Source organism: Blastococcus sp. TML/C7B, assembly GCF_016612845.1.
Classification (GTDB): domain Bacteria; phylum Actinomycetota; class Actinomycetes; order Mycobacteriales; family Geodermatophilaceae; genus Blastococcus.
Genome location: NZ_JAEOAA010000001.1, coordinates 2,263,661 through 2,703,711 on the forward strand (window position 1 = coordinate 2,263,661; position 440,051 = coordinate 2,703,711).

406 protein-coding genes, 27 pseudogenes and 5 riboswitches (1 of these 438 cut by a window edge) are annotated in these 440,051 nt (G+C 73.9%); of the genes and pseudogenes, 236 read left to right on the forward strand and 197 right to left on the reverse strand.

The window, feature by feature from the left end:
• A protein-coding gene (gene fabG / locus JKP76_RS11000) for a 3-oxoacyl-ACP reductase FabG (protein WP_200490857.1) crosses the window boundary here: on the forward strand, nucleotides 1-13 show its end. 737 nt of this gene lie to the left of the window's left edge; the window shows 13 of its 750 coding nt (coding positions 738-750); its start codon lies beyond the left edge, outside the window; it ends in the stop codon at nucleotides 11-13.
• Between the two features lie 49 nt (nucleotides 14-62).
• Here fabG (JKP76_RS11000) and JKP76_RS11005 read toward each other — a convergent pair whose 3' ends face one another.
• On the reverse strand, nucleotides 63-902 hold the full coding sequence (locus tag JKP76_RS11005) for a DUF1206 domain-containing protein (RefSeq protein WP_200490858.1): 840 nt from the start codon (nucleotides 900-902) through the stop codon (nucleotides 63-65).
• A gap of 99 nt (nucleotides 903-1,001) precedes the next feature.
• Here JKP76_RS11005 and JKP76_RS11010 point away from each other — a divergent pair, with 99 nt between their 5' ends.
• A complete protein-coding gene (locus JKP76_RS11010; protein ID WP_200490859.1) occupies nucleotides 1,002-1,646 on the forward strand; it encodes a hypothetical protein in 645 nt (214 codons plus the stop codon).
• Between the two features lie 12 nt (nucleotides 1,647-1,658).
• Here the strand turns inward: JKP76_RS11010 and JKP76_RS11015 are convergent, their stop codons facing one another.
• Nucleotides 1,659-3,968 carry an AAA family ATPase gene (locus JKP76_RS11015; RefSeq protein WP_207168217.1) on the reverse strand — a complete coding sequence of 770 codons (2,310 nt, stop codon included), beginning with the start codon at nucleotides 3,966-3,968 and terminating at the stop codon, nucleotides 1,659-1,661.
• Nucleotides 3,969-4,047: 79 nt separating this feature from the next.
• Nucleotides 4,048-4,717, reverse strand: a pseudogene (locus JKP76_RS24020) (alpha/beta fold hydrolase).
• Nucleotides 4,718-4,827: 110 nt separating this feature from the next.
• Here JKP76_RS24020 and JKP76_RS11030 point away from each other — a divergent pair.
• Complete coding sequence (locus JKP76_RS11030) at nucleotides 4,828-4,974, forward strand: hypothetical protein (RefSeq protein ID WP_200490862.1); 147 nt, start codon at nucleotides 4,828-4,830, stop codon at nucleotides 4,972-4,974.
• Between the two features lie 7 nt (nucleotides 4,975-4,981).
• Here JKP76_RS11030 and JKP76_RS11035 read toward each other — a convergent pair whose 3' ends face one another.
• Nucleotides 4,982-5,755 (reverse strand): hemerythrin domain-containing protein, encoded by a 774-nt coding sequence (locus tag JKP76_RS11035; protein WP_200490863.1) that lies wholly within the window; start codon nucleotides 5,753-5,755, stop codon nucleotides 4,982-4,984.
• Nucleotides 5,756-5,985: 230 nt separating this feature from the next.
• Between JKP76_RS11035 and JKP76_RS11040 the strand changes: the two genes are divergently transcribed.
• The 4 genes from JKP76_RS11040 (at nucleotide 5,986) to JKP76_RS11055 (ending at nucleotide 11,431) form a co-directional block, all read left to right on the forward strand.
• A complete protein-coding gene (locus JKP76_RS11040) occupies nucleotides 5,986-6,786 on the forward strand; it encodes an alpha/beta hydrolase (RefSeq protein ID WP_309229806.1) in 801 nt (266 codons plus the stop codon).
• A gap of 2 nt (nucleotides 6,787-6,788) precedes the next feature.
• Complete coding sequence (locus JKP76_RS11045) at nucleotides 6,789-9,047, forward strand: SpoIIE family protein phosphatase (protein ID WP_309229805.1); 2,259 nt, start codon at nucleotides 6,789-6,791, stop codon at nucleotides 9,045-9,047.
• A gap of 177 nt (nucleotides 9,048-9,224) precedes the next feature.
• The gene (locus JKP76_RS11050) at nucleotides 9,225-10,385 is read left to right on the forward strand and encodes an acyl-CoA dehydrogenase family protein (protein WP_200490864.1); all 1,161 of its coding nucleotides are present in this window, start codon (nucleotides 9,225-9,227) and stop codon (nucleotides 10,383-10,385) included.
• On the forward strand, nucleotides 10,382-11,431 hold the full coding sequence (locus JKP76_RS11055; protein ID WP_200490865.1) for an acyl-CoA dehydrogenase family protein: 1,050 nt from the start codon (nucleotides 10,382-10,384) through the stop codon (nucleotides 11,429-11,431). Before JKP76_RS11050 ends, JKP76_RS11055 begins: the two co-directional genes overlap by 4 nt.
• Before the next feature lie 90 nt (nucleotides 11,432-11,521).
• On the opposite strand, the gene JKP76_RS11060 is transcribed toward JKP76_RS11055, so the two are convergent.
• The 4 genes from JKP76_RS11060 to JKP76_RS11075 all read right to left on the reverse strand — a co-directional run bounded on the left by JKP76_RS11060 (nucleotide 11,522) and on the right by JKP76_RS11075 (nucleotide 14,853).
• Nucleotides 11,522-12,142 (reverse strand): hypothetical protein, encoded by a 621-nt coding sequence (locus tag JKP76_RS11060; protein WP_200490866.1) that lies wholly within the window; start codon nucleotides 12,140-12,142, stop codon nucleotides 11,522-11,524.
• 102 nt (nucleotides 12,143-12,244) lie between these two features.
• Entirely contained in the window at nucleotides 12,245-12,979 is a 735-nt protein-coding gene (locus tag JKP76_RS11065) for an acyl-CoA thioesterase domain-containing protein (protein ID WP_200490867.1), read from the reverse strand.
• A 2-nt stretch (nucleotides 12,980-12,981) separates the two neighbouring features.
• The gene (locus tag JKP76_RS11070; protein WP_200490868.1) at nucleotides 12,982-13,719 is read right to left on the reverse strand and encodes an acyl-CoA thioesterase domain-containing protein; all 738 of its coding nucleotides are present in this window, start codon (nucleotides 13,717-13,719) and stop codon (nucleotides 12,982-12,984) included.
• Nucleotides 13,720-13,815: 96 nt separating this feature from the next.
• Nucleotides 13,816-14,853 (reverse strand): glutathione S-transferase C-terminal domain-containing protein, encoded by a 1,038-nt coding sequence (locus JKP76_RS11075; RefSeq protein WP_309229804.1) that lies wholly within the window; start codon nucleotides 14,851-14,853, stop codon nucleotides 13,816-13,818.
• Nucleotides 14,854-15,097: 244 nt separating this feature from the next.
• Here JKP76_RS11075 and JKP76_RS11080 point away from each other — a divergent pair.
• Nucleotides 15,098-16,023, forward strand: a pseudogene (locus JKP76_RS11080) (class I adenylate-forming enzyme family protein); the annotation flags it as partial.
• A gap of 168 nt (nucleotides 16,024-16,191) precedes the next feature.
• Nucleotides 16,192-16,518 (forward strand): hypothetical protein, encoded by a 327-nt coding sequence (locus JKP76_RS24025; protein WP_242471825.1) that lies wholly within the window; start codon nucleotides 16,192-16,194, stop codon nucleotides 16,516-16,518.
• Nucleotides 16,519-16,608: 90 nt separating this feature from the next.
• Here JKP76_RS24025 and JKP76_RS11085 read toward each other — a convergent pair whose 3' ends face one another.
• Nucleotides 16,609-17,028, reverse strand: coding sequence for a DUF1810 domain-containing protein (locus JKP76_RS11085; RefSeq protein ID WP_200490870.1), 420 nt, complete (start codon nucleotides 17,026-17,028; stop codon nucleotides 16,609-16,611).
• A 51-nt stretch (nucleotides 17,029-17,079) separates the two neighbouring features.
• On the opposite strand from JKP76_RS11085, the gene JKP76_RS11090 reads away from it, so the two are divergent.
• Both JKP76_RS11090 and JKP76_RS11095 read left to right on the forward strand, forming a co-directional pair.
• On the forward strand, nucleotides 17,080-17,274 hold the full coding sequence (locus JKP76_RS11090) for a hypothetical protein (RefSeq protein ID WP_200490871.1): 195 nt from the start codon (nucleotides 17,080-17,082) through the stop codon (nucleotides 17,272-17,274).
• Nucleotides 17,275-17,310: 36 nt separating this feature from the next.
• Nucleotides 17,311-17,892, forward strand: a complete 582-nt coding sequence (locus JKP76_RS11095) for a TIGR03086 family metal-binding protein (RefSeq protein ID WP_200490872.1) — start codon at nucleotides 17,311-17,313, stop codon at nucleotides 17,890-17,892.
• On the opposite strand, the gene JKP76_RS11100 is transcribed toward JKP76_RS11095, so the two are convergent.
• Nucleotides 17,889-18,566 carry a DNA alkylation repair protein gene (locus tag JKP76_RS11100; RefSeq protein WP_200490873.1) on the reverse strand — a complete coding sequence of 226 codons (678 nt, stop codon included), beginning with the start codon at nucleotides 18,564-18,566 and terminating at the stop codon, nucleotides 17,889-17,891. The genes JKP76_RS11095 and JKP76_RS11100 overlap by 4 nt on opposite strands.
• Nucleotides 18,563-19,324, reverse strand: coding sequence for a hypothetical protein (locus tag JKP76_RS11105; RefSeq protein ID WP_309229802.1), 762 nt, complete (start codon nucleotides 19,322-19,324; stop codon nucleotides 18,563-18,565). The genes JKP76_RS11100 and JKP76_RS11105 overlap by 4 nt, the downstream gene beginning before the upstream one ends.
• A gap of 283 nt (nucleotides 19,325-19,607) precedes the next feature.
• On the opposite strand from JKP76_RS11105, the gene JKP76_RS11110 reads away from it, so the two are divergent.
• The 4 genes from JKP76_RS11110 (at nucleotide 19,608) to JKP76_RS11125 (ending at nucleotide 22,506) form a co-directional block, all read left to right on the forward strand.
• Nucleotides 19,608-21,053 (forward strand): DUF4407 domain-containing protein, encoded by a 1,446-nt coding sequence (locus JKP76_RS11110; protein ID WP_309229801.1) that lies wholly within the window; start codon nucleotides 19,608-19,610, stop codon nucleotides 21,051-21,053.
• A 56-nt stretch (nucleotides 21,054-21,109) separates the two neighbouring features.
• Nucleotides 21,110-21,340 carry a hypothetical protein gene (locus tag JKP76_RS11115; RefSeq protein WP_200490876.1) on the forward strand — a complete coding sequence of 77 codons (231 nt, stop codon included), beginning with the start codon at nucleotides 21,110-21,112 and terminating at the stop codon, nucleotides 21,338-21,340.
• A 100-nt stretch (nucleotides 21,341-21,440) separates the two neighbouring features.
• Nucleotides 21,441-21,911, forward strand: coding sequence for a hypothetical protein (locus JKP76_RS11120; protein ID WP_200490877.1), 471 nt, complete (start codon nucleotides 21,441-21,443; stop codon nucleotides 21,909-21,911).
• 64 nt (nucleotides 21,912-21,975) lie between these two features.
• Nucleotides 21,976-22,506 (forward strand): NUDIX hydrolase family protein, encoded by a 531-nt coding sequence (locus JKP76_RS11125; protein WP_200490878.1) that lies wholly within the window; start codon nucleotides 21,976-21,978, stop codon nucleotides 22,504-22,506.
• Nucleotides 22,507-22,566: 60 nt separating this feature from the next.
• Here JKP76_RS11125 and fmdA read toward each other — a convergent pair whose 3' ends face one another.
• The 6 genes from fmdA to JKP76_RS11155 all read right to left on the reverse strand — a co-directional run bounded on the left by fmdA (nucleotide 22,567) and on the right by JKP76_RS11155 (nucleotide 28,834).
• Complete coding sequence (fmdA, locus tag JKP76_RS11130) at nucleotides 22,567-23,820, reverse strand: formamidase (protein WP_200490879.1); 1,254 nt, start codon at nucleotides 23,818-23,820, stop codon at nucleotides 22,567-22,569.
• 80 nt (nucleotides 23,821-23,900) lie between these two features.
• On the reverse strand, nucleotides 23,901-24,605 hold the full coding sequence (locus tag JKP76_RS11135) for an AmiS/UreI family transporter (RefSeq protein ID WP_200490880.1): 705 nt from the start codon (nucleotides 24,603-24,605) through the stop codon (nucleotides 23,901-23,903).
• Nucleotides 24,606-24,689: 84 nt separating this feature from the next.
• Nucleotides 24,690-24,974: an FmdB family zinc ribbon protein gene (locus JKP76_RS11140; protein WP_200490881.1), complete on the reverse strand. Its 285-nt coding sequence runs from the start codon at nucleotides 24,972-24,974 to the stop codon at nucleotides 24,690-24,692.
• Between the two features lie 215 nt (nucleotides 24,975-25,189).
• Nucleotides 25,190-25,813 (reverse strand): antibiotic biosynthesis monooxygenase, encoded by a 624-nt coding sequence (locus JKP76_RS11145; protein WP_200490882.1) that lies wholly within the window; start codon nucleotides 25,811-25,813, stop codon nucleotides 25,190-25,192.
• Between the two features lie 106 nt (nucleotides 25,814-25,919).
• Nucleotides 25,920-27,032, reverse strand: coding sequence for a hypothetical protein (locus tag JKP76_RS11150; RefSeq protein ID WP_200490883.1), 1,113 nt, complete (start codon nucleotides 27,030-27,032; stop codon nucleotides 25,920-25,922).
• 41 nt (nucleotides 27,033-27,073) lie between these two features.
• The gene (locus JKP76_RS11155; protein ID WP_200490884.1) at nucleotides 27,074-28,834 is read right to left on the reverse strand and encodes a bifunctional diguanylate cyclase/phosphodiesterase; all 1,761 of its coding nucleotides are present in this window, start codon (nucleotides 28,832-28,834) and stop codon (nucleotides 27,074-27,076) included.
• Between the two features lie 201 nt (nucleotides 28,835-29,035).
• On the opposite strand from JKP76_RS11155, the gene JKP76_RS11160 reads away from it, so the two are divergent.
• Nucleotides 29,036-29,902, forward strand: a complete 867-nt coding sequence (locus JKP76_RS11160) for a hypothetical protein (RefSeq protein WP_200490885.1) — start codon at nucleotides 29,036-29,038, stop codon at nucleotides 29,900-29,902.
• Nucleotides 29,903-29,988: 86 nt separating this feature from the next.
• Nucleotides 29,989-31,035 (forward strand): hypothetical protein, encoded by a 1,047-nt coding sequence (locus JKP76_RS11165; RefSeq protein ID WP_200490886.1) that lies wholly within the window; start codon nucleotides 29,989-29,991, stop codon nucleotides 31,033-31,035.
• A gap of 50 nt (nucleotides 31,036-31,085) precedes the next feature.
• On the opposite strand, the gene JKP76_RS11170 is transcribed toward JKP76_RS11165, so the two are convergent.
• Nucleotides 31,086-32,318, reverse strand: coding sequence for an MFS transporter (locus JKP76_RS11170; RefSeq protein ID WP_200490887.1), 1,233 nt, complete (start codon nucleotides 32,316-32,318; stop codon nucleotides 31,086-31,088).
• A 296-nt stretch (nucleotides 32,319-32,614) separates the two neighbouring features.
• Between JKP76_RS11170 and JKP76_RS11175 the strand changes: the two genes are divergently transcribed.
• Both JKP76_RS11175 and JKP76_RS11180 read left to right on the forward strand, forming a co-directional pair.
• Nucleotides 32,615-33,865 (forward strand): hypothetical protein, encoded by a 1,251-nt coding sequence (locus tag JKP76_RS11175; protein ID WP_200490888.1) that lies wholly within the window; start codon nucleotides 32,615-32,617, stop codon nucleotides 33,863-33,865.
• Between the two features lie 97 nt (nucleotides 33,866-33,962).
• Entirely contained in the window at nucleotides 33,963-34,709 is a 747-nt protein-coding gene (locus tag JKP76_RS11180; protein WP_200490889.1) for an enoyl-CoA hydratase/isomerase family protein, read from the forward strand.
• Nucleotides 34,710-35,148: 439 nt separating this feature from the next.
• On the opposite strand, the gene JKP76_RS11185 is transcribed toward JKP76_RS11180, so the two are convergent.
• A complete protein-coding gene (locus JKP76_RS11185; protein WP_242471267.1) occupies nucleotides 35,149-35,823 on the reverse strand; it encodes a response regulator transcription factor in 675 nt (224 codons plus the stop codon).
• On the reverse strand, nucleotides 35,820-37,790 hold the full coding sequence (locus tag JKP76_RS23430) for a sensor histidine kinase (RefSeq protein WP_200490890.1): 1,971 nt from the start codon (nucleotides 37,788-37,790) through the stop codon (nucleotides 35,820-35,822). The genes JKP76_RS11185 and JKP76_RS23430 overlap by 4 nt, the downstream gene beginning before the upstream one ends.
• 150 nt (nucleotides 37,791-37,940) lie before the next feature.
• On the opposite strand from JKP76_RS23430, the gene JKP76_RS11195 reads away from it, so the two are divergent.
• The 7 genes and pseudogenes from JKP76_RS11195 to JKP76_RS11220 all read left to right on the forward strand — a co-directional run bounded on the left by JKP76_RS11195 (nucleotide 37,941) and on the right by JKP76_RS11220 (nucleotide 48,296).
• Nucleotides 37,941-38,654 (forward strand): hypothetical protein, encoded by a 714-nt coding sequence (locus JKP76_RS11195; RefSeq protein ID WP_200490891.1) that lies wholly within the window; start codon nucleotides 37,941-37,943, stop codon nucleotides 38,652-38,654.
• A 1,120-nt stretch (nucleotides 38,655-39,774) separates the two neighbouring features.
• A pseudogene (locus tag JKP76_RS23435) lies at nucleotides 39,775-40,461 on the forward strand (SNF2-related protein); the annotation flags it as partial.
• Between the two features lie 934 nt (nucleotides 40,462-41,395).
• Entirely contained in the window at nucleotides 41,396-42,529 is a 1,134-nt protein-coding gene (locus tag JKP76_RS20920) for a C-terminal helicase domain-containing protein (RefSeq protein WP_309232920.1), read from the forward strand.
• Nucleotides 42,526-43,227, forward strand: a complete 702-nt coding sequence (locus JKP76_RS11205; protein WP_200490893.1) for a DUF4391 domain-containing protein — start codon at nucleotides 42,526-42,528, stop codon at nucleotides 43,225-43,227. The genes JKP76_RS20920 and JKP76_RS11205 overlap by 4 nt, the downstream gene beginning before the upstream one ends.
• A gap of 8 nt (nucleotides 43,228-43,235) precedes the next feature.
• Complete coding sequence (locus JKP76_RS11210; protein ID WP_200490894.1) at nucleotides 43,236-44,516, forward strand: site-specific DNA-methyltransferase; 1,281 nt, start codon at nucleotides 43,236-43,238, stop codon at nucleotides 44,514-44,516.
• A 4-nt stretch (nucleotides 44,517-44,520) separates the two neighbouring features.
• Nucleotides 44,521-45,210, forward strand: coding sequence for a hypothetical protein (locus JKP76_RS11215; RefSeq protein ID WP_200490895.1), 690 nt, complete (start codon nucleotides 44,521-44,523; stop codon nucleotides 45,208-45,210).
• 5 nt (nucleotides 45,211-45,215) lie between these two features.
• Complete coding sequence (locus tag JKP76_RS11220) at nucleotides 45,216-48,296, forward strand: type III restriction-modification system endonuclease (protein WP_200490896.1); 3,081 nt, start codon at nucleotides 45,216-45,218, stop codon at nucleotides 48,294-48,296.
• Nucleotides 48,297-48,847: 551 nt separating this feature from the next.
• Here the strand turns inward: JKP76_RS11220 and JKP76_RS11225 are convergent.
• A complete protein-coding gene (locus tag JKP76_RS11225) occupies nucleotides 48,848-49,045 on the reverse strand; it encodes a hypothetical protein (protein ID WP_200490897.1) in 198 nt (65 codons plus the stop codon).
• An 813-nt stretch (nucleotides 49,046-49,858) separates the two neighbouring features.
• Nucleotides 49,859-50,056 carry a hypothetical protein gene (locus tag JKP76_RS11230; protein ID WP_200490898.1) on the reverse strand — a complete coding sequence of 66 codons (198 nt, stop codon included), beginning with the start codon at nucleotides 50,054-50,056 and terminating at the stop codon, nucleotides 49,859-49,861.
• Between the two features lie 4,163 nt (nucleotides 50,057-54,219).
• Between JKP76_RS11230 and JKP76_RS11235 the strand changes: the two genes are divergently transcribed.
• Entirely contained in the window at nucleotides 54,220-59,487 is a 5,268-nt protein-coding gene (locus JKP76_RS11235; protein WP_200490899.1) for an AAA domain-containing protein, read from the forward strand.
• 40 nt (nucleotides 59,488-59,527) lie between these two features.
• On the opposite strand, the gene JKP76_RS11240 is transcribed toward JKP76_RS11235, so the two are convergent.
• The 3 genes from JKP76_RS11240 to JKP76_RS11250 form a co-directional block, all read right to left on the reverse strand.
• On the reverse strand, nucleotides 59,528-60,034 hold the full coding sequence (locus tag JKP76_RS11240; protein WP_200490900.1) for a hypothetical protein: 507 nt from the start codon (nucleotides 60,032-60,034) through the stop codon (nucleotides 59,528-59,530).
• Nucleotides 60,035-60,140: 106 nt separating this feature from the next.
• Nucleotides 60,141-63,380, reverse strand: a complete 3,240-nt coding sequence (locus JKP76_RS11245; RefSeq protein WP_200490901.1) for a UvrD-helicase domain-containing protein — start codon at nucleotides 63,378-63,380, stop codon at nucleotides 60,141-60,143.
• The gene (locus tag JKP76_RS11250; protein WP_200490902.1) at nucleotides 63,377-66,463 is read right to left on the reverse strand and encodes a PD-(D/E)XK nuclease family protein; all 3,087 of its coding nucleotides are present in this window, start codon (nucleotides 66,461-66,463) and stop codon (nucleotides 63,377-63,379) included. Before JKP76_RS11250 ends, JKP76_RS11245 begins: the two co-directional genes overlap by 4 nt.
• A gap of 954 nt (nucleotides 66,464-67,417) precedes the next feature.
• Here JKP76_RS11250 and JKP76_RS11255 point away from each other — a divergent pair.
• A complete protein-coding gene (locus JKP76_RS11255; protein ID WP_200490903.1) occupies nucleotides 67,418-68,581 on the forward strand; it encodes a hypothetical protein in 1,164 nt (387 codons plus the stop codon).
• Nucleotides 68,582-69,586: 1,005 nt separating this feature from the next.
• On the opposite strand, the gene JKP76_RS11260 is transcribed toward JKP76_RS11255, so the two are convergent.
• Genes JKP76_RS11260 through JKP76_RS11270 form a run of 3 tightly spaced genes read right to left on the reverse strand, consistent with a single transcriptional unit; the run spans nucleotide 69,587 to nucleotide 72,351 of the window.
• A complete protein-coding gene (locus JKP76_RS11260; RefSeq protein ID WP_200490904.1) occupies nucleotides 69,587-70,246 on the reverse strand; it encodes an HD domain-containing protein in 660 nt (219 codons plus the stop codon).
• On the reverse strand, nucleotides 70,243-71,499 hold the full coding sequence (locus JKP76_RS11265; protein WP_200490905.1) for a hypothetical protein: 1,257 nt from the start codon (nucleotides 71,497-71,499) through the stop codon (nucleotides 70,243-70,245). The genes JKP76_RS11260 and JKP76_RS11265 overlap by 4 nt, the downstream gene beginning before the upstream one ends.
• On the reverse strand, nucleotides 71,500-72,351 hold the full coding sequence (locus tag JKP76_RS11270) for an ARPP-1 family domain-containing protein (RefSeq protein ID WP_200490906.1): 852 nt from the start codon (nucleotides 72,349-72,351) through the stop codon (nucleotides 71,500-71,502). It lies immediately after the preceding gene.
• A gap of 73 nt (nucleotides 72,352-72,424) precedes the next feature.
• Here JKP76_RS11270 and JKP76_RS11275 point away from each other — a divergent pair, with 73 nt between their 5' ends.
• From JKP76_RS11275 to JKP76_RS11315, 9 genes are all read left to right on the forward strand, one after another.
• Nucleotides 72,425-73,594 carry an NUDIX domain-containing protein gene (locus JKP76_RS11275; RefSeq protein ID WP_309229798.1) on the forward strand — a complete coding sequence of 390 codons (1,170 nt, stop codon included), beginning with the start codon at nucleotides 72,425-72,427 and terminating at the stop codon, nucleotides 73,592-73,594.
• A gap of 158 nt (nucleotides 73,595-73,752) precedes the next feature.
• Entirely contained in the window at nucleotides 73,753-75,051 is a 1,299-nt protein-coding gene (locus JKP76_RS11280) for a 3'-5' exonuclease (RefSeq protein ID WP_200490907.1), read from the forward strand.
• Nucleotides 75,048-76,694, forward strand: a complete 1,647-nt coding sequence (locus JKP76_RS11285) for an NERD domain-containing protein (protein WP_200490908.1) — start codon at nucleotides 75,048-75,050, stop codon at nucleotides 76,692-76,694. The genes JKP76_RS11280 and JKP76_RS11285 overlap by 4 nt, the downstream gene beginning before the upstream one ends.
• A 94-nt stretch (nucleotides 76,695-76,788) precedes the next feature.
• Nucleotides 76,789-77,283, forward strand: coding sequence for a hypothetical protein (locus JKP76_RS11290; protein ID WP_200490909.1), 495 nt, complete (start codon nucleotides 76,789-76,791; stop codon nucleotides 77,281-77,283).
• Nucleotides 77,284-77,452: 169 nt separating this feature from the next.
• A complete protein-coding gene (locus JKP76_RS11295; protein ID WP_200490910.1) occupies nucleotides 77,453-77,623 on the forward strand; it encodes a hypothetical protein in 171 nt (56 codons plus the stop codon).
• 73 nt (nucleotides 77,624-77,696) lie between these two features.
• Nucleotides 77,697-78,404 carry a helix-hairpin-helix domain-containing protein gene (locus tag JKP76_RS11300; protein ID WP_200490911.1) on the forward strand — a complete coding sequence of 236 codons (708 nt, stop codon included), beginning with the start codon at nucleotides 77,697-77,699 and terminating at the stop codon, nucleotides 78,402-78,404.
• Nucleotides 78,404-78,919 carry a PASTA domain-containing protein gene (locus JKP76_RS11305; RefSeq protein ID WP_200490912.1) on the forward strand — a complete coding sequence of 172 codons (516 nt, stop codon included), beginning with the start codon at nucleotides 78,404-78,406 and terminating at the stop codon, nucleotides 78,917-78,919. Before JKP76_RS11300 ends, JKP76_RS11305 begins: the two co-directional genes overlap by 1 nt.
• Nucleotides 78,920-79,087: 168 nt before the next feature.
• Complete coding sequence (locus tag JKP76_RS11310; protein WP_200490913.1) at nucleotides 79,088-80,209, forward strand: ScyD/ScyE family protein; 1,122 nt, start codon at nucleotides 79,088-79,090, stop codon at nucleotides 80,207-80,209.
• 92 nt (nucleotides 80,210-80,301) lie between these two features.
• Nucleotides 80,302-80,742, forward strand: a complete 441-nt coding sequence (locus tag JKP76_RS11315) for a hypothetical protein (protein ID WP_200490914.1) — start codon at nucleotides 80,302-80,304, stop codon at nucleotides 80,740-80,742.
• Here JKP76_RS11315 and JKP76_RS11320 read toward each other — a convergent pair.
• Entirely contained in the window at nucleotides 80,711-82,105 is a 1,395-nt protein-coding gene (locus JKP76_RS11320; protein WP_200490915.1) for an ADP-ribosylglycohydrolase family protein, read from the reverse strand. The two genes, JKP76_RS11315 and JKP76_RS11320, sit on opposite strands and share 32 nt — an antisense overlap.
• A 155-nt stretch (nucleotides 82,106-82,260) precedes the next feature.
• Between JKP76_RS11320 and JKP76_RS11325 the strand changes: the two genes are divergently transcribed.
• Nucleotides 82,261-83,259 (forward strand): diguanylate cyclase, encoded by a 999-nt coding sequence (locus JKP76_RS11325; RefSeq protein WP_200490916.1) that lies wholly within the window; start codon nucleotides 82,261-82,263, stop codon nucleotides 83,257-83,259.
• Nucleotides 83,260-83,262: 3 nt separating this feature from the next.
• Here the strand turns inward: JKP76_RS11325 and JKP76_RS11330 are convergent, their stop codons facing one another.
• Nucleotides 83,263-84,291 carry an NAD(P)-dependent alcohol dehydrogenase gene (locus tag JKP76_RS11330; RefSeq protein ID WP_200490917.1) on the reverse strand — a complete coding sequence of 343 codons (1,029 nt, stop codon included), beginning with the start codon at nucleotides 84,289-84,291 and terminating at the stop codon, nucleotides 83,263-83,265.
• A gap of 250 nt (nucleotides 84,292-84,541) precedes the next feature.
• Here JKP76_RS11330 and JKP76_RS24030 point away from each other — a divergent pair.
• Both JKP76_RS24030 and JKP76_RS24035 read left to right on the forward strand, forming a co-directional pair.
• Nucleotides 84,542-85,828 (forward strand): annotated as a pseudogene (locus tag JKP76_RS24030) (CocE/NonD family hydrolase); the annotation flags it as partial.
• A gap of 112 nt (nucleotides 85,829-85,940) precedes the next feature.
• Nucleotides 85,941-86,090, forward strand: a complete 150-nt coding sequence (locus JKP76_RS24035) for a hypothetical protein (RefSeq protein WP_375335652.1) — start codon at nucleotides 85,941-85,943, stop codon at nucleotides 86,088-86,090.
• A gap of 526 nt (nucleotides 86,091-86,616) precedes the next feature.
• Here JKP76_RS24035 and JKP76_RS11340 read toward each other — a convergent pair.
• The 3 genes from JKP76_RS11340 to JKP76_RS11350 all read right to left on the reverse strand — a co-directional run bounded on the left by JKP76_RS11340 (nucleotide 86,617) and on the right by JKP76_RS11350 (nucleotide 88,245).
• A complete protein-coding gene (locus JKP76_RS11340; protein WP_200490919.1) occupies nucleotides 86,617-87,138 on the reverse strand; it encodes an HAD domain-containing protein in 522 nt (173 codons plus the stop codon).
• 34 nt (nucleotides 87,139-87,172) lie between these two features.
• Complete coding sequence (locus JKP76_RS23440) at nucleotides 87,173-87,514, reverse strand: WhiB family transcriptional regulator (RefSeq protein ID WP_309229797.1); 342 nt, start codon at nucleotides 87,512-87,514, stop codon at nucleotides 87,173-87,175.
• Between the two features lie 218 nt (nucleotides 87,515-87,732).
• Nucleotides 87,733-88,245 carry a C40 family peptidase gene (locus JKP76_RS11350; protein WP_200490920.1) on the reverse strand — a complete coding sequence of 171 codons (513 nt, stop codon included), beginning with the start codon at nucleotides 88,243-88,245 and terminating at the stop codon, nucleotides 87,733-87,735.
• A 15-nt stretch (nucleotides 88,246-88,260) separates the two neighbouring features.
• A riboswitch (cyclic di-AMP (ydaO/yuaA leader) is annotated at nucleotides 88,261-88,407 on the reverse strand.
• A gap of 387 nt (nucleotides 88,408-88,794) precedes the next feature.
• On the opposite strand from JKP76_RS11350, the gene JKP76_RS11355 reads away from it, so the two are divergent.
• Nucleotides 88,795-88,941: a hypothetical protein gene (locus JKP76_RS11355; RefSeq protein ID WP_200490921.1), complete on the forward strand. Its 147-nt coding sequence runs from the start codon at nucleotides 88,795-88,797 to the stop codon at nucleotides 88,939-88,941.
• A 103-nt stretch (nucleotides 88,942-89,044) separates the two neighbouring features.
• Nucleotides 89,045-89,998, forward strand: a complete 954-nt coding sequence (locus tag JKP76_RS11360; RefSeq protein WP_200490922.1) for a D-2-hydroxyacid dehydrogenase family protein — start codon at nucleotides 89,045-89,047, stop codon at nucleotides 89,996-89,998.
• Nucleotides 89,999-90,122: 124 nt separating this feature from the next.
• Here the strand turns inward: JKP76_RS11360 and ilvA are convergent, their stop codons facing one another.
• Together ilvA and JKP76_RS11370 are read right to left on the reverse strand one after the other, a co-directional pair.
• Nucleotides 90,123-91,391, reverse strand: a complete 1,269-nt coding sequence (gene ilvA / locus JKP76_RS11365; RefSeq protein ID WP_200490923.1) for a threonine ammonia-lyase IlvA — start codon at nucleotides 91,389-91,391, stop codon at nucleotides 90,123-90,125.
• Nucleotides 91,392-91,428: 37 nt separating this feature from the next.
• Complete coding sequence (locus JKP76_RS11370; protein ID WP_200490924.1) at nucleotides 91,429-91,854, reverse strand: ATP-binding protein; 426 nt, start codon at nucleotides 91,852-91,854, stop codon at nucleotides 91,429-91,431.
• Between the two features lie 69 nt (nucleotides 91,855-91,923).
• Here JKP76_RS11370 and JKP76_RS11375 point away from each other — a divergent pair, with 69 nt between their 5' ends.
• From JKP76_RS11375 to JKP76_RS11390, 4 genes are all read left to right on the forward strand, one after another.
• Complete coding sequence (locus JKP76_RS11375; protein WP_200490925.1) at nucleotides 91,924-92,286, forward strand: STAS domain-containing protein; 363 nt, start codon at nucleotides 91,924-91,926, stop codon at nucleotides 92,284-92,286.
• The gene (locus JKP76_RS11380) at nucleotides 92,283-92,888 is read left to right on the forward strand and encodes a hypothetical protein (protein WP_200490926.1); all 606 of its coding nucleotides are present in this window, start codon (nucleotides 92,283-92,285) and stop codon (nucleotides 92,886-92,888) included. Before JKP76_RS11375 ends, JKP76_RS11380 begins: the two co-directional genes overlap by 4 nt.
• Nucleotides 92,889-92,901: 13 nt before the next feature.
• The gene (locus tag JKP76_RS11385) at nucleotides 92,902-94,473 is read left to right on the forward strand and encodes a SpoIIE family protein phosphatase (protein WP_200490927.1); all 1,572 of its coding nucleotides are present in this window, start codon (nucleotides 92,902-92,904) and stop codon (nucleotides 94,471-94,473) included.
• Between the two features lie 113 nt (nucleotides 94,474-94,586).
• Nucleotides 94,587-95,651 carry a DUF3048 domain-containing protein gene (locus tag JKP76_RS11390; protein ID WP_242471269.1) on the forward strand — a complete coding sequence of 355 codons (1,065 nt, stop codon included), beginning with the start codon at nucleotides 94,587-94,589 and terminating at the stop codon, nucleotides 95,649-95,651.
• A 106-nt stretch (nucleotides 95,652-95,757) separates the two neighbouring features.
• On the opposite strand, the gene JKP76_RS11395 is transcribed toward JKP76_RS11390, so the two are convergent.
• The 3 genes from JKP76_RS11395 to JKP76_RS11400 all read right to left on the reverse strand — a co-directional run bounded on the left by JKP76_RS11395 (nucleotide 95,758) and on the right by JKP76_RS11400 (nucleotide 103,047).
• Complete coding sequence (locus JKP76_RS11395) at nucleotides 95,758-96,921, reverse strand: RtcB family protein (protein WP_200490928.1); 1,164 nt, start codon at nucleotides 96,919-96,921, stop codon at nucleotides 95,758-95,760.
• Nucleotides 96,922-97,079: 158 nt separating this feature from the next.
• Entirely contained in the window at nucleotides 97,080-98,966 is a 1,887-nt protein-coding gene (locus JKP76_RS20925; protein ID WP_242471840.1) for an AAA domain-containing protein, read from the reverse strand.
• 10 nt (nucleotides 98,967-98,976) lie between these two features.
• Nucleotides 98,977-103,047, reverse strand: coding sequence for a DUF4011 domain-containing protein (locus tag JKP76_RS11400; protein ID WP_242471270.1), 4,071 nt, complete (start codon nucleotides 103,045-103,047; stop codon nucleotides 98,977-98,979).
• A gap of 183 nt (nucleotides 103,048-103,230) precedes the next feature.
• Between JKP76_RS11400 and JKP76_RS11405 the strand changes: the two genes are divergently transcribed.
• Nucleotides 103,231-103,689, forward strand: a complete 459-nt coding sequence (locus JKP76_RS11405; RefSeq protein ID WP_200490929.1) for a DUF1707 domain-containing protein — start codon at nucleotides 103,231-103,233, stop codon at nucleotides 103,687-103,689.
• 9 nt (nucleotides 103,690-103,698) lie between these two features.
• Here the strand turns inward: JKP76_RS11405 and JKP76_RS11410 are convergent, their stop codons facing one another.
• Together JKP76_RS11410 and JKP76_RS11415 are read right to left on the reverse strand one after the other, a co-directional pair.
• Nucleotides 103,699-104,322 carry a maleylpyruvate isomerase family mycothiol-dependent enzyme gene (locus JKP76_RS11410; RefSeq protein ID WP_200490930.1) on the reverse strand — a complete coding sequence of 208 codons (624 nt, stop codon included), beginning with the start codon at nucleotides 104,320-104,322 and terminating at the stop codon, nucleotides 103,699-103,701.
• A 70-nt stretch (nucleotides 104,323-104,392) separates the two neighbouring features.
• Nucleotides 104,393-104,725, reverse strand: coding sequence for a DUF2695 domain-containing protein (locus JKP76_RS11415; RefSeq protein ID WP_200490931.1), 333 nt, complete (start codon nucleotides 104,723-104,725; stop codon nucleotides 104,393-104,395).
• A 136-nt stretch (nucleotides 104,726-104,861) separates the two neighbouring features.
• Here JKP76_RS11415 and JKP76_RS11420 point away from each other — a divergent pair, with 136 nt between their 5' ends.
• The 16 genes from JKP76_RS11420 to JKP76_RS11495 all read left to right on the forward strand — a co-directional run bounded on the left by JKP76_RS11420 (nucleotide 104,862) and on the right by JKP76_RS11495 (nucleotide 119,606).
• A complete protein-coding gene (locus JKP76_RS11420; RefSeq protein ID WP_309232921.1) occupies nucleotides 104,862-106,112 on the forward strand; it encodes a DUF222 domain-containing protein in 1,251 nt (416 codons plus the stop codon).
• A 188-nt stretch (nucleotides 106,113-106,300) separates the two neighbouring features.
• Nucleotides 106,301-107,164 carry an enoyl-CoA hydratase/isomerase family protein gene (locus JKP76_RS11425; RefSeq protein ID WP_309232922.1) on the forward strand — a complete coding sequence of 288 codons (864 nt, stop codon included), beginning with the start codon at nucleotides 106,301-106,303 and terminating at the stop codon, nucleotides 107,162-107,164.
• An 11-nt stretch (nucleotides 107,165-107,175) separates the two neighbouring features.
• Nucleotides 107,176-107,796 carry a DUF4234 domain-containing protein gene (locus JKP76_RS11430; RefSeq protein WP_242471272.1) on the forward strand — a complete coding sequence of 207 codons (621 nt, stop codon included), beginning with the start codon at nucleotides 107,176-107,178 and terminating at the stop codon, nucleotides 107,794-107,796.
• 22 nt (nucleotides 107,797-107,818) lie between these two features.
• Complete coding sequence (locus tag JKP76_RS11435) at nucleotides 107,819-108,295, forward strand: NUDIX domain-containing protein (RefSeq protein WP_200490932.1); 477 nt, start codon at nucleotides 107,819-107,821, stop codon at nucleotides 108,293-108,295.
• A 142-nt stretch (nucleotides 108,296-108,437) separates the two neighbouring features.
• A complete protein-coding gene (locus JKP76_RS11440) occupies nucleotides 108,438-108,641 on the forward strand; it encodes a hypothetical protein (RefSeq protein ID WP_200490933.1) in 204 nt (67 codons plus the stop codon).
• 177 nt (nucleotides 108,642-108,818) lie between these two features.
• Nucleotides 108,819-109,790, forward strand: coding sequence for a ferritin-like domain-containing protein (locus JKP76_RS11445; protein ID WP_200490934.1), 972 nt, complete (start codon nucleotides 108,819-108,821; stop codon nucleotides 109,788-109,790).
• Nucleotides 109,791-109,932: 142 nt separating this feature from the next.
• Entirely contained in the window at nucleotides 109,933-110,337 is a 405-nt protein-coding gene (locus tag JKP76_RS11450) for a hypothetical protein (protein WP_200490935.1), read from the forward strand.
• A 570-nt stretch (nucleotides 110,338-110,907) separates the two neighbouring features.
• Complete coding sequence (locus JKP76_RS11455; protein ID WP_200490936.1) at nucleotides 110,908-111,675, forward strand: hypothetical protein; 768 nt, start codon at nucleotides 110,908-110,910, stop codon at nucleotides 111,673-111,675.
• Complete coding sequence (locus JKP76_RS11460; protein WP_200490937.1) at nucleotides 111,660-112,082, forward strand: YciI family protein; 423 nt, start codon at nucleotides 111,660-111,662, stop codon at nucleotides 112,080-112,082. The genes JKP76_RS11455 and JKP76_RS11460 overlap by 16 nt, the downstream gene beginning before the upstream one ends.
• Nucleotides 112,079-113,383, forward strand: coding sequence for an RNA polymerase sigma factor (locus JKP76_RS11465; protein WP_309232923.1), 1,305 nt, complete (start codon nucleotides 112,079-112,081; stop codon nucleotides 113,381-113,383). Before JKP76_RS11460 ends, JKP76_RS11465 begins: the two co-directional genes overlap by 4 nt.
• Nucleotides 113,384-113,506: 123 nt before the next feature.
• Nucleotides 113,507-114,529 carry an iron ABC transporter substrate-binding protein gene (locus JKP76_RS11470; RefSeq protein WP_200490938.1) on the forward strand — a complete coding sequence of 341 codons (1,023 nt, stop codon included), beginning with the start codon at nucleotides 113,507-113,509 and terminating at the stop codon, nucleotides 114,527-114,529.
• 104 nt (nucleotides 114,530-114,633) lie between these two features.
• Entirely contained in the window at nucleotides 114,634-116,136 is a 1,503-nt protein-coding gene (locus JKP76_RS11475; RefSeq protein WP_200490939.1) for an iron ABC transporter permease, read from the forward strand.
• Nucleotides 116,133-117,209 (forward strand): ABC transporter ATP-binding protein, encoded by a 1,077-nt coding sequence (locus tag JKP76_RS11480; protein WP_200490940.1) that lies wholly within the window; start codon nucleotides 116,133-116,135, stop codon nucleotides 117,207-117,209. The genes JKP76_RS11475 and JKP76_RS11480 overlap by 4 nt, the downstream gene beginning before the upstream one ends.
• 230 nt (nucleotides 117,210-117,439) lie before the next feature.
• Nucleotides 117,440-118,078 (forward strand): aldolase, encoded by a 639-nt coding sequence (locus JKP76_RS11485; protein WP_242471273.1) that lies wholly within the window; start codon nucleotides 117,440-117,442, stop codon nucleotides 118,076-118,078.
• Nucleotides 118,075-118,926 (forward strand): NAD(P)-dependent oxidoreductase, encoded by an 852-nt coding sequence (locus JKP76_RS11490; protein ID WP_200490941.1) that lies wholly within the window; start codon nucleotides 118,075-118,077, stop codon nucleotides 118,924-118,926. Before JKP76_RS11485 ends, JKP76_RS11490 begins: the two co-directional genes overlap by 4 nt.
• Nucleotides 118,923-119,606: a glycosyltransferase gene (locus JKP76_RS11495; RefSeq protein ID WP_200490942.1), complete on the forward strand. Its 684-nt coding sequence runs from the start codon at nucleotides 118,923-118,925 to the stop codon at nucleotides 119,604-119,606. The genes JKP76_RS11490 and JKP76_RS11495 overlap by 4 nt, the downstream gene beginning before the upstream one ends.
• Before the next feature lie 9 nt (nucleotides 119,607-119,615).
• Here the strand turns inward: JKP76_RS11495 and JKP76_RS11500 are convergent, their stop codons facing one another.
• The 9 genes and pseudogenes from JKP76_RS11500 to JKP76_RS11540 form a co-directional block, all read right to left on the reverse strand.
• Nucleotides 119,616-121,070 carry a glycosyltransferase family 39 protein gene (locus JKP76_RS11500; RefSeq protein ID WP_200490943.1) on the reverse strand — a complete coding sequence of 485 codons (1,455 nt, stop codon included), beginning with the start codon at nucleotides 121,068-121,070 and terminating at the stop codon, nucleotides 119,616-119,618.
• Entirely contained in the window at nucleotides 121,067-121,411 is a 345-nt protein-coding gene (locus JKP76_RS11505) for a hypothetical protein (protein WP_200490944.1), read from the reverse strand. The genes JKP76_RS11500 and JKP76_RS11505 overlap by 4 nt, the downstream gene beginning before the upstream one ends.
• A 132-nt stretch (nucleotides 121,412-121,543) precedes the next feature.
• On the reverse strand, nucleotides 121,544-121,999 hold the full coding sequence (locus tag JKP76_RS11510; protein ID WP_200490945.1) for a GNAT family N-acetyltransferase: 456 nt from the start codon (nucleotides 121,997-121,999) through the stop codon (nucleotides 121,544-121,546).
• Nucleotides 122,000-122,073: 74 nt separating this feature from the next.
• Nucleotides 122,074-122,388 (reverse strand): DUF6328 family protein, encoded by a 315-nt coding sequence (locus JKP76_RS11515; RefSeq protein WP_200490946.1) that lies wholly within the window; start codon nucleotides 122,386-122,388, stop codon nucleotides 122,074-122,076.
• Between the two features lie 64 nt (nucleotides 122,389-122,452).
• Nucleotides 122,453-122,506 (reverse strand): annotated as a pseudogene (locus JKP76_RS24040) (hypothetical protein); the annotation flags it as partial.
• A gap of 68 nt (nucleotides 122,507-122,574) precedes the next feature.
• Nucleotides 122,575-123,030: a PGPGW domain-containing protein gene (locus tag JKP76_RS20930; protein WP_200490948.1), complete on the reverse strand. Its 456-nt coding sequence runs from the start codon at nucleotides 123,028-123,030 to the stop codon at nucleotides 122,575-122,577.
• 63 nt (nucleotides 123,031-123,093) lie between these two features.
• Nucleotides 123,094-123,951, reverse strand: coding sequence for an SDR family oxidoreductase (locus tag JKP76_RS11530; protein ID WP_200490949.1), 858 nt, complete (start codon nucleotides 123,949-123,951; stop codon nucleotides 123,094-123,096).
• A 50-nt stretch (nucleotides 123,952-124,001) separates the two neighbouring features.
• Entirely contained in the window at nucleotides 124,002-124,271 is a 270-nt protein-coding gene (locus tag JKP76_RS11535; RefSeq protein ID WP_200490950.1) for a DUF2277 domain-containing protein, read from the reverse strand.
• Nucleotides 124,272-124,295: 24 nt separating this feature from the next.
• Nucleotides 124,296-124,952 carry a hypothetical protein gene (locus JKP76_RS11540; protein WP_242471274.1) on the reverse strand — a complete coding sequence of 219 codons (657 nt, stop codon included), beginning with the start codon at nucleotides 124,950-124,952 and terminating at the stop codon, nucleotides 124,296-124,298.
• 123 nt (nucleotides 124,953-125,075) lie between these two features.
• Between JKP76_RS11540 and JKP76_RS11545 the strand changes: the two genes are divergently transcribed.
• The 5 genes from JKP76_RS11545 (at nucleotide 125,076) to eutC (ending at nucleotide 130,153) form a co-directional block, all read left to right on the forward strand.
• Nucleotides 125,076-125,477: a hypothetical protein gene (locus JKP76_RS11545; RefSeq protein WP_200490951.1), complete on the forward strand. Its 402-nt coding sequence runs from the start codon at nucleotides 125,076-125,078 to the stop codon at nucleotides 125,475-125,477.
• 65 nt (nucleotides 125,478-125,542) lie between these two features.
• Nucleotides 125,543-126,439, forward strand: coding sequence for an SDR family oxidoreductase (locus JKP76_RS11550; protein ID WP_200490952.1), 897 nt, complete (start codon nucleotides 125,543-125,545; stop codon nucleotides 126,437-126,439).
• 122 nt (nucleotides 126,440-126,561) lie between these two features.
• Nucleotides 126,562-128,022, forward strand: a complete 1,461-nt coding sequence (gene eat / locus JKP76_RS11555) for an ethanolamine permease (protein ID WP_200490953.1) — start codon at nucleotides 126,562-126,564, stop codon at nucleotides 128,020-128,022.
• On the forward strand, nucleotides 128,019-129,434 hold the full coding sequence (locus JKP76_RS11560; protein ID WP_309230001.1) for an ethanolamine ammonia-lyase subunit EutB: 1,416 nt from the start codon (nucleotides 128,019-128,021) through the stop codon (nucleotides 129,432-129,434). The genes eat and JKP76_RS11560 overlap by 4 nt, the downstream gene beginning before the upstream one ends.
• Nucleotides 129,431-130,153, forward strand: coding sequence for an ethanolamine ammonia-lyase subunit EutC (eutC, locus tag JKP76_RS11565; protein WP_200490954.1), 723 nt, complete (start codon nucleotides 129,431-129,433; stop codon nucleotides 130,151-130,153). Before JKP76_RS11560 ends, eutC begins: the two co-directional genes overlap by 4 nt.
• A 7-nt stretch (nucleotides 130,154-130,160) precedes the next feature.
• Here eutC and JKP76_RS11570 read toward each other — a convergent pair whose 3' ends face one another.
• The 3 genes from JKP76_RS11570 to JKP76_RS11580 form a co-directional block, all read right to left on the reverse strand.
• Complete coding sequence (locus JKP76_RS11570; RefSeq protein WP_200490955.1) at nucleotides 130,161-130,709, reverse strand: hypothetical protein; 549 nt, start codon at nucleotides 130,707-130,709, stop codon at nucleotides 130,161-130,163.
• 102 nt (nucleotides 130,710-130,811) lie between these two features.
• Nucleotides 130,812-132,113 (reverse strand): PP2C family protein-serine/threonine phosphatase, encoded by a 1,302-nt coding sequence (locus JKP76_RS11575; RefSeq protein WP_309229792.1) that lies wholly within the window; start codon nucleotides 132,111-132,113, stop codon nucleotides 130,812-130,814.
• 57 nt (nucleotides 132,114-132,170) lie between these two features.
• On the reverse strand, nucleotides 132,171-132,407 hold the full coding sequence (locus JKP76_RS11580; protein WP_200490956.1) for a hypothetical protein: 237 nt from the start codon (nucleotides 132,405-132,407) through the stop codon (nucleotides 132,171-132,173).
• Between the two features lie 19 nt (nucleotides 132,408-132,426).
• On the opposite strand from JKP76_RS11580, the gene JKP76_RS11585 reads away from it, so the two are divergent.
• A complete protein-coding gene (locus JKP76_RS11585) occupies nucleotides 132,427-133,056 on the forward strand; it encodes a hypothetical protein (RefSeq protein WP_200490957.1) in 630 nt (209 codons plus the stop codon).
• A gap of 1 nt (nucleotide 133,057) precedes the next feature.
• On the opposite strand, the gene JKP76_RS11590 is transcribed toward JKP76_RS11585, so the two are convergent.
• The 7 genes and pseudogenes from JKP76_RS11590 to JKP76_RS11610 form a co-directional block, all read right to left on the reverse strand.
• Entirely contained in the window at nucleotides 133,058-133,639 is a 582-nt protein-coding gene (locus JKP76_RS11590) for a dihydrofolate reductase family protein (protein WP_200490958.1), read from the reverse strand.
• A gap of 39 nt (nucleotides 133,640-133,678) precedes the next feature.
• A complete protein-coding gene (cydC, locus tag JKP76_RS11595; RefSeq protein ID WP_200490959.1) occupies nucleotides 133,679-135,298 on the reverse strand; it encodes a thiol reductant ABC exporter subunit CydC in 1,620 nt (539 codons plus the stop codon).
• A 22-nt stretch (nucleotides 135,299-135,320) separates the two neighbouring features.
• A complete protein-coding gene (locus JKP76_RS11600; RefSeq protein ID WP_309232969.1) occupies nucleotides 135,321-137,072 on the reverse strand; it encodes an ATP-binding cassette domain-containing protein in 1,752 nt (583 codons plus the stop codon).
• A complete protein-coding gene (locus JKP76_RS22410) occupies nucleotides 137,069-137,326 on the reverse strand; it encodes a cytochrome d ubiquinol oxidase subunit II (protein WP_309232970.1) in 258 nt (85 codons plus the stop codon). Before JKP76_RS22410 ends, JKP76_RS11600 begins: the two co-directional genes overlap by 4 nt.
• Nucleotides 137,327-137,456: 130 nt before the next feature.
• Nucleotides 137,457-137,900 (reverse strand): annotated as a pseudogene (locus JKP76_RS22415) (cytochrome d ubiquinol oxidase subunit II); the annotation flags it as partial.
• A 22-nt stretch (nucleotides 137,901-137,922) separates the two neighbouring features.
• Nucleotides 137,923-138,093, reverse strand: a pseudogene (locus tag JKP76_RS20935) (cytochrome d ubiquinol oxidase subunit II); the annotation flags it as partial.
• Nucleotides 138,094-138,117: 24 nt separating this feature from the next.
• Nucleotides 138,118-139,692 carry a cytochrome ubiquinol oxidase subunit I gene (locus JKP76_RS11610; protein WP_309229791.1) on the reverse strand — a complete coding sequence of 525 codons (1,575 nt, stop codon included), beginning with the start codon at nucleotides 139,690-139,692 and terminating at the stop codon, nucleotides 138,118-138,120.
• A 126-nt stretch (nucleotides 139,693-139,818) separates the two neighbouring features.
• Here JKP76_RS11610 and JKP76_RS11615 point away from each other — a divergent pair, with 126 nt between their 5' ends.
• On the forward strand, nucleotides 139,819-140,166 hold the full coding sequence (locus tag JKP76_RS11615; RefSeq protein ID WP_200490961.1) for a BlaI/MecI/CopY family transcriptional regulator: 348 nt from the start codon (nucleotides 139,819-139,821) through the stop codon (nucleotides 140,164-140,166).
• A 33-nt stretch (nucleotides 140,167-140,199) separates the two neighbouring features.
• Nucleotides 140,200-141,144, forward strand: a complete 945-nt coding sequence (locus tag JKP76_RS11620) for a M56 family metallopeptidase (protein WP_200490962.1) — start codon at nucleotides 140,200-140,202, stop codon at nucleotides 141,142-141,144.
• On the opposite strand, the gene JKP76_RS11625 is transcribed toward JKP76_RS11620, so the two are convergent.
• From JKP76_RS11625 to JKP76_RS11655, 7 genes are all read right to left on the reverse strand, one after another.
• Nucleotides 141,130-141,561 carry a hypothetical protein gene (locus JKP76_RS11625; RefSeq protein WP_200490963.1) on the reverse strand — a complete coding sequence of 144 codons (432 nt, stop codon included), beginning with the start codon at nucleotides 141,559-141,561 and terminating at the stop codon, nucleotides 141,130-141,132. The two genes, JKP76_RS11620 and JKP76_RS11625, sit on opposite strands and share 15 nt — an antisense overlap.
• A gap of 42 nt (nucleotides 141,562-141,603) precedes the next feature.
• Nucleotides 141,604-143,901, reverse strand: a complete 2,298-nt coding sequence (locus JKP76_RS11630; RefSeq protein WP_200490964.1) for a cation-translocating P-type ATPase — start codon at nucleotides 143,899-143,901, stop codon at nucleotides 141,604-141,606.
• Nucleotides 143,898-144,092: a hypothetical protein gene (locus JKP76_RS11635; protein ID WP_200490965.1), complete on the reverse strand. Its 195-nt coding sequence runs from the start codon at nucleotides 144,090-144,092 to the stop codon at nucleotides 143,898-143,900. The genes JKP76_RS11630 and JKP76_RS11635 overlap by 4 nt, the downstream gene beginning before the upstream one ends.
• Before the next feature lie 27 nt (nucleotides 144,093-144,119).
• On the reverse strand, nucleotides 144,120-144,326 hold the full coding sequence (locus JKP76_RS11640; protein ID WP_200490966.1) for a heavy-metal-associated domain-containing protein: 207 nt from the start codon (nucleotides 144,324-144,326) through the stop codon (nucleotides 144,120-144,122).
• Nucleotides 144,327-144,400: 74 nt separating this feature from the next.
• Nucleotides 144,401-144,670: a metal-sensitive transcriptional regulator gene (locus tag JKP76_RS11645; RefSeq protein ID WP_200491403.1), complete on the reverse strand. Its 270-nt coding sequence runs from the start codon at nucleotides 144,668-144,670 to the stop codon at nucleotides 144,401-144,403.
• A 117-nt stretch (nucleotides 144,671-144,787) separates the two neighbouring features.
• Entirely contained in the window at nucleotides 144,788-145,123 is a 336-nt protein-coding gene (locus JKP76_RS11650) for a MerR family transcriptional regulator (protein WP_200490967.1), read from the reverse strand.
• Nucleotides 145,124-145,211: 88 nt separating this feature from the next.
• Nucleotides 145,212-145,712 (reverse strand): Hsp20/alpha crystallin family protein, encoded by a 501-nt coding sequence (locus tag JKP76_RS11655; RefSeq protein ID WP_200490968.1) that lies wholly within the window; start codon nucleotides 145,710-145,712, stop codon nucleotides 145,212-145,214.
• A 178-nt stretch (nucleotides 145,713-145,890) separates the two neighbouring features.
• On the opposite strand from JKP76_RS11655, the gene JKP76_RS11660 reads away from it, so the two are divergent.
• The 7 genes from JKP76_RS11660 to JKP76_RS11685 all read left to right on the forward strand — a co-directional run bounded on the left by JKP76_RS11660 (nucleotide 145,891) and on the right by JKP76_RS11685 (nucleotide 150,237).
• Nucleotides 145,891-146,283 (forward strand): STAS domain-containing protein, encoded by a 393-nt coding sequence (locus tag JKP76_RS11660; RefSeq protein WP_200490969.1) that lies wholly within the window; start codon nucleotides 145,891-145,893, stop codon nucleotides 146,281-146,283.
• 9 nt (nucleotides 146,284-146,292) lie between these two features.
• The gene (locus tag JKP76_RS23445) at nucleotides 146,293-147,063 is read left to right on the forward strand and encodes a hypothetical protein (RefSeq protein WP_309232924.1); all 771 of its coding nucleotides are present in this window, start codon (nucleotides 146,293-146,295) and stop codon (nucleotides 147,061-147,063) included.
• The gene (locus tag JKP76_RS20940) at nucleotides 146,955-147,560 is read left to right on the forward strand and encodes a YibE/F family protein (protein WP_309232971.1); all 606 of its coding nucleotides are present in this window, start codon (nucleotides 146,955-146,957) and stop codon (nucleotides 147,558-147,560) included. Before JKP76_RS23445 ends, JKP76_RS20940 begins: the two co-directional genes overlap by 109 nt.
• 348 nt (nucleotides 147,561-147,908) lie before the next feature.
• Nucleotides 147,909-148,196, forward strand: a complete 288-nt coding sequence (locus JKP76_RS22425) for a class I SAM-dependent methyltransferase (protein ID WP_309232972.1) — start codon at nucleotides 147,909-147,911, stop codon at nucleotides 148,194-148,196.
• Nucleotides 148,193-148,519, forward strand: coding sequence for a TraR/DksA C4-type zinc finger protein (locus tag JKP76_RS11675; RefSeq protein WP_200490970.1), 327 nt, complete (start codon nucleotides 148,193-148,195; stop codon nucleotides 148,517-148,519). Before JKP76_RS22425 ends, JKP76_RS11675 begins: the two co-directional genes overlap by 4 nt.
• A 159-nt stretch (nucleotides 148,520-148,678) precedes the next feature.
• Nucleotides 148,679-149,086 carry a YciI family protein gene (locus JKP76_RS11680; RefSeq protein ID WP_200490971.1) on the forward strand — a complete coding sequence of 136 codons (408 nt, stop codon included), beginning with the start codon at nucleotides 148,679-148,681 and terminating at the stop codon, nucleotides 149,084-149,086.
• Entirely contained in the window at nucleotides 149,083-150,237 is a 1,155-nt protein-coding gene (locus JKP76_RS11685) for an RNA polymerase sigma factor (RefSeq protein WP_200490972.1), read from the forward strand. Before JKP76_RS11680 ends, JKP76_RS11685 begins: the two co-directional genes overlap by 4 nt.
• Here the strand turns inward: JKP76_RS11685 and JKP76_RS11690 are convergent.
• From JKP76_RS11690 to JKP76_RS11710, 5 genes are read right to left on the reverse strand one after another with little or no spacing between them, the layout of a single operon-like run.
• Nucleotides 150,225-151,124: a glycosyltransferase gene (locus JKP76_RS11690; protein WP_200490973.1), complete on the reverse strand. Its 900-nt coding sequence runs from the start codon at nucleotides 151,122-151,124 to the stop codon at nucleotides 150,225-150,227. The two genes, JKP76_RS11685 and JKP76_RS11690, sit on opposite strands and share 13 nt — an antisense overlap.
• Nucleotides 151,121-151,996 carry a glycosyltransferase gene (locus JKP76_RS23450; protein WP_200490974.1) on the reverse strand — a complete coding sequence of 292 codons (876 nt, stop codon included), beginning with the start codon at nucleotides 151,994-151,996 and terminating at the stop codon, nucleotides 151,121-151,123. The genes JKP76_RS11690 and JKP76_RS23450 overlap by 4 nt, the downstream gene beginning before the upstream one ends.
• Nucleotides 151,993-153,093, reverse strand: a complete 1,101-nt coding sequence (locus JKP76_RS11700; protein ID WP_242471276.1) for a prenyltransferase — start codon at nucleotides 153,091-153,093, stop codon at nucleotides 151,993-151,995. Before JKP76_RS11700 ends, JKP76_RS23450 begins: the two co-directional genes overlap by 4 nt.
• Nucleotides 153,080-153,856, reverse strand: a complete 777-nt coding sequence (locus tag JKP76_RS11705) for a class I SAM-dependent methyltransferase (protein WP_200490975.1) — start codon at nucleotides 153,854-153,856, stop codon at nucleotides 153,080-153,082. The genes JKP76_RS11700 and JKP76_RS11705 overlap by 14 nt, the downstream gene beginning before the upstream one ends.
• A complete protein-coding gene (locus JKP76_RS11710) occupies nucleotides 153,850-155,103 on the reverse strand; it encodes a glycosyltransferase family 4 protein (protein WP_200490976.1) in 1,254 nt (417 codons plus the stop codon). The genes JKP76_RS11705 and JKP76_RS11710 overlap by 7 nt, the downstream gene beginning before the upstream one ends.
• Before the next feature lie 95 nt (nucleotides 155,104-155,198).
• Here JKP76_RS11710 and JKP76_RS11715 point away from each other — a divergent pair, with 95 nt between their 5' ends.
• The 3 genes from JKP76_RS11715 to JKP76_RS11725 all read left to right on the forward strand — a co-directional run bounded on the left by JKP76_RS11715 (nucleotide 155,199) and on the right by JKP76_RS11725 (nucleotide 157,546).
• Nucleotides 155,199-155,492, forward strand: a complete 294-nt coding sequence (locus JKP76_RS11715; protein ID WP_200490977.1) for a Dabb family protein — start codon at nucleotides 155,199-155,201, stop codon at nucleotides 155,490-155,492.
• Between the two features lie 62 nt (nucleotides 155,493-155,554).
• The gene (locus JKP76_RS11720; RefSeq protein ID WP_200490978.1) at nucleotides 155,555-156,328 is read left to right on the forward strand and encodes a hypothetical protein; all 774 of its coding nucleotides are present in this window, start codon (nucleotides 155,555-155,557) and stop codon (nucleotides 156,326-156,328) included.
• Nucleotides 156,329-156,421: 93 nt separating this feature from the next.
• Entirely contained in the window at nucleotides 156,422-157,546 is a 1,125-nt protein-coding gene (locus tag JKP76_RS11725) for a DUF4192 domain-containing protein (RefSeq protein ID WP_200490979.1), read from the forward strand.
• A 31-nt stretch (nucleotides 157,547-157,577) separates the two neighbouring features.
• On the opposite strand, the gene JKP76_RS23455 is transcribed toward JKP76_RS11725, so the two are convergent.
• On the reverse strand, nucleotides 157,578-159,719 hold the full coding sequence (locus tag JKP76_RS23455; protein WP_200490980.1) for a S9 family peptidase: 2,142 nt from the start codon (nucleotides 159,717-159,719) through the stop codon (nucleotides 157,578-157,580).
• An 87-nt stretch (nucleotides 159,720-159,806) separates the two neighbouring features.
• On the reverse strand, nucleotides 159,807-160,532 hold the full coding sequence (locus tag JKP76_RS11735; protein ID WP_200490981.1) for a metal-dependent transcriptional regulator: 726 nt from the start codon (nucleotides 160,530-160,532) through the stop codon (nucleotides 159,807-159,809).
• 169 nt (nucleotides 160,533-160,701) lie between these two features.
• Between JKP76_RS11735 and JKP76_RS11740 the strand changes: the two genes are divergently transcribed.
• Complete coding sequence (locus JKP76_RS11740; protein WP_200490982.1) at nucleotides 160,702-161,883, forward strand: acetoin utilization protein AcuC; 1,182 nt, start codon at nucleotides 160,702-160,704, stop codon at nucleotides 161,881-161,883.
• Nucleotides 161,884-161,923: 40 nt separating this feature from the next.
• Nucleotides 161,924-164,608, forward strand: coding sequence for a bifunctional GNAT family N-acetyltransferase/acetate--CoA ligase family protein (locus JKP76_RS11745; protein WP_200490983.1), 2,685 nt, complete (start codon nucleotides 161,924-161,926; stop codon nucleotides 164,606-164,608).
• 82 nt (nucleotides 164,609-164,690) lie between these two features.
• Here JKP76_RS11745 and sigB read toward each other — a convergent pair whose 3' ends face one another.
• The gene (gene sigB, locus JKP76_RS11750) at nucleotides 164,691-165,683 is read right to left on the reverse strand and encodes an RNA polymerase sigma factor SigB (protein ID WP_200490984.1); all 993 of its coding nucleotides are present in this window, start codon (nucleotides 165,681-165,683) and stop codon (nucleotides 164,691-164,693) included.
• A 245-nt stretch (nucleotides 165,684-165,928) separates the two neighbouring features.
• Nucleotides 165,929-166,378 (reverse strand): D-aminoacyl-tRNA deacylase, encoded by a 450-nt coding sequence (gene dtd / locus JKP76_RS11755; RefSeq protein WP_309229787.1) that lies wholly within the window; start codon nucleotides 166,376-166,378, stop codon nucleotides 165,929-165,931.
• A gap of 94 nt (nucleotides 166,379-166,472) precedes the next feature.
• Between dtd and JKP76_RS11760 the strand changes: the two genes are divergently transcribed.
• Nucleotides 166,473-166,814: an STAS domain-containing protein gene (locus tag JKP76_RS11760; protein ID WP_200490986.1), complete on the forward strand. Its 342-nt coding sequence runs from the start codon at nucleotides 166,473-166,475 to the stop codon at nucleotides 166,812-166,814.
• Nucleotides 166,815-166,888: 74 nt separating this feature from the next.
• On the opposite strand, the gene JKP76_RS11765 is transcribed toward JKP76_RS11760, so the two are convergent.
• Both JKP76_RS11765 and JKP76_RS24045 read right to left on the reverse strand, forming a co-directional pair.
• The gene (locus tag JKP76_RS11765; RefSeq protein WP_200490987.1) at nucleotides 166,889-167,563 is read right to left on the reverse strand and encodes a LysR substrate-binding domain-containing protein; all 675 of its coding nucleotides are present in this window, start codon (nucleotides 167,561-167,563) and stop codon (nucleotides 166,889-166,891) included.
• Nucleotides 167,463-167,858, reverse strand: a pseudogene (locus tag JKP76_RS24045) (LysR family transcriptional regulator); the annotation flags it as partial. The pseudogene JKP76_RS24045 and the gene JKP76_RS11765, both read right to left, overlap by 101 nt.
• Nucleotides 167,859-167,864: 6 nt before the next feature.
• Here JKP76_RS24045 and JKP76_RS11775 point away from each other — a divergent pair.
• The 4 genes from JKP76_RS11775 (at nucleotide 167,865) to JKP76_RS11790 (ending at nucleotide 173,144) form a co-directional block, all read left to right on the forward strand.
• Entirely contained in the window at nucleotides 167,865-168,914 is a 1,050-nt protein-coding gene (locus tag JKP76_RS11775; RefSeq protein WP_255522659.1) for a DMT family transporter, read from the forward strand.
• 96 nt (nucleotides 168,915-169,010) lie between these two features.
• Nucleotides 169,011-171,371, forward strand: coding sequence for a heavy metal translocating P-type ATPase (locus JKP76_RS11780; protein ID WP_200490989.1), 2,361 nt, complete (start codon nucleotides 169,011-169,013; stop codon nucleotides 171,369-171,371).
• Nucleotides 171,368-172,288, forward strand: coding sequence for an ABC transporter ATP-binding protein (locus JKP76_RS11785; RefSeq protein ID WP_200490990.1), 921 nt, complete (start codon nucleotides 171,368-171,370; stop codon nucleotides 172,286-172,288). Before JKP76_RS11780 ends, JKP76_RS11785 begins: the two co-directional genes overlap by 4 nt.
• The gene (locus JKP76_RS11790) at nucleotides 172,278-173,144 is read left to right on the forward strand and encodes an ABC transporter permease (RefSeq protein WP_200490991.1); all 867 of its coding nucleotides are present in this window, start codon (nucleotides 172,278-172,280) and stop codon (nucleotides 173,142-173,144) included. The genes JKP76_RS11785 and JKP76_RS11790 overlap by 11 nt, the downstream gene beginning before the upstream one ends.
• A 9-nt stretch (nucleotides 173,145-173,153) precedes the next feature.
• Here JKP76_RS11790 and JKP76_RS11795 read toward each other — a convergent pair whose 3' ends face one another.
• From JKP76_RS11795 to JKP76_RS11805, 3 genes are all read right to left on the reverse strand, one after another.
• Nucleotides 173,154-173,369 carry a PLDc N-terminal domain-containing protein gene (locus tag JKP76_RS11795; RefSeq protein WP_200490992.1) on the reverse strand — a complete coding sequence of 72 codons (216 nt, stop codon included), beginning with the start codon at nucleotides 173,367-173,369 and terminating at the stop codon, nucleotides 173,154-173,156.
• Nucleotides 173,370-173,473: 104 nt separating this feature from the next.
• Nucleotides 173,474-174,541, reverse strand: a complete 1,068-nt coding sequence (locus JKP76_RS11800) for a DUF3533 domain-containing protein (RefSeq protein ID WP_200490993.1) — start codon at nucleotides 174,539-174,541, stop codon at nucleotides 173,474-173,476.
• Nucleotides 174,538-174,972, reverse strand: a complete 435-nt coding sequence (locus tag JKP76_RS11805; RefSeq protein WP_200490994.1) for a monooxygenase family protein — start codon at nucleotides 174,970-174,972, stop codon at nucleotides 174,538-174,540. The genes JKP76_RS11800 and JKP76_RS11805 overlap by 4 nt, the downstream gene beginning before the upstream one ends.
• 87 nt (nucleotides 174,973-175,059) lie before the next feature.
• On the opposite strand from JKP76_RS11805, the gene JKP76_RS11810 reads away from it, so the two are divergent.
• Nucleotides 175,060-175,665: a TetR/AcrR family transcriptional regulator gene (locus JKP76_RS11810; RefSeq protein WP_200490995.1), complete on the forward strand. Its 606-nt coding sequence runs from the start codon at nucleotides 175,060-175,062 to the stop codon at nucleotides 175,663-175,665.
• 136 nt (nucleotides 175,666-175,801) lie between these two features.
• On the opposite strand, the gene cobA is transcribed toward JKP76_RS11810, so the two are convergent.
• The 9 genes and pseudogenes from cobA to JKP76_RS11850 all read right to left on the reverse strand — a co-directional run bounded on the left by cobA (nucleotide 175,802) and on the right by JKP76_RS11850 (nucleotide 185,052).
• Nucleotides 175,802-176,914, reverse strand: coding sequence for a uroporphyrinogen-III C-methyltransferase (gene cobA / locus JKP76_RS11815; RefSeq protein ID WP_309232973.1), 1,113 nt, complete (start codon nucleotides 176,912-176,914; stop codon nucleotides 175,802-175,804).
• A complete protein-coding gene (locus JKP76_RS22435; RefSeq protein WP_309232974.1) occupies nucleotides 176,911-177,372 on the reverse strand; it encodes an aminotransferase class I/II-fold pyridoxal phosphate-dependent enzyme in 462 nt (153 codons plus the stop codon). Before JKP76_RS22435 ends, cobA begins: the two co-directional genes overlap by 4 nt.
• Nucleotides 177,373-177,484: 112 nt before the next feature.
• A pseudogene (locus JKP76_RS22440) lies at nucleotides 177,485-177,955 on the reverse strand (aminotransferase class I/II-fold pyridoxal phosphate-dependent enzyme); the annotation flags it as partial.
• A complete protein-coding gene (locus JKP76_RS11825) occupies nucleotides 177,952-178,317 on the reverse strand; it encodes a cobalamin biosynthesis protein (protein ID WP_200490996.1) in 366 nt (121 codons plus the stop codon). The gene JKP76_RS11825 and the pseudogene JKP76_RS22440, both read right to left, overlap by 4 nt.
• Complete coding sequence (locus JKP76_RS11830; RefSeq protein WP_309232926.1) at nucleotides 178,314-179,738, reverse strand: cobyrinate a,c-diamide synthase; 1,425 nt, start codon at nucleotides 179,736-179,738, stop codon at nucleotides 178,314-178,316. Before JKP76_RS11830 ends, JKP76_RS11825 begins: the two co-directional genes overlap by 4 nt.
• Nucleotides 179,735-180,349 (reverse strand): cob(I)yrinic acid a,c-diamide adenosyltransferase, encoded by a 615-nt coding sequence (cobO, locus tag JKP76_RS11835; RefSeq protein WP_200490998.1) that lies wholly within the window; start codon nucleotides 180,347-180,349, stop codon nucleotides 179,735-179,737. The genes JKP76_RS11830 and cobO overlap by 4 nt, the downstream gene beginning before the upstream one ends.
• Nucleotide 180,350: 1 nt before the next feature.
• Complete coding sequence (locus tag JKP76_RS11840; RefSeq protein ID WP_200490999.1) at nucleotides 180,351-182,402, reverse strand: putative cobaltochelatase; 2,052 nt, start codon at nucleotides 182,400-182,402, stop codon at nucleotides 180,351-180,353.
• 77 nt (nucleotides 182,403-182,479) lie between these two features.
• Nucleotides 182,480-182,552, reverse strand: a riboswitch (cobalamin riboswitch).
• A gap of 65 nt (nucleotides 182,553-182,617) precedes the next feature.
• On the reverse strand, nucleotides 182,618-184,117 hold the full coding sequence (locus JKP76_RS11845) for a cobyric acid synthase (protein ID WP_200491000.1): 1,500 nt from the start codon (nucleotides 184,115-184,117) through the stop codon (nucleotides 182,618-182,620).
• Nucleotides 184,114-185,052, reverse strand: a complete 939-nt coding sequence (locus JKP76_RS11850; protein WP_200491001.1) for a cobalamin biosynthesis protein — start codon at nucleotides 185,050-185,052, stop codon at nucleotides 184,114-184,116. The genes JKP76_RS11845 and JKP76_RS11850 overlap by 4 nt, the downstream gene beginning before the upstream one ends.
• Nucleotides 185,053-185,106: 54 nt before the next feature.
• Here JKP76_RS11850 and cbiE point away from each other — a divergent pair, with 54 nt between their 5' ends.
• Genes cbiE through JKP76_RS11865 form a run of 3 tightly spaced genes read left to right on the forward strand, consistent with a single transcriptional unit; the run spans nucleotide 185,107 to nucleotide 187,828 of the window.
• Complete coding sequence (cbiE, locus tag JKP76_RS23460) at nucleotides 185,107-186,336, forward strand: precorrin-6y C5,15-methyltransferase (decarboxylating) subunit CbiE (RefSeq protein WP_200491002.1); 1,230 nt, start codon at nucleotides 185,107-185,109, stop codon at nucleotides 186,334-186,336.
• Between the two features lie 5 nt (nucleotides 186,337-186,341).
• A complete protein-coding gene (gene cobM, locus JKP76_RS11860; RefSeq protein WP_200491003.1) occupies nucleotides 186,342-187,082 on the forward strand; it encodes a precorrin-4 C(11)-methyltransferase in 741 nt (246 codons plus the stop codon).
• Entirely contained in the window at nucleotides 187,079-187,828 is a 750-nt protein-coding gene (locus JKP76_RS11865; RefSeq protein WP_200491004.1) for a cobalt-precorrin-6A reductase, read from the forward strand. Before cobM ends, JKP76_RS11865 begins: the two co-directional genes overlap by 4 nt.
• Here JKP76_RS11865 and cobJ read toward each other — a convergent pair.
• From cobJ to JKP76_RS11895, 7 genes and pseudogenes are all read right to left on the reverse strand, one after another.
• Entirely contained in the window at nucleotides 187,816-188,844 is a 1,029-nt protein-coding gene (gene cobJ, locus JKP76_RS11870) for a precorrin-3B C(17)-methyltransferase (protein ID WP_309232927.1), read from the reverse strand. The two genes, JKP76_RS11865 and cobJ, sit on opposite strands and share 13 nt — an antisense overlap.
• A gap of 103 nt (nucleotides 188,845-188,947) precedes the next feature.
• Nucleotides 188,948-189,397: pseudogene (locus tag JKP76_RS20950) on the reverse strand (SAM-dependent methyltransferase); the annotation flags it as partial.
• Nucleotides 189,394-190,014 (reverse strand): precorrin-8X methylmutase, encoded by a 621-nt coding sequence (locus JKP76_RS11875; RefSeq protein ID WP_200491405.1) that lies wholly within the window; start codon nucleotides 190,012-190,014, stop codon nucleotides 189,394-189,396. The gene JKP76_RS11875 and the pseudogene JKP76_RS20950, both read right to left, overlap by 4 nt.
• A 20-nt stretch (nucleotides 190,015-190,034) precedes the next feature.
• Nucleotides 190,035-191,192, reverse strand: coding sequence for a nitrite/sulfite reductase (locus tag JKP76_RS23465; protein ID WP_200491005.1), 1,158 nt, complete (start codon nucleotides 191,190-191,192; stop codon nucleotides 190,035-190,037).
• Nucleotides 191,193-191,300: 108 nt separating this feature from the next.
• Nucleotides 191,301-192,068, reverse strand: a complete 768-nt coding sequence (locus JKP76_RS11885; RefSeq protein WP_200491006.1) for a CbtA family protein — start codon at nucleotides 192,066-192,068, stop codon at nucleotides 191,301-191,303.
• A gap of 13 nt (nucleotides 192,069-192,081) precedes the next feature.
• Entirely contained in the window at nucleotides 192,082-192,285 is a 204-nt protein-coding gene (locus tag JKP76_RS11890) for a CbtB-domain containing protein (RefSeq protein WP_200491007.1), read from the reverse strand.
• A 33-nt stretch (nucleotides 192,286-192,318) separates the two neighbouring features.
• Nucleotides 192,319-192,491, reverse strand: a riboswitch (cobalamin riboswitch).
• The gene (locus JKP76_RS11895) at nucleotides 192,488-193,231 is read right to left on the reverse strand and encodes a (2Fe-2S)-binding protein (RefSeq protein ID WP_200491008.1); all 744 of its coding nucleotides are present in this window, start codon (nucleotides 193,229-193,231) and stop codon (nucleotides 192,488-192,490) included. (Overlaps the previous riboswitch by 4 nt.)
• Before the next feature lie 146 nt (nucleotides 193,232-193,377).
• Between JKP76_RS11895 and cobF the strand changes: the two genes are divergently transcribed.
• From cobF to JKP76_RS11910, 4 genes and pseudogenes are all read left to right on the forward strand, one after another.
• Complete coding sequence (cobF, locus tag JKP76_RS11900) at nucleotides 193,378-194,142, forward strand: precorrin-6A synthase (deacetylating) (RefSeq protein ID WP_200491009.1); 765 nt, start codon at nucleotides 193,378-193,380, stop codon at nucleotides 194,140-194,142.
• 70 nt (nucleotides 194,143-194,212) lie between these two features.
• Nucleotides 194,213-194,282, forward strand: a riboswitch (cobalamin riboswitch).
• 647 nt (nucleotides 194,283-194,929) lie between these two features.
• Nucleotides 194,930-197,329: pseudogene (locus JKP76_RS11905) on the forward strand (cobaltochelatase subunit CobN); the annotation flags it as partial.
• A 76-nt stretch (nucleotides 197,330-197,405) separates the two neighbouring features.
• Entirely contained in the window at nucleotides 197,406-197,987 is a 582-nt protein-coding gene (locus tag JKP76_RS22465; protein WP_255522530.1) for a cobaltochelatase subunit CobN, read from the forward strand.
• A 24-nt stretch (nucleotides 197,988-198,011) separates the two neighbouring features.
• A complete protein-coding gene (locus JKP76_RS11910) occupies nucleotides 198,012-198,668 on the forward strand; it encodes an HhH-GPD-type base excision DNA repair protein (protein ID WP_309232928.1) in 657 nt (218 codons plus the stop codon).
• Nucleotides 198,669-198,700: 32 nt separating this feature from the next.
• Here the strand turns inward: JKP76_RS11910 and JKP76_RS11915 are convergent, their stop codons facing one another.
• Together JKP76_RS11915 and JKP76_RS11920 are read right to left on the reverse strand one after the other, a co-directional pair.
• Nucleotides 198,701-199,306: a DUF305 domain-containing protein gene (locus tag JKP76_RS11915; protein WP_242471278.1), complete on the reverse strand. Its 606-nt coding sequence runs from the start codon at nucleotides 199,304-199,306 to the stop codon at nucleotides 198,701-198,703.
• A gap of 103 nt (nucleotides 199,307-199,409) precedes the next feature.
• Nucleotides 199,410-199,817 (reverse strand): four-helix bundle copper-binding protein, encoded by a 408-nt coding sequence (locus JKP76_RS11920; RefSeq protein ID WP_200491010.1) that lies wholly within the window; start codon nucleotides 199,815-199,817, stop codon nucleotides 199,410-199,412.
• Nucleotides 199,818-200,014: 197 nt separating this feature from the next.
• On the opposite strand from JKP76_RS11920, the gene JKP76_RS11925 reads away from it, so the two are divergent.
• From JKP76_RS11925 to JKP76_RS11955, 8 genes and pseudogenes are all read left to right on the forward strand, one after another.
• Nucleotides 200,015-200,491, forward strand: a complete 477-nt coding sequence (locus JKP76_RS11925; protein ID WP_200491011.1) for a molybdopterin-dependent oxidoreductase — start codon at nucleotides 200,015-200,017, stop codon at nucleotides 200,489-200,491.
• Nucleotides 200,491-201,860 (forward strand): annotated as a pseudogene (locus JKP76_RS11930) (IS256 family transposase). The gene JKP76_RS11925 and the pseudogene JKP76_RS11930 overlap by 1 nt, the downstream one beginning before the upstream one ends.
• A gap of 37 nt (nucleotides 201,861-201,897) precedes the next feature.
• Nucleotides 201,898-202,323: pseudogene (locus JKP76_RS22470) on the forward strand (molybdopterin-dependent oxidoreductase); the annotation flags it as partial.
• Nucleotides 202,324-202,426: 103 nt separating this feature from the next.
• A complete protein-coding gene (locus JKP76_RS23470) occupies nucleotides 202,427-203,968 on the forward strand; it encodes a molybdopterin oxidoreductase family protein (protein WP_200491012.1) in 1,542 nt (513 codons plus the stop codon).
• Nucleotides 203,965-204,447: a hypothetical protein gene (locus JKP76_RS11940; protein WP_200491013.1), complete on the forward strand. Its 483-nt coding sequence runs from the start codon at nucleotides 203,965-203,967 to the stop codon at nucleotides 204,445-204,447. The genes JKP76_RS23470 and JKP76_RS11940 overlap by 4 nt, the downstream gene beginning before the upstream one ends.
• Entirely contained in the window at nucleotides 204,447-205,106 is a 660-nt protein-coding gene (locus JKP76_RS11945; protein ID WP_200491014.1) for a GPR1/FUN34/YaaH family transporter, read from the forward strand. The genes JKP76_RS11940 and JKP76_RS11945 overlap by 1 nt, the downstream gene beginning before the upstream one ends.
• A 25-nt stretch (nucleotides 205,107-205,131) precedes the next feature.
• Nucleotides 205,132-206,382, forward strand: a complete 1,251-nt coding sequence (locus JKP76_RS11950) for a cation:proton antiporter (protein WP_309229782.1) — start codon at nucleotides 205,132-205,134, stop codon at nucleotides 206,380-206,382.
• Nucleotides 206,383-206,418: 36 nt separating this feature from the next.
• Entirely contained in the window at nucleotides 206,419-206,901 is a 483-nt protein-coding gene (locus JKP76_RS11955) for a YetF domain-containing protein (protein WP_309232929.1), read from the forward strand.
• Here the strand turns inward: JKP76_RS11955 and JKP76_RS11960 are convergent.
• From JKP76_RS11960 to JKP76_RS11975, 4 genes are read right to left on the reverse strand one after another with little or no spacing between them, the layout of a single operon-like run.
• Complete coding sequence (locus JKP76_RS11960; RefSeq protein ID WP_200491015.1) at nucleotides 206,866-208,206, reverse strand: DUF2254 domain-containing protein; 1,341 nt, start codon at nucleotides 208,204-208,206, stop codon at nucleotides 206,866-206,868. The genes JKP76_RS11955 and JKP76_RS11960 overlap by 36 nt on opposite strands.
• A 47-nt stretch (nucleotides 208,207-208,253) precedes the next feature.
• Nucleotides 208,254-208,799, reverse strand: coding sequence for a GerMN domain-containing protein (locus JKP76_RS11965; protein ID WP_200491016.1), 546 nt, complete (start codon nucleotides 208,797-208,799; stop codon nucleotides 208,254-208,256).
• Nucleotides 208,787-210,184, reverse strand: coding sequence for a HAMP domain-containing sensor histidine kinase (locus tag JKP76_RS11970; protein ID WP_200491017.1), 1,398 nt, complete (start codon nucleotides 210,182-210,184; stop codon nucleotides 208,787-208,789). Before JKP76_RS11970 ends, JKP76_RS11965 begins: the two co-directional genes overlap by 13 nt.
• The gene (locus JKP76_RS11975; protein ID WP_309229780.1) at nucleotides 210,181-210,858 is read right to left on the reverse strand and encodes a response regulator transcription factor; all 678 of its coding nucleotides are present in this window, start codon (nucleotides 210,856-210,858) and stop codon (nucleotides 210,181-210,183) included. Before JKP76_RS11975 ends, JKP76_RS11970 begins: the two co-directional genes overlap by 4 nt.
• A 180-nt stretch (nucleotides 210,859-211,038) precedes the next feature.
• Here JKP76_RS11975 and JKP76_RS11980 point away from each other — a divergent pair, with 180 nt between their 5' ends.
• From JKP76_RS11980 to JKP76_RS11990, 3 genes are all read left to right on the forward strand, one after another.
• Nucleotides 211,039-211,812, forward strand: coding sequence for a hypothetical protein (locus JKP76_RS11980; protein ID WP_200491019.1), 774 nt, complete (start codon nucleotides 211,039-211,041; stop codon nucleotides 211,810-211,812).
• 577 nt (nucleotides 211,813-212,389) lie between these two features.
• Entirely contained in the window at nucleotides 212,390-213,487 is a 1,098-nt protein-coding gene (locus tag JKP76_RS11985) for a CBS domain-containing protein (protein WP_200491020.1), read from the forward strand.
• Entirely contained in the window at nucleotides 213,484-213,810 is a 327-nt protein-coding gene (locus JKP76_RS11990) for a hypothetical protein (RefSeq protein WP_200491021.1), read from the forward strand. Before JKP76_RS11985 ends, JKP76_RS11990 begins: the two co-directional genes overlap by 4 nt.
• Nucleotides 213,811-213,863: 53 nt before the next feature.
• Here the strand turns inward: JKP76_RS11990 and JKP76_RS11995 are convergent, their stop codons facing one another.
• Complete coding sequence (locus JKP76_RS11995; protein ID WP_200491022.1) at nucleotides 213,864-214,490, reverse strand: HPP family protein; 627 nt, start codon at nucleotides 214,488-214,490, stop codon at nucleotides 213,864-213,866.
• A gap of 36 nt (nucleotides 214,491-214,526) precedes the next feature.
• Nucleotides 214,527-215,444: a universal stress protein gene (locus tag JKP76_RS23475; protein WP_200491023.1), complete on the reverse strand. Its 918-nt coding sequence runs from the start codon at nucleotides 215,442-215,444 to the stop codon at nucleotides 214,527-214,529.
• A 201-nt stretch (nucleotides 215,445-215,645) separates the two neighbouring features.
• Here JKP76_RS23475 and JKP76_RS23480 point away from each other — a divergent pair, with 201 nt between their 5' ends.
• Nucleotides 215,646-215,978: a DUF3099 domain-containing protein gene (locus JKP76_RS23480; protein ID WP_200491024.1), complete on the forward strand. Its 333-nt coding sequence runs from the start codon at nucleotides 215,646-215,648 to the stop codon at nucleotides 215,976-215,978.
• Nucleotides 215,979-215,983: 5 nt separating this feature from the next.
• On the opposite strand, the gene JKP76_RS12010 is transcribed toward JKP76_RS23480, so the two are convergent.
• The 4 genes from JKP76_RS12010 to JKP76_RS12025 form a co-directional block, all read right to left on the reverse strand.
• Nucleotides 215,984-216,817 (reverse strand): ABC transporter ATP-binding protein, encoded by an 834-nt coding sequence (locus JKP76_RS12010; protein ID WP_200491025.1) that lies wholly within the window; start codon nucleotides 216,815-216,817, stop codon nucleotides 215,984-215,986.
• The gene (locus JKP76_RS12015) at nucleotides 216,814-217,866 is read right to left on the reverse strand and encodes an iron chelate uptake ABC transporter family permease subunit (protein WP_200491026.1); all 1,053 of its coding nucleotides are present in this window, start codon (nucleotides 217,864-217,866) and stop codon (nucleotides 216,814-216,816) included. Before JKP76_RS12015 ends, JKP76_RS12010 begins: the two co-directional genes overlap by 4 nt.
• The gene (locus tag JKP76_RS12020) at nucleotides 217,863-218,846 is read right to left on the reverse strand and encodes an iron ABC transporter permease (RefSeq protein ID WP_200491027.1); all 984 of its coding nucleotides are present in this window, start codon (nucleotides 218,844-218,846) and stop codon (nucleotides 217,863-217,865) included. The genes JKP76_RS12015 and JKP76_RS12020 overlap by 4 nt, the downstream gene beginning before the upstream one ends.
• Before the next feature lie 95 nt (nucleotides 218,847-218,941).
• Entirely contained in the window at nucleotides 218,942-219,961 is a 1,020-nt protein-coding gene (locus tag JKP76_RS12025; RefSeq protein WP_200491028.1) for an iron-siderophore ABC transporter substrate-binding protein, read from the reverse strand.
• A gap of 224 nt (nucleotides 219,962-220,185) precedes the next feature.
• Here JKP76_RS12025 and JKP76_RS12030 point away from each other — a divergent pair, with 224 nt between their 5' ends.
• A complete protein-coding gene (locus tag JKP76_RS12030) occupies nucleotides 220,186-220,416 on the forward strand; it encodes a DUF3039 domain-containing protein (RefSeq protein WP_200491029.1) in 231 nt (76 codons plus the stop codon).
• A gap of 1 nt (nucleotide 220,417) precedes the next feature.
• On the opposite strand, the gene JKP76_RS12035 is transcribed toward JKP76_RS12030, so the two are convergent.
• The 6 genes and pseudogenes from JKP76_RS12035 to ppgK all read right to left on the reverse strand — a co-directional run bounded on the left by JKP76_RS12035 (nucleotide 220,418) and on the right by ppgK (nucleotide 227,360).
• Nucleotides 220,418-221,518 (reverse strand): YihY/virulence factor BrkB family protein, encoded by a 1,101-nt coding sequence (locus JKP76_RS12035; RefSeq protein ID WP_200491030.1) that lies wholly within the window; start codon nucleotides 221,516-221,518, stop codon nucleotides 220,418-220,420.
• A 74-nt stretch (nucleotides 221,519-221,592) separates the two neighbouring features.
• Complete coding sequence (locus JKP76_RS20960; RefSeq protein ID WP_309232930.1) at nucleotides 221,593-222,825, reverse strand: VanW family protein; 1,233 nt, start codon at nucleotides 222,823-222,825, stop codon at nucleotides 221,593-221,595.
• A gap of 124 nt (nucleotides 222,826-222,949) precedes the next feature.
• A pseudogene (locus tag JKP76_RS20965) lies at nucleotides 222,950-224,134 on the reverse strand (hypothetical protein); the annotation flags it as partial.
• A gap of 25 nt (nucleotides 224,135-224,159) precedes the next feature.
• The gene (locus JKP76_RS12045; RefSeq protein ID WP_200491031.1) at nucleotides 224,160-224,384 is read right to left on the reverse strand and encodes a hypothetical protein; all 225 of its coding nucleotides are present in this window, start codon (nucleotides 224,382-224,384) and stop codon (nucleotides 224,160-224,162) included.
• Nucleotides 224,385-225,021: 637 nt separating this feature from the next.
• Nucleotides 225,022-226,380, reverse strand: a complete 1,359-nt coding sequence (locus tag JKP76_RS12050) for an RNA polymerase sigma factor (protein WP_200491032.1) — start codon at nucleotides 226,378-226,380, stop codon at nucleotides 225,022-225,024.
• A 236-nt stretch (nucleotides 226,381-226,616) separates the two neighbouring features.
• The gene (ppgK, locus tag JKP76_RS12055; protein WP_200491033.1) at nucleotides 226,617-227,360 is read right to left on the reverse strand and encodes a polyphosphate--glucose phosphotransferase; all 744 of its coding nucleotides are present in this window, start codon (nucleotides 227,358-227,360) and stop codon (nucleotides 226,617-226,619) included.
• A gap of 55 nt (nucleotides 227,361-227,415) precedes the next feature.
• Between ppgK and JKP76_RS12060 the strand changes: the two genes are divergently transcribed.
• Nucleotides 227,416-228,243, forward strand: coding sequence for an inositol monophosphatase family protein (locus JKP76_RS12060; RefSeq protein ID WP_200491034.1), 828 nt, complete (start codon nucleotides 227,416-227,418; stop codon nucleotides 228,241-228,243).
• A 4-nt stretch (nucleotides 228,244-228,247) separates the two neighbouring features.
• On the opposite strand, the gene JKP76_RS12065 is transcribed toward JKP76_RS12060, so the two are convergent.
• Entirely contained in the window at nucleotides 228,248-228,796 is a 549-nt protein-coding gene (locus JKP76_RS12065; RefSeq protein WP_200491035.1) for a LytR C-terminal domain-containing protein, read from the reverse strand.
• 29 nt (nucleotides 228,797-228,825) lie between these two features.
• A complete protein-coding gene (locus JKP76_RS12070; RefSeq protein ID WP_200491036.1) occupies nucleotides 228,826-229,872 on the reverse strand; it encodes a phosphotransferase family protein in 1,047 nt (348 codons plus the stop codon).
• A gap of 299 nt (nucleotides 229,873-230,171) precedes the next feature.
• Here JKP76_RS12070 and JKP76_RS12075 point away from each other — a divergent pair, with 299 nt between their 5' ends.
• The 6 genes from JKP76_RS12075 to JKP76_RS12100 all read left to right on the forward strand — a co-directional run bounded on the left by JKP76_RS12075 (nucleotide 230,172) and on the right by JKP76_RS12100 (nucleotide 233,951).
• Nucleotides 230,172-230,471, forward strand: a complete 300-nt coding sequence (locus JKP76_RS12075; protein ID WP_200491037.1) for a DUF4193 domain-containing protein — start codon at nucleotides 230,172-230,174, stop codon at nucleotides 230,469-230,471.
• Nucleotides 230,472-230,546: 75 nt separating this feature from the next.
• Nucleotides 230,547-231,428 carry a hypothetical protein gene (locus JKP76_RS12080; RefSeq protein WP_200491038.1) on the forward strand — a complete coding sequence of 294 codons (882 nt, stop codon included), beginning with the start codon at nucleotides 230,547-230,549 and terminating at the stop codon, nucleotides 231,426-231,428.
• 42 nt (nucleotides 231,429-231,470) lie between these two features.
• On the forward strand, nucleotides 231,471-231,953 hold the full coding sequence (gene dut / locus JKP76_RS12085) for a dUTP diphosphatase (protein WP_200491039.1): 483 nt from the start codon (nucleotides 231,471-231,473) through the stop codon (nucleotides 231,951-231,953).
• A 1-nt stretch (nucleotide 231,954) separates the two neighbouring features.
• Nucleotides 231,955-232,725, forward strand: coding sequence for a DUF3710 domain-containing protein (locus JKP76_RS12090; protein WP_200491040.1), 771 nt, complete (start codon nucleotides 231,955-231,957; stop codon nucleotides 232,723-232,725).
• The gene (locus tag JKP76_RS12095) at nucleotides 232,722-233,099 is read left to right on the forward strand and encodes an OB-fold nucleic acid binding domain-containing protein (protein WP_200491041.1); all 378 of its coding nucleotides are present in this window, start codon (nucleotides 232,722-232,724) and stop codon (nucleotides 233,097-233,099) included. The genes JKP76_RS12090 and JKP76_RS12095 overlap by 4 nt, the downstream gene beginning before the upstream one ends.
• A complete protein-coding gene (locus JKP76_RS12100) occupies nucleotides 233,100-233,951 on the forward strand; it encodes a DUF3159 domain-containing protein (RefSeq protein WP_309229778.1) in 852 nt (283 codons plus the stop codon).
• Between the two features lie 58 nt (nucleotides 233,952-234,009).
• Here JKP76_RS12100 and JKP76_RS12105 read toward each other — a convergent pair whose 3' ends face one another.
• Together JKP76_RS12105 and JKP76_RS12110 are read right to left on the reverse strand one after the other, a co-directional pair.
• Complete coding sequence (locus JKP76_RS12105) at nucleotides 234,010-234,678, reverse strand: TrkA family potassium uptake protein (RefSeq protein ID WP_200491042.1); 669 nt, start codon at nucleotides 234,676-234,678, stop codon at nucleotides 234,010-234,012.
• Nucleotides 234,678-235,346: a TrkA family potassium uptake protein gene (locus JKP76_RS12110; RefSeq protein ID WP_200491043.1), complete on the reverse strand. Its 669-nt coding sequence runs from the start codon at nucleotides 235,344-235,346 to the stop codon at nucleotides 234,678-234,680. Before JKP76_RS12110 ends, JKP76_RS12105 begins: the two co-directional genes overlap by 1 nt.
• Nucleotides 235,347-235,516: 170 nt before the next feature.
• On the opposite strand from JKP76_RS12110, the gene JKP76_RS12115 reads away from it, so the two are divergent.
• From JKP76_RS12115 to JKP76_RS12150, 8 genes are all read left to right on the forward strand, one after another.
• Nucleotides 235,517-237,544, forward strand: a complete 2,028-nt coding sequence (locus tag JKP76_RS12115) for an APC family permease (protein WP_200491044.1) — start codon at nucleotides 235,517-235,519, stop codon at nucleotides 237,542-237,544.
• Nucleotides 237,537-238,844: a class I SAM-dependent RNA methyltransferase gene (locus JKP76_RS12120; RefSeq protein ID WP_200491045.1), complete on the forward strand. Its 1,308-nt coding sequence runs from the start codon at nucleotides 237,537-237,539 to the stop codon at nucleotides 238,842-238,844. Before JKP76_RS12115 ends, JKP76_RS12120 begins: the two co-directional genes overlap by 8 nt.
• Nucleotides 238,845-238,872: 28 nt before the next feature.
• Nucleotides 238,873-239,559, forward strand: coding sequence for an SGNH/GDSL hydrolase family protein (locus JKP76_RS12125; protein WP_200491046.1), 687 nt, complete (start codon nucleotides 238,873-238,875; stop codon nucleotides 239,557-239,559).
• Nucleotides 239,560-239,610: 51 nt separating this feature from the next.
• Entirely contained in the window at nucleotides 239,611-239,838 is a 228-nt protein-coding gene (locus tag JKP76_RS12130; protein ID WP_200491047.1) for a DUF4177 domain-containing protein, read from the forward strand.
• A 55-nt stretch (nucleotides 239,839-239,893) separates the two neighbouring features.
• Nucleotides 239,894-240,262 (forward strand): hypothetical protein, encoded by a 369-nt coding sequence (locus tag JKP76_RS12135; protein WP_200491048.1) that lies wholly within the window; start codon nucleotides 239,894-239,896, stop codon nucleotides 240,260-240,262.
• Nucleotides 240,263-240,389: 127 nt separating this feature from the next.
• A complete protein-coding gene (gene dxs, locus JKP76_RS12140) occupies nucleotides 240,390-242,309 on the forward strand; it encodes a 1-deoxy-D-xylulose-5-phosphate synthase (RefSeq protein ID WP_200491049.1) in 1,920 nt (639 codons plus the stop codon).
• An 82-nt stretch (nucleotides 242,310-242,391) separates the two neighbouring features.
• Nucleotides 242,392-242,589: a thiamine-binding protein gene (locus JKP76_RS20970; RefSeq protein WP_309232931.1), complete on the forward strand. Its 198-nt coding sequence runs from the start codon at nucleotides 242,392-242,394 to the stop codon at nucleotides 242,587-242,589.
• 342 nt (nucleotides 242,590-242,931) lie between these two features.
• Nucleotides 242,932-244,038, forward strand: coding sequence for a sugar ABC transporter substrate-binding protein (locus JKP76_RS12150; RefSeq protein WP_200491050.1), 1,107 nt, complete (start codon nucleotides 242,932-242,934; stop codon nucleotides 244,036-244,038).
• 315 nt (nucleotides 244,039-244,353) lie between these two features.
• Here the strand turns inward: JKP76_RS12150 and JKP76_RS12155 are convergent, their stop codons facing one another.
• Nucleotides 244,354-245,601 carry a ribonuclease D gene (locus tag JKP76_RS12155; RefSeq protein WP_200491410.1) on the reverse strand — a complete coding sequence of 416 codons (1,248 nt, stop codon included), beginning with the start codon at nucleotides 245,599-245,601 and terminating at the stop codon, nucleotides 244,354-244,356.
• 94 nt (nucleotides 245,602-245,695) lie between these two features.
• Nucleotides 245,696-246,316 carry a DUF3000 domain-containing protein gene (locus JKP76_RS12160; RefSeq protein ID WP_200491051.1) on the reverse strand — a complete coding sequence of 207 codons (621 nt, stop codon included), beginning with the start codon at nucleotides 246,314-246,316 and terminating at the stop codon, nucleotides 245,696-245,698.
• 115 nt (nucleotides 246,317-246,431) lie between these two features.
• Here JKP76_RS12160 and hemE point away from each other — a divergent pair.
• The 3 genes and pseudogenes from hemE to hemG all read left to right on the forward strand — a co-directional run bounded on the left by hemE (nucleotide 246,432) and on the right by hemG (nucleotide 248,865).
• Nucleotides 246,432-247,494: pseudogene (gene hemE / locus JKP76_RS22490) on the forward strand (uroporphyrinogen decarboxylase).
• A pseudogene (locus JKP76_RS24050) lies at nucleotides 247,491-247,619 on the forward strand (FAD-dependent oxidoreductase); the annotation flags it as partial. The pseudogenes hemE and JKP76_RS24050, both read left to right, overlap by 4 nt.
• Nucleotides 247,620-247,956: 337 nt before the next feature.
• Complete coding sequence (gene hemG / locus JKP76_RS22495; RefSeq protein ID WP_309232932.1) at nucleotides 247,957-248,865, forward strand: protoporphyrinogen oxidase; 909 nt, start codon at nucleotides 247,957-247,959, stop codon at nucleotides 248,863-248,865.
• A 20-nt stretch (nucleotides 248,866-248,885) separates the two neighbouring features.
• On the opposite strand, the gene JKP76_RS12175 is transcribed toward hemG, so the two are convergent.
• Nucleotides 248,886-251,729: an AAA family ATPase gene (locus JKP76_RS12175; protein WP_200491052.1), complete on the reverse strand. Its 2,844-nt coding sequence runs from the start codon at nucleotides 251,727-251,729 to the stop codon at nucleotides 248,886-248,888.
• A 733-nt stretch (nucleotides 251,730-252,462) separates the two neighbouring features.
• Between JKP76_RS12175 and JKP76_RS12180 the strand changes: the two genes are divergently transcribed.
• The 3 genes from JKP76_RS12180 to hemQ all read left to right on the forward strand — a co-directional run bounded on the left by JKP76_RS12180 (nucleotide 252,463) and on the right by hemQ (nucleotide 253,980).
• Complete coding sequence (locus tag JKP76_RS12180; protein ID WP_200491053.1) at nucleotides 252,463-252,975, forward strand: YceI family protein; 513 nt, start codon at nucleotides 252,463-252,465, stop codon at nucleotides 252,973-252,975.
• 77 nt (nucleotides 252,976-253,052) lie between these two features.
• Nucleotides 253,053-253,208 carry a hypothetical protein gene (locus JKP76_RS12185; RefSeq protein WP_200491054.1) on the forward strand — a complete coding sequence of 52 codons (156 nt, stop codon included), beginning with the start codon at nucleotides 253,053-253,055 and terminating at the stop codon, nucleotides 253,206-253,208.
• Nucleotides 253,209-253,263: 55 nt separating this feature from the next.
• Nucleotides 253,264-253,980 (forward strand): hydrogen peroxide-dependent heme synthase, encoded by a 717-nt coding sequence (gene hemQ / locus JKP76_RS12190; protein ID WP_200491055.1) that lies wholly within the window; start codon nucleotides 253,264-253,266, stop codon nucleotides 253,978-253,980.
• A 93-nt stretch (nucleotides 253,981-254,073) separates the two neighbouring features.
• On the opposite strand, the gene msrB is transcribed toward hemQ, so the two are convergent.
• The 3 genes from msrB to JKP76_RS23485 are packed head-to-tail and all read right to left on the reverse strand — an operon-like array spanning nucleotide 254,074 to nucleotide 257,307.
• Complete coding sequence (gene msrB / locus JKP76_RS12195) at nucleotides 254,074-254,490, reverse strand: peptide-methionine (R)-S-oxide reductase MsrB (RefSeq protein WP_200491056.1); 417 nt, start codon at nucleotides 254,488-254,490, stop codon at nucleotides 254,074-254,076.
• A 44-nt stretch (nucleotides 254,491-254,534) separates the two neighbouring features.
• Nucleotides 254,535-255,194 (reverse strand): response regulator transcription factor, encoded by a 660-nt coding sequence (locus tag JKP76_RS12200; RefSeq protein ID WP_200491057.1) that lies wholly within the window; start codon nucleotides 255,192-255,194, stop codon nucleotides 254,535-254,537.
• On the reverse strand, nucleotides 255,187-257,307 hold the full coding sequence (locus tag JKP76_RS23485; RefSeq protein ID WP_200491058.1) for a sensor histidine kinase: 2,121 nt from the start codon (nucleotides 257,305-257,307) through the stop codon (nucleotides 255,187-255,189). The genes JKP76_RS12200 and JKP76_RS23485 overlap by 8 nt, the downstream gene beginning before the upstream one ends.
• A gap of 179 nt (nucleotides 257,308-257,486) precedes the next feature.
• Between JKP76_RS23485 and JKP76_RS12210 the strand changes: the two genes are divergently transcribed.
• Together JKP76_RS12210 and JKP76_RS12215 are read left to right on the forward strand one after the other, a co-directional pair.
• The gene (locus tag JKP76_RS12210; RefSeq protein ID WP_200491059.1) at nucleotides 257,487-258,125 is read left to right on the forward strand and encodes a hypothetical protein; all 639 of its coding nucleotides are present in this window, start codon (nucleotides 257,487-257,489) and stop codon (nucleotides 258,123-258,125) included.
• Nucleotides 258,126-258,199: 74 nt separating this feature from the next.
• Entirely contained in the window at nucleotides 258,200-258,676 is a 477-nt protein-coding gene (locus tag JKP76_RS12215; RefSeq protein ID WP_200491060.1) for a hypothetical protein, read from the forward strand.
• A gap of 77 nt (nucleotides 258,677-258,753) precedes the next feature.
• Here JKP76_RS12215 and JKP76_RS12220 read toward each other — a convergent pair.
• Both JKP76_RS12220 and JKP76_RS12225 read right to left on the reverse strand, forming a co-directional pair.
• Nucleotides 258,754-258,958: pseudogene (locus JKP76_RS12220) on the reverse strand (cold-shock protein).
• 125 nt (nucleotides 258,959-259,083) lie between these two features.
• The gene (locus JKP76_RS12225) at nucleotides 259,084-259,569 is read right to left on the reverse strand and encodes a hypothetical protein (protein ID WP_200491061.1); all 486 of its coding nucleotides are present in this window, start codon (nucleotides 259,567-259,569) and stop codon (nucleotides 259,084-259,086) included.
• A gap of 304 nt (nucleotides 259,570-259,873) precedes the next feature.
• On the opposite strand from JKP76_RS12225, the gene JKP76_RS12230 reads away from it, so the two are divergent.
• Nucleotides 259,874-260,347: a PilZ domain-containing protein gene (locus JKP76_RS12230; protein WP_200491062.1), complete on the forward strand. Its 474-nt coding sequence runs from the start codon at nucleotides 259,874-259,876 to the stop codon at nucleotides 260,345-260,347.
• Nucleotides 260,348-260,535: 188 nt separating this feature from the next.
• Here JKP76_RS12230 and JKP76_RS12235 read toward each other — a convergent pair whose 3' ends face one another.
• From JKP76_RS12235 to JKP76_RS12250, 4 genes are all read right to left on the reverse strand, one after another.
• Nucleotides 260,536-261,399, reverse strand: a complete 864-nt coding sequence (locus tag JKP76_RS12235) for an ATP-grasp fold amidoligase family protein (protein ID WP_200491063.1) — start codon at nucleotides 261,397-261,399, stop codon at nucleotides 260,536-260,538.
• Nucleotides 261,400-261,473: 74 nt separating this feature from the next.
• Entirely contained in the window at nucleotides 261,474-262,535 is a 1,062-nt protein-coding gene (locus tag JKP76_RS12240; RefSeq protein WP_200491064.1) for a DNA polymerase domain-containing protein, read from the reverse strand.
• Between the two features lie 37 nt (nucleotides 262,536-262,572).
• The gene (locus JKP76_RS12245; protein WP_200491065.1) at nucleotides 262,573-264,141 is read right to left on the reverse strand and encodes an alpha/beta hydrolase; all 1,569 of its coding nucleotides are present in this window, start codon (nucleotides 264,139-264,141) and stop codon (nucleotides 262,573-262,575) included.
• Nucleotides 264,142-264,210: 69 nt separating this feature from the next.
• A complete protein-coding gene (locus JKP76_RS12250; protein ID WP_200491066.1) occupies nucleotides 264,211-265,284 on the reverse strand; it encodes an ATP-dependent DNA ligase in 1,074 nt (357 codons plus the stop codon).
• A 102-nt stretch (nucleotides 265,285-265,386) separates the two neighbouring features.
• Here JKP76_RS12250 and JKP76_RS12255 point away from each other — a divergent pair, with 102 nt between their 5' ends.
• The gene (locus tag JKP76_RS12255) at nucleotides 265,387-265,728 is read left to right on the forward strand and encodes a GYD domain-containing protein (RefSeq protein ID WP_200491067.1); all 342 of its coding nucleotides are present in this window, start codon (nucleotides 265,387-265,389) and stop codon (nucleotides 265,726-265,728) included.
• Here JKP76_RS12255 and JKP76_RS20985 read toward each other — a convergent pair.
• The 4 genes and pseudogenes from JKP76_RS20985 to JKP76_RS12270 all read right to left on the reverse strand — a co-directional run bounded on the left by JKP76_RS20985 (nucleotide 265,725) and on the right by JKP76_RS12270 (nucleotide 267,095).
• Complete coding sequence (locus tag JKP76_RS20985) at nucleotides 265,725-265,895, reverse strand: hypothetical protein (protein WP_242471280.1); 171 nt, start codon at nucleotides 265,893-265,895, stop codon at nucleotides 265,725-265,727. The genes JKP76_RS12255 and JKP76_RS20985 overlap by 4 nt on opposite strands.
• Before the next feature lie 70 nt (nucleotides 265,896-265,965).
• Nucleotides 265,966-266,328 (reverse strand): annotated as a pseudogene (locus JKP76_RS20990) (NUDIX hydrolase); the annotation flags it as partial.
• Nucleotides 266,329-266,410: 82 nt separating this feature from the next.
• Entirely contained in the window at nucleotides 266,411-266,842 is a 432-nt protein-coding gene (locus JKP76_RS12265) for a hypothetical protein (protein ID WP_200491068.1), read from the reverse strand.
• 40 nt (nucleotides 266,843-266,882) lie between these two features.
• Nucleotides 266,883-267,095, reverse strand: a complete 213-nt coding sequence (locus JKP76_RS12270; protein WP_200491069.1) for a hypothetical protein — start codon at nucleotides 267,093-267,095, stop codon at nucleotides 266,883-266,885.
• Between the two features lie 86 nt (nucleotides 267,096-267,181).
• Here JKP76_RS12270 and JKP76_RS12275 point away from each other — a divergent pair, with 86 nt between their 5' ends.
• Both JKP76_RS12275 and JKP76_RS12280 read left to right on the forward strand, forming a co-directional pair.
• Nucleotides 267,182-268,162, forward strand: a complete 981-nt coding sequence (locus JKP76_RS12275; RefSeq protein ID WP_200491070.1) for a hypothetical protein — start codon at nucleotides 267,182-267,184, stop codon at nucleotides 268,160-268,162.
• Nucleotides 268,159-268,752: a hypothetical protein gene (locus JKP76_RS12280; RefSeq protein WP_200491071.1), complete on the forward strand. Its 594-nt coding sequence runs from the start codon at nucleotides 268,159-268,161 to the stop codon at nucleotides 268,750-268,752. The genes JKP76_RS12275 and JKP76_RS12280 overlap by 4 nt, the downstream gene beginning before the upstream one ends.
• Nucleotides 268,753-268,763: 11 nt before the next feature.
• Here JKP76_RS12280 and JKP76_RS12285 read toward each other — a convergent pair whose 3' ends face one another.
• Nucleotides 268,764-269,453 carry a response regulator transcription factor gene (locus JKP76_RS12285; RefSeq protein WP_200491072.1) on the reverse strand — a complete coding sequence of 230 codons (690 nt, stop codon included), beginning with the start codon at nucleotides 269,451-269,453 and terminating at the stop codon, nucleotides 268,764-268,766.
• The gene (locus JKP76_RS12290) at nucleotides 269,450-270,940 is read right to left on the reverse strand and encodes a sensor histidine kinase KdpD (RefSeq protein WP_200491073.1); all 1,491 of its coding nucleotides are present in this window, start codon (nucleotides 270,938-270,940) and stop codon (nucleotides 269,450-269,452) included. The genes JKP76_RS12285 and JKP76_RS12290 overlap by 4 nt, the downstream gene beginning before the upstream one ends.
• Before the next feature lie 254 nt (nucleotides 270,941-271,194).
• Here JKP76_RS12290 and JKP76_RS12295 point away from each other — a divergent pair, with 254 nt between their 5' ends.
• A complete protein-coding gene (locus JKP76_RS12295) occupies nucleotides 271,195-271,800 on the forward strand; it encodes a hypothetical protein (protein ID WP_200491074.1) in 606 nt (201 codons plus the stop codon).
• A 51-nt stretch (nucleotides 271,801-271,851) separates the two neighbouring features.
• Here JKP76_RS12295 and JKP76_RS12300 read toward each other — a convergent pair whose 3' ends face one another.
• The 8 genes and pseudogenes from JKP76_RS12300 to JKP76_RS24060 all read right to left on the reverse strand — a co-directional run.
• Nucleotides 271,852-272,535 carry a dihydrofolate reductase family protein gene (locus tag JKP76_RS12300; protein WP_242471281.1) on the reverse strand — a complete coding sequence of 228 codons (684 nt, stop codon included), beginning with the start codon at nucleotides 272,533-272,535 and terminating at the stop codon, nucleotides 271,852-271,854.
• Between the two features lie 49 nt (nucleotides 272,536-272,584).
• Complete coding sequence (locus JKP76_RS20995; protein WP_309232975.1) at nucleotides 272,585-272,869, reverse strand: DUF3459 domain-containing protein; 285 nt, start codon at nucleotides 272,867-272,869, stop codon at nucleotides 272,585-272,587.
• Nucleotides 272,870-272,945: 76 nt separating this feature from the next.
• Nucleotides 272,946-274,340, reverse strand: a pseudogene (gene treZ / locus JKP76_RS12305) (malto-oligosyltrehalose trehalohydrolase); the annotation flags it as partial.
• A gap of 132 nt (nucleotides 274,341-274,472) precedes the next feature.
• Nucleotides 274,473-275,111 (reverse strand): transglycosylase family protein, encoded by a 639-nt coding sequence (locus tag JKP76_RS22980; RefSeq protein WP_200491076.1) that lies wholly within the window; start codon nucleotides 275,109-275,111, stop codon nucleotides 274,473-274,475.
• A riboswitch (cyclic di-AMP (ydaO/yuaA leader) is annotated at nucleotides 275,111-275,257 on the reverse strand. (Overlaps the previous gene by 1 nt.)
• A gap of 176 nt (nucleotides 275,258-275,433) precedes the next feature.
• Entirely contained in the window at nucleotides 275,434-276,306 is an 873-nt protein-coding gene (locus JKP76_RS12315; RefSeq protein WP_200491077.1) for an MOSC domain-containing protein, read from the reverse strand.
• Between the two features lie 90 nt (nucleotides 276,307-276,396).
• The gene (treY, locus tag JKP76_RS12320) at nucleotides 276,397-278,757 is read right to left on the reverse strand and encodes a malto-oligosyltrehalose synthase (protein WP_200491078.1); all 2,361 of its coding nucleotides are present in this window, start codon (nucleotides 278,755-278,757) and stop codon (nucleotides 276,397-276,399) included.
• On the reverse strand, nucleotides 278,754-279,893 hold the full coding sequence (locus JKP76_RS24055) for an alpha-amylase family glycosyl hydrolase (protein WP_242471282.1): 1,140 nt from the start codon (nucleotides 279,891-279,893) through the stop codon (nucleotides 278,754-278,756). The genes treY and JKP76_RS24055 overlap by 4 nt, the downstream gene beginning before the upstream one ends.
• Before the next feature lie 199 nt (nucleotides 279,894-280,092).
• Nucleotides 280,093-280,863, reverse strand: a pseudogene (locus tag JKP76_RS24060) (glycogen debranching enzyme); the annotation flags it as partial.
• Between the two features lie 417 nt (nucleotides 280,864-281,280).
• Between JKP76_RS24060 and uvrB the strand changes: the two are divergent.
• The 4 genes from uvrB to JKP76_RS12350 all read left to right on the forward strand — a co-directional run bounded on the left by uvrB (nucleotide 281,281) and on the right by JKP76_RS12350 (nucleotide 287,771).
• Entirely contained in the window at nucleotides 281,281-283,398 is a 2,118-nt protein-coding gene (gene uvrB, locus JKP76_RS12330) for an excinuclease ABC subunit UvrB (RefSeq protein WP_200491079.1), read from the forward strand.
• 16 nt (nucleotides 283,399-283,414) lie between these two features.
• Nucleotides 283,415-284,893, forward strand: coding sequence for an alpha/beta hydrolase domain-containing protein (locus JKP76_RS12335; protein WP_200491080.1), 1,479 nt, complete (start codon nucleotides 283,415-283,417; stop codon nucleotides 284,891-284,893).
• 251 nt (nucleotides 284,894-285,144) lie between these two features.
• A complete protein-coding gene (locus JKP76_RS12340) occupies nucleotides 285,145-286,665 on the forward strand; it encodes a TerC family protein (protein WP_242471283.1) in 1,521 nt (506 codons plus the stop codon).
• 11 nt (nucleotides 286,666-286,676) lie between these two features.
• Entirely contained in the window at nucleotides 286,677-287,771 is a 1,095-nt protein-coding gene (locus JKP76_RS12350) for a TerC family protein (RefSeq protein WP_200491082.1), read from the forward strand.
• A 407-nt stretch (nucleotides 287,772-288,178) separates the two neighbouring features.
• Here JKP76_RS12350 and JKP76_RS21020 read toward each other — a convergent pair whose 3' ends face one another.
• Complete coding sequence (locus JKP76_RS21020; RefSeq protein WP_242471284.1) at nucleotides 288,179-288,904, reverse strand: hypothetical protein; 726 nt, start codon at nucleotides 288,902-288,904, stop codon at nucleotides 288,179-288,181.
• Between the two features lies 1 nt (nucleotide 288,905).
• Between JKP76_RS21020 and JKP76_RS21025 the strand changes: the two genes are divergently transcribed.
• The 3 genes from JKP76_RS21025 to JKP76_RS12365 all read left to right on the forward strand — a co-directional run bounded on the left by JKP76_RS21025 (nucleotide 288,906) and on the right by JKP76_RS12365 (nucleotide 290,596).
• Complete coding sequence (locus JKP76_RS21025; protein WP_309232933.1) at nucleotides 288,906-289,757, forward strand: prolyl oligopeptidase family serine peptidase; 852 nt, start codon at nucleotides 288,906-288,908, stop codon at nucleotides 289,755-289,757.
• A 48-nt stretch (nucleotides 289,758-289,805) separates the two neighbouring features.
• Nucleotides 289,806-290,093, forward strand: a complete 288-nt coding sequence (locus JKP76_RS12360) for a hypothetical protein (RefSeq protein ID WP_200491083.1) — start codon at nucleotides 289,806-289,808, stop codon at nucleotides 290,091-290,093.
• Nucleotides 290,094-290,191: 98 nt separating this feature from the next.
• Nucleotides 290,192-290,596 carry a plastocyanin/azurin family copper-binding protein gene (locus JKP76_RS12365; protein WP_200491084.1) on the forward strand — a complete coding sequence of 135 codons (405 nt, stop codon included), beginning with the start codon at nucleotides 290,192-290,194 and terminating at the stop codon, nucleotides 290,594-290,596.
• Nucleotides 290,597-290,621: 25 nt separating this feature from the next.
• Here the strand turns inward: JKP76_RS12365 and JKP76_RS12370 are convergent, their stop codons facing one another.
• Nucleotides 290,622-291,284, reverse strand: coding sequence for an MBL fold metallo-hydrolase (locus JKP76_RS12370; RefSeq protein WP_200491085.1), 663 nt, complete (start codon nucleotides 291,282-291,284; stop codon nucleotides 290,622-290,624).
• A 49-nt stretch (nucleotides 291,285-291,333) separates the two neighbouring features.
• Here JKP76_RS12370 and JKP76_RS12375 point away from each other — a divergent pair, with 49 nt between their 5' ends.
• Together JKP76_RS12375 and uvrA are read left to right on the forward strand one after the other, a co-directional pair.
• Complete coding sequence (locus JKP76_RS12375) at nucleotides 291,334-292,827, forward strand: amidase (RefSeq protein WP_200491086.1); 1,494 nt, start codon at nucleotides 291,334-291,336, stop codon at nucleotides 292,825-292,827.
• 151 nt (nucleotides 292,828-292,978) lie between these two features.
• The gene (gene uvrA, locus JKP76_RS12380; protein WP_200491087.1) at nucleotides 292,979-295,870 is read left to right on the forward strand and encodes an excinuclease ABC subunit UvrA; all 2,892 of its coding nucleotides are present in this window, start codon (nucleotides 292,979-292,981) and stop codon (nucleotides 295,868-295,870) included.
• Nucleotides 295,871-295,908: 38 nt separating this feature from the next.
• On the opposite strand, the gene JKP76_RS12385 is transcribed toward uvrA, so the two are convergent.
• Nucleotides 295,909-296,481, reverse strand: a complete 573-nt coding sequence (locus JKP76_RS12385; RefSeq protein ID WP_200491088.1) for a hypothetical protein — start codon at nucleotides 296,479-296,481, stop codon at nucleotides 295,909-295,911.
• A 142-nt stretch (nucleotides 296,482-296,623) separates the two neighbouring features.
• Here JKP76_RS12385 and JKP76_RS12390 point away from each other — a divergent pair, with 142 nt between their 5' ends.
• From JKP76_RS12390 to JKP76_RS12445, 11 genes are all read left to right on the forward strand, one after another.
• Nucleotides 296,624-297,358, forward strand: a complete 735-nt coding sequence (locus tag JKP76_RS12390; RefSeq protein ID WP_200491089.1) for an SDR family NAD(P)-dependent oxidoreductase — start codon at nucleotides 296,624-296,626, stop codon at nucleotides 297,356-297,358.
• A gap of 113 nt (nucleotides 297,359-297,471) precedes the next feature.
• Nucleotides 297,472-297,828, forward strand: coding sequence for a hypothetical protein (locus JKP76_RS12395; RefSeq protein WP_309229771.1), 357 nt, complete (start codon nucleotides 297,472-297,474; stop codon nucleotides 297,826-297,828).
• A 140-nt stretch (nucleotides 297,829-297,968) separates the two neighbouring features.
• Entirely contained in the window at nucleotides 297,969-300,914 is a 2,946-nt protein-coding gene (gene uvrC / locus JKP76_RS12400) for an excinuclease ABC subunit UvrC (RefSeq protein WP_242471285.1), read from the forward strand.
• A complete protein-coding gene (gene yvcK, locus JKP76_RS12410; RefSeq protein ID WP_200491090.1) occupies nucleotides 300,914-301,888 on the forward strand; it encodes a uridine diphosphate-N-acetylglucosamine-binding protein YvcK in 975 nt (324 codons plus the stop codon). The genes uvrC and yvcK overlap by 1 nt, the downstream gene beginning before the upstream one ends.
• 134 nt (nucleotides 301,889-302,022) lie before the next feature.
• Nucleotides 302,023-303,003, forward strand: coding sequence for a DNA-binding protein WhiA (gene whiA / locus JKP76_RS12415; RefSeq protein WP_040340095.1), 981 nt, complete (start codon nucleotides 302,023-302,025; stop codon nucleotides 303,001-303,003).
• Between the two features lie 211 nt (nucleotides 303,004-303,214).
• On the forward strand, nucleotides 303,215-304,219 hold the full coding sequence (gap, locus tag JKP76_RS12420; RefSeq protein ID WP_200491091.1) for a type I glyceraldehyde-3-phosphate dehydrogenase: 1,005 nt from the start codon (nucleotides 303,215-303,217) through the stop codon (nucleotides 304,217-304,219).
• Complete coding sequence (locus JKP76_RS12425) at nucleotides 304,219-305,412, forward strand: phosphoglycerate kinase (protein WP_200491092.1); 1,194 nt, start codon at nucleotides 304,219-304,221, stop codon at nucleotides 305,410-305,412. The genes gap and JKP76_RS12425 overlap by 1 nt, the downstream gene beginning before the upstream one ends.
• Nucleotides 305,413-305,426: 14 nt before the next feature.
• Nucleotides 305,427-306,257, forward strand: coding sequence for a triose-phosphate isomerase (tpiA, locus tag JKP76_RS12430; RefSeq protein ID WP_200491093.1), 831 nt, complete (start codon nucleotides 305,427-305,429; stop codon nucleotides 306,255-306,257).
• Nucleotides 306,258-306,307: 50 nt separating this feature from the next.
• Nucleotides 306,308-308,095 (forward strand): ABC transporter substrate-binding protein, encoded by a 1,788-nt coding sequence (locus JKP76_RS12435; RefSeq protein WP_200491094.1) that lies wholly within the window; start codon nucleotides 306,308-306,310, stop codon nucleotides 308,093-308,095.
• Nucleotides 308,096-308,185: 90 nt separating this feature from the next.
• Nucleotides 308,186-308,419 carry a preprotein translocase subunit SecG gene (gene secG, locus JKP76_RS12440; protein ID WP_097195411.1) on the forward strand — a complete coding sequence of 78 codons (234 nt, stop codon included), beginning with the start codon at nucleotides 308,186-308,188 and terminating at the stop codon, nucleotides 308,417-308,419.
• A 119-nt stretch (nucleotides 308,420-308,538) separates the two neighbouring features.
• Entirely contained in the window at nucleotides 308,539-308,880 is a 342-nt protein-coding gene (locus tag JKP76_RS12445; protein WP_200491095.1) for an RNA polymerase-binding protein RbpA, read from the forward strand.
• A 3-nt stretch (nucleotides 308,881-308,883) separates the two neighbouring features.
• On the opposite strand, the gene JKP76_RS12450 is transcribed toward JKP76_RS12445, so the two are convergent.
• From JKP76_RS12450 to JKP76_RS21035, 8 genes and pseudogenes are all read right to left on the reverse strand, one after another.
• The gene (locus tag JKP76_RS12450) at nucleotides 308,884-309,078 is read right to left on the reverse strand and encodes a hypothetical protein (protein WP_200491096.1); all 195 of its coding nucleotides are present in this window, start codon (nucleotides 309,076-309,078) and stop codon (nucleotides 308,884-308,886) included.
• Nucleotides 309,079-309,188: 110 nt separating this feature from the next.
• Complete coding sequence (gene pgl, locus JKP76_RS12455) at nucleotides 309,189-310,001, reverse strand: 6-phosphogluconolactonase (protein WP_200491097.1); 813 nt, start codon at nucleotides 309,999-310,001, stop codon at nucleotides 309,189-309,191.
• Complete coding sequence (locus tag JKP76_RS12460; RefSeq protein ID WP_200491098.1) at nucleotides 309,998-311,032, reverse strand: glucose-6-phosphate dehydrogenase assembly protein OpcA; 1,035 nt, start codon at nucleotides 311,030-311,032, stop codon at nucleotides 309,998-310,000. The genes pgl and JKP76_RS12460 overlap by 4 nt, the downstream gene beginning before the upstream one ends.
• A 64-nt stretch (nucleotides 311,033-311,096) precedes the next feature.
• The gene (zwf, locus tag JKP76_RS12465) at nucleotides 311,097-312,614 is read right to left on the reverse strand and encodes a glucose-6-phosphate dehydrogenase (protein ID WP_200491099.1); all 1,518 of its coding nucleotides are present in this window, start codon (nucleotides 312,612-312,614) and stop codon (nucleotides 311,097-311,099) included.
• A gap of 3 nt (nucleotides 312,615-312,617) precedes the next feature.
• Nucleotides 312,618-314,228 carry a glucose-6-phosphate isomerase gene (locus tag JKP76_RS12470; RefSeq protein ID WP_200491100.1) on the reverse strand — a complete coding sequence of 537 codons (1,611 nt, stop codon included), beginning with the start codon at nucleotides 314,226-314,228 and terminating at the stop codon, nucleotides 312,618-312,620.
• Entirely contained in the window at nucleotides 314,225-315,343 is a 1,119-nt protein-coding gene (tal, locus tag JKP76_RS12475) for a transaldolase (protein WP_200491101.1), read from the reverse strand. The genes JKP76_RS12470 and tal overlap by 4 nt, the downstream gene beginning before the upstream one ends.
• 49 nt (nucleotides 315,344-315,392) lie before the next feature.
• A complete protein-coding gene (locus JKP76_RS21030) occupies nucleotides 315,393-316,385 on the reverse strand; it encodes a transketolase family protein (protein ID WP_242471286.1) in 993 nt (330 codons plus the stop codon).
• A 160-nt stretch (nucleotides 316,386-316,545) separates the two neighbouring features.
• A pseudogene (locus tag JKP76_RS21035) lies at nucleotides 316,546-317,880 on the reverse strand (hypothetical protein); the annotation flags it as partial.
• An 85-nt stretch (nucleotides 317,881-317,965) separates the two neighbouring features.
• Between JKP76_RS21035 and JKP76_RS12485 the strand changes: the two are divergent.
• On the forward strand, nucleotides 317,966-318,910 hold the full coding sequence (locus JKP76_RS12485; protein WP_200491102.1) for a heme o synthase: 945 nt from the start codon (nucleotides 317,966-317,968) through the stop codon (nucleotides 318,908-318,910).
• Nucleotides 318,911-319,046: 136 nt separating this feature from the next.
• Here the strand turns inward: JKP76_RS12485 and JKP76_RS12490 are convergent, their stop codons facing one another.
• Nucleotides 319,047-319,988, reverse strand: coding sequence for a COX15/CtaA family protein (locus JKP76_RS12490; RefSeq protein WP_309229768.1), 942 nt, complete (start codon nucleotides 319,986-319,988; stop codon nucleotides 319,047-319,049).
• A 219-nt stretch (nucleotides 319,989-320,207) separates the two neighbouring features.
• Between JKP76_RS12490 and JKP76_RS12495 the strand changes: the two genes are divergently transcribed.
• From JKP76_RS12495 to JKP76_RS12530, 8 genes are read left to right on the forward strand one after another with little or no spacing between them, the layout of a single operon-like run.
• Nucleotides 320,208-320,951, forward strand: a complete 744-nt coding sequence (locus JKP76_RS12495; protein ID WP_375335631.1) for a helix-turn-helix transcriptional regulator — start codon at nucleotides 320,208-320,210, stop codon at nucleotides 320,949-320,951.
• Nucleotides 320,948-322,384, forward strand: a complete 1,437-nt coding sequence (gene sufB, locus JKP76_RS12500) for a Fe-S cluster assembly protein SufB (protein WP_200491104.1) — start codon at nucleotides 320,948-320,950, stop codon at nucleotides 322,382-322,384. The genes JKP76_RS12495 and sufB overlap by 4 nt, the downstream gene beginning before the upstream one ends.
• Nucleotides 322,384-323,691, forward strand: coding sequence for a Fe-S cluster assembly protein SufD (gene sufD / locus JKP76_RS12505; RefSeq protein WP_200491105.1), 1,308 nt, complete (start codon nucleotides 322,384-322,386; stop codon nucleotides 323,689-323,691). The genes sufB and sufD overlap by 1 nt, the downstream gene beginning before the upstream one ends.
• Nucleotides 323,692-323,693: 2 nt before the next feature.
• Nucleotides 323,694-324,059, forward strand: coding sequence for a non-heme iron oxygenase ferredoxin subunit (locus tag JKP76_RS12510; protein WP_200491106.1), 366 nt, complete (start codon nucleotides 323,694-323,696; stop codon nucleotides 324,057-324,059).
• A 14-nt stretch (nucleotides 324,060-324,073) separates the two neighbouring features.
• Nucleotides 324,074-324,847: a Fe-S cluster assembly ATPase SufC gene (sufC, locus tag JKP76_RS12515; RefSeq protein WP_200491107.1), complete on the forward strand. Its 774-nt coding sequence runs from the start codon at nucleotides 324,074-324,076 to the stop codon at nucleotides 324,845-324,847.
• Complete coding sequence (locus tag JKP76_RS12520) at nucleotides 324,844-326,154, forward strand: cysteine desulfurase (protein WP_200491108.1); 1,311 nt, start codon at nucleotides 324,844-324,846, stop codon at nucleotides 326,152-326,154. Before sufC ends, JKP76_RS12520 begins: the two co-directional genes overlap by 4 nt.
• Before the next feature lie 28 nt (nucleotides 326,155-326,182).
• Nucleotides 326,183-326,650 carry a Fe-S cluster assembly sulfur transfer protein SufU gene (gene sufU / locus JKP76_RS12525; RefSeq protein WP_200491109.1) on the forward strand — a complete coding sequence of 156 codons (468 nt, stop codon included), beginning with the start codon at nucleotides 326,183-326,185 and terminating at the stop codon, nucleotides 326,648-326,650.
• A gap of 56 nt (nucleotides 326,651-326,706) precedes the next feature.
• Complete coding sequence (locus tag JKP76_RS12530; protein WP_200491414.1) at nucleotides 326,707-327,054, forward strand: metal-sulfur cluster assembly factor; 348 nt, start codon at nucleotides 326,707-326,709, stop codon at nucleotides 327,052-327,054.
• Between the two features lie 196 nt (nucleotides 327,055-327,250).
• Here JKP76_RS12530 and JKP76_RS12535 read toward each other — a convergent pair whose 3' ends face one another.
• Both JKP76_RS12535 and JKP76_RS12540 read right to left on the reverse strand, forming a co-directional pair.
• Nucleotides 327,251-329,056, reverse strand: coding sequence for an SCO7613 C-terminal domain-containing membrane protein (locus JKP76_RS12535; protein WP_200491110.1), 1,806 nt, complete (start codon nucleotides 329,054-329,056; stop codon nucleotides 327,251-327,253).
• A gap of 66 nt (nucleotides 329,057-329,122) precedes the next feature.
• Nucleotides 329,123-331,288 carry a DUF2157 domain-containing protein gene (locus tag JKP76_RS12540; RefSeq protein ID WP_200491111.1) on the reverse strand — a complete coding sequence of 722 codons (2,166 nt, stop codon included), beginning with the start codon at nucleotides 331,286-331,288 and terminating at the stop codon, nucleotides 329,123-329,125.
• A 130-nt stretch (nucleotides 331,289-331,418) separates the two neighbouring features.
• Between JKP76_RS12540 and JKP76_RS12545 the strand changes: the two genes are divergently transcribed.
• The 7 genes and pseudogenes from JKP76_RS12545 to JKP76_RS12570 form a co-directional block, all read left to right on the forward strand.
• The gene (locus JKP76_RS12545; RefSeq protein WP_200491112.1) at nucleotides 331,419-333,020 is read left to right on the forward strand and encodes an ABC-F family ATP-binding cassette domain-containing protein; all 1,602 of its coding nucleotides are present in this window, start codon (nucleotides 331,419-331,421) and stop codon (nucleotides 333,018-333,020) included.
• 191 nt (nucleotides 333,021-333,211) lie between these two features.
• A complete protein-coding gene (locus JKP76_RS12550; protein ID WP_200491113.1) occupies nucleotides 333,212-333,439 on the forward strand; it encodes a helix-turn-helix domain-containing protein in 228 nt (75 codons plus the stop codon).
• Entirely contained in the window at nucleotides 333,436-334,215 is a 780-nt protein-coding gene (locus JKP76_RS12555; RefSeq protein ID WP_200491114.1) for an enoyl-CoA hydratase/isomerase family protein, read from the forward strand. The genes JKP76_RS12550 and JKP76_RS12555 overlap by 4 nt, the downstream gene beginning before the upstream one ends.
• 144 nt (nucleotides 334,216-334,359) lie before the next feature.
• On the forward strand, nucleotides 334,360-335,442 hold the full coding sequence (locus JKP76_RS21040) for an ABC transporter ATP-binding protein (protein WP_242471287.1): 1,083 nt from the start codon (nucleotides 334,360-334,362) through the stop codon (nucleotides 335,440-335,442).
• Nucleotides 335,429-336,274 carry an ATP-binding cassette domain-containing protein gene (locus tag JKP76_RS21045; protein ID WP_309232934.1) on the forward strand — a complete coding sequence of 282 codons (846 nt, stop codon included), beginning with the start codon at nucleotides 335,429-335,431 and terminating at the stop codon, nucleotides 336,272-336,274. The genes JKP76_RS21040 and JKP76_RS21045 overlap by 14 nt, the downstream gene beginning before the upstream one ends.
• Nucleotides 336,271-336,735, forward strand: a complete 465-nt coding sequence (locus JKP76_RS12565; protein ID WP_200491115.1) for an SgcJ/EcaC family oxidoreductase — start codon at nucleotides 336,271-336,273, stop codon at nucleotides 336,733-336,735. Before JKP76_RS21045 ends, JKP76_RS12565 begins: the two co-directional genes overlap by 4 nt.
• Nucleotides 336,736-336,797: 62 nt before the next feature.
• Nucleotides 336,798-337,565, forward strand: a pseudogene (locus tag JKP76_RS12570) (sulfurtransferase); the annotation flags it as partial.
• 63 nt (nucleotides 337,566-337,628) lie between these two features.
• Here JKP76_RS12570 and JKP76_RS12575 read toward each other — a convergent pair.
• The 4 genes from JKP76_RS12575 to JKP76_RS12590 all read right to left on the reverse strand — a co-directional run bounded on the left by JKP76_RS12575 (nucleotide 337,629) and on the right by JKP76_RS12590 (nucleotide 342,903).
• The gene (locus JKP76_RS12575) at nucleotides 337,629-338,453 is read right to left on the reverse strand and encodes a DUF881 domain-containing protein (protein ID WP_200491116.1); all 825 of its coding nucleotides are present in this window, start codon (nucleotides 338,451-338,453) and stop codon (nucleotides 337,629-337,631) included.
• Entirely contained in the window at nucleotides 338,450-339,199 is a 750-nt protein-coding gene (locus tag JKP76_RS12580; RefSeq protein WP_200491117.1) for a sirohydrochlorin chelatase, read from the reverse strand. The genes JKP76_RS12575 and JKP76_RS12580 overlap by 4 nt, the downstream gene beginning before the upstream one ends.
• A gap of 64 nt (nucleotides 339,200-339,263) precedes the next feature.
• Entirely contained in the window at nucleotides 339,264-340,025 is a 762-nt protein-coding gene (locus JKP76_RS12585) for an SDR family oxidoreductase (RefSeq protein WP_200491118.1), read from the reverse strand.
• A 25-nt stretch (nucleotides 340,026-340,050) separates the two neighbouring features.
• Nucleotides 340,051-342,903, reverse strand: coding sequence for an aconitate hydratase (locus JKP76_RS12590; protein WP_200491119.1), 2,853 nt, complete (start codon nucleotides 342,901-342,903; stop codon nucleotides 340,051-340,053).
• A gap of 133 nt (nucleotides 342,904-343,036) precedes the next feature.
• Here JKP76_RS12590 and JKP76_RS12595 point away from each other — a divergent pair, with 133 nt between their 5' ends.
• From JKP76_RS12595 to JKP76_RS12620, 6 genes are all read left to right on the forward strand, one after another.
• The gene (locus tag JKP76_RS12595; protein WP_200491120.1) at nucleotides 343,037-343,795 is read left to right on the forward strand and encodes a Sir2 family NAD-dependent protein deacetylase; all 759 of its coding nucleotides are present in this window, start codon (nucleotides 343,037-343,039) and stop codon (nucleotides 343,793-343,795) included.
• Between the two features lie 99 nt (nucleotides 343,796-343,894).
• Nucleotides 343,895-345,673, forward strand: a complete 1,779-nt coding sequence (locus JKP76_RS12600; protein ID WP_242471288.1) for an AMP-binding protein — start codon at nucleotides 343,895-343,897, stop codon at nucleotides 345,671-345,673.
• Nucleotides 345,674-345,979: 306 nt separating this feature from the next.
• Nucleotides 345,980-346,930, forward strand: coding sequence for a C40 family peptidase (locus JKP76_RS12605; protein ID WP_200491121.1), 951 nt, complete (start codon nucleotides 345,980-345,982; stop codon nucleotides 346,928-346,930).
• Between the two features lie 412 nt (nucleotides 346,931-347,342).
• A complete protein-coding gene (locus JKP76_RS12610; RefSeq protein ID WP_200491415.1) occupies nucleotides 347,343-348,449 on the forward strand; it encodes a MoxR family ATPase in 1,107 nt (368 codons plus the stop codon).
• Complete coding sequence (locus tag JKP76_RS12615) at nucleotides 348,446-349,465, forward strand: DUF58 domain-containing protein (protein WP_309229764.1); 1,020 nt, start codon at nucleotides 348,446-348,448, stop codon at nucleotides 349,463-349,465. Before JKP76_RS12610 ends, JKP76_RS12615 begins: the two co-directional genes overlap by 4 nt.
• On the forward strand, nucleotides 349,462-350,628 hold the full coding sequence (locus JKP76_RS12620; RefSeq protein WP_242471289.1) for a VWA domain-containing protein: 1,167 nt from the start codon (nucleotides 349,462-349,464) through the stop codon (nucleotides 350,626-350,628). Before JKP76_RS12615 ends, JKP76_RS12620 begins: the two co-directional genes overlap by 4 nt.
• Here the strand turns inward: JKP76_RS12620 and JKP76_RS12625 are convergent.
• The 7 genes from JKP76_RS12625 to JKP76_RS12655 all read right to left on the reverse strand — a co-directional run bounded on the left by JKP76_RS12625 (nucleotide 350,519) and on the right by JKP76_RS12655 (nucleotide 355,854).
• Entirely contained in the window at nucleotides 350,519-351,490 is a 972-nt protein-coding gene (locus JKP76_RS12625) for an NADPH:quinone oxidoreductase family protein (RefSeq protein ID WP_200491122.1), read from the reverse strand. The two genes, JKP76_RS12620 and JKP76_RS12625, sit on opposite strands and share 110 nt — an antisense overlap.
• Nucleotides 351,491-351,546: 56 nt before the next feature.
• Nucleotides 351,547-353,283 (reverse strand): DUF429 domain-containing protein, encoded by a 1,737-nt coding sequence (locus tag JKP76_RS12630; protein ID WP_309229762.1) that lies wholly within the window; start codon nucleotides 353,281-353,283, stop codon nucleotides 351,547-351,549.
• Nucleotides 353,284-353,372: 89 nt separating this feature from the next.
• On the reverse strand, nucleotides 353,373-353,888 hold the full coding sequence (gene msrA, locus JKP76_RS12635; protein WP_200491123.1) for a peptide-methionine (S)-S-oxide reductase MsrA: 516 nt from the start codon (nucleotides 353,886-353,888) through the stop codon (nucleotides 353,373-353,375).
• A gap of 65 nt (nucleotides 353,889-353,953) precedes the next feature.
• Nucleotides 353,954-354,559, reverse strand: a complete 606-nt coding sequence (locus JKP76_RS12640; RefSeq protein WP_200491124.1) for a dihydrofolate reductase family protein — start codon at nucleotides 354,557-354,559, stop codon at nucleotides 353,954-353,956.
• A gap of 52 nt (nucleotides 354,560-354,611) precedes the next feature.
• Nucleotides 354,612-354,800, reverse strand: a complete 189-nt coding sequence (locus JKP76_RS12645) for a hypothetical protein (RefSeq protein ID WP_200491125.1) — start codon at nucleotides 354,798-354,800, stop codon at nucleotides 354,612-354,614.
• Nucleotides 354,797-355,414, reverse strand: a complete 618-nt coding sequence (locus JKP76_RS12650; RefSeq protein WP_200491126.1) for a nuclease-related domain-containing protein — start codon at nucleotides 355,412-355,414, stop codon at nucleotides 354,797-354,799. The genes JKP76_RS12645 and JKP76_RS12650 overlap by 4 nt, the downstream gene beginning before the upstream one ends.
• Nucleotides 355,415-355,554: 140 nt before the next feature.
• Nucleotides 355,555-355,854, reverse strand: a complete 300-nt coding sequence (locus JKP76_RS12655) for a helix-turn-helix transcriptional regulator (protein ID WP_309232976.1) — start codon at nucleotides 355,852-355,854, stop codon at nucleotides 355,555-355,557.
• A 214-nt stretch (nucleotides 355,855-356,068) separates the two neighbouring features.
• On the opposite strand from JKP76_RS12655, the gene JKP76_RS21050 reads away from it, so the two are divergent.
• The 3 genes from JKP76_RS21050 (at nucleotide 356,069) to JKP76_RS12670 (ending at nucleotide 358,623) form a co-directional block, all read left to right on the forward strand.
• Nucleotides 356,069-356,350 carry a hypothetical protein gene (locus JKP76_RS21050; RefSeq protein ID WP_242471290.1) on the forward strand — a complete coding sequence of 94 codons (282 nt, stop codon included), beginning with the start codon at nucleotides 356,069-356,071 and terminating at the stop codon, nucleotides 356,348-356,350.
• A 548-nt stretch (nucleotides 356,351-356,898) separates the two neighbouring features.
• Complete coding sequence (locus JKP76_RS12665; protein ID WP_242471291.1) at nucleotides 356,899-357,603, forward strand: alpha/beta fold hydrolase; 705 nt, start codon at nucleotides 356,899-356,901, stop codon at nucleotides 357,601-357,603.
• Nucleotides 357,604-357,657: 54 nt separating this feature from the next.
• Nucleotides 357,658-358,623 (forward strand): EamA family transporter, encoded by a 966-nt coding sequence (locus tag JKP76_RS12670; RefSeq protein ID WP_200491128.1) that lies wholly within the window; start codon nucleotides 357,658-357,660, stop codon nucleotides 358,621-358,623.
• A gap of 15 nt (nucleotides 358,624-358,638) precedes the next feature.
• On the opposite strand, the gene JKP76_RS12675 is transcribed toward JKP76_RS12670, so the two are convergent.
• A complete protein-coding gene (locus JKP76_RS12675; protein ID WP_200491129.1) occupies nucleotides 358,639-359,370 on the reverse strand; it encodes an SDR family oxidoreductase in 732 nt (243 codons plus the stop codon).
• Between the two features lie 105 nt (nucleotides 359,371-359,475).
• Between JKP76_RS12675 and JKP76_RS12680 the strand changes: the two genes are divergently transcribed.
• The 3 genes from JKP76_RS12680 to JKP76_RS12690 are packed head-to-tail and all read left to right on the forward strand — an operon-like array spanning nucleotide 359,476 to nucleotide 364,094.
• Nucleotides 359,476-360,324, forward strand: coding sequence for a LysR family transcriptional regulator (locus tag JKP76_RS12680; protein ID WP_309229760.1), 849 nt, complete (start codon nucleotides 359,476-359,478; stop codon nucleotides 360,322-360,324).
• A gap of 33 nt (nucleotides 360,325-360,357) precedes the next feature.
• Complete coding sequence (locus tag JKP76_RS12685) at nucleotides 360,358-362,094, forward strand: ABC transporter ATP-binding protein (RefSeq protein ID WP_200491131.1); 1,737 nt, start codon at nucleotides 360,358-360,360, stop codon at nucleotides 362,092-362,094.
• Nucleotides 362,091-364,094, forward strand: a complete 2,004-nt coding sequence (locus JKP76_RS12690; RefSeq protein WP_304504653.1) for an ABC transporter ATP-binding protein — start codon at nucleotides 362,091-362,093, stop codon at nucleotides 364,092-364,094. Before JKP76_RS12685 ends, JKP76_RS12690 begins: the two co-directional genes overlap by 4 nt.
• A 16-nt stretch (nucleotides 364,095-364,110) precedes the next feature.
• On the opposite strand, the gene JKP76_RS12695 is transcribed toward JKP76_RS12690, so the two are convergent.
• On the reverse strand, nucleotides 364,111-364,389 hold the full coding sequence (locus JKP76_RS12695) for a TetR-like C-terminal domain-containing protein (protein ID WP_200491132.1): 279 nt from the start codon (nucleotides 364,387-364,389) through the stop codon (nucleotides 364,111-364,113).
• Entirely contained in the window at nucleotides 364,274-364,711 is a 438-nt protein-coding gene (locus JKP76_RS12700; protein ID WP_200491133.1) for a TetR/AcrR family transcriptional regulator, read from the reverse strand. The genes JKP76_RS12695 and JKP76_RS12700 overlap by 116 nt, the downstream gene beginning before the upstream one ends.
• Before the next feature lie 159 nt (nucleotides 364,712-364,870).
• Between JKP76_RS12700 and JKP76_RS12705 the strand changes: the two genes are divergently transcribed.
• From JKP76_RS12705 to JKP76_RS12715, 3 genes are all read left to right on the forward strand, one after another.
• Nucleotides 364,871-365,644 carry an SDR family NAD(P)-dependent oxidoreductase gene (locus JKP76_RS12705; protein WP_200491134.1) on the forward strand — a complete coding sequence of 258 codons (774 nt, stop codon included), beginning with the start codon at nucleotides 364,871-364,873 and terminating at the stop codon, nucleotides 365,642-365,644.
• A gap of 143 nt (nucleotides 365,645-365,787) precedes the next feature.
• Nucleotides 365,788-366,573, forward strand: a complete 786-nt coding sequence (locus tag JKP76_RS12710; protein ID WP_309232935.1) for a crotonase/enoyl-CoA hydratase family protein — start codon at nucleotides 365,788-365,790, stop codon at nucleotides 366,571-366,573.
• Between the two features lie 241 nt (nucleotides 366,574-366,814).
• A complete protein-coding gene (locus JKP76_RS12715; protein WP_200491135.1) occupies nucleotides 366,815-368,470 on the forward strand; it encodes a class I adenylate-forming enzyme family protein in 1,656 nt (551 codons plus the stop codon).
• 60 nt (nucleotides 368,471-368,530) lie between these two features.
• Here the strand turns inward: JKP76_RS12715 and JKP76_RS12720 are convergent, their stop codons facing one another.
• Nucleotides 368,531-369,172 (reverse strand): FMN-dependent NADH-azoreductase, encoded by a 642-nt coding sequence (locus tag JKP76_RS12720; RefSeq protein ID WP_200491136.1) that lies wholly within the window; start codon nucleotides 369,170-369,172, stop codon nucleotides 368,531-368,533.
• Between the two features lie 87 nt (nucleotides 369,173-369,259).
• Here JKP76_RS12720 and JKP76_RS12725 point away from each other — a divergent pair, with 87 nt between their 5' ends.
• Nucleotides 369,260-369,778 (forward strand): MarR family transcriptional regulator, encoded by a 519-nt coding sequence (locus JKP76_RS12725; RefSeq protein ID WP_309232936.1) that lies wholly within the window; start codon nucleotides 369,260-369,262, stop codon nucleotides 369,776-369,778.
• A 108-nt stretch (nucleotides 369,779-369,886) separates the two neighbouring features.
• A complete protein-coding gene (locus JKP76_RS12730) occupies nucleotides 369,887-371,113 on the forward strand; it encodes a 3-deoxy-7-phosphoheptulonate synthase (protein WP_309229758.1) in 1,227 nt (408 codons plus the stop codon).
• Between the two features lie 19 nt (nucleotides 371,114-371,132).
• Here JKP76_RS12730 and JKP76_RS12735 read toward each other — a convergent pair whose 3' ends face one another.
• Nucleotides 371,133-371,996 carry a dioxygenase gene (locus JKP76_RS12735; RefSeq protein ID WP_200491137.1) on the reverse strand — a complete coding sequence of 288 codons (864 nt, stop codon included), beginning with the start codon at nucleotides 371,994-371,996 and terminating at the stop codon, nucleotides 371,133-371,135.
• A 43-nt stretch (nucleotides 371,997-372,039) separates the two neighbouring features.
• Complete coding sequence (locus JKP76_RS12740) at nucleotides 372,040-372,615, reverse strand: NADPH-dependent F420 reductase (protein ID WP_200491138.1); 576 nt, start codon at nucleotides 372,613-372,615, stop codon at nucleotides 372,040-372,042.
• 85 nt (nucleotides 372,616-372,700) lie between these two features.
• Here JKP76_RS12740 and JKP76_RS12745 point away from each other — a divergent pair, with 85 nt between their 5' ends.
• Nucleotides 372,701-373,210, forward strand: coding sequence for a MarR family winged helix-turn-helix transcriptional regulator (locus tag JKP76_RS12745; RefSeq protein ID WP_200491139.1), 510 nt, complete (start codon nucleotides 372,701-372,703; stop codon nucleotides 373,208-373,210).
• Here the strand turns inward: JKP76_RS12745 and JKP76_RS12750 are convergent, their stop codons facing one another.
• The gene (locus JKP76_RS12750; RefSeq protein ID WP_200491140.1) at nucleotides 373,211-373,804 is read right to left on the reverse strand and encodes a TetR/AcrR family transcriptional regulator; all 594 of its coding nucleotides are present in this window, start codon (nucleotides 373,802-373,804) and stop codon (nucleotides 373,211-373,213) included.
• A 21-nt stretch (nucleotides 373,805-373,825) separates the two neighbouring features.
• On the opposite strand from JKP76_RS12750, the gene JKP76_RS12755 reads away from it, so the two are divergent.
• From JKP76_RS12755 to JKP76_RS12775, 5 genes are all read left to right on the forward strand, one after another.
• On the forward strand, nucleotides 373,826-375,034 hold the full coding sequence (locus tag JKP76_RS12755; protein WP_200491141.1) for an MFS transporter: 1,209 nt from the start codon (nucleotides 373,826-373,828) through the stop codon (nucleotides 375,032-375,034).
• Nucleotides 375,035-375,076: 42 nt separating this feature from the next.
• Nucleotides 375,077-375,874 (forward strand): MBL fold metallo-hydrolase, encoded by a 798-nt coding sequence (locus JKP76_RS12760; protein ID WP_200491142.1) that lies wholly within the window; start codon nucleotides 375,077-375,079, stop codon nucleotides 375,872-375,874.
• Between the two features lie 44 nt (nucleotides 375,875-375,918).
• Entirely contained in the window at nucleotides 375,919-376,338 is a 420-nt protein-coding gene (locus JKP76_RS12765; RefSeq protein WP_200491143.1) for a Zn-ribbon domain-containing OB-fold protein, read from the forward strand.
• Nucleotides 376,335-377,489 (forward strand): thiolase, encoded by a 1,155-nt coding sequence (locus JKP76_RS12770; protein WP_200491144.1) that lies wholly within the window; start codon nucleotides 376,335-376,337, stop codon nucleotides 377,487-377,489. The genes JKP76_RS12765 and JKP76_RS12770 overlap by 4 nt, the downstream gene beginning before the upstream one ends.
• Nucleotides 377,490-377,640: 151 nt before the next feature.
• Nucleotides 377,641-378,375, forward strand: coding sequence for a TetR/AcrR family transcriptional regulator (locus tag JKP76_RS12775; protein WP_200491145.1), 735 nt, complete (start codon nucleotides 377,641-377,643; stop codon nucleotides 378,373-378,375).
• A 7-nt stretch (nucleotides 378,376-378,382) separates the two neighbouring features.
• Here the strand turns inward: JKP76_RS12775 and JKP76_RS12780 are convergent, their stop codons facing one another.
• Nucleotides 378,383-379,243 (reverse strand): MaoC family dehydratase, encoded by an 861-nt coding sequence (locus tag JKP76_RS12780; RefSeq protein WP_200491146.1) that lies wholly within the window; start codon nucleotides 379,241-379,243, stop codon nucleotides 378,383-378,385.
• 121 nt (nucleotides 379,244-379,364) lie between these two features.
• On the opposite strand from JKP76_RS12780, the gene JKP76_RS12785 reads away from it, so the two are divergent.
• Nucleotides 379,365-380,936: an MFS transporter gene (locus JKP76_RS12785; RefSeq protein ID WP_200491147.1), complete on the forward strand. Its 1,572-nt coding sequence runs from the start codon at nucleotides 379,365-379,367 to the stop codon at nucleotides 380,934-380,936.
• Nucleotides 380,937-380,952: 16 nt separating this feature from the next.
• Here JKP76_RS12785 and JKP76_RS22500 read toward each other — a convergent pair whose 3' ends face one another.
• Together JKP76_RS22500 and JKP76_RS24065 are read right to left on the reverse strand one after the other, a co-directional pair.
• Nucleotides 380,953-381,396, reverse strand: coding sequence for a hypothetical protein (locus JKP76_RS22500; protein ID WP_375335653.1), 444 nt, complete (start codon nucleotides 381,394-381,396; stop codon nucleotides 380,953-380,955).
• Nucleotides 381,397-381,559: 163 nt separating this feature from the next.
• Nucleotides 381,560-381,853: pseudogene (locus tag JKP76_RS24065) on the reverse strand (acyl-CoA thioesterase domain-containing protein); the annotation flags it as partial.
• 68 nt (nucleotides 381,854-381,921) lie between these two features.
• Here JKP76_RS24065 and JKP76_RS12795 point away from each other — a divergent pair.
• From JKP76_RS12795 to JKP76_RS21065, 4 genes are all read left to right on the forward strand, one after another.
• Nucleotides 381,922-382,533, forward strand: coding sequence for a TetR/AcrR family transcriptional regulator (locus tag JKP76_RS12795; protein ID WP_309229757.1), 612 nt, complete (start codon nucleotides 381,922-381,924; stop codon nucleotides 382,531-382,533).
• Nucleotides 382,530-382,739 carry a ferredoxin gene (locus JKP76_RS12800; RefSeq protein ID WP_200491149.1) on the forward strand — a complete coding sequence of 70 codons (210 nt, stop codon included), beginning with the start codon at nucleotides 382,530-382,532 and terminating at the stop codon, nucleotides 382,737-382,739. The genes JKP76_RS12795 and JKP76_RS12800 overlap by 4 nt, the downstream gene beginning before the upstream one ends.
• On the forward strand, nucleotides 382,740-384,008 hold the full coding sequence (locus tag JKP76_RS12805; protein ID WP_200491150.1) for a cytochrome P450: 1,269 nt from the start codon (nucleotides 382,740-382,742) through the stop codon (nucleotides 384,006-384,008).
• An 88-nt stretch (nucleotides 384,009-384,096) separates the two neighbouring features.
• The gene (locus JKP76_RS21065; RefSeq protein WP_309229756.1) at nucleotides 384,097-385,344 is read left to right on the forward strand and encodes an FAD-dependent oxidoreductase; all 1,248 of its coding nucleotides are present in this window, start codon (nucleotides 384,097-384,099) and stop codon (nucleotides 385,342-385,344) included.
• A 66-nt stretch (nucleotides 385,345-385,410) separates the two neighbouring features.
• On the opposite strand, the gene JKP76_RS12815 is transcribed toward JKP76_RS21065, so the two are convergent.
• Nucleotides 385,411-386,343, reverse strand: coding sequence for an alpha/beta hydrolase (locus tag JKP76_RS12815; RefSeq protein WP_200491151.1), 933 nt, complete (start codon nucleotides 386,341-386,343; stop codon nucleotides 385,411-385,413).
• Nucleotides 386,344-386,383: 40 nt separating this feature from the next.
• Nucleotides 386,384-387,886, reverse strand: a complete 1,503-nt coding sequence (locus JKP76_RS12820) for an NAD(P)/FAD-dependent oxidoreductase (RefSeq protein WP_200491152.1) — start codon at nucleotides 387,884-387,886, stop codon at nucleotides 386,384-386,386.
• 148 nt (nucleotides 387,887-388,034) lie between these two features.
• On the opposite strand from JKP76_RS12820, the gene icmF reads away from it, so the two are divergent.
• Complete coding sequence (gene icmF / locus JKP76_RS12825; RefSeq protein ID WP_200491153.1) at nucleotides 388,035-391,256, forward strand: fused isobutyryl-CoA mutase/GTPase IcmF; 3,222 nt, start codon at nucleotides 388,035-388,037, stop codon at nucleotides 391,254-391,256.
• Nucleotides 391,253-392,044 carry a helical backbone metal receptor gene (locus JKP76_RS12830; protein WP_200491154.1) on the forward strand — a complete coding sequence of 264 codons (792 nt, stop codon included), beginning with the start codon at nucleotides 391,253-391,255 and terminating at the stop codon, nucleotides 392,042-392,044. The genes icmF and JKP76_RS12830 overlap by 4 nt, the downstream gene beginning before the upstream one ends.
• 49 nt (nucleotides 392,045-392,093) lie before the next feature.
• Here the strand turns inward: JKP76_RS12830 and JKP76_RS12835 are convergent, their stop codons facing one another.
• Nucleotides 392,094-392,897 (reverse strand): crotonase/enoyl-CoA hydratase family protein, encoded by an 804-nt coding sequence (locus JKP76_RS12835; protein WP_200491155.1) that lies wholly within the window; start codon nucleotides 392,895-392,897, stop codon nucleotides 392,094-392,096.
• 73 nt (nucleotides 392,898-392,970) lie between these two features.
• Here JKP76_RS12835 and JKP76_RS12840 point away from each other — a divergent pair, with 73 nt between their 5' ends.
• Nucleotides 392,971-393,375, forward strand: coding sequence for a hypothetical protein (locus JKP76_RS12840; protein WP_200491156.1), 405 nt, complete (start codon nucleotides 392,971-392,973; stop codon nucleotides 393,373-393,375).
• A 28-nt stretch (nucleotides 393,376-393,403) separates the two neighbouring features.
• Here JKP76_RS12840 and JKP76_RS12845 read toward each other — a convergent pair whose 3' ends face one another.
• Nucleotides 393,404-393,874 (reverse strand): ATP-binding protein, encoded by a 471-nt coding sequence (locus tag JKP76_RS12845; protein WP_200491157.1) that lies wholly within the window; start codon nucleotides 393,872-393,874, stop codon nucleotides 393,404-393,406.
• 166 nt (nucleotides 393,875-394,040) lie between these two features.
• Nucleotides 394,041-395,366 (reverse strand): PP2C family protein-serine/threonine phosphatase, encoded by a 1,326-nt coding sequence (locus JKP76_RS12850; RefSeq protein WP_200491158.1) that lies wholly within the window; start codon nucleotides 395,364-395,366, stop codon nucleotides 394,041-394,043.
• Nucleotides 395,367-395,538: 172 nt separating this feature from the next.
• Here JKP76_RS12850 and fabG (JKP76_RS12855) point away from each other — a divergent pair, with 172 nt between their 5' ends.
• From fabG (JKP76_RS12855) to JKP76_RS12865, 3 genes are read left to right on the forward strand one after another with little or no spacing between them, the layout of a single operon-like run.
• Nucleotides 395,539-396,252 carry a beta-ketoacyl-ACP reductase gene (fabG, locus tag JKP76_RS12855; RefSeq protein ID WP_200491159.1) on the forward strand — a complete coding sequence of 238 codons (714 nt, stop codon included), beginning with the start codon at nucleotides 395,539-395,541 and terminating at the stop codon, nucleotides 396,250-396,252.
• Nucleotides 396,252-397,028 carry an enoyl-ACP reductase FabI gene (gene fabI, locus JKP76_RS12860; RefSeq protein WP_200491160.1) on the forward strand — a complete coding sequence of 259 codons (777 nt, stop codon included), beginning with the start codon at nucleotides 396,252-396,254 and terminating at the stop codon, nucleotides 397,026-397,028. Before fabG (JKP76_RS12855) ends, fabI begins: the two co-directional genes overlap by 1 nt.
• 50 nt (nucleotides 397,029-397,078) lie before the next feature.
• Nucleotides 397,079-398,221 carry a ferrochelatase gene (locus JKP76_RS12865; RefSeq protein ID WP_200491161.1) on the forward strand — a complete coding sequence of 381 codons (1,143 nt, stop codon included), beginning with the start codon at nucleotides 397,079-397,081 and terminating at the stop codon, nucleotides 398,219-398,221.
• 21 nt (nucleotides 398,222-398,242) lie between these two features.
• Here JKP76_RS12865 and argG read toward each other — a convergent pair whose 3' ends face one another.
• On the reverse strand, nucleotides 398,243-399,691 hold the full coding sequence (gene argG, locus JKP76_RS12870; protein ID WP_200491162.1) for an argininosuccinate synthase: 1,449 nt from the start codon (nucleotides 399,689-399,691) through the stop codon (nucleotides 398,243-398,245).
• A gap of 43 nt (nucleotides 399,692-399,734) precedes the next feature.
• Nucleotides 399,735-400,472 (reverse strand): hypothetical protein, encoded by a 738-nt coding sequence (locus JKP76_RS12875; protein ID WP_200491163.1) that lies wholly within the window; start codon nucleotides 400,470-400,472, stop codon nucleotides 399,735-399,737.
• A 68-nt stretch (nucleotides 400,473-400,540) separates the two neighbouring features.
• Between JKP76_RS12875 and JKP76_RS12880 the strand changes: the two genes are divergently transcribed.
• Both JKP76_RS12880 and JKP76_RS12885 read left to right on the forward strand, forming a co-directional pair.
• The gene (locus JKP76_RS12880; RefSeq protein WP_200491164.1) at nucleotides 400,541-400,978 is read left to right on the forward strand and encodes an NfeD family protein; all 438 of its coding nucleotides are present in this window, start codon (nucleotides 400,541-400,543) and stop codon (nucleotides 400,976-400,978) included.
• 77 nt (nucleotides 400,979-401,055) lie between these two features.
• On the forward strand, nucleotides 401,056-402,225 hold the full coding sequence (locus JKP76_RS12885; protein WP_200491165.1) for an SPFH domain-containing protein: 1,170 nt from the start codon (nucleotides 401,056-401,058) through the stop codon (nucleotides 402,223-402,225).
• Between the two features lie 61 nt (nucleotides 402,226-402,286).
• On the opposite strand, the gene JKP76_RS12890 is transcribed toward JKP76_RS12885, so the two are convergent.
• A complete protein-coding gene (locus JKP76_RS12890) occupies nucleotides 402,287-403,303 on the reverse strand; it encodes an RNA polymerase sigma factor SigF (RefSeq protein WP_309229755.1) in 1,017 nt (338 codons plus the stop codon).
• The gene (locus JKP76_RS12895; protein WP_242471292.1) at nucleotides 403,300-403,719 is read right to left on the reverse strand and encodes an ATP-binding protein; all 420 of its coding nucleotides are present in this window, start codon (nucleotides 403,717-403,719) and stop codon (nucleotides 403,300-403,302) included. Before JKP76_RS12895 ends, JKP76_RS12890 begins: the two co-directional genes overlap by 4 nt.
• Nucleotides 403,720-404,075: 356 nt before the next feature.
• Between JKP76_RS12895 and JKP76_RS12900 the strand changes: the two genes are divergently transcribed.
• Both JKP76_RS12900 and JKP76_RS12905 read left to right on the forward strand, forming a co-directional pair.
• Nucleotides 404,076-405,845, forward strand: coding sequence for a SpoIIE family protein phosphatase (locus JKP76_RS12900; protein ID WP_242471293.1), 1,770 nt, complete (start codon nucleotides 404,076-404,078; stop codon nucleotides 405,843-405,845).
• 58 nt (nucleotides 405,846-405,903) lie between these two features.
• The gene (locus JKP76_RS12905) at nucleotides 405,904-406,911 is read left to right on the forward strand and encodes a DNA topoisomerase IB (protein ID WP_309232937.1); all 1,008 of its coding nucleotides are present in this window, start codon (nucleotides 405,904-405,906) and stop codon (nucleotides 406,909-406,911) included.
• A gap of 85 nt (nucleotides 406,912-406,996) precedes the next feature.
• Here JKP76_RS12905 and JKP76_RS12910 read toward each other — a convergent pair whose 3' ends face one another.
• Nucleotides 406,997-407,395, reverse strand: coding sequence for an STAS domain-containing protein (locus JKP76_RS12910; RefSeq protein ID WP_200491168.1), 399 nt, complete (start codon nucleotides 407,393-407,395; stop codon nucleotides 406,997-406,999).
• A gap of 253 nt (nucleotides 407,396-407,648) precedes the next feature.
• On the reverse strand, nucleotides 407,649-408,080 hold the full coding sequence (locus JKP76_RS12915; protein ID WP_200491169.1) for a hypothetical protein: 432 nt from the start codon (nucleotides 408,078-408,080) through the stop codon (nucleotides 407,649-407,651).
• Between the two features lie 186 nt (nucleotides 408,081-408,266).
• Between JKP76_RS12915 and JKP76_RS12920 the strand changes: the two genes are divergently transcribed.
• From JKP76_RS12920 to JKP76_RS12945, 7 genes are all read left to right on the forward strand, one after another.
• Nucleotides 408,267-408,851 (forward strand): DUF1360 domain-containing protein, encoded by a 585-nt coding sequence (locus JKP76_RS12920; protein ID WP_200491170.1) that lies wholly within the window; start codon nucleotides 408,267-408,269, stop codon nucleotides 408,849-408,851.
• A 127-nt stretch (nucleotides 408,852-408,978) separates the two neighbouring features.
• Nucleotides 408,979-410,265, forward strand: a complete 1,287-nt coding sequence (locus tag JKP76_RS12925; protein WP_242471294.1) for a Ku protein — start codon at nucleotides 408,979-408,981, stop codon at nucleotides 410,263-410,265.
• On the forward strand, nucleotides 410,262-410,906 hold the full coding sequence (locus tag JKP76_RS21075; protein WP_309232938.1) for a hypothetical protein: 645 nt from the start codon (nucleotides 410,262-410,264) through the stop codon (nucleotides 410,904-410,906). Before JKP76_RS12925 ends, JKP76_RS21075 begins: the two co-directional genes overlap by 4 nt.
• Nucleotides 410,907-410,921: 15 nt before the next feature.
• The gene (locus tag JKP76_RS21080) at nucleotides 410,922-411,320 is read left to right on the forward strand and encodes a hypothetical protein (RefSeq protein WP_309232939.1); all 399 of its coding nucleotides are present in this window, start codon (nucleotides 410,922-410,924) and stop codon (nucleotides 411,318-411,320) included.
• Nucleotides 411,317-412,249, forward strand: a complete 933-nt coding sequence (ligD, locus tag JKP76_RS12935) for a non-homologous end-joining DNA ligase (RefSeq protein ID WP_309229993.1) — start codon at nucleotides 411,317-411,319, stop codon at nucleotides 412,247-412,249. The genes JKP76_RS21080 and ligD overlap by 4 nt, the downstream gene beginning before the upstream one ends.
• Nucleotides 412,250-412,336: 87 nt before the next feature.
• Nucleotides 412,337-413,218 (forward strand): formyltetrahydrofolate deformylase, encoded by an 882-nt coding sequence (gene purU, locus JKP76_RS12940; RefSeq protein ID WP_200491171.1) that lies wholly within the window; start codon nucleotides 412,337-412,339, stop codon nucleotides 413,216-413,218.
• A gap of 238 nt (nucleotides 413,219-413,456) precedes the next feature.
• Entirely contained in the window at nucleotides 413,457-413,693 is a 237-nt protein-coding gene (locus JKP76_RS12945) for a DUF1059 domain-containing protein (protein ID WP_200491172.1), read from the forward strand.
• A gap of 24 nt (nucleotides 413,694-413,717) precedes the next feature.
• Here JKP76_RS12945 and JKP76_RS21085 read toward each other — a convergent pair whose 3' ends face one another.
• From JKP76_RS21085 to JKP76_RS12960, 5 genes and pseudogenes are all read right to left on the reverse strand, one after another.
• Complete coding sequence (locus JKP76_RS21085; RefSeq protein WP_200493071.1) at nucleotides 413,718-414,581, reverse strand: sigma-70 family RNA polymerase sigma factor; 864 nt, start codon at nucleotides 414,579-414,581, stop codon at nucleotides 413,718-413,720.
• Nucleotides 414,578-415,156 carry an aminotransferase class IV gene (locus JKP76_RS21090; RefSeq protein WP_242471920.1) on the reverse strand — a complete coding sequence of 193 codons (579 nt, stop codon included), beginning with the start codon at nucleotides 415,154-415,156 and terminating at the stop codon, nucleotides 414,578-414,580. Before JKP76_RS21090 ends, JKP76_RS21085 begins: the two co-directional genes overlap by 4 nt.
• Nucleotides 415,157-415,283: 127 nt before the next feature.
• Nucleotides 415,284-416,396: pseudogene (locus JKP76_RS21095) on the reverse strand (chorismate-binding protein); the annotation flags it as partial.
• The gene (locus tag JKP76_RS12955; protein WP_200491173.1) at nucleotides 416,383-417,327 is read right to left on the reverse strand and encodes a proteasome assembly chaperone family protein; all 945 of its coding nucleotides are present in this window, start codon (nucleotides 417,325-417,327) and stop codon (nucleotides 416,383-416,385) included. The gene JKP76_RS12955 and the pseudogene JKP76_RS21095, both read right to left, overlap by 14 nt.
• Nucleotides 417,328-417,409: 82 nt before the next feature.
• Nucleotides 417,410-418,756: an AI-2E family transporter gene (locus JKP76_RS12960; protein ID WP_200491174.1), complete on the reverse strand. Its 1,347-nt coding sequence runs from the start codon at nucleotides 418,754-418,756 to the stop codon at nucleotides 417,410-417,412.
• Nucleotides 418,757-418,833: 77 nt separating this feature from the next.
• Here JKP76_RS12960 and JKP76_RS12965 point away from each other — a divergent pair, with 77 nt between their 5' ends.
• From JKP76_RS12965 to JKP76_RS12980, 4 genes are all read left to right on the forward strand, one after another.
• Nucleotides 418,834-419,301, forward strand: coding sequence for a PPOX class F420-dependent oxidoreductase (locus tag JKP76_RS12965; protein WP_200491175.1), 468 nt, complete (start codon nucleotides 418,834-418,836; stop codon nucleotides 419,299-419,301).
• 38 nt (nucleotides 419,302-419,339) lie between these two features.
• On the forward strand, nucleotides 419,340-419,927 hold the full coding sequence (locus tag JKP76_RS12970; RefSeq protein ID WP_200491176.1) for a hypothetical protein: 588 nt from the start codon (nucleotides 419,340-419,342) through the stop codon (nucleotides 419,925-419,927).
• Nucleotides 419,924-420,445 carry a hypothetical protein gene (locus tag JKP76_RS12975; RefSeq protein WP_200491177.1) on the forward strand — a complete coding sequence of 174 codons (522 nt, stop codon included), beginning with the start codon at nucleotides 419,924-419,926 and terminating at the stop codon, nucleotides 420,443-420,445. The genes JKP76_RS12970 and JKP76_RS12975 overlap by 4 nt, the downstream gene beginning before the upstream one ends.
• Nucleotides 420,446-420,537: 92 nt before the next feature.
• On the forward strand, nucleotides 420,538-421,083 hold the full coding sequence (locus JKP76_RS12980) for a hypothetical protein (protein WP_200491178.1): 546 nt from the start codon (nucleotides 420,538-420,540) through the stop codon (nucleotides 421,081-421,083).
• A gap of 90 nt (nucleotides 421,084-421,173) precedes the next feature.
• Here the strand turns inward: JKP76_RS12980 and JKP76_RS12985 are convergent, their stop codons facing one another.
• Complete coding sequence (locus tag JKP76_RS12985; RefSeq protein ID WP_200491179.1) at nucleotides 421,174-422,484, reverse strand: acyl-CoA dehydrogenase family protein; 1,311 nt, start codon at nucleotides 422,482-422,484, stop codon at nucleotides 421,174-421,176.
• A 184-nt stretch (nucleotides 422,485-422,668) separates the two neighbouring features.
• On the opposite strand from JKP76_RS12985, the gene JKP76_RS23490 reads away from it, so the two are divergent.
• The 14 genes and pseudogenes from JKP76_RS23490 to JKP76_RS13045 form a co-directional block, all read left to right on the forward strand.
• Nucleotides 422,669-423,934 carry a CdaR family transcriptional regulator gene (locus tag JKP76_RS23490; RefSeq protein ID WP_200491180.1) on the forward strand — a complete coding sequence of 422 codons (1,266 nt, stop codon included), beginning with the start codon at nucleotides 422,669-422,671 and terminating at the stop codon, nucleotides 423,932-423,934.
• A gap of 286 nt (nucleotides 423,935-424,220) precedes the next feature.
• Nucleotides 424,221-425,819, forward strand: coding sequence for an ABC transporter substrate-binding protein (locus JKP76_RS12995; protein WP_200491181.1), 1,599 nt, complete (start codon nucleotides 424,221-424,223; stop codon nucleotides 425,817-425,819).
• A 271-nt stretch (nucleotides 425,820-426,090) separates the two neighbouring features.
• A complete protein-coding gene (locus JKP76_RS21105; protein ID WP_242471295.1) occupies nucleotides 426,091-426,480 on the forward strand; it encodes a hypothetical protein in 390 nt (129 codons plus the stop codon).
• Nucleotides 426,453-427,031, forward strand: a pseudogene (locus JKP76_RS24070) (ABC transporter substrate-binding protein); the annotation flags it as partial. The gene JKP76_RS21105 and the pseudogene JKP76_RS24070, both read left to right, overlap by 28 nt.
• Nucleotides 427,032-427,071: 40 nt before the next feature.
• Nucleotides 427,072-427,746: an ABC transporter substrate-binding protein gene (locus JKP76_RS24075; protein ID WP_375335632.1), complete on the forward strand. Its 675-nt coding sequence runs from the start codon at nucleotides 427,072-427,074 to the stop codon at nucleotides 427,744-427,746.
• Between the two features lie 371 nt (nucleotides 427,747-428,117).
• On the forward strand, nucleotides 428,118-429,794 hold the full coding sequence (locus tag JKP76_RS13010; RefSeq protein ID WP_200491184.1) for an ABC transporter substrate-binding protein: 1,677 nt from the start codon (nucleotides 428,118-428,120) through the stop codon (nucleotides 429,792-429,794).
• Between the two features lie 301 nt (nucleotides 429,795-430,095).
• Nucleotides 430,096-431,721: an ABC transporter substrate-binding protein gene (locus tag JKP76_RS13015; protein ID WP_200491185.1), complete on the forward strand. Its 1,626-nt coding sequence runs from the start codon at nucleotides 430,096-430,098 to the stop codon at nucleotides 431,719-431,721.
• 344 nt (nucleotides 431,722-432,065) lie between these two features.
• Entirely contained in the window at nucleotides 432,066-433,790 is a 1,725-nt protein-coding gene (locus tag JKP76_RS13020; RefSeq protein WP_200491186.1) for an ABC transporter substrate-binding protein, read from the forward strand.
• A gap of 513 nt (nucleotides 433,791-434,303) precedes the next feature.
• A pseudogene (locus JKP76_RS22510) lies at nucleotides 434,304-434,597 on the forward strand (ABC transporter substrate-binding protein); the annotation flags it as partial.
• 5 nt (nucleotides 434,598-434,602) lie between these two features.
• Complete coding sequence (locus JKP76_RS13025; protein WP_255522680.1) at nucleotides 434,603-435,694, forward strand: ABC transporter substrate-binding protein; 1,092 nt, start codon at nucleotides 434,603-434,605, stop codon at nucleotides 435,692-435,694.
• 6 nt (nucleotides 435,695-435,700) lie between these two features.
• The gene (locus tag JKP76_RS13030; RefSeq protein WP_309229751.1) at nucleotides 435,701-436,660 is read left to right on the forward strand and encodes an ABC transporter permease; all 960 of its coding nucleotides are present in this window, start codon (nucleotides 435,701-435,703) and stop codon (nucleotides 436,658-436,660) included.
• Nucleotides 436,661-436,702: 42 nt separating this feature from the next.
• Nucleotides 436,703-437,650: an ABC transporter permease gene (locus JKP76_RS13035; RefSeq protein ID WP_200491188.1), complete on the forward strand. Its 948-nt coding sequence runs from the start codon at nucleotides 436,703-436,705 to the stop codon at nucleotides 437,648-437,650.
• Complete coding sequence (locus JKP76_RS13040) at nucleotides 437,647-438,750, forward strand: ABC transporter ATP-binding protein (RefSeq protein ID WP_309229750.1); 1,104 nt, start codon at nucleotides 437,647-437,649, stop codon at nucleotides 438,748-438,750. Before JKP76_RS13035 ends, JKP76_RS13040 begins: the two co-directional genes overlap by 4 nt.
• Nucleotides 438,750-439,718, forward strand: a pseudogene (locus JKP76_RS13045) (ABC transporter ATP-binding protein); the annotation flags it as partial. The gene JKP76_RS13040 and the pseudogene JKP76_RS13045, both read left to right, overlap by 1 nt.
• A gap of 73 nt (nucleotides 439,719-439,791) precedes the next feature.
• Here JKP76_RS13045 and JKP76_RS24080 read toward each other — a convergent pair.
• Nucleotides 439,792-440,007 (reverse strand): dienelactone hydrolase family protein, encoded by a 216-nt coding sequence (locus tag JKP76_RS24080; protein ID WP_375335654.1) that lies wholly within the window; start codon nucleotides 440,005-440,007, stop codon nucleotides 439,792-439,794.
• Nucleotides 440,008-440,051 lie beyond the last annotated feature (44 nt).

Consider the following 440,051-nt stretch of genomic DNA (forward strand, 5'->3'; position numbering starts at 1 on the left):
CCCGCGCACCTGATCCGCCCGGACGACGGGGTGCGCCGACCGGCGCACCCCGTCGTCCCGCGTCAGGTGCGCTCGGGGTACCGGGCGCGGACGAAGAGGTAGGCGCCGAACGCGGCGATGCCCAGCGCCACCAGGGTCAGCAGGAACTGGCCGAAGGGCGCGTCGAGGATGGTCCGCAGCGCGCCGTCCAGACCGCTGGCGTCGGCCGGGTCGAAGGTGACCGCGGCGTGGACGAGCAGCCCGCCGACGACGCCGAACGCGACGCCCTTGGCGGGGTAGCCGACCTGGCCGAGCCGGGTGACCAGCCGGGTCGCCGACGCCGGCGCCTGCCCCAGGTCGATCTCCTTGAGGAAGCGCTTCGTGGCCCCCTTGTAGACGTGGTAGGCCGCCACCCCGAGCAGCACCAGCCCGGCGGCACCGACCAGCCAGCGCCCGCCCGGCCAGCCGAAGATCCCGGCCGTCGTCTCCTGCTGCTGCTGCTGGGAGCTCGACGAGCCGCCGCCGGTGGCGAAGCGGATCGCCAGCACCGCCAGGGCGGCGTAGACGACCGCCTTGGCGACCGCCTTCACCGACTTCTTGACCGCCCGGCTGCGCGCGTCCCCGGACGCCGACCAGCCCGAGCGCCAGCGCAGCACCTCCAGCGCCTGCCAGACCGCGAGGGCGATCAGCCCGATCGCGATGATCCAGAGCAGCGGCTTGCCGACCGGCGACTCCGCGACCGTCGACAGCGCGCCGGACTGGTCGGCCGACTCGCCGCCGGACCCCCAGGCCAGCTGGAGCGCCAGCCAGGCCACCAGCAGGTGCACGACGCCGTAGGCGAGGAGGCCCACGCGCGCCAGGTTCTCCAGGCCGTCGCCGTCCGCGGCGCCCAGGGCACCGCTCGTGGACCGCTGTCCGCTCATCCGCGACTCCGCTCATCGGTGGTGATCAACGACCCAGCGTGGCACGCGGACGGCCCCGGTGCCTGCCGTCGTCCCCCCGCGGTGGGGGACACTGGCTGCGTGGCGAACGCTGGAACCGTCCTGACCGCTCGACCGACCCCCGAGGTCGCCCGCCGCGCCTGGCCGCAGTGGCTCGCGCTCGGCGCCGCGATGATCGCCGTCGCCGTGGCGTCCACCGCGTGGTCCGACGGCGGCTCCCGCCTGCTGCTCGGGGCGCTCGGGCTCTTCCTCGCCGTGCGCGGCGGGGTGCTGCTGCGCACCGCCCCGGGGTTGGACGGCGAGCTCGCGGGCCGCGCCCGGACGCTCGGCACGGTCGCGGCCGGAGCCGGCGTCGTGGCGCTGGTGGTCGCGCTGGTCTCCGAGGTGGCCGCGGCCCGCGTGCTGCTGGTCGCGGTGCCGGTGGTGCTGCTCGGCGGCGCGCTCGCCCTGCTGACCCGCACCGGGGCCGCCCGGCGCGGCGGTCAGGTGCTGCTCGTGTGGGGTCTGCTGGTCACCGGCCTGCTGGTCGTCACCGGCCTCGCCCAGGACTGGGCGCGCGCCTCGGACGCCGCCACCGTCGTCGCGGCGCTGATGACCGCGGCCCTGGCCGTGCCGGTGCTGGTCAGCGCCGTCAACCTGCGGGCGGTCGCGGCCCAGCCGGCACCCGCCCCGGTCGGCGGCGGTTGCGGCGGCTGCGCCTGCGGCGCCGGGGGCTGCGGCTCCTGAGCTGCCCGCCGGTCAGCGCGGTGCGAGCCCGCTGAGCTCGGCCGGCAGCTCGTCCGGGTGCAGGACGCCGAGCCGCTGGGTGGCGCGGGTGAGGACGACGTAGAGGTCGTTCCAGCCGCGCACCCCCTCGGCGACGACGGCGGCCGGGTCGACCACGAGCACCGAGTCGAACTCCAGGCCCTTGGCGCCCTCGGGCGGGAGGACGACCGGCGCGTCGGCCCGGTCGGGGTCGGCCGGCAGGCGTGACTCCACCGCGGCGCGCACGGCGTCCAGCCGGCTGTGCGGCACGAGCACCCCGAGGGTGCCCTCCTCCTTGTCGAACTCCAGCGCGGCCTCGGCGACGGCGTCCGCGAGCTCGGCGTCGGGCACCTGCTGCGCCCACGGCAGCACCCCGGTGGAGCGCACCGAGGTGGCGGCCGAGGTCGCGGCACCGGTGGCGGCGAGCACCTCGGTGGCCACGTCCATGATCTCGCTGGGCGTCCGGTAGTTGACGGTCAGCTCGGCCAGCTGCCAGGTGCGTCCCAGGTGCGGGTCGAGCACCTCGGCCCAGCTGGTCGCGCCGGCCAGGGTGCTGGTCTGGGCCACGTCGCCCACCACGGTCATCGAGCGGGTGGGGCAGCGGCGCAGCAGCAGCCGCCAGGCCATCGCCGACAGCTCCTGCGCCTCGTCCACGATGATGTGCCCGTAGGTCCAGGTGCGGTCCGCCGACGCCCGCTCGGCGGTGCTGCGGTAGTCGGTCTCCTCCTGCCGGTCGGCCAGCCCCGCGGCGTCGAGCAGGTCCCCGGCCAGCAGCTCCTCGGCCTCGTCCTCGGTCTCGGCGTCCAGCGAGCGGGAGCCGTGCAGCATGTCCAGGGTCTCCTGGGCGTCGCGCAGCCGGCGCTGCCGGTCGCGCTCCTCGGCCCGGCGCTGCGCGGTCTCGTCGATGCCGAGCAGCTCGTCGACCTCCTCGAGCAGCGGCACGTCGGCCGGCGTCCACGGTGCCGACGGCGCCCGGTGCAGCAGTGCGCGCTCCTCCGCGGTCAGCGCGGGAGCGACGGCGTCGAGCTGGGCGCGCGAGGCGAACAGGTCGCGCAGCACCCGCTCGGCGGTGAGCCGCGGCCACAGCCGGTCGATCAACGAGTGCACCGCCGGCTCGGCGGCGACCTCGCGGCGCAGCGCGGCGACGTCGCCGGCGTCCAGCAGGTTCGCCCCGCCCAGCACGTTCTCGCCCAGCTTGTCGGCGTACTTGCGGGCGACCAGCTCGATCACCGTGCGGGCCGCGGCCGGGCGGGCCTCGTTGTGCACCCGCGAGGCGGCGCGGGCGCGGCTGCGCACCTTCGCAGCGTCCGCCTTGGTGAACCGCAGGGGGACGCCGTCGATGACCAGCTCGGCGGGCCGGTCGAGCACCGCCTGCCGCCGCTTCACCGCGGCGGCGACGACGTCGGCCATGACCAGCCGGCCCTTGAGCTCGGCGACCGCGGGGGCCTCCGGCGCGTGCGCCTGCAGGCCGGGGCGCAGCCCGCCCAGGTCGGCCAGCACGACACCGGTCTCGCCGAGCGAGGGCAGCACGTCGGCGATGTAGCGCAGGAACGTGGGGGAGGGGCCGACGACGAGCAGCCCGCTGCGGGCCAGCCGCTCGCGGTGCGTGTAGAGCAGGTAGGCGGCGCGGTGCAGCGCGACGGCGGTCTTGCCGGTGCCCGGCCCGCCCTGCACGACCAGCACGCCCTTCACGTCGGCGCGGATGATCCGGTCCTGCTCGGCCTGGATCGTGCGCACGATGTCGGTCATCCGGCCGGTGCGCGAGGCGTTGAGCGCCGCGAGCAGCACCGACTCACCGGCCAGCCCGCCGCGGTCGGTGGCCGCGCCCTCGGCCGCCGCCGCGGAGATGTCGAGGGTCTCGTCGGCGACGCTCACCACCGTCCGGCCGCGGGTGCGGATGTGCCGGCGACGGCGCACGCCCTCGTCGTGCAGGGGGGTCGCCGTGTAGAACGGCCGCGCCGCGGGCGCCCGCCAGTCGATCAGCAGCGGCTCCTCGGCGCCGTCGGCGAACAGCCCGATCCGCCCGATGTAGCGGGGCGTGTCGGACTCGTGCCGGTCCAGCCGGCCGAAGACCAGGCCGTGCTCGGCGGCGTCGAGGGCGACGATGCGGTGGGTGTGCAGCTCGACGGCGGCCTCGCGCTCGCCGACCGCCTGCGGGTTGTGCGGCACGAGCGCCAGCGCGTCCTCGAGGCGGCCGACGCTGCGCGCGCGCACCTCGTCGAGCCGGTCGAACAGCGCGGTCACGTAGGGCTGTTCCGCGGCGATCCCGGCGTCGGGGGCGTCCGCGGCTCGAGCTGTCGACAAGTCGTGCCGCTTTCGGTCGGGGGTGCGCAGGGTGTCCCAGGGGTCCTGCGGGGCGGCCGCCCATTATGCGCGCGCGGGGTCAGTCGCCCAGGTAGGCCACGAGCCGCTCGGCCAGCTCCACGGGTCGGCTCAGCGCGACCAGGTGCCCGCCCGGCACCTCGTCGACGGGCAGACCCAGCCGGTCCCGCGCGACCCGGCGCTGGAAGCCGATCGGGAAGAAGCGGTCGTCCCGGCCGGCCAGCACGCGGGTGGGGACGTCGGGCCAGTGCTCCAGCGGCCAGGGGTCCTCGAACGGGCGGCCGGTCTGCGCGAACGGCTCGGACTGCACCCTCGCGGCCACGGCGGCCGGGACGTCGTGGAAGAACGCCTCGGTCGGGTCGCCGGGATCGGCGTGACCGGTGGCCCCCCACCACTCACCGCCAAGTCTCGCCCGGGCACGGCACCATCGCGTTGAGCAGCACCAGCAGGCGGACCGGCAGGCGGTCGCACGCCAGCGGCGCGGTCAGCCCGCCCATCGACTGCGCGACGAGGACGACCGGGTCGGGCTCCTCGCCGAGCGCCGTCCGCACCGTGCCGACGACGGTGTCGGCGTAGGCGGCCAGCCCGGCGGCGGGGTCCGCGGCGGGCAGGCCGACGGCCAGCGCGCGTTGGCCCCGGCGCTCGAGCTCGGGGACCAGGAGCTGCCAGTACGAGGCGGCGCCGCCCGCTCCGGGCACCAGGACGAAAGCGGTCACGGGAGAGGAGACCACGGCCGGTGACCCAACTCATCGGTGTGCCGGGGAAGCGGCAACCTCGCGGTCACCTGCGCGACACAGTCGCTGCCTAGCGTCGGAGGCGTCCCCGAGGGAGGAGAACCCCGATGACCACCAGCACCCTCGAGCGGCCGGACGTCCGGACCGCTCCCGACGGCGCCGCGCACGACGCCACCTGGACCTGCGAGAACTGCCGCACCGAGACCCGCGCCGTCCGCAAGCGGTGCACCGACTGCGGGACGTCGCGCTACTGACCCGGCGCTAAGCGGCGGGCGGCGCACCCCGCAGGCGGACGACGGCGGCGCGGTAGCGGCGGGCGCCCGCCACCCGCCACGCCAGGCGCCGCCGCGCGGGGAGCCCGTCGAGCAGGCGGGCGCGCTCCGCGGCGCAGGAGTCCTCGAGCGCGAGGCCGAGCACGAGCCGCCGCTCGCGGCCGGTCAGCCGGCAGGAGGCGACCGCCGCGACCGCCGCCCAGCGGGCCGGGTCGAGGTGCGCCTCGAGCAGCGGGACGAGGACGCGCTCCTCCTCGGCGAGGTGCGCGTCCACCTCGTCGGCGATCCGGCGGCAGGACCGCGCCAGGGCGTCGCGAGCGGCGCAGCTGCCGGTGACCGCCCACTGGCGGGACGCGGTGGAGAGGTCGCGCACCGCGGAATCGATGCGGGCGGCCCGCACCGTCCAGGTGGCGACGGCGGCGCGCAGCCCGGGTTCCGAGCCGGCGGGGACGGCGGTCAGCAGCTCCGGCCACAGCGCCTCGCGCTCGAACCGGTGGTGGGCGAGCAGCAGCCGGGAGACCAGGTCGACGTGCGCGGTGAGGGCGCGGGTGCGCGCGGGCTCGTCCGGCGGCGCCCACGACAGCAGGTCGGCCAGCAGCCGCAGCTCGCGGCGCAGCAGCCGGTGGAGCACCCGCGGGGAGCCCGCCGCGCGGCCGCCGGGCGCGGGGAGGGCTGCGGCGTCCGGTGCGGGGAGCGCGTCGTCGGCGGGCGCGCGCGGCACCGGCAGGACGGGGGTGGCGGTACCGACGTGGGCGGCGGTCATGCGGAGGCCTCGCTGGCGGCTCGGGTCCGGACCCCGGGGGTTCCGGGGTGCGACGCGGCGAGAGTAGGACCGCCCGGGACCGCGCGCACAGGGCTTTCCGGAACCCGCCGGTCACGGCCTTCGCCGCGCCGGAGGAGGGCGTCCCTCCGTCCCCGCAGGCTGACCCGGGGTCACCGGCGGAGGCGCCGGGAGGCACAGACACGACCTCCCTCCTCCTCTAGGGTTCGGGCGTGGGGAACGTCCTGGAGCGCAACTGCGTGCGTCTCGGCGGGACACCGGACGGGCGTCCGATGGTGTTCGCGCACGGGTTCGGCTGCGACCAGGAGATGTGGCGCTTCGTCGTCCCGGAGTTCGAGGACGATCACCGCATCGTGCTGTTCGACCACGTGGGCGCGGGCAACTCCGACCTGTCGGCCTACGACCACGCGACCTACAACTCGCTGCGCGGGTACGCCGCCGACGTCGTGGCGATCTGCCGCGAGCTGGAGCTCCGCGACGTGGTCTTCGTGGGGCACTCCGTGAGCGCGATGATCGGCGTGCTGGCCCTGCAGGAGGCCCCGGAGCTGTTCGGCGCGCTGGTGATGATCGGCCCGAGCCCGCGGTACGTCGACGACGGCGACTACGTGGGCGGGTTCAGCCGCACCGACATCGCCGGCCTGCTCGAGGCGCTGGACGCCAACCACCTCGGCTGGTCCCGGCAGATGGCCCCGGTGATCATGGGCGTGCCCGACCACCCGGAGATGGCCGCCGAGCTCACCAACAGCTTCTGCCGGACCGACCCCGACATCACCCGGCACTTCGCCCGCGTGACCTTCCTGTCGGACAACCGCGCCGACCTCGCGAGCGTGCACGTCCCGACGCTGGTGCTGCAGTGCAGCCAGGACGTCATCGCCCCCGAGGTGGTCGGCCGCTACGTGCACGAGCACATCCCCGGCAGCACGTTCACCCAGCTCGCCGCCACCGGCCACTGCCCGCACCTGAGCGCGCCCGAGGAGACGGCGGCCGCGATCCGGGCCTTCCTGCCGGGGTGAGCGTGTCGACGCTCAGGGGCGCCGGGGGACCGGACCCCGACGACGTGGGCCGGCTGGACCGGCTGCTGGAGGACGACCCGGCCGACCTCTACGAGAACGCGCCGATGGGATACCTCTCGACGGTGCCAGACGGGCGGATCGTCAAGGTCAACCGCACCTTCTGCGAGTGGATCGGGCGCTCGGCCGACGAGGTGCTCGGCGTCCGCTTCCAGGACCTGCTGAGCATGGGCGGGCGGGTCTACTACGAGACGCACCTGGTGCCGCTGCTGCGCATGCAGGGCGCGGTCCGGGAGATCGCGCTGGACCTGGTGCGCGTCGACGGGCAGCCGCTGTCCTGCCTGGCCAACGCCGTGGAGATCCGGGACGACGACGGCGCTCCGCTGCTCATCCGCGCGACGGTCTTCGAGGCCACCGCCCGCCGGAGGTACGAGCGCGAGCTGCTCGCCGCGCAGCAGGCCGCCGAGGAGTCCGAGCGGCGCTCGCTGACCCTGCAGATGGTGGTCTCGGACCTCGCAGCCGCGGTCTCGGTGGAGGACGTCGCCGCGGTGATCGTCGAGCGCAGCCGCGAGGCGCTGCAGGCCCGCGGGGCGGCGCTGGTGCTGGTCGAGGCCGATCCGCACGACCCCGAGGCGCTGCCCGCCCTGCGGCCGGTGCGCTCCGACGGCGTGCCGGACGACGTGCTGCGGGAGCTGCGCGAGGCCGCGGGCAGCAGGCTGGCCGTGGAGCTGGCACGGGGCGTGCGGACGATCGCGCTCACCGACCAGCTGCGGGCCGACCGGCCCGCGCTCGCAGCCGCGATGGCCGCCGCGCAGCTGTCCGATCTGGTCGTCGTGCCGGTGAGCGCCGACGGCCGCCGGCTCGGCGTGCTCGTGCTGGCCCGCGGCGACGTGGCCGGCGACCTGATCAGCCTGGTGGAGCCGGGGGAGGGCGCGGAGCTGGCGACGGCCTCGGTGAACCTGCTGTGGACCATCGGCCGCCAGGCGGGGCAGGCCCTCGAGCGGGCGCGGCTGCACGAGCAGACGGCGCGGCAGGCCGCCCGCGCGTCCTTCCTGCTGGAGGCGGCCCGCCTGCTCGCCGAGGCCGCCGACGTCGCCGAGACCGTCGAGCTGGTCGCGGGGCTGGTCGTGGACCGGCTGGCCGACCTGTGCGTCATCGACCTGGAGACCGACGAGGGGCTGACCCGCCCCGCGGTGCGGCACCGCGACCCCGGGCTCGCGCACCTGGTCGAGGAGCTGCGCAGCCGGCACCTGCCGCGCCGCTCGGCGACGCACCCCAGCGTGCGGGCGCTGCGCGGCGGCGGCACCGAGTGGATCCGCGCGGTGGACGACGACTTCCTGCGCTCGATCGCGGTCGACGAGGAGCACCTCGCGGCGATGCGGGCACTCGACATCGCCGGCGTCGTGGCCGTGCCGCTGACCGTGGAGGGGCGGCAGCTCGGCGTCCTCACCGTCGCGACCGACCGCCGCCGCGGGCCGTTCACCGTCGCCGACGTCGAGGTGGCCGAGCAGCTGGCCCTGCAGCTCGGGCTCGTCGTGGCGCGGGCACAGCGCTTCGACCTCGCCGTCCGCACCTCGCACGCGCTGCAGCGCAACCTGCTGCCGCCGGCGCCCCCGGAGCTGGAGGGGCTGTCCATCGCGGTGCGCTACCTGGCCGCCACCCGCGGGGTGGACGTCGGCGGGGACTTCTACGACGTCGTCCGGCTGCCGGGGGACGAGATCGGCCTGGCCGTCGGCGACGTCGTCGGCCACGACATCACCGCCGCCGCCACGATGGGCCAGCTGCGCAGCGTCTACCGGGCGCTGCTCGCCGACGGCCCGGCGCCGGGCGCCGTCGTCGAGCGGCTGCAGGCCGGCTGGCCGCTGCTGGGGCTGCGGCGCATGGCGACGGCGCTGTTCGCCTCCCTGGACTCCGCCACCGGCCGGCTGCGGATCGCCTCGGCCGGCCACCCGCCGCCGGTGCTGATCACCGGGGGGCGCGCGTCGTTCCTGCCCGTGCCGCCGAGCCGGATGCTGGGCGCGCCGCCGTCGATCGCCGACGAGTGGATCGGCGTGCTGCCCGAGGGCGCCACCCTGGTGCTGTTCACCGACGGCCTGGTGGAGAGCCGCTCCGCCGACATCGACGAGGGCTTCGCGGCGCTGCTGCACGCCGCGTCCTCCGCCGGCACGTCGGACCCCGGCGCGCTCTGCGACCACCTGCTGCGCGAGCTCACCGGCCCGCACCGCGCCGACGACATCGCGCTGCTGGTCCTCACCCGCGTCTGACCCGCCCCCCGCGCCGGGATCAGGTGACCTGATCGTCGCGCGTCCTCCCTCAGCGCACACCACGAGGGAGGACGCGCTACGGCGAGGGAGGACGACCACGGCCGGGCGCGCACAGGCGCGGGCTGCCCTGTACAACCGATGCAGGACGCACGTCGGACAGCTCGAGCTGGGAGTCGCATGACCAACCCGTTGACACTGGCGCCGGCCCCGCGGTCGGAGGCCGCCGAGCAGGTGCGCGGCGAGGTGCGCGACTTCCTCGCCGAGGAGCTCGCCGCCGGCACGTTCACCACGCACGTGGACACCTGGCTCTCCGGCGTCGACCCGGAGTTCTCGCGCAAGCTGGGCGCCCGCGGCTGGCTGGGCATGACCTGGCCGAAGCAGTACGGCGGCCACGAGCGGACGGCGATGGAGCGCTACGCCGTCACCGAGGAGCTGCTGGCCGCCGGCGCACCGGTCGCGGCGCACTGGATCGCCGACCGGCAGTCCGGCCCCAACCTGCTGCGCTACGGCACCGAGGCGCAGCGGCGCGAGATCCTGCCGCGCATCGCCCGCGGCGAGTGCTACTTCGTGATCGGCATGTCCGAGCCCGATTCCGGCTCCGACCTGGCCTCGATCCGCACGAAGGCGGTGCGCAACGGCGACGGCGACTGGGTGGTCAACGGCGCCAAGGTCTGGACGTCGAACGCGCATGCCTCGCACTACGGCATCGTGCTCGTGCGCACCGCCCCCGTGGACACCGCGAACCGGCACGCGGGGATGTCGCAGCTGCTCGTCGACCTGTCGCTGCCGGGCATCACGGTCAACCCGATCCGCATCCTCGACGGCGGCCACCACTTCAACGAGGTGGTCTTCGAGGACGTCGTCGTCCCCGGCGACATGCTGCTCGGCACCGAGGGCGACGGCTGGCACCAGGTGACCGCGGAGCTGGCGTTCGAGCGGTCCGGCCCGGAGCGGTTCCTGTCGACCTATCCCCTCGTCGCCGAGTTCGGACGTCGCGTCGTCGACTCGGGGGACCCGGCCGCGCTGGCGGCGCTGGGCCGGCTGTCGGCCCGGGTGCTGGCGCTGCGCCAGATGTCGCTGCGGATCGCGGCGGCGCTGGACCGCGGCGAGCTGCCCAACATCCCGGCCGCGCTGGTCAAGGACGTCGGGACGACGTTCGAGGCCGACGTGATCGACGAGGTCCGGCGGGTGGTCGACGTGCTGCCGTCGCTGGACTCGCCCGACCCGCTGGCGCGGGCGCTGGCCGAGGCGCAGCTGCACCAGCCCGGCTTCACGCTGCGGGGCGGCACCAACGAGATCCTGCGAGGGATCGTGGCGCGTGGATTGGGCCTGCGATGAGCGATCAGGACCTGGTGGTCGAGACCGTCCAGGGGCTGCTGGGGCGGCACGAGCCGTTCGACCCGACGCCCGAGCGGCGCTGGGACGCCGGTCTCTGGACGGCGCTGGCCGGGACCGGGCTGACCGGCGTCGGGCTGCCGGAGAGCGCCGGCGGCTCGGGCGGTGAGCTGGCCGACGCGGTGGCGGTGGTCCGCACGCTGGCGGCCGGCGCGGGCGCGGTGCCGGTGGCCGAGCAGCTGCTGGTGGCCGGCCCCGCGGTCATCGCGGCCGGCCTGCCGCTGCCGCCGGTCGACGAGCCGCTCACCTTCGGGCACGCCGAGAACGTGGCGGCCACCCCGGCCGGCGACGCGTGGTCGCTCACCGGCACGGTCGCCGACGTCCCGTGGGGTGCGACGGCCGCGCACCTGGCGCTGCTGGCCACCGGCCCGGACGGCGCCGTCCTGGCGCTGCTGCCGACGGCGGGGCTGGCGGCGTCGGCCGCGGTCAACCTGGCCGGCGAGCCGCGCAGCACATTCACGCTGGACGGCGTCCCGGCCGTGGCGGCACCGCTGAACGCCGCGCAGGTGCGCGAGCTGCGGGCCGGCTACGCGCTGGCCCGGGCGGTGCAGCTGACCGCGGCGCTGGAGCAGGTGCTGGCGTGGACCGTGCAGTACGCGGGGGAGCGGCAGCAGTTCGGCCGCTCGCTGGCCAAGTTCCAGGCGATCCAGATGGAGCTGGCCGAGATGGCCGGCGAGGTGACGGCGGTGACCGCGCTGACCGACGCCGCCGTGCAGTCCCTGCACCACGGCGAGGGCGACTTCTGGCTGGCGGCCGCGGCGGCCAAGGTGCGCGCGGGTGCGGCGGTCGAGGTCGTCGCGCGGCTGGCCCACCAGGTGCACGGCGCGATCGGCTTCACCCAGGAGCACCGGCTGCACCACCTGACCAAGCGGCTGTGGTCGTGGCGCGACGAGGCCGGCAGCGAGCTGCTCTGGTCGAAGGTGCTGGCCCAGGGTCTGCTGGCCGAGGGCCCCGACGGCCTCTGGCCCGCCCTCACCCGGGTGGTCTGACCGCGGCAGCCTCCCTGTTGATCATCGTCGAACGGTCGGCCCTCCCGGCGTGGCGGGCAGCCGGATGACGATGATCAACGGGGGCGGGGGTCAGACGGTCTCGGGCACCCGCAGGTGGGCGAGGACGAGGTCGAAGGTGGCCTCGTCGGTGACCTCGCCGGCGTGCTGCCGGCCCAGCTCCGCCAGCAACGGCGCGAGCCGGGCCGTGGCCTGCTCCAGGGCGTCGTCGTCGGTGAAGGTGACCGCGGTGACGCTGCGACCCTCCACGGGGTCGGCCAGGACGCTGACGCTGCAGAACCCCGGCAGCTGGGTCAGCCGCGGCACGATGCTCTCGCCGTAGGCGTCCAGCAGCGGGTCGAGCCGGTCCGGGTCGGTGCGGCACCAGGTCAGGCGGGCGCGGGCGCCGTCGGGTGCGCTGCGCTCGCGGTGCATCAGCGCGATCTGCCACTCCTGGAGCGCCTGCGGGCTCTGCAGGACGTCGGCGGTGCGGGCGCGGATGCCGCGCATCTCCGAGGCGCTGCGCTGCAGGGCCGCGTGGTCCTCGAACGAGCTGGTGATGATGACCCGGCCCGAGCCGCGGTCGGCGAGCATCGAGAGGCCGACGAAGCCGTCCATGCCCATGAGTGCGGGCATCGCGCGGTCCCGCAGGTAGGCGAGCGCGTCGTCGATCCGGTGCGGATCACCGTGGAAGGTCGTGGAGCGTGCGTACATGCCGGTTCCCCCTGGTCCACCGGCGGGAGCGCGGTCGGTCTCCCGCCGTCGGGGCCCACTGTGACGCAGCCCACCCCGCGGGGGCCAGTCGGGCCGGCGCGGTCAGCCCGCCCGGACGTTGGCGACGGCGACCGCCATGCTGAACCCGATCGGGCCTTCCACGTCGTGCATCGTGCAGTGCCCGACCGCGACGCCGTCGTCGCTGGCGTGGCCGCCGGACTCCAGCCCGATCGAGGTGCCGACCGGATCGCGGCTGAGCGTGAGGGTGTAGTCGGCGTTGATGAACTCGATGTCGGCCTCGCCGCGGTGCGCCAGCGGGCTGGCCATGTCGGCGGCCAGCGCCACGCGCACGAACGGGGAGAGCACCTCGCCGTCCACCAGCGGGCTCTTCTCGGTGACCCACATGCGGCGGCGGGTGGGGTCGTCACCGAACTCGGCGACCGAGCGCGGCATCGTCGCGGGATCGGGCGCGGTCCACGGCGGCGTGCGGGTCGGCACGGGGCTGGGCGGCTGCTCGCCGCGGCGCAGCTGGACGGCGCCGGCCCGGGCGACGACGCCGATGCTCGTGTGCACCCGCGCCTCGGTGACCTGGATGCGCCGACCCTGCCGGACGACCTCGGTCGTCACCTGCACCGGCTCGAACGGGGCGTTGCGGAACAGGTCGACGGTGAGCCGGCTGAACTGGAACTCCGGGGCCCCGTGCTCGGTCTGGAGCGCGCGGGCGAGCAGCCCGCCGAGCAGCCGGCCGTGGATCATGTCCGGCACCCACCAGCTGCGCGCGCTCTCGTGCGGCACGAGCCCCTCGGCGGCGGGCGTGAAGTAGGCGGGGCGCCCCACCGTCAGACGGTCCGGACGTTGGCGACGGCGGTGGTCATGCTGAAGCCGATCGGCCCCTTCTCGTCGTGCACGGTGGCGTGCCCGACGGCGATGCCGTCCTGGCTGACGTGGCCGCCGGCCTGCAGCCCGACGTACTCACCGACCGGGTCGCGGCTGAGGGTGAGCGTGTAGTCGGCGTTGATGAACTCGAGCTCGGTCTCGCCGCGGTGCGCGACCGGGCTGCCCTCGTCGGCTGCGAGCGCGACGCGCACGAACGGGGAGAGCTCCTCGCCGGCCACCAGGGGGCGGTCGGCGCGGATCCACATGCCGCGACGGGAGAAGTCGCCGTCCGGGACGACGTCGTTGTAGGCGTCGGGCAGGCCCGCCGGGCTCGGCGTGTCCCAGACCGGCGTGCGGGTCGGGACGGGGCTGGGCGGCTGCTCGCCGCGGCGCAGCTGCACGCCGCTGGCGCGGGCGACCACGCCCTTGCTCGTGTGCACCTTCGCCTCGGTCACGCGGATGCGGCGGCCCTCGCGGATGACCTCGGTGGTGATCTCGATCGGCTCGAACGGGGCGTTGCGGAACAGGTCGACGGTGAGCCGGCTGAACTGGAACTCCGGGGCGCCGTGCGCGGTCTCGAGGGCGCGGGCGAGCAGGCCACCGAGCAGCGGGCCGCTCAGCATGCCGGGGGTCCACCAGCTGCGGGCATCCTCGTGCGGGACGAACCGGTCAGCGGACAGCGTGAAGAAAGCGGGCCGCACGAGCGGGCTCCTCTGGTTGTGCGAGGACCGGGTCGGGCCCTTCGGGAGACGGGGGAGGTGCCTCCAGGGTATCGCCGCGCCCGCGCCGCCTCCGGATCAGCGGTGGGGGATGCCCCCGGGACCGTGGTCGGCGGGCACGCGCTCGCCCTCCGGCGTCGGCCCGGGCGGCGTGCCGTCGCCGAACGGGGAGCCGCCGAGTTCCTCGCGGCCGTGCGGCGTCAGCCAGACCGAGGTGTCCGGGCCGGCCGGGATGATCTGCGTCGGGTTGATGTCGGCGTGGACGACGTAGTAGTGCTCCTTGATCTGCGGGAAGTCCGTCGTGTCGCCGAACCCGGGGGTCTGGAACAGGTCGCGGGCGTAGCCCCACAGCGCGCGGAACTCGGTCAGCTTCTGCCGGTTGCACTTGAAGTGGCCGTGGTAGACGGCGTCGAAGCGGGCCAGGGTGGTGAACAGCCGGACGTCGGCCTCGGTGATGGTGTCGCCCATCAGGAAGCGGCGGTCGGTGAGCCGCTCCTCCAGCCAGTCCAGCGCGGTGAACAGCCGCTCGTAGGACTTGTCGTAGGCGCGCTGGGAGCCGGAGAAGCCGCAGCGGTACACCCCGTTGTTGACCTCGGTGTAGATCCGCTGCATCACCTCGTCCATCTCGTCGCGCAGGTGCTCCGGGTAGAGGTCGGGGGCGCCGTCGCGGTGGAACTGCGTCCACTCGGTGGAGAAGTCGAGGGTGATCTGCGGGAAGTTGTTGGTGACGACGGCTTTGGTCGGGATGTCGACGACGGCCGGCACCGTGATGCCCTTCGGGTACTCGGGGTCGCGGGCGAAGTACGCCTCCTGCAGCCGCTCGTAACCGAGCACCGGGTCGCGGCCACCAGGGTCCAGGTCGAAGGTCCAGCTGCGCTCGTCGTGCATGGGCCCGGCCAGGCCCATCGAGATCGCCTGCTCCAGGCCGAGCAGCCGGCGCACGATGATCGTGCGGTTGGCCCAGGGGCAGGCCCGCGCGGCGATCAGCCGGTAGCGGCCGGCCTCGACCGGCCAGCCGTCCCGCCCGTCGGCGGTGATGCGGTCCTCGATGTACTTCGTGTCCCGCTGGTAGTCGGCCTCGACGTACCCCGAACCGCTCCTGCTCGCGTCGCTCACCCCGCCAGCCTGCCCGGTCGCGCCGCCGCGTACACCCCGAGGGGCCGACATCACCCAGCGGCGAGCTCGAGCGGCCCCGGCAGTACCGGGACCGGGCATCCGGCGCAGAATGCCGGGAGCGGGCACCGAGCGGGTGCCGGGACTGGGGGAGCACGTGGTCGACGGACCGTTCGACACCAGCGGCATCGAGGTCGGCGAGGACGGGATCCGCCGCTACACCGGGCTGGAGCGGACCGTCGTCGACATGCTGCGGACGACGGTCGGCCGCTATCCGGAGCGGACGGCGGTCGTCGAGCTGGGCGGCCCGTCGATCACCTTCGGCGAGCTGTGGGACCGCGCGCTGCGGGTCGCCGGTGGCCTGCGCGACGCCGGGGTGCGTCCCGGCGACCGGGTGGCGATCCGGCTGGGCAACGGGCTGGACTGGGCGCTGGCCTTCTGGGGCGGGCACCTGGCCGGGGCGGTCGTCGTCCCGATGAACACCCGGCTGGCCGAGCCGGAGGTCGAGTACATCCTCGGCGACTGCGGCGCGTCCTTCGTCGTCCTGCCGGGGGAGCCGCTGCCCGACGGCGAGCCGGGTGAGGTGCCGCGGCGCGAGCACGGCGACGTCGCCGCGCTGTTCTACACGTCGGGCACCACCGGCCGCCCCAAGGGCGCGATGCTCACCCACGAGAACTTCCTGTCGACGGTGGAGAGCGTCATCCGCTGCCGGCGGCTGGACCGCGGGCCGGAGCACGTCGGGCTGATCTCGGTGCCGCTGTTCCACGTCACCGGCTGCTGCTCGCAGTTCATGTCGCAGATGGGCCTGGGCGGGCAGTCGGTCGTCATGCCGCAGTTCCAGCCCGCGGCGTTCCTGGCCGCGATCCAGGAGCACCGGGTCACGCTGGTCACCGCGGTGCCGACGATCTTCGAGCTGGCGCTGCGGCACCCCGACTTCGCGACCACCGACGTCTCGTCGATCCGGACGCTCAGCTACGGCGGGGCGCCGATCGCCCCGGAGCTGGTCCACCGACTGCTCGACGCCTTCCCGAACGCCCGCCAGTGGGCAACGGGTTCGGGCTGTCGGAGACGTCGGCGATCGCCACCTTCCTGCCGCACGAGTACGCGGTGGACCACGCCGAGTCGGTCGGCTTCCCGACGCCGGTGAACGAGGTGCGCCTCGACGCGCCCGACCCGGTGTCCGGGGTGGGGGAGCTGCTGGTGCGCGGCCCGAACGTGGTCGCCGGCTACTGGAACGACCCGGCCCGGACGGCGGAGACCTTCGTCGACGGCTGGCTGCACACCGGCGACATCGCCGCGATCACCGACGGCATGGTGCGGATCGTCGACCGCGCCAAGGACATGATCAACCGCGGTGGCGAGAACGTGTACTCCGTCGAGGTGGAGAACGCGCTCACCGCGCACCCCGACGTCCTCGAGGTCGCCGTCGTCGGCGTCCCCGACCCCGTGATGGGGGAGAAGGTGGGCGCGGTCGTGCTGCCCCGCCCCGGCGCGCCGGAGGACTTCGTGCCCTCGCTGATCGCCTTCGCCCGCGAGCGGCTGGCCGACTACAAGGTGCCGCAGTTCGTCCGCGTGCTCGACGACGCGCTGCCGCGGAACGCCGGCGGCAAGGTGCTGAAGACGACGCTGCGCGGCACCGAGGGGTGGGTCGCCGTCCCGCGCCGCTGACCCGCCTCGCCGAGTGCGGAGTTGGTGTCGCCGACACGCGCGGACACGCCGCGGCCGACGGCGACAACTCGACAGTCGGCGCCCGCGGCGTCAGAGCCGGCTGGTGGTCGCGTCGTCCTCGGCGCCGGCGAAGTACCGGTCGAGGACGGCGCGGAACAGCGGCTCGGCCGGGTCGGCGTGCGCGAACAGCGTCATCGACGAGCGCAGCTTCTGCGCGTCGATCGAGCCGAGGACGGCGACGGGGTCGCTCGCGTCGAGTTCGGCCAGCGCCCGTGTGCACTCGAGCAGCCGCGGGCCGAGCACCGGGTGCGCCAAGTAGGCGCGCGCCTCGTCGAGGCCGGAGATCGCGAAGTGCTGCGCGGTGGCGCTGCGGCCCAGGCCCGCGATCTGCGGGAAGACGAACCACATCCAGTGGCTGCGCTTGGCCCCGGCGCGCAGCTCGGCGAGCGCGGTGTCGTAGCTGCCGCGCTGCGCGTCGACGAACCGCTGCAGGTCGAAGGCGTCGCTCATGCGCGGAACGCTGCCACGCACCGGCGGATCCGGCCGGGCAGACTCGGGGCCATGACCTGCGACGCCGAGCACTGCACCCGCCCCGCCACCCAGGTCGGGACCGTCGAGCTCGCGATCGAGCCGATCGAGCTGCGGCTGTGCGACGAGCACGTGGCCGCGCTGCAGGCCGGCAAGGTGCGCGGGCTGAGCCAGGCGACCGGCTGGCGCAACGACGGCGCGCGCCCCCAGGTGCAGTTCGACGACTGACCGATGAGTGCGCGGCGGCCGGTCGGTCCTCACCGCATGGAGACCTTCGACCTCGCGCCCGCCGCCGCGGAGCTCCGCCGGATCGCCGCGGGTGTGGACGACGATCAGCTGGCCGACCCCACCCCGTGCGGCCCGACGCCGGTGGCCGGGCTGCTGGACCACCTCGTCGGGCTGACGCTGGCCTTCCGGATGGCCGCCGAGAAGACGGTGCCGGACGGCGGGCCGCACGCCGATGCCACGAAGTTGGCCGCGGACTGGCGGACCCGGTTGCCCGCCCAGCTCGACGACCTGGTCGACGCCTGGCGCAAGCCCGACGCGTGGGAGGGCATGGCGATCGCCGGCGGCGTGCAGATGCCCGGCGCCGTCATGGCCGTCGTCGCGCTCGACGAGCTCGTGGTGCACGGCTGGGACCTCGCCGTCGCCACCGGGCAGGGGTACCGCCCCGACGAGGAGTCGGCGCGGCGCTGCCTGGAGTTCGCCGCCTCGTTCGGTGACGACCCGGAGGCCCGCGCCGGGCTGTACGGCCCCGTCGTCCCGGTGCCGGCGCAGGCGCCGCTCCTGGACCGGCTGCTCGGGCAGACCGGCCGCGACCCGGGCTGGCGGCCGAGGAGCAGCTAGCCCTCCTGCCGGCGCACCATCTCGGCGATCCAGGTGGGCGCGTACGGGGAGGTGCAGCCCGGGGAGGTCGGGTAGTCCTCGAGCACGCGCAGCCGCTCGCCGATACCGATCGCGCGCTCGCGCAGCGCGGGGTGGGAGATTCCGATCTGCGCCAGGCATTCGTTCATCGCCCACTGCAGCCGGTCGGGAGCCTGCGCCATCTGCTCCTCGATCTCGTCGAGGAGGCCGGGCAGGTCGAGGCCCTCGGGCCGCTTGACCACGCGCTCGGTGGTCAGCGCCCAGCCCGCGCTCGCCACCACCGGATCGGCGTCGGCGAACCAGGCGACGCGCAGCTCCTCGGCGTGCGGGCTCTTCTTCACCACGTTGCTGACCAGCCAGTCGTGCACCTTCGGCACGCGCGCCGCGCGCAGCATGTCGTCGAGCTCGTCGCGGCCGAACTCCTTCGGCCGGCAGACCAGCAGCGCCAGCAGGCGGGCGGCGGTGTCGCCGGTCGCCCACAGCTCCCGGGCGAGGTCGTGCTGGGTCTTCAGGCGCTTCGCCACCGCGCGCAGCGTGGTGAGGTTCACCCCGTGGTCGTCGCCGTGCCGCTCGTTGACCGCGCGGATCCGCGGGTCCTCCAGCGCGGCCAGCTCGGCCATCAGCTCGGGCACGGTCGTGCCGGTGCTCGTGGTCATCGCGGACTCCCCGTCTCGTCGGCCTCGTGCGCGGGGCGCGAACCCTCGGCCGCGGCGTGCGCGAACCGGAGCGTGGTGGTCAGCCACAGCAGCACGTCGTGCTGCCGCAGCCGGGTGAGCGCCACGCCCGCGCGGCGGACGGCGTCCTCCAGCTCGGCGAAGCCGTCGGCGGCCTGCCGCAGCTCGCGGTGGACCACCGCCGCGACCCCGCTGTCGCCCTCGCGGACGTGCGGGAGCAGCGGCCACCGCGTGGCGTCGTGCAGCAGCGGGATCAGCGCGGGGTACCGGTGGTGCAGCGCGGCGGTCACGTGCGGCGCGCTCAGCCCGCGCCCGGCGCACACCACGCGCAGCCGCCGCAGCAGCGCCCCCACGGTGCCGGGCTCGGCGAGGACGGAGAACTCGTCGTCGGGCAGCTCCCAGAACGCCCGCCCCGCGGCCCGGGCGACGACGTCGTCGGCCAGCGCCTGCACGTCGGGGAGCGCGGCGGCCATCGCCGTCCACGCCTTCCGGTCCAGCCGGCCGTGCAGCCCCTCCGCGGTGAGGATGTCGGCCTCGCCGAGCGGGCCGTCGGGGACCGGCCGGCGGTCGAACCGCTCGTAGCCGAACGCCGGCACCTGCGCCCAGCGGCCGGTCCGGTCGTTCGGCGCGCGGTAGTGCAGCGGTCGCCGGGCGCGGGCGTAGCCGAGGACCGCGGCGAGCGCGGCGTCGCCGGGGATGGGCGCCGGCCCGGCGCTGGGCAGGTGCAGGGGTGGAACCACGGATCCCTCCTCCGTCCGCGCCAGCATCCTCCCCCCGACTCTCGACAACGAGATCGCCGGGGTCGGTCGTTCTCCACCCCGGGAACGCGCGAGATCGCCGATGTCGGTCGTTCTCCACCCCCGGAACGCGCGAGATCGGCGATCTCGCCGCAGGGGGTGGGGCGGCTGGGACGTGGTTCACGGTCCGGACCGGCCGGTTCGGTCCGGTCGGTCCTCCGGCCCGCCGATACCTCACCGGGTGGCGGAGCTCCTCGATCCCGCCGCCCAGGGGGGCAGGTGCGCTGTGGCGCGACGACGTGAACGGATCGGCGACGGGCTGGCGGTGCTGTCCGGCGCCCGGGCCGACGTGCTGGAAGCGGTGCCGGGCGCCCGCGCGAAGTTCGTGGCGCTCGGCGGTGTGCTGCTCTCGACCGGCGGCCTGGCGGTGCTCTCGATGGCGTTCGCCGTCTCCATGGCGCTCGGCGTCTGGTGGCCGCTCGCGGCGCTGGTCGGCCTCGGCTGGGGCTTCGTCATCGTCAACCTCGACCGGATGCTGCTGGTCGGGATGGCGCACGACCCCTCGATGCGGCGCAACCTGCTCATGGCGGTGCCCCGCGTCGGGCTGGCGCTGGTGCTCGGCATCGTGATCTCCACGCCGCTGACGCTGCAGATCTTCCACAAGGAGATCGACACCCAGGTCGTCGCGCTGCAGGCCGAGGCCTCCGACGCCTACAAGCGGAGCCTGGACGACGACGCCCGCTTCGCCGGGCTGCCCGCGCTGCGCGAGAAGTTCGTCGCCGAGCAGGCCGTCGTCGCCAGCGGCGGGACCGCGGACGCCGACCTGGCGCCGCTGCAGGCCGAGGTCGTCGCCGCACAGGCCGCCTACGACGCGGCGCTCACCGCCCAGCGCGAGCTGTCGGCGCGGGCGCAGTGCGAGCTCGATGGCACCTGCGGCACCGGCGACGCCGGCACCGGAGAGGCCTACGCCCAGGCGCGGCGGGCCGCCGACGGGCAGCGCGACGTCGTCGCCGCGGCCAAGAGCGACCTGGACGCCGCCGTCGCCGCCGTGTCGGCCGGCGCCGCGCGGAGCATGACCCAGGCGGCCGCCGACCTGGAGACCGACCGCGCGGAGCTCGCCCGGCTCACCGAGCAGCAGACCGCGCTGCAGGCGGCCTTCGACGCCACCAACGCCGACAACACCGGCATCCTCATCCGGCTGCAGGCGCTCTCCGCGCTGAGCGACTCGAACACCACGATGGCGATCGCCCACTACATGCTGGCGCTGCTGTTCATCTCGGTCGAGCTGCTGCCGGTGCTGATGAAGATGCTGCTCAACGTCGGGCCGCGCAGCACCTACGACCGGCTCTCCGACCTGCGCGACGACGGCGACCTCGAGATCGAGCAGCTGCAGCAGAGCGCGCGGGTGGAGGTCGAGCAGGCCGTGCAGGAGCTGCTCGTGCTCGCCGAGAAGGAGCGCGTCGACCGGCAGAAGGAGCAGGTGCTGGCCCGCCGCCGGGCGCGCATCGCGGCCGCGGTCGCGCAGCGGGAGGCGGCCGAGCAGGTGCCCGAGCCGCGGACCGAGGCCGCGCCGGAGGACGCCGGACGCCGCACCTGGGACACCGGCCCCATCCTCGGGCTGGCCCGCACGGCCGCCTCGCGGACGGTGCGCACGATGCGCCGCCGTCCCGACGTCCGCCCGGAGGCCGGCTCCGGCACCCTTCCCGAGCCCCGGGAGCCCGAGCGCGTCTGACGGACCGTGCGCGAACCGCTACCCGGACGGCGCGATGATCACGAGGTTCGCCGGGCATGGAGATCGAGCCGATCATGAACAGGCGCATCTCGATCCCTCCCCAGCGCATCGGCGCCACCGCCGAGCTGGCCGAGGCCCGGGCGCTGCTGCGGGAGGCCGCGCCGGCCGACCGGTGGGACGACGTGCTGGCCGAGGCGCGTCGGCTGCAGGCGCACGAGTGGCTGGCGCCGCTGGCGGCGCTGCAGGCCGTGCACGCCAAGCTCGCCGCGGGATGGCTGCCCCGCTGAGGCTGCCGATCTGCTGTGCATCCCGCGGGGTTGCTCGCGGAACGGGGTCGGCCCGTGACAGGGTGCTTCTCCCAGCACCGACGACGTGAGGCCTGCACCGATGAGCACCGACGATGACCAGCCGACCGCCGTCCCGCCGACCGCCGTCCCGCCGACCGCCGTCCCGCCGACCTCGCCCTCCCCGGCGGCTGCTCCCGTCGCCACGCAGCCGGTGCCCGGTGACCCCGGCGCGCCCTACTTCACCGGGGCCGCGGGGCCGGTCGACGAGCCCGAGCCCGGCTGGTTCGACCGCAACGCCACGCTGGTCATCAGCGTCTCGGTGGCGATCATCGCCGTCGCTGCGGCGCTGGTCTCGCTGTTCTTCTACCGCGAGTCGGTCGCCGACGGGAACGCCGACACCGAGTCCGCGGTGCGCGACTTCATCGACGACAAGGGCGGCGAGGTCGAGAGCGTGCAGTGCGACGGCGACTCGTGCTCGGCCATCGTGGACGGCGCCGCGTACACCGTCCTGGTGCACGAGGACGAGGACGGCGAGCAGACGTTCGGCGTCGCCACCTACTCCGGAGACTGATCTCGCAGGACGCGCCGTCGACCCGTGCGCGGTGCGACGGCGCGCCGTCGGCTAGACAGGGCACATGACTGAGGTGACGAACCCGGACGCGGGCTGGCTCTCCCGCGAGGACATGGACCTCGCCCGCGAGCGGCTGCCGATCCTCTACGTCGACGTGGTGCCGGTGCGCGTGGACGGCCAGGGCACCGTCATCGCCGTCGGCCTCCTGCTGCGCGCCGGTGAGGACGGGCAGATCAAGCGGGCGCTGGTCTCGGGGCGCGTGCTGTACCACGAGCGGGTCCGCGCGGCCCTGCTCCGGCACGTGGAGAAGGACCTCGGGCCGCTCGCGCTGCCGCGGGTGCCCCCGGCGCCGCAGCCGTTCACCGTGGCCGAGTACTTCCCGACCCCGGGTGTCACGCCGTTCCACGACCCGCGGCAGCACGCGGTGTCGCTCGCCTACGTGGTGCCGGTCGAGGGCGACTGCGCGCCCCAGCAGGACGCCCTCGAGCTGACCTGGTTCACCCCCGACGAGGCGCGCGACCCGGGCGTGCTCGCCGAGCTGATGAACGGGCAGAGCACCCTGCTGCTGACGGCGCTGGCGCACCTGGGCGTCTGAGGGGCCGGCGTCTGAGCAGGGTCGCAGGGCCCCGGTCGCCGCCGGGGCCCCGCGCCGGTCTCAGAAGCTGGACCGGGGAACGCCCTGGCCCGGATCGATGCGGGTCGGCCCGGACGCCGACGGCTCGACGTCGAAGTCGAAGATCCCGGTCGGGACGTACACCGTCGAGCAGGAGTTCGGGATGTCGACGACGCCGGACAGCCGGCCCTCGATCGGCGCCGCCCCCAGGATCATGTACGCCTGCTCCGGGGTGTAGCCGAACGTCGTCAGGTAGTCGATCGCGTGCAGGCAGGCCCGCTGGTAGGACAGGTGCGAGTCCAGGTAGCGCTGCTCGCCGTCGAGGGTGACCGACGTGCCGGAGAACGCCAGCCAGCGCTCGTAGCGGGGGTCGACGTTGCCGGGGATGAAGATCGCGTTCTCGCTCACCCCGTAGGTCTGCATGCCGCCCTTGATCAGGTCGACGTGCAGGTCGATGAAGCCGCCCATCTCGATGGCGCCGCAGAAGGTGATCTCGCCGTCGCCCTGGCTGAAGTGCAGGTCGCCCATGGAGAGCTTCGCGCCGTCGACGAACACGGGGTAGAAGACCCGGCTGCCCTTGGTGAAGTTCTTGATGTCCTGGTTGCCGCCGTTCTCCCGGGGCGGTGCGGTGCGTGCGGCCTCGGCTGCGGCCCGCTCGAGGTCGGCGCCCTGCAGCGAGCCGAGGACGGCGTCCTGGGGGAGCGGGGGCAGCGCCAGCGGCGGCACGCGGTCGGGATCGGTGTCGATGAGCGCCTGCTCGCGGCGGTTCCACGTGGCGAGCAGGTCGGCCGACGGCGCGGTGCCCATGAGCCCGGGGTGCACGATGCCGGTGAACGAGACGCCCGGGACGTGCCGGGAGGTGGCCTTCTGGCCGGTGAAGTCCCAGATCACCTTGTACGCGTCGGGGAACTGCTCGGTGAGGAAGCCGCCGCCGTTCTGCGTGGCGAAGATGCCCGTGTAGCCCCAGCCCTGGCCGGCCAGCGGCCCGGAGTCCTCCTGGGGGATGGGGCCGACGTCGACGATGTCGACGATCAGCAGGTCGCCGGGCTGCGCGCCCTCGACGTGGAACGGGCCGCTCAGGCAGTGCACGGTCGACAGCGGGGCGTCCCGGATGTCGTCGGCGGAGTCGTCGTTGTGGATGGCGCCGTCGAACCACTCCCGGCAGTCGACCCGGAAGACGTCACCGGGCTTCACGGTCACGTTGGCCGGAATGTCCGGGTGCCACCGGTTGTGGCCGACGTACTGCTGGTCGGTGAACTTCTTCGACGAGTCGAGCGGGAACACGTTCTTCGGCACGGTCTACCTCCGGGGCTGGGGAGCGGCACCGCTGCGGTGCAGCGCTGTGGCGACGGCGTCCTGCGGGCTGCGGACGGCGATCACCTCCTCCCGTCGGTGGTGGTCGTGCCCGGTCGTGCGGCCGGGACGTCGGCGCGGTGGGCCGGCGCGGCGGTGCCCTCGCGCAGTTCCGGGGCGGGTGCGGTCGCGGCGGCCGCTCCTCGATCGCGCATCCGGGGGGCCAGCGTCAGCGAGGCGGTGCAGAGGACGGCGAGGCCGACCGCCCACGCGGTGATGTGGTCGGACCACACGTCGGTCAGCAGCAGGAACGCGGGGACCGCCGCGGTGACCACCCCGGCGACGACGGCGACGAAGCCGGTGAAGCGGGTCCACTCCTCGCGCTTGAGGCCGAGCACGACCCAGAACAGCGCCCACAGCACCGCCCAGTACAGCCAGATGACCCCGAACGCGGCGTCGTCGAGGCGGCCGAAGTTGAGCCCGGCGTAGACGACGGCGCAGCAGGCGACGAACGCCGAGAACCAGCCCAGGCCGGTGCCGTCCAGGTCGGCGAGCAGGTTGAAGCCGACGTAGAGGTAGGTGAAGCCGAACAGGTAGAGGCCGGAGGCGGCCAGGATGGTGTTCTGGTCCCCGTCGGCGGTGACGATCAGGTAGGTCGGGGTGATCACCTGGAGGCCGCCGACGAAGAAGTTCAGGGGCGCTGCGGCCCGGGCGTCGACCAGCCCCAGCAGCATGAGCCCGTTGAGGATGAGCACGGCTCCGACGTACAGAAGTCCCACGCTGGCCATGGGGGCGTCCCTTCGTTCGGTGTGCGGCCCGGCGGTTCCCCGTGGATCGGCGGAGCCCGGTGGCGGTGGCCCCGCCGAGGGGGGTCAGGGTCGCGGCAGGCGGCTCCAGGCCGGGTTGCTGGGCACCCGGGAGCGCGCGGCCGGGCGCGGGCCGGGGGAGTCGACGACGTCGGGGACGTGCGCCGTGCGCTCCGTCCGGTCGATGAGGGCGCGGCGCACGGGGTCGCCGAGGGAGAGCCGCGGCGCGGTGAAGACCCGCGTCGCCGGGCCACCGCAGGCCGGGCAGGGGGTGGTGGGCTGCGCGGTGCCGATGGGCAGCGCGCGCTCCGTGGTGCCGTGGTCCTCGCAGCGGTACTCGTAGACAGCCATGGCGTCCCGTCCGGCCGGCCCCCGTTGCCATCCGCCCGCGGCTCCCGGGCGGACGGCCACCGTGCTCCCGCGCAGGTGGGAGGGTCAAGGGGCCGGGGGACGGTGCCCGCCGGCGGGGAGAGAAAGGGTGGCGGCACGCGCGTGTCGTCACCCGCCGTCGTCCGCCGGGTCCGGTGTGCACGGGGCGGCCGGGAGGCCGGCCGCCCCCACGCTGGTCAGACCAGCTCGGGCACCCGGAGTTCGTGCACGACGACGTCGAACTCGGCCTCGTCGGTGAGCGTGACGTCCATCTGCGCGGAGAAGGCGTCGCGCAGAGCCGAGATCTGGTCGCGGGTGGCGTCCATGGCGGCGCGGTCGGTGTAGACGGTGGTGAGGGTGCCGACGCCGGTGGCGCGGTCGATGAGCAGGCTCATGCTGCAGAAGCCGGGGATGTCGTCCATCGCTGGGATGATGCGGGCGCGGAAGGCTTCCAGGGTCTCGTCGGTGCGGGTCGGCTCGATGCGGCTCCACAGCACACGGGCGCACGACTCGTCGCCGGCGGAGTGCAGGCGGAGGACGACCGCGATCTCCCACTCCTGGACGTCGGTGTCGCGGGCGCCGAACCGGTCGGCGGCCTGGGCGCGCATCTGCAGCACGCGGTCGCGGCTGGCCGTCATCGCGGCTTCGGTCTCCCAGCCGGTGGTGACGATGCAGCGCCCCGTGGTGCGGTCGACGAGCATCGACAGGCCGGTGTAGCCCTCCATCCGGCTCACCGCGGGCATGACGTTGTCGCGGACGTCGGCTACGCCCTCGTGCATGCGCTTCGGGTCGGCCATGACGGACGTGGTGCGTGCGTACATGACGCCCCCTTCCGGGGATGAGGAGCGGCGCCCCTGCGGCGTCGCCGCACCGGCCATGCTGCTCCGCTGCCGGGGGCTGTCCACGGCCGAAGGTCACCGGTCGCTGCTAGCTCGGGGCGTGGCCGTCCAGGTCGTCTGCGTCCAGCTCGCGGACGGCGGTGAGGAAGGCGGGCTCGGCGGCGTCGACCTCGACCAGCGCGAGGTCGGTGAGCTCCGGCCGCAGGCCGCGCTCGGCGTGCCCGTGGCGGATCAGGTCGCGCAGCAGGTCCGGGGCCCGGTCGAGCCCCGGCGTCTCGCGGTCGAGGTACCAGAGGTCGGGGTCGAGCAGCCGCCGCACGTTGGCCGGGCTCCAGATCAGCGGGTCGCCGCGGCCGTTGCCGCTGGCGGAGGCGAGGACGTCGTCGAGCAGGGCACGGCTGCCGGTCCACCGCGACCCGGACGGGCAGGCCAGGAACTGCTGGGCGACCTCGTCGAGCTCGTCCTCGGTCAGCTCCTGCTCGGGCACGACGCCACCGGGCGGAAGCAGGGCGATGAGCCACTCGACCAGCGCGCGTTGCTCGGTCCAGTCCTCGTAGCCACCGGTGCCGGGACCCAGGTCCAGCTCGCTGAGCGCGTCCTCGATGCGCGCCCGGGCGTCCGCGGTCGCGATGTCGCGCACCGTGGGGTCAGGACCGACCTCCTCGACGATGAGCGGGATCACGGCATCCAGAGGTTGCTCGACCAGGAAGCCGTCGGCGGCGAAGGCGCCCAGCTCGTTGTCCACGAGGACGACGGCAGTGAGCGGGCAGTCGCCGGGCGCGGTGGCGCTGACCAGCAGGTGGTCGACGTCGCCGTAGACGCTGCTGATCTCGACCGCGCGGTCTCCCGGCTCGGTGCGGTCCAGCTCGGCGAGCCAGCGGGGAAGCACCTGGCCTTCGGCGGCGATCTCCCGGCGCAACCGGCGGCGCAGCTCCCCGTCGCCGGTGAGGATGGCGATGGCCAGCAGAGCGGCCCGGGTCTCGGGCCGGCCGAAGTCATCCAGGCTGAAGACCAGTTCGGTCACGGGCGGCGCCCCCTCGCCGCGCGTGGTGCCGAGCAGCGTCCCGGCGGCGGCGAGGAACGGCCCGGGCGTGGATCTGTCGAGCGCCGCAGCCAGACCGGCCAGGAGCGCGGCCTCCGGGGTGGGCGGCCGGTGACCGGTGCTGCGGTGCTTCGGACGCCGCTTCCTGATCTTCGCCATGATCGGGAAAGGCTAGTGCGCTGGACCGACAGGTCCGGAGGTCAGCCGCGCAGGGCGGGGGTGCGCTCGGTGCGGCGCTCGAGCAGCGCGGCGAGGTCGGCCAGCGGGGCGGGCCGGCCGTAGAGGTAGCCCTGGCCGAAGCGGCACCCGGCGGCGCGCAGTTCGGCGTCCTGGGCCGGGGTCTCGACGCCCTCGGCGACGACGTCCAGGCCGAGGACGTGCGCCATGCCGACGATGCTGCGCAGCAGCGTGGCCCGCCGGGGCGAGGTGGCGACGGTCGCGATGAACGACGAGTCGAGCTTGAGGATGGCGGCGGGCAGGGTGTCCAGCCGGCTCAGCGACGAGTAGCCGGTGCCGAAGTCGTCGATGGCGATGCGCAGGCCGAGCGCGCGCAGCTGGTGCAGCGCGGCGACCGCGGCCGAGGACTCGGCCTCGACGAGGGTCTCGGTCACCTCGAGCACGGTCTCCGAGGCCGACCACCCGGTCTCGGCGAAGACGCGGCGGAGCCGGTCGCAGTAGGCCGGGTCGGAGAGCTCGCGGCCGGAGACGTTGACGCCCAGGCGCAGCTGGCGGCCGGTCTCGGCCCGCAGCGCGGCCAGCTGGGTGCAGGCGGAGCGGACGACCTGCTCGCCGAGGCGGCCCATGAGGCCGTGCTGCTCGGCGACGGCGATGAACTCCGCCGGCGAGACGGGCCCGCGCTCGGGGTGGGTCCAGCGGGCCAGCGCCTCGACGCCGACGACCTCGTCGGTGGACAGGTCGAGCATCGGCTGGAAGTGCACGGTCACGTCGCCGGCGTCGAGCGCGGCGGTGAGGTCGGCGACCAGGTCGGAGGACCGGGGGCCGGCGCCGAGCTCGACACGGCCCCGGCCGGCGGCCTTGGCGGTGTAGAGGGCGAGGTCGGAGCGGCGCATGAGCTGCGCGGCGCTCTCGCCGGGCTGGTGCTCGGCGACGCCGCAGGACATGCCTATCTCGGGGTGCATCGCGCGGATGCTGCGGACGAGCTCGAGCGCGGCCGGGCCGGGCACGCCGGGCAGCAGGAGGGCGAACTCGTCGCCGCCGTGGCGGGCGAGCACCGCCGTCGTCGGCAGGGCGCGGCCCCACACCTTGGCGACCTGGCGCAGCACGCGGTCGCCGGCGGCGTGGCCCTGGGTGTCGTTGATGGCCTTGAAGTGGTCGAGGTCGAGCAGCGCGGCCGACAGCGGCTCGCCGGTGCGGGCGACGGTGCGCATCAGCTCGTGCAGCGCCTGGTCGAAGCCGCGGCGGTTGGTGAGCCGGGTGAGCGGGTCGCGGTTGGCGCTGGACGCGCGCAGCACGAGGCCGCGGGTGACGACGCTCAGGCCGATGACCATCGCGTCGAGGGAGAGCGCGGTGGGGAGGGCGACGTCGCCCTGGGCCAGGAGGCCGCCGGTGAGGCCGATCAGCGCGAACGCGATGTGCAGGACGGCGAGCGGGAGGCTGAAGAAGAAGCAGGCGGCGATGGCGAGGAAGCTGGTCAGCGCGCCGACGGCGACCGCGGTGGGGGCGTCGGCGGCCAGGACGACCCCGGCGACGACGACGACCGTGGCCTGGGCGACGGCGAGGTGGAACGCGGGCCGCGGCCACCGGGCGCCGAAGCGGAAGACGACTGCGCCGGCGGTGAGGGCGGAGATGGCGAGGCCGGCGACCGGGGCGCGGTCGGACCAGGCGGCGCTGCTGCCGAGGACGGCCAGCAGGCTGGCGCTGCCGCCGAAGAGGTAGAGGGTGGCCAGCGCCTGCGTCATCACGCGCGGGGTCGCCACCTCGGGCACGCCGGACCACTTCATGGGAACTGCATCGTCCCACTTCTCGGCGGGCCTGAGGCGGTCTCCCCCGTCGGGGGGAGCCAGACCAGAGGGCCGGCTCACGCCGAGTGATCGTCGTCCGCGAGCTGCACCCCATCGGGCGACGGAACTCGCGTGGCGGCGGTCCGTCACCGGGCGTTCACTGATCGTCACGAAGCGAGTACGGACGGTCGAGGAGGAACGATGGCTGTGCCCACGACGCCTGCCCTCCTCCGGCTCTCGGGATCGCCTCTCGTCCGGCGCGCACTGCTGGTGTTCGGTCTCTCCAGCGGGCTCTGGCTGGTCGGCACGGCGACCTCCTCCGCCTCGGCAGACGTCCCTCCGCCCGCCGCTCCGGTGCAGGGCATCGTGGACCTGACCGGTGACCTGCTGGCTCCGGTTCCCGCCGCGGTCACACCGGTCGTCGCACCCGTCGTCGACACCGCTCTCGTGCCGGTCGCGCAGACGCCGGCGCCGGTGGGGGAGCGGCTGGTCGCGCCCGTGCTCCGGGCGGTCGAGCCGGTCACGGCGCCGGTGGTGGGCGCGCTGGCGCCGGTGCTCGACCCGGTGGTCGCCTCGTTCGCCCCCGTGCTGCAGCCGGTGATGGCGGCCGTCCCCCCGGTGCTCGCGCCTCTCGCCCCGGTGCGGCCGGTGCCCCAGGACGAGGTGCAGACCGTGCGTGCGACGGCCGGCGCACCGGCTGCCGCCGATGCGCGTGGCGGCTCGGCCGCCGGGGGCGTGCCCGCTCCGTCCGCGACGGGCGGGGAGGTGACCGAAGGGACCAGCGACGGTCACGCGGGCGTGCCGGTTCCGTCCTCGGTCAGCCGCGCGACCGTCGCCTCCGCGCCCGCTCCCGGCGGGGACCCTGTCCCGGCGCCCGCCCCCGTGCTGCCGGCCGGCGCACCCGCACCGTCGTCGTCCGCCGGGTCGTCGTCGTCGCTCGACCAGCCCGCAGGGGATCTGCCCCCGGCCGCGTTCGTCGGCGACCTCGGAGCGCTCGGCACCGCGGCCGACGGCGGACGGGACGGGGCAGCGGACCGCGCGCTCGACCCCGCCGTCCCTCCCGACTGAGGACGCCCCGGTCGGCCCTGCGCCGACCGCGGCCACTCCAGCCGGTCCGACCGGACCGGTCCCTCAGTCAGAGAAGGACACCCCTCATGAACGTGTGGATGAAGCGCGGGCTGCAGACGGCCCTGGTCACCGGAGGTCTGCTGGCCGCCGGTACGGGCCTCGCGTCGGCCGACGAGAACGCGGTCGCGGTGACCGTCCCGATCACCGTCACCGACAACGCCGTGGCGGTGCTGGGCACCGCCGGCACCACGCCGGCCGAGATCGGCCTGCCGCCGCTCGACGGCACCCTGGGCGTCGATATCGGCGGCCTGTCGGTCACGGTTCCGATCAGCGTCGGCGGCAACGTCGCCGACGCCGGGGGCGTCGACCTGGCCCAGCCCGGCGCTGCTCGGGCGGCCGACTCCGGGTCCGGCTCGGCCGTGGACGTCGACGTGCCGGTGGCCGTGACCGGCAACGCGATCGGCGTCCTGGGCGACGCCACCGCGGACGGCTCGTCCGCCGGCACCCCGGCGGCGTCGAGCGGGGGTGCCGACGACGCGTCGCTGCTCGACGCCGACGTCCCGGTGCTGGTGTGCGGTGCCGCTGTCGGGGTCCTTGGGGATGCCGAGGCGACCTGCGCCGAAGCCGTCGCCGGGGGTGCTCCCGGGAGCAGCATCGCGGACGTCGACGCACCGGTCACCCTCTGCGGCATCGCCGCGGGCGTCCTGGGCGACGCGGCCGCGAGCTGCACAGCTCCTTCGCCTGGCTCGGGCGGTCCGACGGACGGCACGGGCCCGGTCGTCGGCGTCGATGCGCCGGTCAGCGTGTGCGGCGTCGGCCTCGGCGTCATCGGTGGGGTGAGCACCACGTGCGGCGCTCCGGTCGCGCCGGGAACGCCGGTGGTGCCGGGTACGCCGGGTACGCCGGTGACCCAGGCTTCCGGTGAGCAGACCGCCCGGGGCGCGGTTCCGGCGAGCAGCGCCGTGACGATGGGCACCGGGGACGGCGCCACCGGGGCGCCTGCCGCCACCGGCTCGACGCTCGCCCGCACGGGTACCTCGGGCGCTCCGGCGCTGCTCGGTGGGCTGCTGGTCCTCGCGCTGGGCCTGGGTCTGACCGCGCTCGGCCGTAGCCGGGCCCGCGGCATCTGCTGATCTGCTGACGATGGGCCCGGCCGCGCTCGAGTGGCCGGGCCCATCGCGTGTCAGGCGGGGACGAGCTCGGGCTCCTCGACGCGCTCCGGCGCCACCGTGTGCGCGAGGCCGGCGGCGACGACGAGCGCGGCGGCCAGGGCAGGCGCAACGAGCCCGGCGTTCTCGCCGGCGCGGTCGACGACGACGCCGGTGACGGCGGAGGCGAGCGCCTGCCCGACGACGACGGCCGAGCCGAGCATCGTCATGGTGGTGGCCGAGCGGCCGGCCGGGCTGAGCTGCGCGGCGAGGCTGTAGAGCGTGACCAGGGTGGGGCCGACGCCGAGCCCGAGGATCGCCAGGGCGACGACCAGGCCGGTCTCGCTGCGGGCGCAGGCGAAGCCGATGGCGGCGGCCAGCAGCAGCGAGCCGAAGGCGAGCCAGCGGGCGGGCAGCGTGAACCGGACCGGGAGCGCGGCCGAGCCGAGGGCCAGCACCGCCGAGCCGATGCCCATGACGCCGTAGAGCAGGCCGGCGCGGTCGCCGTCGCCGTCGGCGGCGAGGAAGCCGGTGAGGCTGGTCAGGGTGGCGCCGAAGAAGATGCCGACGCCGAGGGTGCCGACGACGACGGTGAGCAGCTTGCCGCCGACGAGCTCGCGGGCGGGGGCCTGCTGCTCGGCGGTCTCGTGGGTGCCCGGGTCGACCCGGCCGGCGGGGTGCAGGGCGAACGCGGTGACGAAGACGAGGGTGAGCGCGGCGGCGCCGGCGATGGCGACCCAGGGGGCGATGGCGCTGGCGAGCAGGCCGACGAGGAACGGGCCGACGATGAAGACGGTCTCGTCGGCGGCGGACTCGTAGGCCATGGTGCCGCTGAGCGTCTTCTCCTGGCGTTCGCTCGGGATGTGGCGCCGGATGATCGCGACGAGGCGGGTGCGCGAGAGCGGCGCGACCTGCGGGGCGGTGGCGCCGATGAGGACGGAGAGCGCGAGCAGGGCGGCGTCTTTCGCGCTGCTGGCAACCACCAGGGGGAACGAGCCGAGCAGGGCAGCGTTGAGCAGCCCGACGGGGACGAGGACGCGGCGCTGACCGAACCGGTCGACGGCGGCGCCCAGCAGCGGGCCGGCGACGGCGGTGCCGATGCCGGCGGCGGCGGAGTTGAGCCCGCCGAGGGTGACCGAGCCGCGCTCGGCGACCACGAGGGTCAGTACGCCGACGACCATCATCGCGAACGGCAGCCGCGCGATGAACGCCAGCGGGAAGTAGGTGGGCCCGGCGTGCCGGAGCAGTGGGCTGTCGGTGCGGAACATGACCTCTGGGCATCTGCGGATCAGGCGTGCCGCCTTGATCCGCCGGCGGGGCCGACAGCAGGTAGATGCACGGGACGTTCAGGAACCCGTCGAGCTTACCGACTGACGGCGTTCGCAGCCGTCATCTGCCGTGCGCACCACTCGAGGAGCACCTGAGGGCGCTGGTGCGTGCGTGGTGCGACTCGTGGACGCGCTGGCGGATGAGCACGGGTGAGCGGACTGCGCGGGTCAGGATGCCCCGGGCGCGCGCAGCCATGTCCCCGCAGCGTCCTTTGCCGCATACCGAGGAGCCGATGATGAGTGCCGAACTTCAAGTGATCAGTGACGGGGACGGCCTCGCAGTCATCGGTGACGCAGGGGCGGTCGATCGCTTTCTTGTCTCCGCGGAGCTGCCGTCGCGAGACCTGGGCCTGGAGCGGCTCGGACCGTTCCTGAAGACGGGGAGTGCGGCGGCGCAGGCCGGGGCGCACATCGCTGCCCAATCGGGGCGGTGGGTGAAGCTGACCGAGAAGTCGGCGGCCGCGATGCGGAACAGCCCCCTGATGAAGGGATCCGCGGACGGGGTCAGCCGCGCCATCGCCATGAAGGACAACAAAACCAAGCACATCCTCGAGATCGTGAAGACGTCACCGAGCGGTGTGCTGAGCAACCCGGCGGTCCTGACCGGGGCTGCCGGGCTCATGGCACAGGTCGCGATGCAGCAGACCATGGACGAGATCACCGACTACCTGAAGACGATCGACCAGAAGCTCGACGACGTGCTCCGCGCCCATGAGGACGCCGTCATCGCGGACCTGATCGGGGTCGGTTTCGACATCGACGAGGCCATGACGCTCCGCGAGCACGGCGGTCGGGTCAACGAGGTGACGTGGTCGAAGGTTCAGGCGTCGTCAGCGACGATCGCGCGCACGCAGGCGTACGCACTGCGGCAGCTCGACGCGCTCGCGGACAAGGTGGAGCGCACGTCGACCATCGCTGACCTGGCGAAGGCGGCGAAGACCGCCGAGGCGAAGGCCCAGGAGTGGCTCGCCGTGCTGGCGCGGTGCTTCCAGCTCCAGGACGCGATCGCGGTGCTCGAGCTCGACCGCGTGCTCGACGTCGCCCCGGACGATCTGGACGGACACCGGCGCGGGCTGAAGGCGGCCAGGCAGAAGCGCCTCGACACCATCGCCGAGTGCACGGTTCAGCTGCTGAACCGGATGGACGCCGCAGCGGCGAAGGCGAACGCAAACGTGCTGATGAACCCCATGCAGTCCCCGGCCGTCGTTCGATCGCGGGAACGCGTCGCCCTCGATGTCGCCGGCTTCCACGGCAGCTTGGGGATCGAGTCCGGAGGAGCGGCGCTCGAGGCGAAGGCTTGGCGTGCCGCCGCGGTCGAAGCCAGGGACGCGGCCCTCGCGACGGGGGCCGACGGGCTCGGCGTCGCCAAGCAGCTCGGCACCGAGACCTTCGGCAAGGCGCGATCGGTGACCGGCAAGCTGTCCAGCGGCATTGCCGCGCGAGCAGGTCGTTGGCGTGGCGGCGAAGACAAGGACGACGAGGGCTGAGACGCCATGGCGCAGACCGCCGCGGCCCGTGGTCTGATGCCTGTCAGAGAGGCGGAGCCGGCGTCGGGGCCGGTGCGCTCGTTCGAGAGGTGGGCTCGTGGCCGAAACCGGTGAAGTGCTGCTCGAGGTGGACGGCGGCGTCGCGATCGTGACGCTGAACGCCCCGGACCGGCGCAACGCGCTGACGCCCGGCATGGCCGACCAGCTGATCGCGACCTTCGACGAGGTGGACGCGAAGCCGGAGGTGGGCGCGCTGGTCATCCGCGGCGTCGGCAAGTCGTTCTGCGCGGGCGGCGACGTCGCGACGCTGACTTCGGCCGGCAAGGACCCGGCGACGCCGGACGCCTACGAGGGCATGGGCAAGATCTACGACTCCTTCTACCGGCTGGGCCAGGTCCGCGTGCCGACCGTGGCGGCGGTGCGTGGCTCGGCGGTGGGTGCCGGCATGAACATGCTGCTGGCGGCGGACCTGCGGATCGTGGCTCGCGACGTCCGCCTCCTCGCGGGCTTCCTGCGGCGCGGTATGCACCCGGGCGGCGGGCACTTCGTCATCCTGTCGCGGCTGATCGGCCGGGAGGCCGCGGCGGCGATGGCGCTGTTCGGCGAGGAGATCAACGGCGACAAGGCCGTCGAGCTCGGGCTGGCGTGGGAGTCGCTGGACGACGCGGCGGTCGAGGGCCGGGCGATCGAGCTGGCGCAGCGCGTGGCGGCCGACCCGGAGCTGGCGCGGGTGGCGGTGGGCAACTTCCGCAAGGAGGTCGTCAACGGCGCGATCCCGTGGGACGTCGCGATGCAGTCGGAGCGCCCGGCGCAGATGTGGTCGATGCGCCGCTCGGCCCAGTAGGTCGGAGGGCGCGCCGGGAGCCGGGATGCCGGGCCGGGGCGGGGGAGTGGCCTAGGTTCGATTCTGCGTCCTTCCCCGTCTCCCGGCGCGCTCCCGGCAGGTCCACGGTCGTTCACGACCGGTGGTTCCTCTTGCCCGGGCGGCTCCTCGCGGGCCGGTGAGGACGTGCGGTCCCGTCGTTCTCACCCAGGGAGCTGTGCAGCGTTGTCCGGCCTGCCGTCCAGCGGAGCGTTCCGCCCGATGTCCACCGGCAACTTGCTGGCCGACTGCGAGCGCTGGTGTCGCGACAACCTGCCCCGCCGGGAGGCGTCGGCCCCGAGCGCGACGACGCTTCGTCTCGTCGCGGCGCCCGTGGACGAGCCGGCACAGCTCCGTCGGGGGGCCTTCCAGCCTGGACCCGGCTGGCCCGGCATGTCGATGGCCCGTACCGGTACCTGACTTAGCCGTCCGACCGCCGACCCAGGCCCGGCGCGGCACCCCCGAGCCCCGCGTCCCGCGCCCGGGCCACCGCCTCCGCCCGGCTGGAGACCTCCAGCTTGCCGAAGATCGCCGAGACGACGTTGCGCACCGTCTTGTCCGACAGGAACAGGCGCGCCGCGATCTCCCCGTTGCTCAGCCCGGCCGCGAGCTGCCCCAGCACCTCACGCTCGCGGTCGGTCAGCGTCGGGAAGGCGCTCAGGGCATCCCCGTTAGCGGTGAGCCGGGCCAGCGCGCCGGCGGTGCCCCGGCCGAGGATCGTCTCGCCGTCGGCCACCGCCTCCAGCGCGCGGCGGATCTGTGCCCGGCTCGCGCCCTTGACGAGGTAGCCGCGGGCCCCGGCGTGCAGGGCGGCGGCCACGGCGTCGTCGTTCTCCACCATGGTCAGCACGAGCACCGCGGTGCCCGGCAGCTCCGCGGTGATGCGGGCGGTGGCATCCAGGCCGTTGCCCGCGGCCAGGTGCAGATCCATCAGCACGATGTCGGGGCGCGCGTCGCGGGCCAGCGCGACGGCCGACTCAGCGTCCTCCGCCTGGCCGACGACCTCGGCCCAGTCGAGCGACTCGACCAGGGACACCAAGCCGTCGCGGAACATCGGGTGGTCGTCGACGACGAGCACCGTCTTCAGTTGGCTCATCCCGCCCCCGTCGGGAGGACGGCGCGCACCGTCGTGCCGGCGCCGCCGGTGATCTCGCAGGTGCCGCCGAGCTCCGCCGCGCGCTGGTGCATCGAGCCCAGCCCGACGCCGGTGCGGGCCCCCGGCCGCACGCCGATCCCGTCGTCCTCGACGCACAGCTCGAGCCGTCCCGCCCGGTGACGGATCGAGACGTGCAGCCGCGAGGCTCGCGCGTGCCGCGCCACGTTGGTCATCGCCTCGCCCACGATGCGGAAGGCTGCCACCTCCGCCGCGGCGGGCAGGTCGTCCAGCTCGTCCGGCGCGTCGACAGTGACCTGCAGGCCGCCGTCGGCCAGGCGGGCGGCGTGCGCGCGCACCGCCCCGACCAGACCGAGGTCACCGAGGGCGGCAGGCCGCAGGTCGTCGACGATCCGCCGTACTTCGGCCACGGTGCTGCGCAGGTAGCCGGCCGCCTGGTCCAGCATGAACCCGGCCCGCCCGGGATCCCGTTCGAGCAGTTCGCCGACCGCTTCGAGCTGCATCGCCGTCGCCGCCAGTCCCGGTCCGAGGTCGTCGTGCAGGTCGTGCCGCAGCCGGCGGCGCTCCTCCTCGCGCGAGGTGACGATCGACTCCCGCGAGCGCTGCACCTCCTCCTGCAGCAGCACCGCGTGCGCGACCTGCGCGGTCTGGCGCACCAGCTCGTCGAGCATCGTCCGCACCCGCGGTCCGAGCCCGCCCGGCGGCAGCGCGAGATCCAGCTCGCCCACGGTCCGGCCCTGGTGGACCAGCGGCACGGTCTCGGCGGACGTCGTCGGCGTCCCGTGCGCGACCGGTTCCCGCCCCGGCAGCCGCAGGGCGACGAATGGCAGCCGCAGCGTGCGGGCCAGCACATCCACGACAGCCGGCAGCACGTGCGCGGGCGACGCCGCGGAGTCGACCCGCCGGCCGAGCTCGCCGATGGCGATCTCCGGCTCGACGACGTCCCCGTACAGCAGCCGGTTGACCCGCCGCTGCAGCCCGTCCCGAGCCGGTTGCACGAGGACGGCGGCGATCGCGAAGACCAGCAGGTCGGTCGAGCCGGTGAGGTCGCCGAGCACCGAACCCGCCAGCACCAGCAGCCCGCCGTACACCGCCAGCGCGAGCAGGCTCAGCGCCAGGTAGACGAGGGTCCGCCCCAGCGCGATGTCGAGGTCCCAGAGCCGGGCGCGCAGCAGCGCCCAGGTGACCGCGGCCGGCAGCGGCAGCAGCGCCGCGGCGATCAGCAGGAGCTGCGCCGACGGCACGATCCACGCCAGGGCGACGAGCATGACGGTCCCGAGGGCGCCGGCGAGGACCCAGAGGACCTGGTCCCGCTCCCGGCCTGCGCTCCGGCGCAGACGGACGACGAGGGAGGCGATGCCGAGGACGGCGCTGACGACGAGCAGCAGCAGCGACAGGTTGACGACCGACCAGGCGCCGTCGACCCCGACCGAGTTGCGGACGTCGCCGTACTCCGCGGGCACCGGCTGGTCCTGCTGGTCGTAGGGCGTCAGGGCCCACGCCAGCGGCCCCAGCACGTTGGCTGCCGCCGCGACCGCCGTCGTCGCTCGCCAGAAGCGCCCGGGCAGGGGGCCGTCGGGGAGGACCAGCAGGAGCAGCGTGGGGACCGGCGCGTAGGCGGGCACCCACAGCCACGTCTGCACCCAGTAGGCGAGCGCACCGGCACTCGAGCCCGGGTCGGACGGCAGGATCGCCGCCGCCAGGACCGCCGCCAGCGACACCCCGCCGCTGCACACGCCGACGACGAGCATGAGCCAGCCGGCGGCCAGCCGCGGGCGCTGGGTGATGACCAGGGCGCCCAGGCCGCCGAAGCCGAGCGCGCCGGCGAGCCCCCAGGCGACGGCGTCGGCACCGACGTCCGCTGTCGGCGCGATGACCGCGGCCGCGACCGCGACGGCGGCTCCGCCGGTGGCCGCGGTGACGGCCACGGCGCTCCGGACGTCGATCACCGCGGCATCGTGGCAGCGCGGATGTCCCGGTCGCCAGGGACACACCACCCGCGGGGGAACGGGACAGGCGTCCGATGCGGGGAGGACGGCGCCGTCGCGACGGTGGTTGCAGCCCGGCCGACGGAGCCGGCATCGCGAGGAGACATCCCGATGGACAGCACCACCACCCGGCTCGGCAGCGGCGTCGTCGCCCCGGACCACATCGACGGCCCCGCCGTCCCCACCCCGGCCGCTCCGGCTCCCGCTCCCGGCGTGCACGCCCGCCGCCGCCTGCTGGTGGGCGCCGCCTTCCTGGGCCCGATCGCGCTCGCGGCCCAGTACCTGCTCAGCACGGACGGGCTGCCGCGGGACGAGGCCGGACCCTGGCTGGCCGGCCTGGCGGAGGACCCGACGCGCCAGGTCCTCTCGGTCATCGCCTACCTGGTCGCCATGCTCGCCGGGGTGGCCGGCGCCGCGATGCTGGCGCTCGCCGGTCGCCGCAGCGCCACCTGGCTGTCGGGTATCGCGGCCGCACTGCTGGTTGTCGGCAGCGTGGGCGGCGGCGGCTTCGCCGGCATGCGGCTAGTAGCTATCGAGCTGGCCGAGCGGGGCGGGGCGTCGTCGGTGGAGGCGTGGGAGGTAGTGCAGGACGGTGCGCCGTTCGCCGTCCTGGGCTCACTGGTGCTGATGGCGATCCTGGGCACGCTGGTTTCCGCGGCCGCCGTGGTTCGAGCACGTGCGGACATCGCGGTGTGGGCCGCGCCGGCCATGCTGGTCGGCTTCGTGCTCGCCAGCGGCGAGTTCCCCGTGTGGGTAAGCGTTGTGGGGGAGCTGGTCGTGCTGGCTTCGCTCGTCCCGGTCGCCCGGGCGGCGCTGCGCGCCTGAGGCGAGCCGAGGGCGCCGACCGCGATGGCGGTCGGCGCCTTCGCCGCGTCTGATAGCGGGCAACCCGGCTTGCGCGAAGGGATACGGCCCCGACTTCGGTGAAGGGCTGCTTGACGTGGGCGGCGGCGTCGCGGTCGTGACGCTGAACGCCGCGGACAGGCGCAACGCGCTCACGTCTGGCATGGCTGACGAGCTGATCGCCACCTTCGACGGACTGGCCGCGGCCGGCCGGACGGCGTCGCGCGCCCAGGGGCTGAGCCAGCGGCCGAGAGAAGGCCGAGCAGCCGACGGCATTGAGCCAATTCAGGGCCGCAATCTTCGGATCTGCTCCCGCCCGTATGTACTGTCCGCCGCAGGAGGTACCCATCCGGATGTCGATCGTGATCCCCATCAGCTCGCAAGCGGCCGAGCGAGCCGGTCCCGCTGACCCAGCGGCGGTCGACGCGCCGCAGCCAGTCCCCGGCCGAGCCCCCCTCGCGTCCGTCGCTTCTCTGGTAATGCCAACTGGCGGAGCTGGCGGTCGCATGGGTGCACAAGCGGCCAAAGAGGGGCCGAGTCGGTGCGGGGCAGATGCGGACCTTGACCGAGCTGAAGTTTCGCGGAGTGGCGCATGAAAATCATCGACAATGTCAACGAGCTACTCGGCGACGATGTCAAGGCCGCGATCACGCCTGGGTCGAAGGTCCGCATCGCGGCGTCGACATTCTCAATCTTCGCGTTCGAGGCCCTCCGCAAGGAGCTGGAGCAGGTCAACGAGCTGAAGTTCATTTTCACCTCGCCTTCCTTCGTGACGAGCAAGGCCACGGACAAGCTCCGCAAGGAGCGCCGTGAGTTCTTCATCCCGCATGCCAAGGGTGGCGAGTCGAGCCTCCACGGCTCGGAGTTTGAGATCCGGCTGCGAAACAAGCTCACGCAGCGCGCGATCGCACGGGAGTGCGCGGACTGGGTGCGCCGCAAGGTCACGTTCCGGTCCAACTCAACCGGCAATCCGATGCAGCAATTCGCCGTGATCGACGGCAAGGCTGCCTACATGCCGCTCCAGGGGTTCACGACCGCCGACCTCGGCTACGAGCGGGGCAACGCAGTCTCGAACATGGTGCACCGCGTCGACGATGCGCCGATGACGGCGCAGTACATCCGACTGTTCGACCAGATCTGGCACAACTCAGACCAGCTTGACGACGTCACCGACGCGGTTCACGATCACATCGCCAGCGTGTACGCCGAGAACTCACCGGCGCGCATTTACTTCCTGATCCTCTACAACCTGTTCGCCGAATTCCTCGACGACATCAGCGAGGACGTGCTGCCCAACGATCGCACCGGCTACAAAGATTCGGCGGTCTGGAACTCGCTCTACAACTTCCAGCGGGACGCTGCAACGGGGATCATCAACAAGCTCGAAACCTACAACGGCTGCATCCTCGCTGACAGCGTCGGCCTCGGTAAGACCTTTACAGCCCTCGCCGTGATCAAGTACTACGAGCTGCGCAACAAGTCGGTGCTAGTGCTGGCTCCAAAGAAGCTATTGGAGAACTGGACGAACTACAACGCGAACTTGACGACGAACATCTTCGCCAAGGATCGCTTCAACTACGACGTTCTCGCCCACACCGACTTATCCCGCACCAAGGGTGAGTCTGGGGGACTCCGGCTTGACCGAGTGAACTGGGGCAACTACGACCTCGTCGTCATCGACGAGTCCCATAACTTCCGCAACGCCGACTATGCGGAGGAGAAGGAATCCCGCTACCAGCGGCTGATGCGGCAGGTGATCCGCGAGGGCGTGAAGTCCAAGGTGCTCATGCTGTCGGCAACACCGGTCAACAACCGGTTCAACGACCTGAAGAACCAGCTCCAGCTCGCCTATGAGGGCGAGTCGGAGAGCCTCGCGAAGCATCTCAGCCTGTCCACGACCGTGGAGAGGGTCTTCAGTGACGCCCAACGGGCGTTCAACGAGTGGTCGAAGCTACCGCCAGAGTCTCGCACCCCGGCCGCGATCTTGAAGATGCTGGACTTCGATTTCTTCGAGTTGCTCGACTCGGTCACCATTGCACGGTCACGCAAGCACATCCAGGCGTTCTACGACACCGCCGAGATCGGTGCGTTTCCCGAGCGCATGCCGCCGGCCTCGATCCGTGAGCCGCTTACTGACCTCCAAACGGTCCCGACGTTCAAAGAGATCTTCGAGCAACTGCAGGAGCTAACGCTCGCCGTCTACACGCCGTTGAAGTACGTACTCGATAGCCGCGTGCAGAAGTACGACGACCTGTACAACATCGAGGGTGGAATGGCACGGTCAAACCTCGGGCAGCGGGGCCGTGAGCAAGGGCTGAAGAAGCTGATGACCGTCAACTTGCTGAAGCGGTTGGAGAGCTCAGTCGAGGCCTTCCGGCTAACGCTCGCGAAGATCGAGGGAGCCGTCGACCGCACACTGGGCAGGCTCGACTCTCACGAGGGCGCGATCGCCGACATGAACATCGATTTCGCTGGCCTAGACGTCGATGACGAGGACGCCTTGGGCGCCGACGCGCTCGCGTTCGGCGAGAACATCAAGATCGATCTTGATGACGTCGACGTTAAGTCCTGGCGACGCGACCTGTGGAACGACCGTGAGACGCTCCGCGAATTGCTTGATGAGATGCGGAGGGTCACACCGGAGCACGACCGCAAGCTCCGGGCACTCACGGACCTGATCGCCGGCAAGGCCGCTCACCCGATCAACGAGGGCAACCTGCAAGGTGCTCATCTTCTCGGCCTTCGCCGACACCGCCGAGTACCTCTACCGGGAGCTCGCGCCACGCCTGAGCAAGGCTGGCCTCGAGTCCGCCCTGGTGACCGGCGGTGGTCACACCGCGAGGACCACGCTCGGTCCTGGCTATGACTTCCAACAGGTGCTCACACTCTTCTCGCCGAAGTCCAAACAGCGACACCTGACCATGCCCAAGGCGGCGGGCGAGCTCGACGTGCTGATCGCCACCGACGTGATTAGCGAGGGCCAGAACCTTCAGGATTGCGACTATCTCGTCAACTACGACATCCACTGGAATCCGGTCCGGATCATCCAGCGCTTCGGTCGCGTGGATCGCATCGGTTCCACGAACACGTACATCCAGTTGGTCAACTTCTGGCCCGACATCTCTCTGGACGAGTACATCAACCTGAAGGAACGAGTCGAAAACCGCATGGTCATCGCTGACTTAGCGGGAACCGCCGACGACAACGTCCTGACCCTGGAGGACGGCGACGCAGCCTTCCGCAAGGAACAGCTCCGCAAGCTGCAGAACGAGGTCATCGAGCTCGAAGACGTCCGCACCGGTGTCTCGATCACTGACCTCGGCCTCAACGACTTCCGCATGGATCTTCTGGGCTACATCAAAGAGTACGGCGACCTCGCCAGCGCGCCCAAGGGGCTCCATGCCGTCGTGCCGGCCCAAGCGGACAAGGGACTCAAGCCGGGAGCGCTCTTCGTCCTTCACAACGTGAACACCGACAAGAACATCAACCGCGGCAACCGACTCCACCCGCACTACCTCGTCTATCTCGACGGCGACGGCAACGTCATCGCCGACCACACGGAGGTCAAGTACCTCCTCGACCTCATCCGTGCCGGATGTCGCCCCCACGACGAGCCGGTCGGTGCGGTCACGCGCATCTTTAACTCGGCCACCAACGAGGGCGCTGAGATGGGGCACTACTCGGAGCTGCTCACCGCGGCGATCAGCTCGATGGTCGACGTGACGGCCGAGCGCGACCTGGACAGCCTCTTCTCCGACGGAGCTACGACCGCGCTCACCCAGACCATCGGCGGACTGGACGATTTCGAGCTCATCGCCTTCATCGCCATCGTGGACCCAGCGCAGGGCACCGCATGAGGGATCGGCTGTATCGCTGGCCGGCCGCAGCCCGGTTCGGCCGAACGGTTCCCAAGACCAAGTTCTACGAGCACGCGAGCATCGGATCCACGATCAAGGACCGCTTCGTCTCCGACGTACGACGGATCACATGGGCCTACAAGCTCGCGGAGTCGACGATCAACCTTCCGGGCAGCGTTGAGATCCCAGAGATCCAAGTCTTCGAGATCGGAGCAAAGGAAGAGGACGTCGCGGAGGGCGTGCTCGCTGCGATCGACAAGGCAGTCCGAACTCCGATCATCTTCGAAATCAGCCGGGGAGAGGGCGAGAACGGAACCATCCGCATGGCCGCCGCTCACAAGCAGCTCGGAGCGGGTATACCGAAATTGGGCCCCTACTTCAGCACTGAATGGCAGCCTGTGTCCGGCGAGCGAGTCCCGCTCCCCACAGCCATCGCCCTGATGGGACTGTATACGGCGCTGCTGCAGCCGCTTACGTCCGTAGCGCCACGCGCCGGCGAAAGTGTGTCGGACGTGGTCGACAGACTCACGACAGTTCGGTCGCTGGAGCGCGAGATCGCAGCCTTGGAGCGGAAAATGCGGAACGAACCGCAGCTCAATCGGAAGGTTGAGCTACGACGAGCCTTGAAGTCAAAGCAAGCCGCGCTCACTGATCTTATGGGTGCGACCGACAGCCCGGCCACGGGCAATACGAACTGAGGGCCAACGTGGAGAAGCTCCGAATGGCGTCACCGGACCTGACAGCGAGCAATGTAGCCAAAATCGCTGAATTGTTCCCCCGCGTCATCACAGAGACCGTCGACGCCGAAGGAATTTCGGTCAGTACAGTCGACTTCGATCTGCTTCGCCAGGAACTCTCTGATCACCTAGTCGAGGGGCCGCGGGAGCGCTATCAGCTCGACTGGCCAGGCAAGCGCGCGGCGGCGTTTGCCGCCAACGCTCCGATCGCGAAGACGCTGCGTCCCGTTCGCGACGAGTCGGTCGACTTCGACAGCACGAAGAATCTCTTCATTGAGGGCGACAATCTCGACGCGCTAAAGCTGCTCCAAGAGTCATATCTGGGCAAGGTTAAGGTCATCTATATCGACCCGCCGTACAACACCGGAAATGACTTCGTGTATCGCGACGAGTTCGCGGAGTCGACGGCCGAATATCTACGGCGGTCTCGTCAAATTGATGACGAGGGTGCTCGTCTTCATGCAAACCCGGAGTCCAATGGCCGGTTTCATTCTGACTGGCTCAGCATGATCTATCCGCGCCTAATCCTCGCGCGAAACCTGCTGGCCGACGACGGGGTCCTGATCATGTCGATCGACGATGCCGAATTGGCGAACTTGCGTGCGGTCGCCAATCAGGCGTTCGGCGAACGAAACTACATCGCGACCGTCGTTTGGCAGGGTGGCCGCAAAAACGACTCTCGCTATGTCTCTGTCGGACATGACTACCTGGTGATCTACGCGCGAAACGAGGCGCGCCTTCAGGAGCTCGGGGTTCGGTGGCGAGAGCGCAAGACCGGTGTCGATGAGGCGTTGGCTGCGGGGCGGGAGGCGTGGGCCGAGAGTGGTTATGATGCCGCCGCAGCAACGTCCATTTATCGTGCGTGGCTCTCCATGCAGCCGGATATCACCGCCGCCGTGACGCGCTTCAAGACTATCGACGACACCGGCCGCATCTACAACGCGGACAAGGATCTCGGTTGGCCGGGAGGAGGGGGACCGCGATTCGAGGTGCTGCATCCTGTGACGGGCAGGCCGGTCTCGATCCCCAGCACCGGGTGGAGGTTCACCGAAGCCAGGCTCAAGGAGCAGATTGAAGCCGGCCTCGTCGAGTTCGGACAGGACGAGAAAAAAATTCCGCGGGGGCAAAACCTTCCTCGAAGAGCTGGACAGTCAAGTCGCAGAGTCGGTCTTCACCCAGATCCGAACGACTGCTTCGCAACGTCTGGCGCGCCTTGTCGGACCAGGCGTCTTCGATTACCCCAAGGATGAGTATGTGCTGGCCAGATGGTTCGACGTTGTGACGGGATCGGACCGGGAAGCCTTGGTCATGGACTTCTTCGCGGGGTCGGGCTCCGCCGCGCATGCGGTGATGCACTTGAACTCCGTTGACGGCGGGTCTCGGCGTTTCATCATGGTTCAACTCGACGAGGAGACGCCGGAGAAGTCCGGTGCCCGTGAGGCCGGCTTCACTCAGATCGGGCAGATCGCTCGTGAACGAATTCGGCAGGTGGGCTTGAGACTCCGCGAGGAGGCGGGCATGACGGGAGACCGTCTCGATATCGGTTTCAGAACGTTCCGCATCGACTCCTCCAACATGGCGGACGTCCTACGTTCCCCTGATGACACCGACCAGCTCCAGCTGAGCGAGCTGGAGCACAGCGTCAAGCCTGGACGGTCCGGTGAGGACCTGCTTTTCGAAGTCCTGCTTGGCTGGGGGCTGGACATCTCCACACCGATCGCCGTCGAGAGCGTCGAAGGCTACGAGGTCTTGGTCATGGAGGACGATGTCCTGATTGCCTGCTTCGAGGACAACGTGAGCCCCGATCTCGTGCGGTCGCTCGCCAAGCGCGAGCCGCTTCGCGCCGTGTTTCGTGACTTTGGCTTCGATTCCGATGACGCGCGCATCAACGCTGAACAGATCTTTAAGGAACTCTCGCCTTCTACCGATGTGAAGGCCGTCTGACCTAGATGAAGCTTCAATTCAAGACCCAGCTGTACCAGACGGGCGCTGTCGACTCGGTCGTTGACGTCTTCTCCGGCCAACCTCGACGTAGTGACGTCTCCTACAGGATCGACCCTGGCAAGGTGAAGCCGAGCACCGCGCCGGCCCTGTTCGGGACAAGTACGACATCAGACTCCGGTCTGCGCAACGCCGAGATCGAGCTCTCCGCGGCCCAGTTGCTCGCCAACCTTCACCAGGTTCAGAAATCTCGGAACTTGCCGCTGGCGCCGAGGGTTGCGGACAGCAAGGCTGCGCTCGGCGCTCCGAACCTCGACGTCGAGATGGAGACTGGCACGGGCAAGACCTACGTTTACATCAAGACAATCATGGAGCTGAATAAGCGGTACGGCTGGTCGAAGTTCATCATCGTGGTCCCGTCCGTGGCGATTCGCGAGGGCGTCAAGAAGTCGTTCGACGTCACGGCTGAACACTTCCAGCAGACCTACGGCACCAAGCCGCGCTTCTTCATTTACAACTCCTCGCAGCTGCATGAGCTCGAGCGATTCAGTTCAGACGCCGGCGTGCAGGTCATGATCATCAACATCCAAGCCTTCAACGCCACGGGAAAGGACAACCGGCGCATCTACGATGTGCTGGACGACTTCCAGTCTCGCAAGCCGATCGACGTGATCAGCGCGAACAGACCTATCGTCATCATCGACGAGCCACAAAAAATCGGTGCTCCGAAGTCGCTTGAGGCGCTGTCCCGCTTCAACGCCCTGATGGTGCTGCGCTACTCGGCCACTCACAAGGTTGAGCACACCAAAGTCCACCGACTCGACGCCCTCGATGCATACAACCAGAAGCTCGTAAAGAAGATCGCTGTCCGTGGCATTACGGTCAAGGGCCTGGCCGGCTCCACCGCCTACCTCTACCTCGATGCGATCGAGGTCAAGAAGGGCCAGCCGCCCACGGCCCGTGTGGAACTGGAAGTGCAGACAAAGGGCGGTCCGATCAAGCGGCAACCCAGGCGGGTCACCCAGGGCACCCGACTTCATGACCTCGCGAACGGCCTCGAGGCCTATAAGGACCTTGTGGTCACCGACGTCAGCGCGATCGACGACACCATCACGCTCAGCAACGGGGACATCGTCATCGCCGGGCAGCTCGCCGACCGCGACGTCACCGAGCAGACCAAGCGGCGTATCCAGATCCGCGAAGTCATCCGCGCGCACATCGCTAAGGAGCGTGAACTCTTCGGCCAAGGCATCAAGGTTCTTTCGCTCTTCTTCATCGACGAGGTCGCCAAGTACCGCGACTACGACCGCGAGGACACCCTTGGCGACTACGCACGAGTGTTCGAGGAGGAGTACGCCGCCGTCGTCGAGGAGGTCCTCGGGGAGCTGGAGCTCGATGACGCAACAGCGGTATACAAGAAGTACCTCAGCCGTGACGAAGCTCGGGATGTGCACCAGGGCTATTTCTCGATCGACAAGAAGAGCAAGCGGCTCGTCGACGGCGACGTGCACAAGACCGGCGATGAGAAGGGCCAGTCGAAGGACGTTGCGGCCTACGACTTGATCCTCAGGGACAAGGAACGTCTGTTGTCCTTCGATGAGCCTGTGCGGTTCCTGTTCTCGCACTCGGCCCTCCGCGAAGGATGGGACAATCCAAATGTCTTCGTCATGGGCATGCTCAAGAAGAGTGACAACACCATCTCGCGGCGGCAGGAGATCGGGCGTGGACTGAGGCTCGCCGTCAACCAAGATGGCGAGCGCATGGACAATCCCGTTACGGTGCATGCCATCAACCAGCTGACCGTCGTGACTGACGAGTCCTATACCGACTTCGTCGCCGGGCTGCAGAAGGAGATCGCAGAGTCGCTGGCGACGCGCCCACGAAAGGCCAGCATCAAGTTCTTTACTGGCATGACGATCCACACCGAGTCCGGCGAGAGCGACGTCGACGAGAAGCTCGCAACCGCTCTGTACAATTACCTTGTGCGCAACGACTACGTCGACGACGACGGGCTCGTGACGCAGAAGTACAAGGAGGACAAAGACGCCGGGTCGCTCGCGGAGCCGTTGTCCGAAGTGCTCAAGCCGGTCATCGACTTCGTTTGGCCATTGATCGACGCCCTGTACATCGACATCCCCGCGCCGACGAACGACCGCAAACCCAAGAAGATCCCCCTCAACGAGGCGAACTTCAAGAAGAAGGAGTTCCAAGAGCTCTGGAGTCGGATCAACCACAAGGCCGTCTATCAGGTCGAGTTCGACTCGGCCGAGTTGGTGGGCAAGTGCGTGGCATCACTCGACACCCACTTGAACGTCGCAGCCATGCAGTACGTCGTCCAGGCCGGCAGGCAGCGGGAGTCGCTAGACGCTGATGACCTGACCAGTGGCACCGGATTTGACGTCTCCACGACATCAACCCAGACCGCGACAGTGTCTGCCGGGTCTCAGGTAAAGTACGACCTGCTGGGGGAGGTGACCGAGAAGACCCAGCTCACTCGGCGCACTGCCGCTGCGATCCTTGGGCGGATCAATCCGAACACGTTCGGCAAGTTCCGCCTGAATCCGGAGCAATTTATTACCGAAGCCGCGCGACTCATCAACGAACAGAAGGCCACGGTTATCGTCGAGCATCTGGCGTACGACGCGCTGGAGGACCGCTTCGACATGGCCATCTTCACGGAGAACCAGAGTGCCCAGGACTTCGCCAAGGCTGGTGAGAAGCTCAAGAAGCACGTGTATGACTACGTCGTCACGGACTCGAAGGTTGAACGTGATCTCGTCACGGAGCTGGACACAAGCTCCGAGGTAGAGGTGTACGCCAAGTTGCCGCGCGGGTTCTTCATTCCAACGCCGGTCGGCGATTACAATCCCGACTGGGCGATCGCCTTCACCGAGGGTTCGGTCAAGCACGTGTACTTCGTCGCCGAGACAAAGGGCTCCCTCTCTACCCTTCAACTGAAAGGTATCGAGGACGCGAAGATCGAATGCGCCCGGAAATTCTTCGCCGACGTCAACAAGAAGTTCGAGGGCCAAGTAAAGTACGACGTCGCCGACAGCTACTCCAAGCTGATGGAACTCGTGACGGGGTAGGGACGATGACTGGTCATGCATTCACACTTCTGATGACATTTCGAATATCAGCATCAAACCACACCAATAGATTTATTGCAATAGCATTATTGACGATCGCCGCCCTTCTGAGAGCGTCGGTCTGATCGTACCAGTTCCCAAAGATAGAGGCATCACAGTGGCTGATGGCAGAATATGAGATTAAGCCTTCAGCGCTGCCCGAGTTGTATATAAACGCCGGCTGCAGTGGCTCTTCAATGATATGCCGCGACGCCGGCGCCTGACTTCCTCGCACGAACGCTGCCGCGAACAATACCGACCGGACAGAACGTCCAGACTGGGATCAACACTTGACTGGCACTGAGCTCTCACCGCTACGCCGCGGCGCCAGAACAGATGATGCAGCGCCGCAGCAAAAGTGTTCGAAGGGTGCAAGAGCTGCACCTCCGGCGTTTCAGTGGTCGTAACTGACTCCCTGAACACACAAGACTCTTGCCAATGATTAGTTCCCGCCAGCCGGAGAAACGTTTCATCGTCGCCGGTCGCTGACCTGATCATCGCCGGCAGAACTGTCACTGGTGGTGAAATTCCAGCTTCGATGATGGAGTGAATGCAGCCATTAGCAGGGGAAGATTATTGGGTTCACCGATATCTTCCTTCGCAAGGCAGAAAGGTGAAACGGTAGCGAAGGCAAAATTCCAAACAGCGTGGTAGCGCACAGTTTTACTATCAGCAAGCATAATCGGTTTGGTGAGACCTTCCGCAGCCATGGGGCTTACAGTGAGATTACTGCGCGGCGGCGTATCACTGATCCCCAACGTTAATGCGGCTTACGGCCCATCACAGGGAGGCTGGTTTTGCTCACAAGATCCCGGCGAACGGAATGAATCACGATCATCACCAGAATTCAGCTACGCGCTGAATCATACTGCTTCACGAACGGCGCGTGAAGGTCGGCAGAGGTTTACGCACTGCATTGACCAACCCCAGAGTATAGCAGCATAATAGCGGTGGTGGTGGTACGTCGAAGATTGGCCACAGCTGATTTCCGTCACCCGAAACTGGATCGGTGACTGTTACGCCGCCCAAGCAGTTCAGCGCCGCGATACACGATATGAAATCCGACGCGGTGACCGCGGCGCGGCAACATCCTGATAAATTTGTCAACTGTTTTTTTGGGTAGCCCAACCTTCTGAAGGCTCATGGTTGTAGAGGGAACCCTTGGCTTTACCGTTGTTAGGGACCCTGGCCCGCCGCTCTTCCTTTCCTCCGCGCCTGTCGAGAGTCCGGGTAGCGGTGGCAAGCTGATGATCACCGGAGCGGCAAACCGAAATTTTGACAATGCTACAACTTCGCCAAACTTTAACGATCACGACCTTAGACCGCCGCATTAGCACGGCGGCAGAAAGGAACGGTGCTGTTAATAGGGTGGCGATTTGCCAACCCAGGGACGAATATTGGCAGTAATCCGTGGACCGTCAGCCCAGCTGTAACATATCCCGGACCACGGGCGGCGACGGCCTTCGAGTCAGAGCGGCCCGTCAGCTGCCTTATGAAACCACCTCTGCTCGAGGCGCTCCGGGTCAGGCCGCGCCCATGGTGAGAGAATACATCACCTGCATTTCCTGAGCGTTGTGCTGATGATCACCGTCGACCCCGACCAGATGTCCTCCACCGAGGACGACAGGTGCCAGCCGCACGCCGATGATGCGACGGTATTTCTTCGCAAAAGTGTTAATCTTTGCAACAGAGAAAACAGCTCCGCCCAAACGGTCGTCCACGTTGGTTTGCGTGACGACGATGCGTGAGCGGAAACGGTGAGAATTAAAAAGGCGGAGGCGCCATCACACCGTTTACATGGTTCTCCGCGACCGGTTTTCTGAATAACAGTCAGTGGTCGATACGCGTGCCCAACTCCACCAGGCGTATGACTACCCAGCAACGTGGTTCGGTGTGCAACGATGATGCTCATAAATCATCGAACGCCGGTCGACGGCGCGATGGAGAAGAGAGCGGCGCCTTCGGCGAGCTTGCGCCACAAACAACGGGGACGCAGGTGGCAGGAACTGCCCGCAGATGCCTTCCGCCGTCCTCTGATGAAGTAGGTGACGCCAGAAGCAATACGTCCGGCAGAGGCCTGAGGCGCAATGCCAGAGTGGTTTGATCGATATCCGGCAGGTATCATCAGGGCGCTGCCCGCAGCCAGATGGCGAAAATCTGCCAGCGGTAGACATTGCGCGGCAGAAGGTCGCCAAACCGCTGAGGAAACGTCAACGAATTTGAGAGTCATTAACGCTGAGTCGGCGGCTGCTCCGATGCATGAACGACGACCCCTGCGCTGACTCCCGCCCCCGGCGTGGAGGCAGCGGCCTTCGCCCACGGCGGCAGCTGGAACACTGTCCAGAACCCGCCATCCGGCAGTGCCGTCCGGTAGACCTGCCAAACAAACGGAGTCTGATCATGTTTGAGTAACAGATCGCGGATGAACATGCTGATAATGACGTGGTCCAGCTCCGCCGTTATATGATCCGGTGTTAAAGCCTTACGGCACCGGTAGCGCGTTATCGTTGTTGGTAGCAGAGAACAGCGGTGTTACACTCCGCCCGCTTCTGCCCTGCAGAGTGTATATAAAACAGAGACTGTAATACAGGTAATATCGCACGCCAGTTCTTCCACGAGATGCACTGCGGACAAGCTCCGCAGCAACTTACTGGAAAGGAGCAAATAAAGAGCAATGCACTACAATGTACTGCAATGGTGAACCGAAACGCCCAAAAATGCCAACAACAGAAGATGCCACCGAAGGTCACGGGATCCGTAGTTGTTCTTCCATTACCGCAAACGCTGATGCACGAGGGCGCCCGTAGCAGTCTGTTCCGGTTAGTGGCGAGTGCGGGTGAAATCACCAGACCGGTATCGGTGCATGCGCGGCGATGGCGCCGGTATCCGTCAAACGAGCTGGCTTCACGATCGGATTAATGTTTTTCGCAGGTTTCGATAACCGCCAGCGCTTCAGTGAATCGCACCCAGCGATGGAGAAGGCAGGGCGAGAGTAATGCCAGCCACAACCCGCCACGATCGAACGAGGCGGGAGCGGCGACAGACGCGAGCAGAATCCGATGAATCCGCTTCCGTCGACGCCGCCCACAGCGTGGCTGCATCGAGGTGCCGCGAGCGCTTCGCTGAAAGTTGAACCGCCCGGTGTTAAAACCGCCTGATTGAATGAACACAATAAGAGTGTCAATCATGAAACGGTGAAAACTGGCGCGGCGGAGATGTCTCCACCTGATACGCGTCCGTTCCAGAGAACGAATGGCTGGCTGCCGATCGCAAACGCCGTTGAGGAGAAGCACCAGTAGCGCGCTGGAGTGGCGCTGATGCTGCATCGACATCATGTCCCGGCGCGCTCGGACAATGAACTTAGCAAACCTGCTGGAAACACTGAACTCTTAACGGTCGTTGACGCCGGCCAGCTCAAACAGCGTCTTTCACCGCAGAACTGAACGCGCAGGCTGGCGCTGATACAGTCCAGCGTCGCCGTGGCTCGGGCAATCCTGATAGCGAGCCGCAACTGACGCGGCGAGGCACTGCAGCGTCCTCCGCTGCACGGTCGGCACCGCCGACTGCACAGCATATATTTGGTTTCCCACCGCGAACAGTGGCTGGAGAACAGGTGGTGGCGAGCATGTTCACGACTCCATCCGCAGAGGTGGCGAGGCGCCGTCGCCGGTTTGAGCGGCGCTGGCTTCATCACCGGGCGGATTGCCGCCGGGATGCCTCCGGCCGCGGGGCGCCTGAGAGCGCACACGGCGAAGGCGCTGGACCGCGGCACGCCGGCTGACGCGATCGGCAACGCACATCTCACCGCTGAAACGATGACGCGATCCGATATGGTGGCCTGGCAGGCGCAGCAGGGAGACCGGAACAGCACTGAAAGATCGCCGGAGCGCCCGCTCGATCGAATCCAGTGGTATCACCGACGTTACGCTCGAATGTAGATGAGTTTTCCGTCACCGGGCAACCAGATTGGGAAATATTGCCACGCAGGCTTATCAGTCATGGCGCACCGCTACCTTGTAACTTTATGCGGTGAAATGTCGCCAGGCATCGATAATATACCCGGCAGCGTGAAAGACAGCCGATAGCGGTGGTAATCACGCCGCAAGCGTAGGGAACTCGCCCAATAACTGCACGTTGAACGCACAACGCTGAGATCGATAAAGAGGAACGAGAGTTTAGCGTGCCAGCATCAGCACTGGCGCCACACGCTCCCGCTTTGATATTGCTGACAGACCACATAGACGCGTCACGCCAGATGCGCCGGAGACAAAGCACAGTTTTAAACAGAGCTCCCGGTGGTGAACAATGCGAGGTAGTAGTAATCCCCACGCGAACGCCGCGAAGCGGAAAGCGCCAGAAACACAGGTTGAGATCGATCTTCACGCCCGCCAATCCCACGCTAATTTAACGGCCGCCAGCGAGATGCCGTAACGATGATTCCGCAGAGGCAAAACCGATCTCCGCCAACGCAGAGAAGCAGAAGAGGTACGCCCGATCCGAGTTGCGCGTCCGAGTGTCGTGCACCCAACGTCGACGGACCGGCGGCGTGCTTCAATCAGCTTCACTTCCGTCCGCGCCAGAGGGGCGCGCGAGCGAACGCGACGCGAGATAGAATCCCGTCGACTGATAACATAACCACGGCTGGAGCGCTTGCCAGCACGGCACCCGCAAAACCAGGCGCAGGCGGTGTGGTATGGCTTAGCCGCGCTGTCATCTTTAGCGAAACTGTGCCCAGTTCGCTCGTACAGCCCGCTTTCGCAGCCCGAAATAACGAGACTTAATCGCCAAAACCGCCTCAGAGACGCTCGACTTCTCCTTACGACACGCCGGGTGGCAGAGAGGAAAGACGGTCGGCGAAGGCGGCCTGCGATCGCTCGCAGACTGAGAACTGGAGAGAAGTGTGGGACGCCAAGAGAAACCAAAGACGTTCCAGCGGAAGCCAAAGCGCTTTCAATTTTTCCCAAAGTGAGTTAACTGATCCAGATTTTTCCAACGCCAATCGATGAGAAAAAATACCATAACGAGCTCAGCACGGCTTTGCAGATGGCTCCGGCGGCGCACCGCAAATCTGAGGGCGTGACCGTGGCGTGGAGAGTGTCACCAAACTTATCGCCGTCATTACTGCGTCAATAAGGGGGCGCCGCAGGAGTCGTGTAGCACGCCATTAGCATAGGCGTCGTTCTGATGGGCCTGCCAGATGATCCGGCACACTGTGCAATGGGATATAGACACAAATGCGCTGCCCTTCAAAGGGTCGAAGGCGTCGAACACAGACGAGATCACCATATGGCATGATGATGCCCCCACCAGGCGGCCGCTGATGGGTAGGTAATGACTCCGCTGAGTGAAGATATCGAGCGCCAGTCCGGTGCTGAGTCGCCAAATGTCGAACAAAGATGAGGGTTTGAACCTTCCGCGCCGCAGTGGAACAGCCGTAAATTTTCGTGGCAGTGCAGCACCTGCATTGAGGACAGCAGGATATTTATCCCCGCAAAAGAGAAGAAAATCCGTCAGCAAGAGTTCGCTGACTGCCAATGGTATCAGGGTGTCGAGCTTCTGCCCCCTATTGCTGCCGAGTGCTTTGATAAAGAGGTCGCCGGGCCGTCACCGACTGAAACGATGCTAGCATTTGGTCCTGACCAGACAGCGCTGATATCGACGCACAAACGCCAACACGGCAATCCCGTGGAATGCGATTGCCTTCGTATGTCACCGACTGAGGCGCTATTACTGCCTTCATCGATTTTTCGCGACATCCAGGGGCGTCAGCGTCGATAGCTCAGCGCAGGCGAGCAGAGAATCATGGACATGGCGTCGGTAAAGGTCCAGGCAGGCTTCCGAGCTTGCGCTGGCTGCGAGGGACTTCCAAAAACGTCGCTGACTGATGGTGACTCTGCTCTTCCCGCAACCGGTGGGTTGCTGGCTGGTTGAGGCAGGATTGAATGAGTCCTTGAACTGCCGATTGTTATACAAACGCGCCCTTGCGTACGACGCCTGGCTCCCGGAATGGCAACGGTGGGCGGCGCGCGACCGCCCGCAGCGCTTGCTGCACCAGACGTACGACCGGCTGCGCACGATGCGGCAGCAGACGCTCGAGAACCCGGAGAGCGTCGAGGTCGTCGTAGCCGGGGGGCTGCTGAACCTGCCCGCCCACGGTGTCAGCACCCACGTCCTCGCACACCGGGCGACGGTCGACATCGAGATCGAGACCGGCGACGTCATCGTCCGGCTCGACCCGTCCACGGCCACGTCACTGGAGGACTCCCGTGTGCTGTCCGGCCTCGACGTGTTCGACGACGGCGGGACCGCCGCCCTGCGCGCGCGCATCGTGGAGCTCGACGTCCGGCCGGCCAGCGACAACGCGCTGGTCTTCCTCAAGGAGTGGGCAGCGCGAGCGGTCCTCGCCCCGGTCGACATCACGGCAGCCTGGGCTGCGCCGGGGCGGAACACCTCCTCCCTCACGCCGTCACCGGCGATCGTCCTGAGGCGGCGAGGCGCATATGCGCTGCAGGAGTACTACAACGACATCGAGCGCACGCTGGCCGAGGCCGGCGAACCCGTGCCGCTTGGTCTCGCGCAGCTCGTCGAGTCGATCGAGGCCGAGGACCGGGTGACCTGGCTCGAGGCCACGGGCGCGACGGCGGCGGTCGACCTGGCCGACGACCCGCTGTTCCCGCTGCCTGCCAACGAGGAGCAGGGCCAGATCATCCACCGCCTGCGCGGCGACACCGGTGTGGTGGTCGAGGGCCCCCCGGGGACGGGCAAGACGCACACGATCGCCAACCTGATGTCGGCTCTGCTGGCGCGTGGCCAGCGAGTGCTGGTCACGAGTGAGAAAGCCCAGGCCCTCAAGGTCCTCCGCGACAAGTTGCCCACCGAGATGCAGGAGCTGTGCGTCTCGATCACCGACGCCAGCCGCGGCGGGTCGCTGGAACTGAGCAGGAGCGTGAGCCGGCTCGCCGCTGAGCACTCGTCGTACAACCCAGCGCGCAGCGGGCGGGTCATCGCCGACCTCGCCGGCAAGCTGGATCAGGCCCGGACGCGGCGCGCCGGCCTCCTCGAGGACATCCGCTCCCTCCGCGAAGCCGAGACCTATCAGCACCCCGAGGTCGCCCCCGGCTATGCGGGCACGCTGGCCCGTGTGGCCGAGCGGGTGGCCGCGGCGCAGGGCGAGCACGGCTGGATGCCCGTGCCGGCTCTGGGCGCGTTGTCGCTCACGACCGCAGAGTTCGACGAGCTCCGCCGAGAACTGCCCGGCGACACAGATCTCCGGCGCCGTCGACGCGAGCAGTCGATCCCTGCGGCCGACGCGATCCCCGACGTGCAGGTCGTGCGGCGGCTCGCGAAGGATGTCGCGCGCGGCGAGGCAGCGCGGGCCGGCCAGTCCGGCCCGCTGGCGGAGGTCCTCGGACAACTGGATGCGGGCACGCTCACCGAGCTCATCGCGGTGTGCGGTGAGATCCGGGACGGGATCAGCAGCCTGTCCGCCGGGGTCGACGCCTCTTGGGCGATGCCGGTCCTGGACAGCGTGCTGCGCCGGGACAACGAGCTGCTGTGGCAGCAGGTCGGCCAGGCGCGCCAGCTCGTCGACGACGCGATGACGATGAGTGCCGAGATCGGCTTCCGTGACGTCCAGGTCGCCACCGACGCCCAACCAGCACCAGTCGCCCAGGTCTTCGCCAACCTCGCCCGCTACCTGCAGGACGGCGGTGCGCTGAAGAAGCTCTTCAAGAGCGAGCAGCAGAAAGCCGCCGAGCCGTACCTCCCGGATGCGGTGGTCGAAGGGCAGTCGGTAACCACGGCTGAGCAGGCGCACCTGGTGGCGCTCCACCTCTTCACCTTGGCCCGGCTGCAGGCTTTCGCCTCGGCAACCGCCATGGTCCAGATCCCAGGCGGCGTGGCCGGTCCGCGAGCGCTCCAGGTGTCTCACGCGCACCGCGTCGTCCAGACGATCGAGGCCATCGAGTTTCTCCGCAGCGCGCGGGACCGGCTGACTTCCGCGCTCGGCCGCATCCCGGCGATGCCGCGCGCTGATCTGGCGACGACCCAGGGGGTCCGCACCTTCGTCGACGTCGCGACCGTGTTCGCTGACGTGGAGGTCGCTCGGCGTGCGTCCGACGAACTGGGGCGACTGGCTGCTGCGCTGGCGTCGACGATCGACCGCGCTCAGCGTCCTCCGGAGCTCGAGGCCGCGGTGGAGGCGCTCCGCCGAGCCGACGCCGAGACCTTCGAGGCGGCGCTCCACGACCTGGAAGTCGCAAGCAGGGAGCGTCGCGCGCAGCTGCGCTGCGACGAGCTGACGCAACGGCTCGGGACGACGGCTCCTGCTCTGCTGACCCTGCTCCGTGACACGGCGGAAGAGGAGGTCTGGGTCGAGCGGATCGCGCAGCTCGAGGAGGCCTGGAGTTGGGCTCGTGCCGCAACCTTCGTCCGGGAACGGACGGCACCAGGCCGCGAAGCAGTGCTCGACCGGGACCTCGCCGGAGTGGATCGGGACATCGCCAAGCTCACCGCCGAGCTGGCAGCGCAGCAGGCCTGGAAGGCCTGCCTCGAGCGGATGAACGCCACCCAGGTGACCGCGTTGCAGGCCTACCGGGACAGCATGTCCAACGTCGGGAAGGGCACCGGCAAGTACGCCCAGCGCTACCGTCTTGCCGCTCGCGAGGCGATGACCGCGGCCCAGCAAGCGGTACCGGCCTGGGTGATGCCGCTGCAGGAGGTGCTTGCCTCCATCCCGCCGCATCAGAACGCCTTCGACGTCGTGATCGTCGACGAGGCGAGCCAGGTCGGCATCGAGAACCTGTTCCTGCTCTGGCTCGCGCCCCGCGTGATCGTCGTGGGCGATGACAAGCAGTGCACCCCGTCGGAGGTGAAGCACGGGGCGCTAGACAAGGTGTTCGAACGGCTGGACACCCTGCTTCCGGACATGCCGAACTATCTGCGATCCACCTTCACCCCGCGATCCAGCGTCTTCTCCATCCTCCGCACTCGGTTCGGTCAGGTCATCCGGCTGCGCGAGCACTTCCGGTGCATGCCGGAGATCATCACGTGGTCGTCGCAGATGTTCTACCGAGACGCCCCGCTCGTCCCGGTTCGGCAGCACGGTGCGGATCGCTTGCCCCCGCTCAAGACCTCGTTCGTGCCTGGGGCGTACATCGAGGGTGCGAACGCCCTGCTGCGCAACGAGGTCGAAGCGGAGGCGATCGTCGAAGCGCTGGTCGGCTGTCTGGCGGATCCGGACTACGACGGCAAGACGTTCGGCGTAATCGTCCTTCAAGGGCAGGCGCAGGTGGGACTCATCCGCGATGCCTTGCTCAACCGGGTCGAGCCGGAGGAGTGGGAGCGTCGCGATATCCGCGTCGGCACGCCTCCGGAGTTCCAGGGGGACGAGCGAGATGTCGTCCTGCTGAGCCTGGTCACAGCGCCGGACCACAAGCGGGCATCGCAGACCCGGTTGGACGCCCAGCGCTCGTACAACGTCGCGGCATCGCGTGCGCGTGACCAGTTGTGGCTGTTCCACTCCGTGATGGCCGACCAGCTGCGCCAGGATGATCTGCGGTCCCAACTGCTGTCGTACATGGCGTCGATGCCCGTTGCCGCCGCAGCGCCGATGCCGGGGGACGTGGGAGAGGACGAGCGGCACCCCCACTTCGACAGCCTGTTCGAGCAGCGTGTCTTCCGGCGGCTCCAGCAGCGCGGCTACCACGTGACCCCGCAGGTCGAGGTGAATGGTCGGCGGATCGACCTCGTCGTCACCGGGGCGCAGGGCAAGTTGGCCGTCGAGTGCGACGGGGACGCGTGGCACAGCTCGCCGGAGCAGGTGACCAGTGACTTTGCGCGCGAGCTGGAGTTGCGACGCTGCGGCTGGCAGTTCTGGCGGATTCGCGAGTCGAGGTACTACCTGGATCCGGAGGGCGCGCTCGCCGATCTCTGGGTCACGCTCGACAAGCGCGGCATCGGGCCTGCGTGCATCGCAACGGACGGCCAGCCCCCGGTGGACTGGACGCCGCAGGATCTGCCCGCCACGGAGGGCGAGGCCGACGCGGAGCTCGAGGAGGTCGACGAGGCGCCCCCCGGCGTGCCGCTGATGCGGGCAACCGCGGGGCCGACCACTTCGGTCTTGCCGACCACGAGAGCGCCGATCCAGGTAGAGGTGATCCCCCCTGCGGTACCGGCCCAGCCGCGGCCGGAAGCGATACCGCCGAGCAGCGAGCCGGATGCCCGGCCAGCCCCTGCTGTCGCCCACGCAGCCCGGTCGTACGGAGCAGTGGACGAGGAGACGCGCCTCCTCGTCCTCGAGTTGGCCACGGATGGTGCGCTGACCAACGAGGTCGTGCGCCAGTTCCTGAGCATCGGTTCCGAGGAAGCGCGACGGGTGTTGGGCGCCCTGACCGAGCAAGGGCTGCTGGAGAAGCGAGGCGCCACGAAGGGGACGCACTATGTCCTCACGGGAACCTCGGACCACGTGCCGAGGGTTCCTACCGCAAGCCCGACGCTGACCAGCACGCGACAGCCGGTGAGCCGTTCGAACGACGTGGCCTTCGGCGACAAGGCGCAGCTGGTGTTGGAGCTTGCGGCTCGAGGGCCCCTGACCAATGAGATGGTTCGACACCTGCTCGATGTGGACCGGGTCGATGCCAAACGTCTCCTCGCCCGGTTGGCCGATGAAGGCCTCCTGGAACTGCGCGGGGCCGGGCGCGGTGCGCACTACGTGCTGGCCGGCCAATCGGAGTCGCACGCCACGTCACGTCCTTCCGGCGAGTCCTCAGAGCTGGGCACGGCAATCCGGGATGGACACGAGTCGACATTCACTGCCGGCGTCGCCAAGGGCCCCGACGACCTCGATGAGCTCGAAGCGCTTCTTCAGAAGCAACTCGACGGCAACCTGCTCGAGATCAGTGACTACCTCAACGAGTGGTGGGGCCAGAAGCTGGTCGAATCAGGAGCGCTTCGGCTGGCCCGGTTCCTGCTCGGGCGAGAGAAGCCGCTGAGGTTGCTGCGGACCTTGGCTGCAGATGGACTCCTCAGGCACAGCGTCGAGGCGACTGTCCTCGACCCGCGCTTTGCGCCGTTGTTCACCGAAGCTGAGCTGGGCGTCGCCCGACGGCGACTGGCCGAGCTCGGGTACCGCCCCGATGACGGGCGCCAGTGATCAGGCAGTCTGCCCCACGACGGTCAGCGGTTCGAAGCGGTTAGGCGCAGTAGTCGCAGCGACCGCTGGCGGGAAGCACCATGTTGTGGGTAGAGCAGATCTTGGGAGGAGGGGGCGCAGGCTTCTGGCGGGGTGTCCGCTCGACGGTGTCGAGCGACGTCCGTTTGGCGATGAAGAGCGCCGTCATCTGTGGTGTTGCGTCGTCGGGGACATGGTCGCAGTACGCGCGGTAGCAGGTGAGGCGGTCGACGGCGGCGGCACGCTGCCGCTCGGCGAACGAGGCGAAGCCCCCGGGGTGCTCGTGGTTGACGTACCCGTCGCCCACGCCACCGGTCCCGGCCCTCACGACCAGAGCTGACAGAGGGGGCTTGCCCTCGGTGAGGGTGGCAGCCTGCACCGGTCCGAGCACCTGACCGATCCAGTGGCCCAGCATCATGCGCGTCCGGTAGCGGGTCTTCTCGAACAACTGGTGAGCGAGTTGCTCGTACGTGATCGAGCTGCCGTAGGTGGAGGCGACCCCCTCGAGAATGCCTTCGGTGGCCTGCACCCACGCAGTTACCGCCACATGCCAGTCGACCTTCCTTGTCGGGTCCGAGTCGTGCCAGGTGCCAGGTGACTCAACCATCAGCGCCTCCGAGATCCATCAATGGTCTTCATGTCGTTGTCGACGGCGCAGGGACGACGTGTGCCCTGGCTGGTGTCAGGAATGCGAGCCGCTGGTCCACGAAGGTCGCGCCGCCAGCGGCCATCAGCAAGCGCCCGTACGTCCGGATCTGCGGCGCGTAGTACTGCGCGCGGGCGGCGATGGCCTCGGCGGGGATGGCGTCGGTCTTGTAGTCGACAACCACCAGAGAGCCGTCGTCCTCCCGGTAGACGAGGTCGACGTAGCCCTCGAGCACGGTCCCATCGGCCTGCACCGTTCCGACGTACATCTCCCGCCAGTGCTCGCGGGCAGCCGCCCGCTGCACCACCTCCGACGACAACGCGGATCGAACCAGCGCGGTCACGACATCCGCATGGCTCTCCACGCCCTCGGAGACGCACTGCGCGGCCACCGCGTCGTCCAGGCCCGCGCCGGTGGCCAGGTCGATCGACTGCAGCACCCCGTGCACCGCCCGGCCGATCGCCGTGCCGTACCGGCCCTTCGACCACGCGGGCAGCTCGATGTTGAGCGGCCCCTTGGCACCACCGGGCTCGTCAGCACCGAAGACCGCCGACGGCTCCGTGCCCTCCAGCCCCGAAGCCGACATCGCCGAGACACGAGCGCTGGACTCCCGCACCTGAGTCATCTCGGCAAGCCACTCGTCGTACTCCCGCGGCGTGGTCGGCGCAGTCGGCTCCACGAGAGCCGGCAGATCAGCCGGAAGCTCCGCTGCCGACCACGCTTCCGCCCCCTCTGCTGCGAGCCCGTCGTCCGCCAGCAACCGTGCCGCCGTCTGCGTCGAGGAGGCCGCCGACCGGTGCAGAGAGACCACGAGGTGGTCCCGTGCCCGGGTGGCGGCCACGTACAGCAGCCGCCGGCGCTCGCGGTCGTCCATCTGCTCGTCGATCGGCGCGGCCACGTCGAAGTCGCCGGTCGTCACGCCCTTGCGAAGCGACACCTCGTAGCCGCCGGTCGCCGGCCACAGCACCCGCACTCCGGACTGGTTGCGCGGCCCCGCGGTCATGCCGCTCATGACGACGATGGGGAACTCCAGCCCCTTGGCCGCGTGAATCGTCATCACCCGCACCGCACTGGCGTCGGTCTCCGGCAGCGACGCCTCGACAACCCGCGACGTCTCCTCGCCCTGCTGCGCCGCCCACGCCAGGTAGGCGCGCAGCCCGCCGTGCTCGGACTCTGACCACGCCCGCGCCTGGTCGACGACGAAGCGCAGCCGTCGCCACTGGTCCCGGGCGCACGGGCCGGGCGCGGCCACCTCGAGCATGCGGCGCTCCGCGACGAGCGCCGCGAGCACCTCACTCGGCGCCATCCAGCGCGACCGGTAGTGCAGCCGGCGCAGGTGCTCCAGCGCTTGCGCGACCGGATGCCCGGCGCGGGCCCCGTCCACCGGCGCCAGCAGGTTGAGCACTCCGCCGTCGCGCTTCCAGGCCCACAGATCGTCGTCCCCGCAGCCGTACAGCGGCGACCGGAGCGCGGTGACCAGCGCCAGGCCGTCGCTCGGGTCCGCGATGGCGCGGGCGGCGGCCAGCAGGTCCCGCACCTCCTGCGCCTCGTACACCAGCGAGCTCGCCTCGGCCCGGTACGGGATGCCGGCCGCATCCAGGGCGTCTTCCAGGAAGGGCAGCGACGTGCGCGCCGGCACGAGGACGACGATGTCCGCCAGCCGCGCCGGTCGCCAGGTCTTGTCGTCCTCGTCGAAGATCTGCCAGCCCTCGGCGATCGCCCGCCGGATGACCCCGGCGACGTCCGCCGCCTCGAGCTCGCGGAGTTCCGCGGCCGAGAGCTTGTCCGGATGAGCGTCCGCGCCCAGCGCCACGACAGCCGGCGAGCCGGCGGCCGGCTCACGCCGTGGGACCAGCGGCGTGTAGGCCGGCTGAACATCCGGTTCGGCGACGATCAGCCGGCCGAAGACGTCGTTGACCCACGAGACGATGGGCTTGGTCGTCCGGAAGTTCGTCGTCAGGCGGACGTCGTCGCCGATCACCCGCTGCGAGCGCAGGTACATGCCGATGTCCGCGCGCCGGAACCGGTAGATCGACTGCTTGGGATCCCCGACGACGAACAGCGATCCGGGCGGGACGGCGACGTCCTCCCACCGCTCCTGCACCGCCTCCGCACCACCGGCGATCCGCACCGCGAGCTCGATCTGGATGGGGTCGGTGTCCTGGAACTCATCGAGCAGCAGCCGCGGATACCGCGCCTGTAGAGCGGCGCGGACGTCGGCCCGGCGCCGCAGCAGGTCCCGCGAGAGCACGAGCAGGTCGTGGAACTCCAGCCGGCCGGCCGCGCGGCGCTCCTCTGCCGCCTCGAGGACCCGCGCGGCGATCCACCGGCTGAGCAGCCGCAGCGTCGTCTCGAGGACCTCGTCCACCAGCTCGCCGGCGTCAGCGATGAGCTGCTTGCAGTCCGCCTTGAGCTCGTCGAGCGCCGGCTTGCCGCCCCAGTTCTTGGCCTGCCCGTACCGCGTCTTGAGGCCCGTGGCGTCGCGCAGCACCTCGAGCCGCTGCGCCGCATCCACGGCCGCGTCCAGGCGGAGGCCCCAGGCGCCGATGGACTGCAGGTCAGGGAGCAATTTGTCGCCGGCGTCGGTGCAGTCGTCGGCGCGCGCGGCGAGCTCGGCCGCCGTCCGGACCAACCGGTCGAGATCCCGCAGCTCCGGCACCCCGGGCTCGTCACCGACCAGGACGCGCTCGGCGACCAGGTCCCAGTCGGCGTTGAACAGCTTGCCCAGCGACCGCAGGTTGTCCAGGGTCACGCCGGCTGACATCGCCAGCAGGAGGGCCGGAGCGATCGCGTCGTCGTCCAGCAGCCGCTTGCGCTGCTCGGCCCAGCGCTCCTCGAACGTGACCGCGGAGCTGAGCTCATCGGCCACCTCGAGCAGAGGCGGGAGGCCGGCTTCGATCGGGTGCTCGCCGAGGATGCGCTGCGCGAAGGAGTGCAGGGTGCCGATCGCCGCGCCGTCGAGGTCGTCGAGCGCCTGGTCGGCGCGCTCGCCGCCGGCTCGCTCCAGCTCCGCGCGGAGCCGGTCGCGCAGCTCCGCGCCGGCCTTCTCGGTGAAGGTGACGGCGGCGATGGACCGCATCTCCACGCCGTCGATGAGCACCAGCCGGGTGATCCGGTCGACCAGGCTCTTGGTCTTGCCCGAGCCTGCGCCGGCCTCGACGAACAGCGTCTCACCGGTGTCCTCGCCGATGGTCCGGCGGGCATCGGCGTCTGAGAGTGGAGTGGTCACGCGTCGTCTCCGTCGGTGTCGGCGGCCGGCAGCGGCTCGATGAGGGCCACCAGCTCGGCCAGCCGCGGGTCCCGCTTGGTGCGCAGCCATCGCGACCTGGCCTGGCCGTGGCCGATGCCGTCGGGGTTGCAGTAGGCGCACTGCACGTAGGCGTAGTCGTCCTTCTCCGGCGGTCGCGCGGGGAAGAGGCCGCCGCGGATGCCCGCCACGATCGTCTGCAGCGTCTCCGCGTAGACCTGCTCCACCTCGGGAGTCAGGGGGACGGCGATGCGCCCCTTGTCCTTCCGGACGAACCAGTACGCGGCCTCGACCTCGTCGTCGGGCCGGTCGTAGGCCTGTCGGGCGGCGTGCGCGTAGACCGGCAGCTGCAGCTTCGAGCCGCCCAGGACGGGGTCGTCGGCGCTGAGGCCCTTGAACGACGTGGCGCTCCCGCTCTTGATGTCGGTGACGACCAGCCGGCCGTCCTCGGTCTCGTCGACCTTGTCCGCCGATCCGCGCATGAGCAGCGTGCCGCCGTCCGGCAGGAGAACGGCGACCGGATCGGCCCCGTGCATGCCGAACGCCAGCTCGCTGGCGAGCACGCGCGCGCGGTGCTCCGCCCGCCATTCGTCGTCCGCGACCAGCATGGCCTGCAGGTCGGCCTGGACGCGCACCAGCGTCTGCTGCCACAGCCGGGGGTGGCCGGTACGGCCGTCGTCGGCGAACCGGGCGGCCGTGACGTCGGCGATCTCGGCCAGGCGACGGCGGTGGTCATCCCGCCACGGCTCCCCGAATCCTGGGAGGTCGTCGGCGAACTCCGTGACCAGCGCGTCGAAGGACTCGTGCATCAGCGTGCCGATGTCGGCCGGGCTGATCGTGATCACGTCTTCGGGTTGCTCCACCGGCTGGACGCCGAGGATCCGCTCGATGAAGTACGCGTGCGGACAGCCGGCGTACTTCTCCAGGGCCGTGGGGGAGACGGCACGCTCTCCGGCCGCGTAGTCGGGCAGGCCCTCGGCCACTGCGGACAGGTCGCCGTCGAAGCGGGTGAACCTGCAGCTGTCCCGGCCGTCGGACAGTTCCTGCGCGGCGGCCACGACGGCGTCGTCCAGTCGCACGCCCGCATGCGAGGCCTGGATGCGCCACTCCTGCTCGCACGCCGGGTCCGGCGTCGTGGTGAGTGAGCCGGCAAAGGACGGCGAGGTGGTGAGCCCGTGGATCGGCGCCTTGTCCCACTGGGTAGCCGAGAGGCTCTGGTTGCCGGACAGCTCCCGCAGCGTCGGCAGCAGCCAGCGACTGGGCAGGTGCCGGCTTTTGGTGCGGAGGTCTCCGCGTGGGAAGGAGGCCACCACCTCGGGTGCTGCGGCGAACGCAGCCAGGAGGGCGCGGTGGGCGGTGTCGATCCGCTCGCGGTAGCTGAGCAGCTGGCCGGCGCTCGCGTCACGCGCCCGTTCGGGGAGCAGCGGGTCCTCGCGGAGGCGGCCGGGGTAGAGGGATTCGGCCAGGCCGAGGACGAAGACGATGTCCGCCTCGAGACCGACCGCTGCCGACACCGGCGCCACGAGGACGCCGTCGCCGAACCGGCCGACGCGGGGGAGGGCGCTCTCGAGCTGGCTGGCCAGCGTCTCGCGGAGGGCAGGCAGCGCGGCGGGCGCCCCGAGGCTGTCCAGGGTGCCGAGGGCACGCAGGGACTGCTCGAGCGCGGCCGCGGCGTCCTGCTCCTCCACGGGCAGCCTCGTGAGTTCCTCGGCCTCGCCGATCAGCGAGTGCACGAGGTCCAACGCCCAGTCGCTCAGCTCGCGCCAGCTGGTCAGCTGTGCGCCGCGGTGCAGTTCGCCTCGTAGACCCGTGGCAAAGGCGCGGAGCTGGTCTGCGTTGTGGACGTCCGATTCCAGCCGGGCCACGAGCCCGGTGCTGGCGCCGTCGAGCTTCGCCTGCTCCAGGTGTTCACGGTGGTCATCGGCATAGCGCCGCAGGCGGAGGTCCCAGTCGTCGCCCTGCACCACACCGGCCGTGCGGGACAGCCGCTCCCAGCGAGAGACGGGGATGCGGTCGCCGTCGGTAGTGCGCATGGGGGCGGCAGCCAGGACGCGGAAGAGGTCTGCCCGGGGCACCTCGTTGGTGGCGAGCTCCAGCAGCTCGAGGACGGCGCGGGCGACGGCGCGCTCGTGCACCGGGCGGGTGCCCGGGCCATTCACCGTGATGCCGGCCGCGGCCAGGTGCTCGTGCAGCAATCGCGCATACGGGTTGCGTGCGGCATAGAGGACGGCGACCCGGTGGGCTTTCCTCGTCTTGAGGGCCCTGACGACGTCGCGGACGATGCAGCGGACCTCGTCGTCGGCATCGGATGCGGTGAGCACCCGGCTGGCCATGGGGACCGCCGGCGCCTCGGGCGCTGCGACGTCGATGCGGTCCAGAGAACGGAGGACGGCGGCGTCGGCCTTCGCGTTGCCGGTGAGCCCGGCGACGACGCGCAGCTGGCCGGTGCCGCTCAGCGCCTGCACGAAGCCGGCCTCGGCCTGAGTCAGGGCCTGCGGCAGGTAGAGCACGACCGTGCCGATCTCGGCAACGCGCTGCGGCTCGGAGGTGGCGATGTCCGTCGCGGCTCGGAGGAGGTCGGTCTCGTCGTACCAGCTGGAGGTCAAGCCGTCGCGGACGTCGCGGTACAGGCGGATGAGGTCGGGGGAGAGGCTCGTGGCAGTAGCGACGGCGCTCAGGGCGACGTCGTCGAGATCGCGCAGCTCCCTGCCCGCTCGGACCAGCGCCTCGACGGTGGCCGGATGGTTCGCGACCTCGGCGAAGACGCCCGGCGACTTGCTCAGGGCCGCGCGCCAGGACGCGGCCACGACAGGGGTGGTGGCGGGCCGGCGGGGGTGCAGACGCGGTGCGGCCAGCTGCTCGGCGAGCCGAGCGATCGTCGTCGGGAAGAGCGCGGCCACGCCGGCGTGCCCGTCGCCGAGGCCCTGCACGAGGAAGCGGCGCGCGACGATGCCGGCGATGTTGTTCGGCACCAGGACGGTGACCGGCCGCAGCGGATCCCCGCCCTTGGCCTCCCGGATGGTGTCGCGGAGCTGCTCGAGCGCAGCGCGGCCGTACGCAGTCATGCATCCCCCGTGGTGTCGACCGCGGCGGACCGTAGCAGCGCTATGCCCCGTTGTGGGCGGATCCGGGACTCATCCGTCCCGTTCGTCACTCCTGGTGGGGAAGGACCCAAGCAGGTGCGAACTTCGCAGCGCGAGGCGATCAGCCTGGGGTCCAGACACGTGCACGAGATCGTTGCCCTCGCAGGTTAGGAGCAGCGCCACATGGGCTAGGAGCAGCGGCACATGGCGTGAATGCTCAGGCGCATCCCGCAGGACTGGCAGAGGGGTGTCTCGTGAACGGTCCGGCTCGCCTGCACCGCCGCGGTCACCTTCACCACCAGCGCCGGCCGTCTGGTCTTCTTGGGCGGCTGGCCGCCTGCCCGTTCCGGCTGTGCTCGCCGCAGGACCTCGGCCACCTGAGCCTTGGTGACATCCGTCCCGCGCGCTCGCAGGAGTGCGGCGAGTTTCTTGTAGCCAATCTGCCGATTGGCGTGTGCGGCGCGACGGATCTCCGATGCCGTCCCTCGTGGCATGCGGCTCCCGGCGGTCACGCGATCGATAGATCTGTCACTGGTAGCCGTCTGGCCAGCGGCTCCCCGGGATCGCGACGTCCAGGTTGACTTGCTGCTCGGCCCCGCGTCCTGTCGTCCAGTCCGCGTGGTGGCCAGGCCGGCTGGGTAACGACAGAAGCCGCTGACCAGGACCGCGAACCTGCTGGGCAGGGTCAGTTCCCGCCGTGTTCAAGATCATTATTGACAGGACTTCGCTCGATGAGGGGTGGCGGGAGCGGTGGGGCTATAGCGGTTGTGTCTGCCTCCTCGAACGGGGGTTCGGCCTTGGACATCCAGGAGGGGTGCGGCACAGGCTGTCGACGCCCATGGACGCTCGATGAGCGCTGGCACCACAGCGCGAGTCGCTCGACCTGATCGTCACCGTCGGCCACTACGTTCACCACGCAACGGAAGGAGCGCGGCTGTGGAAGCGCCGTACACCAGTACCGGACCCGGCCAGGCCGTGCGCCTCGTCTACCAGGTCATGGGTACCAACGGGCCAATCTCAAACCCGCGGAAGATCCGCTACATCCCGGTCGGATCCGCTGATGCGGCGGGCCTGGGGCTGCCCACACCGACGGGGCCCCTGCCGTCGGGACCGGACGCCTCCGTCGTGATAGGTGCGGTCCAACTCGCCAACCTCGGCGTCTCTGTCGTCAACCTTGCGATCTCCACGGCGATCCTGTTCGAGGTCAAGAAGCAGACGCGCATGCTGCGCGAGATGCAGGTTGGACTGCAGGAGGTCCGGGCCGGGATCAGTGATCTCCTGACGCGCACAGAACGCATCGACGTCAACGTCGCAGAACTCCATCTCCGCGACACCCTCAACCACGCGCTGAAGTCCGCGAGCAAGCGCGACGAGGTCGATCTGGTTCTGCTCGCGCAGTTGGTCGCCAAGGCTCTCGACCGGTTCTTCGCGTCGATGGACGGTCCCGTTCAGCCCGGCATGAATCGGAGTTACTCGCTGACATCGGACGTGCGCGAGATGGCAGAGGCCGCCCTGCACCTTCTCTGGGGTGCCCGCCTGACCGCCGTCCAGGCGCACAACCTTGCCTGCTCGGGTGACCCGCTCAAGGTGGTCGGCGATGACGGGCTCCGCCGCCACCTGGAACAAGCGGCGGACGCGACCACGCTCATGGCGGCCATGGGCACGATCATGGATGGCGCGAATGCCATGGCGGACAAGGTGGCCGACGGCCTGCGCGACACTCGGCTGTTCTGGGGTGACAGCGACATCAAGCGCAAGTTCATGCACCGTCAATTGGCGGGGCTTCAGAAGAAGAACCTCGACTGCCTGGCGCCAGTTGCGCCAGCCCGCCGCCTGCTGGCCGAATTGCAGGACCAAGAACCGTGGAAGGCCGCCTGCGACGAAGGCGGCGAGTCGATCAACGCCTTTCTGCGGGACTACTTGCTGGCCTGGAGTGCCCACACAGACGCAGGTCTGCTGTGGAGGCTCCGGTACGAAACAGACCTGCAGGCCGACGCGACATACTGGCAGACCCTTGACGGCTGGATGCAGCCGATGGCAACCGACGCGACTGAACCAACTCTGGGCGTCACTCGGCCGCACGAAGCAACCGTCGCCTGACGCGGGCGGCGTTGCACGGGCACTGAGCGTGGCCGTGAATAGCCCCGTGCGCAATCCGGAGCCGTATCCGGCGCGGCAGGCCCTGCCCCCGCCGACCGACACGTTCGCCCAGCGGGTCGGCGACCTGTCCCCCGAGGCGCAGATCCTCGCGCACGGATCCGACTTCCAGTCTGATTGGTGGGAGGCCCGGATCGGCAATCCGGCTGGACCACGTTCTTCCATGGTCTGCCGCCCGCAACGCTCGGGAAGAGATACCGGCGGATCACCCGCCGGGATCTGCTCACCGGGTGCGGTCGGTCCGGCGGCCGGGATGGTCCGGAATGGTTGGGGGCGCTGCCGGCCGGGTGCTACGCCTGGGGCGCCGGCGATCAGTCGGGGCCTGTGGCGCGCCGGCCGCTGGTCTACACACGGCCGGACCGGCCGCCGTACTTGCTCATCGAGGCCAGGCTCGCCGCCGCTTTCGATGCCAATGCGCCGTGGCACGCCGGAGGACGGCTATTGGCTGCTGCTGCGCACCCGCGACAATCTGGGCGAGCAGCGCGGGGCGGTGAGGTCCGAGGACGCCTAGGCGATCGAGGTCGAACGATCCGGAACGGCACTCAGGGCCTCCGATGACCCGCGACGGCCGCCGATCCGCCCACGAAGACGGCTGATCCGGCCCGAACAGCAGCGAAGCTGCCCCCAGTCCCCGACCTTCCGGTCGGATCCTCCGAGGACGGCTTCGCCGTCGATCTTGTCGCTACTTGACGAGACCTCCGTCAGTAGCCTCCGGTGGCCTCCAGGTCCCACGGAGCCTGCGGCTCGACGCACATGTCGTCCGGCGAGCCATCGGGCCCGACCTGTGAATGATTCGCGTACCAACTAGCGATAGACGTGGCCACCCTGACCTCCTCCTCGCGCTCTCGCGAAGACGATCACAGAGGTGTGAAAGGGACAACGTCTCGCAGGTATCGACCCGCCCGCGGTGACCCGGGTGGGAGAGTCTTCCCTGGTACCGGTGAGCCGCTACGGCATCGCCGCCGGCACCTCACCCCGCTCGACGTCGGCGGCGGCGAGAAGCTCGGTGACGGCGCGATGCAGCGCGTCGGCGATGGAGGTGGCGGGCAGCCGCTCTGCCAACGCACGCTCGACGCTCGTGTAGTACCCGAGCAGCTCGTCGCGGGTCGCGTTGAACGTCGACCAGAAGTCCCGCCCGTACCGGCGGACGTCGGCTGCGATGCAGAGCCCGTTGTGCGTCTTGTCGGCCGCCGTGACCAGTAGCGCGTCGAGCGGCTTGTCGGCGAGGCCGGCGACGTAGGGCCGCTTGCGCTCCGCCCACGTCCCGCTCCGGTTGCCGTCGGCGTCCAGGCCGTCCGAACACGCCCGGACGATGTCGGCGACCGCATCGCCGAAGCGTGACCGGATGTCGGCCAGCACGGCGCCGCCCTGGCCCGCCGGCGCGTCCTCCACCGCGTCGTGCAGCAGTGCGGCAATTGCCTGGTCCTCGGTGCCGCCGTGCTCGAGCACGAGGGAGCTGACGCTCATCAGGTGCGACATGTACGGCACCCGCGAGCCCTTCCTCGGCTGCTCCCGGTGGTGCCGGGACGCGAACACCAATGCTTCGTCGAAACGCTCGCTCAGCGGCCCAGCACCCATCTCGGCGCGTGTCTCGAGGGTCGTGGTCATGGGGTCTCCTTGCCCGTTAGGACGGCGGCGACGATCGAGTTGACGTCCGCCGTCACGGTGGTCGTCCGTGAGGCCGCGCGGATGGCAGCGGCATGGGTGTACGGATCGTCGCCCTTGGCGTTCCAGTCGGCGTCCAGCTCCCAATATCGGACCACTCTGGCGGTGTCCGACTCGGCCTTCCGGGTGATCTCCGCCCAGTTGTCGCGGCCCAGGCCCAGGCCCAGACGCAGCGTCTCGGCGTCCGCGGTTCGCCTCAGCTCGCTGTCCATGACGTCGGAGACGGCGCCGAGCACGGACAGCAGCAGCGCGTCGGAGCCGACCCTGTCGCCGCTCGCGCCGATCCAGCGCAGCCGGACGTGCGTGGTCCCGTCGCGCTCCTCCTGCGACAGCACCCGGTACTGCCCGCCGGTGATCAGCTCCTGCTCCTCGTCCTTGATGCCCGAGTGCACCCAGGCCGGGACGGCGGGGAACGCACCGACGAGCTCGAACAGGAACCGCGTCCCGAAGCCGGCCGCCACGTCGGGGGAGAGGGAGACGCCCCAGAGCGGCATCTCGATCCGCCCGGTCGCCAGACGCTTCTCGATCTGCGGGTCCTCGGCGGGCTTCGACGAGATGCCCCGACCGGCGAACCCGCCTGCAGGGAGCCCGACGCGGGCGGGCCAGCCGTCCGCGTCCTGTGGCTGTGCCGCGTTGACCGCCCGCAACAGGGCCACGCCGGCGGCCAGGACCTCAGGCGTCGTCCGGGCCTTCTCTTCATAGGCGGTGATGAAGTCCGCGTGGAAGTAGTGGCGGACCCCGCTGAGCACCCGCGCCGCCGCGCGCACCGGTGAGGACCCGACGTTCTGGCCGCCCTGCCAGAGCGTGCACGCCGCCGCCAGGTCGTCGGCCGTCACCTGCGGCTGGGTGGCAGGTCGGGCCCACTCGAGGTTCCTGGCCTGGAGCTCCCGCAGCACCCGGACGGCATCCGACACCGCCCCCGCGATGAGCGCAGCGGCCTCCTCCGTGCTGGTCGCCGTTCTTGCGCTGCTGCCCGTCGCAGTGACCGAGGTGAAGCCGTCGTCAGGCGCCGGCAGGTGGACGGTGCCGTCGGCGGCCAGGTCCACCCGCTGGGTGAAGTAGGTCGAGGGGTGCTTGCTGCTGATGGTCACGTGCACGGGGTGCCGTGCGGTCTCCTCCACGCGGAGGTGGACGTCCTCGTCGTCCCAGTCGGCGACGCTCTCGGTCACGCGGCGGCGCACCTCGTCGAACAGCATTCAGGCCTCCTGGAGGACGGCGGAGAGGTGGATGGTGCGGTCGTGCCAGCGGACGTCGTCCACGCGGAGATGGGTGCCGCCGGACAGCCGGCGGCCGAGACCGGCCGGGCTGACGGCAGTGTGCCGGGTGCCTTCGACACGTTCGGCGAACGAGCGTGCCGCCGCGCCCGGCGTGCGGAGGGGCGATCTGCCCAGGCCGTCGAGGGCTGCCGCGTGCAGGAGACCCGACCAGTGCTCGGCGAGCGTCCGCCCGCTGTCGAACACCTCCAGCCAAGCGGGGCGGCCGGCGATGCCGACGAGGAGCCCGCGCTGCCCGGCGAGGGGGCGGAGCCCGCGAGTCAGGTCACGGGCCGCGGGGGCGGTGCGGTCCAGCCGGTCGGCCAGTGACCCGGTGTGCGACGGCCCTGCGACGGCGTCGTACCGGCTGACGCGCTCCCAGACCGCCTGCTGGGCGTCGGGGCGGTCGAACCGGGCGCGCACGGCGAAGGGCACGCGCCGCGCCTTCCGCGCGTGGGCGAGGTCGCCGCCCCACCGGCCCTCCTCGACGCACACCACACGCTCGACGGACGGCGTGCCCGGCGCCAGCAGCGTCGTGGCGGTCAGCGCCCGCGTCTGCCAGCCGCCCTCGAGCAGCTCGCCGGCGAGCAGGAGAACCGGGCGCTCGCCACGGTTGGTGAGCACCAGTTGGTCCACGGCGGGCGTGCCGGCGCGCTCCGCGACGTCGACAGGTGCGGACGCCCCCGTCAGGTACCCGCGGGGCGTGGACGGCGCGTCCGTCCAGATCGGGAAGACGGTGAGCGGACCGCGGTGCGTGCCCTGCCCGACGTGCAGCCTGGTGGTGGAGGAGGTCATGGCGTCTCCCTACTTCGAAGCACTTTTGCTTGTAATCAGACTTTGACGCACACATGCCGGTAATGTCAACCGTGTGAGCAACGAGAGCGTGCGGCGTCACCACGACCGGTCGAACCGCGGACTGACCGACTACCCCCGGCCGTCCGTCGCGGTCGACACGGCCGTCCTTGTCGTCGACGTGCGCACGGGTTCCCTCGGTGTCGTGCAGCACCGAAGGCCCGACGGCGGCGCGCACGAGGGGGAGTGGGCGCTCCCCGGCACCTTCCTGCACGAGGGGGAGACGCTCGCCAACGCCGTGCTCCGCTCACTCGCGGAGAAGGCCGGCCTCCAGGGGACGCGTCCCATGCAGCTGCACGTGTTCGACCATCCCGACCGGGACGACCGCGGTTGGGTGCTCTCCGTCGCCCATGCCGTCCTCCTGCTCGCCGAGGACGTCGGTCCGGTGCTCGGTAACCGCCCCGACGTGCGGGTGGTGCCGGTCGAGGACGCCGCCGGGCAGCCCTTCGACCACGACGAGATCGTGCGCCTCGCCGTCGACCGCGTGCGGCAGGACTACGCGCTCCAGCCGGACCCGGCGCACCTGCTCGGTGAGCTGTTCACGCTCAAGGCCCTGCAGGCGCTGCACGACGCCGTCGCGCCGCGGCCGGGTGCGGGGGAGGCCCGCCCGTCGATCGACACGTTCCGGCGCTACATGGTCGGCAGGGGCCTCATCCAGCCCACGGGCCAGTCGGCCCGCAAGGAGCCTGGGGCCGGCGTGATGGGCAAGCCCGCTGAGCTCTACCGACGTTCCGCCGACAGTCGGGACGCGGTCGAGGTGCTCGGCGTCCGGCCGGTTCGCAAGGACCGCACCCGGACGGGTCGGGCCGAGAGCCCGACCGGTCCCGCACGGTCGTTCCAGGCGTTGCCGGGTGTCAAGGTGCATCCGCACATCCAGCGGCTGGTGGATGAGCTCGGCGAGCGGATCCCACTGACGCTGTCGGTCATGCCGCACTACGTGGCCGTGCGGCCGCTGGGGGAGGAGCGGGTCGCCGCCTATGCGCGTCCGCAGACGCTCTCCGTCGGCCTGGACCCCGAGGACGCCGTCGCCGTCAGCGCGGAGTTCCCGGGTTTCCGGCTCGAGCGGACCTCCTCGACCACCCACCATGTGCACGTGCCGCTGCTCGCGCTCACCGAACCGGTGGAGCGGCGGGCGGCGATAGCGGCGCTGGAGCGCGCACTGGCCCGCATCGTCGAGCCGCACTGACGCCAGCAGAGGGGTCCGCCGGCCCACTCGTGTGGGCGGTGGGGTGACTGTGGCGGATGCGGGGCCCGTCCGGATCGAAACTCGGGGAATTGTCGGTCGGCTGTGGCAGCGTCCGGACGGCGCCACGGGGGCGCGAGAGTGCGCTCAGGAGGTTCGCCGTGACGGTGGCCGTGATCGACGTGGAGACCACGGGCCTGTCCCCGCGGACCGACCGGGTGCTGGAGGTCGGGATCGTCCTCCTCGACTCCCGCGGCGAGGTGGAGGCCGAGTTCGAGACGCTGCTGAACCCGGGCCGGGACGTCGGCCCGACGGCGATCCACGGCATCCGGGCAGCCGACGTCGTCGACGCCCCGCTCTTCGGCGACGTCGCGCCGCACCTCCGCTCGCTGCTCGCCGGTCGGGTCGTCGTCGCGCACAACGCGCTCTTCGACCTGCGCTTCCTGGCGCGTGAGTTCGGTCGCGCCGGGGTGTCGTTCACCCTCTCGCCGTCGCTGTGCACGATGCGGCTGGCCCCGTTGTTCTTCGGCGCCGGTACCCGGTCGCTGCAGGCGCTCTGCGGCTTCCTCGACATCCCGCTCGCCCAGGCCCACGCCGCGCTCCACGACGCCCGCGCCACGGCCGAGCTGATGCTGTCGATGCTGGCGTCCGACCTCGGTCAGGGCTCGCTCGCCGGTGCCGGCTTCCGCGTCGACTTCTCCGAGGACGGCAGCTACCTCGGCTTCGAGCCCATGGGCGGTGGCTGGGCGGACCTCGTGACGGCGGCTGCCGTGCACGCCGGCGACCCCTGCCCGCCGTGCCCGACGCTGCCCCGGACCGCCGCGACCGCGGCGGTCCGGCAGCGCGACGGTTATCTCGGCGGCCTGGTGGCGGCGTTGCCCGCGCTCGACGACGCGCCGCCGAGCATGGCGCCGTACCTCGCCGTCCTCGACCAGGTGCTGGAGGACCGGCTGGTCAGCGTCACGGAGGCAGATCAGCTCCTGGCTCTCGCCGGCGAGCTCGGCTGCGGTGCCGACCACGTCGTCGCGGCGCACCGGATCTACCTGGAGGCGCTCGCCACGACGGCGTACGCCGACGGCGTCGTCACCACGGAGGAGCGGGCCGATCTCGAGCGGGTCGCGGTCCTGCTCGGGCTGACCGGCCGGGACGTCGACCTGGCCCTGGCCGTCGTCCGCAGCGGCGCGCAGGTCTCCCTGCCGCGACGGCCGGGGGTCTTCGCGACCGGGGACAAGGTCGTGTTCACCGGTGCCATGAGCCGCGCCCGCGCGGACCTGGAGCAGTCGGCGCGGGACGCCGGACTGGTGCCCGCGACCTCGGTCTCGAAGCAGACCGCCGTGCTCGTCTGCGCAGACCCGCACTCGCAGTCGGGAAAGGCGGCCAAGGCGCGGGCGCTCGGCGTCCGGGTCATCAGCGAGGCGGTCTACTGGGAGTCCCTCTCGGCGGTCGGAGCCCCCGCGTGACGGCGCGCATCCTCCCGGCGGACGCGGACTTCGGCTCGCCCGCCGAGCGGCTGTTCGCCGAGGCGCTGAGCGAGCAGCTGCCCGATGACGCCGTCCTCGTCTGCGGGCAGCGGTTCACCGACCGCAAGGAGGACCGCGAGGCCGACGTCATCGTCGCCTGGCCCGGGTTCGGCATCGCCGTCATCGAGGTGAAGGGCGGCAGCGTCTCTCTCCGGGACGGGGAGTGGCGCCAGCACGGCGGCGGCATCGACAAGCGGATCCGCCCGGTCGACCAGGCCAAGGTGTGCAAGTACCTGCTGCGCGACTACCTCCGCAAGGACCGGCGCTGGAGCGCCGGCGACCCGCGGATGGTCCACCTCGTCGCGCTGCCCACGACGACACTGCCGGAGGACTTCGCGGCCCCTGACGCTCCGCGCTGGCTGGTGCTCGACCGGACCGACCTGCCGGGGGCCGCCGGCCGCATCGCGTCGGCCCTCCGGCAGCTCGAGCAGGACGTGCCGGCACCGACGGCCGAGGAGGTCGATCGGCTCGTCGAGTGCCTGCAGGGCGTCGGCATCCCGCAGCAGGACCTGGTCGCCGGCCTGCACGAGCGCGAGGCCGAGTGCGATCTGCTCACCCGCGACCAGGCGCGCGTCCTCGACATGCTCGAGGGCAACTCCCGCGTCGAGATCCGCGGTGGCGCGGGTTCGGGCAAGACGTGGCTCGCGCTCGAGAAGGCGCGGCGGCTCACCGCGGAGGGTCAGCGGGTCGCCGTCATGTGCTACTCGCGCGGCCTCGCCGAGTTCCTCAAGCGCCGGGTCGCCACGTGGCCGGCCAAGCAGCAGCCCGCCTACGTCGGCACCTTCCACTACCTCGGAATCGCGTGGGGCGTGCCCGCCGGATCGGACGACGACAGCCCGTACTGGGAGGAGCTCCTGCCCCAGGAGATGGTGGCCCTGGCCGGGCAGCTGCCCGAAGCGGAGCGCTTCGACGCCATCGTGATCGACGAGGCGCAGGACTTCGCCGAGAGCTGGTGGCCTGCGGTGGTTGCCGCGCTCCGATCCCCGGACGACGGCTGCCTGTACGTCTTCGCCGACGAGGGGCAGCGGGTCTTCGCCCGGCAGGGGCGTCCGACGGTGGCCCTGACGCCGATCAACCTCACCGAGAACCTGCGCAACACCAAGCAGATCGCCGGCACCTTCGGCAGCCTGACGACGTCGCAGATGAAGAACCGCGGCGGTAACGGCGTGCCGGTGCGCTTCGTCCAGTGCGCGACCGACGACGCCCTCGATGCTGCCGACGACGCCATCGAGGGGCTGCTCGACGACGGCTACCCGTACGACGCCGTCGCGCTGCTGACGACCTACCGGCGGCACCCCGAGCAGGCGGCCCGTCAGCAGGCCGGCCAGGACTCGTACTGGTCGTCCTTCTGGGACGGCGAGGACGTGTTCTACGGGCACGTCCTCGGGTTCAAGGGGCTCGAGCGGCCGGCCGTCGTCCTGGCGGTGAACGGTTTCCGGGACGAGTCCCGCGCCCGGGAGATGCTCTACGTCGGACTGTCCCGCGCCCGCGACCTGCTGGTCGTCTGCGGCGACCTGGAGCTCATCCGCCGCGTCGGCGGCGAGGCCGTCGTCCGGCGACTCACCCACTCGTCGCCGGGCTGAGTCGGCTGATCGGAGCCACCGTCCGACGGCGGCCGGCCCGAACTGTCACACCGTTGATCGACACTGCTCGCGACCAACAGGACGGAGTCACTGCGTGAGCGCGTCGGACGTGCCCCTCTTCCGCACCGGAACTGGCGGGCGGCGACACATTCGAGGCTGTTCGCACCTCGTCGGCAAGCCGGTCATCCAGGCCGCCGACACCGACGGCGAGATCTGCACGCTGTGCGAGCGTGAACTGCGCGGTGAGGGACGGCGGTACTTCGCGTCGCTGGCCGAGGCGTTGCCGGAGTTCGGTGCCGCCCGGAGCAACTGGCCGCTGATCGAGAGCCACCTCTCCGGCGTCGAGCACGACCAGGTCTGGATCGTCCACAGCGGCTCGTACATCGCCCTCGGCCGGGGTGGGCGGGCCGTGGCATGGGCGGGGAAGACGTACGTCAACCCGTCTGCCGAGACGTTGATCGAGTTGCCCGACTACCGCCCCGGCGGGGGAGGCGGCACCGCCGGTGTCGAGGTCGTGCGAGGCGACATCTGCGAGAAGCACAACATGGAGAAGTCCCGGAACGGCACGTGCGGGATGTGCGACTTCTGACTCGCCCAGGCCACATCCGGTGGGCGACGCGTGGGGATGTCGACCCGTCGACTTCTCGGTCGCCCCAGACGCCGCGCCGGTCCCGCCCGCCCCGGAGATGCCGTGTCAGTTCCGGATGTGACGTCAGGCGTTCCGTAGCTTGGTGCGACGACCACGAAAGGGACCAGCTGTGGCCAAGCACCTCCTCGACCAGACCGCCGAGTTCGCTCTTCCGCGAGCCGGCCGGCATGCCGCCCCCGACACCGGCGAGATCGCCGTCACCCAGCGCTTCGACGCGGGCTTCCGCGAGCAGCCGCCGGTGCCGTCGCCTGCGCAGCTCCGGGACAACGTGGCTCGCTGACCCCACCGCGGGGCAGCGGTCCGCGCCGCCGAGCACCGTCGCTCGACCGAACCGCTGCACCGAAGGGAACCGCGTGACCCCGCCGCCCTACCTCCCGGCTCCTCCGCCGCGGGGGCCGTCCACGTCCGGCGAGCGGTTCCGGGCCGGCGGCTGGTACCTCGTGCTGGCCATCGCATCGGCCGGGATCTTCGCCGCCGTGCCGTTCTGGCACGCGGCGACCCGGCTCGGCCGACGCGATGTCCGCACCTTGGCGCTGACCTACACCGCCGCCGGCATCTACCTCGTCGTCCTGTTCTCGCTGATGCCCCCGCAGCAGCCGGACGGGACGTCGGGCAACCCGACGCTCAGCACCATCGGCGGGCTCAGCGCGCTGTTCGTGATCGTCATGGCCTGCATCCAGCTGCGCCCCCTCCGCCGCGCCGTCTACGGCGGGGGCGGCGTCGTGCCCGTGCACGCCGACCCGCTCGTCGCCCGTGCGCTCGCCGCGCGGGCCCGCCGCGAGGAGACGCGACGGCTCATCGAGGCCAACCCGGGCCTGCAGCGTGAGCTCGGGATCGGCCGTCCCGACCTCGGTCGCGGCTACGACGACGGCGGCCTGATCGACGTCAACACCGCCCCGGCCGAGGTGATCGCGCGCGTCACCGGCATCGACGCCGTTGCGGCGGAAGCCATCGTCCAGCGACGGGCGATCGGCCCCTGGTACGACATGGCCGAGCTGGTGGTGAGGGTGCCGCTGACGGCGTCGGCCCTCGAGAGCCTGCAGGAACGCGCGGTCTTCTGATGGCGCACCCGACGGGAGCCGGCCCGCAGTCCTCCGCGCTGCCGTGGTGGGTCGTCGTCGGCGGCCTGGCCGTGATCGGCATCGGCGGTGCGGTGGTGGGCGGCCTCAGCGGCGAGGCCGGCACGTCCGCAGCCGCGACCACGTCGTCGTCCTCGGCGTCCGCCTCGGCCGCGCCGCGCGCCGCAGCGACGACCACCCCGACGACGACCGCGCCGTCCTCGACCGTCCCACCGGCACCGACTCCGCAGGCGACGAGCAGCGCCCCGAGCGCGAGCACCGTCGACTTCGTCATGCCCGACCTCGTCGGCTCGGACCTGCAGTCGGCGCAGGACGCGGTGCAGGAGCTCGGCGTCTTCTACAGCGTCTCCCACGACCTGCTGGGCAGCCGGAACCAGGTCCTCGACTCGAACTGGATCGTCTGCGATCAGAACGTGCCGCCCGGGCAGCGGGTCACCGGCGACGTCGAGGGGCAGCTCGACTTCGGTGTGGTGAAGCGCGAGGAGACCTGTCCCTGACGAGTGAGTCGGGCCGGTTCCGGATCACGGCGTAGGAGCGCTGCTACCGCCTGCGACGCCGCGCGCACCGGGGCAGAAGTCGGGACCAAAGTCGCGTCCGCGACGCCGCATGTCCCTGGCAGGTTCCTGCGCGTCCTCGGGGAACCCCTGCTCAAGGGAGACAGATCCATGCGGCACTACAGGACGGCCGCGGGCGCGGCCACCGCCGTGGCACTCGTGCTCGCGGCACCGGCGACGGCCAGCGCCCACAGCGACCAGCACGGCATCCCACCGATCACCACCTTCGCCACCGGCCTCGACGGCCCCCGCCAGCTGAGCACGCTCAGCCACGGGGTGCTCCTCGTCGCCGAGTCCGACAGCGGCGAGGTCTCCTCGGTGGACCTCTACACCGGGAAGGTGCGCACGCTGCTCAGCGGCCTCGGCAATCCGCAGGGCGTCGACGCGGCGAACGGGCTGATCTACGTCGCCGTCGGCGAGGCCGGCCCGCCGCCGGAGGAGGGCGCCCCGCCACCCCCGCCCCGGCCGGCCGGTGAACCGCAGAACGTCGTCCTCGAGGCGACGCCGGACGGGAAGGTCCTGCGCTCGTTCGACCTTCTCGCCTACGAGAAGGCCAACAACCCCGACGGCCAGGTGCAGCTCGTCAACGGCCAGCCCGTCGACGCGCTGTCCAACCCGTTCTCGGTGCTCGCCCAGAAGGACCGGCTGCTGGTGGCCGACGCCGGTGCGAACGACGTCCTCTCCATCGACCTGGCCACCGGGGCGATCAGCACCTTCTTCGTCCCACCCGTGATCACCGGCACCCCGGAGTGCGCGACGGCGGAGAACAACCCCGGCACCGTCGGCTGCGACCCCGTCCCGACCGAGATCACCCAGGGACCGGACGGGCTCATCTACGTCGGCACCCTCGGCGCGGAGGCCCCGGGAGCGGCCCGGGTCTACGTCCTCGACCAGCACGGCAAGGTGCTGCGCCACATCGACGGCCTGACGTCGGTCACCGGGGTCGCCGTCGGCGACGACCGCACCGTCTACGTCTCGAACGTCATCGCGGGCGCTCCCGAGGGTGACGGCCCGCCACCGGCCGGCTTCGACCCCGCGACGGTCGGCAACCTGACGCGCATCTCGCCCGACGGCTCCCGGGCCGTCGCCGAGGTCACCATGCCCGCCGGGTTGGAGATGGCCAGCGGCACGCTGTACTCCACCGCGTGGGCCGTGGCCAGCTTCGCCAACCTGCCGAACGGGCTGGGTGAGGTCCAGCGGATCGGTGAGGGGGCGTTCGCCCGGACACCCTGATCCCACGATGCCCTGACCCGACGCCCCTCCCGGGGCGGGCGCTCCGCCCGCCCGGGGACGGGACGGCGGCGGGCCGTGCCACGCTCGGAGCCGTGGTGGACGGGGCCGGGTCGAGCAGGGCAACGCTGCACCCGGTCCTGGCCGGCTACCTGGCGGACCGCGCGTGGTCGGCCGGGCGGGCGCGGCGCGTGGTCGACGGGCTCCGCCTGCTGCAGGAGCTCGCGCGGACCGGCGACCGACCCGTGACCTACAGGGAGTTCGCCGAGCAGGTCCAGCCGGGCCTGGCCGCGCTCGCCGCGTCCCGGGTGCTCGCCGACATCGGCGAGTTCTGCGCCGCCACCGGGTGGCCGAACGTCACCTGCTTCGTCGTCTCCGCGAGCACCGGCGAGGTCTCCCCGGGGTGTCGCTGGATCGGCGCCGGGGGGCCGGTGGTGGCCCGCGAACGCGCCCGGCTGAGCTACGGCGTCCGGAACGACGGCCCACTGGTGGACGCCACCGGCGTCAGCGGGCGAGCCGGTCCAGGGCCTGGGTGAAGCTGGCGTTCCACAACCCGAGGTGCGGCCAGCGCGCGGCGACGTGCGCCGTCGCCTCCTCCGCCGTCATCCCCTCGGTACGCATCAGCCAGGCGCGCAGCACCAGCCCGGTCCGCGAGGCGCCGCCGTGGCAGTGCACCAGCAACCGGTGTCCCTCGGCGCGCAGCGCCGCCATGTCCTCCAGCACGTCGGCGAGCACGACGTCCAGGTCGCTGTTGTGCTCGTTGTCGGCGACGTACGCCATCCGCTGCAGCTCGTGCTCGAACGGCTCGCCCAGCCGGCACAGCGAGATGACGGCGAAGTCCTGCTCGCTGTACCGCGCGCCGTCGAGGTTCGCCGCCCAGATGCCCGGCAGCACCTCCTCGGGGCCGATCCGCGGGATCACGCCCGGGTCGTAGCTCTGCTGCACCCCGCCGTCCAGCGCGGCCGCCAGCTGCTGCAGGTCCGCCAGCCGCCACAGCTTCTCCGCGAACCCGGGCACCCGGCCGTGCACCACCGACGCCCACCGGCTCGGGATCCCACCCATCCCGTGCACGGCCCCGGCGAGCCCGCCGGCCACGCACGCGACCGTGTCGGTGTCCCCGCCCAGGTCGATCACCAGGCGCAGCACCTCGGCGAAGTCCGACCCGTGCCGCAGCGCCCACACCGCCTGACCGAGCGTCGGCCACACCGCGCCGTTCGACTCGGTCGCCTGATCGGGCGTCCAGTCGGGGGCGAGCACCGTCGCCCACCGCTCGCGGTGCTCGGGTGCCACCAGCTCCAGCGCCGCGGGGATCGCGGCCAGCGGGTCGCCGCCGTCCAGGGCCACCCGCATCAGCTCGGCGTGCACCGCGCAGCCCTCGCCGGCGGACGGGTCGCCGTGGGTCAGCGCCGAGAGCTGCCGGGCGGCGTCCGTGGTGGCCGCGGTCCCGAACCGGGCGAACCAGATCGCCGACGGCGTCGCGCGCATCAGCGAGCCGTTGCCCGCCGCGTGGCCCGACCGCGCGAAGTGCTCGGACGCGGCCGACGACCACGGCCGGCCCGAGCCCAGCACCGCCCGCGTCTGGTTGCCGATGTCCGGCGGGTCGGCCGCCGCCCACTGCGCGAACCGGTCGAAGACGTCGGCCGGGTCCAGCCGGCCGGCGTCGACCAGGGACGACGCGACGAGCAGCGCCATCTGCGTGTCGTCGGTGAACTCGCCCGGCGCCCAGCCCAGCGACCCGCCGCCGCACATCTCGGTCTTCGCGCCGCGGGCCGGCGCCGGGAAGCGGGCGGAGAAGGCCCCGGCCGGGCCGAACTCGAAGGGCGCGCCGAGCGCGTCACCCACGGCGGAGCCGACGAGTGCTCCGGCCACCCGGTGCGAGCGGTGCATGGACGAGCTCATCGAACCTCCGGGGACGGCGCGGACCTCCCGGCACGGTAGCCGCGCGGTCGGACCCGGCTCCGGCCCGACGCGGCTCACCCGCCCGGGGGAGGAGCGGGCGGCGAAACTGTAGTGACTCGTTCAAGCCCGGCCCTGGAGCTGCCGACACCCAGGAGGTGAGCCGGTCCGTAACGCCCGAGGTGGCGACGACGCGCATCATGGCGCGCACGCTCGCCACCTTCTACGGGTTCGGTGGCGCGGCGGGCCTGCTCGTGACCCTCGACATCGACCCCGGTTCCCGCCGGGCGATCCTCACCGTGCTCAGCTGCCTGGCGCTCGGCGCCGCCGTCGTCGTCGGACGGTGGGGGGCGCGCTGGCCGCGGCCCTACATGCACTCCGCCGTCGGTGCTGCCACGGCGATGATCGCGAGCGCCGTCCTGATCGCGCCGACCCCGGTCAGCTCGCTGGCGGCAGCCACGCTGATCACCTTCGTCGTCGTCGACGCGCACTTCTTCTTCTCGGGCCGGGCCGCGCTCGGCCACCTCACCGCCGCCGTCGTCGGCATCACCCTGGCCCTGCTGCTCAGCGGCGTCGGACCGGGCACCGCGTTCGGCTTCGACCTGGTGCTCGCCAGCATCGGGATCGTCATCCAGCAGCTGGTGTCACTGGCCTCCGACGCCAGCCGTGACGCGCTCACCGGGCTGCACAACCGCCGCGGCTTCGACCAGGCGCTCGAGGAGCTCATGGCCGAGGCCTCGCGCTCCGGCGAGCCGCTGTCCGCCGTCCTCATCGACGTCGACCACTTCAAGACCGTCAACGACACCCACGGCCACGAGGAGGGCGACCGGGTGCTGCGCCGGGTCGCCGACGACTGGCGCGGCGAGCTGCCTGCCGGCGCGCTGCTGGCCCGCCACGGCGGCGACGAGTTCTCCCTGCTCCTACCCGGCCGGACGGGGGAGGAGGCGCTCGCCCTCGTCCGCCGGGTCTGCGCGCTGCACGACGGGGTGTCGCTGTCCTGCGGCGTCGCCCAGTACCGCCCGGGCGACAGCGCCTCGCAGCTCATGCGCAGCGCCGACCGCGCCCTCTACGACGCCAAGATCCTCGGCCGGGGCCGGGCCGAGCTGGTCGGCTCCGACTCCGGCGGCTCCGGCAGCCGGGTTCCGCAGCCCAGCTGATCCTCAGGGGACGACGACGGCGCGGCCGCGCAGCGTCCCCTCGTGCATCCGGCGGTAGGCCTCGGGCGCCTCCTCGATCGTGAACCGCTCCACCTCGACGTGGATCGCACCGCTGCGGGCCAGGTCCAGCACCTCGATCAGCTCCGACCGGGTGCCCCAGTACGGCGCGCGCACCGTGGCGCCCATCGGCGTCGAGAAGAAGCCGGTGGGCAGCACCGCGCCGCCGATGCCGACGATCTGGATGACGCCGTCCATCGCCACGGTCTGCCGGGCGATCTCCAGCGTCGGGGCGGCGCCGACGAAGTCGAACACCGCCTGCGCGCCCACCCCGCCGGTCAGCTCGCGGATCGCCGCGACCGCCGACTCGTCGGAGTGCAGCGCGCGGTGCGCGCCGACCTCGCGGGCGAGCTTGAGCTTGTCGTCGCTGAGGTCCAGGGCGACGACGGTCGCCCCGGTGATCGCCCGCAGGATCTGGATGCCCACGTGCCCGAGCCCGCCGACGCCGATCACCACGGCGGTGCTCCCGGCCGGCAGCGCGCCGAGCGAGGAGACGATCGCGTGGTACGGCGTCAGCCCGGCATCGGTGAGCGAGACCGCGGACACCGGGTCGAGGTCGCCGAGCGGGACCAGGTGCCGGGCGTCGTCCACAATCAGGTACTCGGCCAGAGCGCCGGGCGCGCCCAGCCCGGGCGGGTAGATGCCGAGCCCGCCCGCATGCGGGCAGTAGTTCTCCGCACCCCGGGCGCAGGCGTGGCACCGCCCGCAGCCCCACGCGCCGTAGACGGCGACCGGCTGGCCCAGCTCGACGCCGCTCACGCCGTCGCCGAGCGCGTCGACGACGCCGGCGCCCTCGTGGCCCAGCGTCAGCGGCAGCTGATAGACGCCCTCGGGCAGGCTCATCACGAACGCATCCGAGTGGCACAGCCCGGCCGCGGTCACCTTCAACCGCACCTGGCCCGGCCCCGGTTCGGGCGTCGGGATCTCCACGACCTCGGGTTCGCTGCCGACGGTCCGGTACTGCACTGCGCGCATGTCAGCTCCTCGCGGGACGACGATGCCCCGACCCTAGGGCCCCGCGCCGACGAGCAGACCGTCGCAACCCGCCGCTAGGGTCGCGCCGTCCCCGCCGCTCTGACCAGGAGATCCCGTGCGCCGGCCCGATCCTCCCTCGCCCCGGCCGCTCCCGCGCCCGGCCCGCCTCGCTGCCGCCGCGCTGGGCCGCCGGTGGAAGCTGCCCGCCCCACTCGCGCCGGTCCAGGTGCTGGGCGACGTCGACGTCCCGATGCGCGACGGCGCCGCGCTGCGGGCCGACGTCTACCTGCCCGCCACCGCCGGCCCGCACCCCGTGGTGCTGCTGCGCTCCCCGTACGGGCGTGGAGCCGGGTTCGCCGTGTCCACGGCGGTGCCGTACGCCGAGCGCGGTTACGCCGTGGTCCTGCAGAGCGTGCGCGGCACCTTCGGCTCCGGTGGCGACTTCACGCCCGTGGTCAACGAGGAGCACGACGGCCAGGACACCGGCGCGTGGCTGCGCGAGCAGCCCTGGTTCGACGGCCGGCTGGCCACCCTCGGGCCCAGCTACCTCGGCTACACGCAGTGGGCGCTGGCGCTCGACCCGCCGCCCGAGCTCACGGCCATGGTCCTGCACATCGGCCCGCACGACCTCGCCCAGGCCGGGCTGATCGACGGCGCCTTCCAGCTCACCAACCTGGCGATCTGGACCGACCTGGTCGCCCACCAGGAGCAGGTCGGCTTCCTGCGCGGCCTGGTCCGGCTGGCGACGGCGGAGCGGCGGCTGGCCCCCTTCCTCGGCGAGCTGCCGCTGCAGGGCCTGGCCGAGCGGTTCGGCGGCACCCCGGCGCCCTGGTTCGACGAGTGGATGGACCACCCCGACCTCGCCGACCCCTACTGGGACCGGTACCGCGCGACGCCGGCCGTGCACTCCTCGACCGTGCCCACGATGCTCATCGGCGGCTGGCAGGACTGGTTCCTCGAGCAGACGCTGTACCAGTACGGCGTCCTGCGGCAGCGCGGCGTCGACGTCGCCCTGACCCTCGGCCCCTGGGCGCACCTGGGCATCGACCCCGCGGTCACGACGCCGGAGAGCCTGGCCTGGCTCGCCATCCACCTGCCCGTGGACGGCGCTCCGCCGGCACCCGAGCGGCCCGAGCCGGTGCGGGTGCACGTCAGCGGCGCCCGCACCTGGCGGACGCTGCCCGACTGGCCCCCGGTGGCCACCGAGCGCACCTTCCACCTCGCCGGCGGCGGCCGACTGGTCGACGACGCCCCCGTCGAGGCCGCGGTCACCCGGTTCACCTACGACCCGACCGATCCGACGCCCTCGATCGGCGGGCGGGTGCTCGCGAACAGCGCCGGGCAGCGGGACAACCGGGCGCTCGAGGCCCGCGCCGACGTCCGCACCTTCACCACCGAGCCGTTGCGCCGACCGGTGGAGGTCCAGGGCGGGGTGCGGGTGCGGCTGGTCGTCGAGTCGGACAACCCGTACGCCGACGTGTTCGTGCGGCTCTGCGACGTCCAGCCGAACGGCGCCTCGATCAACGTGACCGACCGGCTGGTCCGGCTCGATCCGGCGCCGGGGGAGGTGCCGCGCGCGGGGCTGCGGACGATCCGAGACCACCCTGACCGACACCGCGCACCGCTTCCGCGCCGGCCACCGGATCCGCCTGCAGGTCTCCGGTGGGGCGCACCCGCGCTACGCCCGCAACCTCGGCACCGGCGAGCCGCTCGGGAAGGCCACGCGCAGCCGACCGGTCACCCACCGGATCCGCTCCGGCGGGCCGACGCCGTCGTCGATCACCCTCCCGACGGTCTGATCGGTGCGTGGCCGTTCGGGGACGCGGGCGGGAGCAGCAGCCCGAGAAGCGGAGCGGCGCCCTCCGCGCTGAAGTCGGTGACCGGGACGACCGCGCCACCCTCCGGGCGCGCCCAGCAGGGCAGGTCCTCGGCCCGCCCGCCGGGGAGGACCACCGGGACCAGGGCGGGGCAGTGGCCGGGCGGGACGTCGACCTCCCGACTCGGCAGGGCCGTCGACGCGACGACCAGCACCCAGGAGACGGTGGTGTCCTCCAGCAGCCGCTGCAGGTCCGGGGGCTCGTTGGACGTCAGCGACTTCCAGCCACGCCTCGACGCCGGCGGTGGCGAGGAACGCGCAGAAGGCGCGCGTTTGGTCGGCCTCCGCGGGGCCGGCCGGCGCGGCCAGCACCAGCACACGGCCTCCCGTCGGCCGGGTTCGGTTCGCTTCGGTTCCGGTATCCACGGTTACCCCCTGCGGTCCACCGCGCAGAGTGGCACCGCGACGGGCGGGCGGACAGGTCTTGCGGCGCGGCCGGGCGGCGGGCGTCAGCCGCCGTCGGCCAGCCAGCGCTCGACCCGGTCCAGCTCGGCGTGCGTGAGCCCGGTGGAGTAGGCGGGCGCCACCACCAGCACCTGGCCGTGGCCGCTGATCCACGCGCTCGCGTCGTCGGCCTGGTCGGCGAGGTCGTCGTCGATCCAGACGATGCGGCGGCCCGGCTCCGCCGCTGCGACGGCCTGCGCGGCGGTCAGCTTCCACCAGCCGGCGACGCCGCCGAGCGTGCCGCCGAAGCCGGTGGGCAGCGCGTCGCGGCCGTGCGTGCGCAGCCCGCGGGGCAGCCCCAGCGGCCCGGCCAGCAGCTCGTCGGCGAGCTCGGTCCACGTGGTCAGCCACTGCAGCTCCACCCGGCCGGACTCGTGCAACGCCCGCAGCCGGGCCACGACCGACGGATCCCAGGACAGGACGTAGCCGTTGAAGCGGCCGCGCCGCCAACCCACGGGCAGGTCGTGCCGGACGGCGTTGAGCACGCCGTCGACGTCGAGCAGCAGCACCGGGGGAGGAGGCGTCACCTCGTCGTCCCTACCCGGCGCGGGCTCCTGCCGCTCAGGCGGTGATGGCGTCGCGACGGGCCACGCGCAGCCGCCGGCGCTCGCGCTCGGAGAGCCCGCCCCAGATGCCGAAGCGCTCGTCGTTGCGCAGCGCGAACTCCAGGCACTCGGCCCGCACGTCGCAGCCGGTGCAGACGCGCTTGGCGTCGCGGGTCGAGCCGCCCTTCTCCGGGAAGAACGCCTCCGGGTCGGTCTCACCGCACAGCGCCGACAGCCGCCACGACTCGTCGTCGGGGGCGACGGGCTCGGTCCACGGGGTGCTCCACGACGGCTGGTCGTGGGTGTCGACCGTCTCGTCGGGGACCAGGGACAGGAAGGGGCGGTAGGACGAAGGCACAGCGCTGCTCCAGGGGAAGTGGGGCGGGGGGTGACGGACCGGTACGGGCCGTCGGCTGGCACTGACGTTATCTGCGCGTGATCTGACGCGCTCCGGCGGATCAACCCGAAACCGGACCGTCCGGTTGGCGCATTGTGTGGACACGTCGACGGGTCGCCATGTCGCCGTGTCGACACCGGGCCGGTGATGGCCCGGCCCGGTGCCGACAGCTGCGGAGATCAGGCGACGCGGCGGGTGCTGTGGTAGCCGGGCACCGAGTCGACCCGCACGATCGAGACCGGCTTCCCGTAGGTCGACGAGTGCACCATCATCCCGTTGCCGATGGCCATCCCCACGTGCCCGACCGGGTCGTAGAACGTGATCAGGTCACCCGGCTGCATGGCGTACCAGGGGACCTCGACGCCGGCGGTCGCCTGTGCGCGCGACGTGCGCGGCAGCTGCACGCCGGCCGCCTTGTAGGCCGCGAAGGTCAGACCCGAGCAGTCGAAGCCGCCGGGGCCCGTGCCGCCGTACACGTACGGCTTGCCCTGCTGCGCCAGGGCGTGGTTGACGGCCGCCTGCGTGGTCGGCGTCGGTGCCGGGGCTGCGGAGAACATCACGGGCGCAGCGGCGGCGGGCGGGGCGACGGCGACCGAGGCGGCCAGGGGGGTGAGGGCGAGACCGGCGCCGGTGAGGAGGGCGAGGGTCGCCCCGCGGACGCGGCTGGACGAGGACGTGCGGGTAGTCGTCATGGACGACGCGTTCTCCTGTTCTCCATCAACCGCCTACCGAGTTAGCTGACGGGTTCGGGCGGGGAGATCGCCCGGCGGGACCGGTCGAGCCGGTCGCGCTTCACCCCAGGGACTGCGCGTGGGTCCCCGGCCCGGCGCCGAGACGTTCGGCGCCGGTTCGGCGGTGTCCGGCCGGGTGTCGCCGGAGGCGACGTCGAAGGCCTCGGCCGGACCGCGACGACGCTAGGTGGATCGACCGGCCCCTGCCGGACCGCGCCGCGGCGTCGTCCGGGTGATGGGCCGGCCGCCACGCCCGGGTGCCCGTTGGGCGACTCGCGGCCCCAGCACGCCGGTCGCCGTCCGGCCCCGCCGGCACCTCTCGCCCACATAGCGGAACGTGATCGGGCGCTTACTTCTCTGTGCGAGGCGTGGCGTCACCGACGGCAGCGGCCCACTCACGCGGCTCGGCGCCGATCGCGTCCTCCGGCCGGTGGACCGGGATCCCGACGGGGGTTGGCGGCCGCCGTCACGGGGCAGGGACGGGGTCAGTCCACAGCTGAGGAGGCGAACATGGCCGGAATGCTCCGGAAGCTCATCGCGTCCGGGGTCGCCGCACGGGTGATCCAGGAAGCGCGCAAGCCGCAGAACCAGGCGAAGCTCAAGAAGATGCTCGCCGACTTCCAGAACAAGAACGCCGGCGGCAAGCGCCCCCGCTGACCCACCGGCGCCCGACGACGGCCCCCGACCGCATCCGCCGGTCGGGGGCCGTCGCACGTCCGGCGCCGGGCCCCTGGCGACGGCGGTGTAGTAGACCGGGGGCGTGATCCGCATCGCCGTCCTCGACGACTACCAGTCCGTCGCCGCCGACTTCTGCGACTGGTCCCGCGTGCCGGGGCCGGTCCAGGTGGTCGGGTTCCACGACTCGGTCTCCGACGTCGAGGCGCTCGCCGCGCGGCTGGAGCCCTTCGACGTCGTCGTCGCCATGCGGGAGCGCACCGAGTTCCAGCGGGACCTGCTCGAGCGGCTGCCGAACCTGCGGCTGCTGGTGACCACGGGCATGCGCAACCGCGCGATCGACGTCGCCGCGGCCGCCGAGCGGGGCATCACCGTCTGCGGGACCGGTGCGGGGGCGGCAGCCACCGCCGAGCTCACCTGGGGGCTGGTCCTGGCCACGCTGCGGCACATCCCGCGCGAGGACGCCTCCGTCCGGGCCGGGGGCTGGCAGCAGACCCTCGGCGGCGACCTGGACGGCGCCCGGCTCGGCGTCGTCGGGCTGGGGCGGCTCGGCAGCCGGGTCGCCCGCGTCGGCCAGGCGTTCGGCATGGACGTCGTGGCGTGGAGCCAGAACCTCACCGACGAGCGGGCCGCGGAGGTCGGCGTCCGCCGGGTGGAGCGCGACGAGCTCTTCGCCACCGCCGACGTCGTCACGGTCCACCTGCTGCTGTCCCGGCGGACCCGCGGCCTCATCGGCGCCGACGACCTCGGCCGGATGAAGCCGACCGCCGTCCTGGTCAACACCAGCCGCGGGCCGATCGTCGACCAGCAGGCGCTCCTCGACGCGCTGCACGGCGGCCGGATCGCCGGCGCCGGGCTCGACGTCTTCGACACCGAGCCGCTGCCCCGGGACCACCCGCTGCGCTCGGCCCCGCGCACCGTGCTCACCCCGCACCTGGGCTACGTCACCCGTGGCACCTACGAGGTGTTCTACGGCGAAGCGGTGGAGGACGTCGCCGCGTGGGTGGCCGGCGAGCCCGTGCGGGTGCTCGAGCCGTAGGACCGCGGACGCCGCCCACCCGGGCCAGGGGGTCCGCCCGGGGGGCGGTCCGTCGGTCCTAGTGCTCTGAGTCGCCACAGACTCAGAGCACTAGATCCGGCAGGACGACCTGCCGGGGAGCGGGTCAGACCAGGAAGCGGTAGGCCGTCGACCCGGGCAGCAGGTGCTCGATGCGCAGCGGGCTGGCCTCGACCCGCTCGAGCAGCTCGGCCAGGCCCTCGACCCGGCCCAGCTCGATGCCGGTCAGCGCGGCGCCGGTCTCCCGGTTGTCGCGCTTGACGTACTCGAACCGCACGATGTCGTCGTCCGGGCCGAGCACCTCGTCGAGGAAGCGGCGCAGCGCGCCGGGTTCCTGCGGGAACTCGACGAGGAAGTAGTGCTTGAGCCCGCGGTGCACCAGCGAGCGCTCGACCACCTCGGCGTACCGGCTGACGTCGTTGTTGCCGCCGGAGAGCACGCAGACCACCGTGGAGCCCGGCGCCAGGTCGATCAGCCCGCCGCTGAGCGCCGCCGTCGCCAGTGCGCCCGCGGGCTCGGCGATGATCCCGTCGGTCTGGTACAGGTCGAGCATCTCGGTGCAGATCTGCCCCTCGGGGACGGCCAGGAGCTCCGCGCCCGCGTCGCGCACCATCGGGAAGGTGACCGCGCCGGCCCGGCGGACCGCGGCGCCGTCGACGAAGGTGTCCATCTCCGGCAGGTCGACCGGCTGACCGGCGGCCAGCGCCGCGGCCATGTTCGCCGCCCCCGCCGGCTCCACGCCGATGAGCCGGGTGGTGGGGGAGTGGGCGCGCAGCCAGGTGCCGGCACCCGCGAGCAGCCCGCCACCGCCGACCGGCAGGACGACGACGTCCGGCGGTTCGGGCAGCTGCTCGAGCACCTCCACGGCGACGGTCGCCTGCCCGGCCACCGTCGCCGGCGAGTCGAAGGCCGGCACCAGCGTGGCCCCCGACGTCGCCGCGAACACCGCCGCGGCGGCCGCCGCCTCGTCGTACGAGTCGCCGGTCACGACCAGCTCGACCATGTCGCCACCGAGGGCGGCGATCCGCTCGCGCTTCTGCCGCGGCGTCGTCCCGGGCACGAACACCCGGCCGCGCACCTGCAGCGCGCGGCAGGCGTAGGCCAGGCCCTGCCCGTGGTTGCCCGCGCTGGCGCAGACGACGCCGGCGGAGCGCTGCTCGGGACCGAGCGCCGAGATCATCGTGTACGCGCCGCGGATCTTGTACGAGCGCCCGACCTGCAGGTCCTCGCGCTTCAGCCAGACGTCGGCGCCGGTCAGCGCGGAGAGCCGGGCGTTGCGCTGCAGCGGCGTCCGCTCGGCCACGCCGTCGAGCCGGCGGACGGCGTCGCGCACCTGCGCCTCGAACCCCTCGGGGGACTGGTGGACAGCGTTCACGCCGTCATCGTCGTCCACCGGTGCGCAGGGGTCGGGATCAGGGCTGGAGCAGTCGCAGGGTGGGCTCGGTGCGCAGCCGCTTGATCAGCTCCACGCGGTGCCGACCGTCGTCGGACCGGACGAACTCGAGCTTGTCGACCAGCGCCTGCATGAGGACCAGACCGCGGCCGGTGTCCAGCGGCGACCCCTCGGCCGCCGTCGCCTGCTCGAAGTCGAAGCCCTGGCCGTCGTCGAGCACGCTGACCCGGCACGTGTCGTCGGTGATGGCGACGTCGACCTGGTACTCCTCGTGCTCCCCGGCGTGCTGCACGACGTTCGCGCACGCCTCGGTGAGGGCGAGCACGACCTCCTCGATCGTCGACCTCGCGACGTCCAGGTGCTCGAGCGCCTGGCGCAGCAGCCCGCGCATCAGGGGCAGGCTGCGCGCATCGCGCGGCAGCCGGACGCTGAACGAGATGTCCATGGCAGGTCTGTCCCCTCGGCACCGATGTCCTACGCTCGACGGAACGACGAGATGAGAGGGGGCGGTGCAGTGCTGTTCGACGTGGAACCGGCGACCGTGGCCGGCCGTCCCGCCCTCACCGTACGTGGTGAGCTCGACCTGTCGACCGCCCCGCGCCTGGAGGCCGCCGCGGACGAGTCGATGGTCCGCTCGCCCGAGTTCGTCATCGACCTCACCCACACCACGTTCCTGGACTCCTCCGGTGCCCGCACGCTGCTCGGCATCGCCCGCAAGGCCGGCACGGCCGGCGTCCGGCTGCACGTGGTGGCCCCCCGGTCGAACGGGCCCGTGCGGCTCACCATCGACCTGCTCGACCTCGGCGCCTACGTGCCGCTGGTCAGCTCGCCCGGCGAGATCCGCGCGACCATCGCCGACCGCGACGCCGGAGCGTGACCGCCGGTCGGGTCGACGACGAGGCGCTCGCGCGCTGTGCAGACGAGCCGATCGCCGTCCCCGGCGCGGTCCAGCCGCACGGGGTGCTGCTCGGCGTCCGTGAGCCCGACCTCGGCGTCGTCGTCGCCTCGGCGAACGCCGCGGAGCTGTTCGGTCGGACGCCGGCCGGCCTCGCCGACGTGCTGGACGACGAGGCGCTCGCGACCCTGCGGACGGGGCTGGCCGGTGACCTCGCCGAGGTGAACCCGCTGCGCATGACCGTCGCCGGTACGGAGGTCGACCTCGTCCTGCACCGGGCGGACGGGCTGCTGATCACCGAGTGGGAGCCCGTGGCCGGCGCAGAGCAGGCCGGTGCCGCCTGGCACCGGCGGCTGCCCGGTGTGCTCCAGCGGCTGGCGGCGTCGACCACGCTCGAGCAGCTCAGCGCGACGCTGGCGCGCGACGTCCGCACGGTCACCGGGTTCGACCGGGTGATGGTCTACCGCTTCGACCCGGAGTGGAACGGCGAGGTGATCGCCGAGGCCCGCCGGGACGACCTCGAGCCGTTCCTCGGGCTGCGCTTCCCGGCCAGCGACATCCCTGCCCAGGCCCGGGAGCTCTAACACGACCAACTGGATGCGGCTGATCCCCGACGCCGGCTACGCGCGGGTGCCGCTGGAGCCGGCCGTCGTCCCCGGCACCGGGCGCCCGCTGGACCTGTCGGGCGCCATGCTGCGCAGCGTCTCGCCGGTGCACCTGGAGTACCTGGCCAACATGGGCGTGGTCTCGTCGATGTCGGTCTCGCTCATCGACCGCGGCCGGCTGTGGGGGCTCATCTCCTGCCACCACTACGCCGGCCCGCACCGCCCGTCCTACGCCGACCGCACCGCCGCGGAGTTCCTCGGCCGCACCGCCTCGCTGCTGCTGCGCACCGTGGTCGCCGAGAGCGAGCTGGACGGCATCGTCGACGTCGCCGAGCGCGCCGCCGAGCTCTCCGCCGCCGTCGGCCGGACGCCGCGCGCGCTCGGGGCTGCGCTCACCGAGCAGGACGTGACCGTCCTGGACCTGCTGCCCGCCGCCGGTGCCGCGGTGCGACTGGGCGGTCAGCTCCGGCTCCTGGGGACGACGCCGCCCGCCGAGCGGGTGCCCGGGATCGTGGCGGCGCTGCTGGCCGCCGGCGCGACCGCCACCGACGCGGCCTCGTCACTGGTGCCGGACGCCGCCGACCTCGTCGACACCGCCAGCGGGGTGCTCGCCGTCCCGGTCGGGCCGGGCGACTTCCTGGCCTGGTTCCGGCCGGAGACGCTGCGCGAGGTGACCTGGGGCGGCAACCCCTACGAGTCCAAGGTCGCGCAGACCGACGACGGCCCGCGGCTGAGCCCGCGCCGCTCGTTCGACGCGTGGAGCGAGATCGTCCGCGGCACGTCGCGGCCGTGGCGCGAGCACGAGGTGGCCGCCGCCCGAGCCCTGGCCGGGCACCTCGCCGCCGCCACGCTGAACCGGTCCGAGGAGGACAACCGGCTGGCCGGGGCGCTGCAGCGCACGCTCCTGCTCGAGGAGCTGCCGAAGGTGCCCGGGGTGGCGATGGCCGCCCGGTACGTGCCCAGCGCGGAGGACGTCGTCGGCGGCGACTGGTACGACCTGGTGCCGCTGCCCGGCGGGACGCTCGCCGTCGTCCTCGGGGACGTCGCGGGGCACGGCCTGGCCGCCGCGTCGGTGACCGCGCAGCTGCGGCACGCGCTGCGGGCGCACCTGCTGCGCGCGGCCGGTCCGGCAGCGGCCCTGGCGATGATCAACGAGGTGACGAGCGCGCTGCTGCCCGGCGAGATGGCGACCGTGGTGGTCGCCCAGCTCGATCCGGGGACCGGCGAGGTCGTGGTCGCCAGCGCCGGGCACCTGCCGGTGCTGCACGCGCACGAGGGCGGCGCCGAGTACGTGATGGGCGGTCGCGGGCCGGCGCTCGGGGTGCTGGACGCGCCGACCTACGCCGAGGCCCGGCTGAGGCTGGTCGGCGACGACCGGCTGGTGCTGTTCAGCGACGGCCTGGTCGAGCGGGGCCGCGGTGGGCTGCAGAGCGGGCTCGATGCGCTGCGCCAGGCGGTGGCCGGCGGTCCGGCGGCGCCGGAGCAGCTGCTCGAGTCGGTGCTCGGCGCGCTGGCCCCGCCGGGGACCGACGACGTCACGGTGCTGGCCCTCTCCCGCACCTGAGCCTCAGCCGTCACATGCGGTGTGGCGTCACGCTCGGTCATGGTCTCTGCGCCCTATCGTGACGCGGAGCCCGTTCGGCGGGCGGTCCGCACCGCACGCAGGAGCTCGCCCTCATGTCCCACCGGACGCCTTCCCGCCGCTCCCTCGGCCGCACGGCCGGAGCCCTCGCGCTGATCGGTGCGCTCGCACTGCCGCTGGCCGGCTGCGGCTCCGACGGGCTGTCGCCGGTCGGCTCGACCAGCTCCGCGGTCCCCGACGCGCCACCCGCACCCGTTCTGGTGCCGTGGCCGCTGACCGGGGTGATGGCCGAGGCGCCGCCGCAGCGCCCGGCGCTCGCGGTGAAGATCGAGAACTCGCCCGCCGCGCGGCCGCAGACCGGTCTGGGCAGCGCCGACGTGGTGTGGGAGGAGGTCGTCGAGGGCGGCATCACCCGCTTCGTCGCCGTCTACCACTCGCACGTGCCGCCGGAGATCGGGCCGATCCGCTCGGTGCGCCCGATGGACGCCGCGATCGCCGGCCCGCTGCGCGGCCTGTTCGCCTTCTCCGGTGGTGGCCCGGACTTCGTGCGGGCGATCGGCGACACCGGGTCGCAGTTGCTCAGCCAGGACGCCGGCGCCGACGGCTTCTTCCGGGTGACCACCCGGTCCGCGCCGCACAACGTGCACGCCGACCCGGCGCGGTTCCTGGCCCAGGCCGACGCCGCCCACCTGGCGCCGCCGTCGCCCGAGTTCTCCTTCGCGCCGGACGGCCAGCCGTCCACCGCGGCCGCGCTGGGGACGCCGACCACGCGGGTGCAGCTCAAGCTCGGCAGCGGACGCCCGAGCTGGGCGTGGAGCGTGCCGGACGAGGGCTGGATGCGGGCCGAGGGCGACACACCCGCGACCGGGTCGGACGGCGCGCAGCTCGCCGCCAAGAACGTCGTGGTGCTGCGCGTCGACGTCGTCAACACCGCGTTCCGCGACCCGGCCGGCAACCCGGTCCCCGAGACCCGCATGGTCGGCGGCGGCGAGGCGCTCATCGCCAGCGGCGGCAGCACCATCGCCGCGAGCTGGTCGAAGGCGTCGGAGACCGCGCCGGTCGTCCTGACCGGCCCCGGCGGCGCGCCCGTGCTGCTCGCGCCCGGGAACACCTGGGTCGAGCTCGTGCCTGCCGGGACGGGCAGGGTCACCCTGGGTTGAGCCGCGGTCTGCGCATCACCCGCATACGTCAGAGGGTGGTCATCCCCGCGGGGATGACCACCCTCGTGCGTCCGAGCGCGGTCTGCGCATGGTGCCGGCCCGGTGCTCAGTCGCCCTTCACGTTCACGATCTGGCGCAGCGTGTGCCGCACCTCCACCAGGTCGGCGGCGTCGGCCATGACCTGGTCGATCGGCTTGTACGCGTCCGGGTGCTCGTCGAGGAACGCGTCCGAGCGCCCCCAGGCGATGCCCGCCATCCGTGCGTCCAGGTCCGCCCGCGTGAACCGCTTCCGCGCCGCCGAGCGGGAGAAGTTCCGGCCCGCGCCGTGCGGTGAGGACATCAGCGACGGGACGTTCCCCTTGCCCACGACCACGTAGGACGCCGCGCCCATCGACCCGGGGATCAGGCCGAGCTGACCCTCCCGCGCCGAGATCGCGCCCTTCCGCGACAGCCACACCTCGCGCCCGTAGTGCGTCTCGCGCTCGGTGTAGTTGTGGTGGCAGTTGACCGTCTCGTACCGCTCGACCTCGGTGCCCAGGAACCGGCCCAGCTGGTCGACGCAGCGGTCCATCATCTCCTCGCGGTTGAGGTAGGCGAACCGCTGCGCCCAGCGCAGCGCCTCGATGTACCGGTCGAACTCCGGCTCGCCCTCCACCAGGTACGCGAGGTCGCGGTCGGGCAGCTGGATGTGCCGCTTCGCGCACTGCTCCCGGGCGACCTTGATGTGCTTCTGCGCCAGCCGGTTGCCGACACCCCGCGAGCCCGAGTGCAGGAACAGCCACACCCGGTCCTGCTCGTCGAGGGACAGTTCGATGAAGTGGTTGCCGCTGCCCAGCGTGCCGAGCTGCTGCGGCCACTGCCGCGCCTCGGCGTCGGCCTGCCCGGCACCGGGGGTGTCCCGCAGCTCGGCGATCCGCGGCTCGGCGCTGGCCCGGATCTTCGCGTTCCGGCCACCCGCCGACAGCGGGACCGAGCGCGAGATCTGCTGGTGCAGCACGTCCAGCGGTCGGCCGGCGACGTCGTCCGCGGTGAACTGGGTGCGGACGGCGATCATCCCGCAGCCGATGTCCACGCCGACCGCCGCCGGGATGATCGCGCCGTCGGTCGGGATGACCGAGCCGACGGTCGCGCCCATGCCCAGGTGGGCGTCGGGCATGAGGGCCAGGTGCGGGTGGATGAACGGCATCTGCGCGGTGCGCTCCGCCTGCTCGCGGGTGGTGTCCTCCAGGATCGACGCCCAGTTGAGCAGGCGTGCGTTGATCTTCTCCATCGTCCTTTCGATTCGCTCCGTGTGCGGTCAGGGGTGCTGCGCAGCCGGTGCAGTCAACACGTGCACGCGGAGCGGCGCAGCCCTATTACCCGGGAGCGACCGGACCCTGCGCTTCCGCCGAGAAGCAGCCTGCTCGTCCGCTGAAGAGCGGAAAAGAGTCAGTGGGTGAGCAGGCCGTTGGGCTGCTCGGTGATCCGGCCGCGGTCGAGGGCGGTGGCGAGCGCCCCCTCGAGCACCGCGGTGACCGCGGCCGAGCGGCGCTTGTGCCCGAAGACGGCGGCGGTCTGGGTGAACAGCTCGTCCCGCCGCATGCCGGCGGCGGCGCGGCAGAGCGCGCGCATCGCGTTGGCGATCTCCTCCGACGCCACCTGGTCGATGGGCCGGTCGGTGCTGGAGACCTGGCGGCGGAAGCCCTCGTAGCTCTCCGGCGTGACGCCCTCGGGCCACAGGTGCTCGCCCTGCACCGCCGACGGGGGCAGCAGCGAGAGCAGCGCCGACTTGCGCGACTCGGTCGCCCGGGTGAGCCCGAACGCCCCGACGGTGAGCTTCGCCAGCCGGTCGACGTGGATCGGGCCCTCGGCCTTGATACCGGCGGTCAGCACCCGGCGCACCGCCCGCGCCGCCTTGGACGCGGGTAGCTCGTCGAGCACGGTCTTCTCGCCGGCGACCTTCGGGATCCACGGCACGAACGGGGTCTCGCCGTCCATCGGCACCGGCCCGGCGGGCTTGCGGACCGCGGCCGGCTTGGCGGCGGGCTTCGCCGGCGCGGTCGTCGCGGGCAGCGCCACCGACGCGGTCACCGACGAGCGCAGCGCGGCCACGCCCTTGAACGACTCGAGCGCCGCCGTCGGCAGGGGGATGGGGGCGGGCAGCACCGGGGCCGACGGCACGGCGTCGACGGCCTCGACCAGCCGGTCGACCACCACGGAGGGGTCGCGCAGCCAGGACGGCAGCCACACCCGCTCCACCACGGGCCAGCGCAGCAGCTCGCCGAGCACCTCGATCGGCAGCCCGTCGCGGTCACCGACCGTGCCGCGGCGCGCCCACGACGGGCCGTCCAGCAGCACCGCGGCCACCGGGGTCTCCGGGTCGACAGGTCGGGAGATCGACAGGTCGACACGGAACTCCGAGAGCCCGACGTCGGTGCGCACCACCAGCCCGCGCCCGCGCAGCGCGTCGGCGATCTCCTCCCGGTGCCGGTCGATTACGGCGACCGACCGGGGCGAGCGTGGCAGCACGTCGGTGCCCCGCTCGGCCATGTCCAGGTACGCGCGCAGGTGCTTGATGCCGACCGAGCTGGTCTCCTCGGCCCGCAGCTGCTCCGGGTCGAAGGACAAGAAGACGACGACCTGCCGGCGGGCGCGGGTGATGGCCACGTTGAGCCGCCGCTCGCCGCCGCTGCGGTTGAGCGGGCCGAAGTTCAGCGGCAGCGTGCCGTCGGCGGTGGGGGAGAAGCCGGTGGAGAAGAAGACGACGTCGCGCTCGTCGCCCTGCACGTTCTCCAGGTTCTTGACGAACAGGCCCTCGCCGTCGGTGCGGTCCAGCGCCGCGGCCAGCCGCTCGTCGTCGGCGTCGCGCAGCAGCGACTCGATGTAGGAGCGCTGCTGGGCGTTGAAGGTGACGACGCCGATCGAGGGCACCGCGTCGACGCCCTCCCACTTGGGCACCGCGTCGAACCGGCGGCGGATCTCGGCGACGATCGCCTTGGCCTCGATCGGGTTGGTGCGCAGCAGCCGGCCGGCGCCCGAGCGGTGGAAGGTGCCCGGCACCCGCACCAGCGAGACGCCGCGGCCGTCCGGCTCGGCCGACGCCCGGCCGTGGGTGGGCGCCGGGAACGACGACAGCCGGTTCTCGTAGTACTGCGCGTTGGAGAACGCGATCAGCGACTCGTCCTGGCTGCGGTAGTGCCACGACAGCCAGTGCCGCGGCACCCGCGCCTGCACGCACTCGCTGAGGATCGACTCCTCGTCCTCGACCGCGGTCTCCACCTCGACGACGTCGTCGGCGACCGAGGCGGTCGGCTCGAGGAAGAACGTCGGCGGCATCTGCTTGGAGTCACCGACGACGACGGCGGCCTTCGCCCGCCCCAGGGCCCCGACGGCGTCGGCCACCCGGATCTGCGAGGCCTCGTCGAAGACCACCAGGTCGAACTGCGCCGCGGCGGCCGGGAAGAAACGGGCCACCGAGTCCGGCGAGACCAGCACGCACGGCATGACCGCGGTGATCAGGTCGCCGTACTGGGCGAGCAGCTGCCGCACGCCCAGCCCGCGGCGCTGCTTGGCCAGCTCGCGCTGGAGCGCACCGACCTGGCCGGCGCCCGCCGCGGCGTCGAAGGGGCGGGTGGCCAGCACCGAGGCCGGCAGCGCGGAGGTGAGGTGCTCGCGCACAGCCCGCGAGGCGGCGGTGAAGCGGTCGATCGCCTTCTCGTGCACGCCCTCGTCGAACAGGTCCAGCCCGGTCGCGTCCAGCCGCTCGGTCACCGAGGCCGCGGCCAGCCCCCGGTCCAGCGCGCGGACGGCGTCGTCGGCCGTGATCGCGCCCGTGACCAGCAGCCGCCGCGCGTCGAACAGGCCGGCGTAGCGCAGCGGCTCGAGGGTGTCGAGGAAGGTGACCCATCGGCGCAGCGACATGAGCACCGAGCCGGCGCCGCCGGGCCCCGACGGAGCGGCGGAGCCGCGCTCGGGCCGGGTCATCGACCAGCGCAGCGTGAACCCGTCGTCGCCGGCCCAGGCGGCGAGTTGGTCGGCGCTCGCACCGCCGACGTGCAGCAGCGCGGTCACCGCGTCGTGCAGGCGGTGCACCGCCGACGCCGTCTCGGCGCCGACCGGGGTGCCGGCCACGATCAGCTTGCGCAGCTGCACGTGGAAGGTGGACGAGCCGTCGACGGCCTGCCCGGCGCGGCGCAGCCAGGCCACCTGGCGCTCGACCAGCTGCGGGTCGACGAACGGGTTCCAGCCCTCGGGCAGCGTCATCCCCGGCAGCGCGGCGACCCGGCCGGCGATCTGCTGCACGGCGGTCTGCACCCGCCACAGGTTCTCGACCAGCGCCGGGACGTCCTTCGGCTTGACCTTGGCGTCGGGCCGCAGGTGCGGGGCGAGCCGGTCGCGCACCGCGATCAGCCGCCGCCGGCGTCCCCACCAGGACGACGCCGCCGCCGTCTGCGCGGCCACGTAGATGTCGGCCAGCGGCAGGCCGAGCACCTCGGGCTCGACCAGCTCCATGCCCGGGTGCCGGAAGGCGAGGAACGCCGCGACCTCGCCCAGCACCGCGCCGGTCGCCGTCGTCCAGCGGTGGGAGAAGGTCTCGTCGAGGACGTCCAGGCCGACGGCCGGGCCGCCGAGCAGGTGGGCGAGCGCGGCGAAGTCCTCCGGCGTGCGGGCGTGCCGCAGCACCTGGGTCAGCGCGGGCAGCCCGGCGACGCCGCGCACCGCCTCGTCGACCTCGGCGGCCGCGGCCTGGGCGGCCAGGGAGGTCGATGGACGGCGAGTCGACGAACGCCCACGGGTGGCGCGGCGAGGGCCGGGTGAGGTCGGCGATCTCGGGCAGCAGAGCCAGCGCGCGCCGCACCTGGGTGAGCACCTCGGCCGGCGCGTTCGCGACGAACGGCAGCGGGATCGGCAGCGGCTGCACGTCGGTGCCGGCGGTGAGCTCCGCGGTGCGTGCCGTGTACAGCGACAGCCCGGCGGCGTTCTCGGTGTGCAGCCGGTCGGCGTAGCGGGCCAGCAGCCGGCGGGCCGAGCGCAGGTTCTCCGAGTCGGCGGCCAGCCCCTGCTCGTCGACGGAGACTGCGTGCTCCAGGGCCAGCCGGATCTGCGCCCGCACCATCGAGGCGCGGCTGCCCTTGTCGTGCAGGTCGAGGGCGAACATGCCCATGCCGACGGCGTCCAGCCGGCGGGCGACCACGTCGAGCGCGGCCCGCTTCTCGGCGACGAACAGCACCCGCTTGCCCTGGGCGACGGCGCGGGTCAGCAGGTTGGTGATGGTCTGCGACTTCCCGGTGCCGGGCGGGCCCTCGAGCACGAAGGTGCGGCCGGCGTCGGCCTCCGCGATGGCGCGCAGCTGCGAGGAGTCGGCGGCGACCGGCAGCCCTGCGGCGAGGTCGTCCAGGTCGGTGTACGCGCCGCTCTCCAGCGCCGGGTCGGTGAACGGCTCGGTCGGCTCGTGCACGAGGTGGGCGACCAGTGGGTTCTCCGCGAAGTCGGCCCAGTGCTCGTCGAGGTCCTTCCAGAGCCGGTACTTCGCGAACTGGAGGACGGCGAGGTCCGCCGTCGCCTCCACCCGGTAGGGCAGCCCGTGACCGACCAGCGCGACCCGCAAGGCCTCGAGCGCGGCCTCGACGTCCATGGTGCCGTCGGCGGTCTCGGTCAGCGTCGGGACGGTGAGCCCGTGCAGCTGGCGCAGCTTCTCCAGCAGGCAGTAGTTGGGGGCGGTGCTGCCGGTCTCGTCGAGCGCCAGCCGGTAGGAGCCGGTGCGGCTGAGCGGCGTGAGCGTCACCGGGATGAGGACCAGCGGGGAACGCAGCGGCCGGCCGTCGAGCTCCCAGGCCAGCGAGCCCAGCGCCAGGTACAGGTTGTTGGCGCCGGTCTCCTCCTGCACCGTCTTCGCGCGGTAGGCCAGGTTGCGCAGCCGCGGCAGGTAGCCGCCGGTGGTGACGTCGGCGTGCACCTCGCGGCGCTCGACCAGGAGGTCGGCCAGCTGCGCGGTCGGCAGGTCGCCGGCGTCGGCCAGGCCGCGCTCGGTCTGCACGGCGGCCAGCTTGTCGCCGGGGAGCAGGGTGATCGGGGTGCCGTCGTGGACGAACCGCTCGAGCACCGGCAGCGCGGACGGGGGGACGGTGAGCGCCAGCCCGGTCCGCTCGGTGTAGTTGATCAGCCGGTTGCGCAGGCTGAGGTCGAGCAGGGCGTTCTTCCACTGCTGCACGCGCGCGGGCGCGTCCGGCTTCGGTGCGGACGCCGTCGCCGTCGTCCCCTCGGGCGGCGCGGGAGCGCTGTGCACCGCGGCCCGGTACTCGACGATCTGCAGCACGCCGGCCTCGTCACGGGCGCGGGCCGGCAGCGGGACGATGCCGTCGCGGCGGGCGCGGTGCACGTCGGTCACGCCGACGATGCGGTCGAGCTCGCCGGTCAGCCAGCCGTCGTAGGCCGGGTGGTGCAGGTCGGTGCCGACCTCGCCCATGCTCGTGAGCAGCGTGGTCTCGACCAGGCCGATCAGCCCGAGGTCGACCAGGTTGACCAGGCCCGCGGGGTCGGTGGTGGCGGCGGACTCCGCACTCCGCTCCTCGCGCCAGTAGCCGAGGAAGGCGTGTGCTCCCCCCTCCCTCCCGCCGATCCCCTCGGCCAGCCAGAGCAGCGGCCGGATGCCGGCCTGCTCCAGGGCGGCGGCGAGGAGGACGACGGTGTCGAGCGGGGTGCCGACCTTCCAGGTCAGGACGTCGCCCGGGGTGCGGACCTGCTGACCGACGTCGGACCAGGTGGCCGGCGGCTCGCTGTAGCGCAGGCCGCGGGCCCGGAGCGTCTCGGCGATGGCGGTGACCACCTCGTCGACCCGCTCGGCGGTGGCGGCGTAGCCGACGAGAGCCCCGCTGCCGGTGGTGCTCTCCAGCCGGTCGACGGCCTCGGCGACGAGCGCGGTCACCGCCGGGTGGTTGGGCGTGACGTGCGCGGCGAGCATCTCCAGCGCGAGCGGCAGGGGAGAGGCCAGCCACTGGTTGGCGGCGAGCACTTGGACGGAGCGGGACGCCTCGCCGGCGAGGACCGGCCCGCCCTCGGCGACGTCGTCGACCCACACCTCGACGTCGATGACGCCCGGGCGCTGCTCCTCGACCTGCAGCATCGCGGCCGGGTCCATGACGAGGCCGACGTCGGTGAGGACGGTGGAGCGCCCCGCGTCGAGGTCGGCCAGCAACTCGACCGGGCGGGCGATCGGGCCTTCGGCGTCGCGGACCGACAGCCGGACGGTCGCGCCGCGGACGGTGCTCTCCGACGTGAGCGCGAGCCGGGGGACGACCGGGATGCCGTTGTGCGCGAGCGCGTAGCTCAGCACCGGCGTGGAGGTGATCTCGATGGAGACGGCCGTCGTCCGCGGCGCCACGGCGTCGCGGAGGTCGGACTCGGCAGTGCTCTCCATGTCACCTGTCTACCGGGTAGGACGGAATGGTCCCTTCATGCTCCCCGACGGGTGGGGCAGGTGTGACACCTGCGTCGAGAAGCCGGTGGGGATCACAGGACGGGCGGGTCCGGCGGGCCGCGTCGTTCCGCCGGGGAGGGCCCCGGTGCGACGATGCTCGGACGTTCCGCAACCGGAGGTGCCATGACCCACGCACCCGATGTGCGGGCGGGGGACGCCGACCGGCAGGCGGCGGCCGACCGCCTGCGCGCCGCCCACGACGAGGGCCGGTTGGACCTGGACGAGTACGACCGCCGGCTCGCCGCGGCCTACGCAGCGGTGACCTACGGGGACCTCGCCCGGCTGTTCACCGACCTCCCGGCGCGGACCGCGTCGCCCGCGCCGGTGACCTCGGTGGCGGCCGCGGCCGGGATGGCACGGGCCGCCGGGGCCTCGGTGGTGCGCCGCCCGGCCGGGTTCCCGCTGGCGCTGAAGATCCTCTGGACCATCTGGGCGTCGGTGGTGGCCCTGAACGTGACCGTCTGGCTGCTGGTCAGCCTCGGCACCGGGCTGACGTACTTCTGGCCGATGTGGCTGGCGGTGCCGGGTGTGGCGCTCGGCGTCGGCACGGTGCTCACGATGCGGGTGCGCGGCTCGCGCTGAGGACCGTGGTCACCGCCGGGGGAGCGCCCGGCCGTCAGGGAGCGTGCGGCCGCTGAGCAGCGCGACGAGTGCGCCGCTCTCCGCCCGGACCGGCTCGCCGTCGCCCCAGCTGCGGCCGGTGTCGGTCGCCTCGAGGCGGACACCGGCGAGGTCGATGCCGAAGACCGCGCCCTCGGCGGCGGCGAGGTGGTCCAGCACGGCGGAGACGGCCTCGGCCGGTGCCACGGGCGGCCGCCCGCGCGGGATCGTCACGTCGAGCGAGTGGATGACGGCGTGGCTCAGGGCGCCGATCGCGCCACCGCCCGGCGGCTCCCAGGTGTGCAGCGCCGGGGAGCGGAGGGCGTCCTCCAGCTCGCCCGGTGGCAGCGAGGCGTCGCGGGCGGCGACGGTGTCGGAGAGCCGGTCGAAGCTCCCGCCGGCGGCCGTCATCTCGGCGCCGAACTGCTCGGCCGTGAGCCGTGCCGGCATCGTCACGTGGGCGACGACGTGCCGGGCCTGCCAGCCCGCGCAGAGGGTGGCCGCGTCCCACGCGTCATCGGGACCGGCGGCGAGCAGGTCCGCGAGGCCGGTGCAGGTCGCTGCCGTCCAGCGCTGCAGCTGCTGCTCGTCCACGTCGTTCCGGATGTCGGTCATGCACATGCCTCTCGTCCCGGGCCGATGTCGTCGGCCTCGTCCACACCCAGACGTCCGCGGCCAGGCGAAGTCATCGCCTCGTACCGGGTGCTTGCTGTCGGCGGGCGGTGAACACGTCTTCGACGTAGACGTTCATCACCACCTCGCAGTCGCAGAATCCGCCGTACTCCTCGAGCCCCTCGCGCAGGCGTTCGACGTCGATCCGGTGTGCGTGCGCCCAGGCCTCGGTGGCCCGCAGCCCGTGGTCGCAGCCCGCCGCCAGCACGGCGGCGTCGACGTGCTCGAGCAGCTGCTGGAGCTGCTCGGCGTCGAGCGGCATGCGGGAGGCGCTGGCCGCCTGCTGAGCCCGGAGGTACTCGTCCTTCAGCTGCTTCTGGTGGGCCTTCTGGTCCTTGCTCGCCATGGGGTTCTCCTGTTCGGTTGCATCGATCCGACCCGTCCGCGGGGTGCGCGTCAACCGGTGGACGATGGGCTGTGGACAACGAGCTGACCTGGGGATTCACCTGGGCTCGTGCGCCTGGCGTCGGTACTATTCGTACATGTGTTCGACCGCGTGCGGAACGCCGATGGAGTGCCTGACCGGTGCTCTCGCGGCGCTGGCCGGTGAGGAACTGAAGTCGTCGTTCGGGCCGGCGGTGCTGGAGCGCGCCACCGTGCTGGTGGGTGCGCGGAACGTGATCGATGCGGAGCTGGCCCGGACGGTGCGGGAGGGTGAGCTGACCCGGGCCTCGGAGCACGACGGCAAGGCGACGATGGCCTCCTGGCTGCGGGGGCACCACCGGTTGCCGCAGGGCGCGGCGAGCCAGCTGGTGCGCAACGGGCGGGCGTCGGAGCGGCTGCCGGTGCTCGCCGCGGCGGCCGCGGCGGGTCTCGTGCCGGCGGAGGCGGTGTCGGTGATCGCGCCGGTGGTGGCCGACGTGAACCTGGCCCGCGCCGAGGCCCAAGGCGTGGACGTGGCCGAGATCGACCGGCTGCTCACCGATGTGGCCACCAGCGCTTCGCATGCCGACCTGCGGCAGGCCGTGGGGCACTACCTGGCGCGGCTGGACCCCGACGGCACTGAGCCGGATCCGACCGAGCAGCGGTCGCTGTCGTTCGCCAAGCACACCGACGGCACGCTGTCGTTCTCCGGCACGCTCGATGCGGTGGGTGGGGAGAAGTTCCAGGCCGCGGTCGAGGCGATCCTGCAGGCCTCCCGCCCCGCCGGGGACACCCGCACCCGCGCCCAGCAGGCCGGTGATGCGCTGGTGCAGCTGTGCGACAACGCGCTGGCCTCCGGAGCGCTGCCGGTGCTGCGCGGCCACAAGCCGCACATCGGGGTGCTGATCGACCACGAGGACCTGATGGACACCAGCTCCGCCGCGGGGACCGGTGCCGGCGCGGGCCGGACCGGGTTCGGCAGCATCATTTCCGCGGCGAAGGCCCGATGGCTGGCCTGCGACGGCACCGTCACCCGCATCGTCATCGGCCCCGAAGGCCAACCGCTGGATCTGGGCCGCAGTCAACGGCTGGTTCCGCCGCACCTGCGCAGGGCGGTGGAGGTGCGCGACCAGCACTGCGTCTTCGCCGGCTGCGATGCGCCCACTTACTGGTGCGACGTGCACCATGTCGTGCACTGGGTCGACGGAGGGGACACCTCGCTGCACAACTCAGGGCTGCTCTGCGAGAGGCACCACACCAAGGTCCACCACGGGTTCCGCATCGAGCGACAACCGGACGGGCGATGGCGCACCTACCGTCCCGACGGCACCGAGATCCTCATCGGCGAACCGTTCCTCATCTCCGCCTGACCCGTCGTCCCTGCCCGACCCGGGCGCTCGGCTGCTGCCGAACGCCCGTGGTGGAACCTGCTGCGCTGGCGGTCGGGCTTACGAGCCCAGGCGTCGATCCGCGGGGTGGGGGAGACCCGGGCTGCTCGCGCGCCCTGCCGGGGAGGGCCCGGTGCGCTGCGCAGGACGCCGACCGGTACGAATGGCGCGTGAGCGAATCGAAGCGGTACGAGTCGGGCCTGGTCGTCGAGAACCGCGGGCACGTCCGCGTGCTCACCCTCGACCGGCCGGAGCGGCGCAACGCGCTCTCCACCGACGTGCAGGCCGACCTCGTCGAGGAGCTCCTCGACGCCGCGGAGGGCGGCACGGTGCGCGCTCTCGTGCTCACGGGCAACGGCCCCGCCTTCTGCGCGGGCTTCGACCTCAAGGAGATCCGCGCCCAGGACGAGCGCGGTGAGCGGTTCCGGCCGCCGATGGGCCGGCCCGGGCGGTCGATCTTCGAGGTCGTCACCGAGACGCCCATCCCCGTCGTCGCCGCGCTGCAGGGCCACGCCGTCGCCGGCGGCTTCGAGCTCGCCCTCGCCTGCGACCTCCGCGTGGCCGCGCCCGGCATCAAGCTCGGCCTCCCCGAAGCCACCATCGGCATGGGCGCCAACTTCGGCTCCGTCGTCCTGCCCAAGCGCATCCCGATGGGCATCGCGCTGGAGATGCTGCTGGTCGGCGAGTACGTCAGCAGCGAGGACGCCGAGCGCTGGGGCCTGGTCAACCGGATCGTCGACACCGACGACGTCCTGTCCGACCGCCCTCGCCCTCGCCGAGAAGATCGCCGGGAACGCCCCGATCAGCGTCCGCCGCATGAAGGAGACCGCCGTCAAGGGCGTCGAGCTCCCGCTGTGGCAGGCCCTGCGCCTCGACGTCGGCCCCAACCCCTACCTCAGCGAGGACCGCCGCGAGGGCATCGCCGCCTACCTGGAGAAGCGCCGCCCGGAGTGGCGCGGCCGCTAGGACGGCGCGCACCGGTGCGCCCCACACCGCTCCGGGTGGGTCCACACTGCGGACCTGCCCGTCGGTGAGGAGGTGCCGGATGTCCACGCCCGAGCACGAGCCGTCGTCGTCGCCCGGCCAGCCGGGCCCCGATCAGCAGGGCTACGGCCAGCAGCCCTACGGCCAGCAGCCCTACGGCCAGCAGCCCTACGGCCAGCAGCCCTACGAGCAGCAGCCCCACGGCCAGCAGCCCTACGAGCAGCAGCCCTACGGGCAGGGAGACGGGACGTACCCGGCGCAGCCGATGCCCGGCCCGCCGCCGTGGGGGCAGTACAGCCAGCCCACGGGCGCGCTGGGCACCATGCGCCCGACCGGGATGATCATCCTGCTCTTCTTCGTCACCCTGGGGGTCTGGGGCTTCGTCTACTACTTCCAGACCCACGAGGAGATGAAGCGGCACACCGGCGAGGGGCTCGGCGGCATCATCGCCCTGATCATCGCGGTGATCTTCGGGATCGTCTCGCCGTTCCTGCTCAGCAACGAGGTCGGCCGGCTCTACGAGCGCCGCGGGCAGGCCCCTCCGGTCACCGCCCTCACCGCGCTGTGGTTCTTCCCCGGCATCTTCATCCTGGTCGGCCCGTTCATCTGGTTCGTGCGCACCAACAACGCGCTCAACGAGTACTGGCGCAGCCAGGGCGTCACCCGGACCAGCCTGGTCTGACGCGGACCGGCAGGATCGCACCGTGCCGAAGACCAGCGCCGGGATCCTGCTGCACCGGCTCGGCCCCACCGGCCGGGAGGTGCTGCTCGGTCACATGGGCGGCCCGTTCTGGGCGCGCAAGGACGACGGTGCCTGGTCCCTCCCCAAGGGCGAGCACGGCCCCGACGAGGACCCGCTGGCGGTCGCGCACCGCGAGTTCGCCGAAGAACTCGGCTCGCCGGTCCCGGCCACCGACCTCGTGCCGCTGGGGCAGCACCGCGCCTCCGGGAAGGTCCTCACGATCTGGGCGGCCGAGGGCGACCTCGACGCCGCTGCCTGCACCAGCAACACCTTCGAGCTGGAGTGGCCGCCACGGTCGGGCCGGGTCCAGGAGTTCCCAGAGATCGACCGGGCCGCCTGGTTCGGCCTCGACGAGGCGCGCGCGAAGCTGGTGAAGGGTCAGTTGCCCTTCCTCGACCGCCTCCACGCGCTCCTGGAGCAGGCCCATCCCACTGGCTGAGCGGCCGTCCCGCTCCGTGGATGACGGTTGGATGACGTGTCGTCCCACCCCGCCCCGGCCGACCCAGATCGACGCCCGGGCCTGCGAGGGTTCTGCTGTTCCGTTTCCAGGACCACCGGTCCACGCCCTCGGGGAGGCATCCATGACGTGCACTCAGTGCGACGCCGTCGCGCAGCGCGGGCGGTTCTGCGTCGGCTGCGGCAAGCGCCTGCCGCCGTCCCCGCTGCCCGTGCGCCGGCCGCGCCTGGCCCCGCAGCACCTGAACGACGACGACACCCAGCCGGTGCTGCGCTTCGGCGTCACGCCGCGGACCCCGGTCGAGCTCCAGCGGGACGCGCTCGTCTGAGCCCGCGGGGTTGCGGACGCCGGGGGTGGGATGCCACTCGCGGCGTCCGCACCCGCGGAGCGGCGGCAGTGAGCGGCCTCACTGCTAGCAATCCGCTTGCTGGAGTTAGCACTCCGCGGATCCGGGGCATGGACCAGACCGTCAGGTCATCCCCGATCTACGGAGTTGTTTCTCGTCATGACCGACGCCACCAGGATCCAGAACCAGCTGCGCGCCCTCGTCCTGCTCACGCAGACCGAGGAGCAGATCGCCCGGACCCGGATCTCGCAGGCCCGGACCGACGCCGTCCGCCGCGAACTCGTCCAGAACGCCGACAACGCCGCGGCCCGCACCGTCGAGATCACCGAGGCGCTGCGCGCGGCCGGCGGCGTCCCGGACGTCGTCACCCCCGCGATCGGCCGGCTCTCCGCCGTCCTCAAGGCCACCGTCGAGCAGGCCGCCCCGCTCGAGGAGGCGCTGCTCACCGACCTGCAGCTCGAGCACCAGCTGGTCGACCGCGCCACCTACCTCAAGGTGCTGGCCGAGAAGGCCGGCGCGACCGAGGTCCGGCGGCTGGCCGAGAAGCTGGTCGACGCGCACACGGCCACCGTCGAGTGGCTGACCGTCGTCCTCGCGGAGGAGGCGCTGGGCGGCCCCGCCGCGCTGGTCGCCACCCCGCTGCAGAAGGTCGCGGGCACCGTCGCCCGGGCCGCCGGTGCGCCGGTCCGGTTCGTGCACAACACGGTCAACACCGCGCTGGACTCGGTGCAGCAGGCAGGCGAGGAGACCACCGAGCGCCTCGGCGCCGTGGCCGACCGCGCCGCCGCGCTCACCGGCGCCGTCGGCGAGACCCTCACCGTCAGCCGCGCCGCCGGCCTGCGCCGGGCCGAGCGCATCGCCCGGCGCGAGGGCGAGCCGGAGGCGGCCGCCGCGGCCCGGGCCGCCCGCGAGGAGCTCGGCGACCTGACCGCCGACGAGCTGCCGATCCCCGGCTACGACTCGATGGCGGTCGCTGACGCCGTGAAGGCGATCAAGAAGCTCACGACGCCGCACGACGTGAACGTGGTGATCCGCTACGAGGAGACCCACAAGAAGCGGTCGAACGTGGCGAGTGCCGCGCAGACCCGCCTGGCCGACCTGGCCAAGGAGGCCGTCGGCGTCTCCAGCTGATCCGCGCCGGCCGAGGGCCCGCATCCCGTCCGGGGTGCGGGCCCTCCCGCATGCCGGTACGGAGGCGCGCGGCGGGTGCCGTGCGGGTGACATGCGTCCCCAGCCGTTTGCCACACCGCGGGGACGGGGGACACCTCCCGGTATGAGCATCACCCCCGAGGCCCTGGCAGCGGAGTTCTCGCTGACCACGGCCGCGACCCGACTCGATTTCCTCAGCCGCCGCGACAACGGCGACACCACGCTCAACACCGTCCGGGACGACGACGATTCCTGGGCGTCGCTCAAGGACACCGACACCCAGCTCGACGTGCACGAGTCCCTGGAGCTGCTCGCCCTCGGCGAGGTCGTGGCGCGCAAGGCGCACGACAGCCGGCTGGTCGGCATCCGCGCGGCCCTGCGCGGCGGCGCCTCGTGGGAGCAGATCGCCACCGCGCTGGGCGTCACCCCGGAGCAGGCGTGGGACACCTTCCTGGCATCGGTCGAGCAGCTCGAGGACGACGCCGCGGCAGCCGCCCGCGAGCTGGCCGGGGCCCGCCCCGGCCGCTGAGGCCCAGCGGGCCCCGCCTCACCAGCGCAGCGGCTGGATGGAGCGCGAGTCGGCGGTGTGGCAGGGGCGGCAGTGGCCCCAGGTCACGATCTGGAGGGGCGTGGCCGGGCCGCCGCACTCGGGGCACTCGACCTGCTCGCCCGCCTTGGATCGCGCCTCGGCGATCTCCGCGGCGCGGTCCTGGTGGATCCGCGCGTCCCCCCGGCAGGGGCAACCGAGGTGGGCGTCGGCGCATCGTCCGTGCTGAGCGGGAACGGGGTGCCTCCTGGACGGGGCCGCAGCGGTGGCAACCGTGCGGGTTCTCCCAGGTTAGCGGTCCGCGGCGTTCTCGGGATCCCTCCGCCGGGGGCTTTTGCAGGCAGGGCCCCGGTGGGTGCCCCGGGGCCGGGTCAGCGGCTCTCCAGCGCCGGGGCGCCCGGTGGGGCGCGGGGCCGCTGGGGCGCGCGGTTCATCCGGAACGCTTCGTTATCGGACCGAGTCCGGCGTGACGACGGGGAAGCCCCAGGTCAGCGCGCCGTCGTGCAGTCTCTCCGCGACCTGCACCACCGTCCGGAGCACCCAGGAGCACCCATGACCGTCCCCGGCCCCGACGCCCCCACCCCCGGCGGGCCCGCCGGCCAGGACCCGGCGCCGCAGCAGCCCGCCGGCCAGAACCCGGCTCCGCAGCACCCGGCGCCGCAGCAGCCCGTCGGCCAGTACCCGGCTCCCCAGTACCCGGCAGCGCAGCAGCCGGCCGCGCAGGGGCCGTCCTCGAAGAAGAAGTGGCTCGGCATCGCCGGTGGCGTCGCCGTCGCCGGTGTGGTCGGCGCCGGCGTGCTGGGCGTCTTCGGTGCCGGCACCTCGGACGTCGGTGACTGCATCAGGACGACCAGCGACACCGACTACGAGACGGTCGACTGCGACTCGAAGGAGGCCGAGTTCAAGATCATCGGCATCGACGAGCAGGAGATGACCTACAAGGACTTCGAGGAGGCTCCCGTCGAGGACCTCTGCGTCGACTTCGTCGACACGACCGAGTACGTGCTCTGGGAGGGCGACATGCTCACCGAGGCCCGGCACCATCTACTGCGCCGGCCCGGTCTGATCGGTCCGGGTCGCCCGCCGGCTCCGGCCGCGGGCGGCCCGGGATCACCGCCCCTGGGGCAGAAACGGCCCTTTCTGCCCCCGAGGAGGCGGGCAGAACGGGGGCGGCGGGGTCGGGTCGGAAAAAAGTTCGCGCGCCGTGTCGATCCCGCCCGCGCCCGATCGACGGAAGGGTGGAGGGGAGCTCGCGCCGGCCCACCGGGACCGGCCTCCACCTCCGCCGACAAGGGAGAACTCCGATGCGCTTCATGGTGATCGTCAAGGCGACCGAGGACAGCGAGCGGGGCGCGCTGCCCAGCCAGGAGATGCTCGAGGCGATGGGCGCCTACAACGAGGAGCTGGTCAAGGCCGGCGTCATGCTCGACGGCGACGGGCTGCGGCCCAGTTCCCACGGCGCCCGCGTGCGGTTCGACGACAAGGGCGAGGCCACCGTCGTCGACGGCCCGTTCACCGAGACCAAGGAGCTCGTCTCGGGCTACTGGATCTTCGACGTGTCCTCCAAGGAGGAGGCCGTGGAGTGGGCCCGCAAGGCGCCGTTCCGCGGCGGTGAGCTGGAGATCCGCCCGTTCTCCGTCGCGGAGGACTTCGGCGAGGCGTTCACCCCCGAGCTGCAGGAGAAGGAGAACCAGCTCCGGGAGCAGAACGCCCAGCGCCAGGCGTGAGCACCCCCGGGACGGCGTCGACGGCCGCGGACCTGCACCGCGTCGTCGACGCCGTCTGGCGCATGGAGTCGGCCCGCATCGTCGGCGCCCTGACCCGCGTCACCGGCGACGTCGGGCTGGCCGAGGAGCTGGCCCAGGACGCGCTGGTCGCGGCGCTGGAGCAGTGGCCGGGGACCGGCGTCCCGGCGCGGCCCGGGGCGTGGCTCATGGCCACCGCCAAGCACCGGGCGGTCGACACCTTCCGGCGGGCGCAGAACCTGCGCCGCAAGACCGAGGAGCTGGGGCGCGGGCTGGTGCAGGAGGAGGGCGCCGAGGAGGACTGGGCCGCCGCGCTCGACGAGGTCGTGGAGGACGACGTCCTGCGGCTGGTGTTCATCGCCTGCCACCCGGTGCTCTCGCGCGAGGCCCGGGTGGCGCTCACCCTGCGGCTGGTCGGCGGGCTGACCACGGAGGAGATCGCGCGCGCCTTCCTCGTCCCGGAGACGACGCTGGCGCAGCGGATCGTGCGGGCGAAGCGGACCCTGACCGCCGCTCGGGTGCCGTTCGAGATGCCCACCGGCCCGGACTTCGCCGACCGGCTCTCCTCGGTGCTCGAGGTGCTCTACCTGGTCTTCAACGAGGGGTACGCGGCGACGGCGGGGGAGGACCTCGTCCGGCCGGCGCTCTGCGCGGAGGCGATGCGGCTCGGGCGCATCCTGGCCGGGCTGGTGCCGGAGGAGTCCGAGGTGCACGGCCTGGTCGCCCTCCTGGAGCTGCAGGCCTCCCGGCTGGCCGCGCGCACCGGACCGGACGGCGCGTCGGTGCTGCTCGCCGACCAGGACCGCAGCCGGTGGGACCGCGTGCTGGTCACCCGAGGGCTGGCGGCGCTGGACCGGGCGCACGGGACGGCGCGGGGCGGCCTCGGCCCCTACGCGCTGCAGGCGGAGATCGCGGCCTGCCACGCCCGGGCGCACAGCGTCGAGGAGACCGACTGGGCGGCGATCGCCGGGTCGTACGAGGCGCTCGCCGCGCTCACCCCCTCACCGGTGGTGGAGCTCAACCGAGCGGTGGCGGTGTCGCGCGCGTACGGGCCGGCGGCGGGGTTGGAGCTGGTCGACGCGTTGCTCGACGTCCCGGCGATGAGCGGGTACCACCTGCTGCCCGCCGTCCGCGGGGACCTGCTGGTGTCCCTGGGCCGGGCCGAGGAGGCCCGGGGCGAGTTCCAGCGGGCCGCGGGGCTGACGCGCAACGAGCGCGAGCGCGCCCTCCTGCTCGGCCGCGCCGCCGACTGCGGGGCACGGGCGGTGCCGCCCGGCGCCTGAGCGAACTCCCGGCCGGCGCCGGACCCGCGACCGCGCCCGACCGGCGCGCCCCCGGCCGTGCCTATCCTTAGGTGTGCCTTGCCTACCGGCGGGGTGCGGAGCCGATGCAGGAGGACCACGTCCGTGACCACGCCGCGCCGGGCGCTCCCCGGGCTGTTGACTGCTGCCGCCGTCGTCGCCGCCCTCGCGGGCTGCGGCGAGTCGGAGGCGTCGGGGGCCGACACGCTGACCGTGTACAGCGCGCAGCACGAGAGCCTGGTCCGCACGATGCTCGAGGGCTTCACCGACGAGACCGGCATCGAGCTGGAGTTCCGCGACGCCAACGACTCCGAGCTGGCCAACCAGATCGTCCAGGAGGGCGACGCCTCCCCGGCCGACGTCTTCCTCACCGAGAACAGCCCGGCGATCGACGTCGTCGACGACGAGGGCCTCCTCGAGCCGGTCGACCAGGCGACGCTGGACCAGGTGGAGGCGGCCTACCGGCCGGGGTCGGGCAACTGGGTCGGCTTCGCCGCCCGCTCGACCGCGCTGATCTACAACCCGGCCGAGATCGCCGAGGACGAGCTGCCGGCCTCGATGCTCGACCTGGCCGACCCCGCCTGGGAGGGGCGGGTCGCGATCGCCTCCGGCGGTGCGGACTTCCAGGCGATCGTCAGCGCGGTGCTCGCGCTGGAGGGCGAGGACGCGACGCGCGCCTGGCTGGAGGGCCTGCAGCGCAACGCGGAGGTCTACGCCAGCAACACCGCGATCATGAAGGCCGTCGACGAGGGCGAGGTCCCCCTCGGCATCACCTACCACTACTACTGGTTCCGCGACCAGGCGCAGAACGGCCTCATCGGCGACGACGCCCGGCTGCACTGGTTCCGCCATCAGGACCCCGGCGCCTTCGTCAGCGTCTCCGGAGCCGGCGTGCTCGCCTCCTCCGACCAGAAGGACGACGCACAGCGGCTGGTCGAGTGGCTGACCAGCAGTCAGGCCCAGGAGCGGCTGGCCGACAGCAGCGCGCTCGAGTACGCGGTCGGTGTGGGGGTGGCGTCGGCCGACGCCCTGCCGCCCCTGGCCGACCTCCAGGCACCCGCCGTCGACCCCGGGGCGCTCGACGCCCCGCTGGTCACCCGGCTGATGCAGGAAGCGGGCCTGCTCTGACCGCTCCTCCGCTGCCGGGCCCGGGCCCCGGGGCGCCGGTCCTCCCGGCGGCCCGGGGCTCGCGGGCGTCGGCATCGCCCCGCCGCCGGCTGCGCCGGTCGCCGGTGACCCTGGCGCTGGCCGTCGCCGTCGCCGCGCTGGCGCTGCTGCCGCTGGGCTACATCGCCTGGTACTGCGTGGACCTCGGCTGGGCCGGCATCCGCGAGCTCGTCCTCCGGCCCCGGGTGGGGGAGCTGCTCTGGAACACCGTCCGGCTGGTGGCCGGCACGGTGCTCGTCTGCGCCGTGCTGGGCCTGGGAGCCGCCTGGCTGGTCGAGCGCACCTCGGTCCCGGGCCGGCGCGTCTGGCACGTGCTGCTGGTCGCCCCGCTGGCCGTGCCGGCCTTCGTGAACAGCTACGCGTGGGTCTCGCTGCTGCCCGGCCTGGACACCTACGCCGGCGCGCTGCTCGTCGTCAGCCTGTCCTACTTCCCCTTCGTGTACCTACCGCTGGCCGCGGCCTTCCGCGGGCTGGACCCCGCGCTCGAGGAGACCGCCCGGGGGCTGGGGCTCTCGACGTGGTCGGTCTTCCTCCGGGTCCAGTTGCCGCAGCTGCGGGTCGCCCTGCTCGGCGGCAGCCTCCTGGTGGCCCTGCACCTGCTCGCCGAGTTCGGCGCGCTGCAGATGCTCCGCTACCCGACGTTCACGACCGCGATCTACGACCAGTACCGCGCCACGTTCAACGGACCGGGCGCCACGATGCTGGCCGGCGTCCTCGTCGTCCTCTGCCTGGTCCTGCTGCTCGCCGAGATCCGGCTGCGCGGGCACCGGGGCTACGCCCGCGCCGGCCGGGGTGCCCCGCGTCCGGTCCGGCCGGTGCGCCTGGGCCGCCTCACGCCGCCGGCGCTCGGCGGGCTCGCCGTCCTCGTCGGTCTCTCGCTCGTCGTGCCGCTGGGCAGCCTCGGCTACTGGGTGGCCCGCGGGGCCGGTGCGGCCCTGGACGGCGCGGCGCTGCTGACCACCACGGGGACGACGCTCGCCCTGGCCGCGGTGGCGGCGGCGCTGACCACCGCGATGGCGCTGCCCACGGGCTGGCTCGCCGTCCGGGCCCGGGGCCGCGTCTCGACCCTGCTGGAGCGCAGCACCTACGTCGGCAGCTCGGTGCCCGGCATCGTCGTCGGCCTGGCGCTGGTGACCCTCAGCATCCGGGCTACGCCCTGGCTCTACCAGACGGTGCCGGTGCTGCTGGTCGCCTACGCGATCCTGTTCCTGCCCCGCGCGATCGTCACCGTGCGCTCCGCGGTCGAGCAGTCCCCGGCCCTCTACGACGACGTCGCGGCCTCCCTCGGCGCCTCGGCGCCGGCGCGGCTGCGGCGGGTGACCCTGCCGCTGCTCGCCCCGGGCATCGGCGCGGGTGCGGCGCTCGTCTTCCTGGCGGTCGTCACGGAGCTGACCGCCACGCTGCTGCTGGCCCCCACCGGGACGACGACGCTGGCGACGGCGTTCTGGTCGGCGAGCAGCGCCCTCGACTACGGCGCGGCAGCGCCCTACGCGGTGGTCATGGTGCTGCTCTCGGCGCCGGCGACCGTCCTCCTGTCCCGAGACGCCCGACGAGGACTGACCCCATGAGCTCCCTGACCGTCACCGGCCTGACCAAGGCCTTCGGCGCCACCCCCGTCCTCCGGGGGGTCGACCTGCACGTGCCGACCGGAACCCTCACCGCGCTGCTCGGGCCCTCCGGGTGCGGCAAGACCACGCTGCTGCGGCTGGTCGCCGGCTTCGACGACCCGGACTCCGGCACCGTCGCCGTCGGCGACCGCGTGGTCGCCGGTGGACCCGGGCGCGGTGTGCCCGCCCGCCGCCGCGGCATCGGCTTCGTGCCGCAGGAGGGCGGTCTCTTCCCGCACCTCACGGTGGCGGGCAACATCGGGTTCGGTCTGCCCCGGCACGAACGCCGCGACGGGGGCCGGATCCGGTCGCTGCTCGAGATCGTCGGGCTGGACGCAGCGCTCGCGGCCCGCTCCCCGCACCAGCTCTCCGGTGGCCAGCAGCAGCGCGTGGCGCTCGCCCGGGCGCTCGCACCGGCGCCCTCCCTGGTGCTGCTCGACGAGCCGTTCTCCTCCCTCGACGCCGCGCTGCGCGAGGAGACCCGCGCCGCCGTCGCCACCGCCCTGGACGCCACCGGCGCCACCGCGGTGCTGGTCACCCACGACCAGGCCGAGGCGCTGTCGATGGCCGACCAGGTGGCCGTGCTGCGCGAGGGCCGGCTGGTGCAGCTGACCGATCCGCAGACCCTCTACCGCAGCCCGCAGGACCTCGACGTGGCCACCTTCGTGGGCGAGGCGGTCGTGCTCACCGCCGACCTCCGCGCGGGGACGGCGCACTGCGCCCTCGGGCCCGTGCCGGTCGACGGGGCGCCCGCGGACGGCCCGGCGCGGGTGCTGCTGCGGCCGGAGCAGCTCCGACTGTCGGCCCCGGGCCCGGTGCCGGGGGAGCTCCTGGCCCTCGTGGGCGCGGTCGACTTCTACGGCCACGACGCCCGGGTCGGGCTCACCCTCCCCGACGGCACGGCCGTGACCGCCCGGCTGGACGGCGCCGACCTGCCCGCGGCCGGTGCGCAGGTGGCGGTGACCGTGCGGGGCTCGGCGCTGGCCTTCCCGACGTCGGTGGGCACCGGGCAGCCGACGTCGGTGCCGGCCTGACGTCTGCGCCGCACCGCGCCGCACCCCTGCCGGGACCGGGGATTAGGAGAGCCTAAGCTCACGTCCCGTGGATCTCCTCCTCTTCACCGTCGACCCGTCCTGGGGGCGCGACGTGGTCGCCGCCGGAGCAGCCGGCATCGTCGTCGACTGGGAACGGCGGGGGAAGGCGCGACGCCAGCCTCGGCGAGAACACGCAGATCAACGAGGACACCCCCGAGGACCTGACCCGCATGCGGTCCGCTGTCGACGGGCTGCTCGTGTGCCGGATCAACGGCTACGGCCCCTGGACGCCCGACGAGGTGGACGACGCCGTCGCACGCGGCGCGGACGAGATCCTGCTGCCGATGGTCCGCACGGTCGAGGAGGTGGACCGGACGCTCGACGTGGTCGCGGGCCGGTGCGGTCTCGGCATCCTCGTCGAGACGCAGCACGCCGTCGACCGGGCGGTCGACCTGGCCCGCCGGCCGCTGTCGCGGATCTACGTGGGGCTCAACGACCTGCGCATCGACCGCCGGTCCACCGAGCTGTTCCGCCCCCTCGTCGACGGCACCGTCGAGGCCGTGCGGGCGGCGACGGTCAGCCAGCCGTTCGGCGTGGGCGGCCTGACGCTGCCCGGCGGCGGGTTCCCGGTGAGCGCGGACCTGCTCGCCGCCGAGCTCGTCCGGACCGGCACCGAGTTCACCTTCCTCCGGCGGTCCTTCACCGCCGACATGGCCGGGCGGGACCCGTTCACCGAGGTCCCGCGGCTGCTCGGATCCCTCGCCGAGCTCCGCGGCAGCGCCCCGGCGGCCGTCGCCGAGAACCGGTCCCGGTTCGTCGAGGCCGTCGACGGGCGGCCGCTCGCGCTGGCGTCGGCCCCGCCCGCGTGAGGGCCGTCGTCACCGGTGCCGGCGGCTTCGTCGGCCGGCACCTCGTCCGGCGGCTGCAGCTCGACGGCTGGGACGTCGCGCCGTTGGGCCGCGAGCAGGTCGACCTCGCCGACCCCGTCGCCGCCGCGGCGGCAGTGCGGGCCGCGGATCCCGACGTGGTGTTCTCGCTGGCCGCCGGCCGCGCGAAGGCGACCGCTGCGGAGCGGGCCGCGACGGTGGCGGTGAACACCAGCCCCTGGCTGGTGGACGCGCTGCCCGACCGGTGCCGCACGGTGGTCCGGCTGGGCTCCTCCACGGAGTACGCCGCCTCGCCCGCGCCGCTGACCGAGCGGGCCGCCCTCGAGCCGAGGGGCTTCTTCGGCGCGACGAAGGCCGCCGGGTCCCTGCTGCTGCAGGCCGCCGCGGCCGAGCGCGGGATCCGCGCGGTGGTGCTCCGCGCCTTCCAGGTTTACGGCCCCGGCGACCACCCGACGCGGCTGGTCCCGGTCGTCCTCGAGGCGGCCCGCACCGGGGGCACCGTGGCGCTGCCCGCGCACGTCAGCCGGCGGGACTGGGTGTGGGTCGGCGACGTGGTGGACGCGTGCCTGCGTGCCGCCGGCCGGGAGGACCTGCCGCCGGGCGTCGTCCTCAACATCGGGACCGGGGTGCAGACCAGCACCGAGGAGCTCGTCGAGACCGCCGCCCGCGTGACCGGCCGGCCGATCGCCACGGCGCCCGGCGCGCACCCGGGCCGGCACTGGGACACCGCCGACTGGGTCTGCGACCCGACCGCCGCGCGGCGGCAGCTCGGGTGGGCACCGACCGTCGACCTCGCCGAGGGGCTGGCCCGCACCTGGGCGCGCTCGTGAGCACGCGGGTCGCCGTCGTCGCGCCGGTGTACGGGAACGAGGCCACCCTGCGCCCGCTGGCGGAGCGGCTGGCCGGTGCGCTGGTGGGCCGGGACTGGCGGCTGCGGCTGGTCGTCGACGCCTCGCCGGACGGCAGCGCCGCCGTCGCGGCCGCCCTGGAGGCGGAGGACCCCCGCATCGGCGTCACCGTCCTCGCGGTCAACGGCGGCCAGCACGCGGCGCTCGCCCGCGGCCTGGCCGACGAGGGGTCGGCCGAAGCCTGGGTCGTCCTGGACGCCGACCTCCAGGACCCGCCGGAGGCCGTGCCGCTGCTGCTGGACCGGCTGGCCCGGGGGGACGTCGCCGCGGTCTTCGCCGGCCGGCGGGGGCGCTACGAGTCGGCGGCCCGGCGGCTCACCGGCGGCCTGCACCGGTGGGTCGCGGCCCGGCTCACCGGCCTGCCGGCCGACGCCGGCGCCTTCTTCGCCATGGACCGGGCCGTGCGGGACGCCGTCGTCACCGCGGTGCGCGACGGCGGTGCCCCCAGCGTGGTGCTGGCGGTCGCCGCGGCCCGGCGGCCGGTCGCGAGCCTCCCCGTCGAGCGGGACACCCGCCCCGAGGGCCGGTCGGCCTGGACGACCCGCACGCGGCTGCGCCAGTCGGCCCGGTCGCTGCACTGGGCGCTGCTGGCCCGTCGCTGACCCGACCGGTCAGGTGCCGGCCTCCCAGCGCTGCAGCACCAGCCGGGTCTGCGTGCCGCGGAAGTCCTGCTCGTCGCCCAGCCGGAGCCCGGCGGCACGCAGGATCTCGTCGTCGTCGGTGGGCTCGGGTACGCCGTCGATGAGCCGCCGGACCAGCCAGACCCGGTCCGCGTCGGCCGGGGCATCGTCCGGCGGCAGGACCAGGTCGGCGCGCAGCCGTGGCGCGAGCACCCGCACGTAGTGGTCCAGCCCGATCGCCGAGCGCTGGTCGGCGGCGACCACCGGCTCGCCGGCGACCTGGGCCGCGGCGAGGGCGCGCACGAGGTCGTCGGCGCGCTCGCGGGGCTCGCGATCGAGCAGCGGGGTGCTGGCGAGCAGCGCGCACACCAGCAGCACCGCCGCCAACGGCGCCCGTCCCACGCGCGGCACGGCCAGGGCCCCGACCGCCGCCAAGACGGCGAGCCCGAGCAGCCCGGCCAGGAGGTACCGCGGGTGGTAGACGGGCCGGAGCAGCTCGGCGCCCACCAGGAGCAGCAGCGGGACGCAGGTCCACGCCAGCCCGAGCACCCGCAGCTCGCGGGTGCCCCGCACCGCACCCACCACCGCCAGTCCGACGACGAGCCACAGCAGGGGGGTGCGCCCGCCGGCCCAGGCCTCGACGGCGTAGCCCAGCAGGCGGCCGTCGGTGTCCCGGAGGTGCTCGGCGTTGCGCGACCCCGTGCCGTTGAGCAGGTTGACGCCGACCAGCAGGCCGACGGGCAGTGCGGCCGCCGCCCCCACCAGGACGACCGGCAGCGCCCGGCGCCCGCGCAGCACCACCGCGGCGACGACGAAGGCCGCCAGCACGGTCACGGCGTACCAGTGGGCCAGCCCCATGCCCGCGCCGGCGAGCCCGAGCAGCAGCAGCCCCCGCGGCGGCTCCTGCAGCCACCGGACGAGGCCGAGCGCCGTCGCCCCGGTCGCCAGCACGGCCAGCCCGTAGCTGCGGGCCTCGACCGACTGCTGGAGCAGCAGGGGGCCGGCCGCCATGAGCAGCCCGGCGAGGACGCCGGTGGCGGTGCCGCCCAGCCGGGCGACGGCGCGGGTGGCCAGGGCGAGGCCGCCGGCGGTGGCGACGAGGGACAGCACGCGGAGCGCGGTGTCGCTGCCGAGGCCGGGCACGGACATCCACGCGTGCACGACCACGTAGTACGGCGCGTTGTACGACGGGGGGACGCCGGCGAGGTAGCTGGTCACGCCCTCGCCGTCCCGGATGGCGGCCAGGATCTCGCCGAGCGGCCGGCGGCCCACCTCGGCGGTGAACAGCTCGTCGAACCAGAGCCCGTGCCCGGGGAGCAGCAGCAGGATCCCGAGCGCCAGCACCAGCGCCGGCGGCAGGAGCTCGGCGAGGGACCAGCGCGGCGACGGGCCGCGGTCGGCCTGCCGCGGCGTCGCGGGCGCGTCGGTCTCCCGGGTCGCCGTCACGGCCCGAGGCTAGGCGACGACCGGCCGTGCCCTGGACGGGGCAGGCGGTCGAGGAGGGCCCGGGCGAGGGCGACGGCGGCGGGGTCGACCGGGTCGCGTTCCGCGGCGGCGCGCAGCACCCCGGCCAGCGGCCCGGCGACAGCGGGGGAGAGCGCCGTGATCCACGCCGCCGACGCAGCCCGCGCCTCGGCCACGTGCTCGGTGCCGCCGTCCGGCAGGTGCGCGACGACCTCGGGTCGGGACGCCAGCAGCCCGGCCGGGCGCCAGTCGCCGGATGTCGTGCGGGCCGCCAGCTGCTCGAGCCGGTCGGCCGCCGCGCGGAGTGCGGTCGCGTCGTCCACCCGGGCATCGTGGCGGGTCGCGGTGGTGCCGGCTCGTGGGGGGTGGGCGGCGGCCGCGCGAGAGCCCCCACCTGGACCCGGAGCACGGGAGCGACGTGCTCGCCGGCACCCGGCGGATCCCCCGCCCCGGGCTCAGGCCGGCTCGCGGCGCATGGGCACGTGCGGGATGCCGTCCTCGTCGTAGCCCGGGCCGCTGCGCCGGAAGCCGAACTGCTCGTACCAGGACTCCAGGTGCGCCTGGGCGCCGAGCGTCATCGGGCCGTCGCCGTGGTCGGCGACCGCGAGCTCGATCAGCCGGGCGGCGAGCCCCTGGCCGCGGAAGGCCGGCGCGGTGACGACCCGGCCGACCGCCCGGCTCCCCCCGTCCTCCAGGACCCGGATCAGCGCCGCGACCTCGCCGTCGGCGGTCTCGAACCACAGGTGCTCGGTGCCCGGCTCCAGGTCGCGGCCGTCCAGCTCGGGATACGGGCAGGCCTGCTCCACGACGAAGACGTCGACCCGCAGCCGGAGCAACCGGTACACCTCGGACGGGGACAGCTCGGCGAACCGGGCCCGGCGCAGGACGGGGTCGCCGGAGGAGGACGTCATGCCCCATTGGTACCGGAGCCCCGACGGCCGGCCATCTGCGGTCGCCGCACCGCCTCATCCGCGTCCGGGGCGGGTCAGCTCCCCGGGTCGTCCTGCTCCTTGCGGGACCGCAGCCACAGCGGGACGGCGAGCCACCACCACGCGAGCAGCGCCGCCACGCCGGCCGACACCACCCAGGCCATGGTCCGGTCGAACAGGACGTCGACGACCAGCAGCAGCGCGGAGCAGACGGCGACGGCGAGCACCACCAGCCCGGCGAAGGCGGAGCGGTTGCTGCGGTGCAGCAGCGCCTCCTTGTCCTTCTGCCGGAACAGCACCCGGTGCTGCGCGGCGGGCGCGATGAGGAGGGCCGTGGCGACCGCGGCCGCGACGAGGGCGACCAGGTACACCGTCGCGGTGGAAGTCGGTCAGCTCGTCGACCCCCGCGGAGAAGGGCACGACGAGCAGGAAGGCGAAGAGGAACTGGACACCGGGCAGAGCCACCCGGAGCTCGTTGAGCAGCTCCATGAGCTCGCGGTTGACCCGCTCCTGCCGGGTCTCGCCGTCCTGGGCCACCTGGTCCTCCTCGCGCCGGCCTACCGGCCCAGGGCCGTCGTCGCCTGATCCACCAGCTCGAAGTGGCCGACCGCCCAGAACGCCGCGCCGGCCGCGGCCAGGCCGCCGACGGTGACGGCCAGGGAGGTGGCCGGGTGCTGCCGGGCGTGCGCCCACGCGTCGGTGGCCTTGCGGCGGAAGGTGTCGAAGAACCGCCGGGCCCAGGCGAACTCCGTCGACCACACCCACAGGCCCAGCAGGACCGGCGGGATGGTCAGCGGGCCGGGCAGCACGGCCAGCGCCACCCCGAGGGCCACGCACAGCAGGCCCATCACGAACACGCCGATCCGCCAGGTCAGGGCGACCTGGCGGTTGGCGTGCACCCGCGCGCGGAACGAGCCGGGCCGCACCTCGCGGGGGCGGCCCAGCCCGTCGGTGCAGTCGGGGCAGCGGGTCGCGCCGCCGGTGGGAGCGGTGGGCGCGGAGGTCGTCGTCACGAGGGCAGGAGGTACCCGGGCCCGCCGCCGGTCACTCCCGTTGTGCGCGACCTTTCCGCCGGGTCAGCCGACGAGGGTGGTCAGCGCGGTGCGCAGGTCGGTGGCCGGCCGGCCGAGCAGCCGCTCGAGGTCGGTGGCCGGGACGTCGAGCTCGCCCGCGGCCGTGGCCAGTTCGAGGGCGAGCACGAAGCCCGCCGTCCCCTGGTCGAGACCGGCGGCCAGCAACCCGGCCTCGAAGTCGGCGGGGGAGAGGTCGCGGTAGGCGAGGTCGGTGCCGGTGACGTCGCCGAGCACGGCGGCCAGCTCGGACATGGTGAACGCCGGGCCGCCCAGCTCGTAGGTCGCCGAGGCGGGGGAGTCGGCCAGCAGAGCGGCGACGGCCGCCTCGGCGTAGTCGGCGCGGGGCGCCGCGGCCACCCGGCCCTCGCCGGCGGCGCCGACGATCGCGCCGGTCGCCCGGTACTGCGGCAGCTGGGCGGTGTAGTTCTCGACGTACCAGCTGTTGCGCAGCAGCACCGAGTCGATGCCGGAGGCGCGCAGCAGCTCCTCGGTGAACCGGTGCTCGACGGCCAGCGGGGTGCTGTTGGTGTCCGCGCGGGCGATGCTCGTGTACGCGATCCGCCGCACGCCGGTGGCCTGCGCGGCCTCCACGACGGTGCGGTGCTGGGCCTCGCGCTGCCCGGCCTCGCTGCCCGAGACGAAGAGCAGCCGGTCGACGCCGGTGAGCGCGGCCTTCACGGCTGCCGGGTCGCCGTAGTCGGCGACCCGCACCTGGACGCCACGGGCGGCGAGGTCCGCGACCTTCGCGGGGTCCCGGACGACGGCCACGACGTCGCCCGCGGGAACGCCGCGGTCGAGGAGCGCGGAGACGGCGAGACGGCCCAGGTGCCCGGTGGCGCCGGTGACGGCGGAGGTGGTCATGCGCGGGTCAAGCTGCGTCGGTACCCGGGCATTCCCGCCGCGCCCGGACGTCAGGTGCCGTAGCGCAGCACCGCCCGCTCGCGGGCCTTCGCCGCCTCGACCTCGCGGTCCTTGGGCGGGGCCGTCGTCACCAGCGATCCGAGCAGCCGCGCGGAGACCTCGGCGATCTCCTCGACGGCGCGGTCGAACGCCTCGGCGTTGGCGCGGGACGGCTTCGTCGTGCCGCTGATCTTGCGGACGTACTGCAGGGCCGCGGCACGGATCTCGTCGTCGGTCGCCGGTGGCTCGAAGTTGGAGAGCGGGCGGATGTTCCGGCACATGGCCGCGAGCGTAGGAGCGCGGCGTCAGCCCGGGAAGCCCGCGCGGTCCACCGTGCGGTGGTACCGGTCGCCGAGCTTCCCGCCCAGCACCGCGGCCAGCAGCGTGGCCACCAGGACGGCGCCGAGGGTGATGAGCGCGCCGGTGGTGGCGGTGCCCTCCTCGATCGGGATGCGCGGCAGGTCGAGCTGCTGGAGCACGTTGTACTGGGCACCCGCGACCGCGCCGGCACCCGCGAGCACGAGCACGACGACCAGGCCGATGAGCCAGACCGCGAACCCCTGGCGGGCGCCGTCGAACCGGGCCATCCGGCCCGCGACGTACCCACCGGCCAGGTAGGCGAGGAACAGGACGACGAGCGCGGCGATCGCGCCGCCGAGCCCGATCGTGGCCGCCTGCTCGGCGGCGTCGTCGGCGGAGTCGACCCCCGAGGCGAGCCCGAGGGCGACCCCGGCGGCGCCGAGGGCGGCGAGCAGCAGGACGGCGAGGCCGTTGGCCGACAGCCAGCCGAAGAACGCCGATCCCCACCGGATGCCGCCGAAGGAGGCGCGCTGGGCGGCGACGGTCTCCTGGACCGACGGGGGAGCGGCGTGCCGAGGGGCCGCCTCCGGCGCGGGCTGGACGCGGGTCTGCTCGCGCTCGGGCAGGGTGGGCTCGGTACCGGACGTCGTGGAGCCGGTCATGGTGTCTCCTCGCAGGACACGTGCGTCGATCCCCCCGGACGGCACTGCGGGTTGCCCCGCGGGCGGCAGCCAAACGGCACGGGGCCGCACGTCCCCCGGACGGGCGAACAGGACGGAGGCGGCATGACGGTGCTCCTGGTCGACGCGGCCAACGTCGTCGGCGCGCGCCCCGACGGGTGGTGGCGCGACCGCGCGGGCGCGGCGACCCGCCTGCTCGAACGGCTCGGCGGGCTCGTCGGGCGCACGGTGACCGGCCCGGACGGCGGGCCGCTGACGTGCACCGCGGTGGTCGCCGTCGTCGAGGGGCGGGCACGCGAGGCGGCCGGCCCGCCGGCGGTCGAGGTGGTGCGCGCGGCCGGCAGCGGCGACGACGCCCTCGCCGCCGAGGCGGCCGCGCTCGCCGCGGCCGGCCGGCCCGTGCTGGCGGTGACCGCAGACCGGGGGCTGCGCGCGCGGCTGCCCGGCACGGTCGCCGTCACCGGGCCGGGCTGGCTGCTGGCCCGCCTGGACGAGGCCGCGGGTTGACCCGGCGGAGGCGGGGGTAGCCCTGCGCGGACGCACCACCCCAGCCGAGGAGCTGAGACGTCCCCATGCCGATCCCATCCGACGACGCACCGCTGACCGTCCTGGTCACCGGCGCCTCCAGCGGCATCGGCCGTGCCACCGGCCTGGAGCTGGCCGGGCGGGGCGCGCAGCTGGTGCTGATGTCCCGCGACCGCGGTTCCCTCGAGGAGGCCGCCGCCGAGATGCGGGCAGCCGGAGCGGCCCAGGTCGTGGTCTGCGCCGGCGACGTCACCGACGAGGACCAGGTGCGCGCGGCGGTCACCGCGGCGACCGGCCGGTTCGGCCGGCTCGACGTGGTCGTGCACTCCGCGCAGGTGATGGCCTACGGCCGGATCGAGGACGTGCCGCGCGAGGTGTACGAGACCGTCGTCGACACGGCGCTGCACGGCACCGCCAACCTGGCCCGCGTGGTCCTCCCCGTCTTCAGGGAGCAGAAGGCCGGGCACCTGGCCGTCGTCAACTCACTGCTCGGCAACGTCACCGCGCCCACGATGGGGAGCTACGTCGCCGCCAAGTGGGGCCAGCTCGGCCTGGTCCGCACGCTGCAGCTGGAGACCCGCGACGAGCCCGGCATCTCCATCTCGATCGTGCAGCCCGGCGGTGTGAACACCCCCATCTACAGCCAGGCGGCGTCGTGGACCGGCAACACGGGCCGGCCGCCACCCCCGGTCTACTCGCCGTTCCGGGTCGCCCGCCGGGTGCTCACCACGCTGGACCGGCCGCGCCGCGTGGTGCAGGCCGGGGTGCTCAACCCCGTCGTCACCGCGGGGTTCCGGCTGCTGCCCGGGCTCTACGACGTGCTCGTCGGACCGCTGCTCCAGCAGCTGGCGGTGTCGAAGGAGGAGACCCCGCCGACGGCCGGGAACGTGCTGGAGTCCAAGCCCTCGGGCAACGCCACCGAGGGGCGCTGGCGCAGCCTCTGAGCGGCGCGTGCGACGCGCCGGTGAACTCTGCGTTCCAGGACGTCGCAGCCCGTTGCCCGACCCCGCCGGGCGGGTCCAGGCTGGCGTCCCCGACCGCGGGGGGCTGACCGGAGAGGCCCGCCATGACCGCCGAACCCACCGCCCGGTCCGCTCCCCACCACCACGCGGGGGTCGAGGCCGAGGCGGTGGAGGCCGGCTACCTGCAGGAGCGGCAGCTGCGCACCGGCACCGCCGGCTGGGTGCTGCTCGCCGGGCTGGGCGTGGCCGCGGTCATCTCCGGCGACTACGCCGGGTGGAACTTCGGCCTGGCCGAGGGCGGGTTCGGCGGGTTGCTCGTCGCCGTCGTCCTCATGGCGGTGATGTACGGGTCGATGGTGCTGGGGCTGGCCGAGCTCGGCTCCGCGCTGCCGACTGCCGGTGGCGGCTACACCTTCGCCCGGCGGGCGCTGGGCCCGTGGGGCGGCTACGCCACCGGGGTCGCGGTGCTCATCGAGTACGCGATCGCCCCGGCCGCGATCGCCACCTTCATCGGCGCCTACGTCGAGTCGCTCGGCCTGTTCGGCATCACCGACGGCTGGTGGGTCTACCTGGCCGCGTACGCGCTGTTCATCGGCGTGCACCTCATGGGCGTCGGCGAGGCGCTCAAGGTGATGATGGCGATCGCCGCGGTCGCCGTCGCGGGGCTGGTGCTCTACCTGATCGGGGCGATCCCGGCGTTCGACTCCTCGAACCTGCTCGACATCGCGCAGACCGATGCCGCCGGCGCCTCGGACTTCCTGCCCTACGGGTGGATGGGCGTCTGGGCGGCCTTCCCCTTCGCCATCTGGTTCTTCCTCGCCGTGGAGTGCGTGCCGCTGGCGTCGGAGGAGGCGCGCGACCCGGCCCGCGCCCTGCCGCGGGGCATCACCGCCGCGATGGGCGTGCTGCTCGTGCTCGCCGTCCTCATGCTGGTGTTCACCTCCGGCGCCGGCGGCTCGGAGGCGATGTCGGCCAGCGGCAACCCGCCGGTCGAGGCGCTGGAGGTCGCCGGGGCGCCCGACGCCCTCTCCGACGTCGTCAACTACGCGGGGCTCTTCGGCCTGGTCGCGAGCTTCTTCTCGATCATCTACGCCTACTCACGGCAGACCTTCGCGCTGTCCCGGGCCGGCTACCTGCCGCGGCAGCTGTCGGTGACCAACAGCCGCAAGGCGCCGGTGCTGGCGCTGCTCGTGCCCGGCGCGATCGGGTTCGCGCTCTCGCTGACCGGCCAGGGCGCGATGCTGCTCAACATGGCCGTCTTCGGGGCGACGGTCTCCTACGTGCTGATGATGGTCAGCCACATCGTGCTGCGCCGGCGGGAGCCCGAGCTGGCCCGGCCGTACCGGACGCCGGGCGGGGTGGCGACGACGGGCGTGGCGCTGGTGCTCGCCGCGGCGGCGGTCGTGGCGACGTTCCTCGTCGACGTCGAGGCGGCGCTGTGGACGCTCGGCGCGTACGCGCTCTTCCTCGGCTACTTCGCCGTCTACAGCCGGCACCACCTCGTGGCGTCCGCGCCCGAGGAGGAGTTCGAGCTGCTGGCCGTCGCCGACGAGGAGGTCCGGTGACGATCCGGCGGACGACCCTGGGCGGGCACACCGTCGAGTTCCCGTCGCTGGTCGAGCTCATGGCGAAGGCCACCCCCGCGCGGTCCGGCGACGTGCTCGCCGGCTGCGCCGCGGAGTCCGCGGCCGAGCGGGTGGCGGCCCAGACGGTGCTCGCCGACCTGCCGCTGGCCACCTTCCTCGAGGAGCAGGTGGTCGGCTACGAGGAGGACGACGTCACGCGGCTGATCCTGGACACCCACGATGCGGCCGCGTTCGCGCCGGTCGCCTCGCTGACCGTGGGCGAGTTCCGCGACCGGCTGCTCGCCTGGGCGGCCGAGGGCGACGAGCCGGCGATCAGCGCGCTCGCACCCGGGCTCACGCCGGAGATGGTCGCGGCGACGTCGAAGCTGATGCGCAACGCCGACCTGATCGCCGTGGGCCGCCGCGCCCGCGTGGTCACCGGGCTGCGCTCGACCATCGGGCTGCCCGGCCGGCTGGCCTCCCGGCTGCAGCCCAACCACCCGACCGACGACCCGCTCGGCGTGACGGCGTCGGTGCTCGACGGGCTGCTGCACGGGAGCGGCGACGCCGTCATCGGCATCAACCCGGCCACCGACTCGCCGGCGCAGACGATCGCGCTGCTGGAGCTGCTCGACGCGGTGATCTCCCGGTACGGGATCCCGACGCAGTCCTGCGTCCTCGCGCACGTGACGACGACGCTGCGCGCGCTGGAGAAGGGCGCGCCGGTGGACCTGGTCTTCCAGTCGGTCGGCGGCACGCAGGGGGCCAACCGCGGGTTCGGCGTGACCCTCGACCTGCTCGCCGAGGCGCGGGCCGGTGCGCTGGAGCTGGGCCGGGGCACGGTGGGCCGCAACGTCACCTACTTCGAGACGGGGCAGGGCTCGGCGCTGTCGGCCGGGGCGCACCTGGGTGTGGGTGGGCGGCCGGTCGACCAGCAGACCCTGGAGTGCCGCGCGTACGCGGTGGCCCGGCACTTCGAGCCGCTGCTGGTGAACACCGTCGTCGGGTTCATCGGCCCGGAGTACCTCTACGACGGCAAGCAGGTGGCGCGGGCCGGGCTCGAGGACCACTTCTGCGGCAAGCTGCTCGGCCTGCCGATGGGCGTCGACGTCTGCTACACCAACCACGCCGAGGTCGACGCCGACGACACCGACGCGCTCATGCTGCTGCTCGGGGCCGCGGGCTGCTCGTTCGTCATCGCCGTCCCGGGCTCGGACGACGTGATGCTGCACTACCAGTCGCTGTCGTTCTCCGACGTCCTCACCACCCGGCAGGTGCTGGGGCTGCGGCCGGCGCCGGAGTTCGAGGCGTGGCTGGCGCGGATGGACCTGCTGGGCGACGACGGCCGGGTGCGCGAGCTGGCCCCCGACGCGCCCGCGGCCCGGGCGCTGCTCGCGGCGGCGACGTCGTGAGCACCGTCGAGCCCGACCCGTGGGCGGTGCTGCGCGGGGCGACGCGGGCCCGGGTGGCGCTCGGCCGGGCCGGGGACGGGCTGCCGACGACGCGGGAGCTGGAGTTCCGGCTGGCGCACGCCGTCGCCCGCGACGCGGTGCACACCGCCCTGGACCCGGCCGCGGTGCGGGCGGCGCTCGGCGACGGCGACGTCGTGGAGGTGCGCTCGGCCGCCGCGGACCGCGCCGAGTACCTCCAGCGACCCGACCTCGGCCGGCGGCTGGCCGAGGGCACCGAGCTGCCCGCGACCGGCGACGACCTGGGCATCGTGCTCGCCGACGGGCTCTCCCCGCGGGCCGTGCACGACCACGCGCCCGGCCTGGTCGCCGCGCTCCGGGAACGGCTGGACGGCTGGTCGGTGGCGCCGCTGGTGCTGGCCCACCAGGCGCGCGTCGGGCTGGGCGACGCGATCGGTGCGGCGCTCGGGGTGCGCGCCGTCGTCGTGCTGATCGGGGAGCGGCCGGGATTGTCGTCGGCGGACTCGCTGGGGGCCTACCTGACCTGGGAGCCGCGACCGGGGCGGGTGGACGCGGAGCGGAACTGCGTCTCCAACGTCCGCCCGCCGCACGGGCTGGGCTACGACCAGGCGGCACGGACGGTCGCGTCGCTGCTGGCCGGCGCCCGGGAGCTGGGTGCCTCCGGTGTGGCGCTCAAGGACGAGGCCGCACTGCCCGGCTGAGCGGCAGTCAGACCTGCGACAGGCCGCGGGCCACCTCTCCGGGGCGCTGCTGCTCGCCGGCGTAGGAGCTGATCGCGACGAGCACGCCGGTCAGCGCCGGGATGACCCACTGCAGGGTGTCCAGCTGCTGCTGCGCGGCGGCGACGTCGGCCTGGGCCAGCTTCGTCCGCTTGCTCGGCTTGGTGCCCGACTTCGACGGCACCGCCCCGGCGGCCGAGACGCGCTGGCCCAGCACTCGGCTGTACGCGGTGGCGCCGAGGGCCGCAGCCGTGACCAGGGTCTTGAGGGTGGACATTCCGGCGACGCCCTGCTGGGCGGCCACCCGCTGCCTGTTCGCGCGCAGCTGACCGACGCTGCCGACGAGGTGCGCACCGATGGCGGCGGCGTTGACCGGGGTCCACCGGTCCCAGCCGGCGTTGGCGACGCGTCCGGTGCCGGAGTCCGTGTCGGCCTCGCCCGCGGCGGCGTTCAGGGCGACCGCGTTGGCCAGCGTGCCGCCGAACCAGGCGGAGAGTCCGACGTCGTGCAGCGTGCGGGAGAGAGTGTTGCGGGCCATGGGGGCTCCAGAGCTGTGGACGATGGGTCCGCTGGAACTACCCGGGCGCGGGCGGGGCACACCGGTCGGGCCGATCGATCGGACCGGGCGGTACCGTTCGCGTCAGCCGTCACCGCCGGGCCGCGACTCCGGGATGTCCGGCGAGAGTTCGTCGTCCCGGGGTGGCGCCTTCCACTCCACGAGCAGCAGCGAGGCGTCGTCGCTGGTCCGGCCGCTGCGGGCCGCCGTCAGCGCGTGCGAGAGCCGGCGCACCGTCTCGGCGGCGGGCAGGCCTTCGACGCTGGTCTGCTCCAGCACCTCGCGCAGCCGCTTCTCGCCGAACTGCTCGCCACCGGCCAGCCGCTCCTCGACCACGCCGTCGGTGAAGAAGAGCAGCCGGTCGCCCTGCTCGAGGCGCTGGGACAGGACCCGCGGCTCTCCGGTGCCGAACCCGATGGGACGGCTGACCGGCCCGGTGAGCTCACCGATCACCCGGCCGTCGCGCACCCAGAGCGCCGGAGGGTGACCCGCGTTGACCCAGGTCAATTCCCCGGTCCGGGTGTCCAGCCGACCGAGGTGGGCGGTGGCGAAGCGACCGGGGAAGGTGGCCGCCACCGCGCGGTCCGCCTCGTCGTACAGCTCGGCCAGGGACAGGTCCCGGCGCCGGCCGTGCCGGTAGGTGGCCAGGACGACGGTGGCCATCGTCGCCGCCTCCAGGCCGTGCCCCATCGCGTCCAGCACCAGCAGGTGCAGCACGTGCTCGTTCAGGGCGTAGTCGAAGCTGTCGCCGCCCACCTCGTAGGCGGGCTCGAGCGCGCCGGAGAGGTCCACGTCCGGCGTCGTCATCGCCAGCGGCGGCAGGCTCTGGCGCTGCAGCTGCGCGGCGAGCCCGAGGTCCTGCCGCTCGCGCACGTGCGAGAAGGTGTCGGTGTAGGCGTTCTTCGTCACGACGAGGTCGGCGACCAGTCCCGCGACGCGCTGCGCGAGGCGCCGGTCGTGCTCGCCCAGCGTCGGCAGCGTGAAGGAGAGGACGCCGACCCGGTCGGACCCGTCGAGCATCGGCAGGTGCAGCCGGGTCCCGCCGGCCACCTCCACCTCGATCGGTTCGTCGGTCGAGAACGCCCGGCCGACGGTGCTGGAGTCGATGCGCTCGCTGGCGCCGGTCAGGCCGGGGCCCGCCACCACCTGCAGGCTCACCTGGTCGAGGTCCTGCAGGTGGATGCTCACGTCGCTCGCGCCGGCGTGCTGGAGCTCCTGGGCGACGAGCGGCCCGACCAGGCGCGGAGGGATGAGGTGCGCCCGGTCCAGGAGGGCGCCCATCAGCCGCTCGCCCACGCTCTCGCGGAGCTCGAGGTCGCCGGTCGTGTCGGTGAAGCCCATCAGCTCCGAGGTCTCCCGGCGCTGCTGGGACCCGTCGGCAGCCACAGAGGCTCCCTGCACGTGACGGGACGGGGTCAAACCAGGTCAGCCGCAGGGATCACCTCAGCGACGACGGAGCAGCCGCGCCACCCGGTGGCTGCGGCCGGCGACGAGCTCCCCGGTCGTCGGCTGCGGCTCCGGGTCCGGGAGGACGGAGAGCGCGGCGTGCCGCTCGTGCAGCCGGGTGCGCACGTCGTCCGGGGTGAGTGCCCGGCGCTGCCGCTCGTTGCGGGCGACCACGGCACCGGTCGCGGCGACACCGGCCAGGCCGGCCAGTCCGAGCAGCTTCCAGGGGCGCACGTCCGTAACGTAGCGCCTCGTGCCCACGCTCTCCCTCGACGAGGCGGTCGACCAGACCCGCACCGGTGACGTCTGGATCTTCCGCGGCTCCTCGGTGGCCGACCGGGCCATCCGGACGGTGACCAACGCCCCGGTCAACCACGTCGGGATGGCGGTGGTGATCGAGGACCTGCCGCCGCTGCTCTGGCACGCCGAGCTGGGTCGCTCGCTGCCGGATGTCTGGACCGGGGAGCACCAGCGCGGGGTGCAGCTGCACGACCTGCGCGACGCCGTGCTGACCTGGCGGCAGAAGTACGGCCAGCGCGCGTGGCTGCGCCAGCTGGTCGGCGTGGCCGACGACGGCGGCGTGACCCCGGAGATGGAGGACGCCGTGCTGCGCACCATCGCCCGGCTGGACGGCAAGCCGTTCCCGACCACCCGCGGGCTGGCCTCGGGCTGGATCCGGGGGCGGCTGCGCCGGCGCACCTCGGCCGAGGCGGTGTACTGCGCGGAGCTGGTCGCGGCGACCTACACCGCGATGGGGCTGCTGCCCGCCTCCCGCCCGCAGAACTGGTACGACCCAGGCACGTTCGCGTCGGAGGACCACCTCGAGCTGTTGCTCGGCGCGAAGCTGGGCGGGGAGATCGCCGTGGACGTCCCCGCGAGCTGAGTCAGCGACGCACCCGGTAGGTGCTCTGCACCATGCCGCCGGCGAACGACCTCGTGCCGACGTGCTCCAGCGGGATGTCGGCGGCCAGCTCGCCGAACGGGGTGAGCCCGGTGCCGATGAGCACGGGCACCCGCGAGAGCGTGAGGTCCGCGATCAGCCCGGCGCGCAGGAAGGCGTGCACCGTCCGGCCGCCGTCGACGTAGACCCGGCGGCACCCGGCCAGCGCCGCCACCGCGTCCTCCAGCGAGCGGTGCACGGTGATCCTCCCGTCGGCGTCGGCCGGGAGGGTCGTGCTGAGCACGTGCACCGGCCGGCCCTGGTACGGCCACTCCGCGAACGGGGCGATGAACTCGTAGGTGCTGCGGCCCATGACGAGGGCGTCGACCGAGGAGACGAACTCGCCGAAGCCGAAGTCGCCGCCCTCGCCGTCGTCCGGGGTGGGGGCGTCGCCGCCCCGGTCGGGTGCGCCGCCGCCGTCGGGCGCGTCGGCGCCGTCGAGGAAGGAGAGCGTGCCGTCGAGCCGGGCGATGAACCCGTCGACGCTCATGCCGAGGAAGACCGATCCGGGAAAGGGTGCGTCCATGCCGACAGCGTGCCGCGGGGGTACGACAACGCGGGCCGGTCAGCGCACCGCGCGGGCGGCGACCTCCCCGAGCCGGACGACGGTGTCGCCGTCCTGCTCGACGGCGTCGTCGTGGGTCACGCAGACGACCACCCGGCCGGCCAGCGCGGTGCGCAGGTCGGCGAGCAACGCCCGCGCGGTGGGCGGGTCGAGGTGCGCGGTCGGCTCGTCGAGCAGCACGACGTCCCGCCCGGCCAGCAGCGCACGGGCAGCGGCCAGCCGGCGGCGCTCCCCGCCGGAGAGCGCCGTCCCGCCGGCGCCGACCGGGGTGTCCAGGCCGTCGGGGAGGGACGCCAGCAGCGGGCCGAGGCCGGCCGCGGTGAGCGCCGCGGTCATCCGCGACTCGCCCGCCGCCCCGGCCAGCGCGCCGCGGGGTGCGGCGGTGGCCAGGTTGGCGCGGATGGTCGACGCGAAGACGTGCGCGTCCTGCGGGAGCCAGGCGAGGCCGGCGCGCACGTCGTCGCCGGCCAGCCGGGCGGTGTCGACGCCCGCGAGCTCGTAGCGGCCGGCCCGGGGCCGCAGCGCGGCCATGAGAACCGCGAGCAGCGTGGACTTGCCGGTGCCCGACGGGCCGCGCACGGCCAGCCAGCCCTCTCCGGCGCCGGTGCGGGCCGTCAGGTCGCGCAGCACGTCGGGCCCGCCCGGCCAACCTGCGGTCAGCTCCTCGACGGCGAGGTCGCGCACGGGGGTGGGGGCGGGCAGCGGCACCTCCGGCTGGGCCGGCAGCGGCGCGGCGACGACGGCGTCCAGGCGGGCCTGCGCGTCGGCGAGCGCGCCGCGCCGCTGCAGCGCGGGGACCAGCCCGCCCAGCGGCTCGGCCAGGGCGAGCGGCGCCAGCGCCAGCACCGCGAGCACCGGGCCGGTGACGCCGGAGGCGGACGCGGCGGCGGTGCCGACCACCGCGGCCAGCCCCGTCCCGAGGACGACGGCCCCGGTGCCCAGCGCGGCGGCCCGCTCGGCGGTGCGGGCCGAGCCGGCCTGCCGGTCGGCGACCGCGCCGAGGGCGGTGGCGGTGCGCTCGGCCAGCCCGTGCGCGCGCAGGTCGGTCGCGCCGTCGAGCAGGGTGGTCGTCTCCCGCAGCGCCTCGACCTGCAGGCCGCGGGCGGCGCGGGCCGCACCGGCGTCCACCCGGCGGTGCACCGCGAGCACGGCGAGGGCGGTGACCGCGAGGACCGCGCCGATCGCGGCGGCGGCCGCGGCGTCCACCAGGGCCAGCGCGGCGACGGTCGCTGCTGGGACGGTGGAGGCGACGACGAGCGCGGGGCGGACCCGCACGGTGAGGTCCTGCACGACGGCGACGTCGCCGACGACCCGGGCGAGCGCGGCGCCGGGGGAGCGGTCGGCGGCCAGCCCCTGGGCCGCCAGCGCGCGCCAGACGCGCACCCGGGTGGCGGCGGCCAGCCGCAGCGCGGCGTCGTGCGCGGCCAGTCGCTCCAGCCAGCGCAGCGCGGCCCGGGCGATGCCGAAGAAGCGGACGCCGGCCGTGGCCACCAGCAGGGTGAGCACCAGCGGCATCTCGGCGGCGCGGACGATCAACCAGCCGGACACCGCGGTGAGCGCGACGCCCGAGGCCGAGGAGAGCGCGCCCAGCAGCCCGGCCTTCGCCAGCGCCGCGCGCACCGGCCCGCCGTCGGCACCCCGCTCATCCGCGGCGGGATCGCCGATCTCGCCGCTTCCGGGCCCCTGGGGCGGCGAGATCGGCGATCTCGCCCGGGCGGGGACGCGTGGCGGTGAGGGCGGAGGCGGCGGCGGGGGCTGCCGCGGGGGAGGGCAGGTCGACGGTGCGGTCGGCCAGCGCGGCGAGCACGGGGTCGTGGGTCGCCAGCAGCACGGTGACGGTGCCGCGCAGTCCCCGCAGCACCCCGGCGACGAGGGCCCGGGCGTCGTCGTCCAGGTGCGCGGTCGGCTCGTCGAGCAGCAGCAGCGAGGCGCCGCGGCGGATCCGCACCAGCGCCCGGGCCAGCGCCACCCGCTGCAGCTGCCCGGGGGAGAGGGATCCCGGTGCCCGGCCGGCGAGGTCGGCCGCGCCCACCCGCGCCAGCGCCTCGACGACGAACGCCTCGCCCACGACCTCGTCGGCCCCGGGCGCCGAGCCCGCGTGCCGGCGCAGCTCGTCGGCGACGGTCGCCCCGGTGGTGCGGGGGAACTGCGGGACGACGGCCACCGCGCCCACACCGCTCACCGACCCGTCCGCGACGGCGTCCGCGCCGAGCACCCCGGCCAGCGCGGCCAGCAGCGTCGACTTGCCGGAGCCGCTCGCGCCCGTCAGCGCCACCAGCTCGCCGGGCCGGACGGCGAGGTCGGTGGGCGGCAGCGCCGGGACGACCCGACCGGGGTAGCGCACGGTCAGCCCGCGGACGGCGACGTCGGCACCGCGCGGGTCGTCGTCGGCGGCCGGCGCCGGGACGGCGGGAACGGGCTCGGCGAGCACCGCGCGCGCCTCCGCGGCGGCGAGGGCGGCGTCCTCGGCGGCGTGGTGCGCCGAGCCGAGCGCGCGCAGCGGGGCGAACGCCTCGGGGGCGAGCAGCAGCGCGGTGAGCCCGAGCGCGAGGGCGAGGTCGCCGTGCACCAGCCGCAGGCCGACGGTCACCGCGACCAGGGCGACCGACAGGGTGGCGATCAGCTCGAGCACCAGCGCGGAGAGGAAGGCGATCCGCAGGGTGGCCATCGTGCGGGTGCGGTGCTCCTCGCCGAGCCGGGCGAGCGCGGCGGCCTGGTCGGCGGCGCGGCCCAGGCCGACCAGCACGGGCAGCCCGCGCACGAGCTCGGCGACGTGCGCGGCGATCCGGTCCAGCGCCCGGGCGGAGTCCGCGGTCGCGCTCTGCGTGTACTTCCCGACCAGCACCATGAACACCGGCACCAGCGGCAGGGTGACCGCGACCAGCACCGCCGAGAGCAGGTCGGTGGCGGCGAGGACCAGCAGCAGCGCCGGTGGCACCACGACCGTCTGCGCCAGCGCCGGCAGGTAGGTGGCCAGCGCCGGGCCGAGGTCGTGCAGCCGTGTCGTCGCGAGCACCGCCGCAGGCCCGGGCCCGCCCGCGGCGGCGACCGCGGCCGGGGAGCCGGCCAGCCGGTCGAGCAACGCGCGGCGGAGCCGGTCCTCGGCGCGGCGGGCGTCCCGGGCGGCCAGCACCTGGCCGAGGGCGCCGGCGGCCGCGCGCAGCACCGCGCCCGCGGCCGCCAGCGCCAAGGGGCCGGTCAGCGGGCCGTCGGCCGCTCCCGTGCCGCGGGCCACCGCGTGCGCCAGCCCCGCCGCCAGCAGCACCAGCCCCGCCGTCTGGACCAGGGCGGCGAGCGCGGCCCGGACCAGCGCCCCGGTCAGCCCCGAGACGCCGGCCAGCGCACCCAACGGCCCCCGCCCCCGAGGGGCAGACATGGCCATGTCCGCCCTCATGCGGGGACGACCCGGTCGGCCGGCTCCTCGTGCACCGGGTCGGCGGTGAGCCGCTTGCGGAAGACCCAGTAGGTCCACGTCTGGTACCCCAGGACGACGGGGAGCCCGACGCCGGCGGCCCAGGTCATGATCGTCAGCGTGTAGTCGCTGACCGACGCGTCGGCCACGGTGACGTCGAACGCGACGTCCACCGTGGAGGGGATGACCACGGGGTAGGCCGCACCGAAGATCGTCGCGGCCGAGGCGACCAGCACGACCGCCCACGCGGCGAACGCCGGGCCCTCGCGGTCCAGCCGGATCCGGGTCCAGGCGACGCCCCACGGCCAGCGCGGCGACCAGCCACAGCACCGCGGTGACCGGCGTCCCGTAGCGCAGGTGGGTGATGCCCGCCCACGCCAGCAGCGGCAGCGCGGCCACCGGCGACCAGCGCAGCGCGAACGCCCGGGCGCGCATCCGCACGTCGCCGTCGACCTTGAGCGCGAGGAACAGCGCGCCGTGCACCAGCGAGAAGCCGAGGACGGCGACCGCGCCCAGCAGCGCCGGCCAGCTCAGCCCGGAGAACGCGCCGCCCACCCGGGTGCCGTCGGCGTCGACCGGCAGGCCCAGCGTGGTCGCGCCGAGCGCCGCGCCGATGCCCAGGGCGGCGATGAGCGAGCCGCCGGTGATGATCCGCGTCCACGTCGCGTCCCAGGCCTCGGTGTGGTGCGAGTGCCGCCACTCGAACGCGACCGCCCGGACGATCAGGCCGAACAGCACCAGCACGAACGGCAGGTACAGCGCGGGCAGCCAGGTGGCGTACCAGCCGGGGAAGGCGGCGAAACACCGCACCGGCAGCGGTGATCAGCCAGACCTCGTTGCCGTCCCAGAGCGGGCCGATGCTGCGCAGCATGAGGTGCCGGTCGGCGGGCCTGCGGCCGAGCATGGGCAGCAGCGCGGCCACGCCGAAGTCGAAGCCCTCGAGCAGCAGGAAGCCGGTCCACAGCACCGCGACGGCGGCGAACCAGAGGGTCTGCAGGTCCATGTCAGCTCCTGGTGGGGCGGGGTGTCAGTAGGCGAACTGGAGGACGTCGTCGTCGCGCTCGCGGCGCGGGGTGCCGTCGTCGTCCGTGTCGTCGTCGGGCGGCCCGGGGGCGATGCCGGGCGTGGGGTGCGCGTCGCCGGTGGTCACGCCGGCCCGGACGAACCGGCCGATCAGCCACAGCTCGACCACCGCCAGCACGCCGTAGACGAGGGTCAGCCCGATCAGCGAGGTGAGGACCTCAGCGGCGCTGATGCCCGGCGAGACGGCCTGGGCGGTGAAGAACCAGACCTGGTCCTCGACCGGGACGTCGGGGTTCGGGTAGACGACGAAGGGCTGGCGGCCCATCTCGGTGAAGATCCAGCCCGAGGCGTTGGCCACGAACGGCGCGCCGACGGCGAGCAGCGAGCCGTAGACGCCGATGCGGGAGGTCGGCACGCGGCCGCGGCGGGTCGACCAGAGCGCGTAGGCGGCGACGGCGGCCGAGAGCCCGCCCATGCCGATCATCAGCCGGAAGTTCCAGTAGGTGACCGCGAGCACCGGCGCGTAGTCGATCGGCTCGCCGGCCAGCGACCCGAACGACGGGTCGTCGGGGTAGGTCTCGCCGTAGACGGCGGCGTACTCCTCCTGCAGCTCGTTGACGCCGGGGACGGGCGAGGAGAAGTCGCCGTGGGCCAGGTAGCTGAGGATGTACGGGACGGTGATCGAGTGGACGTCGTCGCACTCGTTCGAGCCGAACTTGCCGACTGCGAAGATCGAGAAGGACGCCGGCGCCTCGGTCTCGCAGAGCGCCTCGGCCGAGCTCATCTTGAGCGGCTGCTGCTCGTACATGAGCTTGCCCTGCCAGTCGCCGGTCAGCGCGGTCAGCGCGAAGGCGGCCAGCGACACCCAGCCGCCGAGCCGGACCGAGCGGCGCCAGACGCGGTGGTCGACCTCCTCGGCGGAGCGGCCGGCCAGGCGGCGCCGGCGCAGGTGCCACAGCCCGATGCCGACCAGCAGCGCGCCGGCGACCATGAGCGCGGCGACGATGGCGTGGCTGAAGGCGGCCAGCGCGGTGTTGTTGGTGAGCACCGCCCAGAAGTCGACCTGGAGCGGGCGGCCGGTGGCGTCGTCGACCTCGACGCCGACCGGGTGCTGCATCCACGAGTTGGCCGCGATGATGAAGTACGCGCTCACGATCGAGCCGATGACCGCCGCCCACAGCGCGGCCAGGTGCACCTTCTTCGGGATGCGGCCCCACCCGAAGATCCACAACCCCAGGAACGTGGACTCGAGGAAGAAGGCCAGCAGCGCCTCCAGCGCCAGCAGCGAGCCGAAGACGTCACCGACGAAGCGGGAGTACTCGCTCCAGGCCAGGCCGAACTGGAACTCCTGCACCAGGCCGGTGGCGACGCCGAGCACGAAGTTGATCAGGTAGATGCGGCCCCAGAAGCGGGTCATCCGCAGCCACGCGGGGTCGTCGGTGCGCACCCACATCGTGTGCATGACCGCGACCAGGATCCCCAGACCGATGGTCAGCGGGACCATCAGGAAGTGGTAGACGGTCGTGATCCCGAACTGCCAGCGCGCGATGTCCAGCGTGTCCAGGCCCAGCACATCCACGGCCCCTGCTCCTCGTCTCTCGGCGGCGACCGTCGTACGATCGACGCGTTCTTTCTACGCTGGGTAGAAGACGTTTTTCTACGACACGTAGAAGAACTGGGTGTGAGTCGGGCGACAGGGGGAGCGATGGCCTCGCTGGGTGAACTGGAGCGGGCCGTCATGGACCAGCTGTGGTCGGCGGACGGGCCGGTGGCGGCGACCGCGCTGCGCGACGGGCTGGCCGACCGCGGGGTCGCGCTGACCACCGTGCACACCGTGCTGACCCGGCTGGAGCAGAAGGGCTTCGTCGTCCACGACGACGCCCGGCCCCGGCGCTTCTCCGCGCGGGCGAGCCGCGAGGACCACGCCGCCGAGCTGATGCACGAGGTGCTCGGCCAGGCCGCCGACCGGCAGGCGGTGCTGGCGCGGTTCGTCGGCAGCGTGAACGACGACGAGGCGCGCCTGCTCCGGGAGCTGCTGGCCGGCGGTCGCTGATCCGGCTGCTGCCCACCGCTGCCCCGCCGACCGATGCTGCCCGTCACCGCGGCCGCCCTCGCCGTCCTCGCCACCCTCCTGGCGTGGCCGGTGCCGGCGCTGCTCGGCCGGGCCCGCTGGCCGGGGCGCGATCCGTTGGTGGCGCTGGTCTGCTGGCAGGCGATCGGGCTGGCCGGAGGGCTGTCCATCATCGGCGCGCTGCTCGTGCACGGCCTGGCGCCGTGGGGGCACTCGCTGCCGGAGGCGTGGTGGTCGTGGGTCCGGGGTGAGCCGGCCGGCAGCCCGGTGCGCGGCGACCACTGGGTGACCATGACGCTGGCCGCGGTGCTGGCCCTGCAGCTGGTCGGGGTGCTGGTGCTGTCCTGGGTCCGGACCGCCCGCGCCCGGCACCGCCACCGTGCGCTGCTGGAGCTGGTGGTCGAGCCCGGCGCCGCGCCCGACACCCGGCTGCTGGAGCACCCCGCGCCGGTCGCCTTCTGCATCCCGGGCGCCCGCCCGCTGCTCGTGCTCTCCTCGGGAATGGTGGCCGAGCTGGACGAGGCCGAGCTCGCCGCCGTGGTCGCGCACGAGCGGGCGCACCTGCGCGAGCACCACCACCTGCTGCTGCTGCCGTTCGTCGCGTGGGAGGCGGCGCTGCCGGTGCTGCCCGCCGCCGGGCGCGCGCACGGTGCCGTCCGCGAGCTGGTGGAGATGCGGGCCGACGACGTCGCGCTGCGTGCGCTGGCGGAGGGTGACCTCGACGGCGCCGACCCGCGGCGCACCCTGGCGCAGGCGGTCGTGGCGGCGGCGGGCCGCCCCGGTGCGGCCGAGGTGCCCGGTGGCGCGCTGGCGGTGACCGGGGGCGGGGTGCGGGCCCGGGTGGTGCGGCTGCTCGAACCGCCGGCGCCCCTGCCTCCGGCGGCGCGGGCCGGCGCGCTGCTGGGCGCCGTCCTGCTGCTGCTCCTGCCGACGGCGTTGCTGCTGCTACCGGCGCTGTGACCCGCGCTGTGACCCGCGCTTTGACCGGCGCTGTGACCGGCCCGGTGACCGGCGCTGGGGCCCGGCGAGCACCCGCGAGGCCACGGCGGAGCCGAGCGCGACCGCTGCGCTGACCCGGGCCGCCCGGCCGTACCGCGCCGAGGCGAGGAACGGCAGCAGGCTCGCGGCGTGCAGCAGGTCGATCCCGGCGCCGGCCCGGAGGAGCGCCGGTGCGGGGCGGGCGAGCACGGCGGCGTGCTGGGCCAGCATCCGGACGCCGAGGGCCCGCACCAGCCAGGCCCGGTCCCGCGGGAACGCCGGCGCGACCGCGTCGAGGACCTGCTGCGGGCGGGTCAGCAGGACGAGCCCTGCGGTGGCGCCGGTGGCGGCCAGGGGCCGGGCGCCACGCGGAACCGGAGAGCCGGGCGCGGAGGTCATGTCCCCGACGCTAGTGCTCTGAGTCATGGGGGACTCAGAGCACTAGCGCGCGGACGAGGACATGGCCGCGGGCGGAGCGGTGGGCACCGCCCCCACCGCGTCCCGGTTCTCGGGCAGCGGTGCGAACCCGCGCAGCCGCAGCGAGTTGGAGACGACGAACACCGAGCTGAAGGCCATGGCTGCGCCGGCGATCATCGGGTTGAGCAGGCCGGCCATCGCCAGCGGCAGCGCGGCGACGTTGTAGCCGAACGCCCAGAACAGGTTGCCCTTGATCGTGCCCAGCGTGCGGCGGGCCAGCCGGATGGCGTCGGTGGCGGCGCGCAGGTCGCCACGGACCAGGGTCAGGTCGCTGGCCTCGATCGCCACGTCGGTGCCGGTGCCCATGGCCAGCCCCAGGTCGGCCTGGGCGAGGGCGGCCGCGTCGTTGACGCCGTCGCCGACCATCGCCACGACCCGGCCCTCGGCCTGCAGCCGCCGCACGACGTCGACCTTCTCCTGCGGCAGCACCTCGGCGACCACCTCGTCGATGCCGACCTGCGCGGCCACGGTGCGGGCGGCGCGGGCGTTGTCGCCGGTGAGCAGGATCGGCGTCAGCCCCAGGGTGCGCAGCTGCGCGACCGCGGTGGCGGAGGTGGGCTTGACCGCGTCGGCGACGACGAGGACGCCGCGCGGGGCGCCGTCCCAGGCGACGGCCACCGCGGTGCTCCCGGCGGTCTCGGCGTCGTCCACCGCGCGCTGCAGCTCCGGGGTCAGCCCCGCGGACCACTCGGTGAGCAGCCGCGGCCGGCCGACGACGACCGCCGCGCCGTCCACGACGCCGTGCACGCCCAGGCCCTCGACGTTGGTGAACCCGTCGACGGCGGGCAGGTCGCCGCGCTCGGCGGCGGCAGCCGCCACCGCCCGCGCGATCGGGTGCTCCGAGGCCGCCTCGAGGGCGCCGGCCAGGCGCAGCAGCCGGTCGGCGTCCTCGCCCGCGGCCGGGACGACGTCCACCAGGGTCATCCGGCCGGTGGTCACCGTGCCGGTCTTGTCCAGGACGACGGTGTCCACCCGGCGGGTGCTCTCCAGCACCTCGGGGCCCTTGATGAGGATCCCGAGCTGTGCGCCGCGGCCGGTGCCCACCATGAGCGCGGTCGGCGTGGCCAGCCCCAGGGCGCAGGGGCAGGCGATGATCAGCACCGCGACGGCGGCGGTGAACGCGGCCGGCAGACCCGCGCCGGTGCCGATCCAGAAGCCGAGCGTGGCGACGGTCAGCGCCAGCACAACCGGCACGAACACCCCGGAGATCCGGTCGGCCAGCCGCTGCACCTCCGCCTTGCCGTTCTGCGCGTCCTCGACCAGCCGGGCCATCTGCGCCAGCTGGGTGGCCGAGCCGACCCGCGTCGCGCGCACGACCAGCCGACCGCCGGCGTTCACGGTGCCGCCGACGACGGCGTCGCCCGTACCGACCTCCACCGGCACGGACTCGCCGGTGAGCATCGAGGCGTCGACCGCCGAGGAACCCTCGGTGACCTCGCCGTCGGCGGCGAGCTTCTCGCCGGGGCGGACGACGAAGAGGTCGCCCACCGCGAGCTGGTCGACCGGCACCCGGCGCTCGGTGCCGCCGCGCAGCACCGAGACCTCCTTGGCGCCGAGCTCGAGCAGTGCCCGCAGCGCAGCGCCCGCCTGCCGCTTGGACCGCGCCTCGAACCAGCGCCCCGCCAGCAGGAACGTGGTCACCCCGGCGGCGGCCTCGAGGTAGATGTTGCCGCTGCCGTCGGAGCGCTCGATGGTCAGCTCGAAGGGGTGCACCATGCCCGGCACGCCGGCGGTGCCCCAGAACAGCGCGTAGACCGACCAGCCGAAGGCGGCCAGCGTGCCGAGCGAGACGAGGGTGTCCATCGTCGCGGCGCCGTGCCGCAGGTTGGTCCAGGCGGCCCGGTGGAACGGCAGGCCGCCCCACACGACGACGGGCGCGGCGAGGGTGAGCGAGAGCCACTGCCAGTACTCGAACTGCCAGGCCGGCACCATCGCCAGCACGACCACCGGCACGCTGAGCAGCGCGCTCACGATCAGCCGGGTGCGCAGCGCCCGGGCCGGGTCGTCGGCGGCCGGGTCGGCCTCCCGGGTCGCGGGCGGCTCGGGCAGCGCCGCGGTGTAGCCGGTCTTCTCGACGGTGGCGATCAGGTCCTCGGTGGTGACGTCGCCGGTCACGGTGACCCGCGCCTTCTCGGTGGCGTAGTTGACCGTGGCGGTGACGCCGTCGAGCTTGTTGAGCTTCTTCTCGACGCGGGCGGCGCAGGAGGCGCAGGTCATCCCGCCGATGAGCAGCTCGACGTCCGCGGGGGAGGTCTGCGTCATGGGGTGTGCTCCTCGTGCGACGGGACGGGCGCGCCGTCCGACGGCGCCGGTGCGTGCTCGGTGGGGGAGACCTCCGCGGGTGCCGGCCCCACCGGGCCGATCGGGCCGACGGCCGAGCCGACGCCGACCGCCGCCCCGAAGACGGCGAGCAGCCCGACGCCGAACGCGGCGAGCTTCAGGCGGGTGTCCATGGCGGTGCGGCTCCCCGGGTGGCCTGGTCAGCCGGCCACGGAGTAGCCGGCCTCCTCCACGGCGGCGCGGACGGCGGCCTCGTCGACCGGCGCGTCGCTGGTCACGGTCAGGCCACCGGACTCGAGGTCGACGTCGACGGAGCCGACGCCCGGGACGGCCGAGACCTCCTCGGTGACGGCGCTGACGCAGTGGCCGCAGGTCATGCCGACGACGGTGTAGCTGGTGGTGGTCACGGGGGTGTCCTTCCGGATCGGGGGTGCCTGGCGGGGGTGCCTGGAGAGGTGCCTGGAGAGGGTGACCGGACGGGTCAGGAACGGACGAGGCGCGCGATCGCCTCGGTGGCCTCGCGGACCTTCTCGTCGGCCTCGCGGCCGCCGGTCCGCGCGGCGGCGACCACGCAGTGGCTGAGGTGCTCCTCGAGCAGGCCGAGGGAGACGGCCTGGAGTGCCTTGGTCATGGCCGAGACCTGGGTGAGGATGTCGATGCAGTACTTCTCGTCCTCGACCATGCGCTGGAGGCCGCGGGCCTGGCCCTCGATCCGCCGCAGCCGCTTGAGGTACTCGTCCTTGCGGTGGATGTAGCCGTGCTGGTGGCTCGCGTGCGTGCACTCGGCGGACGCCGTCCCGGACGGCTGCTCGACGGTGGTCACCGGGACCCCTCCTGACCGGGCGGCTCGGATGTCGCCCGAATGGAACTATACCCCCCTAGGGTTCCTGTGCAAGGAGTTCCGCAGCTCGTCCAGAGCGGTCAGCGCGGCGGCGAGCCGGTCCTGCAGGTCCAGGATCGTCCCGGCCGAGGCGAGCGAGTGCCCGTCGTCGAGCAGGCTCCGGAGTCGCGCCGCCACCGCGAGCTGGGCGCGCGAGTAGCGGCGGTGCCCGCCGGCCGAGCGGTGCGGCTGGAGGGTGCCCGCGAGGTCCAGGCTGCGCAGGAACGCGGCCTGGACGCCGAGCAGCTCCGCGGCCTGGCTCATCGTGAGCGCCGGGAAGTCGGGGTCGTCCAGGCGGCGCAGCCGGTTGCCGGCGTCGGTCATCGCCGTCCTCCTCGGGTCGGGGTCTGCGCGGGGCGGGAAACGGGAGAGGGGCCGGACCCGCCGGGTCCGGCCCCTCCGGTCGCCGTCGTCAGCTGGTGACGGCCTTCTGGTCCGCGGGTGACGCGTCGCCCTCGATGGTGCGCCCCTCGACGGCCTGGGGCGTGTCGGCACGGGTGACGGTGATCTTGCGGGCCCGGGCCTTCTCGGCGATCGGGATGCTCACCGTGAGCACGCCGTCGTGGTAGCTGGCCTCGAGCCGGTCGGTGTCCAGGCTGCGGCCGAGGACGAGCTGCCGCGTGTAGCTGCCGTACGGCCGCTCGGCGGCCACCCACTCGGCGTTCTCCAGGTGCGGGACCGAGCGCTCGGCGCTGATCGTGAGCGTGGTGCCCTCGACCGAGAGGTCGATCGAGCCGGGGTCGACGCCGGGCAGGTCGAAGTGGGCGACGAAGTTGTCGCCGACCTTGTAGGCGTCCATCGGCATGCCCGACAGGGGGCGGGCGGTCATCGAGCCGGAGCGACCGGCCAGCTGGTCCAGTGCGCGGAAGGCGGCGGACGTGGCGGCGAACGGGTCGTAGGCGGTCAGCATCATGGTGATACCTCCACAGGAAGTGCTGGTCTGCTCGCTGCCCGAGGAAGAACCTCTAGTGGCGACTGGAGATTACCTCGCTCGTGCGCTCTAGTAAACGTCCAGCGCGCAAGATTGTTCCCGGGCGCGCGGTTCCGGAACCCGTGCGTGGAGGCGTACCCGCCGGGGAACATGCGGCGCCATGGGAGAGACCACGGAGCAGGGCGGACGTGGGGGCGGGGCCGAGCCGGAGGTGCGCGCGGCGACGGCGGGGGACGTCGTGACGCTGACCCTGGACGGCGAACTGACCGACGCGGCGCGGCGCCCGCTGGTGCGCGAGCTGACCGAGGCGCTGCTGTCGGGCCGGCCGGTGCGCCGGGTGGAGCTGCAGCTGGGCGGCGTCCCCTTCATGAACTCCGCCGGCATGGCCGTCCTCGTGCAGCTGCAGCGCATGGCCGCACCCCGCGGCGTCGAGGTCGCGCTGGTGACGCCGTCGACCGCCGTCACCCGTCCGCTGCAGCTCAGCGGCCTGTGGCACCGGTTCCCGGTCCTGGACGAGAACGGCGCCGAGGACGTCGCGCAGGGCGGCTCCTAGCCTGACCGGGTGCCTCCCAGCCACCCGCACAGCCACGGACCCGACCCGGACGCCCCGCCGCCGAGCCCGGAGGCGCTGGGGCGCCGACGGCGCGCGGTGTGGCTGATGCTCCTGCTGCTGGTGCCCGTCGGCCTCGCCACGGTGATCGGCCTGCTCGTGCTGTGGCCCGACGGCGGCCCCACGCGGGCGTCCCAGGCGGCCGCGCAGGCGCTGCCGCCGGGCACCACCTACCCCGACGGCCGGGTGGTCTCGGTGCAGACCGAGGAGTGCGGGGTCGAGGCCACCGCGCTGTGCGCCACCGCGGTCGTCGAGGTCCTCGACGGCCCGGGTGAGGGCGACTACGTGCAGATCGGGCTGGACGAGGTCGTGGTCGCCAACGGGGTGGCCGAGGGCGACGTGCTCGTGCTCAGCCGGGACGCCGGCGCCGACGGCGGAGCCCTCTACAACTTCAGCGACTTCGCCCGCGACACCCCGATCGTCACCCTGGCCGTCGCCTTCGCCCTCGTCGTCGGGCTGGTCGCCCGGTGGCGCGGCCTGGCCTCGCTGGTCGGGCTGGCGTTCGCGTTCTTCGTGCTGCTGGAGTTCGTGCTGCCCGGGCTGCTCGGTGACACTCTCCGCCGGGCCTGGTCACGCTGGTCGGCTCCGCGGCGATCATGTTCGTCGTCCTCTACCTGGCGCACGGGTTCACCGCGCGGACGACGACGGCGCTGGTCGGCACGCTGTTCGGGCTGGCCCTGGTCGCGGTCATGGGTGCCCTCTCCGTCGCCGCGGCCCGGCTGACCGGGCTCACCAGCGAGGAGACGGTGACGCTGCAGGGCTACGACCCGACGCTGGACTTCTCCGGCCTGGTGATGGCCGGCATCGTCGTGGCCGGCCTCGGCGTGCTCAACGACGTCACGATCACCCAGGCCTCCGCGGTCTGGCAGCTGCACGAGGTCGACCCGTCGATGACCTGGCGGGAGCTCTACAGCCGCGGGATGGCGGTGGGGCGCGACCACATCGCGTCGACCGTCTACACGATCGTCTTCGCCTACGCGGGCGCCGCGCTCCCGCTGCTGCTGCTGTTCGAGCTGTACTCGCAGCCGTGGGAGGTCGTGCTCACCTCCTCGGCGCTGTCGGAGGAGGTCATCCGCACGCTGGTCGGCGCGATCGCGCTCGTGCTCGCCGTCCCCGTGACGACGGCGGTCGGCGCCTTCTTCGCCAAGGCCGCCGACACCTCCGCGGGCACCGCGACCGAGCGCCGGGTGACCGCCCTGCGCAGCCGCTTCGCCCGATGAGTCAGGCTGTCGGCGTGACCTCCGACCTGCTCGCCGCCGCCTCCGCCGCTCCCGGCTTCATGCCCGACGACGAGGGCCGTGCCCTCTACGAGGCCGCCCGCAGCCTCGCCGTCCCCGGTCCGCTGCTCGAGGTGGGCAGCTGGATGGGGCGCTCGGCGCTGTACCTGGCCGCGGCCGCCCGCGAGACCGGGCGCACCGTGATCACCGTCGACCACCACCGCGGCTCCGAGGAGCACCAGCCCGGCTGGGAGTACCACGACCCGTCGCTGGTCGACCCCGCCGTCGGGCTGATCGACACCCTGCCCCGGTTTCGGAACACCATCGCCACCGCCTGGCGCCGAGGACGTCGTGGTCGCGATCGTGACCCGCTCGGAGGTGCTCGCGCCGCTGTGGAGCACGCCGCTGGCGCTGCTGTTCCTCGACGGCAGCCACACCGAGGAGTCCGCGCGCCGGGACCAGGACGCCTGGGTCGCCAAGCTCGCCGTCGGCGGCACGCTGGCCATCCACGACGTCTTCCCCGACCCGGCCGACGGCGGGCAGGCGCCCTACGGCGTCTACACGCGGGTGCTGGAGTCCGGGGAGTTCACCGAGCTCCCCGGTGTCGGGTCGATGCGGCTGCTCCGCCGGGACCGATGACCGATCCGCTCTCGGCCGAGCGGGCCGCCGCGCTGGCCCAGATCGAGGCGCTGACCCGCGAGTTCGACGAGGTGGTGGCCGCCTCCAAGGCGTCCAACGCCGACGACGAGCACGATCCCGAGGGCGCCACCATCGCCTTCGAGCGGCAGCAGGTGGCCGCCCTGCTGGACCAGGCGCGGCGCCGGCTGGCCGACGTCGACGCCGCGGTCACCGCGGTGGAGGCCGGCACCTACGGCCGCTGCGAGAGCTGCGGCCGGCCGATCGCGGCGGAGCGCCTCGCCGCGCGGCCCGCGGCCCGCACCTGCATCGACTGCGCCCGCTGATCCCCGCGAGATCTGCACACTCGGGGCAATCGCTGCCCTGAACACCCCGAGTGTGCAGATCTCGTGGAAGAAAACGCAGCGGATGTCGAGGACGCGCGATCGGCTCCGTCCCCGGGGTGCACGCGGCCAGAATGGGCCGCACGTCCCGAGGAGAAGACGATGGCCAAGTACCTGCTGCTCAAGCACTACCGCGGTGGTCCGACCGCGCCCGGCTTCGAGCCGATGGACCGGTGGAGTCCGGAGGAGATCACCGCGCACATCCGGTACATGGACGAGTTCGCCGACCGACTGCGGGAGAACGGCGAGTTCGTCGGCGAGCAGGCGCTCGCGCCCGACGGCCTGTGGGTCCGGTACGACGGGGAGGGGCGGCCGCCGGTCACCGACGGCCCGTTCGCCGAGACCAAGGACCTGATCGCCGGCTTCATGGTCATCGACGTGGACGGCCCCGAGCGGGCGATCGAGCTGGCGGGTGAGCTGTCGGCGGCGCCGGGCAAGGACGGGAAGCCGATCCACGAGTGGCTCGAGGTCCGGCCGCTCTACGGCGAGCCGTCCCTCGTCTCGGAGTGACCGCGCCCGTCGACGAGGCCGTGCTGCGCGGCCTCGTCCCGGGCGTCCTGGGCGTCCTCGTCCGCCGCGGAGCCGACTTCGCGGCGGCCGAGGACGCCGTCCAGGAGGCGCTCGTCGAGGCGCTCCGGACCTGGCCGGCCGAACCGCCGCGGGACCCGAAGGGCTGGCTGGTCGCGGTGGCGTGGCGCCGGTTCCTCGACGCGACGCGGTCCGAGGCAGCGCGTCGACGACGCGAGGAGCGGGTCGAGGAGGAGCCCGCGCCCGGCCCGGTGCCCGAGGTCGACGACACCCTGCACCTGTACTTCCTGTGCGCCCACCCGGCGCTGTCGCCGTCCTCGGCGGTGGCGCTGACGCTGCGCGCCGTCGGCGGCCTGACCACGCGGCAGATCGCGGAGGCCTACCTGGTGCCCGAGGCGACGATGGCGCAGCGGATCAGCCGCGCCAAGCGCACGATCGCGGGGGCGCGGCTGGACCGGCCCGGCGACGTCGGGACCGTGCTGCGGGTGCTCTACCTGGTGTTCAACGAGGGGTACTCCGGGGACGTCGACCTGGTCGCCGAGGCGATCCGGCTGACCCGGCAGCTCCTGACGGTGACCGACCACCCGGAGGTGGCCGGGCTGCTCGCGCTGATGCTGCTGCACGCGGCCCGGCGGCCGGCCCGGACGGCGCCCGACGGGAGCCTGGTGCCGCTCGCGCAGCAGGACCGCAGCCGCTGGGACACCGCGGCGATCACCGAGGGCGTGCAGCTGCTGCAGACGGCGCTGTCGCGGGACCGGCTGGGGGAGTACCAGGCGCAGGCCGCGATCGCCGCGCTGCACGCCGACGCCCGCACCGCGGCGGAGACCGACTGGGTGCAGGTCGTCGGGTGGTACGACGAGCTGGTCGCGCTGACCGGCAACCCGGTCGCCCGGCTCAACCGGGCGGTCGCGGTGGGCGAGGCCGACGGGCCCCGGGCGGGCCTGGCGGCGCTGGCCGACCTGGACCCCGGGCTGCCGCGCTACGCGGCGGTCGCCGCCCACCTGCACGAGCGGGACGGCGATCCGGCCACCGCGGCCCGGCTCTACGCCGACGCGGCGCGCGCGGCGACGAACCGGGCCGAGCGCGACCACCTCGTCCGCCAGGCCGCCCGGCTGAACGCTCAGCTCACGTAGCGGCGGGCGGTGGAGCGGCGCTGCGCCTGCTCGAGCGCGGCGAACCGGGCCTCGGCGTGCGGGGGGAGCACCCGTCGCTCGCGCAGCACCCAGGGCAGCCCGCGGGCGGCGTCGACCAGGGCCAGCGCGGTGGTCCGGTCGCGCGGCACGGTGCGCAGCAGGTGCAGCGTGCGGCGCAGCGCCGGACGCACCGGACGGCGCAGCCACGTCGTCCAGAGCGTGTTGCGGATGCCGTCGCGGCGGCGCCGGTGCGGATCGCGGGCGCGGCTGGCCTCGTGGTGCACGGTGAGCCCGGGCAGGTAGCACAGCTCCCACCCGCGGGCGGCGAGGTCGCCGGCCATCAGCTCCTTCTCACCGCCCAGCCACAACCGCGCGGAGAACCCGCCCACCTCGTCGAACGCGGCGCGGCGCAGGACGGAAGCGCCGGCCAGGAACGAGCCCAGCGCGGGGCCGGGCAGCCAGTCGGCGCCGCGGACGGGGGAGTCGCGCAGCTCGGGCACGATCGGGTCCTCGTGGCCGCCGGGCTCGACCAGGATCCGGGCCGTGACGACGGCGAGCCGCGGGTGGGCGTCCAGGGTGTCCGCCGCGGTGCGCAGGGATCCGGGCTCCCACCACGTGTCGTCGTCGGAGAAGGCGACGTAGGGGGTGCTCAGCCGGGCGACGCCGAGGTTGCGGCCCACCGCGCCCAGGTTCTCCGGGCTGGCGATCAGCTCGACCGCGGGGAAGCCGCCTCGGACCGCCGCGGCCGTGCCGTCGGTCGAGCCGTTGTCGACGACCACGACGTGCGGCCGCTCCGGCAGGGCGAGCAGCCGCTCCAGCGCGAGGAGCAGCTCGTCCCGGCGCTGGTGGGTGATGACGACGACGCCCACCCGCGGGTCGGCCGTCACGCCGACCCCAGCAGCCGCAGGTCGGCGCGCACCCGGGGCGGCACGGGCTGCCGCCGGCGCAGGGCGGCCGGCACGTCCGGCAGGGCGCGGGCCAGGCCGGTGAGCCCCGGGCGGCCGGCGCGGACCGCGTCGCGGAGCACCGCCCCGACGTCCGCGGCGGGCAGCCGCATGGCCGCGGTGAGCAGCCGGCTGCGCCAGATGCCGGCCTGCCGGCGGTGGGGGGCGTCCCGCCGCGCCGACGGGTGGTGGTGCACGGTCACTGCGTCGACGTAGGCCATCGACCACCCGGCGGTCGCGAAGTCGAGGGCCAGCCGTTCCTCCTCCCCGGGGAAGCGGACGACGGGGTCGAAGCCGCCGACCGCCTCGAACGCCTCGGTGCGCACCAGGGCGGCGCACGCGACGAAGCCGAGCAGCGCCGGCCCCGGCAGGTTCCCGCGGGGGAGCGGGCTGCCGGCCATCGCGGCGCACACCGGGTCCAGCCGCTCCTCGGGCCCGACCAGGATCCGGGCGTTGAGGACGGCGAGCCGCGAGTGCGCGCGCATGACCGCCACCGCGCGGGCGAGGTCGCCGGGCGCCCACCAGGAGTCGTCGTCGGCGAACGCGACGAACGGGGTGCGGGCCCGGGCGGCGCCCAGCGTGCGGGCCCGGGCGCCCACGTTGCGCTCCAGCGGCAGCACGGTGACCCCGGGGTGGGCGGCGCGCACCGCAGCCACCGTGCCGTCGCTCGAGCCGTTGTCCACGAGGACCACCGGCGCCTCGTGCCGGGGCAGGGTGACCAGCAGGTCGGCGCGCCGGTTCCGGCTGGCGACGACCACGGTGACGTCGGCCGCGGTGACGTCGGCCGCGGTCGAGGGGGCGCTGGGCTCGGTCACGGGGTGACCGTGCCCGCACCTCCCCGGAGCCAATCGGCGGTGCGCGCGTCGACGGTGCCGGCGCCCGGGAGCGCGGCCGGGTCGGCGAACAGGCCCGAGGCAGGGGTGGCCCCGGACAGCGCGTCGGCGGCCAGCAGCACGGCCGCCGCGGTCCACGTGGTGCGCTCGATCGGCCAGCGGGCGTCGTCGGCGAAGACGTAGCCCGTCCAGTAGGACCCGTCGTCGTCGCGCAGGTGCTGCATGGCCGCGACCTGCTCGAGGGCGGCGTCCCGCTGCCCGGCGACCACCAGCGCCAGTGCCAGCTCGCAGGTCTCGGCGCCGGTCACCCAGGGGCGGTCGGAGACGCAGCGCGCCCCGAGCCCGGGGACGACGAAGGTGTCCCAGCCCGCCGCCAGCCGGTCGCGGGCCTGCTCGCCGGTCACCGCGCCGCCGAGGATCGGGTAGTACCAGTCCATCGAGTACCGGGACCGGTCGGCGAAGGCCTCGGGGCGGGTGCGCAGCGCGGTGCCGAGGTCGGTGACCGCCAGCTCCCAGTCCGGCTGCGGCTCGCCGACGAGGCCGGCCAGCGCGATCCCGCAGCGCAGCGCCTGGAACAGGCTGGCGTTGCCGGTGAGCAGCGCCAGCGGGTCGGGGGTGCGGTCGGGGCGCAGCGCCCAGCCGATCGCGCCGCCGTCGAGCTGCATGGCCACGACCAGGTCCAGTCCGCGCCGCACCACCGGCCAGAGCTCGTCGACGAGCTGCTCGTCGGCGGTGATCAGCCAGCGGTGCCACAGGCCGACGGCGAGGTAGCCGGCGTGGTTGCTCTCCACGTCGGCGGACACCTCCGCGCCGTCGCGGTACTCGGACGCCCAGGAGCCGTCGGGCCGCTGGGCGGCGGCCAGCCAGCGGTAGGCCGCGGCGGCGCGCTCGTGCTCGCCGCCCAGGTCGAGGGCCATGGCGGCCTCGACGGAGTCCCACGGGTCGAGCTGGCCGCCGCGGAACCACGGCAGCGCGCCGTCGGCGAGCTGCTCACCGGCGATCCAGGCGACCGTCGTCCGCACCTGGTCGCCGGTCAGCACTCCCGGCAGCTCGGGCAGCAGCCGCTCAGCCGACGGCAACGGCCGGCTCCGCGTCGGCGGGGGCGGAGCCGCGCGCCGTCGCCGGCTTGTCGGCGTAGATCGCGAGGCTCTTGCCGATCACCGGGTCCAGCACCTTCTCGGCGGTGCGGGTCAGCCAGGGCCGGTGCATGAGGTCCCAGACCAGGAGCTTGTGGTACCCGCGGACGGCGGCGTTGTCCTTCTCCACCCCGACGGCGCACTTGAGCCACCAGAACGGCGCGTGCAGGGCGTGCGCGTGGTGGCTGGCGCCGGGGACCAGCCCGACCGAGGCGAGCCGCTCGCGCAGCTGGCCGCGGCGGTAGATGCGGATGTGCCCGCCCTCGTTGGCGTGGTACTCGTCCGACAGCGCCCAGCAGATCCGCTCGGGGCCGTAGCGCGGCACGGTGATGACCATCCGGCCGCCGGGCTTGAGCACCCGGAAGATCTCGGCCATCGCCGTGACGTCGTCCGGGATGTGCTCGAACACCTCCGAGGCCATGACCCGGTCGACGCTCGCGTCGGGGAAGGGCAGGTGCAGCAGGTCGCCGCGGACCACCTCGAAGCGGGCGGGCGTGCCGTCGGGCCGCAGCCCCGCCTCGCCGGCCTCGCCGATGGCGCCCAGCCAGCGCTTGGTGGTCTCCACCTCGGAGACGCCCCAGTCGACGGCGACGACGTCGGCACCGCGCCGGTAGGCCTCGAACGCGTGCCGGCCCTCGCCGCAGCCGAGGTCGAGGACGCGCATCCCCGGCCGCAGGTCGAGCAGGTCGTAGTCGACGGTCAGCAAGGACGTCCCTTCCGTTCCAGGGTCTGCGCGTACCAGTCGGCGGTGCGCTCGGCGGTGGCCCGCCAGGTGTAGTTGTCGAGGACCCGGCGCCGGCCGGCGCGGCCCAGCTGCTCGCCGAGGGACGGCGAGTCGAGCACCAGCTTCAGCGCGGCGGTGAGCTCGCCGACGTCGCCGGCCTTCACCCGCAGCCCGGCCTTGGTGCCGACGACCTCCGGCAGCGCGCCGGCGTCGGTGGTGACCAGCGGGGCGCCGCAGGCCATCGCCTCGATCGCGGGCAGCGAGAAGCCCTCGTAGAGCGAGGGGATGGCCACCACGGTGGCCCGCTGCATGAGCCCGATGAGCTCCTCCTCGGGCACCGAGCCGGTGAACCGGACGGCGTCGCGCAGGCCCAGCCGGTCGCGGGTGGTCTCGGCCGGCCCGCCGGGCCGGGCGCTGCCGACGACGGTGAGCGTCACCGGCCGCTCGGTGCGCAGCTTGGCCAGCGCCTCGAGCAGGTGCACCAGCCCCTTGAGCGGCACGTCGGCGCTGGTGACGACCAGGATCGAGTCGCTGTCGCGGGGCCGGCCCTCGGGCGGCGGCCGGAACGTGTCCGGGTCGATGCCGTTGGGGATCAGGTCGATCCGGGACGACGGCAGCCCCATGTGCTTCTCGATGTCGACCCGGGAGGTCTCCGACACCGTGGTCACGGCGTCCAGGCGCTGCACGACCTTGGCCTGCATGCGGGTGAAGGCGTACCAGCGGCGCAGCGTCAGCTTCTTGCGCAGCGACGGGGCGGCGGCCAGCTCCAGCTCGCGGTCGATGGCGATCGGGTGGTGCACCGTCGCGACCGTGGGCATCCCGGCCTTCGTCAGCTGCAGCAGGCCGTAGCCCAGCGACTGGTTGTCGTGGACGACGTCGAACTCGTCGGCCCGCGGGAGCAGGTGCCGGGCGGCGCGCAGGGTGAAGGTGAGCGGCTCGGGGAAGCCGGCGGCGCACATGGTGGCCCACTCGGCGACGTCGACCCAGTCGCGGAACTCCGAGGGCCGCGGCATCCGGAAGGGGTCGGGCTCGCGGTAGAGGTCGAGGCTGGGCAGCTTCGTCAGCGGGACGCCGGGGTCCAGCACCGGGTAGGGCTGGCCGCTGAAGACCTCGACGCGGTGGCCCAGCTCGGCCAGCTCGCGGGAGAGCGCGCGGACGTAGACGCCCTGGCCGCCCCCGTGCGGCTTGCTCCGGTAGGACAGCAGTGCAACGCGCAACGACCGTCCCATGCACCGGACTCTAACGAGGCCACCCGGCGTGTCCCGCCACCAGCCGCGCCCGGACCCCCGTCCGGGTGGGCGGCGCACCTGCGATCGTGGTCCCCATGATCCGTCACGTCGTCACCTTCACGTGGTCACCGACGGCCTCCCCGGAACAGGTGGCCGCCACGATCGAGGCCCTGCGCGGTCTGCGGCACGAGGTCGGCGGGATGAGCTACCTGGTCGTCGCGGAGGACGCCGGGCTCTCCGACGGCAACGCCTCCGCGGTGCTGATCGCCGACTTCCCGGACGCCGAGGCGTTCTACCGCTACGCCCAGGACCCGGTGCACCTGTCGGTCATCGCCGAGTTCGTGCGGCCGATCCTGCGCTCGCGGGTCGCGGTCCAGTACGTGGCCTGAGGCGCCCGGCCCGGCCCCGCGGACGGCGTGCCCGTGCGCGGCCCGGCGGTTACGGTCGGTGCATGTCGATCACGTCCTCGCCCCGCCTGCGCGGCTTCCTGGCCGCCGGTCTCCTGTCCACCGCGGTCCTGACCGGGTGCGGCGGGGACGACGCCGAGGCCGACGCGGGCGCCGGGTCGGGCAGCAGCAGCAAGGCGGAGGAGGCCATCGCCAAGGAGGACGCCGACCCCGTGGTCGACCTGGCGTCGGGCCTGCTGCCCGCGGAGGCGTTCGGTCCCGACGCGGTCGTCGCGTCGGTGTCGCCGGAGGAGCTGCAGAAGGGGGCGGGCCTGGCCGCCTCGTTCGACGACGTCGAGATCATGCCCGATGCGTGCAACAGCGCGGTGCAGGGCACCCAGCCCGACCTCGAGGACTTCGAGGACATCGCCGCGGTCAGCGCGACCCAGGGGACGTCCGCCGTCGTGGAGATGCTGGTCCGCGGCGGCCCGACGCGCGGAACGGTGGAGGCCCTCGCCGGCGCCGCCGAGCGCTGCCCCGAGGCGCAGGTCACCTCGCCGGACATCGGCTCGGCCACCGTCCGATTCCAGGACCTGCCCGTCGCCGACCTGGGGGACGGCGCCGCGGCGCTGCGCTACACCACCGTCGTCGCGCTGCCCGACGGCACGGAGCTGGCGGTGCCGGCGCTGCTGGGCGCCGTCGAGGACGGAGACCGGCTGGTCGTGCTCACGCAGCTGGCGGTCGACCCGACCGGCGCGGCCACCCCCGAGCTGGACGACGCGGCGTTCACCGCGCTGCTCGAGCAGGCGTACCGGGCGCAGTCCGACGCGCTGGACTGACGCTCTTCGGCGGCCCGTCCACAGGCCGGGGCGCTCTCCACAGATCGTCCCGGACGGCTCCGCGGGCCGGTTCCCGCGGCCAGGGTCGGGGGCATGCCCCTCCCCGGCCCGGCAGACCCGGCCCCCTCGTTCCCGCCCGCCTTCCCCGACGGCACCGGCCCGCCCGTGACCGTGCGGATCGGCGACCCCGGCGAGCTCGCCGCGGGGCTGCCCCAGCTGCTCGGCTACCACCCGCACGAGTCCGTGGTGCTGGTCGCCCTGGCCGGGGAGTCCGGGCGCCGCGTCGGCCTGACCGTGCGCGCGGACCTGCCGCCGCCGGGCCAGGCCCGCGCCCTGGCCGCGGTGCTGGCGCGCAGCCTGGCCACCGACCGGCCCCGCGGGGCGCTGCTGATGGTGGTCTCGGAGGCGCCGGACGACGCCTCGCCCCTGCTGCCGCCCGGTCCCGGCGGGGAACCCGGCACCGACCTGCCGCACCGGCTGCTGGTGCACGAGCTGGTGCTGGCGCTGGACGCGGTGGGCATCCCGCTGGGGTCGGCGGTCCTGGTGCGCGACGGCCGCTGGTGGGACTTCGACTGCCCCGACCCGTGCTGCGACCCGTGGGGTGGCACGCCGCTGCCGACCGGCGTCGGCCAGCTGGCGGTGGCCGCCGTGGCTGCGGGCAAGGTGGTGGCGCCCACCCGCGACGCGCTGGCGGACCGGCTCGCGCCGGTGGCCGGCGCGGCCGGGGTGGCGGTGGAGCGGGCGGTCCTGCGCGTGGCCGGCGAGGGGCGGGCCGATGTGTCCACGGCCTGGGGGCGGATCCGCGCAGCGGTCACCCGCGCCCGGCCGGGGCCCGACCAGGAGGTGCCGGACGACGAGGAGCTGGCCCGGCTCGTGTGGAGCCTGTGGCAGCCCGACGTCCGGGACCGGGCCGTCCTGCTCTGCCTGGAGGACGGGGCGGGCGCCGAGGCGCTGTGGTCGGAGTGCACCCGGCGCGCGCCGTCGCCGCTCGACGGCTTCCCCGCCGCCCTGGTGGCGATCTGCGCCTACCTGCGCGGCGACGGCGCCCTGGCCAACACCGCGCTGGACCGGGCGCTGGACAGCGATCCGGGCAACCCGCTGGCCCGCCTGATCGCCGACGCCCTCTCGATCTGCGTCTCGCCCCGGCAGCTGCGCGCGATGCTGCACGAGGCGGGCGCCACCACCGCGGCGGAGCTGCCGGGTGCGGCGGGGAGCTGACGGGCCGGCCGGTGCGCACCGGCCGGTCCGCTCACAGCAGGGCGGGCCGCTGCCAGGGCTCGCCCAGCACGTGCTCGGCGAGGAACGCCAGCACCGTCTCGTACCAGACCGACGAGTTGCCGGGGGTCAGCACCCAGTGGTTCTCGTCGGGGAAGTAGAGGAACTTCGAGGGCACGGCCCGCTTCTGCAGGGCGTACCAGAGGTGCAGGGCCTCGCCGACCGGGACGCGGTAGTCCTTGTCGCCGTGGATGACCAGCATCGGCGTCCGCAGGGCGTCGGCGTAGCGGTGCGGGGAGTTCTGCTCGTAGCGGCGCGGCTCGGTGAGCGCGTCGCCCCATTCCTTCTCCCAGTAGTACGCGGCGTCCGTCGTCGAGGTGAACGAGTCGAGGTGCCAGAGGCCGGCGTGGCTGACGACGGCGCGGAAGCGGTCGGTCTGCGTGGCGATCCAGTTGGCCATGTAGCCGCCGAACGAGCCGCCCATCGCCGCGGTCCGGGTGGCGTCGATGTCCGGGCGCTGCTCGGCGGCGTCCACCGCGGCCATGAGGTCGGTGTAGGGGGCCTCGCCCCAGGTGCCCCATCCCCGGCGCACGAAGTCCTGCCCGAACCCCTGGGAGAGGGCCGGGTTGGGCAGCAGCACGGCGTAGCCGCGGGCGGCGAGCACCCAGGGGCACCACCGCCACGACCACGAGTTCCAGCTCATCAGCGGGCCCCCGTGGATCCACAGCACCAGCGGGGCCGGGGAGTCGGCGGAGGTGCCCTCGGGCAGCACCAGCCACGACTGCACGCGGGTGCCGTCGGCGGCGGTGGCCTCCACCTCGTGCAGCGTGCCGGGCAGGGCGTCGATCGCGCCGGGGCTCGGCAGGGGCGACGGTTCCTGGCCGGTGGCCTCCGGGTCCAGGCGCACCGGCAGCGGCGGGGAGTCGTAGGCCGAGCGGAGCGCGTACAGCGCGCTGCCGTCCCGGGCGACCTGCAGGTGGCTGTAGGCGCCGTCGGCGGTGAGCCGGACCGGGGCGCCGCCGTCCACGGGCACCCGGAAGACGGCGTGCCGGCCGTCGTCGTCGGCCAGGAAGTAGACCGCCCGGCCGTCGGCCGAGAACTGCGGTGCGCTGGGCCACCGGTCGAACCCGGCGGTGAGGTCGCGGACCCCGCCGTCGGCCACGTCGACCAGCAGCAGCGTGTAGTCCGGTGGCTCGGCGTAGCTGGACAGCGCCTCCCGGACGCAGACCAGCGCGGAGCCGTCGGGGGAGAAGGAGGCGCCGTAGACGTCGGCCAGCGGGTCGTCCACGAGGACCCGCGTGCCGCTGCCGTCGGTCGCGGTGAGCACCACCCGGTTGCGGTGGCCGGCCGGGCCGTCGGGCACCTCTTCGGAGCGGGCCAGCAGGCGCCCGTCGGGGGAGAGGGTGAACTCCTCGCCGGCGCCGTTCGGCGGCGTCGCGTCAGGAGTCAGGTCCCGCAGCGCGGGGGGCTCGCCGTCCTCGTCCTCGGCCAGCGGGCCGGCCCAGAACAGGTGCGGGGACGCCGGGCCCAGGTCGGAGTCCCAGTGCCGGACGGGGTAGCTCTCGTGCAGCACGGCGGTGACGCCGGCGTCGGCCCGCGCCTTGCGGCGCTCCTCGTCGGCGGCGGCCTCCGCGCCGCCGGGCAGCGTGGCGGAGGCGACCACGACGTCGCCGGTGCCGGTCGCCACCGCGACCCCCGAGATGCCGCCGGGCCGGGTGAGCAGCGGCCGGGCCTCGCCGGCGCCGGCGGGCAGGCTCCACAGCGCCGGCTTCGGGTCACCCGCCTCGGCGGCGGTGGGGTCGGGGCGGGTGGAGGTGAACAGCAGCGAGCCGTCGGGGGCCCACACCGGCGCGGACTCGCCGGGCGCGCTGCGGGTCAGCCGGCGGGCCGGCCGCTGCCCCGCGGGGTCGACCTCCCAGAGGGCCGACTGCCACTTCTTGCCGGCCGGGTCCAGCGTGGCGACCGAGATCGCCAGCCGGGTGCCGTCGACGGAGAGCGCCAGCGCGCCGATCCGGGGCAGCGCCGCGACGTCGGCCGGCCGGGAGAACGGCGTGCGCGCAGGCTCGGGAGCCGTCGGCTCCGTCGCCGCGGCGTCGGCGGGCGGAGCGTCGTCGGCCGGCGAGGCAGAGCCCGGGGCGTGGGGGCCCGTCGGATCGGTGGGGTCGGACGGGCTCACCGGGACCTGCTCTCAGGAGGGGTCGACGTCGGCCCCACCGTAGTGAGCGCTCGCCCCGCCCGGGCTCGCACCCGGGCGGGGCCGCACTCAGAGCAGCGGAGCGGCCTCCAGCGGGGTGAGCTCCTCGTCGACCGCGCTCACGAACATGTGCCGGGCCACGTCCAGGGGGAGCGGGTAGTCGTCCAGGACCACCGACCCCTCGACCAGCCGGGCCCGCATGGTGACGCCGGGGCGCACGCCGTGGTCGGCCAGCGACCGCAGCAGCGTCGCGTCCTCCTGGAGCTGCTCGCTGATCCGACGGATCACGACCGGACGCCCCTCGGGGGTCGCGGTCGTGGAGAGCACGGTGAGCGCGTCGAGCACCGCGGAGGTCTCGCCGCCCAGCGGCTCGTCCCCGCGCAGCGCCTCCAGGCCCGGGATCGGGTTGCCGAACGGCGAGACGCTGGGGTTGCCGAGCAGGGCGAGCAGCCGGCGCTCGACCGCCTCGCTCATGACGTGCTCCCAGCGGCAGGCCTCCTCGTGGACGTCGGCGTAGTCCAGCCCGATGACGTCGACCAGGAGGCACTCGGCGAGCCGGTGCTTGCGCATCACCGCCGTCGCCAGCTGGCGGCCCTCGTCGGAGAGCTGGAGGTGCCGGTCGCCCTCCACCGTCAGCAGGCCGTCGCGCTCCATGCGGGCCACCGTCTGGCTCACGGTGGGACCGCTCTGGTGGAGACGCTCCGCGATCCGGGCCCGCAGAGGGGTGATGCCCTCCTCCTCGAGCTCGAAGATGGTGCGGAGGTACATCTCCGTGGTGTCGATCAGGTCGTTCACAGGTACTCCTCCGGGTCGGCGGCCAGTCTACGGGCGCTGCGCCACCCGTCCGGGTCCCGCGACGCGGGTCGCAGGGGGCGCGTCACCCGGTCGGCGCCGGTAGCGTCGCCCCTGCCGGCGGTCGGGCGCCGGCGTGCGTCCGGGCAGGCCAGCTGCACGAGGAGGTGCGATGAGCGACTCGGTCACCGTCGTGTGGGACGAGAGCCTGCTGGGCTACACGATGGGCGGCGAGCACCCGCTGCACCCGGTGCGGCTGGACCTCACCATGCGCCTGGCCGACACCCTCGGCGTGCTGTCCAGCGACCGGGTGCGGGTGGAGCGCCCCGCCCCGGCCGGCGAGGAGCTGCTCACGCTGGTGCACGACCCGGAGTACCTCGAGGCGGTGCGCCGCGCGCCCGCGGACCCGGCGGTGGGCCACGGCCTGGGCACCTCGGACAACCCGATCTTCCCCGACATGTACGACGCCGCCGCGCTGATCACCGGCGGCTCGGTGATGGCCGCCCAGCAGATCCACAGCGGCGCCGCGCAGCACGTCGTGAACATCGCCGGCGGGCTGCACCACGCCATGCGCGACGCCGCGTCGGGGTTCTGCATCTTCAACGACGCCGCCGTGGCCATCGCCTGGCTGCTCGGGCAGGGCTACGAGCGGATCGCCTACGTCGACCTCGACGTCCACCACGGCGACGGCGTCCAGGCCGCCTTCTACGACGACCCGCGGGTGCTCACCGTGAGCATCCACCAGACCCCGCTCACCCTCTGGCCGGGCACCGGCTTCCCCGAGGAGACAGGGGACGCCGAGAAGGCATCGGGCAGCGCGGTCAACCTGGCGCTGCCCAACGGCACCGAGGACTCCGCCTGGCTGCGGGCCTTCAGCGCCGTCGTCCCCAGCGTGCTGCGGGCCTTCCAGCCGCAGATCCTGGTCACCCAGTGCGGCTGCGACGCCCACCACGAGGACCCCCTCGCGGACCTCGGGCTCACCATCGACGGGCAGCGCGCCAGCTACCGGCTGATGCACGAGCTGGCCCACGAGATCTGCGACGGCAGGTGGATCGCGCTCGGCGGCGGGGGCTACGGCCTGGTCCGCGCCGTGCCGCGCGCCTGGACGCACCTCATCGCCGAGGCGGTGGGCGCCCCGCTGGACCCGGCCACCGAGATCCCGCAGTCCTGGCGGGACGACGTCGTGTCCCGGGGGCTGCGCGCCCGGCCACCCACGCACATGACCGAGGGCGGCTACACCGGTTTCGCCCGCTGGGACGCGTTCACCGAGAACCGGGTGGACCGGGCGATCCTGCGCACCCGCCGGGCCAGCTTCCCGCTGTTCGGCCTCGACCCGGACGACCCCCGTGACTGACGATCCGCGACCGGCTCCCGGGACGCGGCCGGAGGACGGCGTGACCCCTGAGGAGAACACCCCGCAGCCGCCGCCGGGCTGGGAGGCCGACATCGTGGCCGCCGACGGCGGCACCGTGCACCTGCGGCCGATCACCCCCGAGGACGCCGACGGGCTGGTCGGGCTCATGGACCGCAGCAGCGACCAGACGCGGTACTACCGGTTCTTCGGGCCGATGAAGCGGCTCTCGGACAAGGAGCTGCACCGGTTCACCCACGTCGACCACGACGCCCGGGTCGCCTTCGTCGTGCTGCTCGGCGACCAGGTCATCGGGGTGGGCCGCTACGACCGCTACCCCGGCACCGACGACGCCGAGGTCGCCTTCCTCATCGAGGACGCCCACCAGCGCCGCGGTCTGGGCTCGGTGCTCCTGGAGCACCTCGCCGCCGCCGGCCGCGAGCGGGGCATCAAGCGGTTCGTCGCTGAGGTGCTGGCGCAGAACAGCTCGATGGTCCGGGTCTTCCAGGACGCCGGCTACAAGTCCAAGCGCTCCTACGAGGACGGCGTCGTCCACCTCACCTTCCCGATCGAGCAGACCGAGGACGCGCTGGCCGTCGCCTACGAGCGCGAGCAGCGCAGCGAGTCCCGGTCGATCGCCCGGCTGCTCACGCCGTCGTCGGTCGCGGTCGTGGGTGCCAGCAACGACCCGGGCAAGATCGGCAACGCGCTGCTGCGGCACCTGCTCGACTACGGCTTCGCCGGCCCGGTCTACCCGGTGAACCCCTCGGCCCGGCACGTGCGCGGCGTCCCCGCCTACGCCGACATCGAGTCCATCCCCGACGACGTGGACCTGGCGGTGCTCGCCGTGCCCGCCGACGAGGTGGAGGGCGTGGTCGAGGCCTGCCGCCGCAAGCGGGTGCGCGGGCTGGTCGTCGTCTCCGGCGGGTTCGGTGAGACCGGCCCGGAGGGCCGGGCGGTGGAGCGCCGCCTGGTCGCCTCGGCCCGGGCGTCGGGCATGCGGGTCGTGGGCCCGAACTGCCTGGGCATCGTCAACACCGACCCCGCGGTGCGGCTGAACTCCTCGCTGGCGCCGATGGTCCCGGGGCGCGGCCGGGTGGGCTTCTTCGCCCAGTCCGGTGCGCTCGGCGTCGCGCTGCTGGAGCGGGCGCGCAGCCGCGGCATCGGGCTGTCCACCTTCGTCTCCGCCGGCAACCGCGCCGACGTCAGCGGCAACGACCTGCTCCAGTACTGGGCGACCGACCCCGGTACCGAGGTCGTGCTGCTGCACCTGGAGAGCTTCGGCAACCCGCGCAAGTTCGCCCGCCTGGCCCGCACGGTCGGCCGCACCAAGCCGGTGGTCGCGGTGAAGAGCGGCCGGCACGTCGGCGTGACGCCGGGCCTGGCCGGCACGTCGGTGGCGGTCCCCGAGCAGTCGGTCGCGGCGCTGTTCGCCTCCGCCGGCGTCATCCGCGTGGAGACCGTGGCCCAGCTGTTCGACGTCGGCACCCTGCTGGCCCACCAGCCGCTGCCGGCCGGCGACCGGGTGGCCATCGTCGGCAACTCCACCGCCATCGGGGTGCTCGTCGCCGACGCGGTCCTCGAGGAGGGGCTGCAGCTGGCCCACCGCGAGCCGGTCGACATCGGCGTGAACGGCACGCCCGAGCAGTTCGCCGCCGCGCTGCAGGCCGCGGTCGACGACGACGGCGTCGACGCGGTCATCGCGGTGTTCCTGCCGCCGCTGATGGCGGGCTCGCACGAGTTCGGCCCGGCCCTGCGCGAGGTGGCCGCGGGTGCGACCAAGCCGGTGGTGGCCAGCTTCCTGTCGACCGAGGGGGTGCCGCCGGAGCTCGCCGTCCTCGACGAGCACGGCATGCCGGCCCGCGGTTCGGTGCCCTCGTACAGCACCCCGGAGCGCGCGGTGATCGCGCTGGCCAAGGCGAGCGAGTACGCGCGCTGGCGACGCCGCCCCGTCGGCGACGTGCCCGACCTGCCGGACGTGGACGAGGAGGCCGGTCGCGCGGTGGTGGCGCGGGCGCTGGCCTCGGCCCCGGCCGGCCGCGAGCTGGACGACGACGAGCTGATCGCGCTGCTCGGCGCGTACGGGGTGCCGCTGCTGCGCACCCGCACGGTCACCGACCCCGAGTCCGCGGTCGCCGCCGCGGCCGAGGTCGGCTACCCGGTGGTGCTCAAGTCGACCGCGCCGTGGCTGCGGCACCGGTCCGATCTCGGCGGCGTGCGGCTGGACCTGGTGGACGCCGACGACGTGCGCGCGGCGTACGCGGCCATCCCCTCCGGCGACCCGGTGATCGTGCAGGAGATGGCCGCCCCGGGCGTGGCCACGGTCGTGGAGATCGTCGACGACCCGTCGTTCGGCGCGCTGGTCAGCTTCGGCGTCGGGGGCGTGGCCACCGAGCTGCTCGGTGACCGCGCGTTCCGCACCCTGCCGCTCACCGACCTGGACGCCGCCGAGCTGGTGCGGGGCCCGCGCGCCTGGCCGCTGCTGGACGGCTGGCGGGGTTCGGAGCCGGTGGACACCGCCGCGCTGGAGGACCTGCTGCTGCGCGTCGCCCGGCTCGCCGACGACCTGCCCGAGGTGCTGCGGCTGACCCTCGAGCCGGTGATCGTCGGCCCGGCCAACCCCTGGCACGGCGGCCGGTCGCTGGTGGTCGCCGGCGGCACCGCCCGCGTCGGCCCGCCGACCGCGCGCATCGACCCCGGCCCCCGCCGGATGCGGTCCGCCATGTGATCGGTCGTCCTCCGGACGACACCGCGGCCACGAACGCAGGAGCGCCGGTCACCGTTCGGTGACCGGCGCTCCCGTCTGCAACTCAGGCGAGGTAGTCGCGCAGCGCGTCGGCGCGCTCCGGGTCGCGGAGCTTGGCCATCGTCTCGCGCTCGATCTGGCGCACCCGCTCGCGGGACAGACCGAACTGCTTGCCGATCTGCTCCAGCGTGCGCGGCTGCGAGCCGTCGAGGCCGAAGCGCAGGATGACGACATCCCGCTCCCGGTCCTCGAGGGTGTTCAGCACGGTGCGGACGTCGCCCTTCATCATCTGGAAGGCGACGGCGTCCTCGGCGACGGCGGCGTCGGCGTCCTCGATGAAGTCACCGAGCCGCGACTCCTCGTCGGCACCGACGGTCTGGTCCAGGCTGACCAGGTCGCGGCTGTGCTCGAGCAGCTCGACCACCCGCTCCTCGGTCATGTCCAGCTCGAGGCCGATCTCCTCGGCAGTGGGCTCGCGCTCCAGCTCCTGGTGCATCCGGCGGCGGGTGCGGACCACCTTGTTCACCTGCTCGGCGAGGTGGACGGGCAGCCGGATGGTGCGCCCGGAGTCGGCCATGGCCCGGGTGATGGCCTGCCGGATCCACCAGGTGGCGTAGGTCGAGAACTTGAAGCCCTTGGTGTAGTCGAACTTCTCCACCGCCCGGATGAGGCCGACGTTGCCCTCCTGGATGAGGTCCAGGAACGTCATGCCGTGGCCGGTGTAGCGCTTGGCCACCGAGACGACGAGGCGGAGGTTGGCCTCCAGCAGGTGCGCCTTCGCGGCCTTGCCGTCGACGGCGAGGATCTTGTAGTCGCGCTTCTTGGCGGCCGAGATCGTCGGCTTCTCGGCGAGCAGGCGCTCGGCGTAGAGGCCGGCCTCGATGCGCTTGGCCAGCTCGACCTCCTGCTCGGCGGTCAGCAGCGCGGTCTTGCCGATGGTGTTGAGGTACACCCGCACGAGGTCGGTCGACACCAGGCCGGTGGTGTCGGGCTCACGGCGCGGGGTGCGGGAGCGCACCTCGAGGGTGTCGGTGGGGGAAGACTGCAGCAGCGTCACGATGCTTCTTCGTCCTTGCCTTCGATGCGGATGCACCCGCCGGTCGTCGGTGGCTCGGCGGTGCTGTCATCCGGGGGGTCGACGGGGGCGCCGGGTTGGCCGGACCGCCCCTGTCTGTCGTCTGTCCGGTGTGGTACGGAATGCACAACGGCGCGAGCCGCCCCGTGTGTTCCGCCGTTCCCCGCTTCACAGGCAATCCGCAGGGAGTGTCGTCGCTCACCCCTGCTACCCGCGGACGGGCGAGGTCAGACCTCCAGGAGCAAGGTCATCGGCCCGTCGTTGACCGAGGACACCTGCATCCGCGCCCCGAAGACGCCGGTGGCCACCGTCGCGCCCCGCCGCCGCAGCTCGGCCACCACCTCGTCGACCAGCGGTTCGGCCACCTCGCCGGGCGCCGCCTCCGACCACGAGGGGCGCCGGCCCTTGCGGGTGTCGGCGTAGAGCGTGAACTGGCTGACGACGAGCACCGGCAGACCGAGGTCGGCGGCCGAGACGGTGCTGTCGTCGCCCGGGAAGATGCGCAGCTCGTGGATCTTGCGGGCCAGCAGCCGGGCGCGGCCGGCGTCGTCGTCGTGGCCGACCCCGACCAGGGCCAGCAGGCCCGGGCCGATCTCGCCGACGGTCCGGCCCTCCACGGTGACCGCCGCTGCACCGACCCTGGTCACCACCGCACGCGCCTGGTCATCGTCGCGCACCGGTCGTACCGTCGGGGCACGGACCCGCGGTGCACCCGAGGTGCCATGTGGGGCCGGCGGCACGGTCGTACCTGGCCAGCACGAGGGGGCGTCCATGGACGCGGACTCCGCCCCGGGGGTGCCCGGGGGGACGATCGCGATCGAGGTCGAGGGCGATCAGCGGGTGCTGGTCCTCCGCGGCACCGTGGACACCGCCGAGGCCACCCACTTCCGCGCCGCCCACGGGCGGGATCGGCAGGTGGTGGACGCCATCGACGCCGGGTCGGTCACGTTCATCAGCTCGTCGGGCCTGAGCCTCATGGTCATGTACCTGGAGGCGGCGGCTGCGGCGGCCGGCCGGCGTCCGGTGCTCCGCTCGGCGTCACCGACGGTGAACCACGTGCTCCGCTCGGCGGGGCTGGACGCACTCTTCCCGCGGAGCGGGCCCGCGGCATGACGCCGCGGTCACGAGCGTCGTCCGGAGCAGCCGGCCTTGCGCAGGGCCGACGGGCCCCGGACCACACGTCGGGATCATCGCGGTCCCGGCGCCCCGGACGAGCCGCTCGAGGGCGCAGCGGGCGCGGCGCCGGCCAGCGAGCGGCCCTGCCGGTCCACGGTGGCCAGGACGGTGCGCAGCGCGGGACCGGGCCGGCCCTCGCGCGTCGCGACCACCAGCCGCCGCCGGACGACGCCCTCGGCAACGCTGCTGACCGCCAGGCCGGGGTCCGCAGCCGGCAGGGTGAGCGCCGGCATCAGGGCGACCGCGCCGGCGGTGCGGACGAGCTCGAGCTGCACGTCGGCGTCGTTCGAGCGGTGCCGCAGGTCCGGCTCGTAACCACCCAGCTCCCGGCAGGTGCCCACGACCGACGCGTGGTGGCCGGTGCCAGCGGCGGACGAGGCCCACACCTCGTCCCGCAGGGCCGCCAGGGGGACGGCGCCGCCCGGCGCGGCGAACGGGTGCCCGGCGGGCAGCACGAGCAGCAGCGGTTCCTCCAGCAGCGGGGTGAACGCCAGGCCGGCCGGGCGGGGTCGCGGGGTGGCCGTCGTACTCGTCGCTGACGACGAGGTCGAGCCGGCCCAGGCGCAGCTCCGGCAGCGCCTGCTCCACCTCCAACTCGGAGATCTCGACCCGGAGCCGGGGGTGCTCGGCGAGCAGCCGGGCCACCGCCGGCACGAGGACGCGGCGGGTGGCCGACTGCAGGCCACCGACGCGGACCGTGCCGCGGACGTCGTCGGTCAGCGCGGCGAGGTCGGCCCGGGCCGACTCCGCCGCGGCGAGCAGGACGGCGGCGTGCCGGGCGAGCAGGTGCCCGGCGTCGGTCAGCCGGACCCCGCGGCCGGCCTTCTCGACCAGCTGCGCCCCGACCTCGCGTTCGAGGACGGCGAGCTGCTGGGACACCGCCGAGGGGCTGTAGCCCAGCGCGGCGGCGACGGCGCCGAGCGTGCCGCGGGTCTCCAGCTCGCGGAGCAGCCGCAACCGCCGGAGGTCCAGATCGACCATGCAGGAATGCTAACCAGTCCGCTCCAGGAACCGTCACTGGACCTGGACGGATGGGGACCGGATGCTGGCTGCGTGGGTCCCCTCCTCTGCCTGGTCTCGGCCACCTGCTTCGGCGCGATGGCCGTCTTCGGCAAGTTCGCCTACGAGGCCGGCGTGACCCCCGCGGCGCTGGTGCTGCTCCGCTTCGCCCTGGCGGCGCTGCTCCTGCTCGCGCTGCTGCGGCTGCGGCCCGGGTTGCGCACCGGGCGCCCGGACCCGGCCAGGGGAGGAGCACCGGCGCGGCTGCCCCGCCGGGTGGTGCTCACCGCCCTCGGTCTCGGCGCGTTCGGCTACGCCACCCAGGCCTCGTTGTTCTTCGCGGCGCTCGAGCGCACCGACGCGTCGCTCGTGGCGCTGGTGTTCTACACCTACCCGGCGCTGGTCACGCTGGCCGCCGCGCTCCTCGGTCGCGAGCGGCTGACGCCGCCCCGGGCGGCCGCGCTGGCCGTGGCGTCGTGCGGCACGCTGCTGGTCCTGCTCGGGGCCGGCGGTGTCCCGGTCGACGTCGCCGGCGTGACCATGGCGTTCGGCTGCGCGGTCACCTACACCGCCTACATCCTCGTCGCCGACGGCGTGGTGCACCGGGTGCCGCCGGTGGTGCTCTCCGCGCTGGTCATGAGCGGTGCCGCCGTCGCCCTGGCGCTCCGCGCCCTCGTCTCCGGGGGGATCGACCTGGGGTTCGGCCCGGCCGGGTGGTTCTGGATCGGGTGCATCGCCGTGGTCTGCACGGTCGTGGCGATGCTGACCTTCTTCGCCGGGCTGCGCCGGGTCGGGCCGTCCGGGGCGGCGATCCTCTCCACCCTGGAGCCCGTCGTCACCGCCGCGCTCGCGGCGGTCGCGCTCGGGGAGGTGCTCACGCCGCTGCAGGCCGGCGGCGGGCTGCTGGTGCTGGCGTCGGTGGCCGTTCTGCAGCTCCGTCCGCGGCGGCGGGCCGGCAGCGGTCCGGACGCCGCCCCGCACGGCCTGCCCGACCGCCGCGCGGGGGTCGAGGTGCCCGCGCTGACCGCGGGGTCCTGACCCGGCGCCCCACCCGCGGAGGAGCCGGGACCTCCGTCCTCGGTTTCGAGGACCAACGCCACGGGCCGGTGGGGTGGGCGCCACCATCATCGGGGGATGGACGGCGGTCGGGACGGCGACGCGACGACGCTCCGGTCCGGCACGTGGCCGCTGCGGACGGCGCGGCGGTGGGTCGAGCCGGCCCTCCTGGTCGCGACGACGGGGCTGCTCGCCGCCGGCGGGCTCGCCTGGGCGACCGGCGCCGGCCGCTGGGACGACGTCCTGTGGGCGGCGGCGACGCTGCTCGCCCTCGTACCCGCCGTCGGGTGGGTGGTCGTCGCGCTCCTGCGCGGGAGACTCGGCGTGGACCTCATCGCCGTGCTGGCCCTGGTGGGCACCCTGGCGGTCGGCGAGCACCTGGCCGGCGCGCTGATCGCGGTGATGCTGGCGACCGGGCGGGCGCTGGACGCCGCCGCGCAACGGCGGGCGACGCGGGACCTGCGCGCGCTGCTGGAGCGGGCGCCGCGCACGGCCCGCCGGCGGGTCGGTGGTGAGGTGACCGAGGTCGACGTCGGAGAGGTGGCCGTCGACGACGTCGTGGTCGTGGGCCCGGGTGAGGTGCTGCCGGTCGACGGCGAGGTGCTGGCCGGGCCGGCGGTGCTGGACGAGTCGGCGCTGAGCGGGGAGGCGGAACTCGTCGAGCGGGCGGCCGGGGACGCCGCGCGCAGCGGCACGCTCAACGCCGGCGGGGCCTTCGAGCTGCGGTGCACGGCACCGGCCTCCCGCAGCACCTACGCGGGGATCGTCGCCCTGGTCGAGCAGGCGGGGGCGGACACCGCGCCGGTGGTCCGCCTGGCGGACCGGTTCGCCGCCTGGTTCCTCCCGCTGTCGCTCGCCGTGGCCGGGCTGGCCTGGGCGGGGAGCGGCTCCGCCGAGCGCGCGGTGGCGGTGCTGGTGGTGGCCACCCCGTGCCCGCTGCTGCTGGCCGCCCCCGTCGCGATCGTCTCCGGCCTGTCCCGGACCTCCCGGCTGGGGGTGGTGGTCCGCACCGGGGGCGCGCTGGAGAACCTGGGGCACGCTCGCACGATGGTCGTCGACAAGACCGGCACGCTCACGGCGGGCCGGCCGGCGGTCGTCGAGGTGCTGACCTCCCCGGGCGGCTCCCCGGAGGAGGTCCTGCGGCTGGCCGCGTCGGCCGATCAGCTCTCCCCGCACGTGCTCGCCGAGGCCGTCGTCGCCGAGGCGCGGGTCCGCGGCCTGGGGCTGTCGCTCCCGACCGCCGTCGAGGAGGTGCCCGGCCGAGGGGTCGCCGCCACCGTCGACGGCGTCCGCATCCGCGTCGGCAAGCGCGAGGAGGTACCCGGGGACGGGTGGGCGCGGACGGCCGTCAGCCGGGCGGGGCTCGACGGTTGCGCGGTGGTGTGGGTGGAGGCGGACGCCGCGCCCGTCGGAGCGGTCCTCCTCAGGGACCCGGTCCGGGCCGACGCCGGCCGGACGTTGCGGCGGCTGCGGGCGGCCGGCATCGAGCGGCTGGTCATGCTCACCGGCGACCGTCCCGAACCGGCGCGCGAGGTGGGCGCAGTGCTCGGCCTCGACGAGGTGCGGGCCCAGCAGACGCCGCAGAGCAAGGTCGACGCCGTCCGCGACGAGCAGCGGCGCGCCGTCACCATCATGGTCGGGGACGGGCTCAACGACGCCCCCGCCCTGGCCGCCGCCACGGTGGGGATCGCGATGGGGGCACGCGGCGCCACCGCGTCGTCGGAGGCCGCCGACGTGGTGCTGACCACCGACCGGCTCGACCGGGTGGCCGACGCGATGGAGATCGCCCGCCACGCCCGCCGCATCGCGGTGCAGAGCGCCGTCGCGGGCATGGGCATGTCGCTCGCGGCCATGGCGGTGGCCGCCGTCGGGTTGCTGCCGCCGGCGTTCGGGGCGCTGCTCCAGGAGGCGATCGACGTCGCCGTCATCGTCAACGCGCTGCGCGCGCTCCGCGGTGGCGAGGTCGGTGGGCGGCCCGTCCAGCCCGGCACGCAGGCCCTGCTCCGGCGGTTCGAGGCCGAGCACGATGACCTCCGCCAGGTCCTCCCGCTGGTGCGGGAGGCGGCGGACGCGCTGGCGACGGGGTCCGCGCCGCAGGCGGTCGAGGCGCTGCACCGGGCGAGGGCGGCCCTGGAGGACCGGCTCGTGCCGCACGAGGAGGCGGAGGAGGCCGAGCTGTACCCCGCCCTGGCCCGGGCGCTGGGCAGCGGTGAGGCGGTGGCGCCGATGAGCCGGGCGCACGCCGAGATCGGCCGGCTCACCCGCCGGCTGGCGACCCACCTGCACGCCCTCGACCTCGGGGCGGAGCTCGACCCGGCGCGCCGGCAGGACCTCCTGGCCTGCCTGTACGGGCTGCACGCCCTGCTGGAGCTGCACTACCTCCAGGAGGAGGAGAACTACTTCGCGATGGCGACCGACCGGGCCGGGGAGTCGGGATGACCGGCGGCGCAGCCGAGGTCGCGGTGGCCACGACGGGCCTGACCAAGCGGTTCGGGCGCACGACCGCCCTGCAGGACGTCGACCTGGCGGTCCGCCGCGGGGAGGTGCTCGGGTACCTCGGGCCCAACGGCGCGGGGAAGACGACGACGCTGCGGCTGCTCATGGGCTTCCTGCGCCCCACCTCCGGATCGGCCCGCGTGCTCGGCCTGGATGCCTGGCGGGACGCCGCCCGGGTCCACGCCGACGTCGGCTACGTCGGCGGGGAACCCGCGCTGCACGACCGCCTCACCGGACGGGAGCACGTCCGGGCGACGGCGCGGCTGCGCGGGGGCGACGGACCCGGTCGTGCGCCGGAGCTGGCCGGCCGGCTCGACCTGGACCTGGACCGGCCGGCGCGGGAGCTGTCCAAGGGGAACCGCCAGAAGCTCGCCCTGGTCCTGGCGATGATGTCCGACCCGCCGCTGCTCGTCCTGGACGAGCCGACCAGCGGGTTCGACCCCCTGGCCCAGCAGGAGTTCCAGGCGCTCCTGCGCGCGCACACGGCCACCGGAGGCGCCGCCCTGCTCTCGTCGCACGTCCTCGGGGAGGTGCAGCGCAGCGCCGACCGCATCGGCGTCCTGCGCGCGGGCAGGCTCGTGGCGGTCGAGGCCATGGAGGACCTGCCTGCCCGCTCCCTCCACCGGGTCCGCGCGCGCTTCGAGGACGAGGTCCCCGCCGGCGACTTCGCGGGCCTACCGGGCCTGCGCGACGTCGTGGTGAGCGGCACGGCGCTGTCCTGCAGTGCGCCGGCGTCGGCCCTGGACGCCCTGTGCCGGCGGATGGCCACCCACCGGCTGGCGGACCTGGAGTGCACCGAGGCGGACCTGGAGGAGACCTTCCTCGCCTACTACGGGACGGAGCGGGCCGGTGCTGCCTGACGTGCTCGACCCCGCTCCGTCGCCCCCGGACGCCGTGCGGCCGCGCGCGGGACGGAGTGCGCGGCCCGGCGAGGTGCTCCGGCAGAGCCTGCGGTTGCAGCGGCGCAGCCTGCTGGCGTGGTGCGCGGGTCTGGCCGCGATGGTGGTGCTCTACGGCTCGCTGTGGCCGAGCATCCGCGACGAGCCGTCGATCACCGACGTCATGGACCAGCTGCCCGAGGTGCTGCGATCGCTCCTGGCGACCGCCGACATGTCGACGCCGGTCGGGTACGTCCAGGCGGAGCTCATGGGCCTGACCGGCCCGCTGCTGGTCATCCTGTTCGCCGTCCTGGCCGGTGCCGCCGGGATCGCCGGTGAGGAGGACCGCCGGTCGATCGACCTGCTGCTGGCCAACCCGGTCAGCAGGACGAGAGTGGTCGTCGAGCGCACCGCCGCGACGGTGGTCGCGACCGCGGTCGTGGTCACTGCCCTGGGCGTGGCTCTGGCCGCCGGGGGCGTGCTCTTCGGCCTGGACCTCCCGCTGGCGCACGTGCTCGCCGCGATGCTGCACCTGTGGCTGCTCGGCGCCGTCTTCGGCGCCCTCGCGGCAGCCGTCGGCGCGGCCACCGGCAGCGTGGCCCTCGCGCGTGCGGTGCCGGCCGCGACGGCGGTCCTCGCCTACCTGGTCAACGGGCTGGCGCCCCTGGTCGGCTGGCTGGAGCCGGTGCGCGACCTGTCCCCGTTCGCGCAGTACCAGGGGCACGTCCCGCTGGCCTCCGGGGTCTCCTGGCCGGCCGTCGCGGTGTCGGCCGGCACGGTCCTGGTGCTGGGCGTGGTCGCGGTGTCCACGTTCCGGCGTCGCGACCTCCGCGGCTGAGCGCGGGCGTCAGCCGCGGCGTCCCCAGCGGAACCAGGCCGCCGGTCCCACGAAGTTCACGGCGATGACCGCGGCCCACACCGGCTTGGGCCCGTTGACCCGCGCGGGCGGGCGGGAGGCGAGGTCCACCCACGCCGTCGCGGCCAGGGAGAGCTGGACCGAGGCGAGCACGAGCACCCCGGTCTGCTGGGCCGGGCTCAGGTCGCGCCAGCGTCGTCGCGCCATCGGTCCTCCTCGGTCGTGGGCTGGTGGTCCTGGGTGGGGTGGGTCCTGGGTGCACGGATCCTCCCGCCATCCGTGGACGACGTCCACGGCGGCCGCGCTCCGGCTCAGGCGGTGGCGCGGCGCGAGATGACGCGGGCGGCGAGCACGGTGAGCACGGTCCCGGCGGCGATCCACCCCACGATGACCCAGAGGGCCGGCGCCATCCCGGTGCCGCCGAAGTAGACGGCGCTGCGCAGCGCGTCGACGCCGGCGCCGTTCGGCAGCCACGGGCCGATCTCGCGCCAGAACCCGGGCAGGAGGGGGTAGGGGTAGGCGCCCCCGGCCGACGGGTTGCCGACGACGACGAAGACCAGGATGGTCGCGGCGATCCCGAAGATGCCGAAGAGCACCTGGAAGCTCATGGTGACCGTGGCCGCGCTCAGCACGAGCAACGTGGCCACGGCGAAGACCGCGCCGACGTGCCCGGTGATCGCGCCCAGCACGGGGCCGGTGATGATCGCGATGCCCAGCCCCACGGCGAGCGCGTAGGGGACGGTGGCGGCGAGGCGCCACAGCGTGCGGCGGAAGGTGGCCGGGCGGGCGCCCTTCGCCATGCCCAGGACGGCGGCCAGCAGGTAGCCCGCGAGCACCGCGCCGACGGCGACGTAGAACGCGCTCGAGCCCTGCGGGTCCCCGGACTGGTGCGGCACGGCGTCCGAGACGGCGAGCGTGCGCCCCTGCTCGTCCTCGACCGCGGTGAGCACCCGCTGCACCGCCGTGGAGATCGCCGCGCCCTGGCCGGAGGCGACGAGCAGGGTGTCCTCGGTTGCGGCGGGGTCGACGAGCAGGGCGCCGGAGATCTCGTCGCGCTCCAGGAGGCGGCGCGCGGCCGCCTCGTCCTCGACCGCGCGGGCCCGCAGCGGCTCGCCGTCGATCCCGTTGAGCCCGTCCACGAGTTGCCCGCTGACCTGCGCCGGGGCGACGAGGGCGACCGGGATGCGGTGCGGGGTCGGGGCGTGGAAGGCGCCGACGTAGGAGAGGACGAACCCCAGGCAGAGCAGGGCCACGCCGACCACCAGCAGCAGCGTCCGGGGCGCGAAGGCGTCTCGCAGCTCCTCGGCGAACGTCTCCGTGGCGGGCCGGCCGGGCTCGGCGGGAGCCTCGTGCCGGCCGGTGGTGCTGGAGGTGCTCATGGTCGGGAACTCCTCGGGGCGGCGGCCGGCCCGGGTCCGTGTCGAGGGCCGACCGAGTCTGGCACACCCACGCCGGCGCCCCAGGACCGCCGGCGGCGGGGGACGTCGCAGTTGTCGCGGGTGCGCCGGTTGAACTCCCGCCAGGCGGGGAGGTGTGCGGCGTCCCGCGCGCGGGCGTAGCGGTCGAGGTCCTCGGCGCTGCGCCGGTACTGGACGGTGAGCACCGCGCGGCCGCTGACATAGGTGCGGGCGGAGAGCAGGCCGAGTTCGGGGTGCCGGGCGAGCTCGCGCAGCATCCGGGGCATCGCCGCCGCGACCGGCAGCCAGTGCCGGAGGCGCGCCGGGCGGTTGACCCGCATGCCGATCAGGAAGGCGACGGTTCCGGGCGGGGCGTCGGCGGTCGTCCGGCCGGCGAGTGCGATGCGGCTCATCGGATCTCCTGGGGGTGGGGCGTTCCGGCTGCCCATGTGGACGCCGGCAACATGGACATCGCAGTACGGCCGGTGGACACTGTCAACATGGTTGAGCACCCCCGCGCTGCGCGGCGTTACCACCACGGCAACCTGCGGGTCGCGCTCATCGACACCGCCGTCGACCAGGCCCGGGCCGGTGGGGCCGAGGCCGTCGTGCTGCGCGACGCGGCCCGCCGCACCGGGGTCTCGCACAACGCGGCCTACCGGCACTTCGCCGACCGCGACGACCTGCTCGCGGAGGTCTCCGCCCGGGGCATGGCCGAGCTGGAGCGGCGTATGCGCGACCGGCTCGACGAGCTCCCCGGTGCCGGGCAGGGCGAGCCGACCGCGCGGCTGCGCGCGGTCGGCCGGGAGTACGTGCACTTCGCGCTCGCCGAGCCCGGGCTCTTCGCGACCGCGTTCGCCTGCGCGCGGCCCGAGGAGGGTGCCGCGGGGGAGGGCGCCTACGGGGTGCTCTCCGGCGTCCTCGACGAGCTGGTCGCCACCGGGGTGCTGCCCGCCGAGCGCCGCCCCGGCGCGGACGTCACCTGCTGGGCGGGGGTGCACGGCTTCGCCGTCCTCTGCCTGCAGGGCCCCCTGCGCGACCTGCCGGAGCAGCAGCGGGAGGAGCAGCTGGACGGCCTGCTCGACCGCCTGGCGCGCGGGCTCTAGCCGTCCCGGCGTGCCGGAGCCCCGCACCGGCCGGGACGACGCCGCCGGCGGGGGCCCGGAGGTGGCGGGGGCTCAGCCGAGGAGGGCACCCCGAGCCGCGTGCTGCCCGTGGGCACCGCCGGCGAACCCGGCGACGTCACCGACCACCCAGACGGCGGGCGGGCAGATCCCCTCGTCGCGGATCGTGGCTCCGAGCCGCGCCAGCGACGTGGTGACGACCCGCTGGCGCATCCGTCGTCCCCTCGGTGACGACGGCGACCGGGGTGTCCGGCCGGCGGCCATGGTCGACCAGCGCTGCCGCGATCGCGGCGGCGGTCTCGACCCCCATGAGGACGACGACCGTGCCGCGCAACCGCCCGATCGCGGCCCAGTCGACGAGCGACTGCGGATGCCCCGGCGGCAGGTGGCCGGAGACGACGACGAACTCGTGGGTGAGACCGCGGTGCGTGACGGGGATGCCGGCGACCCCGGGCACCGCGACGGCACTGGTCACGCCCGGGACCACCTCCACCGGGACGTCGGCGGCCGTGCACGCGAGCAGTTCCTCCATGCCGCGGCCGAAGACGAACGGGTCCCCGCCCTTGAGACGCACCACGCACCTGCCCGCACGGGCGTGCGACACCAGCAGCGCGTTGATCTCGTCCTGGGGCATCGCCCGCCTGCGCGGCAGCTTCGACGCGTCGACCACCTCGACATCGGGTCGCAGCCCGGCCAGCAGCGTCCGGGGACCCAGGTGGTCGACGACCACGACGTCGGCCTCGGCCAGCGCCTCCCGCCCGCGGACGGTGATCAGCCCGGGGTCGCCGGGGCCGCCGCCGACGAGCACGACCCGGCCGCCCCGGCGGTCGCGGAGGAGCGGGGCCCCGCCGTCCGGCAGCGCCGGCCGGGCGCTGGACGCGTCCGGGGCGTCGGTGCGGGTGCAGAAGACCCGGGCGCGCTCGGCGTCGGCGGCGACGGCCCCGTCCACCACCGGGTCCGCGGTCGCGGTGACCGCGTACCAGGCGCCGTCCAGGTCGCCCGGTGCGTAGCGGCGGCGGATCCAGGCCAGGGCGCCGGAGTCGGCCAGCGCCTCCAGCGCGGGGACGACGGCCGGGCTCACGACGGTCACCAGCGCGCCGGAGGCGAGCAGCCCGGCGGTCGCCCGGTAGGCGACGGTGCCCCCACCGGCGACCACCACCGGGCGACCCTCCAGCCGCAGGCCGACGGGGTGGAGGGGAGCGGACGGGCGGGGGAGCGGCGGGGTGCTCACGGCACCTCCTCGGGGGTGGGGGCGGACGACAGGACGGCGGCGAGGTCGGCGGAGAAGGCGGAGGAGATCCCGGGGGTCCGCACGGCCACCCTCAGGTGGTCCGGCGTCAGGCCGGGGAACGTGTCGCCGCGGCGCACCGCCCAGCCGCGCTGCCGGAGCTCCGCACGCACCCGGGCGCCGTCCGGGACGCGGAGGAGCACGAACGACGAGCGGGGGGTGCCCTCCACCAGCACCGACGGCGGCAGGCTGCGGAGCAGGACCTCCCGCCGGTGGCCCAGCTCGCGGGCGGCGGCGTCGGCCTCCGCGCGGGCGGCCGGGGTGCTGCACGCGGCGAGCGCGGCGAGGGCGGGCGTCGACACCGGCCAGTGCGGTTGCTGCGCCTCCAGGGCGGCGATCAGCGGTGCCGGACCGAGCGCGTAGCCGACCCGCAGGCCGGCCAGCCCCCAGGTCTTGGTCAGGCTGCGTACGACGAGGACCCCCGGGCAGGTCCCGCCGGGAGGCCAGCGACTCCCGCTCGCCGGGGACCGTGTCGGCGAACGCCTCGTCGACGACGAGCACCCGGCCCGGTCGCGCGAGGGCGGCGATGTCCGCTGCCGGGTGCAGCACCGAGGTCGGGTTCGTGGGGTTGCCGAGCACGACGAGGTCGGCGTCCCCGGGGACGGCCGCCGGGTCGAGCCGCCGGCCGTCGTCGGCGCTCAGCACCACCCGGGTGACCGGGTGCCCGGCCGCGCGGAGCGCCGCCTCCGGCTCGGTGAACGAGGGGTGCACCACGGCGGCGAGCCGGGGGCGCACCGCCCGTGCGACGAGGACGAAGACCTCGGCGGCGCCGGCGGCCAGCAGCACCTCCTCGACGGGGCGGCCGTGCGCGGCGGCGACCGCCGCACGGGCGGCGACGGGGTCCGGGTAGGCGGCCGACGCGTCGAGGGACGCGTGCAGGACGGCGCGCAGCCAGGGGGGCGGGGCGTCAGCGCGCACGTTGACCGCCAGGTCGACCAGGCCGGGGCCCAGGTCGGCGTCGCCGTGGTGGCGCAGGTCGGTCACCGGGCCACCGCCACGGTGACCCGGCCGACCACCGTCTTCGGCACCAGGAGCGAGCCGCCGCCCAGCAGGGCGGCGGCCTCGGCCACCGAGGCGGTGCCGACCGCAGCCGCCACCCGGTCGGACGGGGACGGCACGAGGACGGCGGCCAGCACGGCCGCCGGGGAACCGACGAGCTGCCAGCCCCGCCGGGTCGCCGCCTCCACCAGGCCCGGTTCGGCGAGCCGGGCGTCGAGCGTCGCGAGGCGCACACGACCGGGCGCGGCCGGCAGCACCGCGTCCACGGCGGCCAGCACCGCGTCCACGGCGGCCAGCACCTCGTCGGCGCCCACCCCGCTCGACGTCCCCACGCCCACGGTGATCACGGGCGCTCCGCCGGTTCGGGGACCCGCAGCGGTGCCGCGCGGACGTCCTCCGGTCGTCCGGCGGTGGCGCACGCCGCGACGAAGCGTTCGGCAAGCCGCGGGCTGCCGGCCCAGTTGAGGTGCAGGTAGGAGGCGTGCACGGAGCCGGGGGTGAAGCCCTCGGCTCCGGTCGGGGACCAACGCCAGGCGCCGTCGCGACCGACCGGGGGATCGGCGCGCGTGCGGTGGAACTCGTGCCCGCGCACCCGGGCCCCGGCCGGGGCCAGCACGGAGTCACCGACGGCGACCGCCTCCCGGTACCCCAGGGTCAGCCGGGGGGACATCGCCGTGACGACGTCGAGCACCCCGCACATCGGCCTGCCGTCGAGCTCGCGGGCCAGGTAGAGCAGCCCGGCGCACTCGGCGGCGATCGGCGCACCGCGCGCCGCGAGTGCCGCGATGCCGGCGCGCAGGGTTCCGTTCGCGGACAGCTCGGCGGCGTGCACCTCCGGGAAGCCGCCGCCCACGACGAGGCCCGCGGTCCCCGGTGGCAGCGCCTCGTCGCGCAGCGGGTCCACCGCCACGACCTCCGCACCGGCCGCCTCGAGCAGCTCGGTGTTCTCGGCGTAGCCGAAGGTGAAGGCGGGGCCGCCGGCCACCGCGATCCGCGGGCGGCCGGGTGCCGGCGTGACCTCGTCGGCCGGGTCCCACGGCGCGGCGTCCAGCGGGGGAGCGGAGCGTGCGAGGGCCAGCACGGCGTCCAGGTCGACAGCGTGCTGCACGACATCGCCGAGCAGGCGGACGGTCGCCACGGCGGCGTCCGATCGCTCCGCCGCCGGGATCAGCCCCAGGTGCCGCGACGGGGTGCGCAGCCGCTCCATCCGCCGGACCGCGCCGAGCACCGGCACCCCGGCGGCGGCCAGCGCATCGCGCAGGATCGCCTCGTGCCGGTCGCTCCCGACCCGGTTGAGGACCACGCCACCGAGCCGGACGCCGGGGTCGAACGTGGCGAAGCCGTGCACGAGCGCGGCCACGGAGCGGGCCTGCGAGGAGCCGTCGACGACGAGCAGCACCGGCGCCCGCAGCAGACCCGCGACGTGGGCCGTCGATGCGAAGCCGGGCTCGACCGACGGGTGGGTGGCACCGTCGAACAGGCCCATCACGCCCTCGACGACGGCGACGTCGGCGGGACGCGGGTGCAGCGCACCCCGCAGGAACAGCGGGGCGATGCGGTCCTCGCCGACCAGCCAGGGGTCCAGGTTGCGGCCCGGGCGGCCGGCGGCGAGGCCGTGGTACCCGGGGTCGATGTAGTCGGGACCGACCTTGTGCGGGGAGACGGCGAGCCCGCGGGCGGTGAGCGCGGCGATGAGCCCCGTGGCCACCGACGTCTTGCCGGCGTTCGAGGAGGGGGCGGCCACGACGAGCCGCGGCACTGCCGTCACCACTCGATGCCTCGCTGTCCCTTCTGGCCGGCGTCCATCGGGTGCTTCACCTTGGTCATCTCGACCACGAGATCTGCCGCCCCGATCAGCGCCGGGTGGGCGTCCCGGCCGGTGATGACCACGTGCTGGGCGCCCGGGCGGTGCGTCAGCGTCTCGACCACGTCGTCGACGTCCACCCAGCCCCACGTCAGGGGGTAGGTGAACTCGTCGAGCACGTAGAAGCGGTGCGCCTCGGCGGCGAGGTCGCGCTTGATCTGCGCCCAGCCCTCGGCGGCGTCCGCGGCGTGGTCGGACTCGGTGCCCGCGCGGCGTGACCAGCTCCAGCCGGAGCCCATCTTGTGCCAGACGACCGGCCCGCCTTCGCCGGTCTGCTCGTGCAGGCGGCCCAGCGCGGTCAGCGCGTTCTCCTCGCCGACCTTCCACTTGGCGCTCTTGACGAACTGGTAGACCGCGATCGGCCAGCCCTGGTTCCAGGCGCGCATCGCCATCCCGAAGGCGGCGGTGGACTTGCCCTTCATCGGGCCGGTGTGCACGACGAGCAGCGGCCGGTTGCGCCGCTGCCGCGTGGTCAGCCCGTCGGCCGGGACGGCCTCGACCTGCCCCTTCGGCATCTCAGGCCACCTGCCGGGCGTCGCGCACGGTCGCGGCGAGGCCGTCGGCGGCGAGGTCGCCCGTGCTCAGGGTCGGCCCGCCCAGGACGGCGCCGAGGGCCGAGGCCAGGCCCAGCCGGACGGGCCCGGACTCGCAGTCGACGACGACGGCGGCCACCCCCGAGGCGGCGAGCAGCCGGGCGGCGGCGTGCGCCTCGGCGAGAGGGGCACCGCCCCGTGCGCCGGTGGCCCGACCGTCGGTGACGACGACGAGCAGCGGGCGGCGGCGCGGGTCCCGGATGCGCTCCACCCGCAGCACCTCGGCGGCGCGCAGCAGCCCGGCGGCCAGCGGGGTGCGGCCGCCGGTGGGCAGCTCGGCGAGCCGCGCGGCGGCGGCCTCGATCGACCAGGTGGGCGGCAGGGCCAGCTCCGCCTCCGCACCGCGGAAGGTGACCAGCCCGACCTTGTCCCGGCGCTGGTAGGCGTCGACCAGCAGCGAGAGGACCGCACCCTTGACCGCGCCCATCCGGGCGCGCGACCCCATCGAGCCGCTGGCGTCGACGACGAAGAGCACGAGGTTGCCCTCCCGCCCCTCGAGCGTCGCCTGGCGGAGGTCCTCCCGGACGATCCGCAGGCCGGGGCCGGTGCGGCCGCGCGCCCGCTGGTGCGGCGCGGCGGCGAGCACGGTGTCGGTGAGGTGCAGCTTCGTGACGTTCGCGACCGGGCGGGTGGAGCCGACGACCCGGCCGCGCTCCGAGCGGGCGCGGGACCGGCGGCCGGCCGCGCCGGCACCGATGCCGGGCACCTCGAGCCGTCGCGCGCGGAACGTCCCGGACGGTGCGGCCGCCGCCTGGTCGGGGACCGGCGCGGCATCGGTGCGGCCGCCGCCCTCACCGCGCGGCGCCGTCGTCGGGGACCCGCCGTCGCCGTCCGGGACTTCCTGTACCGGAAGTCCCTCGTCGTCCGGGACTTCCTGTACCGGAAGTCCCTCGTCGTCCGTGGAGGAGACGTCCGGGTCGCTCGGCGGGGGAGGTGCACCGCCGCCGTCCCCGGGGCCGTCGTCCTCCGGGCGGCTGTCGGCGAGCGCCTGCTCCAGGCTGTCCTCGTCGAGGCCGGGGGCGTCGAGGGGATTGCGCCGGCGGCGGTGGGGGAGCGCGAGGCGGGCGGCCACCCGGACGTCGTCCTCGGTCACCTCGTCGCGGCCGGACCAGGCGGCGTGCGCCATGGCGGCGCGGGCGGTGACCAGGTCGGCGCGCAGGCCGTCCACGTCGAAGGCGGCGCACACGGCGGTGATCTGCCGCAGGGCGGCGTCGGAGAGCAGCACGCGGGGCAGCCGGGCCCGGGCGTCGGCGATCCGGTCGGCCAGCGCGGTCTCCTCGGCCGCCCACCCGGTGGCGAAACCCGTCGGGTCGGCGTCGGAGGCGAACCGCCGGCGCACCACCTCGGCGCGGACCGCCGGGTCCCGCGGCGCGGCGACCTCGACGGTCAGGCCGAACCGGTCGAGCAGCTGCGGCCGCAGCTCGCCCTCCTCGGGGTTCATGGTCCCGACCAGGAGGAAGCGGCTGGCGTGCCGGACGGAGATGCCCTCGCGCTCGACGTAGGCGGTGCCCATCGCGGCCGCGTCCAGCAACAGGTCGACCAGGTGGTCGTGCAGCAGGTTGACCTCGTCCACGTAGAGGACGCCCCGGTGGGCGGCGGCCAGCAGGCCGGGCTCGAAGGCCTTCACGCCCGCGGTGAGCGCACGCTCCAGGTCCAGCGAGCCGACGACGCGGTCCTCCGAGGCCCCCACCGGCAGCTCGACCAGCCGGGCCGGCCGCTCGGGGCCGGCCGCGGTCGGCTCGTGCGGGCCGTCGGGGCAGGCGGGATCGGGGGCGGCCGGGTCGCAGGCGAAGCGGCAGCCGGGCACGACGGCGACCGGCGGCAGCACGGCGGCCAGGGCGCGGACCGTCGTCGACTTCGCCGTGCCCTTCTCGCCGCGCACGAGCACGCCGCCGACGGCGGGGGAGACGGCGTTGAGCAGCAGGGCCAGTCGCATGTCGTCCATGCCGACGACGGCGCTGAAGGGGTAGGTCATGCGTGGATACGGCGCACGGGAGCACGCTTCCTCTCCCCGGGTGTCCACGCCCGGAGGTGGCAGGAGCGCGACGGCGGGAGTTCCTGACTCACCGACCCGGGGGCCGGCTCACAGTGGCGGGACCGCGCCGGAATCTCACCGGGCTTCCTCCACTGCCGTCGCGTGTGGCGGCGTCATGCAACCACAGCCTCCCGGCGGCCGGACAGCCCCGGGGGTCAGGCGCCGGCCGCACCCGGCGGCAGCAGCGGCAGCCCGGAGGGGGCGCCGGACTCGATCAGCCGCCACAGCGCGTCGGTGTCCGCGTGCTCGGCGATCAGGTCGCCGAGCCGGTCCAGCCGGGCCTCGCGGACGGCGGCGAAGTCGGTGTCCGGCGCTGGCACGAACCGGCGACCGGTGGTGCGCGCGACCTCGGCGAGGAACGCGCGGCGGAAGCCGTCGTTCTCCAGCGCGCCGTGCCACGTCGTGCCGGAGACCGCCCCGGCCTGCGCGCCGTCCAGGAAGGGCTCGGCGCCGTCGTCGACGGTCACCACGCCGTGGTGGATCTCGTAGCCGGTGACCTGCTGGCCGAGGGCCGACCCGGTCGGGCGGCCCAGGGTCTTCTCCCGCTCGAAGCGCACCTCGGTGGGCAGCAGACCGAGCCCCGCGACGGTGCCGGCGCGGGACTCGACGGCGTCGGTGATGCTGCGGGCCAGCATCTGGTGCCCGCCGCAGATGCCGAGCACCGGCCGGCCGGCCGCGGCGTGCCGGGAGACCGCCTCGGCCAGCCCGGTCTCCCGGAGCCAGCGGAGGTCGGCGACCGTCGCGCGGGTACCGGGCAGGACGACCAGGTCGGCGTCGGCGAGGTCCTCGGGCCGGGTGACGTACCGGACCAGGACCCCGGGCTCGGCGGCGAGCGCGTCGAGGTCGGTGACGTTCGACAGGCGCGGCAACCGGGCGACGGCGACGCGGAGCACCTCCTCGCCGTGCGGGGGGGCGCCCGACACGGCGCCGGTGGGGACGCCGAGGGAGTCCTCGACGTCCAGCTCCAGGCCGCCGAGCCACGGCAGCACGCCCAGCGTCGGCCGGCCGGTGAGCCGTTCCAGCTCCACCAGGCCCGGCTCCAGCAGGCGGACGTCACCGCGGAACTTGTTGACCAGGAAGCCGGCGACCAGCCGCTGGTCGGCCGGCGGCATCAGCGCGACCGTGCCGTAGAGCGCCGGGAAGAGCCCGCCGCGGTCGATGTCGCCGACCACCAGCACGGGCAGGTCGGCCGCCGTCGCCAGCCCCATGTTGGCGATGTCGTCGGCGCGCAGGTTGATCTCGGTCGGGGAACCGGCGCCCTCGCAGATCACGACGTCGAAGCGGGCGCGCAGGTCGGCCAGGGAGGCCAGGGCCTGCTCGAGCAGGGCGGCCTTCATCGGCCGGTAGGACAGCGCGGTGACGTCGGCGACCGCCCGGCCCAGCACCACCACCTGGCTGGAGTTGTCGCCCCCGGGCTTGAGCAGCACCGGGTTCATCGCCGCCTCGGGCACTACCCGCGCGGCCGCGGCCTGCATGACCTGCGCCCGGCCGATCTCGGCGCCGTCGGGGGTGACCACGGAGTTGTTGCTCATGTTCTGCGCCTTGAACGGCGCCACCGAGACGCCCTCCCGGGCCAGCCACCGGCAGATGCCCGCGGTGACCACCGACTTGCCGGCGTCCGACGTGGTGCCGGCGACCAGCAGCGCCCCGCTCACGGCCGGCTCCGCAGCAGCCGACCGCCGACCGCCAGCCCCGTGGCGCCGAGCCAGATCGCCCGCGACAGCCGCACCGCGGCCGTGATGTCGGCCGGCCCCGGCGCCCGTCCGGAGCCCAGCGCGGGCCGGACCTCGACCCGGGTGCCGTAGACGTTGCGCCCACCGAGCCGCACACCCAGCGCGCCGGCTGCGGCCGCCTCGCAGCGGCCGGAGTTGGGGCTCGGGTGGGCGGCGCCGTCCCGGAGCCAGGTGCGCAGCGCGCCGGCGGCCGAGCCGCCGGCCACGGGTGCGCAGGCGACCGTGAGCGCGGCGGTGAGCCGGGCCGGCAGCCAGTTGGCGACGTCGTCGAGCCGGGCGGCGGCCCAGCCGAAGCGCGCGTAGCGCGGCGAGCGGTGCCCGACCATCGCGTCGAGGGTGTTCACCGCGCGGTAGCCGAGCAGCCCGGGGAGCCCGGCCACCGCACCCCAGAACAGCGGCGCGACGGCGGCGTCGGAGGTGTTCTCGGCGACCGACTCGACGGTGGCCCGGGCCAGGCCGTCCGCGTCGAGCGACTGCGGGTCCCGGCCGGCGAGCGCCGGCAGGGCCGCCCGGGCGGCGGCGAGGTCGCCGGCGTCCAACGCCGTCCGCATCCGCTCGGCGGCCCGGCCCAGCGAGGTGCCGCCGAGCACGGCCCAGGCGGCCACCGCGGTGGCGACGGTCCGCGCCGCCGGCCGGCGGCGCGTGCCGCGGTCAACGAGCACGCCGATCCCGGCCGCGCCCGCGACCAGCGCGGCGGTGTGGCCGGCACCGGCGGCCCGGGAGTCGCGCCAGACCCGGCGCTCGAGCCCGGCTGCGACGGCACCGAAGCCGGCCACGGGGTGGGCGCGCCGGGGGTCGGCCAGCAGCAGGTCGGCGGCGGCGCCCAGGGCGAGGCCGGCCGCGATCGGGGTGTCCATCGCCGGTCATCGTGCCAATGGGCTCCGCGGACCCCGTGCCTAGGATCGCCCGCTGTGCGCGCCGACGAGCAGGGGACGAGCGCGCCGGTGACCGTCGTGGGCATCGGCGCCGACGGCTGGGACGGGCTGCCGCCGGTCGCCCGCCGGGTGATCGAGGGCGCCGACGTCCTGCGCGGGAGCGCCCGCCAGCTCGGGCTCGTGCCCGGCGACGTGCCGGCCGAGCGGGTGCCCTGGCCCTCGCCGATGGCACCGGCGCTCGCCGCCCTGCCGGAGGCGCACCCCGGCCGGCGCGTGGTGGTCCTGGCCAGCGGCGATCCGATGCTCTCCGGGGTCGGCACCGCGCTGGTCCGGCTGCACGGACCCGGCGCGGTGCACGTCCTCCCGCACCCCTCGTCGGCGAGCCTGGCCTGCGCGCGGCTGGGCTGGGCGGTCGAGGAGACCGCCCTCGTGACCGTCGTCGGACGGGCGCTGGAGCTGGTCACCCCGCACGTGACCCCCGGGCGCCGGCTGCTCGTGCTGGGCTCCGACGGTGGCACGCCGGCGGAGGTGGCGGCGCTCTGCGCGCGGTTGGGCTACGGCGCGAGCCGGATCACCGCGCTCGCCCAGCTCGGCGGGCCCGCCGAGCACGTGCTGACCGGATCGGCCGCGGACTGGCCGCACGGCGTCGTCGACCCGTTGGTCGTCACCGCGGTCGAGGCGGTGGCCGACGAGGCCACGGTGCCCCTGCCGGTGGTGCCCGGGCTGCCCGACGAGGCGTTCGAGGACGACGGGCAGCTCACCAAGCGGGACGTGCGGGCGGTCACGCTGGCGCGGCTCGCGCCGCTGCCGGGCCGGCTGCTGTGGGACGTCGGCGCCGGGGCGGGGTCGATCGGCATCGAGTGGATGCGCGCCCACCCGTCCTGCCGGGCCGTGGCGGTCGAGAGCCGGCCGGACCGCGCGGCGCGGATCCGCGGCAACGCCGCCCGGCTGGGTGTCCCCGGACTGCAGGTCGTGGAGGGGCGGGCGCCCGAGGCCCTCGCCGGGCTGCCCGCCCCCGACGCCGTCTTCGTCGGCGGCGGGGCGACGACCCCGGACCTGCTGGACACCTGCTGGGCCGCACTCCGGCCGGGCGGGCGGCTGGTGGTCACCGCGGTCACGCTGGAGAGCGAGGCGGTGCTGGCCGGCTGGTTCGCGCGCGTCGGGGGTGACCTGGTCCGGCTGTCGGTCGCGCACGGCTCGCCGGTCGGTTCGTTCACCGGCTGGCGACCGGCCATGCCGGTGACCCTCCTCAGCGTGGTTCGGTAGCGGCCATGACCGTGCACTTCATCGGCGCCGGACCGGGTGCGGCCGACCTCGTCACCGTCCGCGCCGCCCGGCTCATCGCGAGCGCTCCGGTGTGCCTCTACGCGGGCGCGCTGGTGCCGCGCGAGCTGCTGGACACCGCGCCCGAGGGCGCCCGCCTCGTCGACACCGCCGACCTGGACCTGGACCAGATCACCGCGGAGCTGCTGGCCGCCCACGAGGCCGGGCTCGACGTCGCCCGGCTGCACTCCGGCGACCCGTCGGTCTACAGCGCCATGGCCGAGCAGATGCGCCGGCTGGACGCGCACGGCGTGCCCTACGACGTCGTGCCGGGGGTGCCGGCGTTCGCCGCGGCCGCCGCGTCGCTGAAGCGGGAGCTCACCGTGCCCGGCGTCGGGCAGACCGTCGTGCTCACCCGGACCTCGGCCCGCTCCACGCCGATGCCCGCGGGGGAGCAGCTCGCCGCCTACGCCGCGACCGGGGCCACGCTCGTGCTGCACCTGGCGGTGCAGCGGCTCGGCGAGCTCGCGCCGCAGCTGGCCGAGCACTACGGGCCCGAGGGGCCGGTCGCCGTGGTGGCCCGTGCCAGCCGGGACGACGAGCTGGTGCTCCGCGGCACGCTGGCCGACATCGCCGCGCAGGTCGAGGCGGCGGGGGTGCGCCGGACGGCGGTCGTCGTCGTCGGGCCCGTGCTGACCGCGGGGCAGTTCCCCGACAGCCACCTGTACTCGACGACGCGACCGCGGTGAGCGGGACGCCGCCGGGGCGGGTGCTGGTGCTCGGCGGCACCGGCGAGGCGCGCCGGCTGGCCACGGCCCTGGTGGACGAGGGCGTCCCGGTGCTCAGCTCCCTGGCCGGGCGGGTCGCCGATCCGGTGCTGCCGCCCGGTGACGTGCGCGTCGGCGGCTTCGGGGGCAGCGATGGGCTGGCCGCCTGGCTCTCGGCGCACCCCGTCCAGGTGATCGTGGACGCGACGCACCCGTTCGCCGTCGCGATGACCGCCTCGGCCGCGACCGCCGCCGCGGCCACCGGCGTCCCGCTGCTGCGCCTCCAGCGCCCGGGCTGGACGGCGGAACCCGCCGACGACTGGCGCTGGGTCGACTCGCTGACCGGGGCGGCCGAGGCGGTGCGCGGCTTCGGGTGCGTCTTCCTCACCACCGGGCGCCAGGGGCTGGCCGCCTTCGCGACGCTCACGGCGCACTGCGTCGTCCGCTCGGTCGACCCCCCGGACCCGCCGTTGCCGGCGCGGACCACCGTCGTCCTCGAACGCGGCCCGTTCAGCCTCGCCGACGAGCTCGCGCTCCTCCGCGAGCACGCGGTGGAGGTCCTCGTCACCAAGGACAGCGGCGGCGCCATGACCGCGGCCAAGCTGACCGCCGCCCGCGAGCTCGGGCTGCCCGTGGTGGTCGTGCGCCGGCCGCCCCTGCCTCCGGGGGTGCCGGTGGTGGGGACGGTCGACGAGGCGCTCTCCTGGCTGCGGGGTCAGCCCGGGTAGGTCCGCGACGTCCAGACCAGGCCGGAGGGCCCCACCCGGGTCTGCGACGAGCCGATGATGAGCAGGCACCGCATGTCGACGGTCTCCGGGTCCAGGTCGCCCAGCGTGGTCACGGTGAGGCGTTCCTCGGCCCCGCCGACGTCCCGGCCGACGACGACCACCGTCTCCGGCGCTCGGACCTCCAGCAGCGCCTGCTGTGCCTCGCCGAGCTGGTGCGGGCGGTGCTTCGAGCGCGGGTTGTAGAGGGCGATGACCAGGTCGGCCGCGGCCGCGTGGCGCAGCCGGTCGAGGACGACGTCCCACGGCTTGCGGACGTCGGACAGCGACAGCACGCAGAAGTCGTGCCCGAGCGGGGCCCCCACCTTCGAGGCCACCGCCTGGGCCGCGGTGAGGCCGGGCACCACCCGCACCGGCACCCCCGCGAACTCCGGCCGCTCGGCCACCTCCAGCACCGCGGCCGCCATCGCGAAGACCCCCGGGTCGCCGCTGGAGACCACGGCCACCCGCCGGCCGGAGCGGGCCAGCCCGAGGGCGTGCGCGGCGCGCTCGGCCTCCACCCGGTTGTCGGTCGGGAAGCGCTCCTGGCGGGGGTTGGCCGGCACCCGGTCCAGATAGGGCCCGTAGCCGATCAGCACCTCGGCGCAGGCCAGCGCGTCCGCGGCCTCGGGGGTGGTCCAGTACCGCGCCCCCGGCCCCAGGCCGACGACGACCACCTGGCCGGTGGCCGTGCCGCCACCCGGGTCCGGCTCGGCTCCGGGCAGCTCGCCGGTCAGCGGGCTGGGCAGCAGCGCGAGGGAGAAGTAGGGAACCGTCTCCGGGTCGACGTCGGCCAGCGGCGCCGTGCGCTGCCCGACGGTGGTGGCGCGCTCGACGTACAGGGCGCGGTCGAGGACGCCCGCCCGCTCGAACGCCTCGCGGACGTGCGGGAACGTGCGGCCGAGCTTCATGACCGCGGCCGAGTCCGTCGTGGACAGCCACTCGGTCAGCTCGTCGGCGGGCAGCGTGCCGGGGAGCACGGTGAGCACCTCGTCCCGCTCTACCAGCGGCCGGCCGACGGCCGGCGGCGGCGCCGCTCACGCTGGTCACGCCCGGGACGACCTCGGTCGGGTAGCGGTGCGCCAGCCGCTTGTGCATGTGCATGTACGAGCCGTAGAAGAACGGGTCGCCCTCGGCCAGGACGACGACGTCGCGGCCGGCCTCGAGGTGCGCGGCCAGCCGGGCGGCCGCGGCCTCGTAGAACTCGTCGATGGCGCCCTGGTAGCCGCCGGGGTGGTCGGTGGCCTCGGTGGTGACGGGGTAGACCAGCAGCTCCTCGATCTGGCCCGCGCGCAGGTAGGGCTCGGCGATGCCGCGCGCCACCGACCGGCCGTGGCGGGCCGCGTGGAAGGCCACGACGTCGGCCGCGCCGATGAGCCGGGCGGCCTTGACGCTGACCAGCTCCGGGTCGCCCGGGCCCAGCCCGACCCCGTACAGCCGTCCCTGTCCGCTCATCGCTCCTGCTTCGCTCCCGCGGGGCCCTCCGCTCCTCGCTCGTTCCTCGCTGCGATGCTCACGCCCCTGTCCGCTCATTCGACGTCGCTCGCGATCGCGTTCACCGCAGCCGCGGTGATCGCGCTGCCGCCGCGGCGGCCGCGGACGACCAGGAAGTCGAGGTCGGAGGCGGCCAGCGCCTCCTTCGACTCCGCGGCGCCGATGAAGCCGACCGGGATTCCGAGGACGGCGGCCGGCCGGGGCCCGCCCGCGGCGACCATCTCCAGCAGGTGGAACAGCGCGGTGGGGGCGTTGCCGATCGCGACGACGGCGCCCTCCAGGCGGTCGCGCCACAGCTCGGTCGCGGCGGCGGTGCGCGTGGTGCCGAGGTCGGCGGCGAGGGCGGGCGTGCGCGGGTCGTCCAGGGTGCAGACCACGTCGTTGTCCCGGGGCAGCCGGCGCCGGGTGACGCCGGACGCGACCATCCGGACGTCGCAGAGCACCGGCGCCCCGGCGTCCAGAGCTGCCCGGGCGCGCTGGACGACGGCGGGGGACCAGGCCACGTCCTCGACCAGGTCGACCTGCCCGCAGGCGTGGATCATCCGCACGGCCACGCGGGCGACGTCCGCGGGCATGCCGCGCAGGTCCGCCTCGGCGCGGATGGTCGCGAACGACTGCCGGTAGATCTCGGCGCCGTCCCTCTCGTACTCGTGCAGGTGCTCGGGCATCGGCGTCGCTACGTTCCGTTCGTGATCAGGTAGCCGTCGCCGGTGGCGACGACGTCGAGGACAGGGCCTGCGGGGCGGCCGCAGCGGCGGGCGCAGCCCACCCAGTGCTGGCGGGTGCCGCCCGCCGGGAGGGCGCCGGCCGTCACCGCGCGGACGACGTCGGCCCGGACGTCCGCGAGGGAGTTCGCGCATCCCGGGCGTCCGGCGCAGGAGGTGACCTGCAGCCAGGCGCTGCCCGGGTCCAGGACCAGGCCGGCAGCGGTGAGGGTGGCCGTGGCCGACGCGTCCGGCAGGTCGGGGACCACGACGCTCCGCCAGGGGGTGAGCTGCAGCTCGCCCCTGGACAGGTCGGCCAGCAGCAGCGCCTGGTCGGTGGTGAGCCGGCCCAGCGGGACGACGGCGGTCAGCGCCGTCCGCCCGTCGTCCTGGTGCACGGCGCCGGCCGGTCCGGCCGGGAGGGGAGGGGCGGGCGCGATCCGCACGGGCACCGGGTCGCCGAGGGTCGCGGCGACGCGCGCCGGCCCGTCGGCCAGCTCGCCGAGCCGCCACGCGGTGCCGCCCTGCGCCGCGCGCTCGGCGACGAAGGCGCGGGACGCGGCCAGGGCCAGATCGACCGCGCCCGCGTGATCGGCGCGCAGCCCGCTGTCGTGGCCGGCCAGCAGCAGCGCCGCGCTGCCCGGCCCGAGCGCCCGGAGCGCGACGTCCGCGCCCTGGCCGGCGACGTCGCCGCGGCCGTCGTCGAACGCGACCAGGAACCGGCCGGGGAGTGCGGCGAGCGACGGGTCCCCGCACAGGCCGGTGTCGAAGGCCCGGACCCAGGGGCGGACGTCGACCAGCCCTCCGGACCGCCCGGTGAGGGCGCTGGCCAGCACGTTGCGGGCCGTCTCGTGGGTCTCGCTCGGGAGGAGCCCGGTGTCGGCCAGCCGCGCGCCCAGCTCTCCCTCGGCGCCGTCGAGGAGCCCGCGCAGCTGCAGGTTCCCCCGGCTGGTCAGCTCGAGCGCGGCGTCGCCGAGGTCACGGGCGGCCGCCGCCAGCACCCGGCACTGGTCGGCGGTGAGCAGCCCTCCCGGTACGCGCACCCGCGCGAGCCGGCCGTCCGCGGCGGCATGGGTCCGGAGCGCGCCGGGGCAGGCGTCGGCCCGGTTGCGGGCAGGGGTGGGGGTCACGGCGATACCTGGGGGTCGGGTCGTCGGTCGGAGACGTCGACGCGCACGGGGTGGCCGTCCACGGCGGGACGGCCACCCCGTGCGGTCGCACGGGGCGGGACGCGCCGGTCAGCGCACCCGGGGACCGCGGGTGGCGCGATCGGCGAACCACCCGCCGGCCAGCCCGATGCCCGCCCACAGGACGGCCAGCTGCCCCAGCGACGCGAGCCGGAAGTCCCAGACCACGGCCGCCGGGACGTCGGCGGCGATCACGTCGGGGTTGTCCGGCACGAGCACCAGGACCAGGGCGAGCGCGACGGCGGAGGCCACCACCGCGGCCACCGTCGTCCCGGGCACGCCGACGCCGCGGGCCCGCAGCGCCTGGACCAGCACGCCGACCAGCACGGCGGCGACGACCCCGCACAGCAGGGTCGCGCCGTAGATGGCGGTCCGGGTGCCCACCGTGTCCGGGTCGCCCACGGCCGGCGGGCTGGCGGGCAGCTTCAGCGCCGGCAGCAGCGCCAGCACCGCGAACCCGACGGCGGCGAGGACGGTCACCCGGGCGAAGTCGGTGCGCCCGGGGAGCCGGTGGCGGACGGCGCCGTAGACGGCGGCGAAGACCACCGCCAGGACGACACCGGCCAGCACCGTGCCCAGGAAACCGCCGACGAGCTGCTCGCCGCGGCTGAACAGCTCCTCGCCGTGGTCGTGGCCGGCCTCGCCGGCGGTGCGCGCCTCCTCGAGGTCGAGCGCGGGCGCGATGGCCCGCTCGGTGACCAGGAGCGAGAAGACGCCCGCCAGCGCCCCGGCGACGAGGCCTCCCGCCACGAGGCGGGAGAACAGCGTGCCGAAGCCGGGCGGCTGGGTGGTGGACGGTCGGTCGAGGACCTCGGTCATCTCCCGTGCCCCGTCAGTGACAGGGCATGCCCAGCGAGTGCCGGGCGTCGTGGAAGAACTCGTGCGCGGTCCCGCCCATCGAGGCGAGCACCGCCCCGTTGTCCTGGGCGATGAGGTAGAGCCCGAACAGGCCCAGCAGGGCGAGTGCCCAGGCCCAGGCGGGGACGGCGATGCGGGATGCGGCGGTCGCCGGGTGCGCGTGCGGAACGGAGGTCATGACTGGGAAACCTTTCTTCCATGCCTCGTGGAGTGGGATGGTGCGCGCCGCAGCAGGTTTCCTGACTCCCGGATCGTCGCTCGCCCCGACCTTCCCGGTCATGTTCTGACCAGTGGTGCCATGCGGGGTCTGCTCCTCGGTCACAGTGGCGAGGACCGTGCCGGATTTGAACCGGCTTCCCTGACACTGCGGCGGTGGGACCCTACGCCGGGTCGTCGGGCGTGCCCCCGGGCGCCTGCCGGAGGACGCAGTCACCGCAGGTCCCCGCGCCGGGGATCCGGTAGAAGAGGCAGCACGACCGGCGGACGAAGGAGCCGTCGCTCCGGTGCGAGCCGGTGCCGGCCAGCGGGCCGCTGCGCAGCAGCGCCCTCAGCACCTCGTCCGCCGCCGCGGCCAGCCCTGGGCGGGCCTGCGCGGCCATCCGCAACGCGCCGGCCGTCGCGGAGACCACGTTGCCGGCGAGCACCTGCGGCGGGACGCCGGTCGCCGTCCGGACCGCGTCGCCGAGGGGTGCGATCGCCGGCGCCAGCCAGTGCTCGTCGAACGCGCCGGCCAGCTGCTCGGATCCGCCGGCCGGCACCGCTCGCGGCAGCGTGACGGCCAGCGGGTGGGGGTTGGTGCCCGACAGCCGCAGGTGCACCGACGACGTGGCGGACACCGGCAGCGTGCCGGTCAGCAGCGCCGCGCCGAGCACGGGTGCGACCAGCCGGGCGACCAGGCCGAGGTGGGCGATCGACGCCCCCACGACCGGGTCCACCGCCGGGGAGCCGGGGCCGCCCGCGAGGACCGTGCGGACCTCGGCCAGCCGGCCGCCCAGGACGGCGGGGTCGGCGGTCAGCCGGTCCCAGGTGACCCAGTCCGGGCCCGCGTCCGGGGAGGTCGCGAAGAACGGCCCGAGGTCGGCCGCGGCGGCCAGCGCGGCGCGCGCGGCGGGGTCCCCGGGCATGCGCACAGCATGCCGTGCGCCGCGGGCGTGCCCGGAGCGCGCGCCCGGTCGGTGGCGGCGGGCCGGGTGGTCTCGGTGACACTGTCCCGGTTCGGACACCCACCGGTGGCTCCCGTCCCGGACCCACCCGTACGGAAGGGGCGCGCGTGCGTCGCCTGCTCGTCATCGGCATCGGCGCCGGGGATCCCGCCTTCGTCACCGTGGGTGCCGTGGAGGCGCTCAACCGGGTCGACGTCTTCCTCGTGCTCGACAAGGGGCCGGCGACGGCGGACCTCACGCGCGCCCGCCGCGACGTGTGCGAGCGCTTCATCACCCACGACCGCTGGCGGCTGGTGGAGCTGGCCGACCCGGAGCGGGACCGCCGCACGCCCGCCTACGAGCGGGCCGTCGACGACTGGCGCGACGACCGCGCGGCGCTCCTCGAGCAGGCCCTCGCGGACGAGGTGCCCGACGGCGGGACCGCGGGCTTCCTCGTGTGGGGTGACCCGTCGCTCTACGACGGCACGATCCGGGTCATCGAGAGCATCGCGGCGCACGGCTCGATGGACCTGGAGTGGGAGGTGGTCCCGGGGATCACCAGCGTGCAGGCGCTCACCGCCCGGCACCGGATCCTGCTCAACCGGGTGGCGGGCGCGGTGCACCTGACGACGGGCCGGCGGCTGGCCGAGGCGTTCCCGGACAACGCCGACGACGTCGTGGTCATGCTCGACTCGCACCTCGTCTGCCGGAAGTACGCCGACCAGGACCTCGACATCTACTGGGGGGCCTACCTGGGCACCGAGGACGAGATCCTCGTCAGCGGCAAGCTCGCCGACGTCATCGACGACATCGCCGACGAGCGGGCCGCGGCCCGCGAGCGCAAGGGCTGGGTGATGGACACCTACCTGCTCCGCCGTCCCGAGCGGGCCTGACGGGCCCGGCCGGCCCGTCGCCGGGCCGGCGCGGCGCTCGCGGTAGCGTGCGCCCATCGCGGCAGTCAGCGAGGAAACCGGTGCGATTCCGGTGCGGTCCCGCCACTGTCAGCCCCGAGAACGGGGTGAGCCAGACACTCCGGCTGCCGTGCCCGACGACCCGGGGCGCGGACCCCGAGTGAGGAACGCGCCGTGAGCGACCCTGCCTCCAGCACCCCTGCCTCCAGCACCCCTGCCTTCGCGTTGCTGTCCACCAGCGACACCGACCTGCTCTCCGCCCGCGCCTCGGGCGCCGGCTGGCGGCTGGGCAACCCCGCCCGGCTCGACGGCGCCGCGCTCGCCGCGATGGTCGAGGGCAGCGCGCTGGTCGTCGTCCGCATCCTGGGGGTGCGGCGGCAGTACGAGGAGATGCTGGCCCCGCTGCTGGCCGGCCCGGCGCCGGTCGTCGTCCTCGGCGGCGAGCAGGTGCCCGACGCCGAGCTCATGGAGCTGTCCACCGTCCCGATGGGGGTGGCCACCGAGGCGCACGGCTACCTCGCGCAGGGCGGCCCGGACAACCTCGTGCAGCTGCGCCGCTTCCTGTCCGACACCGTGCTGCTCACCGGCGAGGGTTTCGAGCCGCCGTCGGTCGCGCCCGACTGGGGTGTCCTGGACCGCACCCCGCGCCGCACCGACGGCCCGGTCGTCGCCGTCCTCTACTACCGGGCGCACCACCTCTCCGGGAACACCGGCTTCGTGGAGTCGGCTGTGCCGCGCGGTCGAGGACGCCGGCGGGCGGGCGCTCCCGGTGTTCACCTCCTCGTTGCGGTCGGTCGACCCCGGGCTGCTCGAGACGCTGCGGGGTGCGGACGCCATGGTCGTCACGGTGCTCGCGGCCGGCGGGGCCCGGCCGGCCACGGCCCAGGCCGGCGGGGACGACGGCGCGTGGGACGTCGGCGAGCTCGCCGCTCTCGACGTCCCGGTCATCCAGGGCCTGTGCCTCACCCGGTCGCGCGCCGAGTGGGCCGCGGACGACGACGGGCTCTCCCCGCTCGACGTCGGCAACCAGGTCGCCATCCCCGAGTTCGACGGCCGGCTGATCAGCGTGCCGTTCTCCTTCAAGGAGACCGACGAGGACGGGCTCACCTCCTACGTCGCCGACCCCGAGCGGGCCGCCCGCGTCGCCGGGACCGCGGTCGCGCACGCGCGGCTGCGGCACACCCCGCCCGGGGAGCGGCGGATCGTCGTGATGCTGTCGGCCTATCCGACCAAGCACGCCCGCATCGGCAACGCCGTCGGTCTGGACACCCCGGCGTCCGTCGTCCGGCTGCTCGCCGCGATGGCCGGCCAGGGCTACGACATCGGGCCGTTCGACGGGCCGGACGCGCTGCCCGGCGTGGCCGAGCTCGACGGCGACGCCCTGTTCCACGCGCTCATCGCCGCCGGTGGGCAGGACGCCGACTGGCTCACCGAGGAGCAGGTCTCCGGCAACCCGGTGCGCATCCCGGCGGCCGCCTACCGCGCGCACTTCGACTCCCTGCCCGCCGACCTGCGCGAGACGGTGGAGGAGCACTGGGGCCCCGCGCCCGGCTCGCTGTTCGTGGACGGGGACGACATCGTGTTCGCCGCCCTGCGGGCCGGCAACGTCGTGGTGATGGTCCAGCCGCCCCGCGGCTTCGGCGAGAACCCGATCGCGATCTACCACGACCCCGACCTGCCGCCCTCGCACCACTACCTCGCGGCCTACTGGTGGCTGCGCTCGGAGTTCGGCGCGCACGCACTCGTGCACGTGGGCAAGCACGGCAACCTCGAGTGGCTGCCGGGCAAGAACGTCGGCCTGTCCGCCTCCTGCGGTCCGGACGCCGCGCTGGGCGACCTGCCGCTGATCTACCCGTTCCTCGTGAACGACCCGGGCGAGGGGTCGCAGGCCAAGCGCCGCGCGCACGCCACCCTGGTCGACCACATGGTCCCGCCGATGGCGCGGGCGGACAGCTACGGCGACATCGCCCGGCTGGAGCAGCTGCTCGACGAGCACGCGAACGTCGCGGCGATGGACCCGGCGAAGCTGCCCGCCGTCCGCGCGCAGATCTGGACGCTGCTGCAGGCCGCGAAGCTCGACGCCGACCTGGGCCTGCACGAGCGCCCCGAGGACGACCACTTCGACGAGATGATCCTGCACGTCGACGGGTGGCTCTGCGAGATCAAGGACTCCCAGATCCGCGACGGCCTGCACGTGCTCGGGGCGCCGCCCACCGGGCAGAACCGCGTCGACCTCGTGCTGGCCATGCTGCGCGCCCGCCAGATCTGGGGCGGTTCGGTCGCGCTGCCCGGGCTGCGCCAGGCGCTGGGCCTGGTGGAGGACGGCACCGCGGGCCTGCAGGAGACCGACCGCGTCGAGGCGCTGGCCGAGGCGCTCGTCCAGGGGATGGAGAGCCGCGGCTGGACGGTGGCGGCGGTCGGGGACGTCGTCCGCGAGGTCCTCGACCGCGACGACGCCGGGGTCGCCGCCGTCCTCCGGTTCGCCGCCGAGGAGGTCGTGCCCCGGCTGGACCGGACGACCGACGAGCTCGACGCGACCCTGCACGCCCTGGAGGGCGGCTACGTGCCGGCCGGCCCCTCGGGCTCGCCGCTGCGTGGGCTGATCAACGTGCTGCCGACGGGCCGGAACTTCTACTCCGTCGACCCGCGCGCGGTGCCGTCGCGGCTGGCCTGGGAGACCGGGCAGGCGATGGCCGAGTCGCTCGTCGACCGGTACCGCGCCGACACGGGGGAGTACCCGCGTTCGGTCGGGCTGTCGGTGTGGGGCACCTCGGCGATGCGCACGTCGGGCGACGACATCGCCGAGGTGCTCGCACTGCTGGGCGTGCAGCCGGTCTGGGACGAGGCGTCCCGCCGGATCACCGGCCTGGAGGTCGTTCCGCTCGACGAACTCGGCCGGCCGCGCATCGACGTCACGGTGCGGATCAGCGGCTTCTTCCGCGACGCCTTCCCGCACGTCGTGACCATGCTGGACGACGCGGTGACCCTGGCCGCGGGGCTGGACGAGCCCGCGGAGCAGAACTACGTCAAGGCGCACGTGGACGCCGACGTGGCTACCCACGGCGACCGGCGCCGCGCGACCACCCGGGTCTTCGGCTCCAAGCCGGGCGCCTACGGCGCCGGCCTGCTGTCGCTGATCGACAGCCGCAACTGGCGGGGCGACGCCGACCTCGCCGAGGTGTACGCGGTGTGGGGGGGCTACGCCTACGGCCGCGACCTGGACGGCGTTGCAGGCCCGGCCGGACATGGAGGCCGCGTACCGGCGGATCGCGGTGGCGGCGAAGAACGTGGACACCCGGGAGCACGACATCGCCGACTCCGACGACTACTTCCAGTACCACGGCGGGATGGTCGCCACGGTGCGCGCGCTGACCGGCACCGCGCCGGCGGCCTACATCGGCGACTCCACCCGGCCCGAGCAGGTGCGCACCCGGTCGCTGACCGAGGAGACCGCCCGGGTGTTCCGCGCGCGCGTCGTCAACCCCAAGTGGCTGGCCGCCATGCGCCGGCACGGCTACAAGGGCGCGTTCGAGCTGGCCGCCACGGTCGACTACCTGTTCGGCTACGACGCCACCACCGGCGTGGTCGCGGACTGGATGTACGAGAAGCTCGCCCAGACCTACGTGCTCGACCCGGAGAACCGTGCCTTCATGGAGCAGTCGAACCCGTGGGCGCTGCACGGCATCGCCGAGCGGCTGCTGGAGGCGGTCGACCGGAAGATGTGGGCCGAGCCGGACCCCGCTCTGCTGGCGGAGCTGCAGCAGGCCTACCTCGACACCGAGGGCGACCTGGAGGGCGGGGAGTCCCCGGCGACGGCCCGTCGCTGACCGGCGGAGCGGCACACTGCCGGGGTGCCGAACCTCCGCATCGCCCAGGACGACGCCGCCGACGAGCTGCTGGGCCGCGACCCGCTCGCGCTGCTGATCGGGATGCTGCTGGACCAGCAGTTCCCCATGGAGCGGGCCTTCTCCGCGCCCCGGCTGCTCGCCGACCGGCTCGGCGTCGACACCCTCGACGCCGCGCAGCTGGCCGGCATGGACCCCGAGGCCCTGACCGCGGTGTTCCAGGGGCCGCCGGCGCTGCACCGCTACCCGGGATCGATGGCCGGCCGCGCCCAGGAGCTGTGCCGGCTGCTCGTCGAGCGCTACGACGGGCGCGCGGAGAACCTGTGGGCCGGCGCCACCGACGGCAAGGCGCTGCTCCGCCGGTTGAAGGAGCTCCCGGGTTTCCGGCGCGCAGAAGGCGTCGATCTTCCTGGCGCTGCTCGGCAAGCAGTACGGCGTCGCCCCGGACGGCTGGCGGGAGGCCGCCGGCGCCTACGGCGAGGAGGGCTCGCACCGCTCGGTCGCCGACATCACCGGGCCGGAGTCGCTGGCCGAGGTGCGCCGGTTCAAGCAGGAGCAGAAGGCGGCCGTCAAGAAGGCGGCAGGCGCCGGGTGATGGCAGAGGGATGCCGGACGTCCTGCGCGCAGAGCCCGCTGCAGGCGGAGCAACCGGCCCGTCGCTAGGCGAACGGACGCGCCGCCGCCGCCTCCGCCGGTCAGCCGGTGGGGCAGTCGCGCAGGGCCGACACGTCGAACTCCGGGATGGGACGCGCCGCTGCCTCTTGCGCGGTCGAGGCTTTCCCGTTGCGTTCGATGTCGTCGAGGAGCCAATCCATCTCCATGATCTCCCGGCGCTGGGCCTCGCTGATGGAGACGGCGAGCTCGCAGACGCGGACGTCGGAGATCCCGGCACGCTCTGACCTGGTGATGGCCAGCGAGTGGTGCGGGATCATCGAGCTCATCCAGTCCTCGTCCTGGACGGTCGTCTGACTGCGGTCGAGGAACACCCCGACGCCGAGCAGAACGAGGCTCGCTACCACGATCGCGATGTTGGCCTTGGTGTTGCGGTACATGTTCAGCATCCAGCCGAGCATCACCAGGCCCATCGTCCCGCCCATGGTGAGCGCCATGAACACGCGGCTCTCGCTGAACCGCACGTGACCCCACTCGTACGTGCCGGCGAACATGGCCGCGTACATCACCACCATGGCGGTGAGGATCATCGCCCCGAAGCGCAGGTACATGGTCCTGCTCATCGGGTCGCTGCCGCCGTGGTTCCCGTCATGCGTCTGCGGGGGGTCATGCTCGGCTGGCGAGGCCATGGAGGACTCCGTTCTCGAGTTGGGGCCCCTGCTCGGCCACGCGCGCAGGAACTGGTGCCTTCGTTCCTGACACGGGGAGCAGGAGCGGCGATGGGGAGGTGGGTCAGCCCAGTGCGGAGATGAGCTCCAGGCAGGCTTGTTCGCAACGACGGCAGGACTCCGCACACACCCGGCAGTGCTCGTGCATGGAGGCGTGCCCCCCGCACTCGTCCCCGCAGGCCTTGCAGGCCGCCGCGCAGGCCTCGAGCACCGCGCGGGTCAGGTTCGCGTCGTAGCCGGTGTGACGGGAGAGCACCCGGCCGGTGGCGTCGCAGACGTCGGCGCAGTCGAGGTTGGTGCGGATGCACTTCGTGAGCTCGGCGACCATGTCCTCGGACAGGCAGGCGTCGGCGCAGGCGGTGCAGGCCTGGGCGCACTCGACGCACGCCTCGATGCACTCCCTCAGCTTGTCGCGGTCAACGCCGCCGAGGTCCTTGGGGTAGGTCTCGAGCATCTGGCTGGCAACCGTCATGTCTCCTCCTCCGGGCGCCGGTGGGAGGCGTTCTTTCGACGCATGCGGCTTCCACCGACCACTCGCCACCTACCCCGGGCGTCGCACGCACCGCTCCGATGTCACAGATCTGTCATGTGGTGCCAGCGGCAGACGTGCAGGCACGGGTAGGGGTCGGGCGGCTCTACCGGGCCGTTCGTGGAGCGGAGGAGGACGTGATGGGGCGCATCGACCGGATCGCCGAACCGTGGGGGACCCGCACGCCGTACGGGCCGGGGGAGACGTGGCCGACCCGGGTGGACTCCTACCTGGCCGAGGGGCTGACCGAGGACGACGTCGAACGGTGGGTGCAGTCGGCGACGATCATGCACTCCAACGGCGACGGGCTCGACATCGCGGTCAAGGACGCCCGGATCGTCGGCGTCCGGGGCCGGGCGGTGGACCGGGTCAACCACGGCCGGCTGGGCCCCAAGGACCTGTACGGGTGGCAGGCGAACAACTCGCCCGACCGGCTGACCAGGCCGCTGATCCGCCGGAACGGCGAGCTGGTGGAGACCGACTGGGACACCGCGATGGACGCCGTCGCCGGCCGAGTGCCGCGAGTTGCTGGACGAGCAGGGCCCGAGGGCGTGTCAGATGGTCTGTGTAGGAGCTGCGTGAGCCTGGGGCTGTGGCCTCGGGAGGGAGCACCCTGATGACCGTGACCGATGAGCAGGCCGGCGACCCGGGTGGCCCGGGCCGGGTGAGCGGGGCGCAGCTGCGGCAGCTGTTGGCCGATGACACGTGGCTGGATGCGTTGATCGACCGGGCCGAGACCGGCGGAGTGGCGCTGACCGGGGAGGGCGGGTTCCTTCCGGAGCTGGTCAAGGCCGTCCTCGAGCGGGGACTGGCCGCTGAGCTGACCGAGCACGTCGGCTACGAGCGGGGCGATCCGGTCGGCCGGGGCTCGCCGAACAGCCGCAACGGCAGCACGCCCAAGACGGTGCAGTCCGAGGTCGGCCCGCTGCCGCTGGCCGTGCCCCGGGACCGGGCGGGCAGTTTCACCCCGCAGCTGGTGCCCAAGGGCGAACGCCGCCTCGGCGGCCTGGACGACATGATCATCTCGCTCTACGCGGGTGGGATGACGGTGCGCGACATCCAGCACCATCTGGCCCGCACGATCGGCACCGAGCTGTCCCACGACACGATCAGCAAGATCACCGACGCGGTGCTCGACGAGGTCGGCGCATGGCAGGCTCGGCCGCTGGAGCCGATCTACCCGATCGTCTACGTCGACGCGCTGGTGGTGAAGATCCGCGACGGCCATCAGGTGCGCAACCGGGCCGCGCACATCGTGGTCGGAGTGGACCTCGACGGCATCAAGCACGTGCTGGGGATCTGGGTGCAGGCCACCGAGGGCGCGAAGTTCTGGGCCGGCGTGGTGGCCGAACTGGCCAACCGCGGCGTGCGGGACATCCTCATCGCCTGCTGTGACGGGCTGACCGGCCTGCCCGAGGCGATCGAGGCGACCTTTCCGCACACGACCGTGCAGACCTGCGTGGTGCACCTGATCCGCGCCTCGATGCGGTTCGTGTCCTACGGCGACCGCAAGAAGAGGTGGCCGCCGCGCTCAAGGGCGTCTACACCGCCCCGACCGCCGATGCCGCCGAGACCACGCTGCTGGAGTTCGCCGACTCCGACCTGGGACGCAAATACCCGGCGGCGGTGGCGACCTGGCAGAACGCCTGGGAGCGGTTCATCCCGTTCCTCGCCTTCGGACCCGCGCTCCGCAAGATCATCTACACGACGAACATGATCGAGTCGCTGAACTACCAGCTCCGGAAGATCATCAAGAACCGGGGGCACTTCCCCAACGACGCCGCGGTGATCAAGCTGCTCTGGCTGGCGATCCGCGACATCGAGGACAAGCGGGCCCGGGAGCGGCTCAAGGACCGCGGCAAGCCGGCCAACCAGCGCACCGCACCCGGCAAGCTCGTCGAGGGCGCGGTCACCCAGGGCTGGAAGCCGGCCATGGCCGAGATGATGATCGCCTTCGGCGACCGCATCGAGCCTTACCTCAGCTGACAACATCAAGATCGACTGCAGGTCTTACACAGAGAAGTTGACAAGCTCCTTCCCGAGCGCAGTCGCCTTCTACACGACCGGGCAGCTGTTCCTCGAGGAGTACTACACCCTCGGGCTGATCGCGCACGGCGGGATCGGCACCAATCACGTCGACGGCAACACCCGGCTGTGCACGGCCACGGCGGCCGCCGCGCTCAAGGAGACCTTCGCCTCCGACGGCCAGCCGGGCAGCTACACGGACATCGACTCCGCCGACGTGATAGCCCTCTACGGGCACAACATGGCCGAGACCCAGACCGTCCTCTGGACCCGCATCCTCGACCGGCTCGCCGGGCCGAACCCGCCGCAGATCATCTGCGTCGACCCGCGTGAGACGCCCGTGGCCCGAGCGGCCACCGTGCACCTGGCCCCACGGCCGGGCACCAACGTGATGCTGATGAACGCTCTGCTGCACGAGATCGTCGGCAACGGCTGGATCGACCGCGAGTACATCGAGGCCCACACCGTCGGCTTCGACGAGCTGGAGAAGCGCCGTCCGCGACTACCCGCCGGAGGTCGCTGCCGAGGTGTGCGACGTCCCGGCCGAGGACATCCGCGCGGCGGCCCGCATCATCGGGCACGCGCAGCGGCTGCTGTCGACGGTGCTGCAGGGCTTCTACCAGTCCCACCAGGCCACGGCGGCCGCCGTCCAGGTCAACAACATCAACGTCGTGCGAGGCATGCTCGGCCGGCCCGGCTGCGGGATCCTGCAGATGAACGGCCAGCCGACGGCGCAGAACACCCGCGAGGCGGGCGCCGACGGTGACCTGCCGGCGTTCCGCAACTGGTCCAACGACAGCCACATCAAGGACCTCGCCCGCATCTGGAACGTCGACCCGATGGACATCCCGCACTACTCGCCGCCCACGCACGCCATGCAGATGTTCCGCTACGCGGAGGAGGGGTCGATCCGCTTCCTCTACGTCACTGCGACCAACCCGGCGGTCTCGCTGCCCGAGCTGGCCCGGATCCGGGAGATCCTGGCGCAGGAGCGGCTGTTCCTGGTCGTGCAGGACATCTTCCTGTCCGAGACCGCGCAGCTGGCTGACGTCGTCCTGCCCGCGGCGACGTGGGGTGAGAAGACGGGCACCTTCACCAACGTCGACCGCACGGTGCACCTGTCGGAGAAGGCGGTCGAGCCGCCGGGGGAGGCGCGTGCCGACCTGGACATCCTCATCGACTTCGCCCGGCGGCTGGACCTGCGGGACAAGGACGGCGCCCCGCTGGTGAAGTGGTCGGACCCCGAGGGCGCCTTCGAGGGCTGGAAGGAGTGCTCGAAGGGACGGCCGTGCGACTACAGCGGTCTGTCCTACGACAAGCTGCGCGGCGGTAGCGGGATCCAGTGGCCGGTCACCGAGGACGCGCCCGACGGCACCCAGCACATCTACGTCGACGGGCAGTTCTGGGCGCAGCCGGAGTACTGCGAGAGCTACGGCCGCGACCTGGTCACCGGCGCCGCGCTGGACGAGACCGAGTACCGCGCGCTCAACCCGACGGGCCGGGCGGTGCTCAAGGCTGCCGAGTACCTGCCGCCGCACGAGCTGGTCAGCGAGGAGTACCCGTTCCAACTGATCACCGGCCGCACGCTCTACCACTTCCACACCCGCACGAAGACCGGCCGAGCGCCGCAGCTGCAGGCCGCTGCGCCCGAGGTCTGGGTCGAGATGTCGGCCTCGGACGTCGCCGACCGAGGCTGGGCCGAGGGCGACCTGCTGGAGCTGCGGACGCCACGCGGGCGCGTGGAGGCGAAGCTGCGGATCAGCGGCATCAGGCCGGGGGTGCTGTTCCTGCCGTTCCACTACGGCTACTGGGACGAGCCCGGCGGGCACGAGCCGGACGGCTTCGGCCGGGCGGCCAACGAACTCACCCTCACCGACTGGGACCCCTGCTCCAAGCAGCCGATCTTCAAGACCGCCGCCGCCGCGGCCGACCGGCTCGGCTCCGGGGACGGCCCGTCGGCGGCGCCCACCACCACGAGCTCGCGGCCGGTCACCGGCGACGTACCGCCGACGCGGGGCGGGCCTGCGGCCGAGGCCGTGGAGGAGCTCGCCACGGGAGGTGCGCGATGAAGCTGGGCCTGGCCATCGAGGAACTGCACCGCTCGGAGAACCACCTCGCCCGGGTGCTGCTGGCCGTGTCCGACCGGCACAAGGCCGACCACGAGGTGTTCTACGTCGCCCGCGACATCGCCGGCTGGTCGCAGCGGCACGTGCAGGAGCTGGCCCGCATCGGGGCAGACTTCGGCGTCGACCTCGACCCCGAACCGGAGGGCGAGCCGGGGATCCTGGAGAAGATCCAGCAGGCCACGTCGGACCTGCTCGGCCGCCGGCCCGAGCCCGGGCTGCTGCTGCTCGCCGATCTGCGGCACGTGCACCGCGAGGCCGCCGGGGTGTCCCTGGACTGGGAGCTGCTGGCCCAGGCCGCGCAGGGCGCTCGCAAGCGGGAACTGCTGGAACTGGCCGAGCGCTGCCACCCCGACACGCTGCGGCAGATGCGCTGGGCCAACGCCAAGCTCAAGGAGTCCGCGACGCAGGCGCTGGTCAGCTGATGGAGCCGCAGACCCGCGTCGTCCTCCGGCCCATCGCCACCCCGCTGCCCCCGGGGTTTCTCGCGCTGGCCCTGTCGACCGTGATGTTCAGCGCGGTCCAGCTCGGCTGGATCGCTCTCGCCGAGGGCCGGATCGCGGCGCTGACGGCGCTGCTCGCCACGCTGCCGCTGCAGTTCCTGGCCGCGGTCATCGGCTTCCTCAGCCGCGATCCGGTGGCCGCCACCGGCATGGGCATCCTGTCTGGCACCTGGGCGGTCATCGGCTACACGACGCTGACCTCGCCCCCGGGCGCGGTCAGCGACGGCCTCGGCGTCTTCCTGCTGACCGCCGGCCTCGCCATGGTCGTCCCGGCGGCCGCCGCCGCGGGCAGCAAGGCCGTGCCTGCCGCGGTCATGGCGCTGGCCGGCACCCGCTTCCTCGTCACGGGGGCCTACGAGCTCACCGGCTCGACCGGGTGGAAGACCGCGGCCGGCTGGGTCGGTCTGGCGCTGGCGGTCGTCGCCTTCTACGCGGCTCTGGCGCTGGAGCTCGAGGGCGCCCGGCGGCGGACGGTGCTTCCGCTGGGGCGGCGCGGCCCGGGGCAGGCCGCAGTCGACGGACGTGGACCGCTGCAGCCCGCCGACCTCCGGGACGAGGCCGGCGTCCGGCCCCAGCTGTGAGTACTGGTCGCGAAGGGCGAGGCCGGTGCTGATCGACGTCGTGCTCGTCGCCGCGGGCGTGCTGGGCCTGGCGGTGGCTGCGCTGTCGGATCGGTTGCGTCGTCTCCCCGTCTCCGAGCCGGTTCTCGCGCTCGCCGCGGGCGTGCTCCTGGGGCCGGAGCTGCTGGGCCTGCTCGACGTGCCGCCCCTGACCGAGGACAGCACCTGGCTGCACACGACCACCCGCCTGCTGCTGGCGATCTCGGTGATGGCGGTGGCCCTGCGGTACCCGTTCGGCGGCGCCCGCAGGCGGCTGCGCCCGGTGCTCCTCCTGCTGGCGGTCGCGATGCCGGTCATGGCCGGGGTCACCGCGGGGCTCGCCGCGTGGGTGCTGGGTGTCGGGCTCGGCACGGCGGTGCTGATCGGTGCCGCGCTGTGCCCCACAGACCCCGTGCTGGCCTCCAGCGTCGTGACCGGCGGGCCGGCCGAGGAGGACCTCCCGGCCCCGGACCGGCAGATCCTGTCGCTGGAGTCCGGGGCCAACGACGGCCTGGCGTTGCCCCTGGTCCTGCTGGCCCTCGCCGTGGCCGGCGCCGACAGCATCGGTGCCGCGCTGGCCGAGTCGGTGTGGCAGGTGGCCGGGGCGGTCCTGCTGGGCGTCCCGGCCGGCTGGCTCGGCGCCCGCGCGCTGCAGGCGGGGAAGAACCACGGGTCCGTCGACACCGGCCCCCGGCTGCTCTTCACCGCGGTGCTGGCCTTCGCCGTCCTGGGGGCAGCCGGGCTGCTGCACGTGGACGGCATCCTCGCGGTGTTCGTGGCGGGGCTCGCCTTCAACTACGCGGCCACCGGCCCGGACCGCACCGACGACGTGCCGATCGACGAGGCGGTCAACCGCTTCCTGGTGCTGCCGCTCTTCGTGGGCCTCGGAGCCGTCCTGCCGTGGTCGGCGTGGGCAGACCTGGGCTGGCGTGGGCTCGCCCTCGTCGTCGGTGTCCTGCTTCTCCGTCGGCTACCGGTGGTGTGGTTGCTGCGCCGGCCCCTCGGCCTGGGTGGGCCGGACGCGGCCTTCCTCGGGTGGTTCGGCCCGATCGGGGTGTCGGCGGTGTTCTACCTGGCGATGGAGGCCGAGCGGCTGGCCGTGGATCCGGTCGTGCTCGCGGCCGGCAGCCTCGTCGTCGCCGCCAGCACGGTCGTCCACGGGACGACGTCGGCGCCTAGCCGGGTGTTCTACCGGCGGGCCGCCCAGGCCGGGGCCGGCAGCGGGCACAGGAAACGCGTGAGCGAGAGGGAGGAGTGACCGTGTGGGTTCGACTCGTGGTCCGACCTGGTCCGGGTGGCCGTCATCGGCGCCAGCGCCTACCTCACCGTGGTGGTGGTCCTCCGGCTGTCCGGCAAGCGCACGCTGGCCAAGCTCAACGCCTTCGACCTGGTCGTCACCGTCGCCCTCGGTTCCACCCTGGCGACGATCCTGCTCAACAGCGACGTGTCCTGGACAGAGGGTGCGCTTGCGCTGGCCGTGCTGGCGCTGCTCCAGTCGCTGGTGGCCTGGGGCACCGTGCGCTGGCCGGGCGGTCGGAAGGTGGTGACCGCACGGCCGACCCTGCTGCTCCGCGACGGGCGCGCCCTGCCGGAGGCGTTGCGGGCCGAACGCGTGACGATGGACGAGGTCCGCCAGGCGGTGAGAGCGACCGGGTCCGGCGACCTCACGTCGACCGCCGCCGTCGTCCTGGAGAGCGACGGCTCCTTGAGCGTCATCTCGGCCAGTCGGCTGGGGAACGGGTCAAGCCTGGAAGGGGTGCGCGCCCGCGACGCCTGACCGGTCGGTCCACGTGTCCGGGGGCCAGTCGCCCGCGAGCGCGTCCGCGAGCTGCCGCCGCCAGCGCGCCGTCTCGGTGGCGTCCACGGCCGCGGACGTCTCCGACAGCCGGACGATCCGATCCATGTGGTCGGTCAGTTGTTGATCGATCACCCCGCGTGGAGCCCGCCAAGCGAGCTCGCGCAGCAGGGCAGCCAGGCGGCGCAGGACGGCGGGCTGTCCCTCCGCGAAGTGCACCGGCTCCTCGAGCCCCAGCTGGACGAGAGCCGACAGGTCCCACTGGGGCAGCAGGAGGCGCAGGACGCCGTCGTGGTCGTGCAAGGGCGTCGCCCGAGGCGGGCGGGTGAGGACCTCGCCCAGCAGGGCGGAGACGTGCGAGAGGGCGTGCACGGCTGTCGTCGGGTCGTTGGTGCCCGGGGAGAGCGCCCGCACGGCGATGTCGACCGTCTTGCGGAGGCTGTAGGCGATGTCGTGGTCGGGGACGCGCTCGAAGCGCAGGTGCACGCTCTCGTCCAGCGACCGCTTCACCGCATCGGTGTCGGCCTCCGCTCCCGGGTGTGAGGGCCAGACGTGTGCAAGGGGGGTACCGGCGACGACGGAGTCCCCGATGCGGTGGGCGAGGAGCACCGTGGCCCCGGCGGACTCGGCCACATCCACGATGCGGGGCCCGTCCACATGGGTGATGAACCCGCTGGCCGAGGCGACGACGATTGCCGGGGTGCCGGTCGGAAGGACATAGCCCGCCGCATCGCCGTCGTCGCTCGGAAGTTCGCGGGCGAAGGTGGCCTGGGCCTCGTCGGAGACGTCCCGCAGCATGGTCTCGACGCGGAGCGAGCGCGCCAGGTGGCCGAGGAAGAGGACCAGGGCCACGACGCTGACCACCGTCAGCACGAACGCCGCGGTGACCGAGGCCCGGGGGACGAACGCGGGACCGGCCGACTGCTCCGTCCGCACCGTCCGCAGCACCGTCAGGGCGTAGACGAAGGTGCCGACCAGGACGGCGAGGGTGGCCTGGACGACGCGGTCGGTCACGAACGTCTGCAGCAGACGCGGTGAGTGCTGGCTGCTGCTCAGCTGGAGGGCGACGACGGTGAAGGAGAACGTCAGGCCGGTCACCGAGATCAGGGATCCGGCGATGGCGGCGAGGACGTCGCGCGCCGCGGAGGGTCCCCCTCCGAACACGAAGGTGAGCGGATGCTCCCCGCCGGGTTCCTCGAGAACCTGGTCCACCGCCGGCAGACCGATGCCGAGCCCGATGGCCAGTGCGATGGCGAGGACCGGGAGTGGCCACAGGGAGCTGCGCAACCGGCTCCACACCCAGCTCCCGGCGCCCGGGCGTGCTCGACCCGCCCTCACCGGGGTGCCACCGATCCGTAGTCGGCCCGGTCGACCGGTTCGTCGGTGAGCCCGTCGTCGGTGGGCACCTCCAGGGGGCTGCCGTCGACGCTGAACCGGACCTCGTCCACCCCGGGGAACTCGGTCACCGTCCAGACGATCTGGGCGACGGCGAGCTGCTGGTTGCCCCCCAGGAGACCGGTGAACTCACGGGTGACCGTGACGGTGACCGAAGGGTCGTCCGGGGTGGGTCCGCTGTGCCGCAGGGTCTGCGGTGCCAGCGCCGTCCGCAATCCTGCGTCGACCTCGGACGGTGTCAGCCCTGCGACGAGCAGGTCCAGGGCGGCGTGCACGTCGGCCGGTCCGACGGGCCGGGACACCGCCTCGAGCTGACGGCCGCGGATGAACCACAGCTCGACGGCGCCGTCGTCCACCACCGGCTCGGTGGTCGAGGTCCGAGCCGGGGCCCCGACGACGAGGCTCTCGGGCCGGTCCTGGGTCGGCACGCCGCAGGCGGCGAGCGCCATTCCCGAGGCGAGGAAGCAGATGATCAGTCGTCGCACGACGCCTCCCAACGGGGCAGGGTGACGGTCAGACGTGCTCCGCCCTCGGGGCTCTCGGACAGCGAGACGCTGCCGCCCATGCCCCCTACGTGCCGCGCCACCAGCGAGAGCCCCAGACCGGAGCCGTCGGACCGAGCTCGGTTCGCGTCGCGCCCACGGGCGAACCGCTCGAAGACGCGCGACCGTTCGGCCTCGGGGACACCGGGGCCTGCGTCGTCCACCAGGATGCTGGCCTCGGCCGGACTCGCCTCCACCCGGACAGCCGTAGCGCCGCCGCCGTGCTTCTCGGCGTTCTCCAGCACGTTGCTCACGACCCTCTCCAGGCGTCGCTTGTCCGCACGTACGACGGCCGTCCGCGCATCGGGGGCGACGACGAGGGGAACAGCCGGCCCGCCGGTGGTCTGGCGCCTGGACAGGGACTCGGTCACCAGGTCGGCCAGGCGGACGTCCTCGAGCACGGCATCTTCCGCGCCGGCGTCGGCGCGGGAGATCTCCAGGAGATCCGCCACCAGCCGCTCGAAGCGGGTGACCTCGGCGCGGAGCAGCTCCAGACCCTCGCGCCCGTCCTCAGGGAGGTGTCCGTCGTACGCCTCCAGCAGCGCGAGGGCACCTGTGATCGTGGTGAGCGGGCTGCGGAGCTCGTGGCTGACGTCGGCGGCGAACCTGGCGTCGCTGCGGACCCGCTCCTCCAGCCTGGCCACGGTGGCGTTGAACGACCGGGCGATGGGGATCAGGGACGGATCCCCCTGCGGATCGATGCGGGCGGTCAGGTCGCCGGCCGCGATCGCTGCCGCCGCGCCCGCCACCCGGTCGAGCGGGCGGAGCGTCGGCCGCGTGGCCCAGCTGCCGACCAGCAGCGACGCCGGAACCACGGCCAGGGTCGCGCCGGCGAGGACGCCGGCGAGCACCCGGTAGGTGTGGTCGAGCTCGTCCAGCGGGAACACCTCGAAGTAGCCGCCGCCGGTCGTCTCGAGGGGCACGCCGATCCCGAGGACCGTCTGGCCGTCCACGTCGAACCGCTGGCGGGCGGGGGTCCCGTCCAGGACCACCTGCCGCAGGCGGGGCGGTATGTCGTCGCGGCCGACCGTCAGCGACGTGGTGATCCAGCGGTCGCCGTCGCCCAGGAGGGACGTGGATCCGGTCTCTCGCGGGAGCTGCGACAGCAGCTGTTCGGAGGACAGCCCAGCGGCTCCGGATGCGCGCTGGACCTGCGCCGCGTTGGCCATGGTCTGCGCCAGCGTGGCCCGTTCCCGGCCGACGAGCAGGTAGCGGGACACCCCGAGCCACACCCCGACGGCGAGGACGATGCTGAGCACGACGGCCACGGTGGTGAACGCCAGGGTGGCGCGGCCGCGCAGGGTTCCCGGCCAGCGGGCGGCTCTCATGCCGGCACCCGGTACCCCAGGCCCCGCACGGTGGTGACCACCTCCGGTCGGGCCGGATCGGCCTCGACCTTCTTGCGCAGCCGGCGGATGTGCACGTCCACGAGGCGGGAGTCCCCGAAGTAGTCGTAGCCCCACACCCGTTGCAGCAGGTCCTCGCGGCTCAGGACGCGGCCGCGGTCGGCGACGAGTTCGACGAAGAGGCGCAGCTCGGTCTTGGTCAGCTCGATGGGCACACCGTCGCGGGTGACCGAGCCGGCGAGCGGGGACACCTCGATGCCGTTGACGACGATCGTCGGCGGCTCGCCGCCCCCGCGGTTGCGCCGGGCGATGGCGCGCACCCGCGCCACGATCTCCTTGGGTACGAACGGCTTGGTGACGTAGTCGTCCGCGCCCGCCTCCAGTCCGGCCACGACGTCGTCGCTGTCGGACCGGGCGGTCAGCATGATGACGGGAGTCGTACTCGTCTTCCGGATCTCGCGGCACACCTGGAAACCGTCGAGGCCGGGCAGGCGGAGGTCCAGGAGGACCACGTCGAACGGCCGGCCGCTCAGACGGGCCAATCCCTCCTCGCCGGAGGCGGCACCGCTCACCTCGAAGCCCTCGCGCTGCAGGGTCATCTCGACCACCCGGCGGATGCGGGCGTCGTCCTCGATGACCAGAACCGACTGCGGCACGTCGGGCAGTGTGCCCGCGTGCGCACGGCCTGAACGGTCCACGTCCGAACTGTGCATCTCCTCTCCACGGGAAGGCGGGCTGAGCGCGGAGATCGTCACGGATCTGTCATGGCCGGGCGGACTACCGCCACAGGGCGGGGGAAGGGCACCTCGTCGGCAACCGGCGGCGGGAGGCATCGGGTGGACGTCGATCTCACGACGACGGGGTCGGTGGTGGGGGCGCTGGTCATCAGCCTGCTGCTGGCCGCGCTGCACGTGGCGGCGCCACGCATCCGTCGGCTGCCCCTCGTTCCCGAGCGGGTGACCGGCTCCTTCGCTGGGGGCCTGGCGGTGGCGTACGTCTTCCTGCACCTGCTGCCGGAGCTCGCCGAGGGCAACGAGGCGATCGGCGAGGCCCTGAGCGACGTGCTGGAGCCGACACCGCTGCTGGACCTCGGCATCTTCCTGGTCGCACTGGCCGGATTCGCCGCCTTCTACGGGCTGGAGCGCCTGGCCCGGTCCCGGGCGGCCACGGCGGGGGGAGCGCGGGAACCGGCCGGGGTCTACTGGCTGCACCTGGGGTCGTTCATGATCTACAACGCCCTGATCACCTACACGATGGCCCTACGGCTCCGGACCGGCGTCGCCTTCGCCGTCCTGTTCGCCCTCGCGATGGGCCTGCACTTCGTGCTCACGGACCGCTCGCTCGAGGAGCACTACCCGCGCCGGTTCCCCCGCAGCGGCCGCGCCCTCCTCGCCGCCGCCCTCCTGCTCGGGTGGGGCCTGGACGCGCTCTTCGCACCCACGAGCACGGTGGTCGTCGCTCTTCTCACCGCGCTGCTCGGTGGATCCATCCTGCTCAACGTCTTCAAGGAGGAACTGCCCTCCACCGGCCGGTCGAGCTACGGCTGGTTCCTCACCGGCCTGGCCTTCTACGCCGCGCTGTTGACCGCGGTCACGGCGCTGGGGAAGTGAGGGTGCTGGGCGCCGCCGGGTCGTCCGTGGTCTCGCGTGGCGCGCTGGCCACGCAGATCCGGGCGCTCGGATGCCGGGGACCCGACGAGTCCGCGCAGGGGGCCATCGCTGCCCTCGACGACGGCCTGCTGGTGCTCGACGCCGCGGTCGAGCCGTCTGCAGCGCCGGACCCGCTCGGCGTCCGGCCGGTGCGGCGGCTGTGCGCCCGGTACGTCCCGACGGTGTGGGGGCGCACCGGCGTCGGGGATGTCCGACCCACCGGTTCCCGCGCCGAGGGTTCCCCGGGACCGCCGGGGTCCGGACATCAGGGGCCGGAACCCCCGCATGTCAGTTCCGTGACAGACGGCGCTGTGGTCGTTTTCCGGTCGCCGGCTCGGGCAGCCCGTCATTGCACGGGGATCGACCGGCAGGCGGAGACGTGTCGAGCAGGCCCGCAGCCACACCGAGGACCTGCGCCACAGCGGCCGCGCCACGTGGGCCTCGGAGGCGGAACCGCACGCGCCCGCGGTGCGCCGCGAGTCGCCGTCGGTGAACCGCGGGAACCGGCCCGCCGCCCCTGACGGAGAGGAGTACCGACATGGCACGCAGGAGTTCCACCACAGCGCGTCTGGGCGCGGCGGCCGCTGCGGCCGCTCTCGCCCTGACCGTCAGCGGTTGTGGCGACGAGACGCCCGACGTCGACGACAGCGGCGCGATCGGCCCGGACGAGGCCGTGAACGAGGACCTGAAGCTGCTCCAGGTCCAGCTGGCCTACCCGGAGGACGGGGTGTACGAGCCGGGCGAGGATGTGCCCCTCTACGCAGGCATCGCCAACACCGGTGAGCCCGAGGACGACCTGGTCGACGTCCGCGGGCCCGACTTCCTCGACAGCAGGATCACCGTCGACGGCGAACCGGGGGTCATCCGTGTCCCCGAGGACGACAACGTCTACGTCGGGGCGGAGGGAGCGCCCTCCATCGTGCTGGAGGACGTGCAGACCACTCTGCGGTCCTCGGAGTCGATACCCGTGACCTTCGTCTTCGAGGAGGCGGGGGAGGTCACCATCGACGCGATGGTGGCCGCCGAGGGGCAGACCCCGGAACCCGTCCTTCGACTTCGAGAACCCCGCCGACGACCCGACCGACGAATGACGGCCACCCCGGTAGCCCCCGCATCCCTTCCCCGGCGGACGGGCGAGGCGCGCGAGCGCTGTCCCGGCTCGTCGCCGGAGGCACCAGGTGCGGGACACGTCGTCACCGCGGCCGACGTGATGATCGCCGGCCCGAAGGTCGTGTCCGGTGACGTCTCGGTCGGAGACGTCCGGCACGTGTTCGAGGACGACCACGTGGTCATGGTCCTGCTCGCCGAGCGGGGCTTCCTCCTCGGCGCCCTGCTCCGTGGAGACCTGCCGGACACCGTCCCCGCATCCGCGCCCGCACTTCCGCTGTCGACCACCAGTGGCAGGACTGTGCTGCCGACGGAGCCGGTCGCGGCCGTGCTCCGTCGGCTGCGGGACGCCCGTGCCCGCCGGCTGGCCGTGGTCGATGGAGCGGGTCGCCTCCTGGGACTGGTGTGCCTCAAGCGCAGTCGTACCGGCTTCTGCAGGGACGCCGGTGTGGCCGCACGCAGCCGGGCGACCTCCCGGAGCCGTGGTCGGCAGGGAGGCGCTGACGTGGGAAGTCCGAGGAACGCATGACCTGGCTGGCGATCCTCCTGATGGTTGTCGCAGCGGCGTGCGCGACGGCCGGCGCGGTGGTGGCCCTCGGGCAACGGTCCGGCGCCGCGGAAGAGGCGGGGACACAGCGCGGGATCACGGTGCTGTGGTTGCTCGCTGCCGCAGTGGCCGCAGCGGCGATCGGCGCGGCCATGCTGGGCGCGCACGCCACGCGCTCGGCACAGATCGGCGTCTTCGCCGCTGCAGCAGCGACTGTCGCACTACCCCTGATGGCGGTCGGGCTCAGCCGGCGAGCCCGCAGGTCCGACCGAGACCGACGGTCGAGCCGCAGCGGCCGAGCCTGAGCAGCGTCGGGATCGCGTGCCGTCCGGGACGGCGGCCCGTACCGAGGAGCCACTCAGCGGGCGGGCTGCGCGTGCACCCGCACGCCGACGATCCCGCTCACCGTGTGCGCCAGCGCGCGCAGCGCCCGCTCCTCGGTCTCGACGGCGCCCTCGGGGCTGCCCGACGTCCGGCTGATCGTCGCGTAGCCGTCGGTCACGGCGACCTCCCAGGCGTCCGGCTCACCGGTGTACTCGGTCACGAGCCGGACCAGGTCGGCGCGCAGCCGCTCGTCCGGGACCAGCAGCGTGCGCAGCAGGTCGCGCCGGCTGATGATCCCCACCAGCCGCCCGCGGTCGGTGACCGGGACGCTGCGCAGCCGCGCGTCGACGAACAGGCGCGCGATGTCGGCGACGTCGGCGGTGGTCTCGACCGTGCGCACCTCTGTCGTCATGATCCCGCGCACCTCCGCGGGAGGCGGCTCGCCGTCGGCGACGTCGCGGAGCACGTGCGCGCGCGGGTCCCGGGGCAGCCGGCCCCGCAGCACGTCGGCCTCGGCCACGATGCCGAGCACGTGGCCCTCGTCGTCGACGACCGGCAGCGCGGCGAACCCGCGCTCGGCCAGCAGCTCCGCGGCGTCCTTGGCCGAGGAGCCCGGCCGGACGGCGACCACCTCGGTGGTCATCACCTCGTGGGCACGCACGGGTCCTCCTCGCCGTCGGGCAGCTGGGGATCGAGCCTAGGGGGACGGCGGCGTGCTCGGGTGCTCCCGGACCGGCACGACCGCGAGCGGGCAGGTGGTCCGGTGCAGGACCGCGTGCGTCGTCGACCCGAGGCGGGCCAGCCGGCCGCGGTGCCGGTGGCCCACGACGAGCAGGTCGGCCGATGCCGACGCGGCCAGCAGCGCCGCCGCGGGTCGGCCGCGCACCACGGACTCCTCGATCACCAGCTCGGGCTCCGCCGTCCGCCAGGGGGCGATCACCTCGCTCAGCAGCTGCTCCTGGTCGGCGGCCAGGACGCTCCAGTCGACCACCGGCCCGAAGCTCCCGAGGGCGGCCTCCGCCGCGAGGTCCCGCCACGCGTGCACCGCCGTGAGGACCGCGCCGCGGGCGGTGGCCTCGGCGACGGCGACGGCGAGGACGGCGGCGTCACCCGGCCCGCCCTCCACGCCGACGACCACCTCGGGCCGGCCGTCTTCGCGCCTCACGACCTCGTCGGGCAGTGCGATCACCGGGCAGTGCGCGTGCTGCACCAGCGCCCCCGCGGTGGACCCCAGCAGCAGCCCGGGGAGCCCGCCGGCCCCGCGGCGCCCGGTCACGAGCAGCGCGGCCCCGGCGGAGAGGGCCAGCAGCCCGTCGACGGGGTAGTCGTCGACGACCGCGGTGTCCACGTCGGTCAGGTCGCTCCCCGCGCGGACGGCGTCGGCGGCGGCCTGCACCAGAGCGGTGGCGCTGGCGTCGAACCGCTCCTGCACCTCGCGGTCGGCCATCGGCACCGCGTCCCCGGCGCCCTGCCGCGGGGTGACGTGGACGATCAGCAGCCCGGTCGCCCGGCGGCGGGCGCACTCCGCCGCGTACAGGGCGGCCCGGGTGGACGCCTCCGACCCGTCGACGCCGACGACGACCCGTCCCGCCGCGGACACCTGTGCTCCGGTCACCCCGCACCTCCCGTCTCGAGCCCCGTCCGGCGGGGCTCTCCAAGTCCTACCGGACGGGGGCGCGGATCGGGGGCGGGGGTGCCGGCGGAGCTCCGGCCGCCGCCTGCACGGACCCCGTCCGCGGTGGCACCATGGAGCGCGGACCGGGGAGCGCCCGGGGCGCTCGCCCCCGCGGACCGGCCCGCGGAGGGATGGAAGCCCGTGGCCACCAGCCAGCAGTTCCCGCGGCCGCGCCGTGCCGAGCCCGTGCTCATCACCGAGGCGCAGGTCAGCCAGGTGGACCAGCACGCGGCCCGCAAGAAGCGCTACGCCCTGACGATGCTGGTCCGCGGCATCTGCCTGGTCCTGGCGGCGGTGTTCTACCAGATCGTCTGGCTGATGCTGATCTTCGCGTTCCTCGGCACCGTGCTGCCCTGGATCGCCGTCGTCATGGCCAACGACCGGCCGCCGAAGAAGAAGCAGCACGTCAACCGGTACGTCGCCGGCCCCGACCGGCAGCTGGAGAGCCGCCCGCACCGGGTCATCGACGGCTGACCCGGTCAGACCTCGGCGGCGACCGCTCCCGCGGTGCTGGGCGCGGCGTGGTGCCGGCCGATCGGCAGCACCAGGGGCTTGCCGGACACCGGGTCGACGATCACCCGGCTCGCCAGCCCGAACACCGCGCGCACGCAGTCCTCGGTGAGGACGTCGCCCGGGGCTCCGGCCGCGTGGATCCGCCCGGCCTCGAGCGCCACCAGGTGGTCGGCGTAGCGGGCGGCGAGGTTGAGGTCGTGCAGCACCATGACGATCGTGGTGCCGCGCACCGCGTTGAGGTCGGTGAGCAGGTCGAGCACCTCGACCTGGTGGCTGACGTCGAGGAACGTCGTCGGCTCGTCGAGCAGCAGGACGTCGGTCTGCTGGGCCAGCGCCATGGCGATCCACACCCGCTGGCGCTGCCCGCCGGAGAGCTCGTCGACGGCCCGCTCGGCGAGCTCCGTGGTCTGCGTGGCCTCCAGCGCCGCCGCGACCGCCGCGTCGTCCTCCCGGCTCCACCGGGAGAACACGCCCTGGTGCGGGTGCCGCCCGCGGCCGACCAGGTCGGAGACGGTGATGCCCTCGGGTGCGATCGGCGACTGCGGCAGCAGGCCGAGCGTGCGGGCCAGCTCCTTCGCCGGCATCCGGTGCACCGCGGCGCCGTCGAGCAGCACCCGACCGGCCCGCGGCGCGAGCAGTCGCGACATCGACCGCAGCAGCGTCGACTTCCCCGACGCGTTGGCGCCGACGATCGCGGTGATCCGGCCGGCCGGTACGGCCAGGTCCAGCCCGTCGATCACGGTCCGCTCGCCGTACGCGAGCGTCAGCTCCTCGGCGACGAGCGAGTGCGTGGACGTCATAGCGAGCCTCCGGCCCGGTTGGTGCGGACGATCAGGTAGACCAGGTAGGGCGCGCCCAGCACGCCGGTGACGACGCCGACGGGGAAGCGGGTGTCCAGCGCGAACTGGCCGACCAGGTCGGCCACCAGCACCAGGAGGGCGCCGACCAGCGCGGCCGGCACGAGCAGCGAGCCGTTCGGGCCCACGATCCGTGCCGCGATCGGGCCGGCGAGGAACGAGACGAACGCGATCGGCCCGCACGCGGCGGTGGCGAAGGCGACCAGGCCGACGGCGGCGACGATCGCGATGACCCGCGTCCGCTCCACGCGCACACCCAGCGCGGCGGCGGTGTCGTCACCCAGCTGCAGGGCGGCGAGGTTCCGCGTCTGCCCGAGCAGCACCGGGCCGAGCACGAGCAGGGCGACCAGCGCCGGCCCGACCGTCGTCCACGAGGTGCCGTTCAGGCTGCCGGTCAGCCAGCGCAGCGCCTCCTGGTAGTCCCACTGCCCGGCGCGCGACAGGACGTACTGGATGACGCTGGTGAGCATCGCGCCGACGCCGATGCCGATGAGGATCAGCCGGGTGCCGGCCACCCCGTCCTTGAACGCCAGCGTGTAGATCAGCAGTGCGACGACCAGCGCCGCGACCACCGCCAGCGTCGACACCGAGGTGCCGTCCAGGCCGAGCAGCACGATGCCGACCACGGCCGCGGCGCTCGCACCCGAGCTGATGCCGATGACGTCGGGGCTGGCCAGCGGGTTGCGCAGCATCGTCTGGAAGGTGACGCCGGCCAGCCCGAAGGCGAGCCCGGCGACGACGGCCAGCACGCCGCGCGGCAGCCGCAGCCGGCCGACGGTGAACGAGGCGCCCGGCACCTGCTCGCCCAGGACGACGCGCAGCACGTCGCCCGGCGGGTAGAAGGTACGGCCGACCATGAGAGTGACCGCGAACGCGGCGACCACCAGCACCGCCAGGACGGTGACGACGACCCGGCGGCGCGCCGCGCGGCGGACCCGCTGCCGGGTCACGGCGTCGACGACGGTGGCCGCGGGGGCGACGACGGCGGTCACAGCTCGCGCACCCGCTGCCGGCGCACGACGGCGATGAAGAACGGGGCGCCGACCAGGGCGGTGATGATGCCGACGTCGAGCTCGCCGGGCCGGGCGACGATGCGGCCCAGCACGTCGGAGGCGGTGACCAGGCAGGCCCCGGCGAGGGCGCTGAACGGCAGCAGCCAGCGGTGGTCCACGCCGACGAGCAGCCGGCACAGGTGGGGGACGACCAGGCCGACGAACCAGATCGGGCCGGCGACGGCGGTGGCCGCGCCGCACAGCAGCACGGCGCCCAGGGCGGCCAGGCCGCGGGCGAGGGCCACGCGCTCCCCGAGGCCTGCGGCGAGCTCGTCGCCGAGCGCGAGGGAGTTCAGGCTGCGCGCCGACAGCAGGCTGATGACCAGGCCGACGGCGAGGAACGGCAGCACCGGCGTGATCGTGGAGACGGTCGCGCCGCCGACGCCGCCGACCTGCCAGGACTGCACGTCGGCGGCGATGTCGCCGCGCGGCAGCGCGATGGCGGTGACGAACGACGTCAGGGCGGCCGAGGTGGCGGCTCCGGCCAGCGCCAGCTTGAGCGGGGTGGCGCCGCCGCGGCCCAGCGAGCCGACCGCGTAGACGAACACCGCGGCCAGGGCGGCGCCCGCGATCGCCGTGAAGATCTTGCTGGTCGCGGTGAACAGGCCGAACCAGGCGAGCCCGGCGACGACGGCGAGCGAGGCGCCCATGGTGATGCCGAGGACGCCCGGGTCGGCCAGCGGGTTGCGGGTGACGCCCTGCATCACCGCGCCGGAGAGGCCCAGCGCGGCCCCGACCAGCACCGCGAGGAACGTGCGGGGGATCCGCTTGGTGACCGCCGCCTCCGCGACGGTCTCCTGCGAGCCGCCGAGGGCCGCGACGATGTCGGACCAGCCGACGCCGCGGGAGCCGATGGCGACCGAGGCGGCCATCAGCAGGACGAGGGCCGCCAGGACGACGACCAGCCAGAGGAACCGCACCGACCCCGGGCGCCGCGGGGGAGCGGCGTCCGGGGTCGGGAACGGGGAGGACCGAGGTCACGAGGAGATCGTCACAGCCGTCCGTCGCGGGGCGGTCAGGAGGCCTTGTCGGCGGCCTCGGCGAGCATGCCGACGTAGTCGGCGAGGACCCAGGAGATGGCCAGCGGCGTCGGGTTGGCGGCGGTGCCCAGCGGGGTGTCGGGCAGCAGCACGATCGCGCCGTTCTTGACCGCGGGCATCTGCGAGAGCAGCGGGTCGGCGTTGAGCGCGTCCACCAGCTCCTGGTCGCCGTAGGTGACGATCAGCTCGACGTCGTCCAGGGTGTCGATCTGCTCGGCGCTGATCGAGCCGGAGAACTTCTCCGGGTCGGTCGAGGCGTCCTGCACGCTCGCCGGCGTGGTCAGGCCGAGGTCCTCGAAGAAGGCGCTCCGGGTGTCGTAGGGGGTGTAGAAGCTGACCTCGCTGAGGTCGGTGGTGTCGACGTGGGTGAGGAACATCGTCGCGCGGCCGGCGAGCTGCGGGTACTCGCCCACGGTGTCGGCGATCTCCTGCTCGAGGTCGGCGACCAGCTCCTCGCCCTCGGCGGCCATGCCCATGCCGGCGGAGTTGATCTCGATCATGTCGCGCCACGAGGTGGCCCACGGGCCCTCGGGGTAGGCGATGACCGGCGCGATCTCGCTGAGCGTGTCGTAGTCCTCCTGGGTCAGCCCGGAGTAGCCGGCCAGGATCACGTCGGGCGCGGTGTCGGCGACGGCCTCGAAATCGATGCCGTCGGTCTCGTCGAACAGCACCGGCACGTCGGCGTCGAGCTCCTCGAGGCGCTCGCTGACCCAGGGGAGCAGGCCGTCGCCGTCGTCGTCACCGAAGTTCGCCGCGGCCATGCCGACCGGCACGACGCCGAGGGCCAGCGGCACCTCGTGGTTGGCCCAGGCCACCGTGGCCACGCGCTCGGGCTTCTCGTCGATGGTCGTGGTGCCGAGCGCGTGCTCGATGGTGATCGGCTCGAAGTCGCCGGCGCCCGAGGACGACGCGTCGGCGTCGTCGGAGCAGGCGGCGAGGCCGCCGACCAGGAGGGTGGCGGCGGCCAGAGCGACCAGTCGCGGTGCGCGGTGCATGGTGTCCTTCCAGCGGAGGGCTGCGGGCCGCGCAGCGGCACCGCAGGAGCAGGCCGACCGGGGTGAGGGTCGGCTAAGTGAGGCCCGCCTAACCTAAGTGGCGGGCTCCGGCCGTGTCGATCACGGAACGATCACGATCACCGAGGGTGCTGTCATCATGGACACCGCGCGGCCGCGTCCGGGGACGGGCGACGGCCGGCGAACGGACCACGGAAGGGATCCCGATGAGCAGCAGCGACATCCTCGAGCGGCCCGACGTCCGCGACGCCGACACCGGCAGCGCGAACGAGGTCTTCCACTACGTGCGGAAGAACAAGATCGCCGAGAGCGCGGTGATGGGCACGATGGTCGAGGCCCTGTGCGGCGAGGTCTTCCCGGTGACCAAGAGTCCCAAGCCCGGCAGCCCGGTGTGCCCGGCCTGCAAGGAGATCTACAACCAGCTGAAGAAGGACTGAGCTAGCCGCCGTTCAACCGCCGGGCCTCGGCGGCGAGCTTCGCCTCGCGCCGGGCCCGCCGGCGCGGGTCGTGCCGGCGCAGCGGCGCCGGCCAGCGGGCCTGGATCGTGGCGTTGAGCTCGGCGCCGAGCAGGACCGCCATGCCGAAGAAGAAGCAGAACAGCAGGATGCCGATCGGCGCGGCCAGGGCGCCGTACGGCAGCGCCGCGGTGAGGACGTCGGCGACGTAGGTCCGCAGCACCGTCGCGGCCACCATGAAGAAGCCCAGTGCCAGCACCGCTCCGGGGAGGTGCCGGCTCCACGGCAGCCGGTTGGGCAGTGTCACGTTGTAGAAGCTGGTCAGCGCCAGCAGCAGCCCGACCAGCACCAGCGGCCAGTAGATGCCGTTGACCAGCACGGTCGCCACCGGCTGCCAGTCGGCGGGTAGCAGGTCGACCAGCACGCCGCGGCCGAGCACCAGCAGCGGCAGCGTCAGGACGGCGACGACCATGCCCACGACGAACAGCCACAGCGCCTTGAGCCGGGTGCGGATCGGCCCGCGGACGTCGCGCTGGTCGTAGGCGATCACGGTGGTGTTCATGAAGGTCGCCGTCGCCGAGGAGCCGGCCCAGAGCGAGAGCAGGAAGCCCAGGCTGACGACGTCGAGCCGGCCCGAGCTCAGGATGTCGTTCAGCGTGGGTGCGACCAGGGAGTCGACGACGTCCGGGGTGAGCACCTCGGCGGAGGCGCTGAGCAGGTTGTCCTCGATCTGCCGGACGGCGTCGGCACCGATGACGTCACCGAGGTAGCCCAGCGACCCGAGCAGCCCGATGAGCAGCGGCGGCACCGAGAGGATCTGCCAGAACGCCGCCTCGCCGGACAGCCCGAGGATCCGGTCCTGCCACGCCTTCGCCACCGTGCGACCGAGGACCTCCAGCGGGACGCGCAGGACCGCCGGCCAGGCGGCCAGCCGGCCGCGGGGCTGCCCGACGCGGGTGGCGCCGGTGCCGCCGGGGGGCTGCGCGTCGACGACCGGATCACCGGGCCCCTGCACCTCCCCGGTCGAGCCCGCGGAGCCGCCGGCCTGCGCCGGCGGCGGACCGCTGGGCAGCACGGCGCTCATGCGCCCAGTGTGCACGTCACCGGCCGCGTTGCCGGGCGGTTCCTCGTCGGGAGCCGCCCTCCCGGGGGAGCCGGTCAGCGCACCCGCCGGCCGCCGGGAGCCCGGTCGCCGGGCCGCCGGCCGCCGGGACGCCGCCCGCCCGGGGTGGGTGCGCCCCCGGGCACGGTGCCCTCCGGGCCGGGCGGCGGAACGGTGCCCTCCGGGGGCACGCAGTTGATGACCGCCTCGGCGTTGTAGCGGGTCTGGAAGTCCTCGCGCTTGATCTCGCGGCCGGTCGCGGGGTCCTTGAACACCCGCGTGACGGTGATGTCGAAGCCCGGGACACCGGACTGCCGGGTGCAGTTGCCGTTGTCGACCTTGTCGATGACCGCCGGCTGCCGCGGGTTGCGCCGCTCGCTGCTGATCGACTCGATGTCGTAGCGCTTGGTCCCGTAGAACGTGACGGTCAGCGCCGACGGCGTCCACCGGGTGTCGATGAAGACGCCGGTGTCGCTGTCGTTGCGCCACTGGAGGTCGATCGCGCCCTCGTACACCGTCGCCTCGCGGCCGGCCGGGTAGCGGCTGATGTAGAAGCTGTGCGGCTTGTGGAAGACGTCCTCGAGGCCGGCGAAGAACACCGCGTTGAACATCGTCGTGGCGAACTGGCTGATGCCGCCGCCGACGGCCTTGGACAGCTCCCCGTTCTGGATGACGGCGGCCTCGACGTAGCCCTGCGCCGTGCCCCGCGGGCCGGTGAAGGTGTTCAGGCTGAACGTCTCGCCGGGCAGCACCAGCGCGCCGTCGACCTCCTCGGCCACGACCCGGATGTTCTCGCCGCTGGCGGCGTTGCTGATGTTCGTCGTGAAGCTGCTGATCTCCTCGCGGATGCCCAGTGCCTCGGCCTGCTGCGTGGTGAACTCCGCCGGCACGGGACCCGGCTCGGCGGTCACCGAACGCGGCGCCGGGTCGTCCAGCACGGGCAGCAGCTGCTCGGCGAGGTGCGCCGGGTCGATGCCGGTGCCGTCGACGGAGGGCACGATCTGCACCGAGCCACCGACGACCTCGAAGCGGGCGTCCCGGGCGGGCGTGCCGAACACCGCCAGCTCGTCGCCGAGGGCCTCCTGCAGCGCCACCGGGTCGATGCCGACGTCCAGGGCGCCGTCCTCGGTCGGCGTGAAGGTGAGCGAGGCGGCGATCGCGGTCACCGGCACCTCGGCGGTCTCCCCGTTGCCGGTCACCTCGACGGGGGCGGCCAGCGCCGGCTGCACCGTCCCGGTCAGCACCCGCTCGGCCTCGGGGGTGTCGACGGCGGCGGGCTCGACGCGCACGGGCAGCTCGAGTGCAGCGGCGGGGTCGGCGGTCAGCGCCGCGGTGATGGTCTCCTCGGCCGCCGGCGTCGCGGTCCAGCGTGCGGCCGTCGACCGGCTCGATGACGCGGGCGTCCGTGCCGTCGATCGCGATGGTCGCGTCGGCCGGCGCGCGGTCGACCTGCTCGGCGAACGTCGCCAGCTGCGCCTCGAAGGAGTCCAGGTCGTCGGCGACGGCGGACTCGTCGACGGCGACGACCGGCTCCACCTCGCGGTCGCCGAACAGCGAGGTGAGCCGGGTCCACGGGTTGAGCGGCTGGTCGTCGGCGGCGTCGACGGTCTCCGCGGCGTCCAGGCGGAACCCGGCCCGGCTGGGGGAGAAGACGCCCTCGACGTCGTCGGCCACGACGGGCCGGTCCGCGGTCACCCGGTCGGCGAGCTGCTCGGTGAGCGCGGCCTCGGCGCGGGCGGGGGAGAGGCCGCCGATCTCGACCCCGGCGACCACGGTCGAGCGCGGGACGCTGCCGGAGGAGAGGGCCAGGTCGGCGCCGTACACGGCGGCGAGCAGGACGAGGGCGCCGGCGGGCACGAGCACCGCCGGGCGCCGCCACCGCGGCGTGCGCGAGGTGCCCTCGCCCCCGGCAGGAGGCAGGGCGCCGCCGTGGCCGCTACCGGAGCCGCCCGCGTACGGGGCGTCGTCGGCGTGCGCGGGAACCGCGGCGGGCAGCACACCGGTGGCGTCGTCGGCAATCGGGTCGGGCGACGGCGCGGCCGGGGGGTCGGCCAGCGGGGGAGCCGCAGCCGACGGTGGGGCGGGCGCGTCGCCCAGCTCGACCGGCGCCGTCCGGTGGACCGGGTCGGGCTCGGGCTCCGTGGCGACCTCGGGCTGGGCCGCAGGGATGGGCTCCCCGGTGAGCTCGGCCTGCGCTGCGGCTTCGTCCTCCGCGGCGGCCCGGGGCTCCGCGGCGAGCTCGTCCTCCGCGGGGACCGGGTGCTCCGCTGCGGGGTCGGACTCGGGCGCGCCGCTGAGCCAGTCGCGGGGCACCGGACGGGTGTCGTCGATCGCGCCGCCGTCGGCCGCGAAACCGCTCTGCGGCCCGGGCGTGTCCACGTCGTCGGACGCGGGGCGGGACGCCTCGACGGGCGGCCGGCTGTCCGGGCCGTCCGCGCGCATCCGCACGGTCTCGTCCTGCGCAGGGTGGTGCTGGGTCACGCTGGGTTCCTCCGGTCGCCGTGTACCGGGGGTGCCCGGGAACGACGGAGCCGCCGGTCCCCCCTCCGCCCGGGGCGGGGGAGAGGAGCCGGCGGCGTCGTCGGGTGAGGCTGTCATCGCGGGCGCGACGATAGCCGTTCTCTCACGCAGTTACGCGCTGCTCGCCGTCTGTGTCGATGATGTCGACGGCGATGTCACGGAGCTTGCTCTCGTACTCGCGCGCGTGGTGCCCGCAGAAGACGAGGTCGCTGCCACTGGCGAGAACGACTCGCACCTTGGCCAGAGCCCCACAGCGGTCGCAGTGGAAGGGAACGACGAGGTCATCGGTGGGCGGGGTCGTCGTCAGCGTCTGGGTCATCTGGCTCATCACTCGCTCTCTACCGCACGGATCCGCGGATGCGGATCGGCCTCCTGCACAGCGCCAGGATGGCCCCTCGTGTTCCCGCTCAGCCGGTGGCGAACCCGGACTCGCAGATCGAGATGAGTCCGTGATGTGCCGTGGGGAGTGCGGGTTCAGCAGGGGACGTCACTGGGGTGGAACCGGTCGTGCTGGTGCTGGTCTCGCATGCCGTCCCGGTCGGGTGACCGGGGCGGCCGTGGGTCCGCTGCTGTCTTGACGCCCCCCACGCTACGCGGTCTGCCCGCGGCGTGCTGCTGTGACACTGCGGTCCTCCGGACCGCACCGCGGCCAATTGCCGTCCCCCCGCTGCCACGAGCGCGTCCGTCGCGCCTGCGCGGGACCCTCCGGGCCCCACTCGGCACGACACGACTGCACCGCGGCCAGGAGCCGTCCCCCCGCTGCCACGAGCGCGTCCGTCGCGCCTGCGCGGGACCCTCCGGGCCCCACTCGGCACGACACGACTGCACCGCGGCCAGGGAGCCGTCCCCCCGCTGCGACACGCCCCCGCCGAGTTCGACGAACTGGTGGCGATCAGCGCCTGATGACCACGAGTTCGTCGCATTCGCCGTCGGGCGCCGCTGGCCGCGCTGACGTCCGGAGGACGTCAGTCGAGGTAATCCCGCAGGACCTGGCTGCGGCTGGGGTGGCGCAGCTTGGACATCGTCTTGGACTCGATCTGGCGGATCCGCTCGCGGGTCACGCCGTAGACCTGGCCGATCTCGTCGAGGGTGCGCGGCTGGCCGTCGGTGAGGCCGAAGCGCAGCCGGACGACGCCGGCCTCCCGCTCGGACAGGGTCTGCAGGACGCTGGTCAGCTGGTCCTGCATGAGCGTGAAGCTCACCGCGTCGACGGCGACGACGGCCTCGGAGTCCTCGATGAAGTCACCGAGCTGGCTGTCGCCCTCGTCGCCGATGGTCTGGTCCAGGCTGATCGGCTCCCGGGCGTACTGCTGGATCTCCAGCACCTTCTCCGGGGTGATGTCCATCTCCTTGGCCAGCTCCTCCGGGGTGGGCTCGCGGCCCAGGTCCTGGAGCAGCTCGCGCTGGATGCGGCCGAGCTTGTTGATGACCTCGACCATGTGCACCGGGATGCGGATGGTGCGCGCCTGATCGGCCATGGCGCGCGTGATGGCCTGCCGGATCCACCAGGTGGCGTAGGTCGAGAACTTGTAGCCCTTGGTGTAGTCGAATTTCTCGACGGCGCGGATGAGGCCGAGGTTGCCCTCCTGGATGAGGTCCAGGAACGCCATGCCGCGGCCGGTGTAGCGCTTGGCGAGGGAGACCACCAGGCGCAGGTTGGCCTCGAGCAGGTGGTTCTTGGCCCGCTCGCCGTCGCGGACGATCCAGTTGAGGTCGCGGCGCATCTGCGGGGTGAGCTTGATGCCCTCGTCCTCGACCTGGCGCAGCCGCTCGGAGCCGTAGAGACCGGCCTCGATCCGCTTGGCGAGGTCGACCTCCTCCTCGGCGTTGAGCAGCGCGACCTTGCCGATCTGCTTGAGGTAGGCGCGGACCGAGTCGGCCGAGGCGGTGAGCTCGGCGTCCTTGCGGGCCTGCCGCAGCGCCTCGGACTCCTCCTCCTCGTCCCACTCGAAGTCACCGCTGCCCGGCTCGGCCGCCTCGTCCTCGGCGGGTGCGACCTCGACGCCGTCCTTGCCGGTCATGACCGTCTCGTCGAGGGTCAGCCCCTCGGAGCCGGCGTCGACCACGGCGACCGTCGTCCCGTCCCGGGCCACGGCGGTCAGCACCGTGCCCTCGCCGGCGGTGGTGGAGGAGGCGATCGCCGGCTTGGCCTTGCCCGTGCCGGCCGCCTTCGCGGGCTTCTTCGCCGCCGGCTTCTTCGCCGCTGCCCCGTTCGCCGGGACCGCGGCGGTGGCCCTCGGGGCGCGGGCGCCGGCGGCCACGGTCCTGGACCGCTTCGGGGTGCTCGCGTCGGCGGCTTCCGGTGCTGGCTGGTCGGCGGGCACTCAGGTTCCTTCCCGGGGTGGGGACGAACGCCGGGCGGGCCGCGGTGGTCCTCCCGGGTAGCGACCCCGGCACACGCGCTCCGGCAGCAGGGATCACGGTCGACCTGCGCGGCGTTTGACCGCTGGCCGGCCGGGGGATCCCTCCCGGCTGGAGTGCAGCGGGCTGGGGCGTGACCATTGTAACGACGGACCACCGCGTTTCCACCGTCCCGCGGCCGTCGTCCTGACCAGCGCGGTCAGCCCTCGGGCCGCTCGTGCGCCGCCAATGCGGCCCCGACGATGCCGGCGTCGTTCTGCAGCTGCGCCGGCACGACCGGTGTCCGGGTGCTCAGCAGCGGCACCCACTTGTGCGCCTTCCTGCTGACCCCGCCGCCGACGATGATCAGGTCCGGCCAGAGCCCGGCCTCGAGCACGTCGAGGTAGCGATCGACCCGGGCGGCCCACTCGGGGTAGCCCAGCCCCTCGCGCTCCCGCGCCGACGCAGCGGCCCGGCGCTCGCCGTCCTCGCCGTCGACCTGGATGTGACCGAACTCGGTGTTGGGCACCAGGTGCCCGTCGACGAACAGCGCGCTGCCGATCCCGGTGCCGAACGTCAGCATGAGGACGACGCCGGCGCGGTCGCGGCCCGCGCCGTAGCGCATCTCGGCGATCCCGGCGGCGTCGGCGTCGTTGAGCGTCTCGACCGTCCCGGGCACGTGCGCGCCGAGACCGGCGTCCACGTCGGTGCCGATCCAGCTCTCGTCCACGTTGGCCGCGGTGTGCGCCACGCCCTGCTTCATCACGCCGGGGAACGTGACGCCGATCCGCCCGGTCCAGCCGAAGGAGTCCACGATCCGCCCGACGACGCCGTAGACCGGTTCGGGGAGCGCGGGCTGCGGGGTCTCGATGCGCACCCGTTCGCCGATCAGCTGCCCCTTCTCGAGGTCCACCAGGCATCCCTTGATGCCGCTGCCGCCGATGTCCACCCCGAAGCCCTGCATCGGCTCAGGCTAGTGAGGGACCCCGCGGGCCGCCCGGGTGCGCGATCATCGGCGGGTGACCGCCACCGCACCCGACCCCACCGCCCTGCTGGCGCTGGCCGTGGCCACGGCCCGGGAGGCCGCGGAGCTGGTCCGCTCCGGGCGGGCCGGCGCGGCCGACGACGTGGCCGTCAAGTCCAGCCCCGTCGACGTCGTGACCGCCGTGGACACCGCCAGCGAGCACCTGATCGTGGGGCGGCTGCTCGGCGCCCGGCCGGACGACGGCGTGCTGGGGGAGGAGGGCGCCGAGCGGAGCGGGACGACCGGCGTCCGCTGGGTGGTCGACCCGATCGACGGCACCGTCAACTTCCTCTACGACCTGCCCGCGTACGCGGTCTCCATCGCCGCGGAGGTCGACGGCGTGGTCCGCGCCGGCGTCGTCCTCAACGCTGCCACCGGCGAGCTGTTCACCGCGGTCACCGGCGGCGGGGCGTTCCTGGCCACCCCGGCGGCGCCCGAACCGGTCCGGCTGACCGCCAGCGGGGCGGGAGTGCTCGACCAGAGCCTCGTGGCGACCGGCTTCGGCTACCGCGCCGAGCAGCGCCGGGCGCAGGGGGCCGTCGTCGCCGAGCTGCTCCCGCGGGTGCGCGACATCCGCCGGCACGGCAGCGCAGCACTCGACCTCTGCTCGGTCGCCGCGGGGCGGATCGACGCCTACTACGAGTCCGGGCTCAACCCCTGGGACCACGCCGCCGGCGCGCTGATCGCGGCCGAGGCGGGCGCGGTGGTCACCGGGCTGCGCGGGCGAGCGGTCGGGGATCCGATGGTCGTGGCCGCCGCCCCGGGGATCGCCGCGGCGTTCCTGGACCTGCTGGGCGAGCTGCACCCGGACCCGGGGAGCTGACCGCTCAGCAGTCGGCCGCGGCCTCCTCGGCCGGGGCGAGCGCCGCGGTGACGGCGTCGTCGGAGGCCAGGCTCTCGCCGATCACGAACTCCGGGCCGAGGACGAGGTCGACCTGCTGGGTGGCCCGGACGTCCTGGTACAGCTCGGCGCCGGGCAGGTACAGCGCCACGAAGGCCGCCGTCCCCTTGCCGCTGGGGCCGTGCCGCACCTCGCCCACGCCGGTGACCTCGCGGCCGGAGTTGTCGTTGGCGATCTCGGCGATCGTGAACCCGCGGGCGCCCAGGTCGTCGGCGACGGACTGGGCCAGGCCGCCCTGGTCGGAGGCGTTGTAGACCCGCACCGACACCGTCGCCGGGTCCAGGGCTTGCGGCGCGGCCTCCGCCTCGGCGCAGGCCGCGTCCTTCTCGGCCCGCAGCTCGGCGTCCTGGCGGAAGACGTTCCACCAGACGCCGCCGGCGACCAGCGCCAGCACCAGCAGGAAGACGATCGGCGGCAGGGGGCGGCGCCCGCTGCGCGTGCGCACCGCGGGTGCCTCGGTGCGCAGCGTCGTCACGCCCGCGAGCTTAGGGCCGGACCGGCGGGCTAGATGGCACCGTCCTCGAGCGCGGCGCGTCCCAGCTCGACGACCGGGTCGATGCGCTCGGCGTAGCCGCTGGTGTTCTTCCCGGCCATCGCACCCGCGGCCGAGCGGGCCACGATGCCGGCGATGATCGCGGCGAACTTGAAGAACGCGAAGCCGACGTACCAGTTCAGGTCGCCCAGGTCGGTGCCCGTCCGCTGGGCGTAGCGCTCCGCCGCCTCGAGGCGGGTCGGGAAGCCGGGCAGCGTGGTCAGCGAGCTCTGCGTCGAGGCGCGCTCCTCACCGGCCTGCGGCCAGTAGACGAACATCATCCCGATGTCGGTGAGCGGGTCGCCCAGCGTCGACATCTCCCAGTCCAGGACGGCCTTGATCCGGCCGGGCGCGGCCGGGTCGAGCAGGCAGTTGTCCAGCCGGTAGTCGCCGTGCACGATGCTCGACCGCTGCGTGGCGGGCACGGTCTCGGCCAGCCGGGCGGCGAGCGCGTCGAGCTGCGGGCGGTCCCGGTCGCGGGTGGCGTCCCACTGCTTGGTCCAGCGGCGCACCTGGCGGGCGGCGAAGCCCTCGGGGCGGCCGAAGTCGCCCAGGCCCACGGCCTCGTGGTCGACGGAGTGCAGGTCGGCCAGCACGTCGATGAGGCCCTCGCCGATCGCGCGGCGCTGCTCGGGCTCGTCGGCGTACCCGGGCGGGAAGGAGCTGACGGCGTGGATGCCGACGACGCGCTCCATGACGTAGAAGGGCGCGCCCAGCACCGACTCGTCGGTGCACAGGTGCAGCGTGCGGGGGACCGGCACGGCCGTCCCGTCCAGCGCGGAGATCACCTTGTGCTCGCGGACCATGTCGTGGGCGGTCGCCAGCACCGCGCCCGTCGGGGGCCGCCGGAGGATCACGGCGTCGTCCTCGGAGCCGCCCTGCGGTGTCACGACGTACGTGAGGTTGGACATACCGGCTGCGATGAGGTCGACGGTCACCTCCTGCCACCGCTGGTCGCCCAGCGCACGCGCCAGGTAGGGGCCCACGACGGTCGGATCAGCACCCACAGGAGTCGCCACGGCGGCAGGGTAACCTCTGGCGCTCCGCCGTCCGGAGGCCCGTCCGCGGGTCCGAGGTGTCGCCCGAGAGCCCGCGGGCACAAACCGAGCCCCTGCGGCGTTGGGCGGCTGCCGGTCCCATCCGTCGTCCTCGCGGACGGCAGGGACCGGCGCGAAGCAGAGCGTCCCGCCCGCGGGGCCCTGCCCACGGACACCCCGATCGCCCACCGGCGACCGGCCGAGACGACGGCGCCCATCCGGCACCGCGTCAGCACAAGCGGGCACCGACCGCCCGCGAGAACAACGAGGAGGGGCACCCCATGGCCACCGACTACGACGCCCCGCGCCGCAACGAGGCCGACGAGCTCGGCGAGGACTCGCTCGAGGAGCTCAAGGCCCGGCGCGCCGAGGCCCAGTCCTCGTCCGTCGACGTCGACGAGACCGACTTCAACGAGAACCTCGAGCTCCCCGGCGCGGACCTCTCGAACGAGGAGCTCACCGTCCGCGTGCTGCCCAAGCAGGAGGACGAGTTCACCTGCTCGCGCTGCTTCCTGGTGCAGCACCGCAGCCGGCTCGCCGCGACCAAGGGCAACGACCTGTACTGCCGCGACTGCGCCTGATCGACGCCTGATCGAGATGCCTCCCGCCCCCGCCGTCCGCGCCGGGGGCCGGGAGGACTGCGGGGAGAGGGGCCCATGACCGAGCACTCCGCGCGCACCGGCGCGCTCCGCGACGTCCCGGCACCCCGGCCCGTCGCGCCTCCGCCGGCGCCGGTCGAGGAGACCGGGCTCGGGCGGGCGGCCCGCGCGGTCGCCGACGCCGTCACCGGCCTCGTGGGCGGCACTGGGGCCGCCGAGGGCCCGGCGGCGGGGGAGGCGCCCCCTCGGACCGGGCTGCGCGACGTGCTCGGTGCGGTCGCCACGGCCGTCGGCGCCGCCGTCGGCGGGAACCGCGCCGCCGACCCGCCACCTCCGCCGGACGCCGACCCGCCGGCCGAGCCGGGCCGCTCGCCCGGCGCCGTGCTCGGGGACCTGCTGTCGGCGGCCGCGCCCCGGCTGCCGGTCCGCGATCGCGCCCGGTTGCGCGCCGCGCACCCCGGCGCGTCCGACGCGGAGATCGCCGACGCGCTCATCGCGCGGGCGGCCCGGCTCACCGCCGGGATCGGCGCGGCCACCGGCGGGCTGTCCGCGGCGCACTGGTTCGCGCCGCCGTCGCTGCTCGCCGTCCCGCTCGAGCTGGGGGCGGAGACCGTCCTCACCGCGGCGGTCGAGGTGGTGCTCATCGGCGAGCTGCACGAGCTGCACGGCCGGCCCGCACCCGGCGACGCCCGCGCCCGCGGAGCGGCCTACCTGTCCAGCTGGTCGGCGCAGCGGTCCGTGCAGACCGCGGGGCTCGGCTCCGTGCTGGGTGCCGCCGGGCTGCGTGCCCTGCGCCGCCGGATGGGCCGCCGCCTGGTCAGGACCGTGCCGACCGCGGCCCCGCTGCTCCTGGGTGCCGCGCTGGCCGGGCGCGGCAACCGCCGCGCCACCGAGACGCTGGCGGCCAGGGTGCTGCGGGACCTGCGCGGCGGGACCTGAGCCGGGCGTACCGGGCCCGGCGTCGTGGGTAGGGTCGCCGACGTGCCCGACGCCCCCTCGTCCGACCTGGACGTGCCGGTCTCGTTGCTGTCCCCCGAGGGCACCGTGCCGCGCTACGCGTTGCCCGGCGACGCCGGCGCCGACCTCACCCTCGCCGAGGACGTCGAGCTGGCGCCGCTCCAGCGCGCGCTCGTCGGCACCGGCGTGGCCGTGGCCATCCCCGAGGGCTACGCCGGGTTCGTGCACCCGCGCTCCGGGCTGGCCCACCGCCTCGGCCTGAGCCTGGTGAACGCGCCGGGGACGATCGACGCCGGCTACCGGGGCGAGATCAAGGTGAACCTGGTCAACCTGGACCCCACCGCGACGCTGACCCTCCGGCGCGGTGACCGCGTGGCCCAGCTGGTGGTGCAGCCGGTTGTCCGGGCCCGGTTCGTGCCGGTGGACGAGCTCCCCGGCAGCGAGCGGGGAGCGGGCGGGCACGGCTCGACGGGGATCGCGACCACGGTGGACGAGGAGCAGGGCTGACATGCCGTTCGGACGACGACGCAACCGGATCGACCGCAGCCTGCGCGAACGCGGCGTGCCGCCGGAGCCGCAGGTGCGCGAGCGGGACGTGCAGGCGACCAGCGGGCCGTGGGACGTCACCGACGCCCCGGACGACGGCCTGCCCCGGCTGGACCTGGGCGCGCTGCGGCTGCCCGCCCGCCCCGGCATGGAGCTGCGGGTGGACCTGAACCCGCAGGGCCAGGTGGTCGGCGCGACGCTGCGCTCGGGCGACTCGCTGCTCCAGGTCGCCGCCTTCGCCGCCCCGCGCGCCGCGGGCATCTGGGACGACGTCCGCCAGGAGATCGCCACGACCGCCTCCGGTCAGGGCGCGTCCCTGCGCGAGGTCGACGGCCCGTTCGGCCGGGAGCTCGCGGGCACCGTCGTCGCCGCGCCCCCGGCGCAGCCCGGCCAGCCTGCGCCGGAGCCCACCCGCCGCGCGGCGCGCTTCCTCGGCGTCGACGGCCCGCGCTGGTTCCTGCGCGGCACCATGAGCGGCTCGGCCGCGGAAGGGCCCGAGGCGGCCGCCGCGCTCGAGGAGGCGTTCCGCGCCATCGTCGTCGTCCGCGGGTCCGAGCCGATGCCGGTGCGCGAGGCGCTGCCGCTCACGCTGCCGGCCGAGGCCGCCGCGCGGGTCGCCGCCCAGCAGCAGGCGGCCGCCGGGGGCGCGGCGGCGACCCCGCCGCGGACACCCCCCGCCGGGGGGAGCGGCGCCGCCGCCCCCGCCCCGGGCCGAACTACCCTGGAACCGTGACCGAGACCCGTCCGGTCGGCTGGCTGTCGCGCACCCTGCAGCGGCTGACGGCCGACGACCACAGCATCGACGCCGAGGAGTTGCGCGCCGAAGCCGCCAGCGCCGGCTGCGAGCCGCTCAGCTCCTGCCGCAAGGGTGAGGTCGTGACGGTGACCGGCCGGCTGAAGGCGGTCGTCTACACGCCCCGCGAGACGGTGCCCACGCTCGAGGCGGAGCTGTTCGACGGCTCCGGCTCGGTCACGCTGGTCTGGCTGGGCCGCCGGCGGATCGCCGGCATCGAGCCGGGCCGCACGCTCACCGCGCGCGGCCGGTTCGCCGCCTTCGACGGCAAGCGGGTCATCTACAACCCCTGGTACGAGCTCGGCTCCTGCTGAGTGAGCACGACGGGCTCGGACGGCGCACCGCCGTCCCCTGACGACGACGGGCGTTCGGTCGTCTTCGACCGGCACCTGGTGCTCGAGCAGCTCGGTGGCTGGCGCGGCATGGTCGACGCGACCGTGCCGACCATCGCCTTCATCGTCGCCAACGGCATCGGCGGGCTGCGGACGGGGATCTGGGCCGCGCTGGGCACCGCCGTGCTGGTCTTCGCGCTCCGGCTGGCCCGCCGGGAGAGCGTGCAGCAGGCGGTCAGCGGTCTGTTCGCCGTCGGTATCGCGGTTGCCATCGCGGCCGTCACCGGCCAGGCGCGCGACTTCTACGTCCCGGGCATCCTGCGCAACGCCGTCCTCACCCTGGTGCTGCTGGGCTCGGTGGCCCTCCGCCGGCCGCTGGTCGGCGTCGTCGCCGAGTTCCTGTCACCCAGCCACCTGGGCGCCATGGCCGCCCCCGGCTCGGCGTTCCCCGGCATGCGCGGCCGGGTGGACAGCGCCCGGGCGGCGGCGCAGGCCGCCGAACGCGATCCCGGCACCGGCCGGCGCGCGCCCGACCCCGAGCCCGAGCGCCCCTGGCGCGAGGACCCGCGGCTGCTGCGCGCCTACGGCTGGCTCACGGTGCTGTGGGCCGCGGTGTTCCTGCTCCGGGCGGGCGTCCAGGGCTACCTGTACCTGCGGAGCGAGGACGGCGACGCCACCGACCTGGGCATCGTGTCGCTGCTGCTCGGCGTCCCGGTGACCGCCGTCGAGGTCGTGGTGACGCTGTGGGTCGTCGCCCGGCTGCACCGGCACCGCGCCCCGAGCGGACCGGACGAGGACCCGCAGGCCGACCCGGAGGAGCACCCGGCCGCCTGAGGCGTGGGTTCTCGCGCCTGGCGTTCTGCCCGCGGGGGCGGGCAGAACGCACCTGCCCTCAGGCGGTGCGGTCGGGGGCGAAGACGGCCGTGAGCTGCTCCTCGACGTCGGCGTGGGTGATGAACAGCAGCTCGTCCCCGGCCTCCAGCGGCTCGTCGGGGGACGGCGTGATGACCCGCTCGCCGCGCAGCACGGCGCTGAGCACCGTCTCGCGGGGGAGCGGCACCTCGCGCAGCGGCCGGCCCACCCACGGGGTGTCCTCGGCGAGGGTGATCTCGACCAGGTTGGCCGCGCCCTTGCGGAAGCTCATCAGCCGGACGACGTCGCCGACGGTGACCGCCTCCTCGACCAGCGCCGCGAGCACGCGCGGGGTGGAGACGGCGACGTCGACGCCCCACGCCTCGGTGTACAGCCACTCGTTGCGGGGGTCCTTGACCCGGGCGACGACGCGGTTGACCGCGAACTCCGTCTTGGCCAGCAGCGAGACGACCAGGTTGGCCTTGTCGTCACCGGTGGCGGCGACGACGACGTCGCAGGTGGCCAGCTGGGCCTCCTCGAGCGAGGAGACCTCGCACGCGTCGGCCTGCACCCACTCGGCGCCGGGCACCGAGCGGGTGCGCACCTTGCGGCCGTCCTTCTCGATGAGCATGACCGCGTGCCCGTTGCCCAGCAGCTCGCCGGCGATCGACCGGCCGACGGCGCCGGCGCCCACGATGGCGACCCGCATCAGTGCTCAGCTCCCTGGGGGCCGCGCTCGACGACGTCGTGCACGCGGCCGGTGATCTCGTCGGTGACGGCGACGACGAGCTGGTCGCCGTCCTGCAGCACGGTCGCGGCCGTCGGCAGCTGGGACTCCCCGAAGCGGACCACCCACGCCGCGCGGGCGCCGGTGGCGGCCTCCAGGTCGGTCAGCCGCCGGCCGACCCACCCGTCGCTGATGCTGACCCGCATCAGCGAGACCTTGCCGGTGGGCTCGCGCCACAGCTCGCTGACCTTGACCGAGAGCAGCTCCCGCATCAGCCGGTTCACCGTCCACGGCACGGTCGCGACGCTGGGGATGCCCATCCGCTCGTAGACCTCGGCGCGCTTGGAGTCGTAGATGCGGGCCACGACGTGCTGGACGCCGAAGGTCTCGCGGGCCACGCGCGCGCTGATGATGTTCGAGTTGTCCCCGCTGCTGACCGCGGCGAACGCACCGGCGGAGTCGATGCCGGCGTCCAGCAGCGTCTGCCGGTCGAAGCCCAGCCCGGTGACCTGCCGGCCGCCGAAGTCGGGGCCGAGCCGGCGGAACGCGGCGGGATCCTGGTCGATCACCGCGACGCTGTGCCCGACCTCCTCGAGCCGGCGGGCGACTTCCGAGCCGACCCGACCGCAGCCCATGACGACCACGTGCACGTGACGCTCCCAGCGACGGTGTCGCGCGGGCGGCCGTCCGCCCGCGCATCGGGCGCGAAGCTACACCCGCCGGACGTGCCGGCCCGCCCGAGACCGGCGGGTTCCCCCCGTGATCAGGAGTACAGCCCGGCGGCCGTCGCGCACCCGTCGCGCTCCGTACGATCGCCGCCGTGCCCACGCTGTCCGACCTCGGACACCTCCCGAAACGACTCGTGCTGGGGCGCGCCGTGCGCACCGACCGGCTGGGCGAGTCCCTGCTGCCGAAGCGCTACGCGCTGCCCATCTTCGCCAGCGACCCGCTCTCCTCCGTGGCGTACGCGACGCAGGAGATCCTCATCGTCCTGACGCTGGCCGGGACGGCGTTCCTGTACCTGGCGCCGTGGCTGGCGATCGGCGTGGTGCTGCTCCTGGGGACCGTCGTCCTCAGCTACCGGCAGGTGGTGCGCGCCTACCCGTCGGGCGGCGGCGACTACGAGGTCGCGATGAAGAACCACGGGCAGTTCGCCGCGCTGGTGGTGGCCAGCGCGCTGCTGGTGGACTACGTGATGACCGTGGCCGTCTCGGTCTCGGCCGGTACGGACAACATCATCTCGGCGTTCCCGGAGCTGAACGAGCACCGGGTGGCCATCGCCCTCGGCCTGGTGGCGTTGCTGGCGGCGGCCAACCTCCGCGGCCTCCGGGAGTCCGGCAAGGCCTTCGCCGCTCCGACCTACCTGTTCGTCGCCGGCATCGGGGTGCTGATCGTGACCGGGTTCGTGCGGTGGTTCGCCACCGACGGCGGCCTGGTGTCCGAGACCGCGCAGTACACCATCACGCCGGAGCCCGAGTACCAGAACATGGCCGGGCTGGCGCTGCTGTTCTTCGCGCTGCGGGCCTTCGCGTCGGGGTGCACCGCCCTGACCGGCGTCGAGGCGATCGCCAACGGCGTCCCCGCCTTCAAGCCCCCGAAGAGCCGGAACGCGGCCACCACCCTGGCCCTCATGGGTGGCATCGCCGCCGCGATGTTCGCCGGGGTGACCGCGCTGGCGCTGCTGGCCGACGTCAAGTACGTCGAGCACGCCTGCGACCTGGAGGGGTTCGCGAACTGCGAGACCGAGCCCCAGCGGACCGTCATCGCGCAGCTCGCCGCGGCCGTGTTCGGCGGCGACACGTCGATCGGCTTCTTCTACATCCAGGCCGCCACCGCGCTGGTGCTGATCCTCGCCGCGAACACCGCCTTCAACGGCTTCCCGCTGCTGGGCTCGGTCCTGGCCCAGGACCGCTTCATGCCGCGGCAGCTGCACACCCGCGGCGACAAGCTGGTGTTCAGCAACGGGATCCTGCTGCTCGCCGGGTTCGCCGGGCTGCTCATCGTGGCCTTCGACGCCGACGTCACCCGGCTGATCCAGCTCTACATCATCGGCGTCTTCACCAGCTTCACCATCGGGCAGTGGGGGATGGTCCGGCACTGGAACCGGGAGATGCGCGGCGCCTCCGACCCCGCCGACCGCCGCCGCATGCGGCGGTCCCAGGTCATCAACTTCCTGGGCGGGAGCCTCACCACCGTCGTCCTGGCGATCATCGTGCTCACCAAGTTCACGCACGGCGCCTGGCTGGTCCTCGTGGCCATGCCGATCCTGTTCGTGCTGATGAAGTCCATCAACAAGCACTACTCGCACGTCTCCGACCAGCTCGTCCCCGACACCGACGCGCGGATGCTGCCCAGCAAGGTGCACGCCGTCGTCCTGGTGTCCAAGGTGCACAAGCCGACGCTGCGCGCGCTGGCCTTCGCCCGGGCCACGCGGCCCGACGAGCTGACCGCCCTGACGGTCAACGTGGACGACGACGACACCCGCAGGCTGCAGGCGGACTGGGAGCGCTTCGACATCCCGGTGCCGCTGACCGTGGTCGAGTCGCCGTACCGGGAGATCACCCGGCCGGTCGTCGAGTTCGTCAAGGGCATCCGCCGGGGGAGCCCGCGCGAGCTCATCGTGGTGTTCGTGCCGCAGTACGTCGTCGGCCACTGGTGGGAGAACGCGCTGCACAACCAGAGCGCGCTGCGGCTGCGGGCCCGGCTGCAGTTCCAGCCCGGCGTCATGATCACGACCGTCCCGTGGCAGCTCGAGAGCTCCCTGGGCCGCGAGGCCGCGGACGGTCCGGCGCCGGGTGACCTCCGCCGCGGCGTGACCGACGACCCCGAGGTGACGCCGTATGGCTGAGCGCCGCGGACGCCGCCCGGCCCGCCCCACCCGTTCCGACGCGCCCCGTCCCGACCGCGGGGGCGGCTGGACCGGCACCGAGTTCGAGGTGACCGTCGGCCCCGTCGCGCACGGCGGGCACTGCGTGGCCCGGCACGAGGGCCGGGTCGTCTTCGTCCGGCACAGCCTGCCCGGCGAGCGGGTCGTCGTGCGGGTGACCGAGGACCGGCACCTCGGCTTCTGCCGCGCCGACGCGATCGAGGTGCTCGAGGCCGCCCCGGCCCGCGTCGAGCGGCCCTGCCCGTACAGCGGGCCCGGGCGCTGCGGCGGCTGCGACTGGCAGCACGTCGACCCCGCCGAGCAGCGCCGGCTCAAGGCCGCGGTGGTCCGCGAGCAGCTGGCCCGGCTGGCCCGGCTCGAGGACGTCGACGTGACCGTGGAGGAGCTCCCCGGCGGTCCGCTGCGCTGGCGCTCCCGCGCCCGCTTCGCCGTCGACCGCACCGGCGCGCCCGGGCTGCGGCGGCACCGCTCGCACGACGTCGTCGTCCTCGACGACTGCCCGATCACCGTGGAGCCGGCCGCGCAGGCCGTGCTGGGCCGCTCCTGGCCGGGCGCCGGCGCCGTCGACGTGTCGATCGACTCGACGGGGGCGGTGACCACCAGCCGGCTGGACCGGGCCGGGCGGACGACGTCGAGCCGGGTCGTCCGGCCCGGTGGCGAGCTGCCCGAGGAGCCCGCCACCCGCGCCGAGCGGCGTGCCGGTGGCCGCGACTGGGAGGTCGAGGGCACCGGTTTCTGGCAGGTGCACCCCGCCGCCGCCGATGCGCTCGTCGGGGCGGTCGCGGAGTTCGCCGCCGTCCGGCCGGGTGAGACGGTGCTCGACCTGTACGCGGGCGCGGGCCTGTTCGGCGGCGCGCTGGCGCCGGTCGTGGGGGAGACCGGGCGGGTGGTCTGCGTGGAGTCCGACCCGGGCGCCTGCGCCGCGGCCGACGCCAACCTGGCGGACCTGCCGCACGCCGAGGTCTGGCAGGGCGAGGTCGACGCCGAGGGGCTGCGCGAGCTGCTCGACGAGCTCGGCGGCCCACCGGACGTCGTCGTCCTCGATCCGCCGCGCGCCGGCGCCGGGACGGCGGTGAGCCGGCTGCTGGCCGGCACCGGCGCCCGGGCGGTCGTCTACGTGGCCTGCGACCCCGCCGCCCTGGCGCGCGACGTGGCCGCCTTCGGCGAGGCCGGCTACCGGCTGGCCGGCATCCGCGGGTTCGACGCCTTCCCCATGACCGCGCACGTTGAGTGCGTCGCACTCCTGGTGCCGGGGGCGTAGTGCCGCGGACGCCGGGTACGGCTCGCAGGTGACGCGGGGGCGCTGGGCGGTCGTGGCCGCGGTCGTCGTGCTGCTCGTCGCGGGCGGCGTCGCGCTGTGGCGAGCGCAGCAGGAGCCGCCGCTGTGCGAGGGGGCCCGGGAGGCCCGTGACGCGCTGCTGGAGCGGCCCTTCGCCGGCGGGGACGCGCGGTCGGTGTTCGTCGTCGGCGACAGCTACAGCCAGGGCACCGGCCCCGACGGCCCCGACGGGGCCTGGCCCGCGAGGCTCGCCGCGCTGGCCAGGGCGACGGTCACCGTCGACGGCATGAGCTCCACCGGCTACACGACCGGGGGCTTCTGCGAGGGGGAGCCGGTCACCTACGGCGACCGGCTGGCCGGGGACGACCTGGACGGCGCCGACGTCCTCGTCCTCCAGGGCAGCGTGAACGACGGGCTGGCCGGGGACCCGGACGCGGTCCGGTCCGCCGCGGGCGACCTGCTCGGCGAGGTGGACGACGTCGGGCGGGTGCTGCTGGTGGGCCCGCCCGACATCCCGGCGCTGGAGCCCGCGCAGCTGCAGACCATCGACCGCGGGCTCGCCGACGCAGCGGGGGAGCACGGTGCGACCTACCTGTCGCTGCTGGGCGCGGGCATCCCGATCGGCGACGACGGCGTCCACCCCACCGACGCCGGCCAGCAGCGCATCGCCGAGCTGGTCGCCACGGCCCTGGGCTGACCGGGCCCGCCCACCGGGGCTGCCGCGCGGGCCGTTGGCTACCGTTCAGGGGTGCCCACGTGGGAATACGCCTCGGTCATCACAGCCAACGATGCGGAGTCGCAGCGGGCCGGAGTGAGCGTCAAGCTCCCCGGCGGGACGTCGGAACGTCAGCAGGGCGACACCAGCACCGTGCTCAACCGCCTCGGCTCCGAAGGGTGGGAGCTGGTCAGCTACCACTCCAGCGGCGCCGGGACCTGGGGCTTCGAGCAGTTCTGGCTGAAGCGCCAGAAGCCCTGACCGGCTGACGCGCACCGGTCGAACGCGTGTTCGACCGGTGCGGCACACTGGTGCGGTGGACGCGACGGTGCCGCCGGGCTGGCCGGACGAGGTCCGCCCGCCCGGTGCCCCCGACTGGGAGCGGACGGCGGTCGCCTGGCTCTACGACCTGGTGCCGCCGGACTACCGCGCCCACGAGGTGCTGCGCCGGTACCCGGTGCTGCTGGCCCGCTTCGCGGCCGACCACGTCGCGGCCGGGCTGGAGGCCGCCCGGGCCGGCTGGCGGACGGTCCGGGTCGAGCTGGTCGACCAGCTGCCGCCGGATGCGATCGAGGGCGCGATGCGGGCGTACGAGCGCGAGGGCGCCCGGCTGGCCGCCGCGGCGCGCGGCGTCGAGGTCGTCGGCGGCGCGTTGCGCGGGGAGCGCTGGGTACCGCGGCTGTGAACCCGCGGGTGTGAGCTGCGTCCGGGCCCGCCTCCGGACCGGAAGAGATCGACATCCGCACGTACAGTTGACCGGCGGCTGCACGCACTGCCGCACCTGCCGCCCATGGAGAGGAAGACACCGCATCGTGTCGCTCCTGCGATCGCTCGCCGGCCCGGAGGACCTCCGCGCTCTCGCCCCCGAGCAGCTGCCGGTCCTCGCCGCGGAGATCCGCGACGCGCTGGTCACCAGCGTGGCGAAGACCGGCGGCCACCTGGGCCCCAACCTCGGCTGCGTCGAGCTGACCATCGCGCTGCACCGGGTGTTCGACTCACCCACCGAGCCGATCGTCTTCGACACCGGCCACCAGTCCTACGTGCACAAGATGCTCACCGGCCGGGTCGAGGACTTCGACCGGCTGCGCCAGCGCGGTGGCCTGTCCGGCTACCCGAGCCGCGCGGAGAGCGAGCACGACTGGGTCGAGAACAGCCACGCCTCGACGTCGCTGTCCTACGCCGACGGGCTGGCCAAGGCCTACGCCATCCGCGGCGACTCCCGCCCCGTCGTCGCCGTCATCGGCGACGGCGCGCTGACCGGCGGCATGGCCTGGGAGGCGCTGAACAACATCGCCGCCGCGCAGGACCGGCCGGTCGTCATCGTGGTCAACGACAACGGCCGCTCGTACTCGCCGACGATCGGTGGTGTCGCCGACGCGCTGGCCACCCTCCGGCTGCGCCCCGGCTACGAGAACGCGCTGCTGCAGGTGCGCCAGGCGCTGCACCGCGCGCCGGTCCTGGGCTCGGCGCTCTACGACGCGCTGCACGCGATCAAGAAGGGCCTCAAGGACGTCCTGTCCCCGCAGGGCATGTTCGAGGACCTCGGCATGAAGTACGTCGGCCCCGTCGACGGGCACGACATCGAGGTCATGGAGTCCGCGCTGCGGCGGGCCCGCTCGTTCGGCGGGCCGGTGATCGTGCACGCCGTCACCACCAAGGGCTACGGCTACGCGCCGGCCGAGACCGACCAGATCGACGCCTGGCACGCCACCGGCATCTTCGACCCCGACAGCGGCGCCAGCGTCCGCAAGACGGGCCTGGCCTGGACCGACGCCTTCTCCGACGAGCTGGTCCGGGTCGGCGCCGAGCGCGCGGACGTCGTCGCCATCACCGCGGCGATGCTGCACCCGACCGGCCTGGCCGCCTTCGGCGAGCGGTTCCCCGAGCGCACCTTCGACGTCGGCATCGCCGAGCAGCACGCGCTCACCTCGGCCGCGGGCCTGGCGATGGCCGGGATGCACCCCGTCGTCGCCGTCTACTCGACGTTCCTCAACCGGGCGTTCGACCAGCTGCTCATGGACGTCGCGCTGCACCGCCAGCCGGTGACCGTGGTGCTCGACCGCGCCGGGGTGACCGGTGACGACGGCGCCTCGCACAACGGCATGTGGGACATGTCGATCCTCTCGGTCGTGCCCGGCGTGCACCTGGCCGCCCCGCGCGACGAGGCGACGCTCCGCGCGGCGCTGCGCGAGGCCGTCGACATCTCCGACGGGCCGTCGGTCATCCGCTTCCCCAAGGGCGTGCTGCCGCCGGACCTGCCCGCGCTCGAGCGGCGCGGCCCGGTCGACGTCCTGCGCCGCGGCGAGGCCGCGGACGTGCTGCTCGTCGCCGTCGGCTCGATGGTGCCGATGTGCCTGGCCGCCGCCGAGCGCGCCGCCGACCACGGCATCGGCGTCACCGTCGTCGACCCGCGGTGGGTGCTGCCGGTGTCGGAGGACCTGGTGCAGCTGGCCGCCGGCCACCGGCTCGTGGTCACCGTCGAGGACGGCGGCCGGGCCGGGGGTGTGGGCACCACGCTGACCCAGGCGCTGCAGGACCGCGAGATCGACGTGCCGGTCCGCGCCCTGGGCCTTCCGCAGCAGTTCTTCGACCACGGGTCGCGCGGGCAGGTGCTGGCCGATGTCGGCCTCACCGAGCAGGACGTCGCCCGCCGGATCGCCGAGTGGAGCGCGAAGCTGGGGGAGCGGACGGAGAACCACGTCGTCGAGCCCGTCGACGGCGCCCAGCAGTGATCATCGCGGAGATCCAGGTGGCGCCCTCGCCGCCCGGCACGCCCGATGACCCGCACGCGCACGTCGAGGCCGCCGTCGCGGGGTGATCCAGGCCTCCGGGCTGCGGCACGAGGTCGGCGCGCTGGGCACCACGCTCGAGGGCGAGGCCGACGAGGTGTGGGCGACCCTGCGGGCGGCGCACGAGGCGATGCTCGCCGCCGGCGCGACCGGTGGGCTCTCGCACATCAAGGTCGCGTCGGTGAACCGGTCGATGGACAGCCTCACCCGCAAGTTCCGCTGACCGCCCGGCGCGACAGCGCCCACCGTCCCCCGCCACGATCAGGGAACCTGATCGTCGAGCGTCCTCCCTCACCGTGCACCACGAGGGAGGACGCTCTGCCGTGAGGGAGGACGCAGGGAGCGAGGCGCGGCCGGAGCACGCGCGGAGCGGATCGCGCCGTCGGCGCCGCCGGGCGGCCACGCCACCGTGGGGTCGTCCTGGACCAGGGGCAGCACTGCCCAGGCGGGCGCGGGTCACGATCGCGCATCGCGTGCACTGTGTGGTTGCGGTCACACTCCCGGCACCGCAAAATGTGAGCCGCGGGAATTTGGCTGCAACCCCAACTAAAGGCGGGTCCACCTCATGGCGCGCCGGAGCACCCTCACGACGGCGATCGCCGCCACCCTCCTCCTGGGCCTGGCGGCCTGCGGATCGGATGACGACGGCGGCGACAGCGGCGGCGGTGGTGGCGGCGGCGGGGGTGACTCCGCGGGCAAGGTCGGCGTCATCCTCCCCGACACCGAGTCCTCCGTCCGCTGGGAGAACTTCGACCGCCCCTACCTCGAGGCGGCCTTCGAGGAGGCCGGCATCGAGTACGACATCCAGAACGCCGAGGGCGACGCCCAGCGGCAGGCCACCATCGCCGAGCAGATGATCACCGAGGGCGCCACGGTCCTGGCGATCGTGAACCTGGACTCGGCCTCCGGCGCGCAGATCCAGGAGTCGGCGGAGGCCGAGGGCGTCCAGACGATCGACTACGACCGGCTCACGCTCGGCGGATCCGCGGCGTACTACGTCTCCTTCGACAACGAGGAGGTCGGCCGCCTGCAGGGGCAGGGGCTGGCGAAGTGCCTCGAGGACAAGGGCGTCACGCAGGGCAACATCGCCTTCCTCAACGGGTCGCCGGACGACAACAACGCCACGCTGTTCTCGGGCGGCGCCCACGAGGTGCTCGACCCGATGACGCAGTACACGCAGGTGGCGGAGCAGGCCGTGCCCGACTGGGACAACCAGGAGGCTGCGACGATCTTCGAGCAGATGTACACGCAGAACGGGAGCAACATCCAGGGCGTCCTGGCCGCCAACGACGGCCTGGCCAACTCGGTGATCCAGATCCTGGGTCGGAACAACGCCGCCGGCGCCAACAACGTCACCGGTCAGGACGCCACGGCCGAGGGGCTGCAGAACATCCTCGCCGGCGACCAGTGCATGACGGTCTACAAGCCGATCCGCGACGAGGCCAACGCGCTGGCCGAGCTCGCCGCCGACCTGATCAACGGCGACGAGGCCGAGACGTCGGGCACCGTCACGGACCCGGAGGGCGACCGCGAGGTGCCCTCGGTCCTGCTGACGGGGATCTCGATCTTCCGGGACAACGTCAAAGCCGTCGTGGACGACGACTTCGTGACCGCCGACGAGCTGTGCACCGGTGAGTTCGCCGCCGCCTGCGACGAGCTCGGGATCGAGTAGCCGCATGACGTCCGCCGGGGCACCCCTCGGGGTGCCCCGGCGCTGTCGCATCCGCAACCAGCGCGACGAGAGGCCCGGCGTGTCCGAACCGACCGGCCGTCCCGAGGACGGCACCGGCTGACATGCGGCGGCTCTCGTCGCTGCGGACCCTCGCGGCAGGACCTCGGGCGCGCCGTGCTGCGGCAGCGTCGCCGGGCGAGCACGGCGGCCTCCCTCACCGCAGCGCGTCCTCCCTCACCGCAGCGCGTCCTCCCTCGCGGTGCACCGTGGGGGAGGACGCGCTGGGATCAGGTCACCTGATCCCAGCGCAGGGCGTCAGGCGCGGGTGGCGGCCTCGGTCAGCAGGTCGGCGGTGAGCTCGATCTGCCACTGCCGGGCGCCGCCGGCCCGGAGCGCCTCGACGACGGCGTCGCGCTCGCGGGGCGCCGGCGGGTGCCACATGAGCCGGCGGACCAGGTCGGGGGAGACCACGTTCTCCACGGGGACCGCGTGCTTCTCCGACAGCTCGGCCAGCCCGGCGCGGGCCGCCTGCAGCCGCGTCGCGGCCGCCGGGTCGCGGTCGGCCCAGCGGTTCACCGGCGGCGGGCCGTCGCCGGTGCGGGTGTGCGGCGGCAGCTCGTCCTCGGGCAGCGCCTTGCCGCGGGCCAGGGCGGAGAACCAGTGCGCGACCAGCCGGCGGTTGGCCCGGCCGCGGAACACCGGCAGCTCCAGCAGCGCGCCCTCGTTCTTCGGGTCGGCCTGCACCGCGGCGACCATCGCGGAGTCCGGCAGCACCCGGCCGGGGGCGACGTCCCGGCGGCGGGCGAGCTCGTCGCGGGCCTCCCAGAGCGCGCGCAGCATGCCCAGCTGCCGGCGGCTGCGCAGCCCGTGCACGCCCGAGGTGCGCCGCCACGGGTCGGCCTTGGGTGCCGGCGGGCCGGTGGCCAGGATCGCCTCGAACTCCTGGCGCGCCCACTCGGTCTTGCCCTGCTCCTCGAGGATCGCGGCGAGGGCGTCGCGCAGGTCGACCAGCACCTCGACGTCGAGGGCGGCGTAGACCAGCCACTCCTCGGGCAGCGGCCGGGTGCTCCAGTCCGCCGCCGAGTGCCCCTTCTGCAGCGAGAAGCCCAGCAGCGATTCGACGACGGCGCCCAGGCCCACGCGGGGCAGGCCGGCGAGGCGGGCGGCCAGCTCGGTGTCGAACAGCCGGCGCGGGGCCAGGCCGATCTCGGCGAGGCAGGGCAGGTCCTGGTTGGCGGCGTGGAGCACCCACTCGGCGTCGCCGATCGCGTCCTGCAGCAAGGAGAGATCCGGCAGGGGGACGGGGTCGACCAGGCCGCTGCCGGAGCCGTTGCGGCGCAGCTGGACCAGGTAGGCGCGCTGGCCGTACCGGTAGCCGGAGGCCCGCTCGGCGTCGACGGCCACCGGGCCGGTGCCCTCGCGCAGTGCCTGGGCGTACTCGACCAGCTGGGTGGAGTTCTCGATGACCGGCGGCAGGCCGTCGCGCGGGGCGAGCAGCGGGACGGCGGTGGACTCCTCCGCGCCGTCGTCCGTCGCCGGCCGGGGAGTGGGCTCGGTGCTCAGTTGCCGTCCACCTTCTCGCCGGAACTCGTCGGTCGGGCCCGGGCGGACGCCCGAGTGCCGCTACCGATGTTAGAGAGTCGCGCCGGCGGACCGGTCAGCGACTCTCCCCGCCCGGTCCCAGCAGGCGGACTCCGGGTGGCGGCAGGCCGGCCGCGTTGGCCAGGACCTGGAGCCAGGCGGTGAGGTGCTTGTCGAGCGCGGTGTCCCCGGCGGTCCAGGAGGCACGCATCTCGACGTCGACGGTGTGCTCCGGTCCGGCGAGCTCGCCGAAGCGGGTCGAGGCGGTGCGGGTGACGGTGCCCCCGACGGTGGCGTGCGCGGCGCCCGACTCGGCCAGCGCGTCGGTCAGCCAGCTCCAGGCCACCTCGGAGAACATCGTGTCGTCCACGAGCTCCTCGTCGGTCTCCGCGGAGAGGTAGCCGACGCAGCGCGTGGTGCCGTTCCAGGTCTCGTGGCCCTCGGGATCGTGCAGCACGATGAACCGCGCGCTGGCGATCTCGACGTCCTCGTCGCCGTCGCGCTCGCTCACCGAGGCGCCGATGGCGTGCGCGAAGGGCGCCAGCCGCTGGGGGGCCGGGATCTGCTCGAGGACGATCTCCGGACGGGCACGCACTCCCGCCAGCGCCTCCAGCGCGGCGCGGAACGCGGCGGGCACGTCGTCTGCGCGCGCGTCCTTGCCTCGGTTCCCGGCATCGGCCAGGATGGGCGGCTCCACGAGCGCAGGGTAGGTCGCCGGCTAGCACATCGCGCCCGACGCGCCGCAGCGGCACCCGACTCGCCCGCGACGCGCCGGGAACACGTCCGCACCGGGTCTGGGAGACTCGACCCCCGTGACCTCCGTACCCGCCCCGGTCCCGTCGACGTCGCCGGCCGACTCCGACCTCGTCCGCGCCGCCCGAGGGCTGCCGGTCAGCCGCACCCCGGTGTGGTTCATGCGCCAGGCCGGGCGGTCCCTGCCCGAGTACCGGAGCCTGCGCGCCGGCACCGCCATGCTCGAGGCCTGCCAGGACCCGGACATGGTCACCGAGATCACGCTGCAGCCGGTCCGCCGGCACGGCGTCGACGCGGCGATCCTCTTCTCCGACATCGTGCTGCCGCTGCTGGTCGCCGGTGTGGACCTGGAGATCAAGGCGGGCATCGGCCCGGTCATCGCGGACCCGGTCCGCTCGGTCGCCGACGTCGACGCGCTGCCGGGCCTCGAGCCCGAGGCGCTGGGCTTCCTGCAGACGGCGGTGCGCCAGCTGGTCGCCGAGCTCGGGCCGACCCCGCTGATCGGGTTCGCCGGGGCGCCGTTCACCCTCGCCACCTACCTCATCGAGGGCGGCCCCTCCAAGGAGCACGCCCGCACCAAGGCGTTCATGTACGCCGAGCCCGAGGCGTGGAGCCGGCTGCTGGACAAGCTGGCGGTCTCCGCGGCGATCTTCCTGCGGGCGCAGGTCGACGCCGGAGCGGTCGCGGTGCAGCTGTTCGACTCGTGGGCCGGTGTCCTCTCGGCCGCCGACTACGCCGAGCGGGTGCTGCCCTTCTCGCGGTCGGTGTTCGACGCGCTCGGCGACCGGGACGTCCCGCGCATCCACTTCGGCGTGGGCACCGGCGAGCTGCTGCCGCTGATCGGCGACGCCGGTGCCGACGTGGTCGGCGTCGACTGGCGGATCCCGCTGGACGAGGCGGCCCGCCGGGTCGGCCCGCACCGCTCGCTGCAGGGCAACCTGGACCCCGCGGTGCTGCTGGCCGACCGCGCCACCGTCGACCGCGAGGTGCGCCGCGTCGTCGAGCAGGGCCGGGCCGCAGCGCGGGCACGTCTTCAACCTCGGCCACGGCGTGCTGCCCGACACCGACCCCGGCGTGCTCACGCACGTGACCGAGCTGGTCCACGAGCTCACGGCCCGATGACGCGCCGCCGCCTGGTCGTCGTCGGCGCCGGGATCACCGGTCTCACCGCCGCCTTTGAGTGGCGTCGGCGCCGGCCCGACGACGAGATCGTCGTGCTCGAGGCCGGGGACCGGATCGGCGGCAAGCTGCACCGCGTCGAGCTGGCCGGGCAGTGGTACGACACCGGCCCCGAGGCGATGCTCGCGCGGGTGCCCGACGCCGTGGAGCTGGTCGAGGCGCTGGGCCTCGGCGACCGGCTGGTCGCGCCGGCCACCACGCAGGCCTCGGTGGTGCTGCCCGACGGCCGGCACCCGCTGCCGCCGGGAACGGTGCTCGGCGTCCCCGCCTCGGCCGAGGGGCTGGAGGGCTTCCTGTCCGCCGACGGCGTCGCGCGCGTCCGCGCGGAGGCCGACCTCCCAGCCGGTCCGGCTGGACGGCGACGTCGCCGTCGGGGCGCTGCTGCGCGAGCGGCTCGGCGACGAGGTGGTCGACCGGCTGGTCGAGCCGCTGCTGGGCGGGGTCTACGCCGGCCGCGCCGACGAGTTGTCGCTGCAGGCCACGATGCCGGCCCTGGCCGCGCACCTGCCCCGCGCCGGCTCGGTGCTCGGTGCCGCGGCCGCGGCCCGCGACGCCGGCATCCGGAGCCGCGGCGACGCCGACGGCCCGGTGTTCGTCACCGTCGCCGACGGCATCGGCGCGCTGCCCGCCGCCCTGGTCGCGGCGTCCGGGGCCGAGGTGCGGCTGCGCACCCCGGCCCACGGCCTGCGCCGGACGGCGACCGGCTTCGAGCTGTCGATCGGCTCGGCCGCCGAGCCCGAGCTGCCCGGGGCCGACTCGGTGATCGTGACCGCGCCGGCGGGCAAGGCGGCCCGGCTGCTCCGGGACGTCGTGCCGGGCGCGGTCGAGCCGCTGCTCGGCATCCCGTACGCGTCGATGGCCGTCGTCGCCATGGCCTTCCCCGCCCAGGAGCTCGCCGCCGGGTCGGGGCTGCTCGTGCCGCCGGTGACCGGCCGGCTGGTCAAGGGCGTCACGGTGTCCTCGGCGAAGTGGCCGCACCTGGGCGGCGAAGCGCTGCTGGTCCGCTCCTCGGTCGGCCGGTTCCGCGCCGAGAGCGACCTCCAGCGGGACGACGACGAGCTGGTGGCCGCCGTGGTCGCCGACGTCGCCGACCTGCTCCGGCTGTCCCGTCCCGAGCCGCTGCAGACCGAGCTGGTCCGCTGGGGCGGCGGGCTGCCGCAGTACCTCGTCGGCCACCCGGGCCGGGTCGCGGCGGTGCGCGCGGCCGTCGCCGGGGTGCCCGGGCTCGAGGTGGCCGGCGCGGCGTTCGACGGGGTGGGCGTGCCCGCCTGCATCCGCGACGCCCGGCGGGCGGTCGGCGCGCTGCTGGGCTGACGGGCCCGGGCGCTGCCGGGCTAGCCCCGGGCCGAGGTCAGCACCGCGATCTCGGTGCGGTTGGCCGCACCCAGCTTGGTCAGGATGTTGCGCACGTGGCTCTCCACCGTGCGCTCGGAGAGCACCAGCTGCTCGGCGATCTGCCGGTTGGTGAGCGCCGCGGCGACCAGGCCGGCGATCTCCCGCTCGCGGACGGTCAGGGGATCGGCCGCCCGCCCGGCGGCGCCGGCCGCGTCGGCCAGCTGCGCCGCGGTCCGCGCCGGCCCGGGCATCCCGAGGCGGAGGGCCTCCTGCCGGGCCGCCCGCGCGAGCGCCCCGGCCCGGGGCAGATCGCCCGGCCGCGCCCGGCGCAGCAGCGCGCCGGCCAGGCCGGTCCGGTCGTGGACGAGCGCCGGCCGCGCACCGGTCCCGGTGTCGACGTCGAGGGCAGTTCCGAGGTGCGCCACCGCCTCGTCCAGGGCGCCGCGGACGACGGCCAGCCGCCCCAGCAGCCCGGCCGTGGCGCCGCAGCCGTACACGCCGGCGCCGCCGGCCGCCAGGGGGTGCGCGGCGATGAGGCCGGCCAGCACCTCGGCGGTCGCCGGGTCCTCGAAGGCCTCGACCAGGGGGACCAGGCTGGTCGGCACCCCGCTGGACGCGGCGAAGTCCGGCTCCGCCAGGCGCCGGCGCAGCTCCTCGTACCGGACCTGCGCGTCGTCCCGGTCGCCGCGCAGGAACGCCACCAGCGCCCGGGTCACCAGGACGATGGGGATGTCGCCGGCGAGGTCGAGCAGCTGGAGGGCGTCGTCGTCCCAGAACTCCGGGTCCCCGGTGATCAGCGCGTGCTGCAGCAGGAACGCCCCGGACATGCCGGCGGTGGACATGTCCTGCGCCAGTTCCCGGGCGCCCAGGTCGCGGGCCTGCTCGTTGAGCGCCAGTGCCTCGGGGAACCGGCCGACGAGCGCGGCCACCGACGCGCGCAGCCGGAGGTCGTGCCAGCGCACCAGCGGCAGCCCGGTCCGCCGGGCGAGCGCGGAGATGCGGGCCAGCTCCTCCTCGGTCGTGGCCAGATCCCCGGTCTCCAGCGCCGCGTCGATCCGCCACTTCGCGCCCCACAGCTCGACCAGGGGCTGACGGGTCGCGGCGGCGTGCTCGATCGCCAGCAGGCCCAGGCGCAGGCGTTCCTCCGGGGGCAGCGCGTCGACGCTCACCTTCATCCGGGCACGGACGGCGTCGAGGACGGCCTCCGGGTCGCCCGCGCCCTCGGCCAGCTCCAGCGCGGTCGCGGCCAGCTGCGAGGAGGTGCCGAGCCGGCCGGCGTCCGCGTGGGAGGAGGCCATCTGCGCGAGCAGCCGGGCGCGCACGGCGGGGGAGGCGGCCACCTCGGGCTCGGCGAGGGCGCGCTCGCAGAGGGCGATCGCCGCGGGCGGGAAGCCGGGCGCCGCGACGTCGTGGACGGCCAGCGCCGCGGCCACCAGCAGGTCCGCACGGTCCGGCCCGTCCGCGGTCTCGGAGGCGGTGACGGCGTGCGCGAGGCCCTCCGCGAAGCGCCCGGCGCGGAACTCGGTGCCGGCGACCTCGACGAGCAGGGCGGCCCGATCCGCGCCGTCCCAACCCGCCCGTTCCGCGGCGTCGAGCGCCGTGCGCAGGAAGGTGGCCGCCTCCTCGAACGCCAGCGACCGCGTCGCGGCGGCGGATGCCCGGCGCGCCCACGCCGCCGCGCGGGCGAGTGCGTCGGTATCGGCCGAGGCCCGGAGCCAGTGCCCGGCGACGACGCCGGCGCTCGTGTCGTCCACACCGACGGTCGCCTCCCACGCCTCGGCCACCCGTCGGTGCAGGGCCTCCCGGTCGCTGGGGGCGAGGTCGGCGTAGATCCCGTCGCGGACGACGGCGTGCACGAAGCGACGGCGTCCCGGGCTGCCGGGCACGGTCGTCAGGACGCCGGCGTGCACGGCGTCGTCCAGGGCCCGGTGCACCTCGTCCTCCGGCCGCTCGGCGACGGCGGCCAGCAACCCCGGGCGCACCTCCTCGCCCAGCACCGCCGCCACGGTCAACAGCCCGACCGTCTCCCCGGGCAGGGCCGCCAGCGCCGCCCGGACCGCGGAGCGCAGCGCGGCGGAGGCCGGCGCGTCGTCGGGCGTGCCGCCGGCCGACGCGAGCGCGCGCAGGTAGAGCGGGTTGCCGCCCGAGCGCCGGTGCACGACGTGGACGGTCCCCGGTGCGGGGACGGCCGGACCGACCGCCGTGAGGTACCGGCGGACGTCGTCCTCCGCGAGCGGGGTGAGCTCGAGCACGTCGGTGCCGGGCCAGCGGAGCAGCTCCGGCAGCGCCTCGCGCAGCGGCGACCCGTGCGGGCCGGCCGGTTCGCGGTAGCTGCCGAGGACGAGCAGGTGCGACCGGTGCAGCTCGGCCGCCAGGTGGACCAGCAGGCGCAACGAGGTGGGATCGGCCCAGTGCAGGTCCTCGAGGACGACGACGAGGCCGCCGGGTCCGGCCGCGGCGACCAGCGCCTCGGTCGCGGCCGACACGAACCGGAACCGGGCGGCCTCCGGGTCGGCGGCCTCGGGGTGCCGGTCGACGGCGGCGAGGGCGTCGCCGACCGCCGTCGCCACCTCCGGCCGGGCCCGCAGGACCCGCCGCCACGGCCACAGCGGCGGGGCGCCGGGGTCGTCGACGCAGCGCCCCCAGACGACCGGGACGGGCACCCCGTCCAGCGCCTCCTCGACCGTCCGGGTCTTCCCGATACCCGCCGGGCCGGTGACCAGCACGAGGCCGCCCGCGCCGGCCCAGGCGCCGTCGACGGCACCGCGGAGGCGGGCCAGCTCGACGTCCCGGCCGACGAAGGGACCCCGGTGCGCGCCCGGGGGAGGCCCGGCGTCCGCCATGCCGGGAGCATCCCACCGCCCGCCGGGTCTGCGTACCGGAATTGCGTACCGGAGGTCAGTGGCAGCACGGATGCCCGTGCCCGGCCGCGGGCGGAGGGTCGACCCGTGCCGGACCGGTCGGCGGTCCGCTCGGCAGGAGGAGGATCCGTGAACGCCACTCTCCACCGGTTCCGGCGGTGGCCGGACGAGGACGCCGGGACCTGGGCGCGCGGTCTGCTCGCCGGGATCAGCGGCGACGGGCAGGAGGACGCCTGCGTGCTCGGCAGGCTGGACGGCGCGGACGGCGCGCTGCTCGTGCTGTGGCGGACGCCGGCGGACGCCGCCGCGGTCCGCGTGCCGGACCCCGGCTTCCTGGTGGGCTCCGGCAGCTACGAGCTGCTCGAGCGCGTCGCGGGCTCGGCGGCCGGCTCGGCGCCGGAGTTCGCCCAGGTGCTGTGGTTCCCCGGCGGGAACGCGGCCCGCACCGACGCGCACGTGCGGGCCGGCCGCGAGCGCATCGATCCGGCGATGCGGACCGTCAGCGGCGTCGTCGTCACCTACGTGCTGCGCGGCGCCGACGACGCCCTCGTCGTCGTCACGCTGGTCACCGGCCTGCCGGTCCTGGAGGACATGCGGCGGGCCGTGTTCGCCACCGACCTGCTGCCGTGGGAGGACCCGGCGCTGCGCTCACCGACCCCGAGCGGGTCGACGTCGACCGGGTGCTGCACGCGCGGCTGGCCACGGGGGTCCGGTCGTGACCGCGGCCCCGCGGACGGCGATCCGGGCGTACCGGGTCTCGGACAGCCGCACGCAGGTGCGCTTCACCGTGCGCAACGTCGGGATCCCGGTGCGGGGCTCGATCCCGGTGAGCCGGGGGGAGGTGCACGTGGACGCCGGCGGCGCCCCGGTGCGGGCGCGGGCGGAGTTCGAGCTCGCCGGCCTGGACACCGGCATCACCCGCCGGGACGCCGACCTGCGCCGCGCGCGGTTCCTCTCGGTGGACCGGCAACCGGTGATGGTCTGGAGCTGCGAGCGCTTCACCCGCAGCGCCGACGGCTCCTGGCTCGCGGAAGGCCGGCTGACGGTGCGCGGGACGGCGACGCCGCTCGCGGTGGCCGGCGTCGCCGAGCCGGGGGAGGGCGGCACGCTGGTCCGGGCCGCGGCGACGCTGGACCGCACGGCCGTGGGGATCCGGGCGCCCCGGCTGCTGGTGGGCCGGGTCGTGCGGATCGAGATCGACGCCTGGCTGGTGCCGCTGGCCCGCTGATCGCCCGCGGGGGCCGTGGTGCGCGCCACGGCCCCCGGGGGGGATGCCGCGCGGACGGTGGTGCGTTCCCAGTTGACGTGAGCACCACCCACGACCCGGAGCACCCGGACCGCCCGACCGCACCCCGCCCGCGTGCACCCCGCTGCCTGCGCCACTCGTTCTGGCTGGCCGCCTGCGACGACTGCCGCCGGGCGCATGCCCACCTGCTCGCGGGCCGGCCCGCCCTCCGGTGAGCCGCCCCACCCACCTCGTCGCCGGCGGCTGCCCGGCGCGGGGGATGATGGGCGCATGACCGAGCAGACCGAGGAACGCAGCATCGGCAAGCGGGCGAACGAGCTCAACGCCAGCATCCGCTACACGATGTGGTCGGTGTTCCGGCTGGCCCGGCCGCTGGCCGACGAGGCGCGCTCCTCGGCCGCGGACGAGGCGGCCGCGCTGATCGACGAGCTGGCCGGCAAGGACGTCGTCGTCCGCGGGACCTACGACGTCGCGGGCCTGCGGGCCGACGCCGACGTCATGGTGTGGTGGCACGCCGGCACCCCCGAGGCGCTGCAGGAGGCCTACACCCGGTTGCGCCGCACGGAGCTGGGCCGCCACCTCGACCCGGTCTGGTCGCAGATGGCGCTGCACCGCCCGGCGGAGTTCAACCGCAGCCACATCCCGGCGTTCCTCGCCGACGAGGAGCCGCGCCGCTACGTGTGCGTCTACCCGTTCGTGCGCTCCTACGAGTGGTACCTGCTCCCGGACGAGGAGCGGCGCGACATGCTCAAGGAGCACGGCATGCAGGCCCGGCCCTACCCGGACGTGCGGGCGAACACCGTCGCCTCGTTCGGCCTGGGCGACTACGAGTGGATGCTCGCCTTCGAGGCCGACGAGCTGCACCGCATCGTCGACCTCATGCGCGACCTGCGGGCCAGCCGCGCCCGCCGGCACGTGCGCGAGGAGATCCCGTTCTACACCGGCGTCCGCAAGCCGATCGCCGAGCTCGTCCGCGACCTCGCCTGACCCCGCTCCACCGCGGAGGAGCAGCTCCCCGGATACGCATGAGGGTGGTCTCCCGACGTCGGGAGACCACCCTCAGGCGCATGCGGGTGCGGGTTACTCCGCGGGCTGCAGGCGGATGCTCACGCTGTTGATGCAGTAGCGGTCGCCGGTGGGCGTCTGCGGGGCGTCGTCGAAGAGGTGACCCAGGTGGCTGTGGCAGCTCTTGCACAGCACCTCGGTGCGGATCATCCCGTAGCTGCGGTCCTCGCGGAGGACCACGTTGTCCTCGCTGGAGGCCTCGTAGAACGAGGGCCAGCCGCAGTGCGAGTCGAACTTGGTCTCGGACCGGAACAGCTCGGCGCCGCAGGCGCGGCACTCGTAGACGCCGACGGTCTTGGTGTCGACGTACTCACCGGTCCAGGCGCGCTCGGTGCCGGCCTGGCGGAGCACCGCGTACTCCTCCGGCGTCAGCTGCGCGCGCCACTCCTCGTCGGTCTTCTGCACCTGGGGCTGCTGGGAGGAGGTCGTCATACCCGGACGAACGGGCGGCGCCGGACCGCCATTCCCGGCGCCGCTCAGCGCCCGAGCCCGGCGTCGCGGGCGCGGACGATCGCCTGCGCCCGGTCGGTGACCTGCAGCTTGGCCAGCACGTTCGACACGTTGTTGCGGACCGTCTTCGGCGACAGGTACAGGGCGGCGGCGATCTGGGCGTTGGAGCGGCCGGCGGCGACCAGGTCGAGCACCTCCCTCTCCCGCGCGGTGAGCTGCGGGAAGGCGGTCTGCGGACCGGACGGCCCGGCGGTGAAGAACTCCGCGATCCGGCGGGCCAGCGCCGCACCGAACACCGCGCCGCCGCTCGCGACCGTGGTGATCGCCCGCACCACCTCCTCCTGGTCGGCCCCCTTGAGCAGGTAACCGCGGGCCCCGGCGCGGACGGCGGAGAAGACGGTCCCGTCGTCCTCGCTCATGGTCAGCACCACCACGCCGGTCGACGGCGACTCCGAGGTGATCGCCCGCGTCGCCGCGATCCCGTCCGTGCCCGGCATCTGCACGTCCATGACGACGACGTCCGGCTGCTCCTCGCGGGCCAGCCGCACCGCCTCGGCGCCGTCGGCAGCGGTGCCGACGACGGCCAGGCCGGGCACCGAGCCGAGCAGCATCGCCAGGCCGTCCCGGTAGACGGGGTGGTCGTCCACGACCAGCACCCGCAGCGGGCCCTCGTCCGGTTCAGCCATGCCGATCGCCGTCCCCTCCCACGGGCAGCACCGCCCGCACCACCGTGCCCCCGTCGGGCGGGCACTCGACCGTGCAGCTGCCCCCGAGCTCGGCGGCCCGCTCGCGCAGGGACACCAGACCCACCCCCGCGGGCGCGTCCGGCGGGATGCCGATCCCGTCGTCCACCACCGAGACGACGAGCGCGCCGTCCGCCCGCTCCAGCGTCACGGCGACCCGCGAGGCCCCCGCGTGCCGCCCCGCGTTGGCCAGCGCCTCCGAGGCGATCCGGTAGGCGGCGACCTCCACGGCCGCGGGCAGCTGCGCGGTGCCGCTCGCGGTCACGGTCACCGCCACGGCGGGCGGCAGCACCCCCTCGGCCTGCTGGCGCACCGCTCCGGTCAGCCCGAGGTCGTCCAGCGCGGGCGGGCGCAGGTCGTGCACGAGCCGGCGGACGTCGGCCAGCGCCGCGGCGACGTCGTCCCTGACCCGCCGCAGGACGGCGTCGGCCTCCTCGGGCCGGTCGGCGGCCAGGTTGCGGGCGGTGTCGATGCGCAGCACCACCGCGCCGAGGGTGGGCCCGAGCCCGTCGTGCAGATCGCGGCGCAGCCGGCGCCGCTCCTCCTCGCGGGCGGCGACCAGCTGCTCGCGGCCGGCCTGGAGCTGCGCGGCCAGGGAGCCGGCGCGGGCGGCGGCGGCCGCCTGCCGCACGACGTCGGCGAGCAGCCGCTCGTCCCGGGTGAGCAGGGAGGCGCGGACGCCGTGCCGGGGGAGCAGCAGCCGGCCGACCGGCTCCCCGCGATAGGCGATCGGCAGCGCGCGGACCGCGGCCGGCCGCTCGCCGTGCTCGGCCAGCACCCGCTCGCCGTCGGCGGAGGAGACCTCGACCCCGACGTAGGGCGACCGGAACGCCTCGGCGACCGCCGCCGCGACGGCCATGAGCTGCTGGTCGGCGTCGTCGCTGCGCTCGAGCCGCTCGGCCAGGCCGGAGACCACGCGGTAGGGGTCCTCGCGCTCGCCCAGGACCCACCGCCGCACGAGGCGCCACAGCGCGGCGCGCAGCGGCACGTAGCCGACGGCGAGCAGCAGCAGCGTCAGGAGCACCGCGTCGCGCCGGCCGCGGTCGCCGACGAGCACGCCGGCCGAGCCGAGCACGAGGAGGTCGAGGACGACGACGCCGGCCGCGAGCCCGCCGTAGACGAGCGTGCCGCCCAGCAGCCGGTCGATGTCGACCGCCCGCGGCCGGAGGAGGCCGACGGTGACGGCCAGCCCGGTGAGGCCGACGGCGACCGCCAGGTCGACGCTGATCCGCGTCGACGGGAAGAGCAGCGCGCCCAGCATCACCATCGCGTCGACGACGCCGGCCCAGAGCAGCCAGCGCATCCGCCGCCGGTCCTCGCCGGTGGCGGCCCGCAGCCGGTGCACGACGACCGCGAGCGGCAGCAGGATGCCGACCGCGCCGAGCGGGAAGGCAAGGTGCAGCAGCGGCAGGACCACCGCCTCCGGCAGCGGCACGCTGGTCGGGTCGAGATGCAGGCCGAGGAAGGCCTCGGGCATCTCCGTGCCGGCCCGCCGGTCCAGGACGTCGGCCGGCGTGGTCACCACCAGGACGGGGAGCAGCGCGGTGCAGCCGAGCGCGAGCAGCGCGACCGCGCGCCACCGCCCGGCGGGCAGCCGACCGTCGGGGTAGAGCAGGAGCAGCAGGGGCAGGCCCAGCAGCAGCCAGGCGCCGAACCGCTGAACGAACCAGAACGCCAGGGAGGCGCCGGGCAGTGCCGGGTCGGACTGCACCGCGTAGGTGAGCCAGGACGAGGCCAGCCCGTCGAGCGCCCAGAACAGCGCGGCGGCGGCGACCACCCAGGAGACGGCGTTGCGTGGCGCGCGGCTCACCAGCAGCGCGCCGGGAACGGCGAGGAGCAGCCCGGACAACCCGATCTCCCAGCCGGCTCCGGAGTCGACCGCCTCCCGGGCGGCGTGCGGGGTGGCGAGGTCCAGAGCCGCGCTCCCGGCGACGGCCGCGAGCGTGACGGCCGCCGTCGTCCAACCCAGCACGGCGAACCTGGGCTCCGGCCCGGCGTCCGACGGCGGCGGAGGTGCCACGGGCGGGGCGTCGTCGGCGGGTGTCCGGACCTCCACGCGCGGATCATGCCGGGTTCGGCGTCCCGGCGGACAGGGGCGCGGTGTCCCGGATCGGGCGGGACACGGACGGGCCGGATCCGGGCCGCCGGGTCACTGGCTGCCCGGGACGCCGGCCCGCGACGGTTCTCCCAGCGGTGCCGCAGGGGCACCGCCCCTGCTGCTCGGAGGACCGATCGATGTCCGTCAACACCAGCCCGGCGCCCGCCCGGACCGACACCGCCGCCGTGTCCGCGGGGCCGGTGACCGACCCGCTGCGGCCGATCCGGCTCGGCGGCCTGGCGATGGCCGCCGGCGCGGCCGCCTGGGCGGTCGGGTCGATGCTCACCTACGACGTCGACCCGGCCGGCGAGTACCCGCTCTACTACAAGGCGAGCTCGCTGCTGTTCCAGCTCGGCCTGGTGGCGCTGGTCAGCGTCCAGCTGCGCACGCGGGCCACCGGCACCGGGCGGCTGGCCCGGCGGCTGCTGCACGCCGAGCACGTGCTGCTGGGCCTGGCGATCGTGTCCTCGATCCAGTGGATGGTGGCGCCCGACGTGTCGGAGGACGCCTTCTGGCTGGCGCTGGACGCCTTCTGGCCGTTGTCGATGCTCGGCATGGCGGCGATCGGCATCCGCATCGCGATCGCCGGCCGGTGGCGGGGGCCGGCGCGGGTCTGGCCGGCTGTCGCCGAGACGTGGCTGCTGTTCATGATCCCGGCGATGGCCCTCGTGGGCGACGAGGCGAGCGCCTTCGTCAGCGCCGGCCACCTGCTGGTCGGCTACACCGCGCTCGGCGTGATCCTGGCGGTCCGGCCCGAGCTGACCCTCCCGCGGTGACGCGGACGGTGCCCCGCCCTCGTGACCCCGGGGCGGGGCACCGCCGTGTGCACGGCAGCGGGGAGACTGGCGGGGTGACCCCGCCGTCCTCGCCGCCCGACCGGCCCCTGCCCGACACCTGGTTCACCCGCGACCTGCCCGTGCTGCGGGCGATCGCCCGCCTGGTGGACGCCCCGGAGCACGGCGGGTCGCCCTACCTGCTCGGCGCCGTCGTCCCCGCGAGCGGCTTGCCCAAGGCCGACGTCGTCGTGGCCGCCAAGGCGCTGGCGGCGGGGGGCTACATCGAGCCGCTCACGAACCACGCCGGGGAGATCGTGCGGATCACCGCGATCTCGGCCGAGGCGCGGCGGCTTGCCGGGCTCTGGCCGACCCCGCAGGGGGAGTGGGACCGGCTGCTCGAGCAGCTCGCGGCGCGGGCGGCGAACGCGCCGACCGACGTCGAGCGGCAGCGATGGGGGGCGTTCGCCGACGCCGCCGCTGCGGTCGGCGAGGAGGCGGGAGCGCTGCTCATGCAGTCGCTGATCGGCGGGTACGTGCCCCGCGCCCGCTAGGTCCGCGCAGGACCCCTGCGAACGGCAGCGCCCCCGCCCGGAGAACCGGACGGGGGCGCTGCGTGCTGATCAGGTGATCAGAGCGGGGTGACGTTCGCAGCCTGCGGGCCCTTCTGGCCCTGCTCGATGTCGAACGCGATCCGCTGGCCTTCATCGAGCGAGCGGTACCCGCTGGACTGGATGGCGGAGTAGTGGACGAACACATCAGGTCCGCCGCCCGTCGGGGGTGGCGAAGCCGAACCCCTTCTCGGCGTTGAACCACTTGACAGTTCCTTCGGGCATTGCTCGCTCCTTGCTGAGGTGGTGCATCGGGGTCCTGCCATAGCGCAGGGCCTTCCCGACGGAGAAAGCCTAGCGGCTGCTGCACCGGTGCGACCAGGGCTGTGGGACCTGGGAAAACGCGCCGGTCAGATCCGGCGGCCACGGCGGTCGGGCAGCGGCGGTGCCGGCGTGGCCCCGCGGGCGTAGGACGGCCCGACGTAGGTGAAGCCCGCCGGCGCGGTCTGCGCGGACAGCGCACCCGGGGCAGGGAGCGCTGTCCGGTCGGGCGCCACGGGCGGGGCCGGGGCGGTCTGCGCCTCACCCGGAGCCGGGGAGCGACGGGTGCCGGGGCGCCAGGAGGTGACCCCGACGACCTCGGCGACGGGGAGGGCGGTGGCCTCGGCGAGGGCCTGCTCACGGCGCCACCGCACCATCGAGCGCCCCCACGCCTCGAGCGCGAGACGACCGGCCAGCAGGACGGCGGCGGCCACCGCGAGGACGAGCACCGCGTCGACCAGGCCGGCGGCGACGTCCAGCCCGCTCACTCCGGTCCAGCCCGCCGATTCGAACCGCCGGGCCACGGCCAGGAGGAGGGTGAGGACGACGCCGTACGCCACGAGCGCGTGCTTCATCCCGCCTCCTCCGCCGGTGCGCCGCCGGGGTGCCCGGCGTCCTGCCTGCGACCAGCGTTGCCCGTGATCGCGCGGAACAGGCACCTGCGGAGGGCGCCGTCACCCCGAGGAGGGACGGACGTGTGCCCGCGAGGTGCTTGCGTGCCGGGCGCGGATGAGTGAGCGTGTGCGGGCGTTCTGCGACGCGGGGGCGGTCCGGCCGGCGCTCCGGCTCGTCCCCGACCACGGAAGAGCTCCCGATGCCCTCGCTCGTCGCGTCCCCTCCGCGCTCCGCCGTCCCGGCGCGGCGGCTCCCCCCCCCCCCGTGACCGACCGCCCGGACGCGCCCGACCCCTCCACCTTCCGCCCGCAGGAGGGCATCCGCGCCGACGTCACCCTGGTGGCACGCGGCGCCACCTGCGGCTCGCTGGTCGAGGCCTCCACCGAGTTCGCGATCGCGGTCCGGCCGGACTGGAGGACCGAGGTCGCCCCCGGCGACGCCGTGGAGCTGTACTGGACCGGCACGGGCGGGGAGCGGATGCTGCCCGCGCGCATCGCCCGTGCCGAGGCGGGCGGTGACGGACCGGGCGGCGCACCGCGCTGGCACCTGGCGGCCACCGGCCCCGCCGAGCGCGGCCAGCGGCGCGCGGCGGTGCGCGGGCGGGTGGCCCTGCCGGTGTACCTGCCGTGGTCCGACGGTCAGCTGGTCGGCGAGACGGTCGACCTCAGCGAGGCGGGCATGCGCGTCCTCGTCGACGGTTGGGGCTGCCCCCAGAGCCCGGCACGCCGATCCAGGTGAGCGTGACCGTCGAGGAGGACGTCGTCGTGCACCTGCGCGGCGAGGTCGTCCGGCACGGCCGCTCCGGCCTGCGCTGGCTGCTGTCCCTGCGCTACGGCGACCTCCCCGAGCGGGACGCGGACCGGCTCCGCAAGCGGGTCTTCCAGGCGCTGCGCGCAGAGCGCGCCCGCGAGGAGTGCCCGCCCCGGTCAGCGGCCGCGCTGCCCGCCGGCACGGACCGACCGGCGGGGAGGCAGCTGCCACAGCGCGCCGAGCCGCCGGTCCAGGTCCGGGTCGAAGCGGGCCAGCCCGGCGCCGGGGTAGGGGGTGAGCTCGCTGAACCAGACCTCGCCGTCGAGGTCGTAGAGGTCGACCCGGATGAAGTCGAACGCCGCGCCCAGCGTCTCGGCGATCTCGAGCATCCGCGGCAGCGATGCCGGGGGAGGGGACACCGGGCCGGGCGCGACGTCCTCGGTCACGTCCACCGGCGTCCAGTCCCGGGTGTACAGCCGGCGGCGGTGCTCGCCCCACCGGCCGGTGTCCACGTGCACCAGCTCGACCCGGCCGCCGAAGACCAGGAACTTGTGGTCGGCCGGCGGGGCGTCGGACCCGAGGAACTCCTCGACGAGCAGCAGCCGCCGGGCCTGCGTGTACACCCACTCGCCCTGCTTCCGGAACAGCGGCTCGTCCAGCCAGCCCGCGGTGATCCGGCGCAGCGCGTCGACGTCGGGCCGGCCGGTGGCGACGTGCACCCGCCCCGACCCGTGGTTCGGCTTCAGCACCCACTGCTCCGGCAGCTCCGCGCCGGCGAGGTCGGCGAGGTCCGTGCCGGACCAGAGCACGGCCGGCACCCGCACCGCCGGGCACGTTGCGGACGCGTACGCCTTCATCGCCAGCTTGTCGCCCAGCCGGCCGATCAGCGGGCGGCGGTCGTGGACCACCCGCCAGTTCACCTTGTCGGTGAACGTCGTCCGCCCCGGTCGACGGCCGTGCGCCTCGTGGAACAGCACCGCGCGCTTGAGCCGGAGGGGGAGGCGGACCAGCACCGACCGGGGCAGCCGCCAGCCCGACACCACGCCTCCTCCGGCCGCACGTGTCGGCAGCACCCCTCGTCGTCCCGCACAGTCTGGTCCACCGGGGTCAGGTGTCAGTCGTCGGCCGGCTTCTTCGCCCGGCTGGGCTGCACGCGCATCGGCTCGCCCGGCATCTTCGGGTAGTCGGGGGGATAGGGCAGGTCGCCCAGGCCGTCGTCCGCGGCCTGGCGCTCGGCGAGCTCCAGCAGCGGCTCGATGCCGAAGGCGTGGTCGGCCAGGCCGGCGTGCTTGTCACCGACGGCCGCGAAGCGCGCGGGCATGGTGAGGACGTCGAAGTCGAACGGCGTCACGTCGGGCAGCTCGTCCCAGTCGACGGGCGCCGACACCGGCGCGTGCGGCTTGGGCCGGATCGAGTACGCCGAGGCGATCGTGCGGTCCCGGGCCATCTGGTTGTAGTCGATGAAGATCTTCTCGCCGCGCTCCTCCTTCCACCACGACATCGTCACGCGGTCGGGGAGGCGCCGTTCCAGCTCCCGGCCGAAGGCGATGACCGCCCGCCGGACGTCGGTGAAGGTCCAGCGCGGCTGGATCGGCACGTAGATGTGCACGCCGCGCCCGCCGGAGGTCTTGGGCCAGCCCTCCATGCCGAACTCGTGCAGCAGCTCGCGCACGTGCGGGGCGACCCACACCGCGTCGGAGAAGTCGGTGCCCGGCTGGGGGTCGAGGTCGATGCGGATCTGGTCGGGCTGCTCGACGTCGGCCTTGTCCACCGGCCACGGGTGGAAGGTGAGCGTGCCGAGGTTGGCGCACCACGCGACGACGGCGAGCGAGTCCGGCGCGATCTCGTCGGCGGTGCGCCCGCTGGGGAAGGTGATGTGCGCCGTCGGCACCCACTCGGGCGCGTTCTTGGGCACCCGCTTCTGGTAGAACGCGTCGCCGGTGTTGTCCACCCGCGTGGAGAGCCGGGCGCCCTCGAACACCCCGCCCGGCCAGCGCTCCAGCGTCGTCGGCCGGTCCTTGAGCGCGAACAGGATGCCCTCGCCGACGGCGAGGAAGTACTCGACGACGTCGATCTTCCGGATGCCCTTGTCCCCGAAGTACGGCTTCTCCGGGTTGGAGATCCGCACCTCGTGCCCGGCGACGTCGAGGATCACCGCGTCCTTGCTGCTCGCCATGTGCGGGAGGGTCCTCTCGTCGGCCGGGCAGCGAGTGTCACGCAGGGCAGGTGAGGCCGTCCACCGGAACTACCAGGTCGATGAGGTAGGCGTTCACCGCGTCGTTGACGCACTGGTTCTTCGGGTACGCGGTGTGCCCCTGGCCCTGCCAGGTCAGCAGGACGCCGGCGGTGAGGTCCTCGGCGAGGTTCACCGCACCCGGCAGCGGGGTCACCGGGTCGCCCTGGTTGCCGACGACGAGGATCGGCGCGCTGCCCTCGGCGTCGACGGTCGGCAGCGGGGTGCGGTCGGCCTCCCACGGGGTGCAGTTGTACAGGCCGGCTGCGGCGTTCGCGCCGAACAGCGGGTACTCGGCGTCCCACTCGGCGGCCAGTGCGCGCACCTCGTCGGTGTCGACCTCCTCCTCGGTGTCCGCGCAGTTGATCGCCAGGTTGGCGTCGAGCAGGTTGGAGTAGCGACCGTCCTGCAGCCGCCCGGAGTAGCTGTCGGCCAGGGAGAACAGCCCGGCGGCGTCGCCGGCGCGGGCGGCGGCCAGCGACTGGGAGAGCTGCGGCCAGGTGCGGGTGTCGTAGAGCCCGGCCTGGATCGCGGTGAGGACGACGCCCGGCGTCGCCTGCCGGGTCTCGCCCTCCTTGGTGCTGGCGATGGGCGCCTGCGAGGCCTGCAGCATCAGTTCGTCGACGAACACCCGCGGGTCGGCGCCGAGCGGGCAGCCGGCGATGAGGCCGGTGCAGTTCTGCGCGAACGCGTCGAACCCGGCCTCCAGCCCGGCCGCGCGGGCCTCACCGGCGGCGCGCAGGTCCGCGTCGGGGTCGACGGCGGCGTCGAGCACGAAGGCCCGCACCCGGTCGGGGAACAGCTCGGCGTAGGTGGAACCCAGCGTCGTGCCGTACGAGTAGCCCAGGTAGGTGAGCTGCTCCTCGCCGAGCGACTGGCGGATCAGGTCCATGTCGCGGGCGGTGTCGACGGTGTTGAAGGCGCCCAGCGCCGCGGGGGACTCATAGCGCTCGGCGCAGCCCTCGGCCACCTCGCGGGCCAGGTCGAAGACGCTGTCGAGCTGCTCGGCGCTGGTCGGCTGGGGCTCGGCGGCGACGATCCGGTCCTTGGTGGCGTCGGGGATGCACTCGACCGGCGAGGACGACGCGACCCCGCGCGGGTCGAAGCCGACCAGGTCGAAGCGGCGCAGCACGTCCTCGGGCAGGGTGAGCGCCAGGCCGAGCGCGGCGTCGAGGCCGGAGGCGCCCGGGCCGCCGGGGTTGACCACCAGCGAGCCGATCTTCTCCGTCTGCTGGGGGTGCACGCCCCGCACGAGGCGCAGCGGCAGCCGCTCGCCGCCGGGTTCGTCGTAGCTGATCGGGACGGTCACCTGGCCGCACTCGAACGTCATGCCGCGCTCGCTGCCGGGCCGGCCGGCGAGCAGCGGCTGCAGCAGGTCGTTGCAGTCGGTCCACTCGATCGGCTCCGCCGTGGGCTCGGCGGGGGCGCTGCTCGCGGAGGTCGTGGCCTCCTCGTCGCTGCCGCCGTCGGAGGTGCAGCCGGCCGCCAGGAGGGTCAGCGCGGCGAGCAGGCTGGGCAGGACGGCTCGCCGGCCGTGGTGCAGAGGCATGATCACGAGCCTAGGAGGCTCGCGGCGACCCCGCAGACGAGCACCGCCCCGCGCGGCCCGAACCACCCGTCAGGGCGTCTCGAGCACCTCGGCCAGGTCGTACCGCACCGGCACGTCGAGCTGGTCGTACGTGCAGCTGAGCGGGTCGCGGTCGGGTCGCCAGCGCAGGAACTGGCCGGTGTGACGAAGCCGACGGCCCTCGAGCTGGTCGTACTTGATCTCGACCACGAGCTCGGGGCGCAGCGGCACCCAGGAGAGGTCCTTCTTCGCGTTCCACCGGCTGACCGCTCCGGGCATGCGGTTCTCCCCGTCCTCCTGGACCTGAGCGTTGGCCCAGTCCTGCCACGGGTGCCCGTCCAGCGCCTCGGCCCGATAGGGCGCGAGCTCCTCGACCAGCTCGGCCCGTCGCTTCATCGGGAAGGACGCGGCGACGCCGATGTGCTGCAGCCCGGTCCCGTCGTACAGGCCCAGCAGCAGCGAGCCGACGATCGGCCCGCTCTTGTGCCAGCGGAACCCGGCGACCACGCAGTCGGCGGTGCGCACGTGCTTGACCTTGGTCATGAGCCGCTGGTCGGGGCCGTAGGGCAGGTCGGCCCGCTTGGCGACGACGCCGTCCAGGCCGGCGCCCTCGAACGTGTCGAACCAGCGCTGCGCGGTGGCGGGGTCCTCGGTGATGCCGGTGAGGTACACCGGCGGCGCGGTGCCCGCCAGCGCCGCCTGCAGCTGCTGCCGGCGCTCGGCGAACGGCCGGTCGACCAGCGACTCGTCGCCCAGGGCAAGCAGGTCGAAGGCGACGAAGGAGGCCGGCGTCTGCTCGGCCAGCAGCCGCACTCGGGACTCGGCCGGGTGGATCCGCTGCAGCAGCGCCTCGAAGTGCAGCCGGTCGCCGGCCGGGACCACGATCTCGCCGTCCACCACGCAGCGCTCGGGCAGGTGCGCCTTGACCGCCTCCACCACCTCGGGGAAGTAGCGGGTCAGCGGCCGCTCGTTGCGACTGCCCAGCTCCACCTCGTCGCCGTCGCGGAAGACGATGCAGCGGAAGCCGTCCCACTTGGGCTCGTAGAACAGGCCGTCGCCGGTGGGCAGCGCGGTCGCCGCCTTCGCCAGCATGGGCTTGACCGGTGGCATCAGCGGCAGGTCCATGCCGGTCAGTCAAGCAGTCCGCGCCGCCGCGTGCGGAGCTCTCGACCCGCCCGCTCCCGCGTCCTAGCCTCGGCGCCGCGGGGGGCGACCGGGAGGTCCACCATGCCGCTCTACCTGACCCGTTTCCGCTACACCCCGGAGACGTGGGCGATGCTCATCGCCGAGCCGGAGGACCGCCGGCGGGCCGCCACCGTCTACATCGAGTCCGTGGGCGGATCGCTGCACGGTTTCTGGTACGCCTTCGGCGAGTGGGACGGCTACACGCTGTGGGAGGCCCCGGACGACGTCGCCATGGCCGCGGTGGCCCTCGCCATCGGCGGCGGCGGGGCGATGGCGGCCATCGAGACGACCGTGCTGCTGACCGTCGAGCAGACGCTGGAGGCCCTCGACCGGGCGCAGTCGGTCGGCTACCGGCCGCCGGGCGCACCCCGCACGGACGGCTAGCGCCAGGCGAAGACCGGCTGCTCGTAACCGGCCACCCGCTCCACCTCGCCGCGGCAGGCGATCCGGCAGAACTGGTGCACCACCGCGGCGGTCGGGGCGTGCACGAACCCGCCGAGCAGCGGCAGCCGGATGACCGGACCGTCGGACTCCGGGATGGTCTCGAACAACCGGGTCGACGTCCAGGTCGGCCAGCGGCACCTCGAAGACCGCGGCCACCTCGGGCTCCGAGCCGGCAAACCCGTCGACCGGCCCGGCCCAGCAGACGACCGGCGTCATCACGTAGCCCGAGCGCGTCACGTAGTCGTCCAGCAGCCCGAGCACCGCCTCCCGGCCAAGGTCGAGCCCGATCTCCTCGTGCAGCTCCCGCAGCGCGCCCTCGACCGGGCCCTCGCCGGCGTCCAGCCGGCCACCGGGCAGCGCCCACTGCCCGGCGTGCGCGCGGAGGCCGGCCGCGCGGCGGGTGATGACCAGGGTGGGGACGCCGCCCTGCTCGGTGACGCAGAGCGCCACGGCGGCCTGCTTGAGCTCGGGGCGGTCCGCGGCGATCCGGGGGAACCCGGCGACCCGCCCGGCGACGGTCTCCCGGTCCAGCACTGCCATGCCTGCTCCTCGCCGCCGTCCGCGGCCGCCGCCGGCCGCCGCACCGCCGCCAGTCAACAGGACGACGCCGGACCCGGCCGGGTCAGCTCCGGAGCAGGGCTGCCGGGGCACCGGTCCGGGCCGGCGGGGGGACGGGCGGGAGCGGGCGGCGTGCCCGCGGGTGGCCGTCCACGGCGCGCAGGGTCACGGTCCGGGCGACGTCGGGCTCCCGCGGGCCGTCCGCGGCGCGCGGCGCGTCGTCGTCCTCGTCGTCCCGCCCGGGTCGTGCTGTGCCGGGTCGCGGCCCCGGGTGGGCCGCGATGACCCCGCAGACCAGCACGACCAGCAGCCCCGCGCCCTTGGGGGAGTGCAGCAGCGCCGACGCGCGGCCGAGGTTGCTGACGCCGAACCACAGCTCGCCCCGGACCGCGGACGCGGGGACGGGGTCGAGGTCGGGGGAGGCGTTGGCGTCACCCTGGGTCGTGAACACCGGCACGCCGCTGCTGTCGTCGACGGCGAGCACCCGGTGGGTCACCAGCTCGGGTGCGTCCGGCGCGCGCTGGAAGGTGATGACGTCACCCGGCTCGAACGGTCGCGGGGTCGACGGTGCGGACGAAGGCCATGGCGCCGACCGGCAGCCCCGGGCTCATGCTGCCGCTCAGCACCGCCAGCGCGGACCCGCCGGTGACCAGGGGGAAGACGGCGACGGCCAGTGCGGCTGCCGTGCCGGCGACGAGCACGAGGCCGAGGGCCCACGCGACGACGCGGCGGAGCGTGTGGAGCAGCACGTCCCGATGCTCCCCGGCGGCTCCCCGGCCCCGCATCATCGATTCTGACGATGCGGGCGACCGCGCGGGTCGCGCACGATCGCCGCGTGCGACTCCCCGTCGCCGCCCTCGCCGCGGCCCTGACGATCGGCGGCATGCTGTCCACCGCCGCCCCGGCGGCAGCCGGCGGCCCGCTGGCGCCCGGCGGCACGCAGACGGTGGTCGTGGCGGTGCCCGCGTCCTGGGCGGCCGAGGCCACGCAGATCGCCGTCAGCATCCGCGGCCTCGAGCAGGCGGAGAACGGCTGCCTCGAGGTCGAGGCGGAGGCGGGCGACGACTGCTCGTCCGACGTCGGGGAGCTGGCCGGGAAGCTCAGCACGACCGCCGCGTGGGGCCGGGCAGCGGGCGCGACGTGCGAGCCGGGGGCTGCCCCGGTGCCGGTGGACCTGTTCGGCGCCGCGACCGCACGGCTGGCCGATCCCGGAGGGGTGCAGTGCGTGCTCCTCGCCATGACCTTCCTCGACGGCGACTCCGACAACGTGGCCCAGTCCGACACGCTTACCTTCGACCTGGTGCTGGTCGCCGAGGGCCCGCCGGACTCGCCCGGAACCACGGCGGGTGGCACGGCGGGCGGCACGGGCACCGATGTGCCGGCGTCCGGCGGCGGGCAGGTCCCTGGAGAGCAGGGCGTCGCCCCGGCCGAGGGCGGCGGCCAGGCCGGTGCCGCTCCGGAGGTCGCCGCCTCGGGCGGAGCCGCTCCTCCGGTCGTCGGTGGGCGTGCGGTGGGCGGAGGTGCGGTGGCCGGAGGAGCTGCGCCCGGTGGCCCGGGTGCCCTCGTCGGCGGCGGGGCGCCGGCCGGGCCGGAGCTCGACCGGGTCGATGCCCAGATCACGGTCGGCGGCGCCGGAGCCGGTGTGGAGACCCAGGCCGCGGCGACCTCGTTCGCGGCCCTGGTGCTGGCCTGGGGTGCCGCACTGCTGGCGCTGGTCGGCCTCGGCTGGATGCTCTTCCTCGTGCTGAGGCGCCGTCGGCGTCGTGCGGCGAGCGGGCAGGGCATCGACGAGCCGGTCGAGGAGGTCCTGGCGTGAGGCGGTCCACGGTGTGGTCCCTCGGGGGCGTGCTCGCCGGCACGGTGCTGCTCGGCACGGGCGGCACGATGGCGACCTTCAGCGACACGCAGAGCATCTCGGTGGTGGTCGGAGCCGCAGCCGACCTGGACGGGAGCGCGCCCGCCCCGACCGCCGCGCTCGCCGTGCGGGCCGTCACCCCGCCGGGGAACGGAACGGGGCCCGGTCGCGCCCTGACGTTCGCGGTGGACGCCTCCGCGACCGGGGCGACCGCCGGCCTGCAGTGGACGGCCGTGGACGGCCCGGGCAACCGTGCCTGCGCCGGAGGGGGTGACGCCCTCACCGTCTCGGTGGCGGGGCCGTGGCTCCCCGCCGTGCCGCCCGTGTCGCTGTGCGATCTGCTCGACGCGGAGCACCCCGTCGTCCTCGTGGAGGTGGAGCCGGGCGCACCGCTCGACGGGGCGTTGCTGGAGGTCCGGTTCACCGGGCGCAACGGTCAGGGGCTCCCGCCTCGGGGGTGGAACGGCACCTTCCGGTTCACCCTGGTCCCTGGCGGGGGCGCGCCCGCTGCCACCGTCGACGTCCCGGTGGGCACGAACGGTCCGCGGTAGCTCCGCGCCGGTCAGCGGGGATCGCGCGACGCGGGTGCGTCGAGCCATCCGGCCCGGCGGGCGAGCGCGACGGCCTGCAGCTGCGAGGACACCCGGAGCTTGGTGAGCACGGCCCGGATCTGGGTGCGCACGGTCGCCTCGCTCACGTACCCGGCCGCGGCGATCGCGGCAGCCGGGAGCCCGGCTGCCAGGGCGCGCAGCACCTCGTCCTCCCTCGGGCTCAGGGAGCGGAACGGGGCGAGGAGCGACTCCTCGTCGGCGTGCGCACGGCGGGCGGCGGCCAGCAGGTCCTGGCGCCGCCCCTCGTCGAGGACCGCCCGGCCGTCTCTGACGGCGGCGACGACCGCGACGAGCTCGTCGAGCGCGCAGTCCTTGGACAGCACGGTGACCGCGCCGCGCTCGACCGCGGTGCCCCAGGTCGCGTCCTCGGTCTCCCCGGTGACGACGACGACGCGGCAGCCGGTCGCGGTGACCGGCTCGACCAGGTCCAGCCCGTCGATCGGCACGCCGTCGTCACCCGTCCCGAGTCGGAGGTCGAGCAGCACGGTCGCGGGCGCGGCCGCCGCGCACCCGGCGAGGATCCCCGAGGCCGTCCGGGCCGTCACCCGATCGGCCGGGATGCCCGCGGCACGCAGCCCGATCTGCACGGACTGGGCGAAGAGTGCGTGGTCGTCGACGAGCAGCACGGGGGAGCCGGTCACAGGGCCGCAGCCACCTCGGGGACGACGCCCGAGCGGGGGTGGGGCACGACGGGCGGGGCGGACGCGGGAACGGCGGGCAGGGTGAGCACGAAGCAGGTTCCCGCGGTGGTCTCGGCGGCGACCAGGTCCCCGCCGTGCCGGCGTGCCAGGTCGCGGGAGATCGCCAGCCCGAGCCCCTCGCCGGGGCTCCCGGAGCGCCGGACGCCCGCCTCGAAGGCCGTGGCGCGGCCGGCCGCGGACAGGCCGGGGCCGTCGTCGGAGACGGAGACGGTGAGCCGGTCGGTGACGGTCACGTCCACCCGGCACACGGACCGGGGAGCGTGCGCCAGGGCGTTGCCCAGCAGGTTGCCCAGGATGACGGCGAGCGCGTCGCCGTCGAGCGTGACGGGTGCGGCGCCGGTCGGGGCCCAGCTGACCCGTAGCCCTCGTTCGCGGTGGCTCACCACCAGCGGGCGGACCACGTCGTCCAGCTCGACGGTGCTGATCGCGGGCGCACGGCCGGGCAACCGCAGCAGCCGCTCGAGGCGGGCCAGCTCGGCGGCGACCGACTCCTCCAGGTCGGCGCGGAGGGCCGCCTGCCCCGGCCCCAGGTGCCGGACGGCAGAGGAGGCGGCGCGCACCCCGGCGACCGTGGCCCGGGAGTCGTGCAGGCAGGCGCGGGCCTCCTGCAGCTGGCGCTCGTGGCCGGCCAGCTGCTCCAGCAGCCCGGCGACGTAGCGCTCCTGGCCGGCCAGGGCAGCGCCGAGCCGGCGCAGCGCCGCGGCTCCGGCCAGGGCCGCGGCGGCCACCAGGCCGGCTCCGACGGCGACGCGGACCGGTTCGGTGGCGGCCGGCCACGCGGCGGGGACCACCCGTGCGGCCGTGGACGCGGCGACCAGTGCGGCGATGCCCGCGACGGCCCGCGAGGGGCCGCGCTCGCAGGCGACCAGCGGCTCGCTCCGCCACGCGGCGAGCGCCACGGCGAGCCAGGAGCCACCGGCCAGCGTGGCGGCGAGGGCCGTGGCGTGCGGGAGGACAGGGGAGGCCGCGAGGACCAGCAGGGCCAGGACGCCGCCGGCCAGGAACGCGCCGGCACGCCGGGTGAGGCGCCACACCGGCGGCAGCCCGCGGCAGGGGAAGGCCCGGAGCGTCACCCCGCCGGCGACGAGGACGACGCCCAGGCCTGCTGTCGGGGCGAGCTCCGGCCATCCTCCGCCGGTGAGGGCGGCGACGGCGATGGCGACCGGCTGGTGCAGCCCGAGGAGCAGCAGCCCCCCACCGATCTGCCGGGTGGCGGCCGTGCTCGTGATGCGCCAGCGGAGGAGGTAGCCCACGCCGGCGGCGACGAGCCCCAGCGTGGAGATCACCACGAGGAGGGTGTGCTGCGCGCGGTGGTCGGCGAAGGCGAGACCGGCCGTGGCGGCCGCTGCGGCACCGACGGCGGCGAGCCGGCCGGCCGGTGCGCCGACGCTGCGTCGGCGGCGAGCGGGCGTGCGGTGCAAGTCCATGACGTGAGCCCCCCCCGTGGTTCGTCCGGCCGGGGCAGGACACCACACGCGGCGCTGACCAGTCATTTCCCGGCGGCTCTGGAGTGGCTACAGGGATGGGGTGGGACCACTGTTACTGGGGGGTTCCGATTGCCGGCGCGATCAACAGTTCTGACGATGCCCGGCCCCTGGGGTGCACCGCAGTCTCGGATCGTTCGCCGAGCGCCTGCCGGCGAGAACCGTCGTCCGACGGGGACATCGACAGGAGACACCCCATGAAGAAGATCGCCCTCGCCTCCGCCGCCATGGGTGGCGTCGCCCTCATCGCCTTCGGCGCCAGCGGCACCTTCGCCGCCTTCTCCTCGACCCAGACGGTCGCCGGCCAGAAGGCCGGTGCCGAGACGTTCGAGCTCACCGTTGGTGGCGGCGTCGTGGGGACCGGGGACGAGCACATGTCGCTCGCCCCCGGCGGGAGCGCCCGGTACGCGTACGAGATCAAGAACGCCAGCGCGCTCCCCGGCAAGCTCAGCGCAACCGTGAGCGTGCAGGACGCCGAAAACACGCGCAGCGATGCGGAGAAGGCCGCGGGGGACACCAACGACGGCACGGGTGAGTTCAGCACCTTCGCCCGCGTCCAGCCGTCCTACGACGCCAACTGCGACGACAAGCCCGACACCAAGCTGGGCGGGCCGGTCAAGATCGCCGACCTGCCCGCTGCCGTCTCCGCCGCCTTCACGTCGTGGACGTTCGCCCCCAACACGACGCACTGCGTGATCCTCGACGTGTCCCTGCCGGACGACCCGAAGATCAACCAGGTCCAGGGCGACGACATGACGTTCAGCCTGGGGCTGACGCTGACCCAGGTGATCGCCCAGCAGTGAGTCCGTCCGCCGAGGGCGGTCCGGGATCTCCCGGCCCGCCCTCGCGGCGTCTCAGCTCCCGACCGCGTACCGGGTGAACAGCACGCCGTCCTCCTCGAGCACCTGGCGGAGTTCGAGCCGGGCGGGCGCCGGCAGCGCGCCGGGCAGCAGGCGCTCGGGACCGCCCACCAGCGCGGGGGCGATCGACAGGTCCAGCTCGTCGACGACCTCGGCGGTCAGCGCCGCGTGCAGCAGCTGGGGCCCGCCCTCGCACGTGACCTGCTCCAGGCCCCGCTCGGCGAGCGCGGAGACCGCGGCCGGCAGGTCGACGTCGTCGTCACCGCAGACCAGCACGTCGACGCCCGCGTCCGCCAGGGCGGTCCGCCGGCCGGCGTCGGCCGACGCGCAGGTGACCAGGATCGTGGGGGCCACGGCGTCGGCGACCAGCCGGGACGCCGGGTCCAGCGCGGCCCGGCGGGAGACGACGGCGACCGGGAGCGGTGCGGGCCGGCCGAGCGCCGACCGGAGCCGGCCCACGGTCGACTCCGGCAGCACGGCGCGGTACTGCTCCTCCGCGGCCGTGCCGTGGCCGACCAGCACCACGTCGGCCAGCGCGCGCAGCACCCGGAACACCCGCTTGTCGCCCGGCGACCCGAGCCCGGCGCTCCTCCCATCGACCGCGATGGAGCCGTCGAGGGAGGTCACGAAGTTCACCCGCAGGGCGCGGCCGCCGGGCAGGCGGTAGGCCTCGACCAACCCGTCGTCGTCGAGCTCGGACCCCGGGTGGGGCAGCAGCCGGCGCACGTCAGCGGGTGCTGAGCACGGCCGCGCTCTCCGGCGGCATCGTGACCGTGCTGCCGTCGACCCCGGGCAGCTCGGCGGTGGCGAACAGGACCTCGTCGGCGGGCCGGTCCAGGTCGATCTCCCGTGGCTCCGCGGCGAGGTTGACCACCACGCGCAGCGCGCCGCGGTGCACGACCAGCCAGCGGTCGGCGTCGTCCCAGTCGACCTCGACGGCGGTCAGGTCCGAGTCGACGAGGTCGGGGTGCGCCCGGCGGAGCGCCAGCAGTGACCGGTGGACGGCGAGCAGCCGGTCGTGCGGTTCCTGGGTCGGCTGCCGACCAGTCGAGCTTCGAGCGGGTGAAGGTCTCCGGGTCCTGCGGGTCGGGGACGACGTCGGCGTCCCAGCCGTGCTCGGCGAACTCGCCGATCCGCCCCTCGGCGGTGGCCTTGCCCAGCTCCGGCTCGGGGTGGCTGGTGAAGAACTGCCACGGCGTGCTCGCGCCCCACTCCTCGCCCATGAAGAGCATCGGCGTGAACGGGCTGGTGAGCACGACGGTCGCGCCGACGGCGAGCATCGCGGGGGAGAGGGTCGCCGAGATGCGGTCGCCGACGGCGCGGTTGCCGATCTGGTCGTGGTCCTGCAGGTAGCCGAGGAACTTCCAGCCCGGCAGCGTCGCGGTGTCGACCGGGCGGCCGTGGTGCCGGCGGCGGAAGCTGGACCAGGCGCCGTCGTGGAAGAACGCGCCGGTGAGCACCTTGGCCAGGCCCGCGACGCCGGCCTCGGCGAAGTCGGAGTAGTAGCCCTGGCCCTCCCCGGTCAGCGTCGAGTGCAGCGCGTGGTGGAAGTCGTCGCTCCACTGCGCGGTCAGGCCGATGCCGCCGGCGACGCGCGGGGTCACCATGCGCGGGTCGTTGAGGTCGCTCTCCGCGATCAGCGTCAGCGGCCGGCCGAGGGCGACCGACAGCTTGTCGACCTCCTGGGCCATCTCCTCGAGCACGTGGGTGGCGCGCTCGTCGACCAGCGCGTGCACGGCGTCCAGCCGCAGCCCGTCGACGTGCATGTCGCGCAGCCACATCAGCGCGTTGTCGATGACGTAGCGGCGCACCTCGTCGGAGTCCGGGCCGGAGAGGTTGATCGAGTTGCCCCACGTGTTCGCGCCGCCCTCGGCGAAGATCGGGAAGAACTCGGGCAGGTAGTTCCCCGAGGGGCCGAGGTGGTTGTAGACGACGTCCTGGATGACGCCCAGGCCCTGCTGGTGACAGGCGTCCACGAACCGCTGGTAGGCCGCCGGGCCGCCGTACTCCTCCTGCACCGCGTACCAGAGGACGCCGTCGTACCCCCAGTTGTGCGTGCCGTTGAAGCCGTTCACCGGGAGCAGCTCGACGAAGTCCACCCCCAGCCGGACCAGGTGGCCGAGGCGGCCGATCGCGGCGTCGAACGTGCCCTCGGGGGTGAAGGTGCCGACGTGCAGCTCGTAGACGACGCCGCCGGCCAGCGGGCGGCCGGTCCAGGCGCGGTCGCCCCACGCGTAGGCCTCGGGCTCGTGGCGCCGGGAGAGCCCGTGCACGCCGGCGGGCTGGCGGCGCGAGCGCGGGTCGGGCCGCGGCGTCTCGTTCTCGTCGAGGAGGAACCCGTAGTCGGCCTCCGGGCCCGCGTCCACCTCGGCGCGCCACCAGCCGTCGTCGTCCCGCGTCATGTCGTGGACGGTGCCGTCGACCTGGACGCGCACCCGCTCCGGCAGCGGGGCCCAGACGGCGAACTCGACGGGTGCGGACATGCGGGGGCCTCCGGGACGTGCGCGGGAAGGCCGCGGTGGCGGCCGGAGGCATCATGCCCGCACCGGCGGCCGCCAACCGCCGCGTGCGCGGACGGGGAGCCCGCCGGGTGGCGGCGGGCTCCCCGTGGCGGGTCAGCCGACGAGCACGAGCCGCTGGCCGACCTCGAGCCGGTCGGGGTTCTGCAGCTGGTCCCGGTTGGCCGCGTAGAGGGCGCGCCAGCCGCCTGCGATGCCCTGCGCCTGGGCGATCTTGCTCAGCGTGTCGCCCCGCCGGACCGTGTAGCTGCCGGTGGTCGCCGCGGGCGTCGAGCTCCCGGCCGAGGGCTGCTGGACCGGCGCCTGCTGGACCGGCGCCTGCTGGACCGGCGGCGCGGCCGGCGCCGGGGCGGGCGTCGTCGCCTGCCCCTGGATCGGGTCGTCGAGGTGGACGTGGCAGTTGTCCCAGGCCCCCGGGCCCTGGACGGCGAGCAGCGCCTCGGCGACCGCGATCTGCTGCGCCTTGGTGGCCAGGTCGGCGCGCGGGGCGTAGGCGAGACCGCCGAAGGCCTCCCACGAGGACTGCCGGAACTGGAGGCCCCCGTAGAAGCCGTTCCCCGTGTTGATGCTCCAGTTGCCGGTGGACTCGCACTGGGCGACGGCGTCCCAGTTGTTCTGCGCGGCCTGCGCCGAGGTGCTGAGCGCACCGAGCGAGACGGCGGCGATCCCGGTGAGGACGACGGCTCCGCGGCGCAGGCCGCGGGCAGGCGTCATCGACTGGCTGTGCGTGGACATGTTCCTCCGATGCACCGCCGGCGGGGTGAGCTGTCGGGTTCGGGCGATCGGTGCCCGGCCGCTCCTCGCGGCTTCACCCCGAGACGCCGTGGGCGTCGGGATCCTGGGTCCCCCGCCCCCGTCCACGGGTTGTTCGTGTGCACGCCGCCGGACGGGGTTGGGCGGGGCGGCGCGGTGCCGGGCCGGACGGCCGGAGCACCCGGAGGACGGTAGTTACCGTTTCGTTATCCGTCGCCCGCCTCCGGCGTGGCGTGGCCGCCACGCCGGAAAACGGGGCCAGCTCGACATGCGCGGTCACACCTACCGCCCGCGCCGGCCGGTCTCAGGCGAGCGTCACCGGGTCACCGCTGCGGACGACGCCCTCGCCGGTCACGTCGGCGTAGACGCCGGCGCACGCCCAGGTGCCCAGGCCCGGGATCTCTCGGCGGTGGTGGCGGGCGACGGTGCGCAGCGTGCCGCGGTCCTCGGGCAGGTCGCCCTGGGCCAGCGTCGTCATGACGCAGCGCATCGTCAGCATGCTCACGCCGGCCCGCGCGGAGTCGCCGAGGCCCAGGCTGCGGCCGACCCACGCGTCCTCCGCGAAGCCTGGATCGGTGCCCCCGATGAGCACGTTCGGCCGGTAGCGGAGGACGTCGAAGTCGCTGCCCCCGCCGAGCGCGGTGAGCTGTTCGAGCGTGGCCCGGGTGAGCACGTGCAGGGCGGCCAGATCGAAGAAGGTGCCGGGCGGCGCCATCATCCCGAGGCCGATGGCGCTGACCGGCTCGCTGCCCTCGTAGGCGTGCGTCGTCCCCTCGATGAACTCCGCCGGCGCCAGGCCCTCGATGTCGGGCCACTGCTCCTCGAAGCGGCTGCCCTCGGGCACCTCGCTGGTCAACCGGACCGGGCGGCCGAGCAGCTCGGAGAGCGCGGAGTCGGTGCCGGCGTCGTCGCTGCGCAGCTCGCGGCCGTCGGGCAGCGCGAGCACCACCGGCGGCAGCGGGGAGCCCGCCTCGGGCTCGCTCGCGAACCGGGCCGACAGCCCGAGCAGCGCACCCCACTTGCGCGGGTGCTTGGCGCTGGCCACCGTCCCGTCGGTGGTGTCGACCAGGGCGTAGGCGCGGTCGCCGAGCACGCCGCGCCCGGTCAGCCGCACCTCCTCGACCTGCTCGCCGAGCAGGGACTTCACCGGGAAGCGGTACAGCGCGTCGATGTGCACGCGCGCATCAGACCACGAGAGGGCCCCGAGACCTGCACACTCGTGGCTTTCCGGGCGCTGAAGGCCCCGAGTGTGCAGATCTCGCGGAGGTCAGTCCCGGACGAGCAGGGCGACGGGCAGCCGGGCGAGCAGCACGTCGGCGGCCACGCCGCCGACGTCGGAGACGAACCGCTCACCGGTCAGCAGGTCGCGCCACGCACCGGTGGGGAGCTCCAGCGCGGTGTCGCCCCAGCCGTCTCGGGCCAGCCGGGCGGGCAGCCGGGTCGCCACGACGACGACGCCGTTCCCGTCGGGGCCGCCGCGGTCGTAGGCGACCAGGCACTCGGCGGCCGATCCCCGCACCTCCACCGGCGCGTAGCCGGCGAACAGCTCGGGGGAGTCGCGGCGGGCTCGGAGCACCCGCGAGGTGACCAGCAGCTTCGCCGCTCCGCTGCCGTCGACGGTGGGTACCTCGCCGGCCTCGAGCGCGGCCAGCATCCGCCGCCGCAGGTCGTAGTCCACCGGTCGCCGGTTGTCCGGGTCGACCAGCGAGAGGTCGTGCAGCTCGGTGCCCTGGTAGACGTCGGGGACGCCGGGCATCGTCAGCTGCATCAGCTTCTGCGCCAGCGAGTTCGACCAGCCCAGCGGCGCGATGCGGGCGACGAACGCCTCGATCTCCGCCGTCGTCGCCGGGTCGTCGAACGCGGCGTCGACCAGCGCGTGCAGCTGGTCCTCGAACTCCGAGGACGGATCGGTCCAGGTCGTCGAGGTGCCTGCCTCGCGCGCCGCCTTCTCCACGTAGGCGTGCGCCCGCTCCCGCGAGAGCGGCCAGGCGCCGACCAGGTTCTGCCACACCAGGTGCGCCAGCGGGCGGTCGGCCAGCGGGTGCCGGGCCAGCCAGCCGCGCACCAGCGCCGCCCACTCCGAGGGCAGCTCGGCGAGCACCGCCAGGCGGGCCCGCACGTCCTCGCTGCGCTTGGTGTCGTGCGTCGACAGCGTGGTCATCGCCTGCGGCTTGACCGCCAGCCGGTGCGCCTGCGCCGCGTGGAAGTCCGCGACCGAGCCCCCGAGGTGCGCGGGGTCCCCACCCACCTCGTTGAGCGCGACGAACCGGGACCACCGGTAGTAGGCGCTGTCCTCGACGCCCTTGGCCATGACCGGGCCGCTGGTCTGCTCGAAGCGGGTGGCCGCCTCGGTGCCCGCCTGCGACAGGACGCCGTACAGCGCGTCGACGGCCGGCACCAGGTCCGGCCGGCCGGCCCGGACCGCGGCGACCGCCCGGTCCAGGTGCTCCCGGCCGTCGGGCAGGTAGCTGCGGTAGACGCCGAAGGTCGCCAGCAGCTCGGCCAGCGCCTCGGTCTGCTGCGCCCGGTCGATGCCGGGCAGCTCGCCGACGACCCGCACCAGCCGGGCCACCTCCGAGCCGAGCATCCCGTCGGTGACCTCGCGCTTGCAGTCGTGCACCAGCTGGGCGTAGTCGACGGTGCGCCCGGACAGCTCGGTGTCCAGCGCGGACAGCGCCGGCTCGCCGGCCGGGTCGACCAGCACCCGGTCGACCTCGGTGAGCGCGTCGTAGCCCGTCGTCCCCGCTGTCGCCCAGCCCTCGGGCAGCTCCTCACCGGGCTCCAGGATCTTCTCGACCACCGTCCAGCGGTTGCCCGACGCCTCGGCCAGCCGGTGGAGGTAGCCCTTCGGGTCGGCCAGGCCGTCCGGGTGGTCGATCCGCAACCCGTCGACGGCGCCGTCGCGCACCAGCTGCAGCACCAGCTCGTGGGTGGCGTCGAAGACCGCCGGGTCCTCCACGCGCAGCCCGGCGAGGGTGTTGATCGCGAAGAACCGCCGGTAGTTGAGGTCGGAGTCCGCGCGCCGCCAGTCGACCAGCTCGTAGTGCTGGCGGGCGTGCACCTCCTGCGGCGTCCCCTCACCCGTGCCCGGCGCGATGGGGAAGCGGTTGTCGTAGTAGTGCAGCTCGCCGGCTCCGTCACCCCCACCCTCCCGACCGACGATCTTCAGCTCGGCGAGGTCGTCCGCCGAGCCGAGCACCGGGATGCGGACCTTGCCGCCGCCGAACTCCCAGTCGATGTCGAACGCCGCCGCGTGCTCGCTGGCCGGCCCGTGCTGCAGCACGTCCCACCACCACGGCGCGGCCGCCGGGTCGTCGACGCCCATGTGGTTGGGGACCAGGTCGAGCACGAGGCCCAGCCCGCGCTCGTGCAGCGCCGCGACGAACCGGTCGAACGCCGCGCGGCCGCCGCGCGCCTCGTCGATGTGCGCGTGGTCGACGGTGTCGTAGCCGTGCGTGCTGCCCTCCGCCGAGCGCAGCAGAGGGGAGGAGTAGGCGTGCGTGACACCCAGGTCGGCCAGGTAGTCCGCGACCTCGGCGGCGTCGTCGAGGGTGAAGCCGGCGTGCACCTGCAGCCGGTAGGTGGCCGCCGGCACGCCGCGCCGGCGGTCCCCGTTCTCCTCGGTCACTGCGCGGGCCCGGTGAGGACGACGATCGAGCGGGCCTGCACGGTCACGGTCTCGCCGGGCTTGACCTCGACCGGCTCCACCTCGTTCATCTCGGAGGTGTCGAGGACGGTGGTCCAGCTCCAGGAGTAGTCGTCGCTGGGCAGCGTGAACTCGATCGCCTCGTGCGAGGCGTTGTACGCCAGGTAGAAGTGGTCGTCCGTCACGTACTCGCCGCGTTCGTCCATCTCCCGGATCCCGACACCGTTGAGGTAGACGGCCAGGGACTTGGCGTGCGCGGCGTCCCAGTCCTCGTCGGCCATCTCCTCACCGGCGGGGGTGAGCCAGGCGATGTCGGGCACCGGGTCGCCCAGCCCGCGGCGCACCGGGCGACCGTTGAAGAACCGGCGACGGCGGAACGTCGGGTGGTCGCAGCGCAGCTGGGTGACCGTCTTGGTGAACTCGAGCAGCCCTTCGTCGACGTTCTCCCAGTCGATCCAGGTGAGCTCGGAGTCCTGGCAGTAGCCGTTGTTGTTGCCGCCCTGCGACCGGCCGAGCTCGTCGCCGTGCAGCAGCATCGGCACGCCCTGGCTCAGCATCATCGTGGCGATGAAGTTGCGCCGCTGCTGGGCGCGCAGCTGCAGCACCTCGGGGTCGTCGGTCTCGCCTTCGACGCCGTGGTTCCAGCTGCGGTTGTGGCTCTCGCCGTCGTTGTTGCCCTCGCCGTTGGCCTCGTTGTGCTTCTCGTTGTAGGAGACGAGGTCGTTGAGCGTGAAGCCGTCGTGCGCGGTGACGAAGTTGATGCTGGCGACCGGGCGCCGGCCGGAGTGCTGGTAGAGGTCGGAGGAGCCGGAGATGCGGTCGGCGAACTCGCCTATCGTCCCGCCCTCGCCGCGCCAGAAGTCGCGGACGGTGTCGCGGTACTTGCCGTTCCACTCCGTCCACAGCGCGGGGAAGTTGCCGACCTGGTAGCCGCCGTCGCCGATGTCCCAGGGCTCGGCGATGAGCTTGACCTGGCTGACGACCGGGTCCTGGTGGACCAGGTCGAAGAAGGCCGAGAGCCGGTCGACCTCGTGGAACTGGCGGGCCAGGGTGGAGGCGAGGTCGAAGCGGAAGCCGTCGACGTGCATCTCGGTGACCCAGTAGCGCAGCGAGTCCATGATCCAGCTGCAGCGACTGCGGGAGCCGGACGTTGAGCGAGTTCCCGGTGCCGGTGGTGTCCATGTAGTACTGCTGGTCGTCCTCGACGAGCCGGTAGTACGTCCGGTTGTCGATGCCCTTGAACGACAGCGTCGGGCCCAGGTGGTTGCCCTCGGCGGTGTGGTTGTAGACGACGTCGAGGATGACCTCGATGCCCGCCTCGTGCAGGGCCCGGACCATGCCCTTGAACTCCTGCACCTGCTGGCCGTTGCTCGACTGCGCGTACTCGTTGTGCGGCGCGAAGAAGCCGATCGTGTTGTAGCCCCAGTAGTTGCGCAGGCCCTTCTGCAGCAGCGTGTCGTCCTGCACGAACTGGTGCACCGGCATGAGCTCGATGGCGGTGATGCCCAGGTCGGTGAGGTGCTCGATCGTCGCCGGGTGCGCGACGCCGGCGTAGGTGCCGCGCAGCTCCTCGGGGATCCGCGGGTTGGTCATCGTCAGGCCCTTGACGTGGGCCTCGTAGATGACCGTCTTGTTGTAGGGCGTCCTCGGCGGGCGGTCGACGCCCCAGTCGAAGTAGGGGTTGACGACGACGGACTTCGGCATGTGCGCCGCAGAGTCGTCGTCGTTGCGCTCCTTGGTCTCGAAGTCGTAGCCGAACACCGACGGGTCCCAGTCGACCTGGCCGTCGATCGCCTTGGCGTAGGGGTCGAGGAGGAGCTTGTTCGGGTTGCACCGCAGCCCCTGCGAGGGGTCGTGCGGGCCGTGCACCCGGAAGCCGTACTTCTGGCCGGGGTGGATGTTCGGGAGGAACGCGTGCCACACGTACCCGTCCATCTCGGGGAGGCGGATGCGCTCCTCGTTCCCGTCTTCGTCGAAGAGGCAGAGCTCGACCTTGTCGGCCACCTCGCTGAAGATCGCGAAGTTCGTGCCGGTGCCGTCGTACGTGGCCCCGAGGGGGTAGGCACTGCCGGGCCATACCTGGGTCATGGACTGGTTCCTCCTGCTGCGTGCCCCGGGCACGGGGGCGGAGCCTCTCTCCCAGGGGCGGGGGGAGGAGGCGGGACGGGCGACCCCGTGCCCGTGCCCCGCCCGGGGGGCTCGCACACCTGGAAACGGTGTGACCCTGGCGGGCGCCGGCCGGGGAGACGCGACGGCGCCCCCGGGGACCAGCCACGGGGGCGCCGTGCGCGGAACGGCGGGCCGACCTCGCCCGGCGGATCCGGGTGGCGCTGGCCCGAGGCACCGCTCCTGCGAGCCGCGACGGTAGGGGCCGCGCTGTGCCCCCCGCAAGTACCTGCCACCGGACGGTCGCGTCCGGTCCGGGCCGGGGATCCGGGGGCGAGCAGGGGCGTCGCCGGTTCGCGGCCGCGCGTTCTGTCGCACCCCCGTCGTACCGTCGTCCCCGTGCGCACGACCACCGACATCAGGCCGACCCAGGGCCGCTTCCGCGTCGTCAGCGAGTTCGAGCCGGCGGGTGACCAGCCGGCCGCCATCAAGGCGCTCGCCGAGCGGGTGAACGCGGGGGACGAGCACACCGTCCTGCTGGGTGCCACGGGTACCGGCAAGTCGGCGACGACGGCGTGGCTCATCGAGCAGGTGCAGCGCCCCACGCTGGTGATGGCGCCCAACAAGACCCTCGCCGCCCAGCTGGCCAACGAGTTCCGCGAGCTGCTCCCCGACGCCGCGGTGGAGTACTTCGTCTCGTACTACGACTACTACCAGCCCGAGGCCTACGTCCCGCAGACGGACACCTACATCGAGAAGGACTCCTCGATCAACGAGGAGGTCGAGCGGCTCCGGCACTCGGCCACCAACAGCCTGCTCACCCGGCGCGACGTCGTGGTGGTCTCCACCGTCTCCTGCATCTACGGCCTGGGCACCCCCCAGGAGTACGTCGAGCGCGCGCTGAAGATCCGCAAGGGGGAGGAGCGCGACCGGGACGAGCTGCTGCGCACCCTGGTCACCGAGCAGTACACGCGCAACGACCTCTCCTTCACCCGCGGCACGTTCCGCGTGCGGGGCGACACGATCGAGGTATTCCCGGTGTACGAGGAGCTCGCCGTCCGGATCGAGATGTTCGGCGACGAGGTCGAGCGGCTGTACTACCTGCACCCGCTGACCGGCGAGGTCGTGCGCGAGGTCGAGGAGCTGTTCGTCTTCCCGGCCAGCCACTACGTCGCGGGGCCCGACCGGATGGAGCGGGCGATCCGCAGCATCGAGGCCGAGCTCGAGGTCCGGTTGGCGGAGCTGGAGCGGCAGGGCAAGCTGCTGGAGGCCCAGCGGCTGCGCATGCGCACCACCTACGACATCGAGATGATGCGCCAGGTCGGGTTCTGCTCGGGCATCGAGAACTACTCGCGGCACATCGACGGGCGCGCCCCCGGCAGCGCCGGCGCCTGCCTCATCGACTACTTCCCCGACGACTTCCTGCTGGTCATCGACGAGTCGCACGTGACCGTCCCGCAGATCGGCGGCATGTACGAGGGCGACATGAGCCGCAAGCGCACGCTCGTCGAGCACGGCTTCCGGCTCCCGTCGGCGATGGACAACCGCCCCCTGAAGTGGGAGGAGTTCACCGACCGGATCCACCAGTCGGTCTACCTCTCGGCCACGCCCGGCGACTACGAGCTGGGCAAGGTGCAGGGCGACGTCGTCGAGCAGGTCATCCGGCCCACCGGCCTGATCGACCCCGAGGTCGTGGTCAAGCCGACCAAGGGCCAGATCGACGACCTCGTGCACGAGATCCGCCTCCGCACCGAGAAGGACGAGCGGATCCTGGTCACGACGCTGACCAAGAAGATGTCCGAGGACCTCACCGACTACCTGCTCGAGCTCGGCATCAAGGTCCGCTACCTGCACTCCGAGGTGGACACGCTGCGCCGGGTCGAGCTGCTGCGCGAGCTGCGGCAGGGCGAGTACGACGTGCTGGTCGGCATCAACCTGCTGCGCGAGGGCCTCGACCTGCCCGAGGTGTCGCTGGTGGCGATCCTCGACGCGGACAAGGAGGGCTTCCTCCGCTCGGGCAAGTCGCTCATCCAGACCATCGGCCGTGCGGCGCGCAACGTGTCCGGCCAGGTGCACATGTACGCCGACAAGATCACCCCGTCCATGGCCCAGGCCATCGACGAGACGAACCGGCGCCGCGAGAAGCAGATCGCCTACAACACCGCCCACGGCGTCGACCCGCAGCCGCTGCGCAAGAAGATCGTCGACATCCTCGACGGCATCTACAAGGCCGCCGAGGACGCCGAGGCCGCCACCGAGCTGCTCGGCGGCTCGGGCCGGCAGCAGTCGCGCGGCAAGTCGCCGGTCCCGGGCCTGTCGTCGAAGGCGAAGGCCAAGGCCGGGTCGATCGACGTGCAGGGCCTCCCGCGCGCTGAGCTGGCCGACATGATCCAGACGATGAACGAGCAGATGCTCTCCGCCGCGCGGGAGCTGCAGTTCGAGGTCGCGGCCCGGCTGCGCGACGAGCTGACCGAGCTCAAGAAGGAACTCCGCCAGTTCGACGCCGCGCACGCCTGACCCCGGAGCCGCCCGCATGACCCGCACGACGCCGTCCCGCCCTGCCCACGAGCCGGCCTCCGTGCCGGCCGGCCCGCCGCTCGCCTCGGCGATCACCCGGGTCGAGGCCACGACCGCGCCGATCGAGCTGGCCGGCGTCACCTGGCAGCGGACGACGGGGACGGTGCACGGCGTCATCGACCCCCGGGAGCAGGTCGTGGGGCTGGCGGGGCTGCCCACCGATGCGGCGGGCCGCTGCACGTACCGCGCCGAGTTCGAGGTGATCGCGCCCGAGGGTGGCGGTGACCTCGTCCTCGTGGACGCCGAGAACCGCGGCCGTCCCGCCGTCCTGGTCACCGTGGAGCAGTTCGCGCTCGGCTCGGCGGAGAGCTCGCCGACGGCGGCGGTCTACCCGCCCGGCCGGGGCACCGGCTTCCTCGGTGAGCACGGGCTCGGCTACGCCCGCGTCCAGTGGGAGTCCGGCATCGCGGCCGGCGTCCCGGCGACCGCCCAGGGGATCGGCGAGGTCGTCGTCCGCGACTTCGGCCGGCTGCTCACCCGGCGCACCGGAGACACCCCGCCCGAGGGGCCGGCGCTCCCGCGCTTCGGGTCGGCGGTCCTGGCCGGCATCAGCCAGAGCGCCTGGCTGGTGACCACGCTGGTGGCCGAGGGCTTCAACGTCGAGCCGCACGGCGGTGGGCCGGTGTTCGACGTGGCGGTCACGGTCTCGGGGATCGGCAACTGGCTGGCGATCAACCAGCTGGCGGGGGAGGAGGAGCAGCGGCCCTACCTCCTGCCGGACGGTGTGCCGCTCACCTACGACCGGGTGCTCACCCGCCCCGGCAGCGACCCGCTCCTCGTCGACGTCGCCACCTACACCGACTACTACCGGCTCCGGGCCGGCATCACGGCGCAGGATCCCGGCGACGGGACGGTGCCCCGGTACGACTGGCCGGCTCCGCACGCCGGCCGCACCTACCCAGACGCGGTGGTCTTCGGGGTGCTCGGGTGCAACGGCGGCGTCGAGGTGCCGCGCAACCCGATCTCCTACGAGCCCTACCTGCGCAGCCTGCTCGCCGACGTGGCCGACGTGCTCCGCGGCCGGGACGGCCGGCTGCCCCCGCCGGCGGTGTTCGAGCTGGTGCCGCCGCAGGCCGGTGCGGAGGTCAACGGCCTCCCCGGCGTGGAGCTGCCCGTGCCCGCCGTCGACGACGACACCTGGCAGCCGCGCGGCGGGGTGCGGTTCCCCGACGCCGTGGTCCCGCTGGGCCGGCCGCTGCCGGTGGCGCTGAGCCCGGTGGGCACCTCCTCGATCACCGACGTGTGCGGGAACTGGGGCGGCTGGCAGCCGTTCGACGCCGAGGAGCTGCGCGCCCGCTACGGCGACGTCGACGGGTACCTCGCGCGGTACGCGGCGGCGCTCGATGAGCAGATCGCGGCCGGGTACCTGCGCGCCGCCGAGCGGGAGCGGATGCTCCGCCACGCCCGCGCGGCGTTCCTGGCCGCCGGCGCCTGAGCCGGGTCGGACCGCTGCCACCGATCCGCAGGGTCGGGCACCGATCCGGCACCTCGGGAACACAGCAGCTCCCCGGACCGTTGGGGCCGGGGAAGACGCGCTCAGCGAGCGCGTCCGTGGAGGGGAGTATCCCCGCGCGGCGAGGTCGTCAGTACGGGGTCCCACGACCCCCGGCCCGCCGGCCGTCACCCCGGTGACGGTGGGAGAGACCTCCGGTACTGACCCCAGCGCCAGTCATCGGAGGCTTTTCCTTGGACGTCCCCTTCTGGGTGTGGGCCCTCACCGTCGGCCTCATCGTCGGCATGCTCGTCTTCGACCTCGTCGGGCACGTGCGCACCCCGCACGCCCCCACGCTGCGCGAGTCGGCGACCTGGTCGGCGATCTACGTCGGCATCGCCGTCGTCTTCGGGCTGCTGATCTTCTGGTTCTACGGTGCGCAGTTCGGCGGTGAGTACTTCGCCGGCTACATCACCGAGAAGAGCCTGTCGATCGACAACCTGTTCGTCTTCGTGCTGATCATGGCCAGCTTCGGGGTGCCACGGGAGCTGCAGCAGAAGGTGCTGCTCTACGGCATCACCTTCGCGCTCGTGCTGCGCACCGTGTTCATCCTCGTCGGCGCGGCCGCCATCGAGAACTTCAGCTGGGTCTTCTACCTCTTCGGCGCGATCCTCATCTACACGGCGTGGGCGCAGGCCCGCTCCGGCGGGCACGACGACCACGAGGACTTCTCGGAGAACCTGCTCCTGCGCGGCGCCAGGAAGGCGTTCCCGACCACCGACGAGTACCACTCGGACAAGCTGTCGGTCCGCATCGACGGCAAGCGCTACATCACCCCGCTGGCCATCGCGCTCATCGCCATCGGCAGCGCCGACATCCTCTTCGCCGTCGACTCGATCCCGGCCATCTTCGGCCTCACGCAGGAGACGTACCTGGTCTTCGCCGCCAACGCGTTCTCGCTGCTCGGCCTCCGGCAGCTCTTCTTCCTCATCGACGGCCTGCTCGACCTGGCTGGTCTACCTCGCCTACGGCCTGGCCGTGATCCTCGGCTTCATCGGCGCCAAGCTGGTCATCCACGCGCTGCACACCAACGAGCTGCCGTTCATCAACGGCGGCGAGCACGTCACCGCGATCCCGGAGATCCCGACCTGGCTCTCGCTGACGGTCATCCTGCTGACGCTCGTGGTCACGACGGTGGCCAGCCTGGCGAAGAACCGCCGCGACCGGGCCGCGCGGGCCGCCCTCGCCGGCCCGGCCGACGACGTGCTGGACCCGCGGTGACCGCACCGCCGGCGGAGCTGCTCCTCGCCGGGGCACCGGCGAGGTCGATGGCCGGCGTCCTCACCCTCCTCGACGACGTCGCCGGCCTCGCCGGGGCCGTCGACGGGCTGCGCCGGCGGGTGGAGGAGCTGACCGACCTGCGCAGCGGCGAGCTGCAGGCGCTGCTCGCGGTCGCCGGCGGGGCCACGCGGACCGACGTCGTCGCCGAGCGGACCGGCCAGGTCGACGAGGCGGCGGCCGCGACGCTGCGGGCCCTCCGGGGCCGGGGTCTGGTCACCGCCGACGACGGCGGCACGTCGGGCGCGTGGCGGCTCACGGAGGCCGGGCGGGTGGTGCAGCAGCAGGCCGAGGGGCTGCGGATCCGGGTCCTGCACGGAATCGTCGACGCTCTGGGCGAGGACGCGGCGGCCGAGCTGCGCGCCTCGGTGCGCGCGCTGTCGACGGTCCTCGCGGCCCAGGGAGCGTCGGGGGCGAGGGCACTCAGCGGCCCGTAGAGTCGGGCCCCGTGGAGCTCCCCGTCTGGTTCGAGGTCGCGACGTTCGTGGGACTCACCGTCCTGCTGCTCGCCGACCTCGCCATCGTCGCCCGTCGTCCGCACGAGCCGTCGGTCAAGGAGGCGAGCCTCTGGGTCAGCTTCTACGTCGGGCTGGCCCTGCTGTTCGGGCTCGTGATCCTGGTCGTGACCGGCGGGCAGTTCGCCACGGAGTTCTACGCGGGCTGGCTGACGGAGTACTCGCTCTCGGTCGACAACCTCTTCGTCTTCGTGATCATCATGGCCCGCTTCCAGGTGCCCCGGAAGCTGCAGCAGGAAGCGCTGATGGTGGGCATCATCATCGCGCTGGTGCTGCGCGGGATCTTCATCCTGCTGGGCGCCGCGGTGATCGAGCGCTTCACCTGGGTCTTCTACATCTTCGGCGCGTTCCTCATCTACACCGCGATCAACCTGGTGCGGCACCGCGGCGAGGACGAGGAGTACGAGGAGAACGCGTTCATCCGCCGGATGCGGAAGGTGCTGCCGATCAGCAAGGACTTCCACGGCAGCAAGATCCGGGTCACCGAGGGCGGCAAGAAGCTCTGGACCCCGATGGTCATCGTCTTCCTCGCGCTGGGGACGACGGACCTGCTCTTCGCCCTCGACAGCATCCCGGCGATCTTCGGCCTGACCAAGGAGCCGTTCATCGTCTTCACGGCGAACGTGTTCGCGCTCATGGGGCTGCGCCAGCTGTACTTCCTGCTCGGCGGCCTGCTCAAGCGGCTGGTCTACCTGTCCATCGGCCTCTCGGTCATCCTCGCGTTCATCGGCGTGAAGCTGATCATGGAGGCGCTGCACACCAACGAGCTGCCGTTCATCAACGGTGGTGAGCACATCGACGCGGTGCCCGAGATCCCGATCTGGCTGTCGCTCGCGATCATCCTGGGCGTGCTGCTCGTCGCCACCGTCGCCAGCCTGCTCAAGACCCGCGGCGAGCTCACCTCCGCCGGCGCACCGCAGCTCGACGAGAGCGTTGCCGAGTCCGTGCCCGCCGGCGGGCCCGAGGCGTCCGCGGCCGTCGAGAGCCGCCTCGCCGAGGAGCAGGACGAGGACAGCGCCCGCCGCTGACCGCACCGAGGGCCGCACGGGGGCGGCCGGGCCGGCCCGGGCCACCGGCTAGCGTCGCTCCCATGCGGCCCGACGACCTCGCGCTCCTGCGCACGCCGGGCGTCCCCACCGTGTCCCCGGACGGCCGGATGGCGGTCGTCGCCGTCGAGCGGCTGGACCTCGAGGCCGACGCGTACCGCAGCCAGCTGTGGGCCGTGCCGACCGACGCGTCGGCACCGGCGCGCCCCATCAGCGCCGGCTCCCGCGACTGCTGCCCGGCGTTCTCCCCCGACGGCCGGTGGCTGGCCTACCTGGGCGCCGGACCGGACGGGCAACCGCAGGTGTGCCTGCTGGCCACCGCGGGCGGCGAACCTCGCCGGCTCACCGAGCACCCGCTGGGCGCCGGCGCGCCGGTCTGGTCGCCGGACTCACGGCGGCTCGCCTACGTCGCCCGGGTGCCCGAGCACGGCCGGTACGGCACGGTCGAGGGCGTCGGCCCCGAGGCCGAGCCGCCGCGGCTGATCACCACGCTGACGTACCGCGCGGACGGCATCGGCTTCCTGGCCGACCGCCGCAGCCAGGTCTTCGTCCTCGACCTGCCCGCCTCGCTGCGCGACGACGCCGCGCCGCCCGCACCGGTGCAGCTGACCTCCGGGGACGCCGACTGCGCCGACGTCGTCTGGCGCCCGGACGGCGCGGCCCTCGCCTTCGTCTCCGCGCGGCACCCGCGGGCCGACCGGGACCTCGTCGTCGACGTCCACGAGATCGCCACCGACGGCTCCGGGCTGCGCCGGGTGACCGCGTCGGTCGGGCGGTGCTCGGGCCCGGCCTACGCGCCTGACGGCACGCTCGTCGTCACCGCCGTCCCCGACCTCGGGCCCGACGGGCTCGACGACGTCGCCCGCCCGGCCGTGCCCTGCCGGGTCACCGCGGACGGCGCTCTGCAGCCGCTGCTCGACCCGGAGGAGCACCGCCGCGGCGACCGCACCCCGGGGACGGTGCTGGCGGACGTCGCTGTCCTGGTCGGTGTCGAGCGGCGGGGGGCGGTCGAGCTGCTGCGGGTCCCGCTCACCGGCGGGGAGGCCGAGGTGCTGGTCGACGGACCGTTCACCGTGCGGGGGATCGCGGCGGCGGGTGGTGTCGTCGTCGCCCACCGTGGCGCACGAGCGCTCGGCCGGGGAGCTGGTCGCGCTGTCCGGGGGGAGCCGGCGGCTGCTCACCCGCTTCGGCGCGGAGCTGGGCGGCACCGGCCGGCTGCACCCGATGCGCGAGCGGACGGCGACCGCCCCCGACGGCTACCCGGTGCACGGCTGGGTGACCACACCCCCGGGGCCCGGCCCGCACCCGGTGCTGCTCGCCCTGCACGGCGGGCCGTTCAGCCAGCACGGCTGGTCGCTCCTGGACGACGTCCAGGTCCACGTCTCCGCCGGCTACGCGGTGGTGCAGTGCAATCCGCGCGGGTCCTCGGGGTACGGCGCCGCGCACGGCCGGGCCATCCGGCACGCCTGGGGTGGGCTGGACGCCGACGACGTGCTCGCCTTTCTCGACGCCGCGCTCGCCGACCCCGCGCTCGACGCCGACCGGGTGGGCGTCATGGGCGGCTCCTACGGCGGCTACCTCACCGCGCTGCTCGTCGGCCGCACGGACCGCTTCGCCGCCGCGGTGGTGGAGCGCGGCTTCACCGATCCCGGGCGCTCCGGTGCGCAGAGCGCGCCGGCGTCGGCGATCACCACGCCGACGATGGTGGTCCACGCCGAGCAGGACTGGCGGACGCCGCTCGAGCAGGGCACCCGGCTCTACGTCGAGCTCAAGCGCCGCGGCGTCCCCTCCGAGCTGCTGCTGTTCCCCGGCGAGGGGCACGAGCTGTCCCGCTCGGGGCGGCCGAGGCACCGGCAGGCGCGCTTCGAGCACCTGCTGCGCTGGTGGGCCCGCTGGCTGCCGACCCCCGCGAACCCGGGCCCGGCCACCGCCGAGCTGGTCGAGCCGGAGGCCGACGAGGGGCGCTGAGGCGTTCCCGGCGGGCGCGGTCGGGCCGCCGCGCCCCTACGGTGGGGCATGGCGCTCATCTACCCGGTCCTGGCCGACGCTCCCGAACCCGACGACGACGCCCTGCCCGACTTCGCCGAGCTCGCCGCCGACCTCTCCGACCAGTGGCTGGTCGAGATCGAGGTCGGCGAGGACGGCGACGAGGGCTGCTTCGGCCCGCTGACCGCGCGCGCGGCGTGGGACCTCGCCGTCGGCGTCGACCAGCGGCGTCCCGGCTGGAACGTCTCGATCACCCCGCTCTACCTGCCCGGAACCCCGGACGAGCTGGCCGCCGCCTTCGACGACGACGACGACTGAGCCCGCCGGCGGCGGGTGGGGCGGCCGGAGGGCTTGAGCCGGGGGCCGGGGCGGCGGATGCTGCGGGGGACCCGTCGGCCGAGCACTCGGGAGCGGTCATGCAGGGTGCGCGCGCAACCGCCCTCGCGGTGCTCCTCCTGACCGCCGCGTGCAGCAGCGGCTCGGGGGACGACGGCGGCGGGGACGAGGCGGTGCCCGGGGCGCCGACCCTGCACGGGTCGGTCGGCACCGAGGAGTCCCCGGACGCCTTCGAGATCGCCCTGGTGGACGACGACGGTGAACCGGTCACCGAGCTGCCCGCCGGGCAGTACAACGTCGTGGTGGAGGACTACAGCGAGGTCCACGACTTCCACCTCAGCGGGCTCGACGGCGGCGACGTGGACGAGAAGACGCGGGTCACCGGGACGGGCGAGACCACCTGGGTCATCACCTTCGACGCGGGCGAGTACCGCTACCTGTGCGACCCCCACCCGAGCATGAACGGCCGGTTCACCGTCAGCTGACCCCGCCGGTCACCGGGTCGCCCGGTCACCAGCCGCGGGCGCGCCACTCCGGCAGCGAGGGGCGCTCGGCGCCGATCGTCGTGTCGTTCCCGTGCCCCGGGTAGACCCAGGTGCCGTCGGGCAGCGCGTCGAACAGCCGCTGCTCGACGTCGTCGATGAGGCTGGCGAACCGGCCGGCGTCCTGCTGGGTGTTGCCCACGCCGCCGGGGAAGAGGCTGTCGCCGGTGAAGACGTGGGTGCCCGCGTCCCCGGGGCCGCGCCAGACCAGCGCGATGCTGCCCGGCGTGTGCCCCCGCAGGTGGACGACCTCCAGCGGCTGCTCGCCGACGGAGACCGTCTCGCCGTGCTCGACGGTGCGGTCGACGCGCACCGGCAGGTCGGCCGCGTCGGCGGCGTGCGCGACCGTGGCCGCGCCGGTGGCCGCCACGACCTCGGGCAGCGCCCGGTGGTGGTCCCAGTGCCCGTGGGTGGTGACGACGGTGCGCAGCACCGCGTCGCCGACCAGGCCCAGCAGCGCCTCGGGTTCGGCCGCGGCGTCGATCAGCAGCGCCTCCCCGGTGGCGGTGCAGCGCAGCAGGTAGGCGTTGTTCGCCATCTCGCTGACCGCCAGCTTGCTGATCGTCAGCCCGGGCAGCTCCCGGACGTCGGGCGCTCCGCCGACCTCGACGTTCCCGGTGTAGGAGCTCATCTCCGGCCTCCGTTCGAAAAGTGTCGGCGTGCGCCGTTACGGTCCTGGCATGGACGCTAGCGGAGGTCTCGGCCTGCCCCCGATCGAGCTGCGCGCGGGGGACGGGAGCACCGGCCGGCCGGTGCCGTGGGCCGCCGACCCGGAGGGGACGCCGAGCGACCCGGGCCTGGTCGGGCTGACCGCCGCGGAGATCGCCGCCCGCGTGCGCACCGGCGAGATCACCGCCGTCGACGTGGTGCGCGCCCACCTCGACCACATCGAGGCGGTCGACGCCCGCGTCGGCGCCTTCCGCGTCGTCCGGCGCGACGCGGCCCTCGCCGAGGCGGCCGCGGTCGACGCCAGCCTCACCCGGTTCGCGCTGCCGCTGGCCGGCGTCCCCGTCGCGATCAAGGACAACGTGGCGGTCGCGGGGGAGGTCTGCACCGACGGGTCCCCCGCCCGCGCCGGCGAGCCGGAGCGCAAGGACCACCCCGTCGTCACCCGGCTGCGCAAGGCCGGCGCCGTCGTCGTCGGCATCACCCGTGCGCCCGAGCTCTGCCTCTACGCCGCCACCGACGGGCCCGGCACGGTCAGCCGCAACCCCTGGGACACCGCGCTCTCGTCGGCCGGCAGCTCCGGTGGCAGCGCCGCCGCGGTCGCCTCGGGCTCGGTGCCGATCGCGCACGGCAACGACGGCATGGGCTCGCTCCGGCTGCCCGCCGCCGCCTGCGGCCTGGTCACCCTCAAGCCGGGCCGGGGCGTCGTCCCCGGCGGCATCGGCGCGGACGACTGGTCGGGCATGGCGGTCAACGGCGCGCTGGCCACCACCGTCGGCGACCTCGCGCTGGCCCACGCCGTCCTGGCGGGGGAGACGCCCGAGCAACCCCCGGCGCCCGACCGGCCGCTGCGCATCGCGGTGAGCACGCGGTCCCCGGTCCCGGGCGTCGGTGCCGACGCCGCCACCCGGGCCGCGGTCGACGCCGTCGTCGCCGAGCTGGAGGCCGCCGGCCACACCGTCGTCCGCCGCGATCCGCCGATCACCCCCGGCGCGGCCGCCGGAGCGCTGGTCCGCTGGTTCGCCGGCGCCGAGGACGACGCCGAGTTCCTGGGCATCGACCGGCGCGAGCTCCAGCCGCGCAGCCGCACCCACGCCCGGCTCGGCCGGCTCGTGCGCCGGCTCGGGCTGGTCCGGCCGCGCACCCAGGAGCGGTTCCGCGAGCGGATGGTCGGGTTCTTCTCCGACGTCGACCTGCTGCTCACCCCGGTGACCACCGGCCCGCCGCTGGCCGCCCGCCCCTGGCACGAGCGCGGGTTCCTGGCCAACGTCACAGCCAACGCCCGCTGGGCGCCGTGGACGGCGGCGTGGAACCTGGCCGGCCTCCCGGCGGCGGTGCTGCCGGGCGGGACGCGGCCGTCCGGGCCCCCGGTGGCGGTCCAGTTCGTCGGCCCCCCGGGCGCCGAGGGACGACTACTCTGGCTGGCCGGAGAGCTGGAGCGCCGGCTCCCGTGGCGCCGCTACGCGCCCGTCTTCGACCCCACCGACCGGCCGTCCACCGCGACCTGAACCTGCCCGCCCCGCGGGCGCAGGTCACACCGCGGAGGCGGACGACCACGGCCGGCGCGGGCGTTGCACCCGGCAGATCGACGGCGGCGTCCCCGGCCCGCCCCGCAGCACCAGCACCCGCGACACCCAACCAGCGACCGACAGGGATCACATGGACCGGCTCGTCGTCCGCGGCGCCCGAGAGCACAACCTCAAGGACGTCCACCTCGACCTCCCCCGTGACGCGCTCATCGTGTTCACGGGCCTCTCCGGCTCCGGCAAGTCGAGCCTCGCCTTCGACACGATCTTCGCCGAGGGGCAGCGCCGCTACGTCGAGTCGCTGTCGGCCTACGCCCGCCAGTTCCTCGGCCAGATGGACAAGCCCGACGTCGACTTCATCGAGGGCCTGTCGCCGGCGGTGTCGATCGACCAGAAGTCGACCAACCGCAACCCGCGGTCGACCGTCGGCACGATCACCGAGGTCTACGACTACCTCCGCCTCCTCTACGCGCGCGCCGGTCAGCCGCACTGCCCCAACTGCGGCAAGCCGATCTCCCGGCAGACGCCGCAGCAGATCGTCGACCAGGTGCTGGCCATGGAGGAGGGCACCCGCTTCCAGGTGCTCGCGCCGGTCGTCCGCGCGCGCAAGGGCGAGTACGTCGACCTGTTCAGCTCGCTGCAGACGCAGGGCTTCTCCCGCGTCCGCGTCGACGGCACGGTGCACTCGCTGACCGAGCCGCCGAAGCTCAAGAAGCAGGAGAAGCACTCGATCGAGGTCATCGTCGACCGGCTCACCGTCAAGGAGAGCGCCAAGCGCCGGCTGACCGACTCGGTGGAGACCGCCCTCGGCCTGGCCGGCGGCCTCGTCGTCCTCGAGTTCGTCGACCTGCCGGACGACGACCCGCACCGCGAGCGCACCTTCTCCGAGCACCTCGCCTGCGTCGACGACGGGCTGTCCTTCGAGGCGCTCGAGCCGCGCTCGTTCTCCTTCAACTCCCCGTTCGGCGCCTGCACCGAGTGCACCGGCATCGGCACCCGCAAGGAGGTCGACCCGGAGCTCGTCGTCCCGGACCCGGAGAAGAGCCTGGCGCAGGGCGCGATCGCGCCGTGGTCGAGCTCGATGAGCAACGAGTACTTCACCCGGCTGCTCACCGGCCTGGGCCAGCAGATCGGCTTCTCCATGGACGAGCCGTGGGAGCGGCTGCCGGCCAAGGTGCAGAAGGCGATCCTGCACGGCTCGCCGGACCAGGTGCACGTCCGCTACAAGAACCGGTACGGCCGCGAGCGCAGCTACTACGCCGCCTTCGAGGGCGTGCTGCCCTTCCTCGAGCGCCGGCACGACGACACCGACAGCGACTACATGCGGGACAAGTACGAGGGCTACATGCGCGACGTCCCGTGCCCCGTCTGCCACGGCACCCGGCTCAAGCCGGAGATCCTCGCGGTCAAGCTCAACGGCCGCTCCATCGCCGAGGTCACCAACCTCTCCATCGGCGAGGCCTCGCAGTGGCTGAACGCCCTCGAGCTGGGGGAGCGCGAGAAGGCTATCGCCGACCGCGTCCTCCGCGAGATCCAGGCGCGGCTGTCCTTCCTGGTCGACGTCGGCCTGGACTACCTCTCCCTCGACCGCCCGGCCGCGACGCTGGCCGGTGGTGAGGCGCAGCGGATCCGGCTGGCCACCCAGATCGGCTCCGGCCTGGTCGGCGTGCTGTACGTGCTGGACGAGCCCTCGATCGGGCTGCACCAGCGCGACAACACCCGGCTGATCGAGACGCTGGTCCGGCTGCGCGACATGGGCAACACGCTCATCGTCGTCGAGCACGACGAGGACACCATCAAGGTCGCCGACTGGGTGGTCGACATCGGCCCGGGCGCCGGCGAGCACGGTGGCGAGGTCGTCGTCAGCGGCACCGTCGACGAGCTGCTGGCCAGCGAGCGGTCGCTCACCGGCCAGTACCTCTCCGGCCGCAAGGCCATCGAGATCCCGGCTCAGCGCCGCGAGCTCACGCCGGGCCGCGAGCTCGTCGTCAAGGGAGCCCGCGAGAACAACCTGCGCGGCATCGACGTGACGTTCCCGCTGGGTGTCCTGGTGGCCGTCACCGGCGTCTCCGGGTCGGGCAAGTCCACGCTGGTCAACGACATCCTCTACACGACGATGGCCAACGTCCTGAACCGCGCGCGCATGGTCGCCGGCCGGCACCGCACGATCACCGGCCTCGACCAGCTGGACAAGGTCGTGCACGTCGACCAGTCGCCGATCGGCCGCACGCCGCGCTCCAACCCGGCCACCTACACCGGGGTCTGGGACCAGGTGCGCAAGCTGTTCGCGCAGACCACCGAGGCGAAGATGCGCGGCTACCTGCCGGGCCGCTTCTCCTTCAACGTCAAGGGCGGGCGCTGCGAGGCGTGCTCCGGCGACGGCACGCTGAAGATCGAGATGAACTTCCTGCCGGACGTCTACGTCCCCTGCGAGGTGTGTAAGGGAGCCCGGTTCAACCGGGAGACCCTCGAGGTGCACTACAAGGGCAAGACGGTCGCCGAGGTGCTCGACATGCCGATCGAGGAGGCGGCGGACTTCTTCGCGGCCATTCCGTCGATCGCGCGCTACCTGCGCACGCTCACCGAGGTCGGCCTCGGCTACGTCCGGCTCGGGCAGCCCGCCACGACGCTCTCCGGCGGCGAGGCCCAGCGGGTCAAGCTGGCCAGCGAGCTGCAGAAGCGGTCCAACGGCCGCAGCATCTACGTCCTCGACGAGCCGACCACCGGCCTGCACTTCGAGGACATCCGCAAGCTGCTGCTGGTCCTGCAGGGCCTGGTCGACAAGGGCAACTCGGTCATCGTCATCGAGCACAACCTCGACGTCATCAAGAGCGCCGACTGGCTCATCGACATGGGGCCCGAGGGCGGGTTCCGCGGCGGCACGGTCGTCGCCGAGGGGCCGCCGGAGTTCGTCGCCACCGTGCCGGAGAGCCACACCGGCCGGTACCTGGCGAAGATCCTCGACGAGGACGCCGTGGCCGCGGCCGCCGCACCCAAGAAGAGGACCCGCAAGAAGGCCAGCTGAGCGCCCGGCCCACCCGGCTCCCGACCCGCCCGGCGAGGTCAGGGAACCGGGTGCGCCCGCACCGGGGGCCGGTGGTCCACCACCTCGACGAGGGCCACGCCGGCCGGGTCCGGGACCCGGCCGGCGGCCACGGCCGCCGCCACCGCGGCGAGCACCTCGGCGGACGGCTGCTCGCCGGACCCGTGCTCTCGGGACGCTTGCTCTCCGGGCCCCTGCCAGCGGGCCCAGCGCCGGAACCGGCCGCGGGCGACCAGCTCGATCTCCCACCGTCCCGACCTCCACGCGCGCAGCTGGGCCAGTGCCCCGGGGCGCGGGCGCGACCTCCGCGCCTCGTGCAACGCCCAGATCGCGGAACCGGTCCGGTGCCACTCGCCGCGCAGTGCCGCCAGCTCCGCGTCCACCGGGTCGCTGATGGGTGCCGCCGGGAGCCGCACATCGGTGGGCGCGGACGCCACCAGCGGAGCGGGGTGCCGCCCCAGTGCCTCCTCCAGCCGCCGGCGCAGTCGGTTCGCGTCCGGGCCGGGATGCGGTGGCGCCAGGCCGGCCCCGCGCACGAACCGCGCCCGCACCCACCACTCGCTGCCCCAGGGATCGGTCACCGTCTGCCGCACGCCACGCCTCCGTCGTCGTCGAGGAGGCGAGCATGCCGCGCGCGCCCGGGCCCGGGTCGGCGTCGTCCACAGGCCGGCCCGCGGACGTCGACGCGCCCCGGGCCCGTTCCACCCGCGGCGGCCGGCACGACAGACTGCGCGCATGGACCTCACGGACAACGTCGTCATCGTCACCGGCTCGAGCAGCGGCATCGGCGAGGCGGTCGCCCGCCGGCTGGCGGCGGCGGGCGCCCGCATCGTCGTCAACTCGGCATCCTCCGTCGAGGCGGGGGAGCGGCTGGCCGGGGAGCTGGGCGACGCCTGCTACGTGCAGGGCGACATCTCCGATCCCGCGACCGCGCAGGCGCTGGTCGCCGCCGCGCAGGACCGCTGGGGCCGGCTGGACGGGCTGGTCAACAACGCCGCGGTCACCGCGGAGGTCCCGCTCGCCGACATCGACGGCGTCACGGCCGACCACTGGAACCGCGTGCTCGGCGTCAACGTCGTCGGCACCTTCCTCGTCTCGCAGGCCGCGCTCCCGCTGCTGCGCGCCGCCGAGGACGGCTGGATCCTCAACGTCACCTCGATCGCCGGCATCCGCCAGACCGGCAGCTCGCTGCCCTACGCCGTCTCCAAGGCCGCCGTCGACCACCTGACGACGATCCTGGCCAAGCACGCCGGCGGCGGGGTCCGGGTCAACGCGGTCGCGCCGGGGCTGGTGGCGACGCCGTGGACCAAGACCTGGGACCAGCAGAAGGCGGGCGTCGCCGCGACGGCGCCGCTGAAGCGGGTCGCGACGCCGGACGACATCGCCGACGCCTGCATGGGGCTCATCGGGACCCGCTACGCCACCGGCCAGACGCTGCTCGTCGACGGCGGGCTGGGTCTGGTGGTCTGACGGCCTGGTCCGACGGCCTGGTTCGACGGTGCAGAACCGGGGCGTCAAGGCGGCGCCCCGGCGGCGCGGCGCCGCGCACTTGTGATCGTGGTCACTCACGGAGTACCCTCGGTGTGACTGAAGTCACCGAGGGCCGTCAGGCGGCCCACGAGGAGGCCGCGATGAGCGCGCTCACGCCCGACTGCGACCCCGACATGACCCACTGCGGTGAACCGTGGCAGGGCAAGAGCGGTCCGGGGGCCAGCGTCCTGTCCGTCGCCGTGCTGCTCACGATCCTCGGCGTCTCGCTGGCGGTCGTGGCCACGCGGGCCGTCTCCGACGCGTTCGACTACGCCGCCGTCCCGATCGCGCTGCTCGCGGCGGTGTCGCTCGTCCGCCGCCTCGCCCGCTCGGCCGCTCCGCACCTGAAGGCCGCCGTGGCGCGGGTGCCGCGCGGCGTCGCCGTCCGCCGCTCGCAGCCGGTGGGCTGACCGCCGGACCGACTCCCGACCGCCGTCCCGGGGCCCGCCCAGCGGGTCCCGGTTCCCGGCTGCCCGGACCCGGTGTGACTCCTGGGACAGCCAGGCCCCGGCCCCGGCGGCCTGTCACCCCTCCGACCTAACCTGGACGCATGGCCGACCCCTCGACGTACCGCCCGGCGGTCGGCTCGATCCCCGAGAGCCCCGGGGTCTACAAGTTCCGCGACCCGGCCGGCCGGGTCATCTACGTCGGCAAGGCCAAGAGCCTGCGGCAGCGGCTCAACAGCTACTTCGCCGACGTCGCCGGCCTGCACCCGCGCACCCGGCAGATGGTGACGACGGCGTCGGCGGTCGAGTGGACCGTCGTCGGCACCGAGGTCGAGGCCCTCCAGCTCGAGTACAACTGGATCAAGGAGTTCGACCCCCGCTTCAACGTCCGCTACCGCGACGACAAGAGCTACCCGTCGCTGGCGGTGACGCTCAACGAGGAGTTCCCCCGGCTGCAGGTCATGCGCGGGCCCAAGAAGAAGGGCGTCCGGTACTTCGGGCCCTACGCCCACGCCTGGGCCATCCGCGAGACGCTCGACACCCTGACCCGCGTCTTCCCGGCGCGCACCTGCTCCAACGGGGTGTTCAAGCGCGCCGGACAGATCGGCCGCCCCTGCCTGCTCGGCTACATCGGCAAGTGCGCCGCGCCCTGCGTCGGGCGGGTCAGCGCCGAGGAGCACCGGGAGATCGTCGACGACTTCTGCGACTTCATGGCCGGCCGGACCGAGCAGATGATGAAGCGGCTCGAGCGCGAGATGGCCGCGGCGTCGGAGAACCTCGAGTTCGAGAAGGCCGCCCGGTTGCGTGACGACCTCGGTGCGCTGCGCCGGGCCATGGAGAAGCAGGCCGTCGTGCTCGGGGACGGGACCGACGCCGACGTCGTCGCCTTCGCCCAGGACGAGCTCGAGGCGGCCGTGCAGGTCTTCCACGTCCGCGGGGGGCGCGTGCGCGGGCAGCGCGGCTGGATCGTCGACAAGGTCGAGGAGGTCACGACCGGGCAGCTGGTGGAGCAGTTCCTGCTGCAGGTCTACGGCGGCGTGGACGAGCAGACCGGCGTCGGCGAGGCGGGCGAGGCCGTGCCCCGCGAGGTGCTGGTGCCCGAGCTCCCGGACGACGCCGAGGTCTACGTCGAGCTGCTCGAGGAGCTGCGCGGCAGCAAGGTCTCCCTGCGGGTGCCGCAGCGCGGCGACAAGCGCGCGCTCATGGAGACCGTCGAGCGCAACGCCAAGGAGTCCTTCGCCCGGCACCGGGTGAAGCGCTCCAGCGACCTCACCGCGCGCTCCCTGGCGCTGAGCGAGCTGCAGGAGGCGCTCGAGCTGCCGGACGCACCGCTGCGGATCGAGTGCATGGACGTCAGCCACGTCCAGGGCACCAACGTCGTGGCCAGCATGGTGGTCTTCGAGGACGGCCTGGCCAAGAAGTCCGACTACCGCCGGTTCTCCGTCACGAACGGAACCGACGACACGGCGGCGATGGCCGAGGTCGTGCGCCGCCGTTTCGCCCGGCACGTCAAGGACGAGCAGGACCGCCGCGACGAGCAGGGCGTCGCGGCGGAGGAGGGGCGCCCGCGCCGGTTCGCCTACCCGCCCAACCTCCTCGTCGTCGATGGCGGCGCTCCGCAGGTCGCGGCGGCGGCCCGGTCGCTCGAGGAGCTCGGCGTCGTCGACGTCGCGGTCTGCGGGCTGGCCAAGCGGATGGAGGAGGTGTGGCTCCCGGGCGACAGCGACCCGGTGATCCTGCCGCGCACCTCCGAGGCGCTGTACCTGCTGCAGCGGGTGCGGGACGAGGCGCACCGGTTCGCGATCACCTACCACCGGCAGAAGCGGTCCACGACCATGCTGGTCTCCCTGCTCGACGACGTCCCCGGTCTCGGCGAGACCCGGCGAAAGGCGCTGATGAAGGAATTCGGATCGCTGAAGCGGCTGCGCGCCGCGACGGTGGAGGAGCTCATGGCGGTGCCGGGCATCGGCCGGCGGACGGCGGAGGCGGTGCAGGCGGCGATCGCCGAGCCGGCCGACCCCGCGGGTGCGGCCACCGGACGCCGACCCCGCCGTCGAGACGACGACGGCGCCCGCGGGCCCGGCGGAACGGGGCGCGCCCCGGACCGGGTCCGGCCGCACCGCCGAGGTCGGCCGGGTGGCGTCGTGAACGAGGGGAGCGGGCCGGGCCTGGACGGGGCGAGCACCGAGACGCAGCCGCTGGAGGTCGTCGTCGTCACCGGGCTGTCCGGGGCCGGCAAGAACAGCGCGGGCCGGGTGCTCGAGGACCTCGGGTGGTACGTCGTCGACAACCTGCCGCCGGCGCTCCTGCTGCCGATGGTCGAGCTCGGTGCCCGCGGCGACGTGCGGCGCTTCGCCGCCGTCGTCGACGTGCGCAGCCGCGCGTTCACCAGCGACCTGCAGGAGGCCATCCGGCTGCTCTCCGAGGCCGGCCACCGGCCCCGGGTGCTCTACGTGCACGCCCGCGACGAGGTGCTCGTCCGGCGCTACGAGTCGAACCGGCGCGAGCACCCGCTGCAGGGCGGCGGCAGGCTCGTCGACGGCATCACCGCCGAGCGGAACCTGCTCACCGGCATCGCCGGTGAGGCCGACCTGTGGGTGGACACCAGCGACCTCAACGTGCACCAGCTGCGCGCCACCATCGAGAACGCGTTCGCCCGCGAGGGGCAGACGCCGCCGCTCACCGCGACGGTGATGAGCTTCGGCTTCAAGTACGGCGTGCCGCTGGACGCCGACCTCGTGGTCGACGCGCGGTTCCTGCCCAACCCGCACTGGATCCCCGAGCTGCGGCCCTTCACCGGGAAGGATCCCGGCGTCCGGGACTACGTGCTCGGCCAGGAGGACGCCGCGGAGTTCCTCGACCGCTACACCGAGGTGCTGCGGCTGCTGGTGCCCGGCTACCGCCGGGAGGGCAAGCGCTACCTGACGCTGGCGGTCGGCTGCACCGGGGGCAAGCACCGCAGCGTCGCGATCGCCGAGGAGTTCGCCCGCCGGCTCACCGCCGACGGCATCGCCGCGGTCGCCCGCCACCGCGACCTGGGCCGCGAGTAGTGGTCGACGAGCACCCGCCGGGCGGCGGCCGGCCGCTCCGGGCGGTGGCGTTCGGCGGCGGCCACGGGCTGGCCGCCGCTCTGAGCGCGTGGCGGCACCTGACCACCGACGTGACGGCCGTCGTGACCGTCGCCGACGACGGTGGTTCGTCCGGCCGGATCCGCCGGGAGCTGCCGGTCCTCCCGCCCGGAGACCTGCGCATGGCGCTGGCCGCGCTGACGGGGCCGGGGGAGCGCGAGCAGGGCCTGGCCGCGCTGCTGCAGCACCGGCTCGGCGGCACCGGGGGCCTGGCCGGGCACTCGGTGGGCAACCTGCTGCTGACCGGCCTGGTCGAGCTGCACGGCGGGGACACCGTGCGCGCCCTCGACGAGCTGGCCGGTCTGCTGGACGCCCGCGGGCGGGTGCTGCCCATGGCCGACGTGCCGCTGGACCTCGTCGCGCAGGTCGAGCGGATCGACCTCGAGGACCGCACGCGGTCGCGCACCATCCGCGGGCAGGTGGCGATCGCCACCACCCCGGGCCGGGTGCGGCAGATCCGGGTCTCCCCGGACGACCCGCCGGTGCACCCCGCGGTGCTCGACGCGATCGCCGGCGCCGACGTGGTCTCGCTGGGGCCGGGTTCCTGGTACACCTCCGTGCTGCCGCACCTGCTGGTCCCGCAGCTCCGCGCGGCGCTGACCGCGACGGCCGCGAAGGTGGTGGTGGTGCTGAACCTGGAACCGCAGCCCGGTGAGACCGACGGTTTCTCGCCGGAGGAGCATGTGTCCGTGCTGCAGGCGCATCTCGGCGGGGTGCCGTTGCACAGCGTGATCGCCGATGCGGACTCGGTGGTTGACCGCCGTGGTCTCCTGTCTGCGGTGCGTTCGTGCGGTGCCGAGCTCCTGCTGGCGCCGGTAGCGGAACTCGACGGTGCACCCCGGCATGATCCGGGGCGCCTGTCCGCCGCTCTGGCGTCGGTGGTCGGGATCCGCTGAACGGGTAGAGGCTTCCGGCCGGGTATGCCACGCACGGGACCTGGTCGGTACGAGGGGGAAGAGGGGACGCCGCTCATGGCGACAACCCGGGGGACGGCGACGGACGAACCCGTCGCTACGTGGGGGTGGACGACGTGGCGATGACGGCCATGGTGAAGGACGAGCTCTCGAGGGTGGAGTGCACGAAGACCTCCGAGCGCAAGGCGGAGGTCACCGCGCTGCTGCGCTTCTCGGGCGGCCTGCACATCGTCGGCGGCCGGGTGGTCATCGAGGCCGAGCTGGACACCGGCTCGGTGGCCCGGCGGCTCCGGCGGGACATCAGCGAGGTCTACGGCTACACGAGCGGGGTGAGCGTGCTCGCCGGCGGCAACATCCGCCGGGGCGTGCGCTACCTCGTCCGCATCGCCAAGCACGGCGAGGGCCTGGCCCGGCAGACCGGCCTGGTCGACCAGCGCGGCCGGCCCGTCCGGGGTCTGCCGCCGGCGGTGGTCTCGGGCAGCATCAACGACGCCGAGGCGGCCTGGCGGGGCGCGTTCCTCGCCCACGGCTCGCTCACCGAGCCCGGCCGGTCCTCCTCGCTCGAGGTGACCTGCCCCGGCCCGGAGGCCGCCATGGCGCTGGTCGGGGCGGCGCGCCGGCTCGGCATCGCCGCTAAGGCGCGCGAGGTCCGCGGCGCCGACCGGGTCGTCGTCCGGGACGGTGACGCGATCAGCGCGCTGCTCACCCGCATGGGCGCCCACGACGCCGTCATGGCCTGGGAGGAGCGGCGGATGCGCCGCGAGGTCCGGGCCACCGCCAACCGGCTGGCCAACTTCGACGACGCGAACCTGCGCCGGTCGGCGCGGGCGGCCGTCGCGGCCAGCGCCCGCGTGGAGCGCGCCATGGAGATCCTCGCCGGGGACGCCCCCGAGCACCTGCTCGTCGCCGGCCGGCTGCGGCTGGAGTTCGGCCAGGCGTCGCTGGAGGAGCTCGGCCAGCGGGCCGATCCGCCGATGACCAAGGACGCCGTCGCCGGGCGCATCCGCCGGCTGCTGGCGATGGCCGACAAGCGCGCCAAGGACCTCGGCATCCCGGACACCGAGTCCGTCGTCACCGACGACATGCTCACCCAGTAGCGGCACCCGCTCCCGCGCTCCGACCAGATCGCCGATCTCGCACGCTTCCCCGCCCGGAACCGTGCGAGATCGGCGATCTCGCCGTTCCGGGTGGTTTGGCGAGCGACCGTGAGACGCCCGGATCCGGGGCCGCTAGGGTTTGGCGGAGCGAGGTCGCGCGGCGCGCGCGACCCGGTGGCGCGGCAACGCGAACTCGACGTGGAGGTCTGCAGTGACGGTCCGGGTAGGCATCAACGGATTCGGCCGGATCGGCCGCAACTTCTGGCGGGCCGCCGCGGCCAGCGGCCAGGACATCGAGATCGTGGCGGTGAACGACCTCACCAGCAACGAGGCGCTCGCCCACCTGCTCAAGTACGACAGCATCCTGGGCCGCCTCGGCCGGGACGTCGAGGCCTCCGCCGAGGGCATCACCATCGGCGGCAAGCAGATGAAGGTGCTCTCCGAGCGCGACCCGGCCAACCTGCCCTGGGCCGACCTGGGTGTCGACGTCGTCGTCGAGTCCACCGGCTTCTTCACCAAGGCCGCCGACGCGCGCAAGCACGTCGACGCGGGTGGCGCCAAGAAGGTCATCATCTCCGCGCCGGCCACCGACGACGACATCACGATCGTCATGGGTGTCAACGACGAGCTCTACGACGGCTCGCAGACCGTCATCAGCAACGCGTCCTGCACCACGAACTGCCTGGCCCCGCTGGCCAAGGTCCTCAACGACGCGTTCGGCATCGAGCGCGGTCTGATGACCACGATCCACGCCTACACCGCCGACCAGAACCTGCAGGACGGCCCGCACAAGGACCTGCGCCGCGCGCGCGGTGCCGCGCTCAACATGGTGCCGACCTCCACCGGTGCCGCGAAGGCCATCGGCCTGGTCCTGCCCGAGCTCAAGGGCAAGCTGGACGGCTACGCCATCCGCGTCCCGGTCCCGACCGGCTCGGCCACCGACCTCACGGTGCAGCTGAAGAACGAGGCGACCGCCGACGACATCGACGCCGCCTACCGCGAGGCCGCGGCCGGCCCGCTCGGCAAGTACCTGACCTACACCCGCGACGAGATCGTCTCCTCGGACATCGTCACCGACCCGTCGTCGTGCATCTACGACGCCAAGCTCACCAAGGTCTTCGGCCCGATGGCCAAGGTGCTGGGCTGGTACGACAACGAGTGGGGCTACTCCAACCGCCTCGTCGACCTCACCGCGCTGGTGGGCTCGAAGCTCTGATGCGTTCCGTCGACGACCTCATCGCCGAGGGCGTCTCCGGTCGGCGCGTGCTCCTGCGCGCCGACCTGAACGTCCCGCTGGACAAGCAGACCTGCGAGATCACCGACGACGGCCGCATCCGCGCGAGCCTGCCCACGCTGCAGGCGCTGCGTGACGCCGGCGCCCGGGTGGTCGTGGCCGCGCACCTCGGCCGGCCCAAGGGCACCCCGGACCCGCAGTTCTCCCTCGCGCCCGTCGCGGCGCGGCTGGGCGAGCTGCTGGGGACGACGGTGCCGCTGGCCGCCGACGTCGCCGGCGACGACGCCCGCGCCAAGGCCGGTGCGCTGGCCGACGGCGAGGTGCTGCTGCTGGAGAACGTCCGCTTCGAGGCCGCCGAGACGTCCAAGGACGACGCCGAGCGGGGCGAGCTGGCCGACCGGTTCGCCGCGCTGGCCGACGTCTACGTCGACGACGCGTTCGGTGCCGTGCACCGCAAGCACGCCTCGGTGTTCGACGTCGCCCAGCGGCTGCCGCACGCGGCCGGCCGGCTGGTCGCCCGCGAGCTCGAGGTGCTCACCCGCCTGACCACCGACCCCGAGCGGCCCTACGTGGTCGTCCTCGGTGGCTCGAAGGTCAGCGACAAGCTGGCGGTCATCGAGGCGCTGCTGCCCAAGGTGGACCGACTGCTGGTCGGCGGCGGGATGTGCTTCACCTTCCTCGCCGCGCAGGGCCACGGGGTGGGCAGCTCGCTGCTCGAGGCCGACCAGGTCGAGACCTGCCGCCGGCTGCTCGCCGCGGCCGGCGACCGGATCGTGCTGCCGGTCGACGTCGTCACCGCCACGGCGTTCAGCGCCGACGCGGAGACCGGCGTCGTCCCGGTCGACCAGATCCCCGACGGGCTCATGGGCCTGGACGTCGGCCCGCGGACCGTCGAGGTGTTCGGCACCGAGCTCGGCGCCGCGCGCACCGTCTTCTGGAACGGCCCCATGGGCGTGTTCGAGCTGGCCCCCTTCCAGGCGGGCACCCGCGGCGTGGCGCAGGCCGTCGCCGCCGTGGACGGCCTGTCCGTGGTCGGCGGTGGCGACTCCGCCGCCGCGGTGCGGCAGCTCGGCCTGGACGAGGCCGCCTACGGCCACATCAGCACCGGCGGCGGCGCGTCGCTGGAGTACCTCGAGGGCCGGGAGCTGCCCGGCCTCGCGGTGCTCACCGACTGAGCGGGGATCCACGCATGGCACGCACCCAGCAGCCCCCGGCCCGCACCGGCCGCCGGCCGCTCATCGCCGGCAACTGGAAGATGCACCTGACGCACCTGGAGGCCATCGGCCTGGTGCAGAAGGTCGCCTTCTCGCTGAAGCTGGCCGAGCTCGAGGCGGCCGAGGTGGTCGTCGTCCCGCCGTTCACCGCGCTGCGCAGCGTCCAGACGCTGGTGGCCGGCGACAAGCTGGCCATCGGCTACGGCGCGCAGGACGTGTCGGCGCAGGACTCCGGCGCCTACACCGGCGAGGTCAGCGGCGCGATGCTCAACGCGCTCGCGTGCACCTACGCCGTCGTCGGCCACTCCGAGCGGCGGGCGTACCACGCCGAGACCGACGAGGTCGTGGCCGCGAAGGTCCGCGCCGCCCTGCGCCACGGGCTGGTGCCGATCCTGTGCGTGGGGGAGGGGCTGGAGGTCCGCAAGGCCGGCCAGCACGTCGCGCACTGCACCGCCCAGCTCGACGCCGCGCTCGACGGGCTGACCGCCGAGCAGGTCGCCGGGGAGCCCGGCGCCGGGGGCGGCGTCGTCGTCGCCTACGAGCCGGTGTGGGCCATCGGCACCGGCGAGGTCGCCACCCCCGAGGACGCGCAGGAGGTGTGCGGCGCACTCCGGGCGCGGCTCGCCGAGCGGTTCGGACAGGAGACGGCCGCTGCCGTCCGTATCCTCTACGGCGGGTCGGTGAAGGCCGCCAACACGGCCGGCATCCTGGCCGGGCCGGACGTCGACGGTGCCCTCGTCGGCGGGGCGAGCCTGGACGCCGACGAGTTCGCACAGATCTGCAGGAGCGCCGCCGAGGCCAGCTGAGTCGTTGCTGGCCGCCGCCGGCGCACGACCCGGGGGCGGAACAGCACGTCGTGAACGAGACGCTCGAACGGCTCAGCCGGCGCCTGCCGTCCTGGGCGCAGGGGCGGCAGGGGCGGCTGGTCCTCGCGGTCACCGCCCTCGTCGTCGTCGTGCTGGTGCTGGCCGTCAGCTGCCTCGGCGGTGCCGGCGGCCGCACCGACGTCCCCGTCGTGGAGGCCTCGGCAGACGGCGGGATCGACGGCGTGCGCGCACCGTCGGAGACGACCGGCGGCACCCTGCGCGTGGTGGCCGGCGAGGTCGACAGCCTCGACCCGCAGCGCTCCTACAAGCCGGGCGTCTGGAACCTGATGCGGCTCTACACCCGCACGCTGGTCACCTACTCCTCCGAGCCCGGCCGAACCGACGAGCTCGTGCCCGACCTGGCCACGGACCTGGGCACGCCGTCCGAGGACGGGTTGAGCTGGACGTTCACCCTCCGCGAGGGCGTCAGGTTCGAGAACGGCCGGGCGATCACCGCGCACGACGTGAAGTACGGCATCGAGCGGTCCTTCGCCGCCGAGGTCATCGTCGGCGGCCCCACCTACGTCGTCGACCTGCTGGACGACCGCGCCAACCCCTACGCCGGCCCGTACCAGGACGAGGCGCCCGACCGGCTGGGCCTGGCCTCGGTGGAGACGCCGGACGAGCGGACGATCGTCTTCCGGCTGCGCGCCGCCTCGGCCCAGCTGCCCTACGTGCTGGCGCTGCCCTCGAGCAGCCCGGTGCCCGCGGAGGCCGACACGGGCGGGGACTACGGCATCGACCCGGTCTCCTCGGGGCCCTACGCGATCACCTCCGTCGACGTCGCCACCGGCATCCAGCTCGACCGCAACCCCGAGTGGGACCCCGCCACCGACGCCGTCCGCACCGCCCTGCCCGACCGGGTGGTCGTCCGCACCGGGCTGTCCGGGGTGGAGCGCGACCAGGCGCTCCTGGCCGGTTCCGCCGACGTCGACATCGCCGGGTCCGGCGTGCAGGCGCCCACCACCGCCCGGCTGGAGGGGGACGGCGGCGAGGAGCTGCGCACCCGGGTGGACGACGTCACCAGCGGCGCGCTGCGGCTGCTCGCCATCCCCACCGACGTGGCCCCGTTCGGGAGCAGCGCCTGCCGGGCGGCGGTGGCGGCGGCGATCGACCGGCGGGCGGTGCAGGAGGCGCTGTCAGTCGGAGGGCAGACCGTGCGCACCTCCCGGCTGTGGACGCGGGCGCTGGGCGGCGGGCCGGAGGACCCCGACCCCGCACCCGACCTGGACGCCGCGCGCCGCCACCTCGAGGAGTGCGGGGTGCCCGACGGCTTCGCCACGGTGCTCGCCGTACCCGACGCCCGCGCCAGCGTGCAGGTTGCCGAAGCGGTCGCCGAGCAGCTCGGCGCCGTCGGCATCGAGGTGGAGGTCCGCCCGCTGGACGCGGCCGGCTTCTACGCCACCGACGTGGGCAACCCCGACAGCGTGGCCGCCAGCGGCTACGGGCTGGTGCTGGCCACCTCGACGCCGGACTTCCCGACCCCGGCGTCGCTGCTGGTGCCGCTGGTGGACGGCCGCAGCATCCGGCAGGTCGGCAACACCAACTACGCCCGGCTGGCCGACCAGGGGATCAACGAGCTGATCGACAGGGCCTTCGCCGCCGGCGCGGGAGCCCGGGAGGAGTGGCTCGCGGTGGCCGCCGCGGCCGAGGGGACCGCCGCCTACGTGCCGCTGGCGGAGGCCCGGGTGCAGCTGCTCGCCGGGCAGCGGCTGCGCAACGGCGTGGTGATGCGGCCCTACACCGGCTACGACCTGGCGACGGCCGGCGTCCGCTGACCGCGGCGTGCCGGGACAGCGGCGGGCGTCGGTTAGGCTCGGGGACGAGAACCGGTGCCCCGCGCCGGTCACGAGCCTGGAGAGGTCTTGATGGAGGTCGTCCTGAACGTGCTGCTGGTCCTCACCAGCACGCTGCTCGTGGTGCTGATCCTGCTGCACCGCGGCAAGGGTGGCGGCCTGTCCTCGATGTTCGGCGGTGCCGCGTCCGCGTCGCTCTCCGGCTCCTCGGTCGTGGAGAAGAACCTCAACCGGCTGACCATCTTCACCGCGCTGATCTGGACCGTCTGCATCGTCGGGCTGGGCCTGCTCGTCAAGGTCGGCTGACGACCCCCACCTCCCCGCAGATCGCGCGCGAAACGTGATCAGGAATGGGCGCGCCAGGCTCTAGACTTCGGCCGCTGTGGTGATCTGCCACATGTCGGGTCGGAGATCAGGGGGCGCTCGTGGCTGGTGGCAACGCGATCCGCGGCAGCAGGGTCGGTGCAGGGCCGATGGGTGAGGCGGAGCGCGGCGAGGCCGCCCCTCGTCTCCGGCGGCCGTACTGGTGCGCGAACGGGCACGAGACCCGGATCGCCTTCGCCAGCGACGCCGACGTCCCCGAGCTGTGGGACTGCCCGCGCTGCGGTCTCCCCGCGGGTCAGGACCAGGGCAACCCGCCGCCGGCTCCGCGCACCGAGCCGTACAAGACCCACCTGGCCTACGTGCGCGAGCGCCGCAGCGACGCCGACGGGGACGCGCTCCTCGAGGAGGCGCTCAGCCGCCTCCGCGCCCGCCGCGGCGCCTGAGCCTCATGCGCTGATCTGCCCGTCCCGGGTGCGCCAGCTCGCGGTCGCCACGTCCCAGTAGTGGTGCCGCGGGCGGGCGCGGAACGGCCGCCCGGGTCCGGAGGTGAAGGCGTCACCCTGCGGCACGGCGTCGTCGGGGGACGCAGCGCGCGGAGCCGGCAGCACCGGGGCGGTGGTCCGGCGTTCGAGAACGCTCATGGCCGCAGGATGAGCCGCCGCTGCCCGGCGCGACAGGGTCCCCGGGCGCGGTGCCGCACGGGCCCCGGCCCGCCGTCACCCGCTGCAGCGCTACGACACCCGCTGCAGCGTCAGGAGCGCGCGGGCAGCCCGCTCGCGGCGGCGGCGTCGAGCAGCCACCGCGTGGCCCGGGTGCCGTGCACACCCGCCGCCGGCAGGTCCCTCGGCTCCGCGCCGGACAGCGCGCGGGCGACGGCCTCGGCCTTGCCCTCACCGGCGACGACGACCCACACCTCGTCGGCGGCACCGATCGCGCCGAAGCCGAGGCTGACCCGGGTCGGCGGCGGCTTGGGGCAGTCGCGGACGGCGAACACCGGGCGCTCGTCGTCGACCGCGGGGGAGTCGGGGAAGATCGAGGCGACGTGGCCCTCGGGGCCCATGCCCAGCAGCAGCACGTCGAAGCGGGGGACGGCTCCGTCATCGCCGGCCGCGGCGGCCAGCTCCCCGGCGTACCAGGCGGCGGCGTCCTCGGGCTCGGCGAACTGCCCGTCCGACGGCGGCATCGCGTGCACCCGCGCCGGGTCCACCCCGACGGCGTCGAGCAGCGCGCGCCGGGCGGCCTTCTCGTTGCGCTCGTCGTCGTCGGCGGGGACGAAGCGCTCGTCGCCCCACCACACGTCGACCTGCCCCCAGTCCACGGTCTCGCGCACCGGCTCGGCAGCCAGGCCGGCCACGTGCTCGAGGACGGCGATGCCGATCGACCCGCCGGTCAGCACCACCGATGCGGTGCCGCGCAGCACCTGGGCGGCGGCGAGCCGGGCGACCAGCGCCTCGGCGACGCTGCGCGCCAGCCGGTCGGCGTCGGGCTCGATGACGACGTCCGGCACGGGGCGCCGGGTGCCGGGCAGCCGCGCGGCGGCCTCGTCGCCGGGGGAGAGGCTCACGACCTGCTCCCCTGCGCCGCGGCACCGTCCCGGTCGTCGTCCTCGGAGGGGTCGAACCAGACGTGCTCGCGCTCGGGGGACCGCTCGGTGAGCCCGCTGAGCCCGCACGCGGTCTCGAGTGCGTCGCTGTAGGGCTCGTCGGGGTCGAGCCGGCGCAGCTCCTCGCTGAGCAGGTCGCCCAGGGCGCGTGCGGGCAGTGCGACCGTCCCGTCGGGCCGGTTGGGCTGGGAGATGACCGCGCCGCCGCGGTGGTCGGCGGTCACCCGCACCTCCTCGTCCTGGTCCAGCCGCAGCACGACCGACTCGACGCCGCTGGGGCCGGCGTCCCGGTTGCCCTCGACGACCTCGATGGCGCAGCCGCACCGGGAGGAGATCCACCCGGCGAGCAGCTGCGCGGTGGCGTTGTGCGGATCGCCCTCGACCCGGCCGCCGGTGATGCGGACGGCGTCGCCGCGGCGGCCGGCCACCGAATCGACGGTGGAGGCGAGGATCGCCCGCCAGGCGGTGCTGCGGGTCCAGGTGAGGTCGGTGTCGCCCGGGACGTAGTCCTCGCCGCGGGTGCGCAGCGCGGCGCGCGGGTCGGCGGCCAGCGAGCTGTCGGTGATCCGGCGGTCGGCGAAGACCGCCAGCGCGTCGGTGGCCAGCTGGTCCGGCGGCGGCCCGTGCCACCACGCGACGACGGGGGCGTCGGCGGCCAGCAGCGGGAGGACGACGGACTCCGAGTGCAGGGCCAGCCGGCCGTACATGCGCAGCACGACCGCCTCACCGGGCCCGAGCCGCCCGCCGATCTGCACCTCGGCGTCCAGCCGCGGCACGGGCGCCTCGATCTGCCGGCGGACCACGATGAGCACCCGGCAGGGGTGCATCTCCGCGGCGTAGGTGGCGGCCTCCTCGGCCTCGGCGACGCGGGCCTCGTCCGCGACGACGACGAGGGTGAGCGCCACCCCGGAGAGGACGGCGCCCCCGGTCCGCCGCTGGGCCGCCAGCTCCTTGACCACCGCCGAGCCGGTGGTGTCCCACAGCGTCGTCACGGTCGCTCCTCTGCTCGCGGTGCCGCGGACGGACAGAAATGGCCATTTCTGCTCTGGAGGCGGGTCACGGTCGCCGCCACTGGCGGTTCTCGGCGGCGAGCATCTCGTCGGCCGCGCGTGGCCCCCACTCGCCGGCGCGGTAGGGCGCCGGCTCGGTGCCGGCCCAGAACTCCTCGAGCGGGTCGATCACCGCCCAGGAGGCCTCCACCTCGGCGTTGCGGGGGAAGAGCGTGGCGTCGCCCAGCAGCACGTCGAGGAGCAGCCGCTCGTAGGCCTCGGGGGAGGTCTCGGTGAACTGCTCGCCGTAGAGGAAGTCCATCGAGACGTCGCGGACCTCCATGACGCTGCCCGGCACCTTCGACCCGAACTTGAGGGTGACCCCCTCGTCCGGTTGCACCCGCACGACCAGCTGGTTGTTGCCCAGCTCCTCGGTGTCGGTGTCGGCGAAGGGCAGGTGCGGCGCACGCTTGAACACCAGCGCGATCTCGGTGACCCGGCGGGGCAGCCGCTTGCCGGTGCGCAGGTAGAACGGCACCCCGGCCCACCGCCGGGTCTCGACGCCGAGCCGGACGGCCGCATAGGTCTCGGTGGTCGACGCGGGGTCGACGCCCTCCTCCTGGCGGTAGCCGTTGGCCCGCTCGCCGGCGAGCCAGCCCTGCTCGTACTGCCCGCGGACGGCGAAGGTCTGCAGGTCGTCCGGGAGCGAGATGGCCCGCAGCACCTTGAGCTTCTCGATGCGGATCTGCTCGGCGGAGAACTCGACCGGCTCCTCCATGGCGGTGAGCGCCAGCAGCTGGAGCAGGTGGTTCTGCAGCACGTCCCGGGCGGCGCCGGTCTCCTCGTAGAAGCCCGCGCGGCCGCCGATGCCGACGTCCTCGGCCATGGTGATCTGCACCGAGTCGACGTGGTGGCCGTTCCAGACCGGCTCGAACAGGGTGTTGGCGAACCGCAGCGCCATCAGGTTCTGGACGGTCTCCTTGCCCAGGTAGTGGTCGATGCGGAAGACGTCGTCGGCGCTGAACACCGAGTCGACCAGCTCGTTGAGCTTCCGGCTCGAGGGCAGGTCGGTGCCGAACGGCTTCTCGACGACGACGCGGCGCCAGCGGTCGGGGGTGCTGTCGGCCATCCCGGTGCGCTGCATCTGCTTGAGCACGGTCGGGAACATCGCCGGCGGGATGGAAAGGTAGAACGCGGCGTTGCCACCGATGCCGTGGCTGCCCTCCAGCTCCGATAGCGCGCCGGCCAGCTGGTCGAAGGCGTCGTCGTCGTCGAACGAGCCCTGCACGAACCGGACGCTGCCGGCCAGCCGCTCCCACACCTCCTCCCGCCACGGGGTGCGGGCGTGCGTGCGGGCCGACTCGCGGGCAAGGTCGGCGAACTCGGTGTCTCCCCAGTCGCGGCGGGCGAACCCGAGCAGCGCGAAGTTGGTCGGCAGCAGCCCCCGGTTGGCGAGGTCGTAGACCGCCGGCAGCAGCTTCTTGCGGGCGAGGTCGCCGGTGATGCCGAAGACCACGAGGGCGCAGGGTTCGGGGACCCGCGGCAGCCGCCGGTCCCGGGGGTCGCGCAGCGGGTTGGGGATCATCGCTCAGGCCAGCGCCGCGAGCAGCTGTCCGATGCCCGCCGCCCGGTCGGTCAGGTGCAGGTGCAGCAGCGGGCGCCCGCGGTCGGCGAGGGCCTTGCGGTCCCCGGCGGCCTGCGCGGCCTGGAGGCCGCCGAAGGTGAACGGCCGGTCGGGCACCGGGAGGTCGGTCCCGATCTCCGCGGTGATCTGCAGGTACGCGCCCTGCTGCGGACCGCCCTTGTGGTACTGGCCGGTGGAGTGCAGGAACCGGGGGCCCCAGCCGAAGGTGACCGCGCGACCGGACCGGGCGGCCAGCGCCGAGCGCAGGTTCCCGGCGCTGGCGTCGGCCAGCCGGTCCAGGTAGGCCATGACCGCCAGGTAGCCGTGCTCGGGGACCGCGGCCAGCAGCGCGTCGAGGCCCAGCGCCACGCCGTCGTGCGAGCTCAGGTCGACGCCGTCGAGCACGCCGCCGCTGCCGCGCAGCTCGATCGCGCCGATCGTCGCCAGCGGGGGCTCGTCCGGCAGCCCCGAGTCGAGGATCGCGTTGGTGTTCTCCTTGGACTCGGTCACGTTCGGCTGGTCGAACGGGTTGATGCCCAGCACCCGGCCGGCGACGGCGGTGGCGTACTCCCAGCCGAGGAACTGCGCGCCCAGCGGGCCGGTGACGCCGAGCGAGGGCTCGGCGTCCGGGCTCCCGGCGCCGACGACGGCGAGCACGGTGTCCGCGGCGACGGCCCCGGGGGCGGTGGGGGACTCGAGGACGACGGGCAGGATGCCGCGGCCCTCCTTGCCGGTGGACTCGGCGATGAGCTGCTCGGCCCAGTCGCCGAAGCCCTCGATCGCGGTGCCCGAGCCGGCCGGGGCGTCGGCCAGCGCCAGCTTGTCGCGGCCCTGCACGGCGGCGGCGCCCAGGACGGCGCCGAGCTCGAAGGCCGGGTTGCCCGGCTCCGCGAGGTGCTCGGCCAGCTCCTCGGCCTCGTCGAGCAGGGCGCCGACGTCCGCGCCGGCCAGCGCCGAGGGCACCAGCCCGAAGGCCGACAGCGCGCTGTACCGGCCGCCGACGGTCGGGTCGGCGAGGAAGACGGCGCGGGCACCCATGTCGGCGGCGGTCTCCGACAGCGGCGAGCCCGGGTCGGTGACGACGACGAAGCGTCGGCCGGTCTCCTTCTCGTCGAGGCCCGCCTCGGCGAACGCCGCCTGGAAGGCGCGCCGCTGGCTGTCGGTCTCGACGGTGCCGCCGGACTTCGAGCTGACCACGACGACGGTGCGGTCGAGGTCGGTCATCGCCGCCGCGACCTGGCCCGGGTCGGTGGTGTCCAGCACGACCAGGGGCACGCCCGCGGTCCGGCAGATGACCTCGGGCGCGAGCGAGGAGCCGCCCATGCCGCACAGCACGATCCGGTCCAGGCCCTCGTCCTGCAGCTGCGCGCGCAGCTCGGCGAGCTGCGCGACCAGCGAGCGCGAGGAGCTGGGCAGGTCCAGCCAGCCCAGCCGGACCGCGGCCTCGCTCTCGGCGTCGGGGCCCCACAGGGTGGCGTCCTTGCGGGCCAGCCGTGCGGCGACGTCGTCCCCGGTCAGCGTGCCGCGGACGTCGTCCGGCACCTGGAGGCCCCGGACATCGACTCCGAAACTCACTTCTTGTCCTCCAGCTGGGTGCGCACCGAGTCGGTCAGGTCGTCCCAGGAGTCGACGAACTTCTGCACGCCCTCGTCCTCGAGCACCCGGAACACGTCGTCCAGGTCGACACCGGCGTCGGCCACGGCCTGCATGACCTCGGTGGCCTCGTCGTAGGCCTTCTGCACCGGGGTGCCGGGCTCGCCGTGGTCGGCGTAGGCCATGAGCGTCTTCTCCGGCATGGTGTTGACCGTGCCGGGGGCGATGAGCTCGCTGATGTAGAGCGTGTCCGGCAGCTCGGGGTTCTTGACGCCGGTGGAGGCCCACAGCGGGCGCTGCGGCCGGGCGCCCTTCGCCTCGAGGGCCTTCCAGCGGTCGGAGGAGAAGACCTCCTCGTAGGCCTGGTAGGCGAGCTGGGCGTTGGCGACCCCGGCCCTGCTCTTCAGCCCCTTGACGAGCGCCGGGTCGGCGTCCGATGAATCCAGCCGCTTGTCGATCTCGGTGTCCACGCGGGACACGAAGAACGAGGCCACCGAGGCGATGCCCGAGAGGTCGGCGTCCGGGTCCTCGGCGAGCCGGTCCTCGAGGCCGGACAGGTACGCGTCCATGACCTTGCGATATCGGTCGGGGCTGAAGATCAGCGTGACGTTGACGCTGATGCCCTTGGCGATCGAGGTATGGATGGCCGGGAGGCCGGCCTCGGTCGCCGGGATCTTGATGAACAGGTTCGGCCGGTCCACCAGCCACCACAGGTGCGCGGCCTCGGCCGCCGTGGCGTCGGTGTCGTGGGCCAGGCCCGGCGCGACCTCCAGGGACACCCGGCCGTCGCCGGGCTGCCGGTCGGCGACCGGCCGGAGCAGGTCGCAGGCGTCCCGGACGTCGGCGGCGGTGATCGTGCGCAGCGCCTCCTCGACGCTCACCTGCCGCACGGCCAGCGCGTGCAGCTGGTCGTCGTAGGACTCCGACCCGCTGATCGCCGCGGCGAAGATCGTCGGGTTGGTGGTGACGCCCACGACGGAGTGCTCGTCGACCAGCGACTGCAGGTTGCCGCTGCGGATGCGGTCACGGGACAGGTCGTCGAGCCAGACTGCGACCCCGGCGGAGCTCAGCTCGGCCAGCTTCTCGTTCTGCGCCATGACGGGACCTCTCGGATTCGATCGGTGGAGCCGGTCGGTCGCTGAGCTGTCAGCGGTCGCCGGTGGGGGAGTGGAGGACGCCGGAGGCGTCGGGTCCGAGGGGTCCGACCGGCTCGCCGGAGGCCGCCTCGATGCTCTCGCGAGCTGCGGCGACGACCGCCTCGGCGGTGAAGCCGAACTTCTCGTAGAGCACGCCATAGGCAGCGCTGGCGCCGTAGTGGTCGATTCCCACGATCCGGCCCGCATCGCCGACGAACTCGCGCCAGCCCTGCGGGATGCCCGCCTCGACGCTCACCCGGGCGCGGACGGTCCGGGGCAGGACCTCCTCGCGGTAGGCGCGGTCCTGCGCGGCGAACCACTCCACGCACGGCACGGAGACGACCCGGGTCGGGATGCCGTCGGCCTCGAGCTGCTCGCGCGCGGCGACGGCGATCTGCACCTCCGAGCCGGTGCCCAGCAGGATCACCTGCGGGGTGCCCGAGGACGCCTCGGCCAGCACGTAGGCGCCGCGCGCGGTGCCCTCGGCGGAGGCGAACCGCTCGCGGTCGAGGACCGGGAGGTTCTGCCGGGACAGCGCCAGGCCGGCCGGCCGGTCGTTGTGCTCGAGGATCGTCCGCCAGGCGACGGCGACCTCGTTGGCGTCGGCCGGGCGGACGACGTCCAGGCCCGGGATCGCGCGCAGCGCGGCCAGGTGCTCGATCGGCTGGTGGGTCGGGCCGTCCTCGCCCAGGCCGATCGAGTCGTGCGTCCACACGTAGGTGACCGGCAGCTGCATGAGCGCCGCCAGCCGCACCGCGCCGCGCATGTAGTCGGAGAAGGTGAGGAAGGTGCCGCCGTAGACGCGGGTGCCGCCGTGCAGGGCGATGCCGTTCATGACCGCGCCCATGGCGTGCTCGCGGACGCCGAAGTGCAGGGTGCGCCCGTAGGGGCCGCCGCTCCACGTCTTGGTCTGCCGGTCGGCGGGCAGGAACGAGGGCTCGCCCTTGACCGCGGTGTTGTTGCTCTCCGCGAGGTCGGCCGAGCCGCCCCACAGCTCGGGCAACGCCGGGTAGAGGGCCGGCCAGCACCTCGCCGGAGGCCTTGCGGGTGGCCACGCCCTTCTCGTCGGCGGGCCAGCTGGGCAGCTTCTCCGCCCAGCCCTCGGGCAGCGTGCGGGTGGTCATCCGCTCGAGCAGCGCCGCGCCCTCGGGGTTGGCCTGCTGCCAGGCGGTGAACCGCTCCGACCACTCGGCATGCGCCGTGCGGCCGCGGTCGACGACCTGCCGGGCGTGCTCGAGCACCTCGGGGGCGACGGCGAAGGACTTCTCCGGGTCCAGGCCGAGGACCTCCTTGGTGGCCCGCACCTCGTCCTCGCCGAGCGCCGAGCCGTGCGAGGCACCGGTGTTCTGCTTGGTGGGCGCCGGCCAGGCGATGATCGTCCGCAGCACGATGATCGACGGGCGGTGCGTCTCGGCCTTGGCGGCGGCGAGCGCGGCGTCCAGCGCGGCGAGGTCCTCGCCGTCGTCGACGTGCTGCACGTGCCAGCCGTAGGCCTCGTAGCGCTTGCCGACGTCCTCGGTGAAGGCGACGGTCGTGTCGTCCTCGATGGAGATCCTGTTGTCGTCGTAGACGAGGACGAGGTTGCCCAGCCGCTGCGTGCCGGCCAGGGACGACGCCTCGCCGCTCACGCCCTCCTCGAGGTCACCGTCGGAGCAGAAGGCCCAGATGGTGTGGTCGAACAGGCTCTCGCCCTCGGGGGCGTCGGGGTCGAGCAGACCGCGCTCGCGGCGGGCGGCCATGGCCATGCCGACGGCGTTGCCGACGCCCTGGCCGAGCGGGCCGGTCGTGGTCTCCACGCCCGGGGTGTGGTTGACCTCCGGGTGACCCGGGGTGAGCGAGCCCCACGTGCGGAGCGCCTGCAGGTCCGCCAGCTCCAGGCCGTAGCCGGAGAGGTAGAGCTGCACGTAGAGGGTGAGGCTGGAGTGCCCCATCGAGAGGATGAACCGGTCGCGGGCGACCCAGTTCGGGTCGGTGGGGTCGTGCCGCAGCCAGCGCTGGAACAGCAGGTAGGCCGCCGGCGCCATGCTCATCGCCGTCCCGGGGTGGCCGTTGCCGGCCTTCTGCACGGCGTCCATCGCGAGCACGCGGGCGGTGTCGATCGCCGCGCGGTCCAGGTCGCCGAAGCCCTCGGGGAGGGTCGGGTTCGGCTGCGCGGGGGAGCCGGTGGGGGAGTCGGTCGCGGCCTCGGCGGGAGCCTCGGGTGCGGTGCTCTGGGTGGAATCCGTGCTCGTGCTGTCCGGTGCCATCGTGGCTCGGTGCTCCCTCGGGTCAGGGCCTGGCGGGCCGCCCGGTGGGACGACTGCGTCCGGGCGGACGACGTGCGCTGCAGCGACGGGCCGCCGGTCACCCCGCCCGTTGCCGGACCGGGAACACGTCGTCGTCGACGTCGGCCCTACCCGCTGCACGCGCAGCATCAACGTGATCAAGCCTAGTCGTGCGGAACCGGGACCGCGCCCAGGGAGGAGGCCTCCGCGGGCTACAGTGGGTGCCGTTCCCATCCCCGGTTCGGAGTAGGCCCCTCGTGCTTTTCGCCTGGCCTGCAGTGCCCTGCTGCTCGCGCGTCGCCGCGTCGGTGGGCACCCGGTGACGGCGCTGTCGGAGCGATCCGCCGCCCCCACCCGCAGGGATTCGACCGGACGAGCGGCCGCCGTGCGGCGCCGCGTGCTCGCCTACGTCGGGCTCACCAAGCCGCGGATCATCGAGCTGCTGCTGGTCACCACCGTCCCGGCGATGATGCTCGCCGACCGCGGCTGGCCCTCGCTGTCGCTGCTGCTGTTCACGCTGGTCGGCGGGACGCTCGCGGCCGGCGCGGCCAACGTCTTCAACTGCTACTTCGACCGCGACATCGACAAGCTGATGCAGCGCACGCAGAAGCGGCCGCTGGTCACCGGCGAGGTCACGCCGCGGGCCGCGCTGGTCTTCGGCATCGCGCTGACGGTGACGTCGATCGCGCTGCTGCTGGCCACGACGACCGTGCTGGCCGCGGCGCTCGCGGCGGCGGCGATCTTCTACTACGCCGTCCTCTACACGATGGTCTTCAAGCGGCACACCCGCCGCAGCACCGAGTGGGGCGGGGTCCCCGGCGCGGCGCCGGTGCTCATCGGCTGGGCGGCCGTGACCGGTTCGCTGGACTGGCCGGCCGTCGTCGTGTTCGGCATCGTCTTCGCCTGGCAGATGCCGCACTTCTGGGCGCTGGCCCTGCGGTTCAAGGACGACTACGCCCGCGCCGACGTGCCGATGCTCCCGGTGGTGACCAGCGAGATCTCCGTCGGCCGGCAGTCGGTCGCCTGGGCCTACGTGACGGTCGCCGTCTCGCTGCTGCTGTGGCCGGTGGCCACGGGCTACGGCATCGGGCTGGGCTACACGATCCCCGCGGTGCTGCTCGGCGGCTGGTTCGTCGTGGAGTCCCACCGGCTGCTCGGCCGGATCCGGCGCGGCGGCGACATCCGCTCGATGGCGCTGTTCCACGTCTCGATCTCGTACCTGTCGCTGCTGATGGTCGCGATCATCGTCGACGCCATCGTCTGAGCCGGTGAGGAGCGATCTCACCAACGCGCGCATGGGCGAGCTGCTCCACGACTGATCACGTGGACGTCGTCCCTCGGCAGGCCATGACCGGCCCGGTTCTGGCCGCCCGGGGGACACCGTTCCCCGGACGACAGGGTCACCGCGTGGCGGCGACGGGCTCCGGGGTGGCGTCGAGGGGGAGGTCGGACGCCGGGCCGCGGACCGACCAGACCAGGCGCGCGGTGTACGCGGTGATGAGCACCGCGCCCAGCATGTGCGCCAGCACCAGGGCGATCGGCAGCTCGGTGAAGTACTGCACGTAGCCGATCACCCCCTGGACGAGCTGCACGACCAGCAGGTCGCGCGCGGCCCGGCGGACGCGGTCGGGGGTGTCCGTCGCGTAGAGGGAGACGAGCAGCGCCACGGTCAGCCCGATCAGCAGGAAGACGACGTCGGCGTGCAGCTGGCTGATCAGCTCGGTGTCGATGCCGATGCGGTTGCCGGTCGGGATGCCGTCGTCGTCGACGTCGCCGCTGTGCGGGCCGCTGCCGGTGACGATGGTGCCGACGACGACCACGGCGGCCGTCGCGGCGGCGATGCCCCAGGTCAGCAGGACGAACGGGCGGCGCACCAGGGGCCGGCCGACGCCGGGCTCGCGGGACCGCAGCCACAGCGTCGTCGCCAGCGCGACCAGCACCGCGGAGACGAGGAAGTGCGCGGCCACCGTCCACGGGTTGAGACCGGTGAGCACGGTGACACCGCCGAGCGCGGCCTGGGCGGGGACGCCGAGGAAGGTGAGGACGGCGAGCGGCCGGAGGTCCCGCCGCGGCGAGCGCCAGACCGCGACGAGGGTGGCGATCGCGGCCGCGGCGACCACGAAGGTGAGCAGCCGGTTGCCGAACTCGATCGCGCCGTTGATCGCCAGCTCGTCGGTGGTGACGAAGCTGTCCTCGGTGCAGCGCGGCCAGGTCGGGCAGCCCAGCCCCGAGCCGGTGAGCCGCACGGCGCCGCCGGTCACGACGATGAGGCCGTTGACGACCGCGTTGACCAGCGCGAGGCGCGAGACGAGCGTGGGGGAGGGCGTGGGCAGTACCGGCACGCCTCCGATGCTAGGTGGCGGGTGCTCGTGGTCCGCCCGCTCCGGGGTGCCGTCGCGCACGCCCCGGTGACCCTGGTCACGGGAACGGGCCGACGGGGCGGTTCTTAGGTGGACCTTGCTTGCGGGGGCCCCGATTTAGGACACACTCGTGTTGTGGAAAGCGCCGCGGACACCTCTCGCGCGTCGGCTCCGGCCGACGACGGGCGCACCCGCGACCGCGTGAGCGCCCTGCTCCTCGAGCACGGGCCGCAGACCGCCACCGAGCTGGCCGCCCGGCTGGGCATCTCGCCGGCCGCCGTCCGCCGCCACCTGGACGCCCTGGTCGCCGCCGGCCGGATCGAGGAGCGGGGGGACGGGCGGGCGATCGGCGCGGCGCACCGGGGCCGCGGCCGCCCCGCCCGCCGGTTCCACCTCACCGATGCCGGGCGCTCCGCGTTCCCGCACGCCTACGACGACCTGGCGCTGACCGCGCTGCGGTACGTCGCCGCCTCCGGTGGCCCCGACGCCGTCCGCGCCGTCGCCGAGCAGCAGCTGTCCGGGCTCGAGGCCCGCGCGTCCAGCGCCGTCGAGCGGGCCGTGCACGAGGCCGGGGGAGAGCCGGTCGACCGGGCCCGGGCCCTGGCCGCCGCGCTCACCGCCGAGGGCTACGCTGCCACGGCCTCCGCGATCTCCGGCGGGGGGCAGCTCTGCCAGCACCACTGCCCGGTGGCGCACGTGGCCGCGGAGTTCCCCCAGCTGTGCGAGGCCGAGACCGCGGTGATCGGCCGGCTCGTGGGCACCCACGTGCAGCGGCTGGCCACGATCGCCCACGGCGACGGGATCTGCACCACGCACCTCCCAGGACCCCTGCGTCCGGGGAACAGAACGACCCCCGCACGCCCTGTACCAGGTGAGCGAGCAGCGCCCCTCAGCGCGCCCACCAGCAGCACCCCCACGAACCACCGGGAGAGGACGCCCGCATGACCAGCACCCAGCAGCCGGCCACACCGCTGACGCAGGACGAGCAGATCGAACAGCTCGGCCGCTACGAGTACGGCTGGGCCGACGCCGACGTCGCCGGTGCCTCCGCCCGGCGCGGGATCGACGAGGACGTCGTCCGCGACATCTCCGCCCGCAAGAACGAGCCCGAGTGGATGCTCGAGCGCCGCCTCAAGGCCCTCAAGCTCTTCGGCCGCAAGCCGATGCCCGACTGGGGTTCGGACCTCTCCGGCATCGACTTCCAGAACATCAAGTACTTCGTGCGCTCCACCGAGAAGCAGGCCACCTCGTGGGAGGAGCTGCCGGAGGACATCAAGAACACCTACGACCGGCTCGGCATCCCCGAGGCGGAGAAGCAGCGCCTGGTCGCCGGTGTCGCCGCGCAGTACGAGTCCGAGGTCGTCTACCACCAGATCCGCGAGGACCTGGAGGAGCAGGGCGTCCTGTTCCTGGACACCGACACCGCGCTCAAGGAGCACCCGGAGATCTTCCAGGAGTACTTCGGCTCGGTGATCCCCTCCGGGGACAACAAGTTCGCCGCGCTGAACACCGCCGTGTGGTCGGGTGGCTCCTTCATCTACGTGCCGCCGGGCGTGCACGTGGAGATCCCGCTGCAGGCCTACTTCCGGATCAACACCGAGAACATGGGCCAGTTCGAGCGGACGCTGATCATCGTCGACGAGGGCGCCTACGTGCACTACGTCGAAGGCTGCACCGCGCCGATCTACAAGAGCGACTCGCTGCACTCCGCGGTCGTCGAGATCATCGTCAAGAAGAACGCGCGCTGCCGGTACACGACCATCCAGAACTGGTCGAACAACGTCTACAACCTGGTCACCAAGCGGGCCGTCGCCCACGAGGGCGCGACCATGGAGTGGGTCGACGGCAACCTCGGCTCCAAGGTGACGATGAAGTACCCGGCGGTCTGGATGACCGGCGAGCACGCCAAGGGCGAGGTCCTCTCGATCGCCTTCGCGGGCGAGGGCCAGCACCAGGACGCCGGCGCCAAGATGGTGCACGCCGCCCCCAACACCTCCTCGACCATCGTGTCGAAGTCGGTGGCCCGCGGCGGCGGCCGCACGTCCTACCGCGGCCTCGTGCAGGTGGACGAGGGCGCCTACGGCTCCAAGTCCACCGTCAAGTGCGACGCCCTGCTGGTCGACACGATCAGCCGGTCGGACACCTACCCCTACGTCGACGTCCGCGAGGACGACGTCTCCATGGGTCACGAGGCGACCGTCTCGCGCGTCAGCGACGACCAGCTCTTCTACCTGATGAGCCGCGGCCTGTCCGAGGACGAGGCCATGGCCATGGTGGTGCGCGGGTTCGTCGAGCCGATCGCCCGCGAGCTGCCCATGGAATACGCCCTCGAGCTCAACCGGCTCATCGAGCTGCAGATGGAAGGTGCCGTCGGCTGATGTCCGACCCGAACACCGATCTCACCACCGCGCCCGCCACCCTCGCCTCGGAGCTGTTCGCTCCGGGCGTGGGTGCGCAGGCCGGCCCCCCGACCTCCCCGGCGTCCGACACCGGTAGCGCCGGCGACGTGCCGCCCGGCGCGCACTCGCACGGCGGCCCGGCACCGACCGGCTCGCCGGCTGAGCGGTTCACCTCGACCGACCCGGACGCCTTCGGCGTGCCGACCGGCCGCGAGGAGACCTGGCGGTTCACCCCGATGAAGCGGATCAAGCCGCTGCTCGACGGTGCCGCCTCGGACGCCCGGCTCACCTGGACGACGGACCTGCCCGAGGGCGTCGAGCTCACCCGCGTCGAGGCCGGCGACCCGCTGGTCAAGGGGCTGCCCGAGCCCGTCGACCGGCTCGCCGCGCTCACCCGCCAGCGGGCGGACGGCGCGGACGTCGTCCGCATCGCCAAGGAGGCCCAGCTCGACCGCCCGGTCACCCTCGCCCTCGCGGGCACGGGTGCGGACGACGTCGTGTGGGGTCAGCTGGTCGTGGAGGTCGGCGCGTTCGCGAAGGCGACCGTCGTCCTCGACCACACCGGCGCCGCGAAGTACTCCGGCGGTGTGACCGTGCTCGCCGGCGACGGCGCGCAGGTCACTCTCGTGTCGGTGCAGGACTGGGCCCCCGGCGCCGTGCACGGCGGCCAGTACGACGCCGTCGTCGGCCGGGACGCGACCTTCACGCAGGTCGTGGTCACCCTCGGCGGCGACCTCGTCCGCCTGGTCAGCAACGTGCAGTACGCCGGCCCCGGCGGCAGCGCGGAGCTGTTCGGCGTCTACTTCTCCGACGAGACGCAGCACCAGGAGCACCGGCTCTGGGTCGACCACGCCGTCCCGAACTGCACCAGCAACGTGCTCTACAAGGGCGCGCTGCAGGGCGAGGGTGCGCGCACGGTCTGGATCGGCGACGTCCGCATCCGCCCCGCCGCGACCGGCACCGAGACCTACGAGCTCAACCGCAATCTGGTGCTCACCGACGGCGCCCGCGCCGACTCGGTGCCCAACCTGGAGATCGAGACCGGTGAGATCGTCGGCGCCGGCCACGCCAGCGCCACCGGCCGGTTCGACGACGAGCAGCTGTTCTACCTCTGCTCGCGCGGCATCGACGCCGAGACGGCCCGCCGCCTCGTCGTCCGCGGCTTCTTCGCCGACGTCGTCCAGCACATCGGGGTCGACGCGCTGCAGGACCGGCTGATGGGCACCATCGAGGCACGCCTCGGTGCCCTCCCGGGCCTGGACGACCAGCCGGTCGAGGTCGCCTGACCATGGCCTTCGAACGCGTCTGCGGACTGTCCGACGTCCCCGAGAGCGGCGCCCTGCGCGTCGAGCTCGCGGACGTCGACGTCGCCGTCGTCCGCTTCGAGGGACAGCTGTACGCCCTCGAGGACCGGTGCTCGCACGCCGACGTCCCGCTGAGCGAGGGGGACGTCGAGCTCAACGGCTCTGCCCCCACCATCGAGTGCTTCCTGCACGGCTCGTGCTTCGACCTGCGCACGGGCGAGCCCACCAACCTGCCGGCGACCGAGCCGGTCGACGTCTACCCGGTCCGCGTGGAAGGGGAGGACGTCTTCGTCGACACCGAAGCCAGTGCGGCGAGCGACGTCCAGAACCTCCAGGCGGCCGGTGAATGAGAGAGCGAGAAGAAGTGTCCGTTCTGGAGATCCGCGACCTGCACGTGACGGTCGGCGAGGGTGACGACACCAAGGAGATCCTCCGCGGCGTCGACCTCACCGTCCGCTCGGGCGAGACCCACGCGATCATGGGCCCCAACGGGTCGGGCAAGTCGACCCTGGCCTACTCGATCGCCGGGCACCCGAAGTACACCGTCACCGGTGGCACCGTGACCCTCGACGGCGAGGACGTCCTCGCGATGACCGTCGACGAGCGCGCCCGCGCCGGCCTGTTCCTCGCGATGCAGTACCCGGTCGAGGTGCCCGGCGTCTCGGTGTCGAACTTCCTGCGCACCGCCGCGACCGCGGTCAAGGGCGAGGCGCCGAAGCTGCGCACCTGGGTCAAGGACGTCAAGAGCGAGATGGACCTGCTCGAGATGGACTCCGCCTTTGCCGAGCGCAACGTCAACGAGGGCTTCTCCGGCGGTGAGAAGAAGCGCCACGAGATCCTGCAGATGCGGCTGCTCAAGCCGGCCATCGCGATCCTCGACGAGACCGACTCCGGTCTGGACGTCGACGCGTTGCGGATCGTCTCCGAGGGCGTCAACCGCACGCGCGAGGAGGGCGAGATCGGCGTCCTGCTGATCACGCACTACACGCGGATCCTGCGCTACATCAAGCCCGACTTCGTGCACGTCTTCGTGGCCGGCAAGGTCGTCGAGGAGGGCGGCGCGGAGCTCGCCGAGAAGCTCGAGAACGAGGGCTACGCCGCCTACGTGAAGGACTCGAAGGAGACCGCGACGGCATGACCGCGACCGCCTCGCGTCCCGGCACGGGGGCGCTGCACCCGCTTCCCCTGGACGTCGAGGCGATCCGGGCCGACTTCCCGATCCTGGGCCGCACGGTCCGGGACGGGAAGAAGCTCGTCTACCTCGACTCCGGGGCCACCTCGCAGAAGCCGCGCTCGGTGCTCGACGCCGAGCGCGAGTTCTACGAGCGGTACAACGCCGCCCCGCACCGCGGCGCGCACGCGCTCGCCGAGGAGGCGACCGGCCACTACGAGGCCGCCCGCGCCACCATCGGCGCGTTCATCGGCGCCCCGGAGCGGGAGATCGTCTTCACCCGCAACAGCACCGAGGCGATCAACCTCGTCGCCTACGCGCTGTCCAACGCCGCGACGGCGAAGGACCCCGCCTACCGCACCCACGCCGTCGGCCAGGGCGACGAGATCGTGGTCTCCGAGATGGAGCACCACGCGAACCTCGTGCCGTGGCAGCAGCTGTGCGAGCGCACCGGGGCCACCCTGCGCTGGCTCGGGCTGACCGACGACGGCCGGCTGGACCTGTCCGACCTGTCCACGGTGGTCAACGAGCGCACCAAGCTGGTGGCGATCACCCAGCAGTCGAACATCCTCGGCACGATCAACCCGCTCGGCGAGATCATCGCCCGAGCCCACGAGGTCGGCGCCCTGGTGCTGGTCGACGGCGCGCAGTCGGTGCCGCACCAGCCGGTCGACGTCACCGAGCTCGGCGCGGACTTCCTGGTGTTCTCCGGGCACAAGATGCTGGGCCCGACCGGCATCGGCGTGCTGTGGGGCCGGTACGAGGTGCTCGACGCGCTGCCGCCGTTCCTGACCGGTGGCTCGATGATCGAGGTCGTGCGGATGGAGGGCAGCACCTTCGCCGCCCCGCCGCAGCGCTTCGAGGCCGGGGTCCCGATGACCGCGCAGGCCATCGGCCTGGCCGCGGCCGTCGAGTACCTCCAGGCCCTGGGCATGGACCGCGTCGAGGAGCACGAGAAGGTGCTCACCGCGTACGCGCTGGAGCAGCTCGCCGCGATCCCCGGCGTCACCGTGATCGGCCCGCCCGACACCGTGGCCCGCGGCGGGGCGATCTCCTTCACCGTCGAGGGCATCCACCCGCACGACGTCGGCCAGGTGCTCGACGACCACGGCATCGCCGTCCGGGTGGGGCACCACTGCGCCTGGCCCGTGGTCCGGCGGTACGGCGTCCCGGCCACCACCCGCGCCACGTTCTACGTGCACACGGGCTACGACGACATCGACGCGCTCGCCGACGGAATTCGCGCGGCCCAGAAGTTCTTCGGAACGGTGTGAGGACCGCGCACATGGAGTTGACCAGCTGATGCAGCTCGAGTCGATGTACCAGGAGATCATCCTGGACCACTACAAGAACCCGCACGGGCGCGGGCTCCGCGAGCCGTTCGAGGCCGAGGTGCACCACGTCAACCCGACCTGCGGCGACGAGGTGACGCTCCGGCTGCACCTGGAGGGCGACACCGTCGCCGACGTCTCCTACGAGGGCATGGGCTGCTCGATCAGCCAGGCCTCGATCTCGGCGATGTACGACCTCGTCCTGGGCAAGAGCGTGACCGAGGCGCTCGCCGCGGGCGAGGACTTCATGACGCTGATGCAGGCCAAGGGCGACCCGACCGTGGCCGAGAAGCTCGAGGACAGCCTGGAGGACGCCGTCGCGTTCGCCGGGGTGTCGAAGTACCCGGCCCGCATCAAGTGCGCCCTCATGAGCTGGATGGCGTTGAAGGACGCCACCGCCCGGGCACTGTCCACGACCACACCTGGAGGAACGCCGTGAGCGCCGACAGCAGCACCGAGAACGCGACCCCCGCCACCGACGGCGCGCCGGGCGACCTGCCGGCCTACAAGACCGCGCTGCTCGAGGACGTCGAGGAGGCCATGCGCGACGTCGTGGACCCCGAGCTCGGCGTCAACGTCGTCGACCTGGGCCTGGTCTACGGCCTCGACGTCGCCGACGAGGGCGAGTCCCAGGTCGCGGTCATCGACATGACGCTGACCTCCGCGGCCTGCCCGCTGACCGACGTCATCGAGGACCAGGCCCGCCAGGCCCTCACCGGTGGCCCCGGCCCCGGCCTGGTCGACGACATCCGGATCAACTGGGTCTGGATGCCGCCGTGGGGCCCCGACAAGATCACCGACGACGGCCGCGAGCAGCTGCGCGCGCTGGGCTTCCGCGTCTGATCTCCTCCGCTCCGCCGGAGGCCCGCCCCCTCACCGGGGGCGGGCCTTCGTCGTCCGCTCCTCCCCGGCCTGCCGCCGAGCCGGCTGCTGGTCGACACCCCCGTGCGTGCCGGCGGCGTCTCCGCGGCCCCGGAGACCACGCGCATGCGCATCCGGGTGACGACGGGCGTCGTATCCCCCCGAGCGAGCGGTCCCCTCAGCGCAGGTCGGCGAGGCGGGTCGCGAAGCCGGCGACCGGGCGGTGCTCCCGGCGCGCGCCGATCGCCAGCAGCGCGGTGCCCACGAGCAACGCCGTGGCGACCGGCCACGGCAGCGCCCGGACGGCGAGCCCGAGCCCGACGACCAGGGCGGTCACGGCACCGATGACCAGCGGCGCCCGGCAGCCGAAGCGGGCGCCGGCGACCAGCACGACGGCGGCGACCGCCGGGACCAGCACCGCCCGCAGCACGTCGGGCGCGAGGACGGCGAGCGCCGCGGAGGGGATCGCGGCGACCAGCAGGCCCGGGCCCCACGCCGACCACGAGCTGTCCCGCACCAGCCCGCGACCCGAGGCCGCCAGCAGCCCGAGCGCTGCCGGCAGGCTGTAGGCCTCGACCGCCGTGGCGTCCGCGAGGCCGGCCGTGATCCAGCCGGCGACGACGAGTTCGGCGGCGCCCACGCGCCAGGCCGCGGCGGGCTCGTCCGGGGTGCCGGCGTCCGCGCCGGTGGACCGGCCGGTCCACCAGGCCCAGGCGAGGCTGACCGCGCCCTGCACCGCGAGGTGCACGGCGAGCTGCGCCGGTTCGCCGGCCGCGACCAGCACGACCGCGGCGGCCGCCGCGCAGGCCGCCGCGGCCGAGGCCGTCGCCCGGCGGGAGTCGGGCTCCAGCCGGGCGGCGGTGGCCAGGGCGAGGACGAACAGCGCGGTGAGCCAGCCGGCGACCGGCGCGGGCGGAGCCCAGCCGTCGGGCAAGCCGAACAGCGCGGCGGCGGCCAGGCAGCCGACGGCCGTGGGGGCGGCGACGGGGCGGTCGTCGCGCCGGACCGCGGCCACCCACACCGTCGGGGCGGCGGTGAGCAGGAGCAGCAGCGCGATCTCCGACCAGTGCCGGCCGTCGAGCAGGCGCAGCACCGACAGGGCGGCCAGGAGCACCCCACCGGTGAGCGCGACCGGCAGCAGCAGCCCGCGCCGCCAGCCGGAGAGCCCGGCGGCGGACGTGGCGGCGACGAGGACGCCGGCGAACCCGCCGACCGCCACCGCGACCGGTCCGCCGGCCGAGACGGCGCCGGTGACGGCGACGGCGGTGATCGCGCCCGCCACCACCGGCACCAGCCGCGGCGGCCCGAGCAGCACGTCGAGCGGCTGCCGCAGCCGCGCGAGCAGCAGCCCGGCGGCCGCGGCGGTGACCAGCGCTGTCGCGGCCCAGCGCTCCAGCGGTCCCGCCGTCCACGCCTCCCGGGATCCGCTCAGGACGCCGGCGGCGAACCAGGGCGCGGTGGTCAGCAGGGCCAGGCGGCCGACCAGGGGGCGGGCCTCCAGCGCGACGCCGAGCCCGACGAGGGCGACGCCCAGGCACAGCTCGGTGGTCAGGGACCCGGGGACGGCGCCGAGCGAGCGCAGCACCGCCAGCTGCGCGCACGCCCACGCGGCCAGCGGCCAGGCGGCGGGCAGCGGCGAGACCAGCCGGAGAGCGAGGAACGCCCCGGCCAGGACCAGGGCCGGCAGCGGGCTCCCGGCCGACGGGCTGCCCGGATCGCTGGCCGCGAGCGCGAGGCCGGCCGCGCTGGCGGCGAGCGTCTCGGCGGAGCTGCGCAGCCCGGCGCAGTCGGCCCGCAGCGCGGCGGCCGCGGCGACGGCTGCCAGGACGAGCACCAGCGCGCGCGCCCCGGCGCCCCCGGAGGCGGACACCACGGCGGCCCCGGCGCTGACCAGCAGGACGGCGCCGACGCCGAGCAGCACCTGCGGCGGGCGGGCCCGCTCGGGCAGGGGAGCGGTCGGGCGGGAGGCGACCTGCTGCTCCATGACCGCCTCCTTCCCGTTCGGCGCGGCCTGCTCACCGTAGGTCGGCGCGCGGGCCCCGGCACACGGTCAGCGCATCTGGCCCACCCAGGCCACGGCCTCGCGCGCCTGCTGCCGGCGCCGCTCGTAGGTCGCGCCCACGGCGAGGAGGAGCAGGGCGGCGGTGCCGAGGGAGACCCAGAGGGGGAGCAGCGGCGCGTACGGCGCGAGCCGCGCGACCGTGACCAGCAGCAGGACGCCGGTGCCGATGACGAACGGCGCCTGGCGGTGGCCCAGCGTGCCGAAGACGACCAGCCCGGCCGCGCCGGCGACCACGAGGACCAGGCGCAGCGCCGTCGGCTCCGCCGCCACCACCAGGGCCGAGGGGACCAGCGCGACGCCGACCGCCGCGCCCTCGGCCGCCCACGAGGGCGCGCCCGAGCGCAGCGCCGGGACGGCCAGGACGAGCAGCCCGGCCGCGGCCGGCAGCGTGTACGCCTCCGGGGTCTCCACCCCCGCGCCGCCGACCGCGATCCAGGTCGCCACCACCAGATCGGCGACCGCGACGACGGCGACCGGCCGCTGGCCCGCGACCACCGCGTAGCAGCCGGCCGCGACGCCGAGGACGCCCAGTTGCAGGCCCACCTGGCCCCACGCCTCGACCGACGCCGAGGTCGCGCCCGCGGCCAGCCCGGCCAGCGCCGCGGCGGCGGCGACCGGGTACTCCTCGGCCCGGTCACGGCGGGCGGTCGCGGCACCGAAGCCGGCGGCCGCGAGCAGCGCCAGCAGCAGGCCGGCCACCACGGCGGGCAGCACGTCGTCGGCACGGGCGAGCAGCAGCGCACCCGCCGACGCCAGCACGGTGGCCGCGGCAGCCGCCGGGCGCAGCGCGACCACCCTCAGCGCGGTGACCAGGGCCGGCACCGTCGCGGCCAGCGCCACCGCGGCGAGTGCGCCGTACCGCTCGTCGTCGGCCAGCGACTGCGCGTGCACCAGCACCAGGGCGGTGCCCGCCGCGACGACCGGCGCGGCGGTCCGGAGCCGCTCGGCCAGCAGCGCGCCGGCCGTGAGCAGGCCCAGGCCGAGCGAGGCCGCGATCCACCAGCCCTGCCCGTCCGCGTGCTGCAGCGAGCCGGCCAGGCCGAGCCCCACCATGGCGCCGAACGCCGCCGGCACCGTCCAGGAGGGCAGACCCGGCAGCAGCACCGGGTTGCGGCGGTCGACGGCGAGCGCAGCGGCGCCCGCGACGGCGAGCACGGCGGTGCTCGCCCAGGAGTCGGCCGCATCCGCCCCGGCCGCGGTACCGATCCCGCCCACGACACCGGCCGTTCCGGCGACCGCGGCGAGCACGAGCGCCACGCGGTCGACGCCCGGCCGCAGCCGGCCGGCGGCGGCGAGGTCGGCCGCGGCGAGCGCGAGGGCGGCGGCCACCCCCGCCGGGCCGGAGACGAGGTCCGCCCCCAGCAGCAGGAAGGGCAGCGGCTGCGCGGCCAGCAGGGCGGCGAGCGGCCAGACCGCCGTCGTCCGGGTGAGCCGTCCGAGCAGCAGCGCGACGCCGAGGACGACGCCGCACGAGATCGCCGTCCAGAGGCGGAGCGGCAGGTCCTCGATCCCCGGCAGGCCGCGCGCCCGCGCCGCACCCAGGTCGATCGCGAGCAGGGCGGCTCCGGCGGCGGCGAGCGCCTCCTCGGTGGCGCGCAGCCCCCGACGGGCCGCCCATGTCGAGCAGCCGCAGGCCACCGCGGTGACGGTGAGCATCAGCCCGGCCTGGAACACCAGCCCGAGGCGGGTCCAGGCGACCGCGACGAAGGCGAGCGCCGCCGTCACCAGCAGCAGCGCGCCGAGGCCGAGCAGCACCTGCTGCGGGCTCAGTTGCCGCCGCGGCGGCCGGGGAGCGGGTGCGGCCTGCGGGGGCCCGGCGGCCGGCGGCGCGGTCGGGGGAGCGGGAGGCGGCGGGAAGGTGCCCGGCGGCGGGAAGGCGGCCACCGGCGCCGGGGCCGCGGGCGGGGCGACCGGCGGGCCCCACGCGGGCGCTCCGGTCCGCGGCGCGCCGGGGGCGGCCGCGCGCAGCGACGCCAGCAGCGCGTCGCGGTCCCGGGCCAGCTCGCCGAGCGTCGTCCCGATGCGGGCGACCACCAGCGCGGCGTGCGCCGCCGCCGGCAACCCGCAGGACGGGCACGGCCCGGTCCCGACGTCGCCGGTCGGCCGGCCGCAGACCGGGCACTCGTACCCCCACCCACGTGCACCCGGTCCCATGACCGCATCTTCGCGGGTCCGGCCCGTGCGTGGGGCGCCCGTCCACAGAACACGCCCGGGCGGGCGATGCCGCCGATGTCACCCCGGCGACGTGGGGGGAATCGCACCGCGAGCGCCTACCCTGGGTTCAGTGATCACGACGACCGGCCTCGAGCTCCGCGCCGGCGCGCGCATCCTCATCAGCGAGGCGACCCTGCGCGTGCAGCCGGGTGACCGCATCGGCCTGGTCGGGCGCAACGGCGCCGGGAAGACCACCACCCTCACCACGCTCGCCGGCGAGCGGCAGCCGCACGCCGGCTCGGTGGAGGTCACCGGCGAGCTGGGCTACCTGCCCCAGGACCCCCGCAGCGGCGACCTCGACATCACCGCCAGCGACCGGGTGCTCTCCGGCCGGGGGCTGGACGTGCTGCGCAACCAGATGGTCAAGGCGCAGGTCGCCATGGCCGAGCCCGCCGACGACACCGAGATGGACCGGGCCGTGCGCCGCTACGGCCGGCTCGAGGACCAGTTCGCCGCGCTCGGGGGCTACGCCGCGGAGAGCGACGCCGCCCGCATCTGCACCAACCTGGGGCTGCCCGACCGGGTCCTCGCCCAGCCGCTGCGCACCCTCTCCGGTGGTCAGCGCCGCCGCGTCGAGCTCGCCCGCATCCTGTTCTCCGACGCCGAGACGCTGCTGCTCGACGAGCCGACCAACCACCTCGACGGCGACTCGATCACCTGGCTCAAGGGCTTCCTGGCCAGCCACAAGGGCGGCCTGATCGTCATCAGCCACGACGTCGAGCTGCTCGACGCCGTCGTCAACAAGGTGTGGCACCTCGACGCCAACCGGGCCACCGTCGACGTCTACAACCTCGGCTGGAAGCCCTACCTCGCCCAGCGCGAGACCGACGAGCGCCGCCGCAAGCAGGAGCGGGCGAACACCGAGCGCAAGATCGACACCCTCAACGCCCAGGCCGACAAGATGCGCGCCAAGGCGACCAAGGCCAAGGCCGCCAAGAGCATGGACAAGCGGGCCGAGCGGCTGGCCGCCGGGCTGGCCGACGTGCGGGTCCAGGACAAGGTCGCCAAGCTGCGCTTCCCGACGCCGGTGCCCTGCGGCAAGACCCCGCTCACCGCGGAGGGCCTGTCCAAGAGCTACGGCTCGCTGGAGATCTTCACCGACGTCGACCTCGCGGTGGACCGGGGGACGCGGGTCGTCGTCCTCGGGCTCAACGGCGCGGGCAAGACGACGCTGCTGCGGATGCTGGCCGGAACCGAGCTGCCCGACACCGGCGAGGTCAAGGCCGGCCACGGGCTGCGGGTCGGCTACTACGCGCAGGAGCACGAGACCATCGACATGGACCGCACCCTGCTCGAGGTGATGCGGTCCGCGGCGCCGGACAGCACCGACACCGAGCTGCGGCGGATCCTCGGCGCCTTCCTCTTCTCCGGTGAGACCGTCGACCAGCGCGCGGGCACCCTCTCCGGCGGTGAGCGGACCCGGCTGGCGATGGCCACCCTGGTCATCTCGGGCGCCAACGTGCTGCTCCTGGACGAGCCGACCAACAACCTCGACCCGGCCAGCCGCGAGCAGGTGCTCGAGGCGCTGCGCACCTACACCGGGGCGATCGTGCTGGTCACGCACGACGAGGGCGCCGTCCGCGCGCTCGACCCGGACAAGGTGATCCTGCTGCCCGACGGCACCGAGGACACCTGGAGCGAGGACCTCGCCGACCTGGTCGAGCTCGCCTAGGGGGATGGAGCACTGTCGCGCCGAGTGGGGCCCGGAGGGTCCCGCGCAGGCGTGACGGACGCGCTCAGCGCAGCCGGGGTACGGCTCGTGGACGCGGTGCGGTCCGGAGGACCGCGATGTCATTGCCTTCACGTCGCGGACAGCGTGCCGGTGGCTGATCATGAATGGAACAGCTGACACGGAGGGGAGCCATGGCCGACACGAGCACTGCGGACCTGGGCAAGGGCAAGCGGATCACCGGCGGTGACCGGAGCACGCTCGCCGACGAGCTGCGCAAGCGGTACGACGACGGCGAGAGCATCCGCTCGCTGGCGGAGTCGACGAAGCGCTCGTACGGGTTCGTCCACCGGCTGCTCTCCGAGTCCGGCGCCACCCTCCGCAGCCGCGGCGGCGCCAACCGGAACAGCAAGAAGGCGTGAGCGCGCCGACCCCACCCGACGGCTTCGTCCGCACCGCGCGGGACGGCGCCGTCCTCACCGTCACCCTCGACCGGCCCGAGCAGCTCAACGCGCAGACGCCGGCCACCTGGGCCGCGCTGGCCGCGATCGGCGACTCGCTGGACGACGAGGTCCGCGTGGTCGTGCTGCGGGGCGAGGGCCGCGCCTTCTCGGCCGGCCTCGACCGCAGCATGTTCGACGCCTCGCCGGGCACCACCGGCGGCCTCGGCGACCTCGGGCGGCGCCCGTCCGCGGACGCCGAGGAGCAGATCCGCGAGTACCAGCGCGGGTTCCGCTGGCTGCGGACGCCGGGCATCGTCTCGATCGCCGCGGTGCAGGGGCATGCCATCGGGGCGGGCTGCCAGCTGGCGCTCGCCTGCGACCTGCGGGTGCTCGCCGAGGACGCGCAGCTGCGGCTGCCCGAGCCGACGCTCGGCCTGGTGCCCGACCTGACCGGCACCAGCACGCTGGTCGAGCTGGTCGGGTACTCGCGGGCGATGGAGATCTGCCTGACCGGCCGCCCGGTCGGTGCCGCCGAGGCGCACGCGATGGGGCTGGCCAACGTCGTCGTCCCGGTCGCGCAGCTCGACGCGGCCGTCGCGCAGCTGACGCACGCGCTGCTGGGCCCGCCGGCCGGTGCCAGCCGGGAGACCGCCGCCCTGGTGCGCTCCGCGGTGCGCAACGACCCCGCCACGCAGGACGCCGCCGAGCGGGCCGCGCAGGTGCGCCGGCTGCGGGAGCTCGCCGGCGGGCGCTGACCGTCGGAGGTCGCTGCGAGGCTGTGCTCCTGCGGGCCCGTCCGGGTCCGCCGGAACAGCGCCGTGCCCGCGCACGTTGCGCGGGAGGCCGACGCCGGGAACGGCGCGGCAGGAGGAGGCGCAGCACCACGTGAGGTCGGAACCATGCACCCCACCATGACCTCGATGGCCGCGATGCGGTCGTTCCGCCGGGATCCCTCGGTCACCGGCCGCCGGCTGCCTCCGGGCACCGTGCGGCGGATCCTGGGCGTCGCCCGGCCCTACCGCCGTGACCTGGGGTTCTTCCTGGGGCTGGTCGTCGGATCCTCGCTGATCGGGGTCGTCACCCCGCTGCTGGCCGGGAACATCGTCAACCGGATCGCCTCGCTGGAGGGCACCTCGGGCGACATCGTGCGCATCGCGCTGTTCATCGCCGGCCTGGCGGTCGTCGACGCCGCGATCTCGCTGGGTACCCGCTGGTACTCCGCGCGGATCGGCGAGGGTGTCATCTACGACCTGCGCAGCCAGGTGTTCGCGCACGTCCAGCGCATGCCGGTCGCGTTCTTCACCCGCACGCAGACCGGTGCGCTGGTCAGCCGGCTGAACAACGACGTCGTCGGCGCCCAGCAGGCGTTCACCTCCACGCTGTCCGGCGTCGTCTCCAACGTCATCGGCCTGGTGCTGACCGCCGGGGTCATGCTCACGCTGTCGTGGCAGATCACCCTGCTCTCGCTCGTGCTCGTGCCGCTGTTCGTGCTGCCGGCGCGGCGCATCGGCGGCCGGCTGCAGGAGATCACCCGGGAGTCCTACGAGCTCAACGCGTCGATGAACGCGACGATGACCGAGCGGTTCAACGTCGCCGGCGCGCTGCTGGTGAAGCTGTTCGGCCGGCCCGACGCGGAGGAGCGCTCCTTCAGCGGCCGCGCCGCCCGCGTCCGCGACATCGGCGTCCTCTCGGCCATGTACGGCCGATTCTTCTTCACCGCGCTCACGCTCGTCGCCGCGCTGGCCACCGCCCTGGTCTACGGGCTGGGCGGCTGGCTGGCGTTCACCGGGTCGTTGAGCCCCGGTGACGTCGTCGCCCTGGCGCTGCTGCTGTCCCGGCTGTACGGGCCGCTGACCGCGCTGGCGAACGTCCGGGTCGACGTCATGAGCGCCATGGTCAGCTTCGACCGGGTGTTCGAGGTGCTCGACCTGCCGCCGATGGATCCGCGAGGCGGAGGACGCCGTCCCGGTGCCCGCCGATGACCGGTCGATCGAGTTCGACGCCGTCTCCTTCAGCTACCCCGCGGCCGAGGACGTCTCGTTGCCGTCACTGGAAGAGGTGTCGCTGCCCGAGCACGGCGGCCCGGTCGACGTGCTGCACGACGTCTCCTTCCGGGTGGAGCCGGGAGAACTGGTCGCCCTGGTGGGCCACTCGGGTGCCGGGAAGTCGACCGTCGCCGCGCTGGTCTCCCGGCTGTACGACGTCACCGGGGGAGCGGTGCGGGTCGGCGGCGTCGACGTCCGCCGGGCGACGCTGGCCTCGCTGCGGGACGCCATCGGGGTGGTGAGCCAGGACGCGCACCTGTTCCACGACACGATGCGCGGCAACCTGCTCTACGCGCGGCCCGAGGCGACCGAGGAGCAGCTGTGGGCGGCGCTGGAGGGGGCGCACATCGCCGACCTCGTCCGCGGGCTGCCCGACGGGCTGGACACCGTCGTCGGCGACCGCGGCCACCGGCTCTCCGGCGGGGAGAAGCAGCGGCTGGCGATCGCGCGGGTGCTGCTCAAGGCGCCGGGCATCGTGATCCTCGACGAGGCGACCGCGCACCTGGACAGCGAGTCCGAGGCGGCCGTGCAGCGGGCGCTGGACGCCGCGTTGACCGGCCGGACGTCGCTGGTGATCGCGCACCGGCTCTCCACTGTGCGCGACGCCGACCAGATCCTCGTGGTGGACGGCGGTCGCATCGTGGAGTCGGGTACGCACGCTGAGTTGCTGGCGCTCGGGGGTCGGTACGCCGACCTGCACCGCACGCAGTTCGCCGACGGCGAGGGTCGAGCGGTCGCCGCGACCGGACCACTACCGTCACTTCCGTGACATCCGCGCATCCGCACGACGCCCAGCTCCGATCCCTCTACGCCGCCTACCTCGACGGGTGGAACCGGCGCAGCGGTGCGGCCGTGGCGGCCTGCTTCGCGGACGACGGCGACATCGTCGGCTACGACGGGACGCACCACCACGGCCGGCTGGCGATCGCCGCCCACCTGCGCCAGGTCTTCGGCAGCCACCAGACCGCCGCCTACGTCGCGGTCATCCGCTCGGTGCGCGCGGTCGCCCCGGGGACGGCGCTGCTCATCGCGCACGCCGGGATGATCCCGCCGGGTGCCAGCGACGTGGAGGACCGGTTCCACACCGTGCACACGCTCCTGGCGGTCGACGACGGCGACGGCCGCTGGCGCATCCAGCTGCTGCAGGCGACGCCGGCCGCCTGGCACCAGCACCCCGAGGCCCGCGACGCCCTGACCGAGGAGCTGCGCGGCCTGCTGGCGGCCCAGTGACCCTCCCCCCTGCTCCTCCCGGGAACAGCGGTCTGCCTCTCCGCGGACAGGCAGCGGTACTGGTGTCGGCGGAGCAGCTGCAGGCCGAGGGGGAGCGGCCGGTGCTGCTCGACGTCCGCTGGGCGCTCGGCGACGACCGAGGGCGGGAGAAGTACCTCGCCGGTCACCTGCCGGGGGCAGTGTTCGTCGACCTCGAGACCGAGCTCGCCGACCCGCCGGAACCGGCCCGCGGCCGGCACCCTGTTCCGTCGGTACAGCGACTGCAAGCAGCCGCGCGGCGCTGGGGCGTCACGTTCGACCGGCCGGTCGTGGCCTACGACGACTCCGGTGGTCTGGCCGCCGCGCGCGCGTGGTGGCTGCTGCGCTGGGGCGGGCTGACCGACGTCCGGCTGCTGGACGGCGGGCTCGGCGCGTGGACCCGCGCCGGCGGGGAACTGGCGACCGGCGACGTCGTCCCACCGCCCGGGGACGTCGTCCTGCGGGGCGGCGGGTTGGCGGTGCTGGAGGCGGACGACGCTGCGGCGCTGCCCGGCCGCGGCGGGGTGCTGCTCGACGCCCGCGCCGCGGAGCGCTTCCGCGGCGAGGTGGAGCCGGTCGACCCGCGGGCGGGTCACGTCCCCGGTGCGACGAGCGCCCCGACGACGGCGAACCTGGCCGCGGACGGCACCTTCCTCCCCGCCGCGGAGCTGGCCGACCGATTCGCCGCGCTCGGCGTCCGGCCGGGTGCGGAGGTCGGGGTCTACTGCGGGTCCGGGGTGACCGCCGCGCACGAGGTGGCCGCGCTGGCGGTCGCCGGGGTCGAGGCGGCGTTGTGGCCGGGCTCGTGGTCGCAGTGGTCGGCCGACCCGGCGCGCCGGTGGCCACGGGCGGCTGATCCGCGGGCGGTCGGGCGGTCAGCCGCCGTCGACGAGGCTGTCGATGGAGATCTCCTCGACCTGCGTGACCGAGGCGGTGCCGCCGGTGCGGGCGACGTCGGCCACCACGCCGCCGGAGACGTTGAGCGCCACCTCCAGATCGGTGGGCGGGCCGATCGCCAGGACCTCGTAGGGCGAACTGAGCGGCCGGCCGTCCACGGTGAGCTTGCCGGGGGTGCCGCCGACGTAGCTGGACACCACCACCCGGACGCCGTCGACCTCGATCGCCTCGGCGCCCGCGCCGCGGAGCTCCTGGATGGCGTCGAGCAGGACCGCCGGGGTGACCGCCCCCTCCGGGTCCTTGATCAGCAGCCGCAGCCCGGGGCCGCGCGCCGGCAGGGTGCCGGCCATGATGCCGAGCGCCTCCGCGCGCCGCTGCGCCTCCGCCAGGGCGGAGCCGGACTGAGTGCGGCTGCCGCTGAGCTCCTCGACCGCCTGCTCGCGCTCGGCGAGCTGCTGGCGGAGCTGCTCCTCGCGGGTGTCCAGCTCGTCGAGGATGCGCACCAGGTCGTCCTCGGTGGTGCCGGTGATCGCCTCCTCGCCGGTGCTGCGGATCTGCACGACCAGCCCGAACCCGAGCGCCACCGCGAGCACGGCGGTGACGATGCCGGCGGTCACCCGGTTCCAGCTGCGGCCGCCCGACGGCGTCGTCTCGGCCGGAGCTTCGTCGGCGGGGGCGTCCTGGGCGGGCGCATCCTCCGCGGCCGGGTCCTCGGCGGGAGCGTCGGGGGCCGACGCGTCCTCGAGGGGCGTTGCCGGCCGCCCGCCGTCGTCCGCCGGGCGGTTGTCGGTGGGGTCGTTCATCGTGGCCCCGCAGCAGGTAGCCCGTCCGCGGGGGCGGCCGCCTCCGGGGATGCGCCGACGGCGGCGTCGTAGCGGTCGAGCAGCACGGCCGCGATCCGGGCGTCGGGCAGCAGGGGAGCGGTGACCAGGTCCGCGCCCGCGCCGGCCAGCTTGTCGTGGAAGTGCCCCGGCGCCAGCAGGTAGGCGGCCAGCACGACCCGGTCGGCGCCGGCGCGACGGGCGGCGTCGACGGCGTCGGGCACCGGGGGCTGCGCGGCCGAGCCGAACCCGGTGGTGACCGGACCGGCCCACGACTGCTGCAGCAGCGCGGCGGTGCGCTCGACGTCGGCGACCGAGCGGGCGTCGCTGGAGCCCGCGGCGGCGACCACGACGGCGGTCCGCGGGTCGGCGGCGTCGGCACCGGCCTCCACCAGCCGGTCCAGCAGCACCGCGGCCAGCCGCGGATCGGGGCCCAGCGGCCGCGCGGCCACCGTGCCCTCGGCGCCCGCGACGGCGTCCGCGATGTCGACGTGCACGTGGTAGCCGCCCGACAGCAGCAGCGGGACGACGACGGCGGGTCGGCCTCCCGCGGCGAGCCCGGCGACCACGTCCACCACGGTGGGAGGCTGGACGTCGACGAAGGCCGCCGTCGTCACCAGGCCGGGGCGGAGCTGCTTCGCGGCGAGCGCGAGTTCGGCGATCAGCCGCCGGCCGGTGGGGTTGCGCGTCCCGTGCGCGCAGGCGACCAGCACGGGTTGTGCACTCATCGTGGTCTCCGGCGCCGGGTGACGACGGTTCGTGCACACAGCGCGGAGGGTGCGGGCGTGGCGCTCACAGCGCCCGGGTCATGCCGCCGTCGACCGGGATCATGACCCCGGTCAGGTAGGAGGCAGCGGGGGAGAGTGCGAAGGCGGCGACCCGGCCGAACTCCTCGGGCCGGCCGACCCGGCGCAGCGGGATGCCGGCCTCGGTCCGGGCGCGGGCCTTCACGGGGTCGCCGGAGGCCGCCTCGATCTCGGCGATCCGGTCGGTGGCGACGGTGCCCGGCAGCAACCCGAGGACCCGGATGCCCTGCGGGCCGAGCTCGTCGGCGAGTGCCTTCGCGGTCATGGCCAGGCCGGGGCGCAGGCCGTTGGAGATGGCCAGGTGGCCGATCGGCTGGCGCACCGAGATGGACAGCACGAAACCGATCGCCGCGCCCTCGCCCAGGTGCGGGACCAGCGCCCGGACCAGCCGGAGCGGACCGAGCAGCACCGACTCGACCCCGGCCCGCCAGGCGTCCTCGGGGGTCGAGAGCACCGTGCCGGGGGCGGGGCCGCCGACCGAGATGAGCACGCCGTCGACCTGCCCCAGCTGCTCGCGGGCCTCGGCGACCAGCCGCTCGGCGGCGTCGGGGTCCGCCAGGTCGGCGGACACCCCGGACGCCGCCGGCGCGCCGCCCAGCGAGGCGACGGCGGCGTCCACGGACTCCGCGGACCGCGAGCTGATCAGCACGCGGGCCCCGTCGTCGACGAGGGCCCGGGCGGTCGCGAACCCCAATCCCCGGCTCGCGCCGGTGAGCAGGAAGCCACGACCGCCCAGGCCCAGGTCCATCAGGTGCTCCTCGGTGCAGCGTCGGTCAGGCGGCCGTACCGCGCAGCGAGCGCAGCACGTACTGCATGATCCCGCCGTTGCGGTAGTAGTTCGCCTCGCCGGGGGTGTCGATGCGGACGCGGGCGTCAAAGTCCACGTCGCCGGCCTTCACCTTCACCGTGCGGGGCACCGAGCCGTCGTTCAGCGCGGTGATGCCGGTGATGGTGAACTCCTCGTCGCCGGTCAGGCCGAGCGACTCGCGGGTCTGGCCCTCCGGGTACTGCAGCGGCAGCACGCCCATACCGATGAGGTTGGAGCGGTGGATGCGCTCGTAGCTCTCGGCGATGACGGCCTTGACGCCCAGCAGCGCGGTGCCCTTGGCCGCCCAGTCGCGCGACGAGCCCGAGCCGTACTCCTTGCCGGCCAGCACGACCAGCGGGATGCCGGCGTCGATGTAGGCGCGGGAGGCGTCGTAGATCGTCGTCGTCTCGCCGGTCAGGTGGTTCTTGGTGACGCCACCCTCGGTGCCGGGCACCAGCTGGTTGCGCAGCCGGATGTTGGCGAAGGTGCCGCGGATCATGACCTCGTGGTTCCCGCGGCGCGAGCCGTAGGAGTTGAAGTCGCGGCGGTCCACGCCGTGCTCGCGGAGGTACTTGCCCGCGGGGCTGTCGGCCTTGATCGAGCCGGCCGGCGAGATGTGGTCGGTGGTCACCGAGTCGCCGAGCACCGCGAGGGTGCGGGCGCCGGAGATGTCCTCGACCGGCGCCGGCTCGGCCGGCATGCCCTCGAAGTACGGAGGACGGCGGACGTAGGTGCTCTCCGCGTCCCACTCGAAGGTGTCGCCGGTCGGGGTGGGCAGGTTCTGCCACTGCTCGGTGCCGGCGAACACGTCCTCGTAGGAGCGGCCGAACTGCTCCGCGGAGACGGCGTGGTCGATGACCCGCTGGACCTCCTGCGGGGAGGGCCAGATGTCGCGCAGGAAGACGTCGTTGCCGTCGGCGTCCTGGCCCAGGGGGTCGTTGTTCAGGTCGACGTCCATGGAGCCGGCGAGCGCGTAGGCGATGACCAGTGGCGGGGAGGCCAGGTAGTTCATCTTGACGTCGGGGTTGATCCGGCCCTCGAAGTTGCGGTTGCCCGAGAGCACCGAGACGACGGCGAGGTCGGCCTCGTTGACCGCCGCGGAGACCGGCTCGGGGAGCGGGCCGGAGTTGCCGATGCAGGTCGTGCAGCCGTAGCCGACCAGGTAGAAGCCCAGCTTCTCCAGGTACGGGGTGAGCTCCGCCTTCTCGTAGTAGTCCATGACGACCTTGGACCCGGGGGCCAGCGTCGTCTTGACCCAGGGCTTGGTGGCCAGGCCCTTCTCGACGGCGTTCTTCGCCAGCAGCGCCGCGCCGATCATCACCTGCGGGTTGGAGGTGTTGGTGCAGGAGGTGATGGCGGCGATGACGACGTGGCCGTGGTCGACCTCGGTCTCCGTGCCGTCCTCCATGACCACGCGGGTCGGCTTGGACGGGCGGCTGGAGTTCGAGCCGTTGACGGCGGTGTGCGGCTTGCCGGCCTCACCGTTGCCGTGGGTCTCCGCGATCGGGTCGGACGCCGGGAAGGTGTTGGCGACGGCGTCGTCCACCGACGACGTGACGCCGAAGGGCTTCTCCTGCGCCGGGACGCCGGGCTTGCGGTCCTCGCCACCGGTCTCGTCGGCCTGCACGTAGTCGGCGAGCGCCTCGCGGAAGGCCTCCTTGGCCTCGGCGATCTCGACGCGGTCCTGCGGGCGCTTCGGGCCGGCGATCGAGGGGACGACGGTGCCGAGGTCGAGCTCGAGGTACTCGGAGAAGGAGGGCTCGCGCGACGGGTCGTGCCAGAGGCCCTGCTCCTTGGCGTAGGCCTCGACCAGCGCCACCTGGGCGGCGTCGCGGCCGGTGAGCTTCAGGTAGGTGATGGTCTCCTCGTCGATGGGGAACATCGCCGCGGTGGAGCCGAACTCCGGGCTCATGTTGCCGATCGTGGCGCGGTTGGCCAGCGGCACCGCGGAGACGCCCTCGCCGTAGAACTCGACGAACTTCCCGACGACGCCGTGCTGGCGCAGCATCTCGGTGATGGTGAGGACCAGGTCGGTCGCGGTGGCGCCGTCCGGCAGCTGGCCGAACAGCTTGAAGCCCACGACGCGCGGGATGAGCATCGAGACCGGCTGGCCGAGCATCGCGGCCTCGGCCTCGATGCCGCCGACGCCCCAGCCCAGGACGCCGAGGCCGTTGACCATCGTGGTGTGCGAGTCGGTGCCCACGCAGGTGTCGGGGTAGGCGACCACGCGGTCACCCTCCTGCCGCGGGAAGATCACGCGGGCCAGGTGCTCGATGTTGACCTGGTGGACGATGCCGGTGCCCGGGGGGACGACCTTGAAGTCGCTGAAGGCGCCCTGGCCCCAGCGGAGGAACTGGTAGCGCTCGCCGTTGCGCTCGTACTCGATCTCGACGTTGCGCTGGAACGAGTCCTCGGTGCCGAAGATGTCGGCGATCACCGAGTGGTCGATGACCAGCTCGGCGGGGGCGAGCGGGTTGATCTTCTGCGGGTCGCCGCCCAGCTCGGCCATGGCCTCGCGCATGGTGGCGAGGTCGACGATGCAGGGGACGCCGGTGAAGTCCTGCATGACCACGCGGGCCGGGGTGAACTGGATCTCCTGGTCGGGCTCGGCCGACGGGTCCCAGTTCGCGATCGCCCGGATGTGGTCGGCGGTGATGTCCGCGCCGTCCTCGGTACGCAGCAGGTTCTCGAGGAGGACCTTCAGGCTGAAGGGCAGCTTCTCGGAGCCCTCCACCGCGTCGAGTCGGTAGATGTCGTAGTCGGTTCCGTCGACGCTGAGCGTCGACCGGGCTCCGAAGCTGTCCTTGCTGGCTGCCACTCTTCTGCGCCTACCCCTCGCTGGTTCGTCGCGTGCTGGTTCCTCGCGGCTGGCTCACGCGCTCGTGTCCACCCGCGATCATCCCAGTTCCCGCAAGCAGCCACCGGGTGAGGCGACCCTTACCGTGGACGGCGTGACCGGCACAGTCCCCGAGCCCCTGCCCGACTGGCTGACCGGCGCCGCGCGGATCACCGCGCTGACGGGCGCCGGCATCTCCACCGACAGCGGCATCCCCGACTACCGGGGGCCGCAGGGCGTGTGGACCCGGGACCCGGACGCCGAGAAGATGGTGACGCTCTCCTACTACGTCGCCGACCCCGGGATCCGGCGCCGGGCCTGGCTCGCGCGCCGGGACATGGCCGCGCTGCAGGCCCGGCCGAACGCCGGTCACGCCGCGCTCGCCGACCTCGAGGCCCAGGGCCGGCTGCGCACGATCGTCACGCAGAACGTCGACGGGCTGCACCAGGCGGCCGGCTCGTCGCCGGAGCGGGTGGTCGAGATCCACGGGACGGTGCACGAGGTCGAGTGCCTGGGCTGCCGGGCGCGGACGACGATGTCCGAGGCGCTGGAGCGGGTGGCGGCGGGGGAGCCCGACCCGGCCTGCCGCAGCTGCGGCGGGATCCTCAAGTCGGCGACGATCAGCTTCGGGCAGGAGCTCGACGGCGGGGCGGTCGACGCGGCGGTCGCCGCGGCCCGCGACTGCGACGTCTTCCTCGCCGTCGGCACCTCGCTCCAGGTGTGGCCGGTAGCCGGGCTCGTCGAGGTGGCGCTGCGCGCCGGGGCGCGGGTGGTGATCGTCAACGCCGAGCCGACGCCGTTCGACGACCTGGCGTCGCTACTGGTGCCCGAGCCGATCGGGACGGCGCTGCCGCGGCTGCTCGCGCGGGCCTGAGCGGGGGAGCCCTCGTCGGCGTCGGTGCCGACGGTTAGCGTGACGGGCACCACGTCGAGCGGCCGGCGGGACGCCGGTCGCGCACCCCAGGGAGCCGGCATGCGCGTGCCCTTGACCACCCGCGACTTCCTCGAGCGGGCCGAGCTCGTCTACGGCGACCGCATCGGCATCGTCGACGAGCCCTCGCAGCCCGCGCCGTCGCTGGGCGGGCTCAGCTACCGCGAGGTCGCCCGCCGCGCCCGGGCGCTGCAGGCCGGGCTCGACGAGCTGGGCATCGCCGAGGGCGAGCGGGTGGCGATCGTCAGCCACAACGCCGCGCGGCTGCTCGAGGTGCTGCTCGCCGTCCCCATGTCGGGCCGGGTCGCGGTGCCGATCAACTTCCGGCTCTCCCCGGAGGAGGTCGAGTACATCGTCGGGCACTGCGGCGCGCGGGTGCTGCTCGTCGACCCGGAGCTGGAGTCCTCGCTCAAGGGCGTGCGGGCCGAGCACCGCTTCGGCACGGGGGAGGAGTACGAGCAGCTGCTCCGCTACGACGTCGAGCCGCGGCCCTGGTCGGCGCCGGACGAGGACGCCACCGCGACGATCAACTACACGTCGGGGACGACGGCGCGGCCCAAGGGCGTGCAGATGACGCACCGCAACCTGTGGGTCAACGCGGTCACCTTCGGCCTGCACATGCAGGTCAGCGACCGCGACGTCTACCTGCACACGCTGCCGATGTTCCACTGCAACGGCTGGGGCCTGCCGTACACGATGGCCGGTGTGGGCGCGAAGCAGGTCGTCCTGCGCAAGGTCGACGGCGCGGAGATCCTCCGCCGCGTCGAGGAGCACGGCGTGACGATCATGGCCGGCGCCCCCGCGGTGTGGAACGCCGTGCTCGACGCCGCCGCCGAGTGGGAGGGCGAGATCCCGGGGCGGGACAAGGTGCGCATCGTCGTCGCCGGCGCGCCGCCGCCGTCGAAGACCATCGCCCGCGTCGAGGCCGAGCTCGGCTGGGAGTTCAACCAGATCTACGGCCTGACCGAGACCGCGCCGCTGCTCACCATCAACCGGCCGCGCGCCGAGTACGACGACCTGGAGCCCGAGGAGCGGGCCAAGCGGCTCTCCCGGGCCGGTGTCCCGGCGCTGGGCACCCGGATGTCGGTCAGCGAGTCCGGCGAGGTCCTGGCGCAGGGCAACACCGTGCTCGCGGGCTACTGGGAGAACCCGGACGCCTCGGCCGAGGCCCTGGAGGGCGGCTGGTTCCACACCGGCGACGGCGGCACGATCGACGACGGCGGCTACCTGACGATCTCCGACCGCAAGAAGGACGTGATCATCACCGGCGGTGAGAACGTCTCCTCCATCGAGGTGGAGGACGTCGTGTTCAGCCACCCGGCGGTCGCGGAGGTCGCGGTCATCGGCGTCCCCGACGACAAGTGGGGCGAGATGGTCACCGCGATCGTCGTCGTCACCGAGGGCGAGCAGGTCACCGAGGCCGACATCGTGGCCCACTGCCGCGGGAAGATCGCCGGCTACAAGATCCCGAAGCGGGTCGAGTTCCGCGACGAGCTGGCCCGCACCGCCACGGGCAAGATCCAGAAGTTCAAGCTGCGCGAGTCGTTTCTGGGAGGGCTCGGAGCGGCAGGTCAACTGAACCGAACCGCCCGCCGCACCCGCTGGTGGCGCCTCACCCCTCGGGGTGAGGCGCCCTCAACGACCCCGTCCGTCCGACCGATGGCCCACGGAGCGGCACCTCTCCGGGTGCCCGACGTCGAGCAGTCGGAGGTCACGACGTGGTCAGCCGGAACCCGAACAGCCCGGCGCGAGCGACGTGGGGTCGCCGCGCGCTGCGCGTGGGCGGAACGGCGGTCGCCGCCGCGGTGCTCCTCGGGCTGACCCCCGCCGTCGCCGACGCCGCACCCCGTCGCCCGGGGGACGGTGAGATCGCCGCCGCGCAGAGCGAGGCCGACCGCGTCGGCGCCCGCATCGGGGAGCTCAACGACCGGCTGTCCGCCGCCCAGGCAGGCGTGGAGAGCGCGCGCACCGAGGCGCTGCTGGCCCTCGACGAGTTCCAGGCCACGCAGGCCGCCGCCGAGGCCGCCCGCGAGCGCGCCGAGGCCGCCCGCCGCCGAGGTCGAGGCGAAGACCGCCGAGCTGGGCCTGGCCCGCGACGACGTCGTCGCCTTCGCCCGCCGCAGCTACATGGAGGGCAGCACCAACCCCGGTGCCAGCGCCCTGCTCACGGCCGGCAACCCGTCCCAGCTCATCGAGCGCGCCGCCCTGCTCGAGGCGGCCGGCTCGCACCGCACCGACGTGCTGGGTCGGGTCACCGTGGTGCAGCAGGAGGCCACCGCCGCCGAGGCCGTCGCCCGCACCGCCGTCACCGAGGCCGATCAGCTGCAGCAGGCGGCCGAGCAGCAGCTCGAGGCCGCCACCGCCGCGGAGCAGTCCGCCCGCGCCCAGCGCGCCGAGGTCGCCACGCAGCAGGCCGCCGTGCAGGCCGAGCTCGACGCCGCCAAGGCCACGCTCACCCAGCTCGTCGGCGCCCGCGCCGCCGCGGACCGCGCCGCCGCGGAGCAGGCCGCCGCGGCCGCCCGCACCGTGCAGCGCGCCGCCGCGCAGGCGCCCTCGCCGTCCTCGTCCTCGTCGCCGTCGTCCTCGTCGTCGAACCCCGCGCCGGCGCCGGCCGCGCCGAAGCCGTCCGCCCCGCCGGCGGTGCAGAACCCCGCCGGCCCGGGCTCTGCCTCGGCGGCGTCCACCGCGATCTCCGCGGCGCGGAGCTACATCGGCACGCCGTACGCCTGGGGTGGCGGCGGCCGCCGCGGCCCCGGCCCCGGTCAGGACCCCGACCTCGGCGTCATCGGCTTCGACTGCAGCGGGCTGACCCAGTACGCCTACGGCCAGGCCGGCATCTCGATCTCGCGCAACAGCCGCGACCAGTACGCCGAGTCGCCGAAGGTGGCCCGCGGCTCGCTGCAGCCCGGGGACCTGGTCTTCTGGGCCAACGACGTGAGCCGCCCGTCGACGATCTACCACGTCGCCATCTACCTGGGCGGGGACCGCATGATCGAGGCGCCGGAGAGCGGCAAGACCGTCCGGGAGACCGCGATGCGGTGGGGCGGGTACATCGGCGCGGTGCGACCCAGCGCCTGAGACCCAGCGCCTGAGACCCAGCCCGGCACTCGCGGCGCCTGACCGGCCGGACGCCTGCTCCCGCGGGAGCGCCGGCGTGAGGAGTGAGGCGTCGGGCAGCCACGGGGGGAGCTGCCCGACGCGTGTCCGAGGCTAGCAGTCGAGGGGCGCACCGGGCAGTCGTCGCGCGCGCCCTGATCGTGGATCACGGCGCGTCGTCGAGGCCCGTGTCGCGGCGTGCAGGTGCCGCTCAGCAAGGTGTAGGACACTGGCGTCCGGGGACGGCTGCGCCGCCCCGTCGACGGCCCCACAGCCCGGGGGTCGCGGCCCGGCACGACCAGGGAGCCCCGTGACGAGCGCTGCCAGCACGCCGACCGAGAACGCGACCGCGCAGGCGGGCGCACCGGTACCCCCGGCGACCGACGCCGCTCGGCTGGAGCGGGTGCTGTTCGAGATCAAGCGGGTGATCGTCGGCCAGGACCGGCTGATCGAGCGGATGCTCGTCGCCCTCCTGGCCCGCGGGCACGTCCTGCTCGAGGGCGTGCCGGGCGTGGCGAAGACCCTCGCGGTGGAGACGCTCGCGACCGTCGTCGGCGGGAAGTTCGCCCGCCTGCAGTTCACCCCGGACCTGGTGCCGGCCGACATCATCGGCACGCGCATCTACAAGTCCGGCCAGGACGCCTTCGACACCGAGCTCGGCCCGGTGTTCGCCAACTTCGTGCTCACCGACGAGATCAACCGCGCGCCCGCCAAGGTGCAGTCGGCGCTGCTGGAGGTCATGGCCGAGCGGCAGGTCTCCATCGGCGGCGTGACGCACGCGCTGCCGGACCCGTTCCTCGTGCTGGCCACGCAGAACTCGATCGAGTCCGAGGGCGTCTACCCGCTGCCCGAGGCGCAGCGCGACCGCTTTCTCATGAAGGTGCTCGTGGACTACCCGAGCTCCGAGGAGGAGCGGGAGATCATCTACCGGATGGGCTCGGAGCCGCCCGTCGCCGAGACGGTGCTGGGCCCCGACGAGCTGCGCCGGCTCCAGAAGACCGCCTCGCAGGTGTTCGTCCACCACGCGCTGGTCGACTACGTCGTCCGCCTGGTGGTGGCCACCCGCACGCCCCGCGAGCACGGCATGGACGACGTCGCGACGTGGGTCTCCTACGGCGCCAGCCCGCGCGCCTCGCTGGGGCTGATCGCGGCCAGCCGGGCGCTCGCGCTGGTGCGCGGCCGGGACTACGTGCTGCCGCAGGACGTCCTCGACATCACCGCCGACGTGCTGCGGCACCGGCTGGTGCTCTCCTACGACGCGCTCGCCGACGGCGTGCCGGCCGACCACATCGTGAAGCGGATCGTGCAGACGGTGCCGCTGCCGCAGGTCGCACCGCGGCAGAACGCGGGCGGCTTCGGTCCGGCCGGTCCCGGTCCGCAGGTGCCCCAGTACGGGCCGCCGCAGGGCGCGCCGCTCCAGGCTCCGCAGGGTGCGCCCGGCCAGGGTGCGACGGCGTACGGCGGTCCGGGCTCCAACGGGCACGGGCCGCACCCGGCGTGATCCGGCGCCGCCGCCGCAGCGCCGACCCGTCCCCCGCGGGGGCGGCGCACCCGGGCCTCCTGCTCCACCCGGCGGGGGAGAGCCCGGGGGCGGACAAGGGTGCCCCGCCGCGGTTCACCGACGGCCCGGCCGACGTGCTGCTGCGCCGCCTGGAGCTGACCGTCCGCCGGCGGCTGGACGGCCTGCTGCAGGGCGACCACCTCGGCCTGGTGCCCGGCTCCGGCTCCGAGGCCGGTGACTCGCGGACCTACCACCCGGGCGACGACGTCCGGCGGATGGACTGGCCGGTCACCGCGCGCACCCAGGTGCCGCACGTGCGCGAGACGATCGCCGACCGCGAGCTGGAGACGTGGGCGGTGGTCGACCTGTCGGCCAGCCTCGACTTCGGCACCGCGAACTGCCTCAAGCGCGACCTGGCGATCGCCGGGCTGGCCGCCGTCGGGCACCTCACCGTGCACGGCGGCAACCGGCTGGGCGCGGTGGTGACCACGGGGGAGCAGGTCGTCCGGCACCCGGCGCTGCCGGGCCGGCTGGCCGCCGAGCGGCTGCTGCGCTCCGTCGTCGCCACCCCGCGGGCCGCGGGCGGGCGGCGCGGCGACCTCGCCGCCGCCCTGGAGACCTTGCGCCGGCCGGAGCGCCGGCGCGGGCTGGTCGTCGTCATCTCCGACTTCCTGGGCGACAGCGACTGGGAGCGGCCGCTGCGCGGGCTGGGCACCCGGCACGAGCTGCTGGCGATCGAGGTGCTCGACCCGCGCGAGCTGGAGCTGCCCGACGTGGGCCTGCTGACCGTCGTCGACCCGGAGACCGGGCAGACGCTGGAGGTGCCGACCGGGGACGCCGAGTTCCGGGCGCGGTTCGCGGCCGGGGCCGCCGAGGAGCGGGCCCGCATCGCCGCGGCGCTGCGCCGGGCGGGTGCGGGGCACCTGCAGCTGCGCACCGACCGGGACTGGTTGATGGACGTCGTCCGCTTCGTCGGCGAGCGCCGGCGGGCCGGCAGCGGAGGAGCGTCGCGATGACCTTCCAGGCACCCCTCTGGCTGCTGGGGCTGATCGCGGTCGCCGCGCTGGTGGCGTTCTACGTCGTCCTCCAGCTGCGCCGGAAGGCGTACGCGGCGCGGTTCACCAACGTGGCGCTGCTCGGCTCGCTGGTGCCCAAGCGGCCCGGCTGGCGCCGGCACGTGGCGTTCGCGCTGGTCGCGGCGGGGCTGGCCACGCTGGTCGTGTCGCTGGCGATGCCGAGCACCGAGGTGCGGGTCCCCCGCGAGCGGGCGACGGTGATCATGGCCGTGGACGTCTCGCTGTCGATGGAGGCCCGCGACGTCGAGCCCAACCGCTTCGAGGCGATGCAGAAGGCGGCCAAGGAGTTCGTCGACGTCCTGCCCGAGCGGATCAACCTCGGGCTGGTCACCTTCGCCGGGACGGCGACCACGCTGGTGCCGCCGACGACCGACCGCGAGCAGGTGCGCGGCGCGATCGACAACCTGGACCTGGCCGAGTCGACGGCGATCGGCGAGGCGATCTTCACCTCGCTGACCGCGATCCAGAACTTCCAGTCGACGCTGGAGGACGCCGGCGAGGAGGCCCCGCCCGCGCGGGTCGTGCTGCTCTCGGACGGCTACCCGACGGTGGGCCGCGACGAGACGCTGGCGATCGACGCGGCGAAGGACGTCTCGATCCCGGTCTCGACGATCGCGTTCGGCACCGACTACGGCACCCTCGACCTGGACGGCGACACCGTGCCCGTGCCGGTCGACCGGGCGACGCTGGAGCGGATCGCCGACGAGACCGGCGGCAGCTACAGCGAGGCGGCCAGCGCCGAGGAGCTGGAGGAGGTGTACGCCGACCTGGGCAGCCAGATCGGGTACACCACCGAGCCGAAGGACATCAGCCCGCGGTTCGTCCGGGTCGGCGTCCTGGTGCTGCTCGTCGGCGCCGTCCTCAGCCTGCTCTTGGACCAACCGCCTCGTCTGACCGGGGCAGGGGACTTTCGGTACCGAAAGTCCCCATCAGCCGGGGACTTTCGGTACCGAGAGTCCCGAAGAGCGTGGGACTTTCGGTACCGAAAGTCCGTCAGCGGGTGGGGTCGAGGACGAGCTTGCCGGTGGTGCGGCGGGCGAGCAGGTCCTGGTGCGCGTCGCGCACGTTGGACAGGGGGTACCGGCCGCCGGCGATCGGCTTGAGCGAGCCGTCGGCGGTCATGGCCAACAAGTCGGTCATGGCGGCGTCGAGCATCTCGGGCCGAGCCATGCAGTGGGCCAGCCAGAAGCCGATGACCGCACGGCTCGTGCCCATGAGCATCCCTGGGGGCACCGACGGCGTCTCCTGGCGGGCGGCCATGCCGTAGGTGACCAGCCGGCCGAAGGGGGCCAGTGCCGACAGCGAGCCGGAGAAGACGTTGCCGCCGGTCATCTCCAGCACGATGTCGACCTTCTTGCCCTCGTTGGCCTCGCGCAGCGCCGCGGCGAACTGCTTCGGGTCGTCGTCGGCGAGCGCCGGGTCGACCGTGGCGTGCGCGCCGAGCTCCTCGGTGAGCGCGCGCTTCTCGGCGCTGGAGGCGGTGGCGATGACGCGGCCGGCGCCCCAGCGGCGGGCCAGCTGGACGGCGATCGAGCCGACGCCGCCGGCACCGGCGATGACGACGACGGACTCGCCCTCGGCCAGGTGTGCGCAGGTGCGCAGCAGGTGCCAGGCGGTCGAGCCCTGGAGCACCAGCGAGAGCGCCTGCTCGTCGGTGACGCCGTCCGGCACCGCCCAGGTCAGCCGGTCGTTGGCGGCCACCCGTTCGGCGTAGCCACCGCCGTCGAGCAGCCCGACGACGCGCTGCCCGCCGCCGACGGGCGTGCCGACGAACTCGGCGCCCGGGATCAGCGGCAGCTGCTGGGCGGCGAGGTAGGAGTTCTCGATCTGGTGGGTGTCGGCGTAGTTGACGCCGGCGGCGGAGACGTCGTGGAGCGTCCGGCCCGGGCCGGCCTCCGGCTCGGGGACGTCGACGACCTTCAGGACCTCGGGGCCACCGAATTCGGTGATCTGGACTGCGCGCATGGAGGTGAGGCTATGGCCTGCGCGCGCCCGGACGTCGACCCGGCAGGTCGCGCCGGTCAGCCGCCGGCGAGCTTCTGCAACCGGGTCGCCAGCGCGGCCCGCCGGTCGGCATTGCCGTGCAGGTCGACGTACCGCTGCCCGAACTGGGCCAGCAGGGTGTCGTCCAGCCGGCGGACCGCGCCCGGGGGATACCGGTAGTCCATCCGGGCGGTGATGCCGCTGTCGTCGGCGCCGCGCAGCACCTCGCCCAGCTCCACCAGGCTGGTCACGCCCAGTTCGAGCAGCAGGCCGGAGATCCAGGTGTAGTGGTCCGGGCGCGACCAGCCGGCGTCGGCGTACTGCCCGGCGAGGAAGGCAGCCAGTTCCCGGGGCGCGATCCGTGGGTCGTCGGGGTCGACGTCGTCGGCGTCGTCACCGGGAACCGGCCCCCGGAGGCGCTCGCGGATCGCGGTGAACTCCTGGTCGGCCAGCTCCAGCAACCCGGCGGCCAGGGTGAACCGGCGGTCGAACTCGGACGCGTGCTCGTCGGGCACCGTTCCCTTGTAGCGGATGTCGTGCTCGAACTCGGCCCACGCGTGCTGCAGCACCGTGCGCACCTGCACCTGCACCACCCGGCCGTCCAGCTCCGGCCACTCGGCCACCCGGGCGGGGTCCACGGCGATCAGCAGGTGCCGGCTGGCGTAGCCGAACCGGCCCTGCTGCGCGGTCTGCCGCCCCATGTCCCGGTCGTCGATCACGACCACCTGCGCGGCCAGCAGCTCGGCGACCGCCTCCACGTCGCTCTGCACGTAGGCGATCACCCGCACGCCGATCTGGTCGGTGATGTCCCGCAGCGGGTCGGGATAGGCGGGCACGCCGTCGACCGTGCGGGCCGCCTTCTCGGCGAACGAGGTCACGCTCTTGGTCCGCCCGGTCACCGTCAGGTAGTTGATCCCGGCGTCGTCGAGCAGCTCGGTGACGAGCGCGAGCGCCTGCGTCCCGGCGACCAGGGTCTCGGGCCGCCTGTCGGCGTATGCCTGGATGGCCTGCTGCAGCGGGTCCGGCGGGGGCGCGGTCACCCGGGGGCCGGGCTCCAGGTCCGGCGGTAAGGTCGGGGTCACGATGGCGCCGGCGGCCGCGTCGCCGTAGGTGGTCACCTCGTCCGGCCGCCGGACGGCGATCCAGCCCACGTAGGCGCAGACCACGGCGTCCACCTGGTCTTCGGCCACCCGCAGCTCGCTCTTGCGGGCGGCGGTGAGCACCTGCTCGCGCAGCGCGGCGAACGGCGCCCCGAGGTCGAGCTCCACCACCGCGCCCAGGAGGTCGACGAGCAGGAGCAGCTCCGCGCGCATCTGCTCGAGCGTCCGGCCCGGCTTGTTCTTGTACTTGAGCGTGCGGCCCAGCCGGAACAGCGCCACCGTCGCCGCGTGCGGGTAGACCTCGATGGCCCGGCGGTCGCGGCCCGAGCGGGGGTCGAGGTCCAGCTTCAGGCGCCGGGCGATCCGTCCGCCGCGGGTGTCACCGTCGGTGAACTCGGGTTTGCCGGTGTTCGTCGGGTGCGCCCCGGCCTGGAACCTCGCGAAGTCGGCGTTGAGCGCCCGCTCGGCGGCCCGGTTCCCGGTGGCGTTGGTGACCACCAGCGGGGCGTCGATCGCCACGATGCACGGGCCGGCGGTGAACGGGGCCAGCGCCGTCTCGATCTCGTCGTCTGTGCGCACCGCGCTGACGTGGACGAGCCGGCCGTCGTCGTCCAGCACGGCGAGGCCGCTGGGTTGCCTGAGCCCCCAGGCGAGGTCGATCCCGATGTGGTGCACGGGGTCAGCTTGCCCTGCGGCACCGACGACCGGCAGCGAACGCAGCGAGGGGTGGGCGTTCCCGCGGGAACGCCCACCCCTCGCTCAGGTCATCCGGCGGTCTGCGCCTCGCGCCGCGGGAGCACCCAGTCCGGCCGTACGTAGTGGCACGTGTAGCCGAACGGGATCTTCTGCAGGTAGTCCTGGTGCTCCTCCTCGGCCTCCCAGAACGCGCCGGCCGGCTCCACCTCGGTGACGACCTTGCCCGGCCAGATGCCCGAGGCGTCGACGTCGGCGATCGTGTCCTCGGCGACGCGCTTCTGCTCGTCGCTCAGGTAGAAGATCGCCGAGCGGTAGCTGCGGCCGATGTCGTTGCCCTGCCGGTTCTTCGTCGACGGGTCGTGGATCTGGAAGAAGAACTCCAGCAGCTCGCGGTACGAGATGACGTCGGGGTCGAAGACGATCTCCACCGCCTCCGCGTGGTCACCGTGGTTGCGGTAGGTGGCGTTCGGGGTGTCGCCCCCGGAGTAGCCGACGCGGCTCGAGAGGACGCCGGGGCGCTTGCGCAGCAGCTCCTGGGCTCCCCAGAAGCAGCCGCCGGCGAGGATCGCGGTCTCAGTGGTCAACGTGTGCCTCCTTCTTGTCCAGCACACCTGGTGAACGCCGTGAGCGGGGATGTGTTCCGGTGAGGTCAGGCGGGGCCGGCCACCGGTGGGGAGTCGAGGATGCGGGGCCGGTACTCGACCAGCTGGATGCCGCCGTCGAACGTACGGTGCTCGGTCATCTCCAGGGCGACGTCGGGGTAGCCGTCGTAGATGCGCTCCTCGCCCGTGGCCCCCGTGATGACCGGGAACATGCCGACGCGGAAGCGGTCGACCAGGCCGGCGGCCATCAGGGCGCGGCACAGGGTGAGGCTGCCGATCGTGCTGAGGATGCCCGTCCGCTCCTCCTTGAGGGCACGGACCGCTCCGACGGCGTCGCCGCGCACCAGCGTGCAGTTCGCCCAGGACAACGGCTCCTGCAGGGACGACGAGAACACGACCTTGGGCGCCTGTGTCAGCTCGTCGACCGACGCCTCCTCCTCGGGCCGGAACTCCTCCAGGCCGTCCGGGACCTCGCCCGCGGCGAAGCCCGACATCAGGCGGTAGGTGTTCGCGCCCATCAGGTAGGTGACCGGCGGCTGCTCGCCGAGCCAGGCGAGGTACTCCGGGCCCTCCATCCCCCAGAAGCCGGGCCAGCCCCTGCCCGACGCGTAGCCGTCGAGGGAGGTGATGAAGTCGACGAGCAGCTCTGCCATGGGTCCTGTCCCTCCGTGGTGGTGATGCTCCGACCCGGCGGGAGCCGCGAACTCATCGGCGGCGGTGGTTGCTGAGCTCGTGCTCGGTGCGCTGGGCTCGATAGGCGGCCAGTTCTGCGGCGGCGCGGTGCGCGGTGGGCTCGTCGAGCACGGGTGGCAGGTCTGCGAGGTGGGCGCGCCACATCTCGTTGTCGCGGAGAGGGAGGACGAGGACGTCCCCGCGGCGCTCGGGGGACGTCATCTCGGGGGCTCCCGACCCGGTGAGCACGAGGACGGGGGACACCGGGACTGCGACCCCGCGGCTGGCCAGCAGCCGTTCGATCCGCCGCGCCCCGTCGCGCGCGCCTGGGCCAGCTTGTCGTCCAGCGCCAGCACGCGGTCCAGGTGTCCGCGGCGGCTGAAGCTGGCTTTGACCTCCACCGCGAAGCAGCCGGCCGGTGCGAGGACGACGTGGTCGACGTCGACGTGCTCGAAGGAGACGCCGCTGACGACGTCGAACACCCCCGGCGTGCTCAGGAGCGCGGTGCCGGCGTCGTCTTCCAGCGCGCGGCCGAGCCGGGGGAACAGGCTGCCGTCGGCGATCGCCAGCATGACGATGACGAGCACCGTGACGGCCCCGAGGTAGGTGCCCACCGCGACCCCGGACCAGAAGGACCAGGCGCGCAGCAGGAACGCGGCCAGCGCGCCCGAGACGGCGAAGGCGCCCAGGGTGACCGCGAGCTCGCGCCAGCGGGCCCGGAGCAGGTGCTGCCGTCGGGTGCGCAGGTCCCGATCGAGCCAGGACGCCCGTCGCCGGGGACGCGCCTCCCTCCACCGACCCAGCGCTCGGCGGCGGTCCCTCCCGGTGTCGCTCACGACCTCCTATCGGCCGGACGGGCGGAATACCTGAGCCGTCAGGTGACGTGGTGGGCGAAGAACCGGTTGCCGTTCTCGCCCCCGAACTCCGGATCGCCGATGTGCCCACCTGGTGCGCGCGGGGCTCGGTCGAGCGGATGTCAGGGTTCCCCCGCGCCGGACCACCAGGCCGGAGTGCCGGAGGCCGGCGGGGCGGCCTGCCGCCAGTCGCGCGGTGGCGAGCCGAAGGCCTGCCGGAACCGTCGGCTGAAGTAGGAGGGGTCGGTGAACCCCCAGCGCCGGGCGACGACGGCGATCGGGCGGTGCCGGTGCGCGACGTCGAGGAGGTCCCGGCGTGCGCCCTCCAGCCGCTGGTCGATGATCCACTGCTCCAGGCTGAAGCCGGCCGCCGCGCACAACCGGTAGAGCTGGCGGACCGACACCGCGTGCGCCGCGGCGATGCGCCCGACGTCGAGGTCGGGCTCGCCGAGGTGCTGGTGGACGTAGTGCGCGCACCTGGGTGAGCAGGGTTTCCTGGAGGACCTCGTCGACCGACCGGCCGGCCGCGCCGGCGGAGGCGAGCAGCGTGCGCACCAGGTCCACGGTCGCGGCCGCGATCGACGGCACCGTCGGTTCCGCGGACAGCAGCTCGGCGTCCCGGGTCACCTGCTGGAGGTGGACCCGCACCAGCCCGTGCAGCGAGCTGCGGTGGATCCGGGGGAGCGCCCGGCGGACGACGTCGACGGGCAGGCCGAGCCGGCCGACCGGCACCTGGACCGCCCGGCAGACCCCGGGCCCGGTCCACCGGTACCCGTAGGGGGAGGCGACCTCGGTCGCGGCGAGGCTGCCTCGGGGCACCACCCGCTGGCGCCCGAACTGCTCGTGCAGCGCGACGCCCCGTTCCTGGACGGCGAAGGAGACGGTGGGCACGGCGTCCGCGCCGATGTCGCGACGTGACCGGTCCAGCGCCACCTCGCCGGCGAGCGCCAGCCGCAGCACCGGGACACCGGCGAGGTCCCAGGAGTCGAGGCGGGCGCTGGCGGGCCGGCGGGGATCGGGAAAGCGGATGCGGGAGACGAGGACCGCCTGGAGCCGCTCGGCCACCTCGTCGGGGCGGCGATGGGCCGGATCCAGCCGCTCGGTGTCGAGCACAGTGACCACGGGCGCTCCCTGCGCGACGACCAGGCGACTGCTGACCGGGTGGAGCCTGACCTCCGGCCGACCCGCTGGGAAGGCCTTCGGGAGCGCTGCCGGCGGCGGCAGGCAGGGTCCACAGCCTGGCGGTCAGGGCACATCGCTGCCCTGCGCCCCGCCCCTAGCGTCGGGTTCCCCGCGACCGGTGCGGCCGCGGCCGGCGTCGACGCATCCGGGAGCAGGAGGCCCACCATGCCCGTCATCACGAGCCCCGACGGAACCGAGATCTCTACAAGGACTGGGGCTCCGGTCGGCCGATCGTCTTCAGCCATGGCTGGCCGCTGTCCGCCGACGACTGGGACGCGCAGCTGATGTTCTTCCTCGCCCAGGGCTACCGGGTCATCGCCCACGACCGGCGCGGCCACGGCCGCTCGGCGCAGGTGGCCGACGGCCACGACATGGACCACTACGCCGACGACCTCGCCGCGCTCACCGAGCACCTGGACCTGCGGGACGCCGTGCACGTCGGGCACTCCACCGGTGGCGGGGAGGTGGCGCACTACATCGCCCGGCACGGCCAGGACCGGGTCGCGAAGGGCGTGCTGATCAGCGCGGTGCCGCCGCTCATGGTGCAGACCGACGCCAACCCCGGCGGCCTGCCCAAGGCCGTCTTCGACGGCATCCAGCAGCAGGTGGCCACCAACCGCTCCGCCTTCTACCGGGAGCTGGCGGCGACCGCGTTCTACGGCTTCAACCGGCCGGGCGTGGAACCGGTCGAGGCGATCATCGCCAACTGGTGGCGGCAGGGGATGGCCGGCGGGGCGAAGGTCCACTACGACGGCGTCGTCGCCTTCTCCCAGACCGACTTCACCGACGACCTTAAGAAGATCACCGTTTCCGTGCTGGTCATGCACGGCGACGACGACCAGGTCGTGCCCTACGCCGACTCCGCGCCGCTGTCGGCCGAGCTGCTGCCGAACGGAACGCTGAAGACCTACGCGGGTTTCCCGCACGGCATGCCGACGACGCAGGCCGAGACCATCAACGCCGACCTCCTGGAGTTCATCCGCAGCTGAGCCGGGGCACCCGGTGGGCGCACCGCCGGTCCGGGCCTCCTAGGGTCGCCGGTCGTGCTCGATCGACGGACCGGACTGCTCGGACTGCTGCTGGCGGTGCTCTCCGCCGCGGCCTTCGGCACGTCCGGGGTCTTCGCCGCGGCGCTGCTGGAGGCCGGCTGGAGCGCCGGGGCCACCGCCGCCGTCCGGATGGCCCTGGGCGCCCTGGCGCTGACCGTCCCGGCCGCCCTCCAGCTGCGCGGCCGCTGGTCGCTGCTGCGCGCCAACGCCCGCGCGGTGCTGGCCTTCGGCGCGCTCGCCGTCGCGCTGCCCCAGCTGGCCTTCTTCTCCGCGGTCGCCCGCCTCTCGGTGGGCGTCGCGCTGCTGCTCGAGTACTCCGCCGTCCTGCTGGTGGTGGCGTGGACCTGGGCCCGGCTCGGGCAGCGACCCAGCGCGGTCACCGGCGTCGGGGTCGCCGTGGCGCTCGCCGGGCTGGTGCTCGTGCTCGACGTCGCTAGCGGCGCCCGGCTCGACCCCGTCGGCATCGCCTGGGGCCTGGCGGCCGCGCTGGGCCTGGCCGCGTACTTCGTGCTCTCCGCCCGGTCCGACGGCGCCCTGCCCCCGCTGGTCAGCGCGTGGGCCGGGCTGGCCGTCGGCGCGCTGCTGCTCGGAGCGGCGGCGCTGATCCGCGTCGTGCCCTGGTCGACGACGGCGGACGACGTGGAGCTCGCCGGCCGCTCGACCGGCTGGCTGGTCCCCGTCCTCGGCCTGGCGCTGGTGACGGCCGCCTTCGCCTATGCGACCGGCATCGCCGCCGTCCGCCTGCTCGGCTCCCGGCTGAGCTCGTTCGTCGGGCTGAGCGAGGTGCTGTTCGCGGTCGTGACGGCGTGGCTGGCGCTGGGGCAGCAGCCCGGCGCCGTCCAGCTGGTCGGTGGCGTCGTCGTCCTGGCCGGGATCGTGCTGGTGAGGCTCGGCGAGCGACCGGCCGGCGACCCGGCCCTCGCCGTCGTCCCCGACCCGGTCAGCGCGCAGACCCCCTGACCGCCCGGCCCCCGCTCACCAGGGGACGACGCCGGCGTCCTCGAAGAAGCCGCCGGTGGGGCCGCCGTCGGGCAGGGTGGCCAGCCGGATCGGCGTCGCCGCGCCCTGCTGCGGGGTGCGCACGCCGCGGAAGCCGTTGAGGTCGGTGGCCACGTAGCCCGGGCAGGCGGCGTTGACGAGGATGCCCGTGCCGTCGAGCTCGCGGACGTACTGCAGCATCACCGCGTTGAGGAAGGTCTTCGAGGGGGAGTAGGCGACCGCCACCGGCCCGGCGGAGTCGTTCCCGACGGAGCCCACCTGCCGGGTCAGCGACCCGACCCCGCTGGACACGTTCACGATCCGCGGCGACGGCGAGCGGCGCAGCAGCGGCAGCATCGCGTTGGTCACCCGGATGACGCCCAGAACGTTGGTCTCCACGACCGTGCGGATGACGTCGAGGTCCGACGTCGTCGGCAGCTGCTCCCGCGAGCCGCTGATCCCGGCGTTGTTCACGAGCGCGTCCAGGCCGCCGACCCGCTCCTCGACCAGCGCGGCGGCCGCGGCGACGCTGCCGTCGTCGGTGACGTCCAGCGGGACGCCGAAGGCGTCGACGCCGGCGTCGCGCAGCCGGGTCACCGCCTCCTCCCGCCGGGCCTCGCCCCGGGCGCCCACGCCCACCGTGTAGCCCAGCGCGCCCAGGCCTGCCGCGATCTCGTAGCCGATCCCCTTGTTGGCGCCGGTGACCAGCGCACTCTTCGTCTCCGTCATGGCATCGAGCCTGCGCCCGGGGAGGACCGCGGGTCCAACACCACCTGGGTACCGACCGATACCGCGGGGGTATGGATGACGGCGCGAGCGGAGCTACGCTGGGTCGTGGACACGCGGGAGCTGCGCTACTTCGTCGCCGTCGCCGAGGAGCTGCACTTCGGCCGGGCGGCCCAGCGGCTCGGCATCGCCCAGCCGCCGCTGTCCCGGGCGATCAGCCGGCTCGAACGCCGGCTCGGGGTCGCGCTGCTGACCCGCACCAGCCGGTCGGTCGTCCTCACCGCACCGGGTGCGGTCCTGCTGGAGGAGGGCCGCGCCGCCCTCGACGCGCTCGACGCCGCCGAGAACCGGGTCCGCCGGGCAGCGCTGGCCGCCGACGGCGAGCCGGGCGTCGTCCTCGCGGTCAAGGCGGGCGCCTCCGGCGAACTGCTGGCCAAGCTGCTGTCCGCGCACGCCGTCGAGCCGGGTGCCGCCCGGATCGAGGTGGAGCTGTGCGGGCCGGGGCAGCAGACGCGGCTGCTGCGCAGCGGGCGGGCCGACGTCGCCCTGCTGCACCTGCCGTTCGACGACGTCGCCGGCCTCGACACCGAGGAGCTGCTCACCGAGGGCCAGGTCGCGGTCCTGCCGGCCGGGCACCCGCTGACCACGCGCCGGGGGCTGCGCCTCGCCGACCTCGACGGCGTGCCCGACCTGCCGCACCCCCGCTGGCCCGGGCCGGACGGGGGCTACCCCGACGGGCCCGGGCCCGAGGTGCACGACTCCGCCCAGCTGCTCCAGCTCGTGTCCCTCGGCCGGACGCTGGTGGTGGTGCCCGAGTCGGTGCGGGCGCAGCTGCCCGAGGGCGTCGTCGCCGTTCCGGTCGTCGATGCGCAGCCGGTCACCACCGTCATAGCCTGGCCGCCGCACAGCCGCTCGCTCGCCGTGGCGCAGCTGGTCGAGACCGCCCTCCGGCTGTGAGCCGGCAGCCGAGAACGAACGAGAGGACGCGCGTTGCTGCTCCGGCTGCTCCGTGACCACCTGAGGTCCTACCGGGCGCCGCTGCTCGCGGTCGGCGGGCTGCAGCTGGTCAGCACCATCGCCTCGCTGTACCTGCCCCGGCTCAACGCCGACATCATCGACAACGGCATCGCCCGCGGCGACACCGGCTACATCGTCAGCACCGGCGGCTGGATGCTCGCGGTCACGCTGCTGCAGATTCTCGGCTCGATCGGCGCCGTCTGGTTCGGCGCGCGCACCGCGATGGGTTTCGGCCGCGACCTGCGCGCCGCGGTCTTCGAGCGCGTGGGCACGTTCTCGGCACGGGAGATGAACGCGTTCGGCGCCCCGTCGCTGATCACGCGCAACACCAACGACGTGCAGCAGGTCCAGATGCTGGTGCTGCTCTCCTGCACGATGCTCGTGTCCGCCCCGATCATGTGCGTCGGCGGCGTGGTCATGGCGCTGCGCGAGGACATCGGCCTGTCCTGGCTGATGGTCGTCTCCGTGCCGGTGCTGGTCGTCTCCATCGGCCTGGTGATCCGCCGGATGGTGCCGCTGTTCCAGCTCGTCCAGACGCGCATCGACGTGGTCAACCGGGTGCTGCGCGAGCAGATCACCGGCATCCGGGTGGTGCGGGCCTTCGTGCGCGAGCCGCAGGAGGTCGCCCGGTTCGCCCGCGCCAACGCCGACCTCACCGACGTCGCGACCGTCGCGGGTCGGCTGCAGGCGCTGATCTTCCCGATCGTCATGCTCGTGCTCAACGTGTCCAGCGTCGGCGTGCTGTGGTTCGGCGCCGGGCGGATCGACGCAGGGCAGATGCAGATCGGTGCGCTGACGGCGTTCCTCGCCTACCTGCTGCAGATCCTCATGGCGGTCATGATGGCCACCTTCATGGCGATCATGATCCCGCGCGCCGCGGTCTGCGCCGACCGCATCGCCGAGGTCCTGGACACCGAGGGTTCGGTCCGGCCGCCCACGGCGCCGGTCACCCCCGAGCGCTCGGACGGCGAACTGGTCTTCGACGCGGTGACCTTCCGCTATCCCGGCGCCGGCGCCCCGGTGCTCTCCGACGTCTCCTTCACCGCCGCGCCCGGCCGCACCACCGCGGTCATCGGCAGCACCGGTGCGGGGAAGACGACGCTGATCTCCCTGGTCCCGCGGCTGTTCGACGCCACCGGCGGCGTCGTCCGGCTGGACGGCGTGGACGTGCGCGACCTGGACCAAGAGCTGTTGTGGAGCCGGATCGGCCTGGTCCCGCAGCGGCCCTACCTGTTCACCGGCACGGTGGCCAGCAACCTGCGCTACGGCAACCCGGAGGCGACCGACGAGGAGCTGTGGGCCGCCCTCGAGGTCGCCCAGGGCGCCGACTTCGTGCGCGCCATGCCCGACGGGCTGGACACCGCGGTCGCCCAGGGCGGCACGAGCGTCTCCGGCGGCCAGCGGCAGCGGCTGGCGATCGCCCGGGCGCTCATCCGCCGTCCCGAGGTCTACCTGTTCGACGACTCGTTCTCCGCGCTCGACCTCGGTACCGACGCCCGCCTGCGGGCCGCGCTCAAGCCGGTGACCGCCGACGCGACCGTCGTCATCGTCGCCCAGCGGGTCTCCACCATCGCCGACGCCGACCAGATCGTGGTGCTCGACGACGGCGCCGTGGTCGGCATCGGCCGGCACGAGGAGCTGCTGACCTCCTGTGCCGCCTACGGCGAGATCGTCGCCTCCCAGCTCAGCACCGAGGGGGCGGCGGCATGAGCGAGGCCACGGAGGACGACGCCCGGGGTCAGGACGCCGAGACCGCCGAGGCGGCCCGCGGCATGGCGACCCAGCGGCGCGGCGGTGGCCCGCCGTGGGCGGGGGCCGGGCAGCCGGCCGAGAAGGCGTCGCACTTCGTCCCCTCCGCCACGCGGCTCGCCGGCCGGCTCCGCATCGAGCGGCTCGGCGTGTGGGTCGTGCTCGCTCTCGGCGTGCTCAGCGTCGCGCTCAACGTCATCGGCCCCTGGCTGCTGGGCCGCGCCACCGACGTCGTCTTCGCCGGCGTCATCGGGCGGCAGCTGCCCGAGGGGCTCACGCCGGCCGAGGCTGCCGCCCGGGCGCGCGCGGACGGCGACAGCACCGTGGCCGGCGTCATCGAGAACCACGACGTCGTCCCCGGCGCCGGCGTCGACTTCTCCGCGCTCGGCTCGGTCCTGCTCGCCGTCGTCGCGGTGTACCTGTTCGCCTCGGTGCTCGGCTACGGGCAGGGCTACCTGCTCAACGGCATCGTCCAGCGCACCGTCTACCGGCTCCGGGAGGACGCCGAGGCCAAGCTCAACCGGCTGCCGCTGGCCTACTTCGACGGCCGGCAGCGCGGCGAGGTGCTCTCCCGTGTCACCAACGACATCGACAACGTCTCGACCAGCCTCCAGCAGACGATGAGCCAGCTCCTGACCTCGCTGCTCACCGTCGTCGGCGTGCTGGTGATGATGGTCGTCATCTCGCCGCTGCTGGCGCTCATCGCGCTGCTCACTGTGCCGCTGTCGGTGCTGCTCACGCGGGCGATCGCGAAGCGCAGCCAGAAGCACTTCGTCGCGCAGTGGCGGCACACCGGCGCGCTCAACGGTCAGATCGAGGAGTCCTTCACCGGGCACGAGCTGGTCCGCGTGTTCGGCCGGCGACGCGAGGTCGAGGAGACCTTCCGGCAGAAGAACGACGAGCTGCTCGAGTCGAGTTTCGGTGCGCAGTTCATCTCCGGCCTGATCATGCCGTCGATGATGTTCATCGGGAACCTCAACTACGTCGCGGTCGCCGTCGTCGGCGGGCTGCGGGTGGCCTCGGGGTCGATGAGCCTGGGCGACGTCCAGGCGTTCATCCAGTACTCGCGGCAGTTCACGCAGCCGCTCACCCAGGTGGCCTCGATGGCCAACGTGGTGCAGTCCGGCGTCGCGTCGGCCGAGCGCGTCTTCCAGCTGCTCGACGCCCCGGAGCAGTCGCCGGACCCCGCGGTGCCCGCGGTGCCCGCGGTGCCCGCGAGCCGCCGCGGCCGGGTCGCGTTCGAGCACGTCGCCTTCTCCTACCGGCCCGACGCGCCGCTGATCCGCGACCTCTCCCTGGTGGCCGAGCCCGGCCAGACCGTGGCGATCGTGGGCCCCACCGGCGCGGGCAAGACCACGCTGGTCAACCTGATCATGCGGTTCTACGAGATCGGCGCCGGCCGGATCACCCTGGACGGCGTCGACACCGCGACGATGAGCCGCGCCGAGCTGCGCTCCGCGGTCGGGATGGTCCTGCAGGACACCTGGCTGTTCGGCGGCACGATCTTCGACAACATCGCCTACGGCAACCCGCGCGCGACGCGCGAGCAGGTGCTCGAGGCGGCCCGGGCCACCTACGTCGACCGGTTCGTGCAGAGCCTCCCCGACGGCTACGACACCGTCATCGACGAGGAGGCCTCCAACGTCTCGGCGGGGGAGAAGCAGCTCATCACGATCGCCCGCGCCTTCCTGGTCGACCCGGCGCTGCTCATCCTCGACGAGGCGACCAGCTCGGTGGACACCCGCACCGAGCTGCTGCTGCAGAAGGCCATGGCCGCGCTGCGCACCGACCGGACCAGCTTCGTCATCGCCCACCGGCTCTCCACGATCCGGGACGCCGACCTGATCCTCGTCATGGAGGACGGCGCGATCGTCGAGCAGGGCCGGCACGACGAGCTGCTGGCGGCCCAGGGCGCCTACTTCCGGCTCTACGACGCGCAGTTCGCCGGCGCGCAGACCTGATCCGAGGTGCGGGGGCTCAGGCCTCCGACGCCTGACCGGCGGTCGCCAGGGTGAGGAAGGTGGCCGCCAGCCGGCGGCCGAACTCCTCGTCGATCGGCAGGCCCGTGACCGCGACCCGGGTGAGCAGGGGGGCGACCAGCAGCTCGACGAGCATGCCGACGTCGGTGTCCGGGGGGAGCTCACCGCGGTCGATCGCCCGGTCGAACGGCAGGCGCATGAAGGCGGTGTCCTGCTGGGCCAGCTCGTGCAGCCCCGCCCGCAGCTCCGGGTCGTCGGCGGTGGCGCGGGTCTGCACGAACGCCACGGTGCGTCGGGCTCCGGAACAGCCGGACCAGGCCGCGGACCAGCGCGTCGACGTCGGCGGCCAGGCTGCCCTCGTCGACCCGCGGGTAGTGCTCCAGCTCGCCGGCGACGAGCACGTCCCGCACCAGCTGGCCCTTGGTCGCCCACTGCCGGTAGAGGGTGGACTTGTGCACGCCGGCCGCCGCCGCGACGTCGTCCAGCCGCAGCGCGGCGTAACCCTCGGCGACCAGGAGACGGCGGACCGCGGCGTGCACCTCCAGGCGCACCCGCTCGCTCAGCCCCCGCGGTCGCCCACGGCTCGTCGTCCCGGTCACGGGGGCAGCGTCGCACGACGCGGAGGTTTTCTGCGACGGACCGTTGCAAAAAATGGCCCGCGCTGGCTAGCTTCACCGGGGCGGGCCGCCGGGGTCCCTGCACGCGCAGGGCCGGACGGCCGCCCGCAGCCACCGTCGTCCCAACCAGGGGAGTGCTCCGTGCAGCTCGAGAATGTGTCCGCCATCGTCACCGGAGGCGCGTCCGGTCTGGGGGCGGCCACCGCCCGCGCCCTCGCCGCCCGCGGCGCCAAGGTCGTCGTCGCCGACATCGCCGACGACAAGGGCAACGCGCTCGCCACCGAGATCGACGGCGCATTCGCCCACGTCGACGTCACCAAGACCGACGACATCATCGCCGCCACCGAGCTGGCCAAGACCCTCGGCCCGCTCCGCGTGCTGGTGAACTGCGCCGGCATCGGCTCGGCCAGCCGCACCGTCGGCCGCGGCGGCTACGAGACCGCGTTCAACCTCGACACCTTCCGCCGGGTCCTCGAGATCAACACCGTCGGCACCTTCGACTGCATCCGCATCGTCGGTACCGCGATGGCCGAGAACGAGCCGCTGGAGGACGGCGAGCGGGGCTCGATCCTGAACACCGCCTCCGTCGCCGCGCTCGACGGCCAGATCGGCCAGGCCGCCTACTCGGCGTCCAAGGGCGCCGTCGTCTCGATGACGCTGCCGATCGCCCGTGACCTCTCCGCCATCGGCGTGCGGGTGAACACGATCGCCCCCGGCCTGATCGACACCCCGATCTACGGCTCGGGCGAGGCCTCCGAGGCGTTCAAGGACAAGCTCAAGCGCGACGTGCTCTTCCCCAAGCGCCTGGGCTACTCGGAGGAGTTCGCCACCCTCGCCGTCGAGGTGCTGGCCAACAGCTACATGAACGCCGAGCTCATCCGCCTCGACGGCGGGGCGCGCCTCCAGCCGAAGTGACGCCTGCCTGACGGCGTCCTCCGGCGGGGAACGGGGCCGCCGGCCGCCGGCTGCCTCCGGGCGGCCGCGGCCGGCGCCCGTTCCCCTCCTGCACCACCGCACGACATCGCGGAACGACGACCAACCCACCGAAGGAGAAGGCTGTGCCCGACGAGGTGCTCCTGGACCGCCAGGACGGCGTGCTCACCATCACGATCAACCGTCCGGAGGCGCGCAACGCCCTCAACCGGGCCGTCGCCGAGGGGGTCGCGGCCGCCGTCGACGAGCTCGACGCCTCCGACGACCTGCGGGTCGGCATCCTGACCGGCGCCGGCGGGACGTTCTCCTCCGGCATGGACCTCAAGGCGTTCATGCGCGGCGAGACGCCGAGCATCGAGGGCCGCGGCCTGTGCGGGATCGCCGAGACCCCACCGCGCAAGCCGCTCATCGGCGCGGTCGAGGGCTGGGCGCTGGCCGGTGGCTTCGAGCTGCTGCTCGCCTGCGACCTCGTCGTCGCCGCGGAGGACTCCCGCTTCGGCGTCCCCGAGGTCAAGCGGTCGCTGGTGGCGGCCGGCGGTGCGGCCCTGGCGCTGCCCCGTCGCATCCCCCAGTCGATCGCGCTGGAGATGCTGCTGACCGGTGACCCGATCTCCGCGCCCCGCGCGGCCGAGGTCGGCCTGGTCAACCGCGTCACGCCCTCGGGCGAGGCGCTGGCCGGGGCGCGCGCCCTCGCCGCGGTGATCGCGGCGAACGGCCCGCTCGCCGTCGCCGCCACCAAGCCACCTGGTCCGCTCCGCGCCGGACTGGACCTTCGCGCAGGGCTGGAAGGAGCAGGCATCGGTCATCGCGCCGGTCTTCGCCAGCGAGGACGCCCGCGAGGGCGCCACCGCGTTCGCCGAGAAGCGCGCGCCCCAGTGGAAGAACCGCTGACCGCGTTCCGGACGCGCTGACCAGGCAGGTCGCCCTCGGGGGCGCCGGCCGGCCGTACCTGGCCGGCCGGCGCCCCCGTTCGCGTTCCCGGAGGGGAGTCGACGTCCCTCCGGGACCCGCGAGAAACGCCACCGAGGGGGGCCTGTTGCCCTCGATGCTTCGAGTGTGAAACCGTCCGGGTGTAGCCGGGGTCACTCGGCGGTCCTGTTGCCCATCCGCCGAGGAGGCGTCGTTCCCGTGTCGTTGAGTCATCAGGAGGCCGTGGCACAAGTCACCAGCCCCGGGCAGATGTTCGAGCTCGCGCCGTGGACGCGGCCTGATGGCGTGACCTACGAGATCTTCAAGAACGCGCCGCCGAGCATGCGCGAGATCTTCGCCCTCTGCCGGGCCCACGGTGACGCGCCCTACCTCGTCTTCGGCGAGGAGCGGCGCAGCTTCAACCAGACGTTCGCCGAGGCCGACGCCTTCGCCGCGGCCCTGGTCGAGCGCTACGGCGTGCAGAAGGGCGACCGGGTCGCCATCGCGATGCGCAACTTCCCCGAGTGGGTCGAGGCCTTCATCGCGATCCTCTCGATCGGCGCCATCAGCGTCTCCATGAACGCGTGGTGGACCGAGGACGAGCTCGACTTCGCGCTCGAGGACTCCGGCGCCACCGTCATCGTCGCCGACGAGCAGCGGGCCGCGCTCGCCGCCGCCTCCGCCCGCCGCCTGGGTGCCCGCACCGTCGTCGTCCGGGCCTCCGCCCCGATCGAGGGTGCGGACCGCTGGGAGGACGTCGTCGTGACCGGCACGCCGCTGCCGGACGTGACCGTGGACCCCGAGGACGACGCCACGATCCTCTACACCTCGGGCACCACCGGCCGGCCCAAGGGTGCGGTCTCCACGCAGCGGGCCCTGGTCAACACCGTCATGGGCTTCCTGGCCCGCGGCGCCGTCGCCGCGCTGGTGACGCCGCCCGAGGACCCCGACGCCCCGCCCGGTGGCGCGATCCTCGCCGTCCCGCTGTTCCACGTCACCGGCTGCGTCGCGGTGATGCTGGGCTCGCTGGTCGCCGGCCGGAAGCTCGCGATCATGTACAAGTGGGACCCCGAGGCGGCCCTGAAGCTCATCGAGAGCGAGCGGCTCAGCGCCTTCGTCGGCGTGCCGACGCAGAGCATCGACATGCTGCAGCACCCCCGGTTCGCCGAGTTCGACACCTCGAGCCTGCTGTCGGTCGGTGGTGGCGGTGCCCCCACGCCGCCGGCGCTGATCGCCAACATCGACAACTCGTTCAAGGCGGCCACCCCCGGCTTCTCCTACGGGATGACCGAGACCAACGCGCTCGGCCCGAGCCTCGCCGGGCAGGAGGCCCTGGACAAGCCGATGGCCGCCGGCCGGGTGCCGCTGCCGATGCAGGCCGAGATCCGCGACCCCTCCACCTTCGAGGTGCTGCCGGTCGGCGAGCGCGGCGAGATCTGGTTCCGCGGCGTCAACCTCATCCGCGGCTACTGGAACCGTCCCGACGCCACCGCCGAGACGATCGTGGACGGCTGGCTGCGCACCGGTGACATCGGGCACCTCGACGACGAGGGCCTGGTCTACGTCGACGACCGGCTCAAGGACATGGTCCTGCGGGGCGGCGAGAACGTGTACTGCGCCGAGGTCGAGGCCGCGATCTACGAGCACCCCGCCGTCATGGAGGCCGCCGTGCTCGGCGTCCCCCACGAGCGGCTCGGTGAGGAGGTCGCCACCGTCATCGTGCTCAACGATGGCGCCTCGCTGACCAAGGACGAGCTGGTCGGCTTCCTGGGGGAGCGGCTCGCCTCGTTCAAGATCCCGACGGTGATCGACATCCGCACCACCGCGCTGCCGCGCAACCCGGCCGGCAAGTTCCTCAAGCGGGAGCTGCGCGGCGAGCTGGAGCCCCAGCAGGGCTGATCGCCGCACCACCGCACGTACTCGGGCCGGACCCCTCCGCGGGGTCCGGCCCGAGCCGTGTCAGGCGGCGAGGCGGGCGGCGAGGTCGGCGCCGGCCTCCGTGGCGGCCTCCTCGGCCGTCTTGCGCATCAGCGCGGCCACCTCGCTGAACTCGTCGAGGGCGGGGTTGACCCCGACGAGGGTGAACTCCCGTTCGACCAGCGTGAGGTCGGCGTCCCAGATGTCGACGAGGATCCGCCGCAGGTAGTCGGTGCAGTGGTCCCAGCCCTCCCGAGGGGTGCCCGGACCGTAGGCGCCGCCCCGGGTGAGGACGGCGACGGTCGGCGTCCCCTCCAGCAGCCGGGTGCCCTGGGGTGCGCCGGCCAGGGCGAGGTCGATCCAGGTCTTCACGTGCTGGGAGACGCCGAAGTTGTACAGCGGCAGGGCGAGGACGGCGGCGGTCGCGTCCTGCAGCTCGGTGGCGACCTCGCCGGCCAGGGCGAGCGCCGCGCGCTGGGCGTCGCTGCGGTCGGCCTCGGGGGAGAAGGAGCCGGCGACGGCGTCGGCCCAGGCGGTGGCCGGCAAGGGCTGCTCGCCGAGGTGACGGCGCACGACCGGGACGTCGGGGCGGGCGGTGGTGAAGGAGTCGAGCACGCGGTCGGCGAGCGCGCTGCCGGCGGAGCGGGACCCCTGGATGGAGGCGTCGATGCGGAGCAGGGTCATGGGGTTCCTCGAGGCTCGGACTTGAATGTTCAACCCGGAGGTAGGACGTCGGACTTGAATGTTCAAGCGCGGCGGTACGATGGGCTCGTGAGTGCCGACACGGGCCGGGGGAGCGGCAGCGACGTCCTGTGGCTGTCGTCCGAGCAGCAGCAGGACTGGGCCGCCCTCATGCAGCTGGTCATGACGTTGCCGGCCGCACTCGACGCCCAGCTCAAGCGGGACGCCGGCGTGAACTCCTTCGAGTACCACGTGCTCGCCCGCCTCTCGATGGCCCGCGACCGCACCCTGGTGCTCAGCGAGCTCGCCGAGCAGGCGCAGGGCTCGCTGTCCCGGCTCTCGCACGCCGTCACCCGCCTGGAGCGGGCGGGCTGGGTGGTGCGGCGGACCTGCACCGACGGTGGTCGGCGCGTCGAGGCCCGGCTGACCGACGAGGGCTTCGCGAAGCTCGAGGCCATCGCCCCGGGGCACGTCCGCGAGGTGCGCCGGCTCGTCGTGGACGTCCTCACGCCGGCACAGCTCGCGGCGCTCGGCGAGGCGGCCCGCGCCGTCGCGGCCGCCGTCCTCGAGGGTGCGCCGGAGGCCTGCGGGGAGGCCGGCGACTGCTGACCGGTCGGCCGGGGAGGCCCGCCGGTGTCCACCGCCGCGGGGCACCGGACGATGCTGTGCGTGCGCCCCCGGATCCGGGGGCGCGTCCGATCGAACGGGAGGTCTGCGGTGGACGGGGTGCCCGACGCGCTGCTGGACGAGGCGACGCGGATCGCCGACCTGCTGGTCGAGGTCCAGACGCGGGTGAACGCGCAGATCGACGCCGCGCTGGTCGAGCTGCTCCCGGAGGTCGCCCAGCGGCTCGGGGTCGCCGACGTGCCGCCGGTCGACCTCTCCGGGTTGGTGAACGCGCGGATCACCGGCCTGAGCGTCGTCGTCACCCCGGCGGCGGTGGCCTCGGTCGTCCCGCTGTCCGAGGCCTCCGTGGCCACCACCCGGGCGGCCCGCGGCGCGGTGGCCGACGCGCTGACCGGGGCCGACGACCGGCTCGTCGTCATCGCCGGCCCCTGCTCGATCCACGACCCGGCGGCCGCGCTGGAGTACGCCGGCTTCCTCGCCCGCATGCGCGAGCGGCACGCCGCCGACCTCGAGATCGTCATGCGCACCTACACCGAGAAGCCGCGCACCGAGGTGGACTGGAAGGGGTTCGCCTACGACCCGTTCCTCGACGGGTCCAGCCGGATCAGCGTCGGCCTCGTCGCCACCCGCATGCTCATGTGCCGGATCACCGAGCTCGGCGTCCCGGTCGCGGCCGAGCCGCTCAACGCGCTCACCCCGCAGTACGTCAACGGGCTGGTCACCTACAACGGCGTCGGCGCCCGCAACGTCACCGACCAGACCGCCCGCGAGCGGGTCTCGGGCTTCTCGTCCGTCGTCGGGTTCAAGAACTCCCCGGAGGGGAGCATCGACGCCGCCATCCAGGCGATCGTCGCCGCCCGTGCGCCGCACGAGTTCCTCGGCGTCGACGCGCACGGCGTCAGCGCCCAGCTGTCGACGACGGGCAACGACACCGGCCACGTCATCCTCCGCGGTGACAAGGCCGGGCCCAACTACTCGGCGGCGCACATCGCGGCGACGCGGGCCAAGCTCGCCGCGCGCGGGCTGCCCGAGGTGGTCGTCGTCGACGCCTCGCACGGCAACAGCCAGAAGGACCACCGGCGCCAGATCGAGGTCGTCCGCGACCTCGCCGGGCAGATCGCCGGCGGCGAGCGGGCGATCCGCGGCGTGATGGTCGAGAGCAACCTGGTCGCGGGCCGGCAGGACCTCGACCAGCGCAACCCCGAGCGGCTGGTCTACGGGTGCAGCGTCACCGACGCCTGCGTCGACCTGGCCACCACCGAGGCCATGCTGGCCGAGCTGGCCGGGGCGGCCCGGGCACGGCGCGCGCTCGGCTGACCCCGGCCGCCCGGGCGGCTCAGGCGACCTGCAGCGAGCGCTTGGACAGTCCCATCCAGAAGCCGTCGATCGCGAAGTCGCGCGGGGCCTCCGGGTCGGTGGCCGCGCCGAGGGTGACGAACAGCGGCGTGAAGTGCTCGACCGTGGGGTGCGCGTAGGGCATGCCCGGCGCCCGGTGCTGGTAGTCGGCCAGCGCGTCGACATCGCCCCGGGCGAGCTGCTCGGCGGCCCAGGCGTCGAAGTCCGCCGACCAGCCCGGCAGCGTCTGGCCGAGCCAGTCCGACCGGCTGAGGAACGGCAGCCCGTGGGTGGTGAACCCGGAGCCGATCACCAGCACGCCCTCCTCGCGCAGCGCCCGGAGCCGTCCACCCAGCCGGATCAGCTCGTCGGGGTCCGACGTCGGCAGGCTCAGCTGCAGGACCGGGATGTCGGCCTCGGGGTACATCACCTTCAGCGGCACCCACGCGCCGTGGTCCAGGCCGCGGTTCTGCTGCTGGTGCACCCCGGTGCCGCCGCCGAGCGCGCCCAGCACGCGGGCGCCGAACGCGGAGGCGTCCGGGGTGTCGTAGCGCATCCGGAAGTACATCGGGTCGAAGCCGCCGAAGTCGTAGATCGGCGTCACGTTCGCCTCGGTGCTGGACAGGCTCAGCGGTGCCGCCTCCCAGTGCGCCGAGACGATCAGGATCGCCCTCGGCCGGGGCATGGACCGCGCCCAGCCGAACAGCTGCGTCATCCAGGCGGTGTCCTCGAGCAGCGGCGGTGCGCCGTGGCTGAGGTACAGCGCCGGGAGGGCGCCGTCGGCCGGGGTCCACGGGGTCTGCGGACCCGCGGCGGCGACCCGGTCCAGGTGGCCGGCGTAGGGGTGGGACGAGGGCAGGGTCATGGCGGATCTCCGGATGTCGGTGCGACGGGCGGGGCGGGGGCGGTCAGTCGACGAGCCCGAAGCCGCCGGTCCACGAGATCTTCTCGCCGGCGGCCAGGGTGAGCTGCAGGAAGCCGAGCGCCTCGAGCTCGCGGGCCCGGCGCAGCGAGCCCGCGTCGACGGCGCGCAGGCCGCCGGCGGAGACGATCCCGGCGAGCAGCGCCTTGGCGTCCGCGTCGTCCCCGGCGATCAGCACGGTGGTGGGCAGCGGGCCGACCGTGCCGGCGGCCAGGGTGCCGGCGAAGGTGGTGTTGAAGGCCTTGAGGACGCGGGACTGCGGCAGCTGCGCGGCGATCTCGGCGGCGGCCGAGCTGTCGGCCGGGACGACGAGCGAGTCGAACGTCGCGAAGTCCAGCGGGTTGGTGATGTCGACGACGACCTTGCCGGCGAGGCTCTCGCCGCGCTGCGCCAGGACCTCCGCGACGGCGGGGTAGGGGACGGCGAGGACGACGACGTCGCCGGTGACCGCGCGGGCGCCGTCGGCGGAGCCGATCAGCTCCACGCCGTTGCCGCCCTTGGCGGCGATCGCCGCGATGGCCTGACCCATGGTCCCGGTTCCGATGATGCTGACGGTGCTCACGGCTGCTCTCCCTCTATTTGGTTGAAACGACAACAAACAAGGTACGCGGGTTTGGTTGAAGCGTCAAGTGACCTAGGATGGCGGCATGGCAACCCGGTGGCTGACCGACGAGGAGCGCGTCGCATGGGTGCGGCTGGCCGCCGTGCTCGAGCTGCTGCCCGGCGTGCTGGACGGCCAGCTGCGCCGCGACGACGGGCTGAGCCACTTCGAGTACTTCGTCCTGGCGATGCTCTCCGAGGCCCCCGACCGCACCCTGCGGATGACGGCGCTCGCCGCGCGCACGAACGCGACCCTGCCTCGGCTCTCCCACGTGGTGAAGCGGCTGGAGGACCGCGGCCTGGTCCGGCGCTTCCCGTGCCCCGAGGACGGGCGCGCGACCAACGCGCAGCTGACGGGGGAGGGGTGGGACGCCGTCGTCGCCGCTGCGCCCGGGCACGTCGAGAACGTGCGCGCCTCGGTGCTGGACGCCCTCGACCCCGAGCAGGTCGGCCAGCTGGCCGCCATCACGGGGGCGATCCTGGGCCGGCTCGACCCGGACGGTGTCGTCCTGTCCCCGCAGCGGGACACCGGTTCCGGGCGCCCCGCCGAGGGCTGATCAGCCCAGCGCTGCCGTCACGCACCGCCCGGCGAGCGCGCGGGTGCGGGCGAGCGCGTCGTCGTCCGGCAGGTCCGGCGTCGTGGCCTGGCGGGCGAAGCGGCTGAGCAGCCCGTCGTAGAGCAGCAGCAGCGTGGCGGCCAGGTCGTCGGGACCGTCGGCGCCGGCGTCGACGGCCAGTCCGCGCAGCCGGTCCACGAGCAGCCGCGAGTCGGCGTCCAGCCACGGCCGGCCGGGGTGGCCCGGGGGCAGCTCGACCGCCGCCGCGAGGAAGCCGCAGCCGCGCCGGTTGCCCTCGGTCCGCCGGTAGGCGGCGAGGGCGTCGAACACCGAGAGCAACCGCTCGACCGGGTCGGCCGCCTGCTCCAGGACGTCGTCCCACGTCCGGCGCCAGACCTCGTGCCGCTGCTCGAGGTAGGCGGCCACGAGGGCGTCCTTGCCGCCGAAGTGGGCGTACATCGTCGCGGGCGACACCCCGGCCCGGCGCAGCACGGCGTCCACGCCGGTCGCGGCGATGCCCTGCTCGTAGAACAGCTCGCCGGCCGCGGCCAGCAGTCGCTCGCGCGCCGGTCGGGATGCGGGGGTCGCTGCCACGGACCTACTGTAACGATCGTTATGGCAACCGCATCGGCTCGTCCCGGCACCGTCCTCGTCGCGGCGGGCCTGGCCATCATCGCGGTCACCTACGGCCTGGCGCGGTACGGCTACGGGCTCTTCCTCCCCGAGTTCCGCGCGGACTTCGGGCTCTCCGCCGGCGCCGCCGGGGTGATCGCGGCGGGCAGCTACGCGGGCTACTGCGCCGCCGCGGTGCTGGCCGGCCGGCTGGTCGCCGGCGGGCGGGCGCGCGCCGCGCTATGGTGCGCCGGCGGGAGCGCCGCGCTGGGATGCCTGCTGGTCGCCGCGGCGTGGAGCGGGCCGGTGCTGGCCGCCGGGGCGCTCCTGGCCGGGAGCGGCGCGGGGGCGGCGACTCCGGCCACGGTCGCCGCGGTCGCGCGGACCGTGCCGCCCGCCGGGGTGCCGCGCGCCCAGGGGGTGGTCAACAGCGGCACCGGAGCCGGGGTCGTCGCCGGCGGGCTGCTGGTGCTGTCGGTGCCCGGCGCGTGGCGCTGGTCCTGGATCGCGTTCGCGGTCGCGGCGCTGGCCGCCACCGCCTGGGCCGACCGGAGCGCGCGGTGGGACGCCGCCCCCGCGTCGGCGCCGGAGGACCTCGGGACGCCGGGTGGTGGCCCGGCCCGCGCCCGGCTCACCCGGCCGATGGTCGCCGCCGTCCTGGCCGGTACCGGGTGCGCCGGGGTGTGGACCTTCGGCCGCGACCTGCTGGCCGACGACGGCGGGCTGCCCGACCGGCTGACCGGGCTGCTGTGGTGCGTCCTCGGCGCCGCCGGGCTGCTCGGCGGCATCAGCGGGGTGCTGGTGGTCCGCTTCGGTGTGCGGGCCGCCTGGATCGCCACCGTGCTCGCCGCCGCCGCCGGGACCGTCGCGCTCGGGCTCTCGGCCGGCGCGCCGCTCCGCGCCGCGCTCGCGCTGGCCTGCTTCGGGGGAGCGTTCGTCGCGCTGAGCGGCGTGCTGCTCGCCTGGGGCGGCCTGCGCGCCCCGGACAGCGCCCCGGCCGCCGCGGCCGCCCTGTTCACCGGGCTGACCGTCGGCCAGGCCGCCGGCGCCGTGATGCTGGGGTGGGTCGCCGACGCGACCAGCGCACCGGTGGCCTTCGGCGTGGCCGCCGCGGTGCTCGCGCTCTCCGCCGCGGCCGCCGAACCACGCCGGGCGGACGCACGGCCGGTGCGCGCCGGGCAGCGCTCGGGAGTGCCGGAACCCATGGTCTAGGGTGAGGCGAATTCTAGAACCGTGATCTAGGAGGCGCTCGTCGTGTGGACCCGGGACAACGCGCCCCCGAGCGTCGGCGACCCGTCGTCCCAGACCGAGCGGGCCACCCTGGTCCTCGCGCCCAACGCCAACGCCTGGACCTTCGAGGGCACCAACACCTGGCTGCTCGCCGAGCCCGGCGCTGACGTCTGCGCCGTCGTCGACCCCGGTCCCGACGACGACGCGCACCTGGCCGCGATCCTCGCCGCAGCCGGCGACCGCCGCATCGTCGGCGTCTGGGTCACCCACGCGCACACCGACCACGCCGAGCTCGCCGGCCGGCTGGCCCGTGTGACCGGCGCCCCGCTACGCGGCTCGGGCCGTCGCGTCGCCGGCCGGCCGTTCCAGCCCGGCGAGGTGCTGCCCGTCGGGCCGCTCGAGGTGCGGGTGCTCGCGACGCCGGGGCACACCGGCGACTCCGTCTGCTTCCACCTGCCGGCCGAGGGCAGCGTCCTCACCGGTGACACCGTGCTGGGCCGCGGCGCCCCGATCGTCGAGCCCGGCCGGCTCGGCCAGTTCTTCGCCAGCCTCGACCTGCTCAGCGAGGTGCTCGCCCCCGCCGGCTCGGTGATCCTCCCCGGGCACGGCCCCGTCCTGCCCGACCCGCTGCCCGAGCTCGGGCGCCGCCGCCAGGCGCGCCAGCGCCGCGTCGACCAGGTCGCCCGGGCGATGGCCGACGGGCTGACCGAGCCCGACGCGCTGGTCGACCACATGTACCCCGACCTCTCCCCGGACCTGCGCGACGCCGCGCGGATCTCGGTGGAGGCGTCGATCGCGCACGTGCAGACCGCGCGCAGCTGACCGTTCCCGTCCCGTCCCGTCCCGTCCTGAGGAGAACCACGCCGGTGCCGCCACCCACGAAGCCCGCCCCCGTGCCCACCCCGGAGACCCTGCCCTTCTGGGAGGGCTGCGCCGCCGGTGAGCTGCGCATCCAGCGGTGCACGTCCTGCGGGAAGCACGTCTTCTACCCGCGGCCCGCGTGCCCGCACTGCTACTCCACCAACCTCGAGTGGGTGGTCAGCGACGGCACCGCCACGCTGCACTCCTACGTCATCAGCCACCGGGCCGGCCCCGGGTTCGCCGAGGAGGTGCCCTACGTCATCGCGATCGTGGAGCTCCCCGAGGGCGTCCGCATGATGACCAACCTCGTCGAGGTCGAGGCCGACCCCGAGAAGCTGGAGCTGGACATGCCGCTGCGCGTGGTCTTCGAGCCGCGCGGCGACGTCCACCTGCCGCTGTTCGCACCTGCCGGGAGTGCCGCATGAGCGCCAAGGACGACATCGTCATCATCGGTGCCGCCGAGACCGACCAGCTGGGCAAGCTGCCCCACCTGTCGACGCTCAGCCTGCACCTCGAGGGCGCCCGCAACGCCCTCGCCGACGCCGGGATGACCCCCGCCGACATCGACGGCATCGCGACCGTCCAGACGCCGGGCCCGGTGAGCATCGCGCACGCCATGGGCATCGAGGCCAGGTGGCTCGACGGCACCGGCGTCGGCGGCACCTCGTTCCTGTTCCACGTCCGGCACGCCGCCGCCGCGATCCGCAGCGGCCTGGCCGAGACGGTGCTGATCACCCACGGCGAGTCCGGCCGGTCCCGCGTGGACGCACCGGCGTGGGGCCGCAGCCCGCAGTCGCTCAACGGCCAGTTCGAGGCGCCGTTCGGCGTCTTCGGCCCGCCGACCGCCTTCACGCTCACCGCCCTGCGGTACATGAAGGAGACCGGCACGACGCTGGAGCAGCTCGCCGAGGTCGCGGTCGCGCAGCGCCGCTGGGCGAACAAGAACCCGCGGGCGCTCATGCAGGACCTCGTCACCGTCGACGACGTCCTCAACTCCAAGATGATCGCCTGGCCGTTCACGCTGCTCATGTGCTGCCTCGTGACCGACGGCGGTGGCGCGCTGGTCGTCACCACGCGGGAGAAGGCCGAGGCCCGCGGGTACGACAAGCCGCTGGTGCACCTGCTCGGTGCCGGTGAGGCCGCGGATTCCCCGATGGTCAGCCAGATGCCCGACCTCACCACGTTCGGCGCCTTCAAGCGCTCGAGCGCGGCGGCGTTCGCCGAGGCGGGCATCACGCACGCCGACGTCGACCACCTGATGATCTACGACGCCTTCGCCCACGTGCCCGTCTACGGGCTCGAGGACGCCGGCTTCGTCGGCCGCGGCGAGGCCGGTGCGTTCATCGCCGAGGGCAACACCTCGCCGGGCGGCAAGCTGCCGATGAACACCAACGGCGGTGGCATGTCCTACACCCACACCGGGATGTACGGCATGTTCGCCATCCAGGAGGCCGTGCGCCAGGTGCGCGGCGAAGCGGCCGCGCAGGTCGAGGGCGTCGAGCGCAGCGTCGTGCTCGGCAACGGCGGCATGTTCATGGCCGGCGCGACCCTCGTGCTGGGGAACTCGCCCCGCTGATCGGAGAGCCGGCCGCCGCTCCGCCCCGCGGGGCGGCGGCCGGCTCCGCTCGTTCCCGGGGTGGTGCGTCTCTCGCCCGGAACGGCCCTCCGGGGCCTGCGGGTGCCCTACGCTGTTCTAGAACGACGTTCTAGCGACCAGGGGAGAGCAGATGCCGCGCGACGCCGGATCCGCCCCGGGGCGCAGTGCCTGGAAGTGGAGCCGCACCGGGGAGACCCGCCGGGTGCTGCTCGACGCGGCCCGCGAGGTCTTCGCCGAGCGCGGGTTCGCCGAGTCCAGCGTCGCCGACGTCGTCGAGCGCGCCGGCTCCAGCGTCGGCAGCCTCTACCACCACTTCGGCGGCAAGAGCGAGCTGTTCCTCGCCCTCTGGGAGGACTGGCAGAGCAGCCAGGAGAAGTACGCGGCCGAGGGAGTGGCCGCGGCCCGCCGGGCGGGGGAGGAGCGGCCGCTCGCGCTGTTCGTCGCGGGCGCGCGGGGCTTCCTCCGCGGCTCCTGGGAGGGTCGGGCGCTGGGCAGCCTGTTCGTGGACAAGGACGGCCCGCCCGGCTTCGAGCTGATGCGGCGGACCCGCGGTCACGAGTGGCTGCGGCAGAACTCCCTGCTGCTGCGCGCGCGGGACGACGCGATCGGCCGCGTGACGGTCTCGGTGCTCACGACGGTCATCGGCGAGGCCGGCCGGGAGGTCATGGCCAGCCGGACCCGGCGCGAGGCCGAGGCGATCGTCGACGCCGCGGTGGCGATGATCGAGCGGCTCGGCGTGCTGTCCGACGAGGTGGCGGCCGTCGACCCCGCCGGGGCCGTCGCCGGCCCGGACGGGACGGATCCCGCCTGGGCCGACGACGCGGTGCCGCAGCCAGGCGCCGGCACGGCGATCGCCGGCGCCTGACCCCGGGTCACTGCGGAGCGCCGACCTCCGCGCGGCCGCGGTCGATGACGACCGTGCCGTCGCCGCGGAAGGTCCGGAACAGCAGCCCGCCCTCGGGGCCGCCGTCCTGGCGCCAGATGCGCACGGTCAGCTCGTCACCGGGCATGACCGGCGAGCTGAACCGCCCCGACATGGCGCGGAACTGGCCCGGGTCGCCCCCCATGGCGGTCATCAGCAGCGCGCGGCCGGTGATGCCGTAGGTGCACAGCCCGTGCAGGATCGGCCGCTCGAAGCCGGCGCGCGCGGCGAACGCCGGGTCGGAGTGCAGCGGGTTGCGGTCGCCGTTGAGCCGGTAGAGCAGCGCCTGCTCCGGCCGGGTGGCCAGCGTGAGCTCCCAGTCGGGCTCGCGGTCGGGCTGCGCCCAGTCGTCGGCCTGCGCCGGGGAGCCGCCCTCGATCTGCTCGCCGCGGATGAAGATCGAGCTGCGCGTGGTGATCATCGGGGCGCCGTCGGCGTCGACCGCCGTCGAGGACGTCGTCACCAGGGCGCCGCTGCGCTTGCCCTCCATCGACTCCACGCGGGCCTGGGCGCGGAGGGTGCCCTCGACCGGCAGCACCTGGTGCAGCCGGATCTCCTGCTCGGCGTGCACGAGCATCGCCCGGTTGAAGTCACCGATGCCCACCCCCGGCGCCTGCGCGAGCAGCACGCCGTAGGTGGGCAGCACCTGCTGCTGCACGCCGTGGCTGTTCTCCGTGGTGAACGGCAGCTCCTGGCTCGGGTCACCGAGCCCCGCGCCGACGCCGACGGCGTAGAGCAGGGCGTCCTTCGACGTCCAGCTGCGCTCGTGGACGGTTCCCTCGCGGCCGACGGCCGACAGGTCCAGTGGCATGGGGTTCAAGCCTCTCCTCGACGTGGTGGCGCTGCGCTGCGCCGCCCGGCCAGCATGCCGCACCGCCGTCCTCAGCTCTAGAGCCCTGTTCTAGTATTGCTCCGACAACGGGGGAGGGCGCATGTCCTGGTCGACCGCGTCGCGTCCGGACGGGCTCGAGCAACCGGTCGTCGGCACGTCCGGCGCGACGGACAGTCCGGAACCGGCCTTCCCGGCGGTCCCCCCGCCCGAGCCCGCGTCGTCCCACGACGACCCGGCCGTCATGCGCGAGGCCTGGCGGACGCTGTCCGTCGTCGGCCTGGCGAGCATGTTCTCCGGCCTGTCGAACAGCGCGCTCAACGTCGCGCTGCCGGCGATCGCGCGGGAGTACGACGCCTCGGCGACGGCGTCCAGCTGGATCCTGCTGTCGTTCATGCTCACCCAGACGCTGCTCATGGTGTCCTTCGGGCGGCTCGCCGACCTCTTCGGCCGGCGTTCGATGTACCTGACCGGCCTGGCCGTCTTCACCCTCGGCAACCTGCTCGCCGGGTTCGCCCCCGACGCGTGGTGGCTGGTGGCCTGCCGGGTGCTCCAGGCCGCGGGCGCGGCGATGCTGCTGACCAACAGCGCGGCTCTGGTCACCGGCGCCTTCCCGCGGCACCGCCTGGGTCAGGGCATGGGCATCTACCTGGCGTCGTTCTCCGTCGCCCAGCTCGTCGGGCCGACGCTGGGCGGGTTCCTCGCCGAGCACGTCGGCGTCCAGTGGCTGTTCTGGTCCAACGTGCCGGTCGGCATCGGCTGCCTGGTCTGGGGCGCGGTCGCGCTGCGCCCGGTGCCGCGGTCGGGCGAGCGGCTCTCGCTCGACGTCCCGGGCAACCTGCTGGCCTTCCTCGGCCTGGGCTGCGGGCTGGTCGCGCTCTCCCAGGTGACCTCGCTGGGCTGGTCGGACCCGCTGGTCGTCGGCGGGCTCGTGGCCTTCGCCGTCCTGCTGCCGACGTTCATCCTCGTCGAGCGGCGGGTGCGCGACCCGCTCATGGACACCCGGCTGTTCGAGGACCGCAGCTTCTCCTGGGGGCTGAGCGCCTCGTTCCTCAACGCGATCGGCAACTTCGGCGTCGTCCTGCTGGTCTCGCTGTACCTGCAGGCCGTCGGCGGGGAGGACGCGCTGTCGGCCGGGTGGAAGGTGCTCCCGCTCGCGGTGTCGGCGCTGGTCTTCTCCGCGGCGTCGGGCTTCTTCCAGCGCTGGATCGAGGCGCACACCCTCACTGTGCTCGGCAACGCGGCCACCGCGGCCGGGCTCGGCGTGCTGCTCCTGTTCACCGGCGCCGAGGTGAACGACGCCGCCGTCATGGCCGCGCTCATCCTGGTGGGCGCGGGCTCCGGGCTCTTCATGCCGTCGAACACCCAGGTCCTGCTCGCCACGATGCCCAGCGAGCGGCTGGGCATCGCCAACGGCATGCGGCTGATGCTGCAGAACACCGGCGCCGTCCTGGGCACCGCGGTGATCCTGACCGTGCTGACCACGCCGTTGCCGTTCGAGCTCCGGCGCTACGTCTTCGCCGGCACGATCTCCGAGGTCTCCGCCGAGGGCCGGCTCGACCTGGTCACCGGCTACCAGTGGACGGCGATCACCATGCTGCTGATCTGCCTCGGCGCCATGGCCTGCTCGCTGGGCGCCCGGCGGGCCGGGCTGCGGGCCGGCCGCCAGGGCTGACCGGCCCGCCGCGGGATCAGCGCGGGCCGAGCGCGCGGACCATGCCCTCCTGGGCGACGGTCATGACCAGCCGGCCGGACCGGTCGAACACCCGCCCGTGCATGAGCGAGCGGCCGCCCGCGGCCCAGCTGCTCTCCTGCTCGTAGCAGTGCCAGTCGTCGACCCGGGTGGGCCGGTGGAACCAGACGGCGTGGTCGAGGCTGGCCGCGGCGACGTCGGGCGCCCCGACAGCGCGGGCGTGCGGGGCGAGGGACGTCGACAGCAGCAGCATGTCCGAGGCGTAGGCCAGCGCCGCCGCGTGCACGAGCGGCTCGTCGGGCAGTGCTCCGGGGGCGCGCAGCCAGAACCGCTGGTGCGGCGGAGCGGCCTCCCCGCGGGCGGCGGCGACGCGCGGCAGCTCGCCGTCGAAGCGCAGCTCGAAGGGGTGCCGGCGGAACAGGTCGCCGAACCACGACCGCAGCGGTTGCGGGCGCGTCGGCGGCGGCGTCCTCGACCGTGGGCAGCGACTCCGGGTCCGGCGCGTCCAGGCCGGGCACCTGGTGGGTGAAGCCGGGCTCGGGGACCTGGAAGGACGCGGTGACGTCGAGGATCGCGCGGCCGTCCTGCTCGGCGGTGACCCGCCGGGTGCCGTAGGAGCGGCCGTCGCGCACCCGGTCGACCCGCAGGTCGGTGGGGGAGGACGCCTCGCCGACGCGGAGGAAGTAGGCGTGCAGCGAGTGGACGGCGCGGTCCGGGCCGACCGTGGCACCCGCCGCGAGCAGTGCCTGGGCGACGACGGCGCCCCCGAACGACCGCTCGGGACGGCGCCGACGCGGCCCGGCGCGGAAGGTGTCCTCGCCCGTCGCTGAGACCGAGAGCACGTCCGCGAGCGAGCCGCCCGGAGCCTGCGCGTCGTCCGTCGGACCGTCTACCTGCATGAATTCTCGACCCCTTCGTGCCAGCCCTCTTGACCTGTTAAGTGAATCACTGCTATTCAATTCGTGGTGTGGGACGCATCGCAGGCGCGACGGGCGCGCAGACACGGCAGCGGCTGCTGCGTGCTGCCGCCGACGTGTTCGCCCGCCGCGGCTACGACGGCACCCGGGTGGCCGACATCGCCTCCGAGGCCGGGTTGAGCAACAGCGCGCTGTATGCGTACTTCACCTCCAAGGCCGAGCTGCTCGTGGGTGCCCTGCGCACCCACGGCCGCCGTCCGCTGGCCGACATGGTGGCGGCGAACCCCGACGGCCCGATCGTCGACGTGTTCATGCGCACCGGCGCGGGGCTGCGGGAGCGGCCCGACGCCGACCGCTACCTCGTCGTCGAGGCGCTCATCGCCGCCCGGCGCGACCCCGAGGTCGCCGCGGAGATGACGGCCTACATCCGCGAGCGCGCCGAGTGGATGACCGGCCTGGTCGAGCAGGCGCAGCTGCGCGGCGAGATCGACGCCACCGTCTCGGCGGGGGCGATCGCCCACCTGGCCACCTCGCTGGCCATCGGCAGCACGCTGCTCACCCCTGATCTGCACGACGTCGACGACGAGGACTGGTCGGCCCTGCTGACCCGGGTCGTGACGAGCATCGCCCGTACCGCAGAACAGATAGGAACCCCCGCATGAAGGTGCAGATCGACTCGAATCTGTGTCAGGGCCACGGCCGCTGCTACGACCTCGCTCCCGACCTGTTCGGTGAGGACGAGGAGGGCTACGCCACGCTCACCGCTCTCACCGCCGACGGCAACGTGCCCGCCGGCCGCGAGGGCGACATCCGTCTCGCTGCAGCCAACTGCCCCGAGTCCGCCGTTCTAGTGTTCGAGGAGGCCTGAATGACCGTCGATGACAGGTTCACCGACTCGCCGTTCCAGAAAGCTGATCCCGAGGAGCTCACCCGGTTCGAGGTGATGGACGGCCCGGTCTCCGACTGGGCCACCGACTTCTCGCACATGGACGAGAAGTACGCGGAGAACGCCCACGAGATCTGGGACGACCTGCGCGGTCGCTGCCCGGTGGCGCACACCGAGCGCTTCGGCGGGGCCTGGCTGCCCACCCGCTACGAGGACGTCCAGGCGATCGCCTACGACACCGAGCACTTCACCTCGCGGGCGATCATCGTCGGCAACTACCGGCCTCCGCTGGACCTGGCGCCGGTCGGCGGGGTCCCCCCGATCTCGTCCGACCCGCCGTTCCACCACGACGCGCGCAAGCTGCTGCTGCCGGCGTTCACCAAGGCGAACGTCGCGAAGCAGGAGATCACCACGCGCGACTTCTGCCACCAGCTGATCGACGCCTTCGAGGGTCGGGACCTGGTCGACGCCGCCACCGAGTACGCGATGCACATCCCCGTGCGCGTGATCGCGGACATGCTGGGCTTCCCGACGGAGGACACGGACAAGTTCAAGCACTTCGTCGAGAACGCCCTCGAGGGTGTCAACAAGTCGCCCGAGGAGCGCGAGGCCGGCACCGCCGAGCTGTTCGAGTACCTGCTCGCGCAGGTCCGCGACCACATCGACAACCCGCGGGACGACCTGACGACGTACCTGATCAACGCCGAGCTCTACGGGCAGAAGCTGGCGCCGAACCACGTCGTGGGCACCATGGCGCTGCTGCTGATCGCCGGCATCGACACCACGTGGAGCGCCATCGGCGCCTCGCTGTGGCACCTGGCGAAGAACCCCGAGGACCGCAAGCGCCTGGTGGCCGAGCCCGCCCTGCGCACCACCGCGGTCGAGGAGTTCCTGCGTGCCTACGCCCCCGTGACCATGGCCCGCCTGGTCAAGGAGGACGTCGAGCTCGGTGGCGTCGAGATGAAGAAGGAGGACTGGGTCCTGCTTCCCTTCCCGGCCGCCAACCGCGACCCGGAGCGCTTCGAGGACGCCGACAAGGTGATCATCGACCGCGAGGTCAACCGGCACGCCGCGTTCGGCCTGGGCATCCACCGCTGCGCCGGCTCGCACCTGGCCCGCATGGAGCTGCGCGTCGCGCTCGACGTCTGGCTGGACCGGATCCCGGAGTTCACCCTGGCCGAGGACGCGCCGATGCGCTGGTCCACCGGTCAGATCCGTGGCCCGCGGATGCTGCCGATCCGGATCGGCTGATCTCCCCCGGAGCCCCGGAGGCCGTACGCGTACGGTCGCCGGGGCTCCGGCATGTCTCCACCCGCTCGATCAGCAAGGGGTTCCATCCGTGTCCAACCAGACCGTCGTGGTCGTCGGCTCCTCGGTCGGCGGGGTGCGCACCGCGCAGGCCCTTCGCCGCGAGGGGTTCACCGGCCGCATCGTGGTCGTCGGGGAGGAGGCGGCGGCGCCCTACGACAAGCCGCCGCTGTCCAAGCAGTACCTGGCGGGGGAGTGGGAGCTCGACCGGCTCGCCCTGCTCCCGCCCGGCGCGGCCGAGGCCGCGGAGCTCGAGCTGCGGCTCGGCGTCGCCGCCGTCCGGCTGGACGTCGCGGCGCGGCAGGTGCTGCTGGCCGACGGCACCGCGCTCGACTTCGACCACGTCGTCGTCGCCACCGGCGCGACCGCCCGGCCCTCGCCCTGGCCGGCCGCGTCCGGCGTGCACGTCATCCGCACCCTGGCCGACGTCGAGGGGCTGCGCGCCGACCTGGCTGCCGGCGGCCCCGTCGTCGTCGTGGGCGGCGGGGTCATCGGCGCCGAGGCGGCCGCGACCATCGCCACCCTCGGCCACGCGGTCACCGTCGTCGACCCGCTGGCCACCCCGCTCGCGCGGCTCGTCGGTCCCGAGGTCGGCACGCCGCTGGAGGAGCTGCACCGCCGGCACGGCGTGGACACCCGCTTCGGCGTCGGCGTCGAGGGCATCGACGGCACCGCCGGCGACCTCACCGTCCGGCTGACCGACGGCTCGGAGCTGCGCGCAGCGACCGTGCTCGTCGGCATCGGCGCGGTGCCCAACGACGGCTGGCTCGCCGACTCGGGCCTGCTGGTCGACAACGGCGTCGTCTGCGACCGGTACTGCCGCGCCGTGGACTCCGACGTCGTCTGGGCCGTCGGCGACGTCGCCCGCTGGCAGGACCCGCGCTACCCGGCCGAGGTGCGCGTCGAGCACTGGACCAACGCCGTCGAGCAGGGCGCCGCGGTCGCGCACAACATCGTGCACGGCGACGACCTGCAGCCCTACAGCCCGCTCGAGTACGTGTGGAGCGACCAGTACGACTGGAAGCTGCAGATCGTCGGGCACGCCACCCGCGGCGCCCGGCACGAGGTCGTCGGCGACCTGTCGGTCGACCCGGCGAAGGGCGCCGTCCTCTACTCCGACGACGACGGCGTGCTCATCGGCGCGGTCACCGTCAACTGGCCGAAGGCGCTGGTCACCAGCCGCCGCGCGCTGACCGCCGGCGGCACCGACTTCGCGGAGTTCGTCGCCTCGCTGCGCGAGCTGCTGGCCAAGCAGCAGGCGGCCGCCCCCGCCCGCTGACCCAGCGCAGACGCACAGGAGCCCGGGGACGCCGTTGTCCCCGGGCTCCTGTTGTCCGTGTGCGGGTCAGCCGTGCAGCAGCGCCCGGAACTTCCCGCAGGTCTCCTCGACGGCCGCGAGCGCGGCGGGGGAGAGCGAGCCCATGTCGAAGAAGCCGTGGATCAGGCCGTCGTAGCGCGTCAGCTGGACCGGCACGCCGGCGGCCCGGAGCGCCTCGGCGTAGGCCTCGCCCTCGTCGCGCAGCGGGTCGAACTCCGCGGTGACGACGACGGCCGGCGGCTGCCCGGTGAGGTTGGCGTGCAGCGGGGCCAGCCGGCGATCCTTGGTGTCCTCCCAGGCGCCGGCGTAGTGGCCGTAGAACCAGTCCATGGTCGGCTGCTCGAGGAAGTAGCCCTTCGCGTTCTCCACCCGCGAGGCGTACTCCCCGGCGGCGTCGACCGCCGGGTAGATGAGCAGCTGGGCGGTGACCGGCGTCCCCTCGGCGTGCAGCGTCTGGGCGACGACGGCGGCCAGGTTGCCGCCGGCGCTGTCGCCGGCGACGCCGAGCCGGTCGTCCCCGCCGAAGCGGGCCCGGTTCGCCGCGATCCAGCGGGCCGACACCTCGGCGTCGTCCGCGGCGGCGGGGAACGGGTGCTCCGGGGCCAGCCGGTAGTCCACCGAGACGACGACGGCCGCGGAGTCGCGGCAGATGTGCCGGGCCATGTTGTCGTGGGTCTCGAGGTCACCGATGACCCAGCCGCCGCCGTGGAAGAAGATCACCGTCGGGAACGGCCCGTCGCCCTCGGGGCGGTAGACCCGTGCCCGCAGGTCGCCCTCGGCGCCGGGGACGGTGATGTCCTCGGTGCTCGCCACGGGCACGATCTGCTCGGGGCCGCGCAGGCCGGTCGTCATGGCCAGGTACTGCGCGCGGCCGGCCTCCGGCGGGCCCTCGTACATCGGGGGCAGGTCCGAGGACTGGGCCATGGCGAGCAGTGCGGCGATGTGCTGGTCGACCGGCACGGGGTCTCCTGTCAGCGAGAGGGGGTGGGGGCGAGCGGGGTCAGGAGTAGACGAGGCCGTCGTCGAGGTCGGCGGTCGGCAGCAGCGTCCGCTCCTCGGCGTACTCCTTGTGGTGCGTCCACGGCTCCCGGTCGCCGCGCTTGTACATCCGGTGCTGGGAGCGCATGACGTAGCCGGGGTTGAAGTTCTCCGGGTCCGACCAGTCCAGCAGCGGCATGTCGGCGTCCTCCGGCCGCAGCTGCGGGACGACGACCGGGGTGCCCTGGTCGTCCATCTTGGCCAGCAGCCGGCACACGAACTGGCTGACCAGGTCGGCGCGCAGGGTCCAGCTGGCCCGGAAGTACCCGAACACGTAGGCCATGTTCGGCACACCGGTGATCATCAGCCCGCGGTAGGTGACCTGCTGGGTGAAGTCGACCGGCGCGCCGTCGACGGTGAAGGCGACGTTGCCGAACACCGACAGGTCGAAGCCGGTGGCGGTGACGACGATGTCGGCCTCGAGCTCCTCGCCCGAGGCGAGCCGGATGCCGGTCGGGGTGAACCGCTCGATGGTGTCGGTGACGACCGAGGCGTTGCCCTCGCGCAGGGCGGTGAACAGGTCGCCCTCGGGGACGGCGGCCAGGCGCTGCTGCCACGGCCGGTAGGTCGGGTTGAAGTGCTTGTCGATGTCGAAGCCCTCGGGGAGCAGCGGGCGCATCGAGTCGATGAGGAACGCCCGCAGCGCGTCGGGCTGCTCCTTGGACATGCGGTGGATCTCCTCGCCCTGCACGAACGAGGCGCGCCGCATGATCTCGTGCGTCCACTCGTCCGGGATCTCCAGCGCGCGCAGCGTCGCGGCGAGCTCGGCGACCTTGGGGCGGGAGATGAAGAACGTGGGCGAGCGCTGCAGCATCGTCACGTGCTTGGCGTCCGCGGCGATCGCGGGCACGAGGGTGGCGGCGGTGGCGCCGGAGCCGATGACGACGACGCGCTTGCCGGAGTAGTCGAGGTCCTCGGGCCAGTGCTGCGGGTGCACGACCTGGCCGCGGAACTCGTCCATGCCCTCCCAGCGCGGCTGGAACGGCTTGTCGTGGTCGTAGTAGCCCTGGCACATCCAGAGGAAGCCGGTGGTGAAGCGCAGCTGCTCGCCGGTGTCCTCGCGGGTCACCTCGACGGTGTACTGCTTCTCCTCCGACGACCAGCTCGCCGCGGTGACCCGGTGCCGGTAGCGGATCTTCCCGGCCAGGTCGTTCTCCTCGATGACCTCGTCGAGGTAGGTGAGGATCTCGTCGGCGGTGGCGATCGAGGGCCCGCGCCACGGCTTGAAGCCGTAGCCGAAGGTGAACAGGTCGCTGTCCGAGCGGGCGCCGGGGTAGCGGTGCGTCCGCCACGTGCCGCCGCGGGTGTCGAGCGCGTCCAGGATCAGGAAGCTGCGGTCGGGCTGCTCCTGCTGGAGGTGGTAGGCGGCGCCGATGCCGGAGATGCCGGCCCCGACGATCAGGACGTCCACGTGCTGGACGTCGGTGCTGCTGGTGCGGCCGGCGGGGGCCTGCATCGTGGTCATCGGGTGCTCCTCGCAGGCGCGTGACGTACGTCGCAGAACCTACCGACGACCAGGTCGAATTGCTAGAACGTCGCTCTGGTTTGTGCGGCCGTCGCGGGCACCCATCCGATCCGTGGACGCCCCGGCGGTCCGGTCGTACGGTGCGGGCATGCACGAGCCCGCGCACCCCGTGCGCTTCGTGACCGCGGCCAGCCTCTTCGACGGGCACGACGCGTCGATCAACATCATGCGGCGGATGCTGCAGGCGCAGGGGGCCGAGGTCGTGCACCTCGGCCACGACCGCAGCGTCGACGCCGTCGTCCGAGCGGCCGTCGAGGAGGACGTCCAGGGCGTCGCGATCTCGTCCTACCAGGGCGGTCACGTCGAGTACTTCGGCTACCTCGTCGACCGGCTGGCCGAGGCCGGCGCCGGGCACGTGCAGGTCTTCGGCGGCGGCGGCGGCGTCATCGTCCCGGAGGAGATCGCCGCGCTGCGCGAGCGGGGCGTCACGATCTTCGCGCCCGAGGACGGCCAGCGGCTCGGGCTGCCGGGCATGATCAACGAGCTGGTCCGCGCCTGCGACGTCGACCTCGCCGCCGAGGGCCCGGACGTCGACGCCGTGCTGGCCGGCGACCCGGCCGCGCTGGCGCGGGCCGTCACCGTCCTGCAGAGCGGCCGCTCGCCGGAGCTCGCCGAGCGGCTCCGGGCGGCGGCCGGCCGGCGCCGGGTGCCCGTCCTCGGCATCACCGGGACCGGCGGGTCGGGGAAGTCCTCGCTCACCGACGAGCTGCTGCGCCGGCTGCGGCTGGATCAGGAGGACAAGCTCCGCGTCGCCGTCCTCGCCATCGACCCCACCCGGCGGCGCGGCGGCGGGGCGCTGCTCGGCGACCGGATCCGGATGAACGCTCTCGAGTCCGGCGACGGGCACCGCACCTTCTTCCGCTCGATGGCCACCCGCAGCGCCGGCGCGCAGGTGCCCGAGCACCTCGACGACGTCCTCGCCGCGGTGCGGGCGGCCGGCTACGACCTGGTGGTCGTGGAGACCCCGGGCATCGGCCAGGGCGACGCCGCGATCGTGCCTTTCAGCGACGTCTCGCTGTACGTGATGACGCCGGAGTTCGGCGCCGCCTCGCAGCTGGAGAAGATCGACATGCTCGACTTCGCCGACGTCGTGGCGATCAACAAGTTCGAGCGGCGCGGCGCCGAGGACGCCCGCCGGGACGTCGCCCGCCAGCTGGTGCGCAACCGCGAGGCGTTCGGGGTGCCCTGGGAGCAGATGCCGGTCTACGGCACGAGCGCCGCGCGGTTCAACGACGACGGCGTGACCGCCCTGTACCAGCACCTGCTGGGCCTGCTCGCCGAGGCGGGTCTGGCCGCCGGCCCCGGCGCGCTGCCCCGGGTCGACGTCATGGCCTCGACCGGGCTGACCAGCGTCGTCCCGGCGCAGCGGGCGCGGTACCTGGCCGAGATCAGCGAGGCCGTGCGCGGCTACCACGCGGCGACGGCCGCGCAGGCCGACGTCGCCCGCCGCCGTCAGCACCTGACCACGGCCGCCGAGGTCCTCGAGGGGGCCGCCGCCGACGCCGCCCGTGCCGCGGCCGAGGCGGCCGCCGCCGAGCTGCTGCCCGACGTCCGGGCACTGCTCGAGGGCTGGCCGGCCACGGTCGAGGCGTACTCGGGGGAGGAGTACGGCTACTCCGTCCGCGGCACCGAGCACCGCACCCCGCTGACCCGCACCACCCTCTCGGGCACCGCCGTCCGCCGGGTGTCCCTGCCGCGCACGCAGGACGACGCCGAGCTGCTGCGCTTCCTGCGGGCGGAGAACCTGCCGGGCGCGTTCCCGTTCACCGCCGGCGTCTTCCCGTTCAAGCGCTCCGGCGAGGCGCCGGCCCGGATGTTCGCCGGCGAGGGCGACCCGTTGCGCACCAACCGGCGGTTCCGGCTCCTGTCGGCGGGCAACGAGGCGACCCGGCTCTCCACGGCGTTCGACTCGGTGACGCTCTACGGCCGCGACCCCGATCCGCGGCCGGACATCTACGGCAAGGTCGGCACCTCCGGGGTCTCCATCGCCACGCTCGAGGACATGCGGGTCCTCTACGACGGCTTCGACCTGTGCTCGCCCACCACCTCGGTGTCGATGACCATCAACGGTCCGGCGCCGACGATCCTGGCGATGTTCCTCAACACCGCGATCGACCAGCGGCTGGCCGCCTTCCGCGCCGAGGAGGGCCGCGAGCCCGACGCGGCGGAGGCCGAGGAGCTGCGCGCCTGGGTGCTGGCGAACGTCCGCGGCACCGTGCAGGCCGACATCCTCAAGGAGGACCAGGGGCAGAACACCTGCATCTTCTCCACCGAGTTCGCGCTGCGCGCCATGGGCGACATCCAGCAGTGGTTCATCGACCACGGCGTCCGGAACTTCTACTCGGTGTCGATCTCCGGCTACCACATCGCCGAGGCCGGGGCGAACCCCATCAGCCAGCTCGCGTTCACCCTCGCCAACGGCTTCACCTACGTGGAGAGCTACCTGGCCCGCGGGATGTCGATCGACGACTTCGCGCCCAACCTGTCGTTCTTCTTCTCCAACGGCATGGACGCCGAGTACTCGGTGATCGGCCGGGTGGCCCGCCGCATCTGGGCGGTCGCGATGCGCGAGCGGTACGGGGCGAACGCGCGGTCCCAGCAGCTGAAGTACCACGTGCAGACGTCGGGCCGGTCGCTGCACGCGCAGGAGATGGACTTCAACGACATCCGGACGACGCTGCAGGCGCTCTGCGCGATCTACGACAACGCCAACAGCCTGCACACCAACGCCTTCGACGAGGCGGTGACGACGCCGTCGGAGCAGTCGGTGCGCCGGGCGCTGGCGATCCAGATGATCATCGACCGCGAGTGGGGGCTGGCCGGCAACGAGAACCCGCTGCAGGGCTCGTTCGTGATCGAGGAGCTCACCGAGCTGGTCGAGGAGGCCGTGCTCGCCGAGTTCGACCGGATCGCCGAGCGCGGCGGCGTGCTGGGGGCCATGGAGACCGGCTACCAGCGCGGCCGCATCCAGGACGAGTCGATGCTCTACGAGCACCGCAAGCACGACGGCAGCCTGCCCATCGTCGGCGTCAACACCTTCCTGGCGCCCGACCGCGGTGACGCGCCGCCCGCGCCGGTGGAGCTCGCCCGCGCCACCGAGGCGGAGAAGCGCTCGCAGCTGGACCGGCTGGCCACCTTCCACGCCGCGCACGCCGACGAGGCGCCGGCGGCCCTGGCCCGCCTCCAGCAGGTGGCCATGGACGGCGGGAACGTCTTCGCCGAGCTCATGGAGACCGTGCGCGTCTGCTCGCTGGGGCAGATCACCGAGGCGTTCTTCGAGGTGGGCGGCCAGTACCGCCGCAACGTGTGACCCGGCCCCCCGAGGGCAGAAATGGCCATTTCTGCCCTGTCGACGACCTCGGGACGCCGGTCGAGCTGGCGGGCCCGCCGCAGCGGATCGTCTCGCTGGTGCCGTCGCTGACCGAGGCGCTGGCGGTCACCGTGCCCGACCGGCTCGTCGGCGCCACCGACTGGTGCACGCACCCGGCCGGCCTCGACGTGGCACGGGTCCGCGGCACCAAGAACCCCGACCGGGCGGCGATCACAGCGCTCGCCCCGGACCTCGTCGTCGCCAACCGCGAGGAGAACAGGCAGCTCGACGTGCAGCGGCTGCGGGCGGCGGGCGTGCCGGTGTGGGTGACGGTCATCGAGTCGGTCGACGAGGCGCCGGCGTCGATGCGCCGGCTGTTCGGCGAGGTGCTGGACGCGGGTGAACCGGACTGGCTGCGCACCGCCGCCGCGGAGTGGGCCCGGCCGGCGCCCGGGCCGGAGCTGCGGGTCGCCGTCCCGATCTGGCGCGATCCGTGGATGGTGGTCGGCGGGCGGACGTTCGCCGCCGACCTGCTCGCCCGGCTCGGCCTGCGCACCCCCTTCGCGGACGGCGGGGAGCGCTACCCGCGGGTCGAGGTCGACGAGCTGCGCGGCGCCGACCTCGACCTCGTGCTCCTGCCGGACGAGCCCTACGTGTTCACCGCCGACGACGGACCGGAGGCCTTCCCTGGACTCCGGTCCGTCCTGGTCTCCGGGCGCGACCTCACCTGGTACGGCCCGTCCCTGGCGACGGCGCGCGAGCGGCTGCTCGCCACGGTGCGCGGCTGAGCGATCGGTCCAGCGCTGGGCGACCCGGTCCAGCGCTGGGCAACCCGGTTCAGCGCTTGGCCAGCCGGGCGCGGACGACGGCGGCCTGCTCCGGCGAGCCGATCAGCTTGCCGATCTCGGTCTGCTCGGCGGCCAGCCCCTCGGCCAGCGGCACCCGCCCGGCGAGGTCGACCAGTCGCTTGATCGCGCGGGTCGCGTTCCTGCTGTGCCCGGCGATCTCGGCGGCCAGGGCCTGCGCGGCGGCCAGCGGGTCGGCCTCCTCGCGGGTGGCCATGCCGATGCGGGCCGCCTCCGTGCCGGAGATCTTCCGCCCGGTCAGCGCCAGTTCCTTGGCGACGTCGCGGCCGACCAGCTCGGGCAGCAGCTGGGTGCCGCACATGTCGGGGCAGATGCCCCACTGGATCTCCATGAGCGAGAGCTGCGTGTCCGGGGCGACCAGCCGGATGTCGGCGCCCAGGGCGATCTGCAGGCCGCCGCCGAAGGCGACGCCGTGCACCGCGGCGATGACCGGCGCGGGCACCAGCGACCACACGTGCACGACCTGCTGGGCCAGCGCGCCTGCCGCGCCCAGCGGCTCGCGCGGCTCGGGAGCCCGCCGCTCGCCGTCGGCCTGGCCGCGGTCGGCCATCGCGGCGAAGGAGCCGAAGTCCAGGCCGGCGCAGAACGCCCGCCCGGCGCCGTGCAGGACGACCGCGCCGACGTCGTCGCGGGTCATGAGCTCGCGGCCGGTGGCCAGGATCGCCTCGAACATCGCCGGGTCCAGGGCGTTCATCTTCTCGGGCCGGTCCAGCCGGACGGTCGCCACGCCGTCGGTCACGTCGAGCGCTACGCGGGATGCATCCTCATTCGCCATGCCGGCTGTCTACGGGCGGCGGGAGGTGGCTGTCAACGAGCGGGTCGCAGACCGGCCCGCCTAGGGTGCGCGCATGGCCTCCGCTGCGCGCACCGCCGCCCGCCTGCTGCTCGGAGGCGCCATGGTCGGCGCCGGGGTGCTGCACCTGACCACCCAGCGCCAGGAGTTCCAGGCGCAGGTGCCCGGCTGGTTCCCGATCGACGAGGACCTCACCGTGCTGGGCTCCGGCGTCGCCGAGATCGCGCTCGGTGCGTCCTTCGTGGCGCTGCCGCGGAGGAAGCGGTTCGTCGGCGCGCTGCTCGCCGCGTTCTTCGTGGTGATCTTCCCGGGCAACGTCGGCCAGTACCTGGAGGGCACCGACGCGTTCGGCCTGGACACCGACACCAAGCGCCTGGTCCGGCTGTTCTTCCAGCCGGTGCTCGTGCTCCTGGCGCTGTTCGGCGGCGGCTGGTCCCGCCGCGACCTGCGTCGCCGCTGAACGGCCGCTGGTCGGCGCGGGCCGGAGTTCAGCGCCGCGGGAACAGGGCCCACACGTGCTTGCAGTGCGGCTCGGGCACCCAGCCGTAGGCGGTGGCGTAGGCGGCGATCATGAACAGCCCGTACCCGCCCAGCCCCTCGGCTCGACCGGGGTCCGGGGTGGGGGGCACGGCCCGAGCGGCGTCGGTGACGTCCACGAGCCAGTGCTCGGGGAGGGGGCACACGCGCAGCACCACCGGCTGCCGACCGTGGCGGAGCCCGTTCGACGCCAGCTCGTCGAGGGCCAGGATCATGCGCTCGACCGACTCCTCGTCCGAGCGGCCGTCCGGGAGTTCGGCCGCGAGCCGCTGCCGCACCGCCGAGCGGGCGCGGGTCACGTCGCGCAGGGTGCCGAGCTCCCACGTCCAGCAGTCGTGGGCGTGCGGCAGGGGCTCCTGGCCCCAGGCCAGCGACGCCAGCGGTGCGGCCGCGGTGACGGAGGGCTCGACGGGCTCAGCCACGGGCGGGACGGCGGGCGTCGACAGGGGTCACGGTGAGTGCGCTGCTCTCGGTCGTGGCCCGGGGGAGCGGGCGGCGTGGTTCGGATCGAGCAGGAACTCGGTGCGGCGGCCCCACGAAAGCAGCCCGCGCACCCGGCCGCACGTCGGACCGGTCGGTTCCGGTCGCTCAGTCGAGAACCGTGCCGGTCGGGACCGCCCGGACGACGCCGCGGGCCAGTTCGTCGTCACGCGGGGGACCGGACCACTCGATCATGAGCAGCGAGGCGTCGTCGGACGTGCGGCCGCCGCGCCCCTGCAGGAGGGACTGCGACAGCAGCCGCACCGTCTCCGCCGGCGGGAGCCGGTGGACGGCGTTGGCCTCGATGAACTCGCGCAGCCGTTGCTCGCCGAACTGGGCGCCGTCGTCGAGGCGCTCCTCGACCACGCCGTCGGTGAAGAAGAGCAGCCGGTCGTGCGGCTCCAGGGTGATCGAGTGGAGGTGCGGCTCGGCGTCGCCGAACCCGACGGGCCGGCTGACCCGGCCGGTCAGCTCCCGGACCACCCGACCACCGCGGATCAGCAGGCCCGGCGGGTGGCCGGCGTTGATCCAGGTCAGCCGGCCGGTACCGGTCTCGAGCCGGCCGATCAGCGCCGTGGCGAACCGCCCGGGGAAGGAGGAGCCGAGGACCGAGTCCATCTCGGCGTACATGTCCCGCAGGTCGCTGCCGTTCACCCGGCCGTGCCGGTAGGCGGCGATGAGCAGGGTGGCCATGGTGGCCGCCTCCACGCCGTGGCCCATGGCGTCGAAGACGGCCAGGTGCAGCGTGCGCTCGTCGAGGGCGTAGTCGAAGCTGTCCCCGCCGACGTCGTAGGCCGGCTCGAGGGCGCCGGCGAGCGCGAGGTCCGGCGTGGTCATGACCAGCGGCGGCAGCATCTGCCACTGCAGGTGCGCCGACAGGCTCATCGGCGAGGACATGCGGGTGCGGGCGAAGGTGTCCGTGTACCCGGACTTCGTCACCACGAGGTCGGCGGTGAGGCCGGCGATCCGCTGGGCCAGCCGGCGGTCGTTGTCGTCGACCCGGGGCAGGGTGAGGCCGAGGACGCCGACGCGGTCGGAGCCGTCCAGCATCGGGACGTACAGGCGGACCGTCCCGTCGGCCTGGCGCACCTCGCACGGGCTGTCGGTGCGGAACGCCGCCCCCGCCATGCTGCCGTCGATCGGCTCGGGGTCACCGCCGAGGCCGGCGCCTTGCAGGGGGCGGAGCACGGAGTGCTCGAAGTCCTGCAGCCAGATCGCCACGTCGCTGCCGCCCATGGCCTCGATCTCCTGCGCGACCAGCGGGCCGACCAGCCGGGGCGGCATCAGGTGGGCGCGATCGAGCAGCGAGCCCAGGATGCGCTCGCCGAGGCTCTCCGCGCGGGACCGCCCGTCCGGATCGGTGAAGCCGACCCCGGTGAGGGTTCCCTCGGCTGCGCCCCGTGTGTACGTCGAACCTGCGTCGTGCTGCGTCATCCCTCGCCCACTGCGTGTGGCCGCGATGCCGCGACGGAGTGACTCTTCCTCGGCCGACCGCGGTTTGGCAAGCACGTGGGGGCGGCGGGTCCTACCGGTCGGTAGGCGGTACCGGATCCGGCCACGGGATAGGTTCGACGCAGGACGTCGACGTCGGCAGGGGAGTGGCGCGGTGGTTTCGAGCGGCAGATCGGTGCTGGTGACCGGCGGCAACCGCGGCATCGGGCTGGCGATCGCCCGGGCCTTCGCCGAGCAGGGCGACTCCGTCGCGGTGACCCACCGCGGCAGCGGCGCTCCCGACGGGCTGTTCGGCGTGCAGTGCGACGTCACCAGCAGCGAGGACGTCGACCGCGCCTTCACCGAGGTCGAGGAGCACCAGGGCCCGGTGGAGGTGCTGGTCAGCAACGCCGGTATCACCCGCGACGGCCTGCTCATGCGGATGAAGGAGGAGGACTTCGCCGACGTCCTCGACGCCAACCTGACCGCCGCCTACCGGGTGGCCAAGCGGGCCAGCGCCAAGATGGTGCGCGCCCGCGCCGGGCGGATGATCTTCGTGTCCTCCGTCGTCGGCCTGCTCGGGTCGGCCGGGCAGACCAACTACGCGGCGTCGAAGTCGGGCCTGGTCGGCCTGGCGCGGTCGATCGCCCGCGAGCTCGGCAGCCGGGGCATCACGGCCAACGTCGTGGCGCCCGGCTTCGTGACCACGGACATGACCGCGGCGCTGCCGGAGGCCCGGCAGAAGGAGATCCTGGGGCAGGTGCCGCTGGGGCGGTACGCCTCGGCGGAGGAGGTCGCCGGCGTCGTGCGCTTCCTCGCCGGCGACGCGGCCGGCTACATCACCGGGGCGGTCGTCCCGGTCGACGGCGGACTGGGGATGGGGCACTGATGAGCGGCGGCATTCTCGAGGGCAAGAAGGTCCTCGTCACCGGCGTGCTGACCGAGGCGTCGATCGCCTTCGCGACGGCGCGCCTCGCGCAGGAGCAGGGCGCCACCGTCGTCCTGTCGAACTTCGGCCGCGCGCTGTCGCTGTGCCAGCGGATCGCGAAGCGGCTGCCCCAGGAGGCCGCCGTCGTCGAGCTCGACGTGACCGACACCGAGCACCTGGGCTCGCTCGCCGACCGGCTGCGGGAGCAGGGCTTCGACTCCCTCGACGGCGTCGTCCACTCCATCGGCTTCGCGCCGCAGGAGGCGATGGGGGAGGGCTTCCCGGAGGTCGCCTGGGAGCACGCCGCCACGGCGTTCCAGGTGTCCGCCTGGTCCTACGCCTCGCTCACCCAGGCGTGCCGGCCGCTGCTGGCCAACCCCTCGTCGGTGGTCGGGCTGACCTTCGACGCCTCCGTCGCCTGGCCGGTCTACGGCTGGATGGGCGCGGCCAAGGCGGCGCTGGAGTCGACCAGCCGGTACGTCGCCCGCGAGCTGGGCCCCGACGGCGTCCGGTCCAACATCGTGGCGGCCGGGCCGCTGCGCAGCATGGCGATGAAGTCGATCCCCGGCAGCGCGCAGTTCGAGGAGGCCTGGGAGGGCCGGGCGCCGCTGGGCTGGTCGGTCACCGACACCGAGCCCGCCGGCAAGGCCGTCGTCGCCCTGCTCTCGGACTGGTTCCCCGCCACCACCGGCGAGATCGTCCACGTCGACGGCGGGTTCCACGCCGTCGGCGTGTGACGTCCCCGACCCCTGCATCCAGCACCGCCCCGCAACCGGAAAGAACCCACGTGCCCCGCGCCATCGTCGACATCACCCCTGCCGGTCAGCGTCCCGACCAGGAGCCGTCCCTGGCCGTCCGCAACAACGGCGGCGTCGAGCCCTCCGCTGCCCCCGCTCCGGAGGGTCGCCGGGACGCGCTGCTGCTGCTCTCGTTCGGCGGGCCCGAGGGCCACGACGACGTCATGCCGTTCCTCGAGAACGTCACCCGCGGCCGCGGCATCCCCCGCGAGCGGCTCGAGGAGGTGGCCGAGCACTACCACCACTTCGGCGGCGTGAGCCCGATCAACGACCAGAACAAGGCGCTGATCGGCGCGCTGCAGGGTGCGCTCCGCTCCGCCGGCGTCACGCTGCCGGTGTACTGGGGCAACCGGAACTGGGCGCCCTACGTCGAGGACGTCTGGCAGCAGATGGCCGACGACGGCATCCAGCACGCCTACGTCCTGGCGACGTCGGCCTACGCGTCGTTCTCCGGCTGCCGGCAGTACCACGAGGACATCGCCCGGGCCCGCGCCGCGATGACCGGCGACGCCTCGGCGCCCGGCGGCCCGACGGCGGAGAAGCTGCCGCACTACTTCGACGCCGAGGGCTTCCTGCGGGCCAACGCCGACGCGCTGGCCGCGGCGCTGGCCGAGCTGCCCGAGGAGCTCCGCGAGGGCGCCCGGCTGGTCGCCACCGCGCACAGCATCCCCGACTCGATGGCCGCCGTCGCCGGCCCGCAGGGGCACGCCTACGAGGCCGAGCTGGAGGCCGCCGCCCGGCAGGTCGTGGACCTGGTCGCTCCCGGCCGGGCGTTCGACCTGGTCTGGCAGAGCCGCAGCGGCCCGCCCTCGGTGCCGTGGCTCGAGCCGGACGTCAACGACCACCTGAAGGCGCTGGCCGCCGCGGGCGAGCAGGCTGTCGTGCTCTTCCCGGTCGGGTTCGTCAGCGACCACCTCGAGGTGATCTGGGACCTCGACAACGAGGCGAAGGAGACCGCCGAGGAGCTGGGGCTGGCGTTCGCCCGCGCCGCGACGGCGGGCACCCACCCGGCGTTCGTCGACGCGCTGGTGCAGCTGCTCGCCGAGCGCCGCGCCGGGGGAGAGCCCCGCCTGGGCACCAACTGCCCCGCGAACTGCTGTTTCGTGCCGCCGAGGCCGCGCCCCACCAGCTGACCGATCGCGAGGGGGTCGGCGTCAGTCGGTGCCGGACTCCATCGCCGCGCGGTCGAGCGCCTCGTCGAGCTCGGATACCCGGCCGCGGGAGGCGATCGTCTCCGCGCCGCCCTGGACGGAGGCGTCGATGAGGCCGGTCGAGGCCGCCTGCGCGGCGCCGATCGCCGCCTGCACCGAGCCGCCGACCATGCCGATCCGGGCGTACTGCTCGAGCCGCGCGCGGGAGTCGGCGATGTCGAGGTTGCGCATCGTCAGCTGGCCGATCCGGTCGACCGGGCCGAAGGCGGAGTCCGACGTGCGCTCCATCGACAGCTTGTCCGGGTGGTAGCTGAACGACGGGCCGCTGGTGTCGACGATCGAGTAGTCCTCGCCGCGGCGCAGCCGGATGGTCACCTCGCCGGTGACGGCCATGCCCACCCAGCGCTGCAGCGACTCCCTGAGCATGAGCGCCTGGGGGTCCAGCCAGCGGCCCTCGTACATGAGCCGGCCCAGGCGGCGGCCCTCTGAGTGGTAGGTCGCCAGGGTGTCCTCGTTGTGGATGGCGTTGACCAGCCGCTCGTAGGCGATGTGGAGCAGCGCCATGCCGGGCGCCTCGTAGATGCCCCGGCTCTTGGCCTCGATGATCCGGTTCTCGATCTGGTCGGACATGCCCAGGCCGTGCCGGCCGCCGATGGCGTTGGCCGCCATCACCAGGTCGACGGCGGAGGCGAACTCCTGGCCGTCGATGGTCACGGGGCGGCCCTGCTCGAAGCCGATGGTCACCGTCTCCGGGGCGATCTCCACCGACTCGTCCCAGAACCGGACGCCCATGATCGGCTCGACGGTCTCCAGGCCGGTGTCCAGGTGCTCGAGGGTCTTCGCCTCGTGCGTGGCACCCCAGATGTTGGCGTCGGTCGAGTACGCCTTCTCCGTGCTGTCGCGGTAGGGCAGGTCGTGGGCGACCAGCCACTCCGACATCTCCTTGCGCCCGCCGAGCTCGGTGACGAAGTCGGCGTCGAGCCACGGCTTGTAGATCCGCAGCCCTGGGTTGGCCAGCAGGCCGTAGCGGTAGAACCGCTCGATGTCGTTGCCCTTGTAGGTCGAGCCGTCGCCCCAGATCTGGACGTCGTCCTCGAGCATCGCGCGGACCAGCAGCGTGCCGGTGACGGCGCGGCCCAGCGGCGTGGTGTTGAAGTAGTTGCGCCCGCCGGAGCGGATGTGGAAGGCGCCGCAGGTCAGCGCGGCCAGGCCCTCCTCGACCAGCGCGGCGCGGCAGTCGACCAGGCGGGCGATCTCGGCGCCGTAGGCCGCGGCGCGGTCGGGCACCGACTCGATGTCCGGCTCGTCGTACTGGCCGATGTCGGCCGTGTAGGTGCAGGGCACCGCGCCCTTGTCGCGCATCCACGCGACCGCCACCGACGTGTCGAGACCACCGGAGAACGCGATGCCGACGCGTTCGCCGACCGGGAGAGAGGTGAGGACCTTGGACACGGGCACAAGTATGCACAGGGCTGCATGATCATGCAGCACCGGGTCAGCGCGGCAGCGCGTTGTAGGCCGCCGTCACCGCCTCGCGGACGGCGCCGGACAGCGGCCGGAGGACGGCGTCGCGGCGGGCGGCCTGCGCCTGGTTGACCGCCCCGCCGGGGGCATCGGCCATGGCCAGGTCGAGGACGGCGGCCACCCGCACCGCGCGGCCCAGGATGGCCAGGGCCAGCGGGTCGTGGTCGTCCGGGAGGCCGGGAGCGGCCCCCGGGCGGGCCAGCCCGGCCAGCAGCTCGGGCACCTCGGGGTGCCAGCGGGCCAGGTCGAGCTCGGCCAGCGTGCGCGCCGACCCGGTGATCGCCAGGTCCAGCTGGCCGGCCGCGGCGCGCAGCGTGCCCTCCACCGGTGGCGGCGGGGGTGCGACCCCGTCCAGGACGAACGCCGTCCACCCGAGCACCTCCGAGCCCAGCGGCTCGGGCACGAGCACCAGCCGCTCGCCGACGGCGGCCTGCCCGGCCTCCAGGGCGAGGGCGGCCAGGCCGGGCACCGCGGGCAGGCCGCGGACGTCCCCGGGTGCGGGGAGCACCAGGCGCAGCCGGCGCTCGCCCAGGCCGCGCAGCGCGCTGAGCGCCGAGCCCAGCGGCACGGCGCCGTCGGTGCCCGGCAGCCCGGTCACGCGGTGCGCGGCGTCGCCGGTGACGGCGTCGAGGGTCTCGTCGTAGGAGGTGCGTCCGGTGAGCCAGGCGGTGGCCCACGCCGCGAACCGACCGGCGGGGAAGTCGTGCACCGGGCGAGGCTACGTCGGCCGCGCGCCTGCCGCCGCGGCCGGCCGACGGCTCTGCCAGACTCCGGACCATGGCTGCCTGGCTGCTCTGGCTCATCGCCGCCGGCCTGTTCGTCGGCGGGGAGGTCGTCACCCTCGACCTCGTGCTGCTGATGTTCGCCGGCGGTGCCCTGGGCGGCGCCGCGGTGGCGGTCGCCGGAGGCGCGACGGCGCTCCAGCTCGTGGCGTTCATCGCCGTGTCCCTGGCGCTGCTCGCCGTGGTCCGCCCGATCGCCAAGCGGCACCTGGAGCACCGGACGCCGGCCCAGCTGGACGGCGTGGACACCCTCGTCGGGCGCACCGCCGTCGTCACCCGGGCCGTGGACGTCGCGGGCGGCCGGATCCGGCTCGGGGCCGACGAGTGGACGGCCCGCAGCCAGTACGACGGCGAGGCCTTCGCGGTCGGCACGACGGTGCGCATCCTGCAGATCGACGGCGCGACCGCCGTGGTGGGCGACGCGCTGGGGTGAACCGCCGGCCGCGACCGTGACCTGGGGATGCGGACGTGGGAGGGTCGGGAGCATCCGCCCCCGACGGAAGAGGTCCCGTGGAACCCGCCCTGATCGCCCTGGCCGTGATCGCGCTGCTGCTGGTCGTCGTCCTGGCCAAGAGCGTCACGATCGTGCCGCAGGCCCAGGCCAAGGTCGTCGAGCGGCTCGGCCGGTACAGCCGCACGCTCACCCCGGGCCTGTCCGTCCTGGTGCCCTTCGTGGACCGCGTGCGGGCCACGATCGACCTGCGCGAGCAGGTCGTCTCCTTCCCGCCGCAGCCGGTGATCACCGCCGACAACCTGCAGGTCGGCATCGACACCGTCGTCTACTTCCAGGTCACCGACCCCAAGCTCGCGGTCTACGGGATCGCGAACTACATCACCGGCATGGAGCAGCTGACCACCACGACGCTGCGCAACGTCGTCGGCGGGCTGAACCTCGAGGGCGCGCTGACCGGCCGCGACGGCATCAACAGCCAGCTGCGCGAGGTGCTCGACGGCACCACCGGCCCGTGGGGCCTGCGCGTGGCGCGCGTGGAGATCAAGGCGATCGACCCGCCGCACTCCATCCAGGACTCGATGGAGAAGCAGATGCGCGCCGACCGCGACAAGCGTGCGGTCATCCTCACCGCCGAGGGTCACCGCCAGGCGGCCATCACCTCGGCCGAGGGCGAGAAGGCCTCGGCCATCCTCTCCGCGGAGGGTCGCAAGCAGGCCGCGATCCTGGAGGCGGAAGCCGAGCGGCAGAGCCGGATCCTGCGCGCCGAGGGCGAGCGGGCCGCGCTGTTCCTGCAGGCGCAGGGTCAGGCGAAGTCGATCGAGACGGTCTTCCAGGCCATCCACGACGGCAAGCCCGACCAGGGGCTCCTGGCCTACCAGTACCTGCAGACCCTGCCGCAGATCGCGCAGGGTGACGCCAACAAGATGTGGATCGTCCCGAGCGAGTTCAGCAAGGCGCTGGAGGGGCTGGCCAGCCTCGGGGGGGCCGACAAGGGCACCTCGTGGATGGACGTCGGGCCGTCCACCGACGGTCGCACCGCCCCGCCCGAGGGCGGCATCGACACGAGCAGCTGGTTCGAGTCCGCGGTGCCCAAGGCCGCCGACCAGCCCGAGGCGAAGATCGAGCTGACCAGCATCACCGACACGACGCCGGTGGTGCCCACCCCGCCGCCGCTGTCGGAGATCACCCCCGAGCTGCCGGCCCGGGACGAGCCCCCGCAGCAGTAGTCGCAGGAACGACCGCGGCCCAGGACCCCGGGAGGTCCTGGGCCGCCGCCGTCGTCGTGGCTCAATCTTTCAGCAAGCCCTCGCGGAGCTTGGCCAGGGTCTGGGACAGCAGCCGGGACACGTGCATCTGCGAGATGCCGATGTCGGCGGCGATCTGCGACTGGGTCATGTTGCCGAAGAACCGCAGGATGAGGATGCGGCGCTCGCGGGCCGGGATGGTGGCCAGCAGCGGCTGGAGCGACTCGCGGTACTCCACGCCCTCGAGCGCGGCGTCCTCCTCGCCCAGGGTGGCGGCGAGGGTGGGGGAGTCGTCGTCGCCCGACAGCCGCTCGTCCAGCGAGCTGCTGCGGTAGGCGTTGGCGACGGCGAGGCCCTCGAGGACCTCCTCGCGCGGGATGCCCAGGTGCTGGGCGAGCTCGCTGGGCGTCGGTGCGCGGCCGTTCTTCTGCGCCAGCTCGCCGACCGCCGCGTTGAGCGAGAGGTGCAGCTCCTGCAGCCGGCGCGGCACGCGCACCGACCAGCCCTGGTCGCGGAAGTGCCGCTTGATCTCACCGGTGATCGTCGGCACCGCGAAGGAGAGGAACTCCACCCCCCGGGTCGGGTCGAACCGGTCGATCGCCGCGATCAGGCCCAGCGTGCCGACCTGCAGGAGGTCGTCGAAGGGCTCGCCGCGGTTGCTGAACCGGCGGGCGAAGTGCCGGACGAGGGGCAGGTGCTCCTCGACGAGGATCTCGCGCAGCCGCTCGCGGCGCGGGTCGCCCTTCTCCAGGGTGGCCAGCTCGGCGAACAGCGGCGCGGTGCGCTGCGCGCGGCGGCGGTTGTCCGACAGCGGCGGGGCGTCCGGGGCGGGGGCGTCCGGTGCGGGGGCCTCCGCGGCGGGGGCCTCCGCGGCGGGTGCCTCGTCGGCCGGCGTCGCGTCGTCGGCGCGTGTCGCGTCGTCGGCGGGCGTCGCGTCCGCGGCCCCGCTCGCGGGACGCGCTGCGGCGTCCTGCTCCGGGGCCTCGCGCGGCTCGGGAGCCACGGCGTCCCGGAGATCCACCCTGATCCCGGTGGGATCGGTGGCGGGGGACCGGGTCACCGGGCCACCGAGAGGTTCTGCTCCGAGCCGCCCGCCAGCTCGGCGGGGCGCTGGCCGGGCAGGTACTTGTCCATGGCGATCACCGCGACGGGGGAGTCCGAGCCGTCGCCGCCGGGCACTGCGCCCTGGGTGGCCGGGCGGCCCTCGACGGCATCCACGAGCGTGGCCAGCACGGCCCACCCGAAGCCGTCGCGGGGGACGTCGACCCCGGCGGCCGTGGGCACCCAGGCCTCGATGTGCAGCCCGGCGCGGGTCGTCTCGAACACGACCGTGAGCGGCGCGTCGCCGGCGGCGATGCTGGCCAGCGTCGCGCAGGCCTCGTCCACGGCGAGCCGGAGGTCCTCGACGCTGTCCAGGTCGTAGTCCATCCGGATGGCGAGGTCGCCGGCCATGGCCCGCACGGCCGGGAGCTGCATCGGGGTGATCGGTACCCGGAGCTCCAGTCGTTCCGCGCGCCGTGCATCCGGCGCGAGGGCGCCCCTCGAGTCGACCATCCGCTTGCAGCTCCTTCGTCCCGGCGCTCCCCGGCTCTCGGGTCGCGCGGTGTCCATTCTGCCCACGCGGCACGGGTACGCGCCGAGCCGACTGCCTCTACTACCCCTGCGCCGCGGCGCGGGAAACGTGCGTTGTCCCACGCCCGGCCGCTCCCCGGCGCGGTTGCCGAGGTCGTGGGGCTGTTGTTCCCTGGCCTGGGATGAGCACCAGCCAGGGCAGTCTGCCACCTCCTCCGCCTGCTCCCGGGCCGGACGGCGGGGCCGTCCTGCTCGCGGCCATGGAGGCTGCCGCCACCCCCATCTACTGCCTGGTCGCCGGGGGGCGCACGGTCTGGGCCAACGCCGGTGCCCGCCGCATGGGCACCGCGCCGGACGAGCTCCCGGTGGTCGCCGGGCGCCCGCTGGCCGACGTCGTCGACACGGTCATCGGCACGGGGCTGCCGGAGACCGTGCACGGGGCGCTGGGCGCCGGCGGCCCCGCGGTGACGGTCGCGCTGCGGCCGCTGGAGGTGGCCGGCGAGCCGGGCGCGGTGGTGGTCATCGAGCGCGACGGACGGCTCGCGGTGCCCGCTCCGCCCCTGGGCGCCGCCGCGGTCGAGGCCGCGCAGTCCTCGCTGCTGCCCCCGTTCCTGCCGATGCTGCCCGACGTCGCGCTGGCCGGCAGCTACCACCAGGCGACGTCGGTGCGGGCCGCCGGAGGGGACTGGTACGACGCCGTGCCGCTGGGCGGCGGGCGGGTCGCGCTCGTCGTCGGCGACGCCGTCGGGCACGGGATCGCCGCGGCCGGCGCGATGAGCCGGCTGCGCGGGGCGATGCGGTCCTCGGCGCTCACCGACCCCTCGCCCGCAGCGGTGCTCGCCGGCCTGGACTCCTTCGCCGCGATCATGGACGACGTCGAGGGCGCCTCGGTCTTCTACGGCGTGCTGGACTCCGCCAGCGGGGAGCTGGCCTACACCACCGCGGGCCACCCCGCGCCGCTCGTCGTCGGCAGCGACGGGGCCGCCGCGTTCCTCCCCGTCACGCCGCGGCCGCCGCTGGGCAGCGTGCCCGGGGTCGGGGCGCCGGTGCACCGGTCGGTCCTCCCGCACGGCGCGACGCTGGTGCTGTTCTCCAACGGCGCGCTGGCCGGGAGCAGCAGCGACTACGCCGTCGCCCTCGAGAAGCTCGTGGCGGCCTCCCGCGAGGTGCTGGCCCGGCCCGGTGCCGGCGACCCGGCGACCGCCTCGGGTCTGGCCGTGGAGATCGCGGAGCTGGTGCGCTCGCCGCACGACTGGCCGGACGACGTCGCCGTCCTGGTGGCGCACCGCCGCGCGACCACCCAGCGGCCGCTGCAGCTGGACCTGCCCGCGGTGCCCGCCTCCCTGCCCGCGATCCGCCGCCGGCTCACCGCCTGGCTCACCGAGCTGGGCATGGACGAGAACGACCGGGTCGGCGTCATGACCGCCGTCGGCGAGGCCGCTGCGAACGCCGCCGAGCACGCCTACCGGGGCACCGAGCCCGGGGCGGTGCAGGTGCGCGCGTCGGTCGACCGCGACGGCGTGCTCACCGTGACCGTCCACGACGACGGGTCCTGGCGGCCCCCGGACCACGACCCGGGCGACCGCGGCCGCGGGCTGCTCATCATGCGGCAGCTCGTCGACGGCGTCTCGCTCGACGACCGCAGCGGCACGACGGTGACGTTGACGGTCCGGCTGCGGCGCAGCGCCGAGGCGCCGCCGGTGCCGGCTCCGGGCGGGGAGCGGGCCGGCCTGGTCGTCGACCGCACCGGCCCGCGCCCCGTCGTGCGCGCCACCGGGGCGGTGGACGAGGCCGCCGCCGACCCGCTGCGCATCCGGCTGCTGGAGGCCAGCCACGGCGGCACCGCGCGGGTGGAGCTCGACCTGGCCGGCGTGACGCTGTTCAGCAGCGCCGCGGTGCGGGTGGTGCTCGCCGTCGCCCGGATCGCCCGCGACGAGGGATGGCGGCTGGTCGTGCACGCGGCCGAGGGTGGCGTGACCCGGCAGGTGCTCGAGGTGAGCGGCCTGGGTGGTCTGGTCGACCTGCGCTGACGGGTGACGGGCCACGGCGCGGCGTTTGCGCCGCGTCGTCGCTGCCCATCCTCCGGCGGTGAGACTGCGGCGGAGTGACGTGAACGGCCCCGGCTGGACCCGGCGCCGGGCGGGGCGCGGCTTTGCGTACCACGACGACGCGGGTGCCCTGATCAAGGACGACCGGCTCGACCGGATCCGCGGCCTGGCGATCCCGCCGGCGTGGAAGGACGTCTGGATCTGCCCGTGGCCCAACGGGCACATCCAGGCCACCGGGGTGGACGCCGCCGGACGCCGGCAGTACCGCTACCACGACCAGTGGCGGGCGCGGCGGGACGCCGAGAAGCACGAGCGGGTGCTCGAGATCGCCCATCAGCTGCCCGACGTCCGCGACGAGGTGGTCGCCGCGCTGCGCACCCGGGGGCTCAACCGGGAGCGGGTGCTCGCGACCGCGATCCGGCTGCTGGACCTCGCCGCGTTCCGCATCGGCAGCGAGCAGTACGCCGAGGAGAACGGGACCTACGGGCTGGCCACGCTGCGCCGCGAGCACGTCCGCGTGCGCGGTGAGCGGACGTTCTTCGCCTACACCGCGAAGGGGGGCATCGAGCGCGAGGTGGAGCTCACCGACCGGCCCGTCGCCACCGTCGTCCGACAGCTGCTCGAGCGGCCGGAGGGCACGGGGGAGGAGCTGCTGGCCTACCGGGTGGAGGACGGCACCTGGCGGGACGTCACGAGCACCGAGATCAACGCCTTCCTCAAGGAGATCAGCGGCGCGGAGCTCACCGCCAAGGACTTCCGCACCTGGAACGCCACGGTGCTCATGGCCGCGCGGCTGGCCGAGGCGCCCCCGCCCCGGTCGAAGACCGCGCGCAAGAAGATCATCAGCGCGGCCTACAAGGCGGTCAGCGAGCAGCTCGGCAACACCCCGGCGGTCTGCAAGGCCAGCTACGTCGACCCCCGCGTGGTGGACCACTACGAGCACGGCGAGACCGTCGCGCACGCCCTGGGCGCCGCCGAGGAGGCCGACGCCGACCGCGACGTCCAGCGGGTGCTGGAGCAGGCGGTCTGCCAGATGCTGTCCGCCTGAGCCGGCCCACCCCGCGAACGACGCAGGGCCCGTCCGGTTCCCCGGACGGGCCCTGCGTCGTCGGGCTCCCGGAGGAGCCCCGCCGTCAGCGGGCGGTGCTGTCGGCGATGGTGAAGAGGTCGATCAGGCCGGTCACCTCGAGCGGGCGGGTGACGGCGCGGGTCGTGGCGATCAGGCGGAGGGCGACCTCGCGGCTGCGCGCGGACTTCTGCGTCTCCACGAGCACGGCCAGGCCGGCCGAGCCCAGGAACTGGACGCCGGACAGGTCGATCACGAGCTCGCGGGGCGACTGCTCGAGCTGGCCGTCCAGCGTCGAACGCAGCACCGGCGCGGTGAAGGTGTCCACCTCGCCGACGACCGTCACGGTCACGACGCCGTCCTCGTCGGTGGAGGTGGAGAGCGTGATCACGTCGTCGAAGGGCGCGTCGGTGCCCTCGTTCGGCACGTCGGGCTGTCCCTCGGCGGGCAGGTCGGAAGTGGTCACGGATCGTGCTCCTCTCGGCGGCGGCGCGCTGGCACACCGCCCGGTCAATCTACCGCTGCGCGATCCGAGGTGCGGATCCCCCCGGTTCCGCGCGTGGTCGACGCGGCCGGAACCGACCCTCGTGGGATCTGCTCCGGTGCGGCTACCTGCTGAACCGCGGACCCAAGGTAGACAACCGGACCGGCACGCGCCAACCCGCCCCGGGGCCACGGCGTGTGCCGCGTCCCCGGGGCGGGCGACGGAGGAGGAGCGGTCAGGCGTCGGTGACGTGGACCGCCGACTCCTCGGGGCCCTCGCCGCCGATCGCGGCGTCGCCGGTGGCGTCGACGTCGTCCGCCGTGCGGTCGGTCCCGGAGTCGCTCGTGTCGAGGTCCTGCTCCAGCTGGACCTCCCCGCGCTGCGGGTCCTCCGCCGGTCGCACGTCGACGCTGTCGTCGGGGAGCTCGCGGTCCAGCCGGCCGTCCAGCGGCTCGCCCTCGGCCTGCTCGGCGGCGGTGGTGCCGAAGTCCGTCGTCGCCGTCGGGCTCTCGCCGGGCAGCGCCTCGAACTGCGGGTCCTCGGCGCGCTCCATCGTGGGCGAGTCGTCCTGCGCGGTCTCGGGGATGCCGTCGGCCTCGGGGAGGATGTCCCGGGCGGTCTGGCCCTCGGTCCGGGTGGCGCCGTCGGTGGTGCCGGGATCGGTCATGCGGGTCTCCGTTCGTCGCGCGGGCGCACCCGCTCTCGTCGTCCCCGGGGGGACGGGGAGCCGGTCGTCGCCGACCGGCGTCGTGCACCCGCCCTACCCGGGACCTCCGTCGCCATGCCTCGTGTGCGGTGGCGCACGGTCGGGCGCCGGGAGGTTCACCCGGCCGACGGCGGGTAGCGCGGCCCCATGGCGATCGCAGACGAGGTGCAGCGGATCGGGGCCCCGGTCCGCCGGTGGGCCCGCACGCAGAAGCGCGAGTACACCGACGGCGAGCCCCGGCCGCTGGGTGCCGATCTCGGCGCGATGGGCGTGTACGTCGGCCTGGTGTCGGCTGCGGCCGCGGCCGTGCGGGCCTCGGGCCGGGAGCTGCCGGAGCGGATCCCGCTCGGCGACGCCGCCCTGCTGACGGTGGCCACCTTCCGGCTCGCGCGCCGGATCGCGAAGGACCCGGTCACCGCGCCCGTGCGGGCGCCCTTCGTCCGGTTCGAGGGGCCCTCGGGGCACGCGGAGGTCGCCGAGGAGGTGCGCGAGCACGGCGGGGTGAAGCACGCCGTCGGGGAGCTGCTCACCTGCCCCTTCTGCCTCGCCCAGTGGGTGGGCACCGGCTTCGTGTTCGGCTACGTCAGCGCGCCCAGGGCAACGCGGCTGGCCGCGCTGACGATGACGATGGTCGCGGGTTCGGACGTGCTGCAGTTCGCCTACGACGCCATCCAGAACGGCCTGTTCACCGGATCCGTGCGGGCGGACGAGCCCGAGGGCGTCGAGGCGTAGGTCCTCCGACCGGGGGAGGCGGCAGGTCCGCCGACCTGCCGAGGGGGCGCCCGCGGACCTATCGTGTGATCTTGGCCCGGTCGCGGGCCGGCGCGGGCCCTCGGCGGCCCACTCGGGAAGGGGCGGCATGCGATCCATCTGGCGCGGGGCCGTGTCGTTCGGCCTGGTCAGCATCGGGGTGAAGCTGTACTCCGCGACGGAGGACAAGGACATCCGGTTCCACCAGGTGCACGCCACCGACGGCGGCCGGGTGAAGTACCGGCGGGTCTGCTCGATCGACGGCGAGGAGGTCGAGTACAGCGACATCGCCAAGGGCTACGAGCTGCCCGACGGCCAGGTCGTCGTCCTCACCGACGAGGACTTCGACGAGCTGCCGCTGAGCACCCGGCGGGAGATCGAGGTGCTGCAGTTCGTCGACCAGTCCGAGATCGACCCCATCCAGTTCGAGAAGACCTACTACCTGGAGCCCGACGGTCCGGCGACGCGCCCCTACGTGCTGCTGCGCGACGCCCTCGAGAACGCCGGCCAGGTGGCGATCACCAAGATCGCGATCCGGCAGCGCGAGTCGCTGGCCGCCATGCGCGTGCGCGACGGCGTGCTGGTGCTGCACACGATGCGCTGGCCCGACGAGATCCGCCGGCCCGACTTCGCCTTCCTCGACGAGGACGTCTCGGTGCGCCCGCAGGAGCTGAAGATGGCCGAGGCGCTGATCTCGTCCATGTCCGGCGAGTTCGACCCCACCGAGTTCACCGACGACTACCGCGAGGCGATGACCGCCCTGCTGGAGGCCAAGCAGTCCGGCGGCGAGGTGCAGCAGCCGCCGGAGGTCTCCGACGATGACGGCGCCGCGGTGGTCGACCTGATGAGCGCGCTGCGCCGCAGCGTGGAGCGGGCCAAGGGCGGCTCCGCCCCGGCCGCCGACGACGACGCAGCCGACGCGGAGGACGCCGACGACGCCGACGACGTCGCGGAGGAGGCGCCCGCCAAGAAGGCGCCGGCCAAGCGCGCGCCGGCGAAGAAGGCGGCCGCGGCGAAGGCCCCCGCGAAGAAGGGCGGCGGCGAAGAAGACGACGGCCACGAAGGCGACCGCGGCGAAGAAGACCGCGAGCGCGGCCAAGCCGCCGGCCAAGCGCGCCCGCCGCAGCGCCTGACGTGCCGGCCCGCGGCCGCGGCCGGCAGGACGGCGACGACGCCTTCGCCGTCCTCGAGCAGCGCACGCCCGGGGAGCCGGTGCGCTGGGAGCTGCGCCTGGAGCGCGGCGGCGTGGCGACGGCGTGGGCGATGCCCGACGGTCTGCCCACCGGACCGGGCCCGGGGCGGGTCGCCGTCCCCACGTCCGACGGCGGCGGGGGTTCGGTCTGGGACGCCGGCCGGTACGCGGCCGAGACGTGGACCGACGACCGGATCACGGTGACCGTCGACGGCCGGCGGCTGGTCGGCCGGTACGGCCTGGAGCGGCAGGCCGACGGCACCTGGAGCGTGCGCAAGCTGGACGCGACGCCGGCCCCCACGCCGGCGCCGCTGCCGATGCTCGCCACCGCCGGCGTCCTGCCCGGGCCCGATGAGGACCACCGCTGGGGCTACGAGTTCAAGTGGGACGGCGTCCGCGCGGTCGCTGCCGTGCGCGCCGGCTCGCTGGTGCTCACCTCGCGCAAGGGCACCGCGATCACCGTCCGCTACCCGGAGGTGGGCCGGTTGCCCGCCGCCCTCGACGGCCACGACGCGGTGGTGGACGGCGAGATCGTGCTGATGGACGCCGACGGGCGGCCCGACTTCGGTGCGCTGCAGAACCGCATGCACCGCACCGGCCCCGAGGTGCCGCGCATGGCGGCCGCCCGGCCGGTCAGCTACCTGGTGTTCGACCTGCTCGCCTGGGACGGAGAGGACCTGACCGGGCGGCCCTACGCCGAGCGCCGGGCCCGGCTCGACGCCCTCGGCCTGGCGGGGCACCGCTGGGTGGCCACGCCGTGGTTCTCGGGCGGAGGCGAGGGGGTCCTGGCGGCGAGCGAGGAGAACGGGCTGGAGGGCGTCGTCGCCAAGCGGCTGGACTCCTAAGCCTACCGGCCCGGCGTGCGCAGCCCGGACTGGCGCAAGCTGAAGAACGTCCGCACGCAGGCCGTCGTCGTCGGCGGCTGGCGGCCCGGGCAGGGCAGACGGGCCGGCGGCATCGGCTCGCTGCTGGTCGGCGTGCCGGACGGCGAGGGCCGGCTGGTCTACGTCGGCCACGTCGGCACCGGCTTCCGCGCCCGGGACCTCGTCGACCTGGAGCGCGGCTTCACGCCCCGCGCGGACCCGCCGTTCGACGGCACGCTGCCCCGCGAGATCACCCGGGACGCGCACTGGGTCGAGCCCGACCTCGTCGGCGAGGTGGCCTACGCGGTGTGGACGGCGGACAACCGGCTGCGGCACCCGTCGTGGAAGGGCGTGCGCGACGACCTGGAGCCCGACGACGTGGTGGTCGAGCCGTGAGCCCGTCGAAGCAGCGGGTGGAGATCGACGGGCGGACGCTGGGCGTCTCCAACCTGGACAAAGTGCTCTTCCCCGAGGTCGGGTTCACCAAGGCGCAGGTCATCGACTACTACGTGCGCATCGCGCCGGTGCTGCTGCCGCACGTGGCCGGTCGCCCGGTCACCTTCACCCGCTGGCCGGACGGCGTCGAGGGGCAGACGTTCTTCGAGAAGAACAGCGCCCGGCACGCGCCCGAGTGGGTCCGGCGGGTCACCATCCCGAGCCCGGGCAGCTCGCGTGGCCGGGAGACCCTCGACATGGTGCTGCTGGAGTCGACGGCGGACCTCGCGTGGGCGGCCAACCTGGCGGCGCTGGAGGTGCACGTCCCGCAGTGGCGGGTCGACGACGACGGGCAGCCGGCCCTGCCGGACCTGCTCGTGCTCGACCTGGACCCCGGGCCCGACACCGGGATCGCCGAGTGCTGCGGCGTCGCCGAGCGGCTGGGGCAGCGGCTGGAGGCCGACGGGCTGGACCCGGTGGTCAAGACCTCGGGCTCCAAGGGCCTCCAGGTGTACGCGCCGATCGACGTCCCCACCGACCGCGAGCAGCCCAGCCGGTACGCCCGGCAGCTCGCGCAGGAGCTCTCGGCCGAGACCCCCGACGACGTCGTCTGGCGGATGGAGAAGGCGCTGCGCCCGGGCAAGGTGCTCATCGACTGGAGCCAGAACAACCCGGCGAAGACGACGGTGGCGCCCTACTCGCTGCGCGCCCGCGCCGGCGCGACGGTCTCGACCCCGATCGGCTGGGACGAGGTGGATGCGGTGCGCGACGGGTCGCTGGACCCGGCCGCGCTGCGGTTCACCACCGACCAGGTGCTCGCGCGGGTGGAGGAGTACGGCGACCTGTTCGACGTCGCCGGCGCCACCCGGGCCCCGCTGCCCGAGGTCTGACCGCGGCACCCCCGGGCCGGGACGTGCCGGGGTGACCGCCCCACCCGGGTGGCCGCGGGCGGGTGCGCGCCTGCCACGATTCCGGGCATGTCCGCCGCAGGCCCGCACGACCCCAGCACCGCCGACCTGGGACGGCTCGTCGTCCGCTGCCCGGACCGGCCGGGCATCGTCCACCTGCTCAGCGGGGTGATGACCGAGCTGGGCGCGAACATCACCGAGTCCCAGCAGCACTCCTCCGACCCCAGCGGCGGCATCTTCACGCTGCGGCTGGAGTTCGTGCTCGCCGGGCTGGCGCAGCGCCGGGCCGAGCTGGAGGCGCGGCTGGCCGCGGTGGCGGGGGAGTGGCAGCTCACCTGGCGGCTGACCGAGGCGGCGCACCGGCCGACGGTCGCGGTCTTCGTCAGCAAGGCCGACCACGTGCTGCAGGAGCTGATCTACCGGGTGCGTGCCGGTGACCTGCGCGCCGACCTGGTCGCGGTGCTGTCCAACCACCCCGACCTCGCGCCGGTGGCCGCCGCGGCGGGCATCCCGTTCCACCACGTGCCGGTGACGCCGGCGACGAAGGCAAAGGCGGAGGCGCGCGCGCTCGAGCTGATCGGCGACGTCGACCTGGTCGTGCTGGCCCGCTACATGCAGATCGTGTCCGCGGACTTCTGCAGCCGGTTCCCCGAGCGGCTGATCAACATCCACCACAGCTTCCTGCCGGCGTTCGTCGGGGCGAACCCGTACCAGGCCGCGCACGACCGCGGGGTGAAGCTGATCGGGGCGACGGCGCACTACGTCACCCCCGAGCTCGACGCCGGGCCGATCATCGAGCAGGAGGTCGCGCGGGTCGACCACCGCGCGACGGTCGAGGACATGCGCCGCGTGGGCCGGTACGTCGAGCGGCAGGTGCTCGCCCAGGCCGTGACGTGGCACGTCGAGGACCGCGTGATCGTCGAGGGCCCGCGGACGATCGTCTTCGCCTGACCCCGCCACGATCAGGGACCCTGATCATCGAGCGTCCTCCCTCACCGTGCACCACGAGGGAGGACGCTCGACGATCAGGTGGGCTGATCGTCGCGCGGGGTCGTGGGAGGCCACGCGTTCGCCATCGAGGGCGTGACGCACGGCGGGCCGGACGAGCAGGTCGTCGTCCCCCCGGTCACATCCGCGCCCGCCCGTCCGTCAGAGGGGCAGGAGCACGACGACGACCGGAGGGACAGCGATGAAGACCATGACCTGCCGACAGCTGGGTGGCCCCTGCGACCTGGAGCTGAGCGGGGCGACCGCCGACGAGGTCATCAAGGCCCAGGACCGGCACCTGCGCGAGGCCGTCGCGGCAGGGGACAGCGCGCACGAGGCCGCCCACGAGGAGATGAAGGCGCGCTGGCGGCGGCCGCTGCGCGCGATGGGCTGGTACCGCGACACGAAGAAGGCGTTCGCCGAGCAGCCCTCGCGCTGACGGGGCGTGGGGCGCGCGCGTCTCTCAGCCGGGCGCGCCCCGCCCCTCGGCCGCCGTGCCGCGACGCGGCCGGACGCCGGCGAGCAGCCCGGGGTCGGCGCGGAAGTCGATCCGGGTCACCACGCCGTCGGCGACGCTGATGTCGAAGACCACCCGCGGCTCGCCGCGCTGGAACCAGGCGGCAGCGGGCCGGTCGCCGACCAGCACCGGGCGCGCGCTGCGCGCGGCGCCGTCGAAGAACCCGGCGACCGCCTCGCGCCCGGCCAGGTGCGCGGGGGTGCCCAGCGCGACCGCGGCGGCATCCCCGGCGACGACGACGTCGGGGGCCAGCAGCCCCAGCAGGCGCCGCAGGTCCCCGCCCCGCGCCGCGGCCAGGAAGGCGTCGACCACCGCGGCGTCGGCCGACGCGTGCTCCGGCACCGGTGCGCCGACCTTGGCCCGCGCCCGGGAGGCCAGCTTGCGGGCCGCGGCCGGGGTGCACTCCAGCACCGCGGCGACGGTCGCGAAGTCGACGGCGAAGCTGTCGTGCAGCACGAACGCCACCCGCTCGGCCGGGGTGAGCCGATCCACGACCGCGTGCAGCGCCACGCCGACGGTGTCGGCGAGCACCACCTCGTCGGCCGGGTCGCCGGTCTCCCCGGCGTCGTCGCCGGCGAGCTCGGTGGGCTCGGGCACCCGTGCGCGCAGCCGGTCCAGGCACAGGCGGGTGGTGACGGTGGTCAACCAGCCGGGCAGGTTGGCGATCTCCCCGTCGGTGCCGTGCAGCCGCAGCCACGCCTGCTGGACGACGTCCTCGGCCTCGGCGTCGTCGGCCAGCACCCGCGCCGCGAGCCGCACCAGCCGGGGGCGCTCGGCCTCGAAGGCGGCGGTCCGCTCCTCGGGAGTCACGGGCGCGAGTCTGCCGCCTCCAGCAGCACCGCGGGGCGCCAGCCGCGCAGCGAGCTGACCACCGCCAGCTCCTCGGCCGATGCCAGGTCGGCGGGGGTGAGCCGGCGCTCGCGCAGCACACCGGCCTCCACCAGCCGGCCGCGCTCGACGCCGGGCAGGCACCCGGCCTCGACCGGCGGGGTGAACCAGCACCCGTCGAGGCGGACGGCGAGGTTGGCGATCGTGGTCTCGGTGACCTCCCCGCGCGAGGAGGTGAGGACGACGTCGTCGGCGGCGGGCCACCGGGCCGCCCGCTCGGTGTAGACGCCGCGCCGGGTGGTCTTGTGGCCGGAGCCAGACGTCGTCGGCGTCGACCGGGACGTCGTCCACGGCGAGCCGGACCGGGCCGGCCACGGTGGGCGGGAGCGGTCCGGCCTCCACCGCGAGCGCGCCGTCCCGGTGCAGCAGGACCCGCACCCGGGCCGGCTCCGGGTCGGCGGCGACCTGGTCGAGCCTGCGGCGGAGCTCCGCCTCGTCGAGCGCGAACCCGGCCCAGGCCGCCGAGTCGGCCAGCCGGGCGACGTGCCGCTCGCCATTGCGGAGCCCGCCGCCGGGGAGCCGGGCCAGCGTCTCCAGCAGCGCGAACTCCTCGTAGGGCTCGGCGAGGATCGCGGCCTTGGCGAGCAGCTCGGCGTGCTCGGCGTCCGGGTCGGAGGACCAGGTGATGCCCCCACCGGTGCCGTACACCGCGGTGCCGGTGGCCCGCTCGACGGTGACCGTCCGGATCGCCACGGAGAACCGGGCGCGAAACGCCTCCCCGGGCGGCGCGACCACCCCGATCGCGCCGCAGTACACCCCGCGCGGCTCCGCCTCGAGCGCGCGGATGATCTCCATCGTCCGCCGCTTCGGGGCGCCGGTGACCGAGCCGGAGGGGAACAGCGCGCGGAACACGTCGACCAGCCCGACGTCGGCCCGCGGCCGCGCGGTCACGTCGGAGGTCAGCTGCCACACCGTCCCGTACCGCTCGGTGCGGAACAGCGCGGGGACGTCGACGCTGCCCACCTCGGCGACCACGCCCAGGTCGTTGCGCAGCAGGTCGACGATCATCAGGTTCTCGGCCCGCTCCTTGTCGCTGCCCAGCAGCCGGGCCCGGGCGGCGTCGTCCTCGGCGGGGGTGGCGCCGCGGCGCGCGGTGCCCTTCATCGGCCGGGTCCGCAGCTCGTCGCCGGTCCAGTCGAAGAAGAGCTCCGGGCTGGCGCTGGCGACGACGTGGCTGCCGAGGTCCAGGTACGCGGCCCAGGACCCGCGCTGGGCGTGCGCGAGGTCGGCGTACAGCTGCTCGAGGTCCCCGGTCACGGGCGCGTGCATCCGCACGGTCAGGTTCACCTGGTAGGCGTCCCCGGCGGCGATCGCCTCCCGGACGGCGGCGACGGCGTCCCGGTACCCGGCCGGTGTCCAGCCCGGCCGCCACGGACCGGCGGTGTACCCGCGGGCGCGGCCCGGTGGGGGCGCGATCGGCGGGGGCGTGGTGGCGTGCCCCGTGAGCCCGAACACCGCCAGCGGGAGGGTTACGCCGGGCGCCCGGTCGGGGACGGCGCAGCCGGGATCCAGGCCGGCGGCCGCCTCGTAGGCGAGGTAGCCGAAGGCCCACGCGCCGGCGGCGGTCGCCCGCTCCACCTCGGCGAGGACGGGCACGACCTCGGCGGCCTCGCGGGCGACGAGCACCCGGTCGGCGCCCGGGAAGGCGAGCGCGGTGCCGGCGACCAGGTCGTCGAACCGCCCGTGCACGCCGGTGGTCAGCGCGGCGCCGCCCAGGGGGAGGTCACTCGCCGCCACGGGGGTGCTTGCGGTCCTGGTCGGCCAGGAACCGCTCGAACTCCGCGCCGATCTCCTCGGCCGTGGGCACCGCGCCCTCGGTGCTCAGCAGGTCGCTGTTCTCCCGCGCGGTGGTGAAGGCGTCGTACTGCTGCTCGAGCGCCGCCACGACCGCGGTGTTCTCCGTGGACCGGCCGATCTGCTCGTCGACCTCGGTGCGGTGCGCCTCGGCGGCCTCGCGCAGCGACTCCGTCGGCACGTGCAGGCCGGTGAGCTGCTCGAGGTGCTCGAGCAGGGTGAGGCTGGCGGCCGGGTAGGTGGCCTGGGAGAGGTAGTGCGGCACGTGCGCGGCCACGCCGAGCGCGTCGACCCCGGCCTCGCCGAGCCGGAGCTCGAGCAGTGCGGCGACGCTGCCGGGGATGCGCATCTCGCCCCAGTAGATCGGGTACTGCGCGATCAGCGCGCGGCGCGTGGCGTGCGCGGTGACGGTGACCGGGCGGGTGTGCGGCACCGGCATGGGGATCGCCTGGAGCGCCACCACGGTGCTCACCCCGAGCCGCTCGACCAGGTGCGAGACGGCGGCGACGAAGCGCTCCCACTGGTAGTCCGGCTCGGTGCCGTGCAGCAGCAGGAACGGCGTCCCGCCGTCGTCCTCGACCGCGTAGAGCTGGATCTCCGGTGCCAGGAAGGCCTCGTAGCGGTCACCGCTGAAGGTGACCCGCGGCCGGTGCGCCCGGTAGTCGACCAGGGCGTCGGCGTCGAACCGCGCGATCGCCTCGTGCGGCAGGCCGGCGAGCAGGTGGGAACCGGCCAGGGCGCCGGCGGAGGCGGCGTCGAAGTCGCCGCCGATGTCGTGGACGAGCACCAGCCCCGGCCGGCGAGCCGGGTCGCCGGCGAGGAAGCGATCAGCACCGGGGAGGAGCTCGACGAGGTCCTCGGGTCGCTGGGTCACGGGGGTGGTCCTCTCGACGGGAACGGCAGCTTGCTGGTGCAGCCCTGCGGGCGACCGGTGCATTCCCGGCGCCCGGCCTGGGTCAGCCCGAGGTGGCGGGCCCGGCGGGCGGCTGGACGCCGGGAGGCGCCGGCTCGTCCTCGAGCTCGGTGCCGTGCTGGTCGCCCTCGAGGCTGGCCCGGGTGCCGTCGGCCATCACCTCGGGGTGCCGGCCGTCCAGCTCGTCGCGGAGGTAGCGGTAGACCACGGCGATGAGCGCGGCGACCGGGACGGCGAGGAAGGCGCCGATGATGCCCGACAGGCTGCCCCCCGCGGTGACCGCGAGGATCACCACGCCGGCGTGCAGGTTGAACCCGCGCCCCTGGATGATCGGCTGGAGGACGTTGCCCTCGATCTGCTGCACGATCAGCACGATGATCAGCACGATCAGCGCCGTCGTGAAGCCCTGGTCGACCAGCGCGATGAGCACGGCGAAGGCGCCGGCGACGAAGGCGCCGATGATCGGGATGAACGCGCCGAAGAACGTGAGGATCGCCAGCGGGAGGACCAGGGGGACGTCGAGGACCCACAGGCCGATCCCGATGAGGAAGGCGTCGACGAAGCCGACGAGCGCCTGCTGGCGGATGAACTCCGACAGCGTCGACCAGGTCTTGTAGGAGAGCGCCGCGACGTGCCGGGCGGCGCGCGGCCCGGTCTGCGCCGACAGCCACGGCACCCAGCGGGTGCCGTCCTTGAGGAAGAAGAAGCAGAGGACCAGCGCCAGCACCAGGTTGATCAGCCCGTTGCCGACGGCGGAGACGCCGGTCACCGCGTACCCGGCGATGTTCTGCGCGTTGCCCTGGATGGAGTTGATCGCCGAGTCGACGGCGTCGCCGATCTGGTCCTCGCCGAGCCTGAACGGCGGGCCCTGGAGCCACTCCTGGACGTCCTGCAGGCCGGCGCTGGCCTGGTCGGCCAGCTCGGTCACCTGGTCGGCGATCGACGGCGCGATCGCGGCGATGAGCGCGCCGAAGAGGCCGAGGAAGGTCAGCAGCACGACGGCGGCGGCGAGCGCGGCCGGGATGCCGTGGTTGCGGAGGAACCGCGTGGGCGGCCACAGCACGGTGGCGATGAGCAGGCCCAGGACGATCGGCAGCAGGATCACCCAGAGCTTGCCCAGGACGTAGCCCAGGACGACGACGGCGGCGACGATCAGCAGGAACTGGGCCGCGACGGTGGCCAGCGTGCGGGAGGCCGCCTGCAGGCGGGGGCCGCGGCCCTCGTCGGGCGCCGGGGCCTGCGTGTCGGGTTCACCGGTGACGGCATCGGTGACCGGGGCCGCGGTGACACCCGAGGCGTGCGGGTGCGGGGCGGGCTGCGCGGGAGCGGGCGCGGCCGGGGCGGACCCCTCGCGGGGGGCGAGCTTCAGACCGGGCAGGCGCAACCTCATGGCAGTGATCAGAGCACACGTCGCCGACCGCGACCGGCCGGACGGCGGTTGTCACACCCGCGTCGTAGCGTCGGGTCATGCCGAGGACCGCCACAGCCGACCGCGTCGACCGCGACGCCCTCCTGGAGTTCCTGCGCCCGCGCCACCGGGCGGTGCTGCTGACCCACCGCCGCGAGGCCGGCGTGCAGCTCTCGCCGGTGAGCTGCGGGGTCGACGGCGAGGGGCGCATCGTGGTCTCCACGTACCCGCAGCGCGCGAAGACGGCGAACGCCCGTCGCACGCCGGCGGTCTCGCTCTGCGTGCTCTCCGACGACTTCGACGGCCCGTGGGTGCAGGTGGACGGCGAGGCCGAGGTGCTCGACCTGCCGGAGGCGCTGGAGCCGCTCGTCGACTACTACCGCGCCATCAGCGGCGAGCACCCCGACTGGGACGACTACCGCGCGGCCATGGTCCGGCAGGGCAAGTCGCTGCTGCGGATCACGCCCACCGGCTGGGGGCCGATCGCGACCGGCGGTTTCCCGCCGGAGATCGTCGACAAGCTCTGACCCTTGCATCTGGCGGTGAAAGCTGTCAGGCTTGCCCGGTGCCGTACGTGCTCACCGTGGACCAGCAGGGCAGCCGACGCGGCCCCGACCGGGTCGCCGGCGTGCTGACCCGGCTCGAGGGCGCCGTGCCGGTGCTGCTCGGCTTCGAGCGCACGGCCGGTGACGAGTTCCAGGGCGTGGTCGAGGAGCCCGACGTCGCCGTCGACGTCGTCGTCGACCTGCTGCGTGACGGCGGCTGGAGCATCGGCGTCGGCGCGGGCCCGGTGCAGACGCCGCTCCCGGCCAGCACCCGGGCCGCTACAGGCCCGGCCTTCCTCGCCGCGCGCCGGGCGGTCGACGCGGCCAAGCAGCGCCCCGGCCGGCTCGCGGTCCGCGGCGCCTCGGCCCCCGACGCCGAGGACGCGCAGGCGGTGCTGAGCGCGCTGGCCGCGGTGGTCGAGAAGCGCAGCGCCCAGGCGTGGGAGGCCATCGCCCTGGTCGAGGACGGCCGCACCCAGGCCGAGGCCGCCGCCGAGCTCGGCATCTCCCGGCAGGCGGTGGGGCAGCGCCTCGCGGCCGGGCTGTGGGAACTGGAACGCGAGCTGCGGCCCACCGCCGCGCGGCTGCTCGCGCGGGCGGCGGGATGACCGCCCTCGCCCTCGTGCTGCTGGGCGTCACCGCGGTCGCCGGGCTGGGCCTGGTCCTGGTCGGCGGCCGCCCGGTGCCACAGCTGCGCGCGCTGGTCGTGACGGCGCTGCTGGCCGGCACCGCCGCGGCGGCCTGGGCCGCCGGCGAGGGGTCCGACGCCGTCGTGGGCACCGCGACCGTCCTGGCGGTGCTCGCCTCGGTCACCGGCGGGGGGCCCGTGGCCACCGGCGTGCTGCACGCCGCCGACCCGGCCGCGGTCGGGGTGGGCGGCGGTGCGCAGGACCCGGAGTTGCTGCGCGGGGGTGCCTGGATCGGCGTCCTCGAGCGGGCCGCGATCACCGGCACCCTGCTGGCCGGCTGGCCGGAGGGGCTCGCCGTCGTCCTCGCCGTCAAGGGCCTCGGCCGCTTCGACGAGCTGCGCACGCCGGCCGCCGCCGAGCGCTTCATCGTGGGCACGCTGGCCAGTGCCCTGTGGGCCGCCGCCTGCGCGGGCGTCGTCGTCCTGCTGCGCGGCTGAGGCGCGATCCGGCCGACCGCCGGCGGCACGCCGAGCGGGGGAGCGGCCCCGCGACGAGAATGGCGGCCATCCCGTCGTCGTCAGGAGGCACCGTGACCGAGTCGTCCACCGGGGGCGCGATCCGCAACCCCGAGCTGCTGGGCGTCTACTGCAACGACCACCTGGCCGCGGCCACCGGCGGCATCGAGCTGGTGACCCGGATGCTCGGCCGCTGGCGGGGTACCCCGTACGAGCAGCCGCTCGAGCGGCTGCTCGACGAGCTCCGCGAGGAGCGTGCCGGCCTGCGCACGACGATGTCCTCGATCGGGGTGCCGATCCGCCAGTACAAGCAGCTGGCCACCTGGATCGGCGAGAAGCTCACGCGGATCAAGCTCAACGGGCGGGTGCTCTCCCGGTCCCCGCTGAGCGACGTCGTCGAGTTCGAGTTCATCGCCACCGCGGTGCTGGCCAAGCGGGCCGGCTTCGAGAGCCTGCGGGAGGTCGCCGAGGTGGACCGGCGGATCGACGCCGCGCTGTTCGACCGGCTGATCGACCAGGCCGACGAGCAGCACGCCTGGCTGGCCGAGGCCCGCCGCGAGGTCGCCGCCGACGTCTTCGGTGGCCGGCCGCAGGCGGCCAGCGAGGCGGCCGACACCTGAGCCGGCGCACCGGCGGACCCCGGAACGCACGCAGACCCGTGGTCCACCCCCGGAGGGGCGGGCCACGGGTCTCCGTGGGTGCGGTGCGCGCTACTGGGACTGGGTGCCCGTCCGCAGCGAGCGGAACGGGACGTCCTTCGACGCGTCGGGCTCGCGGGGGAGGCCGAGCACCCGCTCACCGATGATGTTGTGCTGGACCTCGTCGGACCCGCCGTAGATCGAGGGGGCGGGAGCGCCGAGGAACTGCAGCGCGAGGGCGCCGTTGAGCGGGCCGTCCTCGCCGGCCAGCATGCCCGACGGGCCGGCGATCTCCATGCCGACGTCGCGCGACATCCGGGTGATGCGCGAGACCATCAGCTTGCCCAGCGACGCCTCGGGACCGGGGCGGCCACCCGCCTCGACCGCGGCGCGCGCACGGAGCGTGTTCCAGCGGTTGAGCGAGGTGAGCGCGTGCACGCGGGCGATGCCCTGCCGGACGGCCGGGTCCTGGTCGCGGCCCATGGACTTGGCCATCTTCGCCAGCGCCTCGCCGTTGCGGACCATCATCATGGCCGGCACGCGGCCCCCGGTGGCGGCCTTGCGCTGGGACTCGATGAACTCGCCGACGGACTGCTCGAGCAGCTGCGCCGAGCGGCGGCCGGCGGGCGCGGACAGCGGGAACCCGAGAGAACCGCCGCCACCGAGGCCGACGCGCTCGTTGGCCAGCGTCGTCCGGGCGACGTTCCAGCCGTTGTTGAGGCCACCGATGATGTTCTCGGCGCTGACGCGGGCGTCGGTGAGGAAGACCTCGGCGAAGTGCGCCTCGCCGGTGATCTGGCGCAGCGGGCGGACCTCGATGCCCGGCTGGTCCATCTCGATGGCGAAGTAGGTGATGCCGGCGTGCTTGACGGCGTCGGGGTCGGTGCGGGCGATCAGCATGCCGACGTCCGAGCCCATGGCGCCCGACGTCCACACCTTCTGGCCGTTGACGACGTACTCGTCGCCGTCCAGCTCGGCGCGCGTCTGCAGCGAGGCGAGGTCGGAACCGGCGCCCGGCTCGCTGAACAGCTGGCACCAGGCGTCCTCGCCGACGAGGATCCGGCGGATGTAGGCCTGGCGCTGCTCGTCGGTGCCGTGCGAGATGATCGTCGGCGCGGCGAGCATGCGGGACAGCCCGGCCGGCGGCCCGACCGCGCCGACCTTCTTGAACTCGTCGTAGGCGACGGCGGCGAGGTCGTTGGTCAGCCCCTTGCCGAACCACTGCGCGGGCCACTGGGGAACCGCCCAGCCGGAGTCCGCCAGGACACCCAGCCACTCCTGGAGGGACACCGAAGGGTCCCAGTGCTCGTCGATGAAAGCCTTGACGGCGCGGCGGACGTCGTTCGGGTCGTCCAGTCGCTCGGCCGTGGTGTCGGTGGCCATACGCACTCCTTCGGGCGCTCGGGTTCGGACCGAACCTAGTGGTCGCCCGGAAAAGTGCAAGGCTCTAACTAATCGTCGTGCCCGCCACCCGCACCGGCACCGGGAACGCCCTCCGGGGAACACTCGGGACCGCCACCGTCCGTCATCCGCCCGCACCCGCCGGGCGCCGTCCCCAGGAGGCGACGTGCCCGAGCCGCTCGAGACCGGGCCGGTGCGGTCCTGCCCGTCGTGGCGGGGCGGTGAGGGCACCACCCCGCCGGTGCTGGCCGTCATCGCCGAGGAGCTGCTCGACGAGGATCTCGCCGCGCTCGCCGACGAGGTGGTGCAGCGGCTGCGCGCCGACGAGCCGTCCTACCGACGGCTGGCCGCCGGGGAGCTCGCCGACGACGTGACCGCGCACCTCGAGGGAACGCTGGGCCGGATCGCCGGTGTCCCGTCGGCGACCGGGGCCACCGGTCCGGCCGCGATCGGCCGCCGCCGGGCCGAGTGCGGCATCCCACTGACCGTCGCGCTGCGCGGGCTCGGGGTGGGCGCATCGATCGTCTGGCGCGAGCTGGCGGCGCGCGCCGCCGCGCGACCGGCGGAGGACATGACCGCGGCCCTGCACCAGTCGGCCGACCTCTGGGCGGTGCTCGACGAGCAGTGCCGGGCGCTGGTCACGGGGTACGACGAGGGGCTCGTCGCGCTGACCGAAGCCGACCGCGAGCGCCGGCGGCTGCTGCTCGACGCGCTGGTCGACGGGCGCATGGGGGAGTGGGCCCGGCTGGGCGGGACCCTCACCCTCCTCGGGCTGCCCGAGGAGGGGCCCTACGTCGCCGTCTCCGCCGAACGGGACGCCACCGGTGCCCCGGGGCTGGCCGGAGTGGAGGACTTCCTCGCCGGGCACGGCGTGCGCTCGACGTGGCGGACCACGGTGGACGGCACCGTCGGCATCGTCGCGATCGGGGAGTGGCGCACCGTCACCTCCATCCGCGAGCTGCTCGGCACCCTGGCCAGGGGCCGGGTCGGGCTGAGCCGTTCCTACGCCGACGCCCTGCAGACCTCGGTCGCCGTGGCGCGGGCGATGGTGGCGCGCCGGTGCCTGCCGGCCGGTGCCGTCGGCGTCACCGCGATCGACGACGACCCGGTCGCCGCGCTGCTCGCCTCGTCGGTCGAGACCTCGACGGAAGTGTCCCGCCTGCTGCTCGGCGCGGTCATGGAGCTGCCCGACGCGGAGCAGCAGACGCTGCTGGCGACGCTCGCCACGTGGCTGGCCACCAACGGGAACTCCACCGAGACCGGACGGCTGCTCTTCTGCCACCGCAACACGGTGCGCAACAGGCTGGCCCGCCTCGAGCAGCTCAGCGGCCAGTCCCTGGAGGACCCACGCAGCGTGGCCCGGCTGTTCGTCGCGGTCGAGGCACTGCGGCTGCTCGACCCCTCGGTGCTCGGCGACGTCGGCGGCACCTGACCGGCGGCTCCCTCGACCGGCCCGTGCCACGGCCCCGTTGTGCGGTCCGCATAGCCGAACCCCCCGTGACAGTGGCGTGACGGCTAGTGATGCCCCTCACTGTGCTGGAGGACACTTCGGCGCAGCGCGGTCAGCGCGCGCACACCAGGGGAACTGCCGCTCGCGCGCCACGAGCCCCGGTGCCGCCGACGTCGAGGGGTGAGCAATGCGCAGTCAACTGCAGCGGGCGGGGAGGTGGCGCCGCTCGGGTCGCGCCATCGTCTCCGCAGGGATCGTCGGCCTCCTGATGGCGACGGCCGCCTGCGGTTCCGACGACGGGGGTGGCGACGGGGAGGCCGAGGGTGCGGTGGTCGACGCCTCGGACGCCGGTGACCCGGTCGACGGCGGCGAGATCACCGTCGGCCTGGAGGCCGAGACCAACAGCTGGCTCCCCGGCGTGGCCAACTTCGGCAACCCCGGCTACAACGTCGCCTACGCCATCTACGACGCGCTGATGAAGCGGACGCCCGACGGCGAGGTCAAGCCGTACCTGGCCGAGTCGATGGAGCCGAACGCCGACCTGACCCAGTGGACGCTGAAGCTCCGTCCCGAGGTGCAGTTCCACGACGGGACGCCGCTGGACGCGCAGGCGCTGAAGACGGTCTGGGACACCTACCTGGTCGCGCCGGGCTCGAACCTGGCGGCCAACCTGGCGGAGGTGCAGTCGCTCGACGTCGTCGACGACCTCACCGTCACCTACACCCTGAGGGCGCCCAACGCGGCGTTCCCGGACCTGCTCACCGACGCGGCCGGCTGGCCCTTCTCCCCGACCGCCGCGGCGGCCGCGGGTCCGGACGCGGGCTCCAGCCCGGTCGGCACCGGGCCGTTCAGGTTCGTGAGCTGGCAGCGGGACAGCCAGCTGGTCGTCGAGAAGAACGAGGACTACTGGCAGCCGGGCCTACCGCACCTGGACAAGATCACTTTCCGGCCGATCCCCGACGAGGACACCCGCCTCTCGAGCCTGCAGAGCGGTGACATCGACGCTCTGCAGTCGCTGCGGCAGAGCACGGTCTCCCGCGCGCGGGACATCGACGGCGTCGACAACTACGAGTTCCTGGGCAACAACAGCGGTGGGTCGAACATCAACACCGCCAAGCCGCCGTTCGACGACCTCCGGGTGCGCAGGGCCCTCGCCCTGGCCCTCGACCAGGAGGCGCTGATCGAGGTGCTGGGCGGCACCGGGCTCACCCCGCCGTCGACCCAGTTCTTCGGCCCGGAGGACCCGTTTTACTCGGAGAAGGCGGCCGAGGCCTGGCCGACGAACCGGCCCGACGAGGCGCAGGAGCTGTACGACGAGTACAAGAACGACCCGCAGCGCTCCGACGGCAAGGCGGTCGGCGAGGACATCTCCTTCACCTACACCTGCCCGCCCGACCCGAGCCTGAACGAGTTGTCCCAGCTCTACCAGTCCTTCTGGAACGCGCTGGGCATGCAGGTCGAGCTGGAGCAGGTGGAGCAGGCGGCCTACACCTCGCAGGTCGTCGCCGGGGACTACGACGCAGGCTGCACCCGGCACGGGGCCGCGCGGGACCCGTACTACGTCTTCCAGCGCGCCTTCACCGAGGGCGTGCCCAACGTGACGAAGTTCCAGGACCCGCGGATCGAGGAGGCCCTGGACACCATGCGCGGCTCGACCGACATCGAGGAGCGCAAGGCGGCGGCCGAGGAGATCAGCCTCGTGATCGCCGAACAGGTGCCCGTCACCTTCACCGGCGGCACGCTGACGGTCGTGGCGGTCCGGGACGTGGTGAAGAACGTCGACGGCTGGGTCTTCCCCGACGGCGGGAAGGGCAACGGCACCCCGGACGGCACCGCGATGTGGGGCCACGTCTGGACAGTCGAGTAGTCCCTCCGATCGGACGACGGCCCGGGCGGATTCCCGCCCGGGCCGCCGTGCTGCGCGCCGACTAGCACACCGACCCCGCTGTGCGGCATCGCCGGGTGTCACCCTCAGTGACGGTGGCGAGCCGCCCAATGACTCTCCGCATGTCCGCGGGGAGACTGCGACCAGGCGCTTCGTGCGCCCGCGCCTCGACGTGCCCGCTCCCGGGTCCTGCGTCGCGGTGCCACACGCAACTGGTCTAGGGGTACAACACATGCAACGACACCGGCGCCCGATGAGGTGCCCGTGGAAGCGCGCGCTCGTGGCCGCGGGCCTGGCAGGTCTCCTGCTGGGGACCGCAGCCTGCGGTGGGGGCGAATCGGACGACACCGACGCCGAGGCCGGCGCGGTCACCGACGTCGGCGAGGCCGGGGACCCGGTCGAGGGCGGCGAGCTCACCGTCGGCCTGGAGGCCGAGACCAACAGTTGGCTGCCGAGCGAGGGCACCTTCAACCAGCCGGGGACGAACGTCGCCTACGCGATCTACGACCCGCTGATGCACCGCACCGAGGACGGCTCGGTCGAGCCCTACCTCGCCGAGACGATGGAGCCACCAACGCCGAGCTCACCGAGTGGACGCTCACGCTGCGTCCCGGCGTGCAGTTCCACGACGGCACCCCGCTGAACGCCCAGGCGCTCAAGACTGTCTTCGACGACTACCTGACCGCCCCCGACTCGCGCCTGGCCGCCAGCCTCGCGCAGGTCACCGCCCTGGACGTGGTGGACGACCTCACCGTCGTGTACCGGCTGTCCGGGCCGAACTCGGCGTTCCCGGACGAGCTCGTCACGGCCGCCGGCTGGCCGTTCTCGCCGACCGCGGCGGCCGCCGCGGGCGCCGACGCCGGCGCCAACCCCGTGGGCACCGGCCCGTTCCGCTTCGTCTCCTGGCAACGCGACAGCAACCTGGTCGTCGAGAAGAACGAGAACTACTGGCAGGAGGGTCTCCCGCACCTGGACAAGATCACCTTCCGGCCGATCCCGGACGAGGACACCCGTCTGTCCAGCCTGCAGACCGGTGACATCGACGTCCTGCAGTCCCTGCGGCAGAGCACCGTGGTGAAGGCGCGCGAGCTCGACGGCGTCAGCAACTACGAACACCTGGGCAGCAACTCCGGTGCCATGACGATGAACACCAGCAAGCCGCCGTTCGACGACGTCCGCGTCCGCCGGGCCATGGCCTACGCCATGGATCAGGAGGCGCTGATCGAGGTCCTCGGTGGCGCCGGCCGTCCCCCCGCCGCAGACGCAGTTCTTCAGCCCGGACAGCCCGTACTACTCGGAGGCCCTCGAGGAGAGCTACCCGAAGTACGACCCGGAGAAGGCCCAGGAGCTCTACGACGAGTACGTGAACGACGCCGACCGCTCCGACGGCAAGGCGGTCGGCGAGCCGATCTCCTTCACCTTCCAGTGCCCGCCGGACCCGAGCCTCAACGAGCTCTCGCAGCTATACCAGGCATTCTTCAGCGCACTGGGTGCCGAGGTCGAGCTCCAGCAGACCGAGCAGGCCGCCTGGATCCAGGACATGCTCGCCCGTGACTACGAGGCCGGCTGCACCCGCGTGGGTGCCGACCGCGACCCGTACATCGTGTTCAGCCAGGCCTTCCAGGAGAACCCGCTGAACATGACTGCCTTCCAGAGCCCGCAGATCGACGAGCAGCTGGAGATCCTGAAGACGACGACCGACATCGACGCGCGCAAGGCGGCCGTCGAGGCCATCGGCGAAGTGATCAACGAGAACGTGCCCAACACCTTCACCGCCGGCACCCTGACGGTCATGGCCACCCGCGACGCGGTGAAGAACCTCGACGGCTGGGTCTTCCCGGACGGCACGGCGGGGAACGGTGCCAGCAACTCGCAGGTCATGTGGGGACACGTGTGGGTCACCGACTGATCTGACGCTCCGCACCACGCAGCGGCCCGGGCGGGATCCTCGCCCGGGCCGCTGTGCAGGTCCCGGAGCTGCACGGACAGGGCAACGGCTGTGCACAGCGCGTGACGGACTCTGCGTGGCGGCAGCGCAGGGCGACGCGCGTCACTGCGGTGCAGACCCCCGTCCGGGCCGCTGCGTTCCCTGCCCGACCGGTACGAGCACGGCACGCCGTTGTGCGCAACGCCTCACCCAGGGGATCGGCGGTGTGGCGGGTCGCTCAGTGACGCAGATCACGAGTAGGGGCCACACTTCCCAGGACGCCCCCGAGGGCGCCGGGGACGCGCCCCCCGGCCGCCGGGCCGGGCAGCCGGAACTGGTTGAGGAGTGTGGAGATGCGAGCAATGCACCGCCCGACGAGACGGCCCTGGAGGCGTTCCGTCGTCTCGCTCGGGGCCGCGGCTCTGCTGCTGGGCGCGGCCGCTTGTGGCGGTGATGACGGGGACGGGGGTGACTCGAGCGGTGGGGCCCAGTCGGATGAGATCTCCGAGCAGGGCGAGCCGGTCACCGGGGGAACCATCGAGGTGGGCCTGGAGGCGGAGACCAACAGCTGGCTCCCGGGTGAGGGCAGCTTCGGCAACCCGGGCACCACGGTCGCCTATGCCATCTACGACCCGTTGATCAAGCGCTCGGAGGACGGTGAGCTCCAGCCCTACCTCGCCGAGTCGATGGAGCCCAACGAGGACCTCAGCCAGTGGACGCTGACGTTGCGTCCCGACGTGCTCTTCCATGACGGCACCCCGCTGAACGCCCAGGCGCTGAAGACCATCTTCGACACCTACCTCACGGCCCCGACGTCGAACGTCGCCACCACGCTGGCCGAGGTGACCTCGCTGGAGGTCGTGGACGACCTCACCGTGCGTTACGTCCTCGAGGCGCCCAACGCCGCCTTCCCCGACGTCCTCACGCTTGCCCCGGGCTGGCCGTTCTCGCCGACCGCGGCCGCACGGTTCGGTCCGGACGCCGGCGCCAACCCGGTGGGGACCGGCCCGTTCAGGTTCGTCAGCTGGCAGCGGGACAGCGCACTGGAGGTGGAACGCAACGAGGACTACTGGCAGGAGGGCCTGCCCTACCTCGACGGGATCACCTTCCGGCCGATCCCGGACGAGGACACCCGGCTGGCAAGCCTGCAGAGCGGTGACATCCACGCGCTGCAGACGCTGCGGCAGAGCACCGTGGCGCGTGCCCGGGAGTTCGACGGCGTGGACAACTACGAGTTCCTGGGCAACAACAGCGGTGTGTCGCTGATCAACACCTCCAGGCCGCCGTTCGACGACGTGCGGGTGCGGCAGGCGCTGGCGTACTCCATCGACCAGCCGGCGCTCATCGACGTACTCGGCGGCACCGGGCTGACCCCGGAGGCCACCCAGTACTTCAGCCCGGACAGCCCCTACTACTCGGAGAAGGCGGCCGAGGCGTACCCGACCTACGACGTGGAGCGGGCCCAGGAGCTCTACGACGACTACATCAACGACCCGGAGCGCTCCGACGGGCAACCGGTGGGCACTGACCTCTCCTTCACCTACAACTGCCCGCCCGACCCCAGCCTCAACGAGCTCTCCCAGCTCTACCAGTCGTTCTGGAGCGCGCTGGGCATGGACGTGCAGCTCAACACGGTGGAGCAGGCCGCCCACATCCAGAACGCGCTCGCCAAGGACTACGACGCCCAGTGCTACCGGGTCGGCTCCCAGCGGGACCCCTACGTCGTGCTCGGGGATGCGTTCACCCCCGGCCCACTCAACGTCACCGGCTACACGAGCCCGGTGATCGACGAGAACCTGGAGATCCTCCGCACGACCACGGGCGTGGAAGCGCGGCGGGCCGCGGTCGAGGAGATCAGCCTCGACCTGGCCGAGAACGTGCCCAACGTCTTCACCGGGTACACGCTCACCGACGTGGCCGTGCGCGACGAGGTGAAGAACGTCGACGGCTGGACCTTCCCCGACGGCACGATGGGGAACGGGGCGGCGGACGCCACCACCATGTGGGGCTTCGTCTGGCTGGCCGACTAGGCCCTGACCTCGTCACGACGGCCCGGGCGCACCGCGCCCGGGCCGTCGTGCATCCGCCACCCGGACGGGTCACCCGGCGGGCAGGGTTGTGTGCTGCGTCACACAGACTTGGCATCGAGCCGTGCGCCGGCCCGGTGGCGCAGTTCACAGTCGTGGTCCACACTCCGACCACGCCCCCGAGGGCGCTGCCAACGCGCTGGTCGACCGGCTGCCGGGGCCTGGCGCATCTGCTGTGAGGAGTGTGGACATGCGAGGACTTCGCCGCCCGACGAGACGTCCCTGGAGGCGCAGGCTCGCCTCGATGGGGGCCGCGGCACTGCTGCTCGGCACGGCCGCCTGTGGCGGTGACGACGGCGGGAACGAGGACACGTCGTCCGGGGGAGCGGGGACCGACGAGATCTCCGAGCAGGGCGAGCCGGTCGAGGGCGGTGAGATCACGATCGGCCTGGAGGCGGAGACCAACAGCTGGCTGCCCGGGGAGGGTTTGTTCGCCGAGCCGGGCACCAACGTGGCGTTCGCCATCTACGACCCGCTGATGAAGCGCACGGCGGACGGCGAGCTCAAGCCCTACCTCGCCGAGTCCATGGAGCCCAACGAGGAGCTCACCGTCTGGACGCTGACGCTGCGACCGGACGTCCAGTTCCACGACGGCACGCCGTTGAACGCCGAGGCGCTCAAGAGCAACTTCGACGAGTACCTGACCGCGCCGACGTCCAACGTGGCCGCCTCCCTGGCCGCGGTGACCTCGCTGGACGTGGTGGACGACCTGACCGTGCGGTACAACCTCGCCGCGCCCGATGCCGCCTTCCCCGACGTGCTCACCAGCGCCTCGGGCATGCCGTTCTCGCCCACCGCCGCGGCCGCCGCCGGCCCGGACGCCGGGGCCAACCCGGTCGGCACCGGCCCCTTCCGGTTCGTCAGCTGGCAGCGGGACAGCGCCCTGGTGGTGGAGCGGAACGAGAACTACTGGCAAGAGGGGCTACCCCACCTGGACAAGATCACCTTCCGCCCGATCCCCGACGAGGACACCCGGCTGTCCAGCCTGCAGAGCGGCGACATCGACGCGCTGCAGACCCTGCGGCAGAGCACCGTCGGACGCGCCCGTGAGTTCGACGGCGTGGACAACTACGAGTACCTGGGCAACAGCAGCACCGTCTCGCTGATCAACACCACCCGGCCGCCGTTCGACGACGTCCGGGTGCGCCAGGCCCTGGCCCACGCGATCGACCAGCCGGCGCTGATCGACGTGCTCGGCGGCACCGGCCTGACGCCGGAGGCCACCCAGTACTTCAGCCCGGACAGCCCGTTCTACTCCGAGGAGGCGGCGGAGGCATTCCCCACCTACGACGTGGAGCGGGCCCAGGAGCTCTACGACGAGTACATCAACGACCCGCAGCGCTCCGACGGCCAGCCGGTGGGAACCGACCTCTCGTTCACGTTCAACTGCCCGCCCGACCCCAGCCTCAACGAGCTCTCCCAGCTCTACCAGTCGTTCTGGAGCTCGCTCGGCATGGAGGTGAGCCTCAACACCGTCGAGCAGGCAGCTCACATCCAGAACGCCATCGCGAAGGACTACGACGTCCAGTGCTTCCGGGCCGGCAGCCAGGCCGATCCGGGGTTCACCCTCAGTCGGGCCTTCACCCCGGGCGCGCTGAACTTCACCGGTTACACCAGCCCGGAGATCGACGAACAACTCCAGGTGCTCCGCACCACGACGGACCTCGAGGCGCGCAAGGATGCGGTGGAGGCGATCAGCATGGAGGTCTCGGAGAACGTGCCGAACCTCTTCACCGGCCACAACCTGACCGACATCGCGGTGCGGGAAGTGGTCAAGAACGTCGACGGCTGGACGTTCCCGGACGGTACGCCGGGTGACGGCGTCCCGAGCGGCTCCGCCATGTGGGGCCACGCCTGGCTGGCCGACTAGGCTCCGACCTCGCCCACGGCGGCCCGGGCGCACCGCGCCCGGGCCGCCGTCGCGTTCCGCCACGGCGCTCCCGCGTGCGGCGCTGACCCAGGTCACCTCCTGGCGCACGCTGCTGCGGTGGGCAGCCACGCGCACGTCCCCGACGATGCGTGCGAGCACCTCGGCGCCCGTTCAGGAGCCCGTCGACGGCGAGCTCGTCGTCGGGTCGGAGGCCGTCGTGCGTCGGGGCCCGGGCGATCCGCGACACACGTCGACACGTGGTGACGTGGCTCACTGCGTGGGTCACACTGCGTCCGCGCGCATCGGCGCGCACGCGTCGACGCGCCGGCCTTCACGGCGTCGTCGTGCGGTACGCACCTCCGGTCGGGGAGATCCACATGCGAGGACATCGACGTCCGCAGGACGGCCCGTGGACGCGGGTCGTCGTCTCGGCCGGCCTGGCGGCCCTGCTGCTCGGCTCCGCCGCCTGCGGCGGTGGGGACGACGACGGGGGCGGCGACGGCGGCGGGGAGCGGGAGGTCGGTGCGGTCACCGACGTCTCGGAGCAGGGCGACCCGGTCGACGGCGGCGAGATCGTCGTGGGCCTGGAAGCGGAGACCAGCAGCTGGCTGCCCGGCCAGGGCACCTTCAACCAGCCCGGCGTGAATGTCGCCTACTCGATCTACGACCCGCTCATGCACCGCACCGCCGAGGGCGAGGTCGAGCCGTACCTGGCCGAGTCGATGGAGCCCAACGCCGAGCTCACCGAGTGGACGCTCACGCTGCGCCCCGGCGTGCGCTTCCACGACGGCACGCCCCTGGACGCGCAGGCGCTCAAGACCATCTTCGACGACTACCTGACCGCGCCGGGGGCGAACACCGCCGCCTCGCTCGACGAGGTCACGGCGCTGGACGTCGTCGACCAACTCACCGTCGTCTACCGGCTGCGGGAGGCCAACGCCGCCTTCCCGGTGCTGCTCATCTCCTCGCCCGGCTGGCCCTTCTCGCCCACGGCGGCCGCCGCGGCCGGCGAGGACGCCGGCGCCCGGCCGGTGGGCACCGGCCCCTTCCGGTTCGTCTCCTGGCAGCGCGACAGCCAGCTGGTCGTCGAGAAGAACGAGGACTACTGGCAGCCGGGCCTCCCGCACCTGGACAAGATCACGTTCCGGCCCATGCCCGACGAGGACACCCGGCTGGCCAGCCTGCGCAGCGGTGACATCGACGCGATGCAGTCGCTGCGGCAGAGCACCGTCATCCGCGCCCGCGACCTGGACGGCATCGACAGCTACGAGCACCTCGGCAGCAATTCCGGCGCGGGGACGCTCAACACCAGCAAGCCGCCGTTCGACGACGTCCGCGTCCGCCGGGCGCTGGCCCACGCGCTGGACCAGGAGGCGATCATCGAGGTGCTGGGCGGTGCCGGCGTCACCCCGCCGACGACGCAGTTCTTCAGCGAGGACAGCCCCTACTACTCCGAGAAGGTCGCCGAGGCATACCCGTCCTACGACCCGGAGAAGGCGCAGGAGCTCTACGACGAGTACGTGAACGACCCCGAGCGCTCCGACGGCAAGCCGGTCGGCACCGACCTCGCCTTCACCTACAGCTGCCCGCCCGACCCCAGCCTGAACGAGGTCGCCCAGCTGGTGCAGTCGCTCTACGGTGCGCTGGGCGCCCAGGTGGAGCTCGAGCAGGTCGAGCAGGCCACCTGGATCCAGAAGATGCTGGCGCGCGACTACGACACAGGATGCACCCGCGTCGGGGCCGACAGCGACCCCTACATCGTGTTCGACGCGGCCTTCACCGAGGGGCCGCTGAACATGACGGCCTTCCAGAGCCCGGAGATCGACGAGCAGCTGGACATCCTGCGGACGACGACCGACCTCGACCTGCGCAAGGCAGCCGTGGAGGAGATCGGGCTGATCGTCAACGAGAACGTGCCCAACACGTTCAGCGGCGGGACGCTGACGGTCATGGCGACCCGGGAGGCCGTCAAGAACGTCGACGGCTGGGTGTTCCCGGACGGCGGCCCCCGGGGCAACGGCGCGGCCTCCGCGCAGGTCATGTGGGGCCACGTCTGGCTGGCCGGCTGACGGAGCGCCTGCGCGGCCCGGGAGGGGGCCCGTGGTGGCACTCTCCCGGGCGCCCGGAGACGTTGTGCGCATCGCATAGTTCGACACCCGACGAGAGTGGCGAGCCGCCTAGTGACGCAGCCCACTGCCGTAGGACAGACTCCCAGCACGCGCTGTGGGCGCTCGCACATCGACGCGCCGTTCGCCGGCCTGGTCGCTGTGCCGGTACGACACTGGTCAAGGAGAAATTTGATGCGAGGACATCGGCGCCCGATGCGAGGCCCGTGGAAGCAGGCTGTCGCTTCCGTGGGGCTCGTGGGAGTGCTGCTCGGGAGCGCCGCCTGCGGCGGTGGCGACGACGAGGGCGGCGACGCCGAGGCCGGTGCGGTCAGCGAGTCGGTGGAGGCCGGTGACCCGGTCGAGGGCGGTGAGATCGTCGTCGGCCTGGAGGCCGAGACCAACAGCTGGCTGCCCAGCGAGGGCACGTTCAACCAGCCCGGGCTCAACGTGGCGTACGCGATCTACGACCCGCTGATGCAGCGCAGCGAGGACGGTCCCGTCGAGCCCTATCTCGCCGAGTCGCTCACGCCGAACGACGACCTCACCGAGTGGACGCTGAAGCTCCGCCCGGACGTGCAGTTCCACGACGGCACCCCGCTGAACGCCGAGGCGCTGAAGACTGTGTTCGACACCTACCTCAAGGCGCCCGGCTCGCGGCTCTCCGCGCAGCTCGCCGAGGTCACCTCGCTGGACGTCGTCGACGACCTGACCGTCAGCTACAAGCTCGCGCAGACCAACGCGGCCTTCCCCGACATCCTGGTCGGTGCCGCCGGCTGGCCGTTCTCCCCACCGCCGCCGCGGCGGCCGGCCCCGACGCCGGCGCCAACCCGGTCGGCACCGGCCCGTTCACGTTCGTCTCCTGGCAGCGCGACTCCAACCTCGTCGTGCAGAAGAACGAGAACTACTGGCAGGAGGGCAAGCCCTACCTGGACAAGATCACGTTCCGGCCGATCCCCGACGAGGACACCCGCCTGTCGAGCCTCCGCAGCGGTGACATCGACGTCATGCAGTCGCTGCGCCAGAGTACCGTCATCAAGGCGCGCGAGCTGGACGGCGTGAACAACTTCGAGCACCTGGGCAGCAACGCCGGCGCCCTGACGCTCAACGTCAGCCGGGCGCCGTTCGACGACATCCGCGTGCGCCAGGCGCTGGTGTACGCCGTCGACCAGGAGGGCCTGATCGAGGTCCTCGGTGGCTCCGGCGTCACGCCCCCGCAGACGCAGTTCTGGAGCCCGGACAGCCCCTGGTACTCCGAGAGGGTCGCCGAGGCCTACCCGGCGTTCGACCCGGAGAAGGCCCAGGAGCTCTACGACGACTACGTCAACGACCCGGAGCGCTCCGACGGCAAGCCGGTCGGCACGCCGCTGTCCTTCACCTTCCAGTGCCCGCCGGACCCCAGCCTCAACGAGCTCTCCCAGCTCTACCAGGCGCTGTGGGGCAACCTGGGTGCCGAGGTCGAGCTGCAGCAGACCGAGCAGGCCGCCTGGATCCAGGACATGATCGCCCGCGACTACGACACCGGCTGCACCCGCGTCGGTGCCGACCGTGACCCCTACCTCGTGTTCGACGACGCCTTCACCGAGGGCCCGCTGAACATGACCGCCTTCCAGAGCCCCGAGATCGACGAGCAGCTCGAGATCCTGCGCACGACGACCGACGTCGACGCGCGCAAGGCAGCCGTCGAGGAGATCGGCCTGGTCCTGAACGAGAACGTCCCCAACGCGTTCAGCGGCGGCACGCTCACCGTCCTGGCCACCGACGAGTCGGTCCGGAACCTGGACGGCTGGACCTTCCCCGACGGCACCATGGGCAACGGGGCGAACGCCTCGACGGCCATGTGGGGCCACGTCTGGCGAGTGGAGTAACCGCCCGTGTACGTCCTCCGCAGGCTCCCGTCGTTGCTGGCCACGCTCTTCGCGGTGTCGTTGCTGACCTTCCTCATGACCAGTCTGCTGCCCGGTGACCCGGCGCTGCAGATCCTGGGTGCGGAGAACGCAACGCCCGAGGCGATCGCGGCCGTCCGCGCCGATCTCGGCCTCGACGACCCGCTCCCCGTGCGCTACCTGCACTGGATCGGTGACGCGCTGACCGGCGACTTCGGTCGCTCCTACCGGACCAACGAGCCGGTCAGCGACGCCATCCTGGACCGGCTGCCGGTCACCGCCGAGATCGGCATCCTCGCGATCGTCATCGCGCTGCTCGTGGCCATCCCGGTCGGGATGCTGTCGGCCTACCGGGCCGGCACGCGGACCGACAAGCTGATCAGCAGCACGAGCTTCGGCCTCCTCGCGGTGCCGAACTTCATGGTGGCGATCTTCCTGATCCTGATCTTCGCCGTGTGGTTGGGCGTGCTGCCCGCCACGGGCTGGGTGAACTTCACCGACGACCCGGTGCAGAACCTCAGATCGGCGTTGCTCCCGGCGTTGTCCCTCGCGATCGCGGAGATGGCGGTCTACACCCGACTGCTCCGCACGGACATGATCGCAACGCTGCAGCAGGACTTCGTGACGATGGCGCGCGTCAAGGGCGTCTCGAACCGGCGGATCCTCTTCCGGCACGCACTGCGCCCGTCGTCGTTCTCCCTGATGACGGTCGCGGGCGTGCAGGTCGGGGCGATCATCGGCGGCTCGGTCGTCATCGAGACGCTGTTCGCGCTGCCCGGGGTCGGTCGCCTGCTGCTCGAGGCGGTACTCGTCCGCGACCTGCTCATGGTCCAGGGCGTCGCACTGGTGATCGCCATCAGCTACGTCGTCGTGAACTTCACCGTCGACATCCTGTACTCGTATCTCGACCCGAGGATCTCGCATGGACGCTCTGCGGCACGAGTCTGACCCCCTGTCCGCCGCGCACCTCTCGACCGAACGGGACGACGCATGAGCACCCCTGTGCCCAATCTCGGCGCTCCGCACCCGGGGGCCACCTCGGAGCTGGCGCTCGGCGACGGTCTCGTCGCCGAGACCAGCGGCGGTGCCGCGGCTGCCGCGGCACCCGCGGCGAAGCGGAAGAAGCGCGGCTACGGCATCAGCTTCTGGCTGGCCACGGCCTGGCTGGTGGTGGTGCTCATCTGCGCTGTCTTCGCCGACCTGCTGCCGGTCAAGGACCCGCTCACCCCGGACGTCATCAACAAGCTGGCCTACCCCGGTCCCGAGCACTGGCTCGGTACCGACGGCCTGGGCCGTGACAACCTGGCCCGGCTGGTCCACGGTGCGCGCGTCTCGGTGACGATCAGCGTCACGGCGGTGGCCATCGGCATGGTGGTCGGTGGCTTCATCGGCATCGTCGCGGGCTTCTTCCGCGGCAAGCTGGAGACCGTCCTCATGACGATCATCAACGTCATCCTGGCCTTCCCGGCCCTGGTGCTGCTGCTGGTCCTGCTGGCCTTCGTCGGCCGCAGCCTCGTCGTGATCTCCCTGATCGTCGGCTTCCTGTCCATCCCGATCTACACCCGTGTGGCCCGGGCGACCACGCTGGCCGTCGCCGAGCGCGAGTTCGTCCGGGCGGCCCGGACGATGGGCGCGAAGAACTCGCGAGTCCTGGCCCGCGAGATCCTGCCCAACGTCGTGCTCCCGGTGGCCGCGTTCGGCCTGGTGGCCATGGGCGTGGTGATCGTGCTGGAAGGGACGCTGGCCTTCCTGGGCCTCAGCGTCCAGCAGCCGGCGCCCACCTGGGGCGGCATGATCTTCGACGGCAAGCGGTACCTCAGCGAGGCCCCGCACGTCGTGCTGATCCCCTCGATCGCCATGTTCCTCACGGTGCTGTCGCTGAACCTGGTCGGCGACTCGCTCCGCAGCCGCTTCGACGTCCGAGGGAGCAACCTGTGACGACCGCGCCGCCGCTGGACGGCCGAGCGAACGAGCCCCTGCTCGAGGTGGACGACCTCCGCACCTACTTCGACACGCCGCGAGGCATCGTCAAGGCGGTGGACGGGGTCTCCCTCCGGGTGGACCGGGGCAAGACACTCGGCATCGTGGGGGAGTCCGGTTCGGGGAAGACCGTGCTGTCGCGGTCGATCATGAACCTGCTGCCCCGCACGAACACCATCCGCGAGGGCTCCGTGCGCTTCGAGGGTCGTGAGCTCACGACCATGAAGAACAAGGAGATGCGGACCATCTGGGGCGCCGAGCTGGCGATGATCCTGCAGGACCCGATGACCTCGCTGAACCCGGTCACCAAGATCGGCGAGCAGATCACCGAGTCCCTGGGCATCCACCTGGGTGAGAAGGGCAAGGTCGCGCGGGCGCACGCCGTCGAGCTGCTCAAGTCGGTGGGCATCCCGGCCGCCGAGCGGCGGCTGGGGGAGTACCCCCACCAGCTGTCGGGCGGCATGCGGCAGCGCGTGACCATCGCGATCGCGCTGGCCTGCGGCCCCAAGCTGCTGGTCGCCGACGAGCCGACGACGGCGCTGGACGTCACCGTGCAGCGCCAGATCCTGGACCTGCTCGAGTCCCAGCAGAGCCAGCGCAACATGGGTCTGATCATCATCACCCACGACCTCGGTGTCGTCGCCGGGCGAGCGGACGAGATCGCCGTCATGTACGCGGGCCGGGTCGTCGAGCGGGCGCCCACCCGGGAGCTCTTCGCCCGCCATCGGCACCCGTACACGGAGGGGCTGTTGCGGTCCATCCCGCGGCTGCACCAGCCCAGCCACACCAGGCTGCAGGCCATCCCGGGGCGCCCGCCGGACCTGGTGGACCCGCCGGCCGGGTGCGCGTTCGCCCCGCGGTGCAACTACGCGCAGGACAAGTGCCTGACGGAGACGCCGCCGCTGGCGCCGCATGCCGCCGGGCACGAGGCGGCCTGCCACTTCCCGGTGGGGACGGCCGCCGGCCAGGAGGCGCTCGCGCGGAACGTGGCCGCCGGGCGCACCGCCGCCGGCACCCCCCTCGATGAGACGGTTCTCGCAACGGCAGGAGCAGCCTGATGGCCGGAAGTGGTACCGCGCACCTGCGGGACCAGGACGACATCGTCCTGCGTGTCGAGGGCCTGGTCGTGGAGTTCCCGCTGGAGAAGGGGCAGAAGGTCCACGCCGTCTCGGGCATCAGCTTCGACATCGCCAAGGGCGAGACGCTGGGCCTGGTCGGTGAGTCCGGCTGTGGCAAGTCGACGACCGGGCGGGCGATCATGCAGGCTCCCCGCCCGACCGGCGGCAAGATCCTCTTCGACGACAAGGACCTCAGCGGTCTGTCCGCCGACGAGCTCCGCCGCAGCCGCACGAAGCTGCAGATGATCTACCAGGACCCGATCTCGTCGCTGAACCCCCGGCGCCGGGTGAAGGACATCGTGGCCGAGGGGCTGTCGATCTGGGAGGGCAAGGGCAGCGACGACCCGCGGGTCAACGACATGCTGGCGGAGGTCGGGCTGGACCCCGAGCGGGCCGGCTCGCGACGTCCGCACGAGATGTCCGGTGGCCAGTGCCAGCGCGTCTCCATCGCGCGGTCGCTGATCATGCGGCCCGAGGTGCTCATCTGCGACGAGCCGGTGTCGGCGCTCGACGTCTCCGTGCAGGCGCAGATCCTCAACCTGCTCGAGGACCTCAAGGCCGAGTACAACCTGACGATGGTGTTCATCGCCCACGACCTCGCCGTCGTGAAGAACATCAGCGACCGGGTGGCTGTCATGTACCTCGGCAAGATCTGCGAGGTGGCACCGTCCGACCAGCTGTACGCGCAGCCGGCGCACCCGTACACGGCTGCCCTGCTGGCCTCCATCCCGGAGCCGGATCCGGACGCCAAGCACAGCGACGCCGGCCTGGGTGGCGAGCTGCCCTCCCCGGTCGATCCGCCGAGCGGCTGCCGGTTCCGGACCCGCTGCCCGCGGGCCGCGGACCTGTGCGCCGGGGAGGAGCCGCAGATGCGCGAGGTCGCCCAGGGCCAGTACGTCGCCTGCCACTTCCCGCTGGTGGGGGAGCAGGCACCCGAGGGCGACCGGGCGATGGCGTCGACCCCGCCTGAGCCCAGCAGCACTACCGCGGCTGAGCCGACCGGTTCCCCGGTCGGCTCAGCCGCGGTCGTGCGTCCGGGCTCGGTCCGTAGAACCCCGCGCACCCGGCCAGACCCAGGTCGCCGCCGGACTGCCGCCAGGAGTGGCTGCCGCCGAAGCAGAAACCGACCGTGACCACGGGCAGATCGGCGCCGTGCCGCTCCCGCAGCGCGGCGATGGTGGCGATGTCGGCGTCGATGCCTTCAGGGCACGTCTGCGGGAGGGCCTCGCCAGCCGAAGTCC

Bases quoted from the DNA above. Each gene is read 5' to 3' on its own strand.
- JKP76_RS12250 (WP_200491066.1), bottom strand. From the start codon at position 265,284: ATGGACCTGCCGCTGATGCCACCGGTCAAGCCCATGCTGGCGAAGGCG.
- JKP76_RS11725 (WP_200490979.1), top strand. From the start codon at position 156,422: ATGCCCCTCCCCGGCCCGGCAGACCCGGCCCCCTCGTTCCCGCCCGCC.
- JKP76_RS12900 (WP_242471293.1), top strand. From the start codon at position 404,076: ATGGAGGCTGCCGCCACCCCCATCTACTGCCTGGTCGCCGGGGGGCGC.
- JKP76_RS11850 (WP_200491001.1), bottom strand. From the start codon at position 185,052: ATGGACACCCCGATCGCGGCCGGCCTCGCCCTGGGCGCCGCCGCCGAC.
- JKP76_RS11455 (WP_200490936.1), top strand. From the start codon at position 110,908: ATGACCGTCCCCGGCCCCGACGCCCCCACCCCCGGCGGGCCCGCCGGC.
- JKP76_RS11450 (WP_200490935.1), top strand. From the start codon at position 109,933: ATGAGCATCACCCCCGAGGCCCTGGCAGCGGAGTTCTCGCTGACCACG.
- zwf (WP_200491099.1), bottom strand. From the start codon at position 312,614: ATGATCCCCAACCCGCTGCGCGACCCCCGGGACCGGCGGCTGCCGCGG.
- JKP76_RS12045 (WP_200491031.1), bottom strand. From the start codon at position 224,384: ATGAGCCAGATGACCCAGACGCTGACGACGACCCCGCCCACCGATGAC.
- JKP76_RS12975 (WP_200491177.1), top strand. From the start codon at position 419,924: ATGACCGCCCTCGCCCTCGTGCTGCTGGGCGTCACCGCGGTCGCCGGG.
- ppgK (WP_200491033.1), bottom strand. From the start codon at position 227,360: ATGCAGGGCTTCGGGGTGGACATCGGCGGCAGCGGCATCAAGGGATGC.
- JKP76_RS12895 (WP_242471292.1), bottom strand. From the start codon at position 403,719: ATGCAGCTCCCGGCCGTGCGGGCCATGGCCGGCGACCTCGCCATCCGG.
- JKP76_RS11005 (WP_200490858.1), bottom strand. From the start codon at position 902: ATGAGCGGACAGCGGTCCACGAGCGGTGCCCTGGGCGCCGCGGACGGC.
- JKP76_RS11305 (WP_200490912.1), top strand. From the start codon at position 78,404: ATGGCGCACCCGACGGGAGCCGGCCCGCAGTCCTCCGCGCTGCCGTGG.
- JKP76_RS11480 (WP_200490940.1), top strand. From the start codon at position 116,133: ATGAGCTCCCTGACCGTCACCGGCCTGACCAAGGCCTTCGGCGCCACC.
- JKP76_RS12225 (WP_200491061.1), bottom strand. From the start codon at position 259,569: ATGAAGCACGCGCTCGTGGCGTACGGCGTCGTCCTCACCCTCCTCCTG.
- JKP76_RS11445 (WP_200490934.1), top strand. From the start codon at position 108,819: ATGACCGACGCCACCAGGATCCAGAACCAGCTGCGCGCCCTCGTCCTG.
- JKP76_RS11385 (WP_200490927.1), top strand. From the start codon at position 92,902: ATGCGGCTGATCCCCGACGCCGGCTACGCGCGGGTGCCGCTGGAGCCG.
- JKP76_RS11405 (WP_200490929.1), top strand. From the start codon at position 103,231: ATGACCCACGCACCCGATGTGCGGGCGGGGGACGCCGACCGGCAGGCG.
- JKP76_RS12365 (WP_200491084.1), top strand. From the start codon at position 290,192: ATGCAGGGTGCGCGCGCAACCGCCCTCGCGGTGCTCCTCCTGACCGCC.
- purU (WP_200491171.1), top strand. From the start codon at position 412,337: ATGTCCGCCGCAGGCCCGCACGACCCCAGCACCGCCGACCTGGGACGG.
- JKP76_RS12775 (WP_200491145.1), top strand. From the start codon at position 377,641: ATGCCGCGCGACGCCGGATCCGCCCCGGGGCGCAGTGCCTGGAAGTGG.
- sufB (WP_200491104.1), top strand. From the start codon at position 320,948: ATGACCAGCACCCAGCAGCCGGCCACACCGCTGACGCAGGACGAGCAG.
- JKP76_RS12805 (WP_200491150.1), top strand. From the start codon at position 382,740: ATGACCGTCGATGACAGGTTCACCGACTCGCCGTTCCAGAAAGCTGAT.
- JKP76_RS12550 (WP_200491113.1), top strand. From the start codon at position 333,212: ATGGCCGACACGAGCACTGCGGACCTGGGCAAGGGCAAGCGGATCACC.
- JKP76_RS12080 (WP_200491038.1), top strand. From the start codon at position 230,547: ATGACCGAGCACTCCGCGCGCACCGGCGCGCTCCGCGACGTCCCGGCA.
- JKP76_RS12840 (WP_200491156.1), top strand. From the start codon at position 392,971: ATGGCCTCCGCTGCGCGCACCGCCGCCCGCCTGCTGCTCGGAGGCGCC.
- JKP76_RS12770 (WP_200491144.1), top strand. From the start codon at position 376,335: ATGAGCGCCAAGGACGACATCGTCATCATCGGTGCCGCCGAGACCGAC.
- JKP76_RS11510 (WP_200490945.1), bottom strand. From the start codon at position 121,999: ATGACGTCCTCCTCCGGCGACCCCGTCCTGCGCCGGGCCCGGTTCGCC.
- JKP76_RS11925 (WP_200491011.1), top strand. From the start codon at position 200,015: ATGGGGCGCATCGACCGGATCGCCGAACCGTGGGGGACCCGCACGCCG.
- JKP76_RS22980 (WP_200491076.1), bottom strand. From the start codon at position 275,111: ATGTCCACGCACAGCCAGTCGATGACGCCTGCCCGCGGCCTGCGCCGC.
- JKP76_RS11715 (WP_200490977.1), top strand. From the start codon at position 155,199: ATGATCCGTCACGTCGTCACCTTCACGTGGTCACCGACGGCCTCCCCG.
- JKP76_RS11675 (WP_200490970.1), top strand. From the start codon at position 148,193: ATGACCGATCCGCTCTCGGCCGAGCGGGCCGCCGCGCTGGCCCAGATC.
- JKP76_RS11635 (WP_200490965.1), bottom strand. From the start codon at position 144,092: ATGGACACCCGCCTGAAGCTCGCCGCGTTCGGCGTCGGGCTGCTCGCC.
- JKP76_RS12720 (WP_200491136.1), bottom strand. From the start codon at position 369,172: ATGACCCTGCTCCGCATCGACGCCTCCATCCAGGGGTCCCGCTCCGCC.
- JKP76_RS11120 (WP_200490877.1), top strand. From the start codon at position 21,441: ATGAGCACCGACGATGACCAGCCGACCGCCGTCCCGCCGACCGCCGTC.
- JKP76_RS12960 (WP_200491174.1), bottom strand. From the start codon at position 418,756: ATGAGGTTGCGCCTGCCCGGTCTGAAGCTCGCCCCCCGCGAGGGGTCC.
- JKP76_RS11170 (WP_200490887.1), bottom strand. From the start codon at position 32,318: ATGTTCCGCACCGACAGCCCACTGCTCCGGCACGCCGGGCCCACCTAC.
- JKP76_RS12510 (WP_200491106.1), top strand. From the start codon at position 323,694: ATGGCCTTCGAACGCGTCTGCGGACTGTCCGACGTCCCCGAGAGCGGC.
- JKP76_RS12640 (WP_200491124.1), bottom strand. From the start codon at position 354,559: ATGGCAGAGCTGCTCGTCGACTTCATCACCTCCCTCGACGGCTACGCG.
- JKP76_RS11805 (WP_200490994.1), bottom strand. From the start codon at position 174,972: ATGAGCCGCATCGCACTCGCCGGCCGGACGACCGCCGACGCCCCGCCC.
- JKP76_RS11060 (WP_200490866.1), bottom strand. From the start codon at position 12,142: ATGTACGCACGCTCCACGACCTTCCACGGTGATCCGCACCGGATCGAC.
- JKP76_RS11125 (WP_200490878.1), top strand. From the start codon at position 21,976: ATGACTGAGGTGACGAACCCGGACGCGGGCTGGCTCTCCCGCGAGGAC.
- JKP76_RS12105 (WP_200491042.1), bottom strand. From the start codon at position 234,678: ATGCGGGTCGCCATCGTGGGCGCCGGCGCCGTCGGCCGGTCGATCGCC.
- JKP76_RS11680 (WP_200490971.1), top strand. From the start codon at position 148,679: ATGGCCAAGTACCTGCTGCTCAAGCACTACCGCGGTGGTCCGACCGCG.
- JKP76_RS11150 (WP_200490883.1), bottom strand. From the start codon at position 27,032: ATGGCGAAGATCAGGAAGCGGCGTCCGAAGCACCGCAGCACCGGTCAC.
- JKP76_RS11630 (WP_200490964.1), bottom strand. From the start codon at position 143,901: ATGACGCAGACCTCCCCCGCGGACGTCGAGCTGCTCATCGGCGGGATG.
- JKP76_RS11205 (WP_200490893.1), top strand. From the start codon at position 42,526: ATGAGGGATCGGCTGTATCGCTGGCCGGCCGCAGCCCGGTTCGGCCGA.
- JKP76_RS11810 (WP_200490995.1), top strand. From the start codon at position 175,060: ATGGTTGAGCACCCCCGCGCTGCGCGGCGTTACCACCACGGCAACCTG.
- JKP76_RS12820 (WP_200491152.1), bottom strand. From the start codon at position 387,886: ATGACCACGATGCAGGCCCCCGCCGGCCGCACCAGCAGCACCGACGTC.
- JKP76_RS12920 (WP_200491170.1), top strand. From the start codon at position 408,267: ATGGCGATCGCAGACGAGGTGCAGCGGATCGGGGCCCCGGTCCGCCGG.
- JKP76_RS20925 (WP_242471840.1), bottom strand. From the start codon at position 98,966: ATGCCGCCGACGTTCTTCCTCGAGCCGACCGCCTCGGTCGCCGACGAC.
- JKP76_RS11160 (WP_200490885.1), top strand. From the start codon at position 29,036: ATGGCTGTGCCCACGACGCCTGCCCTCCTCCGGCTCTCGGGATCGCCT.
- JKP76_RS11270 (WP_200490906.1), bottom strand. From the start codon at position 72,351: ATGACCTCCTCCACCACCAGGCTGCACGTCGGGCAGGGCACGCACCGC.
- JKP76_RS11085 (WP_200490870.1), bottom strand. From the start codon at position 17,028: ATGAGCGACGCCTTCGACCTGCAGCGGTTCGTCGACGCGCAGCGCGGC.
- JKP76_RS12780 (WP_200491146.1), bottom strand. From the start codon at position 379,243: ATGCCACTGGACCTGTCGGCCGTCGGCCGCGAGGGAACCGTCCACGAG.
- uvrC (WP_242471285.1), top strand. From the start codon at position 297,969: ATGGCCGACCCCTCGACGTACCGCCCGGCGGTCGGCTCGATCCCCGAG.
- JKP76_RS11785 (WP_200490990.1), top strand. From the start codon at position 171,368: ATGACCGGCGGCGCAGCCGAGGTCGCGGTGGCCACGACGGGCCTGACC.
- JKP76_RS11145 (WP_200490882.1), bottom strand. From the start codon at position 25,813: ATGTACGCACGCACCACGTCCGTCATGGCCGACCCGAAGCGCATGCAC.
- JKP76_RS11370 (WP_200490924.1), bottom strand. From the start codon at position 91,854: ATGGACATCTCGTTCAGCGTCCGGCTGCCGCGCGATGCGCGCAGCCTG.
- JKP76_RS11615 (WP_200490961.1), top strand. From the start codon at position 139,819: ATGGCCTCGCTGGGTGAACTGGAGCGGGCCGTCATGGACCAGCTGTGG.
- JKP76_RS12995 (WP_200491181.1), top strand. From the start codon at position 424,221: ATGGCGACGGCCGCCTGCGGTTCCGACGACGGGGGTGGCGACGGGGAG.
- JKP76_RS12210 (WP_200491059.1), top strand. From the start codon at position 257,487: ATGTCCGTCAACACCAGCCCGGCGCCCGCCCGGACCGACACCGCCGCC.
- JKP76_RS12375 (WP_200491086.1), top strand. From the start codon at position 291,334: ATGGACGCTAGCGGAGGTCTCGGCCTGCCCCCGATCGAGCTGCGCGCG.
- JKP76_RS12540 (WP_200491111.1), bottom strand. From the start codon at position 331,288: ATGGGACCGGGTGCACGTGGGTGGGGGTACGAGTGCCCGGTCTGCGGC.
- JKP76_RS11710 (WP_200490976.1), bottom strand. From the start codon at position 155,103: ATGGGACGGTCGTTGCGCGTTGCACTGCTGTCCTACCGGAGCAAGCCG.
- JKP76_RS12645 (WP_200491125.1), bottom strand. From the start codon at position 354,800: ATGACGTCCCCCGAGCGCCGCGGGGACGTCCTCGTCCTCCCTCTCCGC.
- msrB (WP_200491056.1), bottom strand. From the start codon at position 254,490: ATGACGACCTCCTCCCAGCAGCCCCAGGTGCAGAAGACCGACGAGGAG.
- JKP76_RS12025 (WP_200491028.1), bottom strand. From the start codon at position 219,961: ATGCACCGCGCACCGCGACTGGTCGCTCTGGCCGCCGCCACCCTCCTG.
- JKP76_RS11095 (WP_200490872.1), top strand. From the start codon at position 17,311: ATGGAGACCTTCGACCTCGCGCCCGCCGCCGCGGAGCTCCGCCGGATC.
- JKP76_RS11780 (WP_200490989.1), top strand. From the start codon at position 169,011: ATGGACGGCGGTCGGGACGGCGACGCGACGACGCTCCGGTCCGGCACG.
- JKP76_RS11260 (WP_200490904.1), bottom strand. From the start codon at position 70,246: ATGACCACGACCCTCGAGACACGCGCCGAGATGGGTGCTGGGCCGCTG.
- JKP76_RS11650 (WP_200490967.1), bottom strand. From the start codon at position 145,123: ATGACCGACGCCGGCAACCGGCTGCGCCGCCTGGACGACCCCGACTTC.
- JKP76_RS12965 (WP_200491175.1), top strand. From the start codon at position 418,834: ATGCCGAGGACCGCCACAGCCGACCGCGTCGACCGCGACGCCCTCCTG.
- JKP76_RS12745 (WP_200491139.1), top strand. From the start codon at position 372,701: ATGGCAACCCGGTGGCTGACCGACGAGGAGCGCGTCGCATGGGTGCGG.
- JKP76_RS11775 (WP_255522659.1), top strand. From the start codon at position 167,865: ATGCTAACCAGTCCGCTCCAGGAACCGTCACTGGACCTGGACGGATGG.
- JKP76_RS11590 (WP_200490958.1), bottom strand. From the start codon at position 133,639: ATGGACGCACCCTTTCCCGGATCGGTCTTCCTCGGCATGAGCGTCGAC.
- JKP76_RS11235 (WP_200490899.1), top strand. From the start codon at position 54,220: ATGGTGACTCTGCTCTTCCCGCAACCGGTGGGTTGCTGGCTGGTTGAG.
- JKP76_RS12605 (WP_200491121.1), top strand. From the start codon at position 345,980: ATGGAGGGCAGCACCAACCCCGGTGCCAGCGCCCTGCTCACGGCCGGC.
- JKP76_RS11140 (WP_200490881.1), bottom strand. From the start codon at position 24,974: ATGGCTGTCTACGAGTACCGCTGCGAGGACCACGGCACCACGGAGCGC.
- JKP76_RS12915 (WP_200491169.1), bottom strand. From the start codon at position 408,080: ATGACCGATCCCGGCACCACCGACGGCGCCACCCGGACCGAGGGCCAG.
- tpiA (WP_200491093.1), top strand. From the start codon at position 305,427: ATGGCACGCACCCAGCAGCCCCCGGCCCGCACCGGCCGCCGGCCGCTC.
- JKP76_RS11440 (WP_200490933.1), top strand. From the start codon at position 108,438: ATGACGTGCACTCAGTGCGACGCCGTCGCGCAGCGCGGGCGGTTCTGC.
- JKP76_RS22465 (WP_255522530.1), top strand. From the start codon at position 197,406: ATGGAGGCCGCGTACCGGCGGATCGCGGTGGCGGCGAAGAACGTGGAC.
- JKP76_RS12035 (WP_200491030.1), bottom strand. From the start codon at position 221,518: ATGAGCGCCGTGCTGCCCAGCGGTCCGCCGCCGGCGCAGGCCGGCGGC.
- JKP76_RS11655 (WP_200490968.1), bottom strand. From the start codon at position 145,712: ATGATGCTGACCGCCTACGACCCGTTCGCCGCCACGTCCGCCGCCTTC.
- JKP76_RS11155 (WP_200490884.1), bottom strand. From the start codon at position 28,834: ATGAAGTGGTCCGGCGTGCCCGAGGTGGCGACCCCGCGCGTGATGACG.
- JKP76_RS12120 (WP_200491045.1), top strand. From the start codon at position 237,537: ATGGCTGAGCGCCGCGGACGCCGCCCGGCCCGCCCCACCCGTTCCGAC.
- JKP76_RS12390 (WP_200491089.1), top strand. From the start codon at position 296,624: ATGGACCTCACGGACAACGTCGTCATCGTCACCGGCTCGAGCAGCGGC.
- JKP76_RS11970 (WP_200491017.1), bottom strand. From the start codon at position 210,184: ATGAGAGCCGCCCGCTGGCCGGGAACCCTGCGCGGCCGCGCCACCCTG.
- JKP76_RS12010 (WP_200491025.1), bottom strand. From the start codon at position 216,817: ATGACGTCCACGCACTCGCTCGTCGCCGAGGAGCTGACGCTCGCGTAC.
- JKP76_RS11600 (WP_309232969.1), bottom strand. From the start codon at position 137,072: ATGAGGGCGGACATGGCCATGTCTGCCCCTCGGGGGCGGGGGCCGTTG.
- JKP76_RS11625 (WP_200490963.1), bottom strand. From the start codon at position 141,561: ATGACCTCCGCGCCCGGCTCTCCGGTTCCGCGTGGCGCCCGGCCCCTG.
- JKP76_RS24055 (WP_242471282.1), bottom strand. From the start codon at position 279,893: ATGGACTCGCTGCGCTACTGGGTCACCGAGATGCACGTCGACGGCTTC.
- JKP76_RS11410 (WP_200490930.1), bottom strand. From the start codon at position 104,322: ATGACCGACATCCGGAACGACGTGGACGAGCAGCAGCTGCAGCGCTGG.
- JKP76_RS12240 (WP_200491064.1), bottom strand. From the start codon at position 262,535: ATGGCGAGCAGCAAGGACGCGGTGATCCTCGACGTCGCCGGGCACGAG.
- secG (WP_097195411.1), top strand. From the start codon at position 308,186: ATGGAGGTCGTCCTGAACGTGCTGCTGGTCCTCACCAGCACGCTGCTC.
- JKP76_RS12450 (WP_200491096.1), bottom strand. From the start codon at position 309,078: ATGAGCGTTCTCGAACGCCGGACCACCGCCCCGGTGCTGCCGGCTCCG.
- JKP76_RS11570 (WP_200490955.1), bottom strand. From the start codon at position 130,709: ATGGCCCGCAACACTCTCTCCCGCACGCTGCACGACGTCGGACTCTCC.
- JKP76_RS11320 (WP_200490915.1), bottom strand. From the start codon at position 82,105: ATGAGCTCGTCCATGCACCGCTCGCACCGGGTGGCCGGAGCACTCGTC.
- JKP76_RS11550 (WP_200490952.1), top strand. From the start codon at position 125,543: ATGCCGATCCCATCCGACGACGCACCGCTGACCGTCCTGGTCACCGGC.
- hemQ (WP_200491055.1), top strand. From the start codon at position 253,264: ATGACCGAGCAGACCGAGGAACGCAGCATCGGCAAGCGGGCGAACGAG.
- JKP76_RS12575 (WP_200491116.1), bottom strand. From the start codon at position 338,453: ATGAACGACCCCACCGACAACCGCCCGGCGGACGACGGCGGGCGGCCG.
- JKP76_RS21105 (WP_242471295.1), top strand. From the start codon at position 426,091: ATGAGGTGCCCGTGGAAGCGCGCGCTCGTGGCCGCGGGCCTGGCAGGT.
- JKP76_RS11030 (WP_200490862.1), top strand. From the start codon at position 4,828: ATGACCACCAGCACCCTCGAGCGGCCGGACGTCCGGACCGCTCCCGAC.
- JKP76_RS11135 (WP_200490880.1), bottom strand. From the start codon at position 24,605: ATGGCCAGCGTGGGACTTCTGTACGTCGGAGCCGTGCTCATCCTCAAC.
- cobO (WP_200490998.1), bottom strand. From the start codon at position 180,349: ATGCCGAAGGGGCAGGTCGAGGCCGTCCCGGCCGACGGGCTGACCACG.
- JKP76_RS12360 (WP_200491083.1), top strand. From the start codon at position 289,806: ATGGCGCTCATCTACCCGGTCCTGGCCGACGCTCCCGAACCCGACGAC.
- JKP76_RS11660 (WP_200490969.1), top strand. From the start codon at position 145,891: ATGGGAGAGACCACGGAGCAGGGCGGACGTGGGGGCGGGGCCGAGCCG.
- JKP76_RS12800 (WP_200491149.1), top strand. From the start codon at position 382,530: ATGAAGGTGCAGATCGACTCGAATCTGTGTCAGGGCCACGGCCGCTGC.
- JKP76_RS11760 (WP_200490986.1), top strand. From the start codon at position 166,473: ATGGACGCGGACTCCGCCCCGGGGGTGCCCGGGGGGACGATCGCGATC.
- JKP76_RS12090 (WP_200491040.1), top strand. From the start codon at position 231,955: ATGCCGTTCGGACGACGACGCAACCGGATCGACCGCAGCCTGCGCGAA.
- JKP76_RS11920 (WP_200491010.1), bottom strand. From the start codon at position 199,817: ATGACGGTTGCCAGCCAGATGCTCGAGACCTACCCCAAGGACCTCGGC.
- JKP76_RS12690 (WP_304504653.1), top strand. From the start codon at position 362,091: ATGAGCGAGGCCACGGAGGACGACGCCCGGGGTCAGGACGCCGAGACC.
- JKP76_RS11535 (WP_200490950.1), bottom strand. From the start codon at position 124,271: ATGTGCCGGAACATCCGCCCGCTCTCCAACTTCGAGCCACCGGCGACC.
- JKP76_RS11165 (WP_200490886.1), top strand. From the start codon at position 29,989: ATGAACGTGTGGATGAAGCGCGGGCTGCAGACGGCCCTGGTCACCGGA.
- JKP76_RS11430 (WP_242471272.1), top strand. From the start codon at position 107,176: ATGTCCACGCCCGAGCACGAGCCGTCGTCGTCGCCCGGCCAGCCGGGC.
- JKP76_RS11530 (WP_200490949.1), bottom strand. From the start codon at position 123,951: ATGACCACCTCCGCCGTCACCGGCGCCACCGGGCACCTGGGCCGTCTC.
- JKP76_RS11720 (WP_200490978.1), top strand. From the start codon at position 155,555: ATGTCGATCACGTCCTCGCCCCGCCTGCGCGGCTTCCTGGCCGCCGGT.
- JKP76_RS12880 (WP_200491164.1), top strand. From the start codon at position 400,541: ATGGCTGCCTGGCTGCTCTGGCTCATCGCCGCCGGCCTGTTCGTCGGC.
- JKP76_RS12600 (WP_242471288.1), top strand. From the start codon at position 343,895: ATGCGCGTGCCCTTGACCACCCGCGACTTCCTCGAGCGGGCCGAGCTC.
- JKP76_RS13010 (WP_200491184.1), top strand. From the start codon at position 428,118: ATGCGAGCAATGCACCGCCCGACGAGACGGCCCTGGAGGCGTTCCGTC.
- eat (WP_200490953.1), top strand. From the start codon at position 126,562: ATGACCGCCGAACCCACCGCCCGGTCCGCTCCCCACCACCACGCGGGG.
- JKP76_RS11740 (WP_200490982.1), top strand. From the start codon at position 160,702: ATGAGCGACTCGGTCACCGTCGTGTGGGACGAGAGCCTGCTGGGCTAC.
- JKP76_RS11885 (WP_200491006.1), bottom strand. From the start codon at position 192,068: ATGACCGAGGTCCTCGACCGACCGTCCACCACCCAGCCGCCCGGCTTC.
- JKP76_RS12675 (WP_200491129.1), bottom strand. From the start codon at position 359,370: ATGACGGAGACGAAGAGTGCGCTGGTCACCGGCGCCAACAAGGGGATC.
- JKP76_RS11055 (WP_200490865.1), top strand. From the start codon at position 10,382: ATGAGCGATCAGGACCTGGTGGTCGAGACCGTCCAGGGGCTGCTGGGG.
- JKP76_RS11485 (WP_242471273.1), top strand. From the start codon at position 117,440: ATGCGGTCCGCTGTCGACGGGCTGCTCGTGTGCCGGATCAACGGCTAC.
- JKP76_RS21090 (WP_242471920.1), bottom strand. From the start codon at position 415,156: ATGGCGAGCGGCACGTCGCCCGGCTGGCCGACTCGGCGGCCTGGGCCG.
- JKP76_RS12030 (WP_200491029.1), top strand. From the start codon at position 220,186: ATGAGCAGCAGCGACATCCTCGAGCGGCCCGACGTCCGCGACGCCGAC.
- JKP76_RS12200 (WP_200491057.1), bottom strand. From the start codon at position 255,194: ATGGCTGAACCGGACGAGGGCCCGCTGCGGGTGCTGGTCGTGGACGAC.
- JKP76_RS12580 (WP_200491117.1), bottom strand. From the start codon at position 339,199: ATGAGTGCACAACCCGTGCTGGTCGCCTGCGCGCACGGGACGCGCAAC.
- JKP76_RS11460 (WP_200490937.1), top strand. From the start codon at position 111,660: ATGCGCTTCATGGTGATCGTCAAGGCGACCGAGGACAGCGAGCGGGGC.
- sufU (WP_200491109.1), top strand. From the start codon at position 326,183: ATGCAGCTCGAGTCGATGTACCAGGAGATCATCCTGGACCACTACAAG.
- tal (WP_200491101.1), bottom strand. From the start codon at position 315,343: ATGGCGCAGAACGAGAAGCTGGCCGAGCTGAGCTCCGCCGGGGTCGCA.
- JKP76_RS12850 (WP_200491158.1), bottom strand. From the start codon at position 395,366: ATGACGCAGCACGACGCAGGTTCGACGTACACACGGGGCGCAGCCGAG.
- JKP76_RS12625 (WP_200491122.1), bottom strand. From the start codon at position 351,490: ATGCGCGCAGTCCAGATCACCGAATTCGGTGGCCCCGAGGTCCTGAAG.
- JKP76_RS11350 (WP_200490920.1), bottom strand. From the start codon at position 88,245: ATGACGACTACCCGCACGTCCTCGTCCAGCCGCGTCCGCGGGGCGACC.
- JKP76_RS11195 (WP_200490891.1), top strand. From the start codon at position 37,941: ATGGACAGCACCACCACCCGGCTCGGCAGCGGCGTCGTCGCCCCGGAC.
- JKP76_RS12985 (WP_200491179.1), bottom strand. From the start codon at position 422,484: ATGGCCACCGACACCACGGCCGAGCGACTGGACGACCCGAACGACGTC.
- JKP76_RS12370 (WP_200491085.1), bottom strand. From the start codon at position 291,284: ATGAGCTCCTACACCGGGAACGTCGAGGTCGGCGGAGCGCCCGACGTC.
- JKP76_RS12735 (WP_200491137.1), bottom strand. From the start codon at position 371,996: ATGACCCTGCCCTCGTCCCACCCCTACGCCGGCCACCTGGACCGGGTC.
- JKP76_RS11390 (WP_242471269.1), top strand. From the start codon at position 94,587: ATGTCCCACCGGACGCCTTCCCGCCGCTCCCTCGGCCGCACGGCCGGA.
- JKP76_RS12835 (WP_200491155.1), bottom strand. From the start codon at position 392,897: ATGGCGAATGAGGATGCATCCCGCGTAGCGCTCGACGTGACCGACGGC.
- JKP76_RS12245 (WP_200491065.1), bottom strand. From the start codon at position 264,141: ATGCCTCTGCACCACGGCCGGCGAGCCGTCCTGCCCAGCCTGCTCGCC.
- JKP76_RS12755 (WP_200491141.1), top strand. From the start codon at position 373,826: ATGGCAACCGCATCGGCTCGTCCCGGCACCGTCCTCGTCGCGGCGGGC.
- JKP76_RS12425 (WP_200491092.1), top strand. From the start codon at position 304,219: ATGCGTTCCGTCGACGACCTCATCGCCGAGGGCGTCTCCGGTCGGCGC.
- JKP76_RS12335 (WP_200491080.1), top strand. From the start codon at position 283,415: ATGACCCGCACGACGCCGTCCCGCCCTGCCCACGAGCCGGCCTCCGTG.
- JKP76_RS12620 (WP_242471289.1), top strand. From the start codon at position 349,462: ATGACCTTCCAGGCACCCCTCTGGCTGCTGGGGCTGATCGCGGTCGCC.
- JKP76_RS11330 (WP_200490917.1), bottom strand. From the start codon at position 84,291: ATGCGCGCAGTGCAGTACCGGACCGTCGGCAGCGAACCCGAGGTCGTG.
- JKP76_RS11220 (WP_200490896.1), top strand. From the start codon at position 45,216: ATGAAGCTTCAATTCAAGACCCAGCTGTACCAGACGGGCGCTGTCGAC.
- JKP76_RS21040 (WP_242471287.1), top strand. From the start codon at position 334,360: ATGCACCCCACCATGACCTCGATGGCCGCGATGCGGTCGTTCCGCCGG.
- JKP76_RS11795 (WP_200490992.1), bottom strand. From the start codon at position 173,369: ATGGCGCGACGACGCTGGCGCGACCTGAGCCCGGCCCAGCAGACCGGG.
- JKP76_RS11800 (WP_200490993.1), bottom strand. From the start codon at position 174,541: ATGAGCACCTCCAGCACCACCGGCCGGCACGAGGCTCCCGCCGAGCCC.
- JKP76_RS12945 (WP_200491172.1), top strand. From the start codon at position 413,457: ATGAAGACCATGACCTGCCGACAGCTGGGTGGCCCCTGCGACCTGGAG.
- JKP76_RS12520 (WP_200491108.1), top strand. From the start codon at position 324,844: ATGACCGCGACCGCCTCGCGTCCCGGCACGGGGGCGCTGCACCCGCTT.
- uvrA (WP_200491087.1), top strand. From the start codon at position 292,979: ATGGACCGGCTCGTCGTCCGCGGCGCCCGAGAGCACAACCTCAAGGAC.
- JKP76_RS12295 (WP_200491074.1), top strand. From the start codon at position 271,195: ATGAAGAAGATCGCCCTCGCCTCCGCCGCCATGGGTGGCGTCGCCCTC.
- JKP76_RS11540 (WP_242471274.1), bottom strand. From the start codon at position 124,952: ATGACCGGCTCCACGACGTCCGGTACCGAGCCCACCCTGCCCGAGCGC.
- JKP76_RS12255 (WP_200491067.1), top strand. From the start codon at position 265,387: ATGCCGCTCTACCTGACCCGTTTCCGCTACACCCCGGAGACGTGGGCG.
- JKP76_RS12665 (WP_242471291.1), top strand. From the start codon at position 356,899: ATGTTCTTCCTCGCCCAGGGCTACCGGGTCATCGCCCACGACCGGCGC.
- JKP76_RS12785 (WP_200491147.1), top strand. From the start codon at position 379,365: ATGTCCTGGTCGACCGCGTCGCGTCCGGACGGGCTCGAGCAACCGGTC.
- JKP76_RS11355 (WP_200490921.1), top strand. From the start codon at position 88,795: ATGGCCGGAATGCTCCGGAAGCTCATCGCGTCCGGGGTCGCCGCACGG.
- sufD (WP_200491105.1), top strand. From the start codon at position 322,384: ATGTCCGACCCGAACACCGATCTCACCACCGCGCCCGCCACCCTCGCC.
- JKP76_RS11895 (WP_200491008.1), bottom strand. From the start codon at position 193,231: ATGCCCGGGGACCCCGCCGCGCGCGCCGCGCTGGCCGCCGCGGCCGAC.
- JKP76_RS11890 (WP_200491007.1), bottom strand. From the start codon at position 192,285: ATGACCTCCGTTCCGCACGCGCACCCGGCGACCGCCGCATCCCGCATC.
- JKP76_RS11050 (WP_200490864.1), top strand. From the start codon at position 9,225: ATGACCAACCCGTTGACACTGGCGCCGGCCCCGCGGTCGGAGGCCGCC.
- JKP76_RS13015 (WP_200491185.1), top strand. From the start codon at position 430,096: ATGGGGGCCGCGGCACTGCTGCTCGGCACGGCCGCCTGTGGCGGTGAC.
- JKP76_RS11945 (WP_200491014.1), top strand. From the start codon at position 204,447: ATGGAGCCGCAGACCCGCGTCGTCCTCCGGCCCATCGCCACCCCGCTG.
- JKP76_RS11250 (WP_200490902.1), bottom strand. From the start codon at position 66,463: ATGACTGCGTACGGCCGCGCTGCGCTCGAGCAGCTCCGCGACACCATC.
- icmF (WP_200491153.1), top strand. From the start codon at position 388,035: ATGCACGAGCCCGCGCACCCCGTGCGCTTCGTGACCGCGGCCAGCCTC.
- JKP76_RS12535 (WP_200491110.1), bottom strand. From the start codon at position 329,056: ATGGAGCAGCAGGTCGCCTCCCGCCCGACCGCTCCCCTGCCCGAGCGG.
- JKP76_RS12585 (WP_200491118.1), bottom strand. From the start codon at position 340,025: ATGGACCTGGGCCTGGGCGGTCGTGGCTTCCTGCTCACCGGCGCGAGC.
- JKP76_RS11400 (WP_242471270.1), bottom strand. From the start codon at position 103,047: ATGGAGAGCACTGCCGAGTCCGACCTCCGCGACGCCGTGGCGCCGCGG.
- JKP76_RS11035 (WP_200490863.1), bottom strand. From the start codon at position 5,755: ATGACCGCCGCCCACGTCGGTACCGCCACCCCCGTCCTGCCGGTGCCG.
- JKP76_RS11100 (WP_200490873.1), bottom strand. From the start codon at position 18,566: ATGACCACGAGCACCGGCACGACCGTGCCCGAGCTGATGGCCGAGCTG.
- JKP76_RS11115 (WP_200490876.1), top strand. From the start codon at position 21,110: ATGGAGATCGAGCCGATCATGAACAGGCGCATCTCGATCCCTCCCCAG.
- JKP76_RS13035 (WP_200491188.1), top strand. From the start codon at position 436,703: ATGAGCACCCCTGTGCCCAATCTCGGCGCTCCGCACCCGGGGGCCACC.
- JKP76_RS11840 (WP_200490999.1), bottom strand. From the start codon at position 182,402: ATGACCTACCCCTTCAGCGCCGTCGTCGGCATGGACGACATGCGACTG.
- fabI (WP_200491160.1), top strand. From the start codon at position 396,252: ATGAGCGGCGGCATTCTCGAGGGCAAGAAGGTCCTCGTCACCGGCGTG.
- JKP76_RS11090 (WP_200490871.1), top strand. From the start codon at position 17,080: ATGACCTGCGACGCCGAGCACTGCACCCGCCCCGCCACCCAGGTCGGG.
- JKP76_RS11985 (WP_200491020.1), top strand. From the start codon at position 212,390: ATGGCACGCAGGAGTTCCACCACAGCGCGTCTGGGCGCGGCGGCCGCT.
- JKP76_RS11940 (WP_200491013.1), top strand. From the start codon at position 203,965: ATGAAGCTGGGCCTGGCCATCGAGGAACTGCACCGCTCGGAGAACCAC.
- JKP76_RS12150 (WP_200491050.1), top strand. From the start codon at position 242,932: ATGGCGCGCCGGAGCACCCTCACGACGGCGATCGCCGCCACCCTCCTC.
- JKP76_RS12175 (WP_200491052.1), bottom strand. From the start codon at position 251,729: ATGGCGGACGCCGGGCCTCCCCCGGGCGCGCACCGGGGTCCCTTCGTC.
- JKP76_RS12290 (WP_200491073.1), bottom strand. From the start codon at position 270,940: ATGGACTTGCACCGCACGCCCGCTCGCCGCCGACGCAGCGTCGGCGCA.
- JKP76_RS11415 (WP_200490931.1), bottom strand. From the start codon at position 104,725: ATGGCGAGCAAGGACCAGAAGGCCCACCAGAAGCAGCTGAAGGACGAG.
- cobM (WP_200491003.1), top strand. From the start codon at position 186,342: ATGACCGTGCACTTCATCGGCGCCGGACCGGGTGCGGCCGACCTCGTC.
- JKP76_RS11175 (WP_200490888.1), top strand. From the start codon at position 32,615: ATGAGTGCCGAACTTCAAGTGATCAGTGACGGGGACGGCCTCGCAGTC.
- JKP76_RS11915 (WP_242471278.1), bottom strand. From the start codon at position 199,306: ATGGCCTCGCCAGCCGAGCATGACCCCCCGCAGACGCATGACGGGAAC.
- JKP76_RS11395 (WP_200490928.1), bottom strand. From the start codon at position 96,921: ATGGAGAAGATCAACGCACGCCTGCTCAACTGGGCGTCGATCCTGGAG.
- JKP76_RS11620 (WP_200490962.1), top strand. From the start codon at position 140,200: ATGCTGCCCGTCACCGCGGCCGCCCTCGCCGTCCTCGCCACCCTCCTG.
- JKP76_RS24025 (WP_242471825.1), top strand. From the start codon at position 16,192: ATGATCAACCGCGGTGGCGAGAACGTGTACTCCGTCGAGGTGGAGAAC.
- JKP76_RS12925 (WP_242471294.1), top strand. From the start codon at position 408,979: ATGCGATCCATCTGGCGCGGGGCCGTGTCGTTCGGCCTGGTCAGCATC.
- JKP76_RS11185 (WP_242471267.1), bottom strand. From the start codon at position 35,823: ATGAGCCAACTGAAGACGGTGCTCGTCGTCGACGACCACCCGATGTTC.
- JKP76_RS11990 (WP_200491021.1), top strand. From the start codon at position 213,484: ATGACCTGGCTGGCGATCCTCCTGATGGTTGTCGCAGCGGCGTGCGCG.
- JKP76_RS12075 (WP_200491037.1), top strand. From the start codon at position 230,172: ATGGCCACCGACTACGACGCCCCGCGCCGCAACGAGGCCGACGAGCTC.
- JKP76_RS11265 (WP_200490905.1), bottom strand. From the start codon at position 71,499: ATGCTGTTCGACGAGGTGCGCCGCCGCGTGACCGAGAGCGTCGCCGAC.
- JKP76_RS11545 (WP_200490951.1), top strand. From the start codon at position 125,076: ATGACGGTGCTCCTGGTCGACGCGGCCAACGTCGTCGGCGCGCGCCCC.
- JKP76_RS11420 (WP_309232921.1), top strand. From the start codon at position 104,862: ATGTGTTCGACCGCGTGCGGAACGCCGATGGAGTGCCTGACCGGTGCT.
- JKP76_RS11225 (WP_200490897.1), bottom strand. From the start codon at position 49,045: ATGGCTGCGGAAGGTCTCACCAAACCGATTATGCTTGCTGATAGTAAA.
- JKP76_RS11310 (WP_200490913.1), top strand. From the start codon at position 79,088: ATGCGGCACTACAGGACGGCCGCGGGCGCGGCCACCGCCGTGGCACTC.